The organism is Roseobacter sp. MED193, from assembly GCF_000152965.1.
Lineage (GTDB): Bacteria > Pseudomonadota > Alphaproteobacteria > Rhodobacterales > Rhodobacteraceae > Pseudophaeobacter.
In genome coordinates this window covers 3491791-3823947 of sequence record NZ_CH902583.1, presented here as the reverse complement: position 1 = coordinate 3823947, position 332157 = coordinate 3491791, and the positions used below count along the sequence as shown (strand labels likewise).

311 protein-coding genes, 5 tRNA genes, 5 pseudogenes and 1 riboswitch (1 of these 322 only partly in view) are annotated in these 332157 nt (G+C 57.3%); of the genes and pseudogenes, 131 read left to right on the top strand and 190 right to left on the bottom strand.

The features are described from left to right. Positions 1-560: 560 nt before the first annotated feature. The 16 genes from MED193_RS23355 to MED193_RS20680 all read right to left on the bottom strand — a co-directional run bounded on the left by MED193_RS23355 (position 561) and on the right by MED193_RS20680 (position 15334). Positions 561-689: a hypothetical protein gene (locus tag MED193_RS23355; RefSeq protein ID WP_302621672.1), complete on the bottom strand. Its 129-nt coding sequence runs from the start codon at positions 687-689 to the stop codon at positions 561-563. A 120-nt stretch (positions 690-809) separates the two neighbouring features. Then, a complete protein-coding gene (locus MED193_RS20750; protein ID WP_157041440.1) occupies positions 810-1100 on the bottom strand; it encodes a hypothetical protein in 291 nt (96 codons plus the stop codon). Positions 1101-1349: 249 nt separating this feature from the next. Continuing rightward, positions 1350-1423 (bottom strand) — tRNA-Gly (locus MED193_RS20745). A gap of 259 nt (positions 1424-1682) precedes the next feature. Further along, on the bottom strand, positions 1683-2150 hold the full coding sequence (locus MED193_RS20735) for a helix-turn-helix domain-containing protein (protein WP_083790508.1): 468 nt from the start codon (positions 2148-2150) through the stop codon (positions 1683-1685). Positions 2151-2764: 614 nt separating this feature from the next. After that, complete coding sequence (locus tag MED193_RS23010; protein ID WP_157041438.1) at positions 2765-2908, bottom strand: hypothetical protein; 144 nt, start codon at positions 2906-2908, stop codon at positions 2765-2767. A gap of 185 nt (positions 2909-3093) precedes the next feature. Beyond that, positions 3094-3900, bottom strand: a complete 807-nt coding sequence (iolB, locus tag MED193_RS20730; RefSeq protein WP_009811740.1) for a 5-deoxy-glucuronate isomerase — start codon at positions 3898-3900, stop codon at positions 3094-3096. A 5-nt stretch (positions 3901-3905) separates the two neighbouring features. Continuing rightward, positions 3906-4811, bottom strand: a complete 906-nt coding sequence (iolE, locus tag MED193_RS20725) for a myo-inosose-2 dehydratase (protein WP_009811739.1) — start codon at positions 4809-4811, stop codon at positions 3906-3908. Further along, positions 4811-6643, bottom strand: coding sequence for a 3D-(3,5/4)-trihydroxycyclohexane-1,2-dione acylhydrolase (decyclizing) (iolD, locus tag MED193_RS20720; RefSeq protein WP_009811738.1), 1833 nt, complete (start codon positions 6641-6643; stop codon positions 4811-4813). The genes iolE and iolD overlap by 1 nt, the downstream gene beginning before the upstream one ends. A gap of 4 nt (positions 6644-6647) precedes the next feature. Further along, positions 6648-8558, bottom strand: a complete 1911-nt coding sequence (iolC, locus tag MED193_RS20715) for a 5-dehydro-2-deoxygluconokinase (protein ID WP_009811737.1) — start codon at positions 8556-8558, stop codon at positions 6648-6650. After that, on the bottom strand, positions 8551-9543 hold the full coding sequence (gene iolG, locus MED193_RS20710) for an inositol 2-dehydrogenase (RefSeq protein WP_009811736.1): 993 nt from the start codon (positions 9541-9543) through the stop codon (positions 8551-8553). Before iolG ends, iolC begins: the two co-directional genes overlap by 8 nt. 22 nt (positions 9544-9565) lie before the next feature. Further along, on the bottom strand, positions 9566-10339 hold the full coding sequence (locus MED193_RS20705) for a TIM barrel protein (RefSeq protein ID WP_009811735.1): 774 nt from the start codon (positions 10337-10339) through the stop codon (positions 9566-9568). A gap of 1 nt (position 10340) precedes the next feature. Beyond that, positions 10341-11300 carry a sugar phosphate isomerase/epimerase gene (locus tag MED193_RS20700; RefSeq protein WP_009811734.1) on the bottom strand — a complete coding sequence of 320 codons (960 nt, stop codon included), beginning with the start codon at positions 11298-11300 and terminating at the stop codon, positions 10341-10343. Beyond that, positions 11297-12319 (bottom strand): Gfo/Idh/MocA family oxidoreductase, encoded by a 1023-nt coding sequence (locus MED193_RS20695; protein ID WP_039966506.1) that lies wholly within the window; start codon positions 12317-12319, stop codon positions 11297-11299. The genes MED193_RS20700 and MED193_RS20695 overlap by 4 nt, the downstream gene beginning before the upstream one ends. Before the next feature lie 105 nt (positions 12320-12424). Beyond that, positions 12425-13222 (bottom strand): ATP-binding cassette domain-containing protein, encoded by a 798-nt coding sequence (locus tag MED193_RS20690; protein ID WP_009811732.1) that lies wholly within the window; start codon positions 13220-13222, stop codon positions 12425-12427. Between the two features lie 3 nt (positions 13223-13225). Then, positions 13226-14278 carry an ABC transporter permease gene (locus MED193_RS20685; protein WP_009811731.1) on the bottom strand — a complete coding sequence of 351 codons (1053 nt, stop codon included), beginning with the start codon at positions 14276-14278 and terminating at the stop codon, positions 13226-13228. A 102-nt stretch (positions 14279-14380) separates the two neighbouring features. After that, positions 14381-15334 (bottom strand): substrate-binding domain-containing protein, encoded by a 954-nt coding sequence (locus MED193_RS20680; protein WP_009811730.1) that lies wholly within the window; start codon positions 15332-15334, stop codon positions 14381-14383. A 296-nt stretch (positions 15335-15630) separates the two neighbouring features. On the opposite strand from MED193_RS20680, the gene MED193_RS20675 reads away from it, so the two are divergent. Together MED193_RS20675 and MED193_RS23165 are read left to right on the top strand one after the other, a co-directional pair. Continuing rightward, positions 15631-16659 carry a LacI family DNA-binding transcriptional regulator gene (locus MED193_RS20675; protein ID WP_009811729.1) on the top strand — a complete coding sequence of 343 codons (1029 nt, stop codon included), beginning with the start codon at positions 15631-15633 and terminating at the stop codon, positions 16657-16659. 17 nt (positions 16660-16676) lie between these two features. After that, positions 16677-16925, top strand: a complete 249-nt coding sequence (locus tag MED193_RS23165; RefSeq protein ID WP_217626357.1) for a hypothetical protein — start codon at positions 16677-16679, stop codon at positions 16923-16925. Between the two features lie 480 nt (positions 16926-17405). On the opposite strand, the gene MED193_RS20665 is transcribed toward MED193_RS23165, so the two are convergent. Further along, positions 17406-17882 (bottom strand): Lrp/AsnC family transcriptional regulator, encoded by a 477-nt coding sequence (locus MED193_RS20665; RefSeq protein ID WP_009811727.1) that lies wholly within the window; start codon positions 17880-17882, stop codon positions 17406-17408. A gap of 140 nt (positions 17883-18022) precedes the next feature. Between MED193_RS20665 and MED193_RS20660 the strand changes: the two genes are divergently transcribed. The 9 genes and pseudogenes from MED193_RS20660 to MED193_RS20620 all read left to right on the top strand — a co-directional run bounded on the left by MED193_RS20660 (position 18023) and on the right by MED193_RS20620 (position 24582). Continuing rightward, on the top strand, positions 18023-19057 hold the full coding sequence (locus MED193_RS20660) for a zinc-dependent alcohol dehydrogenase family protein (RefSeq protein WP_009811726.1): 1035 nt from the start codon (positions 18023-18025) through the stop codon (positions 19055-19057). A 3-nt stretch (positions 19058-19060) separates the two neighbouring features. After that, positions 19061-19860, top strand: a pseudogene (proC, locus tag MED193_RS20655) (pyrroline-5-carboxylate reductase). A 1-nt stretch (position 19861) separates the two neighbouring features. Further along, positions 19862-20188: a hypothetical protein gene (locus MED193_RS20650; RefSeq protein WP_009811723.1), complete on the top strand. Its 327-nt coding sequence runs from the start codon at positions 19862-19864 to the stop codon at positions 20186-20188. 6 nt (positions 20189-20194) lie between these two features. After that, entirely contained in the window at positions 20195-21379 is a 1185-nt protein-coding gene (locus MED193_RS20645; protein ID WP_009811722.1) for an aromatic amino acid transaminase, read from the top strand. 162 nt (positions 21380-21541) lie between these two features. After that, the gene (locus MED193_RS23415; RefSeq protein WP_083790507.1) at positions 21542-21793 is read left to right on the top strand and encodes a formyltransferase family protein; all 252 of its coding nucleotides are present in this window, start codon (positions 21542-21544) and stop codon (positions 21791-21793) included. Between the two features lie 360 nt (positions 21794-22153). After that, the gene (locus MED193_RS20635; protein WP_039966502.1) at positions 22154-22600 is read left to right on the top strand and encodes a DUF2852 domain-containing protein; all 447 of its coding nucleotides are present in this window, start codon (positions 22154-22156) and stop codon (positions 22598-22600) included. A 90-nt stretch (positions 22601-22690) separates the two neighbouring features. Further along, entirely contained in the window at positions 22691-23122 is a 432-nt protein-coding gene (locus MED193_RS20630; protein WP_039966500.1) for an RDD family protein, read from the top strand. A gap of 231 nt (positions 23123-23353) precedes the next feature. Beyond that, positions 23354-24178 (top strand): arginyltransferase, encoded by an 825-nt coding sequence (locus tag MED193_RS20625; RefSeq protein WP_039966499.1) that lies wholly within the window; start codon positions 23354-23356, stop codon positions 24176-24178. Beyond that, positions 24175-24582, top strand: coding sequence for a VOC family protein (locus tag MED193_RS20620; RefSeq protein WP_009811717.1), 408 nt, complete (start codon positions 24175-24177; stop codon positions 24580-24582). Before MED193_RS20625 ends, MED193_RS20620 begins: the two co-directional genes overlap by 4 nt. Positions 24583-24610: 28 nt before the next feature. Here MED193_RS20620 and MED193_RS20615 read toward each other — a convergent pair whose 3' ends face one another. From MED193_RS20615 to MED193_RS20600, 4 genes are all read right to left on the bottom strand, one after another. Continuing rightward, positions 24611-25174, bottom strand: coding sequence for a hypothetical protein (locus tag MED193_RS20615; RefSeq protein ID WP_009811716.1), 564 nt, complete (start codon positions 25172-25174; stop codon positions 24611-24613). 179 nt (positions 25175-25353) lie between these two features. Continuing rightward, positions 25354-27708, bottom strand: coding sequence for a TRAP transporter large permease subunit (locus MED193_RS20610; protein WP_009811715.1), 2355 nt, complete (start codon positions 27706-27708; stop codon positions 25354-25356). Between the two features lie 17 nt (positions 27709-27725). Then, a complete protein-coding gene (locus tag MED193_RS20605; RefSeq protein WP_039966497.1) occupies positions 27726-28652 on the bottom strand; it encodes a TRAP transporter small permease subunit in 927 nt (308 codons plus the stop codon). 153 nt (positions 28653-28805) lie between these two features. Next, a complete protein-coding gene (locus MED193_RS20600) occupies positions 28806-29888 on the bottom strand; it encodes a TRAP transporter substrate-binding protein (RefSeq protein ID WP_009811713.1) in 1083 nt (360 codons plus the stop codon). Positions 29889-30137: 249 nt separating this feature from the next. On the opposite strand from MED193_RS20600, the gene MED193_RS20595 reads away from it, so the two are divergent. The 4 genes from MED193_RS20595 to ilvN all read left to right on the top strand — a co-directional run bounded on the left by MED193_RS20595 (position 30138) and on the right by ilvN (position 35040). After that, positions 30138-31574, top strand: coding sequence for a cache domain-containing protein (locus MED193_RS20595; protein WP_009811712.1), 1437 nt, complete (start codon positions 30138-30140; stop codon positions 31572-31574). A gap of 59 nt (positions 31575-31633) precedes the next feature. After that, positions 31634-32278, top strand: coding sequence for a response regulator transcription factor (locus tag MED193_RS20590; RefSeq protein WP_009811711.1), 645 nt, complete (start codon positions 31634-31636; stop codon positions 32276-32278). A gap of 375 nt (positions 32279-32653) precedes the next feature. Continuing rightward, positions 32654-34405 carry an acetolactate synthase 3 large subunit gene (locus tag MED193_RS20585; RefSeq protein WP_039967135.1) on the top strand — a complete coding sequence of 584 codons (1752 nt, stop codon included), beginning with the start codon at positions 32654-32656 and terminating at the stop codon, positions 34403-34405. A 74-nt stretch (positions 34406-34479) separates the two neighbouring features. Beyond that, positions 34480-35040, top strand: coding sequence for an acetolactate synthase small subunit (ilvN, locus tag MED193_RS20580; RefSeq protein ID WP_009811709.1), 561 nt, complete (start codon positions 34480-34482; stop codon positions 35038-35040). A 182-nt stretch (positions 35041-35222) separates the two neighbouring features. On the opposite strand, the gene MED193_RS22425 is transcribed toward ilvN, so the two are convergent. After that, a complete protein-coding gene (locus MED193_RS22425) occupies positions 35223-35735 on the bottom strand; it encodes a hypothetical protein (protein WP_009811708.1) in 513 nt (170 codons plus the stop codon). A gap of 273 nt (positions 35736-36008) precedes the next feature. Between MED193_RS22425 and MED193_RS20570 the strand changes: the two genes are divergently transcribed. Continuing rightward, positions 36009-36767 (top strand): helix-turn-helix domain-containing protein, encoded by a 759-nt coding sequence (locus MED193_RS20570; protein ID WP_039967132.1) that lies wholly within the window; start codon positions 36009-36011, stop codon positions 36765-36767. 65 nt (positions 36768-36832) lie between these two features. On the opposite strand, the gene MED193_RS20565 is transcribed toward MED193_RS20570, so the two are convergent. From MED193_RS20565 to prfB, 3 genes are all read right to left on the bottom strand, one after another. Then, positions 36833-37597: a DUF2189 domain-containing protein gene (locus MED193_RS20565; protein ID WP_039966496.1), complete on the bottom strand. Its 765-nt coding sequence runs from the start codon at positions 37595-37597 to the stop codon at positions 36833-36835. Positions 37598-37633: 36 nt separating this feature from the next. Beyond that, positions 37634-39049, bottom strand: a complete 1416-nt coding sequence (locus MED193_RS20560) for an amidase (protein ID WP_009811705.1) — start codon at positions 39047-39049, stop codon at positions 37634-37636. A gap of 267 nt (positions 39050-39316) precedes the next feature. Further along, positions 39317-40441 (bottom strand): peptide chain release factor 2, encoded by a 1125-nt coding sequence (prfB, locus tag MED193_RS20555; protein WP_009811704.1) that lies wholly within the window; start codon positions 40439-40441, stop codon positions 39317-39319. A gap of 308 nt (positions 40442-40749) precedes the next feature. On the opposite strand from prfB, the gene MED193_RS20550 reads away from it, so the two are divergent. Further along, positions 40750-42831, top strand: coding sequence for a Hint domain-containing protein (locus tag MED193_RS20550; RefSeq protein WP_009811703.1), 2082 nt, complete (start codon positions 40750-40752; stop codon positions 42829-42831). Between the two features lie 67 nt (positions 42832-42898). On the opposite strand, the gene MED193_RS20545 is transcribed toward MED193_RS20550, so the two are convergent. From MED193_RS20545 to MED193_RS20535, 3 genes are all read right to left on the bottom strand, one after another. Beyond that, a complete protein-coding gene (locus MED193_RS20545; RefSeq protein ID WP_009811702.1) occupies positions 42899-45403 on the bottom strand; it encodes a penicillin-binding protein 1A in 2505 nt (834 codons plus the stop codon). Positions 45404-45620: 217 nt separating this feature from the next. Then, on the bottom strand, positions 45621-46856 hold the full coding sequence (locus MED193_RS20540) for an N-acetylmuramoyl-L-alanine amidase (protein ID WP_009811701.1): 1236 nt from the start codon (positions 46854-46856) through the stop codon (positions 45621-45623). A 107-nt stretch (positions 46857-46963) separates the two neighbouring features. After that, positions 46964-48109: a pyridoxal phosphate-dependent aminotransferase gene (locus MED193_RS20535; RefSeq protein WP_039966493.1), complete on the bottom strand. Its 1146-nt coding sequence runs from the start codon at positions 48107-48109 to the stop codon at positions 46964-46966. Between the two features lie 22 nt (positions 48110-48131). Here MED193_RS20535 and MED193_RS20530 point away from each other — a divergent pair, with 22 nt between their 5' ends. Together MED193_RS20530 and MED193_RS20525 are read left to right on the top strand one after the other, a co-directional pair. Then, the gene (locus tag MED193_RS20530) at positions 48132-49484 is read left to right on the top strand and encodes a M48 family metalloprotease (protein ID WP_198133873.1); all 1353 of its coding nucleotides are present in this window, start codon (positions 48132-48134) and stop codon (positions 49482-49484) included. After that, on the top strand, positions 49481-50251 hold the full coding sequence (locus MED193_RS20525) for a DsbA family protein (protein WP_009811698.1): 771 nt from the start codon (positions 49481-49483) through the stop codon (positions 50249-50251). The genes MED193_RS20530 and MED193_RS20525 overlap by 4 nt, the downstream gene beginning before the upstream one ends. Before the next feature lie 109 nt (positions 50252-50360). Here the strand turns inward: MED193_RS20525 and MED193_RS20520 are convergent, their stop codons facing one another. Further along, positions 50361-50771, bottom strand: a complete 411-nt coding sequence (locus MED193_RS20520; RefSeq protein ID WP_009811697.1) for a helix-turn-helix domain-containing protein — start codon at positions 50769-50771, stop codon at positions 50361-50363. A gap of 64 nt (positions 50772-50835) precedes the next feature. Here MED193_RS20520 and MED193_RS20515 point away from each other — a divergent pair, with 64 nt between their 5' ends. After that, positions 50836-51327: a DUF2938 family protein gene (locus MED193_RS20515; RefSeq protein ID WP_009811696.1), complete on the top strand. Its 492-nt coding sequence runs from the start codon at positions 50836-50838 to the stop codon at positions 51325-51327. Between the two features lie 146 nt (positions 51328-51473). Here MED193_RS20515 and ispG read toward each other — a convergent pair whose 3' ends face one another. The 3 genes from ispG to hemA form a co-directional block, all read right to left on the bottom strand. Continuing rightward, the gene (gene ispG, locus MED193_RS20510; protein ID WP_009811695.1) at positions 51474-52601 is read right to left on the bottom strand and encodes a flavodoxin-dependent (E)-4-hydroxy-3-methylbut-2-enyl-diphosphate synthase; all 1128 of its coding nucleotides are present in this window, start codon (positions 52599-52601) and stop codon (positions 51474-51476) included. A 171-nt stretch (positions 52602-52772) separates the two neighbouring features. Beyond that, a complete protein-coding gene (locus MED193_RS20505; protein ID WP_039967127.1) occupies positions 52773-53993 on the bottom strand; it encodes a helix-turn-helix domain-containing protein in 1221 nt (406 codons plus the stop codon). 131 nt (positions 53994-54124) lie between these two features. After that, positions 54125-55348 carry a 5-aminolevulinate synthase gene (gene hemA / locus MED193_RS20500; RefSeq protein ID WP_039967126.1) on the bottom strand — a complete coding sequence of 408 codons (1224 nt, stop codon included), beginning with the start codon at positions 55346-55348 and terminating at the stop codon, positions 54125-54127. A 493-nt stretch (positions 55349-55841) separates the two neighbouring features. Between hemA and MED193_RS20495 the strand changes: the two genes are divergently transcribed. Together MED193_RS20495 and MED193_RS20490 are read left to right on the top strand one after the other, a co-directional pair. Continuing rightward, complete coding sequence (locus MED193_RS20495) at positions 55842-57230, top strand: M20/M25/M40 family metallo-hydrolase (RefSeq protein ID WP_009811692.1); 1389 nt, start codon at positions 55842-55844, stop codon at positions 57228-57230. 213 nt (positions 57231-57443) lie between these two features. Next, on the top strand, positions 57444-57665 hold the full coding sequence (locus MED193_RS20490; protein WP_009811691.1) for a hypothetical protein: 222 nt from the start codon (positions 57444-57446) through the stop codon (positions 57663-57665). Positions 57666-57817: 152 nt separating this feature from the next. Here the strand turns inward: MED193_RS20490 and MED193_RS20485 are convergent. The 13 genes from MED193_RS20485 to MED193_RS20425 form a co-directional block, all read right to left on the bottom strand. After that, positions 57818-57894, bottom strand: a tRNA-Asp gene (locus MED193_RS20485). 46 nt (positions 57895-57940) lie between these two features. Further along, positions 57941-58017: transfer RNA gene (locus tag MED193_RS20480), tRNA-Asp, on the bottom strand. Between the two features lie 91 nt (positions 58018-58108). Continuing rightward, positions 58109-58185 (bottom strand) — tRNA-Asp (locus MED193_RS20475). Between the two features lie 366 nt (positions 58186-58551). Then, positions 58552-59295, bottom strand: coding sequence for a hypothetical protein (locus tag MED193_RS20470; protein WP_157041436.1), 744 nt, complete (start codon positions 59293-59295; stop codon positions 58552-58554). 524 nt (positions 59296-59819) lie between these two features. Then, complete coding sequence (locus MED193_RS20465) at positions 59820-60143, bottom strand: KTSC domain-containing protein (protein ID WP_009811689.1); 324 nt, start codon at positions 60141-60143, stop codon at positions 59820-59822. A 196-nt stretch (positions 60144-60339) separates the two neighbouring features. Beyond that, positions 60340-61395 (bottom strand): hypothetical protein, encoded by a 1056-nt coding sequence (locus MED193_RS20460; protein WP_009811688.1) that lies wholly within the window; start codon positions 61393-61395, stop codon positions 60340-60342. Positions 61396-61505: 110 nt separating this feature from the next. After that, positions 61506-62141, bottom strand: a complete 636-nt coding sequence (locus MED193_RS20455; RefSeq protein ID WP_009811687.1) for a recombinase family protein — start codon at positions 62139-62141, stop codon at positions 61506-61508. A gap of 609 nt (positions 62142-62750) precedes the next feature. After that, positions 62751-63512, bottom strand: a complete 762-nt coding sequence (locus tag MED193_RS20450; protein WP_009811686.1) for a ParB N-terminal domain-containing protein — start codon at positions 63510-63512, stop codon at positions 62751-62753. Positions 63513-63698: 186 nt separating this feature from the next. After that, positions 63699-64157 (bottom strand): BRO family protein, encoded by a 459-nt coding sequence (locus MED193_RS20445; protein ID WP_009811685.1) that lies wholly within the window; start codon positions 64155-64157, stop codon positions 63699-63701. 32 nt (positions 64158-64189) lie between these two features. Beyond that, complete coding sequence (locus MED193_RS20440) at positions 64190-64462, bottom strand: hypothetical protein (RefSeq protein ID WP_039966487.1); 273 nt, start codon at positions 64460-64462, stop codon at positions 64190-64192. 22 nt (positions 64463-64484) lie between these two features. Next, on the bottom strand, positions 64485-66080 hold the full coding sequence (locus MED193_RS22420) for a DUF6538 domain-containing protein (protein WP_009811683.1): 1596 nt from the start codon (positions 66078-66080) through the stop codon (positions 64485-64487). Positions 66081-66172: 92 nt separating this feature from the next. Then, positions 66173-66248, bottom strand: a tRNA-Val gene (locus MED193_RS20430). A 73-nt stretch (positions 66249-66321) separates the two neighbouring features. Then, a complete protein-coding gene (locus MED193_RS20425; protein ID WP_009811682.1) occupies positions 66322-66894 on the bottom strand; it encodes a histidine phosphatase family protein in 573 nt (190 codons plus the stop codon). A 190-nt stretch (positions 66895-67084) separates the two neighbouring features. On the opposite strand from MED193_RS20425, the gene MED193_RS20420 reads away from it, so the two are divergent. Then, positions 67085-67702, top strand: coding sequence for a glutathione S-transferase (locus MED193_RS20420; protein ID WP_009811681.1), 618 nt, complete (start codon positions 67085-67087; stop codon positions 67700-67702). Positions 67703-67730: 28 nt separating this feature from the next. On the opposite strand, the gene MED193_RS20415 is transcribed toward MED193_RS20420, so the two are convergent. After that, the gene (locus tag MED193_RS20415; RefSeq protein ID WP_009811680.1) at positions 67731-68297 is read right to left on the bottom strand and encodes a TetR/AcrR family transcriptional regulator; all 567 of its coding nucleotides are present in this window, start codon (positions 68295-68297) and stop codon (positions 67731-67733) included. Between the two features lie 153 nt (positions 68298-68450). Between MED193_RS20415 and MED193_RS20410 the strand changes: the two genes are divergently transcribed. Next, the gene (locus tag MED193_RS20410) at positions 68451-69035 is read left to right on the top strand and encodes an NAD(P)H-dependent oxidoreductase (protein ID WP_009811679.1); all 585 of its coding nucleotides are present in this window, start codon (positions 68451-68453) and stop codon (positions 69033-69035) included. A 55-nt stretch (positions 69036-69090) separates the two neighbouring features. On the opposite strand, the gene MED193_RS20405 is transcribed toward MED193_RS20410, so the two are convergent. From MED193_RS20405 to metZ, 11 genes are all read right to left on the bottom strand, one after another. Next, a complete protein-coding gene (locus MED193_RS20405) occupies positions 69091-70704 on the bottom strand; it encodes an AMP-binding protein (RefSeq protein ID WP_009811678.1) in 1614 nt (537 codons plus the stop codon). Position 70705: 1 nt separating this feature from the next. After that, positions 70706-71866 carry an acyl-CoA dehydrogenase family protein gene (locus MED193_RS20400; RefSeq protein ID WP_009811677.1) on the bottom strand — a complete coding sequence of 387 codons (1161 nt, stop codon included), beginning with the start codon at positions 71864-71866 and terminating at the stop codon, positions 70706-70708. Positions 71867-71947: 81 nt separating this feature from the next. Further along, positions 71948-72751 (bottom strand): enoyl-CoA hydratase family protein, encoded by an 804-nt coding sequence (locus MED193_RS20395; protein ID WP_009811676.1) that lies wholly within the window; start codon positions 72749-72751, stop codon positions 71948-71950. Further along, entirely contained in the window at positions 72748-73209 is a 462-nt protein-coding gene (locus MED193_RS20390; protein WP_039966482.1) for a MarR family winged helix-turn-helix transcriptional regulator, read from the bottom strand. The genes MED193_RS20395 and MED193_RS20390 overlap by 4 nt, the downstream gene beginning before the upstream one ends. Beyond that, positions 73206-73961, bottom strand: a complete 756-nt coding sequence (locus MED193_RS20385) for an SDR family NAD(P)-dependent oxidoreductase (protein WP_009811674.1) — start codon at positions 73959-73961, stop codon at positions 73206-73208. The genes MED193_RS20390 and MED193_RS20385 overlap by 4 nt, the downstream gene beginning before the upstream one ends. Continuing rightward, on the bottom strand, positions 73958-76252 hold the full coding sequence (locus MED193_RS20380) for a bifunctional salicylyl-CoA 5-hydroxylase/oxidoreductase (RefSeq protein ID WP_009811673.1): 2295 nt from the start codon (positions 76250-76252) through the stop codon (positions 73958-73960). The genes MED193_RS20385 and MED193_RS20380 overlap by 4 nt, the downstream gene beginning before the upstream one ends. Before the next feature lie 633 nt (positions 76253-76885). After that, positions 76886-79126, bottom strand: coding sequence for a phosphoenolpyruvate--protein phosphotransferase (gene ptsP / locus MED193_RS20375; protein WP_009811672.1), 2241 nt, complete (start codon positions 79124-79126; stop codon positions 76886-76888). Positions 79127-79171: 45 nt separating this feature from the next. Further along, positions 79172-80410, bottom strand: coding sequence for an aspartate kinase (locus MED193_RS20370; protein ID WP_039966480.1), 1239 nt, complete (start codon positions 80408-80410; stop codon positions 79172-79174). 151 nt (positions 80411-80561) lie between these two features. Then, positions 80562-82010, bottom strand: a complete 1449-nt coding sequence (locus MED193_RS20365; RefSeq protein ID WP_009811670.1) for a TrkH family potassium uptake protein — start codon at positions 82008-82010, stop codon at positions 80562-80564. Between the two features lie 133 nt (positions 82011-82143). After that, positions 82144-83247 carry a GTP cyclohydrolase FolE2 gene (gene folE2 / locus MED193_RS20360; RefSeq protein ID WP_009811669.1) on the bottom strand — a complete coding sequence of 368 codons (1104 nt, stop codon included), beginning with the start codon at positions 83245-83247 and terminating at the stop codon, positions 82144-82146. A 155-nt stretch (positions 83248-83402) separates the two neighbouring features. After that, positions 83403-84593: an O-succinylhomoserine sulfhydrylase gene (gene metZ, locus MED193_RS20355; RefSeq protein ID WP_009811668.1), complete on the bottom strand. Its 1191-nt coding sequence runs from the start codon at positions 84591-84593 to the stop codon at positions 83403-83405. A gap of 59 nt (positions 84594-84652) precedes the next feature. Then, positions 84653-84729, bottom strand: a riboswitch (SAM riboswitch). Positions 84730-84897: 168 nt separating this feature from the next. Here metZ and MED193_RS20350 point away from each other — a divergent pair. Next, complete coding sequence (locus tag MED193_RS20350) at positions 84898-85596, top strand: glutathione S-transferase family protein (RefSeq protein ID WP_009811667.1); 699 nt, start codon at positions 84898-84900, stop codon at positions 85594-85596. A gap of 31 nt (positions 85597-85627) precedes the next feature. Here the strand turns inward: MED193_RS20350 and MED193_RS20345 are convergent, their stop codons facing one another. From MED193_RS20345 to MED193_RS20330, 4 genes are all read right to left on the bottom strand, one after another. Then, entirely contained in the window at positions 85628-86248 is a 621-nt protein-coding gene (locus MED193_RS20345) for an inner membrane-spanning protein YciB (protein WP_009811666.1), read from the bottom strand. A 46-nt stretch (positions 86249-86294) separates the two neighbouring features. Beyond that, entirely contained in the window at positions 86295-87197 is a 903-nt protein-coding gene (locus tag MED193_RS20340) for a DMT family transporter (RefSeq protein ID WP_009811665.1), read from the bottom strand. A 103-nt stretch (positions 87198-87300) separates the two neighbouring features. Then, positions 87301-88368: a signal recognition particle-docking protein FtsY gene (ftsY, locus tag MED193_RS20335; protein WP_009811664.1), complete on the bottom strand. Its 1068-nt coding sequence runs from the start codon at positions 88366-88368 to the stop codon at positions 87301-87303. 76 nt (positions 88369-88444) lie between these two features. After that, positions 88445-89092 carry a lysoplasmalogenase gene (locus MED193_RS20330; protein ID WP_039967119.1) on the bottom strand — a complete coding sequence of 216 codons (648 nt, stop codon included), beginning with the start codon at positions 89090-89092 and terminating at the stop codon, positions 88445-88447. Between the two features lie 191 nt (positions 89093-89283). Between MED193_RS20330 and MED193_RS20325 the strand changes: the two genes are divergently transcribed. Next, positions 89284-89685, top strand: a complete 402-nt coding sequence (locus tag MED193_RS20325) for a hypothetical protein (RefSeq protein WP_039966478.1) — start codon at positions 89284-89286, stop codon at positions 89683-89685. Positions 89686-89712: 27 nt separating this feature from the next. Here the strand turns inward: MED193_RS20325 and xseA are convergent, their stop codons facing one another. Beyond that, positions 89713-91152: an exodeoxyribonuclease VII large subunit gene (gene xseA, locus MED193_RS20320; RefSeq protein WP_009811661.1), complete on the bottom strand. Its 1440-nt coding sequence runs from the start codon at positions 91150-91152 to the stop codon at positions 89713-89715. A gap of 93 nt (positions 91153-91245) precedes the next feature. Then, entirely contained in the window at positions 91246-91857 is a 612-nt protein-coding gene (locus tag MED193_RS20315; RefSeq protein ID WP_157041434.1) for a hypothetical protein, read from the bottom strand. 83 nt (positions 91858-91940) lie between these two features. Between MED193_RS20315 and purD the strand changes: the two genes are divergently transcribed. The 3 genes from purD to MED193_RS20300 all read left to right on the top strand — a co-directional run bounded on the left by purD (position 91941) and on the right by MED193_RS20300 (position 95063). Beyond that, a complete protein-coding gene (gene purD / locus MED193_RS20310; RefSeq protein ID WP_039966476.1) occupies positions 91941-93206 on the top strand; it encodes a phosphoribosylamine--glycine ligase in 1266 nt (421 codons plus the stop codon). Positions 93207-93463: 257 nt separating this feature from the next. Beyond that, positions 93464-94345: a bestrophin family protein gene (locus MED193_RS20305; RefSeq protein ID WP_009811658.1), complete on the top strand. Its 882-nt coding sequence runs from the start codon at positions 93464-93466 to the stop codon at positions 94343-94345. A gap of 100 nt (positions 94346-94445) precedes the next feature. Then, on the top strand, positions 94446-95063 hold the full coding sequence (locus tag MED193_RS20300) for a LuxR C-terminal-related transcriptional regulator (protein WP_009811657.1): 618 nt from the start codon (positions 94446-94448) through the stop codon (positions 95061-95063). A gap of 204 nt (positions 95064-95267) precedes the next feature. Here MED193_RS20300 and MED193_RS20295 read toward each other — a convergent pair whose 3' ends face one another. Further along, positions 95268-96095: a hypothetical protein gene (locus MED193_RS20295; RefSeq protein ID WP_009811656.1), complete on the bottom strand. Its 828-nt coding sequence runs from the start codon at positions 96093-96095 to the stop codon at positions 95268-95270. Continuing rightward, a complete protein-coding gene (locus MED193_RS20290) occupies positions 96095-96418 on the bottom strand; it encodes a 2Fe-2S iron-sulfur cluster-binding protein (RefSeq protein WP_009811655.1) in 324 nt (107 codons plus the stop codon). Before MED193_RS20290 ends, MED193_RS20295 begins: the two co-directional genes overlap by 1 nt. A gap of 304 nt (positions 96419-96722) precedes the next feature. On the opposite strand from MED193_RS20290, the gene MED193_RS20285 reads away from it, so the two are divergent. After that, entirely contained in the window at positions 96723-97241 is a 519-nt protein-coding gene (locus MED193_RS20285; RefSeq protein WP_009811654.1) for a peptidoglycan-binding domain-containing protein, read from the top strand. Positions 97242-97476: 235 nt separating this feature from the next. Then, on the top strand, positions 97477-98145 hold the full coding sequence (locus tag MED193_RS20280) for a Crp/Fnr family transcriptional regulator (RefSeq protein WP_009811653.1): 669 nt from the start codon (positions 97477-97479) through the stop codon (positions 98143-98145). A gap of 57 nt (positions 98146-98202) precedes the next feature. Here the strand turns inward: MED193_RS20280 and MED193_RS20275 are convergent, their stop codons facing one another. The 6 genes from MED193_RS20275 to rpiA all read right to left on the bottom strand — a co-directional run bounded on the left by MED193_RS20275 (position 98203) and on the right by rpiA (position 105340). Continuing rightward, a complete protein-coding gene (locus MED193_RS20275) occupies positions 98203-98769 on the bottom strand; it encodes a thermonuclease family protein (RefSeq protein ID WP_198133872.1) in 567 nt (188 codons plus the stop codon). Between the two features lie 386 nt (positions 98770-99155). After that, positions 99156-100670 (bottom strand): Do family serine endopeptidase, encoded by a 1515-nt coding sequence (locus MED193_RS20270; RefSeq protein WP_085978321.1) that lies wholly within the window; start codon positions 100668-100670, stop codon positions 99156-99158. 396 nt (positions 100671-101066) lie between these two features. After that, positions 101067-101948, bottom strand: a complete 882-nt coding sequence (gene hflC, locus MED193_RS20265; RefSeq protein ID WP_009811650.1) for a protease modulator HflC — start codon at positions 101946-101948, stop codon at positions 101067-101069. Then, a complete protein-coding gene (gene hflK, locus MED193_RS20260) occupies positions 101948-103111 on the bottom strand; it encodes an FtsH protease activity modulator HflK (RefSeq protein ID WP_009811649.1) in 1164 nt (387 codons plus the stop codon). The genes hflC and hflK overlap by 1 nt, the downstream gene beginning before the upstream one ends. A gap of 70 nt (positions 103112-103181) precedes the next feature. Beyond that, positions 103182-104537 (bottom strand): glutathione-disulfide reductase, encoded by a 1356-nt coding sequence (gene gor / locus MED193_RS20255; protein WP_009811648.1) that lies wholly within the window; start codon positions 104535-104537, stop codon positions 103182-103184. A gap of 14 nt (positions 104538-104551) precedes the next feature. Next, positions 104552-105340 (bottom strand): ribose-5-phosphate isomerase RpiA, encoded by a 789-nt coding sequence (gene rpiA / locus MED193_RS20250; RefSeq protein ID WP_009811647.1) that lies wholly within the window; start codon positions 105338-105340, stop codon positions 104552-104554. 190 nt (positions 105341-105530) lie between these two features. Between rpiA and MED193_RS20245 the strand changes: the two genes are divergently transcribed. The 3 genes from MED193_RS20245 (at position 105531) to MED193_RS20235 (ending at position 108620) form a co-directional block, all read left to right on the top strand. Continuing rightward, a complete protein-coding gene (locus tag MED193_RS20245; protein WP_009811646.1) occupies positions 105531-106238 on the top strand; it encodes a glutathione S-transferase family protein in 708 nt (235 codons plus the stop codon). Beyond that, positions 106238-107611, top strand: a complete 1374-nt coding sequence (locus MED193_RS20240) for an L-serine ammonia-lyase (RefSeq protein ID WP_009811645.1) — start codon at positions 106238-106240, stop codon at positions 107609-107611. The genes MED193_RS20245 and MED193_RS20240 overlap by 1 nt, the downstream gene beginning before the upstream one ends. 70 nt (positions 107612-107681) lie before the next feature. Further along, positions 107682-108620 carry a DMT family transporter gene (locus MED193_RS20235; RefSeq protein WP_009811644.1) on the top strand — a complete coding sequence of 313 codons (939 nt, stop codon included), beginning with the start codon at positions 107682-107684 and terminating at the stop codon, positions 108618-108620. On the opposite strand, the gene MED193_RS20230 is transcribed toward MED193_RS20235, so the two are convergent. Next, entirely contained in the window at positions 108613-109269 is a 657-nt protein-coding gene (locus MED193_RS20230; protein WP_009811643.1) for a thiamine diphosphokinase, read from the bottom strand. The two genes, MED193_RS20235 and MED193_RS20230, sit on opposite strands and share 8 nt — an antisense overlap. A gap of 139 nt (positions 109270-109408) precedes the next feature. On the opposite strand from MED193_RS20230, the gene MED193_RS20225 reads away from it, so the two are divergent. Further along, positions 109409-111706: a lipoprotein gene (locus MED193_RS20225; protein WP_009811642.1), complete on the top strand. Its 2298-nt coding sequence runs from the start codon at positions 109409-109411 to the stop codon at positions 111704-111706. A 108-nt stretch (positions 111707-111814) separates the two neighbouring features. Here MED193_RS20225 and MED193_RS20220 read toward each other — a convergent pair whose 3' ends face one another. The 5 genes from MED193_RS20220 to nthA form a co-directional block, all read right to left on the bottom strand. Beyond that, positions 111815-112048, bottom strand: coding sequence for a DUF2842 domain-containing protein (locus tag MED193_RS20220; RefSeq protein WP_009811641.1), 234 nt, complete (start codon positions 112046-112048; stop codon positions 111815-111817). Continuing rightward, the gene (locus MED193_RS20215; protein ID WP_009811640.1) at positions 112048-113361 is read right to left on the bottom strand and encodes an adenylosuccinate synthase; all 1314 of its coding nucleotides are present in this window, start codon (positions 113359-113361) and stop codon (positions 112048-112050) included. Before MED193_RS20215 ends, MED193_RS20220 begins: the two co-directional genes overlap by 1 nt. A 141-nt stretch (positions 113362-113502) precedes the next feature. Further along, complete coding sequence (locus MED193_RS20210; RefSeq protein ID WP_009811639.1) at positions 113503-113835, bottom strand: nitrile hydratase accessory protein; 333 nt, start codon at positions 113833-113835, stop codon at positions 113503-113505. After that, the gene (nthB, locus tag MED193_RS20205; RefSeq protein ID WP_039966471.1) at positions 113832-114524 is read right to left on the bottom strand and encodes a nitrile hydratase subunit beta; all 693 of its coding nucleotides are present in this window, start codon (positions 114522-114524) and stop codon (positions 113832-113834) included. Before nthB ends, MED193_RS20210 begins: the two co-directional genes overlap by 4 nt. After that, positions 114521-115168, bottom strand: coding sequence for a nitrile hydratase subunit alpha (nthA, locus tag MED193_RS20200; RefSeq protein WP_039966467.1), 648 nt, complete (start codon positions 115166-115168; stop codon positions 114521-114523). The genes nthB and nthA overlap by 4 nt, the downstream gene beginning before the upstream one ends. Before the next feature lie 184 nt (positions 115169-115352). On the opposite strand from nthA, the gene secG reads away from it, so the two are divergent. The 5 genes from secG (at position 115353) to MED193_RS20175 (ending at position 119947) form a co-directional block, all read left to right on the top strand. Continuing rightward, positions 115353-115727 (top strand): preprotein translocase subunit SecG, encoded by a 375-nt coding sequence (gene secG, locus MED193_RS20195; protein WP_009811636.1) that lies wholly within the window; start codon positions 115353-115355, stop codon positions 115725-115727. A 179-nt stretch (positions 115728-115906) separates the two neighbouring features. Next, positions 115907-117550 (top strand): CTP synthase, encoded by a 1644-nt coding sequence (locus MED193_RS20190; RefSeq protein WP_009811635.1) that lies wholly within the window; start codon positions 115907-115909, stop codon positions 117548-117550. A gap of 157 nt (positions 117551-117707) precedes the next feature. Further along, on the top strand, positions 117708-117980 hold the full coding sequence (locus MED193_RS20185) for a hypothetical protein (RefSeq protein WP_157041433.1): 273 nt from the start codon (positions 117708-117710) through the stop codon (positions 117978-117980). Positions 117981-118193: 213 nt separating this feature from the next. Further along, positions 118194-119090: a fructose bisphosphate aldolase gene (locus MED193_RS20180; RefSeq protein ID WP_009811633.1), complete on the top strand. Its 897-nt coding sequence runs from the start codon at positions 118194-118196 to the stop codon at positions 119088-119090. Positions 119091-119197: 107 nt separating this feature from the next. Then, entirely contained in the window at positions 119198-119947 is a 750-nt protein-coding gene (locus tag MED193_RS20175) for a nuclear transport factor 2 family protein (protein WP_009811632.1), read from the top strand. Positions 119948-119953: 6 nt separating this feature from the next. On the opposite strand, the gene MED193_RS20170 is transcribed toward MED193_RS20175, so the two are convergent. Next, the gene (locus MED193_RS20170; protein WP_009811631.1) at positions 119954-120847 is read right to left on the bottom strand and encodes a LysR substrate-binding domain-containing protein; all 894 of its coding nucleotides are present in this window, start codon (positions 120845-120847) and stop codon (positions 119954-119956) included. 132 nt (positions 120848-120979) lie between these two features. Here MED193_RS20170 and MED193_RS20165 point away from each other — a divergent pair, with 132 nt between their 5' ends. Next, complete coding sequence (locus MED193_RS20165) at positions 120980-121936, top strand: NAD(P)-dependent oxidoreductase (RefSeq protein WP_009811630.1); 957 nt, start codon at positions 120980-120982, stop codon at positions 121934-121936. Between the two features lie 128 nt (positions 121937-122064). On the opposite strand, the gene MED193_RS20160 is transcribed toward MED193_RS20165, so the two are convergent. Continuing rightward, positions 122065-122850 (bottom strand): crotonase/enoyl-CoA hydratase family protein, encoded by a 786-nt coding sequence (locus tag MED193_RS20160; protein WP_039966460.1) that lies wholly within the window; start codon positions 122848-122850, stop codon positions 122065-122067. Between the two features lie 132 nt (positions 122851-122982). Further along, positions 122983-124065, bottom strand: a complete 1083-nt coding sequence (locus tag MED193_RS20155; RefSeq protein ID WP_009811628.1) for an SMP-30/gluconolactonase/LRE family protein — start codon at positions 124063-124065, stop codon at positions 122983-122985. 94 nt (positions 124066-124159) lie between these two features. Here MED193_RS20155 and MED193_RS20150 point away from each other — a divergent pair, with 94 nt between their 5' ends. Then, positions 124160-125284, top strand: a complete 1125-nt coding sequence (locus tag MED193_RS20150; protein ID WP_039966457.1) for a pyridoxal phosphate-dependent aminotransferase — start codon at positions 124160-124162, stop codon at positions 125282-125284. 129 nt (positions 125285-125413) lie between these two features. Further along, entirely contained in the window at positions 125414-125641 is a 228-nt protein-coding gene (locus MED193_RS20145) for a hypothetical protein (RefSeq protein WP_009811626.1), read from the top strand. 113 nt (positions 125642-125754) lie between these two features. On the opposite strand, the gene MED193_RS20140 is transcribed toward MED193_RS20145, so the two are convergent. Further along, positions 125755-126987, bottom strand: a complete 1233-nt coding sequence (locus MED193_RS20140; protein ID WP_009811625.1) for an alanine--glyoxylate aminotransferase family protein — start codon at positions 126985-126987, stop codon at positions 125755-125757. Between the two features lie 272 nt (positions 126988-127259). On the opposite strand from MED193_RS20140, the gene MED193_RS20135 reads away from it, so the two are divergent. Next, positions 127260-129143 (top strand): ABC transporter ATP-binding protein, encoded by a 1884-nt coding sequence (locus tag MED193_RS20135; protein WP_009811624.1) that lies wholly within the window; start codon positions 127260-127262, stop codon positions 129141-129143. A 62-nt stretch (positions 129144-129205) separates the two neighbouring features. On the opposite strand, the gene MED193_RS20130 is transcribed toward MED193_RS20135, so the two are convergent. Then, complete coding sequence (locus tag MED193_RS20130) at positions 129206-129886, bottom strand: TIGR04283 family arsenosugar biosynthesis glycosyltransferase (protein ID WP_009811623.1); 681 nt, start codon at positions 129884-129886, stop codon at positions 129206-129208. Positions 129887-130023: 137 nt separating this feature from the next. Here MED193_RS20130 and MED193_RS20125 point away from each other — a divergent pair, with 137 nt between their 5' ends. Continuing rightward, positions 130024-130758 carry a folate-binding protein YgfZ gene (locus MED193_RS20125; RefSeq protein ID WP_039966454.1) on the top strand — a complete coding sequence of 245 codons (735 nt, stop codon included), beginning with the start codon at positions 130024-130026 and terminating at the stop codon, positions 130756-130758. Positions 130759-130881: 123 nt separating this feature from the next. Then, positions 130882-131469 (top strand): hypothetical protein, encoded by a 588-nt coding sequence (locus tag MED193_RS20120; protein ID WP_009811621.1) that lies wholly within the window; start codon positions 130882-130884, stop codon positions 131467-131469. A 208-nt stretch (positions 131470-131677) separates the two neighbouring features. Here the strand turns inward: MED193_RS20120 and efp are convergent, their stop codons facing one another. Continuing rightward, positions 131678-132241, bottom strand: a complete 564-nt coding sequence (gene efp / locus MED193_RS20115) for an elongation factor P (protein WP_009811620.1) — start codon at positions 132239-132241, stop codon at positions 131678-131680. 218 nt (positions 132242-132459) lie between these two features. On the opposite strand from efp, the gene MED193_RS20110 reads away from it, so the two are divergent. Next, positions 132460-132777, top strand: a complete 318-nt coding sequence (locus MED193_RS20110) for a DUF6280 family protein (RefSeq protein ID WP_009811619.1) — start codon at positions 132460-132462, stop codon at positions 132775-132777. Between the two features lie 244 nt (positions 132778-133021). Then, positions 133022-134482, top strand: coding sequence for a cobyric acid synthase (locus MED193_RS20105; protein WP_009811618.1), 1461 nt, complete (start codon positions 133022-133024; stop codon positions 134480-134482). A 98-nt stretch (positions 134483-134580) separates the two neighbouring features. Here the strand turns inward: MED193_RS20105 and MED193_RS22415 are convergent, their stop codons facing one another. The 6 genes from MED193_RS22415 to lepA form a co-directional block, all read right to left on the bottom strand. Next, positions 134581-135714, bottom strand: a complete 1134-nt coding sequence (locus tag MED193_RS22415) for a hypothetical protein (protein ID WP_009811617.1) — start codon at positions 135712-135714, stop codon at positions 134581-134583. Positions 135715-135854: 140 nt separating this feature from the next. After that, positions 135855-137243 carry a TolC family outer membrane protein gene (locus MED193_RS20095; protein ID WP_368072276.1) on the bottom strand — a complete coding sequence of 463 codons (1389 nt, stop codon included), beginning with the start codon at positions 137241-137243 and terminating at the stop codon, positions 135855-135857. Between the two features lie 156 nt (positions 137244-137399). Then, the gene (locus MED193_RS20090; protein ID WP_009811615.1) at positions 137400-138053 is read right to left on the bottom strand and encodes a protein-L-isoaspartate O-methyltransferase; all 654 of its coding nucleotides are present in this window, start codon (positions 138051-138053) and stop codon (positions 137400-137402) included. A 113-nt stretch (positions 138054-138166) separates the two neighbouring features. Next, positions 138167-138676, bottom strand: coding sequence for an alkylphosphonate utilization protein (locus tag MED193_RS20085; protein ID WP_009811614.1), 510 nt, complete (start codon positions 138674-138676; stop codon positions 138167-138169). Positions 138677-138773: 97 nt separating this feature from the next. Beyond that, positions 138774-139088: a TraR/DksA family transcriptional regulator gene (locus MED193_RS20080; RefSeq protein ID WP_009811613.1), complete on the bottom strand. Its 315-nt coding sequence runs from the start codon at positions 139086-139088 to the stop codon at positions 138774-138776. 359 nt (positions 139089-139447) lie between these two features. Then, positions 139448-141247, bottom strand: coding sequence for a translation elongation factor 4 (gene lepA / locus MED193_RS20075; protein ID WP_009811612.1), 1800 nt, complete (start codon positions 141245-141247; stop codon positions 139448-139450). A 723-nt stretch (positions 141248-141970) separates the two neighbouring features. Here lepA and MED193_RS20070 point away from each other — a divergent pair. The 6 genes and pseudogenes from MED193_RS20070 to MED193_RS20040 form a co-directional block, all read left to right on the top strand. After that, a pseudogene (locus MED193_RS20070) lies at positions 141971-142213 on the top strand (transposase); the annotation flags it as partial. A 69-nt stretch (positions 142214-142282) separates the two neighbouring features. Next, positions 142283-143442 (top strand): IS3-like element ISRosp2 family transposase gene (locus tag MED193_RS20060; RefSeq protein WP_085978302.1). Its coding sequence is split into 2 segments (ribosomal slippage): positions 142283-142532 and positions 142532-143442, totalling 1161 coding nucleotides; the frame shifts between segments, so codons are not numbered across the junction. Positions 143443-143467: 25 nt separating this feature from the next. Then, positions 143468-144358 (top strand): annotated as a pseudogene (locus tag MED193_RS20055) (IS3-like element ISRosp1 family transposase); the annotation flags it as partial. A 101-nt stretch (positions 144359-144459) separates the two neighbouring features. Continuing rightward, complete coding sequence (locus tag MED193_RS20050) at positions 144460-145332, top strand: hypothetical protein (protein WP_009811610.1); 873 nt, start codon at positions 144460-144462, stop codon at positions 145330-145332. A 298-nt stretch (positions 145333-145630) separates the two neighbouring features. Beyond that, a complete protein-coding gene (locus MED193_RS20045) occupies positions 145631-145972 on the top strand; it encodes a hypothetical protein (protein ID WP_039966452.1) in 342 nt (113 codons plus the stop codon). Positions 145973-146240: 268 nt separating this feature from the next. Continuing rightward, a complete protein-coding gene (locus MED193_RS20040) occupies positions 146241-147212 on the top strand; it encodes a LysR family transcriptional regulator (protein ID WP_009811608.1) in 972 nt (323 codons plus the stop codon). A 62-nt stretch (positions 147213-147274) separates the two neighbouring features. Here MED193_RS20040 and MED193_RS20035 read toward each other — a convergent pair whose 3' ends face one another. Beyond that, the gene (locus tag MED193_RS20035; RefSeq protein ID WP_039967107.1) at positions 147275-147730 is read right to left on the bottom strand and encodes a low molecular weight protein-tyrosine-phosphatase; all 456 of its coding nucleotides are present in this window, start codon (positions 147728-147730) and stop codon (positions 147275-147277) included. A gap of 182 nt (positions 147731-147912) precedes the next feature. Between MED193_RS20035 and MED193_RS20030 the strand changes: the two genes are divergently transcribed. After that, positions 147913-148620 carry an NAD-dependent deacylase gene (locus tag MED193_RS20030; protein ID WP_050757648.1) on the top strand — a complete coding sequence of 236 codons (708 nt, stop codon included), beginning with the start codon at positions 147913-147915 and terminating at the stop codon, positions 148618-148620. A gap of 122 nt (positions 148621-148742) precedes the next feature. Here the strand turns inward: MED193_RS20030 and MED193_RS20025 are convergent, their stop codons facing one another. The 4 genes from MED193_RS20025 to meaB form a co-directional block, all read right to left on the bottom strand. Continuing rightward, positions 148743-149225 (bottom strand): copper chaperone PCu(A)C, encoded by a 483-nt coding sequence (locus MED193_RS20025; RefSeq protein WP_009811605.1) that lies wholly within the window; start codon positions 149223-149225, stop codon positions 148743-148745. Positions 149226-149351: 126 nt separating this feature from the next. Then, positions 149352-149702 (bottom strand): hypothetical protein, encoded by a 351-nt coding sequence (locus MED193_RS20020; protein ID WP_009811604.1) that lies wholly within the window; start codon positions 149700-149702, stop codon positions 149352-149354. A gap of 119 nt (positions 149703-149821) precedes the next feature. Beyond that, positions 149822-150112, bottom strand: coding sequence for a 50S ribosomal protein L28 (rpmB, locus tag MED193_RS20015; protein WP_009811603.1), 291 nt, complete (start codon positions 150110-150112; stop codon positions 149822-149824). Positions 150113-150426: 314 nt separating this feature from the next. Next, positions 150427-151407, bottom strand: a complete 981-nt coding sequence (meaB, locus tag MED193_RS20010; protein WP_009811602.1) for a methylmalonyl Co-A mutase-associated GTPase MeaB — start codon at positions 151405-151407, stop codon at positions 150427-150429. A 206-nt stretch (positions 151408-151613) separates the two neighbouring features. Between meaB and hrpB the strand changes: the two genes are divergently transcribed. Beyond that, positions 151614-154088 (top strand): ATP-dependent helicase HrpB, encoded by a 2475-nt coding sequence (hrpB, locus tag MED193_RS20005; protein ID WP_009811601.1) that lies wholly within the window; start codon positions 151614-151616, stop codon positions 154086-154088. A 92-nt stretch (positions 154089-154180) separates the two neighbouring features. Here the strand turns inward: hrpB and MED193_RS20000 are convergent, their stop codons facing one another. After that, a complete protein-coding gene (locus MED193_RS20000; protein ID WP_009811600.1) occupies positions 154181-154930 on the bottom strand; it encodes an SDR family NAD(P)-dependent oxidoreductase in 750 nt (249 codons plus the stop codon). 309 nt (positions 154931-155239) lie between these two features. Between MED193_RS20000 and MED193_RS19995 the strand changes: the two genes are divergently transcribed. Beyond that, positions 155240-155698 (top strand): NUDIX hydrolase, encoded by a 459-nt coding sequence (locus tag MED193_RS19995; RefSeq protein WP_009811599.1) that lies wholly within the window; start codon positions 155240-155242, stop codon positions 155696-155698. Positions 155699-155790: 92 nt separating this feature from the next. Beyond that, the gene (locus MED193_RS19990) at positions 155791-157275 is read left to right on the top strand and encodes an inorganic phosphate transporter (protein ID WP_009811598.1); all 1485 of its coding nucleotides are present in this window, start codon (positions 155791-155793) and stop codon (positions 157273-157275) included. A 24-nt stretch (positions 157276-157299) separates the two neighbouring features. On the opposite strand, the gene MED193_RS19985 is transcribed toward MED193_RS19990, so the two are convergent. The 4 genes from MED193_RS19985 to MED193_RS19970 form a co-directional block, all read right to left on the bottom strand. Then, positions 157300-158331 (bottom strand): 2-dehydropantoate 2-reductase, encoded by a 1032-nt coding sequence (locus MED193_RS19985; protein ID WP_009811597.1) that lies wholly within the window; start codon positions 158329-158331, stop codon positions 157300-157302. Then, positions 158328-158897 carry a cysteine hydrolase family protein gene (locus MED193_RS19980; protein ID WP_009811596.1) on the bottom strand — a complete coding sequence of 190 codons (570 nt, stop codon included), beginning with the start codon at positions 158895-158897 and terminating at the stop codon, positions 158328-158330. The genes MED193_RS19985 and MED193_RS19980 overlap by 4 nt, the downstream gene beginning before the upstream one ends. A 121-nt stretch (positions 158898-159018) precedes the next feature. Continuing rightward, positions 159019-159945: an ornithine carbamoyltransferase gene (gene argF / locus MED193_RS19975; RefSeq protein WP_009811595.1), complete on the bottom strand. Its 927-nt coding sequence runs from the start codon at positions 159943-159945 to the stop codon at positions 159019-159021. A gap of 90 nt (positions 159946-160035) precedes the next feature. Continuing rightward, the gene (locus MED193_RS19970; RefSeq protein WP_009811594.1) at positions 160036-161217 is read right to left on the bottom strand and encodes an aspartate aminotransferase family protein; all 1182 of its coding nucleotides are present in this window, start codon (positions 161215-161217) and stop codon (positions 160036-160038) included. A gap of 342 nt (positions 161218-161559) precedes the next feature. On the opposite strand from MED193_RS19970, the gene MED193_RS19960 reads away from it, so the two are divergent. Then, positions 161560-162465 (top strand): DMT family transporter, encoded by a 906-nt coding sequence (locus tag MED193_RS19960; protein ID WP_009811593.1) that lies wholly within the window; start codon positions 161560-161562, stop codon positions 162463-162465. On the opposite strand, the gene MED193_RS19955 is transcribed toward MED193_RS19960, so the two are convergent. Then, entirely contained in the window at positions 162455-163285 is an 831-nt protein-coding gene (locus MED193_RS19955) for an ABC transporter permease (protein WP_009811592.1), read from the bottom strand. The two genes, MED193_RS19960 and MED193_RS19955, sit on opposite strands and share 11 nt — an antisense overlap. 161 nt (positions 163286-163446) lie before the next feature. Between MED193_RS19955 and MED193_RS19950 the strand changes: the two genes are divergently transcribed. After that, entirely contained in the window at positions 163447-164037 is a 591-nt protein-coding gene (locus MED193_RS19950; RefSeq protein ID WP_009811591.1) for a GcrA family cell cycle regulator, read from the top strand. Positions 164038-164175: 138 nt separating this feature from the next. Here MED193_RS19950 and MED193_RS19945 read toward each other — a convergent pair whose 3' ends face one another. Then, positions 164176-164655: an ester cyclase gene (locus MED193_RS19945; protein WP_009811590.1), complete on the bottom strand. Its 480-nt coding sequence runs from the start codon at positions 164653-164655 to the stop codon at positions 164176-164178. A gap of 129 nt (positions 164656-164784) precedes the next feature. On the opposite strand from MED193_RS19945, the gene MED193_RS19940 reads away from it, so the two are divergent. Then, complete coding sequence (locus tag MED193_RS19940; RefSeq protein WP_009811589.1) at positions 164785-165660, top strand: LysR family transcriptional regulator; 876 nt, start codon at positions 164785-164787, stop codon at positions 165658-165660. A 107-nt stretch (positions 165661-165767) separates the two neighbouring features. On the opposite strand, the gene MED193_RS19935 is transcribed toward MED193_RS19940, so the two are convergent. Then, the gene (locus MED193_RS19935) at positions 165768-166283 is read right to left on the bottom strand and encodes a YHS domain-containing (seleno)protein (RefSeq protein WP_009811588.1); all 516 of its coding nucleotides are present in this window, start codon (positions 166281-166283) and stop codon (positions 165768-165770) included. 295 nt (positions 166284-166578) lie between these two features. Between MED193_RS19935 and yghU the strand changes: the two genes are divergently transcribed. Next, the gene (gene yghU, locus MED193_RS19930; protein ID WP_009811587.1) at positions 166579-167460 is read left to right on the top strand and encodes a glutathione-dependent disulfide-bond oxidoreductase; all 882 of its coding nucleotides are present in this window, start codon (positions 166579-166581) and stop codon (positions 167458-167460) included. Positions 167461-167544: 84 nt separating this feature from the next. Here yghU and MED193_RS19925 read toward each other — a convergent pair whose 3' ends face one another. Together MED193_RS19925 and MED193_RS19920 are read right to left on the bottom strand one after the other, a co-directional pair. Continuing rightward, positions 167545-168351: an SseB family protein gene (locus tag MED193_RS19925; RefSeq protein WP_009811586.1), complete on the bottom strand. Its 807-nt coding sequence runs from the start codon at positions 168349-168351 to the stop codon at positions 167545-167547. Continuing rightward, positions 168348-168938 carry a uracil-DNA glycosylase family protein gene (locus tag MED193_RS19920; protein ID WP_009811585.1) on the bottom strand — a complete coding sequence of 197 codons (591 nt, stop codon included), beginning with the start codon at positions 168936-168938 and terminating at the stop codon, positions 168348-168350. The genes MED193_RS19925 and MED193_RS19920 overlap by 4 nt, the downstream gene beginning before the upstream one ends. A 318-nt stretch (positions 168939-169256) precedes the next feature. On the opposite strand from MED193_RS19920, the gene MED193_RS19915 reads away from it, so the two are divergent. The 4 genes from MED193_RS19915 to MED193_RS19900 are packed head-to-tail and all read left to right on the top strand — an operon-like array spanning position 169257 to position 173929. Beyond that, positions 169257-169916 (top strand): ABC transporter ATP-binding protein, encoded by a 660-nt coding sequence (locus tag MED193_RS19915; protein ID WP_009811584.1) that lies wholly within the window; start codon positions 169257-169259, stop codon positions 169914-169916. Further along, positions 169894-171573: a capsule polysaccharide transporter gene (locus MED193_RS19910; RefSeq protein ID WP_009811583.1), complete on the top strand. Its 1680-nt coding sequence runs from the start codon at positions 169894-169896 to the stop codon at positions 171571-171573. The genes MED193_RS19915 and MED193_RS19910 overlap by 23 nt, the downstream gene beginning before the upstream one ends. Before the next feature lie 3 nt (positions 171574-171576). Continuing rightward, positions 171577-172410: a 3-deoxy-8-phosphooctulonate synthase gene (gene kdsA / locus MED193_RS19905; protein WP_009811582.1), complete on the top strand. Its 834-nt coding sequence runs from the start codon at positions 171577-171579 to the stop codon at positions 172408-172410. A 22-nt stretch (positions 172411-172432) separates the two neighbouring features. Next, positions 172433-173929: a phosphomannomutase/phosphoglucomutase gene (locus MED193_RS19900; protein ID WP_009811581.1), complete on the top strand. Its 1497-nt coding sequence runs from the start codon at positions 172433-172435 to the stop codon at positions 173927-173929. A gap of 201 nt (positions 173930-174130) precedes the next feature. On the opposite strand, the gene MED193_RS19895 is transcribed toward MED193_RS19900, so the two are convergent. Together MED193_RS19895 and MED193_RS23005 are read right to left on the bottom strand one after the other, a co-directional pair. Then, entirely contained in the window at positions 174131-176068 is a 1938-nt protein-coding gene (locus MED193_RS19895) for an AsmA family protein (RefSeq protein ID WP_009811580.1), read from the bottom strand. Between the two features lie 110 nt (positions 176069-176178). Beyond that, on the bottom strand, positions 176179-177519 hold the full coding sequence (locus tag MED193_RS23005) for a pentapeptide repeat-containing protein (RefSeq protein WP_009811579.1): 1341 nt from the start codon (positions 177517-177519) through the stop codon (positions 176179-176181). Positions 177520-177716: 197 nt separating this feature from the next. Here MED193_RS23005 and rimO point away from each other — a divergent pair, with 197 nt between their 5' ends. After that, entirely contained in the window at positions 177717-179129 is a 1413-nt protein-coding gene (rimO, locus tag MED193_RS19885; RefSeq protein WP_009811578.1) for a 30S ribosomal protein S12 methylthiotransferase RimO, read from the top strand. A 261-nt stretch (positions 179130-179390) separates the two neighbouring features. On the opposite strand, the gene MED193_RS19880 is transcribed toward rimO, so the two are convergent. The 3 genes from MED193_RS19880 to MED193_RS19870 form a co-directional block, all read right to left on the bottom strand. Next, entirely contained in the window at positions 179391-179669 is a 279-nt protein-coding gene (locus MED193_RS19880) for a DUF6455 family protein (protein ID WP_009811577.1), read from the bottom strand. Between the two features lie 39 nt (positions 179670-179708). Continuing rightward, the gene (locus MED193_RS19875) at positions 179709-179972 is read right to left on the bottom strand and encodes a DUF6455 family protein (RefSeq protein WP_009811576.1); all 264 of its coding nucleotides are present in this window, start codon (positions 179970-179972) and stop codon (positions 179709-179711) included. A gap of 79 nt (positions 179973-180051) precedes the next feature. Beyond that, a complete protein-coding gene (locus tag MED193_RS19870) occupies positions 180052-180435 on the bottom strand; it encodes a YigZ family protein (RefSeq protein ID WP_050757646.1) in 384 nt (127 codons plus the stop codon). Positions 180436-180607: 172 nt separating this feature from the next. On the opposite strand from MED193_RS19870, the gene MED193_RS19865 reads away from it, so the two are divergent. Continuing rightward, a complete protein-coding gene (locus MED193_RS19865; protein WP_009811574.1) occupies positions 180608-180865 on the top strand; it encodes a hypothetical protein in 258 nt (85 codons plus the stop codon). A 28-nt stretch (positions 180866-180893) separates the two neighbouring features. Here the strand turns inward: MED193_RS19865 and MED193_RS19860 are convergent, their stop codons facing one another. After that, the gene (locus MED193_RS19860; RefSeq protein WP_009811573.1) at positions 180894-181169 is read right to left on the bottom strand and encodes a DUF167 domain-containing protein; all 276 of its coding nucleotides are present in this window, start codon (positions 181167-181169) and stop codon (positions 180894-180896) included. 212 nt (positions 181170-181381) lie between these two features. Between MED193_RS19860 and MED193_RS19855 the strand changes: the two genes are divergently transcribed. Further along, entirely contained in the window at positions 181382-181975 is a 594-nt protein-coding gene (locus tag MED193_RS19855; protein WP_009811572.1) for a nitroreductase family protein, read from the top strand. After that, positions 181972-182664 carry an EI24 domain-containing protein gene (locus MED193_RS19850; protein WP_009811571.1) on the top strand — a complete coding sequence of 231 codons (693 nt, stop codon included), beginning with the start codon at positions 181972-181974 and terminating at the stop codon, positions 182662-182664. Before MED193_RS19855 ends, MED193_RS19850 begins: the two co-directional genes overlap by 4 nt. Before the next feature lie 27 nt (positions 182665-182691). On the opposite strand, the gene MED193_RS19845 is transcribed toward MED193_RS19850, so the two are convergent. After that, entirely contained in the window at positions 182692-182967 is a 276-nt protein-coding gene (locus MED193_RS19845; RefSeq protein WP_009811570.1) for a DUF1467 family protein, read from the bottom strand. A 58-nt stretch (positions 182968-183025) separates the two neighbouring features. Beyond that, positions 183026-183430: a methylmalonyl-CoA epimerase gene (gene mce, locus MED193_RS19840; protein WP_009811569.1), complete on the bottom strand. Its 405-nt coding sequence runs from the start codon at positions 183428-183430 to the stop codon at positions 183026-183028. A 219-nt stretch (positions 183431-183649) separates the two neighbouring features. Here mce and MED193_RS19835 point away from each other — a divergent pair, with 219 nt between their 5' ends. Continuing rightward, the gene (locus MED193_RS19835) at positions 183650-184369 is read left to right on the top strand and encodes a response regulator (protein WP_009811568.1); all 720 of its coding nucleotides are present in this window, start codon (positions 183650-183652) and stop codon (positions 184367-184369) included. Between the two features lie 221 nt (positions 184370-184590). On the opposite strand, the gene MED193_RS19830 is transcribed toward MED193_RS19835, so the two are convergent. From MED193_RS19830 to MED193_RS19810, 5 genes are all read right to left on the bottom strand, one after another. Continuing rightward, the gene (locus MED193_RS19830; protein ID WP_009811567.1) at positions 184591-185829 is read right to left on the bottom strand and encodes a DUF1501 domain-containing protein; all 1239 of its coding nucleotides are present in this window, start codon (positions 185827-185829) and stop codon (positions 184591-184593) included. Between the two features lie 28 nt (positions 185830-185857). Beyond that, a complete protein-coding gene (locus MED193_RS19825; protein ID WP_009811566.1) occupies positions 185858-187243 on the bottom strand; it encodes a DUF1800 family protein in 1386 nt (461 codons plus the stop codon). Between the two features lie 308 nt (positions 187244-187551). Continuing rightward, positions 187552-189405: an aspartate--tRNA ligase gene (aspS, locus tag MED193_RS19820; RefSeq protein WP_009811565.1), complete on the bottom strand. Its 1854-nt coding sequence runs from the start codon at positions 189403-189405 to the stop codon at positions 187552-187554. A gap of 122 nt (positions 189406-189527) precedes the next feature. Next, the gene (locus MED193_RS19815; protein ID WP_009811564.1) at positions 189528-190211 is read right to left on the bottom strand and encodes an aminotransferase class IV family protein; all 684 of its coding nucleotides are present in this window, start codon (positions 190209-190211) and stop codon (positions 189528-189530) included. Beyond that, positions 190154-191320 (bottom strand): aminodeoxychorismate synthase component I, encoded by a 1167-nt coding sequence (locus tag MED193_RS19810; protein ID WP_009811563.1) that lies wholly within the window; start codon positions 191318-191320, stop codon positions 190154-190156. The genes MED193_RS19815 and MED193_RS19810 overlap by 58 nt, the downstream gene beginning before the upstream one ends. A 240-nt stretch (positions 191321-191560) precedes the next feature. On the opposite strand from MED193_RS19810, the gene carB reads away from it, so the two are divergent. The 3 genes from carB to MED193_RS19795 all read left to right on the top strand — a co-directional run bounded on the left by carB (position 191561) and on the right by MED193_RS19795 (position 196486). Then, positions 191561-194917, top strand: a complete 3357-nt coding sequence (gene carB, locus MED193_RS19805; RefSeq protein WP_009811562.1) for a carbamoyl-phosphate synthase large subunit — start codon at positions 191561-191563, stop codon at positions 194915-194917. Between the two features lie 183 nt (positions 194918-195100). Beyond that, positions 195101-195754 carry a hypothetical protein gene (locus tag MED193_RS19800; RefSeq protein WP_009811561.1) on the top strand — a complete coding sequence of 218 codons (654 nt, stop codon included), beginning with the start codon at positions 195101-195103 and terminating at the stop codon, positions 195752-195754. Between the two features lie 171 nt (positions 195755-195925). Further along, positions 195926-196486, top strand: a complete 561-nt coding sequence (locus MED193_RS19795; protein ID WP_009811560.1) for a hypothetical protein — start codon at positions 195926-195928, stop codon at positions 196484-196486. Between the two features lie 188 nt (positions 196487-196674). Here MED193_RS19795 and MED193_RS19790 read toward each other — a convergent pair whose 3' ends face one another. Genes MED193_RS19790 through MED193_RS19780 form a run of 3 tightly spaced genes read right to left on the bottom strand, consistent with a single transcriptional unit; the run spans position 196675 to position 201292 of the window. Continuing rightward, positions 196675-199722, bottom strand: a complete 3048-nt coding sequence (locus MED193_RS19790) for an efflux RND transporter permease subunit (RefSeq protein ID WP_009811559.1) — start codon at positions 199720-199722, stop codon at positions 196675-196677. 10 nt (positions 199723-199732) lie between these two features. Beyond that, on the bottom strand, positions 199733-200806 hold the full coding sequence (locus MED193_RS19785; RefSeq protein ID WP_039966447.1) for an efflux RND transporter periplasmic adaptor subunit: 1074 nt from the start codon (positions 200804-200806) through the stop codon (positions 199733-199735). 3 nt (positions 200807-200809) lie between these two features. Beyond that, the gene (locus tag MED193_RS19780) at positions 200810-201292 is read right to left on the bottom strand and encodes a MarR family winged helix-turn-helix transcriptional regulator (RefSeq protein ID WP_009811557.1); all 483 of its coding nucleotides are present in this window, start codon (positions 201290-201292) and stop codon (positions 200810-200812) included. 177 nt (positions 201293-201469) lie between these two features. Between MED193_RS19780 and MED193_RS19775 the strand changes: the two genes are divergently transcribed. Then, complete coding sequence (locus MED193_RS19775; protein WP_009811556.1) at positions 201470-202597, top strand: beta-ketoacyl-ACP synthase III; 1128 nt, start codon at positions 201470-201472, stop codon at positions 202595-202597. A 228-nt stretch (positions 202598-202825) separates the two neighbouring features. Here the strand turns inward: MED193_RS19775 and MED193_RS19770 are convergent, their stop codons facing one another. Further along, positions 202826-203299 (bottom strand): hypothetical protein, encoded by a 474-nt coding sequence (locus MED193_RS19770; RefSeq protein ID WP_009811555.1) that lies wholly within the window; start codon positions 203297-203299, stop codon positions 202826-202828. A gap of 555 nt (positions 203300-203854) precedes the next feature. Between MED193_RS19770 and MED193_RS19765 the strand changes: the two genes are divergently transcribed. Beyond that, positions 203855-204439, top strand: coding sequence for a thymidine kinase (locus tag MED193_RS19765; RefSeq protein WP_009811554.1), 585 nt, complete (start codon positions 203855-203857; stop codon positions 204437-204439). A 156-nt stretch (positions 204440-204595) separates the two neighbouring features. On the opposite strand, the gene MED193_RS19760 is transcribed toward MED193_RS19765, so the two are convergent. The 5 genes from MED193_RS19760 to MED193_RS19740 all read right to left on the bottom strand — a co-directional run bounded on the left by MED193_RS19760 (position 204596) and on the right by MED193_RS19740 (position 207969). Further along, positions 204596-205546 carry a D-glycerate dehydrogenase gene (locus tag MED193_RS19760; RefSeq protein ID WP_009811553.1) on the bottom strand — a complete coding sequence of 317 codons (951 nt, stop codon included), beginning with the start codon at positions 205544-205546 and terminating at the stop codon, positions 204596-204598. A gap of 2 nt (positions 205547-205548) precedes the next feature. Then, entirely contained in the window at positions 205549-205887 is a 339-nt protein-coding gene (locus MED193_RS19755; protein WP_009811552.1) for a tRNA-binding protein, read from the bottom strand. Further along, positions 205880-206692, bottom strand: coding sequence for a pyrroline-5-carboxylate reductase (proC, locus tag MED193_RS19750; RefSeq protein WP_009811551.1), 813 nt, complete (start codon positions 206690-206692; stop codon positions 205880-205882). The genes MED193_RS19755 and proC (MED193_RS19750) overlap by 8 nt, the downstream gene beginning before the upstream one ends. 44 nt (positions 206693-206736) lie before the next feature. Then, on the bottom strand, positions 206737-207237 hold the full coding sequence (locus MED193_RS19745) for a YbjN domain-containing protein (RefSeq protein ID WP_009811550.1): 501 nt from the start codon (positions 207235-207237) through the stop codon (positions 206737-206739). 489 nt (positions 207238-207726) lie between these two features. Continuing rightward, positions 207727-207969, bottom strand: coding sequence for an accessory factor UbiK family protein (locus tag MED193_RS19740; RefSeq protein ID WP_039966446.1), 243 nt, complete (start codon positions 207967-207969; stop codon positions 207727-207729). Positions 207970-208066: 97 nt separating this feature from the next. Between MED193_RS19740 and lgt the strand changes: the two genes are divergently transcribed. The 4 genes from lgt (at position 208067) to MED193_RS19720 (ending at position 212345) form a co-directional block, all read left to right on the top strand. Further along, positions 208067-208966 carry a prolipoprotein diacylglyceryl transferase gene (gene lgt / locus MED193_RS19735; RefSeq protein WP_039966445.1) on the top strand — a complete coding sequence of 300 codons (900 nt, stop codon included), beginning with the start codon at positions 208067-208069 and terminating at the stop codon, positions 208964-208966. After that, complete coding sequence (locus tag MED193_RS19730) at positions 208963-210033, top strand: class I SAM-dependent methyltransferase (protein ID WP_009811547.1); 1071 nt, start codon at positions 208963-208965, stop codon at positions 210031-210033. Before lgt ends, MED193_RS19730 begins: the two co-directional genes overlap by 4 nt. Next, positions 210030-210785, top strand: coding sequence for a peptidoglycan editing factor PgeF (gene pgeF / locus MED193_RS19725; RefSeq protein ID WP_009811546.1), 756 nt, complete (start codon positions 210030-210032; stop codon positions 210783-210785). Before MED193_RS19730 ends, pgeF begins: the two co-directional genes overlap by 4 nt. Positions 210786-211562: 777 nt before the next feature. After that, a complete protein-coding gene (locus MED193_RS19720) occupies positions 211563-212345 on the top strand; it encodes a Hint domain-containing protein (RefSeq protein ID WP_039966444.1) in 783 nt (260 codons plus the stop codon). Positions 212346-212452: 107 nt separating this feature from the next. Here the strand turns inward: MED193_RS19720 and MED193_RS19715 are convergent, their stop codons facing one another. Next, positions 212453-212953: an Lrp/AsnC family transcriptional regulator gene (locus tag MED193_RS19715; protein WP_009811543.1), complete on the bottom strand. Its 501-nt coding sequence runs from the start codon at positions 212951-212953 to the stop codon at positions 212453-212455. 274 nt (positions 212954-213227) lie between these two features. Between MED193_RS19715 and trxB the strand changes: the two genes are divergently transcribed. From trxB to MED193_RS19700, 3 genes are all read left to right on the top strand, one after another. Next, entirely contained in the window at positions 213228-214172 is a 945-nt protein-coding gene (gene trxB, locus MED193_RS19710) for a thioredoxin-disulfide reductase (RefSeq protein WP_039966442.1), read from the top strand. A 229-nt stretch (positions 214173-214401) separates the two neighbouring features. After that, the gene (locus MED193_RS19705; protein ID WP_009811541.1) at positions 214402-216093 is read left to right on the top strand and encodes an adenylate/guanylate cyclase domain-containing protein; all 1692 of its coding nucleotides are present in this window, start codon (positions 214402-214404) and stop codon (positions 216091-216093) included. 214 nt (positions 216094-216307) lie between these two features. After that, positions 216308-218383 (top strand): bifunctional sulfate adenylyltransferase/adenylylsulfate kinase, encoded by a 2076-nt coding sequence (locus MED193_RS19700; protein WP_009811540.1) that lies wholly within the window; start codon positions 216308-216310, stop codon positions 218381-218383. Between the two features lie 105 nt (positions 218384-218488). Here the strand turns inward: MED193_RS19700 and MED193_RS19695 are convergent, their stop codons facing one another. From MED193_RS19695 to MED193_RS19680, 4 genes are all read right to left on the bottom strand, one after another. Further along, complete coding sequence (locus tag MED193_RS19695; protein ID WP_009811539.1) at positions 218489-219373, bottom strand: hypothetical protein; 885 nt, start codon at positions 219371-219373, stop codon at positions 218489-218491. Positions 219374-219408: 35 nt separating this feature from the next. Continuing rightward, positions 219409-220293, bottom strand: coding sequence for a PhzF family phenazine biosynthesis protein (locus MED193_RS19690; protein ID WP_009811538.1), 885 nt, complete (start codon positions 220291-220293; stop codon positions 219409-219411). A 133-nt stretch (positions 220294-220426) separates the two neighbouring features. After that, positions 220427-220660: a DUF1150 family protein gene (locus tag MED193_RS19685; RefSeq protein ID WP_009811537.1), complete on the bottom strand. Its 234-nt coding sequence runs from the start codon at positions 220658-220660 to the stop codon at positions 220427-220429. A gap of 5 nt (positions 220661-220665) precedes the next feature. Then, positions 220666-221079 (bottom strand): Hsp20 family protein, encoded by a 414-nt coding sequence (locus tag MED193_RS19680; RefSeq protein ID WP_198133871.1) that lies wholly within the window; start codon positions 221077-221079, stop codon positions 220666-220668. 178 nt (positions 221080-221257) lie between these two features. Here MED193_RS19680 and MED193_RS19675 point away from each other — a divergent pair, with 178 nt between their 5' ends. From MED193_RS19675 to MED193_RS19660, 3 genes are all read left to right on the top strand, one after another. Then, positions 221258-221482, top strand: coding sequence for a YdcH family protein (locus tag MED193_RS19675; protein WP_009811535.1), 225 nt, complete (start codon positions 221258-221260; stop codon positions 221480-221482). Between the two features lie 433 nt (positions 221483-221915). Beyond that, entirely contained in the window at positions 221916-222416 is a 501-nt protein-coding gene (gene purE / locus MED193_RS19665; protein ID WP_009811533.1) for a 5-(carboxyamino)imidazole ribonucleotide mutase, read from the top strand. After that, positions 222409-223491: a 5-(carboxyamino)imidazole ribonucleotide synthase gene (locus MED193_RS19660; protein WP_009811532.1), complete on the top strand. Its 1083-nt coding sequence runs from the start codon at positions 222409-222411 to the stop codon at positions 223489-223491. Before purE ends, MED193_RS19660 begins: the two co-directional genes overlap by 8 nt. A gap of 438 nt (positions 223492-223929) precedes the next feature. On the opposite strand, the gene MED193_RS19650 is transcribed toward MED193_RS19660, so the two are convergent. From MED193_RS19650 to MED193_RS19620, 7 genes are all read right to left on the bottom strand, one after another. Next, positions 223930-225081: an alpha-D-ribose 1-methylphosphonate 5-triphosphate diphosphatase gene (locus MED193_RS19650; RefSeq protein ID WP_009811530.1), complete on the bottom strand. Its 1152-nt coding sequence runs from the start codon at positions 225079-225081 to the stop codon at positions 223930-223932. Next, the gene (locus MED193_RS19645; RefSeq protein ID WP_009811529.1) at positions 225078-225890 is read right to left on the bottom strand and encodes an alpha/beta fold hydrolase; all 813 of its coding nucleotides are present in this window, start codon (positions 225888-225890) and stop codon (positions 225078-225080) included. The genes MED193_RS19650 and MED193_RS19645 overlap by 4 nt, the downstream gene beginning before the upstream one ends. Before the next feature lie 41 nt (positions 225891-225931). Further along, positions 225932-226786, bottom strand: coding sequence for a DMT family transporter (locus MED193_RS19640; RefSeq protein ID WP_009811528.1), 855 nt, complete (start codon positions 226784-226786; stop codon positions 225932-225934). Positions 226787-226884: 98 nt separating this feature from the next. After that, entirely contained in the window at positions 226885-227430 is a 546-nt protein-coding gene (locus tag MED193_RS19635; protein ID WP_009811527.1) for a GNAT family N-acetyltransferase, read from the bottom strand. A 124-nt stretch (positions 227431-227554) separates the two neighbouring features. Continuing rightward, positions 227555-229207, bottom strand: a complete 1653-nt coding sequence (groL, locus tag MED193_RS19630) for a chaperonin GroEL (protein ID WP_009811526.1) — start codon at positions 229205-229207, stop codon at positions 227555-227557. A 78-nt stretch (positions 229208-229285) separates the two neighbouring features. Continuing rightward, positions 229286-229573: a co-chaperone GroES gene (gene groES / locus MED193_RS19625; RefSeq protein ID WP_009811525.1), complete on the bottom strand. Its 288-nt coding sequence runs from the start codon at positions 229571-229573 to the stop codon at positions 229286-229288. Between the two features lie 194 nt (positions 229574-229767). Continuing rightward, positions 229768-230469 carry a DUF2161 domain-containing phosphodiesterase gene (locus MED193_RS19620; RefSeq protein ID WP_039967095.1) on the bottom strand — a complete coding sequence of 234 codons (702 nt, stop codon included), beginning with the start codon at positions 230467-230469 and terminating at the stop codon, positions 229768-229770. A 154-nt stretch (positions 230470-230623) separates the two neighbouring features. Between MED193_RS19620 and MED193_RS19615 the strand changes: the two genes are divergently transcribed. The 3 genes from MED193_RS19615 to MED193_RS19605 all read left to right on the top strand — a co-directional run bounded on the left by MED193_RS19615 (position 230624) and on the right by MED193_RS19605 (position 233762). Continuing rightward, on the top strand, positions 230624-231613 hold the full coding sequence (locus MED193_RS19615) for a TraB/GumN family protein (RefSeq protein ID WP_009811523.1): 990 nt from the start codon (positions 230624-230626) through the stop codon (positions 231611-231613). 95 nt (positions 231614-231708) lie between these two features. Continuing rightward, positions 231709-232689: a TraB/GumN family protein gene (locus MED193_RS19610; RefSeq protein ID WP_009811522.1), complete on the top strand. Its 981-nt coding sequence runs from the start codon at positions 231709-231711 to the stop codon at positions 232687-232689. Positions 232690-232841: 152 nt separating this feature from the next. Beyond that, positions 232842-233762 carry a manganese-dependent inorganic pyrophosphatase gene (locus tag MED193_RS19605; RefSeq protein ID WP_009811521.1) on the top strand — a complete coding sequence of 307 codons (921 nt, stop codon included), beginning with the start codon at positions 232842-232844 and terminating at the stop codon, positions 233760-233762. Between the two features lie 90 nt (positions 233763-233852). Here the strand turns inward: MED193_RS19605 and MED193_RS19600 are convergent, their stop codons facing one another. Next, positions 233853-234668, bottom strand: coding sequence for a M48 family metallopeptidase (locus MED193_RS19600; RefSeq protein WP_009811520.1), 816 nt, complete (start codon positions 234666-234668; stop codon positions 233853-233855). Positions 234669-234860: 192 nt separating this feature from the next. On the opposite strand from MED193_RS19600, the gene MED193_RS19595 reads away from it, so the two are divergent. The 5 genes from MED193_RS19595 to MED193_RS19570 all read left to right on the top strand — a co-directional run bounded on the left by MED193_RS19595 (position 234861) and on the right by MED193_RS19570 (position 238993). Then, positions 234861-235736 (top strand): TIGR01459 family HAD-type hydrolase, encoded by an 876-nt coding sequence (locus MED193_RS19595; protein ID WP_009811519.1) that lies wholly within the window; start codon positions 234861-234863, stop codon positions 235734-235736. 234 nt (positions 235737-235970) lie between these two features. Next, the gene (locus tag MED193_RS19585; RefSeq protein WP_039967094.1) at positions 235971-236414 is read left to right on the top strand and encodes a MaoC family dehydratase; all 444 of its coding nucleotides are present in this window, start codon (positions 235971-235973) and stop codon (positions 236412-236414) included. A 97-nt stretch (positions 236415-236511) separates the two neighbouring features. Continuing rightward, positions 236512-237471 carry a bifunctional riboflavin kinase/FAD synthetase gene (locus tag MED193_RS19580; protein ID WP_009811516.1) on the top strand — a complete coding sequence of 320 codons (960 nt, stop codon included), beginning with the start codon at positions 236512-236514 and terminating at the stop codon, positions 237469-237471. After that, positions 237468-237938, top strand: a complete 471-nt coding sequence (locus MED193_RS19575) for a YcgN family cysteine cluster protein (RefSeq protein WP_009811515.1) — start codon at positions 237468-237470, stop codon at positions 237936-237938. The genes MED193_RS19580 and MED193_RS19575 overlap by 4 nt, the downstream gene beginning before the upstream one ends. Further along, complete coding sequence (locus tag MED193_RS19570) at positions 237938-238993, top strand: low specificity L-threonine aldolase (protein WP_009811514.1); 1056 nt, start codon at positions 237938-237940, stop codon at positions 238991-238993. Before MED193_RS19575 ends, MED193_RS19570 begins: the two co-directional genes overlap by 1 nt. A 141-nt stretch (positions 238994-239134) precedes the next feature. Here MED193_RS19570 and MED193_RS19565 read toward each other — a convergent pair whose 3' ends face one another. Next, complete coding sequence (locus tag MED193_RS19565; RefSeq protein WP_368072275.1) at positions 239135-239935, bottom strand: alpha/beta fold hydrolase; 801 nt, start codon at positions 239933-239935, stop codon at positions 239135-239137. A gap of 78 nt (positions 239936-240013) precedes the next feature. Next, a complete protein-coding gene (locus MED193_RS19560) occupies positions 240014-240607 on the bottom strand; it encodes a 2-hydroxychromene-2-carboxylate isomerase (protein WP_009811512.1) in 594 nt (197 codons plus the stop codon). A 107-nt stretch (positions 240608-240714) separates the two neighbouring features. On the opposite strand from MED193_RS19560, the gene MED193_RS19555 reads away from it, so the two are divergent. Continuing rightward, the gene (locus tag MED193_RS19555; RefSeq protein ID WP_009811511.1) at positions 240715-241737 is read left to right on the top strand and encodes a ribose-phosphate pyrophosphokinase; all 1023 of its coding nucleotides are present in this window, start codon (positions 240715-240717) and stop codon (positions 241735-241737) included. A gap of 449 nt (positions 241738-242186) precedes the next feature. Here MED193_RS19555 and MED193_RS19550 read toward each other — a convergent pair. After that, positions 242187-243316 (bottom strand): IS3-like element ISRosp1 family transposase gene (locus MED193_RS19550; protein ID WP_085978289.1). Its coding sequence is split into 2 segments (ribosomal slippage): positions 242187-243085 and positions 243085-243316, totalling 1131 coding nucleotides; the frame shifts between segments, so codons are not numbered across the junction. 125 nt (positions 243317-243441) lie between these two features. Here MED193_RS19550 and MED193_RS19540 point away from each other — a divergent pair. Further along, entirely contained in the window at positions 243442-243966 is a 525-nt protein-coding gene (locus MED193_RS19540; protein ID WP_009811510.1) for a hypothetical protein, read from the top strand. A 176-nt stretch (positions 243967-244142) separates the two neighbouring features. On the opposite strand, the gene MED193_RS19535 is transcribed toward MED193_RS19540, so the two are convergent. The 7 genes from MED193_RS19535 to MED193_RS19505 form a co-directional block, all read right to left on the bottom strand. Further along, on the bottom strand, positions 244143-244496 hold the full coding sequence (locus MED193_RS19535) for an H-type lectin domain-containing protein (protein WP_009811509.1): 354 nt from the start codon (positions 244494-244496) through the stop codon (positions 244143-244145). A gap of 155 nt (positions 244497-244651) precedes the next feature. Next, positions 244652-245065 (bottom strand): F0F1 ATP synthase subunit epsilon, encoded by a 414-nt coding sequence (locus MED193_RS19530; RefSeq protein WP_009811508.1) that lies wholly within the window; start codon positions 245063-245065, stop codon positions 244652-244654. An 11-nt stretch (positions 245066-245076) separates the two neighbouring features. Then, the gene (gene atpD, locus MED193_RS19525; protein ID WP_009811507.1) at positions 245077-246501 is read right to left on the bottom strand and encodes a F0F1 ATP synthase subunit beta; all 1425 of its coding nucleotides are present in this window, start codon (positions 246499-246501) and stop codon (positions 245077-245079) included. Between the two features lie 21 nt (positions 246502-246522). Continuing rightward, entirely contained in the window at positions 246523-247401 is an 879-nt protein-coding gene (locus MED193_RS19520) for a F0F1 ATP synthase subunit gamma (RefSeq protein ID WP_009811506.1), read from the bottom strand. A 12-nt stretch (positions 247402-247413) separates the two neighbouring features. Continuing rightward, positions 247414-248952 (bottom strand): F0F1 ATP synthase subunit alpha, encoded by a 1539-nt coding sequence (gene atpA / locus MED193_RS19515; RefSeq protein WP_009811505.1) that lies wholly within the window; start codon positions 248950-248952, stop codon positions 247414-247416. Next, positions 248953-249513 carry a F0F1 ATP synthase subunit delta gene (locus MED193_RS19510; protein ID WP_009811504.1) on the bottom strand — a complete coding sequence of 187 codons (561 nt, stop codon included), beginning with the start codon at positions 249511-249513 and terminating at the stop codon, positions 248953-248955. It lies immediately after the preceding gene. Between the two features lie 478 nt (positions 249514-249991). Beyond that, positions 249992-250738, bottom strand: coding sequence for a class I SAM-dependent methyltransferase (locus MED193_RS19505; RefSeq protein WP_039966438.1), 747 nt, complete (start codon positions 250736-250738; stop codon positions 249992-249994). Between the two features lie 61 nt (positions 250739-250799). On the opposite strand from MED193_RS19505, the gene gloB reads away from it, so the two are divergent. The 3 genes from gloB to MED193_RS19490 all read left to right on the top strand — a co-directional run bounded on the left by gloB (position 250800) and on the right by MED193_RS19490 (position 255094). Further along, the gene (gene gloB / locus MED193_RS19500) at positions 250800-251567 is read left to right on the top strand and encodes a hydroxyacylglutathione hydrolase (RefSeq protein ID WP_009811502.1); all 768 of its coding nucleotides are present in this window, start codon (positions 250800-250802) and stop codon (positions 251565-251567) included. 201 nt (positions 251568-251768) lie between these two features. Beyond that, positions 251769-254099, top strand: coding sequence for an ATP-dependent Clp protease ATP-binding subunit ClpA (gene clpA, locus MED193_RS19495; protein ID WP_009811501.1), 2331 nt, complete (start codon positions 251769-251771; stop codon positions 254097-254099). Positions 254100-254107: 8 nt separating this feature from the next. Beyond that, on the top strand, positions 254108-255094 hold the full coding sequence (locus MED193_RS19490) for a M23 family metallopeptidase (RefSeq protein ID WP_009811500.1): 987 nt from the start codon (positions 254108-254110) through the stop codon (positions 255092-255094). A gap of 93 nt (positions 255095-255187) precedes the next feature. Here the strand turns inward: MED193_RS19490 and MED193_RS19485 are convergent, their stop codons facing one another. The 3 genes from MED193_RS19485 to MED193_RS19475 form a co-directional block, all read right to left on the bottom strand. Next, the gene (locus MED193_RS19485) at positions 255188-257563 is read right to left on the bottom strand and encodes a peptidoglycan -binding protein (protein WP_009811499.1); all 2376 of its coding nucleotides are present in this window, start codon (positions 257561-257563) and stop codon (positions 255188-255190) included. A gap of 3 nt (positions 257564-257566) precedes the next feature. Further along, positions 257567-258787, bottom strand: a complete 1221-nt coding sequence (locus MED193_RS19480) for a hypothetical protein (protein WP_009811498.1) — start codon at positions 258785-258787, stop codon at positions 257567-257569. A 76-nt stretch (positions 258788-258863) separates the two neighbouring features. Then, positions 258864-259394, bottom strand: a complete 531-nt coding sequence (locus tag MED193_RS19475; protein WP_039966436.1) for a gamma-glutamylcyclotransferase — start codon at positions 259392-259394, stop codon at positions 258864-258866. A gap of 71 nt (positions 259395-259465) precedes the next feature. Here MED193_RS19475 and MED193_RS19470 point away from each other — a divergent pair, with 71 nt between their 5' ends. Continuing rightward, positions 259466-260476, top strand: coding sequence for a DUF2125 domain-containing protein (locus MED193_RS19470; protein ID WP_009811496.1), 1011 nt, complete (start codon positions 259466-259468; stop codon positions 260474-260476). A gap of 217 nt (positions 260477-260693) precedes the next feature. On the opposite strand, the gene MED193_RS19465 is transcribed toward MED193_RS19470, so the two are convergent. From MED193_RS19465 to MED193_RS19445, 5 genes are all read right to left on the bottom strand, one after another. Beyond that, positions 260694-261596 carry an extensin family protein gene (locus tag MED193_RS19465; RefSeq protein WP_009811495.1) on the bottom strand — a complete coding sequence of 301 codons (903 nt, stop codon included), beginning with the start codon at positions 261594-261596 and terminating at the stop codon, positions 260694-260696. Next, positions 261593-262513: a prephenate/arogenate dehydrogenase family protein gene (locus MED193_RS19460; protein WP_009811494.1), complete on the bottom strand. Its 921-nt coding sequence runs from the start codon at positions 262511-262513 to the stop codon at positions 261593-261595. Before MED193_RS19460 ends, MED193_RS19465 begins: the two co-directional genes overlap by 4 nt. Beyond that, positions 262510-263601, bottom strand: a complete 1092-nt coding sequence (hisC, locus tag MED193_RS19455; RefSeq protein WP_009811493.1) for a histidinol-phosphate transaminase — start codon at positions 263599-263601, stop codon at positions 262510-262512. Before hisC ends, MED193_RS19460 begins: the two co-directional genes overlap by 4 nt. 154 nt (positions 263602-263755) lie before the next feature. Then, the gene (locus MED193_RS19450) at positions 263756-265405 is read right to left on the bottom strand and encodes a peptidoglycan-binding protein (RefSeq protein WP_009811492.1); all 1650 of its coding nucleotides are present in this window, start codon (positions 265403-265405) and stop codon (positions 263756-263758) included. A gap of 119 nt (positions 265406-265524) precedes the next feature. Beyond that, positions 265525-266949: an aminotransferase class V-fold PLP-dependent enzyme gene (locus tag MED193_RS19445; protein WP_009811491.1), complete on the bottom strand. Its 1425-nt coding sequence runs from the start codon at positions 266947-266949 to the stop codon at positions 265525-265527. 107 nt (positions 266950-267056) lie between these two features. Here MED193_RS19445 and MED193_RS19440 point away from each other — a divergent pair, with 107 nt between their 5' ends. Further along, a complete protein-coding gene (locus MED193_RS19440; protein ID WP_009811490.1) occupies positions 267057-267518 on the top strand; it encodes an Lrp/AsnC family transcriptional regulator in 462 nt (153 codons plus the stop codon). A gap of 23 nt (positions 267519-267541) precedes the next feature. Beyond that, entirely contained in the window at positions 267542-268036 is a 495-nt protein-coding gene (locus MED193_RS19435; protein ID WP_009811489.1) for an ATP-binding protein, read from the top strand. 37 nt (positions 268037-268073) lie between these two features. Here MED193_RS19435 and MED193_RS19430 read toward each other — a convergent pair whose 3' ends face one another. The 5 genes from MED193_RS19430 to MED193_RS19410 form a co-directional block, all read right to left on the bottom strand. Continuing rightward, positions 268074-268646, bottom strand: a complete 573-nt coding sequence (locus MED193_RS19430; protein WP_009811488.1) for a hypothetical protein — start codon at positions 268644-268646, stop codon at positions 268074-268076. 242 nt (positions 268647-268888) lie between these two features. Next, positions 268889-269509 carry a 30S ribosomal protein S4 gene (gene rpsD / locus MED193_RS19425; protein WP_009811487.1) on the bottom strand — a complete coding sequence of 207 codons (621 nt, stop codon included), beginning with the start codon at positions 269507-269509 and terminating at the stop codon, positions 268889-268891. Between the two features lie 208 nt (positions 269510-269717). Next, positions 269718-270791, bottom strand: a complete 1074-nt coding sequence (locus tag MED193_RS19420; RefSeq protein ID WP_009811485.1) for a Hint domain-containing protein — start codon at positions 270789-270791, stop codon at positions 269718-269720. Positions 270792-270901: 110 nt separating this feature from the next. Then, a complete protein-coding gene (locus tag MED193_RS19415) occupies positions 270902-271828 on the bottom strand; it encodes a lipid A-modifier LpxR family protein (protein WP_039966435.1) in 927 nt (308 codons plus the stop codon). Positions 271829-272179: 351 nt separating this feature from the next. After that, positions 272180-272812, bottom strand: coding sequence for a TetR/AcrR family transcriptional regulator (locus MED193_RS19410; protein WP_009811483.1), 633 nt, complete (start codon positions 272810-272812; stop codon positions 272180-272182). A 90-nt stretch (positions 272813-272902) separates the two neighbouring features. Between MED193_RS19410 and MED193_RS19405 the strand changes: the two genes are divergently transcribed. The 7 genes from MED193_RS19405 (at position 272903) to MED193_RS19375 (ending at position 280551) form a co-directional block, all read left to right on the top strand. Then, positions 272903-273724, top strand: a complete 822-nt coding sequence (locus tag MED193_RS19405; RefSeq protein ID WP_009811482.1) for an ABC transporter ATP-binding protein — start codon at positions 272903-272905, stop codon at positions 273722-273724. 39 nt (positions 273725-273763) lie between these two features. After that, positions 273764-274528: a transporter substrate-binding domain-containing protein gene (locus MED193_RS19400; protein ID WP_009811481.1), complete on the top strand. Its 765-nt coding sequence runs from the start codon at positions 273764-273766 to the stop codon at positions 274526-274528. 9 nt (positions 274529-274537) lie between these two features. Beyond that, complete coding sequence (locus MED193_RS19395; protein WP_039966434.1) at positions 274538-275290, top strand: ABC transporter permease; 753 nt, start codon at positions 274538-274540, stop codon at positions 275288-275290. Then, on the top strand, positions 275287-276063 hold the full coding sequence (locus MED193_RS19390) for an ABC transporter permease (protein ID WP_009811479.1): 777 nt from the start codon (positions 275287-275289) through the stop codon (positions 276061-276063). The genes MED193_RS19395 and MED193_RS19390 overlap by 4 nt, the downstream gene beginning before the upstream one ends. A 210-nt stretch (positions 276064-276273) precedes the next feature. Beyond that, positions 276274-278292, top strand: a complete 2019-nt coding sequence (locus MED193_RS19385; RefSeq protein WP_009811478.1) for a BTAD domain-containing putative transcriptional regulator — start codon at positions 276274-276276, stop codon at positions 278290-278292. A 112-nt stretch (positions 278293-278404) separates the two neighbouring features. Continuing rightward, positions 278405-279499, top strand: a complete 1095-nt coding sequence (locus MED193_RS22410; protein WP_050757611.1) for a phosphatase PAP2 family protein — start codon at positions 278405-278407, stop codon at positions 279497-279499. A gap of 62 nt (positions 279500-279561) precedes the next feature. Next, entirely contained in the window at positions 279562-280551 is a 990-nt protein-coding gene (locus tag MED193_RS19375) for a C1 family peptidase (RefSeq protein ID WP_157041430.1), read from the top strand. Between the two features lie 42 nt (positions 280552-280593). On the opposite strand, the gene MED193_RS19370 is transcribed toward MED193_RS19375, so the two are convergent. From MED193_RS19370 to MED193_RS19315, 12 genes are all read right to left on the bottom strand, one after another. After that, on the bottom strand, positions 280594-281409 hold the full coding sequence (locus MED193_RS19370; RefSeq protein WP_050757610.1) for a DNA-binding domain-containing protein: 816 nt from the start codon (positions 281407-281409) through the stop codon (positions 280594-280596). Next, positions 281406-282368, bottom strand: coding sequence for a DUF692 domain-containing protein (locus tag MED193_RS19365; protein ID WP_157041428.1), 963 nt, complete (start codon positions 282366-282368; stop codon positions 281406-281408). Before MED193_RS19365 ends, MED193_RS19370 begins: the two co-directional genes overlap by 4 nt. After that, on the bottom strand, positions 282365-282982 hold the full coding sequence (locus MED193_RS19360) for a hypothetical protein (RefSeq protein WP_009811473.1): 618 nt from the start codon (positions 282980-282982) through the stop codon (positions 282365-282367). Before MED193_RS19360 ends, MED193_RS19365 begins: the two co-directional genes overlap by 4 nt. Positions 282983-283069: 87 nt before the next feature. Then, positions 283070-284890, bottom strand: a complete 1821-nt coding sequence (locus MED193_RS19355) for a ferritin-like domain-containing protein (protein ID WP_039966432.1) — start codon at positions 284888-284890, stop codon at positions 283070-283072. A gap of 328 nt (positions 284891-285218) precedes the next feature. Next, positions 285219-286991, bottom strand: a complete 1773-nt coding sequence (locus MED193_RS19350) for an AMP-binding protein (RefSeq protein ID WP_009811471.1) — start codon at positions 286989-286991, stop codon at positions 285219-285221. Between the two features lie 13 nt (positions 286992-287004). After that, a complete protein-coding gene (locus MED193_RS22700; protein ID WP_009811470.1) occupies positions 287005-289362 on the bottom strand; it encodes an amidase in 2358 nt (785 codons plus the stop codon). A 1-nt stretch (position 289363) separates the two neighbouring features. Beyond that, positions 289364-290080, bottom strand: a complete 717-nt coding sequence (locus MED193_RS19340; protein WP_009811469.1) for an ATP-binding cassette domain-containing protein — start codon at positions 290078-290080, stop codon at positions 289364-289366. After that, a complete protein-coding gene (locus MED193_RS19335; RefSeq protein WP_009811468.1) occupies positions 290073-291131 on the bottom strand; it encodes a branched-chain amino acid ABC transporter permease in 1059 nt (352 codons plus the stop codon). The genes MED193_RS19340 and MED193_RS19335 overlap by 8 nt, the downstream gene beginning before the upstream one ends. Continuing rightward, entirely contained in the window at positions 291131-291997 is an 867-nt protein-coding gene (locus MED193_RS19330) for a branched-chain amino acid ABC transporter permease (RefSeq protein ID WP_009811467.1), read from the bottom strand. Before MED193_RS19330 ends, MED193_RS19335 begins: the two co-directional genes overlap by 1 nt. Positions 291998-292145: 148 nt before the next feature. After that, a complete protein-coding gene (locus MED193_RS19325) occupies positions 292146-293366 on the bottom strand; it encodes an ABC transporter substrate-binding protein (RefSeq protein WP_039966428.1) in 1221 nt (406 codons plus the stop codon). A gap of 82 nt (positions 293367-293448) precedes the next feature. Continuing rightward, a complete protein-coding gene (locus MED193_RS19320) occupies positions 293449-295041 on the bottom strand; it encodes a flotillin domain-containing protein (protein WP_009811464.1) in 1593 nt (530 codons plus the stop codon). 135 nt (positions 295042-295176) lie between these two features. Further along, positions 295177-296298, bottom strand: a complete 1122-nt coding sequence (locus MED193_RS19315; protein ID WP_009811463.1) for a substrate-binding domain-containing protein — start codon at positions 296296-296298, stop codon at positions 295177-295179. Positions 296299-296410: 112 nt separating this feature from the next. Here MED193_RS19315 and MED193_RS19310 point away from each other — a divergent pair, with 112 nt between their 5' ends. The 4 genes from MED193_RS19310 to MED193_RS19295 all read left to right on the top strand — a co-directional run bounded on the left by MED193_RS19310 (position 296411) and on the right by MED193_RS19295 (position 299439). Then, entirely contained in the window at positions 296411-296833 is a 423-nt protein-coding gene (locus MED193_RS19310; RefSeq protein ID WP_009811462.1) for a MarR family winged helix-turn-helix transcriptional regulator, read from the top strand. A gap of 304 nt (positions 296834-297137) precedes the next feature. After that, on the top strand, positions 297138-297431 hold the full coding sequence (locus tag MED193_RS19305; RefSeq protein ID WP_009811461.1) for a phosphopantetheine-binding protein: 294 nt from the start codon (positions 297138-297140) through the stop codon (positions 297429-297431). Then, the gene (locus MED193_RS19300) at positions 297428-298066 is read left to right on the top strand and encodes a hypothetical protein (protein WP_009811460.1); all 639 of its coding nucleotides are present in this window, start codon (positions 297428-297430) and stop codon (positions 298064-298066) included. Before MED193_RS19305 ends, MED193_RS19300 begins: the two co-directional genes overlap by 4 nt. A gap of 2 nt (positions 298067-298068) precedes the next feature. Beyond that, positions 298069-299439, top strand: coding sequence for an AMP-binding protein (locus tag MED193_RS19295; RefSeq protein ID WP_009811459.1), 1371 nt, complete (start codon positions 298069-298071; stop codon positions 299437-299439). Positions 299440-299479: 40 nt separating this feature from the next. Here MED193_RS19295 and MED193_RS19290 read toward each other — a convergent pair whose 3' ends face one another. Next, complete coding sequence (locus MED193_RS19290; protein WP_050757609.1) at positions 299480-300256, bottom strand: 1-acyl-sn-glycerol-3-phosphate acyltransferase; 777 nt, start codon at positions 300254-300256, stop codon at positions 299480-299482. Positions 300257-300461: 205 nt separating this feature from the next. On the opposite strand from MED193_RS19290, the gene MED193_RS19285 reads away from it, so the two are divergent. The 11 genes from MED193_RS19285 to fabG are packed head-to-tail and all read left to right on the top strand — an operon-like array spanning position 300462 to position 309427. Next, positions 300462-301196: a class I SAM-dependent methyltransferase gene (locus tag MED193_RS19285; RefSeq protein WP_009811457.1), complete on the top strand. Its 735-nt coding sequence runs from the start codon at positions 300462-300464 to the stop codon at positions 301194-301196. Positions 301197-301214: 18 nt separating this feature from the next. After that, a complete protein-coding gene (locus MED193_RS19280) occupies positions 301215-301973 on the top strand; it encodes a glycosyltransferase family 2 protein (protein WP_009811456.1) in 759 nt (252 codons plus the stop codon). Then, entirely contained in the window at positions 301970-302371 is a 402-nt protein-coding gene (locus MED193_RS22405; protein ID WP_009811455.1) for a hypothetical protein, read from the top strand. The genes MED193_RS19280 and MED193_RS22405 overlap by 4 nt, the downstream gene beginning before the upstream one ends. A 30-nt stretch (positions 302372-302401) precedes the next feature. Then, entirely contained in the window at positions 302402-302698 is a 297-nt protein-coding gene (locus MED193_RS19270) for a hypothetical protein (protein ID WP_009811454.1), read from the top strand. Further along, entirely contained in the window at positions 302691-303620 is a 930-nt protein-coding gene (locus tag MED193_RS19265; protein WP_009811453.1) for an LPS biosynthesis protein YihE, read from the top strand. The genes MED193_RS19270 and MED193_RS19265 overlap by 8 nt, the downstream gene beginning before the upstream one ends. Before the next feature lie 43 nt (positions 303621-303663). Then, positions 303664-304125 carry a hypothetical protein gene (locus MED193_RS19260; protein WP_039966421.1) on the top strand — a complete coding sequence of 154 codons (462 nt, stop codon included), beginning with the start codon at positions 303664-303666 and terminating at the stop codon, positions 304123-304125. Further along, positions 304122-306317, top strand: a complete 2196-nt coding sequence (locus MED193_RS19255) for an MMPL family transporter (RefSeq protein ID WP_009811451.1) — start codon at positions 304122-304124, stop codon at positions 306315-306317. The genes MED193_RS19260 and MED193_RS19255 overlap by 4 nt, the downstream gene beginning before the upstream one ends. After that, positions 306314-307504 carry a beta-ketoacyl-ACP synthase gene (locus MED193_RS19250; RefSeq protein WP_009811450.1) on the top strand — a complete coding sequence of 397 codons (1191 nt, stop codon included), beginning with the start codon at positions 306314-306316 and terminating at the stop codon, positions 307502-307504. Before MED193_RS19255 ends, MED193_RS19250 begins: the two co-directional genes overlap by 4 nt. Then, the gene (locus MED193_RS22400; protein ID WP_050757608.1) at positions 307504-308292 is read left to right on the top strand and encodes a beta-ketoacyl synthase chain length factor; all 789 of its coding nucleotides are present in this window, start codon (positions 307504-307506) and stop codon (positions 308290-308292) included. Before MED193_RS19250 ends, MED193_RS22400 begins: the two co-directional genes overlap by 1 nt. A gap of 23 nt (positions 308293-308315) precedes the next feature. Then, a complete protein-coding gene (locus MED193_RS22395; RefSeq protein ID WP_157041422.1) occupies positions 308316-308714 on the top strand; it encodes a hypothetical protein in 399 nt (132 codons plus the stop codon). Next, positions 308711-309427 carry a 3-oxoacyl-ACP reductase FabG gene (gene fabG / locus MED193_RS19235; protein WP_039966418.1) on the top strand — a complete coding sequence of 239 codons (717 nt, stop codon included), beginning with the start codon at positions 308711-308713 and terminating at the stop codon, positions 309425-309427. The genes MED193_RS22395 and fabG overlap by 4 nt, the downstream gene beginning before the upstream one ends. Before the next feature lie 4 nt (positions 309428-309431). Here fabG and MED193_RS22390 read toward each other — a convergent pair whose 3' ends face one another. The 6 genes and pseudogenes from MED193_RS22390 to MED193_RS19205 form a co-directional block, all read right to left on the bottom strand. Then, on the bottom strand, positions 309432-310472 hold the full coding sequence (locus tag MED193_RS22390; protein WP_009811446.1) for a hypothetical protein: 1041 nt from the start codon (positions 310470-310472) through the stop codon (positions 309432-309434). 161 nt (positions 310473-310633) lie between these two features. Next, entirely contained in the window at positions 310634-312409 is a 1776-nt protein-coding gene (locus MED193_RS19225) for a carboxyl transferase domain-containing protein (protein ID WP_009811445.1), read from the bottom strand. A 399-nt stretch (positions 312410-312808) separates the two neighbouring features. Then, on the bottom strand, positions 312809-313252 hold the full coding sequence (locus tag MED193_RS19220) for a periplasmic heavy metal sensor (protein ID WP_009811444.1): 444 nt from the start codon (positions 313250-313252) through the stop codon (positions 312809-312811). A 32-nt stretch (positions 313253-313284) separates the two neighbouring features. Beyond that, on the bottom strand, positions 313285-313707 hold the full coding sequence (locus tag MED193_RS19215; RefSeq protein WP_009811443.1) for a hypothetical protein: 423 nt from the start codon (positions 313705-313707) through the stop codon (positions 313285-313287). After that, positions 313700-314285 (bottom strand): annotated as a pseudogene (locus tag MED193_RS19210) (RNA polymerase sigma factor). Before MED193_RS19210 ends, MED193_RS19215 begins: the two are co-directional and overlap by 8 nt. An 88-nt stretch (positions 314286-314373) precedes the next feature. Then, positions 314374-314880 (bottom strand): EF-hand domain-containing protein, encoded by a 507-nt coding sequence (locus MED193_RS19205; protein ID WP_009811440.1) that lies wholly within the window; start codon positions 314878-314880, stop codon positions 314374-314376. A gap of 211 nt (positions 314881-315091) precedes the next feature. Between MED193_RS19205 and MED193_RS19200 the strand changes: the two genes are divergently transcribed. After that, complete coding sequence (locus MED193_RS19200; protein ID WP_009811439.1) at positions 315092-315520, top strand: DUF983 domain-containing protein; 429 nt, start codon at positions 315092-315094, stop codon at positions 315518-315520. A gap of 35 nt (positions 315521-315555) precedes the next feature. Continuing rightward, entirely contained in the window at positions 315556-316287 is a 732-nt protein-coding gene (locus MED193_RS19195; protein WP_009811438.1) for an NUDIX hydrolase, read from the top strand. 35 nt (positions 316288-316322) lie between these two features. Here the strand turns inward: MED193_RS19195 and MED193_RS19190 are convergent, their stop codons facing one another. The 3 genes and pseudogenes from MED193_RS19190 to MED193_RS19180 form a co-directional block, all read right to left on the bottom strand. Continuing rightward, positions 316323-317225 (bottom strand): DMT family transporter, encoded by a 903-nt coding sequence (locus MED193_RS19190; RefSeq protein ID WP_009811437.1) that lies wholly within the window; start codon positions 317223-317225, stop codon positions 316323-316325. An 18-nt stretch (positions 317226-317243) separates the two neighbouring features. After that, positions 317244-318173 carry a fatty acid desaturase gene (locus MED193_RS19185; RefSeq protein ID WP_009811436.1) on the bottom strand — a complete coding sequence of 310 codons (930 nt, stop codon included), beginning with the start codon at positions 318171-318173 and terminating at the stop codon, positions 317244-317246. 58 nt (positions 318174-318231) lie between these two features. Next, positions 318232-318423 (bottom strand): annotated as a pseudogene (locus tag MED193_RS19180) (DUF2061 domain-containing protein); the annotation flags it as partial. A 110-nt stretch (positions 318424-318533) separates the two neighbouring features. Between MED193_RS19180 and MED193_RS19175 the strand changes: the two are divergent. Further along, a complete protein-coding gene (locus tag MED193_RS19175) occupies positions 318534-319397 on the top strand; it encodes a helix-turn-helix domain-containing protein (RefSeq protein WP_009811434.1) in 864 nt (287 codons plus the stop codon). Positions 319398-319524: 127 nt separating this feature from the next. Here MED193_RS19175 and MED193_RS19170 read toward each other — a convergent pair whose 3' ends face one another. The 3 genes from MED193_RS19170 to MED193_RS19155 all read right to left on the bottom strand — a co-directional run bounded on the left by MED193_RS19170 (position 319525) and on the right by MED193_RS19155 (position 323120). Beyond that, a complete protein-coding gene (locus MED193_RS19170) occupies positions 319525-320295 on the bottom strand; it encodes an SDR family NAD(P)-dependent oxidoreductase (protein ID WP_009811433.1) in 771 nt (256 codons plus the stop codon). Beyond that, positions 320292-321767: a carnitine 3-dehydrogenase gene (locus MED193_RS19165; RefSeq protein WP_009811432.1), complete on the bottom strand. Its 1476-nt coding sequence runs from the start codon at positions 321765-321767 to the stop codon at positions 320292-320294. The genes MED193_RS19170 and MED193_RS19165 overlap by 4 nt, the downstream gene beginning before the upstream one ends. A gap of 438 nt (positions 321768-322205) precedes the next feature. Continuing rightward, complete coding sequence (locus MED193_RS19155) at positions 322206-323120, bottom strand: 3-keto-5-aminohexanoate cleavage protein (protein ID WP_009811430.1); 915 nt, start codon at positions 323118-323120, stop codon at positions 322206-322208. Between the two features lie 133 nt (positions 323121-323253). Between MED193_RS19155 and MED193_RS19150 the strand changes: the two genes are divergently transcribed. Beyond that, positions 323254-324291: a GlxA family transcriptional regulator gene (locus MED193_RS19150; protein WP_009811429.1), complete on the top strand. Its 1038-nt coding sequence runs from the start codon at positions 323254-323256 to the stop codon at positions 324289-324291. 242 nt (positions 324292-324533) lie between these two features. Here MED193_RS19150 and MED193_RS19145 read toward each other — a convergent pair whose 3' ends face one another. Continuing rightward, positions 324534-325577, bottom strand: a complete 1044-nt coding sequence (locus MED193_RS19145) for an aldo/keto reductase (RefSeq protein ID WP_009811428.1) — start codon at positions 325575-325577, stop codon at positions 324534-324536. Positions 325578-325788: 211 nt separating this feature from the next. Between MED193_RS19145 and MED193_RS19140 the strand changes: the two genes are divergently transcribed. Next, positions 325789-326190: a rhodanese-like domain-containing protein gene (locus MED193_RS19140; RefSeq protein WP_039966412.1), complete on the top strand. Its 402-nt coding sequence runs from the start codon at positions 325789-325791 to the stop codon at positions 326188-326190. A 293-nt stretch (positions 326191-326483) separates the two neighbouring features. Continuing rightward, positions 326484-327713 carry an MFS transporter gene (locus MED193_RS19135; protein WP_009811425.1) on the top strand — a complete coding sequence of 410 codons (1230 nt, stop codon included), beginning with the start codon at positions 326484-326486 and terminating at the stop codon, positions 327711-327713. A gap of 48 nt (positions 327714-327761) precedes the next feature. Here the strand turns inward: MED193_RS19135 and MED193_RS19130 are convergent, their stop codons facing one another. Both MED193_RS19130 and MED193_RS19125 read right to left on the bottom strand, forming a co-directional pair. Beyond that, positions 327762-329468: a flotillin family protein gene (locus MED193_RS19130; protein ID WP_039967070.1), complete on the bottom strand. Its 1707-nt coding sequence runs from the start codon at positions 329466-329468 to the stop codon at positions 327762-327764. A gap of 105 nt (positions 329469-329573) precedes the next feature. Then, complete coding sequence (locus tag MED193_RS19125) at positions 329574-330335, bottom strand: OB-fold-containig protein (RefSeq protein WP_009811423.1); 762 nt, start codon at positions 330333-330335, stop codon at positions 329574-329576. Positions 330336-330582: 247 nt separating this feature from the next. On the opposite strand from MED193_RS19125, the gene metG reads away from it, so the two are divergent. After that, on the top strand, positions 330583-332157 hold the 5' portion of the coding sequence (metG, locus tag MED193_RS19120; protein WP_039966411.1) for a methionine--tRNA ligase. 144 nt of this gene lie beyond the right edge of the window; 1575 of the gene's 1719 nt are visible here — the first part of the coding sequence; its start codon is at positions 330583-330585; its stop codon lies beyond the right edge, outside the window.

Here is a 332157-nt window from a genome sequence, read left to right as displayed (position 1 = left end):
CGTTTGGCTCGACATCTATGTTGATGGGAACTCAACGGGGGCGGAGGTAGCCAACGAGTGCATGGAGAGGTTGACTGGTATTCAAGTTGTCTTGATTAATCCTAGGCCCGGGTACCGGGTCGTTCCCGGTCCGATTGCTGAATCGAACTGCCCAGTTTTTTAGCTTCTTAAGAATTTCACCTTCAAAAGAAGAGAGTGCGCAGCTCGCCGGGTGCTACTTCCGAAAGCGAAATCTTTGACCAACTTTTGAGGTCAGTGAGTACAAAGATGCGAGTACGCTGATCAGAATTACTCGACACTTGTAGTTCCCCGCTTTGACAACAATTGGGCCCGGGAAGCATAGAACACCGAAAGGAAGCGCGCCTAAACCAAGGACGTAAAGTACCCGCAACTGCTGCAGCAAGCGTCAGCCCTGCCAGGAACCGCGCAATCGCATGAGGCCGTTAAGTATGCCCAGAGAATGGGGGAGGACGGCAAACCTATAATAAATCTATGCAATGAATTCCCTGTCGGTTACTCCTGACGCCTCGATCGCCTTCCAGTTTAAACTTGTCCTGTCATTAGCGGGTGTTCTTGTTCACCTCGGCATCCGGCACCCCCTTGGGCATCGGGTATTTCTCCACCAGCGCCCGTTCCTCGCCAGTCAGCGGCGGCAACTCTGGGACGGGTGGCGTTTCATCGTCTGACATAACAACAACCCCAATCCAAAAAGCCACCCCTCGGAAATCCCCCACCGCCCAAAACAACGGGGTGCGAATATACCCACGTGGCAGGGCGCCAGAAGGACCCGCGCTTGTTTTTGAGGAGGCCTAGCGGTGGCGGGTGGCAAAGGCCTTGGCCAAGGCACGATAAAAATGCCGGGGAAAACGGCGACCCGCTGCGGCGTTCATTTTTGGATAGAACATGAAAGCCTTTTGATAGGAGGGGGCCTTGTCAGTGAAAGCAAAGACCTTCTTGGGGGCTTTGCGCCCCTTGCGTTCATAGATGCCCGGCGTCACCAAAGCTGCAAAATCGGTGGCCAGTCGCCAAACGTGGCTCAGGTTGGCGTAGAGCATAAGCGGTGCAAGAATGTAGACCACAACGGTGAAAGCCGTAGTCAAGCGCCGCTCCCAGGGAAGCGGTTCTTTTCGTCCACTTGGATGCCGGTCCCGATAGTCACCCATCACGCGCATTTCCCACCAAACAGAGCGCTGAAACGCCCAAAAATCGCTACTACAAAAGCCCGACGGTTGCGGGATTTGTTGCGGGAAGTGTTGCGGGATCGGTTGGGGTAGTCAAATCACGGTAGATTTAAGTCTTTGAACCTGAACACATATTAAATTTTGTGATGTGTTCTGAGGGTTCGATCCTGGAGCGGGCGGCGGGAATCGAACCCGCGTCATTAGCTTGGAAGGCTAAGGTCTTACCATTACACAACGCCCGCTCAACTGAATCAGTTCTTAGATCATTGATTTTGGGGGGTCAAGCCATGAACCTCTCGCAACAGCAGGGGCAGGAAAAGTTTATCCATCCAGCCATCAGGACGATCTGCAATACCTCTCAATCTCTGGCCTTCAAACAGCTTCCTCGCGTTGATCTCCAGCAGCGCAAGTACCTCATGCCCCTGGACAGGAAGATGCGGCGACAGATTGGGCCACTATCAAAGGAATATCCAAAAGCAGAGTGAAAACGGAGTTCCCGACCTAGGCCGGGAACCACAACTTCGAATGTCCCTCGGGACGGCGGCTATGCGCAGGAAGGTACCACCACAAATCTTCGCGCTGACCTTCCTTGGAATAGATGTAGCGGTAAATCGTTTCCTGGCAGACCCTTGGAATGGTCCTTTCATGGATCATGCGGTTGCCGATTTGCTCGGGCGTCCATCCGTTTTTGATCCGCTCGATCACGCGCTGGCAAAGTTCGGGATGCGTGATCAGTTTGCGTTGTCGCGCGCGACGATCTGCGGCCATCATCTGGGCGGCCGCGCCGTAATAGCCATCACACTTTGGCATGCATTCATCAGAGAAATGATTGCGCTTAAGTTCTCGAAAGATCGTCGACCGACAGCGCTTCAATACACGCGCCATCTCATCAACAGGGACCTTCGCATGCCTCCAGCGTTCTATTCTGCGTCTCTCTGTGATACTCAGTTGGGTGTAAACGGCTCCCATAGCGTTTCCTCTCGTCAGATAACATGTTGTTTTCTAACAAGAGTCGCACTTCAAAGTAGCGCGCTCCCCGGCTACGCCGTTGAGGCCAATAAGGCCCATTATGCTTAATTCCGCACCGGAAAGAACCGCGCACTAGGGCAAGCGGCTTTTTAGAATGGGAATATACTTTATCATCCAATATATTACACAAAATCTACCTTCCCAAAACGGCCTGCGAACTGGAAACAGATTTTCGGATCAGTCCTCACCTTCGATGCGCGGCTAGGTGCATCCAGGGGGAACGACAGCTCCTTGCACGAAATCCCAACGCAAGACACAGATAGAACCGGCTCTTTGCGGCGCTTTGGGGCCAAATTGACGTATGTCAAATCCTGCCCGCCTAAATGTTCTCAAAAATGCCGGATGCATCATCCCCAATATTGCGACCCCGCCCGCATTTTGAACCTACAGACGCGCGGCATCCACCAACCCAATAAGAAGTTCGTTTCGGGTTCCCACCGGTACAGAGGGCGAAATGGCAAGTCTAGACGCTTCCCAAACGGTGTCTGACACGAACTCTTCCTGCATTATTCCCTGGGGCAAATTCGGTATGTTTCCCCGGTGTGCATCCAAGATCATGTAAGTGAGGCCACTGTGGGCGCTGTCGGTACGGAGTAGAGATCGCTATGCGCGGTGTCATGGCTTGGCTGACCTGGGTGACTTGTTCCAGTAATGCGCCCAATACGTCCGAACCCGTTGATGGCTATCTTCAAAGTCATGGTCTCATCTCCAGAAGCTTTTCGTGTTTCGACATTCCCGTAGCACAGATGGAGATGGCTGATTTTAAAGATAATTTTTTGACTAAAAAAGCAAAACACTCCGTCTCGGGGCCCTTCGGAATTGCATGTTTTGACAGGTCTTGCTCTTGCAGCTTTAAAATGAGAGCGCTGGATCAGGTTAAGGCTTAAGCGTCTCTTTCCATGATCCATTTGACCTCAGGCGCGGGCACGAAACGCCACTTGCGTTGGGGGCCAGCCATCACGTTGAGGTAGTACATTTCAAACCCATAGGGCGCACCGCAAGGGTGGTGCCCACGTGGAACCAAAACCACGTCACCATCGCTAACAGCCATTGTTTCATCCAGCTGGCCGTCATCGGTATAGACGCGTTGAATGCCAAAGCCATCGGCAGGGTTCAAGCGGTGGTAGTAGGTCTCTTCGAGGTAGGTAATGCGCGGGAAGTCATCTTCGTCATGGCGATGGCTGGGATAGGACGACCAATGGCCCGCCGGGGTGAAGACCTCGGTCACCAACAGGCTGTCTGCATAGTCCTCGTTTTCCATCGCGATATTGTTGATGTGGCGTGTGTTGGTCCCCTTGCCGCGCTCAGTAAGCCGGATGCCATCGGGGCCAATGCGGCGCGCCTCGTGACCGCCGACGCCAGGCGCGGAACAGACAGCAACCACACAATCCGTTTCTGCGACGGCCTCCCATTCGGTGCCATTGGGCAGATACAGGCAATGCGGCGGCGTCTTTTCAAACACATTCATCCGCTCGCCCAGCACGCCCCAATCCTGCCCCGCACCTGTGATATTGGCTTTGCCTTCGACCATTACCAGAATGACCTCGCGGTCTCCTGTAACCTCGGCCGCAGTATCTCCTGCTTTCAGTCGATAGAGCGAAAAGCCAACATAACGCCAGCCAGCGCTTTCTGGCGTGATCTGGTGCACTTTTCCGCGTGCGCCGAAGGGTTTTCTCAAAAGGTCAGCCATGGGCGCTACTTCTCTATTGTCAGGCCAGAGCGGCCGCAGATTTGCGTGATGTGATCAAAACCGAGTTTGGAATTTTCAAACGGCGGCGCCTTGGCCGGGTCCTGTTCCGCTTCGACCACGATCCAGCCTTTGTAATCCATCGTCTTGAGCTTGTCGGTGATGGCCTGAAAATCAATGCAACCTTCAGAATCGCCGGGGACCGAATAGACACCGGCGGCAACCCCATCAAGAAAGCTCTTATCTTCGGCATTGACCCAATCCAGTACCGGCTGGCGCACATCCTTGAAGTGGACGTGGTGAACACGGTGGCCCCATTTATCCAAGACCGCGACCGGATCCGCACCCGCAAAATGTAAGTGCCCGGTGTCATACAGAAGCGTCAGATCGTCAGAGGACCCTTCCATTAACCAATCAATATCCTCAGCGTCCTGAACCATCGCGCCCATGTGATGGTGGTAGCTCAGGTCCACACCCTTATCGCGTGCCCATTTCGCCACTTCTGACAGCTTCGCCGCATAGGACATCACCTCGTCCCGCGTCAGTTCGGGACGGCGCGACACTGGAGTAACCTGTGCGCCCTGAATGGAATTCGAGCATTCGGCATAGACAATGCACGGCGCGTCCAAGGCGGCAAACTGTTCGACTTGCTGGCGGATGGCTTCGCGTTCTTCCTCGACAGTGGCGACCATCAGGTTACCCGAACACCATCCGCCACAGAGGGCAACACCATACCGGTCCAGATAGTCGTGCAGACCCTCGGTGTCCGCAGGCATCCGGCGGCCACGCTCGACGCCAGAGTAGCCGATCTTAGCCGCATCCTCCATTGCACCTTCGGTGGTGTAATCTTTCGTCAGCTCGGGCAGATCGTCGTTTTGCCAAGCAACCAGGGAAATGCCGATTTTTACGGTCATCAGTCCGCCCTCTGCAATTTTTTATTGGTTTCATAGGTGGCGCGTGCGGCGTTGACTTCGTATCGCTCGCTGACTTCCGGAACGCCAACGTCCCACCATGTGCCCCCTGGTTCGGTGCTTGGGTAAGGATCAGTATCAATAACGATCACATATGGGCCCTTGGCCTGTGCCCGCTTTGCCAGCGCCGTTTCCAGATCGGCAATCGAACCGGCCTTGATGCTCGTCGCACCCATGGCTTCGGCGTGTTTGGCAAAGTCGATATTCGAGTTTTGGCCACCGATGGAATGATCCAGAAGGTTATTAAACTCTGCCCCGCCGCATCCCTTTTGCAACCGGTTGATACAACCGTAGCCTCGGTTGTCGGTTACCACAATGGTGAAGGGAATCCCCATCATCGCCGCTGTCGCCATCTCCGAATTCGCCATCATGTAGGTACCGTCACCCGTGAAACATATAACGTCGCGGTCTGGCTGGGCCATCTTGATACCCATTGCGCCTGCGATCTCGTACCCCATGCAGCTAAAGCCGTATTCCATGTGATACGAACCGGGCTTACCTGCTTTCCACAGTTTATGAAGCTCGCCTGGCATGGTGCCCGCGGCGCACATAACAACTGTTTCTTCGTTAGATGCCCGCTGCACAGCCCCGATAACTTGCATGTCGGTCGGCAATTGGTTGCTGTCTTCAGGTGCGTCCGTGAGCGGGTCGACCTTGGCGAACCAATCTGGCTTCAACCCGTCAATCTTGCCGGGGGACACATAGCCATCAAGCGCATCACTCAACTCCTTGAGCCCCACCAACGCGTCCGATTTCAATGGAACAGCGCCATGTTTCATCGCGTCATACGCTGCAACGTTGAGCGAGATCAGCCTGCGCTCAGGATTGGCAAAAAGCCCCCACGACCCGGTGGTGAAATCCTGAAAGCGGGTACCAACGCCAATCACCACATCTGCTTCGCCACAGACCGTGTTGGCCGCCTCACCGCCGGTGACTCCGATCGGGCCGAGGTTAAGAGGATGATCCCAAGGCAGGGTAGACTTGCCCGCCTGTGTTTCGGTCACGGGAATGTTGTGCGCCGCTGCAAAGGATCCAAGCGCTTCGGTCGCTTGCGCATAGTGAACACCACCGCCCGCCACAATCACAGGGCGTTTCGCAGCGCGGATAAGGTCAGCAATCTCGGCCAACTCGCCCTCATCGGGGCGGATGCGACGCTGACGCCACACTTTTGGCTCAAAAAAGCTCTCGGGATAGTCATAAGCTTCGGCCTGCACATCCTGACAGAACGACAGGCAAACCGGACCGCACTCCGCAGGGTCCGTCATCGTACGGAACGCGCGTGGCAAGGCTGTCAACAATTGCTCTGGCCGCATGATCCGGTCAAAGTAACGTGTCACCGGCTTGAACACATCGTTCACGGTTACGGTGCCATCGCCCCAATCCTCGACCTGTTGCAGGACTGGATCAGGCCCGCGATCGGCAAATACCTCTCCTGGTATCAAAAGCACCGGCAGACGGTTCACATGAGCCAGCGCGGCAGCCGTCACCATATTGGCGGCACCAGGACCGATGGAGGAAGTCACGGCCATCGCCTTTCGCCGCCCAGATTGCTTTGAATAAGCAATGGCAGCATGGGCCATGGTTTGTTCGTTATGACCGCGCCATGTAGGAAAGTCGTCTTTGGCAGCATGTAACGCTTCACCGATGCCGGCGACGTTACCGTGACCAAAGATAGCCCAACAGCCTTCGATGAAACGCTCGCCATCATCGTTCTGTTGCGCCGCAATGTAACGCACCATAGCCTGCGCGGCAGTCAGCCGGATTGTCTTGTCCATAGGGTCACTCCACGTTCAGGCGGGCATCAATCCGCGCCTTGTCCCAAATCTCGCACAGTCGCGAGTAGCGCTCCGCCATCTGAGTTATTGCGGCGTCATCTGCCATATCGCCCTTAAGCCACGCCCGTGCCGCATCGCCAAAGATCGTCCGTCCCACGGCAAACCCTTTGACCAGAGGTTGCTTGGCCGCCAGCGCGAAACTTGCCGCCAATTCCTCTTGTGGCGCATCCAAACCAAGCACCACGATGCCACGTGTGCGTGGATCATTGCGCTCAATCGCATCCACAGCATTCTGCCAGGCAGCCTCGGTCTTGAATGGCTCCAACTTCCACCAATCGGGACAGACGCCAGCGTCATAGAAAGATTGGATCAGAGTGGCAGATGTCTGGTCATCAATCGGCCCGACTTTCGACGGGATGATCTCCAGCAAGAATTCCAACCCGTTGCGCCGCGCCGCCGTGAACAGGCGTTTGACCCGCGTGAAGTGCTTTTCCTGGGTCTCGGCATCGTCGTCGGGATGCACAAAGACCAGCAGCTTCACGACATTCTCGCGCGCCCATTCGCGAAAATTTCCAAGGTCTTCGCCCAGCTCAGGCTCAAACTCGATGGGGCGCGAGCCCGGAAGCTCTGTTGGGCGCCCGATCCAAAGGCCCGTGCCGGTTGCCTTGTGCAATGCAGATCGCCCGATCCGGTTGTCACACAGAATGCCATAGCCCGGCTGTCCGTCCTGCACCTGAAGGGCGGCCTGAAGACACAGATCTTTGAAGGCGCCGCCCTTCTCGGGGCTATAGCCTTCCATCTCTTCAAGTTGTAGCCGATGGTCAAAGGCAAAAGTCTTCACCGACGACCAGTCGCCGTGCCGGTTCGTGGCCCAATGCACCTGTTCGAGTTCGGCATCGTTGCGCAAATCGGGACGTGTGATGCCACGATCAAAGAAGAATTGCAGCTCCTCCCAGCTCGGATAAGCCGGTGTGCAGCCGTGGCGGCTGACCGCGAAGGCGCCACAGGCATTGGCGTATTTCAGCGCCGTCGGCCAGTCTTCTCCATCCAGCCACCCCTTGAGCAGGCCAGACATGAAGCCGTCGCCCGCTCCAAGTACGTTGAAGACCTCGATTGGAAAACCGGGACCGGCCTCACCCTCGTCAAGACTTTCTGGCACGTCGCCGGTAAAGGCCACTGCCCCGGCCGCACCGCGTTTGCAAACCAGCGTCGCCTTCGAGACCCTACGGATCGCACGCAGCGCCTCGATCGTGTCGGTCGAGCCGCCAGCGATGTGGAACTCTTCCTCGGTTCCCACAATCAGATCAAACAGATGCAGCGTTGACTGCAATTTGGCGGTCACGGCTTCGCTTTCAACAAAGCGGCTTTCTCCTTCACCGTGCCCGGCCACGCCCCAGAGGTTTGGGCGATAATCGATGTCAAGCGCGGTCTGCTGTCCATTTGCACGGGCAAGTTCCAGCGCCTTGACCGTCGCCGCCTCAACCTGAGGATGGCTCAGATGCGTGCCCGTTGCCACAACCGCACGCGCGCGCGCAATAAAGCCCGGATCGATGTCTTCGACCGTCAGCCCCATATCGGCGCAGTTCTCGCGATAGAAGATCAGTGGAAACTGTTCCTGATCGCGGATGCCCAGCAGCACAAGCGCGGTCAGCCGGTCGGGGTCGGTCTTTACGCCGTCGGTATTGACGCCCTCGCGTTCAAGCTGCTCGCGAATGAAGCGCCCCATATGCTCATCGCCGACGCCCGTGATAACAGCTGAATTCAGCCCCAAACGCGCCGTGCCGCAGGCGATGTTGGTCGGAGAGCCGCCAATATACTTGTCGAACGATCCCATATCTTCCAGTCGGCCGCCAATCTGCCCACCGTAGAGGTCAACCGAGGATCGGCCAATCGTGATAAGATCAAGATCAGACATCGGCCAGCCTCACCGGTTGTCCGGACTTCGCGGACTGCGTCGCCGCCTCTGCCATGGCCAGTGCTGCGACCCCGTCATCGAGGGTCACCGGAAGAGCACTCCCGGCCTTGTAGGCCTTGACGAAAGCGTTCCATTCGGCCGCGTAGGCGGGCATGTAGCGTTCAAGAAAAAACAGCACCGGTTTGGCGTTGGTAACACCGGCAGCGGTCGATTTGGTCAACAGATTTTCGACCAGATTTCCAACCTGAAGCATCCCTTCCGATCCTTGAACTTCAACCCGCTGGTCGCCATAGCCCGCGCGGCGGGTGTTGCGGATAGTTGTGATGCGTCCATCGGCATAGGTCAGCGTCACGGCAGCGGTGTCGAAATCACCGGATTCACCGATGGCCGGATCGACAAGGCAGGAGCCCACCGCCGATACGGTGACAGGCGCTGCGCCCATCAGGAAGTTCGCCATGTCGAAATCGTGGATCATCATGTCGCGGAAGATCCCGCCAGAGACCTTGATATAGGAAATTGGCGGTGGTGCCGGATCGTATGATGTGATCGCGAGCATCTCCGTATTACCCACTTCGCCCGCGTCCAAAGCCGCCCTTAATGCTGCAAAATGCGGATCGAAACGGCGGTTAAAGCCGATCATCACCGGCTTGCCGCTTTTGTCGGCATTAGCCAGGCATTCTCTCGCGCGGGCCAGCGACAAATCCACTGGTTTTTCACAAAGCACGGCCTTGCCCGCCTGGGTCGCCTGCTCGATCAGGTCCGAATGGGTGTCGGTTGAGGTTGCAATCAGGACGACATCAATTTCGGGATCAGCAATGATGTCATCCGTGCTGCGCGCGGTCGAGCCATATTGCGTCGCCAGTTTTTCAGCGTTTTCGGGGTAGTAATCCGACACTGCAGCCAGCGTGCTGTCTGGGTTCGATGTGATGGCAGTGGCGTGCACGCCCGCAATGCGGCCTGCGCCCAAGAGTCCGACTTTGATCATGGCAAGGTTCTTTCGAAGGGAGTTAAATTGTAAACGCGGCGCGGAACGCTTCCAGAGCGGGTTCCGGCTTGTCTTTTGCGAAGGCTTCCATGCCAACCGGACCGACGTAGCCCATGTCGGCCAACGCGCGGGCGATCATCGGCCAGTTCATCTCGCCGGTGCCCGGCTCGCAACGCCCCGGATTATCAGCGACCTGCACCTCGCCGATCCATGGCAGGCAGGCTTCGGCGTGGCGGATAACGTCCCCTTCGCCGATCTGTGTGTGGTAGAGATCGAGGTTGATGCGTAGCTCAGGACGGTCAACGGCTGCCACAAGCGACAAGACTTCGGCGGTCGAATTGAACGGGCAGCCGGGGTGTTCGCGCAGGTTGAGGTTTTCCAGTGTGAACATCACGCCCTCTTGCTCAGCCATGTCGCAGATGCGGTTGAGAGTATCGCGGGCGCGCAGCCACATGCCCGGCGCCACATGCGCCATCTGCTGGATCGGCAGACCCTGGTCGCCCAAGCTGGTGCCATGAAGGTTCAGCCGATGCACCCCAAGCCGTTTGCCAACCTGCGCCGTCTCGAAGGCAGACTTCAGCAGCATATCGGCGCCTTCCGCGTCAGCGAGCCGCCCCTCAAGGTAGCCATTCATAATGGTAAAGGTCGCGCCGGTCCTTTCCAGTTCGTCCAGATCCCATGTCGGCCAATTCCATAGCCCGACGCCAAAGCCCATCTCGTGCAAACGCGCCGCGCGCCAGTGGATAGGTTTGTCTTGCCAGAGCATTTCTGCGCAGGCTGCGAGTTGAAATGTCATATCAGATTTCCTGTGGTTTATAGTCTGCAGGCTTACCGGGCATGACGCCGTGCAACAGTGCGACCGATTTTTCGAGGCCCTCAAGTGAGTTCAGAAGCACGTCCTCGTGTTCAATCGACAGCCAGCCGTCGTAGCCAGCCATTTTCAACCGATAGCAAAACTGACGCCACCATTCTTCGCCATGGCCGAAGCCAAGCGTGATGTAGGACCAACTACGCGCAGGGATGTCCATGAGTGATCCGTTTTCCAGAAGGCTTGTTGTCGCTTGAACCGGCGCGTTCAAAAGCGTGTCTTTGGCGTGGACGTGATAAATCGCGTCTCCCAGCGCCTCGGCTGCGGCCAGTGGATCAGCCCCCATCCAGAAAAGATGCGAGGGGTCGAGGTTTGCCCCGATCACGGGTCCTACCGCCTCACGCAGTTTGTGCAGGGAGGGCACGTTGTAGACGCATTGATTGCCATGAAGCTCGAGCGCAATGCGTTCGACGCCATTTTCGCGAGCGAGGCTTACGATCTCGGTCCAGAAAGGGATCAGCTTCTCTTCCCATTGGTAGAACAGGATGTCCTGCGTCTCTGGTGGCCAAGACGACACAACCCAATTGGGCATCGTATCGGTGGCATTTCCCGCTGGCAGCCCGGACATGGTGCAAACGGTCTTGATTCCCATTTCACCGGCCAGGCGAAGGGTCTTCTTCAAGTCTTCACCCTGTTTGGCGTCCGTCGGATGCAGCGGATTGCCATTCGCATTAAGCGAGATGATGTCGAGCCCGCGGTCATCAAAGGCCTGTTTGAAGGCCTTCTGAGCCGCCGTGTTGCCCAGAAGATCGTCCATCTGGCAGTGTGGCGCGGTGGACCAGCCACAGGTATTCACCTCGACGCCTGACACCCCCATGCGGGCCGCGTGATCAAGCATCTCGTTGAGGCCCATGCCGCCAAGGCTGTCGGACACAAATCCAAGTTTCATGCCGCAACTCCGGTTTTGGCCGCGTAGAAATCGGGCTTTGGGATCATGGTGATGGGCTGCTTTTGACCGGTTGCCAGTGCTTTGGCTCCCGCCTCGGCGACGATCGCCGCGCAGTAGCCGTCCCAGCAATCCGATGCGATTTCCGGGAAATTCCCGGTTTCGACAAAGCGCAGGAAATCCCGGTTCTGCCGAACATAGGCTTCGTGATACCGGCCGCGCCAATCCGCGTCATAGCGGGTGCCGGAGGCCAGTTTCATGTCTGTCCTCGTATAGGCCACGTTGTTCATTGCAATGGACCCTGCCTCACCCACCAGTTCGGCGCGTACGTCATAGCCATAGGCCGCGTTGTTGTTGATTTCGATCGTCACCAACTGGCCATCTGCGGTCTCCAAAACCATGACAACAGGTGCAACGCGGTCATCAGACCGGCGCGGCTGGTGCGCCGTCACACTTGTGAACTCAGTGCCGAGCACATGGCGCACGACGTCAAATTCATGCGGTGCTGAATTGGTGATTGCCATGGCCCCGGTGAAATCTGCCGCAGGTGTTTCCACGTTGCGGTGGAAGTTGTGCATCATCAACGGGCGCCCCAGAACGCCACTTGTCAGGGCCTGACGCATCTCAATATAGGATTGATCAAAGCGGCGCATGAAGCCCAGCATCACATGCTGTTTTCCTATGTTCTTCTCCGCCTCGATGACCTCGAGACATTCAACCGAAGACTGCGACAGGGGTTTTTCGCATAGCACTGGTTTACCCGCTGCAATGCAGGCCTTTGACAGCGGCGCATGGGTGAAATCAGGCGAGGCCACGATCACTGCGTCCACGTCTGCTCGCGCAATTACTGCATGGGGATCGCTGGAGATATCGCCAGCATCCGTGGCATCTGCAACGGATTTCGCGCGTGCCGCGTCCATGTCGCATACAACCTGCAGCCTCGCTCCAGGAAGGTCTTGCGCCACAATGTGGGCGTGGTCCTCGCCCATTAGCCCTGCGCCAATGATAGCCACTCGGGTCATCAGACAATCTCCAATCATTCGGTCGGGCACGCAGCCCGCCGGTTCACTGCACTTTTGTTTGCGGTACTGGGTTGGACCGCGCTTACAAAGATTGGCAGAGCGGCGCTAAACAGTAGCCGCCTCGCCGTCGATGCTGGCTTCGAGATCGACCATCGATTCCCCGCCAGCCATCAGGTCTGCGATTTCCTCGCGCGACCTTTCTCCCTTGCGGAAATCCGCGGCGATAGAGCCCCGGATCAAAACGGCAAAGTGGTCGCCGACTGCCATTGCATGCATCACCTGGTGAGTGATGAAAATCACCGCCAAACCGCGCCGCTTTGCTTCATTCACGATGCGTAGAACGTGAGCCGACTGCTTCACCCCAAGCGCCGCTGTTGGCTCGTCGAGGATCAGAACCCGCGCGCCAAAGTACACAGCCCGCGCAATCGCAAGAGACTGCCGCTCACCGCCAGACAGGCCGCCGACGAGGCGATCACCATCTTCGATCCGCGTGATCCCGAAATTGCGTACTTCGCGCACGGCAATCTCATTGGCCTTTTCCCGGTCGAACACCTTGAACGGCCCCCAGCCTTTGGTCGGTTCAACCCCTGCAAAGAAGCTTCTTGCAATCGACATCAAAGGGAAGGTTCCGCCGAATTGGTGCACGCAGGCAATACCAGCCTCTTGTGCGGTTTTCGGTCCATTGAAACTGATAGGCTTGCCATCCATCAGGATCTCGCCACGGGTCGGGGCGTGAACCCCGGCCATGGTCTTAATCAGAGTGGATTTGCCCGCGCCGTTGTCGCCCAGCAGGCACAGCACTTCGCCGGCTTTCACCGAAAGGCTTATGTTGTGGAGGACGTCGATCGGTCCAAATGATTTGTCGACATTTTTGAGTTCTAGAACGTTTTCTGAATTTGACATGGTTTAGTCCTCCTTCTTGCTGGACGACCAACTGGTCGCGAGACTCTGGAATGTTCCGTTCATCAGAACCGCGATCAGAAGCATCACACCGATGATCAGCAGAGAAAGGTTGCGGTCGATGTCAGTATAATTGATGCCCTGCTGAACGATGCCGAGCGTCATCGTCCCAAAGACCACACCCGCGACAGAGCCAAAGCCGCCATTCAACAATACGCCACCGACAACGCTGGCGATGATCGTGAAAAAGATCATATTGAAGAATGTGGCCGACTGGGCCGAGTTGAACTGGATTACCTGACACATGCCAGCAAGGGCCGTACAAACGGAGCACAGGACAAAGAGCCAGATCTTCAGTTTGTTGACCGGAATACCCGCGTTACGGGCACTTTCAGAATCGCCGCCGACGGCAAACACCCAGTTGCCCCAAGGCGATTTGTGCAAAAAGAACCAGAAAATCACGATCAGGCCAATCCACCAGTAAACCGCAGAACGGAAACCGAAATAGCGTGTGCCGAAGAGCGCCTTGGCCCAATCCGGGGATTGCAGTGACACATTCGTGTTATTGATCAAGAAGTCGGACAGGGCAAGCGTCAGACCGCCAACCGCAAAGAGGGTGGCGAGTGTGACAATGAACGAGGGCACCTGCGTCCGTGTAACCAACAGACCATTCACGAGACCAACGCTTGCAGCCATGGTAAGTGTCATGATTATGCCAAGCCACATTGGAAAATCGTAGTGGTTCACGCTGATCCCCAACATCATAGCAGAGGCGGGAAGAACAGCACCGGTCGAGATATCCAACTCACCCGCGATCATCAGGAAAGCGACAGGAATGGCGATAATTCCAACAGTGCTGGCAAAGTTCATCCAATTCGCAAATCCAGCGATCGACAGGAAGTTCCGCGAAAACCCGAACATCGCAAAGATGGCAAAGACAATGACCATCCCGACGAATGCGCCCATGGCTGGGCTGCGGATCAATTCCCCAAGCGAAAACTGGGATGAGGCGGATTTGGGGCTCGAAGGCTCCGAGGATGTGGTTTCGGTATGGGCCAAGGGTTTTCTCCCCGCTAAAGGTGCGGCTGGGTCATTTCATTGGATAATCTGTTTGGTTGGCCAGCCAACTCAAAGAGGTTGGCTGGCCAGAGAGAGAGCTGATTAGCGCGTGCCCGCTTCAACACCGGCAAAGGTCGCGTCGATGTTGGAGGAATCGACAATCGCCGGGCCGGTCAAAACCGGTTGAGTGGCAACCTTGGTGCCAAAGTCGATATGCGCGGCCAGAGTGGAGACCGACAGGAAGCCTTGGTAGTAAGGCGTCTGGTCGATAGCCATGGTCTGGGTGCCAGCCTTGATGCGGTCCAGAGTGGACGGGCTCAGGTCGAAGGTGCCCAGCTTGACGGATTCGGTCTTGCCCAACTGCTCGATGGCGGCGGCGGATGCATCTGCAGCCCATGTTGCCAGGTTCACAACTGCGTCGATGCTGGGGTCGCTGTTCAGTTCGGCTTCGATGGCAGCCGATGTGCCAGCAACGTCACCGTCGAGGTTTGCCGGAACGCGCAGGATCGTCGCTTTTGCGCCAGCTGCGGTTGCGCCTTCTTCAACGCCTGCGCAACGTGCTTCGAGGTTCACGGTGCCTGGGATCTGGATGTGGCACAGGATGTGGGTGGCACCGGCTTCTGCCATGTACTTGCCGCCTGCAACACCAGCCACGTACTCGTCCGAACCAAAGTAGTTCAAGGCACCGGACTCTTCGAGCCGATCTCCGCCACCGTTCAGCAGAGTCACTTTGATGCCGGCGTCGATAGCTGCCTGGATCGCGGGCAGTTGCGCATCCGGAACGGGTAGTACGGTGGCAATGCCGTCGACCCCCTGCGCAGTCGCCTGTTCGATCAGCGTCGCCAGATCCGCGCCGTAATTGTCATAGTTATTTGTTTGCAAGATGTTCAGCGATCCGCCGCGTGCTTCAATCAGCACGGCTGCATCTTCTGCGCCCTTCTTGACGACATTCCAGAACGAATCCTGATTTGAGCCGATCACCAGTGCGATGTCAGCGGCAAAAGCACCGGACGCCGTGATCGCGAGTGCAGCGGTGGTTGCGATTAGTTTCTTCATGTCGATTTCCTCCCATGGATAAAGCCGCTCCCTTGCGGCTCGACATCGTATCTTGGCCAAACGGCCGATTTGCTCGCGAGAGAGAACACAGGTAAAACCGCCTGTCAGAGCAAGCCGTTCGTTTCTCAACTGTGCATTGGGCCTCCCCCCAAAACGTTGACGTCTCGGTTCTCTCGTGAGCGGTATCAACGTTTTTTCAATGCATCATTGACATCTTTCCAATCAACCTCAATCATACTGAGAATGCAATTTCGTGTCATTTCGTTTCTAAAAGCGAAAAGTTGGTATGTTTTGATATGAAAAGACCTACGATCCCGGATCTCGCAAAGGCTGCTGGCGTGTCAGTGTCCACGGTCAACCGAGTCCTGAACCAACCCGCGTCGGTTCGTTCACCGACACGAGAGCGTGTTCTGGCTGCTGCTGAGCAGATCGGGTTCTATGGCCTCGGCACCATCGAAAACGCCGTAAAATCTACGCAAACCACCCATCGTCTTGGCGTGCTTTTACAAAAAGGATCGCGAGCGTTTTACCGGAACCTTGGTGATGCCATCGCAGCAGTTGCAGAATCTTTTAACGGTCACAAGATAGAGTTAACCGTAGAATATCTTGAAGATCTGGCACCCGAGAAGGTTGCCAAGCACATCATTTCGATGGGGGAGCGTTGCGAGGTCTTGGCTATCGTCGCGCCTCAGCATCCCTTAGTTGCGGACTCTATCGACGCGGTGCTGGACGCAGGTGTTCCTATTGTGTCCCTCATCGGCCCGCTTACAGCAAAGGGAAACATCAGCTTCGTGGGACTCGACAACTGGAAGGTCGGGCGAACCGCCGCTTGGGCCTTTGACAAAATGGTGCGTGAACCAGGCGAGATCGGGGTTCTTGTCGGCTCTCACCGGCTTCGCAATCAGGAAATGAACGAAAGCGGATTTCGGTCATACTTCCGCGAACACAACGCCAATTTCTCGGTTCTTGAACCATTACCCACTTACGAATCTGCCGCCGTTGCCCGCGAGCACGTGGAAAAGCTACTCACCGACCGCCCGGAACTTTGCGGCCTGTACATTTCGGGCGGTGGCGTCACAGGCGTAATTGCCGCCCTGAGAGCGATGCCAAAACGTGGTGACTTTGTTGCGGTTGGCTATGAGCTCTTTGAAGATACGCGCGCAGCTCTGATCGACGGCACCTTGTCCATGATAATCTCACACCCGATGGAGCGTTTTGCCCGTGAAACCATCGCAACGCTGTTGAAAGCCAAAAGCGGAGGCCCTGATGCTGGTGCGCATCGGGTAACGTTCGGCTTTGATATCTATACGCCGGAAAGTGTCTGAATAGGGTCTGAGTATCAGTGAAACTAAGAGTTCGCGACGCGTTTCAGCCGAATGGGTATCAATTGCCCGCTTTCGCCGGAAAAGCGTCAGTTCCTTTTCCAGAAAAAACTGTGTTCCTTGAACAGGAAGAGGCGCTGATAACAGCCGAACAGCTCGATTACTGTGAATTTCTCCGAGCGACTCTTGGCTATTCGCAGCTTCCAAACCGACTTGAAAACCTGCGGTGCTTCCAGTTTGGTTCCAAGTTCTGGCAGCACTATGAATGACCGCTCTGCTGGAGCCTAATTTGTTGCTGCCATGGACGTGCTGCCACCGTGAACTAATGCTGCACTAGCAATATCTGCAAGTGCGCAAGGCGGCTTCGTCCCTGTCCTTATGGTCTGAATGGGATGCGGCGACAGCACGGTCTCGGTTTCAGCCTAAACAGTGCCCCTGAATCGCCGGAATGACGGCACGCTCCGCAGGAGTGGTGGGGCCCAGTTAATGGCAGATCTGGGCCGTTCACGACCCGCAAAGTCGAGTTACGGCCATACTTTGCAAAGGTCACAACCTGCGCTTGGCTGACCTCCAAGACTTGGGTCTCGTATCAACCGCCCTGATCGGCTGCTGCCAGCCCGAAGCGGTCATGGAACGAAACTGTGGGGGTGGTCAGACCGGACCTTTGCCCACGGTCAGTTGGGTGGCCGATGTGCGGACGGAGCGCCTTTTCGCTGCGATTGCACCAATGTCCGTTGCAGGAAGAGCCTTTACCCCTCGGCAACACGCACCGGCAGCTTGCTCGATGCCTTCATCTCTTTGAGAGAGAGATTTGAGCGAATACTGGTCACACCGGGCAAGCGCCGCAATGTGCTGTCGACAAAGGTGCTGTAGTCGTCCAAGTCACGAGCCACCACGATAAGTAAGAAATCATCCTCGCCCGTGGTGTTATGGCAGGCGAGGATGTTGGGTGTGACCTCGATAATACGCTGGAACTCGGCCGTGGATGCCTGATCATGTTCGGAACAGCTCAACTGCACAAAGGCCATCACCCCCAGACCTAGTTTGCGGCGACTGAGGTTGGCCTGGTAGCCCTCGATGATCCCAGCTTCTTCCATTTTCTTCAATCGGCGCCAGCAGGGTGTTTCGCTCATGCTCAAGTGCTCGGCCAGCTTGGCATTTGTCATGCGCCCGTCGCGCTGCAGATGGTTGAGAATCTGGACGTTGACCGCGTCGATGGCTGCCATGAGTAGAATCCCCTAGACGAACTGCAAAGCAATCAATTTCCTGCCCCAATATTACCGAAATAGAGGCAGATTAGCAATTCTATTTCTATATTTGATGTTAGATTAGACCAAATCCAAAGCCAAAATCAAAAGATCCCGCCATGAAAGCTGTCCTGTTCGAGAAATTTCAAGAAGCCCCAAAAGTTGCCACTGTGGTGGACCCAACCCCCGAAGAGCATGGCGTTGTTTTGAAGGTTGAGGCCACCGGCGTATGTCGTAGCGACTGGCACGGTTGGATGGGCCATGACAGCGATATCGATCTACCACATATCCCGGGCCACGAACTGGCCGGTGTGGTAGAGGCAGTCGGCAAGGATGTAAAAAACTGGAAGGTGGGCGACCGCGTTACCGTGCCGTTCATCTGCGGTTGCGGATCATGCAGCGAGTGCCACACCGGCAACCAGCAGACCTGTCTGCATCAGGAGCAGCCAGGCTTTACCCATTGGGGCAGCTTTGCGGAATATGTGCCGATCCATCAGGCTGACCTGAACGTGGTCGCCCTGCCCGAGGCGATGGACTTCGCCACAGCGGCCAGTCTGGGCTGTCGATTTGCCACCTCGTTCCGGGCGGTGATTGACCAGGGTAAGGTAAGCGCGGGCCAGTGGGTCGCGGTGCATGGCTGTGGTGGCGTCGGCCTGTCGGCGGTGATGATCGCCAGCGCTGCCGGGGCCAATGTGATTGGCGTCGACCTCGACCCGGCCAAACTGGCCCTGGCCAAAGAGCTTGGCGCGGTTGCGGCCATCGATGGCAAAGGCGACGTGGTTGAGGCCATCCAAGAGATCACCAAGGGCGGCGCACATGTCTCGCTCGACGCGCTTGGCCATCCGGCGACGATGACCAACTCGATCCTCTGCCTGCGCCCACGGGGCAAACATATTCAGGTGGGTCTGATGCTGGGCGATCACGCGGCCCCCGCGGTGCCAATGCCCAAGATCGTCGGCCAAGAGATCGAATTGCTCGGCTCTCACGGGATGCAGGCCCATCGCTACGGCGCGATGCTCGACATGGTCGAAAGCGGTAGGCTGGACCCGGCCCGGCTGGTGGGTGACAAGATCAGCATCGACGCAGCCCCCGGGGCCCTGATGAATATGAACAAGTTCCAGTCCATCGGTGCAACCGTCATCACGAGCTTCTAAACCATGGAAAAGATTGCATTCACCGGCGGTGGCAATATGACGGCTGCGATCATTGGCGGCTTGATTTCCAGCGGTTGGGACCCCTCACGGATCACGGTTGTCGACCCGAACGCCGACCAGCGGGTCCGACTTGCGGCAGAGCATGGCGTGCACATCACAGATGATGTGGCCACGGCCGCCATTGCAGATATCATCGTGCTGGCGGTCAAACCGCAGGTTATCAACGCCGTTGCAGGCCAGATGACCACAGATCTGTCGGGCAAACTGCTCCTCAGCATCGCCGCAGGGGTGACGATTGGGACTTTGGAACAACTCTTTGGACCAGTTGCGATTGCCCGCACCATGCCCAACACGCCTGCTTTGCTGAGCCTCGGGGCGACGGGGCTTTATGTGAATGACCACACATCAGAGGTGCAGCGCCTGGAGGCCCAAAAGATCATTGAATCCTTCGGCATCTGTGTTGCCGTGGCAAAAGAAGATCTTTTGGATTCTGTCACAGCGGTGTCGGGCAGCGGGCCGGCCTATTACTTCCTGATGATCGAGGAGATGATCAAAGCCGGCACGGCCCAGGGGCTTTCGCGCGAAGATGCAGCTGCCTTGACCGTGCAAACGGCCCTGGGCCGGCAACCATGGCCGCGCAGGGCGATGTGCCCCCCGAAGAGCTGCGCGCCCGCGTGACCTCGCCAAACGGGACCACCCATGCGGCGATTGTCTCGATGCAAAACAACGCTTTTGGCCAGATCATTTCCAACGCCATGACGGCGTGCCAAACGCGTGCCAAAGAGCTTGGAAAAGGACAGTAAAATGATCATTCGTTGGTGGCGTGCTGTGGCGGGTTCTGACGCGGTATTGCAGCAATATGCAGCGCATTTAGAACGCAACACCTTTGCGGAGATGGCAGAGCTTCCCGGGCATCTTGGGGCGACCATCGCGGTCAAGGTCGGCGGCACAGATAATGAACTGGTTGTCACCAGCCTGTGGTCTGATCTGGACGCTGCGGGGCATTTTGAACAGGGGGCATTCGACGATGCCGTGGTGAAGCCGAGCACCCAGAAGCTTCTGAAATCCTTTGACTTGAAGGTTGAATACTTCGAGACGCTGGTAACAACAGGTATATTGGACAAGGACTGACGCAGGATGTTTGAACAGGTTGAGGAATATCCCGTCGATCCCATCATGATCGGGGCCGACTATTTCGCGGCCGATCCCCAGAGGGATAAACTCAACCTGACAGTGGGAATCTACCAGGACGAACACGGCCAAACGCCTGTCCTGGAAGCGGTCAAACTGGCCGAACAAAGGTTAGTCGAGACTCAGACCAGCAAATCCTACCTCGCCCTGACAGGGGACGCCGCCTACTGCCGAGTGCTGGGGCACGAGATCATGGGCGATGCCTTTGGCAATGGCTGGGTGTCCGCACAGACCTCCGGTGGAGCCGTGGCTCTGCGGGTCATGGCAGACCTCTTGGCGCAGATGCCAAATCCTCCCACCATTTGGCTGCAAACCCCGACCTATGGCAACTATGTTCCGATCCTGACTGCGGCCCATGCTCGTTTTGCGCAGGTGCCGTATTACGACCGGCTTAAGGCTCAGATCACCTTTGACCAAATGCTGGACGGGCTGAAGGCCGCCCGTGCGGGCGATGTCTTTCTGATGCAGGGCATGTGCCACAACCCGACCGGGGCGGACATGACCGCAGAGCAGTTCGACGCGTTGCTCGATCTTCTTGAGGCACGCGGGATCGTCCCATGGATCGACCTTGCCTATCTGGGCTTCGCCCAAAGCTGGGACGCCGATTGCTCTATGGCGCGGCAGATCGCGGCGCGTTTCCCGGAATGCATTGTCTGTATCACCCTGTCCAAGACCTTTGGCATCTACCGTGACCGGGCCGGAGCGCTGTTTGTGAAAACGCAGACACCTGACCGCGACCGCATGCACCGAGCCGTCTCCGCGATTGTCCGCTCCGGCGCGTCGCATGCACCGGATCATGGACCATCGGTTGTGCGCACGATCCTGCAAGACCCGGCGCTGAAAACGCATTGGCGCAAGGAGCTCGACCAGATGCGCGCCCGCGTTGCCCAGGTGCGCCAACAGATAGCAGATGTCGAACGCACCGAATTTGGCACCGACCGGCTTGCTTATATCGCGAAGCAATCCGGCATGTTTTCGCTCCTGCCACTGACCGAGACCCAAGAAACTGCCCTGACGCGCGATCACGGCATCCACGTAGTAAAAGGCGGCCGCGTAAACGTCGCACGTTTGGGGGAGAGTGACATCACAAAGTTGATCAGAGCGATGACTGAAGTAACGTCTGCGAAATAGCCTTTGGCGTGCCGCAAAACGGATCAGCCTACCAAAAATGCTCTTTCAATATTTACGAAGCAGCCGTCAGTTGAAGCCGCAGCCTTAGTCACACTGGGCTCTGGTGAAGCTGTAGCGCGGCATTCTCCATGGGCGTGAACGGCAGGAAACCACCCGCCCCTCCTGCCCGACTACAAGGGCCGTCATGCGATCCGGGATTGTCTGGAAGACGGCCAGAACTTCACCGGGGGCAGCGTCTATTGGCTCACGCCGCAGATCGATGGCGGGCCGGTTGTCGTGGCCGACGGGCGACGGCTCCAGGAGCGCGTCCAGATCTTACCGGGGGAAACGGCCCTGCAGCTTTGGAAGCGGGCCTTGGCCCCGATGGGGTCCGAGATGCTAACCAAAGGGGCGGCTGAACTGACCAGCGCTTAAACACCCCTTTAAATCACCTTCAAAAAGCCCATGCTTGCGGGCATTGGTCTTTTTCATTCCCGGAGATTCGCGCAATGCTCGAACTGTTGTTAGCCTCCATTTTAGGTGTTCTTCTGCTAATTCTGCTTACCCTTGTCGCTCTCCTTAACCTGTGGAAGCGAGACCCGCAGCATTGATCATGAGATTCAATAACCGAATTATAACGAATAATTTCAAATACTTAAATATCAAATGTAAAAAAGATTTACATGCAGGCTTGAACACACCCCCTGCCACTCCGATATGCAGTAATGTGAACGGGATTTACATTCCACACCCACAGTTACCTAGTCGCAAGACTGCAAACCCTGGAGACGAAACATGACAGCAATGACTTCCCCCACCCCTGGCCACAGTCAACAGGGCTGGTTTACCCGCAGCGAAGCCTGGCTGGATGAGAAGGGCAAAGGCGCCTGGATCGCGGCTATGGTTCTTGGCTTTGTCTTTTTCTGGCCCATCGGTCTCGCCCTTCTCTTTTACATGATCTGGAGCAAACGTATGTTCAACAAATCCTGCCGCAGCCAAAACCGCAAACCCTGGGCCAAACATGGCATGGCGGCGATGAAACCCTCTGGGAACTCCGCTTTTGACGCCTACAAAGAAGACACTCTGCGCCGCCTAGAGCAGGAACAGAGCGACTTTGAAAGTTTTATGCAGCGCCTGCGCGAAGCCAAGGACAAGGCCGAGTTCGACCAGTTTATGGACGAGCGCAGCACGATGCCATCGCCAGAGGCGAGCGACGAAGAGAGCGCTGAGAAATCTCACTAAGCGCTATGCACATTTGATCCGCACTCTTAGCCTGTCTTAGGTGGGGGTGCGGATCTCTCGCTTTGCTACATCTGACACAAAGGACCAATGATGACCTCCCTGCCCGACCCCGATTATCAGGCCGAATTCTACGCATTCACCGCACCCAAACGCCTAGTGGCGTGGTTTATTGATAGTCTTCTGATCGTCATTTTGTGCCTTATTACGGTGGTCTTGACGGCCTTTGTCGGATTGATCATCTGGCCGCTGCTTTATCTGGTGATCGGCTTTGTCTACCGCGCCGCGACCTTGACCAGCAGCTCTGCAACACTGGGCATGCGCTTTGCCGGGATTGAGTTGCGCGACCTGTCAGGGCGTCGTTTGGACTCTCAGAAAGCGATCATGCACTCTGCTGGCTTTACATTTTCCATGGCCATACCTGTTCTGCAGGTAATTTCGATCATCATGATGCTCACCAATCCAAAGGGACAAGGGCTGAGCGATGCGCTTTTGGGAACCGTGATGCTCAATCGGCGCGCTTAGCCCTGCGCGACTGGGAGATGCAGCATAGGAGGCGACCCCTCCTAGCGCAAAGCTCAGTTACTGCCTCCAGAGACTGGGTTGAGACACGGATTTTAACCATGTCTCATTGGCCGCTTGGCCTCCGGTTGTGCCGTTGATATCCTGTGGCTTCACCATTGCTATCCGGAGATGGTTTCTTATGATCGAGATATCCTCTTTTTAAAGATTAGCCCCAGATTAGACTGACACCAGATGCGTCACACACTTCCCATTGCTCCGCAATTCTATGTCACGGCACCTCAGCCCTGCCCCTATCTGGAAAACCGGATGGAAAGAAAGCTGTTCACCTCCCTGCAAGGAGAGGGCGCCGACCAGCTGAACAACAGCCTGTCGCATCAAGGGTTCCGCCGTTCACAGAATGTGCTGTATCGCCCATCCTGCTCGGATTGTTCGGCCTGCATGTCTGCCCGCATTGATGTCAGATCCTTCGTAAAGAACCGCAGCCAGAAACGTATCCTGAAACGCAATGCCACCTTGCAGCGCCGCGCAACCTCGCCCTGGGCCACCGAAGATCAGTATGCCCTGTTTCGGCGCTATCTGGACAGTCGCCATTCCGACGGTGGCATGGCGGATATGGATGTCTTTGAATATGCTGCGATGATTGAGGAAACGCCCATTCGTAGCCGGGTGATTGAATATACAGAGCCCCAATTCAGCGGTCTTGTCGCGGTTTCGCTGACGGATGTTCTCGAAGATGGATTGAGTATGGTCTATTCATTTTATGATCCGGACATGCCTCAGAATTCTGTAGGCACCTACATGATCCTGGATCACATCTCGATCGCGTTGGAAACCGGGCTTCCTTATGTCTATCTGGGCTACTGGGTGCCTGGCAGCAGCAAGATGAGTTACAAAGAAAAATTTTCCGGCTTGGAGATCTATCACCAAGGTGATTGGAAAAAGATGCGTGACCCTGCCGAATTTGCTGATAGCACCCACCCGCTGTCGACCGATCCTATTGCTGAACAGGTGGCAAACATACACCTGCCAGAGCAACTCCCCCATCACCGTAGATGAACGCCCCAAGCGCAAAACAGGCTCTGCACGCTGTCGCCCTCTTGGTGCCTGATTACGACGAGGCGATTGGTTTTTACTGTGATCTATTGGGCTGGCAACTGGCAGAGGATATTGACCAAGGTCATAAGCGCTGGGTCCGCATCCTGCCGCCGGGGGCAGCCCAGGGCAGTCTGATCCTCGCCCAGGCCTCGGACGCTTCGCAAACCGCCGTCATTGGTAATCAGTTTGGTGGTCGTGTGGGCCTGTTCCTAACCACAGACAATTTTGCCCGCGATCATGCACGGATGCTTAGTCTTGGTGTCACTTTTGAAGAGCTTCCACGGTATGAACCCTATGGTATTGTCGCCGTCTGGCAGGATCCTTTTGGGAACCGCTGGGATTTGCTAGAGCTCGCCGCCAACTAAGGGCGCAGGCCTTCTCCCTACCTCGTTTTCAACCAGTAATACCGTTGCGCTGAAGATAGTCATGCACAGCCCGGTTTCTTTGGTTTATGCCCTTCAAAATCGCCGCATGATCCAACCTGAGCTCCAGCTTTTCTTCCAAGTTCGCCCGCTTATTTATGAATTCTTCAAGATGATCCCCCGCATCCATCAGCCGATAGGCTCCCCGATCATAGACTTCGCGGTATTGGCTCCATTGCGTGGCTGAGACATCCCCCTTCTTTATCAGCGCTTCTGCAGCTTCCAGAATCTGTTCCAGATCCCCAAGCGCATTTTCGATCCCCATCTGAGGGCGTTGTTCAATCACGCTCAGCCGCTCTAGCTCACGGAAAAGAGTATCCTGGATCGATTCAATACTGTCAGGGGTAAACTCATCCAGATAAGCGTCAATCTTGCGCATATGGGCTTTGTCTGAAAGTTTATTGTCGCGCAATGCTTGCAGAAAATATTGCGCAGCGGTGAGTTTGCTGTTGAGAGATTTTATCTGCTTTTGCGCATTGATATGTGCAGCGTCATACCGCTTCTTGGCCAAACGCCAATCTCGCACCAAGGACATGGAACACCACTCCTTTCTTTTGCCCCCCTGGCCCCCACCGGAAAACACCTACCAAGTTAGTGCGTCATACGAATTTGTAAAGTCACCTGTGAACTTGGAGCTTTCTTGCCCCCTCCAACAGCAAAAAGGGGCTCCAAACTGGAGCCCCTTTTCAGTCTATCGTTTGCACTGCGAGCAGATCAATTAGGGATCAGCGCTGGTACGATGGTTACGATCGAAGGGAAGAACCACAGGATCGCCAGACCAACCACCTGGATCAGCACGAAGGGCAGAACCCCACGATAGATATGGCCTGTTGTCACCTCTTTGGGAGCAACCCCACGCAGATAGAACAGCGCAAAGCCAAACGGTGGCGTCAGGAAGGAGGTCTGCAGGTTCACCGCAACCATGATGGTCACCCATTTGGGGTCAAAAGACCCGCCGTAGATCACCGGTCCGACAATCGGGATCACGATGTAGATGATCTCGAGGAAGTCGAGCACAAAGCCCAGGAAGAACAAGACCAACATCACGATCAGGAAGACCGTCATCTCGTTGTCAAAACTCTTCAGGAACTGCTGGATATAGTGCTCACCGCCAAAGGAAATCACCACCAGATTGAGCAGCTGAGAGCCGATCAGAATAGTAAAGACCATGGAGGTGACCTTGGCTGTCTCCCGCACGATAGGCGTCAGAACCGCGCCTTTGTACAGGACCCAGCAGCCATAGAGCAAACCAAACAGGGCAAAGAGATAGGCGCCATAGGCAAAGCCAAAGGCGATCCAGCTCTCAACACTGACATCGGACTGATTGATGCGCAGGTCAAAGTTCACCCCGATCAGGATCGCAACCATCACAGCGAGAGTCGCCCATATGATGATCTTGCCCGATTGGCCCTGATCCTTCAGCTTGCGATATGCCGCCAACATGATTGCACCACCAGCGCCAAGCGCCGCAGCTGGCGTCGGGTTGGTGATACCGCCCAGGATCGAGCCCAGCACCGCGACGATCAGAACCAATGGTGGGAAAACCACCCGGATAAGATCATTGCTTGCACAGCGCGCCGCAGCCTCGCGGGTGCCATAGAGCGCCAGCAAGAAAGGCAGCGCCAACCACAAAACCGTGAACCCCGGCGAGGTTGTTGGGGCAATCACCAGTACGTCCACGAGCAGCACCACCAGCAGACCAATGGCCCCCAGGATCAATGGTTTGGTATCACGCGATGGAGCGACCCCGCGACCGATGGCCAGAATAAGCCCCAGCATGATCACCAAAATGGTCACGCCAGTCCCAATCGGAGCCGCCGCCGCAATCTTGTCGACCTGCGCCTGAGCAAATTCTTCCTCAGTCAGTTTGGTTGCCTGTGCAACACCGCCAGCCGCGTCAATCACAGTCTGCTCAGCCACTGCAGCATCCCAGGCCTCTTGCCCATGCAGATCAATCATTGCCGCCTGACAATCAGGGCCAACATTGGTCCGCAACGAGGCCGTCTGGCCAGCATCGGAGAAAGCCGAAACCGTGATGTTTTGCGACCCAATGACGCCAAAGGAGCTCAGCAGCATTGCACCACCAATCAAGGCAGCAGGGGCACCGAGGAACCACAGCAGCGCTTCATTGCGAGTGACCGGCTCATTGCCACTGTCTTCCAGCGCCACGGCAGGTGCCTTCTCCGGGTTCAGCAGAGCATAGCCAAAGGCATAGAGAGCATAGAGCAGCGCAAGCATGATCCCTGGCAGCAAGGCGGCCTGGAACAATGTGCCCACGGAAACAACCGCAGGCTCACCCAGGTAGGTCAAAGCATCCGAACAGCCCGCATCCATCGCCCGGCTTTCCTGCGCGGTGGAATAGAGATCGCCCGCCAGTGTCCCCAGCAGAACGATCACAATCGAGGGTGGAATGATTTGTCCCAGAGTACCAGAAGCCGCAATCACACCAGTCGCCAGTTCAGGCGAATAGTTGTTGCGCAGCATGGTCGGCAAGGCCAGCAGGCCCATGGTTACAACGGTGGCACCAACAATCCCGGTAGAGGCCGCCAGGAAGGCGCCAACCACAACGATGGAGACCGCAAGACCGCCAGGCAATGGGCCAAAGACCCGCGCCATTGTTGTCAGCAGATCATTGGCAATTTTGGAGCGTTCCAGGGTGATCCCCATCAGAACAAACATCAAAACCGCCAGCAATGTCTCAATCGATGCACCCGCAAGAACGCGCTCGTTCATACGGTTCACAATAAAGGAGATATTGCGATCCATTGCATGTTCCCAACCCTGTACAAAGACAGGTTCAGCAATGCGCGGCAGCTCCGGGTATCGGAAGACGGAAATGACATCGGGCTTCACCCCGCTGGCCACCAGATCCTGATACACCGTAGAAGATGTATCAATGGCTTGGTGGATCAACAGTCCAGCACTATCCAGTGCTGCGATGATCCCGAAGGAAATGATACCAGCACCACCGATGGCAAAGGCCACCGGGAAGCCGGACAGGATGCCTCCGAAAAGGCAAAGAAATACGATGAGCAGGCCGAGTTCGACGCCATCAAGACCGAATAGCATATCAGCTGTCCCTTAGGTTAATGAGCGCCTTCATAGGCTTCTTCGCCCTCACCAAGGGTATCCTTGTCGAGGTACTTATTTTCACTGCCCTGTCCTTCGATGAACTCCAGCAAGGAGCGATAGAAGAAAGCAGCAGCATGCACAAAGACGATGCCGGCAAAGGTCACCAGCAAGATCTTGAAGAGAAAGTAGCCGTTAAAGCCGTTTGGACTGAAACCGATGGTTTCCACGTTCCAGCGCAGCGCGCGGGCTTTCATAATCAGCCGGTCCAGCTGGTCCGAGGCCGAGGGCTTTGGCACGATCAGGTGGCGCCACAAGAAGAACCAACCATACATCCAGGTCAGCACGGCTGCAGGCATCATGAAGATCAGCGATCCCACCATGTCTACAACACGTTTGGCACGGAAACTGATGCCGGAATAAATCAGGTCCACCCGCACATGGCCGCCCTGCACAAAGGTGTAGGTCACACACATGCACACAACCAAAGCATTGTAGAGCTTCAGCTCTTCGGCAAACCAGCTGATATCTTTTTCCAGCGCAATCCCGAGCCCAAAGCTCATGTCAGGGCGGGCAAAGATCCGCTGCATAAAGACGATAATGATCTGTTGGATCACCATGATCAGACCAGCCCAGGCGAAGAACCGCCCGATGCCATTAGCAAACCCTTCAAGGCCGCGCACCATGCCCCACATGAACTGGCGGCGATAAAGGCCAACCCCGGTCAGGATCAGGAACAGAGTAAAGACGACAAAGAAGAACTCCACCGAGCCGCCATAGTAGACAAAGCGCATGATAGAGGTCTTGTCGGACCAATCAAGCCACAGCTGTGGATGGGTTACGGCGTAGCCGAAATTGTAGAAGGCGCCAGCGATGTTCTGAACCAGCCAGATCAGACCGTTGAACAGGGCGCCAAAAAAGGAAATGCCTGTATCGTCCTGCATTGTTCCCTCGGATGATTGCATGCAGCGGGGTAAAAGCGCGGCCCCGCCCGCAACGCAGATCGCGTGGGCGGCCACTGCCTTCTGGCCTGCGGCAAAAATGAAAAAGGGACCCCCCGCACCAGGCGGGGGATCCAAAAGATACGTCGGGTTGGGTTAACCCAGAACGCGGTCGCGCTGTGCGGTGTAGACACCAGACGACAGGTTTTGCCAGCCGGAAGAAGATTTCATCGACTTCATTGCGCTGTCGTGAATTTTCTTGAACAGATCGTCGCCCATGTTTTCGTCCATGACTTCTTTCGAAGCCGCACCGAACGCATCCCAGACCGAGTCAGGGAATTCCATGACCTTGACGCCACCGGCCTGCAGACGCTGCAGCGCTGCACCGTTGTTGGCCAAGAACTGAGACAGGTTCCACTGGTGGCATTCGCCAGAGGCGATTTCGATCATCTTCTGCTGACCAGGCGTCAGGCTGTCAAAGACGTCACGGTTGGTGGCAACCGACAGGCCGGCGCCTGGCTCGTGGAAACCAGCGGTGTAGTAGGTCTTGGTGATTTCCTGGAAACCGGCTTTTTCATCCGCCCAGGGGCCAATCCACTCGGTCCCGTCGATGGCACCGGAAGACAACGCCTGATACACTTCGGAGCCAGGGATGTTCTGAACGGAGGCGCCCAGTTTACCCAGAGCTTTGCCGCCGAGGCCAGGCATACGGAACTTCAGACCGTTGAAGTCTTCGGGGCTGTTGATCTCTTTCGAGAACCAGCCGCCCGCCTGAGCGCCGGTGTTGCCGCCGAGGAAGGATTTCAGACCAAAGATCTGACCCAGCTCGTCGTGCAGCTCCATCCCGCCATCCTGATAGTACCAGTTGGACAGCTCGGTAGCAGTCATGCCGAAAGGTACAGCCGTGAAGAAGGCATAGCCTGGATGCTGACCAACAAAATAGTAGTCGGCGCCGTGGTACATGTCAGCCTGACCGGAAGATACCGCGTCAAACACTTCGAATGCGCCAACCAGTTCACCGGCGGCTTTGATGTCGATGGTCAGCTGACCGTCAGACATTGCGGTTACGTTGTCAGCAACACGCTGCGCGGCGTCAAAAACGCCAGCAAGACCGCGGCCCCAAGTGGTAACCATGGTCAGGGTACGTTTACCCTGTGCGTATGCCGGTGCGGCCAAAGTGGTTGCAGCTGCGGCGGTCCCGCCCAGCGCAGATGTTTTCAAAAAAGAACGACGATCCATAATAGTGCTCCTCCCGTTAGTAGTCCCTATGCCCAGCCGTAGCCGGGCGGATCTCTTTGAGTGGCGCTAGCCTAGCGGTGCGGTAGGACTTGTGAATACCTAGTACTGCGTAGGCCCCAAGAAAAACCGCAGAATCACATGCCCTGGGGTCAGATTTTTCTCGTTTTGCCCCCGATCCCTGCCTTTCGCCAGCCGAATCCCCACTACAGGCCTTTGATTCGGCTACAAGATTGCGTAACGATTCGGCATATGTCAGATTTTCGCTCCTTTTTTCGTCCGAACTACGCACAGAAGCTCTCGATTCTGGCGACACTGCCGCTTGTTGTTGCAGTCGCGGCGATCGCGCTCTTGGTCGCTTTTGAGTCGCGCAGCTCGGCGGAACGCGAGATTCAAGCGCTTCAGCATCAGCTGCTGGAAGCGAAAAAGGCAGAGCTGCGCAACTATGTGACTCAGGCCCGTAACGGGTTCTCCTTTATATACGGTCGCGCTGCACCAGATGACCAAGACGCAAAGGAACAGGTGGCACAGATCCTCTCATCAATGATTTATGGCACTGATGGGTTCTTCTTTGTCTACGACTATGATGGCACCAATCTCGTTAGCCCACGCCAAACTGATTTTATCACCCGCAACTGGTCAGGCCTGACAGACAGCCAGGGCACGCCGGTGGTGGATGAATTTATCCGCTTGGCCCGGCAGGGAGCGGGTTGGCACACCTTTATGTGGCAAAAGCCCTCCACGGGTGAAGAGGCGCAAATGGTAGCCTACGTTGTCGGATTGCAGGACTGGCAATGGGCCGTGGGCACAGGCGTCTTTATTGACGATGTGCTGTCCTCGGTTGCTGCTGCCCGTGCTGAAGTTGAGGCCCGTGTCCAGCGCACCTTTCTCTATATTGGCGTCATTGCTCTGGCTTCGCTCATCGTGGTCTTTGCCTCCGGTATGGTGCTCAACATCCGTGAACGCCGTCTCGCCGACGCAAAACTAAAAGAGCTGACCCAGCGGGTCTTTGACACCCAGGAAGAAGAACGCGGCAGAGTCGCCCGGGAATTGCACGATGGGATCAGCCAGATACTGGTCGGGGTGCGCTATGCGTTGGATAATGCCAGCAGACGGCTCAAACGCGGAGAGCTGGACCGGGCCCTGCCCCCTCTCGACAGGGGCATCGAAAACCTGGCCAGCGCCATTACCGAGGTCCGTCGCATCAGCCGCGACCTGCGCCCTGGCGTTTTGGATGATCTCGGCCTTGGGCCTGCGCTGAAAGCCTTGACCGATGATTTTGCCACCCGCACTGGCATCAAGTCTGAATTCAGCACAGTGGTGTTTCGCAACCGTCTTGATCCAGAAGCCAAGATCGCGCTTTACCGCATCGCTCAGGAAGCGCTGATGAACATCGAGCGCCATGCGAATGCAACCGTCATGACCATGGATCTGCGCGGCCATGCCAAGGGCGCGACGCTGCGCATCTCTGACAATGGTAACGGTTTGCCCTCTGAAAAGGACAGAGTTGGGCCCGGCATTGGGCTGCGCAACATGCAAGAGCGTATCGAGCAGCTTGACGGCACCTTACGCATTCTGTCATCTCGTGGCACCCAAAGCGGCACTGTCATCGAAGCCATCCTCCCCCTTAGCCATCTTTTGGCCCCGGGAGAGTCCCTTGGCGAGGATCAGCGCAGCAGATCGGTTTGAGGCGGGCGCCATTGGCGTAGCCTAGGGTCGATGCGCGGCTTGGGAGTGAGGGGGAAGACATGAACACTACAGTGCGCGTTTTGATCGTCGATGATCACCCGATGGTCGCCGAAGGCATTCAATCCATCCTGGAAAGCTACGATGACATCCAGGTGCTTGCCTGTCTCAACGATGGGGCCGAGGCGGTGGATCAGGCCCAGGCGCTCTCCCCCGATGTAATCCTCATGGATCTGAACATGCCAAGGCTGGGCGGCCTAAGTGCAACAGAAATGATCCTGGAGCGCCTGCCTGAGACCCGTATCGTTATCCTCACCATGCATGACAGCCCAGAGTATATCTCGACGGCATTGAGCCACGGGGCGATGGGGTATATCCTAAAAGACGTGCCCACAGAAGAGATCAAGCAGGCGATCGACACGGTAATGGCAGGTGAGCGCTATCTATGTACAGGGGCCGAAATCGCGCTAAAACCCAAGAGCGGAGAAGCACGCGAGGCCCTTACCGGGCGTGAACAGACCATCCTGTTGGAACTGGCCCAGGGCAAATCCAACAAAGACGTTGCCCATAGTCTGGATATTTCTGTGCGAACAGTGGAAACCCATCGCAAGAACATCAAACGCAAGCTGGGGATTTCCTCAACTGCCGGTCTGACCCGCTATGCGCTTGAGCATGGCGTCCTGCAAGGTACCGGCCATGAGTTCTGACAGGTGCTAGACAGATTTGGTGGCCTGGAGATCAAAAGCACCTCCCCCGTTTTTGGGCGGAGAGGGTCATTTTGAGCCAGAAATCGCGACCCATTTTTCCAAATATGTCCGCTGCGAGCGTCCAAGCGCAAGAAAATGTCCCAAATTGGTGCATTTTCAGCCCCTTTGCCTGTTGACGCTCCGGCCTCACAGACATAGTGTTCGCTGCAACGCAGTAGAGGAGAGCCTGGTGATGACCAGCCTAGTCGTAATTGTAGGAACCAAGCGCATGGGCCGGTAACGGTAGACCACACTCAAACCCATGCGCCTCCCCTGAATAAGCGGAGGCTTTTTTTATGCGTAATGGACGATGCCGCCAATTGGAGCAAAAAGCAGATGACACGTGAAATGACCGGCGCAAAGATGATCGTTGAAGCCCTGAAAGAACAGGGCGTCGACACCGTATTTGGATACCCAGGTGGCGCCGTACTTCCCATCTATGATGAAATTTTCCTGCAAAATGACATTCGCCATATTCTGGTGCGTCACGAACAGGGCGCGGTCCATGCCGCTGAAGGCTATGCAAGGTCCACAGGCAAGCCCGGCGTTGTGCTGGTGACCTCTGGCCCCGGTGCGACCAATGCCGTGACCGGCCTGACGGATGCGCTGCTGGATTCCATTCCGCTGGTGGTTCTCACCGGCCAGGTTCCGACCTTTATGATTGGCTCTGATGCCTTTCAGGAAGCGGATACAGTGGGGATCACTCGCCCCTGCACCAAACATAACTGGCTGGTCAAAGACACGGACAAGCTGGCCGCGACCCTTCACGAAGGTTTCCATGTTGCCACCTCTGGCCGCCCTGGTCCGGTACTGATCGACATCCCCAAAGATGTTCAATTTGCCACTGGCACCTATGAATCGGCCAAGCCAAATGCCTCGCGTTATCAGCCAATCGTCAAAGGCGATATGGAAGAGATCACCGAGCTCGTTGCCGCCATCGAGACTGCAGAACGCCCCGTTTTCTACACCGGCGGTGGCGTGATCAACTCTGGCCCCGCCGCCTGTCAGCTGCTGCGCGAATTGGTCGATGCCACTGGCATTCCGATCACCTCGACCTTGATGGGTCTGGGCGCCTATCCCGCCTCCGGCGAAAACTGGCTGGGGATGCTGGGGATGCATGGTCTGTATGAGGCCAATCTGGCGATGCATGATTGCGACCTGATGATCAATATTGGCGCCCGCTTTGATGACCGCATCACCGGTCGCATTGATGCCTTCAGCCCGAACTCAAAGAAAGCCCATATCGATATCGATCCCTCCTCGATCAACAAGGTGATCCGCATTGATATCCCGATCGTGGGCGACGTGGGCCATGTGCTTGAGGATCTGCTCAAGGTCTGGAAGGCCCGTGGCCGCAAGGTCAACCGCGAAGCGATTGCCAAATGGCAGAAGCAAATTTCAGAATGGCGCAAGGTCAATTGCCTTGCCTACACTGGCTCGCAAAAGACCATCAAACCGCAGTATGCCTTGGAACGGCTCGAGGTCCTGACCAAGGATCGCGATCGTTATGTGACCACCGAGGTGGGTCAGCATCAGATGTGGGCAGCGCAGTATCTTGGCTTTGAGGATCCCAACCGCTGGATGACTTCCGGTGGGCTCGGCACCATGGGCTATGGCTTCCCTGCTTCCATCGGGGTGCAGATGGCACATCCAGACAGCCTGGTTATCAATGTCGCCGGCGAGGCCTCCTGGCTGATGAACATGCAGGAAATGGGCACTGCGGCGCAGTATCGCCTGCCGGTCAAGCAGTTCATCCTCAACAATGAACGCCTGGGCATGGTACGCCAGTGGCAGGAGCTGCTGCACGGTGAGCGCTACAGCCACTCTTGGTCAGAATCGCTGCCTGATTTTGTGAAACTGGCCGAGGCCTTTGGTGCCAAGGGTATCCTGTGCTCAGATCCCGCGGACCTGGACGATGCGATCATGGAAATGATCAACTATGACGGCCCTGTGATCTTTGATTGTCTGGTTGAAAAGCATGAGAACTGCTTCCCAATGATTCCGTCAGGCAAGGCGCACAATGAAATGCTGATGGGCGAGGCTGACACCCAGGGTGTCATCCAATCCGGCGGCGCGGTCTTGGTCTAATCGCCTTCACACAGAGATTTTGCAGGGCGAACCGCCCTGCCCCAAATTTGGCCCGAATTCAGAAAGGGACATAAATGTCTGCCCTACATATCAAAAAAGGCTCCACCCGCCATTCCGCCTATAACCTGCGTCCGAATTTTTCCGACGTACAGGAACGCCACACCCTTGCCGTACTAGTCGAAAACGAACCCGGCGTTCTGGCCCGTGTCATCGGCTTGTTTGCCGGACGCGGATATAACATTGAAAGCCTGACCGTGGCCGAGGTCGATCACACCGGGCACCTGTCGCGCATTACTGTGGTAACCACCGGCACCCCACAGGTCATTGAACAGATCAAGGCGCAGCTTGGCCGCATCGTTTCGGTCTATGAGGTACATGATCTCACCGTCGAGGGCGCCTCTGTTGAGCGGGAATTGGCCATTTTCAAGGTTGTTGGAGATGGAGACAAACGGGTCGAAGCCCTGCGCCTGGCCGACATCTTCCGCGCAAATGTTGTAGATAGCACTTTGAACAGCTTTATTTTCGAGATAACCGGCGCGCCTGACAAGATCGACGCCTTTGCCGATTTGATGAGACCTCTTGGTCTCGCCGAAGTCGCCCGTACAGGTGTCGCAGCCCTGTTGCGCGGCACCTAAATCTAATCGCGAAGCACTGCATACAACAAAGGCCAGTCGTCAGGCTGGCCTTTGTCGCAAATGGGATAACTCGCAGCTAGGGGTCCAAGAGGCCGAAACCTACGCCATGCGCCACGTCCCAAAGACCGCATATTTTGTACAGGCTTTGGTGTTTGTTAGCCCTGGCTGAGTGGAACACACCTTCACGCGCGACGCAGGCCCCCGGACTTATCTACCGGAAAGGCGATAACGTTCGCAGTTGCTCCATCTGCTGGTGCAGATCCCAGGCCTTCCATAACCGACAGGCCCTCGCTCACCTTTTCCAAAGCAACGCTATCCGCTCTTAGTGGAACTGCTGGATTAGCCTGACCCGTCTCTGGTTTCGCTCCCGCATGCGACGTCTGAAGCCTATCTTCACAATCCCCCCGCGCGGATGTCCCAACAAGAGCGAGTGGACTGGCCATATCATCCTTCTCGCTTGCGGTCACAAGATCCTGCGCCAAATGAGGGCAACCCGGCTCCTGAAGAACCTGAATGTTATGCGCCAAACGCAAATCAGCTTTCAACTCTAGGCTGAATGCAACCCAGTCACCAGTGTGGACATTGAAGGCTTCACTGGCGTCATCATGGGAATAGAAAGCCAAATCCCCCTGATCTTCGCACCATATAACTGCTTTTCCGGCTGTGGCCTCACTCCAGAGAACAATTCCAATCATAACGGGCCTCGCAACTTGGACGGATCAATCTTGGTTCAAATAGCCCTATTGCAACATCGTCAAAAATGCGTCGATCCATTGCATTTTGTGTCTGCCCCGGTAAAACTGTGATACAAATTAGAAGCAGCATGATGCGAAATAGCGTCCACTCGGCGATACGCGTGACATATTACGTCACTACAACAGGATACCCTGGCCACCATGGCAGACTCACTGGACGTTTCCGGCCAAACAGCCGCTGAAACCAACCGCTCGCCGGCACAATTGCGCAATATGTTTGGAACCAATTTGCGTCACTTGGCCCAGAACTACCCTTCGATTTCAGAATTGTCTCGGCGCCTCGGGATCAATCGAACCCAGTTCAACCGTTACATGTCTGGCGAGAGCTTCCCGCGACCCGACATTCTTGACCGGATCTGTACCTTCTTTGAGGTAGATGCCCGTATACTGCTAGAACCAGTTGGGACAATTGGGCGCCAGGGGCAAATTCTGAATGGCCCGTTTCTCGCGGACTTTCTAGGCCACGGTATTCGCAACCTTGACGAAACCACGTTTCCAACGGGATTCTATCGTTTCACACGGCGCAGTTTTGTCGATGGCAATAAATTTGTCATCGGGCTTGTTTACGTCTTCCGCTCTGGCACAACCGCCACCTACATCAAAGGCTACGAGGCCCGCGACGCAATGCGCTATCAAGGCCTGTCGGAAGGCGCCAAGATGCGTGAATTTCGCGGCGTTGTTACCTCCCATGAGGACGGGGTCGCCTTTATCATCTCACGACGCAACGCCATGACTTATTCCTTCAACTATCTGGCGCGGATCGGATCGTTGGAGAACAATTTCTGGCTTGGATATGTCGCGCGGACGGTACGCGACGGCAGCGGTGAACGCGTGACCCGCATGGTCTACGAATACCTTGGACAGGATATGGGGCGTGCTCTACAGGCCGCCCGCAGCGCCGGGTTCTCCACTACTCAGGACCTGCTGCCCTATCACCGCCACCTGCTGCGACCGGAGGAACCCTTCCGCTGAGGCGACCCAGAGCGAGCTTCCCGTCAGAAATATTCGCAGCACCTTGACTGGCTGGGCGATTGGGCTCAATGGGCAATCTGGCGATAAATGTGCCAGGTGGCATGCCCCAACAATGGAAGAACGACAAACAACCCGACAAAGCCAGGCATCAATGCTGCAAAGGTCAGGACGGCAACGCCGACAGCCCAAAGCATCATCAAAAGGAAGTTTCTCTGCACATAGGTAAAGCTGGCAATCATCGCGGTGACAAAATCCACCTCCCGGTCGAGCAATAGCGGCAATGAGATCACCGTGATCATATAAAGCAGTAGCGCAAACAGCGCCCCAACAAGACTGCCAACGGCCAGCATCAACATGCCATTCAGAGTCAGAAAAACCTCTAGCGAGCTGGAGATATTGGTCATCGTTGACAGCCCCAGAAACAGCGCAAAGATCATATGCCCCAGAAAAAACCAAAACAAAAACACGACAATGATAATGGCGCAAATCGAAGGCAACTGGCGGCGACTTTGGTGCAGGATGACACCAAGAATATCCCCGGCGCTCATCGGTTCATCCTGCTCCAGACGATGAGAGACCTCATATAGTCCAACCGCGGCGAAGGGGCCGATCAATGGAAACCCGATGGCTGCCAGCACCAGCCAGAATGTGGTGCCAGTTGCCAGAGTGATCCAGGTCATGACCCAGCCTGCCAAAACGTAGAACCCAGCAAAGAACAGCCCATAGAGCGGCTTTTTGCAAAAGTCCTGCCAGCCACATTTCAGCGCTTGGGTCAGGATCTTCCCCCGCATTGGCTGTAGCTCTGGCACTCCAAATGGTTTTGTACTCACTAAATTTTCCTCCCCAGAAAAATCTTACGCGTTTCTTTAGGTTCCCTCCCCGGATCCCGCCAAGGTCGGCGGGGCCCTCTGCGGAAGCTTACTTTGCAGGTGATATCCCTGCCCCAAAGCCAGCAGGCTACGATCCTGCCCCTGTGCGGCAAAGATTTGTAGCCCCATAGGCAAACCAGCAGCGCCAAACCCGGCCGGGACCGCCAAACAGGGCAGCCCAAGCAGGCTGACCGGCGTTACAACCTGCATCCAGCGGTGGTAACTATCCATCTCAAGGCCATTGATCTCACGCGGGTATTCAAGATCCAACGAAAAAGGCCAGCACTGCGCCGTGGGCAGCACAAGCGCGTCATAGTTCTGGAACAATTCTGCGGCCCGGCGTTGCCAATTTGAGCGCAGATCAGAGGCCTGCTGAATCTCTTGAGCGCTGAAGGAGAGCCCCCGATCCAATTCCCATATGGCGGTCTCTTTCAGGTGCGCGCGTTGGTCATCTAGTGCGCGAAGCCCCGCAGCCACCGCAAAAGAGCGCAGGGTGATCCACGATGTCCAAATTTCCTCGGCCGAGAACGGGGGAGATACAGCCTCAACAGAATGTCCCTGAGCGGACAGATGCGTGAGGGCCTCTTTGCAGGTGTCCAGAATACCTGGCTCCATCGGAAAGGCCCCGCCCCAATCCCCCAGCCAGCCAATGCGCATAGGGGCCACGTCAGGTAATGGCAGCGTCGCCTCGCGCGCGCGGGCCAAAGGCTGGCGCGGATCGGGGCCAGGCATCACATCGAGCAAGAGCGCAATGTCATCGGGACTGCGCGCCATCGGGCCAAGGGTGGACAGTTGGTGCAGAAACAGATCCCCGCTGGGCTCAGCCGGGACGCAGCCCCAGGTGGGGCGAAAGCCATAGACGTTATTCCACCCCGCCGGATTTCGCAGGGACCCCATCATGTCAGAGCCATCCGCCAGAGCGACCAACCCCGCAGACAGGGCCACCGCTGCACCGCCCGATGATCCACCGCAGCTGCGATCTGGATCAAAGGGGTTTCTAGTCGCACCATAAACCGGATTAAAAGTGTGAGAGCCCAGGCCAAACTCCGGCGTATTGGTCTTGCCAATGAAGATAGCGCCTGCTGCACGCAGCCGCGCCACAAAAAGCTCATCCTGTTGCGGCACAAATTCTTTGAACAAGGGCGAGCCCTGCGTTGACGCAAGACCTTTGACATTCGCCAAATCCTTGATCGCCATGGGCAATCCGTGCAACGCCCCACGGGTGGTGGCCCTGTCGGCGGCTTCGGCTTCTGCCATCAGCTCGCCCCGATCACGCAGGGCTACAATCGCATTCAGCTGCGGGTTAAGCGCGTCAATCCGATCCAGGGTGGACTGCATCAACTGCACTGCGCTCAGCGCTCCACTGCGCAGGTTGGCAACCAGGTCCTGCGCCGATCCAAAGGGTTCATACATCCACGTCCGCTCCTGCCATATCTGCAGGCAAGCCTAACGCTGGAAATCAGATCTGAAAAGCAACACCTAAGGCTAAGCTTTTAAACAGCTTGAAAAAACAAACTCTTTAATCAGAAAACCACCCAGCGCCCTGATAGTCCGAGCGCCCGCAAGAAAAGCAAGCTAGTAGACAGCGGGAACGGCGAACAATCTTTTCGCCGGGCCCGTGCTGTTGCTCGAGGATACCGCGGGCCTTATGCATTAGACTCGAAACCGAGGAAAGCGAGGTTATTCGCCTTGTGCTTCAGAGCGGCTTTTGCCCGCGACGTTCAACGCGAGCGTTGCTGCCATGAACCCATCCAGATCACCGTCGAGCACCCCCTTGGTGTCAGAGGTCTCATGGCTGGTGCGCAGATCTTTGACCATCTGGTAGGGCTGCAAGACATAAGAGCGGATCTGACTGCCCCAACCTGCATCGCCTTTGTTTTCATGAGCCTCATTGATGGCGGCGTTGCGCCGATCCAGTTCCATTTGATAAAGCCGTGATTTCAGGGCCTTCATCGCGATGTCACGGTTTTGGTGCTGAGATTTTTCGGATGATGTGACCACAATACCGGTGGGATGGTGGGTAATCCGCACCGCAGAGTCGGTGGTGTTCACGTGCTGGCCACCCGCCCCAGAAGACCGGTAGGTATCTATGCGGATATCGGCAGGGTTCACATCAATTTCGATATTGTCATCCACCACCGGGTAGACCCAGACAGAGCAGAAAGACGTATGACGTTTGGCTGCAGAATCAAAAGGAGAGATCCGCACCAGACGATGTACGCCGCTTTCTGACTTCAGCCAGCCATAGGCATTGTGGCCGCTGATCTTGTAGGCTGCGGATTTAATGCCAGCTTCTTCGCCCGCGCTTTCGGACTGCAGCTCGACCTTGTAGCCCTTTTTCTCCGCCCAGCGCACATACATCCGTGCTAGCATAGAAGCCCAGTCGCAGCTCTCGGTGCCGCCCGCACCTGAGTTGATTTCGAGGAAGGTGTCATTGCTGTCAGCCTCCCCGTCCAGCAGGGCTTCCAGCTCTTTCTCTGCGGCAGACACTTTCAGGGCTTTGAGCGCCTCTTCCGCATCGGTGATAACTTCCTGATCCTCTTCCATCTCGCCCAGTTCAATCAGCTCGATGTTATCGGCCAAGTCCTGTTTGATTCCCTTGTAGGTATCGATGGCATCCACCAAGTTTTGACGCTCGCGCATCAGCTTTTGCGCGGCCTCTGCATCATCCCAAAGGTTCGGATCTTCAACACGCGCATTGAATTCCTCCAACCGGTATTCGGCGGTTTCCCAATTCAGACGCTGGGCCAACAGCTCCAGAGACTTCTCAATCTCGGCCACGGTGTTTTGGGTCTCAGCGCGCATGATATGTCCTTGAACTTGCGTATCAGGCTTGGGTGATAAACCAGTCCTGTCCTGCGAGCAAGCAGCGCAGCGGTGGGTCTCTTTGTTGACCCAATCCCATCGCTCTCCACCAAAGACGGCGTAGCGAGGTTTCAAACCCTCTACGCCCTCGCAGTTGGCTAAAAATTGAAACAGATTGCTCGCCTGTATCAACGCGACCTTTATCACTTTTCGCTCATCTTATCCCCCGAGTTTCCTAGACCAGACTGCTATCATCCGAGGAACAATCCATCGATGCAATCTGCGAATAGATGGAGAAGGTTAGACAAATGCCTTTAGGATATTTGGTATCGCTTGGGGACAATAGTCTGAACTCCGGAGATACCATCTCCGGCGGCGCTGTTTCTTTTACAACAGACTCTGTAATTGGGGCCGGGTCATGGTCTTGGTCCGGATGGGTCGGCGGGTCCTACTATTCAAACGAACTTGAAAGCGGCACCTACTCTTTGGGAACCGACGGGAATGTTTACTTTATTTCCGACTTTGGCCCCGTTGATACGCTAGAGAGCGCAAGTGCAGCCACAGCCCCCAGTTATTCAGCCATCGACGGCACAATTGATGGTACCAGCAATTCAGAACTGATCGACGAAAGATACATAGATCCGGATGGGGATCAGATTGACAATGGCAGTGGCGGTGGTGCGTCAGGCAATGATGATAGTGTCATGGCCGGAGCTGGGAACGACACCGTCTTGGCTGGTGACGGCGATGATTCCGTATTGGGAGAGGCCGGCAACGACTCCCTGTCTGGCGGCGCAGGCAGCGACACATTACAAGGCGGCGAAGGTGCCGACTCCCTGGATGGCGGCCTGGGCAACGACAATTTGTTTGGCGGGAGTGGCCTGGACAGTATCGACGGCGGCGACGGCAACGACCTCATCTACGGCGACACAAATCAGTGGTCTGATCTCAGCACAAAGGCGGTGACGATCAACGACTCGAATGTAACAGATACTGGCAATGGCTACAACGTCACAGCCACCGGTATCGGTGGTGGCGCAGCGAGCCTTGACTACTTCGGTGGCGGGTTTGGTGTCGCTGGAGCCATTACCGACAGTGACAGCGCGGTCACCGCCCAAATCGGCTATGATACCGCCACGGGTGAATCCGAAGCGCTCATTGTCGATCTGGATCAACCCGTTGATGAAATCACTTTTGGTGTCGAACATCTATACACAGATACCTACGGGGAGGTCGGTCACTGGGCCGTCTATGACAACGGTGTCCTCGTCGCGGAGGGCGATTTCACCGAAGACGCCCTGGGCAGCGGTGCCGGCACCGTTTCGATCAGTGGCGTCGGGGACTTCGACCAACTGGTTCTGACCGCCAATATGCAAACTGACCTGACCGATGGCTCCGACTACATGGTCACGGATATACAGTTCACCCTCCCAGTCGTCACACCTGAAGCAGGAGATGATTCACTCAGTGGCGGAGCCGGCGATGACACGATTTTTGGCGAGGCTGGCAACGACACTTTGGAAGGCGGCGCTGGAAGCGACTCTCTGGTTGGTGGCAGTGGCACTGACCAAATTCTGGTTGGAGAAGGGGATACCGCTTTAGGCGGAGACGACAAAGATACATTCTTATTCACCGATACCGGGGATACCGGCGCGACCAGCATTACCATTGACGGCGGTGAGGGCGGCACTGACTTTGACACGCTCGACTTCAATGGCCTTCTTGATCCGGGCAGTCTGAACATCACAGCCACCAGCGATGATGGCACCATGAGCGGGACTGCTACCCTACTAGACGGTTCAACAGTAAATTTCACCAATATCGAAAACATCGTCTGCTTTGTCGCTGGCACACGAATCTCCACTGCTATGGGCGCAATTCCAATCGAGGAGCTGGTTCAGGGGGATCTGGTGCTTACCCGCGACAATGGTTTTCAGCCGGTGCGTTGGGTCGGCAAGACAACAGTGCCAGCCATGGGGGATTGGGCTCCGGTCCGCATTTCCGCGGGCACCTTTGGCGCCAGCCGCGATCTTTTGGTCTCGCCACAACACCGGATGCTGCTCTCAGGAGCCACAACACGGTTGCTGTTTGATGCAAGCGAAGTCCTGGCGTCAGCCCATCATCTGGTCAATGACCACAGCATTCGCCGCCAACCTGGCGGCGTGGTCACCTACGTGCATCTGCTGCTGGACCAACACGAAATCATCTACGCGGAAAACTGTCCCGCCGAGAGTTTCTTTCCCGGCGATCAAGCGCTCGAAGCCCTTGGCCCACCTGCCTTGTTCAGTCTGTTTGAATGCATGCCAGAACTGCGCAGCCATCCAGAAAGCTTTGGCCCCACAGCGCGCTACTGCCTGACCCGCCCGGAAACCCTGACCCTGACCGCCTAGGACGGCAGGCGCAAACCACAGGGTTGCATCTGGCCAAGTGGTCTGAGGTGATTATGGCGCGCGCGTTCTAATACTGACCGCCAGAGGTCACCGTGCCAAAGGTTGCCTTTGGCCCCAGAACCGCAGTGCCTCCGCTCGAGGTTGTGACCTGACGCCCCGATTGCTGCACCTCTTCCAGCAGCGGCAGATCTGAGCCCATTGCAAAACCGCCATCAAAGGCAAGACCAAAGATGGGTTCAGCGCCATCGCGGAAATACTCAGCCACCACATAGGCCCCCGAAGCGCTGTCAGGCAGGCGGGCGCCCGTGTAGCGGTCGATCTTGATAAAATGACCGCCCTCCGGCACCTCGAATGGTCCGCCGCCGAATTTCTCGGTGGCCACCTTCATGAATTGCTGGAACACTGGCCCGCACATCGTACCACCATAGGCCCCCCGCCCCATCGGGCGCGGCTGATCAAAACCCATGTAGCAACCAGCGACGATATTGGAGGTGAAGCCCACGAACCAGACATCGCGGGAATCATTCGTTGTCCCGGTCTTGCCCGCCGTCGGAACCGGTAAGTTGATCACGCTAGAGGCAGTCCCGCGATCCACCACGCCCTTCATCATCGAGCTGAGCTGATAGGCAGTGATCGGATCCATCACCTGCTCGCGGTTGGAATCAATGCGGGGCGACCGCCCAGCTGGCAACCCCGGCGCGGAACAATCCACACAGTCGCGATCATCATGCCGGTAGATTGTCCGGCCATAGCGGTCCTGAACCCGGTCGACCAGGGTTGGCTGCACCCGCTGGCCGCCATTGGCAAACATCGCATAGGCTGCCACCATCTTGTACAGCGTGGTTTCCTCTGCCCCCAACGAGTTGGCCAGAAAAGCGCCCATGTTGTTGTAAACACCAAAACGTTCCGCATAGCCGGCGACAACAGGCATGCCAACTTCCTGCGCCAGACGAATGGTCATCAAGTTCCGCGACTGCTCGATCCCTGTGCGCAATGGCGTTGGACCATAGAACTTGTTCGACGAGTTCTTGGGCCGCCACAACCCCTGCGGTGTGTTGATCTCGATTGGCGCGTCAATGACGATGGTTGCAGGGCTATAGCCACTGTCCAGCGCTGCAGCATAGACAAAGGGCTTAAAACTGGACCCAGGCTGGCGCTGCGCCTGAGTAGCGCGGTTAAACACCGAGTGCTGATAGGAAAAACCGCCCTGCATCGCCAGAACCCGGCCTGTGTTTACATCCATCGCAACAAAACCGCCCTGAACCTCAGGCACCTGACGCAGGGACCAGTGCCGGATACTGCCGTCATCTGCCTTGACCGCACGCACATGAACCACATCGCCACGAGTGATATTGTCCTTAAAGCTGCCCTTCATCCATTTGATGTCATCGCGCGGCACCTGTCCCGTGCCCGTCTGCCCCTCAACGCCTACAACAAGGTTTTTGTCGCCAACCTCCAGCGCAACCGCCGGATACCACTTGCCGCCCAGGGTAATATCGCGGGACACTTCGGCCTCGGCGAGCGCCTCTCGCCAACTGGCTTCATCCGCCAACACCGCCTCTTCCAGGGCGACGCCGGTCCCGATCCAAATCCCACGAGAGCGGTCATATTTCTGCAACCCCGTGCGCAGCGCATCGGCAGCCTCTGTCTGCATCTCAGCGTCAATGGTCGCCCGCACCGACAGGCCCCCAGTAAAGAACTCTCCCTCGCCAAAGTCTTCGGACAGCTGGCGGCGGATCTCATCAGAGAAATAGTCACGTGGCGGCAGCGCCGTGCGGAAACTCTCAAAATCGCCATTTTGAACGGAGCGAAGCGGCTGTTGCACCTCGACCTTATAGACAGCCTCAGAGATATAGCCGTTTTCAAACATCTCGCGCAGCACATAGTCGCGCCGTTCCGTCAGACGCTCCTTACGGCGGACCGGATGGAAATCCGAAGGAGCCTTGGGCATCGAAGCAAGGGTTGCCGCCTCATGTGGCGCCAGCTCGCCCAGGGTTTTGTTGAAATAGGTCTGCGCCGCAGCCGTCACCCCGTAGGAGTTCTGGCCTAGGAAAATCTCGTTGAGATACAACTCAAGGATCTGATCTTTATCCAGAGTTTCCTCAAGCCGTGTGGCGAGGATGATCTCCTTGATTTTGCGTGCCGCTTTACGATCACCGGACAGCAGGAAGTTTTTCATAACCTGCTGAGTGATCGTCGAGGCCCCCCGTACGTTGCCCCCACGCGAGCGCACAGCCTCAACCGCTGCGGCCGCAATGCCTCGGGCGTCGTAGCCCTTGTGGGAATAAAAGTTCTTATCCTCCGCCGAGATGAAGGCCTGTTTCACCAGGTCGGGAATGTCAGACGACGGTGTGAACAGGCGCCGTTCCTTGGCAAATTCATCAATCATCCGCCCCTCGCCGGAATAGATCCGGCTGATGGTTGGGGGCTGATACTGCGACAGGGATTCATGGCTGGGGAGATCGCGCCCATAGATCCAGAAAATCGCCCCAAGAGTCAGCGCCACCATACCAATACCAAGGGTAATGGTGCTGAAAATAGAACCAAAGAAGGATAGAATAAACCTGAGCACGGATGCTGCCTTTCACGCGGGGTGCCGCCTATATAGGAGGGCAATGGCCTGGGGTCAAAAGCGGAAACAGCGGAAAGATGCCGCTAAAGGGGGAAAATCACCCCGTTGCGCATCATCAGTCCCTGCCAGTGCCCTCCGAATCCGGTGATCGCCGGTATAGCGCTCACAGATTAAGCCCTTCATTGAAAGGGCTCTATTTGGCGAAAGCGCTGTCTGGTTATTGGCGCACCAGGGCGCGACGCGCCTCGTCTTCGATGCGCCAGTCAATCAGACCTTTCAGCATAGCTGTCGCCGTTTGGCGCCGCCATTCAGGGTTTTGCAAGTTGGCCAGATCCCGGGCGCTGGATAAAAAGCCGATTTCAACCAAAACTGATGGGATATCTGCAGATTTCAACACAGAGAACCCTGCGGATCGCAAAGGCTTACGATTAACCGGCCCACCCTGTTGCTTCAGCCCTGCAACCAGGGCCTGCGCCAAGGCGACGCTGCGTGGTTGAGTTTCCTGCCGCGCCAGATCAAGCATCACCCCAGCCACCAGATCATCCGTATGGCTCAGATCGGTGCCAGACAGAAGGTCTGCCCGATCGTGGCGCTCTGCCAGGCTGGCCGAGGCCGCATCAGAAGCCTCTTCCGACAGAATATAGACCGTTGAGCCATGTGCGTGGCCCTGTGTCAGCGAATCCGCATGCAAAGAGATAAACAGATCAGCCCCGGCCTGGTGCGCCAATGCGGTGCGACGCTCCAAGGAGACAAAGTAGTCGCCATCGCGCGTGACCTGCACATCAAACTGACCGGACCGCACGAGGATTTCGCCCAGTTCCAGCGCAAACTGTAACATCAAATCTTTCTCAACCACGCCGCCTTCTGCCTTGGCACCTGGATCAATGCCGCCATGCCCCGGATCCAAAACCACCAAGAGCGGCGCGTTTTCATCCCGCGGTGGCACCACATCCAAAGCCTGCGGGGCTGGCAAATCCCAGCGCTCATCCTGTGGCGCACCAGCCCCCCTGGCAAAGTCTTCGGGCGTGCTGGGTGCCAGGGCCAAGGTGAGCACCGCTGCCGCAGTTACCGGGTCCACATCAAGTTCCGCCGCCCCAACCGCCATAGGGCCGGAGAGCTCCAGAACCATACGGGACCAGCCAGGGACATAGGTGCCAAATTGGACTGACGTAATGGCTTCACCGGTCAAGAACTCATCCGCGTTGAGCCCAGTCCAGTCGACCTCCTGAAAGTCAAGCACCAGCCGCGCGGGCTCATCAAGCGTGAACAACCGGTAGGGCACGCCTTGGCTAAGCCCAAGCTGGATCGCAGCACCCCGACCTGTATCTCGAACCTGAGAGATCTCGCTGGTAATCCTGGCAAGGCCACTAAACTCCTGCCCAGAGGCCAACGAGCCCATGAGGCTGAGCCCTCCCAGCCACAAGGCCGCCATCGCTGCGTGTAACTTGCCCATGTCCTGCCCCTGCCTTGCTCTTTTCTTTCGGCCTTGCGGCTACTTTAGCCATCACGAGGGCAAGATATCAAACAGGGAGAAACCCCGTTCGCCCCAAATCAGTGCTTTCAGCCCCGCGCCGCCATAAACTGCTTTAGCCGTGACAGGCCTTCTTCAATATCTGCAGTCCCTCGCGCGTAGGAAAACCGGAGCGTCGTCGCGCCACGTTTGGGGTCAAAATCCAGCCCCGGCGTCACGGCAACGCCCGCCTTCTCAAGAATTTCTGCTGCAAAACTCCGGCTGTCGGTGGTCAGGTCAGAGACATCCGCGTAGACATAAAAGGCACCATCAGGTGGCGCGATTTTGTCAAAACCAGCCGCGACCAACCCTTCCAGCATCAATTGCCGGTTGCGCGCATAAACGGCGAGATTCTCGCGCATCTCATCTTGGCAATCAAGCGCGGCTAGGGCTGCAATCTGACTGGCATGCGGCGCGCAGATGAACATGTTTTGCGCCAGCCGCTCGATGACGCGCACGTGATCTTCGGGAACCACCATCCAGCCCACCCGCCAGCCGGTCATGGAAAAGAACTTGGAGAAGGAGTTGATCACATAGCACTCATCGGTGAGCTCCAAGGCGGTCACCGCCTTAGCTTCATATTCCAGACCGTGGTAAATCTCATCAGAAATAAAAGAAGCATTTTGCGCCTTGGCCGCATCTATGAGCTGCCCCATTGCTGCACGGTCAAGCATCGTTCCCGTGGGGTTCCCTGGTGATGCAACCATCAGCCCAGCGAGATCCAACCCCTCTAGGTCTGACGCCACAGGTTGCAACCGGTTTTCCGGCGCGGTCTCGATATCAACAGGTGTCAAGCCCAATGCAGACAGGATCTGACGATATGAGGGATAGCCCGGTGCCCCAATGCCAACGCGGTCGCCGCTGTCGAACAAGGCCGTAAACCCCAGCAGAAAGGCGCCAGAAGACCCAGGAGTGACCACCACCCGGTCCGGGTTTAGATCCACATTATACCATTCACCATAAAGCCGCGCGATCCCCTGTCGCAGCGCAGGCAAGCCTAGGGCAACTGTATAACCCAGACTATTGTCCTCCAGCGCATCCGACAAAGCCCGCCGCGCCGCCATCGGTGCCCCCGTTGAAGGCTGGCCCACTTCCATATGGATAATGTGACGTCCCTGCTCTTCCGCCTGGCGAGCCGCCTCCATCACATCCATCACAATGAAGGGATCGACGTTTGATCTGCTTGAGTTTCGCATAATGATCTCCCATGGTGCGCGCATGACTTTTGACCGCTTCTCTCGGCTGGCGTCAATCCCGGCTGTGGTGTTTTGCCTGCTCGTCTATACCGCCACCTGTGTGCAGGCGGCGACCATTACGCTATTGCGAGATGCGGATATCGAACAGGGCCTGTCCAGGCTGGCCGCCCCCGTACTGCGGGCCGCAGGGCTCAATGCCAAACGACTGCGCGTCTTGGTCGTGAACGATTCACAGTTCAATGCCTTTGTCTTGGATAGTCGCACAATTTTTATCAACTACGGCTTGATCTTAAAGGTCACCAGTCCCGAAATGCTTCAGGCGGTCATCGCCCATGAGGCCGCGCATATTTCCAATGGGCATCTGGCCCGGCGGCAGCAGAACCTGCAGTCCGCTGGAACCGCCGTCGGGCTTGGCCTGGCCCTGGCCGCCATCGCTGCCGCTGCAGGCGCAAGTGAGGCAGCTGGAGGGATCGCGATCGGAACCCAGACCTCCGCCCTGCGAGGTTTTCTGTCGCATACCCGCGCCGAAGAATCCTCCGCTGATCGCGCTGCCGCCCGCTTTCTCATCGCGGCCGGCATCGACCCGCAGGGATTGGTTGATCTGCACCGGATCTTCGCCGGCCAAGAAGTGCTGAGCCTGGCCAATCAAGACCCTTACATGCGTTCTCATCCCTTGAGCCGCGATAGGATCCGCGCAGCCGAAGCCTTTGTCGCCTCACATGGCAGGGGCACAGCTGCCGCCCCCGAAGCGGACTATTGGTTTGCCCGTATTCGCGGGAAACTTTCGGCCTTTAAACGATCCCCAAAATGGAGCCTGCGCCGCGCCAAGGAAGAATCCCACCGGGACATTCGCCTGATGCGCGAAGCCATTGCCCATCACCGTCGGCGTAACCTGCAACAGGCACTGCGTGCCATCAATGGCTCCCTGGCAATCCGCCCCAAAGATGCCTTCTATCATGACCTCAAGGGCCAGATCCTATTTGAAAACCGACACTGGAGCGAAGCGAAGAACAGTTTCGCGCGTGCAGTTCAACTGACCCCCGCCGATTCATTGGTCCTGGCCAGCTATGGACGCGCCCAACTGGCGGCAGGATCACCAAGCGCCGCCCTAAAAACAATGGAACGCTCCCGCAATCTGGATTTTCGCAATGCGCTGGTCCTGCGGGATATGTCACAGGCCTATGCCAAAACCGGTCAAAACGGGATGGCGGCCTTGGTGACTGCCGAACGCTACGCCCTTTCTGGGCGTTTCGAAGATGCAGGGCTTCACGCAAAACGCGCCGTCGCGCTATTACCACGTGGTTCCACCACCTGGCGTCGTGCGCAGGATGTTTTACTGGCCTATGAACAAATTCAAAAAAGGAAACGACGATGAAACCTCTTACGCGCATGGCCACAGGAATGGCAACTGCAGCGGCGCTCTTCTTGGGTGGCCTTCCGGCGCAGGCTTTTGATCTCGGCGCTATGACCGCGGAAGAACGCGCGGCCTTTGGCGCCGAAGTACGCGCCTATTTGCTGGAAAACCCCGAAATCATACTGGAAGCTGTCAACCTGCTGGAACAGCAGCAGGCAACAGATGAGGCGACCCGCGATGTTGCCATGGTTGCGGCCAACCTGGAAGAGCTGCACAACGATGGGTACTCTTGGGTCGGAGGCAACCCAGACGGTGATATCACTCTAGTTGAATTTATGGACTACCGCTGTGGGTACTGCCGCAAAGCGGCACCCGAAGTGGCCAAACTATTGCAAGCCGACGGCAATATCCGGCTTATTGTAAAAGAATTCCCCATTTTGGGAGAAGCATCTCTGTTCGCCTCTCGCTTTGCTGTTGCCACCAAACAAGTGGCTGGGAATGACGCTTATAAGCAAGTCCACGAAGCCCTGATCGAGATGACCAGTGAACTGAACGAAGTCACCATGCGCCGCTTGGCCAATGGCCTGTCTCTAGATGCGGATGCAATTTGGGAAGCGATGGATTCAGAGGCTGTCACCGATGAACTACGCCGCACTCGCGCCCTGGCCCAGAACCTGGCCATATCGGGCACGCCGACCTTTGTACTCGGCAATCAGTTGCTACGGGGCTATCTGCCTGCAGATCAATTGAAGATCATTGTGGATGAACAGCGCGAAGAAAACAGCTGATATTGCGCCTTCCCATTGAACAGGGCCCTGAGTTGGCCCTGTTCTTTGCAATAGATGATGCCGCGAGTAGTGGCTTTCGCCCCTCGACCTTCATCAAAGCCGAACCAGCTTATGCCTTTCCCTCTTTGGTCTTGAGGGTGTCTTTCAATATATCTTGAAACCTCGGACACTCCAGGTAGGAAGGGGCAGTGCAGGCAGCGATGTGGTCCAACAGTTCCGCAGTTGCGCAGAGTTCCTGCGCTTGCCTACGTAGGGTATTCGCTTGGCTGCGCAGCTCTTGGCGATTGAGATCGTATTTCCCACCCTGCGGTCGAAACAGCGCTCTAATCTCTTCGAGAGAATAGCCTGCCCTACGCCCAAGCGAAATCAAAGCCAGCCGCATCAACACGCTGTCGTCGTATTCCCGACGCAGCCCTCGGCGACCGTCTGAAGTAATCAACCCCCTCTTCTCATAGTAGCGCAAAGTCGATGGGGCCAATCCGCTTTGCGAAGCAACCTCTGCAATATCTAGCCGGTACATATTGACTTAAACCTCGCTTTAAGTTGCAGAAACAATGCGAGATTCGTCATAGAAAGGAAAGCGCATGGATTTCGCGGAGTTACTGTTTTTTGGCGCGACTGCCGGTTTGGGCGCGACCATCTTCACCGATCTTTTCACGTTTTTACGTCAGGGAACAAAGGCCACACACACATTCTACTGCATGGTGGGCCGTTGGATCGGATCGCTTCCTCGCCAGGGTATTTTTCACGATGATATCCGCGCATCTCCGCCTGTTGCTGGTGAAGCCATACTCGGATGGTCTGCGCATGTGATCCTGGGAATTTTTTTTGGGATCAGTTTTGCCCTACTGTTTGGCGCTTCGGCATTCAATGCACCTCAGATCTGGCAAGGTCTGAGTTTTGGCCTTGCGACAGTCTTGGTGCCATGGCTTGTCTTTCAGCCGCTCTTTGGTTGGGGGCTGGCAATGTCGAATGCCCCGACCCCATGGAGGATGCGCCTAAAAGGGATGATCACCCATACCGTTTTCGGATTGGGTCTTTGGCTGTGCATAGCTGCAATGAACGCCCTTCTTTAGGACCTGCTATGGCTCGCCAAACCTGGGCAACCTGTACGGTAAGAAATGTCGAGTGCTCTAGGCCAATGAATTATGGGTAAAAGAAAGAGCCAAGGGCGCCTGAGTTGGCGCCCTTTAACCCAATTCAGTCCAAGTTTCCGTGACAGTCAGCCTTCGGCGCCTAGCGCCTCCTTCGCTTCGATCTCGGCAGCCTTTTTCTCCACCTCCTCGACGATGTGATCCACCATGGCCGCATTGCTCATCTTGTGGCTGGCTTTGCCTGCCAGATAGACCATGCCGGATCCCGCACCGCCGCCGGTAAAGCCCACATCGGTCATCAGTGCCTCGCCGGGACCATTAACCACGCAGCCAATGATCGACAGGCTTAGCGGGGTGTGGATATGGGCCAAACGGTCCTCTAACGCCTCAACAGTTTTGATCACGTCAAACCCCTGCCGCGCACAGGAAGGGCAGGAGATAATATTAACGCCACGATGGCGCAGGCCCAGGGATTTGAGGATTTCAAAGCCGACCTTGACCTCTTCGACCGGATCCGCAGAAAGGCTCACCCGCAGGGTATCACCGATGCCCATCCACAACAGCTGCCCCAGTCCAATGGCCGATTTGATGGTGCCCGAGACAAAACCACCGGCCTCAGTCACTCCGATATGGATCGGCGCATCTGTGGCCTCGGCCAGCTGCATATAGGCGGCCGCGGTCATAAAGACATCCGAGGCCTTGAGAGAGATCTTGAAATTGTGAAAATCGTGGTCCTGCAGGATCTTGATGTGATCCAATCCGCTTTCCACCATGGCGTCAGGACAGGGTTCTGCATACTTGTCCAGCAGGTGTTTTTCCAATGAACCCGCATTAACGCCAATCCGGATGGCGCAGTCATGGTCACGGGCGGCCTTGATCACCTCGGCCACACGTTTTTCATCACCGATATTGCCAGGATTGATCCGCAGACAGGCTGCCCCGGCCTCAGCGGCCTCGATGCCGCGTTTGTAGTGGAAATGAATATCCGCGATGATCGGCACCGGGCTCTCAGCCACAATTTCCTTTAGGGCCTTCGAGGAGGCCTCATCCGGAACTGAGACCCGCACCAGGTCCGCACCAGCCTCGGCAGCGGCCTGCACCTGCGCAATGGTGGCTGCAACATCTGTGGTGAGCGTGTTGGTCATGGTCTGCACCGCAATAGGCGCATCCCCCCCAATGGCGACCTTGCCGACATGGATCTGACGGCTTTTACGGCGCTCAATATTGCGCCAAGGGCGAATGTGGTTCATCGACATGCAGGCTGATCCCGGTTGATCCTTGTTCCCTGCTAGATATGGCCTCAGCGCGTACGCTGCAATGGGGCGCACCAGATCCTGGGCTCAACAAAGTGGTTTAATTGCGCTCTGAAGGAAACAAGGAACGCAATCTGGAGCGACACCCTATGTATCAGGGAAAGGATGAGGTGCTTATTCGGATTCAGGTTGCGTTTGCAAAGCTGCAACCATAGTTGCAAGCGCGCTGTTCTTGCCGTCTGTCAAGTCGGCCACCTCGAAGCGGTCCAACACACCATCAACCGAGAGGTCGACATTCTTGCTAACCTGACCGCGATCACCAACTGGGCCAAAATGGCTGCCGTTGACAGCAAAATAGATCGCGCCGCTTTCGCCTGTGCGCAGTTTTGGGGCCTCTTCCGTCAGCGGAACCGAAAAACTGTCGCCTGCATTCATGATCGCCTCAAAGATGACAGAGCCATCCGCCGAGGTGACCTGCACCCAAGAGGGCCGCACAGCGACCATTTCAACACCAGGTGAAACCGTTTCAACAACCTGCGGAACGGCAAGCCCAGAAGGCTCTGTCGACGGCAGGCTCGCCTCTGCAAGTGTGAGACTGGGCAGTTCGGGTACAGCAAAATTGCCAAGGCTGCCAGGGTTCAACGAGGCGATAGGCGCATCGCGGGCAACCAGAACCGGCACATCCAGCGCCTGAGGGCGATAAAGACGATCCAAAGCCGCTGCTGCGATATCTGTCTCATGCGTGATGGCAGAAGAGGACAGGGAGCCAGCCCCGGAGCGCGCGCCCTGGAGCGGATCCACATCCGCCAGAACAAGCGGTGTCTGTTCGACCGGCGCGAATTGCACCTGCTGCACTTCTCTCAGGACGCTCAAACCGCCGTAACCGATCCCAGCGATCAAGCCGACCAGCACCATCAGAGAACCAATGGCACGCGGTTCGATCTGTGCGAAGAACCCGCTAGCAGCCGGTGCAAAAGGCGTTGTAGGTGCAGTAAAGGCCCCACTTCCCAGCCCGCCGCTAGTGGTCACAGGAACAATAACTTCTTTGCGTGAAGAAGCCTCTGACGACATCCCATGGGCGACAGCAAAACCGCTCTCACGACAGAAGGTATCAAAGGCAATTTCGGGATCCATGTTCAGGTACCGCGCGTAGGAGCGCACATAGCCGGCGATAAAGCCGGGGGTATCAAAAACGGAAGGATCGGCATTCTCGATGGCAGCGATGTAGGAGGCCTTGATTCGAAGCTCACGCTGGACATCCAGTAGGGATTTCCCCATGGTGGCCCGCTCTCCCCGCATCATATCGCCAAGGCGCAGTTCATAGTCATCGAAACTCTTGGGAGCTGAGACCTGCTCATGCTCCTTCGACTTGCGCAAAGTGAGGCGCCTAATCATGCCCGCTGTCCCATCATAGCCTGCCGCATTCGACATCTTTCGGCGCTAAACGAATCACCCCATGATTCACCCGCACCTTTTCATTAAGGGAAATATAACACACTCAACAACTTTGCACAGAATTCTGTGTGCTAGCCCGCCAATTCGGCACGATTCAGCGCACAATGCGACCAAAGACTGTCCATCGCATGGACCAGATTGTCGATTTCTGTCGCCCCATGCACTGGTGACGGTGTGAACCGTAGGCGTTCGGTGCCCCGCGGCACGGTTGGGAAATTGATCGGCTGCACGTAAAGGCCGAACTCCGACAGCAGCATATCGCTGAGCTTTTGGGTGTGGACAGGATCCCCCACTATCACCGGAATAATGTGGCTACCATGATCAATAATCGGCAGACCAAGGCCTTTCAGGCGGAGTTTCAGTATCTTGGCTAGCTCCTGATGCTTTTCGCGCAACTCTGGGTGCACTTTCAGGTAGGCCACTGACGCCGCAGCACCGGCTGCAACCGCTGGGGATAGAGATGTGGTGAAGATAAAACCAGGCGCATAGGAGCGGATCGCATCACACATTTTGGCTGAAGCTGCGATATAGCCGCCCATAACACCATAGGCCTTGGCCAGGGTGCCGTTAATAATATCGATGCGATGGGCGAGATTATCCCGCTCTGTGACACCGCCACCGCGCGGACCATAAAGCCCAACCGCATGAACCTCATCGATATAGGTCAGAGCGCCAAATTCATCGGCCAGATCACAGATTTCCTTAATCGGCCCAAAATCACCATCCATGGAATAAACCGATTCAAAAGCAATCAGCTTGGGGGCGGCAGGATCATCTGCTTCCAAAAGCTCCCGCAGATGCGCAACATCATTGTGGCGGAACACCCGCTTGGCCCCACCATTACGGCGCACGCCCTCGATCATTGAAGCATGGTTCAAAGCATCCGAATAGATGATCAGACCAGGGAACAGCTTTGGCAGAGTGCTCAGCGTCGCATCATTGGCAATATAGGCCGAGGTGAACAGCAACGCGGCTTCTTTGCCGTGCAGATCCGCCAGTTCGGCCTCTAGACGTTTGTGATAGACTGTGGTGCCGGAGATATTGCGGGTCCCGCCAGAGCCCGCACCGGTAGCATCAATGGCCTCGTGCATCGCCTGTAGCACAGCCGGGTTTTGGCCCATGCCAAGATAGTCGTTGCCGCACCACACCGTGATATCCTGACTGCTGCCATCGGGGCGTGTCCAGACCGCATGGGGGAACTGACCATTCTTGCGTTCAATGTCGATAAAGGTGCGATAGCGCCCCTCTTCGTGAAGACGATCAATGGCGGCATCGAGTTTCGCGGAATAGTCCACCGGCTTCTCCATAGCTATCTTAGGCGCCAATCAAAAAGCAGCGCAGGCTGTGTATCTGTCACGCAGTTTGCAGGCCATAGACCCATTCACGTTCATGAATGAGTAACAAATACACGTTCTCAGATCAACCGGATACGCGCAGAGGGCCTACACAACTTTGATACAGGTCAAATAGACCTATAGCGAAAGCCCGGCAAGAAGCCCTGCGTCTTGTTTAATTCCATTTGCGCCAGATCAGCTGCGACAAATGTGAATATTGCCGCCTATTGGAAACCCCAAACCAGTCTACCTGCCAGGCTTGCGCGGGGATGCAGGTCAAACTTCCCCTTTACGATCCGCGCCAGATCCAACGGATTCGCACAAATATCGGCCAATACTTGGCCCAAAACAGGCCATGTGTGATCCGCTTGAATTCCCCCTCAAGCAGATCTGGTCCCCTGCATAGGAGGCTGCTAGGGTTTGGCCAATCAAACCCAATTTACCGGAGACCATAATGTCGCTTAACGACGTGCTTGATCGGATTGATACAGAGCTTGACGCAGCCACCCAGCGCCTGCTGGAGCTGTTGCGCATTCAATCCATTTCCACCGACCCCGCCTATAAGGCGGAGTGTGACAAGGCAGCCGATTGGCTGGTCGCGGACCTGAACAGCATTGGAATCAAGGCAGAAAAACGCCAAACCCCTGGCCACCCCATGGTCGTGGGTCATATCGGGGAAGAGAACGCCGACGCCCCCCATGTACTGTTTTATGGTCACTATGACGTTCAGCCCGTCGATCCGCTTAACCTGTGGAAGACTCCTCCTTTTGAGCCGCAACTGGAAGAGACCGAAAATGGCACCGTGATCCGCGGTCGCGGTGCTTCGGATGACAAGGGGCAACTGATGACCTTTGTTGAGGCGTGCCGCGCCTGGAAAGCTATTCATGGCTCCCTGCCCTGTCGCATCACCTTCTTCTTTGAGGGCGAAGAGGAAAGCGGATCCCCCTCGCTCGTGCCCTTCATGCAAGAGCACGCAGCAGAGCTGAAAGCGGATATTGCGCTGATCTGCGATACTTCGATGGTGTCTCGTGGGGTCCCTTCCATTTCGTCGCAACTGCGTGGCATGGTAAAGGACGAATTCACACTGGTTGGGCCACGAATTGACCTGCATTCTGGTCACTACGGTGGCCCCGGCCTTAACCCGCTGCGTGAAATCTCCCGCATCGTGGCGTCCTTCTACAATGAAGACACCGGCGCGGTTGCGGTTGAGGGCTTTTATGAAGGTGTCGAAAAGGTCCCCGCTGAACTGCTGCGACAATGGGAAGCCTCCGGCTTTGAGGCCAAGGACTACCTCGACAATGCAGGCTATACTCAGGCCCATGGCGAAAAAGACTATTCCATCCTGGAACAGCAGTGGGCCCGCCCGACGCTGGAAATAAATGGCATCTGGGGTGGCTACAATGGTGCGGGATCCAAGACCGTGATCCCCTCTGAGGCCCACTGCAAAATCACCTGCCGACTGGTGGGGGATATGGACCCTGACGCCCTGCGCGACAAAATCCGCAGCCATGTAGAGGCGCAGCTGAAACCCGATTGCAGGGTGATCTGGGACAATGACCTGGAAGGGTCTCGCGCTTCTGTCATGGACATCAGCCGTCCAGAGTTTGAAGCCGCACGTGGCGCCCTGAGCGATGAATGGGACCGCGAAGCCGTATTCTGCGGGATGGGCGGCTCGATTCCGATTGCTGGCTTCTTCAAGTCCATTCTGGGCATGGAATCGATGCTGGTGGGATATGCAAATGAGGACGATGCTATCCATTCTCCCAATGAGAAATATGATGTGAAGAGCTTCCACAAGGGAATGCGCTCTTGGGCAAGAATCCTGGACGCACTCACCAAGTAAATTCAGCGCGGCCGCGAGCTCTTCGCGGTTCCGCCCAACAGACCCGGGAGCAGGCCTATTCTCTTAGGCCGCTCCCACACCAGATGGCCTTTAGCCGCGAGAAGACACTCAAAACGCGCGGCATGAGCACAAACCTCTCCAAGCTTTAGAGTTACTTATTAATTTCTCGCGATACTACGCCCAAGCGCTGTTAATTGCGAATGGAGATGAGTAATGCCGCAAAGTAAATTCAAACGACCCGCCGGCTTCGAAGGCATCCAAAGTGATCCTGAAGAAAGCTATCGCGCAGGGTATCAGCACGGTGTTCGGGTCATGCTGCGCCACCTAGAGGGCGAGAAGCATCTAGATCTGGAGCGCCTTACCAAATGGGTCAATGGAGATCTCACCTCTTGGCGCCATGATACACAGGCTGAGCCGATCCCACCCGCACCTTGAAAGCGACAAATAGCCCTGCCCCCCCATATCCAAATCCGGCAACTCCCTATCGTTCCAAATTATTGGCGATTGGGCGCTGTCGTGTCTGAAGCGATCAGAAACACGGCCCGAAGCTATTGCCTAACAGGATAGTTTTGTACGTGAGAGAAAAGTGGCGCGGTTGACGGGGCTCGAACCCGCGACCCCCGGCGTGACAGGCCGGTACTCTAACCAGCTGAGCTACAACCGCGCATCTTTGCCTTTTCAGGCGCCCCTGAGGGCAATCAAAAAGAAAGTGGCGCGGTTGACGGGGCTCGAACCCGCGACCCCCGGCGTGACAGGCCGGTACTCTAACCAGCTGAGCTACAACCGCGCATTTCTTATTTGTGGCTTACGCCACGATCCTCATCCGAGGCGGCTCCATCCGGAGCGGGATTTGGCATGTCCAAATCAGACAGGAGCAGTGGCGCGGTTGACGGGGCTCGAACCCGCGACCCCCGGCGTGACAGGCCGGTACTCTAACCAGCTGAGCTACAACCGCGTGCTGCCCACCCAGCATCTCTGCTGAATGTTGGGCTGTAATATTCCTAGCGCTCGGGGATCGTCAAGCGGTGTTTTGGCATTTTCTCTGCTTTGGTCGAAAAAAATAGCCAAAACACGGTAACCATTTGATTTTCATCACTTCAAATAGCGCCCAATCCGTTTCGAAAGCCTTCACTCTTTCTACCACACCCCTGCCAAAACCCCGTGGCACCCGACTCCCAGCACTTGTCAGCCAAGCCACCATGGCAAAACCCCCAACAAAACGAGATCACACCTGTGAAAAGGAAAAGGGGGACAGACCGCCCCCCTTTCCCAATCTCGCAAATACCCTCAGACAAGAACGCAGCCATGAGGGGCAATAGGGTCAGTCGATGCAGGTTTCTTTCAAGATCGCCATCATGTCATCATAGTTTGGAATGAAATTCTCAATCTGATAAGAACTCTGCTTTCCTCTTTCGTTCAGCTTGTCCAGATTTGCCCCCTCCCCTGACACATCAATGCCGATCTGGGTTGCCAATTTGGCCGCATGTACGGAGACAGGGTCTTCCCCCTGGTAAACCTCTTCAAAAACCAGCCACTCATAGTCGACATTTTGGTATCTCAATTGAGAGATCGTGCGCCCAAGCACGAGCTGGTCGTTCCAGTACTGCCGGCGGACCTTGTCCAGATTGATGGGAGCGGGCTTCACCTCCCCAGCCAGAATGGCCGGGTATCTTTCGGCTTCATGCTCTGGCCCCCAGGCACCGGTCGACATGGCCAGGAAAAGCGATCTCAATCTGCGAATGCTGTTGCTCCGCGTGAGGACAATGAAAAAGTAACCGTGCTTTTTGGCGCATTTGATCAGCAGTTTAGTCACCTGAACCGGGACGACTTCCACGCAATGCTTGATATTGACCTTATTCTCCAAAAGCGCGTCGATACTGGCCTCCAGCGCGTCCAGATCCTTGTCCTCTTGGAACTTCTGCACAATATGACCCCAGATCCGATCAGGATTGAATGGTTCGTGCTCCACTGACCGGAACGGCGAGACCTGAGCCAGAAAGCTCTGCAATGAGGTCCCACCGGTACGGCGCAACGTCAGGGTTAGTGTCGGACGAGGGTTAGACAAGCCTAGTCTCCTATGGAATTGGGAGTTTTGCCAAATTTGGATTGACGAATTCTAACATTGTCTCCGCACGGCGGCAACATATGCCTATGCCAAACGCCAGGTCTTCGCCCCCCAAGACGCCATACAAAAACCTATGAAAAATGCAAAATTTCAAACTGGTTGGCTGAAAACCCCTGAAGGCCGCTAAACTCAAGGAGTAAGCCTTCTGGTCGCGACCTCGCCAAACCCAGGCCCCGCCACCACCAAGGCCCTGGGGGTCAGCATTCAGACCCAGGAAAAACGAAGCTTGGCGGCATAAGAAACGCAACCTCTAGAGGATCAGCGCATACGGCGCCATGCGTTTCCACACCATCAAATCCAACACCCCTAGGGATGAACCGAGTACATATTTAGGGCGGGGAATGGTGGGTCGTGAGAGGCTCGAAGTCTACATCCAACGCCTCACTCCATTGATTTTAAACACATATATCAGCACCGCTAGCGTTGATGTGTACTAACGCTATGCACCAGCCTGACAGACTGCGTCAAGGCAGTTGTTGCTCCCTGCAATCGAAGCGGCCTTTGACGTATAGGTTGTAAAACACGCCTTTGCTACCGTAAGTGACCCAATCTTGGGCGATGCGCGGATCGACACCACAGTAAGCATAGTATGTTGATTTCAGCAGGACGACCAAGTGCAATTTTTCATGACTGAAGCAGATCCGATTGACAAAGCTGGAAGCGGTATCTGCACATTCGTAGCCCAATAGGTCAACTAAACCGGTATATTTGACCTCGACAACTTCGGCTGCAATCGTAGTAGGGATAACTAGTACGGCAGCCAGCAACGCTTGTTTCGGCACATTCATATTCCACCCATTCCGCAGTTAACGCATGGCCTGGGTTCGACGAAGGGATTCGAACTCATTTTCTGGAACCTGTGTAATTTCAATACCTTATTAGTGCTACGTGGTACACTCAAAGCTCGAACCCAAGATGTACCACAGCCAACAAACGCTACCATGACTACTATCGTAGCTCTGCCCACCCATTTCCACTCTATTACTATTCCCCGTCGCTTCTAAGGTCAGCCAGCATCATTAACTCATTCCGTACTGCTCGTGCTTCCTCGATTGCTATTCGAACTTCCGCGATCTCATCGTACGGTATGCCCTCTTCGTCTTCACCCTCTTCTACTGGTTGATCTGGAGCGACAAAATCGACATCGCCGCCCTTGTTGTGGAAGTCGAGCGCCTTCTCAATGGCCATCTTCAAAGCGTTCTCCTTATCGCCCGACACATTGTCAGGCAGGATTGGCCTCAGCTCATCCATGATTGTCTCGACGCCCGTTGTTTTGATTTCTTCAGCATTTGCCTTCAGAGCGGTCTCGGATTTCTTGTTGAGGAGCTTCTTCGCTTTGAGATCTTCCATCGAATGTCTAACTTCGAGATAGTCCTTCGCAATGCTTGAGATTGATTTCGAAATTAGAGCCAGAACTCGTGTAAAAGCATAAGTAGCAGCCAGCTTCATTATTACGGAGCCTTGCGATGCACCGATGACTTGTGTTTCTTCTGGTGTTTCGTCGATAGCTATGGCTACCCCACGAACAATCTCGTACCAAGAAGCCGACCATGACTTCCATTCGGCCACATTGTGCATCGATGCTTCACCAGCAAACTCAACTCTAACCAGTACACGCCCCTTCTCTAGCTCAGGGTCAGCAAGTGGAAGGTCCAGACCATCGAATGCCTGCAAGATGGCATCAACTCTTTGATTTGCTGATTGAAGCCGCTGCACGGCATCTGTCACATTTTGGTGCGCAGTTGCCGGATCAAAGTCACTCTTTCTAATAGTAGATTCAACGAACGAAACGCCTTGCTTGCCAACTAGCTCCTGCACGTCAAACAGCGGAAATAGCGCCACCTGCTGCATGGACAAAGCATCAAAGTCCATGCCTTGAAGGTAGTTTATAAGGTCGTCCAATGGACCTTCCAACGGCTGCTTTTGCTGTTGTGACGCATTGTGTTGAAGGACTTTGGCCACAGAGTTGTATTTAGAAACGAGCTGCCGCAGTTCAGATTGAAACCAACGTGAAAAACCATAAAGCTCAGCAATCTGCATAATTGTCTCCTTGAAATCTCCCCAGCACTCTATGGTTGTTTCATTCCGACGACCACCTCAATTACGAAAGCAACAAATTTAACGAAAAGAACAAGTCCAGGCACCCCTGTTTATGTTCCCCATCTTATCAATGCGATGTCTGCAGCGACTGGATTTTGACGTATTCTTAGAACTGTCTGCCTTGTCAGCCCTGTGGCCTTGCTAATCTCAGTGGTACCAGCACCTTGACCTAGCATGTCCACGACAATACCCAGCGTCTCCCGGGTATAGCTGGGCTTCTTGCCCCGGTACTTGGTGCTGTCCTCCCTTGCAGCAGCTATGCCAGCCTTCTGGGCCTCTTTGGTGGCTTCCGCCTGTGCCTGTGCCGTCGCGGCCATGAAGGCTATCAGCGCGTCTCTCACGGCTTCCTGCATGGGGTCCTGCGTTGCCCCGTCGAAGGTCAGCCCGTTAATCACCGTCTTGACCACGACACCCTGCCGCATGAAGTGTCGTATTGTGTCCGTGACGTCTTGGTAGTTGCGGCCCAGACGGTCTACCCAGCGGACAACCAGCGTGTCCCCGTGGCGCAGCTTGTCGTACAGCCGCTTCCCCTCTGGCCGTTCCTGCAACGTAGTGCTGACGCCTGAGACCCCGTGGTCAGCCACCACCTCGTCGATCACAAAGCCTGCGGCCTCGGCCTGCGTTCTCTGGTGATCAAGGGTTTGGTCCGCTGTAGAAACTCGTGCGTACAGAATGGTCTTGCTCATGGCGTCCTCATGTGTCCGTTTGGGTTGTGTACGTTGATAGAGATGTACGATGACACAAGTCAACCCTTACGGACACCACAGCGGACACAATCACGACCGCACGTTAGCCTATACCCCTACGGACAAAGGGCTTCGGGCCAACGCCTGAGTCAGGATGTCGCAGAGTCTTCGACTCGCGCCACTGCTACCAACTGGAGCAAGGACTACCTAAGCACAGTTGCATAGGTATCAGCACCTTGCGCATCTGACACTGTATCGGAGTTCGCAACATGCGCACCTACACAATACCCTTCCTGTTCTTCCACATCACTATCGTTATCCAACACGTGTGTCCGTGGCAGCCACTACAACACATCCCAGACCCCGTCCAAGGTGAGGTGGGGCTGTGCGCTGGACGGCTGCAGGTATTCGCAACCAATGGGCATGTTCCCCAAGTCTGACGGGACACCTCGGCCACTCAGTGACCGCGTGGAAGGGCGTAGCATACTGCCGCGCCCTCCCCCCTTTGATCTTGGACCCCACCGCCCCTCGCCGCACCCACGGGGGAGAAAAGCGATACGGGCGGTATTTGGTAAGCCGCTCAGATTTCTGTGCCCCAAAGGGCTGGGGTCAGAACGGACTGTTATTCTCGTCCTCTTCGTCTTCGTCGCGCAACTCATCAATCACGTAACCCAACGTCTGCTTGTTCAGTCGTCGCTCAAGTACTATGGCAACGGCTTCCCACTGTATTTTTCCAGCGCGACCCAATGCTTGCCCGATTGCGTCGTCGAGCGCTTTCGCTCTGGTCTGGATCATCTGCTCTTGCATGTCATTGTCCCACTCCTGTTTTTCCAAGCCCTTCACTCGCCGCTGCGCCAACCACCACGATGCTGGGATTTCCAAGTCCTCGACTTCGAGGGTCTTACGGTGGCGTCGCATTTTGGCGATTGTGCCGTCTCCAGCACCCGTGCTTTTGACAAGTTGCGCCCGCGAGTAATCGTGGTCGGTACAGACCAACCGCCACGCCGCATCCAGCTTTTCTACGTTCGTCATCGGCAGCTTGGTCTTGGTGCTCTCCTCTAGCGCAATCAGCTTGGCTTCTGCCTCGCTACACTCGAAGACGTTGACCGCGATGGGCTTACGGTAATCGCATCGGGCATACGCCGCGTGTCTGTGGTGGCCATTCAGGACCACGTAATCGTCATCACCCCGTTTCCATACAGTCAGTGGGTCCATTTCGTTCCCGGCCTTGATGGACGCTGCGAGGTCTTGGACGTGGTGTTCCTCCGTCTCGAATGCCCGGAATTGGAACGTCTCTGGTTCGGTTCTCAGATTGGCTAGCGTCATGCGTCTTGCTTTCGGCTTGCTAACCGATTGCTTTTGTTTGATCATTTTATGGTATCTCTTCAGTTTCAGGGTCCAAATAGCCAGTCCCCGCCTGTGCAGAATGCACACCCAGTAGCTGCACACCTTCGCGACAGCAGCAGCCCTGCCTCAGGGTCCCGCCAAGGCTATCTCACCTCGTCCACGGGAACCCGAAGCAGAAGCCACGGACCAGCTGAAGAGACCAGCGAGGCGTCACGCCGGGGCCGTCACCCCGAATGCCTGCTGGTTATCTTCAATGGTGGCACTCAATTTAATGGTGGAACCCAACCCCCTCGCGATGGCCCTCGCGACAAGCTCGTCCTCGCTCAACTCACAAGTCACGACCTTCTCTTCGCCCATGACGTAGCCGCCGTCCTTGCGAATGGCAGGCAGGACCACGCGAGTGACCCACTCTTGGAAGTCATGTACCTCAGCCTTGTCGCAGCGCATGATGAGCTTGTAGAGACCGCCTTCGGATAGGCAGACCATCTTTGTGGTGTGGCTTTCTTTGGTCGGGATAGGGGTATGTATTGAAAGCAACCCCCTCTCATCACCCGCCAAGTTCCGTGTTGCAGCGGTGACGTTGACCTTCCCAGTTGGCTGTATCTGTAGCGACAAGGCGCGGCACACATCGGTTGCTACGAACCAAGGCTCCCCGTCGATGTCGATCACGCGGATGTTGTTGCTGTTGAAGTCGAAGGTGTTCAGTTGCCTCCGCCGCAGCCAAGCATGACGGTGATCATTCGGCTTGCTTTGACAACGCGTCGTCCGTTAATGGTTTCTGTGTATTTCGTGTGTAGGTCGCTCGACAGTATTTGTTCTTCAACTCCAGCCACACAACGTTCCCAATCTGTGGGTACGTCTTCGTAGCGGTTGATCAACATAATGCCTAAAACAAAAAGCCCAAGGAACGTCACTATTGAACGGAAGACCCAAGGCTTATCCCATTCGCTGGTTTGCTTTGATTGTTCGTCCATTTTTGCCCTCATTGCCTGCCCGTCATAGGTACGATCTGATCTTCTGCATCTCTCGCGCCAGTCCCGGCAGCATTGCGTCGCTCTTGCCGTAACCATCAGCAGAACCACCAGAGGCCCGTCCTGTGATGTAGAGCTTAGCCGCCCCGGTCATTTCAGCATCAAGCGCCATGTCTTCAAACAAGTGTCGCCATCCGTGGTTTGGCGCTGCTTCTTCTCGTGTCACCCCGACGGTCCCACGCACCCACGCTGACAAGTCTTGCTGGGAAGATCGCTTGAACAACTTACTCGAAGGGTCACCGGACCGCCCTTGCACAAACTCAAGAAGCCCCTCTGTGATCAGGTCTGGATGGAGCGGTACCTTCCTGATGCTTTGCTCGTTCTTCAGTGTCTTTCGGCCCTTCGTCGTCAATACAAAGAACCATTGCCCCTCTACTGCAAAGAAGTCTTGAGCGCAGAGTTGGGCAACCTCGCCAACCCGCGCACCGGAATACGCCATCATCCAAGGGAGCCACCTTAGCGTTGGCTTAGTTTCCTGCCGTGCCGCCCGAAGAATTGCCCGCGCTTCGGTCAGCCTGAGTGTCCGATTTTCACTGCGGACGCCATGCTTCTCTGGGCGCTTGACCACGTTGACGGGGTTTGAGTGCAGAAACAGCTTACCAAGTTCATGCTGTTGCCCCCATTCCATCACAGTACTAATGTTTTGCAGGCGCTGGGCAATGGTGCTGTTTGACAGCTCGCCTTCCTCCAGCATGTTCAGCTTCCAGCCTTCCACGTCTTCTGGTGTGACCGTTCGGGCATTATCACCCCCACGGAAGTCTGCGAACTCTTTCGATGCAAGGCGGTACTTGCGAATTGTCGTTGGCGGGATCGGCTTGCCATCCCTGCCTAGAGACCGCCGTCGCTCTTCTTCGTCAATTATCCGCCCAAATGTCAGCGGCTTCTTTTCGTCTCGCTGTCGCTCATCCGTCGCTGTCTGTTTTGGCCCAAACGCTGGATACTTCGCGGTATCTCCACTGTCGCTGTAGTCACCCTGAGACTTACTGAGATTCACTTCGGCAGCTTCAGACATAGCCGATGCGATGAGCGGCAGAAGTCGGACCCTTGTCGCTGCGTCTACTATCAAACCGTGCCGTCGGAGAACCACATCCGCAAACCCACCAAACCTCGCCTCCAGACCCTTTGAGTTTGGCGGTTTCACAGCTGCGCGAACTGCTAGCCGTTCGAAAGGGTTCTGTGTCAACTGCGCTGCATCTGCGTCCAGTTCTTGCACCAGCATCCAACCGCTGGGCGACCCCGGCTCTTCGTCAAACGCAGCCACCCAGTCGCGCCTGATCTCGCCAGCAAGCGCAACGCACTGCTTGTGGTTCAGCGCCACAGGGCCTTTCTTCAGGGCTGCCCAATGTGCCTCAACTGCCGCCAGCGCATGTGTAAACCGCCGCTTTGCTTCGGCAGCATCTGAAGTGCGGAGCGAAACCTTCACGACGTCTTTGACACTCACCGTAGAAACCCGATCCCCCACAGGCACGGCCACTTTTGTCCCACGGGCTGCTTCAGCGACATCTTTGGGAACCCTGACTCGCAGGTAGTAGGTCTTTCCGATCAGTTCAGGGTTGGGCATCGCGTATCTCATTGTGTCCCGCCTATGTGTACTAGTTGAGGCGGCGCAACCCCCTGATAAACAGGGTTTTATTTGAAATCAATGAGGTAGTATGGTGGGTCGTGAGAGGCTCGAACTCCCGACATCTTCGGTGTAAACGAAGCGCTCTACCAACTGAGCTAACGACCCGATGAGCGTGGATTTAGACAAAGACCGAGGTGGGCGCAAGAGGGGAAAATCGATTTTTTGCAAAAAATTCAGATTACTTCAAAAGCTGCTCGCGCTGCCCTTCCAAAACATAGACACAGCCCTGCCGGTTTGACAGCTTTGCCATCTCCTGACGCGTCAATCCCAGGGCGATGCCGCGCATGACCTGACCCAACAATCCGTGGGCGACCACCACCGAGGGCTCCGTAAGGGCCTGCATAAACGCCAGTATTCGGGCATGAAAACTGTCATACCCTTCGCCATTGGGCGCAGCGCAAAACAAATCCAAGTGGCTTGGGTTTGCGGACCAAATTTTGGGGTACTTTGCCTCGACCTCAGGCAAGGTCATGCCCTGAAGATCCCCAGCATGGGCTTCTGCTAAACGCTGGTCGGTTGTAAAGCTCACCCCTTGCAGCGCTATATTTGCGGTTTCCTGTGCCCGCCCCAGCGGGGAGACAAAACAGGCGGGTGCCTCAGCCAGTATCGGACGCATCAGTTTGGCCTGCTGGTGCGCATGGGACTGCCCCAAAGGACTGAGCCGCGATTCCAACTGCCCTTGGATACGTTTTTCTGCGTTCCACTCGGTTTGGCCGTGACGCAAAAACCAGATTTTGGGAAAGGAAGTCATATGGCGACAGATCCTCATACTTATGACTTGGTTTGTAATCCTTGCACTGTTAGCGCTGCAGACCTCGGAATGAAAGGGCTCGTGATTTCGTGCTCCTAGCAAGAACCGCTCGACACGGGGCCAAAACTCCTGCCTTTTAGGCAGCACCAAAGGCTAGCCAGATCCGAGACACAGAAAACCCTACTGCCACATGACCCATACGCTTTATTCCTTTCGCAGATGCCCCTACGCCATGCGCGCCCGACTGGCCCTTGCTTCTGCTGCGCAACCCGTTGAGCTGCGTGAAATCGTGCTGCGCGATAAACCCCCGGCCTTTCTGGCGGCCTCGCCTAGCGCCACCGTGCCCTGTTTGGTGACCTCTGAACAAGTTCTGGACGAAAGCCTGGACATCATGACATGGGCGCTGCGCCGAAACGACCCAGAACAGTGGTTGCAGATGCCCAAGAGCGGTTGGGATTGGATTGCCAGGGCCGACGGCCCTTTCAAACGGGCCTTAGACAGGACAAAATACGCTAGCCGCTATCCATCAGAGGATGCCGCAGTCCAACGTCCGCAGGCCGCCCTGTTCCTCGCCGATCTTGACCAACAGATTGACACTTGGATTTTTGCCCAGGCAACAATCGCAGATTATGCCATCTTGCCCTTCGTGCGGCAGTTTGCCTTCATCGACAAGCTCTGGTTCGACCAGCAACCCTGGCCTAACCTTCAGGCCTGGCTGGAGCGTTTCCTGATCAGCGACAGGTTTCAAGGCATCATGCAGAAATACCCACAATGGCAGCAGGGCGACCCTGCAACGCCATTTCCTTAGGTACCTAAGGAAGGCGGCAATCGCGACCTCACCCCCCAGGACACAGCCAGGCACGCAGGTAAACGGCTAACCGAGCCCCCATGCTTTGATCCTCGTGCAGGGCACAGAAATGCAGAGCCATAGCTTGTGTCACAAAGGCCTGCATACCGTCGGCCTGTAACTCCGCAGAAATATCATTGCGGAACGTTCCCTTTTCGAACCAAGGGACTGTGAGGTCGAGGTAGCGCCCAAATGTGGTGGCTATTGCACCAATCTCGGCCACCGCCGCAGCACCGGACAGGCGCAGGATCACATCAAAGACATAGCGCTCTTGGGTCATAAAATGCAGCAAAGGGGCTTGCAACGCCACCAGTTCTTCCACGGTCTCCGGCGGGGGCGCCTTGGCCAATTGATCCAAATGGGCGTCGATACCCGCCCCGATCAACAGGTCCATCAGGGCGTCTTTATCTTTGAAATGAGAAAAGAAAGTCCCCTTGGCCACACCAGCCCTCTTGACCACTTCGTCGGTACGCAGTGCGCCGTAGCCGTTTTCCGCCACCAAAGCCGTCGCCACTGCGACAAGCCGGGCGCGGGTCTCCAAAGTTCTTTTTTGCATTTGCCTCACCATGCTCTCTAGCTGCCATGTGCAATCTGGATGGTCAATTTGCTTCCCTGCGCGGTCACATATTTTTGACTACGGTCATTTTCTAATTGACTACGGTCATTTTCTATCCAATTAAATGACCGCAGTCAATTATTGGAGCACCCCATGACCCGAATCTTTATCTTGAACGGCCACCCCGCCGAGACCTCCCTGAACAAAGCACTAAGCCTCGCCTATGCGCGCACTGCCGAGGAAAACGGTCACGAAGTCCGTATCCTTCATCTGCATGATCTCGATTTTGACAACGATTACGGCTTTGCGGGCTATTCTAATGTCAAACCCCTAGAGCCAGATTTAGAGCGTTTTTTCAACGACCTGGAATGGTGTGAGCATTTTGTGATGACCACGCCCATGTGGTGGGGCGGACTGCCAGGCAAGTTGAAAGGCTTGTTTGATCGCGCGCTATTGCCGGGTAAGGCTTTTGACACACGTAATACCAAGATGGGCATGCCTGCCCCAATGCTAAAGGGGCGTAGCGGGCGCGTCATCGTCACTGCGGACACCCCAAAGTTTTTGATGTGGCTCTTCTACGGCAATGCCATGCTGCGCCAAACAGAGCGTCAGATCCTCGGCTTTATCGGCTTGAAACCCGTCAAGACCACCTTTTTGGCCCCCGCCTCTCACGCAAAGCCCAAAGCAGTGAATCGGTGGCTCGGCCAGGTGCAGAAACTAGCTGCAAAGGCTGCGTGATACAGTTCGACAGGGGCGACAGACTGTAATCAAACAGATCCGCCCCTGCCCCGCACTAAGATTTTAGCCGAAAACGTTGGATTTTACCCGTTTCGGTCTTTGGCAAGTCTTTGGCAAAAACCACGGAACGCGGGTATTTAAAGGGCGCGATACTGGCCTTCACATGGTCTTGCAACAGCTTCACCAAGGCCTCAGATGGAATATGCCCTGCAGAAAGCACCACATGGGCTTCAACAATTGAGCCGCGCGCCTCATCTGGCGTTCCAATCACCGCGCATTCCGACACGGCCTCATGCGACAGGAGTGCCGCCTCCACCTCGGGTCCTGCAATATTGTAGCCGGATGAGATGATCATATCGTCGTTACGAGCAGCAAAATGCAGATAGCCTTCGGCGTCCATGGTGAAACTGTCCCCTGTCACATTCCAGCCATCCTGCACATAGGAGGCCTGCCGATCATCCGCCAGATAGCGGCATCCCGTCGGTCCTTTGACCGCCAACCGTCCTATCTCCCCACGTGGGACCTCATTTCCGTCCTGATCCAGAACGCGCACCTGATAGCCGCTTACCGGTTTACCGGTGCAGGCTGGACGGTGATCTGAGAAACGATTGGTAATAAAGATATGCAGCATCTCTGTAGCACCGATCCCATCCAGCATCGGTTTACCGGTCTTGGCCATCCAGTCCTCATAGACCGGCGACGGCAGGGTCTCACCAGCAGAAACAGCCGCGCGCAGCGAAGATAGATCTGCCCCCTGCTCCATCGCCTGCAACATTACCCGGTAGGCCGTTGGCGCGGTAAAACACACCGTCGCGCGGTATTTCTGAATAATCTCGATCAGGTTGGGAGGAGAAGCATTCTCCAACAGTGTGGCGGCAGCGCCAAACCGCAGCGGAAAAATCGCCAAGCCCCCGAGACCAAAGGTAAAGGCCAAGGGCGGCGAACCAACAAAAACATCCTCAGGTTGGACATCCAGCACCTCCTGCGCATAGCCATCGGCGATGATCAACAAATCCCGGTGAAAATGCATCGTCGCCTTAGGGGCTCCCGTAGTGCCCGAAGTGAACCCCAGCAAGGCCACATCATCGCGACCGGTCTGCACCGCCTCAAAACTGACCGGTTTTTCCAGGGCCAAACGGTCCAGTTCGGCGTCATGGTTCAAGGTGCCGTCAAAGCCAACAACCGATTTCAGATAGTCGGATGTCTTGGCACAGGTCACCAGCTCTTCCATGAGCCGGGTATCACAGAGCGCATGGCTGATCTCGGCCTTGTCGACAATCTGTCCCAATTCCCCCGCCCGCAGCATCGGCATGGTATTGACCACCACCGCGCCCACTTTCGTCGCCGCCAACCAGCAGGCCACCATGGCCGGATTGTTGGCAGACCGGATCAAGACACGGTTACCCGGCCTGATACCCAGATCCTCGCTTAGGACATGGGCCAATCGATTGGTCCAATCCGCCAGTTCTTTATAGGTCCGCCGCCGTCCGTTCCCAATCAGAGCCGTATGGTCACCAAAACCTTTGGCAACCATGGCATCTGTCAGCTCGACCCCGACATTCAACTGCTCAGGGTAATCAAACCCCTCCAGCAGGAATTCCGGCCATTGGTCCTGCGGTGGTAAGTTGTCACGGGTGAATGTATCGATATGCGCGCTGGCTCCCAACATCTCACTTCCCTCCTTCAAACGCGCCAAGGGTCTGGCGGGCAATCACCACCCGCTGCACATCCGAGGCCCCCTCATAGATACGCAAAGCCCTGATATCACGGTATAACTCTTCGACCTTTTGCCCATGCCGCACTCCGTCGCCGCCATGTAACTGCACAGCTTTGTCGATAACCTGCTGCGCTTGGTCAGTGGAAAACAACTTGGCCATGGCCGCCTCGCGGGTAACACGCATGGCGCCGCTATCTTTGGCCCAGGCTGCGCGATAGACCAACAGAGCCGCCGCATCAACGTCCAGCGCCATATCCGCAATGTGCCCCTGTACCATCTGCAGATCAAACAGCGGCGCCCCCTGCACCTGACGGGTAGAGACCCTGTGCAGCGCTTCATCCAAAGCACGGCGGGCAAAGCCAAGTGCGGCCGCCGCCACTGTTGATCTAAAGACATCAAGTACCGACATCGCAATCTTAAAGCCACCGCCGGGTTGGCCCAAAAGCGCCGATTTGGGAATGCGGCAATCGCTAAATTGCAATGTCGCCAAAGGATGCGGCGCAATCACCTGCTGGCGCGCCACCACCTCAAACCCTGGCAACCCAGCCGGCACAATAAAGGCAGACAAGCCTTTGGCCCCTGGCCCCTCCCCGGTGCGTGCAAACAGGGTGTAAACATCGGCAATGCCGCCGTTGGAAATCCAGGTTTTTTCCCCATTCAACACGTAGTCTTCGCCGTCCAAAGTGGCCGTCATAGTGGAATTGGCCACATCTGAGCCTGAGCGCGGTTCAGTGAGCGCAAAAGCGGAAATAGCCTTGCCACTGCGGGTCAAAGGCAGCCACTCCGCCTGCTGAGCTTCGGTACCAAACAACGAGATCGCTCCGGTTCCCAGCCCCTGCATGGCAAAGGCAAAATCAGCCAGCCCATCATGGCGTGCCAATGTCTCCCGGATCAGGCAGAGCGTGCGCACATCCAGACTCTCGCCCGCCATCGCACCACTGTGCTGCGCCCATCCGGCCTCTCCCAAAGCGGCAACCAGGTTGCGGCAGGCCCCATCGACATCCGCGTGATCGATATGTCCCAGCGTCTGGTCGGCCCAGCGATCCAGCTCCCGGGCGAGTTCCCGGTGCCGATCCTCAAAGAATGGCCAGCTCAAAAAGGTCCGGTCCGCCATCTGTCACCTCACAGTTTCATCTTTCCAAAAATATTCCCGCCGGAGGCATCCCAGCCCCGCCCCAAGCGGCTCCTTATCAGCTTAATCACCTTCAAAAACCGGTTTTTCCTTGTTCACAAAGGCATGATAGGCACGCTCAAAATCGGCCGTCTGCATACAGATCGCCTGGGCCTGCGCTTCGGCCTCAATGGCCTGTTCAATCGACATCGACCATTCCTGCGCCAACATGGTCTTGGTCATCATATTGCCAAAGTTCGGCCCCGCGGCGATACGCTCCGCCAGGGCATGGGCCTCTGCCTCGAGATCTGAGGCGGCAACCAACTTGTTATGAAAGCCCCAGGCTGCGCCCTCTTCTGCACTCATTGAGCGGCCCGTATAAAGCAGCTCTGCCGCGCGCCCCTGTCCGATGATGCGGGGCAGGATCGCACAGGCTCCCATGTCACAGCCGGCAAGGCCAACACGCGTAAACAGAAAGGCCGTCTTTGCCTCAGGCGTGGCAATACGCAGATCCGAGGCCATGGCGATAATCGCACCTGCACCAACACAAATGCCATCAATCGCCGCAATGACTGGCTTGCCGCAATTGACAATCGCCTTAACCAAATCGCCGGTCATGCGGGTAAATGCGAGCAACTCCTTCATGCTCATTTTGGTCAGCGGGCCAATGATATCATGCACATCACCGCCTGAGCTGAAGTTCCCACCGTTAGAAGCAAAGACCACAGCCTTCACCGTATCGTCATAGTGCAGATCCCGAAACCAATCGCGCAACTCGCCGTAGCTTTCAAAGGTCAGCGGGTTCTTGCGTTCTGGTCGGTCCAGGAAAACGGTCGCGATGCCGTCCTCCACCCGACAAAGAAAATGCTTGGTGTCGATCTGCGTCATTGCGTGCTCTCCCTGTCTTCCAATTGCTGCGCCACTGCATCCAGCGCCTCGCTTATGCCCTGGGCGGCCTCTGGGGCTACCGCAGCAAAAATCTCATCTATCCAGCCCTCGTGCGCCTCGGCTTGTCGGGAAAATTCTGCCACCCCTTCTGGGGTCAGCCGCACCCGGCTGGCCCGGCGATCTCCAGGGACCTTTTCACGCAACACATGGCCATCCTCGACCAGGCGCTCCACAATTCCGGTCACATTCCCATTGGAGACTTTAAGCACGCTCGACAATTCGCTCATCTTGAGCCCCTGCTCGTGCCGAGACAGGGCTGCCATTACATCGAACCGGGGCAAGGTTGTCGCAAAATCTTGCCGCAGGTTCTCACGCAGGGCACTTTCCACACTGCGTGTCGCCTTGAGCAAACGCAGCCAAAGCCGCAACCGATCCTTCGAACTCTCCGTATCCGTCAAATTTCACCTCCAGAAATAGGCAATGCGCTGCCGTTCACAGATCCGGAAGCCTCACTCGCCAGCCAAAGCGCAGCTTCTGCGACCTCGCTTGGTTGGATGAACCGGTCTTGGGGATTTCCACGGCGCAAAGACTTGGCCGCCTGCTCTCGCGACATGCCGGTTTTTGCCACGATCAGATCCAGTGACTCCTCCAACAGTGGCGTCTCGATAAATCCAGGGCAAAGCGCATTCACAGTCACCCCAGATTTTGCCAACTCAACCGCCAAGGCCCGCGTGAGACCCACCACCCCGTGTTTTGCCGCGCAATAGCCGGACACATAGGGGTATCCTTTCAGGCCAGCGGTGGAGGCAACAGCGATCAACCGCCCCCAACCCAGCGCTTTCATTCCCGGCAGGCAGGCCTGCCAAAGGTTAAACACCCCCAGCAGGTTGACGCCCAAAGCATCCGTAAAATCCGCCTCGTCCATCTGCTCAAAGGCTTTGGAGGGTGCCGCGCCGGCATTGGCAAGGGCAATATCCACCGCGCCCTGTTCAGCGATGGCTTTCGACACTGCGAGATCCAAGCTGTCGCGCTGCGTCACATCACATGAGAGCGGCAAGGCACCAGTTTCGTCGGCAACCTCCTGCAAGGCTTCCATGCGACGGCCAAGGATGGTCACATGGGCCTCTTTTGCCGCAAACTGACGGGCCAATTCCGCCCCAAGACCCGAGCCACCGCCAGTGATTACAACGTGTTTGCCCTGAAAGTTCATGCCCGGATCACTTCTGCGTCGCGATCCGCAAGCCGCCAAGCCTGGTCGCGTCCTGCCTCATAGGGCAAGGGCCAGCCACCAAACCGATCACCGATCTTAGTGGCCTCATGCAAAGTCCAATAAGGATCTGCCAGATGTGGGCGCCCTACGCAGACCAGATCTGCGCGCCCCGCCATCAGGATAGAATTGGCGTGATCCGCCTCATAGATATTGCCGACTGCCATGGTTGCCAGCCCCGCTTCGTTGCGAATGCGATCGGAGAAAGGCGTCTGAAACATGCGGCCGTAGACCGGCTGACCTTCGATTGAGGTCTGGCCTGCAGAAACATCAATGATATCCACGCCCGCCTGTGAGAAGGCGCGGGCAATCTCTACCGCCTCTTCGGGTGTGACGCCCCCCTCACCCAGCCAATCCGTGGCCGAGATCCGCACCGACATAGGCTTATCCGCAGGCCAAGCTGCCCGCATGGCAGCAAAGACCTCTAGCGGGTAGCGCAACCTATTGTCGAGCGAGCCACCATAGGAATCCGTCCGAATGTTCGATTTAGGCGAGATGAAGGATGAAATTAGATAGCCATGTGCAGCATGGAGTTCGATCATGTCAAATCTACAGCGCGCAGCCATTTCAACTGAGGCGACAAACTCCCCCTTAATTTGTTGCATTTCCGCCGGGGTGATCTCGCGCGGCTCCGCATTGTTTGGCGACCAGGACAGAGCGGAAGCCGAAACCAGATCCCAGTTGCCCGCCGCCAGCGGCGCGTCCATCTCCTCCCAGCCGACTTGTGTGGACCCCTTGCGCCCCGAATGACCGATCTGGCAGCAGATCTTGGCATCGGTCTCTTGATGCACAAAGTCCACCAAACGCGTCCAGGCGGCTTCATGCTCCGGCGCGTAGAGACCAGGGCATCCGGGGGTGATCCGGCCCGAGGGGCTGACGCAGGTCATTTCGGTGTAGACAAGCCCGGCGCCGCCCTTAGCGCGTTCGCCATAATGGATCAGATGCCAATCCGTCGGACAGCCATCAACCGCCTTATACTGTGCCATCGGAGAGACCACGATGCGATTTTTCAACGCCATGCCACGCAGATGATAGGGCGCAAACATTGGCGGGCGTACTGGCGCACCATCTGGCGCTCCGGAACTTTCCTGAAACCACTTTTCTGCCGATTTCAGCCAGTTTGGATCGCGCAAGCGCAGATTTTCATGTGAGATTCTTTGGCTGCGGGTAAGAAGAGAATAATTGAACTGCACGGGGTCCATGCCAAGATAGCGCTCAACGTCTTCAAACCACTCCAGCGAATTGCGCGCCGCAGACTGCAGGCGCAGCACATCCAGGCGGCGCTCGTCCTGATAGCGTTCAAAGGCCCGCTCCAGGCTCTGTTCGGTAGAAATCAGCTCTGCCAGGGCAATGGCACTGTCAAAGGCCAACCTGGATCCAGAACCAATTGAGAAATGCGCGGTGGCCGAGGCGTCGCCCAGCAGCACAACGTTTTCGTGGTGCCACTTGTCACAGAGCACCCGCGGGAAGTTGATCCAAACCGCCGAGCCTCGAAGGTGATCAGCATTGGACATCAGGGCATGACCGCCTAAATGATCGGCAAAGATCTCTTCGCAGGTACGAATGATCTCCTCCTTGGACATATCTTCGAACCCCCAGCGATCCCAAGTCTCGCCAGAGCATTCAACAATCACGGTAGCGGTATCATCGTCGAATTGATAGGCATGGATCCAGACCCAGCCATGTTTGGTTTTTTCAAATACAAAGGTAAACGCATCATCAAACTTCTGATGCGTGCCAAGCCAGATAAATTTGCAGGGGCGCACATCGATATTGGGTTTGAAGTGATCGGCAAATTCGTTGCGAACCGCAGAGTTCAGCCCGTCACACCCCACCACGACATCGTAATCTTTTTGGTAGGCGGATGCAGGTTTTGTGCGGGTTTCGAACTGCAGATCAACTCCAAGCGCCCGTGCGCGTTCTTGCAGGATCAACAGCAATCTCTTGCGGCCGATGCCTGCAAAACCATGTCCTTGAGAGACGGTCCTCACGCCCTCTTGCACCACCGCAATATCGTCCCAATAGGCAAAGCTCTCTTTGATCGCCCGGGCAGATTCAGGATCATTCTGGCTTAGATTGTCCAGTGCATCATCCGACAGCACCACCCCCCAACCAAAGGTGTCATCCGCCTTATTTTGCTCAAATACGGTGACCTCAGCCTCGGGCTGCCGCAGCTTCAGCGAGATTGCAAAATAGAGCCCCGCAGGCCCCCCTCCCAAACATGCGACTTTCATGACCCATTCTTCCCTGAAATCAAAAGATAGGATCAGGATAGGTCAGCAGTAAAAAACTTCAAGCTTAAAGTTTCATACTTGAAGATTTATGCATACTCCCCCATGGCACGCGCCGGATTGATGTGCCCTACGCAAGCCCTACGCCCAAGAGCCCCCTCTGTTAGGACCTGCCACTCCTGCATCTAGGAAAAGCCACATTCATGTTGGTTAACAATACATTAACCCTCACACTTATGTGGATAAACTTGTGGATTAGCATTGCAAAAAATTTTTGGACCAACAAAAGGACTGTGAATTCTTTAACTCTAGCTCACGAAACACGCCAGAAAACTCAGCTTTTAGTGCCATCCCAAACCGTGCTGCCCTTCGCAATCTGCTCAAGACCTCCAAAACTAGTAAAAAAGTTGATATTTGGAAATTATCCTCTAATTTTTCCTCATTTTTGTCCATTTTTAACGATATAGGACAATCAATATTTCTGAATAAATTGCACCTCTCCCCCCCAATAAGGGGGCTTTCCGCCCTGGCGATACGTTGAAGTTGCTCTCCGGACGAGTGCCTGCGGCTGACGTCAGAAAAACGACAGCAGACAAACAGAATTGACAAGAAAGCCCCGCGCCCCTGCGCGACCAATTAGATCTCGCGCAGGTAGCGCATGACCGCCTCGCGAACGGACTGATCGCCTCGATGCCGTGACTCAAAGATGACCTTCCTCAAGTCACCAAGGTTAATCCGCATTAACAAAGACTTAACAGGCCCAATTGAAGCGGGCCGCATCGACAGTGTCCGCAAGCCCATAGCGGCAAGACAGGCGGCCTCAATCGGGCGCCCTGCATCTTCGCCGCAGAAGCTGAGCGGGGTGCTGGATGTCGCACAGCGCTCTACAATTTGGTCAATAAATGTGAGGAAGCTGACATTGAGGCTATCATAGCGCTTGCGCACCCGTTCGTTCTCTCGGTCTGCAGCAAAGAAGAACTGCTTCAGATCGTTGCCACCAATCGAGATAAAGTCGACCTCATCAAAAAACTTTTGCGGGGCGAAGGCGAGGGACGGAGTCTCTAGCATAGCGCCGATTTCCAGGCTCTCTGGCAAGGCGTGACCCAGGATACGCTCCCGCTCCAGCGTCTTGTTCACCTCGTTACGCGCAGCGCGGAATTCTTCAGCCTGCGCAACAAAGGGGAACATCACTGTCAGTGGACGCCCTTCTGCAGCCCGTATCAGCGCCTGTAACTGCATCCGCATCATCCCAGGTTTGTCCAAGCCTACCCGAATAGCGCGCCAGCCCAAAGCCGGGTTTGGTTCGTCATTTGGCTTCATGTAGGGCAGAACTTTGTCTGAACCAATATCCAAAGTTCGAAATACAACCCTCTTCCCCTGCGCGGAATCCAACACGCGTTTATACAGGGTGACCAGCTCAGAACGACGGGGCATTTGGTTGCGCACCAAAAACTGAAGTTCAGTCCGAAACAGACCCACGCCTTCGGCACCTGAATTCTCCAGCGAGGGAAGATCGGCCATCAGGCCGGCATTCATGACCAAATTTATCCTGTGGCCATCCTGGGTCACAGCCGCCTTGTCACGGATGGAGACGTAGCGTTCTTGCGCCTGTGCCAACATGGCAATCTTGTCACGAAAAGCACTCACGACACTGTCGTCAGGACGCAGATGCACCACGCCTTGCTCTCCGTCCACCATGATATGATCGCCGTTTAGGGCTTCATTCCTGATGCGTTTGGCATTCACCACCAAAGGAATCGCCAGGGCGCGGGCCACTATGGCTGCATGAGAGCCAACAGAGCCCTCCTCCAGCACGATACCTCTGAGGTTTCGGCCATATTCCAGCAATTCAGCGGGCCCGATATTGCGCGCAACCAGGATAGGATCGTCCGGCAGTTCAGCGCCGGTTTCAGCCCCCTGCCCGGTCAGAATGCGCAACAACCGGTTCGACAAATCGTCCAGATCGCTCAACCGTTCCCGCAAATATGCGTCCTGCACTTGAGACAAACGCGCACGGGCCTGAGACTGCTCTTTCTCTACTGCGGCTTCGGCGCTGAGACCGCGAGAGATATCTTCTTCCATGCGCCGCATCCAGCCCTTGGAATTGGCAAACATCCGATAGGCCTCAAGAACCTGTAGCTGCTCTTTATCTCCGTTCTGCGAGATCTCAAGCATCTTGTCGACGCCCACGCGCAACTGCTCGACCGCCTCGGTGAGACGCTCCAGCTCTTTTTCAGGATCATCCGCAATTGGATTGGTCACCAGCACGCGGGGTTCGTGCAGCCAGACATGCCCTTCAGCAGCGCCTTCCTGAGCAGCAGTTCCGGGCAACAGAACAGGCTGTTGGTGCAGTGGCGACAGGCCAGGCTCATCGCCAACAAAGGCGCCAAGCTCGGTCATTTCCGCAATGACCATAGCCACCACTTCTAGGGCGTAGACCGCATCGGCTGAAAACTCGCGCGCGTCTTTGGACTGAACAACCAGAACACCCAGCATTTCGCCAAGCCGTTGGATTGGAATACCTAGAAAAGACGAAAAACGTTCTTCGCCTGTTTCAGGCATATAGCGAAAGCCCTTGGCGTTTGGTGCATCTGGCGTATTGATCACCTTGCCAAACTTAGCCACACGCCCCACCAGGCCTTCGCCGATCCGCATCCGGGTCTGGTGCACGGATTCGACGTTCAACCCTTCGCTTGCACACAGCTCCAGCGTCTCATCATCGCGAAACAGATAGACCGAGCAAACCTCAGTCCCGATACTGTCACCGATCAGATGCGTGATCTTGTCCAGGCGGGCCTGGCCAGGATCTTCCCCGGCCATAGCCTCTCGCAGGCGGCCAAGCAGCTTGCGACTTTCAGATTCAGTAGATTCGACCATGGGCCCTGTTCACATATTCTTTTTGTGGCAGGCAGCCCAAAGTTATCAGGCTGCCTTATCCAATTCAAAGGCATCATGCAGTGCTTGCACCGCAAGTTCCATGTATTTTCGGTCGACAAGCACGGAAATCTTAATCTCTGAGGTTGTAATGACCTTGATGTTAATACCCTCATCCGAGAGCACCTTGAACATTTTCGCAGCTACACCCGATTGGGAGCGCATCCCGATCCCAACCACAGAGACCTTCGCGACCTCAACATCAGCCACTAACTCGGCGTAGTTCAGCTCGCCTGCGTCCTTGATCGCCAGGAGTGCTTTCTCGGCGCGAGCCACCTGATCGGTGGGGCAAGAAAATGTCATGTCCGTACGGCCATCTTCCGAGATGTTTTGCACGATCATATCAACATTCACCCCTCCGTCAGAGAGCGCATTAAAGATGATCGCTGCAATGCCGGGCCGGTCAGCAACCGACATCAAGGTCATCTTGGCTTCATCGCGGGAATAGGCCACACCAGCCACTACATTGGATTCCATGATTTCCTCCTCGTCGCAGACCAGTGTTCCGGCCTCGTCGGATTGTTCTTCAAAGCTAGAGAGAACGCGCAGTTTCACCTTATACCGCATCGCCAGCTCAACCGAGCGGGTCTGCAATACCTTTGCCCCAAGTGAGGCCAATTCCAGCATTTCTTCAAAGGCGATTTTGTCAAGCTTGCGCGCCTTGTCACAGATGCGCGGATCTGTGGTATAAACCCCGTCCACATCTGTGTAGATATCACAGCGTTCGGCATCAAAGGCCGCCGCAAAAGCCACAGCAGTGGTATCAGATCCACCGCGTCCCAATGTGGTGATCCGACCCTCGGGACTAATCCCCTGGAAACCAGCCACCACTGCGACACGCATGCCCTCAGAAAACTTTGCATTAATGTTTTCCGGTGGGATCTCTTCGATCCGGGCCTGGCTATGGGCGCTGGTGGTTTTCAGCGGCACTTGCCAGCCTTGCCAGCTGCGCGCAGGCACATCCATTTCCTGCAGTGTCAGCGCCATCAGCCCGGCGGTGATGTTTTCCCCCGAAGAGACCACCGCGTCATATTCACGGGCATCAAACATTGGCGAGGTCTCATTGACCCAGCCAACCAATTCATTGGTCTTACCGGACATGGCAGAGACAATGACGATGACATCATAGCCCTTGGCCACTTCAACGCCGACACGCTTGGCGGCGCGGCGGATCCGGTCGAGATTGGCGACGGATGTGCCGCCGAACTTCATTACTAGAACGGGCATGGGCAAAAGTCTCCGTGCGCTCGCTGTTTCCGATCACAGCCTCATAGGCGGAAGCGGATTAGAGGGCAAGACTAGGGATTGTAGCGATACACCCGATATGCCACAGGCAGACGATCTGCCGCAGCCGTGAAACCGCCCGCCCAGGCGGCACTTAGGCGCGCCAAAACCGGATTGTGAGAATAGCAAAGACCGCCATCAACTCCAGCCGCCCAATCAACATCGCACTGCTCAGGATCCATTTGGCGGCATCATTCAGTGAGGAAAAGTTTCCGGCTGGCCCGATAATGTCTCCCAGCCCCGGCCCGACATTGGCCACCGCCGTAGCGGCGCCAGATATAGCGGTGATAAAATCCAAACCTGTCAGCGCCAGCGCCCAGGCCACAATCCCCATCGTAACAATAAAGAACATGAAAAAGGAAATCACCGAACTTAGCACGTCCGGGCCCACGGGGCGGCCATCAAACCGGGGCACAAAGATTCCATTCGGCGAGCGGATTCGCTGGATCTGCACCCGGATTGAGGCAAAGAGCAGCTGATAGCGAAAGATCTTGATCGAGCAGGCGGTTGAACCCGCGCAGCCGCCAATCAGACCAATAAAGAAGAACACCATGATGAGGAAACTTCCCCACTCCATATAGTCGACGCTAGCGTATCCGGTACCAGAGATGATCGAGGTAATATTAAACAGCGCCTCGCGAACAGCTTGCTCAGGGTGGTGCGGAAAAACAGTGACCAGGACGCCCGAAGTTACCAGAACAAGAACCAGAATCGTCCCGAGAAATACCCGAATTTGGCTATCGTGGAACAGCGGTGTCGCCTTACCGTTTACCAGCTGCACGTAACGCACAAACGGCAAGGCAGCGCAGATCATAAAAATCGAGGCCGCATATTCTGCGGCCCCCGAAAAGGCCCCAAATGACGCATCATAGTTGGAAAACCCACCCGTAGACATAGTGGTCATGGCATGTACCAAGGCATCAAACCCACCCATGCCCAGGGCGATATAGACCAGCATGCAGATGGCCGTCAGACCAAGATAGATCAGCGCGATCTGCTTTGCGATCGCCTGGGCACGGGGCAAAATTTTACCAAAAGTATCAAAGCTCTCTGACTTAAAGATCTGCATGCCGCCAACCCGCAGCTCTGGCAGAAAGACCATCGCGACGACAATGATCCCGATCCCGCCGAGCCATTGCAGGATTCCACGCCACAACAGCAGTCCCTTTGGCAGCTCATCCAGCCCTGAAATCACCGTTGACCCGGTCGTAGTCAGACCGGACATGGCTTCGAAAAACGCGTCTGTAAAGCTGAGATCAGTGGCCCCCAGCATAAGAGGCAAAGCGCCAAAAATAGGCAACGCAACCCAGACAAGGGTGGTCAACAAGAAAGTCTGCTGGATCGACAGCCCCTCGTGGTTTCCACTGCCACAGCTCAGCGCCAAAAGCGCCCCACCTAGCATGGTTATAATACCGCTTTCCAAAAACACAGGCCACGCGCCCCGCCCCTCGATAAGGTCAGCGAGGAAGGGAAACACCATCATGGCGCCCAGAATCACGACCAGAAGGCCGATCACATATCCAACGGGTCGAAGGTCCAACATGAGGGTGAGCGTTGGACCTCCTAGTCGAAACTGTCAAGCCAAAGCCCGCGCCCGGCAATCGCGTCGTGCTCAGTACACAACGCTTTAGCTGTTCCCCTTGGGCCCCGTCCCCGGTCGGCAATCTCTGCCTTTCTCAGCCCTGATGGATCAAAGAAGAGAACAAACGTGGGTCCAGGCTCTTGTTGGCAAAAAGTGGCCCTTGAGTCAGAATGCTGATGGCATCATGGCTATGCAGGCTTTCCTGATGGCTGGCAACAACACGAAAATCTTTGATTCGGGCGTCATTCTGCAAGGCTTCACAGAACAGCCGTGCTGCATCTTCGACAAAAATCGGATTGGCAGCGTTCAGCTCCGCAAAGGCCTGTTCATCCTCACGCTTGACCATCACCTGTGTCTCTGTCGGCACGGCCCTGCGGCAGTGCTCAATCAGATCTTCAAACCACAGGCATTCGCCATCGGGGTCGACCGAAACCGAAAGCCGCGCAACGGATCGCTGCGAATGCGGCGTGGCCAGTTGCCCCCGTGCTTTGCGGGCATGTTCGCTCAGCTCTAGCGAACATGGGCAGGTCGACGAATAAACATAGTCCAGATGAATCACCTTGTGGCGCTGCCCCTCGGATTGAACCAACTCCAGCGCGATGTCGTAGTACTGATAGCCAGACAGACCAGAACGCAGGCTTTCAATCCGCACCGGAAACGAAAACCGCATCTGCAATCGCGCATCCATGCTCTCCAGATCGGTGAGGTAGTCACTCAATGCAGATTCCATTACCTCGAAACTAAAGGTTTTTTCAGCGTGTTTATAAAAGGAGCGCATAATCCGGGACATGTTGATGCCCTTTTTGTCCGCCTCTAGGCTGACTGAACCGGTGATACTGGTCTCTAAGGTCTGGTCATGCCCGTCACGGCTGTGAAACCGGATTGGCAGCCGAAAGTTAGAAATGCCCACGTGCTGGATCTGCTCTTTGGCACCGCGAATAAGACTTGCAGGCCCGTTCTGAAGATCTGGCAGCGTAGCCCGGTAGGCCGCATCAGACACAAATTCCTCTGGGTAATCGCGCGATAGCTCCGGGTAGTTGCCCAGCTCGCGACCAGGCAACAGACGTGCAATTGCTGGGTCCAGTTGCGCCACCTCACTGGGGTCGGCGGCTTCGGCCCATTGCCGCAGCAGCGCCAGTGCCGTTTCGGCGGCATGACGATCGGGAGCCTCGGACAGATCACGCGTTTGGATATTCATAGCAAAATGCACTCCGTTGGCGCCGCCCAGTGAGGGCTGCGTTTTACTGTTTAGACCTATACGGCCCAAAACTCAAAACGGATCAGTCAAATACGTCAGATTCCCCCCCGGATCGGACTTACGCCTCAAATCCGGGGCAAGAGCCCAGGACCGGCTTAGCCCTGGGAGGCAGCCAAAGCCTGTTCCAGATCCGCAATCAGGTCATCGCTGTCTTCCAAACCAACCGAGAACCGAACCAGACCGGGGGTGATCCCCAGGGCAGCCTTCTGCTCATCGGGCAGACGCTGGTGGGTCGTGGTTGCCGGGTGTGTGGCGATGGATTTGGCATCACCAAGATTATTGGAGATCACCGGAATGGTCAGCGCATTGAGGAAGCGGAAAGCCGCCTGCTTGCCGCCCTTGAGATCCAGCGACAGCACAGTTCCGCCTGCGCCCCCCAGCTGGCTTTGCACCAGCGCATTTTGGGCATGGGTTTCAAGACCTGGATAGATTGTGCGGTTCAGCGCGGCGTGGCCATCGAAAGCCTGCGCAATTAACAATGCGCTCTGCGCTTGTGCTTTGACCCGTAGGTCAATCGTCTCCAGTCCCTTGAGCAGGGTCCAGGCGCTAAACGGGCTGAGCGAGCCGCCAGTGTGTTTCATGTAGGGTTCAAGGGTACCACGGATAAAGTCCTTACTGCCCAGAACCACGCCCCCGAGCACCCGGCCCTGACCATCAATGTGTTTGGTCGCTGAGTAGACCACAACATCAGCGCCCTGCGCGATCGCCTTGGAAAATACCGGGGTGGAGAAAACATTATCGACCACAACCATAGCACCGACCGAATGGGCGATGGCGGCAACCGCCGTGATATCGATAACTTCCAGCGTCGGGTTCGACATGCTTTCAAAGAACACCGCCTTTGTATCCGGCCGTACCGCCGCGCGCCACTGATCCAGATCGGTGCCATCGACAAAAGTCACTTCTACCCCGTAACGGGTAAGAATATTTTCCAGGATATAGAGACAAGACCCAAACAGCGCCTTGGCTGACACCACGTGATCGCCCGCCTTGAGCAGTGAGGTCAGCGCGCCGCTGACAGCCGCCATGCCAGAAGCCGTGGCAAAGGCGTCTTCGGCCCCTTCCAATAGTGCGATACGCTCTTCGAACATCGCCACAGTGGGATTGCCGTAGCGCGCATAAATAAACTCATCCGGACCGGTCTCAAGGAACCTGGCCTCGGCCTGTTCGGCGCTGTCGTAAACAAACCCCTGGGTGAGGAAAATCGCTTCGCTCACCTCATTATACTGGCTGCGGCGTGTACCCCCATGCACCAGCTTTGTGCGGTTGTTCCAGTTCTCACTCATCTCATGTCCTCCGCGCTCATCGCGCAACAAAAAACCCCCGTTCGGCCAAGCGAAAGGGGGTCCTTCACATCCTGACCTCTTTAGCGGATATTTAACGTGGCCCGCAATCCGGTTACAAATCGCCACGGTGTTGATGCGCATTCCGATACGCCGGTTAGAACGCTCAGTCAAGAGTTTCGGGCGCCATTCGCTGGCAATCACTGGCCTGTGATCAATCACGTTTCATCGCAGGCTTGTTTGACCTTGGCCCCCATGCTGTTATCGCGCAAAGGGTGTTTCCCACAGGTTTTACAAAGGGGCGATCATGCAAGATCCCATCGCGCTATATTACTGGCCGACGCCAAACGGTTGGAAAATCTCAATCGCGCTTGAGGAAATGGCCCTGCCCTATGAGGTCAATCTGATTGACATTTCCGCGGGGGATCAGTTTGCCCCGGATTTCCTGAAGATTGCCCCCAACAACCGTATGCCTGCGATTGTCGATCCAGATGGCCCGGGTGGCACGGCTGTCTCTCTGTTTGAGAGCGGCGCGATTTTACAATATCTGGCGCGCAAGACGGGGCAATTCTATGGCGAAACCGAGCGCCAGCGGCTGGTGGTGGATCAATGGTTGATGTGGCAGATGGGCGGGCTGGGGCCGATGGCCGGTCAGGCGCATCATTTCCTGAAATATGCCCCCGATCCTATTCCCTATGCCAAGGATCGCTACCGTGCCGAAGTGGCGCGGCTTTACGGGGTTTTAGACCGGCAACTGGCAAAGAACGAATATGTGGCGGGCGACAGAATGACCATTGCAGATATGGCGATCTGGCCCTGGGCTTCGCTCTGGGAGGGGCAAGAACAGTCCCTGGAGGACAAACCTCATATGGCGCGCTGGCTGGACCTTCTCTGGGAGCGTCCCGGTGTGCTCGCAGGACGCAGCCTGGAAGCCTCGCGGCGCGGCGACCGTTCAGACAGCCGCGCGCAACAGGTCATTTTTGGCAACCACGCATCCCGGGAGTAGCCCGACCTGCCTTGGGTTTTTCAAAGGCTGATTATGCCTCATCCTCGTCCGGCAGGCCGTGTTCCTGGAACACTTTCCCCTGGAACATGAAAAAGGCAAACATCGCCACCGGCAGGCCAAAGGTTTTGAAATAGACCCATGTATCGGTGGTCGTCAGGCGCCAGATCAGCTCGTTAGCCAGGGCAAGACCCAGGAAAAACAGACAGATGCGCCGCGTGAGAATCATCCAACCCTCATGCTCCAGCGGCATCAGCTCTTCCATAACCAGTTTCAGATAGCTTTGCCCGCGCAGCAAACCAACCCCCAACGCCCCACCAAAGAGCAGATAGATCAAGGTTGGTTTCATCTTGAAGAACCGCTCATCATTGAGCCAGACCGACAGCCCGCCCATAAAGACGACCAGGATCAGCGTCGCCACCTGCATTTTTGACAGATGACCGGTGAGTTTCCACAGCGCCAGTGTGGACAGTATCATCAGCGGGATGAAGGCTGCCGTCACGACGATAAAGCCTTTGTAATCCTGCCCAGCTATGACAAACACCTCTTCGCGCAGCTTGATGTAGCCGATAAAAAACAGGACGACAGGGCCAAGCTCCAACACCATTTTGAGGGTTGGGTTGATCTTCTTGGATGCACTTGTGGCGCGCGTCATGGGATCTCCTGTAGGTCATTATGGCACTGGGTGCGCGAGATGCGGATCAGCCGCCCATCTCCACTATCACGGCGCCCAGCGCGATCAAAGCCATCAAGGCAACCCGGCGGGGACCAACGGTTTCTTTCAGCACCAGCCAGCCGATGAGCGCGGCAAACACGGTGGAGGTTTCGCGCAGAACGGCGGCCTCACCCACCTTATCGAGCCGGGTTGCAAGCATCACCGCACCAAAGGAGGCAAAAGCGACAAGTCCGCCAAAAATGCCCTTGATTGCCAGCGGCGCCAGATCGGGTTTCTTTGCCATGCGGCGCCAGCGCAGATAGGCATAGGGCGGCATTGCCAGGCCGTCGATCATGAAAAACCAGGCCAGAAAGGTAAAGGGATCTGCGGTGGCGCGAATGCCGTAGGCATCATAGGTGGTGTAAAGCGCCACAAACAGCCCAGTGACAAGCGCCAGGAACATCGCCAGTCCCAGGGTTTCACGATGAGTTTCCAGATAGCGGTAATTATAGGCCGCAAGACCAAAGATGCCCAAAAGCAAGACCCCGACGCCGGCCCATTGCACCAAAGTGAAGACCTCGCCAAACAGATAGTAGGAGCCAATCACCGTAAACAGCGGCCCAGTGCCACGCACCACCGGGTAGACCACGGTATAGCTGCCCTTGGTATAGGCCAGTGCCTGCAGAACTTTGTAGGCCACATGAATCACCCAGACGACGGCAAAGATCGCCCACATATGTGGCTCGGGCCAGGGCACCACAAAGAGCGCAAAGGGGGCCGCCATCAGCCCATAAGAGGCATCAATGGCGCCGCGCGACAGCCAGGGATCATGCTTGCCCTTTTGCAGCGCGCCAAAGACCGCATGAAGGAAAGCCGCCATCAGGGCCAGGAACAAAGCGGCCTGATGGCCGGCTTCTGTGCCTTCGAGAGAAATCAGCCAATCGCTCATCAGGGTTGCTCGATTCGATTATGAGTACAGGGCATTGGGGATTTTCCACCCCCAAACCCCCGTAGGATATTTTTGGCCAAATGAAAGCGAGGCGGCAGCCCAATCAAGATTGGTCGAGCCCTGTGAGAGCGGCGGCAAATTCTTCTGGATCGAAAGGCGCCAGATCGTCGATCTGTTCACCGACGCCGATGGCGTGAATGGGCAGGGCAAATTTATCCGCCAGCGCCACCAGAACGCCTCCCTTTGCTGTGCCATCCAGTTTGGTCATCACTAGACCTGAAACATCCGCGAGTTTCTGGAATGTCTCAACCTGGCTGAGTGCGTTCTGGCCGGTGGTGGCATCTAGCACCAGCAGAGTGTTGTGCGGCGCGGTTTCGTCCTTTTTACGAATGACACGGATGATCTTGGAGAGTTCCTCCATCAGATCCGCCCGGTTCTGCAGGCGACCTGCCGTATCGATCATCAACAGATCTGCGCCCTCTTCCTGGGCGCGGGTCATGGCGTCATAGGCGAGGCTGGCAGGATCAGAGCCTTCCGGTGCGGTCAGCACCGGCACCCCAGCACGGTCCCCCCAAACCTGCAGTTGTTCAACAGCAGCAGCGCGAAAAGTGTCCCCAGCGGCGATCACCACATTTTTTCCGGCGGCCTTGAACTGGCTGGCAAGTTTGCCAATCGTCGTGGTCTTACCGGAACCATTCACTCCGACCACCAGAACCACCTGCGGGCGATGGGCATAGAGTGGCATTGGCTTGGCAACATGCTCCATGACCCGAGCCACCTCAGCTGCCAGCAATTCCTTGATCTCGCGCGCAGAGAGTTTCTTTCCCAAGCGGCCTTCGGCCATATTGGCGGTCACACGCAGGGCAGTATCCACCCCCATATCGGCAGCAATCAGCAGCTCCTCCAGCTGCTCCAGCATATCGTCATCCAAGGTACGACGCTGCTCGGCTGTGCCACCGCGCCCGACCAGGCGCCCCAGAAGACCCGACGGTTGTGCTGCCTCAGATGCTGGTGCTGTTTGCGTTGCACTAGGAGGCGCGTCAATAACCCGCGTCTCAACAGCAGCAGCCTGCTCAGTACCCCCGCCCTCGTCTACAATTGCCTCCAGCCCTTCGTCCAGTTTCGACGAGGATTTGAACAAGCGCTCCTTGAGCTTTGAGAAAAACGCCATCAGGGCCTCCGCAACAGGGTTTCCCCTTCACCTAATGCGGATTGCCCCCGGTTGCAAAGCGGATGAAGTGCGCCAATCAGGAAAAAGACAGATAAAACCCAGCCTGCGCCCCCCAATAGAGCGGCCAGACCAAATATGGCGTGTAGCGACGCATGGGGTGCTCTTTTTCAATAACAAAGGTTTCAAAGGCAAGGATCACATCTGAGGCGATAAAGGCCAATGCCGCAGGCAGTACCCAGATCAGCGCCGAGCTGTTCAGGCTCAAGGCCGCGCCCCCCATGGCAAGAATGATCGGTATATAGAGCAAAACGGGGACCTTCAGATCCCCAGCGCGCGGAGCGAGAATGCCCTCCATCACCAGCCCCAACACAACAAAGGCACAGGCCAGCGCGAGGCCCGGCATGTTCCAGATCTGGCTCAAATCACTGCTGGGATGCCCTAGAAACAGAACCACATAGGCCAAATGCCCAAGGGCAAAGGCACCCACTCCGCCCATAAAGGCCCGTTCCCCATCCAAGGAAAGTAAAAAATCCCCCAGGGCGCAAAGAGCAAGCCCCAGCATCAGCCACATCGGCGCCCCAAGCATCAGCGCGGCAAGAGCAAGAACGGCTACAGATGCCGTCTTGAGCAGACTGCGCAGCAGGCTGGGCGGGCGGGCGGTAAATCCTAGGTAGGCCAGGGCCGCAAGAAAAGCCGCTGTTTCCAAGATGCCGATGCCAGTCATCTGCCATTCCCCCCTCTGAGCGCCATCATAGGCTTGGTGTTCACCCATGCTTGCCCCGCTTGGCACTGCGGGTCAAAGGTGACCCTAGGTGAAGCAAGGGAAACGCGCCGGGGCACAGCCAGGCTACAGCTCTGGCCTCCTATAAGCCAAAGGGGTTTGCCTGTTAGCGCAGCTCTGTCACAGTCCTATCCATGCGACTGTTGTTGATTCTCTTGGCCTTCCTAACGTCCCTTCCGCAAACAGGCCGGGCGATAGAACCTATGGGGGCCGAAGAATTCGACCGCTACACCCAAGGAAAAACGCTCTTTTACGGCTTTGACGGCACCGCCTACGGGGTGGAACGCTACTTACCAGGGCGTCGTGTTATCTGGTCTTTTCTGGACGGGCGTTGCCAAGAAGGCATCTGGTATGAGGAAGCCGGACAAATCTGTTTCGTCTATGAGGACAACAGCCAGCCACAATGCTGGAGCTTTATGCTCACCCCAGAGGGCTTGAACGCCCGCTTCCAGAATGACCCGCAAGCCACCGAACTTTATGAATCCGGTGATGTCGACGATGAAATGATCTGCCTGGGGCCAGAGGTCGGAGTTTAAGTCTGCAAGGATCTATGCCCCAACGGGTTATTTTACCGCTTCATTGGCTTCCACATCCAGGTTGCCATCAGCAAATTCGATTGTCAGAGAGGGTGCAGCTGCGGCCCGAGCTTGAGTGGTGATCACCTCTGCGCCGCTCCGCACCACCGCATAGCCGCGCAAAAGTGTTGCCTTGTAGCTGAGGATCTCAAGCTGGCGACCAGCCGCCTCTAGCTGGTGGCTCTGCCGGGCCATTCGCACGCCCTGTGCGGCGACCATACGGGCTGTCAGTTTTTCCAGATCCGCTTTTTGCCGGCTGATTTCCCGCGCAATCGGATAAGGAGAAAGCTTGGCAATGGCCGTTTCGAACTGCCCACGACGGCGTTGCACAAGGTTTCTCAGGGCGGCGGGCCGCAATCCGGCAGAGGCCCTGCTCAGATTGACATGTCGCTGCTGCACTGCAGACATCAGCGCCCGCGGCAGGTTGTAGCCAGCCTGATCCAGACGCTGGCGCGGGCTTTCCAACAGGCTCTCAGCGCGCGGCATGGCGCGGGACAGATCGTTGAGCCGCTGGCGGCGTTGCTGCACCGCCTGGCCAGTCCCGCGCAGCAACCGCGCCCCCTGGTCCTCAATCCAAGCCATAAGTTCCAACCGCACAGGCACTGCCAGTTCCGCCGCCGCGGTCGGGGTCGGAGCGCGACGGTCAGAGACAAAGTCTATCAGTGTCGTATCGGTCTCGTGGCCCACCGCCGAGATCAGCGGAATATCAGAGGCCGCAGCGGCGCGCGCCACCACCTCTTCATTAAAACCCCACAGATCCTCGATTGCCCCGCCACCGCGGGCAACAATAATAAGATCCGGGCGCGGCAGCGCGCCGCCTGGGGTCATTTTGTTAAAGCCCTCAATGGCATGGGCAACCTCGGGCGCACAATTGGCCCCCTGCACCGCCACTGGCCAGACCAGAACTTTGCGTGGGAAACGTTCCCGCAGGCGGTGCAAGATATCGCGGATCACCGCACCTGAAGGAGAGGTCACAACCCCAATGATTTGCGGCAGATAGGGCAGCGGTTTCTTGCGCTCTGGCGCAAACAACCCCTCAAGTTCGAGCTGTTTCTTGCGCTTTTCCAGCAAGGCCATCAGGGCGCCCTGCCCTGCTACGGCCACCTCGTCGACATTCATGTTGTATTTCGACTGCGCTCCAAAGGCTGTAAGCCGCCCGGTGACAACTACTTCCAAGCCTTCTTCTGGCACCACTGAAAGGCTCGAGATCTGCCCCTTCCAGGTAGTGCAGGCCAGCACCGAGCGATCATCCTTGATATCGTAATACAAATGGCCGGAACGTGCCTTGAACACCCGCCCCACTTCGCCTCTCACGCGAATGCGGCCAAACGTGCCCTCCAACGTGCGTTTTACCTCACCGGATAGTTCCGAAACGCTGAATTCAGGCGCGTTCTGGCCAGGCTGGGGATCATCAAAAAGGTCGGACAAGGGCGTGTGCCTCCAGCGATATCTTGCATGTTCTTATTGTTTTGCGCGGCAGATCTTAATGCTACGGCACGGTGAGGCCAATACTCGAAAACCTCAATCCCCGCCGCAGCTACTGCAACTTGACCCGTCGATTTCGTGCTCAGCTCCCACACCGAATACTCTGATAAATGGCAGCTCCACCCAGAAGGTCAGAACAAAAACGCTCCCCAGCGCAGCGGCGCTATAAATCGCCATCGGTTCCTTGGCAATCAAACCAATCAGCCCCACCAGCAAAGCGAACGCTAAGAAAATGGTATCCGGAGCCTTGCGCGCAGAAGTGGGCCAGTGATCATAGGGGGGCGAGAAGCCAAATTCTTTTCGGTACAACGCCAGAGTAACCGCGTAATCAGGATGCTCATAAAACGCACCCTGACCTGGGGTATGATGCAGCCTGCGCCCGAGGGTCTCACCACAAAAGCGCTCCCAATAGTCCCGCGTAAGCGTCAGGTGCAGGTGCCAAACCTTATCTACCCGAGAAGAGGGAACAAGTGGCTGATCCGCAACCTGGGTTAGATATGCAAAGCGCCGGTACTCATCAATGGCATCTTCAGCCAGGCTCCGCGTGAATTTTGTGTCGCGTCGCAAGAGGTCGACAAAGGTCAATCCACCGTCAACTGTAGGAAAGTCATATCGGGAAATCCGCTCCCACAGATCGGGTCTGCTCAAATGCGACATCTCTAAATGCGTCCCTTGCCTGTTTCCGCTTCAACTACTAGACCTCCCACAAAGCTTAGCAAGTGGAGAGCGACTTGAATATCCTTATCCTCGGCAGCGGCGGGCGTGAACATGCCTTGGCTTGGGCTGTGATGCAGAACCCAAAATGTGACAAGTTGATCGTAGCCCCAGGCAATGCTGGCATCGCTCAGATCGCTGAATGCGCGGACCTCGACATCATGGACGGGGCTGCGGTCACCATTTTTGTCGAAGAAAACGCCATTGGTTTTGTTATCATTGGCCCCGAAGCCCCCCTGGCCGCAGGCGTGGCGGACCGGCTGCGCGAAGCAGGCGTTCTGGTCTTTGGCCCCTCAGAAGCTGCGGCGCGTCTTGAAGCCTCCAAGAGCTTTACCAAGGAGGTCTGCGATGCGGCACAGGCCCCAACTGCAGGCTATGGCCACTTCACCGACGCCGAGGCGGCCAAGGCCCATATTCGCCAGCACGGCGCGCCGACCGTGGTCAAAGCCGATGGCCTAGCTGCAGGCAAGGGCGTGATCATCGCTATGACCGAAGAAGAAGCCCTGGCGGCGATTGACGATATGTTTGGAGGCGCCTTTGGTGGTGCCGGCGCCGAAGTGGTGATCGAGGAATTCATGGAGGGCGAAGAGGCGTCCTTGTTTGTGCTGGTCGATGGCGAAGATGTCCTATCGATTGGTTCGGCGCAGGACCACAAGCGCGTGGGCGAAGGCGACACAGGGCCAAATACCGGCGGTATGGGGGCCTATTCTCCAGCGCCGGTGCTGACTGCAGAAATCGAGGCAAAGGCGATGGAGGAAATCGTCAAACCAACCATGAAAGTGATGGTAGAACGCGGCATGCCCTATCAGGGTGTGCTCTATGCTGGGTTGATGATCAAGGACGGGCAGCCTCGTCTGGTGGAATACAATGTCCGCTTTGGTGATCCAGAATGTCAGGTGCTGATGATGCGTCTGGGCGCACAGGCACTGGACTTGATGCAGGCCTCTGCCGAAGGTCGCTTGGCCGAAGCGCAGGCAAATTGGGGGGATGACCACGCCATCACCGTTGTCATGGCCGCAAAAGGCTATCCTGGGTCTTATGAAAAAGGCACGGTGATCAGGGGCCTCGACGCTCTGCAGGAAGACAGTTCCAACATGGTTTTTCACGCGGGTACAGCTACCAAGGATGGTAAAACCCTTGCAACTGGCGGACGCGTTCTGAATGTCACAGCACGGGGCAGCAATCTGAAGGAAGCACGCGACCGGGCCTATTCCATGGCAGAGCAGATCGATTGGCCCCAGGGCTTCCTAAGACACGACATCGGTTGGCGGGCGTTAGATTGAACTAACCCCTGAACGCGTGTCAGGGGCTTTGCCCCCAACGCCTCCGGCGTTTCCCCGGGGATATTTTTAGCCAAATGAAGAAGCTATGGAGCCCCAGGGTATTCATTTGGCCTGAAGCATCCTGGGGGTAAGCGCCTAGAGCGAGGGGGCAAAGTCTTCTATGACGCGTAAATGTGGGATCTCGCTGCCTTTGGCAAAGCGAGACCCTACTTGCGACAATACAGTGTTCTTTCCAGAATTTTGCGAGCAGGGCTGACATGATCATTCGAGAAAAGACCGGTGTATTTGAGTTACTCTTTGCCACCAAGGGATCAGTGTTGCCGCGTATTCTGCCACGCATCATCACTGTTTCACTTTTATCATTTCTCCTCGTCTGGATTGATATCTTCGTTGCCTCCTTGCCCCATCTGGAAGCAGCACCTTTCGCGGTATTTGGTATCGCTCTCTCACTGTTTCTCGGCTTTCGAAACAATGCGGCCTATGAGCGCTGGTGGGAGGGGCGCAGGCTTTGGGGACAATTGGTTGCGGATATGCGCGCCCTGGCCCGAGACTGCGCGATGTTTTTGCCCCATGATGCCACTCGCCGCGAGGTGCTGCACCTGGCCTTAGACTTTTTGCACCTGCACAGGGCTAATTTGCGCAGAACTAAAGTCCCTGACGCGTCACAAAACTGGTCTGGAGTGGACTTCACTCCAGAGGCCCATCCGCCCTGTGCGGCCCTCAACGCGGCCAATCTTGCCATTGCCAAGGCCGCACCAGATGGGTTTGCACGCAAGGCCCTGTCAGAACGGTTGAGCTCAATCGCGTTGTCACAGGCCGGTTGTGAGCGTATCGCCACCACACCGCTGCCCTATGTCTATTCACTCCTGGTCTTTCGCACCACATATCTCTATTGTCTGCTGGTCCCCTTTGCCCTGTTGGAGGGCGCAGCCTGGATGACGCCAATCTTTGTTGCGATCATAGCCTATGTGTTTTTTGGTTTGGCAGAGGTCACCGAAGAATTGGCCCAGCCCTTTGGCGAGACAGTCAATGGACTACCCCTGGATGCCATCTGCCGCACCGTAGAGATTTCAATAGCCCCTCATTTGGGCACCCCCCCTCCGTCTGCGCTAGCTCCTCAGGGCTATTACTTGAGCTAACCCCTCCGCGCCACTTTTGCTCGACAACCATCGAACGCGTCAAAACTGTTTTCATGCAGCTCATCCATAGATAAAGTCAGCGCAAGATCTCGGAGGAACGATGGAACAACAGCACAGTCTTGACAGGCTAGACCAGCTTTTCGATGCGCGGGAACTGGCCAGGCTGGCTTTTGACTTTGCACCTATTGGTCTTGTGGTCACAGAGAACCGGGTCCTGCGCGAGTGCAATCAACGCTTTAGCGATATGTTTGGCTATACTCGCAACGAGCTCCTGGATCAGCTTTTTGCATTTCTCTACCCGTCGGAAGAAGAGTTTCAAAACCTACGGACGCGCGGAGACAAAATCCTAGGCCAGGGCAATCCCTATTGGGATGAACGCGTCATGCGGCGCAAAAATGGAGAGCTGTTCTGGGTCAGGGTGCGCGGCCATACCTTTACCCCCGACACTCCGCTTGGGCGCGCAGTCTGGAGCTTTGCCGATCTCTCGACACAGCGCCCGTATCTGCCACTGACCCGGCGCGAGCGCGAAGTTTATTCGCTGCTCGGCGAGGGACAGACCAGCAAGGAAATCGCCCGCACCCTGAACCTCAGCTACCGCACGGTCGAGGTGCATCGCGCGCGTTTGCTTAAAAAGATGGGCGTGAACAATACCGCTAGTCTGTTTTCCTCGCTGGGTGATATTGGCGGTGATCATGTGGTACGCAGTGAAACCCCCTAAAGCGCGGCAACCTCATTGCAGGCAAGTCTCGTGGCAAGACGTTTCTTGAGTTCTTCACCCGAGGCGGGGGAGGTGTGATCATAGGGGAAAGAAGGGGAAAGCATAGCGAGGCTCACGCGTGTTTTGGCAATCAGAGAGTGCCGCCCCCATGGACATGGCTCTGCGCAAAAAGCACGGTGCGGTCGCCGCTTTCGCATCTCTAGATCACTCGCAGGCCAGCGCGGCCTGGAGACTGACCTGGCCAGCGAAGGGACCAATATCACGGCTGGTAATCTCTTCACCAGTGAGCCGCACAGCGATCAACCTTTTCCAGCTCGCATCGACAAGGATCAATTCTGAGATTTCCGCACAACGACGCAGACCCGAGGTAATGAAGTCGTCTCCGATACGGTGGTTGGTAACCCCTGACATAGAAGCGACTTCAGTAAGTGTGCCTGCGTCAAAGCGCCAGATTCTCAAGGTCTTGGCCAGATGTGGCCGATCAACATAGGCAAGCTCAACTCGCCCGTCACCATCCAGATCTCCCGCAGCAACCGGCGCCAGCCAGCGATTGGCGCGACCAATATGAGGTGTCTCGGCAATCTTGCCATGGGCCCCATATAATGCCAGCGCAGCGCCCAAAGCCATGTCTGTCTCAACCACCATCATTGCATTTGGTCGACCATCCAGCGTGAGATCAACCAATCTTGGCTTGAGATCTTCAAAGACATGATCCGTTGGCAGAAGAATATGCGCCTCCGATGCCCCATGGTTACCGGGAAACAGGAATCGTAGCCCAGACCACTCGACGGCATCGCCCAAGACACCGTGGGAGTACTTGCTTGTCGGCGAAACGAATTCAGCTGACAGGATCTCCTCTGTCCAGGTGACAGGGTGTTTTGCGTCCGCCTCGTCTTCATGAGCGCGCACGGACACAGCGCTGACGCTCGCGGCAGCCAACACAAGCCACAGGCTCGCCAGTCGCACCGCGCGGCGCGTTGGACGGAACCACAGGCGCGACATCAGACGCCGCGCCAGGGTCCTCAGTCGCATCAGATCTGCTTTTCTGGCATTTGCACGATTAGACCTTCCAGCGCATCAGTCACTTTGACCTGACAGGTAAGGCGTGAGCGCGCAGGATCGGGCTCAAAGGCAAAATCCAACATGTCTTCTTCCATATCATCCTTGGCCGGAAGTTTCTCAACCCAGTCTGGGTGAATATAGACATGGCAGGTGGAACAGGCACAGGCGCCACCACAATCTGCTTCAATCCCCGGAATATTATTGTCACGGGCACCTTCCATCACGGTGAGGCCATTGGCTACTTCCACAACATGCTCGGTGCCATTGTGCTCGACATAGGTAATCTTTGCCATCTTTTGCTCTTCCCCTTCTCGGTACTTAGCTGAATATGTAGCCAAGCCCCTGCCCCACTACCAGCCAAAATTGTACAGAACGACGATCGCGCCGCACCTGAGCCAAAATGTTCCACATTTACCCCGGAGCCTCCCCTGGTAAACGCCTTAGCGCCGTCATGCCCTGCAAGGCCTAAATCACGCAAAGACCCTGGCTAAGACGCCTCTGGAAATCTGGGCTTTGCGCCTGCTTTGGAACTGGTCTAGTCTGTCAGCAAAGGCTTGCCTATGAAGCAGGCTAACGAGAGATTGAGCTCCAGCAGGTATGACCAAAGCAACCGCCCCTCTTCTTGCCTGCCTGTCGCTTATTGTGGCCTTAGGCATGGGTGCCTGCGTGCCGCAAAATCCGGCAACCGGACTTGCGCCTCCGGCGCCACAGGCACCTCCCGGCGCCCCCCCAGGCACCTGTTGGCATAAAAATACCAGCCCCGCCGTTATTCAAACCGTCACTGATCAGGTTCTCGTCACCCCTGCTGTGCGCGATGATGCAGGTCAAATCCTGCGGCCAGCGGTGTTTCGTACTGTCACGCGTCAAGATATCGTGCAGCCTCGGCAGGAGACCTGGCTGGAAACGCCCTGTCCAGAACAAATGACACCGGAATTCATCGCCTCGTTACAACGTGCCCTCGCCGCCCGCGGGTTCTATCGTGGGACTGCAAGCGGCCAGATAGACCGGGCCACTCGGATCGCCATTCGCCGATATCAAAAGGACGCTGGATTAGACAGTAGCACCCTTTCACTCGACACTGCACGACAGCTGGGCTTGGTCGCCATTGCCCAGTAATGCTCATCAACGGATCTGCGCCGCTTGTTTGTCCAGGCCCCCTCCGGTGAGGATGCAATAATAGGCAGATCTGGTGGGAAAAGATTTGCAGTGCGGATCATGCCCAGGCACTGGGCTGTTCCCAGAGTTCCCCAAGCCGCCCAGCTCTGCTAAGACCTCTTAGACAACGCAGATCCTCCTTTGGGTCTGCTCCCTGCGCTGATCTGGCACAGGAAAGACGGAGACCAGAGACATCATGCCAAATGACCGCCTACCAAAAACCGGTTTTTTGTCCGCCGCCTCGGCGCCTTTGCGCGAAATGCTAGAAAGTCAGGCCAGCGAAGTGCGCCTGTCTAACGGAGAAATTCTGTTCGAGCAGGGCGATACTGGCGATGCCTTTTATGCGATCATCGCCGGGTCCTTGGAATTTTCCATTCTCTCTGCAGCCGGTCGCAAGCTCTCGCTCGACCTGATGCGACCGGGCGCTGTCTTTGGAGAAATCGTACTGTTTGATCCGGGACTGCGCACCGCCACCGTGACCGCCGCCGAGCCGAGCCGCTTGCTGCGCCTGCGGAACCGGGACATTCTTGCACAGATCCGAGAGCATCCTGAATTGGCAGGAGACCTCTTGCGCCTGGCGGGGCAACGGATGCGTTGGATGAATATGCAGCTGAACGAACAGGTCTTCCTGCCCATGCCCGTGCGCCTGGCCCGCAAGCTGCTCTATCTGGCACCTGACAGTGGAAATGGGCGGCTTGCGCTTTCGCAGGCTGAACTGGCAGAATATGTGGGCGCCACGCGCGAAGCCGTCTCCAAGACCCTGTCAAATTGGAAACGCAGCCAATTGATCGAAATCAGCCGGGGTGGGCTACAGATCCTGGACCGCAGTGCACTGGGACTGCTGGCGGAACCGGAATCGATTTAACGCAGGCAATGGTCACAAAATCTGGCATCCTCTGCCTACAGGCATAAAACCGCCGCCCTAGTTGTGATCTTTACGCCATTCATCAGGCGAAGGCGTCTCTGCCTGCCAGATCCCGCGGTGGGCAGCCTGTGCCTGCATCGCTTCCAGATGGTAGTAGCCCTGATCCGCGTCGGGCCATGCCAGCCCCTCTGCCACCAAATGCGCTCCCACGTCCTGCCCATCCGCCTTGCAAGAGGCCAGATAGTGCCCATAGCTGTCGCGCTCATTGCTAAAGCACTCGACGCGTTCGGCATTGCGCAGCATGTCGCGGACCCGATCCTCGGCTTCTGCGGCACATTCCCAATAGCCCCCTTCGGCCGCGTTGCATTGCTGGGCAATCTCGGGAGCATCAATACCAATGAGGCGAATTCTCAGATTGCCCAATGCGAGGAAATCCCCCTCAACAATGCGAAACGCACCACCAGGCACCGTAAGCAGCGGCGTCATCACACCAGCCAGACGCTGGATACTGTGCAACTCCAAAAACACCTTTGCCGAGGCGGAATCGCCTTTTGGCAAATCTGCGGCAAAAACCGTGCTGGCCGCAAACGCAAAGACAGCACTGACAAGGGTTGGTTTTTTCATCATCGGGTGGCCATTCTGGATTTGGATCTAAGGAAACATCTGCGCCAACTTTGCAATCAAACAGGCCAATAATCTGTTAACTCCAGAGGTTTTCTTCTCAGCAAAACCAAATAATCCGCGTAAACACATAAGAAATCGGTAAATAATAACTCATTTTCTCTCCTGTGAACTGGTTCACAGATCCAGCTGTCAAACGCTGTCATATAGGTCGCACGGCAGACATTATCATTCCATCCCGATGACTGCCTGTTCCATAAAAGAGCCATATGCCCGCCAGCGTATGGCTCTTTCCCTTTTTTGCGCAGAGGGGCATTTCCCAAAGTTTGGACAGCAAAAGGGCCGGGAAAACCCCAGCCCTTTGTTTGGGTTCTCGATGTTGAAACCGACTATTTTACCAAGTTCAAGGCAACAAACCGGGGTTCACCGTTGCGGCGGACCAAGAGTAGGAGAGATTTGCGCCCCGCTTCTTTGGCCTCAGAAATCCGGGTCTCCAACTCGCCAATTGTTGCCACCTTCTGCTGACCAGCCTCGGTGATAACGTCGCCCGCCCGCAGGCCTTTTTCCCAGGCCTCTGAAACTTCGTTGACAGAAAGAATAACCAAACCATCGGTCCCCGTCGGCAGGTTCAGCTCGCCGCGAATCTTATCTGTAAGGATACCGATGGACAGTCCAAGCAATTCTTTCTCGGTAACTTTAGGATCTTCCGTCTCACCCTCGGTAGAGCCAGTCGCCTCCCGCTCCGCATCTTCACGGCGGCCAAGGGTTACTTTCAGAGTTTCAGTTTTGCCCTCGCGGTAGACAACCACCCGAACTGTCTTGCCCACTTCGGTATTGCCGACAGTGCGCACCAGGCTGCGCGTGTTTTCGACCTCCTCGCCATCAAAGCTGAGAATCACATCCCCCGCCTGCAGACCTGCATCTTTGGAGGGACCGTCAGGCACATCGGTAACAAGCGCACCTTTGGCATCGTCTAGCCCCATGGCCTCTGCCACGTCATCGCTGACATCCTGGATGCGAACCCCCAACCAGCCACGACGGGTCTCACCAAACTCTTTCAGCTGCAGCACAACCTTGCTCACCACGTTGGAGGCCATGGAAAAGCCGATCCCGATCGAGCCACCATTGGGTGAGAGAATTGCGGTATTCACCCCGACCACATCGCCGTCCATGTTGAACAAGGGACCACCGGAGTTGCCCCGGTTGATGGCGGCATCCGTCTGGATGTAGTCGTCATAGGATCCTGAAAGTTCACGATTTCGGGCAGAAACAATCCCGGCAGAAAGCGAGAAACCCTGCCCAAGCGGATTGCCCATGGCCACAACCCAATCGCCAACACGGGCGGTGTCACTGTCGCCGAAGCTAACAAATTTCAGCGGTGCAGGCGCCTCAACCTTCAGCAGGGCGATATCCGTATTGGGATCGGTGCCGATCACCTTTGCAGGCAACAGCTCTTTAGGTTGACCATCGCCAGGGAAGAATTCGATCTCGATCTCATCCGCATCGGCAATCACATGGTTATTGGTGACGATATAGCCATCTTCCGAGATCACAAAGCCCGATCCAAGCGCTGAAGAGCGCTGCGGGCGATTGCCGTTGTTTCCACCGTTGCGGTCTTGGAATTCACGGAAGAAATCTTCAAAGGGAGACCCCTCTGGCACGATACCCTGAGGGCCAGTGCGGCCCTCGATCACTGTGGTCGTGGTGATATTCACCACCGCCGGGCTGACCTCATCGGCCAGCGGTGCCAGACTTTCCGGACGGGCCTGCGCCGATAGCATCTGGGCCATAAGCATCACCAGACTGAGCACCCCCAGCCAAAGCACGCGCCACATGGTGGCCTGCCCGTTTTGTTCTTTTGAAACTGCAATTGCCTGAGGCTGCACGGAGCTACTCCTTGTCATCACCATTCCTGTCTTTGCCATCTTCTTGTTCTGCCCTCATCCCCAAAACTGACCGTCAAGAGCTGCAAGATACAGACCTGCGCCAATCACAGGATTTATCCCACAGTAGCTTGCTTTCAATGTAGGGGGAGAATTTCCTTTCACAACACCTGTAAGGGCCAATCAATTGGTTGTGAAAAATTTGGGTCATTTTCCGCCCTTCCAAGTGCCCGGCTCGCTGCCAGGATAATAGCACTGTTCAGGCGGAGAACAGCTGATAAAATCGGCTCAGGCGGATAACCGCTTGATAACAAGAGCTTAAAACAAAGCAAACCGCGCCATGTTGGACAATTGAAGAAGGGGCCAACCGCTAGGTCAGCCCCTTCCTTTGATCCATCAGACCTCACAACAGTCGACCTACTGTCCAGCAGCCGTGCCCTGCGAAGATCTCAGATAGTTAAAGAACTCAGAGTCCGGAGACAGCACCAGCGAGGAGTTGTTCCCCTTCAGCGCGCCTTCATAGGCATTCAGGCTGCGATAGAATTCAAAGAACTCCGGGTCGCGGCCATAGGCGTCCGCAAAGATAGAGTTGCGTTCCGCGTCGGCTTCACCGCGGATGATTTCCGCTTCACGCTCGGCTTCCGAAACCAGTTCAACCACGGTCCGATCTGCCTGGGCACGGATCCGCTGGGCGGCTTCGTTACCACGCGCCCGTTCATCCGTTGCTTCCCGCACACGTTCTGCCCGCATCCGCTGGAAGGTCGCTTCCAGGTTCTCTGTTGGTAGGTCGGTGCGCTTCAGTCGCACGTCAACGATCGCAATCCCAAGAGACTCCGCATCCTTGCTTGCCCCGTTACGGATCCGCAACATCAAAGCGGCCCGATCCGATGACAGGATGTCGTTAGAGCTGACCGAGCCAAGAATCTCTCGTGTCTGCGCCCGAAGGATCGAATCCAGGCGGTTTTCTGCAGTGGCGATACCACCAGCACCCACCGCCTGGCGGAAACGGTTAACGTCCACGATACGATACCGTGCAAAGGCATCAACGACCAAGCGACGATCATCAGAGGGGGTAATCTCAAGCGGATCAATATCACGGCTTAGGATTCGGTCATCATAGCGCACGACTTCCTGAATAACCGGAATTTTGAACGCAAGACCTGGATCTTCCTTGACCGAGACAACCCGGCCGAATTGCAGAACCAGTGCCTTTTCGCGTTCATCCACGATGAAGACCGACGACAGGATACCAACGAGTGCCAGTACCAGTACCGGCAAGAGGAAAGTTGTCTTTTTCATCAGTTGCTTCCTCCCGAACGACGCAGCTCGTTCAGCGGCAGATAGGGCACAACGCCCTGACCGCCTTCACCGGTCGATTGATCCAGGATCACCTTGTTCACATTGCCCAAGACCTGCTCCATGGTTTCCAGATAGAGACGCTTGCGGGTCACTTCTGGTGCCTTTTGGTATTCAGTCAAAACCGCACTAAAGCGACTGGCCTCACCCTGGGCTTCATTGACGACCTGGGCGCGATAGCCTTCGGCACGCTCCAGCAACTCTGCCGCCTGACCACGCGCCTGCGCCAAAGCATTGTTGGCATAGGCGTCAGCTTCGTTTTGGCGCTGATCACGCTCTTGCTCAGCTGCCTGAACATCAAGGAAAGCCGCAATCACCGAAGCAGGTGGATCCGCCTTATCAAAGTTGACGCGGATGATGTCGATACCACTGTCGTAGTCATCCAAAGTGGACTGAATCAACTCCTGCAAGCGCGAGGCAATGGAGCCACGATCACGGTTCAGGATCGGTGCCAGTTCAGATTGCGCGATGATTTCACGCATGGCTGATTCTGAAACAGCCCGAATGGTGGCGCGCGCGTCACGCAGATTGAACAGGTATTTCGCAGGGTCGTTGATGTTCCAGACCACCTGGAAATCGATATCTACGATGTTTTCATCACCCGTCAGCATGAGCCCAGCATCAGAGCCAGCACCACCCACACCGATGTCTTCGGTCTGTTCGCGGGTAACTGGTAGGATTTCCTTCGTCACCAGCGGCCAGGGAGCAAAGTTCAGACCCGGATTTCCGGTATCCATATATTCCCCCAGGAACAGTTCAACTGACTGCTCTTCAGGTTTGACCGAATAAAAGCTTTGCGAGCCCCAAAACAAAACGCCAACAACCGCAGCTATTGCCACAGTGCCCTTGGTGAACAAGGGCGAGCCGCCACCGCCCTGGCCGCCACCAGTGCCGCCGCCCTGACCATTGCCGCCGCGACCGCCCATCAGGACACGCAGCTGCTCCTGGCCTTTTTTGACCAGCTCATCAATTTCAGGGATCTGGGGGTCTTCGGGACGACGACCACCGCCGCCTCCGCCGTTATTACCACCACCGTTGTTTCCCCGGTTGCCTCCGCCGCCAGAAGAGCCTCCGCCCCCCCAGGGGCCACCGCTATTGCCCGCCATATGTCTCCTATCCCATTTCTGCCGCCTTATGCGGCATGATCTTCACATTTGTGGTCTTAGTCTTGTGAATTCAAGTCGTTCGACTTGGTAGTTTCATTGTGACCAGTTCTTCCGACATGGTGGGGTGAACTGCAACCGTACGGTCGAAATCTTCTTTAGTTGCCCCCATCTTTACGGCAATCCCGGCCAATTGGATCATTTCACCAGCTCCCGGCGCCACGATATGGCAGCCCAACACCTTGCGATTGGCCTTGCTGACGATCAGTTTCATCAGCACTTTCTGGGCGCGGCCTGCAAAACTCTGCTGCATGGGTTTAAAGCTGGCGGAATAGACCTCGATTGGTTCCTGGGCCGCAGCCTCTTCCTCAGATAGACCCACAGTGCCCATCTCCGGCTGAGTAAAGATCGCCGTGGGGATCAGCTCGTGATCGGGGCTGGTGGGGTTGCCTTTGAAAACTGTCTCCACAAAAGCCATGCCTTCGCGGATCGCAACCGGCGTCAGATTGGCACGATCAGTCACATCGCCAATAGCAAAGACCGAAGGAACGCCAGTCTGGCTATAGGCATCCACCAGGATCTCGCCCTTTTTGCCACGGGCAACGCCCAGCGCCTCAAGCCCTAGATTATCTGCATTGGGGTGACGGCCAGTGGCATACATGACCTGATCAAACAGCGTCTCATTGCCCTTGGTGTCAGTAACACGAATCTGGTCGCCATCCTTGACCATGGACACCACATTGGTTTCAAGCTGCAGATCAACGCCAGCTTCAATCATGCCTGCGGCCACCACATTGCGCGCCTCTTCGTCAAAGCCGCGCAGGATCTGCGTACCGCGATAGAACTGCGTTGTTTTGACCCCCAGGCCATTCATGATGCCGGCAAATTCCGAGGCGATATAGCCGCCCCCCACGATCAGGATCGATTCCGGCAGTTTTTCCAGATGGAACATCTCGTTCGAGGTGATCGCCAGCTCCGAACCGGGGAATTCTGGCACAGTGGGCCAGCCGCCCGTGGCAATCAAGATGTGCTTTGCGGTTTTATGACTTCCGTCCGCCAACGCAACAGTATGCGCGTCGACCAAGGTCGCACGAGAATCATAGCTGGTGACGCCGCTGTTTTTCAGCAAGTTCCGGTAGATCCCCTCCAGCCGGTCCAACTCTGCGTGCAGTTTGCCCTTGAAGGCCTCCCAGTCAAAGACACCGCCCGAGATATCCCAGCCATAGGCCTGGGCATCCCCCACCATGGCTGAATACTCAGAGGCAAAGACCATCAGCTTCTTTGGCACACAGCCGCGGATGACGCAGGTGCCGCCGTAGCGATCCTCTTCGGCCAAAGCCACTTTGGCGCCTTCTGCTGCCGCCACACGGGCCGCACGGACGCCACCAGAGCCGCCGCCAATAACAAAAAGATCGTAGTCAAAGCTCATCTTATTTCTGCCTCTTAGTCGGAGAGATCGGAAAACAGATTGTCACTTTCGACAAAATCCAGTTTTTCGCGCTCTACCGTGCCTTCGTTGATATCTCGCACTTCTACATTGCCATCCCCGTAGCCGATGATGACGGTGTCACAGATATCTATGAACAAGCCGTTTTCAACCACACCTGGGATCTGGTTAATCACCAGCGCCAGCTGACGTGCATTGCCAATCCGGTTCAGATGCAGGTCGAGAATATGGTTCCCCTCATCGGTCATAAAGGCCCGATCTCCGTTCATCCGCAAGGTGGCAGACCGCCCCAATACGTCCATGGAAACAAGGGTTTCTTCGATCAGAGCCTGGCTGGTCTGCCAGCCGAAGGGAATGATCTCTACCGGCAAGGGAAAAGCGCCGAGGTTTTCGACCTCTTTGCCCGCATCAGCGATCACTACCATTTGATCAGAAGCCGTCGCCACGATTTTTTCTTGTAACAAAGCACCGCCACCGCCCTTGATCAGATTGAGGTCGCGATCAAATTCATCGGCCCCGTCAATGGTCAGATCCAACCATTTTGCCTCATCGAGCGAGGTGACGGGAATACCCACTTCGCGGGCCAGTTCTGCGGTCCGGGTCGAGGTAGGAACAGCAGTGAACTTCAACCCCTCCTCGCGCACCATCTCTCCGAGACAGCGCACCAGCCAGGCAGCGGTTGAGCCCGTCCCCAATCCAACCCGCATACCATCCTCCACCAATCCCGATGCCTGCTTGGCAGCGACAAATTTGGCTTTGTCGATGGGGGACAGTTCTCCGGTCATGGGATAGGCTCCGTGATTGATGTTTGTTTGCCTTATAAGCAATGCCCCGCCCAAGGGCGAGAAGCAATTAAGGCCAGCCAATCAATCCCCCAGTGCCAGCCACAAAAACAGACCGTTGCGCGGCGTGTTTCCTATTGGAAACGCCGGTATCAGGCGCTAATGAGTCCTCACCTCCAGTTAAAAGTGCGCCATGACAGAGCCCTATCGCCTCCATTACGCCCCTGACAACGCCTCGCTGGTGATCCGCTTGGCGCTGGAAGAGCTTGGCCTTTCATATGAGACCGCCCTGGTCGACCGAAGAGCCGGGGCACAAAACACCCAAGCTTATCGCGAGATCAACCCAAATGGCCTGATTCCCGTATTGGAAACACCGGATGGCGCGATTTTTGAAACCGCAGCCATACTGCTCTGGCTCGCGGACCGGCATGGGGCGCTGGCCCCTTCCCCAGACAGCCCCGAGCGTGCGGCCTTCCTGAAATGGCTGTTCTTCGCTTCCAATACCCTGCATGCGGATCTCAGGATCTGCTTCTACCCTCAAAAATACATCGGTTTGGACAACGCTGATCAGTCAGCCCTGAGCAAGGTTATCAAACAGCGCTTAAAAGTGCACCTTGGCCACCTAAACGACCTAACCGCCACAAACCCAGCTTGGCTCGGGGCATCACAACCCTCGGTTCTGGACTTCTATCTGGCCTGCATGATGCGCTGGATGGCGCTCTATCCGGCCAAGAATGACCGCAGCTGGTTCGATCTTCGCGAATACCCCCACCTGTTTGCCCTGTTGCAACGCCTTCAATCTCGCCACGCCGTAGTGGCCGCTCAAGCCGCCGAAGGCCTGGGACCGCATCCATTTACTCAGCCCCAACTCGCCACGCCTCCAGAAGGATCCGCTACCTGATGTTCCTCTCCGTTTTTGACATGTTCAAAGTGGGCATTGGCCCGTCTTCGTCTCATACCATGGGTCCGATGGTTGCTGCGGCTCGCTTCCTCGATATGATGCGCGCATCACCCTTTGTATTCCACGGGTTGCGCGCCTCTTTGCACGGCTCATTGGCCTTTACAGGCGTCGGCCACGCCACGGATCGCGCGACGATACTGGGCTTGGCTGGCTTTTTGCCCGACACCTATGATGACGAAAAGGCAGAGGCCTTTTTGGTGGACCTGGCCAAGACCCATGTGATGCAGCCAGAGGGGCTGCCTGAACTACAGTTCAACCCAAAGACTGACATGCTGTTTGACTATGATCACGTGCTTGACGGCCATGCCAATGGCATGATCCTGATGGCCACAGACGCCCAGGGCGATGTGATCCTGCAGCAGGTTTTCTATTCCATCGGGGGCGGCTTTGTTCTCACCGAAGAGGAGCTGGCCGCTGGCAAGGATGTCGATGAAGGCGCGCCCGTGCCCTACCCCTTCACGTCAGCTGCTATGATGCTGGAGATGGCCAAGAAGAGCGGTAAGAGCATTGCTCAGATGAAACGCGCCAACGAAATCTCGCGTGGTTGCGAGCAGAGCCTCGCCAAGGGAACTGCCCGAATCTGGGAGGTGATGAACAACTGCATTGAGCGCGGCTTGGTGCGTGACGGCATTCTGCCAGGCGGGCTGAATGTCCGCCGCCGGGCCAAGGGCATTTACGACAGCCTAATGGCGGAGCGTGGCATGAACCTGGTCGCGCCCCATACCATCAACGACTGGATGAGCGTTTATGCCATGGCCGTAAATGAGGAAAACGCAGCTGGGGGGCAGGTTGTAACCTCGCCCACAAATGGCGCGGCCGGGGTACTGCCGGCGGTCGTGCGCTATTACCTCGATCACGTACCTGGCGCCGCGCCCTCCCATGTAGAAGATTTCCTGCTGACCGCTGCCGCCATTGGCGGGTTGGTCAAATTCAACGCTTCAATTTCCGGCGCGGAAGCCGGTTGCCAGGCAGAGGTTGGCTCGGCCTCGGCAATGGCCGCAGCGGGCCTTTGTGCGGTTATGGGAGGCACTCCAGAACAGGTTGAAAACGCCGCTGAAATCGCGTTGGAACATCACCTGGGCATGACCTGCGACCCTGTTAAGGGCCTCGTTCAGGTACCCTGCATCGAGCGCAATGGGTTGGGAGCGATCAAGGCGGTTTCAGCGGCCTCTCTGGCGCTGCGCGGCGATGGGCAGCACCTGGTACCTCTGGATGCGGTGATCGAAACCATGCGTCAGACTGGCGCTGACATGCACGAAAAATACAAAGAGACCTCGCTTGGGGGACTGGCTGTCAACGTTCCAAACTGTTGATCTAGGGGCCATTCTCTCCTGCGCGCAACCAATGCTTGCACCTTCTCGGCGACGCGCCTAGCGTGGCGCCATGACACAGAACACCACTCTTGATCGCCCTCTGCTTGGCATCGCATTGATGCTTGGATTTTGCATTCTGATCCCGCTTGGCGATGCCATCGCCAAACTGCTGGCTGAAAGGGTGCCTGTGGGACAGATCGTCTTTATTCGCTTTGCCGCACAGGCGCTGATTTTGGTGCCGGTCTCACTCGCTTTGGGGCAAAGCCTGCGGCTGCCTCGGCGCTTGTTGCCGCCTGTGTTGCTACGGACCCTGTTACAGATGGCCGGGATCACCGCAATGTTCAACGCTCTGCGTTACCTGCCTTTGGCGGACGCGGTGGCAATCGCTTTTGTGATGCCGTTTATCATGCTGCTTTTGGGCAAGTATGTACTTGGCGAAGAGGTGGGTTTTCGCCGCCTCGCCGCCTGTGTTGTGGGCTTTACCGGAACGCTCTTGGTCATCCAGCCCAGCTTTGCCGTGGTTGGGCTCAATGCGCTGTGGCCGCTGGCCGTCGCGGTGATCTTTGCTGTCTTCATGCTGGTCACCCGCAAAATCGCCAAGGACACCTCTCCGATCCCTCTACAGGCAATATCGGGCCTCATAGCATCTGTGCTGATGCTGCCGCTGTTCTGGATCGGGAGCATCGGAGAGATCACCTTCCTCAGCCCTGCCCTGCCAGCACAGGACAGCTGGAACCTTCTGGCCATGGCCGGGGCTCTTGGCACCATCGCACATCTGTTGATGACCTGGAGCCTGCGGTATGCACCGGCTTCCACCCTGGCCTCGATGCAGTATCTGGAGATTCCCATCGCCACCCTGGTAGGCTGGGTAATTTTTAATGAGCTGCCGAACACTTTGGCCAGCCTTGGAATTGGACTGACCGTTGCAGCGGGCCTGTATGCGATCCTGCGCGAACACAGGGCCGCCAAGGAGGCGCCCCAGATCCCCCCAAAACCCGCAGCTACATAAGCGCCCGCATAAGCGCTGGCAGATGATCGCGGGGGACCATCCCCAATAGACCAGGTCCGTCAACCCTGAGTGTCACCGGGCCAAGCGCCCGATTTGAGGTACCAATCTGTCCGCCTGGTCGCATGACCAGCCCTTCAAGTGGCCATTGCAATCCGGTGGAGCCTGCGCGCACTTCGCGCAAAGGAAACAGCGACACAGTTTCCCCCGCGCGCAGCGGGAGCGAAATCTGCTCAGGCAGGTGAAAAATCACCTCCTGTGCGCCCAGAACAATACAGGGCGGGCCGATGTCTTGCACCAGCGCGTTAAGAACCGCCAATTGGTGATCAACCCGTCCCCCAAGAAACCCGACCGCAACGACGAGTGGCGCGCGGATAGCCCGCAGGGCCTTCTCAAAATCCGTGCTCTCCTGCTCTGCCACGCGAAACTGCCGGTCTTGCGGGATCTGTGCCAAAATATGTGAAGGAATCGAATCAAAATCTCCAATCACAGCGCTTGGCAGATGGTTTTGCGCCACGGCATGCGCCGCGCCGCCATCAGCAGCCACTAAACATTTGGTTAAGGACAGCGCCCAATGCAGGTCGCCTTCCCCAAGGTCACCGCCCCCCACCAACGTAACTGGCTCTGTTTTGTCTACAATCAGCTTGTTCATGCCGAGATTATTCGCAGATCTAGAAACCGGCCACAATCTAAACACAAAATGATACGATCAATTGCACGGATTCGAGCAAAATTTGACGAGCTAGCCCATATTGTAAATTGCAATTACTTTGGCGAGGACGAGCAAACCGATGGTACATAACAACAAAGTTCTGACGGTTTCATATGGAACCTTCTCCTGCACCCTTGAGGGATTTGAAGATTCCTTTGGGACAATGAAGGCCATTGCTGAGTACTTCCGCGATCTGGCCTCGGATGACCGCTACTTTGGTGCAGAACCGCCCCAGCCCGATGCCGAAATGCTGGCCCGCATTGCACAGCGCGAAGTATCTCGCCAGGTCGAGGCCCGCACCAGCAGCGATGGCATCCACCTGCGCACTGCGGCGCCCAACGATCCGCCCGCCCAGTTAGCCCCTGCTGCCGTCTCTGCTCCCACCAATGAGCCCGTTCCAGCCTCCGAAGCGGATGCAAACTCCCCGGCCAAGGTTCAGCCTCAGGCCCGCTCCCTGGCACAGGACACCACTGAGATAGACCCCAGCACAGTTGACCTGTTTGAAGACGATCTACCAGAGCTGGACGCGGTCCCTGACGCCGCCGCAGAATCCGCCGCGATTGAGGCGACACCTGCTGCAGAACCACAGGAGCAGGAGATACAGGCACAAGAGGCAAACCAAGGCCCTGCCGCCACAGTTGATCTGGCAACCATCGCGGCGATTTCCGCAGCGGTTTCCGAAGCTCCAAGTTCCGATGCCCCTGCATCAGACGAGTCCGACGGAGAAGATGTGGAGTTCTTTGACGACGAGATCGTCGCAGAACCAGTTGCCGCTTCCCCTCAAGAGGCGCCAGCCACCGAAAGCATCGCAGCCAAGTTGCAACGCATTCGTGCTGTGGTCTCTCAGACCGCTGACAAAGAGGAATTTTCAGAAGACGAACATGCCGAGTCCTTTGTTGAAACAGCGCGCGCCGAACTGGCTCAGGTTCAAGACGACGATCTGGAAGGGCACGACACAGAAGTTGAAAGCGATGAAATCTCCCGGGTTCTTGACCGTCTTGACCTCACTGGTGAATTCGCCGTCGAAGAGGAGGCGGAACAACAGAACGCCCCAGCCTCCGAAAGCTCTGAGTTGGACCCCAGCAGCGATTCTTTGATTGCTTCGGTTCTACAAGATCCGACGTCCACGCCAGAGGCCGAGCCACAGTCCGGACCAGATGGTGACACAGCGGCAGATGTAGAAGAGGCGCCTGCCCGCCCCAAGCGGGGAATTCGCCTGACCCGCCGCAATACAGTCGAAGCCCCAGCCCAAAGCACCCCAGAGCCCGAGGCCAAGTCTACGCTTGAAACACAGGTGGAAGATTCTCTTGCCGAGTCGGCCCACGTCACCCCAGTGGACAGTTCTGCGGCGGAAAACACCCCCAATGCCGCCAAGCCATTGCGCGCGCGCATTGTCAAAGTGAAGCGTGCTGAGCTTGAACAGGCAATGACTTCGGGCAACCTCGAAGAAGTGACCGAGAATGATGCCGCAGAAGCGCAAGACACCGTGCCTCAGGTGGAAAGCTCTCTGGATGCCGATGAGGAAGCAGATCTGTTGCGCGAACTGGCCGAGGTAGAAGCAGAGCTACTTGCCAGCAATCAGGATGATGAGGTCACGCCGCCCACGCCAGAAGAAACCGCACAGCCAGAGCATGTGGATGAGGCTGCAACCTCCGCCCCCTCCAGCGCAAAGCCGACTTCAAGCGGACAACCCAAGGACGCGCCAGATAGTGACGTCAACCGCCTTATGGAAGCCGCCGCGAGCAAGTTGGAAGATCCCGACAATGCGACCTCGCGAGAGACCTACAGCCATTTGCGCGCGGCTGTTGCGGCAGCCGAAGCGGATCGCTCCGCCGGTGATAACAGCGTCCAGAAGGATGAGTCGGAAGCCTATCGTGAGGACCTCGCCAATGTGGTACGGCCGCGCCGACCTGATGCTGCTAGCGCTGCAAAGGCGCCGCGCCCGCGCAGCGCTGGTAGCCGCCCTGCGCCGCTTAAACTGGTGGCAGAACAACGTATTGATCCGCAGCCACAGGCCGCAGCCGCGCCCATACGCCCGCGCCGGATTTCCAGCCCTGTCGAAGAAACTTCTCCTGCTCAGGCAGAAGCCTTTGGCAGCTTTACCGATTTTGTGCGCGACCAGGGGGCCGCTGAACTGCACGAACTGCTAGAAGCTGCCGCCTCCTACCTCAGCTTTGTTGAGGGGCGCGATCATTTCTCACGGCCTCAATTGATGAACAAGGTGCGCAGCGTTGGACATGGCGATTTCAACCGCGAAAACGGGCTGCGTTCAATTGGTCAATTGCTACGCGAGGGGAAGATTGAGCGCTCTGACAATGGCCATTTTTCAGCCACCGACGTCATTGGGTTCCGCCCGCAAAAGCGCGCAGCAGGCTAAGCCCTGAAAAAAGATCCGGTTACGTCGACCGGTCTTACAACAAAAGGCCCGACCGGATTGAATTCCGATCGGGCCTTTATTTATGGTCTGAGTTAGGTGCCATAGCGCCTATTCTTCGGCATCAGGGTCTTCCTTGCCGACACCGCGAAAGACAAATTTAAACGGCAGCACCCAAAGCACCCCCAGAACCGCATAGATGAGCAGCTCCACAAGGATCGGCGGCCGCTCAAACAGGCTCACCACGTTAACCGCCACGATGATATAGAGCGGCATACCGATCAACAAGACAACCAGCGCCCAACGGCGGCGCGCCTTGTAGCTGAGACCCGGTTTATCCGACATCAGTCAGCAAAGGGATCGGTCACCAAAATGGTGTCGTCCCGCTCCGGGCTGGTGGAAAGCAATGCAACGGGGCATTCGATCAGCTCTTCCACACGTTTCACATATTTAATCGCATTTGCAGGCAGATCGTTCCAGCTGCGCGCGCCTTCGGTCGATTCAGACCAACCGGGCATTTCCTCGTAGATCGGGGTGCAGCGCGCCTGCTGATCGGCGGCGGTGGGCAGATAGTCCAGTCGGGTGCCGTCCAGATCATAGCCCACACATATTTTCAGCGTTTCAAAGCCGTCCAACACATCCAGCTTTGTCAGAGAAATGCCGGTGATGCCGGAAGTGGCGCAGGTCTGGCGCACCAGGCAGGCGTCAAACCAGCCACAGCGACGCTGACGGCCGGTGGTGGTGCCAAACTCATGACCACGGGTGCCCAGCCGTTCCCCATCGGCGTCGGGCTTGCCCTCAGCATCCAACAGCTCGGTTGGGAAGGGGCCTTCTCCGACGCGAGTGGTATAGGCTTTGACGATCCCCAGCACATAATCAATTGAACCCGGACCAATGCCAACACCGGTAGAGGCCTGGCCTGCGATAACATTAGACGAGGTGACAAAGGGATAAGTGCCAAAGTCGATGTCCAGCAAGGCGCCCTGTGCGCCCTCAAACAAGATGCGTTTGCCGGCTTTGCGCTTTTCATTCAGCACTTTCCAGACGGGCGCCGCATAGGGCAGGATCTTCGGCGCGATCTCTTTCAACTGGGCCACCAGCGCATCGCGGTCGATGGCCTCGATGCCCAGGCCCTTGCGCAGGGGATCGTGGTGCTGCAACGCGCGATCCACACGGGCTTCCAAAGTGGCCGCATCCGCCAAATCAGCAACGCGGATGGCACGGCGGCCTACCTTGTCTTCATAGGCGGGGCCGATACCACGACCGGTGGTGCCGATCTTGGTGCCCTTGGAGGCAGCCTCTTCGCGGGCGCGATCTAGCTCGCCGTGAAGCGGCAGAATCAGCGGGGTGTTTTCGGCGATCATCAGGGTCTCGGGCGAGATCTCGACACCCTGCGCCTGCACAGTTTCGATCTCTTTCAGCAGATGCCAGGGGTCCAGAACCACACCATTGCCGATCACGCTCAGCTTGCCACCGCGCACCACGCCCGAGGGCAGCGCGTGCAATTTGTAGACTTTGCTGTCAATGACCAGCGTATGGCCGGCATTGTGACCGCCCTGAAAACGCGCAATCACATCGGCGCGTTCGCTGAGCCAATCAACGATCTTGCCTTTTCCTTCATCGCCCCACTGGGCGCCGACTACCACGACATTGGCCATTTCAGGTCCTTTGTATGCTGGTTAGAATGTATGCTGGTGGAAACCAGAGCCCCGTATAGCGATGCCACGCGCGCGAGGAAACCGTTAAATCGACGCAGAAGCGTTACATTCGCCAAAGCCCCTGCCGAACAAGCGATCCTATCAGCCCGCCAAATGCACCGGGTCGCCATGTGGGGTGCTCAGATAGGCCTCTTCCCAGTCGCGGCGTACCAAAGCCACCTCCTGCGGGCTGGCGTTTCCCGCCTCGGCGAGAATCGCCTCCAGCGTTTCAAGCCAGGCATCAAAGTAGTCAGCCCCACCATCCAGCTCACGGCTAAGCCCGTTTCGGCGCAGCGTCTGAGAAAAGCGTGCAACCCAGTCCGACCAGCTGAAACGACCGGCCTCGTTCAGGGCAACGGTGAGCGCAAAGACCTGTGCATGCCAGGGTTCTTCGAAAACCGGCTCAGGGGCGCTGTGGCCGATACAGTCGCTCATTCCGCGCCCTCCGGAGCAGGCTCTAGGTAGCTTTGCCACAGATCCAGCACCACCTCGTCCTTGGGGTGTTCCGGATGGGTCCAGAGTTCAGAGGCCTTAAAAACAACAGCATAAAGCGGCTCTGGCGCCTCCCCTAGCCCATGGGCGTTGCTATCTGGCAAAACATGAGCACCATGTTGCAGCAGGATTTCCCCGCAAGCCCCCGTTGCGTAGCCTGGCAGTCGGGTGTGGCCCCCATCAACCAACGCGCTGCCGCCCGGATGGCGGGTCTTGACCCTATCGCCTGGGGTAAAGCTGGCCGCAATACGGCTGTCGCGATTGGCGGGGCCACCCTTGGCTAGAACGGCTGCTACAGCCTCCGCCCTGAGCGCCTTGGACGCCAAGGCATGCACGCTCGCATCGTCCTGTCCTCTTAGGTCTTCACGGGTCAAGACCCCCGTCTCAACCAATAGATCCGCCAATGCCGAGATCCATTTCTCATAATAGGAAAACCGAGAGTAGTCTTTTGGTGAAAGCCGTTCACGGGCATGGCGCGAAATATCGATATTCCACTTACCCAAGGCGCCGCAGGCCAGGGTAACCGCGAGGGCACGAGCATGCCAGTCTGTGGCAAAGATCGGCGCATTCGGGGCATCTGGCATCACGACTCCGTCACCGAATCGCCCGCCCATGTCGTGTACGCGGCTCATGATGAACCTCCGATGATGCTCCCAGAACCGCCGCTGGGTGCCGAGGCAAGCGCGGTTCCGATCATCGAATCACGAGAGACCAAAGCCGCAAGCGCGTCTTCGTCGAGGTCTTCACTGCCTGCGGGGCGCATAGGCAGCACCAGATAGCGAACTTCTGCTGTCGAATCCCAGACCCGCACCGCCGTCTCAGCTGGCAGGGTCACACCAAAATCCGCCAGAACCTTGCGGGGCTCCCTGACCGCGCGGGCGCGGTAAGCATCGGATTTGTACCACCCCGGCGGAATACCCAGCAGCGGCCACGGGTAACAGCTGCACAGGGTACAGACGACCATGTTATGCTGTGTGGGGGTATTCTCAACGACAACCATATGTTCGCCCTGTCGGCCATAATACCCCAGTTCAGCGAGGACGGGGTCAGCATCCGCTAATATGGCTTTCTTAAAGGCCGGATCGCTCCAGGCGCGGGCAATAACCCGGGCACCGTTTTGGGGGCCGATCTTGTTTTGATAGGTATCAATGATCTCATCCAACGCGGCTGGGTCGATCAGGCCTTTCCGGGTGAGAATCGTCTCTAGCGCCTTAACCCGCAAAGCAGGGTCAGAGGGTAACAAAGCATGCGGGTGGTCAGAATGGTCATGAGGCATATCTTCAGCCTGCCCCAACGCCCACACCTACGTCCAGTCACTTTTCCCGTGATTCTGCGCAGTTTTACCGGGCCAGGGCCGCTCTGTACCAAGTCTGTGCCAACAATCGAAACTGAGCCCTTGCCCCTGTCGGCATTCTTGCCTATTTACCGCCCGATAGTTTAGCCAACAGCCGCAGGAACCTATGGAAAACGTTGTTCTCATCATCCATCTTCTCTTGGCTCTTGGCCTGATTGCCGTCGTGCTGCTGCAGCGCTCCGAAGGTGGAGGCCTGGGTATGGGCAGTGGTGGCGGTGGTGGCGGGGCCATGTCTGGCCGTTCAGCTGCGACAGCCCTGGGCAAGGTGACATGGGTGCTGGCGATCTGCTTCATCTGCACCTCGATTACTCTGACCGTTCTGGCGGCAAAGAAATCCGCTGGATCATCGGTTGCTGATGGCATCCTTCCTAGCACCACCGAGAGTGGCAATGCTCCGGCAGCTCCAATCGCGCCTTTGGGCAGCGATTTGTTGCCTCCAGCCGAAGGCGACAATGCGCCGCTGGTTCCCAGCGCCGACTAAGACCTAAGCCGACGACGACCTACAAGACCTAGAATTTTGGTAGAGAACCGTAACAGCATCTTGCGGTTCTCTTGCGCATGCCGCGCGAATCCTATATATGTGTAGCCCCGTGATGCAGCGGTTTTTTACAACCGTCGGGCAGCTATTTTCTGACTTCTCACGGGGGCAGCCGAACACTCATGGCGCGTTTCATCTTTATCACTGGTGGTGTGGTTTCATCGCTTGGCAAGGGCCTGGCGTCTGCCGCTCTTGGGGCTCTTTTGCAGGCGCGTGGCTACTCAGTCCGTCTGCGCAAACTGGACCCCTATCTAAACGTCGATCCCGGCACCATGAGCCCGTTTGAACATGGCGAAGTCTTTGTGACCGACGATGGCGCAGAAACCGACCTGGATTTGGGTCATTATGAGCGGTTTACAGGTGTGCCAGCCCGCAAAACCGACTCGATCTCTTCGGGGCGTGTCTACACCAATGTTCTGGAGAAAGAACGCCGCGGCGATTACCTGGGAAAGACCATCCAGGTGATTCCGCATGTGACAAACGAGATCAAAGACTTCATCTCGATCGGCGAAGACGAAGTTGATTTCATGCTCTGTGAGATCGGCGGCACCGTCGGCGACATCGAAGGCCTGCCCTTCTTTGAAGCGATCCGCCAGTTTAGCCAGGACAAGCCACGCGGCCAATGCCTGTTCATGCACCTCACTCTGCTGCCCTACATCAAGGCCTCCGGTGAGCTGAAGACCAAGCCGACACAGCACTCCGTCAAGGAACTGCGCTCCATCGGTCTGGCGCCAGACATCTTGGTCTGTCGATCCGAAGGTCCAATCCCGCGGAAAGAACGCGAAAAGCTGGCCCTGTTCTGCAACGTTCGCCCTGACAGCGTGATCGCCGCGCAGGATTTGAAGTCCATCTATGAGGCTCCCCTGGCCTATCACCGCGAAGGGATGGACCAGGCAGTTCTGGATGCCTTTGGCATCTCCCCGGCCCCAAAACCGAACCTTGCCCGCTGGGAAGATGTGGCCGACCGCATCTACAATCCCGAAGGCGAAGTCCGGGTGGCTATCGTGGGTAAGTATACCCAGCTGGAAGACGCCTATAAGTCTATCGCTGAGGCACTGACGCATGGCGGCATGTCCAACAGGGTCAAGGTCAAGATTGAATGGGTCGACGCTGAACTCTTTGACCGCGAGGATGCCACCCCGCATCTGCAAGGTTTCCATGCCATCCTGGTCCCCGGCGGCTTTGGTGAGCGCGGTACCGAGGGCAAGATCAAAGCGGCACAATATGCCCGAGAGCATAAGGTGCCCTATCTGGGCATCTGTCTTGGCATGCAAATGGCCGTTATCGAGGCCGCGCGCAATGTCGCAGGCATCTCCGAGGCTGGCTCCGAAGAGTTCGACCATGAAGCCGGCAAAAAGCGGTTTGAGCCTGTTGTCTATCACCTGAAAGAATGGGTGCAGGGCAATCACAAGGTCCAGCGCAAGGCAGATGACGACAAAGGGGGCACCATGCGTCTGGGCGCATATGACGCCACCCTGACCGAGGGCTCCAATGTCGCAGCAGTCTACGGCAGCACCCATATCGAAGAGCGTCACCGCCACCGCTATGAGGTCGACACCAAATACAAAGAAAAGCTGGAGTCCTGTGGGCTCCAGTTCTCGGGGATGTCCCCCGATGGCCGCCTGCCGGAGATCGTTGAATGGAGCGATCATCCCTGGTTCATCGGCGTTCAGTTCCATCCAGAACTGAAATCCAAACCCTTTGCCCCACATCCGCTGTTTGACGGCTTTGTGCGCGCCGCAAAGGAGGCCTCGCGGCTGGTCTAATTCGCCTTGACGCTTGAAACGAAATCTAAAACCGGTGGGGGTGACCCACCGGTTTTTGCGTTTCCCCCACTGGATTTCCCCGCACCTAAAACTTGTAGAACGCCTGCTGCTATGGCCCAATCAGCCCATTGAATATTGTGATTTTCAGGAGTTCCCTATGCGCAAGATTTGCGTTGCCCTTTTCCTTGTCCTCACCACCGCGGCCCTTGCCGAAGAGGTTGATCCTGCCCGATCCGACCTGCTGATGCAGCTGATCCGCGACAACGGTTGCAAGATGACTGATGTCGAAGCAGACGACATCCTACCCAAGCACGGCTTCGACAGAGGAGAGACCCGCGACATTATTCGGGATTGGAGGAAAGAAGGCAAACTCGACATGGGCGGCCCCCTGGGGCTGATCCTATCCGACGACGCCTGCGAGAACGGCTGAATTTCTCTGGGGTTTCTGTCACAACTGGCTTGGCCTTTGGGCAAAAATAACCAACGCGCGGCCGTGGATGCGGAAATTTAGGGCCTGCTGTGGCAGGGATAGACGATTCCTGCGCCCGTTAGCGCAAGCGCTTGCAGCCACAACTTGTTTCTTGCGGCGAGCACGCTATAGACAGGGCCAGATAATAAACGTTTTTCGCGGAGAGACCGGATCATGGCGCAAGAGATTAACCAGGAACAGTTTGACCGTATCGCAACTGGTGGCGGCTTTATTGCCGCACTGGATCAATCCGGCGGCTCAACCCCAAAGGCGCTTGGCCTATACGGCGTTACCGAAGATGCCTATTCCAACGACGAAGAAATGTTCGGCGAAATCCAGAAGATGCGCGCCCGTATCATCTGCGCCCCCGATTTCAGCTCTGGCAAGATCCTCGGGGCGATTCTCTTTGAAAAAACTATGGATAACGCCATCGATGGCACCCCTGTTCCGACCTACCTGTGGGAAAAATGCGGTGTGGTCCCCTTCCTGAAGGTCGACAAGGGCCTGGCGGATGAGGCCGATGGTGTACAGATGATGAAACCGATGCCAGAGCTCGACGCGCTACTGGCACGCGCCGTTGAAAAGGGCATATTTGGCACCAAGATGCGTTCGGTTGTCAAAGAAGCCAACCCACAGGGTATCAAAAACGTGGTGGCTCAGCAGTTTGAGGTCGGTAAACAGATCGCCGCTGCCGGCCTGGTGCCAATCATCGAACCTGAAGTCGATATCAACTCCCCAACCAAGGGTGAGGCTGAGATCTTCCTCAAGGCTGAAATCAAGGATCAACTCGATGCGCTGCCCGAGGGCACCAAGGTCTCACTCAAGCTGACCATCCCCAACGAGGCTGGTCTTTACGACTCCCTGGCAGATCACCCCGCCGTGGTCCGCGTTGTCGCCCTGTCAGGTGGTTACAGCACCGATGACGCCTGCGAGAAACTGTCCAAGAACAGCAAGATGATCGCCTCTTTCAGCCGCGCGCTGACCGAAGGCCTGAATGTCTCAATGTCCGATGATGAATACAACGGAGCTCTGGGCTCCAACATCGAAAAGATCTACCAGGCCTCGCTCTAGGCAAAGGCTGCTGATCAGACCAGATTTCAGACCGTCCCCTTGGGGCGGTCTTTTTTTGCGCTCAAATTCGACCTATGCTGCGCGAACGAGCAAGCGGGGGAAACCGGATGCCATCCAAGAAAGAACTGCTTCAAACCTTTCTCAAGGGGATCGAAACTGGCGACGCTATGGCCGCAGCCGTGGTCAACGAGGCAAAATACATCCAGCACAACCCGCAAACCCATGAGGGCAGCGAAGGCATTGCCAGCTTATTTGCGCGGCTCTCCAAGACAGATCCCAAAGTGACATTTGTCCGGGTCTTTGAGGACGGAGATTTTGCCTTTGCCCATAATGAATATGACTTCGCCAGTCTGCGCGTGGCCTTTGAGGTCTTTCGCTTTGAAAATGGCCAGGCTGTAGAGCATTGGGATAATATCCAACCGAACCAGCCACCAAACCTCTCTGGGCGCGGCATGTTGGATGGCAGTACCGAGATCACCGATCTAGAGAAGACCGAAGAAAACAGAGCCCTGGCACGCGGGTTTGTGCAAACCGTTTGTATCGAACGGCAGTTTCACAGGATCGCAGACTATGTTCACCCGAAATTGCTGCAACATCACCCAAAGATCGGCGATGGCGTCGCTGCGCTCTCCGCTGCCCTTCAGGATGTCGGACAGGCGCTGCGCTACAGTCAGGTCCATCGGGTGCTGGCAGAAGGGAACTTTGTGCTCTGCGTGAGCGAAGGCTGGCAGGGTGATGTGCATTCCAGCTTTTATGACCTGTTCCGCCTGTCTGAGGGGACGATCGTTGAGCAGTGGAACACCACAGAAACCGTGCCCCCGCGCGCAGAATGGAAGAACGACAACGGCAAGTTCTGATCGCGGCTAACGTTCAGAGCGGGCAAAGATCTCCACCAGCCAGTTCTCAAACAACTGCACTTCGGGTCTGAGCGGACCACGGGCGTTGCGCCGGATCAGATAGTGAGATTGTTGAAATGGCATCTCAGGCCCAGCAATAGCAATCCCCAACCCCCGCGCGATCGACAACCTGGCAAAGCGCGCCAGCACCGTGGCATAACCGCCACCGCCCGCCACCAATTGCAGGGCTGAGATAGACGTGTCCACGGAAAACCGAGCCTGTCCACTGGCATAGGGTAACTCATGTGCGGCAAAATAGCGGGCCCAGTGGTCTTCGTAGCCCAGAATATGAATCAATGGCCCCTGCAGCAGTTCTGACACAGAACTTGGCTGGGCAGTCCCAGCGGCGCAGACGGGTACAATGCATTCCTGCGACAGCCGCAGCGCGGTACCGTCCTCCCAATTGCCATGGCCCAGGCGAATTTCCACATCAGCATCGACGTCGTCGCGAGGCTCCGGCTCGGTCCAGATATTCGACACCAGCCGAATGTTTATCTCGGGGTTGCGCGCCGCAAATTCCGGCAATAGATGCGCCAACCATAGTGCAGCGGTGGAAACCGGCACCCGCACCGTCAAGGTTCGCGCCCTTTCAGCCCCAAACAACCGCGTCGTACAAAGCGAGATGTCCCCCAGCGCCTGACGCACTGTCAGCGCATAGGCCTGGCCCATCTCGGTTAACTCCAACCGCCGTGCCTGACGATAAAACAACTTGCTGCCCAGCCGTGCCTCCAATGAGCGGATATGCAGGCTGACGGCCGTCTGGGTCAGCCCCAGTTCTTGTCCAGTTTCGGTGAAATTCAGCAGACGTGCAGCTGCCTCAAACGTGCGCAGCCAAGTCAGGTTCGAGAGGCGGTCATCCATTTATCACCAATATTATTTGGGTATTTCTGCCAAGATTTATCATTTTACTTCCCGCTCGTCGCGGGTTTTCTTGCGTCAACGAATTGGCGCCACGCCGCTTGGGTAGGCGCGATAGCGATCTGGGAGCACAAAATGAAAGTTGGATTTATCGGTCTGGGCAATGTCGGAGCCAAGCTCTCTGGCTCTCTGTTGCGCAATGGCATTGACCTCACGGTGCATGATCTGAACTCCGATCTGGTTGCGCAGTTTGTCGCCAAAGGCGCAAAGGCCGGGACCAGCCCGGCGCAGTTGATGCGCGACTGTGATGCTGTGATTACCTGCCTCCCATCGCCTGCTGCGTCGGATGCGGTGATGCAGGAAATGCTGCCCGAGGTGAAAGAGGGCAAGATCTGGATGGAGATGTCCACCACCGACGAAGCCGAGGCCAAACGCCTGGGAGGTTTGGTCATTGCCGCAGGTGGCGCGGCTGTGGATTGCCCGGTTTCTGGCGGCTGCCACCGCGCGGATACCGGCAATATCGCTATCTTTGCCGGCTGTGACCGCGCCACATTTGAACGGATCCTGCCGTTCCTCACCACGATGGGGCGGCGCATCCTGCACACTGGCGAGCTGGGCTCGGCTTCGGTCTTGAAGGTACTAACCAACTATCTGGCCACCGTGCATCTGGTTGCCAACGCAGAGGCGCTGGTGACCGCAAAGGCGGCTGGGATGGATCTCAACACTGCCTACGAGGCGATCAAGATCAGCTCGGGCAACTCCTTTAGTCACGTCACCGAAAGCCAGGTTATTCTGAATGGCAGCCGCGATATCTCTTTCACGATGGATTTAGTGAAAAAGGACGTGGGCCTGTTTCAGGAAATTGCTGAACGTAACGGTGTGCCCTTGGAAATCAGCCCAATGATCGTGCAGATTTTTGAGGATGGCATAGCCAAATACGGCGAGCGTGAACTGTCGCCCAACATCATTCGCCGCCTCGAAGACGCTACCGGCCTGTCAATCCTAGCCCCAGGTTTTCCACCGGAAATGACCGATGACGAAGCCGAGGCCCCCGGCTACGAGGTAGTGCCTCAGGGCAAAGCGGTGGGGTAGGAAAAGTGAAGGCGGCGTCAGGGATCTGGCGCCGCCATTTGCTTCGTCATCCCCAACAAAGTGCAAGGAGAGAAGTCAAAACAGTCTGGGAGGGAGGACTGTTAGAATCGATATAGGGCGGGCCTGCATCATTTAAAGACCGGAGCACGTTTTTGCATCTGTGCGGCGATAACTTCCATCTGCTCTGGCTTACCGATCAGCTTCACCTGTTCAGCACTCTCGCGCAGCAGAACCTCGGCTTGCGAGGCACCGGATTCAGCATAGTCAATCATCCGTTTGGCGGCTCTGATGGCATTGGGTCCCTTGCCTGCGATCTCGGCAGCCAGTTCCTGCGCCGCTGCCAGGGGGGTGTCAGAAATCGAGGTCACCAGCCCCCAGGTCGCAGCCTGCTCCGCAGAGATCGGCGCTGCCGTATAGGTGAGCTGGCGCAGAACATCAGAGCGCACCAGTTTGGGCAGTAGCACCATCCCGCCCATATCGGGGATGATACCCCATTTCATCTCCATCACCGCCAGTTTGGTATCAGGGGCGGCAATCCGAACGTCCGCACCCAGCGCCAATTGCAACCCGCCCCCGTAGGTGGCCCCCTGCAGCGCTGCGATGACCGGGATCTCCAAACGGCGCCAGATCATTGACACCTCCTGCATCTCATTGGCATCGTGATGGCTACGTTCCATCAACCAGGCCTCTGGATCGGTTTTGCCCATCGACATGAAGCTCATCAGATCCAGCCCGGCACAGAAGCTCTTTCCCTCTCCCGATAGCACCACCACCCGCGCATTCGAGGCTGCAACCTGCGCACCAGCTTCCAAAATACCCTTGACCATGGCATCATCCAGAGCATTCATCTTGTCTCCGCGCGTAAGCGTGACATGCGCAATATGATCTTTGATCTCAACGGAAACCCGCGCCATGGTGGCACCTCCTGCCTGTTTCATTTGCCTAAAGACTGCCCCGGATGCTCCGTATGATCCAGCATAACGCCGGGGAAAATGCCCCTGCGTCCCGTGCCCGTCTGGGCCGTCAAACCGGATCCAGGGCCAGGCTCACTGTGGGGGCGGCAGATCTGCTGCCATGCCGCGGCCAAAACCGCGCCCATCCAGCGACATGACATAGAACTGCGCGCCCACCTGCAGCGCACTGGTTGTGACGCCAAACCGCCCCGAGGGATCTTGCAGGTTGCGCAGGATATTTCCGTTTTCATCAAATTGTATCACCATGCCCCGATGCACAGGAGCGGGGCGCACCAGATCTCCCAGACGCCAGGTGACCTTGCGAAGGAACGGATAGGGCATCAGCTTTTCCGAGGGCAGGCGCGGGCTGGCAAAGGCCAGCCAAAAGGTTCCGTCTCCCTGTCGTTCCAGGTTGTCAGGATAGCCAGGCAGATTGCCGAGAAACAACTCCCGCTCCCCCGCCTTGTCCCCCGTGAGCCAGAGTTTGTGCACCCGCGCCCGCCCGGTTTCATTGATCAGCAGAAAATCCTCAGCCTGCGACAGAGCAACCCCATTTGTATAAACAAAGCCATCGGCGATTTTTTCGACCGTGCCATCCGGCAGGCGGCGTGCCACATAGCCGCTGTTGGATTGCTCCCAAACAGTCATGACTGAGGTCGGCTTGGTACCGCCCAAGAGTTCAGGGTCAAAACGGTCCGTTGAATTTGAGAAATAGATCGTGCCGTCACGCGCAATGTCGAGTTGGTTCGCATAGATAAGCGGCGCGCCCGCCACTTCTGACACCAGGGTTTCCAGTCGCCCCGGCCCAGTCCAGCGCAGAATACCGCGATAGCTGTCTGCTATGTATAGCGCGCCGTCAGGCCCAGCCTTGAGCCCAAGCGGGCGGCCTCCCAGATCCTCGATCAATTCCGGAACCTCACCGTCAATCCGATAGAGCTTCCCCGCAAGGTCAGTGGTATAGACCGTGCCATCAGGCATAACGGCCAAATCCTCGGGGCCCACAGCCGCATCTGGCAGTAGAACCAACTCCAGGGCTGCCATAGCATCATTGCTCTCAAAATCACCGGTAAAGGCCGGCGCCTTGAGCGGCTCATAGACTTCTGGAGTCAAGGGGACCGGCCAAAGGGTCAAATACCCCAACCCTAAGGCGAATACCGCCAGAAAAGCCTTTTTCATTCCAAATCTCCCGTTAAATTTGCGCCAGTCTGCTCTGAGTTGTGACTGCACGCAAGCCTTGCCGCAGCATGACAATTCGCGCTATCTGCGCTGCATGAAAACGCCTCGCTATACCCCGCTTGCCCAGTCCCTGCCCTCCACAGTGCCCTTCGTCGGCCCAGAAACTCAGGAGCGCAGCCGTGGCAAAGCCTTTGCCGCCCGACTTGGGGCCAACGAAAACATCTTTGGCCCCTCCCCACTGGCGATCGAGGCGATGCAACAGGCGGCAGAGGAAATCTGGAAGTATGGCGATGCCCAAAGCCATGATCTCATCCAGGCGTTGGCGGCTTATCACGACATCCCGGCGCAAAATATCATTGTTGGCGAAGGCATCGATGGGTTGCTGGGCTATCTGGTGCGGCTGCTGATTGGCCCTGGCGACGCAGTTGTCACCTCGCAAGGCGCCTACCCCACCTTCAACTACCATGTGGCAGGGTTTGGCGGCAGCCTGCATATGGTGCCCTACGCCGACGACCACGAAGACATACAGGCGCTCTTTGCCAAAGCAGCAGAGGTCAACGCCAAGCTGGTCTACCTGTCGAACCCCGACAACCCAATGGGCAGCTGGCATCGCGGGCAAGACATTGTCGATGCCCTGGCACAACTGCCTGAGGGGGCTTTGCTCTTGCTGGACGAGGCCTATGTAGAATGCGCGCCTGAGGGCACTGCAGCACCAGTGGATATCAATGATCCCCGTGTCATTCGCATGCGGACCTTCTCCAAGGCCTATGGCATGGCGGGCGCTCGGGTCGGCTATGCCCTGGCGCAAGCGGATCTGATCCAGGCCTTCAACAAAGTGCGTAACCATTTTGGCATGAACCGCGCTGCCCAGGCTGGCGCATTGGCGGCCCTCCAGGACGAGAGCTGGCTGACCCATGTGCGGGGGGAAATTGCCTCCGCTCGCACCCATATTACCGAGATTGCGGCGGAAAATGGTTTAACCGCCTTACCGTCCGCCACTAATTTTGTCGCCATCGACTGCGGCCAGGATGGTGCCTTTGCCAAATCCGTATTGGAGTCGCTCTTAGAACAGGACGTTTTTGTCCGTATGCCCTTTGCCGCGCCCCAAAACCGCTGCATCCGGGTCAGCTGCGGGCCCGACGAAGACCTCGCGCTTTTTGCAGCAGCCCTGCCTGTTGCTCTGAAAGACGCCAGAGGCGCTTCTGCCTCCGACACCTGACGCGGCCCCACGCCTGCACGGCCTGCAAACGCCCCAATCCTGGGCGCATCACAGAATTCGTGGGCGTTTTACCGGACTTTCATCCCTCACGCGCTAGCTTCTTAGGGTAGACACCCAGGAGGCCTCGCTATGGACTATGATGACAAGAATAGAAATGCGCAGCAGACCGACTCTGAGCAGCAACAAGAACCGATTGATCTCTTCGCTGCCGCGCTCTCTTTTGTAGGGCTCAATCTAATGTGGGTCTTCTTTGCCGGCTGGATGCTGTTTGGCATGGTGCCGGTGTTGATTTTTGCCTTGTTTCTGAACCATCTCATTGACCGCCTCGAGGATCATCTTCAGCACCCAGAGACCTGAAAGGCGCGCGGCCCTCCGCCCCTTGACCCTACAAGCCTGCGCAGAACACTTAGGCGCCCTGGCACTGGCGCGCCAAGCGAATGAGACACCTTCGGGATCTCGCCCTCGCGGCCCTACTTTCGCGGCTTAGGTCTCGCCAAAATCTGCGCCGCAGCACTCAACGCACCGCTCCCATGCGGGATCTTGAGCGCCTGAAGCCCCGCCTCAACACCGCCCAGCAGCCCCATGATCATCTGGCCATTCACATGGCCCATGTGGCCCAGCCGGAAATGACCATGCCATTCTGGACTGTCCGGAGGGGCCAGTCCCAGACCAATCCCTAGCGTCAAGCCGAGATTCTGCTCCAGCCATTGGCGCAGCTCGCTGGCGCGCGGCGTGGGCAGGTGGAGGGCAGTCACCGCATGCGAGCGCAAGGTCGGATCTGTCACGTTCATCCGCAGCCCCTGTTCGGGATCATCAATCTGCCCCCAGGTCTCACAGGCTGCCCAGATCGCCTGCGCCAATTGTGCATGCCTGGCCCAGACCTGTGGCAGCCCCTCGGCGTGGATCAGATCCAGAGCCGCCCGCAATCCGAATAGGTGGTGCGTCGGTGCCGTGCCGCCAAAGTACTGATAAAACTCTTGCGGGTTGGCGCGTGGGTGCCAATCCCAATACCGGCTGATCCGGGGCAAACAGGCCCGCGCTTCTGCCGCCTTGTCGTTGAAAAAGACAAAGCTCACCCCCGCTGGCGTCATCAGCCCCTTTTGGCAGGCAGCCACCATGACATCGACGCCCCAGGCGTCCATTTCAAAACGGTCACAGCCCAGCGAGGCAATGCAATCCGCCATCAACAAAGCAGGGTGGCCTGCCTCGTCCATCACAGTGCGCAGGGCCGAGAAATCGTTGCGAATTGAGCTGGAAGTATCCACATGCACCCCCAGCACCGCTTTGATCTCGTGGGCCTTGTCCGCCACCAAGCGCTCAGCCACCCTGTTCAGGTCCCAGGCTGCGGCCGTGCCAAAATCAATCAGCTCGACCTCAATCCCCAAAGCTGCGGCCATTTCTGACCAGCCAATGGCAAAGCGCCCAGAGGCCGGGACCAGTACCTTATCGCCCGGTTGCAGCGTATTCATCAGCGCCGCTTCCCAGGCCCCATGACCATTGGAGATATAGATCGCCACAAAATGAGCGGTTCCTGCCACGGCCTTGAGGTCCGGGACCAGACTGTCCGTCAAGGTCAACAGCTCTCCCGCATAGATATTGGGGGAGGGTCGATGCATCGCCTGCAGTACCGGATCCGGAATCACCGATGGTCCTGGAATTGCCAAATAGGGCCGCCCGCCCGATGGGTTTGAGATTGTACGCATCTTATCTGTCCCAAATGGGATCGAGACCTGCTCTTAGCGGGCCGCGACCAGGTGAATTCACGGCAACCCTAGCCTGTGCTTTGCTGAGGTCAATCTTGGAAAACCTCTATTCGCAGCCCTAAGTTAGCTCTCAACGCCGGGGGAGCGGTCGGGCAGAAGAGATGCACAACGCTTGCACCCCGGCCATGAGCTGCTTAAATGGCCCGATCAAGACACGAGAAGGCGCCAGATGACATTTGAGTTTCGACACTCTCCAGCCGGGCAGTCCCATCATGAGCAATGAACACACCCCGTCCAGCGCGCAGGAATACACCTCCTCGCGCGAGCTGATCGGCTGGCTCTGGCGCGGTTATCTTCGGCAATACATGGGACTTTTGGGCATCGCCGTGATCTTTATGTTGATCGAGGGTGCCACCATGGGGGCGCTCGGCTACATGATGCAGCCCATGTTTGATCTGGTATTTGTAGCGGGCAACACAGATGCTTTGTTCTGGGTCAGCCTTGCCTTTCTGGGAATCTTTTCAATGCGCGGTATCTCCAGCGTCACCCAGAAAGTGCTCCTGAGCAAGGTTTCGCAGAGTTCGGCAGCGCGCCTGCGCAAGGACATGTTGGCCCGTCTCATCCGTCAGGACCCAGCCTTTCACCAGACCCATGCGCCAGGCCTTTTGTTGCAACGCGTGCAAAGCGATGTCGGCGCGATCAATGCTGTATGGCAAGCGATGATCACCGGCGCCGGCCGCGATATTGTCGCGCTGGTGGCCGTGTTGAGCGTGGCCGTCAGCATTGACTGGCGCTGGACCCTGATCCTGCTTATTGGTGTGCCAGGGCTCTTGCTGCCTATTTCGCTGTTGCAAAAATATGTGCGCCGCAAGGCCTCGCAAGCCCGTGACCTGGGCGCCACACTGGCCACCCGTCTGGATGAAATTTTTCATGGCATTGTGCCAATCAAACTGAACAAGCTTGAAGACTACCAACTGGGCCGGTTCTCCAATCATACGGACCAGTTTGTCAGGGCCGAGGTCAAATCCGCCTTTGGCACCTCAGCGATTTCTGGCATGACCGATATTATGGCAGGCGTCGGGTTCATGGCAGTTCTGCTTTATGGCGGCTCCGAAATCATTGCCGGCGAAAAATCCGTTGGCCAATTCATGAGTTTCTTCACCTCCATTGGCCTTTCCTTCGAGCCGATGCGTCGCCTGGCCAATATCTCTGGCATCTGGCAAGCCGCCGCAGCTGCTCTTGAACGGATCAAGGCGCTGATGGATGCGCCAATCTTGCTAACCTCTCCTGACAATCCCAAACCCGCCCCGAAAGGCCTGCCAAGCATTCACCTGAAAGATGTCAACCTGAATTACGGCGAAGCGGAAATCTTGCGTAACCTCACGCTCGACGCCGAAGCGGGCAAGACCACGGCCCTGGTGGGGGCCTCCGGTGCCGGGAAATCTACTATATTCAACTTGCTGACTCGCATGGTGGATCCACAATCGGGCGCAGTGCAGATCAATGACACCAGCGTGGCCGATCTCGCCACCGAGGACCTGCGTGGGCTATTCTCAGTCGTGACCCAGGAAGGCCTGCTGTTTGACGAGACCCTGCGTGAGAACATCGTTTTGGGGCGCAAGAACGTCAGCGACGAAGACCTGCAAAAAGCGCTTAAGGCCTCCCATGTGGCGGACTTCCTGGAAAAGCTGCCCGATGGTCTGGACACGCTGGTAGGCCCGCGTGGCTCGGCGCTTTCCGGTGGACAGCGTCAGCGGGTGGTGATTGCGCGTGCGCTGCTGCGCGACACGCCAGTGCTCTTGCTGGATGAAGCCACCTCAGCGCTGGATGCGCAGTCTGAAAAGGTGGTGCAGCAGGCTCTGGACAGCCTTGCCGGGGGGCGCACCACGCTGGTCATCGCCCACCGTCTTTCCACTGTGCGTAACGCCGACAAGATCATCGTGATGGAACGAGGCCAGGTTGCCGATCAGGGCACCCACGACGAGTTGCTGGAACGCGGCGGTATCTATGCCGACCTCTACCGGTTGCAGTTTCAAGATGGCAAAACTTTGTTGGATCCCAAAGGCATTGCAGCACAGATCCCCACTACAGTAACCTCGGAACAATCCGCACCCAACGGCTGGTTCCGGCGCCTGTTCACGCGGCTCTTAGGCTGAAAACCCCACTGTGAGACAAGTGCCCCCGATACCTAGTACGGGTGCCCTGTCTTGGCCTTGCGCTATTTTTGATAGTCCCGCGCCAGTTTCTGCGGATCTGCGCCAAGGAAATAGCGCAAAAGGATCCGCAGATTGCGCGTGCCACAACGCCACCAGCCGTCACGCTGGTAGCGCGCCGCACTGGTCAGGGCCGCCACAGGCAGTGGCGTCAAAGATGTCAGGCGACGCACCAGCGCCACATCCTCCATCAAGGGCTGATCCGGAAACCCTCCCGCCGCGACATAGGCCGCGCATGGGACCAACAGCCCCTGATCGCCATAGGGCAGCCCAAAGAGCCGCGCCCGCAGGTTTGCCCATCCGGCAACCAGTGCCGGTGCCACCCCTTTGGCGCGAAATCGAAGTTGGAAATAGGCGGGGGTCGCCTCCTCCTCCTGAATATGCGCCGCAACCACTGAAGCCCAGCCAGGGGCCAGCTGCGTGTCCGCATGCAGCACCAGGATCCACTCTCCCCGCGCCAAAGCACAGCCACGCCGCAGCTGCCCACCACGCGAGGGTGCGCCCGCCGCCAGTTCAGCTCCAGCTTCCTCCGCCAGCTCCAGCGTCTTATCCGTCGAACCACCATCGCTGATCACCACCTCACGGATAAGCCCTTCAGCCAGCCCCTCCATCAGCGCGCCCAGACTGCCCGACAGCTCGGCCGCGGAATTCAGGGTTGGGATCACAACAGAAATTGGCGCGGGCATGGTGTTTTCCTGGTTCAACTCGGATTTCGTTCCTATATCACTACTGACAGGCTTGGCCACGCCCCCATTGGGTGACCCCGCCAGATCATATCATTGCCCGTAGCCTAGATCGCGCGGGCCCCTTTGGAGAATTCGCCATGCGCCCGCGCAAGATCCTTCGCCTATCCGGGGCTGACGCCCGCGATTTCCTGCAAGGGCTAATCACCAGTGACGTCAATAAGATCGACCAGGGCCTGGTCTATGCCGCCCTGCTAACGCCCCAGGGCAAATATCTCGCTGATTTCTTTCTGGCAGCGGATGGTGAGGACATTTTGTTGGATGCGGATGCCGACCAGGCTGAGGCCCTGATGAAACGACTGACTATGTATCGCCTGCGTGCCAAGGTAGAGATCACCGAGACGGACCTGAAGGTAAAGCGTGGCACCGGCGCCGCCCCAGCTGGTGCCCTGGCGGATCCTCGCCATGCGGAACTGGGTTGGCGGCTGATCGGCTCGGAAGTCGGCGCAGATGAGAGCGATTGGGACGCGCTGCACGTCGCCCACTGCATCCCGCGCAGTGGCATCGAACTAGGACCCGACAGCTATATCCTTGAGTCTGGCTTTGAGGCTCTCAACGGGGTGGATTTCCGCAAGGGCTGCTATGTGGGCCAAGAGGTGACCGCCCGCATGAAACACAAAACCGAGCTACGCAAAGGCCTGCGCGTGGTCGAGATCACCGGCTCCGCCCCGGTGGGCAGCGAAATCACCGCTGGTGGTAAGGCCGTCGGCACAGTTTTCACCCAATCCAACGGGCAAGCAATTGCCTACCTGCGCTTTGATCGCGCAAAGGGTGAAATGACGGCCGGTGACGCCAAGTTGAACTGGCAGCCATAACTGGCGAAAGCCCCGCGACGGCGCCGAATTTTTGCCAGCGTTATCATTTTGTTGCAACTTTGCAGGGAACTCTGTGCCACACTAAATGTCTCTTCTTGCGAACCAAAGGACAGAACGGACCCCATGCACACACATATTTCCGGAGCTCATATACACCGTAGCTGCCTTGCCCTCGCCCTGACCTTCCTGCCTGCCCTACCTGCCACGGCCCAGTATTGGGAATTTGGCGATTGGCGGGTCTTTGTCGAGGTCCAAGAGACAACAGAACACACCAGCCGGACCTGCACGGCCTTGACCGGTGGCGATGGCGAGCCCTCACTGCGCCTGTCGGTCTATGATCTTGATGCAGGCCCACCCTCTGACTATCCGGCACCAACGCTATACGAATCGGCAATCCGCGGGCACTCAACCCTGGTCCAAAACGGCCAGGCCGTGGGCTTTGTCTTTGACCAACAGGCAGCCTTTTATGGCATCGCAAATGGCTACTTGGACGCAGATGGCTTTGCCCATGCCGAGGCAGCGCCGCGCTGGCAGGATACGCCCAATATGCTGCGCTGGATGAAGGCCGGTCAAACCATCGACATTCGCACGGTCCAACCCTACGGCCCAGGACAGGCGATCATGCAGGCCTCGCTCAGGGGGTTCACTGCCGCCTATGGCAAGATGATGGATGAATGTGGCTTTCAGATCGAAATCACCGACCCAAGCTAAAACAAATCCGCGAAGGCATGATCATCGGCAATGGAAGTCCCCCTGCGCGCAGTGCAGGCAGAGCAGCCCTCCTGCGTCACCGCTGCGTCGCGTCCGGCTGAAGGGTCACAGCGTCACCCGCGTTTCAAGCCCCGGCTCTCAGCGAGAAAAAAGAAACCCCCGCACGCCCCAGGGGCAAGCGAGGGTTTTTAATTCGGCGGACCCAGGATCAGGCGCGTTCGGAGTAATCCATAGTGTCGGTGTTAACCACGATCATCTCGTCTTGACCAACAAAGGGCGGCACCATCACCTTGACCCCATTGTCCAAAATTGCCGGCTTAAAGGAGTTTGCAGCAGTCTGCCCCTTCACCACCGGCTCTGTCTCGACGATCTTGCAGATCACCTTCTGCGGCACAGTGGCGTTCAGCGCTTCTTCTTCATAGAATTCCACTACGATGGTCATGCCATCCTGCAGGAAAGGACGGCGGTCCCCCAGCAGCTCAGCAGGCAGTTCGATCTGCTCGTAGGTTTCGGTGTCCATAAAGACCAACATGCCGTCGCTCTCATAGAGAAACTGCTGGTCTTTTTGCTCCAGACGCACGCGCTCTACCTTGTCGGCGCTGCGGAAACGTTCGTTCAGTTTGGAGCCATTGCGCAGGTTGCGCATTTCCACCTGAGCAAAGGCTCCACCTTTACCGGGCTTTACGTGATCGACCTTGACTGCGGCCCACAGACCGTCGTTGTGCTCCAGAACATTGCCGGGGCGGATCTCGTTACCATTGATCTTGGGCATCTGAAAAATCCATCTGGGAAGGTTGATGATATATTAAGCGACCCTATATCTGTCGTGGTCCCGGCTGGCAAGACAACGATATCTCGTAGCTGCAGCGCTAAAGCTATGCAAAATTTGCATGAAAGCTATGCATATACAGGCTATCCGAATCGTCACAGTTCCGTCATAAGGAACGCCACGCCGAGAATTGCAATAGCAAGAACAATAAAGGAAACGGGATGCGAGATTTCGTTGACGGCACCGCATACAACAATGAACAGGGCAATCGGGCGCGCAAGCTCTTTGCTGCTGTGGTGTTGGCCGCGTTGGATGATGCCATTGCCGATGATAAAAAATATGGCAACGGCCCCGAACAGATTGCCCGCTGGGCACGCTCACGCGATGGTCGCGAAGTGCTAAGCTGCGCTGGCATTGACCCAAATGAGCGGGTTGTTGGTGGATTGATGGATTTTGTTGGTCGGGGTGTCCGCACCTCTGTTGCTCTGTCGCGCGAAGAAAGCGAACGGCGCAACGCAGCTCAGGCCGAAGCTGCCTGAAGCTGACCCAAGGGCCCAAAGGGCAAACAAGATCATCACAGATCTATAGAAAAGCGCGTCCTGGGGGGCGCGTTTTTTCGTTCTCTCGCCTAGAGAGAGGATGGAGGTCGCACATGGCCGTTCCAGGGGCGGTTTTTCCTACGATCTGCCCACCCATTTCACTAACCTGATCAAGAAAGCTCTTTTCCTTGCCAAACCAATCGGCAATCAAGCAGGAAAGAAGAGGCCAGCTTAGGAGAGAGCCATGACGGCACGCGCACTGATGATCCAGGGCACCGGCAGCAATGTCGGGAAATCGCTGCTTGTTGCTGGGCTGGCACGGGCCTTTGTACGTCGCGGATTGAAAGTGGCCCCCTTTAAATCCCAAAACATGTCCAACAATGCGGCGGTTACGCCGGAGGGCGGGGAAATCGGGCGAGCGCAGGCGCTGCAGGCCCGGGCGGCGGGTTTGGCGCCCCATGTGGATATGAACCCGGTGCTGCTGAAACCTGAAACAGATACTGGCGCCCAGGTCATTGTCCAGGGCAAGCGGCGCGGCACCCAGGCCGCTGGATCCTTCATGCGTGACAAGACCGGATTGATGGAGGCCGCACTGGACAGCTATCACCGGCTGGCGCAGGGCATGGACCTGATCCTGATCGAAGGCGCAGGATCTCCGGCAGAGACCAACCTGCGCAAGGGCGACATCGCCAATATGGGCTTTGCCTGCGCGGTTCAGGCCCCTGTGGTGCTGGTGGGTGATATCCACCGTGGCGGCGTCATCGCCCAGCTTGTTGGCACTCAGGCGGTGTTGGATTCGCAAGATCTGGAACGGATTGTCGGCTTTGCAGTGAACCGATTTCGGGGTGATGTCAGCCTGTTTGATGCCGGGCGCGATGATATTGCCCGACGCACGGGCTGGCCTTCGCTGGGGGTGATTCCCTGGTTCTGGGAGGCCTGGAAGCTGCCGGCCGAAGACATGATGGATATCGCCTCGCGCCGGGGCGGTGCCTGCAAGGTGGTTGTGCCGCAATTGGAGCGCATGGCGAATTTTGACGATCTAGACCCACTGGCTGCCGAACCCGAGGTGACGGTTGAAATCGTTCCCCCAGGGCGGGCCCTGCCGGGAGATGCGGATCTGATCCTGATTCCAGGCAGCAAATCCACAATTGGCGATCTCGCCTATCTACGCGCCCAGGGTTGGGATATCGATATCCTTGCTCACCACAGGCGCGGCGGCCATGTGCTGGGGCTCTGCGGAGGCTACCAGATGCTCGGCAAGACCATTGACGATCCCCTGGGTGTTGAGGGCGCCGCAGGCAAGGTTCCCGGCCTGGGGCTGCTCGATGTGGATACAGTGATGTCACAGGACAAGCGCGTCACCCTCACAGAAGCCACGAGTATTGAGGGAGGCCTGCCTGTACGAGGCTACGAAATCCACATGGGGCGCACAACTGGCCCCGGCTGCAAACATGGTTGGCTCAAAATTGGTGACCGGGTTGAAGGTGCTGCCTCGCCTAATGGGCGGGTCTTAGGATCCTACCTGCACGGGCTCTTCACTGCGGATGGCTTTCGCGCAGCGTATCTGGCCCGGCTCGGCTATGACAGCTCTACTGAGTATGAAGAAAGCGTCGATGACACGCTGGATGCCTTAGCAGATCATCTGGAGCAGCATATGGACCTGGACCATCTGCTGTCATTGGCAACGCAGGTCCCCAGCCCATAGGGAATAAAGACGAAGAATCTTGAAACTCTGCGGGGATCAGGCCACAGCCGCGCCCCTTGGCTTTGTCAGCCCATCGGGGTCGCTCATAGCTGCTCCAGTCAGATCAGGTCCTGAGCCGCCAGAGCACGTTGGATTTCACGCCGGACCAGCTTGCGCACATTGCGGGTGATTCTCTCTCCCAGCGCGCCCTGCAATTCACTGCGCACGATATCGGCGACCAGCTCGCGCAGGCTCTCTTCATCGAGATAGCTTTCCTCGCCGCTATCCGAGTTCAGAGCATCCAAAGCCGCCTCGGTGACGGCTTCCTCGGCCAGTGTGTCTGCAGCAAAATCAGCCTCTGATCCATCCTGATCAGGCGACGTAAGCGCCTCGTCACCATCCGCCTCGTCGTCCCCTGTGTCATAGTGGTCCTGCCACTCAAGGGTTTCTATATTGGTGCCAGCATAGGGATCGCGAGACACGCCATCGGGTTCCCACTGGCCACTCGAGCGCGCAACCTTGGCCTCCAGCTCGGCAATTTTCTGCACCACCGCCGAGACCCGTTGACTGCCATCCAGTTCAACATCCTGCTCTGCTGCTGCCGCCAAATCCTGCTCTTGCCCGGCAACCGTCTCGCCCATCTGCGGCGTAAGATCAGAGGTCTCTTCCCCGGAGGGCGGCGATGCGGTCTCTACAGTGCCAAACAGCGTCGCCTCAGGGTCCCGCCAAGGTGCGGCCTCCTCATGCTCCAGGGTATCCGAAGCCTGATCATCGTCAGTCTGGGGATCCGCTGTGTCAAAGCCGTCATCCTGAGACTGGCCTTCGTCAGCACCGGTGCTGTGAACTGTGTCATGGGGATGCAGAGCCACAACCTCGGCAGGGTCCAATTCGGGCTCAACGTCGGACTCCATTGGCGCGTCAAGCTGCGGATCTGGGTCAGACTCGGTCACAGCCAAATCAGCGCTGCTCTCCATCAGTTCAGCGTCCTTTGACGGATCAGCCTCGACCTCTGTCGTCTCTGACAGATCATCCGCCACCCGCAACGCCGGTGTCAAAACCAAACGCGAGTTAGGCTTTGGCTGCTCTGGTTTCTGCACATCCGATTCTGAAGCCGACGGTTTTTGCTCTTTGGCATCCCCCATCGCAGCGGGCGCCGCAACCTGACGCGGCGCAGAACGCCCGTCCTCGCTCACCAATCGGCGGATTGAGGACAGGACATCTTCGATTTCGGCCTGCGTTACAGGATCGGACATTGTATTTGAACCACTCTAGCCTTTGCGACGAGTGTAGCTCCCCTGCCGCAATCGCACAACATTTAGAGACACTTTTAGTTTTTTCCCGGCATTGTTTCCACCGGGACCCTAACAGGCTCTGGTGGTTTGGGCTGTTCCGCTTAGTTCTTGCCCAAGGCCCGCAGCACCCGGTCAAGATCCCGGCTCTGGCGGCTGACCTGCGCTGGCGCGTCTTTGACCAGATTGTAATAGAGAGTCGGATCATAGATCTCGACCGCAAGGCCCAGATGTTCCGCCGTCAACAGCCCCTGAGCCTGCAACAGGGAATAGGCTGCCGTGGCCTGGCTGGCCCGCGCCTGAACCCGCGACGTCAGTGCATTCAGCAGATCCTGTTCCGCCTGCAACACATCCAGCGTGGTGCGGGCCCCCAATGTGGCCTCTTCGCGGATACTGTCAAAGGCCACCTGTGCCGCCCGTACGCTCTCATTCGAGGAGACAAGGCTCGCGCTTGCCGCCTCGAGGGTAACATAGGCCTCAGCTACAGCCTGTGTCACCTCGCGCTGGGTCGAAAGCAATTGCCCGCGCGCGGCATCTGCACTTGCAATCGCAGACCGCACCGATGATGCGAGCCTCCCCCCCGCATAAAGCGGCTGGGTATAGGTGATGCTACCGCCAGTGCTGTCGGAACTGAAGCTATTGCTCACGCTGGATGTCGCACTCAGTTCAGCGCCAAGTTTCACAGTAGGCCCCAGGCCTTTTCGCGCGGCATCCGTGGCGAAATCCGCAGCCTTAACACTATGCTGCTGCCCCAGAAGACTGGGATGATTACGTGCGGCAATGGATTCAGCGGCCTGCAAGGACGCAACCCGTTTCGGCAAAGGCGGCTGGCCAGCAGTTGTGCCGATAGGGTGGCCCACAGCCTCCACGTAGGAAGCCTGCGCGGTCAGCAGATCCCCACGACTTTGGATGAGGGTGGCCCGAGCTGACGCAAGACGGCTCTGCGCCAGGGCAACATCAGTGCGGGTCACCTCACCCACTTCAAATCGATCCTGAGAGGCCTTTAGCTCTTCCTGCAAAAGGCGCAGGTTATTGCCCTGCAGTCGAACCGTCTCTTGCTGTGAGAGGACATTCACGTAGGCCTGTACCGCACCGAACAACACCTGTTGTTCAATATTTAGCAGGCTTTGGCGTGTCGCCAGAACGGTTTGCTGCGCAGCTAGTTGCTTGAGTTTGGTGGCACCACCATCATAGAGCAGCAGCTCCAAGGCAAGGCTTGTGGTCAATTGGTCCACGCTCGAAGAGGGCGATTGACCATTCACGTTATGTGTATTCTGTGTACTTGCCCTGATGGTCCAATTGACGATGGGTCGCAGCCCGGCGACAGCCTGGGCAACATTTTCATCCTGAACCCGCAGCAAGGCCCGGTTCTGTTCCAGCAAACCGCTGGATTTATAGGCGCCAATCAGCGCGTCTGACAGGTTATCCGCATGCGCGGGTTTTGGCAGCGCAAATGCAAGCGCTACAGAGCCTGCAAATACAAACGTTTTCAACAAACTTTCCGAATTCTTCTTCAACATCGGTCGCCCTATTCGTTTGCCGCGCCGCCAGCCGCGGGTATTTTGTTATCGTTCAGCCCAGACCTACTGTGTGGACTGTCAGTCTTATTGTTTTACCTATGATCGCCACCCTATGGACCGGGCTTCACATTACAGAGAAAAAGCAGCGGCCCGTTCAAACCCAGGCATAACCTCGGCGCCCGCATTAAACGCAAAACGCCAGGAGATCTGATCACCCTGTTTATACCCCAGCTTCACCTCACCCAATGACCCAGTCATGAAGATGGCCGCGATGCGGCCGCCATCTTTCAGCTGATCGAGCAATGCCGACGGCAACACTTCGACACCGCCCTGCACTATGATGACATCATAGGGGCCATGCTCCGCCGCGCCTTCGGTCAAGGGCCCAACATGGACAATCGCATTGTCCGCGCCCGCTTCCGAGAGCTGTGCCTGTGCATCTGCGGACATGATCTCGTCTTCTTCGACGCCGATCACCATCTCAGCCATCTGGGCTGTAACCGCGGTGGAATAGCCCAGCCCGCACCCAACATCGAGCACCAGCTCATCGCGCTGGATATCCAGCGCATCCAGCATTTTTGCCAGGGTGCGCGCCTCAATCAGGGTGCGATTGCCACCAAGATCCATATTGCGGTCCGCATAGGCACCTTCACGCTGCGCATCGGGGACAAAATCCTCGCGTGCAACAGACAGCAGGGCCTCGATGATCGGGTATTTGGTCACATCCGAAGGGCGGACCTGAGTGTCAACCATCATGCGGCGACGTTCGGCAAAGTCAGTCATATGCTAAACTCTTCTGTTCAGTCTGTTTGAGTGAGTTGTGCCATATCGCTCCATATACGGCAACGGCCCATAGCGACCCTATGGGCAAATTGAAGCGCATGTTGCCGCAGCACCTATTTCTTTTTCACAAACTTTGTCAAAATAACGATCCGCTGCCCCTCGACGCGGCCCTCAATATGTTCGGGGTTGTCCTGCACCAGGGAAATTCCACGCACCGCAGTGCCCCGCTTGGCCGTGAAACCGGCCCCCTTTACCGGCAAATCCTTGATCAGCACGACATTGTCGCCTGCCGACAGAGGCGCGCCATTGCTGTCTACATGGCCGCTGCCCAGGACCTGATTGTCGGCCCAGGCGCGTGTCTCATCATCCAGCCACAGTTGATCTGCAAGATCCCGTGCCCAGTCCAAATCAGCCAGACGTTCCAAGGTGCGCTTTGCCAGAACCTGGACAGCGGGCTCCTGTGACCACATGGAAGAGGCAAGGCAGCGCCAATGATCTGGTTCCAAAGAGCCCTCAATCTGTGTCTGACAGGTCGCACAGATCTGTACGCCCGCCTCCTCGGGGCCGCCAGTCACCGCAAAAAACCGGGTCGCACCCTCGGCAGAACACAAGGCACATGACATGGGAAAGACCTCCTGAGAATAAGATACCCCCGCCTTATCGGCTTCGTCTCAAGATGAAAAGCCATGCAAAGCTGCAACACATTGACCTTTGTGGGCCTTACGAAGCGCACCCGCTGCAAAACGGGGTGGCCGGCACCAGATCCAGACGTTTAGCGGCAATTTCATCACCACAAATCTGACAATAGCCATAAGATCCTTCGACCAATCGTGCCAAGGCCGCATCAATTTGGCGCACCTCTTCCAATTCGTTGAGGCCCAGCGTTTCAAGCACCTCATCTCCCTGACGCTCAGAAGAGCGATCCTCCCAGTCCTTCGGCATTGGCGCATCCAGGGCATGTTCGACCTCCAGCAAATGCCCAGCCAATGCAACCCGTCGTGCTTCAAGCGCCTGCTTTCGTGCTGCAAAATCCATATCTAATCCTCCCAAATCAGTAGTTTTCACCTAGCTTACCCCAAGGCAATTCTAAGACATTGACCAAAGTCAAAACACTCGCAGGATCTGGGGAGGTCGGCGGCACGGTATCGCGAAGCCTGGGTGAAACGCCCAGCGCGGGATCAGGCAGCTCGCCGATTTAGCGCCGCTGTGAGGCCGAGACGCGTGCCCCATTCAGGTCAATGGGGAGGTTTGGGAATTCTAAGCGCGAAGCCCAAAACCAAAAGACGAGGCCATGGCCTCGTCTTTTCGATCCGTGTAGCGTGGCTTGCACCCATTATGGCGCAGCGCTCGCTTCGCAGCGACAAGGAGCAAGCGAAAGAGCCGCTCGCAGAGACTCAGCTGTCCATTTTGAGGGCCGAAATAAACGCCTCCTGCGGGATGTCGACCTTGCCGAACTGGCGCATCTTCTTCTTACCCTTCTTCTGCTTTTCCAGCAGCTTCTTCTTCCGGGTTGCGTCGCCGCCGTAACATTTTGCGGTCACGTCCTTGCGCATCGCCGAGAGCGTCTCACGGGCGATCACCTTTCCGCCAATGGCCGCCTGAATCGGGATTTTGAACATATGGCGCGGGATCAGATCTTTCAGCTTTTCCACCATGGCACGGCCACGTGCCTCGGCACGATCGCGGTGCACCATCATCGACAGCGCATCCACGGGCTCGTCGTTGACCAGCACTGACATCTTGACCAGATTGTCGGTTTGATAGCCGGTCATCTGGTAGTCAAAGGAGGCGTAGCCCTTGGTCACCGACTTGAGCCGGTCATAAAAATCAAACACCACCTCATTGAGCGGCAGGTCATAGACCGCCATGGCGCGGCTGCCGGCATAGGTCAGATCCAACTGGATGCCCCGACGGTCCTGGCACAGTTTCAGCACGTCGCCCAGGTATTCGTCCGGCACCAGAATGGTTGCCTTGATGCGCGGCTCTTCCAGGTGATCCACATGAGTCAAATCGGGCATATCGGCCGGATTGTGCAGCTCGATCATGGTCTCATCGCGCATATAAACATGATACACCACGCTCGGCGCCGTGGTGATCAGCTCGATATTGTATTCGCGTTCCACCCGGTCGCGGATCACCTCAAGGTGCAACAGGCCCAGGAAGCCACAGCGGAAACCAAAGCCCAGCGCCGCCGAGGTTTCCATCTCAAAGCTAAACGACGCATCATTCAGCGCCAGCTTGTCGATGGCATCGCGCAGGTCTTCAAACTCGGAACTATCAACCGGGAATAGCCCACAGAACACCACCGGCTGCGCAGGCTTAAAGCCCGGCAGCACCTCTTCGGTGCCCTTCTTCTCATGAGTGATGGTATCGCCCACACGGGTGTCACGCACCTGCTTGATCGAAGCAGTCAGGAAGCCGATTTCGCCAGGACCCAGTTCATCAATCACTTCCATCTCGGGGCGGAACACGCCGATACGGTCCACATGGTGGGTCGAACCATTGGAGAGCATCTTGATCCGCTCGCCCTTTTTCAGCACCCCGTCCATGATCCGCACCAGAACGATCACGCCGAGATAGGCGTCATACCAGCTGTCCACCAGCATCGCCTTTAGCGGCGCATCGCGGGTGCCCTTGGGTGCGGGCAGCTCATTGACGATGGCCTCCAGTGTTTCATGGATACCCTGCCCGGTCTTGGCCGAAACCTGAATAGCGCCGGTGGCCTCGATGCCGATCACATCTTCGATCTGCTCCGCCACCCGGTCACAATCCGAGGCAGGTAGGTCGATCTTGTTCAGCACCGGCACGATCTCGTGGTCGGCTTCCATGGCGTGATAGACATTGGCCAAGGTCTGCGCCTCAACGCCCTGGGTGCTGTCGACCACCAGCAATGAGCCTTCAACCGCGCGCATCGAGCGGGAGACCTCATAGGCAAAGTCAACGTGACCGGGGGTGTCGATGAGGTTGAGCACATAGGCCTCGCCATCATCAGCCTTGTAATCAATGCGCACCGTGTTGGCCTTGATGGTGATGCCGCGCTCGCGCTCGATATCCATCGAGTCCAGGAGCTGCGCCTTCATATCACGGTCCTCCACCGTGCCGGTCTCTTGGATGAGCCGGTCAGCGAGGGTGGATTTGCCATGGTCGATATGAGCGACGATGGAGAAATTGCGGATTTTGGCCAGATCAGTCATGGATGGGGATATGATTTGGATTCGACGATTGGTCAAGGACATTAGATGCAGGTCAATAGAGAGGAATTTTATAGTGAGGCTTTCCCTACGGTTTGCAGGCGGCTAGGATACATCTCTTCGCAAGCTAGAGCAGTTTTGTTAGGCCGACACGCTCTGCGATGTTTAGGTTGGCTTTCCCTAGATTTCTCGCCAAACCTACCCGAGCAGCACCTCGAGCTACTTCCAATTTTGCGCACCCTTTTGGAAAGCCAACTCTCCTTAGATGGCTCACAAAGAAAGTTCTCCGCTCCGTACTTTCCATCCGGGCGACCAGAAACATTTATACTAGCGAGAAAACGCGGTCGAGAGATTGTAGTACTCGATTGCAACTCGGCCTCCTCAAAAACCAAATTTCCACATTCAAAGGGGCATCACACCAGCGTTTCAAGTTCTCGGGAAGAACTTCTCTTCGTTGCCGAGTTTGCGCTTTTCCTAGAAATAAAGGAGGCTACTCGCTCTACGAACCTCAGTTCTAAAGGACACGTGGACAAAAGATGCAAGCTGCTCACACAAACTCAGCTTTGGGCGAACCTAAATCCAGACAACTCTCGCTTGGAAGAAGCCGCAAAGCATCTTTTTAGAAAAGCAATGTCAGATTCTCCCATAGCCTGGAAGTTCTGGTGGACCTGTCACGGTTTGATGCCGCTCCTTTGATAGCATTTACTGCAACAAAGGAGATGAACTATGGGACTGAAACGGACAGACGAATTTCGACAAGATGCGGTGCGCATCGCATTAACCAGTGGGCTGACGCGTAAGCAGGTGGCTGACGATCTGGGTGTTGGCATGTCGACGTTGAACAAATGGATCACTGCACACCGAGACACAGACGTGGTTTCCAAAGAGGATTTGAGCCTGGCTCAAGAGAATGATCGACTTCGACGGGAGAACCGGCTCCTGAAGGAGGAGAGGGAGATCTTAAAAAAAGTGACCTGCCCCCCGAAACCTCCCGCGTTCTGATGTAGAGTTTGCTCAACCTTTCGAAGGAGCAAACAGATGCGAAAGAGCCGTTTCACGGAAGCCCAGATTATTGGGATGATCAAAGAACAAGAAGCCGGAATGCCGACGGCGGAGGTGTGTCGCAAGCATGGGCTCAGTCAGGGCACGTTCTACAAGTTCAAGTCGAAGTATGGCGGTATGGAAGTGTCGGATGCGGCCAGGCTGAAGGCGCTGGAGGATGAGAATGCCAAGCTCAAGCGCCTGCTGGCTGATACAATGCTGGACAACGTTGTGCTGAAGGACTTGCTGGGAAAGAGCTGACGACGCCGACCAAGCGACGAGCGGCAGCGCTCCGTGCAATGCGGGAACACGACATCTCGCAGCGCCGGGTCTGCCGTCTTGTTGGTGTCGATCCCAAAACTGTCAGGCGCGACCGTCCGCCGGACAATCCCGAGATCCGCAAGGAGATGAAGGCTATTGCGAACACGCGCCGCCGATTTGGCTACCGGCGGATCGGCGTGATGTTGGAACGCAAGGGAATGATCATGAATCACAAGAAGCTGTATCGACTCTATACGGAGGAAAAGCTTGGCGTCAGGCGACGACGGGGCCGCAAACGGGCCCGTGGGTCACGAACACCGATGCCTGAGGCCCTCAAGCCTGGTGAGCGCTGGTCGCTGGACTTCTTGTCCGACACGTTCGGGGCATCGCGCAGGTTCCGCATTCTGGCTGTGAACGATGATTGCTGCCGTGAGAACCTGTGCCTGATGGCCGACACCGGCATCTCAGGGGCGCGCGTCGCCCGGGAGTTAGATGCCCTTGTCCGCATCTATGGGAAACCCGCCAGCATTGTCAGTGACAATGGGACGGAGTTCACCAGTCGGGCGATCCTGAAATGGGCCAACGACAATGGCGTGGACTGGCATTACATCGACCCGGGCAAGCCGCAGCAGAATGCCTTTATCGAAAGCTTCAATGGCAGTTTGCGCGACGAGCTGCTGAACGAGGAGATGTTCGACAGCCTGGAGGATGCCCGCCGAAAACTGGCGCTCTGGCGTTACGACTACAACAACGTCAGGCCGCACTCATCTCTTGCGAACCAAACACCCGTAGAAGCGCGTCGAGCGCTTGAGAAATTTGAAGGCTCCGCGCCCGACGCGCTTGCCCAAACCGAAACCGAGGAATATGAAATCCGAACCCGCAAACTCTCGTTATGAACGCGGGAGCCTCGGGGGGCAGGTCAAAAGCCACCCAGTTCTTTGCGGGCCTAAAGCAATGAGATTTAGGTTTGTCGAAGAACACAGGGGCAGCTTTCCAGCCGCCCGGTTGTGCGAGGTCGTCGGTGTCAGCGCACGCGGGTTACGCGCATTCCGCAGTCGCCCAGCCAGTCGTAGGCAGCGATCTGATCTGGTCACGCTGGCTCATATCAAAGAGCAGTCGCGGCTTAGTTTGGGGAGCTATGGCCGCCCACGAATGACCGAAGAGTTGAAGGAGATCGGTTTGAACGTGGGCCACCGTCGTGTTGGCAGGTTGATGCGCCAGAACGGGATATCTGTTGTCAGAACACGCAAACACAAGGTCACGACAGACAGTGACCACAAGTTCAATATCGCGCCGAACTTGCTGGATCGAAACTTCTCAGCTGACCTGCCAAATCAAAAGTGGGCGGGGGATATCAGCTATGTCTGGACCCGCGAAGGCTGGCTGTATCTGGCCGTGATCCTCGATCTGCATTCAAGGCGTGTTATCGGCTGGGCCGTGAGCAATCGGATGAAACGCGACTTGGCGATCCGGGCGTTGAATATGGCCATCGCGTTCCGGCAGCCGCCCAAAGGCTGCATCCATCATACGGATCGCGGGTCGCAATATTGTTCCCATGACTACCAGAAAATCCTGCGCCAGAACGGCTTCAAAGTATCGATGAGCGGTAAGGGTAATTGTTACGACAACGCCGCCGTCGAGACGTTCTTCAAGACCATCAAAGCTGAACTGATCTGGCGGCATCCTTGGGAGACCCGTCGGAAGGCTGAAATGGCGATCTTCGAATACATAAACGGGTTCTACAATCCACGCCGCCGTCACTCAGCACTGGGCTGGAAAAGCCCTGTCGCCTTCGAACGAAAGGTGGCTTAAACGAGCACTTGGGGCGGCACTAAAACGCGACAGGTCCATGGTTTAATTGGTATCAGGAAATTCTGGAAGGCAACTCAAGCGACCGCGATCTACTTCAGAGAGTGGTAAAAATTGACGATGCCGTCTGGGACGCAGGCCCCGAAGCCGTCGCAAAGGAAATCGAGCGTATTCAGGCAGAGATGCTCGCTGAAAAGCTGCCGATGGCAGAGCGCATTGAGATCAATCCCGACACCGGCAAGTTCCGCGCCATTGCGATCCCGGTTGAAAACCCCACCACCCTCTCTGCCCTTTTGTCGCAGATCGAGGACGCGCTGGAGGATTGCCTGGGTGGTCACAACGGGTTGGCAGAACGATCCGGCAATGTGAAAAAACTCAACCGGGTTCTGACCAAATACAAGGATGATCCGCAGAACGCAGAACTCACCCTGACCCGCGTTGCAAGCAGCCTGCGCAGTCAGCTACATGAAACGCGAGAATTGCCGGATAATGAGGACAACCTCGCCCTGTTGAATGCAGTCGAAGAAGGCGTGCGCGGTATTCGCGCCAACCACCCAGAGGTGGCCAACAACCGCGAACAACTGGCGCAGCAGGCCATTCACGCCCTCGCACCCGAGGACAAGGAACTGCTGCAACAGGCGCTGCCGGTTTTGGCTGAAATCAGTGAGCCGGAACTGGTGGATGACTTTGAGGCGGATATTCCCGAGCTGATCAATGACGCCCTCCTGCCCCTCCCCGATGGGGCACCACCCCTGCCCGGCACGGATGTGACAACCCGGGTCTTTAGCCGCGTGTCCAAGATGGCTTTGCTTATCCAGAATGGGAAAGACCTAGCACAAAAAGGCGCCGCGGCTTTTGACAGCGACGTCGTGAAATCGATCCGCCTCGCGGGGCTTGCCATTTCTGTCACAGGCGGAATTGGAGGGATACTATTCGCTCTCGTCAAAGTTGGCCTCAATATACTGGGCGTCCTCTGAAACTCAAAGGTCAGCGCCTGACCCTGGGTGGGGGCGAAGCGCCCTCCCGTGGGGAGGGTCGGGCGCTGACCGGTGTGCCACCGGTCAAAACCTCAGCCCCCTTGCTTGGGGGGGGACGCGGCGGCGCTGCCTCCCACGGTCAGACACAGCCCTCGCAAACTACATGTTCAGTTCCAAACCCGGCAAAAACCTGCGCATTTGTGAATGTATTTTAACCACGATTGAAACTCATCCTGAGCTTTGCCATATTCCCCCAAATCCGGACCTGCGATCCGGGGCTAAACACGAGGGACATCTGATGACATTGCTGCCCACCTCCCTGCGCTCTGCCGGGCTTTGTGCTCTTTTGACGGCTCAGGTCATCTCCGCGCAGATGATTCTGGTGCAGCCAGCCCAGGCCGGGGTAATTGAGCGCGCCTGCCGCAATTCGGATCGCTCTGCCGCTTCCCCTGCTCTGTGCCGCTGCATCCAGAAGGTGGCCAATGTTCAGCTAACCTCCTCTGAGCGCAAAACCGTGTCCAAATGGTTTGGCGATCCGCATCAGGCCCAGGTGGTGCGCCAGTCCAGCAACCACCGGGATGAGCAACTGTGGGAACGCTACAAACTCTTTGGTGATACCGCCGCCAAGACCTGCGGCTGACGCCAGTATCTCCTCAGCCTCACGGTTGTCCGGCTGCGCCCTATGTGGTGGTGGCCGGTTGTGGATTTTGCAAAACCAAATAACCGGGACCTGTGCCCAGAACGCTAGCTCTCCCCGGCTGGGACGCGTCTGCCCTATCCCGCAGCGCTGGCGCGTCCCTATTGCCGCGCCACTTTAGGGGGAACAGCAGGCGGATTAGCCCCCTTGACCCAGCGGCATAGCCTGCGGAAACTGTGACTGTATAATACATTTTTTCTGGAGTACCGGCATGTTGATCAAGGGGGTTACCCTTCGGGGGCTGGAGGTTTTTGAAACTCTGGCCAAGACCGGATCCGTGGCACAGACCGCCGATGCAACCGGGCTCAGCCAGCCGGCCGTCAGCCAACAATTGCGAAACCTGGAAAAGGCGCTGGGAACCGATCTGGTCGATCACAGCCGCCGCCCTATGGTGCCGACTTCTGCGGGGCGCAATTTTCTAACCCGTACCCAGGCGGTATTGTCCGAGCTGCGCCTGGCGCAGAGCGAGCTGTCGATGATGGATCTGAGCCACTTGCCCGCGCTCTCCATCGGGCTGATTGATGATTTTGACAATGACCTGACGCCGCGCCTGGTAACCGCACTGGCCGAAAGCCTAACCGAGTGTCGGTTCAAGATGATCACCGCCTCCAGCCACGACATTCTGAGCGCCATCGAGGCAGATGAAATCCACCTCGCCGTGACCGCCACCACAGGCGAGCCACAGCCCGGGCTGATCGAATTCCCCCTGGTGCGGGATCCCTTCATCCTGGTGGCGCCCAAGGGCCTAATCCCTGCGGGCAAAGCCTCGCTCAGCCAGCTCCAGCAGCTGCCGTTTCTACGCTATGCCGCCGATCAGCTGATCTCGCAACAGATCGAGACCCAGATCCGGCAGGAGCAGCTTGATCTTGAGAACCGTTTCGAGGTTGGCTCGCATCTGGCGCTCATGGCTATGGTGGCGCGTCATATCGGTTGGGCCGTGACCACGCCACTGGGCTATATGAGAGCCGCACGCTTTCACGATGATATTGAAGCCTTCGCCCTCCCCTTTGGCAATGTTGCCCGGCGCATTTCGCTCTTGGCCAGCAAGGACTGGGCTGATCAGCTGCCCCGCACTGTGGCCCAGACCACGCAGGGGTTGATCCAGCGTCAAATGATTTCTCCCGCCATCGCAAGGCTGCCTTGGTTGGCCAAGGATTTCAAATTACTGGGCAATCCAGCCTAGCTTCATGCCATCCGTGGCGTTCGATTTTGGGTCTCAATCTGAGGCGGCAGGTCGCAGACAGCTTAGGCCTGAGCTGCTGCCAATGCGCGTCTCAGCCCATCTGTCGCCTGTTCGAGGAGATCGAGGCAGCCATCGAAATCCCGCGTGTAATAGGGATCCGGGACATCAACGAGTCCCGCCGTTGGCGCAAAGCGGGTGAAAAGGTAGACAGGGACATGCTTGCCAGCAGGCCGCAGCGCCTCAAGGCTGTCAAGATTGCTCTGATCCATCGCCAAGATCAGGTCGAACTTGTCAAAATCTGCAACAGAGAATTGGCGGGCGCGCAGGTCGGACACATCCACCCCACGCCGCATCAGGCTCTCTTGCATTGCCCCGTAGGGTGGCTCCCCCACATGGTAGCCCGCTGTACCTGCACTATCGCATTTCACCTCAGGGCAACCGGCACGAAACAGGCCCTCTGCGGCCGCAGAGCGGCAGATATTACCAAGGCACACAAACAGAATTCGGCTCGGTTTGATCGGCTTGCCATCCCCCGGGACAAAGCCCGCGAGCACCGGAACTCCATCTGGGCCCACATAGGAATCTCGGCTGGCCTCACGCTCCGCCTGAGGTCTGCTCTGAGGTCTGGTCGACAACGGCTTAGGCATATAGGCTGCTCCCAAGAATTGGTCCGCGTAGAGGTTACAGCCAAATGCAGGCGATGTACGATAAAGTTGTCATTTTGACTGGCGCCGGCATTTCCGCCGAAAGCGGGCTGGGAACCTTCCGCGATGCCCAGGGCCTTTGGGCCCAGCACCGGATAGAAGATGTCGCCACTCCAGCAGGTTTTGCCCGCAACCCGGATCTGGTTCAGGCTTTTTATAATGCCCGCAGGGCCCAGGCTGCTCTGGCTCAACCCAACGCCGCCCATTTGGCTCTGGCTCAGCTCCAGTCTAGCTTTCCCGGCGAGGTCATCCTGGTGACACAGAATGTGGATGCGCTGCACGAGGCCGCAGGCAGCATGTCTGTCTTACACATGCATGGTACACTTGCTGGCGCCCTTTGTGCATCTTGCAATCATCGCTGGCCAGCGCCACCTGAATTGTCATCCAACAGTCTCTGCCCACAATGTCAAAGCACAGCTGCCCGTCCCGATGTGGTTTGGTTTGGCGAAATACCCTATCATATGGACAGGATCTTATCTGACCTAGAAACCTGTGACCTCTTTGTCGCCATCGGCACTTCTGGGCAGGTCTACCCAGCTGCAGGTTTTGTCGATGCAGCCACTGCGGCCGGCGCCAAAACCATCGAGCTGAACCTAGAGCCCTCCGCGACCCATTCCCGCTTTGACGATGCCCGCTTTGGGCGCGCCAGCGCAATCGTGCCTGCCTGGGTGGCCGAACTCCTGGATGAACGAAACAGGGACTGAATGCTGGCATCGCGCGCCAGTCCTCAGGTACCCTGCTGCCACCGCCCTCGCAAGGCGGTGCCCAGGGCGCGAAGGAGGGCTGCAGCGCAGCCTGACGCTGCGCCCCCCTTCCCTACACAGACTTAGTTGGAGTGTTTCATATGACCGCCGCCATGGGCAGGCTTACGCTCCAGGTCGACAGGGATTTCGATACTGATCTCACCGGCATTTTTAAACACCAGAGTGACCGGGACCACGTCGCCATGTTGCAACTCCTGGTTCAACCCCATGAACATCACATGGTCCCCACCGCGCTGCAGCATGTGGCTACCGGTGGCAGGGATTACAAAACCCTCTTCCACATGCACCATCTTCATCACGCCATCGCCCGTTTCCATATGGGTGTGCAGCTCTACACGCTTGGCAATATCAGACCGCGCCTCGATCAGCTGGTCATCCTCTGCGCCCATATTCATGATCTCCATGAAAGCCGCACCACTTGACGACATTTTGGCAGAGACACGGGCATATTGGTCATGCACCATGATTTTGGCGCCCTCAGCAGTGGCGGCACCGGCGAATGACACAGCAGCAACCGCTGCAATAATTACAGATTTCAGGGACATTTCTGTCTCCTTTCTCATAGGGTTAGAAACTTGGGGATTGGAAATTGGGTATAGATTGGACCGCTGCCAAACCCGTCAGCGCTCAGTGGATGCCAAAGGGCGCAAACTTCGGATCATACAGGGAAATCAGGTGCCCAAAGGCGGTGCTCGGGCAGAGGCCGAGACCCGCGCCACATGTCTGAGCTGAATCGCACTCCAAAACCGGTCAAAATCCTGCCCGCCATAGGCAGCCAGTGCCAAATCATCTGGGATGGCGCCCGCATCTAGCAGATGCATGACACAGTCGGGACAGAAATGCGGCGGTTGGGTCGGCTGACCATCCGCATCCAGGTAGAGGGTGACAGGGCCAGTCCCGGAACAGATCACTATCTGTCCGGTGGCATCGCGCGCGCCCTGTGCACTGGCGGAAGCATGCCCCGTCAGGGTCACCACCAAGGCCAGCACTAAAGCCAGAGATATCCGCAGGAATCGCGCCATGGCATAGGATATGCCTCTGCGGCTACAGAGCTGCAAGCTGTAATTGCAATGAACCGGAATGGCAAAACGCCGCGCATCCCCAGGATACACGGCGTTCGGAATTCTCATGTGATCAAAGATCAGGCTGCGGCAGACTGAGCCTTAGCGATCTCTTTTTTCACTTTCAGTGCAGCTGTGGACAGCTCTTCATCCTTGGCTTTTGCCAAGAAGGCGTCCAGGCCACCACGGTGATCAACAGTGCGCAGAGCAGCAGCCGAAATCTTCAGCTTGATGCCGCGACCCAGAGTCTCGGACTGCAGGGTAACATCGTTCAGGTTTGGCAAAAACCGACGACGAGTTCTGTTTTTAGCATGGCTGACATTGTTGCCAGTCATCGGGCCTTTTCCGGTCAGTTCGCAACGGCGCGACATAGGTTTATCCTTCGTATCTGGGGCAGCACCCGAGGGTCCCCCCGAATCGTCTGCAAATCTCAAAGGGCGCGGCCAAGAGGCAACGCCCGAAAACTGGTTGGATGCGTTTAGGAGGAATCGCCCCAAGGGTCAAGCCAAATGCGGGGGTTTTATGGCAGCCCCCCAGGTAAATGGCTCAGGGAAATAGCTAAGACCCGCTCCAACCGGTCCTTTCAGCTGTTCTATAGGCCTTTGCGAGGTCCAAGGCCAGCGCTGAGACGATTATGACGGCGACTCAAATGCGTCCAAATGCACCAACGGGCTGCGGGCGCGCCCTACCCCGCCACGCCCAATCCTTTGAGTAACTCTTGCGCGGCAGCGGTTGGCGACACGGCGCCAGTGGCCACCTGATCCGACAGCGCCTCCATTCTGTCCTGCGCCCAGGGGGTCTTGAGCCGCGCCAGCAGGGCCTGGCGCACGTCCTCGCCAAACCAATAGCGGGCCTGCTCTGCGCGGGTGCCGCTCCAATGGCCCTTTTCCCGGCGCCACTCCACCAGGGTTTTCATATCTTCCCAGGCACTGTCCAATCCCGCCTCCTCCAGCGCCGAAACCGTCTGGGCCCTGGGATAGCCGGTCGGATCCTGTGGGCGTTTGCGCAGCAGTCGCAGCGCTCCGGAGTAATCGGCACAGGTCCGCATGGCAGCGGATTTCAAATCGCCATCGGCCTTGTTGACCAGAATGATATCCGCCATTTCCATGATACCACGTTTCACACCCTGCAGCTCATCGCCGCCCGCAGGCGCCAAGAGCAGCAGGAACAGATCGGACATCTGCGCCACCACGGTTTCAGACTGACCAACCCCTACGGTTTCAATCAGCACCACATCAAATCCGGCCGCCTCGCAAAGCGCCACCGCCTCGCGGGTCCGCCGGGCCACACCGCCCAGATTGGTCTGACTTGGGGAGGGGCGAATAAAGGCCCCCTTTTGGCGGCTCAGGTGCTCCATCCGGGTTTTGTCCCCCAGAATGGATCCCCCCGTGCGAGCTGAGCTCGGATCAACCGCAAGAACCGCAACCCGCAGCCCCTGTGCCACCAGCATCATCCCAAAGCTCTCGATAAAGGTTGATTTCCCCACCCCCGGCGTACCTGACAGGCCAATCCGCAGAGCCTGGCGCCCGGATTTAGCCAACAGTTCCAGCAGTTCAGTTGCTTGGGCGCGGTGATCTTCGCGGCCACTTTCGACCAGAGTGATAGCCCGCGCCAAAGCACGGCGATCCCCACTTAGGATTTTCTCACTCAGCTCGGCGGTCTTCATGCCCGGTCTCCAGTTCTGAACAGCTCGCAAAATTTCCGCCCTAATTGACGCAGCCCGCAACAGCTTGTCCAGTGCGAAGCTGCCGCAGGGCGCGTTAGTTCCTCTTGCAGGGCACGGCCTCATGCACGGCGGCACTCTCGCGAGGCCGCAGGGTACTGGACGCTGACCCGCGCTTTGGCGATAAGCAATCCATGACAAAATCCGCCATGCCACGCCTCCCGATTGATGACGCCCTACCGGAGCTGATTGCTGTCTTGCATGACAAAGGCCGCGCTGTTCTGCAGGCCCCTCCTGGTGCCGGCAAGACCACCAAAGTTCCGCTGGCCATGCTCACAGCCAGCTTGACCACCCAGCGCATCGTGATGTTGGAACCCCGCCGCCTGGCTGCGCGTGCTGCGGCGGAACGCATGGCGGAAACTCTGGGCGAACCGGTGGGCCAAACCGTGGGCTACCGCATTCGCGGCGAAGCAAAGACCAGCAAATCAACGCGAATCGAAGTGGTAACCGAGGGCATCCTCACCCGGATGCTGCAATCGGACCCGGATCTGCCCGGCGTCGGCGCCGTGATTTTTGACGAATTCCACGAACGCTCACTCAACGCAGATCTTGGCCTGGCGCTCTGCCTCGAAGTGGCCGAAGCTTTGCGCGACGACCTGATCCTTGTGGCCATGTCCGCCACGCTGGATGCGGCCCCTGTGGCCGCCCTGATGCAGGCGCCGCTTGTCACCTCCGAGGGGCGCAGCTTCCCGGTGGAAACCCAGTGGCTGGAACGCCCCCTGGGACCACAGGCCCGCCGATTGGATGCGCTTTGCGATCTTGTCGTGAGGGCAGAGAGGGACAGCCGAAACACGACGCAGGGCGCGCAGATGGGTGGCGGCATCTTGGTGTTTTTACCCGGTGAGGGCGAAATCCGCCGCGCCGCGCAAAACCTGGAAAAACGCCTGCCCGGGGACTGCCTGATTCAGCCGCTGTTTGGCGCCCTCCCCTTCAAAGACCAGCAGGCCGCCATCCGCCCAGCCTCGACGGGGCGCAAGATTGTACTGGCCACCTCGATTGCAGAAACCTCGCTCACCATTCAAGATATCCGCGTGGTGGTTGATATGGGACAGGCCCGACGCGCCCGATTTGATCCTGGATCTGGCATGTCACGGCTCGTCACCGAAAAAGTCACCCGCGCCGAGGCCATCCAGCGGCAGGGCCGCGCTGGACGTGTAGCGCCCGGCACTGCCTACCGCCTTTGGACCAAAGGCGAAGAAGGCGCGCTGGCAGCTTTCCCCCCGCCTGAGATCGCCTCCGCTGACCTCACCGGACTGGCACTGGAGCTGGCGCTCTGGGGAGGGGAGGCCAGGGATCTGGCCTTTCTCACCCCACCCCCCAGTGGCACCATGGCCGAGGCCGGCAAATTACTTCAGATGCTAGGAGCTCTGGATAAGCGCGATCAGATGACCAAACATGGCAAAGCGCTGGCCAAATTGCCCCTGCACCCGCGTCTTGGTCATATGCTTCTCTCGGCAGGACCCAAAGCCGCCGAGTTGGCAGCCCTCTTGGCAGAGCGCGATCCGCTGCGCGGTGCGCCGACAGATCTGACCCTGCGCCTGGAGGCCCTGAAAGACGCCAAAGGATTTCAGCGCAAGCGCCCCTATCAGCTTTCTTATCCTGTGTTGGATCGCATACGAAGTGAGACAAAACGATTGCGAAAACAAGGAGGCACCACACAGACGCCCTCCGCCCAGCTCTCCGCCGCCGGAATGGCGGCATTGGCCTACCCCGACCGTATCGGCCAACGCCGCAAGGAGGATCAGCCGCGCTATGTGCTCTCAGGGGGGAAAGGAGTACTGCTTGATGCAAGTGACCCGCTGGCCTCAGCCCCCTTCATTGTTGCGCTGGACACGGATGGAAACCCGCGGGAGGCCCGCATCCGCATGGCGACCCAGATCAGCCAGGGTGAAATACGCGATCTCTTTGCCAATCAAATCACCTGGCAGAACACATGCCATTGGTCCAAGCGCGAGCGCCGTGTGATCGCCCGTCAGCAAGAATGCCTGGGCGCCATTATCCTTGAGGACCGTATCTGGAAGGACGCGCCTGACGACCAGATCGCCGAGGCCATGCTCGACGGGGTGCGCGAACTCGGATTGCGTCTTGACGGGGCAGCGGCGCGGCTGGCGGCACGGGTAGAATTGCTGCGCGCAGATGGGTTTGACCTCCCCGATTTTTCAACTCAAGGCTTGCAGGAACGTTTAGAAGACTGGCTCTTGCCGATGCTTGGTGGAGTCAAATCGGCCTCTGGCTGGAAGCAGTTTGGCCTGTTGCCCGCCCTGCGCGGCGCGCTCAGTTGGGACCAAACCCAGCTGCTCGACCGGGAAGCACCAGGCAGTTTCACAACCCCGCTGGGACGCAAAATTCCAATCACTTATAGTCCAGAAGCCCCCGAAATTTCGGTCCGCCTGCAAGAGCTCTTTGGTGTCATTCGTCACCCGAGTGTTGGCGGCGTGCCCCTCAAGATTACCCTTTTGTCACCAGCACAGCGTCCCATCCAGATCACCCGCGATCTGCCAGGGTTCTGGTCGGGCTCCTACGCGGACGTGCGCAAAGATATGCGCGCACAGTATCCCCGGCATCCCTGGCCGGAGGATCCGACACAAGAAGACCCAACACTGCGGGCAAAAAAACGCCGCTAACACGCGCCCTGCTTTGGCACATGCATTGCCAGTTGAGGGGGCGTTGCCCCCTCGCGCCAAGAGGGCGCTCAGCCGTTACAAGGTGTATCGCCTCAGGATCGCAGAGCTGGAAGACCAATTCCCGTCGCCTCAAAGCCGCCGTCTGCTGCTAGGATCTGGCCAGTGATAAAGCTCGCCTTATCCGAGAGAAGGAAATTGATTGCTGCCGCAATTTCATCCTCTGTCCCATAACGGTTAAGTGGCAGCGCGTCGTGGTAGGCAGAGATGATTTCTGGACTATGGACCGCCATCGCCAATTTAGTCGCAACGGGTCCTGGTGCCACGCCGTTGACACGAATGCCCAACTCTCCCAGTTCAACCGCCTGCTGCAGGGTTAGATGCGCAAGAGCGGCCTTAGATGTTCCATAGGCCACCCGCAGGGTACTGGCGCGCAGGCCGGAAATTGAGGTGATATTCACCACCGCGCCGCCCCCTTGCGCCGCCAACAACTCGGTAAAGGCCTGGGTCATAAGAAAGGGGCCGTCCAAATTGGTCTCCATTACCCGACGCCAGCGATCAAATGTCGTTTCCCGGATCGGACCAAAATCCGCCACACCTGCATTGTTAACCAGACCGTCCAAGCGGCCAAATTGCTCCGTGACCTTCGCAACCGCAGCAGTCACATCCTGTGATTGCGAGACATCCCCCTCAATCACCAGAGAATCTGGTAACTGGCCTGCGGCCTTTTCCAGCTCGGCCCCGTCCCGGTCGATCAGCGCCACCTGCCAACCTGCCTCTTGCAGCCCTCGTGCTGTGGCCAGGCCAATTCCACGCGCTGCGCCTGTAATAAGTGCTGTTTTCATCTTTTGCCCATTCCATAATCAAGTTTAATCACTGAGCCCTCGCGCCCAGGCGGTGTCAACACAGTGCTTCAAAACCCCGTCTCAATCCCCTGATACCCCAGCAAAAAGCAATCAAATGCGTTCTACTTACAGCGCGACCGGGCCCCATAAGATGCAATTTGAGTGTACTTTTGACCAACAGAAGGCCCACAGAAGGGTTGTACTTTATCCACAAGCCCCTATTTTAAAGGCCAATAAGAAAAATGCAGCGACGGATTGCACAAGTTCTGATGTGTGGCTGCCAAAAAAATACAGTTAAGGCAGTTCGCAATGAGCAACATTATCGCCCAGGCTTGGGAAGAAATGATCAAGCCCATTCTGTTTCGCCCCAAACGCGTCCAGGTTGCAGCCCTGTGCCACCGAACCACCACCGGAAAAAAGGAAGTCCTGATGATTACCAGCCGCGGCACCGGCCGCTGGATCATTCCCAAGGGCTGGCCGATCAAGGGCAAGGATGGCGGTGAATCCGCTCTGCAGGAAGCCTGGGAAGAGGCCGGAGTGCAAAACGGCCGTGTGGAAGGCGATCCCATTGGCGCCTTCTGCTACGAAAAAGAGCTGAAAACTGGCCTGCCGGTCCCGGTTCAGACCTTCGTCTATACAATCGACAACATCGAACTGTCAGACAGCTACCCAGAGGCCCATCAGCGACAGCGAAAGTGGTTTCCAGCCCAAGAGGCGGCTAATATGGTGCGTGAACCTGAGTTGCAGGATCTGCTGCGTCAATTGTGACAATCACGTAACAGTTTTATGACAGCACGCTTGCCACATGAGGCGCGCTCACTTAGTGGCTGCTCAAACTGCCTGCCAAAGGGACGACCACCGTGAGCACCCCCCCAAACGACGCCAACCACCACGATACGCTTGATCGAGACCTGCATCGATTTTCGCACCTAGAAACCGCGACCCAATATGTTGCCCGCCCCATGATCGCGCCAGGCATCGCCCTGGTCTTCATGGTTCTGGCCGGCCTTGGGGCTGCGATGTTCTTTGGCGGCAGCCAAGCCAATCTTGTTGTGGTGGCGGCTGCGGTCTTTGGCGCCTACATGGCGATCAATATCGGCGCCAATGATGTAGCCAACAACATGGGCCCTTCGGTTGGGGCTAACGCGCTGACAATGGGCGGTGCCATCGTCATAGCAGCCGTTTTTGAAAGCGCAGGCGCGCTCTTGGCGGGCGGAGATGTGGTCTCGACCATTTCTAAGGGCATCATTGACCCAACTGTGGTTGCAACATCGGAAGTGTTTATCTGGGCCATGATGGCAGCGCTGATTTCCTCGGCGCTTTGGGTTAACCTGGCCACCTGGATTGGTGCACCGGTCTCGACCACCCACTCGGTGGTTGGCGGTGTCATGGGGGCGGGCATTGCCGCTGCCGGTTTTGCCGCCGTGAACTGGGCCACCATGAGCAAAATTGCTGCCAGCTGGGTGATCTCCCCTGTACTTGGCGGGGTGATCGCGGCCCTGTTCCTGGCGCTGATCAAAGCAAAGATCATCTACCAGGACGACAAAATTGCCGCCGCGCGGCGCTGGGTGCCGGTGCTGGTGGGCATTATGGCCGGTGCCTTTTCCGCCTATCTGGCGCTTAAAGGCCTCAAACGCATCATCAAGATCGACCTGCAAACCGCCCTTTTGATCGGGGCAATGATGGGTGCCCTCGCCTATGTGATTACTGCGCCGCTGATCAAGCGCCAGTCTGAGGGTATGGAAAACCGCAATAAATCACTGAAGGTTCTGTTCCGTATCCCCCTGGTGATTTCGGCCGCTTTGCTCTCCTTTGCCCATGGCGCCAATGATGTGGCAAATGCAGTTGGTCCGCTTGCCGCCATCGTGCATGCCAGTGAATTTGGCGATTTTGCCTCCAAGGTGGCCATCCCATCCTGGGTCATGGTGATTGGCGCCTTTGGGATTTCCTTTGGCCTCTTCCTCTTTGGTCCAAAACTGATCCGGATGGTGGGCAGCCAGATCACCAAACTGAACCCGATGCGGGCCTATTGCGTGTCACTCTCGGCTGCGATCACGGTGATTGTCGCAAGCTGGCTTGGCCTGCCTGTCTCCTCAACCCATATCGCGGTTGGTGCGGTCTTTGGGGTTGGATTCTTCCGCGAATGGCACCATGAGCGCCGCACCCGAAAGTTTGCGGTCGAGCGCCCCGAAGAAAAGCGCATCGCCCCAGAAGAGCGCCGCCGTCGCAAGCTGGTGCGGCGCAGCCACTTTATGACAATTGCAGCTGCCTGGGTCATCACAGTACCCGCTGCTGCCCTGCTATCTGGCGGCATCTATCTGCTACTGGCAAGCTTCACACATTGATCTACCGCTCACAAAAGACAGTAACTAGAATTGGCCGGGCTGCATTTTTGGCAGTCCGGCCTTTTTCATTTCTGCCTGCCGGATCAACTGTATAACCAAATCGCAGATCGGCGTTTGTACGCCATGCGCAAGGCCCAGTCGCTGGATCTCGCCCTGCAGGGCGTCCACTTCGGTAATCCGGCCCAGCATCAGGTCCTGCGCCATTGAACTGCGCGCAGTGGGGTCGATCGTCAGCATCTGTGCGGCGATCCGGGTAAAGGCCCAATCCGGCAGGCGCAGGATATGCGGCGTCATCCAGACAGGCAGCGGGGTTGTGGAGATAGGTTTCAAACCGGCAGCCTTCATCACCCTCAGGGCCTCGGCCATCTGATCAGCCATCAACCGTCGCCAGTGGCGGCTTTGCAACTGTGCCGTCAGGGGAATACCAGACAGAGCGTTCAGGGCATTGTTAAGATTGATCAGCAGCTTGCCCCATTGCACCCCCTCTATGTCTGGGGTTTCACCTATTGGAAGGCCAGCCACAGAAAGAAACCTGCCCCAATGCCCTCCCCCTTCGGCGATCAGGATCTTGCCGGAGGAGGCCCGATGATAGCCAGCCGACACGGGCCCCTTAGATTCTGGTGCTTCAATCGGCACCACGTTAAAGGGCACCATTGCAGCGCGCACATCCCGCCCTGGCAACATCTGAAGCAACAAAGCCGCATTGCTCATCGCATTTTGAAAACTGAGCACCGGCGCATCCGGGGGCGCAAATTGCGCGATCAAATGTCCCATCGCGGCGGTGCCGTTTGACTTGACCGCAACAACCACCAGATCTGCCTCGGCCAGAACCGCGGGGTCTTCGCTACATCGCAGCTGCCGCGCCTCAATTCGCTGATGCAGCCCGGCGTAATCCGTCAGCAGCAAACCACGTTGTGCGATTGGTGCCAGGACAGGCCCTCGCCCCAGCAGAATGACAGTATGTCCAGCGGCAGCCCAAAGCCCACCACAAAAACATCCAATAGAACCAGCACCGGCAATCACAATACGCAGTGATTTCCCGCCCTGTGCGCTCATGCTGCTACGGTGAGCCGCGCAAGAACCTCACGGGTTGGTAATACGGAGCCAAACCCTGCCTGCAAAGAGGAGAGGGTCACCTCCAGCACCACCTCTGCATCCAGATCACCGCCCTTGCGCGCAGGCATGGCAAAAGCGATGAGCGCATCTTCGACCACTTCGATCTCAAAGCCGAGATTGGCCGCAGAGCGCGCCGTTGAATTCACGCAAAAGGCCGCAACCCCACCAACAATCACCAGATTTGTTATACTGCGTGCGCGCAGCAGCTCCGCCAATCCGGTGTCAACAAAGCCAGAGGAGCCCGTTTTCCAGATCACTGTTTCTCCCGGAGCGGGCTTCGCGCAGGGCATCGGCTGGCCAGAGGGCAAATCGCGGCGAAACTTGCTCTCTGGGCGCGGATCATCATGCATCACGTGCAGAACCGGCAAACCAGCTCCGCGAAAGGCTGCTAGAAGTTGCGCCACATTGTCCTCGGCGTCCGGGTTCGCACGCGGCCGCCCAGCCACCGTGGCATTCGCCATCTCCATCTGCATATCTACAACCAGAAGTGCCCAGTGCTGATCCATTTGCTTTGGTCGATCCGCATTCACAAGAAAACCCTCGCGCTAAACTGATAGCGCGAGGGTTGCAGAAGTTTTTCAAAATGACCAGTCCCAAGGCAGACTATTGCGCGACCATTAGGGTTTGTTAGACACCCAGGCACCAGCGCATGATGGCTTTTTGAGCGTGCAAGCGGTTTTCGGCTTCATCAAAGATCACCGACTGCGGCCCATCCATCACTGCCGATGTCACCTCTTCTTCACGGTGAGCGGGCAGGCAATGCATGAACAGCGCGTCGGACTTGGCGTGGGACATCAGCTCATCATTGACCTGATAGGGGCGAAGCATGTTGTGGCGCCGCTCCTTGGAGGACTGGCTGTCATGCATGCTGACCCAGGTATCGGCAACCACCAGATCTGCGCCCTCCACCGCTTTGAAGGCGTCGCGCTCAATTACCACTTTGGAGCCAGCCTTGCGGGCAAGACCGACAAATTCTTCTTCCGGGTCAAGCTGCGCCGGCCCGGTAAAGGTGAGGTCAAAGCCAAACTTGGCCGCCGCGTGCAGAAAGGAGGCGCAAACATTGTTGCCGTCGCCAGCCCAGACCACCTTTTTGCCCTTAATCGAACCACGGTGCTCCTCATAGGTCTGGATATCGGCCATGATCTGGCAGGGGTGGGTGCGATCCGTCAGACCATTGATCACAGGCACATCGGCATATTCCGCCATTTCCTGCAGGACCGCCTCGTCAAAGGTACGGATCATGATCAGATCCACATAGCGCGACATTACCCGGGCGGTATCAGCGATTGTCTCGCCATGACCCAATTGCATATCTTTGCCCGATAAAACCATGCTCTGACCCCCCATCTGCCGCACCCCGACATCAAAGGAAATGCGGGTCCGGGTAGAGGGTTTTTCAAAAATCAGCGCCACCATCTGGCCTGCCAGGGGCTGCTCATCGTCTGGCATGCCCTTGGGGCGCCCCTGGCGGGCCTGTTTCATCAGTTTTGCCTGATCGATGATACCGTGCAGTGCAGTAGTGTCGGTTGTGTGGATGTCAAGAAAGTGGTTCATATCATGTCGCTTTTTGCATGTGCGAGGGCGGTCAACAGACGGGGACTGCCTGCCCCCGTACCCCCGGGAGTATATGGGGAAAGATGAATGTCAGCCCAACGTCTGCTCTATCTGGGTGGCCGCCTTGTCCAAGCGGGCAATGGCCTCCGCGATGTCCTCTTCACTGAGGGTCAAAGGCGGCAGAAGGCGGATCACATTATCGGCGGCAGGCACCGTTATGACCTCGTTGTCATAGCCTGACTGCACCACATCCATGTTCAAGGCCTTGCATTTCAGTCCCAGCATCAACCCGGAGCCGCGCAGCTCTTCGAACACATCTGGGTGTTGCGCCACCAGACCGTCCAGCCGCTGGCGCAGCAATCCTGCACGGCGGTTCACACCCGCCAGAAAGCCGGGGGCCATGACCTCCTCGATCACCGCGCAGCCGACTGCACAGCCCAAAGGATTGCCGCCATAGGTGGAGCCGTGGGTGCCTGCAGTCATGCCCGAGGCTGCCTCTTCCGTGGCCAAAACCGCGCCCAAGGGAAAGCCACCGCCGATGCCCTTGGCAACCATCATGATATCCGGAGTGATACCGGCCCATTCATGCGCAAAGAGCTTACCGGTCCTACCCACGCCACATTGCACCTCATCCAGGATCAACAGGATCCCGGCCTCATCACAGATCTGACGCAGCGCTTTGAGCTCAGCGTCAGGCACTGGGCGAATACCACCCTCACCCTGCACCGGTTCAATCAGCACTGCGGCTGTGTTTGCAGTAATCGCATTGGTTAGCCCGTCCATGTCACCAAAGGTGAGATGAACAAAGCCGGGCAACAGCGGGCCAAAGCCTTTGACCATCTTTTCAGTGCCTGCAGCCGCAATGCCTGCAGAAGAACGGCCATGAAAAGAGCCGTCAAAGGTGATGATCTCTACCCGCTCTGGCTGGTCTTTTTCATAGAAATACTTGCGTGCCATTTTGACCGCCAGTTCGCAGGCCTCCGTGCCGGAGTTGGTAAAGAAGACCGTATCTGCAAAGGTATGCTCCACCAAAAGATCCGCCAGTTTTTCCTGCTGCGGGATCTTGTATAGGTTAGAGACATGCCAGAGGTTCTGCGCCTGCGTTGACAGCACCTCAACCAATTTGGGGTGCGCATGGCCCAGGGCGTTGACGGCAATACCAGAACCGAGATCCAGAAATCGGCGTCCGTCCGCCTCGAACAGCCAGGAACCTTCGCCTTTTACGAACTCCAGCGGAGCACGATTATAGGTGGGCAGTACGGACGGGATCATTGGATCATCCTTTTCGAGAAGTTAAGGCCAAAGCAGTGCATGAGCCGGGCCTGAGGGTCAATAATGAGAGATGGGTTTTGTGCCATTCCGCAGCAAAACTGCGCAGGCCATAGATCAAACGGGCCGAGTTACGCCAGTCGGCGTCGGCGTCGCAGCAAAGGGATATGCGTATCTTTGATCATAGTCGGGGTCCATATCGGAGGATTTGGCAAAAAGAAACCCCTTTTGCCACCAAAGACCCACATTTTGTCTGCGGCTTCAAACGCCGCTATTGGGCCAGGAGGCCTACCTTCAAAGCGATAGGCCTTGCAAACGGGAGGCGATCGGCGCAGCAGTGCTGGCATGAGAATTTCGCCTCCACAGAACCCGCCGCTTGCCGCTGCCTTGATAACACTCGCCACGGTTTTTATTGCCGCGACCACACTCTTGGCAAAAGCGCTGGGAACCGAAGCCCTAGGCCCTGCGCTGCACCCATTGCAAATCAGTCATGGGCGATTTCTGTTCGCATTTGTTGCGATTTCCACGGCTGTGGCGATACTGCGGTTCAAATTGCAGCGACCAGAGTGGCGGCTGCATATCGGCCGCACCAGCTGTGGCTGGCTGGGCATCACTCTGATGTTTGCCTCGGTGGCCTATATCCCGCTTGCAGACGCCACAGCGATTGCGTTTTTGAACCCGGTTTTTGGCATGCTCTTGGCGATCCCTTTGCTGGGCGAACAGGTTGGCCGCTGGCGCTGGGGCGCCGCTGGCATTGCCCTAATCGGTGCCATGATCCTGTTGCGACCAACCCCTGATAGCTTTCAACCTGCCGCCCTCTTGGCATTGGCTGCGGCGGCGATCATGGGGCTGGAGCTCATCTTTATCAAAAAGCTTGCTGGGCGCGAACGCCCTTTACAGGTGTTATGGTTCAACAATGCGCTCGGAATGATGATTGCAACGGCGGCCGTCTCGCCAGTCTGGCACATGCCAACTGCACTGCAATGGGGCGCTTTGGCTGCCCTTGGTACCCTAATGGCCTGTGCGCAGGCCTGTTTTGTGAATGGTATGGCGCGGGCCGATGCCTCTTTCGTGGCGCCCTTCAGCTATGCGACGCTAATCTTCGCTACGCTTTATGATTTCTTTGGGTTTGGCGTGATCCCGGATTGGATCACCCTCTTAGGGGCTGCTGTTATTCTTTCGGGAGCTGCGATTCTAGCCTGGCGCGAGGGGCGGCAGCGCCCTAAGCAACAGGCCGCAATCAAGCCTTGAGGCGGTAGCCGCTGCGCAGCATGGCCCAGGCCAGAAGACAGATGGCCAGACTGGACCCTGCACAGATCGCCATACCCACGAAGGGATCGCCATCGGAGGTGCCGATCATGCCAAAGCGCAACCCATCAATCAGATAGAACACCGGATTCACCTGCGCCAAAGCGTGCAAAACAGGCGGCAGCGCGTTGATCGAATAAAAGGTGCCAGACAAAAACGCCAAGGGGGTGACGATAAAATTGGTGATCGCCGCCATCTGGTCAAACTTATTGGCAAAGATACCGGCGACGATACCGAGCCCCCCCAGAAAAACGGCTCCCAGAACAATGAAAACCAGGGAAACGAGCGGATGGGCTGGAACGATCTGCAACACCAGGCCCAGCCCAAGGGCAATACCACAGGCCACCAGTGTGCCCCGCACCACGGCTCCGGCAAGATAGCCCAGTAGGATTTCCACCCCAGACAGAGGCGGCATAAGCGTATCGACGATATTTCCCTGTACCTTTGAAATCACCAGCGACGATGACGTATTGGCAAAGGCATTCTGGATCACCGTCATCATCATGATGCCAGGGGCCAGGAAATGTAGGAAGGGCACGCCCATAACATCGCCCCGTTTAGGGCCGATGGCGAGGTTGAAGATCAGCAAAAATAGGCCGGCTGTCACCAGCGGCGCCATTAGTGTTTGCGTCCAGACCACCAGAAAACGGGTAATTTCTCTTTGAGCCAGGGTGTAAAGCCCCAGCCAGTTCACGCGGCCAAACCGGCGCTCACCAAGGGCAATCTGATAGCCCACCTGATCGTTTGACCGCTGCTCTGCCATGGTTTCCCCACATTTGTTGTGCTTTCACTGCATAGCGCTTGGGTTCTGAGGCGCAAGGTCTCTTGTAACTCTGTGCCCAGTGATTAAGATAGGGGACTGAATACGGAACTCGATGGCGGCCGCAGGATTCTGGGGCCGCTATTAGCTTGGAAAGGCAACAGATGTCCTGGACAGACGATCGCGTCGAATTGCTCAAGAAGATGTGGGGCGAAGGTCAGTCGGCCAGCCAGATCGCCAAAGAACTGGGTGGGGTGACCCGCAATGCTGTGATTGGCAAGGTGCATCGCCTCGGCCTGTCCAACCGCGCCACCACTGGCGCCAAGGCCGCAGCCGAGCCTAAAGAAAAGCCCGCAGCGGCCGCCAAACCGGCGCCAAAGCCAAAACCGCAGCCCAAGACAGAGCCTGCGCGTCCGGTAACCCCGCCGCCTGCAGCGGCACCGGCATCGGCGTCCCGCCCCCTGGTACCTGCCCGTAAGCAGATCATCCCCGCCGGCCAGCCGCTGCCACCGCAGCCTTCGGCAAATGAGATCAGCCCTGAGGCCTTGGCAAAAGTCAATGAGATCGAAAAGAAGGCTAAGAAACTGTCTTTGATGGAGCTGACCGAACGCACATGCAAATGGCCCGTCGGCGATCCCGCCACCGAGGACTTCTGGTTCTGCGGCCTGCCAGTGCAGCAGGGCAAACCCTATTGTGAGGCCCACGTGGGTGTAGCGTTCCAACCGATGAGCGCCCGCCGCGACCGCAAACGGTAATCTTGGAAGGTTCCGGCCCAACTGGCTAGGTTCAATTCTTACACAGACGCAAAAGCCCCGGCCAATTGGCACGGGGCTTTTCTGTTGTTTTGATTGGTTGCGATGCATCCAGTTTTTGAGTGTCGCTGCTGCGGAAGCTTACTTGCCGCTCAACTGGCGCAGGGCTCCTGACCAATCCTCGACATGGTAGGTCTGGGCAATCTTGCCATCTTCGATGGTATGAATGTCAATGCTCATAATCTCAAAGCTCTTGCCCGCGCCATCAACCCCAAAAAACGGCCCGTTTGGGGTGCCCGTGGCGCGCCCCCGCACAACCACTCGATTGCCTCCTTGGATCATCTCCTCGACCTCCCAGTTGAGATCTGGGATCAGCTTGGCAAAGCCTCCCATCTGGCCCATCAGCTGATCGCCGGATTTGGTCTTGCCGGAATAGTCGCCGATGCTCTGCCAGTTCTCGGCCAAAACCGCATCAAAGGCTTCGGCATGGGCCTGGGAGGCCGGGTTGCTCAGGAAGTCATAAAACACCTTCACCGTTGCCCTGTCATCAGCTGCAGCGGCCTGCGCCAGAGGCAAGCTCAGTAGCAGCGCTCCTGCGGCCAGTGCGTTGATCATTTTCATCTGTTGTCTCCATATCCTCAGGTTTCTTTGGAGGCGTGACTGAAATCAGCCCCTGAGAACAGGATGGACCTCAAGGCTTAAAAGCATAAGTTGGGATAAATAAAGTTCACTGTTCTGGATTCTTTAGTAATGCTAGACCACCTGCGCCAAGTCGCAATCTTTGCCAAAACCGTGGATCACGGCTCCTTTCGCGCCGCAGCCCAAGCTCTGCGCCTGTCTCCTTCCGTCGTCAGCCACCATATCACCCAGCTGGAACACCATCTGGGGGTGGCCCTGCTTTACCGTTCAACCCGCAGGCTGTCGCTGACCCGGGACGGAGAACGATTGATCGGATCCGCAAGGGCCATGTTGGAGGCGGCGGAAACAGGCCTTCAGGCAGTTTCGGATCAGGCAGCCCAGCCTTCGGGAGAGTTGCAGATCACCATCCCTGCCGCCCTGGCGCAGTCCCATGTAGTGGATCGGATTGCTCAATTCACCGCCACCTATCCAGCGGTGCGACTGACCCTGGATTTTTCCGATTTGCGGCGCGAGGTGATTGCCGACGGGATTGACGTGGCCCTGCGTATGGGCTGGCTCGAAGACAGTAGTCTGAAGGCGCGAAAACTGTTTGATGTTCAACGCTATCTCATTGCGGCGCAGTCTTATGTAGACCAACGGTCAAAGCCGGAGTCTCCAAATGATCTACAGGATTGGGATTGGCTTACACTGGCGCAGGTTGGGTTGACGACTGAATTCCGCACCGAGGGGAAGCATGTGATAACCCTGAAACCCAATCCACGTCTCAGCGTCAATGATGCGCACGCGCTGTATCATCTGGCGCGAAGCGGTGCCGGGCTGGCATTGGTCCCGGAATATCTCACCCACGAGGACATCGCTGCCGGTTTGGTCCGCCGGGTGCTGCCAGACTGGAACGTGGCCTCGGTTGGGGTCTATGCAGTTTGGCCCCCCAATGCGCCCAAAGAAGGCCTCTCCGCCCTGTTCATCAACTTCCTTGCCAAGAAATGAAAAACTCATGACACTCCTCCCCCCCCCCCCGAGCCCCTGTTGAGCACCCCAGAAAAGGAAAGCCCCGGCAAATGCCAGGGCCCAAACCAATGTTGAATACTCTGTCTTCAGCTCTCAGGAGCGCTGGAGCTAAAGTTGGGGATCTTTCGATTGGAAGCATCCCCTGCCTCAATGCCAGGCCAGTTGCCCTCGGCCAGATTGATGTTGCCAGGGATGTCTTCTTCCCAGAATCCCACCACATTTTTGGTTATGTTTAGATACAGCCGGTCATCAACGATACGCCAAAGGTTCGGGTTGCCGGGGACCTTACCGCCCTTGGAGACGCCATAGGCGCAATGACCATCATATTGCGGAGCGAAATAGGCAGGGTTCTCAAGAAACTTCGCCCGGTTCTCTTCGCTGGCAAAGGCAAATTGAACCCCGTTATATTCGGCGGTGATATCCGCACGTCCTGGCACGCCGGCGGGCTGTTGCTGCCCAACCGCGCTCTGTTCAAGGCTGCGATAGGCAACAACATCATAACCCGAAACCGCATAACCCGTCTGATCCACAAACTGTGGCCCCGCAAATGCTGGCAGACCAAAACTGATGGCCGCCAGTGCGGCAAATGCAAATCGCTTCATCTGTGTCATTCTCCTGAGTTAAATCAACGCCAAATGCGGCGTTTGAATCTGTGAGCTGCATCAGAACGACAGCCCCCGTTCCAAGGTAGGTTAGCCTGTTCACTTGAGCGGTGAAACGGGGCTCACGGGACTGTGTTTCACCTGGGAATTTTCGTGAACGCGCAAAAAGTTGATAGGATCAGACCTTCCAGTCATTGGAATTTTGAACAAAGCCCCTATTCTTTAACCATCGCGCGTTTTCGCAGCTTGGCGTCACGCAGCTATCATACCGCTAACAAAGACAGGGCTCCTTCAGATGAGTGATACAACCTACACCCCACCGCAGGTCTGGACATGGGAAAAGGACAACGGTGGGCGGTTTGCCTCGATCAACCGCCCGATCGCCGGGGCGACCCATGACAAAGAGCTGCCAGTGGGCAAGCATCCGTTCCAACTCTATTCTCTCGCCACGCCCAATGGGGTCAAGGTCACGGTGATGCTGGAAGAGCTCTTGGCGAAGGGTCACACGGGGGCAGAATACGATGCCTGGTTGATCAATATTGGCGAAGGCGATCAGTTTGGATCCGGCTTTGTAGCGGTCAACCCAAACTCAAAGATCCCCGCCCTGCATGACCGCAGTGGCGAGACACCGCTGCGCGTGTTTGAATCTGGGTCCATGCTGGTCCACCTGGCCGAAAAATTCGGCGAATTCCTTCCCACAGATGGCCCCGCGCGCACCGAAGTCATGAACTGGCTGTTCTGGCAAATGGGCAGCGCGCCCTACCTAGGCGGCGGCTTTGGCCATTTCTACGCCTATGCGCCAGAAAAATGGCAATATCCCATTGACCGCTTTACTATGGAGACGAAACGTCAATTGGATGTCTTGGACCGACAACTGGCCGAGAACAGGTTTATCGCTGGCGACAACTATAGCATCGCCGATATTGCGATCTGGCCCTGGTATGGTCAATTGGTGCTGGGGCGGCTCTATGAAGCGGCCGAGTTCCTGGATGTGGAAAGCTATACTCATGTGATGCGGTGGGCCAAAGAGATCGACGCCCGCCCTGCCGTTAGCCGTGGACGCATGGTGAACCGTGCCTTTGGCGCGCTGCATACGCAACTGCGTGAGCGCCACGATGCGGGCGATTTTGACACCAAAACCCAGGACAAGTTGGAGCCTACCGAAGGCGGCAGCTAAATCACCAAGGCATCGAGCCGACGCTGCCTGCGCTGGTTCGATGACCGCCTATGGGGGGGGCTCTGCCCCTGTCTCTGTTTTTCTCTACCTCAGGATCGGGGGCGCATCCGGATCACCGCCTGGTATTTTCGGCTGATAAAGCTTCGCCTCCTCTGGCTTTGGCAGATCAAAGCGCAAGCCGACCCGCGCCAGCCGCGCTGCCATCTGATCTGCAGCAGCGAAGAAGCCAACGTCCAAAGCCCCTGCCTCTATCCCGGAGAAGGTCAGGGCCTCGCTGACCGCCTGCGCCAAGGCCGGTTCGGCCTCTGGGTTTGCAGCTACAAAGCCCAACAGATGCCCCTGCCCTCCCCCCACGTAGCGCAGTGAGACCAGATAGGCAGAAGCTGCCAACCCTGCAGCTGTTGCAAGCTTGACATCCAGCGCCGTGAGCAGGATCTCCGGCAGCCCGCTGGGAGGCAAAAGCTCCTCGATCTCGGCCTCGACCTGATCCGGCGCATTTTGCAAGGTCTCATGGAGCCAACCAATGGCGTCAGCTGGCAGGAGCGTAGAAGACGGCGCCACCTCCAGGTTCACGCCGAGACCAATGCCCTGCCCTGCAAGCATCTCAACCACGCCACGCCCGGCCAGCCCGGCATAGGGCACCGCCGCTCCGGCGAATTGTGCAAGGCGTTCTTCGCGGTCGAACACCAGCACAAACCGACCCTCAGGCGTTTCAAACAGTTCTGGCGCGATATGCTCCCCTTCCGGCTCTTTGCTCAACATCATGAACAACTCGCTGTCTGCCAGACGTTCATAAAACCGTAGCCGCGCCACACCGTCCTCTGGAGCCTCCTGCATCGCCGCATGGGCCTGGTCCAGCGGCGTCACATCTTCTAGGGGTGTGTCACTCATGTCATCAACTCCTTAACCCGCCCGCGCAGCACCGGCAGCAACTCTGCCTCAAACCACGGGTTTCGTTTTAACCACCCGGTATTGCGCCAAGACGGATGTGGCAAGGGGAAGACGCGCGGCGCATGGTCCCGCCAGGCAGCGACGCGTTGGCCAACCGGAACCTTCCCTCCCAAATGAAAGGCCTGGGCTGGTGCGCCAATCGCCAAGGTAAGCGCAATATTGGGAAGGCTCTGCATCACCCGGTCGCGCCAGGTCTTGGCACAGATAGGTGGCGGGGGCAGATCAGAGTTTCGCGCGTTATAGCCAGGAAAGCAAAATCCCATCGGCACTATCGCTACCCGTTTTCGATCATAAAACGCCGTTTCATCCAGCCCCAACCAGTCCCTGAGACGGTCGCCCGATGGGTCGGTAAAAGGCTTGCCGCTCTCATGCACCCGCAGTCCAGGTGCCTGGCCAGCGATCAAGATCCGCGCTGAGGCGTCAAACCACGCAACAGGGCGTGGCTGATGGCCGGTATGGGTTGCAGCAAACCGGTCTGTGCAAATTCGGCACTGCGTTATCGCCTCACATAGCTGGGTGGTCTGCATTGCGCCCCTCTCCATTTTGCGCCTCTGTCGCGCGATGTCGCCCATAGCAAACCACCATTGCGATTGTTTCCAGCTTAAAAACAGTTAGAAAACAAGCAATGAGATCGTTTCCATGCTTGTCAGCCCTGGCAATGAGCAGAATGGTTAATCAATCCTTGAAGATTTATGACATAATTCGACATAATAAAGCCAAAATCGGAGCCCATACCCTTAACAATCTTACGATATTCCAGAAACGGGAAGGAAACCGCAGTCGCCTAGGCTGCTCGAAAACCCGCCGAACCTGACCCCTGGGGCCAACACCAACCGGAACAAGCGATGCTTGAGTTTGAAAATGTCAGCAAGTCCTTTTGGACAGGAAGCCAGCGCAAGGTCATTCTTGATCAGGTGTCCTTTCGGGTTGAGCTGGGCAAATCACTGGGCATTCTGGCGCCCAATGGCACCGGCAAGACAACGCTGATCAATATGATGGCAGGGCTGGAGAAACCTGACGAGGGTGAAATCCGCCGTGGATCCAAGATTTCTTTTCCGCTGGGGTTTATGGGCGGGGTGGTCAGTCGCCTCTCGGCGCTGGCAAATGCCCGCTATATCGCCAACCTCTACGGCTTGGACCCTGACTACGTCGAGGCCTATTGCCGCTGGCTTTGCGGCCTGGGAGAGTACTTTGACCAACCCATAGGCACCTATTCGTCGGGGATGCGCGCCCGGTTCAGCTTTTCGCTGATGCTGGCGTTGGATTTTGATATCTACCTGATTGATGAAGGCATGCCGAGCACCACGGATGTGGAGTTCAACAAAAAGGCCGGGGCAATCCTTCAGGAACGCCTGCAAACCACCACCATCATCATCGTCTCGCACCAGGCCAAAACCCTGGAAAAATTTGCCCGTTCCGCCGCAGTTTTGTTGAATGGGCAGCTCAATATGTTTGAAACCTTGGAAGAAGCGAAACAGCTCTATGACTATCAAACCCAAGGCTAAGAAGTTCAGAATACGCCGCAACCCAGCCTCTCCGGATGCCTCACCCTCGGATGGGGCAGCAGCAGCACGCCCTGTGCCCGCGCCCGACGCCAATAGCAGCGCCGGCGTCGCCAGCGCCTCAGCCCGTCAACAGCCGCAGTCTGACCCTGGCGCATCTCAGCCAGCGCCGGGGGCAAAGCCGCTTTCAGGAGAAGTGAGTTCGGCCCGAGAGACCAATCTTGAGACCGATATGGATGCCATTCGGCAAGAAGGGCTCACCGGGCGCCAGCTGCGCATGGCCCGGCGGGTGGCGCAAAAACACAACCTGCCAGCCACCTCAGATTTTGACGCGGTCCGACTGCTGCGAGAAAAAGGCATTGACCCCTTCAAACGGGCAAACATGCTGGAATTGGTGGTGCCTCAGAACAAGGCCCAGCCGGACAACACGCCAGCCGCGGGCCAGAATGTACAGCTGCCCCAGACCATCCCTGCAGCGAAAACCAATCTACCATCGACCGACCTGAGCCCGGCAGAGCGGCGCCAGCGCGAAATCTCCGAAATTCAGCGTGACATCGCCGCACGTCGCCGCCGCAAACTCGCGTTGCTGATGGGGCGGCTTGCCTTTTTCGTCATGCTTCCGACCCTCATCACCGGCTATTTCTTTTATGTCGTGGCAACCCCGATGTACGCGACCAAATCCGAATTCCTGGTGCTCAAAGCCGATGGCGCCGGCGCTGTCAGCGGCTTGCTGAGCGGCACCCAATTTGCCACCAGCCAGGATTCCATCGCGGTGCAAGGCTATTTGCAGTCCAAGGGGGCGATGCTGCGGCTGGACGAAGAGATGGGGTTCAAATCTCACTTCACCCAGGACTGGATCGATCCTATTCAGCGGCTGGATCCCAACCCAACCAATGAACAAGCCTACAAGGTCTATAAGCGAAACGTCAAAATCGGCTATGACCCTACCGAAGGCGTAGTGCGTATGGAAGTCTCTGCCGCAGATCCTGAGGTTTCGGCCGAGTTTTCTCGCCGCCTCATCAGCTACGCCCAGGATGAGGTAAATCACCTCTCCGAGCAAAAACGTTCTGATCAGGTCAGCGAATCCGAGGCGGCGCTGGAACTCGCCGAAAGCAAACGCCGAGAGGCTCAGCGTCACCTGGTGGAGCTGCAACAGGACGGGATGGTACTCGACCCAGAGGGGGTCATTCTGTCTTTGCGCTCGCAGATCAATACCTTTGAGGTACAGCTGCAACAGAAAGAGTTGGAACAGGCGGCCTTGCTGGACAATACCCGCCCCAACCGCGCCAAAGTCGCCGGGGTTGAGGCCGACATAAGCCGCCTGAAAGAGGTAATTGCACGGCTGAATGACCGGATGACAGATGCCTCGGAAGGCGAAAACTCGCTTGCCAATCACCGGGTACAAATCCAGATGGCGCAGGCAGATCTCGCCACCCGTGATTTGATGCTGCAATCGGCCTTGCAGCAAGTGGAATCCACCCGCATGGAGGCCAATCGGCAGGTCCGCTATCTGACCACTGCGGTTGCCCCCGTCGCCAGCGAAGAGCCCAGTTATCCGCGCAAGTTCGAAAATACGATTTTGGCATTCCTGATCTTTTCCGGTATCTATCTGTTGTGTTCACTCACAGCATCCATTCTCCGGGAACAGGTTTCATCGTAAGTCATGAAAAACATCCAAGTCGCCAATCTCACCATTGGCAATGATCGCCCCCTGACCATTCTTGCTGGCCCCTGCCAGCTGGAGAGCGCAGATCACGCCCAGATGATTGCCGGCACCCTGAAGGAGGCCTGTGACAAGGCTGGGGCGCAATTTGTCTTCAAGGGCTCCTACGACAAGGCCAACCGCACATCGATCAACGCCAAACCTGCCCTGGGTCTGGAAAAGGGCCTGGAGGTTTTACAATCGGTCAAGGACAGTATCGGCGTACCGGTTCTGACCGATATCCATGAGGCGGAGCACTGTGCCCCTGTGGCCGAGGTGGTTGATATCCTGCAGATACCGGCCTTTTTGTGCCGCCAAACCGCGCTTTTGCTTGCTGCTGGGCGCACCGGCGCGGTGATCAACGTCAAAAAGGGCCAGTTCCTGGCCCCCTGGGACATGCCCAATGTAGCGGCCAAGATCGCCAGCACCGGCAATGAACGTATCATGCTCACGGAAAGAGGCGTCTCCTTTGGCTACAACCGACTGGTGGTCGATATGCAAAGCCTGCCAGAGATGGCCCGCACCGGCTATCCGGTGGTAATGGATGCGACCCATGCTGTGGCGCAACCCGGGGGTCTTGGTGGCGCGTCGGGCGGGCAGCGCGAATTTGCCCCGGTTCTGGCCCGCGCGGCTGTCGCGACCGGAATTGCCTCGGTCTTTATGGAAACGCATCATGACCCAGACAATGCGCCCTGTGATGGCCCCAATATGATCTACCTAGACCAGATGCCACAACTGATTGAAACTCTGATGGCGTTTGACGCCCTCGCCAAAGCCAACCCAATTTCTGTTTGACCCCAAAAGGGATTTTTTAAAGATGACAAAGCCGAGCTCCCCGGTGCAGCCAAACACCTGGAATTTTCTACGCGATCCAATGATTACACCCACGGGCTTTCGCGAATATGACGCCCGCTGGAAATACCCAGAAGAAATAAACCTGCCCGGCATGACCGCCTTGGGTCTTGGGCTCGGTACTCAAATGCACCGCCGAGGCATCGAACCGGTGATTGCGGTGGCCAATGACTATCGTGACTATTCCCTGGCGATCAAACAGGCAGTGATCCTCGGCCTGATGCAGGCCGGAATTCAGGTCAAGGATATCGGCCCCGCCGTGTCGCCGATGGCCTATTTTGCCCAGTTTCATCTGGATGTGCCTGCGGTTGCCATGATCACCGCCAGCCACAATCCAAATGGCTGGACCGGCGTCAAAATGGGCTTTGAGCGCCCTCTGACACACGGTCCTGACGAGATGTCAGAGCTGCGCGATATCGTGCTAAACGGCGAAGGCATTGCCCGCCCTGGCGGCTCTTATGAGTTTGTCGACGGCGTCAAAGAAGCCTATCTCGATGATCTGGTGGGTGACTTCAAGATGACCCGCAAGCTCAAAGTCGTCTGCGCCACCGGCAATGGCACCGCCTCGGCCTTTGGCCCGGAGCTGTTTGAACGTATCGGTGTCGAGGTGGTGCCCAGCCACAATGAGCTCGACTACACCTTCCCCAACTACAACCCCAATCCTGAAGCCATGGAAATGCTGCACGACATGGCCGATAGCGTCAAAGCATCCGGCGCCGATATGGCGCTTGGGTTTGATGGCGATGGCGACCGCTGTGGCGTGGTGGATGATGAGGGCGAAGAGATCTTTGCCGATAAGGTCGGCGTTATCATGGCGCGTGATCTCAGCAAGATCTACCCGAATGCGACCTTTGTGGCAGACGTAAAATCCACCGGGCTGTTTGCCTCGGATCCTGAGCTGCAGAAAAACGGTGTCAAAGCCGATTATTGGAAAACCGGCCACAGCCATATGAAACGCCGGGTCAAAGAAATCGGCGCTCTGGCGGGCTTTGAAAAATCCGGTCACTACTTTTTGGCCGAACCCGTCGGGCGCGGCTACGACTGCGGCATGCGCGTAGCCGTTGAGATCTGCAAACTGATGGAGCGCAATCCCGAAATGTCGATGTCAGACCTGCGTAAGGCCCTGCCAAAGACCTGGTCGACTCCCACCATGTCACCCTATTGTGCCGACACCGAAAAATACACTGTGTTGGAGCGTTTGGTGGAAAAACTGGTCGCCAAACATGAGGCCGGAGAGATGCTTGCAGGGCGTGCCATCAAAGAGGTTGTGACCGTGAATGGTGCCCGTGTCATTCTGGACAATGGCTCTTGGGGCCTGGTGCGCGCCTCTTCCAATACCCCCAATCTTGTGGTGGTCTGCGAAAGCTCCGACAGCGAAGAAGAAATGCGCGCCATCTTTGCCGATATAGACGCCGTGATCCGGACTGAGCCGCAGGTTGGCGACTACGATCAAACAATCTGACCCGTTTAGAATGGTTTCCCCTGCCTTGCGGCAGGCGACCCGGGCCCGCCTATCGGCGGGCCCTTTTCATTTACAAACCTGCCTCGCCGTGAGGCGAGCCAATTTGATTGAGAAAACGGGCGTAGCCTCAGGACAAACACAGGCCCCAGAATGCCAAAGAAGTAAGCAGGGAGCCGGTGAAAACATCGCCCTAGCCCCGTCTCAGTCCCCTTGCAGCAACCGCAGCAGCTGATCCTTGGCCTCTTGTTCTATTCGATCGCGGATCACTTGGTTCAGATCCTGCTCTGGGGCAATCTCTACTTCCAACTCCTCGCTCAGCTTTTCAATCACTCGGTCCTTGGCCTCCTGCTCCACCGCATCAATTTCTGGCTGCAGGGCATTTTTCAAATCGGGTCGAATTTTGGGATCCTCCCAAGAGCCGGTGACCACCACCGGAATAGTCAACCCCGACGCACCATTGAGACCAGAAATTGTCGGTGCAAATCGGTAGTCCAGGTCCCGTGTGCCAAGGCCAATCCGCCCCGCGCCATCTGCACGTATCCCTTTGAGCGTCACCAGCAAATCGTCATTCTGCAACTGCCCCTTCGCGATGGCATAGCTCGCAGACAGCCGCTCAAACACCGTGCTCCCCCCATTGCCTTGCCCCGAACGCATCAGCTTTTCCAGGTCAAACCCGGTAAAGAACCCCTTGTTGACCTCCAGCCAGCCTTTGCCTGACAGGGAGCGCATCAGCGCATCCAGACTGGCCCCAGAGGCCAGATACTCTAACTCACCCAGCGCCTCACCATTCAACCGGTCATAGCCCGCGACCTGCGCCATGGCCTTTTCCAATCTGATGCCATTAAAACTCAGCTTGCCACCAGCAGAGAACCCGTTGCGGTTATTGGCGACCACCTGCCCCTGAACCTGCCCCCCAAACAACGCTGCAGGTTGCAGCTTTAACACCGCGCGGGCACGATCCAAGGTCAGCGAGAGTTTGCTGGCGCCAAATTCATAGCCCGCGGCCGTAAGGCTCTCAAAACTCAGGACTGCCGTGCCATTGGCCTGGGCCAAGGCTGAGGCATCAATAGGATCCTTTGACCAGCCCGAGCCGCCCTCCCCGGCCGCTGCGCCGTTCTCGCCGACTGCAGAGGTTAACCCCGGCACCCGTAGATGCCCCCCATTGAGCTGCGCAGTGAACTCTGGCACCTGCGCCAGGGTAATATCGGCCCCCCCTTCCAGCTTGTTGCCATCCAGGTCCAGAGTCATGTCGCGCAGGGCCAGACGCCCATCCGTGGTATAGGTGGCATCAGCGCCAACAACCATCGCCTGCCCCAACCCCTGCGGCAGTGAAATCCCAGACTGACCAAAGGCGGTCAAAAATGCGGCGGTATCCGAGGTCTTTGCCGTAACCCGGCCCGTCGCGGCCCCGGTCAAATCTGCTCGCCCGTCAAAGCGCAATATCCCACCGTCAGCAGCCACAGAAGCCCCGATCGAAGACACTGCCCCGTTCAGAAAATCGGCAAAGGTCCCAACTTCAGCCTGGATTTGCACCGGGGCACCTGCGGGCCGGGCCGTCAGGTCGACATTCACCGTACCGCTGGGATCTGGCCAGCGTAGCATCATATCCACCATGGACATCTCTATCGGCGCACCCTGATGTGGCTGATAGCGCAACGAGGCTCCGGTCAGGGTGAGTTTCTCAATGCTGATCGGCAAGACCGCAGACTGGTTTTCCGGCGCAACAACCGCTGGATCGGCACCGGCATCCGCGCCGCCGCCCAGCACCCAGTTGCCCTGCCCCTCAGCGTTTTCCGACAGGTTCAGGTGGGGCAGCAGCGCCGAGACCTCAGTCACCCGCACCTTGCCCTGCAACAGATCTCCGGCCGAGATGCCAATGGACAGGCGCTCAGCCGTTAACATTGGCTCGGGCCCGGCCCATGGGGCATTGGACAGCGACACCCCATCGGATTTCACCCCCAGTACCGGCCAAAGCGTAAAGCGCACCTTGCCATGAAAGGTCAGCTTGCGCCCGGTCTGGGCCTCGATCTGATCCGCCGCCAGCCCCGCCACCTTTTCGCCGGGGAGCATAAACAGCACCACAAGCAAAACCGCGAGCGTCGCGACCACTGCCCCCAAGATCCGCAAAATCAGCTTCATCGGCCCAATCCTCCTGTCTTTCCCCTTGGCTTTAGGGGCTTACAACCAGCTTAGCCAGTCCGAGATTGCGCGCAATGCTTGACTGAGCCAGCCATACCCAAGCGCGCCCCCTAACGCAGCCGGAACCGCTGCCGCAGCCCAAGGCCGAGAAAGAACAAGAGCGGCACGCTAAAGACTGTCTGGAAACCTGAGATGACTTTCAGAACGGCAGGCAAGCCCGCCAGTTCCGCCGCTAGAAAGGTCCGGCCAAATCCAAAGAGAGGAAAAAGGTTGGAAAAGCTGAGCCCCATCGCCGCCCCCATCGGTCTCTCAACAGCCTCCAAAGGCGCAGGCACGCAACAGCCCGCGAGATAGCCCCAGAAGGCAACAAACCCAAAGGCCCAGAGCCCTGCCAACCAAAGCGCGGGCCGCGCAATGGAATGGCCATAATCCGAGAACAAACCAAAGAGCAGATAGGGCAACCGCTGCCAGATCGAGCCAATCTGACCGGCGAAGTGCATCTCACGGCGAAAGAAGAAATGTTCGTCTTCTGGCAGACCTTGTTTTGCAAGGATGTGACGGATAGTGGCGCAGGTTTCGCGGGCAGTTTCAGGGTCTTGCATTGTTTTCTTTGGCCAGTAGGTGTTTCCTCTTTGAGCTAGGCCTAAGTCCAATTCGATTTCTAAAGGGTCGTAGTGGGCTGTGAAGCTTGTTTTTTCGTGTAGCTCAGCCCCTGCGAAGTCAGGGTAGGTATCACGAAACACAGCATTTCGAAATGTTGCAGGTTTTTGAAAGTTGCACCCATAGAAGTATGCATCGCTTTTCCGAGATCTCACTCCCTCGAAGTAACACCGCTCGAAACTGGCGCTCCCTTCAAAAATCACCTCAACAAAGTCACATCTCTTGAAGTACATCGACCCGTAAAACACTGCTCTTTCAATGAAGCGTGCTGAGTTAAAGAAAGCTGACTCATAAAATGTTGCGTGGCTGAACCAAGCCTCGCTCAGAAAAACCGTGGATTGAAAAATTGCATCTTTTTCGAAGCGTGCTGAACACAGGTCAATTTCCGATGGAATGACAAACTTCCTCAAATCTACGGTTTTCGAAAACACGCTATCACCACAGGTTATCTTCATGTTCGGTTCAGGCAGGCCCGGGACCTTTTCAACATTTGGGTTTCGTTTACTGTATTCTTCACAAAATTTGAGGCGCAACTGAGTTCCGCAATTCCCCCAAGCTGACAGCTCCCGCTCTTCAATCCCGGCTTTTTTGGCAGAATTTGCACAAATCTCATCGCTGAGTTTCTGACCAGCCCAGGCATTCCACGCCTTACGGTTAGCCTCATGCAGTTCAGGATCAATATTCCGTCCTTCCTGCTCCCCATAAAGCGTCATCAGCACATACCAGGGGTTCTCATTGGCAGGCTTCAATTTGGATCTTGGCACGTCTTGCGCCTCACTCTCGTCTCGCATCTGTGGCTCTCGTCCCCAAAATCACTTTGGTTCAACCTATGAGGTTTCGCCGCAGCCCTGCAACTTGCAAGTGAGGGCAGCGCCTGACCTAGCGACCGGGCGAATGGCTCTTGGCACCTGACCTGTGCAGGGGGAGTTGCACGCCTTCCGCAGCCGTTTTTCTTGCCTCCTCGCGCATTCCTGTTATATGCGCGATCATGACCAGCAATCCGCCAGAACTCCGCCCCGACCTCGCCCCCAAAGCCCTGATGGGGGACAGCCCCCGTGCCGGCCAGCCAACGCTTGGCATGGTCTCGCTTGGCTGCCCCAAGGCGCTGGTGGACAGTGAACGCATCCTCACCCGGCTACGTGCCGAGGGCTATGGTATCTCGCCTGATTACGCCGGGGCTGACGCCGTGATCGTCAACACCTGTGGGTTCCTCGACAGTGCCAAGGCCGAAAGCCTGGAGGCCATTGGCGAGGCGCTGAAGGAAAACGGCAAGGTCATCGTTACAGGTTGTCTGGGCGCCGAGCCAGATTACATTCGCGAACATCACCCACGCATTCTCGCCGTCACTGGCCCACATCAGTATGAGCAGGTTCTGGACGCCGTCCATGCCGCCGTACCGGCCGACCCCAACCCCTTTATTGATCTCTTGCCCGCCACCGGCGTGCAGCTGACCCCGCGCCATTTCAGCTATCTGAAGATCTCGGAAGGCTGCAACCACAAGTGCAAGTTCTGCATCATCCCCGATATGCGCGGCAAGCTGGCCTCGCGGCCGGCCCATGCGGTGCTGCGTGAAGCCGATAAGCTGGTCAAGGCTGGGGTTAAGGAGCTTTTGGTGATCAGCCAGGACACCTCCGCCTATGGGCTGGACCGCAAATATGACGTGAACCCCTGGAACGAGGGCGAGGTGCGAAGCCATATCCTCGATCTGAGCCGCGAGCTGGGCAAGCTGGCCCCGGCGGATGAGCTTTGGGTCCGGCTGCACTATGTCTACCCCTACCCACATGTGCGCGATCTGATCCCGCTGATGGCGGATCCGGACAATGCGCTGCTGCCCTATATGGACATCCCCTTCCAGCACTCCCACCCGGATGTGCTGAAACGCATGGCGCGCCCCGCCCATACTGCCAAGACTCTGACAGAGATCGCCGCCTGGCGGGAGATCTGCCCCGATATCACCCTGCGCTCGACCTTTATTGTCGGCTACCCAGGCGAGACCGAGGCCGAGTTCCAGCACCTGCTGGACTGGATGGATGAGGCTCAGCTGGACCGGGTTGGTTGCTTTAAGTACGAAAACGTCGATGGTGCGCGGTCAAACGCCTTGCCTGATCATGTTGCAGAAGAGGTCAAGCAGGAGCGCTGGGAGAGGTTCATGGAAAAGGCCCAGGCTATTTCCGAGGCCAAGCTGCAAGCCAAGGTCGGCCAGATCTGCCAGGTCATCGTGGATGACATAGACGAGGACGGCATCGCCACATGCCGCACCAAGGCCGATGCCCCGGAGATTGACGGCAATCTGTTCATTGATGAAGGCACCGGAGGATTGTCGGTCGGCGATCTGGTTACGGTCGAAGTGGACGAGGCCGGGGATTATGATTTGTGGGGGCGTGTGGCGTCCCAAAATTGATCCGGGGATCGTTTCGCGAGTTAACGGGCGGAGCCCTAAATCACCAGCTCAGATCCTGCCCTTCCCCATATCGCGCCACCCAGCCTGTATCGAGGTTGGGGAACGAAAGCGCCTGCGCCGCGGGGGAGGGTTGGGCGCGTTGCGACAGCACGGCGGCTGCTTGAAATGAGGATTGAACGCTCCCAGAACTTAGTGCTCTGCGTAGACATCTTTCGTCTGGAAACTGTTGTCGGCAATCTGCGTTAGCCCATCGGGGGTGCCTCAGGCGGATCCCGCGCGCAGGCGCAGCAGGCGGGCGGCGTTACAGCAATATCCCGGTGGCTGCACTGCTTTCTCGCCCTGCTCTGCCAACTCCTGCCGCTCCAGCCAGGCTTTGCACCCATCGGGCGCATCGCACCCCCGACAGGCGGTGATCATCGCGGCCCAATCCTCGGCACTGATTTTTCCTGCCGCAAACGCCTCCACCAGATCTGCATCCAGATGTTTGCCCATGCGGGCCATCAATTGCAAATGCTCCATCGCGTCGCCAAGAGGGTGCATGATAAAACTCCTTTTGCCCAGATCCACGCCGCCACAGAATTAGGGGGTGCGCTCCTGCAGATAGCCCAGCAAATCCCTGTTGCGGCAATAGTCCGGAGCCTCCGCCAGCCCCCTCTCCCCCTGGGCCAGCCGCGCGGAACACTGCAGCGGATGGGCACAGCGTTGACACCGCAACACCGCTTCTGAGATTTCGTCGAACTGCAAATGGCCCGCGATGGCCTCTTCCTGCAGATCCAACCCTAGAGCCTGGCTCATGCCATCAAACAGGGCTGCATGTGTCTTGAGAGTAGCTTGTGCACGCACGGATGGTCTCCTGACAATGGTGATGCACAAAAGCTAAGCGCGCAAAAGCCAGGACGCTTTGATACAAATCAACGCCCCATCAACTGGACTGTTGGTCCAGATAGGCCCGCACCGCATCCTGTACCCGCCGAAAGCGGTCTCCGCCAAGCTTCTTGCCGCCATACCAACGCGTAACGATAATGATATGGTCGCGCAGCTCTTCGCGCTCCAGCATCCGCAGGATCACCATCCCGGCGCCGCTTTCGCCATCATCCGCCTTAAGCGCCCCTGTGGGCAGCAAGGCAGCCCAGGTGTTATGGGTTGCCTTGGCGTAGCTGCGATCCTTTTTCAGCGTTGCCAAAACCTGATCCACCTCTGCCCGTGAGGTAACAGACGCCCCTGTCACCGCATAGCGTGAGCCACGATCCGTCAACACGACCCCCAGGCGGGTCAAAGAAATGGCGGAGGGGGTGGAAGCAGTCATCTTGGGGCTGGGGTCCATGTTACAAAGGAGCGAGGGTCAGCCCCCTCATATCGTTCAACGCAGCGCAACACCAGTCACAGCCAAGGGGGCCTAGGGGGCTTGCCCTCCTTATGAGTGCCACAGATCGGGAACCCCGCTTGCAAACCGCCACGGGAGGGGGCAGTCTGGCACTATGTTTAGTATCGAACATGATTTTGACTGCACCACCGTCACCCTGGTCGACGAAGGGGAGCAGCCGCTGCAAGAGGATCTCACCCTGCATGCCTTTGCGGAATGCGTGACGATCGAACAATTGGACAGTCGCACCGATCAGGTGCAGAAAATCACTCTGTCTTATACCCAAGTCCGTGATCTGGCTGCGGCCCTGGATTTGCCAGAAGGCGTTTATCGTCTGGTTCCGGACGCGATCTCAAAGCCTCGCGGCTCTTGACTGCAGCTGATCAACTTTTGAACTCGGCCTAATCGGTATAGACAAAGACCTTGTTGCGAGACGTAGCCCCCTGGCTCAGGTCCAGTTTAGACGCAGCAACCCCCATCGCCTTGGCCAGAAGACTGCGCACGGCCTCAGTCGCTTTGCCGTTCTCGGGAACTGAGGTAACAGTCACCTTCAACCCCGCCTCAGAGACAGAAATGCTATTGGAGGCCGCTTTGGGCGTCACCCTCACAGCGATCTTAGCGCCTGCAACGGCCAGATGGCTCAGATCCGGCAGGTTCTTTCTCTTTGGCTTCCCCATAGAAAGGCTCATGCCAGCGGATGGCGCGTTTTACCATAGAAAATGCCCGGCCTGAGCGCGCGTCAAGGCCGCGACGACCTACACTGCAGTGGCAAAAACCGGGTGTAACAGCCGGATCAAGGGCAAAAACTGAACAACTGCGGCTCTGCGCCTCTTGAATTCCCGCCGCCAGATGGCGAGATTACCCCCATTGATGTAAAAGGGATTTACATATGAGCAATGCCCCCCAGACCCTGGCCAATAGCGCCGCCCTGGATTTCTTGATGTCGCGCCGCTCCCGTCCGGCCAAGACACTGGTCGCACCGGCACCGACGCGCGCGCAACTCTTGCCGTTGCTCACGGCGGCGGCGCGAACGCCAGATCACGGCAAGCTGGAGCCCTGGCGGTTCGTGGTGATCGAAAAGCCAGCCATGGCGCGGCTGGCAGAGCTAACCGTTCAGGCCGGAGCCCGGCTGGGAAAATCAGAGGCCGACATCATCAAGGGCCGCAGCCAATTCGATCTGGGACACTTGGCCGTTGTGGTTGTGGAAGTCCAAAAGGACAGCGTAAAAATTCCGACCATCGAGCAGAGCTATAGTGCTGGCGCAGTCTGCCTCGCCCTTCTCAATGCCGCGCTGGCAGCGGGTTGGGGAGCCAATTGGCTTTCAGGCTGGGCCAGCCACGATCGCAGGTTCTGCCAGGATGCCTTTGGCCTGCAAGACCGCGAACGCGTGGCGGGAATCATCCATATCGCCACCCAGGGTACCGTACCGCCAGAGCGACCTCGCCCGGATCTTTCCGCTCTCACAACCTGGATGCCAGAATGATCTTCGACGCTTTTTTCAAAACCCTGAATCAGATCACTGATCCGCGATTTTTGCGGGTGCTCTTGCTCGGCATTGGCCTGACACTGGCGCTGCTGATCGGCGCAACCATCGGATTTTTGGTGCTGGTTCAATGGCTGACCGCCGCCTCCGTCGATCTACCCTTGATCGGGGAGGTTACCTGGCTCGACAACCTGTTTTCCGCGGGCTCGGTTATCCTGATGATGATCCTGTCGATCTTTCTGATGGTGCCCGTCGCCTCGGCCATCACCTCAATGTTTCTGGATGATGTGGCGCAAGCAGTTGAGGATCGACATTTCCCGCACCTCCCCAGGGTTGACCCCGTGCCGCTCTGGGCCGCGATCAAGGACACGGTGAACTTTCTTGGCGTCTTAATCGGGGCCAATATTCTGGCCCTGATCCTTTATGCGCTCTTCCCACCTGCCGCGCCCTTTATCTTTTGGGCGCTGAACGGATATCTTTTGGGACGGGAGTATTTCACCCTGGCCGCCAGCCGACGGGTGGGCCCGGTGGAGGCCAGAAAGCTCTGCCGCAAGCATCGCGGCACCATCTGGATGGCCGGTATTTTGATGGCAATGCCCCTGTCTATCCCTCTGCTGAACCTGGTGATCCCTATCCTAGGGGCTGCCACCTATACGCATCTGTTTCACGCGCTCTGGCGCCACCACTGAGACGGCCCTGGCCCCTCAGGATACTGGTCAGGAGGGGTCAGGCAAACGGTCGAACCAGTCAAAGTCATTGACGCTGATCACACCGGACAGAATGATCCCAGCGATCACAGCCCAGAGCAGACAGCTCACCCCAGTGGTGATCAAAGCCTTTTGCTTCAGGTAGTGGTTCTCAGGCGCGCCAGCGTGGGTGCCAGGTTCAATACTGCCCTTTTCGCCCTGCGTTTCGATACGGATCGGAATAATGACCAAAAAGGTCATGAACCAGATCACAGCAAACAGAACCAATCCGGATGTAATGGCCATTGTATATCTTCCTTAAGAGCGAGGGGCTGCTAAGATTGGCAGCCCCGTCAATCTAGTTTCAAACCTGCTCGAGTTCCACCAGGCAGCCGTTGAAATCTTTGGGATGCAGGAACAAGACGGGTTTGCCATGTGCGCCGATCTTTGGCTCCCCACTGCCCAGCACCCTGGCCCCTTCGGCCTGAAGGTGATCGCGCGCCGCCAGAATGTCATCGACTTCATAGCAGATATGATGAATGCCGCCCGCTGGGTTCTTTTCCAAAAACCCATTGATAGGTGAGTTGTCGCCCAGCGGGTAGAGCAGCTCGATCTTGGTATTTGGCAGCTCGATAAAGACGACCGTAACCCCGTGATCGGGCTCATCCTGTGGTGCGCCGACCTTGGCCCCAAGCGTGCTGCGGTACTGGGCTGAAGCGGCCTCTAGGTCGGGGACGGCAATAGCGACATGGTTCAGGCGTCCAATCATGGTCTGACTTCTCCTTGGCAATATAGATGTGTTGCAGCCTTATGCTCTGCCGTGGCAATCCGGCGCAAGTGCGCCAATGCGCCCAGATCGGCGGATCACGCGAGGTTTGTTGTGTCCGCTCTGGCAGCAGAGCTGATCAAAAACCCGGCACAATGCTGTTAACTTCGAATTAGCCTCAAATTTATAGCGTCTATCCGTATTCGGTTAGGAGTATGAGTAATGGACGATTCGGAACTGTTTGCAGCCGCCCAAAGACTACCAAGTGCCCGCCGCCCCTTGCTGGGCCTTACCATTCTGGTCATTGAGGATAGTCGCTATGCCTGCGAGGCCCTGCGCCTGTTGTGCCTGCGAAGCGGCGCACGTATTCGCCGTGCAGATTGCCTGAAATCAGCCCGCCGCCATCTGCAGGTCTACCGCCCCTCGGTGGTGATTACAGATGTAGGTCTGCCGGATGGATCAGGGCTCGACCTGATCAAGGAAATGGACGCAGCCCGTCCAAGAGTGAGGATCATCCTCGCAATCTCCGGAGATGAAAACGTCGAGGAAGAAACCCTCGCCGCCGGTGCTGACGGTTTTCTGGCCAAACCTATTACCTCTCTGGCTGCGTTTCAAAACGCTATTCTGTCGCGCCTTCCGGATGATCGCCAACCCAGCGGCCCCCGCCAGCTCGCGGATGAGACCATAGAACCAGATCCAATCGCTTTTCTCGACGATATGGCCCATGCAGCGGATGTGTTGAACGATACCCAAGAAGAACAAACACTGGACTATCTGGCTCAATTTGTAGGCGGGGTTGCCCGCAGCGCTGGTGACGCCCCCCTGGCCAAGGCCGCCGAAAACCTAGCCCTCGCCCGATCCGAAGGACGCCCGGTTGCGACCGATGCAGCAGTGATCGCCGGTCTTGTACAAGAGCGCCTGGAACGCAAGATCGCCATCTGATCATGTTCGAAATTTTCTCGACGTCCTTGGCGACACTCGCCATTGTCCTTTACCTACAGGCGCGCCATTCCGCTCGGGTCATCCGACGTAAGCGGGACAATGCACCGGCGTCCTTAAAATCCATGCAGATACACCCAGGCGAGATCTCGCATTAGGTTGGATATCGCAGGGATATTGAGCCCCCCGCTTATGCGCCCAATTTCGAAACAGAGCTGCTATCCCTAGCGCAGGAAACCGGGATCTTGTCTCATCTGCAAACCTGGAAAAACCTGGTTTTCAAGAGCGCTCTGGCTGGTTCCGGTCAGTCCCCGCATAATCCAGGCTGCCACTTCGCGAACATCGCCAGTTGGCATCAGATCCCGGCGATTGTAGAGCGCCGCCTCACTTAATCCCGGCCAGCGCCCGTAGACTTTGCCGCCCCGAATGGCGCCTCCGGCCAAAACCATGGTTCCCCCAGTACCGTGATCCGTGCCACCTGTACCATTTTCGCGCACTGTACGACCAAATTCAGTCATCGCCACAACAGCCGTTTGATCCCAAACAGATGGACCAACGCCCTGTTTGAGCGCCAGAATGCAGCCGCTCAACCGTTTCAAAGCTGCCCCGAGCCCACGTTTTTGGTAGCTATGGGTATCCCAGCCATTGAGCGAAAACGAGGCTATGCGGGTCTCCCCACGCAGCTGTTTTGCAGCAAACTCCGCCAGTTTCAGATGGGCCTTGCCCTTGGCCCCGCGTGGCATCGCCATCATAGGCTCAGCCATTTCCCGACTGTCCTCATTCCCACTCGCCATGGCGCCCAATTCAACCTCAGACCGTGACAGGTCCAGAGCCTCGGACAGAGCAGAGGCAAACAGCGGATCCTCCTGCATCATCAAACTGGCCAATTGTTCTGCTTGCGGGCTAAGCGCCAGATCCGCATCAGGCGACCAATCAGACACTGGCGCTGTCCCATGCAGCAACTGCATATCCCCGTGCCCTATGGCAAAAGCCGTGCGCGCCACGACCCCGCTTTGCATTTGCAACAAGCGATTGAGCCAGCCATCGCGCCGGTGCCCCAGGCCCATGGTGCCCGCTTCCAGCAAATCTTGCCCGTCAAAATGGCTGCGCCGGTCCCGGTAAGGAGTCGAAACCGCCTGCACAAAACCAAGCTCCCCCTGGCGCCAAAGAGGCATCAGCTCCCCCAGATCCGGGTGCATGGCAAAAAATCCATCCAGATCATGACCGGTTGGCTGAGAGGGGGCCAGCAACCCCGGGCGCAGGGCGGCAAAGTTTGCGTCCCCATAGGGGCGCACCGCATCCAGACCATCCATACCACCACGCAGGATGATCACCACCAGCCGCCGGTCCCAGGGCGCGGCAGCCAGGCTCACCGGGGTCATCAGCGGGCTGGCCGCAAGAGAGCAGCCCAGCACTCCGCTTTGGGTCAGAAATTTTCTACGTGAAAGTGCTGAAGCTGCCATGGCCAGATCTCTCTCTTTCTTTGTCCCGCTACCGCCGTTGAAAGGCGGGCGCGCTGAGCACCAGCCCAATGGCTTCGGCGCGGGTTTCAGCCGCCGAGGCTACAAATTGCACCCGTTGATTTGCCCGCGTTCCAAGGCATTGGCTCGCAAAGGCCACTGGATCCGGTAGAGGCGTCATTAGGCGTCGCGGCGCAGCCATGGCCCAGCGCAATCGCGCCGACAGTCCCTGCGGAGTGACCCAGGCCGCATCCGCCTCCTCCCAGCCGTCCGGCCCCACTGGCGACTGCCAATCCTGCCCCATCAGCCGCAAAGGCGCGACGAAATTACGGCGGATCGGCTTGGCTCCCCAGCCAGCCAATTGCTCCGGGTTCACCCCAAGGGCACGGCAGGCGGAGGCCATGTAGTCAAATGGAGGCTTTACATTGGCCAGCACATCCTCCCAGGCACTGGGATGGTCCAGCATCGCCGCATAGACCTGCGTCAGATCCCCCGCGCTTGCGCGATAGGCTGCCGCCAGATGGGCGACCAAATCAGGATCAGGCTGATCTTTGGTGAAATGCACCGCCAGTTTTCTGGCTATATGATCGGCTGTCGCCGGGTGCCGGGCAAGATCCCGCAGTGCCTGCAACACTGGCTCCAGCTCTGGCTCAGCACCACCATAGCTTTGCCCCAGGACGATCTCGCTTCCTGGCTCCCCCATCTGCTCGTAAAACTGGAAACCTGATTCTATGCGGTAGCTTAGCCCGGTGAGTAATTCAGCCAGTTGCCGCACATCCTGCTGCCCATAGGGGCCGTCAACACCCAGCGTGTGCAACTCCAGCACTTCACGCGCCAAATTTTCGTTCAAACCGCCACGTCCGCCCTGGCGCTGCGACAGCGCGCTGTTCTCCCCCCGCGACCGGAATTGATCAAGGTAGTGCAGCATCAGCGGGTGCGTCAGCGCAGCAATCAACAGATCTTCAAAGCGGCTGGAAATATGCGGCCGAATGGCGCTTTCAACATAGCCATAGGCAAGGGGCCGCATCGCCGGGTTCTTGCCCTTGGCAGTAAAATGATCCGCCCAGAACAGGGTCAGGCGCTCACGAAACCCGTCAGGGGTAGTGATATGGCGCAAGAGCAATTGGCGAAAATGCAGATCCCGCTGTTTCAGGTGATCGCGCCGAAACCGGCGAAAGGCTTTTTGGGCCCGCTCTGCATCTGGGGTTCCACGTTTTGTGCGGTTCAGTTTTCGCAGCTCGGCAAAGCGGCGCACAGAAACGAGGATCTCTTCGGTTTCGGCGATCGGAAAGTGATCTGCTGTGCTGTCATTCCCCTGAAGCCGCAATAGCATTTCCTGCCTAGAGGCAACAGGCCTCAGCGCAGGGGAGAGGCCACAGCCAAACCGGATCTCAGCCAGTTCTGGGTCAAAGATCATTGTTGTTCTCCCCGGGCGCGCGAGAAGCCTCTGTACAGGAACTCTCTCGACTGCAGACTAGGCTGTCGTCGCCCTCCAGGCACTCAAAAAGTTTTCCGATACGCGTAAACCTGCGCAAGTCGCGCCTGAGGCGGTCAAATAGGGGCTCCGCCCCACGCCCCATGGGCGCTCCCCCAGGATATTTGGGGCCAAATGAAACCAGCAGATCGTATGGAGTAAGGAGCAATATGCAGGACGCAAAACACCCGAGAGCGCGCTCTCGGGTGTCAGATTTCGACATGACCCGACGGGGCCTTTTCAGAACGGTTCTATTGATCTTGAGGGATCACCCGCAGACCCAGCTCCATCAGCTGATCAGACATCGGCTCAGAAGGGGCAGACATCATCAGGTCTTCGGCGCGCTGGTTCATTGGGAACATGATGACCTCACGGATATTGGCTTCATCTGCCAGCAGCATCACCATACGGTCGATTCCGGCGGCGCAGCCACCGTGGGGCGGAGCGCCATACTGAAATGCGTTGACCATGCCGCCAAAGCGTTTCTCAACTTCGTCCTTGCCGTAACCGGCAATTTCAAAGGCCTTAAACATGATTTCGGGGCGGTGGTTCCGGATCGCACCCGAGACCAGCTCGTAGCCGTTGCAGGCCAGATCGTACTGATAGCCCAGCACCTCGAGCGGGTTGCCTTCAAGCGCATCCATCCCGCCCTGCGGCATCGAAAAGGGGTTGTGCTCAAAGTCGATCTTGCCGGTTTCCTCGTCTGCCTCATAGATCGGGAAGTCCACGACCCAGGCAAAGGCAAAGCGGTCTTTGTCGGTGAGGCCCAGCTCTTCGCCGATGACGTTACGGGCACGTCCTGCAACGCCTTCAAAGGCTTTGGGCTTGCCGCCGAGGAAGAAGGCGGCATCGCCCACGTCCAGCCCCAGCTGCTGGCGGATCGCCTCGGTGCGCTCGGGACCGATGTTTTTGGCCAGCGGGCCCGCGGCCTCATTGCCCAGGGTGATTTCACCGGATTTGACCAAGGCGTTCACCTCTTTCACGGTGATGCCGCGTTCCTGAGCGATGCTGTCAGGCGATTGCTTGCGCCAGAAGATATAGCCCATACCGGGCAGACCTTCTTTTTGCGCAAATGCATTCATCCGGTCGCAGAACTTGCGCGAGCCGCCTTTGGGGGCTGGGATGGCGCGCACTTCGGTGCCTTCTTGTTCCAGCAGTTTGGCAAAGATGGCAAAGCCAGAGCCCGCGAAATGCTCAGAGACCACCTGCATTTTGATCGGGTTGCGCAGGTCGGGCTTATCCGAGCCATACCAAAGCGCCGCATCGCGGTAAGAGATTTGCGGCCATTCACTGTCGACCTTGCGACCGCCGCCGAATTCCTCAAACACGCCCTGCATCACCGGCTGGATGGTGTCGAAGACATCCTGCTGGGTGACAAAGGACATTTCCAGGTCAAGCTGGTAGAAATCGGTGGGCGAGCGGTCGGCGCGCGGGTCCTCATCCCGGAAGCAAGGCGCGATCTGGAAATACTTGTCAAAGCCCGAGACCATCATCAGCTGTTTGAACTGCTGGGGCGCTTGCGGCAGAGCGTAGAACTTGCCAGGGTGCAGACGAGAGGGCACCAGGAAGTCACGGGCACCTTCGGGAGAAGACGCTGTAATGATCGGAGTTTGATACTCGTTGAACCCCTTGTCCCACATGCGTTTGCGGATCGACTGCACCATGTTGGAGCGCAAGAGCATGTTCTGCTGCATCTTTTCGCGGCGCAGATCCAGGTAGCGATAGCGCAGGCGGGTTTCTTCGGGGTATTCCTGCTCGCCAAAGACCATCAAGGGCAGCTCTTCGGCTTTGCCCAGGACTTCGATGTCGCGGATAAAGACCTCGATCTCACCGGTGGGCAGCTTGTCATTGACCAGGCTCTCATCGCGAGCCAGCACATTGCCGTCGATGCGGATACACCATTCCGAGCGCACTTTTTCAATCTCGGCAAAGACCGGACTGTCGGGGTCTGCCATGACCTGAGTGATGCCATAATGGTCACGCAGGTCGATGAACAGCAGGCCGCCGTGATCGCGGACACGATGGACCCAGCCGGAGAGGCGCACAGTTTCGCCCACGTTGGATTTGTTCAGTTCGGCGCAGGTATGGCTGCGATAGGCATGCATGGCGTGACCTTTCGGTATGCGGGTCTAGTCTCTGGTCGGGCCGTCATTCGGAATATGCCATCGGCACCTCGAATTTGGCGCAAAATTCGTCTGGGCCGATACACAGGGTTGCAGCGCTCTTGTCAAGCAAAGCTGGCAAATTCCTCGCTGTCCTGCACCCAAATACCCTGCATCTCGCCGCGCAGAGAATTCACCAGGCGAATATCGCGGGCTTTTGCCAAATCATCCAAGGTCAGCACGGCCTCCTTCACCCCCCCCGCATTCAGCAGGCTTTGGCGGTAGACCCCAGGCAAGCAGCCAGAGCTTTGAGGCGGGGTCAAACAGTCCCCGACAGTTGTTTCGACCACAATATTGCTAATGGTTCCCTCGCAGATCTCTCCGCGTTCATTCAAGAATAATAGTTCGTCAATTCCTTGGGGCAGTTGGGCACGGGCCTCATCATAGGTCGCGCGCCTGGTGGTCTTATGCGCCAGAAAGACATCATCAGCCACCAACCGCTGGGCCGCTACCTTAAAGCTCCACAGCGGCTGGTGTACAGGCATCGCCGTTGTGACCAGTTCCAGCTCCCCTGCGGACGACAGTGTCAGGCGGCAGCGCAACACCTGGGGGCCACCAAGACCTGCGAGATGCGCCTTGGCCCGCCCCAGATCAAAGGGGAGGCCAAAAAAGACCGCCGAGGCCGAAATGCGCGCAAGATGCAGATCAATGCGATCTATCCCCCGCCCTGGGTGATAGCCAAAAGTTTCGATCAGGCGGAAATCGGCGTCGCTTCGAATGGCCGCAACTGGGCAAAACGGGCTTTCCATAGGGCTTCCTCATATTCAGACTGGGCTGTGCTATCCCAGACCACGCCGCCGCCGACGTTCAGCTGTGCCCGCCCTCCCTCGACCATCAGGGTGCGAATGGCTACGTTGAACTCAGACGCCCCATCGGGGGCCATCCAACCGATGCTGCCACAATAGGCGTCACGTGCCCAAGGCTCAAGCTCTGCTAGGATTTCCATGGCGCGTATCTTGGGCGCTCCGGTGATCGACCCGCAGGGAAACAGCGCCTGAAGGATCTGCCCCAGCCCCACACCGGGGCGCAACTGCGCCTGCACGGTTGAAACCATCTGATGGACAGTGGCATAGCTTTCCACCGCAAAGAGTTCTGGCACTTTGACCGATCCCAGAGTGGCAATACGCGAGATGTCATTGCGCAACAAATCCACGATCATCAGGTTCTCGGCACGGTTCTTTTCATCCTGACGCAGAAAATCCCGCGCCTTTGCATCCGCAACCGGATCGGCGCTGCGCGGTTGCGTTCCCTTCATCGGCCGGGTTTCGATCTGACCATGTGCATCTGTGCGAAAAAACAGCTCTGGCGAGCGCGACAGCAGATCCGGCAGATCCTCCTGCAGCACCAAGGCCCCATGCCCCACCTGCTGGCGCGCCATCAATGCCCCATACAGATCTTCAGAGCCCCAACTGACCTGGGCATCCATTGGGAAGGTCAGATTGGCCTGATAGATATCGCCTGCTCCGATAGCAGAATTCACAGCAGCAAAGGCCTCTGTATAGCGCGCGCGGCTCCAGCGCGGCTGAAACTCTCCCAGACCGCGCCAAGCGCCCCCCTCGGGCCAATGTTTCGCGTGCGAAACCGGGCTTGCCTGCGCGTAGACACCAAAACACAAAAGCGGCAGGCGGCGATGGGTCGGCATGCAGGCTGCCAGGCTCGGCTCCAAAGCATAGCCGAGCTCATAGCTGGCATAGCCTGCCAGCCAGTGTCCCTCTTGTTGCACTTTGTTCAACGCATCCAATGCGCCAGGGATCTCCTGCGCAGAATCAGCCCGGATCACACGCAAGGGGCAAGCGAACTGCATCCCCTGTCCCGGTTCTATCCACTGATCTGGCCCTTGATCAAAACGGATCTGCACCCAGCACCTCTAAATTTCTGCCATTTCTCTTGTAGATGCTTATATCTGTACGCTATGCGAACAAAAGTCATAAAAGCGGCAATTCGAAGCGCGTGTCCGATCCCTCTTGCACCTTTTTGCGCTACCCCTATAACGCAGGACAATTTGGGCGCACGGGGGCGCCCGACTCGCCATTGAACTCAGACCGACCTGCCAACCTGCCTGGCCAAGCCGCTCGCACAAATCGAAGGAAGCACACCCATGCCCAAAAGAACCGACATCCAGTCGATCATGATCATCGGTGCGGGGCCCATCATTATTGGGCAGGCCTGCGAATTCGACTACTCTGGCGCCCAGGCCTGTAAAGCGCTCAAGGAAGAGGGCTACCGGGTTATCCTGGTGAACTCGAACCCAGCCACCATCATGACCGATCCCGGCCTGGCCGATGCAACCTATATCGAGCCAATCACCCCCGAGGTGGTCGCCAAAATCATCGAGAAAGAGCGCCCCGACGCGCTGCTGCCTACCATGGGGGGCCAGACCGGCCTCAACACCTCGCTGGCGCTGGAAGAAATGGGTGTGCTGGAAGAATTTGGCGTCGAAATGATTGGCGCCACCCGTGACGCCATTGAGATGGCGGAAGACCGTAAACTGTTCCGCGACGCCATGGACCGTTTGGGCATTGAAAACCCCCGCGCCACCATCGTCACAGCGCCCAAGCTGGAAGATGGCAAGGCCGACCTGAATGAAGGCGTACGTATCGCCTTGGAAACGCTCGAAGATATCGGCCTGCCAGCGATCATCCGCCCAGCCTTTACCATGGGTGGAACCGGTGGCGGTGTTGCCTATAACCGGGAAGACTACGAGCACTTCTGCCGCACCGGCATGGATGCCTCGCCAGTGAACCAGATCCTGGTGGATGAGAGCCTGCTGGGTTGGAAAGAGTTCGAGATGGAAGTGGTCCGCGACAAAGCGGATAACGCGATCATCGTCTGTGCCATCGAAAACATCGACCCCATGGGCGTGCACACGGGCGACTCGATCACCGTAGCGCCAGCGCTGACCTTGACCGACAAAGAATACCAGATCATGCGCACCCACTCGATCAACGTGCTGCGCGAGATCGGCGTTGAGACCGGCGGCTCCAACGTGCAATGGGCAGTGAACCCTGCCGATGGCCGTATGGTGGTCATTGAAATGAACCCACGGGTGTCGCGCTCTTCCGCCCTTGCCTCCAAGGCGACAGGCTTCCCGATCGCCAAGATCGCTGCCAAGCTGGCCGTAGGCTATACGCTGGACGAGCTGGACAATGACATCACCAAGGTGACACCGGCCTCCTTTGAGCCCTCAATCGACTATGTCGTCACCAAGATCCCAAAGTTTGCCTTTGAGAAATTCCCCGGCTCCGAGCCCTATCTGACCACCGCGATGAAATCCGTGGGTGAAGCCATGTCCATTGGCCGCACCATCCATGAATCGATGCAAAAGGCGCTGGCCTCGATGGAATCGGGCCTCACCGGCTTTGATGAAATTGAAATCCCTGGCCTAACGATTGGCACCTGGGAGGTCGCAACCGACAAGGCTGCGGTAATCAAAGCGATCAGCCAGCAAACACCGGACCGGCTGCGCACCATCGCACAGGCCATGCGCCACGGGTTGAGCAACGATGAAATCCACGGCGTCACCAAGTTTGACCCCTGGTTCCTGGACCGCATCCGCGAAATCATCGATGCCGAAGCAGAAGTCCGCACCAACGGCTTGCCTGAGGATGAGAAAGCTCTGCGCCACCTCAAAATGCTTGGCTTTACCGATGCGCGTCTGGCCAATCTGACCGAAGCCTCTGAAAAATCTGTGCGCCATGCACGGATTGCCAAAGGCGTGACCGCGGTTTTCAAACGTATCGACACCTGCGCCGCCGAATTCGAGGCGCAGACCCCCTATATGTATTCCACCTATGAGGCCCCGATGATGGGCGAAGTGGAATGTGAGGCGCGGCCTTCGGATCGCAAAAAGGTGGTCATCCTGGGCGGCGGTCCAAACCGCATCGGCCAGGGCATCGAGTTTGACTACTGCTGCTGCCACGCCTGCTATGCGCTGACGGACGCGGGCTATGAGACCATCATGGTCAACTGCAACCCAGAGACCGTGTCGACCGACTATGACACCTCGGACCGTCTGTATTTCGAGCCGCTCACCTTTGAACATGTGATGGAAATCCTGCGGGTTGAACAGGAAAACGGCACCCTCCACGGCGTCATCGTTCAGTTCGGCGGTCAGACCCCGCTAAAACTGGCCAATGCGCTGGAAGAGGAAGGTATTCCTATCCTCGGCACCTCTCCCGATGCTATTGACCTGGCCGAAGATCGCGAGCGTTTCCAGGAATTGGTGAACAATCTGGGCCTCAAGCAGCCACATAACGGCATTGCCTCCACGGACGAACAAGCATTGGAAATCGCCGAAGAAATCGGCTTCCCACTGGTCATTCGCCCCTCTTACGTTCTGGGCGGCCGGGCGATGGAAATCGTGCGCGACATGGATCAGCTGAAACGCTACATCAACGAGGCCGTGGTGGTCTCCGGTGACAGCCCTGTGTTGCTCGACAGCTACCTGTCCGGCGCGGTGGAGCTGGATGTGGATGCGATCTGCGACGGCACGGATGTGCATGTGGCAGGTATCATGCAGCACATTGAGGAAGCCGGTGTGCACTCGGGCGACAGCGCCTGCTCCCTGCCGCCCTACTCCCTGTCCAAGGAGATTCTGGAAGAGATAAAGACCCAGACCTATGCGCTGGCCAAGGCATTGAATGTTGTCGGCCTAATGAACATCCAGTTCGCCATCAAGGACGGGGTGATCTTCCTCATTGAGGTCAACCCCCGCGCCAGCCGGACCGTACCCTTTGTGGCCAAAGCCACCGACAGCGCCATTGCCTCGATTGCGGCGCGCGTTATGGCCGGTGAAAAGCTGACCGCCTTCCCCCATCGCGGCGCCTATAAACCCGATGCAGGCTATGATGTGGATACGCCGATGGCGGACCCGATGACCCTGGCTGATCCCGACATGCCCTGGTTCTCAGTCAAAGAAGCGGTTCTGCCCTTTGCCCGCTTCCCCGGCGTTGACACCTTGCTGGGGCCAGAAATGCGCTCCACCGGTGAGGTCATGGGTTGGGACCGCGACTTCCCGCGCGCCTTCCTGAAGGCGCAGATGGGCGCGGGCATGGTGCTGCCAAGCGAGGGCCGCGCCTTTATGTCGATCAAGGACGCCGACAAGGGCGCACCGATGCTGGAAGCGGCCAAGGTACTGGTAGAGCAAGGTTTTACCCTGGTGGCCACCGGCGGCACCCAGAGCTGGCTGGAAGGTCACGGCGTCGCTTGTGAGCTGGTCAACAAGGTCTATGAGGGCCGCCCCCATGTGGTGGACCTGCTCAAAGACGGCCATGTGCAGCTGTTGATGAACACCACCGAGGGTGCGCAGGCTGTTGAAGACAGCAAAGAAATGCGCTCGGTCGCGCTCTATGACAAGATCCCCTATTTCACCACCGCCGCCGCCGCGAATGCCGCCGCCCTGGCGATCAAGGCCCAGGCCGAGGGTGAGGTTGAGGTGAAGTCATTGCAGGGGTAATCCCCCAGGCAGAGAAAGTGATCCAGCACCGTTTCACAGGCCCCGGGACATATCCTGGGGCCTTTTTCATTGGCGGCTCTTTTTCCTCTTCCAGCCACAACCCTGAACCAAACTTTTCCCAGGCATTGACCTTTTGAGTTGCACACCTATAACTGCCAGTCAGTAACGCGAGGATTTCCCTAAATGTTTTGGTCCCGCCCCCGGGTTTCTCCGGATATCAAAGACTGGATTGAGGAATGCTTTGACTGGTTTGATGACAGGTTTGAGCCACCCAAGGCTCCAATCCTGCCGACCAAGGATTTCTTCAAAGCAGGCGGCGGCGAAAGTCAGGAAACCGCCCAGCAAGTCCTCAAGGATGTGACGCGGCTTCTCCATTTTGATCACCCAATAGACCTGGTCCCTTTGGATGTGTTGTCAGCAGAGTATCGCATCGACTATAATTCCTCCTCCGCTGTCGCTGGCACCTTTCAGAACGACGGCGAAAATGCCGTAATCCGCTATGATCCCGAGCTGCTGAAAAGCCCGCTGCAATTCATCAATATACTGGCTCATGAAGTCATGCATGCCAGGTTATCCGGCTTGGAAGATGAAGTTCCAGGTGGCGCTGGCGCCCATGAACTGGCCACAGATTTAGGCTGTATTATCGCCGGATTTGGCGTGTTTCAGTTGCAAGGCGCCGATGATGCGGGATGGACCGGCTACATGAGCCAGGACTCACGCGCCTATGCCTTGGGCCTGTTCTTGCGCCGCCGCGGATTAGAGCGAGACAGTGTAGCTAGGCATTTGACCCCAAAATGCCAAAAACTGCTCACCAAAGCGATGAAAACTCAAACCTAGGATAAGGTTGAGGTGAAAAGCCTGCAGGGGAAAAAGATCTCGGAATCGCTTCATCGGGGCGTTTCCGAGAAGCGGTGAGAGACCAGATTCGAAAGACCAATTTCTAAACTTTTTAATTACAGTTCTGAGTGCCCAACTGAAAATATCAGCTTGATCGAACAGGGAAAAGTAATGGCAAAGAGCGAACGTCATATTGGTGGATTGTTTGAAATTCAAATCAATCCAGATCGCTGCATCTATGGCCTCTGCGTAGATTTTATTCGTGGTGGCGAATTCGAAGTCAGTATGGGGCACCTCATGCATTTTTTCCATGGAACCTTTACGCAGCCGCTGTCGGATCCAGAAGAAGTCCTATTAAGTGATCTGCGGTTTTCAGGCTTTATCAATCTGAATTCCTTTGTTCGTGGGAAAGCCGCCAAACGTGTCGCCAGCCCGGAAATTCCCGTCGAACTGGCGGGACCGATTTTTTTCCGAAATGGATGCACCCCGGAGATGGGTGAGCAACCTCCACGCTTTGTTGAATGTGTGGTACGAAGTTACCTAAATGGAAAAGAGACGCTGGAGGATGAAACCCGTTTCTCACAAGAGCAAATCAGGTACATGTCGAGTGAATCTCTCTATCTACTTCCTGGGATCGAACACCAGTATAAATACGATTGTTCACCAAAGCACGAATTTTGCTTTTATCAAGGCCTCGTGGAAACTTATTCCCCTACAGAGCCGGTGTTTTGAATGCGCATCAGTCTTACCGAGAATTGACACCAAAATTCTAGACCCCTCCGGGTGACCCTCACCCGGAGCTATTTGAAAACAGGGGAATAGTCCCTACAACTACCCGCCGCAATGCAAAGGCATGTACCCAGATCTGTGTGATGGATGCTGCCCAGTCTGGTCGACCAGGCAGCATCTTCAAGTCGACGTTAGGTAGCCAGTGCTGCCTTCTCCCGCTTTTCATCGCGGGCAAAGAAGATCAGGTAGAACACCGGTGCCGCCACTAGGGTGAGCACGGTGGCAAAGGCAAGGCCGCCCATGATCGTCACCGCCATGGAGACAAAGAAGGCATCCCACAAAAGCGGGATCATCCCCAGAATGGTCGTGACCGCCGCCAGCATCACCGGACGCAGACGCGAGACAGAGGCTTCGACGATGGCCTCGCGCAGGGGTTTGCCCTCGGCGCGGACCAGGTCGATCTCTTCAACCAGAACAATGCCGTTCTTGATCAACATGCCAGATAGGCTCAGCAGGCCCAAAAGCGCGGTAAAGGTGAAGGGCAGACCCGTGCCCAGCAGCCCCATGGCCACGCCGTTCACCGACATCGGCACCAAGAGCCAGATAATGATCGGCTGGCGGATGGCATTGAACAAGAAGACCGAGATCATCACCATGATCAGCGCCGTCACCGGCAACTGTTTGCCAAGGCTCTCATTGGCATCACCTGAGCTCTCATGGTCGCCCCCCCATTCCATGGCATAGCCTGGCGGCAGTTGCATCTCTTCGATGGTCGACTGAATCTCGGCAAAGACCGTGGCAGCCGTCAGCTCCACCGGGATATCGGCCCCGACAGTGAGTGTTGGAACCCGATCCCTGCGATGCAGCAGGGTGTCTTCCAGCTCCAGATCCACCCCGTCGATCATCTGCTCCATCGGCAGGAATTTCTGCGCGGTGTTGGAGTAAACCACCTGATCCATGATGTTATAGCCGCCCTCCTGCGCTCGCCGTATGACAATTGGAATCAAGCGGTCCTGTTCGCGGAACACCCCGGCCTGCAGCCCGTCAGTTGAGAACAGCAGCGTATCTGCGATGTCTTCGCGCGCGATGCCCGCAGTCTGCGCCCGCTCCGTGGCATAGCGCGGCGTCAGGACCAGTTCGCGCTCCCGCCAATTCTGTCGAGGGCTGAGGATATTGGGGGAGGCGGCCTCCAGTCGGCGCATGGCCTCTTCCCCCAGTTGCCGCAGCACAGTTGCGTCCGGCCCGGAAAACCGCACCTGGATCGGATCGCCGCCGCCGGGGCCAAAGACCAGCCGCTTGGTCCGAAACTCCCCTTCCGGGAACCGACTCTGGCCAAAGGCCTCAAGATCCGCCTGAAGCGGTGGAATTGCCGCAAGATCCTCTGTGCGAATTATCAGATGGCCGTAGCTCGGGTTCGGCTTTTCAGCGTTGTAGGTCAATAGGAACCGCGAGGCCCCCTGCCCGACAAAGGTGGAGAAATCCACCACATCCTCCCGTTTGGACAGCCAGTCCTCCACCACCTGCAGATGCGCCGAGGTTGTCTCGATGGTGCTGCCCTGTGGCAATTTATAGTGCACAAAAAACAAAGGCGTGTTGGAGTTCGGAAAGAACTGCTGTTTGACGGTACCAAAAGCGGCAAAACAGACAACGGTGAGGCCGATCAGCCCAACCACCACCAGCCAGCGCAGCTTGAGCGAGATCCGCAGCAGGCCGCCATAGGCCCGAAACAGCAGGCCACCATAGGCGTCCGCTGAGCCTTCATGCCCCTGCTTGAAAAAGTAATGCCCCAGAATTGGCGTCGCAGTCAGGGCCAGGACCCAGCTCAAGAGCAGCGATATCGCAATCACGGCAAAAAGAGAAAACAGGAATTCCCCCGCAGAATCCGGGCTAAGTCCGATGCCGGCAAAGGCCATGATGCCAATCACCGTCGCGCCCAAGAGCGGGATCTGGGTTTTGGAAGCAGCATCATGTGCGGCCTCGCGTGAACTGCGCCCACGTTGCATGGAAATCTGCATGCCTTCGGCAACAACGATCGCGTTATCCACCAGCATCCCCATGGCAATGATCAGAGCACCCAGTGAAATCCGCTCCATTTCAATGGAAAACAGGTTCATGAACAAAAGCGTGCCAACCACCGTCAACAAGAGGGTCGCCCCCACCACGACCGCGGCGCGCCAGCCCATAAACAGAGCCAATACCGCGACAACGATGGCAACCGAAGTCGCCAGATTGACCAGAAAGTCGTTTGAGGCCTGATCCACCACCACATGCTGCTGATAGATCGGCAAGAGCTCAACGCCAAAGGGGATTTGCGCGTCCAGCGCGGCCAAACGGGCATCTACCCGGGCACCAACTTCTACAATGTTTTCGCTTGCCAGACCTGCAATGCCCATGGTGAAGGCTTCGACGCCATTGTGACGGATCATCAGATCAGGGTTGCTGGTGCGGCCGCGGTACACTTTTGCCATATCAACGACATTGATGACCTCACCCTGGGCCCCTATGGACAACCCGGCGATTTCGGACACCGTGTCAGAACCCTCAGGGGCACTGATGCGAGTCTCAGCCGCGGCGCCGTCCAGATAACCACCAGAGCGCACCGTATTGGAGGTAGCAATGGAATTTGCAATTGCCGCAATCGAGATGTTTTGGTTGACCGAAATCGCCATATCGGGCTCAACAAAAACCGCCTCATCCGGCAGGCCCGAAATCTCGACATCGGCAACCCCGTCCACGGCCAGCAGTTCACGGCGCAGGAACGTTGCCAATTCATGCTTCTCTGCATCTGTGTAGCCCTCTGATGTGACGGCATAAAACAGGCCAAAAACATCTCCAAAGCTGTCATTCACATAGGGCTGCGACACCCCATCGGGCAACCCCCTGGAGGCATCGCGGATCTTGGCACGCAGATCTGTCCAAATTGCGGGCAGTTCGGTGCCATCATAGATGTCCTGCATTTCCACTTCGATCAAAGAACTGCCTGGCCGGTTGATCGAGGTGATGGTTTTGACTTCCCCCATTTTCTGGATGGCGGATTCCAGTGGTTCCGTGACTTCACGGGCCACCTGTTCGGCGCTGGCTCCGGGATAGGCCGTGACGATCACCGCCTGTTTGATGGTAAAGGCCGGGTCTTCCAGACGTCCGAGGTTTAAGAACCCCCAGATCCCGCCAAGAAGGGCCACCAGCATGATGATCCAGGTGTAAAGTGGCCGGTCGATTGAGGCGCGTGCGATATCCATGGTCTCAGCCTCAGTTCGCAAAGCCGGTGAACCGGCGGACCTTTTGGCCGTCGATCAAAGCGCTGCCGCCGGTCGAAACAATCTCCTCGCCTCCCTCCAGTCCAGAGGAGATGGCAAAGCTACCATGTTGGGTTGCGCTCAACGCCACCTCGACCCAGGTTACCTCTCCGGTATCGCCGCCTTTGGGCGTGAACACCATGACACCTGTCTCCCCTGTCGGGGTGGTCACAATGGCGGTGGGCGGCACCAGAATGCCCTGCTCCCCCGTATCCACCTTGACCTGCACGGTGGCCGAGGCCCCCGGCAGGATCTGTCGGCCCTCTGGGGGCTCCATGCTAAAGGTCACCCGGTAGGTCTGACCAATATTGCTGGCCTCAGCGGTAAATTCGAGGATCTGAAGCGGGAAGCTCTCGTCGCTGCCGGGAAAGGTCGCCGTGGTCAAGACATTGTCGCCGCGATCCGCACGCTGGAACAGCACCTCAGGCACGTCGACTTCGATATGCAGCACTGACATGTCATGGAGGCGGACAATCGGTGCCCCTGCGGCAACGGTCGTGAAATTTTCCACTTCGCGGGTAGAGACCAGGGCCTCAAACGGTGCGTTCAAAGTGGCATGGCGCAGTTCGTATTCCGCATTGCGCAGCGCCACCCGGGTCAAGCCTGCCTGGGTCGCGGCATCCTCGATAGAGACCGCGCTCACGGTGCCTTTGAGCCGTTCCAAACGATTGACCGTGCGATCGGCCTGTTCCTTTTGCAGCCGTGCCTGTTCCAGGTTCAGCTCAAAAGGTTCTAGATCCAGCTCAGCGATCAGCTGCCCTTCTGGCACGATATAACCTTCTGCCACCGGGAACCGCAGCACTTGGCCTGGAACCTGAAAGGCCAGATCAACCGTCTGTTTGGCCGCTACCTGTCCAAAAAACTGCCGCTCAAGAAGACGTGTCCCTGATTGGGTAGTCATTAACTTTACCGGTTTGAGGACTTCCTCTGCCTGCACAGCTCCAGCCAGGCCCAGCCCTACCGTCATCACCGCCGGACCTGCCAGAACCGGCAGCATTGCTACGGCTAACTTTTGCATAAGGTGCATGTCTTACTTCTCCTTGCCGGGACACCGGTTGGCGCACCCAAGAAATTTGTTTTGTAGCTTATCGGATAACAGCGCAAATTGCTGAATATCGTCGTCATTGAGACCGCAGATCTCACGAAATGCCCGTTCTGCCCGCTTTTCCAGCGCCGCGCGCAGACTGTTCCCCTTAGCCGTCAGCTGCAGCAAAAAGGCTCGGCGGTCCTCAGCATCGCGCACCCGCAGGACCAGACCATCCTGCTCCAGACGGTCCGCAGCCATAGTCACGCTCGACGGAACCAGTATCATTCTCTTTGCCAACTCACCCATGCGGCGCGGGGTATCCAGTTGCAGCAAGAGATTACACTCCACCCGCCCCAGGCCACTGGTGATTTCCTGCTTTGCCAGGGCATCATCTAAGCGCCAATAGAGAGAAAATATCCCCAACAGCACCCGCATCTCAGCGCTGGTCTTGTTCTGGGATGAAGGATTTTTCCGGGCCTGTGGCATCTGGATCAGTTCAATTCATTGTGATTCCATTCGCTATACTTCACCTGATGAACCTTTCATGTGATGAACATCACACTTCTGCTTACGAATCCGGGCGCAGATACCCGTCGTCAACCTTGACCTTTGGGTCAAAAAAGCGTCACAAATACGGGGTTTCTTCCCCATAGGGTCTCTGTCATGTACACAGCCGCAATCACCGGCACCGGGGTTTTCACCCCCGCCCAAACCATCACCAATGCTGAACTGGTAGAGGCCTATAATGCCTACGCCGACAAGATCAACGCCGAGAATGCCGAGGCCATTGCCGCTGGCAGCTTTGAGGCCCTGCCCCATTCTTCGGAAGAATTCATCTTTAAGGCCTCAGGCATTGAGCAGCGCTATGTGATGGACAAGGCAGGGGTATTGAACCCTGAGATCATGTACCCACAGCTGCGCCAACGAGACGATTCCGAACCCGGCATCATGGCCGAAATCGCGCTGGACGCAGCCAAAAAGGCGCTAAAGCAGGCCGGCAAGACGGCAGAGGACGTTGATCTGGTAATCTGTGCGGCCTCGAATATGGAGCGCGCCTACCCCGCCGTGGCCATCGAAATACAGGATCTTCTGGGCATCAAGGGCTTTGCCTTTGACATGAATGTCGCCTGTTCTTCTGCGACCTTTGGTATCCAGACCGCCGCTGATATGATCCGTTCCGGCAGCATCCGCTCAGCACTGGTTGTGAACCCAGAGATCTGCTCTGGCCATCTGGAATGGCGTGACCGTGACTGTCACTTCATCTTTGGCGACGTGGCCACTGCCACCCTTTTGGAGCGCCTTGAGGATGCCAAAGGCGACCATTTCGAAATCCTGTCCACCCGGTGCGCCACTGATTTCTCCAACAACATCCGCAACAACAACGGCTTCCTGCGTCGTTCACGCCCCGACGGGGTCGCAGACCGGCGCGATATGCAGTTCATGCAAAATGGCCGCAAAGTGTTCAAGGAAGTTCTGCCCATGGTCAGCCAGCATATTGCCAGTCACATGGCGGCTGAAGGTGTCGAGCGCGAAGAGCTCAAACGGCTGTGGTTGCACCAGGCAAACAAATCGATGAATGATTTCATTGGCAAAAAGACCCTGGGGCGCGCGCCTGCCGCGGATGAGCAGCCCAATATTTTACAAGACTACGCCAATACCTCTTCGGCCGGATCGATTATCGCCTTTTCAAAATACTCCGAAGATCTTGGCGAGGGCGATCTAGGGCTAATCTGTTCCTTCGGCGCAGGTTACTCCGTAGGCTCGGTGATCCTGAAACGCCACAAAGCCTAGGAACAAGGCTCAGGACTGCGGCGCTTCACATCGCCGCGTCACGCCCTGAGGCTGAGGGATCACTGATACGCATCTCTCCGCTTGAGACCTATACTAAACACGAGCCTTCCAAGCAGGTTTTGCGCCAACACCTGATATAGCGCCGATCTCTGGACTGTACCCGGGAATCGTCATCTATAGCAGTCAGGCCGCAGGCCGAGCCTACGGCAGGTCTTTCAACTCCAAGCGCTAGGCGCTCTCTTCTTCGAGATGGAGTTTCATGTCCAAAAGCACATGCTGCAGCATAACGGTTTCACGTAGCAGCCGCTTGGCCTCATTCACCGTGATAATCCCATCCTCTATGGCGGTTTGATATTCGCTCATCAAGAAGGCAAATCGCTGGCTCAATGCGATGACATCTGCGTTCACGCCACCGCTGCGGGTAACGCTTGCATCGCCATTGCTCGCATTTTTGGTGTCATAGGACAGGGTGATGTTCTTCAGATCTGCCAGAGCAGAGGTCACATGAGGGTATGAGGCCTCTTGTTCCAGCTTGGCCACAGCATCGACTGGCATAAACCGGTCGGTGTGCTCTGCATTATCGGAATAATATCGTCCCAAAGTCGCCTTGGATTTGCCGGTGATCTGGCAGGCTGCCTCGATCCCAACATCCTTTACCAGGGCCTCAGTATGCTTTTTTAGGTAAGTACCGATCTCTGCCATTAATTTTCACCAGCCATGCCGCGCCAAAAGGGGAAGGACGGGAGTAATTTCCCATGCCGATGTTGTAAAGTATTTGTTATTCTTACACCATCCCTAAGGTTTTCAGGGATTTAGCGAGTGACGGGGGAGTATTTTGACCCTCATTGTATCTCGGAACCGGCTTAGTGAGTGGGCTTGGTTTTGACGCGGGACGCATTTTCCCGTGGTTTTTTGAGTGGGCACGTTTTTGGCCTAAGTACCCTTCCTGATGTGTCGGCAATATCGGCCGCCCTCCCCTTTTGAGCACCAGTTCTTGGGGATCAGGGGGGGTATGATCATATTGCTTCGCATGTGGCTCACGGCGCCCTCCCCTTGGGGGAAAAGCTTAACCCACAGAAAATAAACGAATTTTTTCACATACAGGTTGACGTCGAATTCTCATGGGCACCGCCTTTGTTGCGCCACACCAGGCCATTGGGTGCGGCAGCGCTCGTGACTGTAAAACAGCGCCCCTATCGACGGTTTGCCTCCCTCGTCCTCTTGCCCCCCCTGCCCGCGACAGGCTAAAGGGACGCCATGGCAAAGCTCTACTTCAACTACTCGACCATGAATGCAGGCAAGTCAGCCGTTCTGCTGCAGGCCTCGCACAACTACCGTGAAAACAACATGGATACCTATCTGCTGACCGCGCAGATCGACACGCGGGAAGGTAAAGGGAGAATCGCTTCGCGTATTGGCATAAGCGAAGCCGCCGAGACCTTTGCCCCCGGCGAGGATCTGTTTGCCAAAATAGGCGCGCGCCTGAAACAGGGGAAAGTCGCCAGCATCTTCATCGATGAAGCCCAGTTTCTGACCTCAGATCAGGTCTGGCAGTTGGCAACGGTGGTGGATGATCTCAAGGTCCCCGTTCTGTGCTACGGGCTGAGGGTCGATTTTCAAGGACAGTTGTTTCCTGGCTCTGCCGCCTTGCTGGCCTTGGCGGATGAAATGCGCGAGGTGCGCACAATCTGTCATTGCGGCAAGAAGGCCACCATGGTGATCCGCCAGGATGCAGAGGGACGCGCCATCATCAAAGGCGATCAGGTGCAAATTGGCGGCAACGAGAGCTATGTATCCCTGTGTCGCCGCCATTGGCGCGAGGCCATGGCACAGGGGAACTAATCCCCCGGGGGAGAAACGCGCCAGCCCGGTACGGGTCGTCGGCACCCTATGGGGGCTCTGCCCCCTCGCGCCGCTGGCGCTCACCCCCGGAATATTTAGGGAAAAGTGAAACCTGAAAAAGCGCCCAGTTCACCGCCCCAGCTCAGATGCCGCCCCTCAGACTTGGTTTGGCAGCGGCTGCCCCGCGACAAATGCGGCGACATTGTCCAGTGCCATATTTCCCATGGCACTGCGCACCTCATCAGTGGCAGTGCCCAGATGTGGAAGCAAGGTGACATTGGACAGCTCGCGCAACTCCGCTGGAACTTCTGGTTCAAATTCATAAACATCCAAGCCAGCCCCGGCGATACGCTGCTTTTGCAGAGCGGAAATCAAGGCGTGTTGCTGGACCACTTCGCCACGTGCAATATTGATCAGATGCGCATGAGGCTGCATGGCCGCCAAAACAGATGCATCCACCAGATGACGCGTCTCTGACCCTCCCGGAACCGCCACAACGAGGAAATCCACCTTGGCAGCCAGTTGCACGGGGTCGGCTATACGCGTGACCGGGAACCCAGGAGTCTTTTCGCTGCGTGCGCTGTAAAAGACCTGCATATCAAAGCCAAAATGGCAACGTTGGGCAATCGCAGCGCCAATACGGCCCATACCGATCACCCCCAGCCGCTTGCCCGTCACATGCTGCCCCAGCATCTGGGTTGGATGCCAGCCAGGCCAATTGCCACTGCGCACCAGGCGTTCTCCCTCAGCTGCGCGGCGCGCCGACATCAAGATCAGCGCCAATGCGATATCCGCCGTCGCATCAGTCACAGCACCTGGCGTATTGCTGACTGCAATCCCGCTGGCAGTGGCTGCTGCGACATCAATGTGATTGAAGCCAACCCCAAAATTGGCCAAGAGCCGACAGCTCGGCTTTGGTGTTTCTGCGAAAATCCCAGCATCAAAGCCGTCCCCCAGGGTCGGCATCACCATGTCATAGTCGCGCAGCGCAGACAGCATCTCTGGCCGAGTCATGACTGCGGTCTCACGCCGAAAATCCACGTCAAACTCAGCTCGCGCCCGTGCTTCTACCGCCGCAGTCATCGGGCGGGTAATCAAGAGCTTCATGGTCAGTGCATCCTTCCGCCCAAAGGCACCGGGCCGTCGGGCCCAACCAAACGGATTTCACCTGTGTCATCCGGCAGGCCCAGCACCAGAACCTCAGACATGAACTTGCCAATCTGTCTTGGCGGAAAATTCACCACCGCCAAGACCTGTTTACCAATCAACGTCTGTGGCGTGTAATGCGCGGTCACCTGAGCTGAGGTCTTCTTTTCGCCTATCTCTGGACCAAAATCGATCCAGATCTTGATCGCCGGCTTGCGCGCCTCCGGATAGGGTTCTGCGCGAATGACCTCGCCGACACGGATATCTACCTTCATAAAGTCGTCAAAAGTGATTTCAGCCACGCGCCAGCTCCTTTGATCGGTTGGTCGCCGCAGCCACGGCCCGGCCGAGCAAATCCGGAAAACCGGTGTCTTCCTGCATCAAAACCTCAAGAGCCGCCTGGGTGGTGCCATTGGGGCTGGTCACATTGATACGCAACTGACTGGGGCTTTCGTCAGCCACACTGGCCAATGCCCCTGCCCCTGCCACGGTGGCTTTGGCCAGCTTCATCGATAGATCTGCTGACAGACCCTGCGCCTCTCCGGCGGCGGCGAGCGTCTCGATCAAGTGGAAAACATAAGCAGGACCAGAGCCGCTCACGCCGGTGACGGCATCGATCTGCGCCTCCGCCTCCAGCCGCACGGTCTGACCTATGGCCTTCAGGAGCCCTTCAGCCCTATTCAAATCCTCTGCGGTAGCATGGGCATTCCCCACCATTGCAGTGATGCCCTGGCCAATTGCCGCTGGGGTATTGGGCATGGCGCGAATGATCGGCGTCTGCGCGCCCAGGATCTCTTCGAAACTGGCAATAGAGGTCCCTGCCGCAACCGAGACAAACAGCGTGTCACCATTGCCCAGCGCCTGGAGCTTGGGCAGCGCAGCCCCCATCATCTGTGGCTTCACCGCAACCAGCACCAGGGCAGGAGTGGCTGGCAGATCGACATTGATATTCACGCCTGTCGACTGTAGCCATTCAGAAGGATTGGGGTCGAGCACCCAGACGGAGGATGCGGGCAATCCGCCCTCCAACCAGCCCGCCAACATGGCAGAACCCATTTTGCCGCAGCCCAGCAGCACCAGCCCGCGCGTTTCAATACCGGTTGTCATCTTCCGACTGCCTCTCTCAGGTGTTTCCATATCAATGCATAGGCTTACGCCCGACCATATGCCTCTGCAATTGCGACCCCAATCGCCTCGCTGGGGGATCTTTCCGCCCAGGTCGTCAGTTGAATAGCCGGGTAATAGCGTTCGCAATTGCTCACTGCCGCGTGGATCATGGCGTCAACCTGTTGTGGGCTGGCAGACTGCCCACCGGCCAAAACCAACCCATAGCGGTAGAGCATAACCTTGTGGTCGGCCCAGTAGGTAAACCCCCCCGCCCAGCACTGATCATTCATCAGGTTGATCAGCTCATAGAGCTGAGGGATCTTGACCTCAGGCGGTTCCATCTCATAGCTGCAAACCAGTCGCAGCGTTTCCTCATAAGCCGACCAAGCCAGCGTCAGGGAATAGGTCCGCCATTGGCCTTCTACGGCCATGGCAATCTGATCATCACCAATGCGATCAAAATCCCAGTCGTGGTGGGCTGCCAGATTTTCAACGATGTCAATGGGGTGAATATCGTCGTCCAAATGAAATTCGGAAAGGGCCATGTCTCACCTCTCAGGTCTCTAGCCGCTCGGGCCAATATAGCCCCCTACAGCTAGGTTTCTGGTCAAGGGACCGGGGAGCATCCCCGCCTCCATACTAGATATGGTGGCAAGGGGGCTAGAAACTGGCAAGCCCTTATTTGGGGATATCTTCAATAAGTTGTGGACGAATAACTATTCACCTCAAGATATCGGCGCATTTGCGCGAGACTTAACCAATTTGGAAAAACCGCCGCTCCGATCGCAAAACCCGGCAGATATTGCAACGCAAGGTCGAGAGGAGCCCAATGAAAACAGTCCAAGGACTTCATGGGCCGAACCTCCGCCTGAGGCCCGAGCACAGCCCTGACTTCATCTTTCTAGAAACATACCCGCCGTAGGCATCCCTGCTCAAAGCGAAAGACTGCCCATACGGCCAAATTTTGGATCATGCCCGCCCAGGCGCCCGGGCAGACCAGCAAATGACCAGCCCTGGCGCGGCCCGCAATGATATCAGCCCTTGGCCTCAAGCGAATCTAGCCGGGCCTTCAGGGCTTCATTCTCTTCCCGCGCCTTCTGGGCCATCGCCCGTACAGCGTCAAATTCTTCGCGGGTGACAAAATCCCGGTCTGCCAACCAGCGATCCATCAGGCTCTTCATCGCGGTTTCCGCTTCGTCCTTAGCGCCCTGGGCCACGCCCATCGCATTGGTCATCAACTGCGAAATGTCGTCCATGATCTTGTTTCGGCTCTGCATCATCTTCTCCGTATCACTCTTACCCCCTATATGGGGCCGCAAAGGGTCGCGGACAAGCCGTTGACTTCCATTCGAGAGCAAAGGCATTCAGGACCACATGCGAGCCATGATCCCATTCCCCGAAATTTCGCCCGAGATTTTCTCGATTTCCCTGTTTGGTATGGAGTTTGCCCTGCGTTGGTACGCCCTAGCCTATATCGCTGGCATCGTCATCGCCTGGCGGCTGGCCATTGCGGCGTTGAAATCTCCGATGCTTTGGCCTGGTCAAAGGGTGCCAATGCGCCCCGAACAGGTCGAAGACCTGCTGACCTGGATTATTCTGGGGGTGATTCTCGGCGGTCGCCTGGGATTTGTGCTGTTCTACCAGCCCGATTACTACCTGTCCCATCCCAGTGAGATCCTGCGGATCTGGCAGGGCGGCATGGCCTTTCATGGTGGCTTGCTTGGGGTGATTGTCGCCTCCTGGGCCTATGCCAGCCGCCACGGGATTTCCAAACTCCAGATGGCTGATCTGGTGGCCTATACTGTGCCTGCGGGCTTGATGCTGGGTCGCCTGGCAAACTTCATCAACGCAGAACTATGGGGGCGTCCCACCAATCTGCCCTGGGGCGTTGCCTTTCCGGGAGCCGCGGCACAGGACTGCGGACAAGCTCTGGGGCAAATCTGCGCCCGCCATCCCTCGCAGCTATATGAAGCGGCCATGGAAGGTCTGATCCTAGGCGCCGCGCTTATCTGGCTGACCTGGCGACGTCAGAGCTTCCTGCGCCCCGGCCTGAACCTTGGCGTATTCCTGGCTGGATATGGATTGGCGCGTTTTACAGTCGAGTTTTTCCGCCAACCAGACGCCCAATTTGTCACCCCGGGCAATCCCCTAGGCCTGGCCTGGGAGACCGCCGGATACGGGCTGACAATGGGGCAGATCCTGTCCCTGCCAATGATCGCGCTGGGGCTCTATTTTGCCCTGCGCCGCAAACCCGACTTGGATCCAGCCGCATGAGCCCCCTTACAGATCAATTGCTCGCCCGGATAAGCAGCGACGGCCCCATCAGCCTGGCGGATTTTATGGCCGAATGCCTGCTGCATCCCGAACACGGTTATTATACCACCCGTAGTCCCTTTGGCACCCAAGGCGATTTCACCACCGCGCCAGAGATCAGCCAGATGTTTGGGGAACTTCTCGGCCTGTCTCTCGCCCAGAGCTGGCTGAATCAAGGCGCTCCCGATACTTTTACACTGGCAGAGCTCGGACCTGGGCGGGGCACACTGATGGCAGATTTGCTGCGCGCCACCCGCGGCGTTCCTGGCTTTCACACCGCGCTACAGCTTTATCTGGTTGAGGCCTCTCCCAACCTGCAAGAGCAACAGGCCAAGGCGCTGGCCCGCTATGATGCCACATGGGTCGATACCGCAGATGCCTTGCCACAACAGCCATTGTTTCTGGTGGCCAACGAATTTTTTGACGCCCTGCCCATCCGGCAGTTTGTCCGAGATGGCGATGGCTGGCGAGAAAAGCGGATCGGCTTGGTGGACGGCGGGCTGGGCTTTGGATTGGGACCAGCGGCGCCGCAACCCGCGCTTGAACATCGCCTGCGCGACACGACGGACGGTGATCTGGTTGAGCTAAGCCCTGGGGCGGCGCCGATCCTGTCGAGCCTTGCCCAGCGCATCGCCAGCCACGGCGGAGCGGCGCTGATTGTCGATTATGGCGACTGGCGCTCTCTGGGGGACACGCTACAGGCTCTGAAATCCCATACGCCCGTTGAACCGCTGGAAACGCCAGGTGAGGCCGATCTAACGGCGCATGTGGATTTCGAGGTGCTCTGCTCTGTCGCAGCGGGAGCAGGCTGCGCCCATAGCAAAGTCACGCCTCAGGGCGTGTTTCTCGAACGACTTGGCATCACCGATCGTGCGCGCAATCTGGCAGCAGGGCTGGAAGGGGAGGCTCTGGAGAGCTTGATTGCCGCACATCGGCGGTTGACGCATCCATCCGAAATGGGAAACCTGTTCAAAGTGCTGGGTCTCACCCCTGCAGATATCGCCCCGCCACCAGGATTAAATGCATGACGCTGGAAATACTCACCTCTGAGCTGCTGGACAGCGTACATCACGGGTTCTTTACCCGTCGAGGCGGCGCCTCATCCGGAATTTTCAAGGGGTTGAACTGCGGTGTCGGCTCCAGCGACCAAAAAGAGGCCGTAACGCTCAATCGTGCGCGCGTGGCAGAGGCCATGAATGTGGCCCCAGCCGCGCTGGTTGGGGTGCATCAGATCCATTCGCCCGATGTTGCGGTCATCACAGGCCCAACATCAGAACGCCCCCGCGCAGATGCCATGGTGACAAACACACCCGGAGTCGCCCTGGGTATTCTGACAGCAGATTGCCAGCCGGTACTCTTTGCCGATGCCCAAGCCGGCGTTATTGGCGCGGCCCATGCTGGCTGGCGCGGCGCATTGGAAGGGGTGCTAGAGGCGACTTTGGAGGCGATGGAGGATCTAGGCGCAGATCGCGCCAACACCTCCGCTGTTATCGGCCCCTCCATCTCGCAGTCTGCCTATGAAGTTGGCCCCGAGTTCTATGCAGATTTCTTGCAAAAAGACCCGGACCATAGCCATTTCTTTGCGACCGGCCAGGACGGGCGCTATCAATTTGACCTGCCGGGTCTTGGGCTGCACCTGCTGCGGCAGGCGGGCATCGGCCAGGCAGAATGGACACGCCACTGCACCTATAGCGATGAAGAGCTGTTCTACTCCTATCGCCGCACCACCCACGCAGGGGAAGCGGACTACGGAAGGTTAATATCCTGCATCGCCCTATGACGCGAAAATTTGGGCAGCCCTGCGCGCTTTTTGCCTAAATCCCGATCCAATTTGGCGGCGATGCCGCTGAAAAATTCTTACAATTTTATTAAATCCAGGGACTTAGGCCTTCCCGAGCCCCCCCTGACCTCGGTGCTGGCCACAACTCATGCTGCCAAAGAATACCACCTACGGGCCACATTGAGGGCGCAATGATTACCGATAAATGGGACCAACAGAGCCAAGGAAACATCGCTCGTCCCAGGTAGGAGAGGCACAATGAAGGCCAGAGATCGTTTTTTGAAATCAGTTATTTCGACTGCAAAATCAGAGACTACGCAGATGCCTTGGTGCCGTGGCGCCATCCGCGCGGCACATGTGGTTCAGCGTCGAACGCCGCAACCCTCCCCAGCTGCGCCAGAGCGTCTGAAACGCGCCTAGGGCCTGGGCTTTATTTGGCCAGACAGCCGAACACTCAAGCTCAGACGGTTTCAATCACTGTCTCGTCTGCCCCCTGTTCTGACCACTGATGCTATCGCACGCCTGCATGGCCGCCCAATTGCGGTGACCCTTTTTTAGTCAATAACCGCCACAGTCTTTACGGAACCCAACACCAGATCGCCTGCGCGCAGTATTTTCTGACCCGTTGAGACATAACCGACAAGGCACTCTCGTGCATATTCAAACGATGCAAAACAAAACTCTATCACCTGGCTATTCATGGCCCTCGTTTCCCTCCCCTTCTCTGCCCGGGGGAGCCTCTGTTGTGATGTGTTTTGCAAGAAAGGTCTTGAGCCGATGACACTCCCGCATTCCCTGCAACAAGCCGCTGCCAAGGCCACCGAAACCAGCGCCTTGCTGCAAGACCCTGCTGCGCTGCGTCAGGCCAGTAAACCGCAACTACGCCGCTATGAGGTCTGCAGCTTACTGCCCAATGGGGGCATTGCAGAGACCCGCCACATCGCCCCTGCCCTGCCAATCTTTGAGGATGCATTTTGTGCCTTCACACGGGGGTCGCTGGTGGAAACCACCGCTGGGCCGATCGCCGTGGAAGACCTGCTGCCGGGAGATGAGATCATCACCCAGGGCGGGGGCTGCCAGCCGCTCGTCTGGAAGGGCACCACCAGCCTGGTGCCCTCCCGCAGTGATGCCAAAGGCCGCGCCCACCGGCTCACCAGCTTTATGGCAGATAGCCTGGGGCTGCAAAAGCCCACCTCCTGCGTCGTGGCCGGACCATCGGCGCGGCTGTTGCGGATGCCGCCGCATATGCAGATCGCGGCGGACACGCCACAACTTCTCACCCTCGTAGAAGAATTCCAGGACGGAATGAACATCTTCGAAACCGCGCCACCCACTGTCGTGGACCTGTTCCACCTATGTCTGCCAAAGCATGCGGTGATAAATGTTGGCGGCTTGGAGTTTGAGACCTATCACCCCGGCCCCGAGGCGCTCAAGCTGGTGAGCTATGCAATCAAGACGCTCTACTTCAATCTCTTTAGCCATGTGGATTCGCTGAGCGGTTTTGGCCCCTTGGCCTATGAGCGTGCTCCCACCACGGCTGACAGCATACTGCGCGGTTGACAGGCAGTCCGGCAGGCCCGCAATTCGCCCCTGCCACCAGGGGCCAGCTTGCAAAAAACAGACGGTCGCAAGGCTGTCGCTGCGGTTTTGCGTTCAGTGCCCTCACGTCAAGCTTCGCGCTGCAGGCGCTCTTCCAGAACATCAAAGGGCACTCCGGGCTCATCCTTGGCGCCGCGGATCACCAGTGATGTCTTGACGCTGGCCACATTGGGCGTGGTCAAAAGCGCGCCGGTCAGAAAGCTCTGAAATGTACTGAGATCCGGCGAGACGCATTTCAAAATGAAATCCACCTCACCGTTCAGCATATGGCATTCCCGCACCAAGGGCCAACTGCGGCATTGCTCTTCAAAGGCCGACAGCTCCGCCTCGGCCTGGCTCTCCAGCCCAACCATGGCAAAGACCTGCACCTCAAAGCCCAGTTCGCGGGCGTTGACTTCGGCATGATAGCCGCCAATCAGACCGGCCTCTTCCAGGGCGCGTACCCGGCGCAGACAGGGCGGCGCAGAAATGCCAACCCGTTTGGCCAGCTCAACATTGGTCATGCGCCCATCGGCCTGCAATTCCGACAGTATCTTGCGATCAATCGGATCAAGACGGGTTGTGACCATGGTGAAAGCTCCTGTCGATTTTCGTTTCTTATAGCACCACCGCCAGGCCGCGCAATATTATTTCACAACCGCGAAATAATCTTTGCTCCTGCCAGATACAAGCACCAAATCAGACAGGGCGGACAATCGCAAAAGCGTGACCTGCTGAGTCGCGCTTCCCGGCCCTTGGCCCATCAAGAGGGGTTTAAGAGGCGCCGCCGGACCGCTATATGCAAGCCCTGACGGTGGCCACAGCCGCCATATGCAGCATCACTTGCAGATTTGGGGATACGAGATGAGCGACACGCGCCACACCAAGGTTCTGATCATTGGCTCCGGCCCGGCGGGCTACACTGCCGGGGTCTATGCCGCCCGCGCCATGCTGGAACCGGTTCTGGTTCAGGGCATCGAGCCCGGCGGTCAACTGACCACCACAACCGAGGTGGAAAACTGGCCCGGCGATACCGAGGTTCAGGGTCCGGACCTCATGATCCGTATGCAGGAACATGCCAAAACCATGGGCTGCGAAATCATCGGCGATATCATCACCTCGCTGGACACCACCAAACGCCCCTTTGTGGGCAAGGGGGATAGCGGCACCACCTATACGGCGGATGCGGTCATCCTGGCCACGGGCGCGCGCGCCAAATGGCTGGGACTGGAAACAGAAGAAAAGTTCAAGGGCTTTGGTGTGTCCGCCTGCGCCACCTGCGATGGGTTCTTCTATCGTGGCCAAGAGATCGTTGTCATCGGCGGCGGCAATACCGCTGTGGAAGAAGCGCTGTTTTTGACCAACTTTGCCTCCAAGGTCACGCTCGTCCATCGCCGCGACGAGCTGCGCTCGGAAAAAATCCTGCAAGACCGCCTGTTCAAAAACCCAAAGATCGAGCCCCTGTGGTTCCATGAGCTGGAAGAAGTCTACGGCACCGACAGCCCGCTGGGTGTTGAAGGTATCAAGGTCAAACATGTGGAGACCGGAGAGATCACCGATATCCCGTGCAAGGGTGTTTTTGTTGCTATCGGCCATGCGCCTGCAAATGAATTGGTCAAGGACACCCTGGAGCTGCACAATGGCGGCTATGTTTCGGTCAAGCCCGGCACGACGGAGACCTCAGTACCAGGTGTCTTTGCCGCAGGCGATCTAACCGACCACAAATACCGCCAGGCCGTGACCTCGGCCGGTATGGGGTGCATGGCGGCACTGGATGCAGAACGCTTTTTGGCGGAGCAAGACGACTAAGCCAGCCTTTGGCGCGGCCATACTCTGCCCCTGAACCAACTTGGTCGACCTCAGCACATTGTGGTCGGCCAAAAACCTAATCACCGCCAGATGATCTTGCGCCTCTGTTCTGCGCACGGGCCGTAGCGGCCTGAAACACCCTTGACCTACACAGCCACATCCAACACCCTTATCCAGCGCAACCAGAGGGGTCGTTCAGGTGGCAAATGTACTCTGGCGAGGAGATCTAGTGGAACGCAGCCGCACCGTGAGCGGTGTGTTCCTGATGGGTTATGCCTTCTTGCACTTCATGAACATCGCTGCGGGGCTCGTCTCGCCTGAGGTCATGTTCCAGGTGCAACAACTGCGCGGCTTGCTCACGGGTCACCCGCCTGGCCAATTCCTACTGTTTGCCGCGCTGCTGGTTCATATGGCCCTGGCCCTTTGGCAAGTGGCCAGCCGTCGCACGCTCCGTATGAGCCTGCCGCAAGCCTTGCAGCTGATCTTGGGCCTTTTGATCCCTTTCCAGCTGATCCAGCATCTCGTTTTCACCAGCTATGCGTCAAACGTATATGGCCTCGACGACGATATGACTTCGATCATATTGCTGATGTGGAACTCGCCCGAAGTCTGGCATCAGTACCTATTGTTACTAGTCGTCTGGGTGCACGGCTGCATTGGACTGCATATGTGGCTGCGGCTGACCACATGGTGGCGCCAGGCACTCCCCTATATGATTGGCCTGGCAACCCTGGTGCCTGCCCTCGCCCTGGCTGGGCTGTTGACAGAAGGCCGTCGTATCTGGTCGATCTTCATCCGCCCCGGCAATGGACCAGTGATCCGCGATAGCTTTAACTGGCCAGACAACACCGTCTTCGCACGCTTGTTTGAAATCTACGACATTGCCTTTTGGACTTTTGTGCTCCTGCTTGGCCTTGCCCTCTCCGCCTTCTACATGCGTCGCTTTATCCGCAAGAAAAAATCTCTGCAGATAAGCTATGAGAATGGCACCCAGATCACCATCGAACATGGGCTAACCCTGCTGGAGATCTCTCAACTCAACGGAATCCCCCATACTTCGCTGTGCGGGGGCAAGGGGCGCTGCACCACCTGCCGGATCGAAGTCACCAAGGGTTTGGAGAACCTCGCCCCTCCCAGCAGCGCCGAAGCGCGAACGCTAAAGGCGATCAAAGCCCGTGAGAACGTACGCCTGGCCTGCCAGGTCAGGCCAACCGCATCGTTGAGCATCCAGCGCGTTTACCAGCCAAAGGGGCGCCGTCAGGTTCATTCGGCGCAGGGGGTGGAAAAGACCATTACGGTTCTGTTTCTGGACATTCGGGGCTTTACCGCGCGATCAGCCGGCTTGCTCCCCTATGATATCGTCTTTTTGCTGAACCGGTTTTTTGACGCCATTGTGCCGGAGATCACCAAAGCAGGTGGCACTGTCGACAAATACATGGGTGATGGGTTGCTGGCGCTATTTGAGATGGACAGCCCCGAACATTCGGCCATGGCTGGGATCACTGCTGCTGGCAATATCGGCGTAGCACTGGCCCGCTTTAACATGATGCTGGCCTCCGAGGGCGAAGACCCCGTTCGGATCGGTATGGGGCTGCACACTGGGACCGTTGTTCTGGGAGAGATTGGCACCACCGATAATGCTCCGCGCACCCTGATTGGTTCTGCTGTGAATGCAGCCAGTCGGCTGGAGGCGAAGACCAAGGAACTCGGCGTTGAACTCCTGATCTCCAACCAGGTTGTGCTTGCAGCAGGCATGGCTGCCCCACAGGAGCGGTTGCAGGATTTTTCGCTGCGCGGCGTCGACCACCCCGTGAGCGCACTGCCAGTTGCCCAAGCCTCAACCTTGGAAAACCTCCTTACGCCGCAGCCTGATCCTGAGGCAACGGTCTTTGCACCTGCCGCCACAGGCAAAGTGACCTAAAGCTGTCCCGAATTTTTCGCAACTTTTGGTCCAACATTCCCAGGAGCCAGGAGCACCTGGAACCGCGTCAGCCCAGAGCGCTACAATGCAGACCAGATGGCGTTGTAATCTAGCTACGCAAGCCTTCTGCTCCTGAATTCGACATTTTCCCCCTTTGCACCTGCAGCATTTTATGCCATGTGTTCACGCGTGAACATATAATACCAAGATCGCCATGACCTCGCCCGACACCAAACCCAACCCAGATGAGGAAGACCTGCGCTTCCGACTCCTGCGCCAGCTTGACCTGGCACCGGACGCATCACAGCGCGCCACAGCGGCTGCTCTGGGTGTGTCCTTGGGCGGGCTCAACACACAGTTGCGCACGGCAGCAGATGCCGGGCTGATCACAATTAGCGACCGCCCCGGCCCAGACAAACGACAGCGTTACACCTATACATTGACCAGACGTGGTGGCGCCGAGAAACGACGCCTCGCAGATCAATTCCTTTCCCGCAAACTCGCTGAATACAACGCGCTCTATGCGGAACTCACTGGTACAGCCAGCGGCTTGCCTCACATTAAACACAGGACCCACCCTATGCAGAATAATCTCGCGCCCATCCCCGAGCTTTATGTCTCTTATGACTCCGCACAAAAGCTGAAAGTCGACGCAGGCGAGCTGAAAAGCCACGATCTGACACCTCGCCAGATCTGCGACCTTGAACTGCTGATGAACGGTGGCTTCAACCCGCTCAAAGGCTTCCTAAACGAGGAAGATTACAACGGCGTCGTTGAAAACATGCGCCTGGCTGATGGGTCTCTCTGGCCGATGCCCATCAACCTGGACGTCTCAGAAGAATTCGCCGCCACACTGGAAGTGGGCGAAGACATTGCCCTGCGTGACCAGGAAGGCGTGATCCTGGCCACCATGACCGTGACAGATCGCTGGACCCCGAACAAATCCCGCGAGGCCGAAATGGTCTTTGGCGCAGATGATGATGCGCACCCTGCCGTGAACTACCTGCACAACCAGGCAGGCAAGATCTACCTGGGCGGCCCCGTGACCGGCATCCAGCAGCCTGTGCACTATGATTTCCGCGCCCGCCGCGACACCCCAAACGAGCTGCGCGCCTACTTCCGCAAACTGGGCTGGCGCAAGGTTGTGGCCTTCCAGACCCGCAACCCTCTGCACCGCGCCCACCAGGAGCTGACTTTCCGCGCCGCGCGTGAAGCCCAGGCTAACCTGCTGATCCACCCCGTTGTCGGCATGACCAAACCTGGCGACGTGGATCATTTTACCCGCGTGCGCTGCTACGAGGCAGTACTGGATAAATACCCAGCCTCCACCACCTCCATGAGCCTGTTGAACCTGGCAATGCGGATGGCCGGCCCCCGTGAGGCCGTCTGGCATGGTCTGATCCGTAAAAACCATGGCTGCACCCATTTCATCGTTGGCCGCGACCACGCAGGTCCGGGCAAAAACTCTGCTGGTGAAGACTTCTACGGCCCCTATGATGCACAGGACCTGTTCCGCACCCATGAAGAGGAAATGGGTATCGAAATGGTCGACTTCAAACACATGGTTTGGGTCTCCGAGCGCGCACAATATGAGGCCATCGACGAGATCGAAGACAAGGATGACGTCACGATCCTCAATATTTCCGGCACAGAGCTGCGCCGCCGCCTGGCCGAGGGCCTGGAGATCCCTGAGTGGTTCTCCTTCCCCGAGGTGGTGAAAGAGCTGCGCCGCACCAAGCCTCCGCGCTCCAAGCAGGGTTTCACCGTTTTCCTGACCGGCCTGTCCGGCTCTGGCAAATCCACCATTGCGAATGCTCTGATGGTCAAGCTGATGGAAATGGGCGGCCGTCCTGTGACGCTGCTGGATGGCGATATTGTGCGCAAAAACCTCTCTTCCGAGCTGGGCTTTTCGAAAGAGCACCGTGACCTCAACATCCGCCGCATCGGCTATGTAGCGTCTGAGATCACCAAGAACGGCGGCATCGCCATCTGTGCTCCCATTGCCCCCTATGCAACCACCCGTCGTGCCGTACGCGAAGACGTGGAAGCCTTTGGAGCCTTTGTCGAAGTGCATGTCGCCACCTCGCTGGAAGAATGCGAACGCCGCGACCGCAAAGGCCTGTACAAACTGGCCCGCGAAGGCAAAATCAAAGAGTTCACCGGGATCTCTGACCCCTATGATGTCCCCGTTGATCCTGAGCTGAGCGTTGAGACAGAAAACGTTGATGTGGACAACTGCGCCCATCAGGTTTTGCTCAAGCTCGAAAACATGGGTCTGATCGCAGGCTGATCAACCTCCTTGGGTGAATCCCCTGCCAATACTTTAGGCCCGCCCCTTTAACCAAGGGCGGGCCTTTTTCTTGCACGCAGGGTAGTTATATCTCCCAGCGCCGCGTTAAAGGCTATCGCGCAGCGCAAGCGCGGCGCGTAACGGCAAATCTGCCAGTTCCGCCGCCGCCTGTTTCAAGCCCCGCAGTGCCGGAAGCCGCCGCGCATAGTCCTCTGGACCTATCTGTTTTAACGCAGCCTCAAACGCACCCTGATCGCGACACAGGATTATCCCCTCCCCTGCAAAGAAATCCTCAATATTGGGACAGCCCCAATAAAGAGGTACGGTCTCGCAGAGGATTGCATCTATCAGTTTCTCCGAGAAGTAATTTGGCTCCCGCACGTTTTCGATCACCACGGAATAGCGGAAGGGGACAAGCCCTTCTGACTTTTGCTCAAAGGCCTGGTAGCCGCGCCCCAAAATCTGCGCCCCGGGCATCCGTGCCTGCAGAGAGGCAACAATCTGATGGCGCAATTTATGGCCTGGATGGTCATTCTTAGCCGACGCAATGAGCGACAAGTCTTTAGTCTTTTTTATGTGCAGCTCTTGCCACTCGGGCACCCACGAGGTGCCGTAGGGCAGCATCAAACCGTTGGGAATACGCGACAAGAGCTGTGGGTCATAGCTAAAGATTCGGAAAAAGCGACGGGCACTAAGCCTGAGAATGCGGTGATGATCTGCAGACATGATCTTGGGTTCGGCCACAATCATTGAAATCCGCCCAGGGCAGCACCGATGGGACTGAATATGCATGGCCCGCTTGGCATAGACGATCAGGTGATCCTCTGACGCCATATCTTTGACGCGTTTTCCAAGCAGTCGATCAGGGCAGCCCAGCGGCCATTCCATTTCACAGAGCGGGCGTTCTGCCAGAGCTTTCCCTAGCTTGCCGCCATAGGGCATGATCGCAATTGCAGGCTCTGTCATGGCTGCGGTCTCAGAAAGCGTCATCGGCACAGGTTTCCGTTTTACATTGAGGTCCGAGATCAGTTTTGATCCGGCAGGTCAACCGAGCCCCGCATCAAAACGAAACCCTGGCCGGCAACCTTGATGCCTTGCAGGTCGTCACAAGAGCCCAAACGGCTGACCCGCGCCATCCCCGGCCGGCCCATGCCATGTCCTTGCTCTGCGATAAAGCTTTCCTTTTGCATCAACCCATGACGCCACAGATAGGCGGCCATCGCCCCAGTGGCGGACCCGGTAAACGGATCCTCTGGGGGGCTCGGCGGCGCCATCAAAAGCCGCGAATAGGTATCGCCCTGCGCCGTAGCCCCCTGCAGGGTCACCAGAAAGGGTTCCATCATGTCTATGCCATCTGCGCCCAGAGACCGCCCCAACTCCGCCAAGGCTGATAGATCAAGACGCGCCTGAGCCAAGGCAGCCGGATCCTTTAGCACCGTCACACAAAAGGGTAGTCCGGTGGAGACCTTTTGCGGCGCGCCCAAAATCTCTTCCACCGGCAATGAAATCGCTGCTGCCACCAAGGCCGGATCCGGTTTTGCCCCAAACTCCGGCGCGATTTGGGTCATTTCAATCTGATCGCCCGTAACTGTAACTGGGACGATACCGGCGCCAGTTTCCAACCGAATCTCTCCGGCGCCGATCAGACCGCGATCCCGCAGCGCAGCCACGGTTGCAATCGTGGGATGGCCCGCAAAGGGAATCTCGCGGCTGGCCAGAAAATAGCGCACGCGTATGTCCGCCACCTCAGAGGGGCCAGTGAAGGTACATTCGACCAGAGAGGTTTCCCGTACATAGGCTGTACATATTTCGACCGGAAGATGGGCTCCACCATGCACCACCGCACAGCCATTGCCCCCAAAGGCGCGGTCGGAAAAGGCATCAACCCAGTCGAAATCAAATCTACTCATCACCCCTGCCCTATCCGCTTGGTTTTAATAGACGGAACTTAACCGGGATTGAGCGCAGGTGAAACCACTCACAAAAGCTAAGCGATTTTTGCAGGACCAACTGGTTTGAGCACCAACCTGCGCGGACTGCAGATCAGTGCACCGCAACTGGAGAAAAATCGTTTTGCCGCGCCAGTGCGAAGGCCAGTTTACGATCGGTGACAACGGCCAACTGTTCCCCCTCGGCGTCATGCACCGCATAAAGATGATCCCGGCCTTCGGCGCTGGCCTGCATGTCCTTGGGCAGATCCCCCACAGCGACCGTTTTGACATAGACGATACGGAGGCCAGAAACTTCAGGCATGGGTGTGTCTACAGGCGTATGCATATCTCTTAACCCTTCTTGATATTGATTGTTTGCACAACTGTTTCTGGACGTGACCGGGTAAGGTCGACATGCAACAGCCCGTTTTCCATCACGGCTTCGCCGACGTCGACACCATCGGCCAGCACAAACATGCGCTGGAATTGCCGCGCAGCGATTCCTCGGTGCAGAAAAACCCGCCCGTCGCTCTCATCACCCTGACGCCCCCGGATCACCAACTGGCGATCCTCGACTGTAATGGCCAGGTCTTGCTCGGCAAACCCCGCCACCGCGAGGGTGATACGGTAAGAAAAGTCGGAAGTTTGTTCAATATTATAAGGCGGGTAGCCCTCATTTCCGGATTTGGCAGAACGCTCCAGAAGGCGTTCCAACTGCTCAAACCCCAGCATATGCGGGTAAGACCCCAGAGTGAGTTTCGACACGTATATCGTCCTTTTGCTGCAAAGCGACGTTGATCTGCGGTCCCGTAGCGGCAACCGCCTGTCTAGAATATGGTAACTTTTCTCGAATTCTCAAGACTATGGCTGCAAGGTCTAGCGGAAAAGACGTTAAAGAAGTATCTTGAACCCTATCCGAACCCTTCTGTATTTTGAGTCGCCCATGAATGCTTCCGTCGATATTTCCATGAAAACCGATGAGGTCCTCAAAGTAGAACTGGAAGTGTTTCGGAGGCAGCATCGAGATCTAGACGAAGCAATCATTGCCCTGCAGGAACGCGGCACCAGCGACCAACTGACCATCCGGCGACTGAAAAAGCAGAAATTGGGGCTCAAGGATCGAATCTCACAGATAGAAGACCGGTTGACCCCCGACATCATCGCCTAGCCCTCCCCGCCCGACATGGAAATAACCCGCTTGATTGGCACCGCCAAGCAAGCTCTCCCGCGCGGCAGCAGTGGTGGCAAGGCCACCCCACCAGCCCCTTGGGCCCGGCAGCGCGCCTGTCGGCGCGCTGCTTTGGCGCGACATGTCGCGCCATGCGCGGTGCCATGCCCAACCAGGCATATGGCAGCTTGCTGCCATTTTGCCTGGACGGGAGCCCCCCCCTTTTTCTTACCCAAACGGTCGCGCCCCTTCTTTTCTTGGCAGGAGTGCCACCTTTGCGCACCGATCTTAACCTTATCAAAAACCCTAAACGCGCAGCCCACTCTCGTAGCATTGTCGCATTGCACCACAGGGAAGTTTGACTATAGTGCGGCTTCCTTCCACCCCAGCAGCTCTCCACCAACGGGGACTGCGGCATGACAGGACAAATCACATGCCAAACACCCCCAGCGACATCAAAGTGGGCATCATCATGGGAAGTCAATCAGACTGGCCAACGATGAAAGAAGCCGCCACGCTCCTGGATGAGCTCGGCGTTCCCTATGAGGCCAAGATCGTCTCAGCCCACCGCACCCCTGACCGGCTTTGGTCATACGGAAAGTCAGCGGCGGAACGCGGTTTGCAGGTGATTATTGCTGGCGCAGGCGGAGCTGCGCATTTGCCCGGCATGGTTGCCTCCAAAACCCGGGTGCCGGTTGTCGGCGTACCAGTTCAGACCCGCGCCCTCTCTGGCGTCGATTCCCTTTATTCGATTGTGCAGATGCCAAAGGGCTTTCCAGTTGCGACCATGGCAATTGGAGCCGCTGGCGCCGCCAATGCCGGGCTGATGGCTGCCGGGATCCTCGCCCTGCAGGATCCAGCCCTGGCCGCGCGCCTGGACGCTTGGCGCCAAGCGCTTTCTGCCTCCATCCCCGAGGAGCCCGTCGATGACTGAAGCCCTGAAACCCGGCGCCACGATTGGTATCCTCGGCGGCGGCCAGCTGGGCCGTATGCTCTCGGTTGCGGCTTCTCGCCTGGGCTTCAAGACTCATATTTTTGAACCCGGCTCCAATCCACCCGCAGGACAGGTGGCGGATCAGGTTACCACCGCTGGCTATGAGGACAGCGCGGCCCTGTTGGCCTTTGCCAATTCTGTCGATGTGATCACCTATGAGTTTGAAAACATCCCTACGGCGGCCCTGGACATCATCGAAGCCCATGGCCCCATTCGCCCCGGCCGCGAGGCCCTGCGCATCAGCCAGGACCGCCTGACGGAAAAGACCTTCCTGAAAGGCCTCGATCTGAAAATCGCGCCTTTTGCCGATATCACCGATGCCGCCAGCCTAAAGGCCGCTTTGGCAGAGATCGGTACACCTGCGATCCTGAAAACCCGGCGCTTTGGCTATGACGGCAAAGGCCAGGCCCGGATCATGTCGCCCGATCAGACAGAGGACGCCCTCGCGGCTATGGCAGGTGCACCCTCCGTACTGGAGGGTTTTGTCAATTTCAGCCATGAGGTCTCTGTTATTGCCGCCCGTGGCATCACCGGTGAAGTTGCCTGTTTTGATCCCGGTGAAAATGTCCACCGTAATGGCATCCTGCATACCACCACCGTTCCTGCGCGCCTCAGCGCCAGCCAACGCATGGACGCGGTACTTTTGGCTGCCAAGGTCCTGAACGCGCTGGACTATGTTGGCGTTCTGGGGGTCGAGCTTTTTGTCACACCGCAGGGACTGATCGTAAATGAAATCGCGCCACGCGTGCATAATTCTGGCCATTGGACCCAGAACGGTTGCGCTGTAGATCAGTTTGAGCAGCACATCCGTGCGGTTGCCGGCTGGCCACTAGGCGATGGCCAGCGCCATTCGGACATAGTTATGGAAAACCTCATCGGCGCGGACATAGATCGCCTGCCCGAGTTGGCCAAAGAGCCGGACTGTGCTCTGCATCTCTATGGCAAAGCCGAGGCCAAGCCTGGCCGCAAGATGGCCCATGTAAACAGGATTCGGCGCCCCGCACAGGCAAAGTAACGCGCCACTTAACTTTGCCCGCCCGCCCATTGGGCAGTCCTTGCCTTGCTCGGCCCAAGGCCCGCGCAGCGCCTGTCCGCCCCATGGACAGGCGCTGTGATTTCGCCCGCGGGCAGAGGCAACGACTGGCGTTCCCTTAGAGGAAGAACTCAGTCAGCGGCGTCCTTGGTTTCTTGTGCCTTGCGCCATTCACGCCACAGGTAGCACACCACCCAAGAGAAGAATCCCGCAAGCCATATTCCTTGGAAAAGCAGCTTCATTGTAACCTCAAACCAATATCGCGCGACGGTTGTATCGACCCATTCTGCAGGCTGCCTTCCGAGGCGCAGCAAAAGACGATACTGGCCCTCCTCTATTCGCCAATAAGGCCACACCCAGATAGCTGAGCGCCAAAGCATTAAAAACCTGTGCCAGTTTCTTCGCCCAGGCCTGCACTCGCTACCCCATAAACCGGGTCGCGACCTCACCAGACATGTAGCTCACCCGCCCCCCTGACAGGGTTGCAGCCACCCGTTCGCTTGACTTATCCAGGATCACCATATCGGCGCGTTTGCCAGGGGTGAAATCGCCGCGATCGCTCATCCCCAACAGCCGCGCCGGACCAGAGGAGACCAACCCCCAGGCCGTTGTCAGATCCAACACACCCGAACGGGCCAGCATCAAGGCAGCCCTACGTGGACTTGGGTAGTGATAATCTGAGGCCAGCGCATCGCACAGTCCCATAGCGATCAGATCCAACGCCGAGGCATTGCCTTTGTGTGAACCGCCCCGCACCACATTCGGCGCGCCCAGGATGATATGATCTCTCCCTGCCCGCGCAGCCTCTGCAGCTTCCTGAGTTTCGGGAAACTCGCTGATCTCAGCTCCGCGTGCGCGCCATGTGGCACGATCAATGGCGGTTTGATCGTCATGGCTACCAATCCGCAGCCCGCTGGCGCGCAGCTGCGAACAAAGCGTCTCTAGCGCTGCGGGGACCTCTGCGTTGCGGCGGTGCATCTCAAGTAGCATTTCAAAGTGCTTATCCGGGTTGCGCCCCGCCTTCAGAGCCTGGCCAGTCAAACGCGGCGGCTTTTTGCCCTGGGCCAGACGGTCATGCGGCAGGTGATCATTAAAAACGATATAGGAGAGCCCCCATTGGGAGATCAGGCTCGGCAGCCGCGCATAGTCATCCAACATATGGGTTTCAAACCGGAGTTGCGGCACGAGATCCGTTACCAGATCCCCGCGCACCTGCGCCACAGCCTCAAAGACTTGCCCGGCATAATCTGGACTGCGCAAGCCCCCTTCCCAGCTGTAAAACTGTGCTAACACAGCTGTTGTCATGCCATTTGCCGCCAGTTCAGCCTCCACGGCGACGACCCCCTCGGCCATCTGTTTCATCGCGCCACGCCGTGGTGCAAGATGCCGTTCAAATCCATCGCCATGAGGGTCAATAATGCCGGGCAAAACCAAGTATCCGGACAGATCCACCGCCCGCCCCTGTGGCTCGGCCAAAATGACCCCAGCGCCAAAGGCAAGCTCGCCGCGGATTTGCAGCCCTTCGGGTGTCAGGAGATCCGCCCCCTGCAGAGTCAAGTTCAGCGAGGTCATTGATGCACAGGCTCCTGTTGGTTGTCAGATTTCAATCCATAGCCACAATCCGCTCCGATACAGCTGCCCGCAATTGCGGCATTCAGCGCATCCAGCCAAGTGATCTCCGGATCAAACCTGCCCTGGCCCAGAAAACTTCCCACCTGAGCAATGACCAATGGGTCATTCATCATGAATGTATGGGTGACAGGCAAGACCATATGGTCCTTCATGCCTTCAAGGCGCGTACTATCGACGGAGACCTTTCCGTCATCCTCGCCTGGTATGAGAGCCGAGAACACCGGGCTGATAGATTGATTGCCTGCAATGATACCCAATGGGAAATCCGCCGCTGGCAGCATCTTGGGCAGGCTGTCTTGACTGGTGCCAAGGCTCTGCCCAGCCGGCCCGTTGATCATGCCAAAAACCGCCCAATCGCCCAGCTCATCAACCACTTCGCTGCCTTGGTTGGGCGGGCCCAGCATAACAGTGCGCCCCAGGCGCGCAGGGCGATGCGACGGATCCTTCAGATACTGGCGCAGCAATATTCCCCCCATGGAATGGGTGACAAAATGGATCGGCTGATCGTCGCCACAGGCGGCGACGGCCTTGGGTAAAACCTGATCGGCCAATTCAGCCACGGAATACTGCGTCGAGTCATACCCCGGTCGCTCTACCTGATAACCCTGCATCTTCAGCACCTGTTCCATGACCACAAATGAGGTCTCAGAACGGGCCAACCCGTGCAAGAGCACAGCGCAGTCAGCCCGGGCGAGATTTGGGATCAGTCCGCAGGCGACAAAAAGCAAGGGTTTGAAAATATATCTCATGCGCCTCAAATAGGGGCGGAACCAGCCTAAGAAAACCCCTTTTAACGGCGCCTTGGCAACCAGATGACCAGCGCAATACCCGCGAGAACCCCGAGGGAGCCCAGAACCAGCCGCAGCCCAACAGGCTCGCCCAAGAACAGCGTCCCCCCTACGATTGCCAGCACCGGCACGCTCAGCTGTATGGTGGCCGCCTGCGCCGGTTCCACCCGCGGCAGTACCTGATACCACAGCGCATAGCCCAGTCCCGAGGTGACCGCCCCCGAAACCACCGCCAGCGCCGCGCCATAGGGGGTCAGGACTGTGCCACCGCCTGCCAGCATCAGCACGGGCAGCATCATCACGCTGGACCAGGCAAAGTTCACCGATGTCGCCACTAAGGGCTCCCCCGCGCCACGCCCCAAGAGGCTGTAGATCCCCCAGCCCAACCCGCTCAGCCCCATCAGAAACGCGGCAACAAGCGGCACGCCCACGCCCTCTTGCGGCCAGATCACATAGGCGAGCCCAGAAAAGGCCACCACAGCCCCAATCACCTGCCCTACGGTGGGATGACTGCCCCGCACAGCCCCCCAAAGAAACATGGAAATCTGCACCACACCAAAGAGCACCAGCGCACCCAGTCCGGCATCTAGATCCTGATAGGCTAGGGTAAACCCCGCCATGTAGAGCGTCAGCGCCGCACCGCCCCAAAGGCTGGAAGGGCGCAAAAAACGCTCAGCCCGCCAGATCTGCAAACCGCGCATGCGGCACAAAAGCGCTAGTATCACAGCGCCGGACACCAGCCGCCACAGGCCAAAACCGGTGGCATCCATATAGCCGCCGCCAATCGCGGCACGACCCAGGACGGAATTTGCGGCAAAGGCCAGCATGGTGAGGCAGACAAGAAGAAACAGGCGCATGAGCCGCTGCTACCGCGCAGGGCAGGAACTGGCCAGTGAATTCTTTGTGTTACAGATCAGAAAACGCACGCGGATAAACCAACTCCGCCTCCGGTACATCATCGCCACCGTAGGATCAGTGTATGCTCTAAGGGAAAGGCACTCTTGAGCTTCTGCGCCCGCTCCTGGCTAAACCCGAAGCGACCGTAGAAAGAGGGCTGCCCCAGAGCGACAACGGTTTGGGGAACATTGGCAGGCAATCGCCCAATCGGTATTTCATAGATGGCTTCCAGCTCCTGCAGCAACCGGCTGCCGAACCGCCAAGGCGCGCGGTAGATTTCGCCCTTTGGCCCGCCGACTTCCATATTGGGATTTTGCTCCGCCAAGCTGCCGCACTGCCACTCAGGCCGCACGGCCATTGGCGCAAGACATGCCCAGCCTTGGGGGGCCTGCATCCGGCTCAACGCGTAGTAGCCACCGATCTTTCCATCCCAGGGTTTGCAACACTCATACTGCATATCGCCATCTGCCCGCAGCCGCTGCACCAATCGCGCCTCGGCATCGGTGGGGAAGGCCGCCTTCAACAGCTCATCCACCTCTGCAAAATCTTCTTCACGAACACCTCTCGAAAAATCCGGCCCCATAACCATCTGACGCCCTCCCATTCACCTTTCCAAAAATATTCCCGCCGGAGGCAGGCCCGCGTAGCGGGCCACTCTTCTTATCGATAAAAACAAAAAGGGGCCGCCCAAAGGCGACCCCAAATTCATCCGGTAGGATGGCAGATGCTTACATCATGCCGCCCATGCCGCCCATGCCACCCATGTCGGGCATGCCGCCACCGGCTGCGCCGCCGTCTTTGGACGGTTTGTCGGCAACCATGGCTTCGGTGGTGATCAGCAGGCCCGCAATCGAGGCCGCATCTTCCAGCGCGGTACGGGTTACTTTGGCAGGGTCGATCACACCAAAGGAGAACATGTCGCCATATTCTTCGGTCTGAGCGTTGAAACCAAAGGTGGTGTCGTCGCTTTCGCGCACCTTGCCGGCAACAACGGCACCGTCAACACCGGCGTTCTCAGCGATCTGACGCAGAGGCGCTTCGATGGCTTTCTTGACGATCACGATACCAGCGTTCTGGTCAGCGTTGGCGCCTTCCAAACCGGCCAGAGCTTTACCAGCCTGAACCAGAGCAACACCACCACCAACGATGACGCCTTCCTGAACGGCCGCGCGGGTCGCGTTCAGTGCATCGTCAACGCGGTCTTTGCGCTCTTTCACTTCCACTTCGGTCATGCCGCCAACGCGGATCACAGCAACACCGCCGGCCAGTTTGGCAACGCGCTCTTGCAGCTTTTCACGGTCGTAGTCAGAAGTGGTTTCTTCGATCTGAGCGCGGATCTGGCCAACGCGGGCTTCGATCTCGGCTTTGGCACCTGCACCATCAACGATGGTGGTCTCGTCTTTGGTGATTTCGACCTTCTTGGCGGTGCCCAGCATGTCCATGGTGACGGACTCGAGCTTCATGCCCAGATCTTCCGAGATCACCTGGCCACCGGTCAGGATCGCGATGTCCTGCAGCATGGCTTTGCGGCGGTCGCCGAAACCAGGGGCTTTAACAGCAGCAATTTTCAGACCGCCACGCAGTTTGTTCACAACCAGAGTTGCCAGGGCTTCGCCTTCAACGTCCTCAGCAATGATCAGCAGAGGTTTCTGCGACTGGATCACCTGCTCGAGCAGTGGAACCATGGACTGCAGAGAAGACAGTTTCTTTTCGTGCAGCAGGATCATGCAGTCGTCGAGATCTGCAATCATCTTGTCAGCATTGGTCACGAAATAGGGGCTCAGGTAGCCGCGGTCGAACTGCATGCCTTCAACAACATCGGTCTCTGTTTCCAGGCCTTTGTTTTCTTCGACGGTGATAACACCCTCGTTGCCGACTTTCTGCATCGCATCTGCGATCTGCTGGCCGATGGCTTCTTCGCCGTTGGCGGAGATGGTGCCCACTTGCGCAACTTCAGCAGAGTCTTTTACGTCACGGGCAGAGGCTTTGATGCCTTCGACGACTTTGGCAGTTGCCAGGTCGATGCCGCGCTTCAGATCCATTGGGTTCAGGCCAGCAGCAACCTGCTTCAGACCTTCTTTGACGATCGCCTGGGCCAGAACGGTGGCGGTGGTGGTGCCGTCGCCTGCTTCGTCGTTGGTACGGGAAGCAACTTCCTTCACCATCTGGGCGCCCATGTTTTCGAACTTGTCTTCCAGTTCGATCTCTTTGGCAACGGACACACCATCTTTGGTGATGCGCGGTGCGCCGAAAGATTTGTCCAGAACCACGTTACGGCCTTTGGGGCCCAGGGTCACTTTAACCGCGTCAGCCAGTACGTTTACGCCGGCGAGCATACGGTTGCGGGCATCGGTGTCGAATTTGACGTCCTTAGCAGCCATGTTTTATTCTCCTCGAGAAAATCTGTGTTTTTTAGCGATATTTGGAATCAGAGAAGCCAGTTGGGAAATCCCGGTGGCTTACTCGATGATGCCCATGATGTCGCTTTCTTTCATCATCAGCAGCTCTTCGCCGTCGACGGTGACTTCGGTGCCGGACCATTTGCCGAACAGGATGGTGTCGCCAGCGGAAACAGCCATTGCGATCAGCTCACCGTTGTCTTTGCGTGCACCTTCGCCGGTAGCGACGACCTGGCCTTCGCTGGGCTTTTCTTTGGCGGATTCAGGAATGATCAGACCGCCAGCAGTTTTTTCTTCGCTTTCGGTACGACGAACCAGCACGCGATCGTGGAGTGGTTTCAATGCCATCTTTGCAGCTCCTTATAAGGCTCAAAGGTTGTTATCTCTGTCTCCCCCTGCTCCCCGCAGAGGGCGTTATCACTCACACCTGATGAGTGCTAACGGACGAATAGCTAGGCAGCACTCGCGCGTGAGTCAACCAAAATGGGAAAGAAAATTCTAGCAATTCACGAAAGCCAGCCCTGCACTGGGGCTTGGTCGGGTCAATCCAGCCCCTCTTTGGCGGACTGTATCTCCTTTGGCTCCCAACTATAGGCCCAGTGTTTCAGCCCCTCGCGGCCAGCTTCGGTCAATTGGTAGATGCCCTTTTCGACCCGTTCAAACCAGCCATAGTGATTGGTGGACATCAGGTTAGTGGCGCGACCAACCCCGGTGGCCTTGGCCACCTCTGAGCCCTTGGTGGCCCCCACTTCGGCCAAATGCGCCGCGCAGCGCAGGGCGTCCTGGCGATAGGTGGTGACAATACCATGGCGGGTGGCACCGCCGGCATTTGGGTCGCCCTGCAGGCGCTGGAACTCTCGCAACAGCCTTTGCTGTCGTTTCTTTGATTTGCGCGGCGCATAGGGGCCCGGATCGCAGTGTACTTCGCAGCGGCCATCCGGCAGAACCGTGATCAACCCCAAGCCCAGGCGGCGACACATGGCAGTATTGTCCTTGAGCATGCGCTTTGCCTGACGGCCCTTGGGCCTGGGCACCGCGATATAGACCAAGTCAGTTACCGACTGACGCGCAATTGCCTGATGAAACAGCGACAGCGAAAAGCGCAGCTTCAATTCCACAATGACAGGGTCTTCATCGCCGCGTTTCGCCATCACATCCGCAGCGCCCACCTCCCCCTTGACCTCATAGCCCTGCGCCTGCAGCAGAGCTTTTACTGGGGGGTATAGTTGATCTTCGCGGTCCATTTGCGATGCTTGGCAGGTTGGCAGCAGCATTTCAAGCGCCATAGATCGCCCTGTGGCACCTTAGCCGCCCTCACCTTAAAGCTGAGTTATCTTCTTGCTATTTCGCAGCTTACCCTCCTAGCTCCTGAATAACGAATCTCACGAGAGCAGTCCCATGATCCGCGCATTAGCAATTCTCATTACACTTTTGGTGACCGCAGCATCGGCCCAGGCTGCCTGTCGTGGCGCAGATATGCGCAATCATCTGCCCGCCGCTGAAAAAGCATGGCTTGACAGGCAGATGGCGGCAACGCCCTTTTCTTCTGGTAATCACTGGATTGCCAGTAAGGGAGAGCAAAGGCTGCATATCATTGGCACGATGCATAGTGGTGATAGCCGCATGGCGCGTGTCATGAATCGTCTGCGACCTGTCATCGCGCAGGCCGATGCGGTTTATTTTGAAGTAACACGCAGCGAAATGGAGAAAGCCAAGGATCACGCCAGCAAGAGGCCCGAGGCGTATTTGCTGCCGCGTGGCCGTAAGCTGCAACAACTCATGACCCAGAAAGGCTGGGAGCAATTCGAGCTCTTTGCTGCAATGTCGAATGCTGACATGGAGACTATTCAAAAAATGCAGCCCTGGGCCTTGAGCCTCTATATGATTCCCGGCGGCTGCCGCCCCTACGGTTTTGGCCTCAGACGCGGACTGGACGATCGGATCGAGCGTTTCGCCATCCGCAAACGCATCCCCGTTGCCGGGCTGGAAAGTGCTGGCACAGGGTTCACTGCTCTGGCACGGATGCCACTGCGAGACCAGGTACGGATGCTTGAAAATGAGGTCGCCCTCCTACTATCCGATGCCCCCGAAGACGCCACAGCGGTTGAGGCCTATTTTGACGAAAGCGTCTGGCAGGCCTTTCTATTGGAACCAAGGATTGCCAGTCGGTACATTAATGTTTCGGCCAAAGAACTCACCCGGTTGGATCGCGCCTTCAACGGTAACATGCTGGGCTGGCGCAACAGACTTTGGATGAAAACCATTCGACAGATCAAGGACCAGCGCGTTTTAATCGCGGTGGGGGCGGCGCATCTTCCGGGCAGCGATGGGATCCTCAATTTGTTGAAACAACAGGGCTATCGCTTAGAGCGCGCCGCCTTCCAGTAGCGGCATCGCGCAACGGCCCGGCCACCTAACCCACTAATCTTACACTACGTGACGGCGACATCAGAGCGCACATCAGCGATTTTCACGGAGAAACCATGCGGCTACTAATTTCACTTGTTTTCCTGTTGCTGCCCGCCTGGGCCCAGGCTGCCTGCACCGGCGCTGATCTACGCGAAACGTTGACACCTGAGGATCAAAGCTGGATCACGACCAGGATCGCCGATGCCCCCTTTGTCGAGGGCAATCACTGGATTGCCCAGCGTGGAGATCGTAAGATCCATGTCATTGGAACCATGCATTTGAATGATCCCCGCATGGAGGAAGTCGCAGCAAGGCTGGCACCGGTCATTGCAGCGGCAGATCACCTTCTGCTTGAGGTGAGCCCCGACGACGAAAAGGCCCTGAAGCCACGCCTTGCCAGTTTACCTGAACTCATGTTCATAACCAAGGGCCCTACGCTGATTGACCGTCTCCCCCCGGCGGATTGGTCAGTCCTGGCTGGGCTTGCGCAAAAGCATGGCATCCCCAGCTGGATGGCGGCAAAAATGCGGCCCTGGTTTTTAGCCGCTTCGGTGTCGCTGCCGCTCTGCCTCAAAGGTACGAACGCAAAAGAGTTGGGCCTGGACAAGCGCTTGCAAAAGCAAGCCCAAGCGGCGGACATCGCCATGAAATCCCTGGAGGACCCAATAGACGTCTTTCAGTCCATGAATTCCGACCCGTTGGATGAACAGGTTCGCCAAATTCAACTCACCCTCAGCTTGATGGGACAGGGAACTGACGAATACGTCACTCTCGCACACAGCTACTTTGAGGAAACCGCCTGGCACTATCTGGCAATGACTGAGCGGCGGTTCTATCAAAGCGCCGTCTTCGTCGAAGAAGAGGCAAAGCTCCTTTGGGATAAGGCCATGGATGATCTGCTCGTGCGCCGAAATAAGGCCTGGATCCCGGTCATCGAAGCCAGCGCAGGCAACAACCTGGTGGTTGCTGTTGGCACTCTGCATCTGCCGGGGGAAACCGGTGTTCTCAAACTGTTGAAAGATCAAGGCTATAGCCTAACACGCGCCGCGTTCTAAGGCTCAGATCAAAGCACCGGTCACGACGGCTCCCGCTGCCCACCGGCAGCACTGCGCTAACCACATTGCCGCATTGCGGCTCTGGTGGGGTGACAAGTGATTTCTCCCTGATATAAGGCCCGCAAACTCTCATTTCTTCATAGGATCGCATCATGACCGTCCAAGTTTTTGGCCATAAATCCCCCGACACCGATTCCACCGGCTCTCCCATTATCTGGGCCTGGTATCTGAATGAGATCAAAGGCGTCGCTGCCGAAGCCAAACTACTGGGTGAGCCAAACACCGAAGCTGCCTTCATGCTGCAGCGCTGGAACCTGGACAAGCCGGAGATCATCGCCGATGTGGCCGACGATCAGGCGGTTGTCATTGTTGACACCAACAATCCTGCCGAGCTGCCCGCCAATATCAATGGCGCCGATGTTCAGGCCATCATCGACCACCACAAGCTGGTCGGCGGCCTGGAAACCAAAGGCCCCATCGACATCACCATCCGCCCGCTGGCCTGCACCGCCACCATCATGAATGACCTGATCGGTGACGACATGGCCAAGATGCCAGAAGCTGTCAAAGGCGCCGCGCTGACCTGCATCCTGTCGGACACGCTGGAGTTCCGCTCTCCGACCACCACCGATCACGACCGCGCCGTTGCCGAAAAGCTGGCAGCAGATCTGGGTATCGATATCGCCGCCTATGCTGCGGATATGTTTGCTGCCAAATCCGACGTCTCCTCCTTCTCTGACGCGGAACTTCTGCGCATGGACAGTAAGGAATACGCGGTTGAGGGCACCAAGTTCCGCGTCTCGGTTCTGGAAACCACCGCCCCTGGCGTAGTTCTGGATCGCAAGGCCAGCCTGATGGAAACCATGACCACCGTTGCATCCGAGGATGGCGTTGATCAGGTTCTGCTCTTTGTTGTCGACATCCTGAACGAAGAGGCCACACTGCTGGTGCCCAATGACCTGGTAAAAACCGTCGCCGAAATGAGCTTTGACGCCAGTGTCGAAGGTGACGCGGTTGTTCTGCCCGGCATCATGAGCCGCAAAAAGCAGATCATCCCCAACCTCAAAGTCTGAGCCGCAGCGCGCTGCACTTCCTCAGTAACAGCTTGGAAACAACAAAGGGCGCCCGAGGGCGCCCTTTCTCTTTGATCGTTTTGGCGGCGGTCACTCTACCCGCTGCAAGCCAACATTTGCTTCGATTTGATCCGCTGTGGCCAGAACAGTTGCCAGCCGTTTGGCATCCGGAGGATGTGTGCCCCAAAAGGACAGCTTCCCGGCGGTGGTGCGTGCGTCCTCGGGCTTGGCAAAGTATTTGGCGCCTTCCACCGCATCATAACCCGCGGCATCGGCAATACGGGTACCCAATGTATCGCTTTCCAGCTCAAAGCTCTGAGAATAGGCATAGGTACCGACCGCAGCGCCAATCCCGACCCCTGCTTCCACAATCCCACTGTCAAATACGCCGGAGTCAGCGGTCACAGCCCCAGCAATCACCCCGACGATGATCGCGCCAGCAATGGCCTGTTGCTTTTGTTTTTCCGTGTGTTTGCCAATCAGATGCCCATATTCATGCCCCAGGACAAAGGCCAGCTCGTCGTCGTTTCTGGTGTCTTTGACCAGAGGCAGGGAGACGCGGATGATAGGCTGGCCTTCACGATAGGTGAAATAGGCGTTGCGGTCATCCATCTGGCGATCAATGGCAATGTCGACCGCGCAATTGCTGCCCGGTGTATCCTTGGTCAGGGTTTCACAATAGCTGCGCCCAACCGGTTCAATCCGTGCTGCCACACGACGAAACCGTCGTTCGGCGGCAGCGTTTGACAGGTTTGCCCTGGTCGGTTCTGCTGCTGCTTGTGCGAAGATCTGCGACGCCTGAGCCGTCTGATCTGGGCTAATCTCGGGCAATTGGTAGGTGGTACCACAGGCGGTCACCCCAAAGCACAACCCCAGAGTGGCGATCTTTAAAGTCAGGTTTTTCATCAATTTACCTCTTGAGAATCTCGGAATTGATGACCCGTTCACGGTACAGCGTCAAGTTTTTCCCTGCGGCAGTCCACAACCCTAGGTCAGCGTTTGGGCCTTGCCGCCACAGCTCAGCAAGAGAGACTGGCCAAATCCCCCCCAGTTTGGCATAGCAGCAGGTAATCCGCCTCCTGTCTCAAAGGTCAGCCCATGTCCCAGATCATCCAATCCCTGTCCGAGGTCTCCGACCGGTATCGCGCGCTGTTTGTCGATCTGTGGGGCTGCGTCCACAACGGGATCACCGCCTACCCCGAGGCCGTTGCTGCGCTACAGGCCTACCGCCAGCGTGGCGGCATCGTGGTGCTGGTCACCAATTCGCCAAAACCTCGCGCTGGCGTCGCCGCCCAACTGGCACAGTTTGGGGTGCCCGATGACGCCTATGACACCATCGCCACCTCCGGCGATTCTGCGCGCTCGGCCATGTTTACCGGTGCGGTAGGCAGCAAGGTCTATTTCATGGGGGAATGGCAACGCGACGAAGGTTTCTTTGAGCCGCTGAATGTCATCCACGATCCAGTTGAGATCACCCGCGTCCCCCTGGCAGAGGCCGAAGGCATTGTTTGCTGCGGCCCCTTTGACACCATGGCCGATCCCGATGTGAACCGGGCCGATTTCCTGTTTGCCAAGCAAAAAGGCCTCAAACTGCTCTGCGCCAATCCCGACATCATCGTTGATCGCGGCGAAAAGCGGGAATGGTGCGCCGGGGCGCTGGCCCGGCTCTATACCGAAATGGGGGGAGAGAGCCTCTATTTTGGCAAGCCACACCCCCCAATCTACGATCTCGCCCGCCGTCGTTTGGCCGAAATGGGCAGTGATATCGCAGATGGCGATATTCTAGCGATTGGCGACGGCCCCCATACGGATATCGCAGGCGCCATGGGAGAGGGGATCGATTCCCTCTTTATCACCGGCGGGCTCGCCGCGCGGGAAACAAGAACAACCACCCAGCCTGATGCCGCAGCGCTATCAGACTACCTCGAACAGGAAAATTCGGCACCAACCTTCAGTATCGGTTTTCTACGTTAGTGTATTAACGTTTATTTCACAGACACTTAAATGGGGCATGACCATCGGCACCAGCCAACGCGGTGCCGATTTTTTATGGGATTCACCTGCGCGACCACAATTTTGAGCAGACAGATCTTATCGAAAAACCTCTTGATTTTCTGCACCTGCAAAGTAATAAAGTTGCCAGAGAGCGCCACATGGTCGCTATAAAGTTTCAAGGCCACCCCAAGGGGAAGGCTCATGGAGGACACCATGTTGGACAACATGCCACGCGGAACCATCTGCATCGAAGACATCGAAATGGGCATGACGCGCTTTGTCCGCAAAGTGATCACCGATGAAGACATAGAAATGTTCAGCCAGGTCTCCACCGACCGCAATCCGGTGCATCTGGATGACGATTACGCTCAGGACACCATTTTTCAGGGCCGTATCGCCCACGGTATGCTAACGGCAGGCCTGATCTCTGCTGTCATCGGCGAGCAGTTGCCCGGCCATGGCACCATCTACATGAGCCAGTCGCTGAAATTCCTCGCACCAGTGCGCCCTGGTGATCTGGTGCTGGCCGAGGTCGAGGTGACGGATATTGTCATCGACAAACGCCGGGTCAAACTGGATTGTCGCTGCATGGTGGATGGTAAAAAGGTACTGGTCGGCGAAGCCATGGTCATGGCCCCCTCACGTAAGTTCGACTGACCTCTGTGCCGGCACAAAAGCAGGCATATGGCACCTGCAAGAAACTTCCGTAACGCCGAGACTTGCAAGCCTCTTTGCAGAGCGCTAGGCAGGCCCTATGCGCATCATCCGAGACTATCAATTTGTAGAGCAGCAAGACCGTGGCGCCAGCGTCGCGATCGGCAACTTTGACGGCGTCCATCGAGGCCACCAGTCGGTCATTGATCTGGCCCGCGCGGCCGCACCCCAAGCCCCCCTGGGGGTGATGACCTTTGAACCGCATCCCCGTGCTTTCTTTGCCCCCGACGCGCCCCCCTTTCGCCTGATGTCACCCGAGGCCCGCGCCTCGCGGCTGGAAAAGCTGGGGGTTGAACGGCTCTATCAGCTGAATTTCAACGCGGCCCTCTCCGGCCTCCCCCCCGAAGACTTTGCCCGCAAAGTCATCTCCGAAGGCCTAGGCCTGGCCCATGTGGTTGTCGGCGCCGACTTCTGCTTTGGCAAGGGCCGCAGCGGCACCGCAGCGGATCTGCAACGTTTTGGCGCCGAGATGGGCTTTGGCGTCACCATCGCGCCCCTGATGGAGCATTCATCCGATACCGTCTCCTCTACCGCCATCCGTACAGCGCTCAGCGAAGGGCGCCCCCGCGACGCCGCCGCGATGCTCAGCCATTGGCATCGTATCGAAGGAGAGGTGATCGGCGGGGAGCAGCGCGGACGTGATCTGGGCTATCCCACCGCCAATATGTCCATTGATGGCCTGCACCCGCCTGCCTTTGGCGTCTATGCCGTGCTTGTTGATGTGCTGGATGGCCCCCACCGGGGCAGCTACCAAGGCGCAGCTTCGATTGGCGTGCGCCCCATGTTCGACGGCTCCCACCCCAATATCGAAACATTCTTGTTTGATTTTACCGGCAACCTCTATGGCGCCACGCTTTCGGTCGCTCTCGTAGAATATCTGCGCCCTGAGATGAAATTCGACGGGCTGGAGGCGCTGATTGCCCAGATGGATGGAGATTGCGCCCGCGCGCGCCACATCCTCGACGCAGAAGCACCTGCAGAACTACGGGCCAGCACATGAGCGAGGGCATTGATCGCAAAGGCCTGGGCAAGCGCTTTTGGGAAAAGAAGCCTCTGGACAAGCTCAACCAGCAGGAATGGGAAGCACTTTGCGATGGCTGTGGCAAATGCTGCCTCAACAAACTGGAAGACGAAGACAGCGGCGAAGTCGCCCTCACTCGCGTGGCCTGCCGATTGCTCGATGACAACAGCTGCCACTGTGCCCACTATGAAAACCGCCACCAATTCATCCCAGAATGTATCGTGCTCAAGCCTGACAATCTGGACAGCCACGCCTACTGGATGCCGCAGACCTGTGCCTACCGCCTGCTCTGGGAGGGCAAACCGCTCCCCCAGTGGCACCCCCTGCTGACGGGCGACCCCAACAGCCCCCATGACGCTGGTGTCACTGTACGCGGTTGGACGGTTTCCGAATTCGACACCCCAGAAGAAGACTGGGAAGACCATATCATTGAGGAGCCCATCTAATGTTTTTTGCCTCTGACAATTCCGGCCCAGTGCCGCCGCAGGTATTGGCCGCTCTGGCAGAGGCCAATACCGGCTATGCCATGGGCTATGGCGCCGATGCAGAAATGGCGGAGGTCACGGCTCGAATCCGCGAGATCTTCGAAGCCCCAGAGGCCGCTGTTTTCCTGGTGGCCACCGGAACAGCCGCCAATGCCCTGGCACTCTCAACACTCTGTCAGCCCTTTGAAACCATCTTTTGCACTCCCACTGCCCATATCCACGAGGACGAATGCAACGCGCCGGAATTCTATACTTCTGGCGCCAAACTGACATTGGTGCCGGGCGCGCCTGGATTTGATGACAAGATGACGGCGACCGCCCTGCGCGCCACAATCGCCAAGGAAGAAACCCGCGGCGTCCACGGACCACAACGCGGCCCGGTCTCGCTCACCCAGGTAACCGAACGCGGCACCATCTATAGTCTGGCAGAGCTGCATGAGCTTTCAACGGTCACCAAAGCCTTCAATCTTCCCCTCTATATGGATGGCGCCCGCTTTACCAATGCCATGGTGGCGCTGGGATGCACTCCAGCCGAGATGACCTGGAAGGCCGGCGTGGATGCGGTCTCCTTTGGGGGGACCAAAAACGGCCTTATGGGGGTGGAAGCGGTGATTTTCTTTGACCCTGCTAAAGCCTGGGAGTTCGAACTGCGGCGCAAACGCGGCGGACATCTCTTCTCCAAACACCGCTATCTCTCCGCGCAGATGTTGGCCTATCTCACCGATGACCTCTGGCGCGACAATGCGATCAAAGCCAATCAGAACTGCGCCTATCTGGTCGACGGCCTGCGCCGCGCCAATGCTCCTTTCCTGCACGAACCCCAGGCCAATATGATTTTTGCCGCCCTGCCCCGCGCCACCCATCAACGTCTGTTTGATGCGGGCGCCGCCTATCACCTTTGGGATGGCCCATTGGAAGGGGACCCTAAAGAACAGATCGCTGCACGGTTTGTCTGCGACTGGGCGATCAGCAAAGACCAGATCGATCACTTTTTGGCTTTGGCTACCCAGACCTGATCTTCGTTCTGAAATCTGCAAAAAAGCAGCGTGCCAAACACCATAACGGCCTGTGCAGCCCCTTTCACCTTTCCAAAAATATTCCGGGGGGATGCGCCCACTGGGCGCAGGGGGGCAGCGCCCCCCCCCCTCTCGCGGCAGTCAGCCCAGGTCCGACCAGAACCGATTGAGCAAGCCTGCGGCAATACCCGCATGGGTGATGGGAAGCATATGCCCCGCCCCCTCCACCACTTCGCAGCGCGCCTGCGGCAGGCGCCGCGCCAGACCTTCGTTAATCAGGGGCATTACCGGCTGGCTTTCCGCTCCGCTCAGCAAGAGTACCGGCATCTCGACAGATGCTAATGCACCCGGCTCAAGCACGCCTTTTGTGTCCAGATAGAGCACCTCATAACTCTTGGGGACCGCCTCCATGGCCCGCACCATAGCGGCCCGCGCCGGCTCAGGAAGATCCGACCATTTTGGCTCGCCAGTGCCCCACATCCGATTGAACAATCGCGTCGCCTGCTCAACCTCTCCCGCCTGAAATAGGTCATTAAAGGGAGCCTCCAGCGCCTCCAGCGCCGCCTGCAGCTCCGGCGCCTCTGCTCGGGTCACTGCAAAGAGCACCGGTTCAATCAACACCAGAGTTCTGACCTGCCTCGGACAGGCCTGCGCCATGCGCAGGGCAACGGTCGCCCCGAAGGAATGGCCAATCAAATCCACCGGCCCGGACTCCGCCTCTAAGAGCGCTAAACCCGCCTCAACATTGGCAGTTTGAAAATCCTCGGTTTCATCCCAATCCGGGCTGCGACCGTGGGAAAACATGTCGAATGCCGTAAGCGTGATCTCATCCTTCAAGACCTCAGCCAGGCCACGCCAAGCCCCGGAATGGGCAAGTGAGCAATGAACCGCCAGAACACGGCGCGGCCCCGTCGCAAAACTGCGGGAAAATACATCGCTCAAAACTCTGTCCTTCATCTTTGTCTCACTTGCGTCTCTTGGGCCGCTTACAGACCTGACCCGGTTAATGTCCCAACGGGGTTATTGCGCTAAATGATGTTCCAAATCTTCGATCCGATCCTGACCCCAAAACCGCGCACCCTCCTGGGTGATATAGAAAGGCGCCCCAAAAACACCCGCGCTCAGGGCGTCCTCGAGGTTTTGCGCATATCTCTCCGCGCCGGCCAAGAGCCCGCTATCCGCAAGCGCCGCGTCAAAGCCGGCGCTTTGCAGACAGGATTTGATCACCTCATCCTGGGCAATATCGCGCTCCTCCGCCCAGACAGCACGCATCAAACCATGCACCAAGGCGCCCATATCGCCGCCCCCCGCCGCCTGGGCTGCAATGATTGCATAAGAGGACGGAGCCGGATTGGTCGGCCAATGGGCTGGTTGCAAATTGATCGCCAGCCCATTCTTTTTGGCCTGACGCTCGAGCTCGATCAACCGATACTCCTGACGCGAGACGTGACGTTCATTGGGCAGGGCCCCGCCGGTCCTCCCGTACAGCGTCACGATGTCCATTGGCTTATAATTGATCTGGACATTCTGTCGCGCCGCCGCCGCCTCCAACCGTGTTCCGGCCAGGTAGGCATAGGGCGACAGGGTCGAGAAGTAATAATCGATGGTGGCCATTTTTGGTTTTCTCCCGCTTAGAACTAGGCTGAAAGCTACGCACATGTTAAGCGGTGAGCAAGATCACGAATCTGTCACATAGCCATTGCTGCCGGGGATATCAGCCAATGCCGACCTTGAACGAACCCAAGCTTATCGCTGGGAACGCCAACCTCCCTCTTGCCAACTCAATTGCCCGCCGTATGAGCATGCACCGCGGTGTCGACCAAGGTCTGGTTGATGCCCGCGTTGAACGCTTCAACGACGGTGAGATCTTTGTAGAGGTCTACGAGAACGTGCGCGGCGAGGACATGTTTATCATTCAGCCGACCTCCAATCCGGCCAATGACAACCTCATGGAGCTCTTGATCATCTCCGATGCACTGCGCCGCTCATCCGCGCAACGTATCACTGCGGTGATCCCCTACTTCGGCTATGCCCGTCAGGACCGCCGCACCAAGGCCCGCACGCCGATCTCTGCCAAGCTGGTCGCAAATATGCTGACCGGCGCGGGCATTGAGCGGATTTTGACCATGGATCTGCATGCTGCGCAGATCCAGGGCTTCTTTGATATTCCGGTGGACAACCTCTATGCCTCGCCGATTTTTGCACTGGATGTTAAAAATCAGTTCAAGGACCAGATGGATGACCTGATGGTGGTCTCGCCTGATGTTGGCGGCGTTGCCCGCGCCCGTGAACTGGCCAAACGCATCGATGCGCCGCTGTCGATCGTCGACAAACGTCGTGAAAAAGCTGGCGAAGTGGCCGAGATGACCGTCATCGGCAATGTTCAGGACAAGATCTGCCTGATCATCGACGATATGTGCGACACTGCTGGCACCCTGTGCAAGGCGGCGCAGGTGCTGCTCGACAATGGCGCCAAAGAGGTCCACGCCTATATCACCCACGGCGTGATGAGCGGCCCTGCGGTGGAGCGTGTCTCCAACTCGGTAATGAAATCCTTGGTGCTGACCGATTCCATTCAACCCACCGAAGAGATCCTCAACACACCAAACATCCGCGTTCTGCCCACCGCACCGCTGTTCACCCAGGCGATCCTGAATATCTGGCACGGCACCTCTGTGTCCTCGCTGTTTGAAGACAAGACCCTGGTTCCAATCTACGAGTCGCTCTACTCAAACGGGGTTTAAGCTCATTTCAAAACCATCACAAAGGCCCCGAGCAGCACTCTGCCGGGGCCTTTGTCTATCAAAGTTAGTGGTAATGCTGCAGGGCACAGCTTCCAACTCAATGTCAGCAATGAGCTCAATGTGGTTGATGCCGCGCTTTGCATGAAGGTCCGCTTGTCTTTTGTCATTCAGGCAATGATGTTAAACCTCCGAAAGAGGACATGAGTATCGCCGTTCCCAAATAGCTGGGGATGGTTTTCACCTCAGCAATGGCAGGAAAAGTTATGACCTGGTGGCAAAAATTCCGAAGGACTGGAGCAAAAGCAAAGCGTGTGCAGCCTGAAGGAAATCATATCGAAAACCTTAAGGCCCACCATATTGTCGATATCCAACAAATTGGGGAAACCTCAGATGTTCCTGTTTGGATAGATGTGGACCTGTCGCGTTTTAGTGCCGCCCCAAGTGCTCGTTTAAGCCACCTTTCGTTCGAAGGCGACAGGGCTTTTCCAGCCCAGTGCTGAGTGACGGCGGCGTGGATTGTAGAACCCGTTTATGTATTCGAAGATCGCCATTTCAGCCTTCCGACGGGTCTCCCAAGGATGCCGCCAGATCAGTTCAGCTTTGATGGTCTTGAAGAACGTCTCGACGGCGGCGTTGTCGTAACAATTACCCTTACCGCTCATCGATACTTTGAAGCCGTTCTGGCGCAGGATTTTCTGGTAGTCATGGGAACAATATTGCGACCCGCGATCCGTATGATGGATGCAGCCTTTGGGCGGCTGCCGGAACGCGATGGCCATATTCAACGCCCGGATCGCCAAGTCGCGTTTCATCCGATTGCTCACGGCCCAGCCGATAACACGCCTTGAATGCAGATCGAGGATCACGGCCAGATACAGCCAGCCTTCGCGGGTCCAGACATAGCTGATATCCCCCGCCCACTTTTGATTTGGCAGGTCAGCTGAGAAGTTTCGATCCAGCAAGTTCGGCGCGATATTGAACTTGTGGTCACTGTCTGTCGTGACCTTGTGTTTGCGTGTTCTGACAACAGATATCCCGTTCTGGCGCATCAACCTGCCAACACGACGGTGGCCCACGTTCAAACCGATCTCCTTCAACTCTTCGGTCATTCGTGGGCGGCCATAGCTCCCCAAACTAAGCCGCGACTGCTCTTTGATATGAGCCAGCGTGACCAGATCAGATCGCTGCCTACGACTGGCTGGGCGACTGCGGAATGCGCGTAACCCGCGTGCGCTGACACCGACGACCTCGCACAACCGGGCGGCTGGAAAGCTGCCCCTGTGTTCTTCGACAAACCTAAATCTCATTGCTTTAGGCCCGCAAAGAACTGGGTGGCTTTTTTTAAGATCTCCCTCTCCTCCTTCAGGAGCCGGTTCTCCCGTCGAAGTCGATCATTCTCTTGAGCCAGGCTCAAATCCTCTTTGGAAACCACGTCTGTGTCTCGGTGTGCAGTGATCCATTTGTTCAACGTCGACATGCCAACACCCAGATCGTCAGCCACCTGCTTACGCGTCAGCCCACTGGTTAATGCGATGCGCACCGCATCTTGTCGAAATTCGTCTGTCCGTTTCAGTCCCATAGTTCATCTCCTTTGTTGCAGTAAATGCTATCAAAGGAGCGGCATCAAACCGTGACAGGTCCAATGTATCGCCTACAAATCCCACAACCACGACATACGACGGCCTCCTTTGGGAAGCCGACCCAATGGGTGAATATCTATACTTTCTTGCTGGCGACTTTCCGAAGAACGAAAAAGGATTGCTCCGTTACGGAAGCGCGAAGACTGTAGCGGAAGTTCACGTGTGTTTCGAAGATGATGTTGTTTCAGTTGATCGTTCAGAAATGAAAAGGTGGTCTGAAGTTGCCAGTCAAGAGGCGACGGACAGCAGTGATTTCACCAATATGAAAGTGGGGGAAATTACCACTTTTGCCCAACAAATATCAAAGGAAGCGGGATATGCGAGACACCGCGCGAAGCTGGCCATGAAAGATCTACACGGCGGCGTTGGGTATATGGAGCAGGCCGACGACTTCTTCCCTGGCCCATGGGTGCGTTTGCTATGGAGCAAGCACGCCGAAACCTCGCAAGGTTCACGAGTTACCAAGATCGTTGTCCGGTCAAGTGACCCTGATCAGGAAGTTAATCCGATGAATGACCTATTCAGTACACTCATAGATCGCTATCAAAATATCGAGGACCATCCACTGTCTGGAGCAATTAGGATGTAGCCTGTGACCCTCAAACCAACTCCACACTGCCATACTTAAGCTCCAGTTCATCCTGATAGCTGGCATTGGCGCAGCCGCAGCGAATGACAACTATGTCCGCAGAGCTGCCCTTTGCGATAACACAAGCCCCCGACCGAAAGCCGGAATGGGTTCTCGCAGGCCTCTCCTCGTAGACCTCAGTCCACGTCATCCCAGTCATCGTCAAAGGGCAGCTCGCCCATGGCAATCCAGGCGGCGCGTAGGCGGGCGATGCGGCTGTCGCCCCAGGTGCGGAACACCACTTCAAAATCCGTTGTGGTGATATTCTCCGCCACCAACTCTGCGCGGATGGCGGCGCTGGTGTCCATATCCCAGAGCGAGATCGAAACCTGCACCGCTGGCGGGCGGCGATAGGCCTCTTTGAAACGAACCAGTTTGCGGCGCTCCCGGGCGCCCTCGCCGGTCCACATGCTGCCGCCACTGTCGAACTCGGAAAACAGAACCAGGTCGCCCTGGTCAATTCCGATGCGTGGATTGCGTAGTCGTTGCATGTCTTATCGTTCCAGCTTTGGTCTATCCGCGCGAAATCGCGGTTCGGCCATTAAAGACCAAAAAATTCTAAGATTCAAAAAACAAAACCGGCCCATCACGATGACGGGCCGGTTTCTAACTCTGGTGAACACACTGGGCGTGATCCAACGGGCCGTTACAGGCTCATATGGGTGCCCAGGGCCTCCATATCCGACAAGAGCTTTGCAGCCTCTTCCACGATATCGTGGGGCTGCTCGTCATCCTGAGCGGTTTTATACATGGTGCGAGCCTCTTCGATCAGCTCGTCCAGATGGGCGCGGGTCATCTCATCCATTGGAATTGCACGTTCAGCAAGGACCGAAAGGGCCTCGGCGCTGATTTCGGCAAAACCGCCAGTGACCACGAACTCCGAAGTGCCTTGCGAGCTTTCAACCCGCAGGACACCCGGACGCAGGGTGGTGATGGTGGGTGCATGCATCGGCATCGCCGTCATGTCACCCTCCGCGCCAGGGATCTGCACCGCGTTCACCTGGAGCGAAGCAAGGCTACGCTCCGGGCTTACGAGGTCAAATTGCATGGTATCAGCCATCAGGGCCCTCCTTAGGCCGCGTCAGCAGCCATTTTCTCGGCTTTTGCGATCACTTCATCGATGCCGCCAACCATGTAGAAGGCGCCTTCGGGGAGGTGGTCGTATTCGCCAGCCACAACGGCCTTGAACGATGCGATAGTGTCTTCCAGCGGAACCTGCTTACCATCGGCACCGGTGAAGATTTTTGCAACGTCAAACGGCTGGGACAGGAAGCGTTCGATCTTACGCGCACGGGCCACAGCCAGTTTGTCGTCTTCTGACAGTTCGTCCATGCCGAGAATGGCGATGATGTCCTGCAGCGATTTGTAACGCTGAAGGATCTGCTGAACGTCTGTGGCAACGGTGTAGTGCTCTTCACCAATGATCAGTGGATCCAGCAGACGCGATGTTGAACCCAGTGGGTCAACCGCAGGATAGATACCTTTTTCCGAGATCGCACGATCCAGAACGGTTGTCGCATCCAGGTGCGCAAAGGAGGTCGCAGGTGCAGGGTCAGTAAGGTCATCCGCAGGAACGTAAACGGCCTGAACGGAAGTAATCGAACCATTTTTGGTCGAAGAGATCCGTTCCTGCATCGCACCCATGTCGGTGGCCAGTGTTGGCTGGTAGCCCACCGCCGAAGGAATACGACCCAAGAGAGCCGACACCTCGGAACCCGCCTGTGTGAAGCGGAAGATGTTGTCCACGAAGAACAGAACGTCAGAGCCGCTGTCGTCACGGAACTGTTCCGCCAGGGTCAGACCCGACAGAGCAACCCGCATACGCGCACCGGGAGGTTCGTTCATCTGGCCGTAGACCAGAGCAATTTTGGAGTCGACCAGGTTCTCGGGAACGATAACACCGGATTCGATCATCTCGTGGTAAAGGTCGTTGCCTTCACGGGTCCGCTCACCAACACCAGCGAACACGGACACACCAGAGTGCACCTTCGCGATGTTGTTGATCAGTTCCATGATCAGAACGGTTTTACCAACGCCGGCACCGCCGAACAGACCAATTTTACCACCCTTGGTATAGGGGGCCAGAAGGTCGATAACCTTGATGCCTGTGGTCAGGATCTCGGTTGCGGTGGACTGGTCAGCGAAAGCAGGTGCGTCGCCGTGAATGCCGCGTGTTTCGGTGGCTTCAACGGGGCCCTTTTCGTCAACCGGCTCGCCGATAACGTTCAGGATACGACCCAGTGTGGCGTTGCCAACTGGAACCGAGATAGGCGCGCCGGTGTCGGTCACGTCCTGACCGCGAACCAGACCTTCGGTTGCGTCCATTGCGATGGTACGAACAGTGTTCTCACCCAGGTGCTGAGCAACCTCGAGAACCAGGTTCTTACCGTTGTTGTCTGTAGTGACGGCATTCAGGATTTCCGGCAGGGCATCCTCGAACTGCACGTCCACAACGGCGCCAATCACCTGCGTGATTTTGCCTTTTGCGTTTGCCATGTGTTTGTCTCCGGTTGTCTCTTAGAGCGCCTCAGCGCCCGAAATGATTTCAATCAGCTCGTTGGTGATGACGGCCTGACGCGAGCGGTTGAACTCGATTGTCAGCTTGTCGATCATCTCGCCAGCGTTACGGGTGGCGTTATCCATCGCACTCATCCGGGCACCCTGCTCGGATGCACCGTTTTCCAGCAGCGCCGAAAAGATCTGGGTCGATACGCCACGGGGCAGCAGGTCGGCAAGGATTGCCTCTTCGCTGGGCTCGTAGTCGTAAACGGCCGAAGAGGTCTCTTCAGCGGCACCGCCCTCGTAAGAGGCCGGAATGATCTGCTGCGCTGTTGGCACCTGGGTCACAACATTGACGAACTCTGCAAAGAACAGGGTCGCAACATCAAATTCACCAGCGTCAAAGCGGGTCAGGATATCCTTTGCGATGTTCTGCGCATTGGCATAGCCGATACGTTTAACTTCGCTCAGGTCCACGTGGCCGATGAAATCATCGGCAAAGTCGCGGCGCAGTGCGTCGCGGCCCTTTTTACCAACGGTCAGAATTTTGACCGTTTTGCCGGCGGCCTTCAGCTCTTGAGCCTTCTGGCGTGCCAGTTTGGAAATATTGGCGTTAAAGCCACCGCACAGGCCGCGTTCAGAGGTCATAACGACCAACAACTGAACCTGGTCACTGCCGGTGCCGCGAAGCAGCTTGGGAGCTGAATCGCTGCCACCAACCGAAGCCGCCAGCCCCGCCATCACGGCATTGAACCGTTTGGTGTAGGGACGTGAGTCTTCGGCAGCTTCCTGGGCGCGGCGAAGTTTCGCCGCGGCCACCATTTGCATGGCTTTTGTGATCTTACGGGTGCTTTTGACACTCGCGATCCTGTTTTTCAGGTCCTTGAGATTTGGCATTGCCTTATCCCCTTACGCGAAATCTGCGGCGAATTCGTCCAGCGCTGCTTTGATCTTGTCGGCAGCATCGCCCTTGATCTTAGGATCTTCAGTCGAAATCCACTCGAGCAGATCAGCGTGCTTACCGCGCAGATGCGCTAGCATGCCTTCTTCATAACGGCCAACAGCCTTTACGTCGATCTTGTCGAGGTAACCCTGTGTACCGGCGAAGATCACGCAGACGATTTCTGCGTTGGTCAGCGGCGAGTACTGAGCCTGCTTCATCAGTTCGGTCAGACGGGCACCACGGTTCAGCAGCTGCTGAGTGGCGGCGTCAAGGTCGGAACCAAACTGAGCAAAGGCCGCCATTTCGCGGTACTGAGCCAGTTCCAGTTTCACCGGACCCGCAACAGACTTCATCGAGTTTGTCTGAGCTGAGGAGCCAACACGCGAAACCGACAGACCGGTATTCACAGCAGGACGGATGCCTTGGTAGAACAGTTCGGTTTCCAAGAAGATCTGACCGTCGGTGATCGAGATCACGTTGGTTGGAATAAACGCCGAAACGTCACCACCCTGGGTCTCAATAACGGGCAGAGCCGTCAAGGAACCAGCGCCGAAGTCTTCGTTCAGTTTGGCCGAACGTTCCAGCAGGCGGGAGTGCAGATAGAAAACGTCACCAGGATAGGCTTCACGTCCGGGCGGACGACGCAGCAGCAGGGACATCTGACGATAAGCAACAGCCTGCTTGGAAAGGTCATCATAGATGATCAGACCATGCTTGCCATTGTCGCGGAAGTATTCTGCCATCGCGGTTGCGGCATAGGGGGCCAGGAACTGCAGAGGTGCAGGATCGGACGCGGTTGCAGCAACCACGATCGAGTATTCCATCGCACCGGACTCTTCCAGCTTTTTCACCAGCTGAGCAACAGTCGAACGCTTCTGACCAACAGCAACGTAGACGCAGTACAGTTTCTTCGACTCGTCGTCGCCCGCTGCATCGTTGTAGGATTTCTGGTTCAGCATGGTGTCCAGCGCGATGGCTGTTTTACCAGTCTGACGGTCACCAATGATCAGCTCACGCTGGCCACGGCCAACAGGGATCATCGCGTCAACAGATTTCAGGCCTGTCGCCATCGGCTCGTGAACCGATTTACGGGGGATAATGCCTGGTGCTTTAACGTCGGCCACGCCACGCTTTGCAGCGTTGATTGGGCCTTTGCCGTCCAGGGGGTTACCCAGACCGTCCACAACGCGACCCAGCAGTTCGGGGCCTACGGGGACGTCCACGATCGAGTTGGTGCGCTTTACAGTGTCACCTTCTTTAATGTCGCGGTCGGAGCCGAAGATAACGATACCAACGTTATCGGCTTCGAGGTTCAGCGCCATGCCCATAATTCCGCCAGGGAATTCGACCATTTCACCAGCCTGAACATTGTCGAGACCATAAACGCGGGCGATACCATCGCCAACGCTCAGCACGCGACCAATTTCAGCCACCTCGGCTTCCTGACCAAAATTATTGATCTGGTCTTTTAGGATCGCAGAAATTTCTGCTGCTTGGATACCCATTTATCCGACCTCTTTCATTGCATTCTGTAGGGAGTTGAGCTTGGAGCGGATCGAGCTATCGACCATCTTCGAGCCCACTTTAACGACGAGACCGCCAATGATGCTTTCATCGACGGTTGCATTGATGGTAATCTTTTTGCCCACGCGCTCTGCCAAAGTCTTGGCCAGCTTTTCGCTTTGGGTCTTGGTCAGTGCCTTGGCCGAGATCACCTCGGCGGTCACTTCACCACGGGCTTCTGACAGGCGATCCCGCAGAGCGGTGATCAGTGCAGGAACCACAAACAGACGGCGCTTTTGCGCCATCAACGACAGTGTATTGGCCAGCACGGGTGCAAGACCCATCTTGGCAGCAATTGCTGTAATGGCTGCACCCTGCTCATCCCGTGAAATCAGCGGCGAGCTGATCAGGTTTTGCAGATCGTCACTGTCAGCCAGGGCAGCTGCCAGATCATTGATGCTGGTTTCAAGGCTATCGAGCGCCTTGCTTTCTTCGGCGATCTCAAAGACCGCAGTGGCATAGCGCGCAGCAATGCCTGCTGAAATCGAAGCTGGTTCGGACACGTCCACCCTTCCGACATTTGGCCCCGGTTGGCATATCTGCGGTGCAGACGGCGTCCGGGGGCGTGAGCAAGCCCTACCAAAGTGGCAGGACGTTAAAATCAGCGTGGATGTAACAGAGCGTTAGCATCCTATCAACTGTCTATAGTCCCACGATGGAAAACCCCGATTTCAATGTTTTCAATAGGTTAGCAAAAGTGCGGCTCTTTGCCCCCCTAAACAAGAGCATTTTTATCTACGTTACGGCAGTAAATTACGATTCCTGACAGACCAAAAACGACAAGATTGCCCCCAATTGCCCTGACAGAGGCAGCCAAAGTTCAAGGCCTCGTTGCCAAAAAGTGAAAACAGAATCATCTTCATTTGTCTCTCACCAGTCCCGATCCGTCACCATCAAGGGGGACGCTGCCCGGTCTGCCCCTTCTCTCCGCAGAACGACATCAGAGCAAACTGCCTGCCAGTTGCAGCGCCTGTAAGGGCTTCAAGCCGGTTCTGGCAGAGGGTTTGACAGCCCTTCGAGAACCCGGATCGGATTGGCCCGCTTGACCTTGGTCATATGTCCGTGCTGCGGATGCGTCTGCTTGCTGACTTCCACCATAAAGACTCCCCCCGCAAGCATGGCGGGCAACTGGCGCCCTATCCGTTCAAACAGTGCACCCGATTTAAGCCAGAACCGCCTTTGGCTGGGCAGCCGATAAAGGGCAGCCGCATGACGTTCGATGGTGAACTCATGCAGGCGGAGCTGGTTTTCAAGTTGAATGAGCGTATAGGGGCGCCCATAACCAAAGGGTGTCTGATCAGACCGGGCCCAGAACCCGGCCCTATTTGGCACCACAAAAATGGCCCTCCCCCCCGGTCCAAGCACCCGGCGGCATTCCTCCAGCACCTGGGTCGGCCGCTCAGAGGTCTCCAGCCCATGCATCACCACCAGTCGATCCACCCGCCCCGTTTCAATGGGCCAGCTGGTCTCTTCGCACAGGACCGACACATTGGGCATCCCCGCAGGCCACTGCATCACCCCCTGAGGCCCGGGCATCAGGGCTATGACCCGACGCGCCTCAGCCAAATAGGGGCGCATCAGGGGAGCGGCAAAGCCAAATCCCGCCACAGTCTGCCCTGCGGCCTCTGGCCAGAACTCCAGCAATCGGTTCCGAACCGAGGCCTGCGCCGCACGGCCCAGGGTACTGCGATAGTAGAAATTCCTAAGATCCTGAACATCAAGATGCATTGCGGGTCCCTGCTGCTTGGGCCAATCTATGCGCAGTGTAACAATGGAGAGGCGAAAGACCATGCCCCTGGAAATCATTACCCTGCCCTGTCTCTCGGACAACTATGCCTATCTGCTGCACGATGCCAAGAGCGGTCAGACCGCTTTGGTGGATGCGCCGGAGGCCGCCGCGGTGAAATCAGCGCTGAGCGCCCGCGGCTGGGGTTTGGATGCGATCCTGCTGACCCACCACCACTATGACCATATCGACGGCGTTGACGCGCTGCGCCGCGACTATGGCGCCAAGGTCTATGGCGCAAAACCCGACGCCCACCGCCTGCCACCTCTGGACCATGCGCTGGATTATGGTGTGCGCTTTGAATTGTTTGGCGAGGAGGTTCAGGTGCTGGATGTCTCCGGCCACACGGTAGGGCACATCGCCTTTTTCCTGCCCGAGAGCCAGGCCGTCTTTACCGCGGACAGCCTTATGGCGCTTGGCTGTGGCCGCCTATTTGAAGGCACACCAGACATGATGTGGCAGAGCCTTAACCGCCTGATGGCGCTGCCACCGGAAACCATGGTCTATTCTGGGCATGAATACACCCAGTCCAATGCCCGATTTGCCCTAACAATCGAGCCTGACAATGCGAAGCTGCAGCTTCGCGTTGATGAAATTAATGCAAAACGCGCCAAAGGCGAGGCCACAGTTCCGTCACGTTTACAGTTGGAACTGGACACAAATCCGTTCCTGCGGGCTCATTTGGATGAGATGAAATCAACATTGGGAATGGAAAGCGCTGAAAACGCAGAGGTTTTTGCAGAAATCCGGCAACGTAAAGATAATTTCTAATCCCCTTGAGCCGAAGGGCGCCCTGCCAAGAACGCATGCAATTGCACCGCTTTCACAAGAAATGTGACCTAAATTTGAAAGAAAGTCCTTGAAGCTGGCGCTCTATCAACCAAACTCTAATACTATGAGGACATGGTTGATGCATGGGGAAGAGGCAGAACGCCGATACCCGGATCAACCCAAGAACAGAGGAGCACGCCCGTGCCTTCATTCTCGAGCACACTAGAACAAGCCATTCACGCCGCGCTGGCGCTGGCGAATGAGCGGCGCCATGAGTTTGCCACGCTGGAACACCTGCTGTTGGCTTTGATTGAAGAACCAGAAGCCGCCCGTGTCATGCGCGCCTGCGGCGTTGATCTGGGTCAGTTACGCGCGTCGCTGATCGAATTTGTCGACGAAGATCTCGCCAATCTGGTGACTGATGTCGATGGATCCGAAGCGGTTCCGACGGCGGCCTTCCAAAGGGTCATTCAGCGCGCAGCAATTCACGTACAAAGCTCTGGCCGCACAGAAGTCACCGGCGCCAATGTCTTGGTCGCAATCTTTGCAGAACGCGAGAGCGACGCCGCCTACTTCCTTCAGGATCAGGATATGACCCGCTATGATGCGGTGAACTTCATCGCCCATGGCGTGGCCAAGGATCCGGCCTTTGGGGAATCCCGCCCCGTCACCGGCGCCCCAGAGAGCGAAGAGGAAGCCATGGGCTCTGTCCCGCCCGGTGAAGGCGACAAAAAAGAGAGCGCGCTGGACAAATATTGCGTCGATCTCAACGCCAAATCGCGTGAAGGCGACATTGACCCGCTGATCGGCCGCAGTCACGAGGTTGAGCGCTGCATCCAGGTGCTGTGCCGCCGCCGCAAAAACAACCCGCTCTTGGTGGGGGATCCTGGGGTGGGCAAGACCGCCATTGCCGAAGGTCTGGCGCGCAAGATCGTACAGGGCGAAGTGCCCAACGTTCTGGCAGAAACCACCATTTTCTCTCTCGATATGGGCGCGCTCTTGGCCGGCACCCGCTATCGCGGCGACTTTGAGGAACGTCTCAAGGCTGTGGTGACCGAGCTGGAAGACCACCCAGATGGTGTTCTGTTCATTGATGAGATCCACACGGTGATCGGCGCTGGTGCGACCTCCGGCGGTGCCATGGATGCCTCCAACCTGCTGAAACCTGCCCTGCAGGGCGGCAAGCTGCGCACCATGGGCTCAACCACCTATAAAGAGTTCCGTCAGCATTTTGAAAAAGACCGCGCTCTGGCGCGCCGGTTCCAAAAAATCGACGTCAATGAACCCTCGGTTCAGGATGCGGTTGAGATCCTAAAAGGGCTGAAACCCTATTTTGAGGAACACCACAGCATCAAGTTTACCGCGGATGCGATCAAATCTGCGGTGGAACTAGCCGCGCGCTATATCAATGACCGTAAACTGCCCGATAAGGCCATCGACGTGATTGATGAAGCAGGGGCTGCACAGCATCTGGTGCCGGAAAGCAAACGCCGCAAAACCATCGGCGTAAAGGAAATCGAGGCCGTTGTGGCCAAGATCGCCCGCATTCCACCCAAGAGCGTCACCAAAGACGATGCCGAGGTGCTGAAGGATCTGGAGAAGAGCCTCAAGCGGGTGGTCTTTGGGCAGGACGATGCCATTGATGCGCTGTCCAGCGCCATCAAACTGGCCCGGGCCGGTCTGCGCGAACCAGAAAAGCCCATTGGCAACTATCTGTTTGCGGGCCCTACCGGGGTTGGCAAAACCGAAGTTGCCAAACAGCTGGCCGATACGCTTGGTGTGGAGCTTCTGCGCTTTGACATGTCAGAGTACATGGAGAAACACGCGGTGTCCCGTCTGATTGGTGCGCCCCCCGGCTATGTCGGTTTTGATCAGGGCGGGTTGCTCACTGATGGGGTTGATCAACATCCCCACTGCGTGCTGCTTCTCGATGAGATCGAAAAGGCGCATCCGGATGTCTTCAACATCCTGCTTCAGGTGATGGATAATGGTCAGCTCACCGATCACAACGGCCGCGCGGTGAACTTCCGCAACGTGGTTTTGATCATGACCTCCAACGCCGGGGCATCGGATATGGCAAAGGCCGCCATCGGGTTTGGCCGCGACCGCCGCGAAGGCGAAGACACCGCCGCGATCGAGCGCACATTTACGCCCGAATTCCGCAACCGTCTGGACGCGGTGATTGCCTTTGCGCCTCTGCCTAAAGAGGTGATCCTGCAGGTGGTCGAGAAATTCGTCTTGCAACTGGAAGCCCAGCTGATGGACCGCAACGTCTCCATCGAGCTCACCCGTAAGGCTGCCGAATGGCTTGCTGACAAGGGCTATGATGATCGCATGGGCGCGCGCCCACTGGGGCGGGTCATTCAGGAGCACATCAAAAAGCCGCTGGCCGAAGAACTGCTCTTTGGCAAGCTGGCCAAAGGTGGGTTGGTCAAGGTTGGCATCAAAGATGGCAAACTGGATCTGCGCATCGAGGGCCCTACCAAACCGCGGATCTCTGGCGATAAACCGCCATTGTTGACAGCCGACTGAAGCTGATTATGCGTCTGCCAATTGGAGCACTCCTCCTCTCGCTCGTCACGGCCCCTGCCGTGGCGAGCGATTTCACCTTGCAGTGGCCTGTGGATTGCCGCCTTGGCGAAACCTGCCATATCCAACAGTATGTCGATCATATTCCTGGCCCCGGCGCCCAGGATTATCAATGCCAGGGACTAAGTTACTCAGGCCATAAGGGCACCGATATCGCCCTGCCCTATCTGCGTGATATGGCGGCTGGCGTCACCGTCCGTGCCGCTGCGCCTGGTGTGGTACGAGGGCTGCGCGACACCATGCCCGATGCCTACGCCACCGAGGAAAACGCCGAAGTACTGAAGGGGCGTGAATGTGGCAATGGCGTTGTTATACGTCATGCAGATGGCTGGGAGACACAGTATTGCCATCTAAAACAGGGTTCTGTCCGGGTCCAAAACGGGCAACAGATTGAGGCGGGCACCCCCTTGGGCGAGGTCGGGCTGTCTGGAAAGACACAATTCCCACACCTGCACCTATCGCTGCGCCAGAACGGCAATGTCGTGGATCCCTTTGCCCCCGACGGGCGCCTAGCCTGTAACCGCACACAAGATGCAGAAAGCCCCAGCACAGAAAGCCTCTGGGCGGATACCCCGCCCTATCAGCCCGGCGGGTTCCTCGGCGCGGGGTTCTCCACCCAAGTTCCTGAGTTCCAAGCGATCAAATCCGGTGCTGCCTCAGGTGCTCGCCTCACCACCAAATCCCCGGCCCTGGTGTTTTGGGCCTATGCCTTTGGCGGCCAGAAAGGCGACCGAGTGCGCCTGTCCATCTCTGGTCCTACTGGAGTGTTCTCCGTCCACGAGATCACATTAGAGCGCGATCAGGCACAGTTTTTCCGAGCCTCAGGTAAGCGCCTACGGAACAAGTCTTGGGATTATGGCCGTTATACCGCGCTAGCCGTATTGCTGCGCGATGACGACGAAATTGACCGCATCGAACAAGTGATCGACCTTAGGTAAATCCCCCCCAGAGTCCGTCCATGTCTAATTTTGGCCTGGCCTGAAGGCGCGCGTGGCGTCGTTTTGCCTGCCTCAATTCGGCTTGCCAGCAAGTCAGCGTTCTGTGAATTTCAACTCAATACGGCGGTTCTGGGCACGCGCCTCCGGCGTGTCATCTGTATTCACCGGCTGGAACTCACCAAAGCCATTAGCCGCCAGGCGATCCGGTGCAATGCCGAGGTTTTCGATCATAAAGCGCACCACCGACAGCGCCCTGCCCTGGCTCAGCTCCCAGTTATCACTGTATTTTTCGCTGCCAGCCATGGCGGTATTGTCTGTGTGCCCATCCACCCGGATGATCCAGTTCAGCTCTGGTGGGATTTCAGCCGCAACGGATTGCAGAATCTGCGCCACCTTGGCCACCTCACCCTCACCTGCGCGCGACAGATCTGCGCTACCGGAGGCAAACAGCACCTCAGAGGCAAAGACGAAGCGGTCGCCCTCGATCCGGACCCCCTCCTGGCTGCCCAGAAGATTCCGCAGACGGCCAAAGAATTCAGAGCGGTAACGCTCCAGGTCCTGGGCTTTGGTCTCCAGGCTCTCGGCCTTGCTGGCCAGTTCTGCCGCCTCAGCCTCCAGCCGTTTACGTTCGCTTTCCTCCAGCAAACGGCGGCGGCGCTCTTCCGAGGCAGCCCGAGCCAGCGCCGAGTTCAAATCCTGGCCGAGGTTTTGCAACTGTACCTGCTGCGCGTCATCTCGTGCTTGGTAATCATCAAGAATAGCCTGCAACCCGCCCAATTGTTCGCGCAGGGCCGCCACCTGTTGGTTCAGCAATGCGGTCTCGCGCTGTGCCTCAGCAGAGACAGTTTTCTGATCCGACAAAGCGGCCTGTGCCTGCGCCAAAAGCGCGGCCCGTTCCTGCGCTAGGCTGCGATCCTTTTCAGCGCCAGCCTCTGCGTCTTGCTGGGCATTCAAAGCCGCCAAAAGCCGCTGCTGCAAAACCGCCTGATCGCTGGCGGCCGCTTGCGCATTCTCCAATGCATCCAGCGCTTCCAGCAGGCGCAATTCGACTGAGGCGCGTTCCTCGGCGGTAGAACTGGCCGCACTGCGCGCCGCCGCCAGCTCGTTTTGCGCCTGCAATAACTCCGCTTCGAGCCCCGACATTACCGAGGCCGCATCCGCCTGCAGCCGGGCGAGCTGGGTTTCCACCTGACGCTGGGCCTCATCCGCCTCGGCGCGTTGCGCTGCCAGTTGCTGTTCCAGAGTCAAAACGGCTTCGGCGTGCTGCGTTTGAAGGGTTGCCAGCTCGCTCTGATATTGTGTTTCGGTCTCCACATTGGCAGCCCGTTGCCGCGCCAGCTCCGCCTCTAACGCCGCCTTGTTTTCGGCGGCCAGTCGGCGGGCCCCTTCTAGCTCATTGTTCAGAACCTCCTGCGTAGAGGTGCTATCTGCACGCAGACGGTTGAGCTCGATCTCCAAGGCTGCCACGCGCCCCTCGGCGGCGGATTGCGAGACCTGCATCTGCGCCAGCACCCGCGTCAAACGTTCTGCCAGCTCATCACGCTGGAGGGTCTGCGCCTTGGCGGCCTCCAGCGTTGCCAGGGCCCGCTCCAGATCTTCGTTAAGCCTTTCCTTGGCTTGCTGGGCGGCCGCCAAGAGCGTCAGAGTATCCTCCGCCTCTTGCCGCTGACGTTCCAACGAAAGGGTCATCGCCGTGAGTTCGGCATCTGCCGTCTCCAGGCGCGCCCGTAGGGCTTCGGCGGCGGCGGCCTCGACTAGGCGAGCCTCTTCTTCTGCGCTCAACTGGGCATTCAACTCAGCCAACTCACCGGCCTGCAGATCTCCTTCTGCCTCGAGATCCGCAATCAATGCCTCCAATGCCTCGCGTTTGGCAGCCGCGAGGCGGGCATTTTCAGCGCCGACATCAATTTCCTGGCGGGCCTGTGCCAGGGCCAGGTTCATCGCTTCTGCCTCGCTCAACAGCGTCGTGCGTTCCGCTTCCAAAGCGTCACGATTCTTGGTTAGCTCGGCAATCTGCGCCTGGGCCGCATCGCGCCCGGCGACAAATGCCGCAACCTGTGCTTCAAAGGCGGTGATCTGGCTTTGTGCCTGCGCGAGTTCTGTCTGCTGCTGGTCGCGCTCTGCCGTAAGCCCGGCAATCACCGCGCGTTGCTGGTCCAGCGCGTTCTGTGCCTGTGCCAAATCGTCCTGAGTGGTAGAAAGGGTCGAGCTGAGCGCGCCAAGCCGGGCGTTGAGACGACTGTTATCGCGTTCCTCTAATCCCAGCGCATTGGCCAGCGCCTGCACCTCAGACGACAGCTCATCCAGCTCGCTTTCCTGGCCTGTGATGGTCTCACGCAGGACAAATTGGACCACCATAAAAATGGTCAACAGGAACATCAGTACCAGAAGCAGGCCAGTCATGGCATCGACAAAGCCGGGCCAGATCGAGTTTTGGAATCGCTGCCCGCTGCGCCGCGACAGGGCCATGGTCTAGTCCTCACCCTGCAAGAAATCAGAGGTGGCTGGATTCGCTGCAGCTTCTGGCACCTGGCGGCCCCGGCCCCGAGGCACAGCAAAGGCCTTGACCATGAGATCGATATCCTTGCGCAGCTCAGCCAGGCTTTCCTGCCGACCTGCAGAAATCTCTTCCAGAATGCGCAGCATCTGCACATCAATAGAGCGCAGTCTCATACGGCTTTCCGCGTCCATGCCAACATCACCGTGGGCCCGCATGATCTCGGTCAGGGTCTCCTGCCCCACAGCAACACGCTCCAAAGCATTGGCAATGCTCGTCGCCTGATCCTGTCGTGTGTTCATGTCGGTGATCACATCCACCAATTGCGAGAGCTTGTTGTCGATCTCAGCGCGGCTGGCAGCATTTTGGGCAAACATCGCCTGCAGAGCATCCATCTGCTCCGCCATCGTGTCCAGCACTTCGGATACGACCCCCGTCTCGCCACCGCTGCTGCCCTCTTCCCCAGAAGAAAAGCTCACCCGAGTGAACGAAGACAGCCACTCCTCCAGCTCGCGATAGAATCGGTTTTGGCCATGACCGGCAAACAGCTCCAACAGACCCACAATCAACGACCCTGCCAGGCCGAGCAATGAAGAGGCAAAGGCCACCCCCATGCCGCCCAGCTGGGCCTCTAGCCCGGTCATGAGGCGATTGAACACGGCGATGCTTTCTTCGCCCTCCTGTGGGGCCAGGCTGCGGATGGTATCCACCACCGCAGGAACCGTTGTTGCCAGCCCGTAGAATGTCCCCAAAAGCCCGAGGAAGATCAGAAGGTTGACGATATAGCGGGTGATCTCGCGTTCTTCATCCACGCGCTGTGCCACGGAATCCAGGATCGAACGTGTCGACGAAGATCCCAGCTGCATCCGCGCGGCGCGCGAGCGCAACAATGCCGCCAAGGGCGCCAGTAGCGAGGGAGCACGCTTGTCTCCTCGGCTACCTCCGGAGGCAAAGCTTTCAATCCAGCGCACAGAGCCGATCAGCTGCAGCACCTGCCAAAAACAGGACAGAACGCCGATGACAAAAACGATGACAATAAAGCCATTGAGCCAAGGATTGGCCTGAAAGACCGGTAGTACCTTGGGCAGGGCAACAAAGATGCCAAAGCCAGCAAGGCCAAGCGCGATCAACATCAGGATGATTTGTCGGACCGGTTGCGAAAACTGCGGCCTAGTCTTGCGGTCTGTTTGGGCCATATTCGGTGCGATCCTGTCAGTTCTTGGCGTCTTTTCAACCGGATCTTAGAACCAAAGAGACAAAAGCACCAAGGCTTTATGCCGTTATTTGCCGCACTCGCGCCATCAACCACTCCAGTTCGGCGTCCCCAAGGCCAATCTCGCTCAGATGTTCAGCAGTATTGTACAGATATTCGGTATTGGGGCCGCGTCCGCCCACCGCCGTGGCGATGATCTGCGCCTGTTGTTCCAGGGCCATGCCGCCGCAGTATTGCGCGTGATGCGGGTCGATCACATAGGTCACAGCCTGAACTTCCTCGCCGCTTTGCAGCGCGACAATGAGGTCGCGTTCGAGATAGGCAGAGGAGATCAGTTCCCGCTCTCGCAGGTAAGCAAGGGTCTGGGTTTCTTCGCCAGCGGCCACAGCCAGTGCCAACCCCTTACAGTGGGCCCCCTCGATCTCATCCAGGGCCAACACCAGTCCTGGCGCCTCTACGCTGCCCCGGTGATGGATTGAGGTCATGCAGAAGGAGCGCGCATAGCCTTGCAGGGTTGCAACCTCGCGCCGCGCAACAGGGAACCCTGGGTTCCACAGCAGCGATCCATATCCGAAAACCCACATTGTCATGATCTATGGCCCTTTTTATCCGTCGCCTATAAACAGCAAAATGCGGGCTAGAAAAAGAGGGTCTTTGCAGAATGCGACTGCTGAAATGGTTTAGCCTTGGGGCTGCAATCTGGATCGTGTACTGGGGCGTGGCCGCCTGGGGGCTGCGCAGCGGCTTTGAAGCCTGGTTTAGCGAACAGCAACGCCAGGGCTGGCACGTCGCCTACGGCCCGATGACAACGTCAGGGTTTCCCACGCGACATGTCACGCACTTGGAGCAGCCTCAGCTTGCGGACCCTGGCACCGGGGTCGCCTGGAGCGCAGACTGGATTGAATTTGACAGCCCGGCACTTTGGCCTGGCGCCCAAAGCCTGCGCTTCGCGCCTACCCCGCAGCGGTTTTCTCTGTTTGATCAGACCCGTAGTCTGGTGGCAGAGAATATGCAGGCCGAGCTACAGCTGGCACCAGGGCTGGCGCTCGAACTGGAGCAGCTCTCCCTCACCAGTCACGCCTGGCAGATCAGTGACAGCAGCGGCGCTCTCTGGCAGGCGCAGGGTTTGTCGCTGGAGATGCGTCAGCTGGCCCAGCCAGAGCACTATCAACTTAGCGCAAACGCACAGGGAGTTTCCCCCAGTGGCCTTCTGCGGGTTGGTTTTGGTGGACTAAACCTGCTGAAGGATGATCTGTCACCTCAGTTTAGCACCTTGCAGATCGCCGCCGAGCTGACTTTTGACACGCCCTGGGACCGACGGGCAATAGAACTGCGACGGCCACAGCCCCGCAAGATCAGCCTGGATCTGGCCGAGGCCCAGTGGGGGGATATGCTGTTTCGTTCAGCCGGGGAACTGGCGGTTGATGATCTGGGGCGGATCAGTGGTGAACTGACATTGCGGGTGGAAAACTGGCGCGGGATTCTGGACCTTGCAGAGCGGTTGAGCCTCCTGCCGCCAAGCACACGGACCGGAGCCGAAAAAATACTCGCCCTGTTTTCCACCGGAACCGGAGCAGAGGAAAAGATCGACACGACCCTGCGCTTTCAACGCGGGCAAATCTGGGCAGGCCCTTTGCCAATTGGAACTGCGCCACGATTGGTTCTGCGCTGACAGCACGTCAAGATCGCCAAGATCGCAAGGACGCTCTGCTATTTCGATGGAAAAAGGGGGGCTGCCGCCTGGTCTGGGCCATTATTGCGCAATGACTGGCACGCCTCAGTTGGGCCAAGCACTAGGCCGGAAACGCGAGGCGGTTGCGCCCAGGATAAGGCCGAAGATTAAGCCGACCGCGACATGACGCCCGCACCCCCAGAACGCTGAGCCCCGCCTAGCGGCAGTAGGCCCCGCCGCGATGGCGCGCCACATCCAGATGGAAATGATCGCGGTGATAGCGATCAGACTCCGGCCCCAGGACGGTGCCAAAGGGGCCGCAGGCGGCTTTCCAGATCCGAGCCATGGGTTTGCGGGTTTTGCGGTCCGTCCAACCCTCGAGCACAGTTACCAGCGTACCGTCTTCCAGTTTAAAACCTGAAATATCGATGGCCTTGCCACGGCCATGTTCCGAGATGCGCCCACCGGGACGATTGTTGCGGGTCCGACATGCATAGTGTGCCGCAACGCGCAGGCTCACCACCTTATTGCGGCGGCCAAATGCGGTCTCTACATCTTTGGACACCCAGCGCTTCAACGCTTCAGCTGTTTCGCAGGTCATCACCGATGGCTGGCTGAGCCTGACCCCTGCGACCGAGGTCACCTGCACGGCATCCTTTGCACCGCAGCCCGGCATTGTCGCTACCACGCCGCCGATGACCTTGCCTTGGATTTCGACATCTCCACAAACAGCCCCCCTGCGCAAGCGGCGACGTTTGAACAAGGCCTGCTCTGCGATGGTATCCGGGCGCACAAATGGCACCAGAGATTGATCAAGGGCACTGGGCAGCAGATCCTTCGGCAGAGCAGTTGCCGCCAGGATCTGGGCGGAAACCGGGCGCTGAATGGGGCGCAGGCCGGATTGCCGCGATCCGTGCTCCTGTTCCAGCTCGACCAGGGCCGCGACCGATGACTGCAGCACCCCTTCCCCTGAGGCCACTGCACTGAAAGCGGGGCGATCAACAGGACGCAGGGAGACCTCGGGGGCAGAGGCCTGCAGCGGCGCAATGCCCGCCCCACAGAGCAGGCCCGCGATCCACCATGTGCAGATCCTGACGCGAAGCACCCCCTGACTGATCATGATTTATGAGCCCGTCCAAAGTCGGGCGCAGCAGTATCCTGCCCGGCTTCAATAATACCACGCCGAATGGCACGCGTGCGGGTAAAATAATCATGCAGGTGGTCCCCGTCCCCCGTGCGAATAGCCCGCTGCAACGCAAAAAGCTCCTCGGTAAAGCGACCCAGAATTTCCAGCGTTGCCTCCTTATTGGTCAAGAATACATCGCGCCACATGGTCGGATCTGAGGCGGCAATTCGGGTAAAATCGCGAAAACCAGCAGCCGAGTATTTGATCACTTCACTATCTGTCACCCGTCGCAGATCATCGGCCACGCCAACCATGGTATAGGCAATGAGATGCGGGGCATGGCTGGTCACTGCAAGGACCAGGTCATGATGATCGGCGTCCATTTCATCAACATTGGCGCCCATGCCCTCCCAAAGAGCACGCAGCTGATCAACAGCGGTACGATCGCTGCCTTCCACTGGCACCAACAGGCTCCAGCGGTTGTCAAACAACTCGGCAAAGCCCGCCTCGGGACCAGAATGTTCGGTGCCCGCCAAGGGGTGTGCCGGCACAAAATGCACGCCTTTTGGGATATGTGGCGTGACAGCTTCGATCACATGAGCCTTGACTGAGCCCACATCAGAGACAGTCGCGCCAGGTTTCAACACGGGGCCAATCTCTCCCATGACCGCTCCCATGGCGCCAACAGGAACGCAAAGCACCACGAGGTCAGCACCCTCGACCGCTTCGGCGGCACTGTCACAAATGCGATCACAAAGGCCGATGCGCCGCGCGGTGTCCCGCGTCTCGGCACTGCGGGCATAGCCGGTGACTTCCCCCGCAAGGCCCGCACGTTTCATCGCCCAGAACATCGAAGAGGCAATCAGCCCCAAGCCAATCAAAGCGACGCGGTTATAGATGACATTGCTCATGTGGCAGCCCGCTGTGACTTGAACTCTGAGATGGCCGCGATCAAACGACGACAAGCCGCTTCATCGCCAATTGTGATCCGCAAGGCCGTGGGCAGATTATAGCCAGCAACCCGGCGCACGATCAGGCCCTGTCCCTGCAGAAAGACATCGCAGGCTTCGGCTTCGGCCTGGGTCGCAAAGCGCGCCAGGATGAAATTGGTGCAGGAGGTATCCGAAGCCACCCCCAGCTCTGCCAAAGCCGCCGCCAGCCAGCTGCGCCATTTGGCGTTTTCAGCGCGGCAATGATCGATATAGGCGCGGTCACGTACGGCCGCTTCGGCTCCGGCCAGAGCGGTAGAGGAGACATTAAACGGCCCCCGCACCCGGTTCAGCACATCCACGATCTCTGCAGGCCCATAGCCCCAACCAATACGCGCGCCCCCCAAGCCGAAAATTTTGGAAAAGGTACGCGTCATGAAGACATTGCTGCGCGCGTTGATGAGGGCAGCACCTGCGTCAAAGCCCTCGACATATTCCGCATAGGCCCCATCCAGCACCAATAGCGCCCCCATGGGCAGGCCATCTGCCAGACGCGCGACCTCGGCCGCGGAAATCATCGTGCCCGTGGGATTGTTGGGATTGGCGATAAACACCAGTTTGGTACGATCCGTACACCCGGCCAGCAAAGCATCCACATCGGTCACCCGTTCGCGTTCCTTAACCTCAACCGGGGTTGCACCCGCCGCCAGAGCGCTGATGCGATACATCGCAAAGCCGTGCTCGGTATAGAGCACCTCATCCCCTGGGCCGGCATAACATTGGCAGAGAAACGCAATAATCTCATCACTGCCCGCGCCACAAATGATCTGCTCGGGGTTTAGCCCCTCCACATCCCCAATCGCTTGGCGCAGGGCCTGATGATCAGAGCTGGGATAGCGATGCATATTCGCCGCTGCCTCTTGCATGGCTGCAATCGCAAGTGGGCTAGGCCCCAGTGGGTTTTCATTGGAGGAGAGCTTGACTGTATTGCTCACCCCCGCCACGTGGGCCGCGCCGCCCTGATAGAGAGCGATATCCATAATACCGGGCTGCGGCGTAATCTGGGTCATACTTTAGGCTCCTTGGTTCCCCCTCGTAATAGCGAGGCGCAAGCCAATGGGAAAGCGGCAAGATTACTGCGCCTGCGCAATTACCACAGGAACGGGAGGCAGGGGTCGAAATTGCAAAACCACCCCACCTAACCGGGTTGCTAGCCCAGTGTGCTCACTTGGCCTTTTGCAATTTCTTCAGTTTGGCATCGGCCTTTTTCTCAACCATGGCAGTGAGATCTTTGCGCAGATTTGCATCCTTGCGCATCGCCTCCTCCATGGTTTTTTGCAAAACCTTGGCAGACTGCGAGCCATCAGAGCCTTCCAGAGCTTTATTGGCAAAGGCCACAAAGACCTTGTCCTGCAAAGCCCCTGCCACTTCTGCATAGATCGCGGGGCCGTGCTTTTTGGCAAACTCTTCCACCGCATCGGCGCCGTATTTCTTGATCAGATCCCCCTTCCAAACCGGATCCATCGCCCGTGGGATCAGTTTTTGCGCCAGAAAGCTCTGCGAATTGGCCAGGTAGCTGGAACCAAAACCAGACACCGCCTTCATCGGCCCAGAAGCCATGATCCCGCCCGAGAGCACCTTGACCACCGCATCTGTAAATTCTTTCTGGTTCGGTGCGCGCCCCTTTTCCACCAAAGGCTTGAACAGCATGATCGCTTCTTTGGCGGCATTTTTGACCATTTCGGCACCGACACCGGTGCTAAAGACCTTCTCCATAAACAAAGTCAGCGACTTTTGTGAGAAAGTCTGAAACATCTTTGAGGGCAGCTGGGCCGCCACCTTGGTCGCAATGCCTTTCAGAAAGGTGCCGCTCAGTTTACCGCCCGCAGCCCCTGCGGCCCCGGCAAACATCGTGTCCAGCGCAACCTTCTTGGCCGCCCCTTCCCAGGTGACTTTGTTGCCCGCCAGATATTCGCCAAACTGCCCGGCGCTGGATTTCATCGCCTCGGTGCCCGCCGCTGCAATCGCATGGGCTTTGACAGGGTTCATGCCCTTGGTCGCAACCAGGCGCGCGGTCGCATAGACTTCGATCACCGTAAAGGAGGTCTCGCGCACAATTTCCAGGGTAAAGACCGCCTTACTTGCGGTGCCAATGCGCGCCTTGATGAATTTGTCAAAGGCCTTTTGCCCGGTGTTATAGACCCGCGTGGCCTTGGCATCCTGCTTTTGTACCTTGGCCCAGTCCGGCTTGGAGCGGCTCACTAGGGCTTTCAGGCTGCCAGCCTCAGAGCGCGCATTCAAGATCGGGGTCCAGGGAGGATCGGTATTGTCGTTCAGCGTCGACATGGTAAATTCAGCGATCGCCATCATCATGCCGTCTTCAGCCTGACGGGTTTTTTCCACGTCATTGCAGAAATCCACCCAACACTCCGCCTGGCCCAGCATCATATTGGCCTTGGACAGGATCTCATGTTTGAGCGCCTTTTCTCCGGCCTCAAACTCGCGCATCTCGACCTGCTTGGTCTTGCCCTCTTCCTTGACCTCGTAGACAGAGACCTTTTGATCGTTCGCGATCATCGCCTGCAGTTTGGCCAGGCCCGCCTTCCAGGTGCGCATGCCAGGGTCAACGATTCCGTCTGGTTTTTTGAAACCGAGCGACTTTTTCTGGAAACTACGAATATCCTTGATCAGGCTGGCGTCGCATTTTTGTGAAATGGCGATATTGCTAAAGCCATTCGCCTTGAGCATCAAACGCACCAGTTCGACATCTGCGCCCGCGTTTTTGACAGGTTTGAACTTGCCTTCGCCAGACTTGGCGTCAGGTTTCGTAATACGGTTTTTATCCCCGACAGGGGCCGACAAATTAAGTGCCATAACAAGGCTCCGACCAAATAACAGAACAAATAACACCGTCACTCTGCCATAGATTTCACCGCCCTGTCATGGTGGATTTCGCCTGCGCTTTCCCCTTTGGGCCAGGTTCGGCAGCCCGGTCAAGCCGCGCGCGGCTGAAAGCGCGCGGTCTTGGGGTCCGCGAGATAAGTCTGGGCCAAGGCCTCCGCCCGCAGGCACAGGTCGTTTACGCTGTCGATGATGTACTGCGCCGTCTCCTCTGACATCAGATAAGAAAAGTTGAGCCGAACCCAGCCGGGCTTTTGCAGCTCTTTGCCCGACTGAAGCGCTGCAAACAGAGCGTCAGACTCTGCCCGGTCAATATCCAACAGGCGATGCGCATAGGGGCCAGCACAAGCACAACCACCGCGCGCCTGAATTCCGTAGTGGTCGCTCAACATCCGGGTAAAGAGTTGCTGATGCACCGGCGCCCCCGATGCCCCTGTAACAGTAAAAGAGAAGATCGGCAGACGATGCGCAGAGGCGTGCCCCAGCAGCGTGAGCTGCGGATTATCAGCCCAGCCTGCACGCGCCATTTCGGCAAACCGGGCCTCCTTGGCGGCGATCTCAGCCTCGCCCACCGCTTCCTTCACCAATAGGGCCAGGGCCGCGCGGATATCTCCGATCACGTTTGGTGTTCCCGCCTCTTCACGGGCCGCCAGATCCTCGCTGTATTCATGTCCCCAGGGTGAAACAAAGCTCACAGTGCCACCACCGGGCCAGGAGGGGCAACGCCGCTGCACAGCCCCGCTGTTGACAAGCAAAACCCCAGAGGCCCCTGGCCCACCGGGAAATTTATGGGGAGAAACCACCACCGCATCCTTATGGGCGCCGTGCTCACCAGCCATAGAGATTGGCAAATAGGGTCCTCCCCCGGCATAGTCCCAAATAACCAGCCCACCAGCAGCATGCATCATGCGGCTGATCGGGTCCGGGTCGGTCAGGATACCCGTGACATTTGAGGCCGCCGAAAAACTGCCAATCCGCAGATCACTACCAGCATGGTCCAACAATGCCCGCTGCAGGGCGCCCAAATCAATACCACCTTCCAAGGCTTCTGGAATTTCGACAACCTTCGCCTTGCTCTCGCGCCAGGGAAGAATATTCGAGTGATGCTCATAGGGACCCACAAAAACCACCGGGTTGCGCGCCTCATTGACCCCAAAGAGACTGACAAGCCGATTGAGCCCGGCAGTGGCACCCGCGCCCGCAAAGATCACCGCATCCTCTGGCCCACAGTTGGTCAGCCGCGCAATCTCTGCCCGCGCGGCATGACGCATGCGGGTCACGTAGGAACCGCAAAAAGACGCCTCGGTGTGGGAGTTCGCATAGTAGGGCAGCAGGTGATCGGCGATAAACGCCTCCACCTGACGCAGAGCCCGTCCTGAGGCCACATAGTCTGCATAGACCAGCGGCACATCCCCCGCTGCCCCTGGGATCATCATCCCGTCGCCAATGACACCACGTGCCAAGCTGCCATCTTTTGCGGCCAGAGCGATATCGTTTTTGAATGCATCCAAGGTCATGCGCGCGTCTCCTGATGGGCGTTTTGTTACTTTTCCCATGCAATATTCGCGAAATCACCACCATTGACTGATTGATTACACCATTTTTTGTGTCATATGATCTCTCCATGACCAGTTCTGTAGATCAGATTGACCTCGACCTCTTACGCGCTTTGCAACGCAACGCAGGCCTGTCCCAACGGGAGCTTGCCGATGTGGTTGGCCTGTCACAAAATGCCTGTTGGCGACGATTGAAGGCCCTGACTGACAAAAAGATCCTGCAAGGCTCCACGATGCGTCTGGATCGTGGGCAGTTGGGATTGGATCTGGTGGTCTTTGTGATGCTGCGCACCCGGCATCACTCAGCCGAATGGCTCGACACTTTTCGCCGCCATGTTCTGACCATCCCCGAGGTGGTGGATTTTCATCGCATTGGGGGCGATTATGACTATCAGCTGAAAGTGGTGACCCAGGATATGGGGAGCTATGACCGGGTTTATCAGCGGCTGATCAGCGGCGTTGAACTGGACAGCGTCACCTCGTATTTTGCGATGGAAACCATTGCCGAAGGGCGCCCCCTCCCCCTGTGACCCCAAATTAGGACAGTCGTTTCATGACATCCCAACAGCCAAAATTACATGTGATCTGCGGGAGAATTGCAGCCGGAAAATCCACCCTCGCCGCCAAACTGTCACAGCCTGCCCAAACCATTTGCATCAGCGAAGACGATTGGCTGTCCGCCCTTTACGGCACGCAAATGCAAACCCTACAGCACTATGTTGAGTTTTCCGCCCGACTACGTGAGATCATGACATCACACATATCGCAACTCTTGGGTGCAGGGATGTCTGTGGTACTGGACTACCCAGCAAACACTGTCGCGCACCGCATCTGGATGCGAGATTGCGCCGCCCAGGCGGAGGTCGAGGTGCTACTGCATCTTCTTGACGTGGATGAAGAGACCTGCTGGAGGCGCCTACAGGACCGCAATGCACGCGGAGATCATCCGTTTCAGCCCAGTCGCGCCCAGTTCGAACAAATCTGCAGGCACTACGCCCCACCAGATCCCAAAGAGGGGTTTGCTATTCAGGTCCATATCCCTGGATAGACAGACCAATTCAATAAACTTGGAAGGTGTCGCTTGGTCAGTGGCCAAAGGCCTTATTTGGCATCCAACGGGGGCGCTTTCCGTCTGGCCCCATGCGCATATGCAGGCAGGCTGTTCCAAGACGCTGAAAATAGAGAATATCCACCTTATACCACCCAGCTGAGGGCACTTCGACCTCGCTCATGATGGTGGTGTCACAGGCCTGACGGCCATCAAACCGCCCAACCACCTGCCCGCCAATCGTGGCACGCAGCCCGTCATTGGTGAGAAAATCAATATTGTGAATACCCGGCTTGGCAAAATGCACATAGCCGTTGATCCCGGCCACAACATGTTCAGCACGTTTCGAGGTCAGGGTTTTCTCGCCCTCGTTGGTGTCGCGATAATCCAACCCCGCCAGAGGCTGCCCCCGTTCCGCGCCGATCTTCAAAGCCGAGGAGGCCTCGACCAGATTCTTGACATCCACCGGATAGGCATAGCGCACCGCCAGCCCGGGCTTCAGCCCCGAGGGCTGTGGGTTGGCGGGTTGCAGCTTCAAGGGGGCCGCGCTGAGCGCCGTGGCGCAGGTCACAACAATGGCCGCAATTGTACCGGTCAAAAGACGTTTCATTTCACACTCCCGTTAGGCCAAGCTCTTTGGCGGCCCGGCTGTTTTACCTCACGGTAGCGACGAGTCCGCGCAAAAGACAACCGCTTTTTCGTTTCAGGAACATCACAAGCTTAGCCTCCCCCATAGGGAGAGCGCCCTGATCTGCCGCAAACTGGCAAAGCGCTCGAAGGAAACAGGATCACAAAAGCAAAAAGGGCCGCCCAAAGGCAGCCCTTTCCTCCAAAACCCAAGGGGTGATTGGATTAGTTCTTGGCGTAGAATTCGACGACCAGGTTTGGTTCCATCACAACTGGGTAAGGCACATCAGCCAGACCAGGCGCGCGCACGAATGTGGCGGTCATTTTGGAGTGATCGGCTTCGATGTAATCAGGAACATCACGCTCGGGCAGAGCAACGGCTTCCAGCAGAACGGCCAGTTGCTTGGATTTGTCACGTACTGCGATTACGTCGCCCTCTTTCACACGGTAGGAGGCGATGTTGACGCGCTTACCGTTGACGGTGACGTGGCCGTGGTTGACGAACTGACGTGCGGCAAAAACGGTAGGAACGAACTTTGCACGGTAAACAACGGCGTCCAGACGGCGCTCGAGCAGGCCAATCAGGTTTTCACCGGTATCGCCTTTTACACGCTCAGCTTCGGCGTAGATGCGGCGGAATTGCTTCTCGGTGATATCGCCGTAGTAGCCTTTCAGCTTCTGCTTGGCGCGCAGCTGAATACCAAAGTCAGACAGCTTGCCCTTGCGGCGCTGACCGTGCTGGCCGGGGCCATATTCACGACGGTTTACCGGGGACTTAGGACGACCCCAGATGTTTTCGCCCATACGGCGGTCAATTTTGTACTTGGCAGCTGTGCGTTTGGTCACGGCTGTTCTCCTTCGTTTGGAACATAGCCCAGGTTGGCTACTATGAAGGGCGTTGTCCTCTTAGGGTTGGACCATCTGATCCGCGCCTATGACAGGAATCCCCTTGCGGGGCCCACCAACACCAATGAAGTGGCGCTTATAGGCGCAACAGAAGCAGAGTCAACAGGGCTTGCGTTGGTTTCTTGGGGTTTTTGACAGACTGGAAATCTCAAGCGGCCTCATGCATCAAAATCGCCGCCTCAGAGGTGCTGAGATTGCGGCGCGCATAGGCGCCATAGCTCATCGGGTCGCGTTCGACCTGAGGCAACAGTCCGCCCAAGCGGATTCGATCCTGTGTATCCAGCGCCGACATAGAGGCACTGGCAGGATGAAAGCTCTCGCTTTCCACGCCATTGGCCCAAAGCACCTGATGCGAACTCAGCAACAAGTGTATGTATGTGACCTCCCGCACCGAATTATCCGCAGTAATCGTGTGGCCGTTGATCAGGTCACGCGCCGCCACTAGTACCTCGTCGGTATTAAAGAGAGCCTGCACCTGACGCCCCCGCAGCAACATACGATGCTCTGGCGAGACCAACAGCTCCTTTTCCGGCCGATCAATCCCAAGAGCACCGGCACGAATGCGCACTGGGCGCAACTTTGGCACCACAAAGAGCCGCGCCCCACTGATCCGCCGCGCACCGATCCACTGGATCTCCTGTGCACCGCTGTCACGGGTCTGCACCCGGTCGCCCTCACGTAGCTCTTCAATCCGGCGTGGCCCGCTGGGGGTGGCAATCTGCGTTCCCGGCGTAAAGCAAATCACCCCACTACCCGGCTGCCCCGGCATAGTGTCATTGGGACAACCAATGCTGCCCAAAGAGTGATGCACCACCCATAAATCTGCACCCTTGGGCGGGATTTCATTTACGAACATCAAAAGTGGCCGTGCACTGTCGCTCACCTCGATCAATGTGGCCGTGTAGCTCTGCACCCCATTGGTCACAACAAAGCTCTTGTCCAAGAGCGGATCGTCTACCGCAATGTTGCGCAGATCCGTGCGGTTTTGGACCGCAGCTCCGACCAACCTGCGCACCGAGCGCGCAGCCCGACGTCGCAATTCTGTTTCTCCATTCGCCATACCCAAACGCAACAGCTCAGCCGGGCCATCAACCCGCACTGCTTCACCTTGCCACGACCACGCGGCCCCGACATCGAGAGACTCGACCGGTGCGGCCCAAAGACCGTCTATTTCTGTTTGCGACCAAGAAATGACGAACGTGCCCTGAAAGCCCGTTTTCATCTGCCTGTGTGCCTGCTCTTATTTTTTTATTAACCAAAACTTAACAAAGTCGCTTGGTCAGATAAAGAACAAAGTCACCCCCAGCCCCGGCCCCTTCGCAGGGTGTGTTTTCAAAACCTCAATTGCACCTGCAACGAGCCCGTCAGTTGGCCTTCGCTTTGGGATGAAAACTCCTTGCCCAGATAGGAAAGGCCATAAAAGGCTGAGGCGCGTTGCCCCTGCCAGCGCAGACCCAGACGAGCCCTATGGCGGTTATGCTCCAGGGAGTAGCCGCTGGCTTCAGGTAAGAAGACCGATTTTGACACATAGGTGATATCCGCCCCTGCAGTCAGGGTCAGACCTGTCGCCTCGCCCTTCATGGTACGATAACGCTGCCCAGTGACGCTCTCGCGCACCAAAAACCCCTGTGACAACTGCCCGTAGGTGAAATCCACACCGGTCCGGAGGTAGGTCTCGTCTCCGGCCCGTGCTTCGACAAAGGGGCGCAGGGCAGCCTGACCCGATAGGGCGAATTCGCGTCCGACCTCAGCCGAGACCAACGGCCTAAAACTATTGCCAACCTGAGCGTTCAAAACAGCGGTTGAGGGCTGTGGCGCGCCCACGAGATCATGCAGCCATCCCTGCATCTCGTCCAACTGGGTCTGTGGCCCCAAAATGGCCAGACCAGCCCCCAATGCAATCTCGGCTGCGCCCCGCTGCATGTGGCTGTTTAGCTCAACCGTCAAAGCACCGGCCCAGGGGCGATCCGTTGGATCCGCAACACGCAGATTGGAAGGTGCGAGAATTTGCCCCTGAATCCGCAGCTCCAGCAGTTCCCCAAAGCCCCCTGGCGCCTGTCCCTGCCGCGCCTGGCCGTAGAGACGCGATGAGGTCAGCGAGCCCGTCCGCCAGCGGTCCTTGCCATCTCCCAACAGGTCATTAGAAAACATCAACCCATAGCCAATTTTGCGGCGCACATCCTCTTGATCAGACGCCTCAGCCAGCCCTGATAGAGGAAGCATGAAAATAAAGGCCATGGCCACGAATTGTCGAAACATCTGATCTATCCTGCTCTGGGCCGCCTGAACCTCCGCTGCACCGCTTAGCAGCGCGTCCGGGCCCTTGGGCGATCTGGTTAACACCGCGTTAACACCCTTGCAGATCAGTACACTAGTGCAGCAGAGCCACAGGTTGCGGATATGGCCAAAGCGGCTGCCCGGCTGTTGCCACAGTCTTGCCGCAGTTGCAGAACCCAGAAGGATCACATCTATCAATAGCGCATTCCACTGCCTCTGCCGCAAACAAAAACGCCAGCCAGACTTGCCACAATTGCCAAGTGCTATTGACGAAAATTTCGCCTTCCAGCCAAAATAGAGCACCCCGCGCCCTAGCACCCCGCCCAAGCGACCTTAGTCGACTAGGGACAATCCGATGATGGCGCCAACCGAATAGAGACCGATCTGCGATAGCTCTCCGGGTGCAAAGGCCTCCGGCAGGGCGCCGCCCTCCATCCACAAGCCATCAATCAGCCCATTGCAGGCGGTGGCTAACCGGTACAGCTGCTCCGGCTCGGTCGGCATATCTGCCTCTTCCAGAGCGGCCCGGATCAACCCTTCCAGCTGGTCACGAAAATGGACATAGGTCTTGGCGTGGACATCTTTCATCTGTGCGTCATGCTGCACTTTGTTGAGGAACCCCGCCCAGAGCGCGATTGATCGCGGATCCACCACCGGCGGCATCAAAGAAGAGCGCACGAAAACGCGTAGCTGCTCACGAGCGGAGCCCTGAACCTGCGTGACCGGAGCAAAGGTCAGGTCGGTCATCTGGGTCATATGGTGCTCAAAGGCCGCTGTGATCAGATCTTCCTTTGATGAAAAGTAGTGACGTATCAGCCCCTGCGTCACCTGTGCGCGATCCGCAATACCCCGCACAGTTGCCCCCCTCACGCCCTTTTCGGCCACCAACTCAAGCGTCGCTTCGATCAAATCGAGCTTGCGTTGCTCAGCGCTCTCGCGCGTAAATTTTCGGCGTTCGTCACTCATCTGTTTCCCCGCAGCGGCTCGACCTAATTATACACTTGAATAATTGCCTCATTTAAGCCTAACTACCCCAAAACCTAAGGACGTCCAACCATGCCGACCGCTGCCCCTGACACTCAAGACATCGCACTCCCCCAGGAGGCAGCCCAGACAACAACGCCCGCAAAGGATGCCGTTCGCATCAAAGACCTGCACAAATCCTTTGGTACGCTGGAGGTGCTCAAGGGCGTCTCGCTCACGGCGCGTCAGGGGGACGTTGTGGCAATCATTGGCGGCAGTGGATCTGGCAAATCGACGATGCTGCGGTGCATCAACTTTCTGGAAACCCCGACATCCGGCAAGATCATAATTGATGGCGAAGAGGTTGAGACACGCGCCGATGGCACCCCGGCCAATCGTCGGCAGATCGAACGCATTCGCACACGCCTTGCGATGGTCTTTCAGTCTTTCAACCTTTGGACCCATCGAACGCTGCTGGAAAACGTCATCGAAGTGCCGGTGCATGTGCTGAAAATCCCCCGCTCCGAGGCCATCGCTCAGGCGCGTGTGCTGCTCGCACGGGTTGGGCTGGCGGATAAGGAAGACTCCTTTCCGGCGTTTCTTTCAGGTGGTCAACAGCAACGTGCCGCCATCGCCCGCGCCCTGGCGGTAGATCCATCCGTGATGCTCTTTGACGAACCCACTAGCGCCTTGGACCCGGAATTGGTGGGCGAAGTTCTGACCGTGATCCGGGATCTGGCTTCTGAGGGGCGCACCATGCTGCTGGTCACCCATGAGATGCGATTTGCCCGCGAAGTCGCGGACCATGTCGTCTATCTCTATCAGGGCCGGATCGAAGAGCAGGGCCCACCTGCCGAGGTCTTTGGCAATCCAAAGTCGGAACGCCTGCAGCAGTTTCTCAAATCGGTCTCCTGACATTTTCATCAAAACCAAACAACAACAGGGAAGAAAATCATGTCAATCAAAACACTACTGGCCGCGGGCCTCACTCTCGCCACTCTCACCGCTGGGACCGCCCAGGCTGACCAAGTCAAGATCGGCATCGCGGCTGAGCCCTATCCGCCCTTTGCCTCGCTGGATTCCTCCGGTACCTGGGTTGGTTGGGAAATCGAAGTCATCGACGCGGTCTGCGCCGCCGCGGAACTGGACTGCGTTCTGACACCCGTGGCCTGGGACGGGATCATCCCCTCGCTCACCGGCCAGCAGATTGACGCCATCATGGCCTCCATGTCGATCACCGAGGAGCGCCTGAAGACCATCGATTTCTCGGATGCCTACTACAACACGCCAGCCGTGATTGTAGCCGATAAATCCATGGATATCGCCCCAACCCCAGAAGGTCTGGACGGTAAGATCATCGGCATTCAGGCCTCCACCATTCACCAGGCCTATGCCCAGGAGTATTTCAAGGGCGCTGAAATTCGCGTCTACCAGACCCAGGACGAAGCCAATCAGGATCTCTTTGCTGGTCGCATCGATGCCACCCAGGCAGACAGCATCGCCATGGCTGATTTTGTCGGCACCGAAGCCGGCGCCTGCTGCGAGATCAAAGGCGCCGTTGCCGATGATCCAGCGGTTCTGGGCCGTGGTGTTGGTGCCGGTCTGCGCAAGGGGGATGAGGCCTTGGCCGCCAAGATCAATACTGGCATCGCCAAGATCCTTGCGGATGGCACCCATGCCGAAATTACCGCACGCTACTTCGCTGCCAGCATCTACTAAGGCACTGTCGTGACGATGATCCTCGAATGGCTCGGTCTGGCCGAGAGCGCGGCATTGCTATCGCTCTCGGCCCCCGGCTGGGGCAGCAACCTGTTGCGCGGTTTGGCGAATTCGCTTCAAATCGCGCTGGGCGCCTTTGGCATGGGGCTGATAATCGGGCTTTTCGGGGCCTACGGAAAACTCTATGGCGGGCCAATCCTAAGGGATCTGCTCGCCATATATACTACCGTAATCCGGGCAGTTCCCGAACTGGTTTTGATCCTGATCCTGTACTATGTGGGCACCGATCTCATCAATAAGCTGGCGCAGACGATGGGGTATGGCAGGGTCGAGATCAGCGGCGTTGTGGCCGGGATTTGGGTTCTGGGCATCGTTCAGGGGGCCTATGCCACCGAGATCCTGCGCGGCGCTATTCAGGCCGTTCCCCCCGGCCAAATTGAGGCTGCCCGCGCCTATGGCATGCCCGCCCTGATGACAATGCGCCGCGTGACCATTCCGGCAATGATGGCTTTTGCTACACCGGGCCTTGCCAATCTGTGGCTGATTGCCACCAAAGACACCGCGTTGCTCGCCGTGGTGGGCTTTAATGAGCTGACGCTTGAGACCAAACAGGCGGCCAGCAGCACCCGCGCCTATTTCACCTTTTTCCTTGCCGCAGGTGGGCTCTATCTGATGGTCACACTCTGCTCTGGCGCGGTCTTTGCCCGGATTGAGAAATGGGCGCGCCGCGGCCAGCCCTCGCTGAAGGAGGGTAGCAGATGAATGGTTTGAAAACCCTGATGCAGCCCCATCGCATTGTGCTCATGATGCTGTTTACCGGATTGGTCCTCTGGTGCGCGCTGACCATGCGCTGGGACTGGATCCCCAAATATGCCCCCCTTGCCCTCGAAGGGCTGTGGACCACGATCTGGATCCTGGTGGTCACCACGGTGCTTGGCTTCTTGCTCGCCATTCCGCTTGGACTGGCGCAGGCCATTGGTCCCTGGTACCTCTCGGCGCCTGCACGGGCCTTTTGTACCGTCATTCGCGGCACCCCACTCCTGCTTCAAATCTGGCTACTGTATTATGGCCTTGGCTCCCTGTTTCCCCAGTTCCCCTGGATCCGCTCCAGCGAGTTATGGCCCTATCTGCGTCAGGCCTGGCCCTATGCGGTCATGGCGCTGACCTTGTCCTATGCGGGCTATGAAGGCGAGGTGATGCGCGGGGCCTTTTCGGGCGTGGCCAAGGGCCAACTAGAGGCCGCCAAGAGCTTTGGCATGCCCCGTTTTACAATGTTCCGCCGCATATGGTTGCCCCAGGCAATCCGCAACGTCCTGCCCACTCTGGGTGGCGAGACCATCCTGCAGCTCAAGGCCACTCCGCTGGTGGCCACCATTACAGTGGTTGAGATATACGCGGTTTCCTCACGTGTTCGGTCTGATACCTTCATCGTCTATGAACCGCTGCTCCTGCTCGCCCTGGCCTATATGGTCATTGCAGGGCTAATCGGTCTGGCCTTCAAGCGTTTCGAGGCTCGGATCCCCCAGCGGCGCTGAATAGCGAAAGATCAACCAGCACACAGCGCCTTTGCCCCGGCCGCACTCTGCGGGGGCAAACCTTTGAACGGCCGCGGCTAACGCGACAAACAACGCGGCTGTTCCGGACCAGCCTGCATATGAGCCGTTTTCCCTTGGTAAATGCTGGCAGAACCCGTGTTGTTTGCTGGCAAAACCTGTGATTAACTTTCCCCTTAAGGAAAGAACACAATGTCCCAAACCAAATCAGGCCTTTATATCCGGACACTTGGCAGTCCCGGCGTCAGCTGGGCAAACCAACCGGTGTTTCATGGTAAAAAGAAAGCCACCGCGCTTTTGGTCTACTTGGCATTGCAGCCTGGACAGCGCGCCCTGCGGTCCAAACTGGCGGAATTGCTCTGGGAGGGCAGCGAGGAAGATCGGGCACGTTCATCTCTGCGTCAGTGCCTGACAGAGATCCGTCGCGAAGCCCCTGAGCTAACAGAAGCGACCCTAGAAATCACCGCAACGGATATTACCCTAAGATCTGAAAAGGTCTCGACAGATATTGGCGATCTGATTGCGACCCTAAGGCAGAAAATTCCCGGTCAGCATCTGGAGGGCGGGGCAGAGTTTTGCGATCTCTTTCTCATGGGGTTTGGCCATATTGGTCCGGAGTTTGACAGCTGGGTGCGCGACTGCTGCCAGAGCCATGAAGCGCAGCTGATTGCCCGGCTGTTTGATCTGATGGAAGCTCCGCATACCCGCGCCGCCGAGGCTCTGCGCGCCGCTCGCATTATCTGCCGTTTGGACCCTTTGAACGAGGCCGCCAGCCGCTTTGCCATGCGCAGCCTGGCGGAACGCGGCGAAACCGGGGCCTCATTGCAAATCTACAGTCAGCTCTATGAACGCCTTGATGACGCCCTGGCGATGGAGCCTTCGGCAGAAACCCAGGCTCTGGTCGTGGCAATCAAAAAGGGGGAGCTGCGAGAGGGCAAGCCCAAGGCGGCACCAGTCCCCGCGCAGCCCCTCCCGGCTTCGCAGCCCCATAGCGCCGCCGCCGCCGCCAGCCAGCAGGGCCCCCCAAAGCTGGCGATTTTCCCCTTTGTTGATCTTGGACCAGTTCCAGTCGAGAGCTTTTTTCTACATGGAATTCTGGAGGACACCGTATCGCTTCTGGCACAACTGCGTGAGTTGCAGGTCTATTCCAGCAATACGACCCGCCAGTTCCAGGGCCTGCCTGGCGCGCCCGGTAGCCAGCCGCCGGAACTCAACGCCGACTATGTGGTGACCGGCAGTGTTCGCGGTGCGGGGGACAGGTTTCGCATCACAGTGCAGCTGGTCGACACACGAACCGGGCTGGTTGAATGGGCAAACACTTATGCAGCCCATGCATCGGAACTGTTTGATATGCAGACCGATATTGCCATCAATCTGACCCACCAACTTCTGCCTTCGGTCTCGGCAGCAGAGCTGCGGCGCACCGAGGGTAGCCTGCCAGAAGACCTATCTGCCTATCACCTTATGATCCGCGGCCGCGATATTGCGTTTCACCTGGATCCTAAGACCTTCATCACCGCTAAATCATTGCTAGAGGAGGCCTGCGCGCGCGATCCTCGGTATGGTATTAGCCGTGTCGCGTTGACCGATTGGCACTCTGTCCTCCTGGGGCAGGGCTGGTCCAAGGATCCCGTGGCCGATGGCCGCGCCCTACAATCCACCACCGAAGAGGCCGTTCGGCTGAGCGGGGAAAGCGGCCGTGCGCTGGCGCGCTATGCGCACAATCAAACTGTGCTGTTTGGCTATGCGGAACAGGCCATCGAGATTTGCAGCAGAGCGCTGCGCAACGCCCCCAACGATGCCGAGGCGCTGCTGTGGTCCTCCCCCACCTTGACCTTTTCCGGACAGCCAGAGGCAGGCATCAAAAATGCCCGCGCCGCCATCCAGCTGTCCCCCTGTGACCCCTACCTGTTCAGATCAGAGCATTTTCTCAGCATCGCCTATTTTGCCGCCGGCAACTACGCCGAGGCTGTGGCTGCGGGGCGCCGCGCCCAAAGGCTGAACCCCAATTATACCTCCAACCTGCGGATGACTGCGGTGGCTTTAGCCGAAACCGGGGAAGTGACCCAGGCGCGCGAAATCGCTTCTGAGATCAAGCGCTTGGATCCGGGGTTTCGCATTGGTCAATTCTTGAAAAAACAACCTTTCCAAGACCAGGCGACGGGTCAGAAATATGCCGCTCGCCTGCGCGAAATCGGCCTGCAAGACTAGCCTATCTCACGGGGCCTTCACGCCGGGTTGACACCAATCTCGCCAAGGTTGTCTGGTGAGGGAAGGCCAATCAAGGTGCATAGGCCCTATGCGGGCTGAAGTGGAGGTACGCATGACAACTGGATATCGCGATGGCGCAGTCGATGGAGCTGTGGACGGGGCTGTGGACGGGGCGGTTGATGGCGCCGTGGACGGCGCTGTTGCTGCCGGGTCCTATGCGCCTTATCGCTCTGCTGGGGCTGCTGCAGGGCTTCCATTTAATGAACCCTTGGGGCGCAAAGGCGGTGCACCGTTTGCCTATCTCGGCGGTCAGGAGTTTCCAGAGGATGCCTGGTCACCCCAGCTTGAAATCAAACTGATCCTGCAACGCTTTGCCAAAACCGGTTGGGACGAAGGTGATCGCGCCATTCAGGTACAAAACCCCGATGATGGTGATCTGGCACTGCGCCGGGAAGTGCATGACCTGATCACTCTACGTAATTCCCAACGACCGCATCGGGCGGCTGAAATTGTGGCGCAGGTGGGCAATAGCGAGGCCTATTGGTCCAACATGCTCATGATGGGCGCAGGCAATCGCCCCGCCACCCAAAAACTCATCATGCTGGCCATGCAGGCCGGGCAAATGGTTGCGCTGCATTTCAAACATAAAATTGGACGCGCTCGTCCGGTACAGGTCTGTCCGGCTCTCATGCCGCTGGTGCCAACTCCACCGCATGCCTCTTATCCCAGCGGCCATGCGACCCAGATGACCCTCATCGCGACCATTGTCGCCGCGCTGTTCGACGAAGGCGAAGACCATGCCATGGCGCGCTATGCCGCCGCCCTGGCCCAACGTATTTCCGAAAACCGCGAAATCGCCGGGGTGCATTTCCGTAGCGATACCCAGGCAGGCCAGCAACTGGCCAAAGACACTTTCCATGGCTTTCTGAAAGAGATGCCAGAGGTCAAGGCCCTGCTTACGCAAGCGCGCGCAGAATGGTCCGGGATCACCTGCAGCTTTGAGCCTGATCCTGAAACTCTGCCAGATCTGGAGGGCGGCACCTCTCTTAGCCGCAGAGTATCCAATGCCGTTGCCAACAGGCTGGCCAATGAGCTGCCTGATCTGATTGCAGCGGCTCTGAAGGATGAGAGTTCTAGCCCGCAAGAGGGAAAAAAACCGGGACGCCCGGACAAGCCCTTCGACGTGGGCGGAAAGAAAACGACCTGACCCGAATGTAGCGATTGTCGATGCTCTCGCTCTCTCCTGTTTCCCCGATCATGGAGGCTGTTTTGACTGATCTGCCAACGCCCCTTGGAAGTTTCTTTGCTGGGTTTACCCCCCCTGAAACCCTGGACCGGGTTTTTCGCGCCCGCGGATATGCTGAAGAGGTCCATCGCTGTGCCCGCCATGGAACCCCGACAGGCCGCAGCTGTGATCAGGGCGCTCTGCGCGGTCAGGCAATTGATCTGGAAGCGGGCTTGTCGCGGCATTGGGATACCAGAGACCAGCGACCGCGGGGCACTTGCACGGCCTTTGCGGTCGCCGCCTGTGTCGATATCCTGCTGGCGCGTCGCGGCACGCCCCCTGTTTTACATTCCCCTGAGTATCTATATTGGCATATGCGCGCCGCAATAACCCCAGAGGAAGCCGCAGTTTTGCCAGACTACGCCCTGGGCGCCACCAAATTGAAACAGGCACATCAGGTGCTCAGCGCCCTTGGCATCTGCACCGAAGCCCTGGCCCCCTATCAGACCAGCGATCTGCACCGTGGTTTGTTCTCCCAATCGCCCCCCTCGCAGGCTGCCGAAGCGGATGCTGCAGCGCGCCGTTTTCATAAGGTCAAATATGAGGATTTTGAAGAAGGGCCGGTCCCAGACACCACGGCTGACAGCATCCTGCAAGAGCTCCACCAGGGCCGCCCTGTCGCCTTGGGCCTGCCGGTGTTCAAACTGAAAGGCTCTCACAAGAACAATTGGACCTATAACGGTGCGCTGAACTCAGGGATGGTGTTCGATCCAGTCGCTCGCCCTGATCTAGTGGACCGAGAGGTCCGGGTGTCAGGCCATTGCGTCTGCGTCACAGGCTTTCAACCCGGCCCAGAGGAATTGGGCGGCGGCTGGTTCATCTTCCGCAACAGTTGGAATGGGGATTTTGGCAAATATCCAGACGATCCAGTCGCAGGCTACCCAGGGATTGGGCGGCGCGGCAATGGCGCGGTGAGTCTGGATTATGTGAACGGCTACACGGTTGAATACCTGAGCCTGATCCCTGCGGATTGAAACTACGCCCCATAGTGCGGTGGCACAGCGGCCGATGTCCCCCTAGGCCCGACTGCGATCCAGGAAAAATCCCGCGTTGATCCAGCTGTCGCGTATTTCTGAAACCTCGTTCCAGGCCTTCTCAACCTGCGCAAGGTCCTGCGAGAGTTGTTGTGACACGGCGCTCAGCGCCGAGCCTACGGTTCCGCCTCGGCACATCTCTTGCAGAAAGACAAAATGGGCAAAGCTCACCGGAATTGTATGGGTGACATAGTCTTTGCGTAGCACGGCCAGGTAGACCCTCTCTCGATCAGGCGGCCGAGGCGACTTTTCTTGACGGACAGCATGGTAGTAGTCACCCACAGGAAACCCATAGGCCGCAAGCGAGAGACTGGGTTGGACGCAAAGGTCTGAATCCCGCGTTGTTTGCTGCGCCAGATGCAGCCCTTCTGCACCGGCGCAATCAAAAGTCGAAAAGATCTGACGCTCAAACCGGGCGAGATCTATGATAAAATCCACCCAGAGTTCTGGCACTGGCGCGTCCAGGTCGGGACGGTTGGCCTGTAAGAAACCTGCAAACCGCCGCCCCAGATCATAGAGCGTATAGCTTTCGGGTGGCGCCTGACGGATATATTCGGCGACAAAATCATTGAACAACCCCTCCCCCAATGCGTAGCACAGCGCTGGAAATTGATCACGCATACAGGCTGCAATGCGCAGGCGGTAACTGTTCTGATAAATCCCCAGGGCCGTCGCAGCCGATAAGCGAGAAGTGGAGCGCACCCGCCTCTCAATCTCTTGGTTGGAAGTGGCTTGGGGCTCAATCAAGGCCGCCTGCATCCATTGCTGTAAGCCTGATAGCTCGAAAGATCCGCTCACCTGTCTTCCAGCTCCGCGGACCCGGCCATCACGTCAGGCACCAGAAAATTGACCGGGTTCGACACCGCCAACGCACCGGGCACTGGGACATATTTCCCGGACAGCTGTGCCGTCCCCCCGTTCATATAGGCTTTGGCCTTGAGCAACTCCTGATGGCATTCCCCAAACGAAGGGATATTTCCATCCCATTCCAAAAGTGTAGCAGCGCCATTGCTGCGTTTCCAAGCCAGGGAAAAAAGCGCCCAAACCTCTGGGCGGACAGGTTGGTCATGGGTGTCAATGAGATGAGTGCCGCAATCCGTGTGCCCTGCCAGGTGCATCTGCACCACCCGGTTCCAGGGGAAACTGTCAAAATAGTCAGAAGGGTCATTTTCCGTGTTGAAACAGGTCACAAAGACATTGTTGACGTCCAGGAGCAAACCACAATCAGTGCGCTCACACAGGGCGCGCAGGAACTCTGGTTCTGACAGGGTATTGGCGCGAAAATCCAGGTAGGTAGAGGGGTTCTCCAAGATCAGCGGACGGTCGAGTATCTCTTGCACCCGCAGCACACGGGCCGCGATGTGATCAAGCGTGGCTTCGGTCAGTGGAACCGGCAGCAGATCATGCGAATTCAGCCCCATGACACCGGTCCAGCACAGATGGTCACTGATCCACTGGGGCTGAACCTCCTGCGCCAGTAATTTAAGCCGTTGCAAATAATCCATATCCAAGGGATCACTGCTGCCAATGGAGAGCGACACACCATGCAGCACCACAGGATAACGTTCTGCCACTTTGCGGATCACCTGACGGGGGCGCCCACCGGAATCCATAAAATTCTCCGAAATTGCCTCAAACCAATCCACATCAGGCCAGTGGTTCAGGATGTGATCAAAATGGGTATTTCGCAGCCCCAACCCGAGGCCAAGCTTGGGTAGGTCAGTTATTTCTGCTCTTTTTGCGGGCGTAGCTTTCACGAGCAACTGCCTCCGCCTGACAGCCCACTGGCACCGCAGGCGGCAAAGCTGTTGCAGTTTTCGGTGATCCAAGAAGCCGTCGGACCGGTTTCACTAAAGGGCGCAGGGGCTGGGCCCGGCGTCTTGCCATTGTTCTTTCCCGCATAAGCGGTTTCAAACACCTCGCGGGCGCGGCTCCAGACGCTCGTCCCCTTGCGATCGCCTTCGGTGATAAAACGCTCTGCATTGATGGGCGCGGCACAGGACCCCATGGAGCGGCATTCGTTCTGGCCTGGCTGATCCATATCTGGCCCCCACCCATACAGCCCGCAACCGCCCTGGTTGGCGCAGTTGTTGTTGGTATGGCAGGAATGGATTTCAGTGGTGGCGCAAAACCCCTGACCAGCACAGCTGTTTGGGTTGTTGCCATTGGGCCCGTGGATGCCGTAACGGTCCTGCCCCTTACAGGAATTCAATCCCAGGCAGGCGTGCAGTTCAGCGCCTTCAGGCAACTGTAACTGCGCCCCAGCCTTGCCATAGGGAGTATCTTTCCAATTAAACGGCGGCGGTACAACAGAGGGTCGCTCGCTTTGGGGCTTGGATTGGGTCGCGGTGCTTTGCTTGGTATCCGACATGGGGTTTGTCCTTTCGGGCATCTTCAAGTGGCGCAGGGGCCAAGATTTTGAACCTTTTCAGGCTAAAGTGGAGCGGAGATCCAACAACTAGGGGTGTGACCAGTAACTGCTGACATCTGGCAGGTGCATGCCCTCCCCATCGGCAGAGGTCTTGTTGATGGTGAGGGACACCAGCGGCGCAACTGAGGCATTCAAAGCACTGTCACCTGCCGTTGCGAGCAGGGCCTGCGCCCCAAGCTGCGCGAGATTGTCAAAGGCCTGATCCCGTGCTCCCAACCCCTGCCCGCCCAATCCAAAGCCGCTATTGTCAAAACTGGGAGCCAAGGCGACGGTAGAACCATCGGTCAAAGTCACATGATAACCGCGCATCAGGGCGATGAATTTGTCCAAAATCCAGATCATCGAGCGGTGCAAGGCAATGTTAAAGAAGTACTTTTGATGGGGAACTGTACCCTCAGCTGAAACCTTGTCAGCCCCGGTCTTATTGGGGTCCACATAGTTTGGCTCAATCTTGTAGATGGTTTCCGTCAGGATCAGCATGTACTGAAACAAGCCGCTGCAAAAATCATTCAGCGCGGTTGCTATTGGGTCATGCGCATAGTCTGCACGCGTTGGATTGGCTGGATAGTCAAACAGCATACTCTTGGCCTTCAACTCCTGCGCCGTCCATTTGTTTGCCTTGCCTTGAACCGCCTCCACGAGCCATTGCCGATCAATCTGTGCCTCCATCCAGGGCGGCAGGCTCTCCAGGCTATGCGAGAAGTCCTCAAACTGCATCTGCAATTCGAGGAACTTGTCAAAATGACTTTGCTCAGCTTCGGAATCGGGATCGTCCCAAATCGCTTCACCGCCGCCGGGTTTGGCTGAGTACCCCTCCCCTTGCTCGCAGATGGTTTCCAGCGCCAGCATGACATCTTCCCGGCTAGCGATCGTCATCAGCTCAAAGGCGCCAGACACCTCATGGCCTTTGCGATCCTCAACCGGGCGGATCGGCGCAGCAGAGCTGTCATCGGCATCAGCATAAACAGTCACCTCTGCCGCCCCAGGCAACCCGGCCGGACAACCCGATCTGCCACCTGGGAAAGCAGGCGCTGGTTTTGCAGGATCAAAGGCCTGTTTGGGGTAGATGGTGTCGATATTGTTGGGAGCATAATTATAGGGCTGAATTTGCTGCTTGGGGTTGCCTGCCTGAAAGTCGCCATCGTCAAAAAAGGCTGAGGCAATGATGCAGCGGATAAAGGAATAAAACTGCCCAATTGAATTCCAATTCTGATCCGTGGGCCAGCCATGTTCATTCAAGAACGCTTTGACCTCATCGGGAGACCAGTGGGATAGATCACGCAACAGCTCTGGCAGAGCCTCGACAGATAGATCGCTAAAGAATGGATTATGGGGATATTCGATCTGCAGGAAATGCCACATCTGTTCAGAACAGAAAGGCCGCAAGGGGATGCCGCCCTTGACCTGCGGATCTGGGCCTTCTGGCACCACCGGGTTATGGTGTGGCAACAGAGCCGGATAACTCCCTGGCGCCGCTTGGTAAAGCTTGGGGGGCTCACCGGTCAAAGAGAAAAAGATGTTGCTGGACAATGACATGTGCAACATTTCCTCGACAGCAACCGACATGATGACGCCGCCTGCCTCATTTGCAAAGATCTGCGCCGGATCCAGATCACTACCCTGCAGCTTGGTGCGATTGATCGAATAATAGCTGTACAAATAGAGCGGAATGGTTGCCAGTTCGACCTCGATCGCGGCCTGCAGATCCCCGATCAACCGGGTCTTTAGCATGGCCTTGTCGCCCAGTAGCCCGGCATTGATCACTGTGACCATCACGACTTCTGCAGGCGACAAATCGAAGGTTTCACGAGCCTTTTGCACATATTTCAAATTCGTATCTATGTCCATTTGGCTATCCCAATTCATCAACAACAATTTGGTTCTGGCTGAACCACCCTAAAGGTGGATTGTGACAATCACAATTCCACCATGGGGAGATCTAGTCAAATGATTTAACACCTCCTTAAGGAGAGTTTACAATCCAGCCTGGTTGCGACTGCTGAACAGGGGTTTCATAATCCCAGCGCCTGCCCAGGTGACAATTCTATCGTGAAAAATCAGCCTCTGCGCTGCCCGTTCCGGCAGAGCGGACCTGCTCTAAGCAAACAAGAGGGGCCGTATCAGTGCCCCATCCAGATCATACAGTTTTGGCGCTATGGCCGCTGCAGCCTCGCAGCTAGGACGCCGCAGGGTCGCTGGCCTTACCAAGCAATTCCAGCATTTTGTCCCGCATGACGAATTTTTGTGGCTTGCCGGTGACCGTCATCGGGATTTCATCCACGATCCGAATATGGCGAGGGACTTTAAAATGGGCAATTTGTCCCTGACAAAACGCGCTGAGCTGTTTTTCATTGAGTGTCTCACCAGGCTTGGCAGTGACCCAGGCACAGACCACTTCTCCCAGTTTCTCATCTGGTATGCCAAAGACCTGAACGTCGCTCACCAAAGGGTGGCGCATGAGGTATGCCTCAATCTCGCGGGGATAGATGTTTTCTCCCCCACGAATGATCATATCCTTTACCCGCCCTGTGATGGTGCAAACCCCATCCCGATCCAAAACGGCGAGATCGCCAGTATGCATCCAACCATCGCGGATACTCTGCGCCGTTTTCTCTGGATTCCCCCAATATCCTTTCATTACCGAATAGCCACGGGTGCAGAGCTCTCCCTGAACGCCAACCGGGGTAATTTGGCCATGCTGGTCAATACATTTCACTTCCAGATGAGGATGAACTCGGCCGACGGTTTCACAGCGTTTTTCAGTTGGGTCATCAACAAAGCTTTGGAACGATACCGGTGATGTTTCCGTCATGCCGTAGCAGATGGTAACTTCACTCATATTCATCTCAGAGTTAACACGCTGCATGACCTCTACCGGGCACAGCGCCCCTGCCATAATACCTGTGCGCAAAGAAGAAAGGTCGCGCCGTTCACTCTCCAGTGCGTCCAGCATGGCGGAAAACATGGTCGGCACCCCATAGACCGCTGTGCAACGTTCCTCAGCAAGAGCGTCAAGGGTGCTTTCGGCTTCAAAGGCCTCGCCGGGGAAGACCATGGCAGCGCCCTTACTGACCGTGCCGAGCACCCCCATGACCATGCCAAAGCAATGATACAAAGGCACCGGAATGGCCAGCCGATCCGTCTCGGTCAAGGCGATACGATCGGTCACAAAGCGCGCGTTGTTGACGATATTGTAATGCGACAGTGTCGCCCCCTTGGGGCTACCAGTGGTGCCAGAGGTAAACTGGATATTGATGGCGTCATCGGGATTGAGCGTTTTGTCTATCTGGGTAAGCCGCAATTGCTGTGCTGGGCCGCCAAGGCTCTGCAGTTGCTTGAACGAATAGACCCCTGGACCAGGCTCATCCTCCATGAGGATCACACTGCGCAACTGGGGCAGCCGTGCGGCCTGAAGACGCCCAGGGAGCGCCAGGTCCAATTCCGGCGCCAAGCGGCGGATCATGCCGTCGTAGTCCGAGGACTTAAAGGATTTGGCCGCGACCAAGGCCTTGCAGCCCACTTCGTTCAAGGCATACTCAAGCTCACTCAGACGATAGGCTGGGTTGATGTTGACCAAAATCAGCCCGGCCCGTGCGGTGGCGAACTGGGTCAAAACCCATTCACAGCGATTTGGAGACCAGATGCCGACCCGGTCCCCCTTTTCCAGCCCCAGCGCCAGAAACCCCGATGCCAGCTCATCCACGGCGCGGTCTAGATCATAGTAGCTCATGCGAATGTTTTGCTCGCAAAACACCATTGCCTCCCGCGGACCAAAGCGCGACACCGCATCCCGAAGCAATTGGGGAATAGTGACATAGGCCAGGCTCGGGGCGCTTGGCCCGCGTACATATGACAGATCATTGCGTGGCGCTGAGCTTTCTTCGGGTTGCTCAGACTGGCTGGACCAACCTGAAATCTGGCTGGCAAGACTTTCATTAAGGATAGACATAACTCAAGACCCCTTACAGTGTACGCCAGTCGCCGCTCTGCTCAAAAGCATGGGCTGCTTGGTAGATTTTCAACTCACCAAATTTTGGCCCCACCAGCATCATACCGATGGGCAGCCCCTCGCTCAGCCCACAGGGCACGTTCATGGCCGGCAGCCCGCCATTAAAGGGCGCCGTATTGCCAATCATCTCAAAAGCACGCTGGACATAGAGCGAGATGGAACAGTCTGCCGGCGGGATTGGCTGAGGCTTCATCGGCACCGTTGGCATCAACAGCAAATCATACTGCCCAAAGGCCTGAGCATATTTTTGGTTCACCCGGCGCATCAGGTTTTGCGCCTTGCCATAAAAACGGCCCCGGTATTGCTCTTGGAAGAACTCGCCCAGGAACATGCAAACCTTCAAAGAATGGGACAGCTCATCCGCTCGGGAGCGCCACTGCGCCATGTGATCGATCATGGACGGCAGAAACAGCCCGCGATAGTTGGTACCGGCCGAGTTGCCATGCATCATGTGGTCCTGCAGCCCCTCAACCGTGATTGCCGTCCAGCAATCCACCGCGAGGTGATGTTCGGGGATAGAGACTTCCTCGACCCGGGCTCCAAGCTCGCGAAACCGCTCCGCCGCTGCAAGCACTTTGTGATCCACATCAGGATCGCTTTCGGGACGATGAATGCCTTCTTTGAGGACACCAATCCGCAGCCCGTGCGCCCCGCGCCCCAGGGCTTCGGTATAGCGGAAGGTTTGCGGCGCATATTGGCGCGGGTCCAGCCCATCCTCTCCTGCCAGCACCTCCAACAGCAGCGCATTGTCTGCCACACAATTGGTCACAGGGCCCACATGATCAATGGTCTGCTCCACCGGCATAACGCCCGTATAGGGCACCAGCCCGTGGGTGGGCTTCATCCCATAGACACCACAATTGGAAGACGGAATCCGAATAGAGCCCCCCTGGTCCCCTGCAATGGCCATATCCACCTCTCCCGCAGCAACCAGAGCCGCAGATCCGCCAGAGGAGCCCCCAGCCATAAACCCATGTTTCCACGGATTATGAACGGGGCCTTTGGCGTTGGTGTGAGAGCCCCCAGAGAGGCAAAAATTCTCGCAATGAGCCTTGCCAGTGATCACCGCGCCCGCATCCAGCATCCGGGTGACAATCGTGGCATCAATTTCCGGCGTGTAGCCCTCCATTATGGAAGACCCATTCATCATGGGCACACCTGCCAGACAGACCGTATCCTTCAGGGCAATCCGTTTGCCCCGCAAAGGCCCATCGGGGGCGCCGCGCACCTCGGTTTTTACATACCAAGCGTTCAGCGGGTTCTCTGCAAAATCGGGGAAATGTCCAGGGGACCGCGGATATCTGACTTCGGGCAGATAATCCGGCGTTGCATCAAGCCGATCATAGGCCTGAACATAGGGTTCCATGATCTCGGAAAACTCTGCCAGTTCTCCATCAGTCAGGCTCATACCAAACCTGTTGGCCATATCGCGCATCTGCGACAGGGTTGGGCGTTTCACTGTCATGTTTGTCACCTGGTTTGCAGGCCTCTGCGCGGGCGACTGCCCAACTGAGGCCGGAATTGAACTTTGTCTTGAAACTGTTTTCTGGGGAGAAGATCCCGCCTGACCACGGGTCGACCTAGCGGCGCCAAAGCCCAGAAACTGGTCCACCTTGGCTTGATCCAACAGATCACTGCGGCTTAACTCTGCCGAAATTCGGCCCCGCTCCAGCACCAGAACCCGATCAGACAGATCGGCAATGAAGTCAAAATTCTGTTCGACCAGCAAGATAGAAAGGCCGCGGGATTGACGCAGTTGCAACAGGGTCTCAGCCATCTCTTCAATGATGGAAGGCTGAATGCCCTCGGTTGGTTCGTCCAGAAGCAGAAAATCAGGAGCGCCCATCAGACAGCGGGCCAGCGCCAATAATTGCTGTTCTCCCCCTGAAAGCGCACCCCCCTCCCTGTCCAACAGCGGCCGCAGGCGCGGGAAGTCCGAAAGCACATCCTCGATCACCTCTGTTTCGGGGGCGCCAGAGTATTCATGCCAAGCAAAACGCAGATTGTCGCGCACTGTCAGTTGCGGGAAGATACCGCGCCCCTGCGGCACATAGCCAATGCCCTGCCCAGCGCGTTCGTAGGGCGACAGCCGCGTGATATCACTGTCATGAAACCGGGCAGAGCCAGCACTGGCCGACAAGAACCCCATGATCGTTTTCAACAGCGTGGTCTTGCCCATGCCATTATGGCCCAGGATGCCGACCACCTCGTTGTTCGCGACCGAAACATCAATTCCGTGCAGGATCGGAACCTTACCGTAGCCGCCCGACAGGCCTTTGATTTCCAAAACTTTGGTTACATCATCAGCCATATCAGGCCTTCTTTCCCAGATAGACATTACGTACGGTTGGATCCGACAATACCCGGTCCACATGGTCCTCCATCAGGACTGCGCCTTGGTGAAACACCGTTACCTTTTCGGCGATTGAGCGGATGAACTGCATGTCATGTTCCACAATCACGACAGCCGCCGTCTTGTTCAGCTCGTGGATGATTTCGGTCATCCGCGCCACATCCTCCGCGCTCATGCCCGCTGCGGGCTCATCCAAGAGCACCAACCAAGGGTCACCCACCGCAACCAACCCCAGTTCCACCCGCTGGCGTTCCCCATGGGCCAACTGCCCCAGATCCTTGCGCGCAATCGAGCCCAGCGCCAACCGTTCGATGATCTCTTGAGTTTTGCGTTCTGCGTCGCTAGGCGCGTGAAAGCGGCGCGCGGCCAACCAGATATTTTCAAAAACGCTCAATGCATCCATCACATTTGGTGTTTGGGTTTTGATCCCCACCCCCAGCGAGGCAATCTCATGCGGCATCCAGCGCGTGGTTTCCTGCCCGCGCATATAGACCTGCCCCTCGGTCGGCGTTTGCAGGCCAGATATGCACTTGAAAAAGGTCGATTTACCCGCGCCATTGGGACCAATCAAACAGCGCAGCTCGCGCGCCTGGAGTTTGAAGTCCACGTTATTGGCAGCAATGACCCCGCCAAAACGCATGGTCAGCCCCTGGGTTTCCAAAACTGTTTCACCCATTGAACCGCTCCCTGCTGATGGCGCCCCGGCGGGTCTGGGGTCGACGGCTTCGGCGCCCCCGGCCTATACGCGACTGCCACAAACCCGACACAGCGGGCACGATCCCACGTGGCAGAAACAGGACAAAGAGCACCAGAATAAGCCCGGTAATCAGCGTGTTATCCACCAGGCTTTGCTGCCCCAAAAGAAACTTGAGATATGCCAGCCCAGCCGCACCGAGTATTGGACCAAGCCGGGTGCCAAGCCCGCCGACAATACACCAGATGATGATCTCGGCAGATTGCCCAAGAGAGAACAAGCTCGGCGTGACGATTTCGCCCCAGTTGGCAAATAGCGCGCCAGCTAGGCCAGCAATAGCGGCTCCGATGGCAAAGAGGATGGTTTTACGGGCCCGCACATCATAGCCCATCAAGGACATGCGCGTCTCATTTTCGCGGATCCCTACAGCCACCCTGCCAAAACTGGAGCGCAGCAGCACCGTGACAAGCACGAAGACGAGCGCCAGCAGTACCGCACAGACATAGAAATAGGCATCCCCCCAGATATAGGCCTCTGGTCGGCCCGGTACATTCAAAGTCTGGAAACCGGGAATACCGTTAAAGCCCCCCAACCGGGCCTTGCCAATCACATACTGTGGCCCCGCGGTCGAATTGACGAACTTAAAGAGGATCAGCGTGACCACTAGGGTTATGACCCCCAGATAGACATCCGTCAGCCGCCCATAGAACATCAAAGCCCCCAGCAGGGCGGCAACGACAGCCGGGACCAACACGGCCAAGATCATAGGCAAGGTGCTTTCACCAAAGTTGATAGCGGCAATGGCGTAGCTATAGGCTCCAAGACCAAAAAACGCCGCCTGACCAAAGCAGAGAATACCGCCAAAGCCCCAGATCAGCCCCAGACTCAAGCCCAACATTCCATATATTATCAGCACAGTGAGGGTATAGGTCGAGATCAGCATCGGCATCAGCCAGACCAGTAATCCCGTGACGATCACTGTGGCCATGAGATCCTTTTGCAGACCTCCAGGGTTGTGCACTTGTCCTGGCATCACAGTTTTCCTTTGAAGAATTTTCCGGTGATGCCCTGCGGCAGAAGGCGCAGCAAAATGACAGCCGCTACCAAAAGGGCGACCTCGCCGATCACCGGAGAAATAGCGAATGTGAAGACCTGGCTCACCACGCCAAACAGTCCAGCACTGGAAAACAACCCTGCAATCAGCGATGGCCCTCCGGCGATGACGGTAATAAAGGCTTTGGCGATGTAGGCACCGCCAGAGGTGGGCACCAGGCCAACCAGCGGCGCCAGCACCGCTCCGGCAAGGCCAGACAGTGCCGAACCACAAAAGAAGGTTGCCATGTAGATACGGTTAGGGCTGTAGCCCAAGGCAGCCGCCATATCCGGCCGTTGCATAGCCCCCCTGGCAATGAGCCCGGCGCGAGTGGATTTAAGCACTGCCAACATGCCTACCAAGAGCAAAGCAGAGACCACGATAATAAAGAAATTATAACCGTTAATCTGGAAGTTTCCGATAGCAAACCCAGGAATAGGCGTGGATATACCCGTGGTGGTATTGCCGAAGATCATCGTGGCCAGTCCTATGAAAAACAGGCTCAGACCCCAGGTCGCCAACATGGTATCCACAAGGCGCCCGTAGAGATGCCGGATTACCAGACGCTCGACAATCAACCCTATTAGCCCCACCGTGATCGGGGCTATCACCAGCATGGAGACAAAGATATTTACTCCCAGGTTGACTGCGGTGATGGTGGCATAGCCTCCCATCATCATGAATTCCCCGTGGGCTAGGTTGATCACCTTCATCATGCCAAACACCACGGCCAGTCCGGCGCTGATCAGGATCAGCGAAGAGACCGCGTAGAGCATTTCAACCAATATGACGAATGAGAGGTCCATCGCGTTGTGTTTTCCTTAGGCAAAGCAAAGCCAGCCCCCGCTCACCGGGGGGAGAGCCGGGCGACCACCGCCGCACCGGATCAGATTTGAGGCTGTGTCAGATCTGGGCCTGATCCAGATCCGGTATCAGGCCCAGTCCAAGTCTGGCTCAGATTTCAATTTCATACTGAATGTTATCGCCAGGATTGACCTTCAGATCGCAAACCGATTGCGTATCGATAGGCTGACGCTGAGGCAGCGTTTCCACCACGCGCATCCCTTGGTTTTCAATCTCCATGAGATGGACATCTAGCACTGCATGGTGGGTCTTGGGATCCACCGTGACTCTGCCGGCGGGTCCCTCGATCGAAAGGCCGGTTTCCAAGGCAGCGATCACCGCCGCGCGCTCGATAGAGCCCGCCTGACGCACAGCTTCGGCCCAGGTCAGCATCCCCTGATAGTTCGAAACCGCAAGTTCATGGATCATGCCACTGTCACCATAGGCTGCGCTCCATTTGTCCTTGAAAGCAATGTTTGCGGCTGTATCCAGCTCTTGGCTGTAGTTATAGGCCACCATGATGCCGTCCCCTTCGGCAGGGGTCAGGACCTTATGTTCATTGCCCACCCCAAGGGTGGTCGAGGCCAGCGGAATACGGTCTTTCATACCCGCCGCTGCCCATTGGCGGAAAAAGGACAGATGTGCCCCCCCGACCAAAGGTGCAATGACCAAATCAGGACCGACCGCCTGGATCTTGGCGATGGTGGAGCCAAAGTCGCTCACATCCAGCGGGAAGAAATCGACCCCCACAGTTTCGCCGCCATTCTCTGCAACAAACTTCTGGATCCAGCGCGCAGTAATCTGGCCATAGTTGTAGTCTGCCGCCAGAATATAGACCTTGGGACCAGATTTCCCCATTGCATAGGGCACCAGCGCTTCGACCTGTTGTGCGGGCGTTACCCCGTTGATGAAAATGTTTCCATCACAGACCCCACCCTCATAAAGCACATTGTAGAAATATAACGTCTTGGTCTTGCGCATGGTCTGGCGGATCGCCTCGCGCGAGGCTGACAGGATGCCACCATGAACCACATCAACCCGATCCTGCCGGGTCAACTGCTGACCATATTGCGAATAAAGAGCCATATCTGACTGGGTGTCGTAGGCCACCACTTCCACCTCTTTGCCCAACAGCCCACCTGCGGCATTGATCTCTTTGACCGCCAGGCGCATGGCCATGTCCATTGGCTTGCCATAGGCGTCAAAGATACCCGAAGTATCCAGGATGGATCCCAGCTTGATCGTATCTGAGGCCATGACGGCCTGGGGCAGCAAGGCGGTCCCGGTCATCGCGGCGGTTGTGGATAAAAAGCTACGTCTGTTCATCGGCATGGTTAAGTCCCTCCGTGTTGTCTGGAAAAGCGCGCGCAGTTGATCTGGCGTGTTATTGGTTTTGGTCGTTTTGGGATTGGCGTTATTCAGGTTTCGGTTTGATACGATTGGCGTAATCGGCGGTGCGCCCGGCAAGGTTGGCATCAAAATCAAGGCCGATTTCCTCACCCATCTGTTTCATCGCGGGCAGACGAACCGCCATGCCAAGGATCTGATCCATGGCAGCCCCAAAGGCCCCGTCAACGCCTTCCGCCCCGCCCGCGCCAGAACCCATTCCGGCGCCAGAAATTTGATTGATCTTGATCGAGTCGATCTTTTCCACCGGCTTCATCATTTGCGTCATGATTTCGGGCAGGCGATCGAGTTTATGCTCCTCAAGCCGCATCCGAATAACAGCATCACTCAGGGTGTTTTCAGCGGAGTTCAACGCCACACGGCCTGCGGCTTCGGCCTGCATCCGGGCCTTTTCAGCCTCGGCAGCTGCTGAGGCAGCGGTGGTTTCAGCCTGTGCCTTGGCCAGCAGAGTATCCACATCGCGTTTGACCCGTGCCTCTTCCAGCTCCAATTCCTTGCCCTGTCGAATAAGGGCGATATCGCGTTCCCGTTCTGCCACGGCGCGGTCCTTTTGCGCCTGCACCTGTTCGGCAGCCAGCAGAACCAAGGCGCGCGCCTGCTCTTGTGCAGCTTTGGCCTCTGCTGCCTCGGCCCGTCTGTGCGCCAGTTGGATCTCATTGGCGATCTTGGCTTCCTCGAGCGAAAGAATGGCCGCCATTTCAGATTTCCTAAGGATTTCATCTTGCTCGACCTGAGAGGCCCGCACGCGGTTTTCATTCTCAATCCGCGCCGTTTCGCTCGCAAGTTTGGCACTCTCCTGGGCTTGGATTTCGCGGGATTTGGCATCCGCTTCCAACTTGCTGAGATGTTCCTGTTGCGCAATTTCGGCCTCACGCTCCGCGCGCTGAAGCTCAAGTTGCCGCTGATGCTGAGCCAAACGGCTTTCGCGCACGGCGGTTTCTGCCTCTGTCTCAATGCGGACCCGCTCTTTACGCTGATCTGCCACCAGTTCTGCAAGCCGACGCAGCCCCTGCGCATTAAAGGCATTGTTCTCGTTCAGCTGGCTTTGGTCACTTTGGTCAACCGAAATCAACGCGCTGGAGACAAGCATAAGCCCAAGCTGCTTTGCCTGGACCTCAATGGCCGTGGCGACATCCTGGGCAAATCCGCCGCGATCAAGGTGGATCTCCTCCAGGCTGCGATAAGCGGCGGCGTTTTGAATGGCATTGACCAGCGCACCCGATAGGACCTCATGAACGCTGTCCCCACCACGAGCAATGCGATGCCCCAAAGCCTGTGCAGCAACAGCAATGCCTTCAGGCGCTGGAGAAACCCGCAGCTCAAAACCGAAGATCACGTCAGCCCGCATTTTGTCCCGAGTAAGGACAGCCTCCCGCCCCTGGCGCGCAATCTCAAAGTTCAGCGCCCCCATGGACACCTTTTGCATCTGGTGCAGGATCGGTAGGGCCAAGCAGCCACCGTCAGTCACCACACGTCGCCCACCAAAGCCAGTCCTGACCAGCGCAGTATCCAATGTCGCCTTGGCATAGAACCGATGCAGGAACCAAATCCCAACCAGGGCAATCAGCGCCACAAGCACCAACGAAGCAATCCAGAGCACGGTTTTTCTCCCCGACGTTACTGATGTCTCGCCCATCGAACAGGGCGACGATTTGAATAACCAAACCGTGGAAGATTTTATTTTCCTTTTCAAGTATTAAATTTGAATTGGAAAATAAATGTGGCAACCTATTGATTACAGTTCTTTAATCACCTCAAACTTCAGACCATCGGCGCGGGCCAGGTAGACCGGAGGGCGTTCGCTGGTGTTAGAGGATAGGCGTTTGCGGCCACTGCGATGAATCACCGGCAGAACATCTGAGACGCAATGCTCACGCCAATGGTTTGCATGGTCCTGCATCAAGCCGGCCAAAAAATGCACCCCCTCATAAGTCGATTGACCGATGGCGTTCAGTGCAGGTGCCTGATCTCCATGCAACCCGTAGTACAGCTCTTTGAAGGCCGCATTGGCTTCTGTTGGCAGGGCTGCAAAATAAGAAGAGGCTGCAAACAGCCGTTTGCTATTGCGTGATCCTGCGGCGAGTAAGCCATTTTCTTCGACGGCACAGGAAAGCCGCACCATTTGGGTATGCATCCCAGCACCTCCAAAGGCCCGGTTAAAGGCAACGGCATCCTGGCCGACCAGCGAAATCAACACTGCCTCTGCCTTGCTGGCTGCAATCTCAGCCACGTATTGGGCCATATTACGTGATCCGAAGGGCAGATATTTTTCATAGGCCAGATCGATTGACCGCGCGCGTAGTTTCGATTTCGCAAACAGATGCGAAATACGCGGCCATACGTAATCATTGCCGATCAAGGCCCAGCTCTTGGGCCGATATTGGTCTTGGATCAGATCCATCGATGGCCCGAGCTGCTCCTGCGGGGTCTCCCCGATCGCAAACAGGCCTGCGGTGCTTTCGCCCCCCTCATAGAGCGGGGTATAAACATATGGGATCCGCTGTCGGACCACTTTACTCAATCTCTGTCGAATAGCGCTGATATGCATCCCTACAATTGCGTCGATAGATCCCGTTTCTATTAGGTCATTGACGATCTCTTCGATGGATATGCTCGCTTCCATTGCGGCATCAATCATGATCAGCTGCACCTTGCGACCATCCACTCCGCCGCCCCTATTCAACTCTTCGACCGCAACCTGCGCACTAGAGATACAGGAAGGTGCCCAAAGCCCAGCCGAACCACACAACGGGATGAGCAATGCAATTCGGTAGCTCCCCTTGTGTGGTGACAAAGGACGGGTTTGCAGTTCAAGCAGCTCCGTTGGAACTTTGGGAGCCTTGATAAAAGACGTCATGGCGGCAGCGCCCTTTCCGTGGGGATAGAGGACCGGCACATTTCATTTGAACTTAATTTCCAAGTCAACTAAAATCTCTTGGTCAGACCCCAGTCAGACCAAGGTGAGTCCTATGGAAATCAGTAACAGTCCACTCCACAACTACCTATCCTACGCCTTGGCAGCAGCTCACCGCAAGGTCGCCACCTCGCTGAATGCGCGGCTGCGTCGGCATGGTATCCAAATCGAAGCCTGGCGCATTCTTGAAACCCTGGAAGAGGGAAACCGGTTGACCATGGGTCAGCTTGCCGAGATCGTTTTGATGAATCCTCCGACCTTGACCAAACTGGTGGATCGGATGGTGTCAGACGGGCTGGTACACCGCCAGGTTGCGCAGGGTGATCATCGACAGATCAATGTCTTGCCCACGGCCTTGGGCCGCAAACGGATGCTGCAGATCCGGGAAGAAATTGAAGAACAAGACGCAGCTATCCTTGGCCAACTGGGAAAAAATCAAACAGCTCAACTGGTTCAACTGCTGCGTGAAATCACCTGAGCTTCCGAATACTCCGGCAACGATCTTCTCCTCCCTTGCAACTGGTTTGCCAGTCCTCTGTAGGGCTCTGGCAAGACATTGGCCTGCATCTGTCATTGCAACCCAGAGGCTGTGTGCCCGGCAGTAGACCGCCCTCTTAACCGCCTGCCACCAATCAGGATATGAGCGCCCGATCTTGCAGGGGGAGGTAGAAAATACTCCATTTTTATCTAGACGCGACAAAGCACGACCGATAAGAAATTTCCTGCTAATCAGGCAGTGGCAACCCGTTGCGTCGAGGCGATGCCAAAAGAATGGAGCAAACATGTCAGTAACTCAACTCGCAGATCAGGCCGATTTCGAAAAACTACAACTTGAAGTCGCCGGGCTGATTGTGGACGCTCTGGTTCTGGACGATGTAACTGCTGCTGAGATTGATTTTGATGCCCCCCTCTTTGGGGAGGGCCTTGGGCTTGATTCCATCGACGCTTTGGAAATCGCCTTCGCCATCAGCGAAACCTATGGCTTCAAACTGCGCTCAGATGATGAGCGCAATCAAGAGATCTTCTCTTGCGTGAGTGCCCTTGCCAGCCACATTGCGGAAAACCGCAAGACGTGACCGGAAACGCAGTGCGCTGGACCTCTCATCTTCGGGGAGCAGCCACAGCCGCCTTGCTATTGTCCTGCTGGTGGTTCGCGTCTCCCTTGCTAGACGCGGTCTTCATTCTGTTTACCCTACACGTGTTTTCAGTGTTCCTGCGGGATATCTGTGGTCTGGACAAGGCCCGTATGATCTTGCTGGGTTTTGGTGGGCCACTGGGGCTGTTCCTGGCCTTCTGGATGCCGCAACTGCACTTTGTTCCCTATCTCGCCGTCATCGCCATAAACCTGAGCATGGCCTATGTTTTTGGCCATAATCTGCTGCGTCAACGGCCCAACATTCTGCTGCAATTTGTCATATCATTGCATCAGGGGCCTGTTCCCTCCGCTGAATTTGCTGCCTATCTGAGGCAGCAATGCGCTGTTTGGCTCGGCATTGGTCTCTGCGCGTCCATGCTGGCAGGGCTGGCACTTTTTGTGGAGCCCCTGCGCCCTCTTGCCAATGTGATTTTGATAACTCTCCTGGTTGCCCAGGCCCTGTGGTTTGTCCTATCTCATGAAATCGCCCGAATGCGGTTTAAGCGGCCAGAGACATGGCAACGCTCGCTTCATTTGATGATGCAGCCTGGCACCTGGGAAAAATTGGACATCTGAATATGTACGCAGCTGACAGAAAACTGTTCTTTTCAAGAGATGGCATCGTTGACCAAAAGCAATTCGTTTCAGACCTTGCCGTCTTGCGTCAACAACTGCAGGGGGCAGGTTCACTGTGCAATCTGTTCCAGGATCGCTACCAATTTGCGCTGGGTATTGTCTCTGGGTTGCTCAACAAGCAACCGATTGTGCTCCCCCCCTCGCTGGCTCCTGAAGCAGTTCGTGCAGCGATGGCCCAGTCACCCGACCCGGTCATCTTGAGCAACTCCCCTGAGCATGACGCGCTCGCCACCCGTGTGAGCTATGACAACATCGCTGCAGCCCCTTTGGATCACTGGGACTATGCGACGCCTCTTCAAGGCAATTCGACACAGATCCGCGTATACAGCTCGGGTTCGACCAAGCAGCCAAAATGTAACGTAAAAACCTGGAAAATGTTGCGGGGAGGAGCCGCAATCACAGACCAGATCATCCAGGGGCTTGATGCACTGCCAACAGAGATCGGGCTGCTGGGCACCACTCCCCATGGACATATGTATGGGCTGGAGGCGACGATCTTTGCCACACTCGGCTTTGGTCACTGCACCTATCGAAACACCATTTTCTATCCGGCTGATCTGGAAGCCGCCGTTGAGGCCGCCAGTGACTGTGGGATTTCAAAGCTGGTGTTGGTCACAAGTCCCGCGCATCTACGATTTTTAGAGCAGGCAATTCTGGCCGCGCCGGAAATCATCTGCGTTCTCTCCGCCACTGCTCCCTTTCCCCAGCCTCTGGCGCAAAAACTGGCTGCCAGAAAAAACCTTAAAGTCATGGAGATTTACGGCAGCACCGAGACTGGCTCCATGGCGTTACGGCAAACCGCCTTTGAGGAGCCCTGGACACTTTCGGCCGGGTTTGAACTGCGTGACACGCCGGAAACCTGCTTGGCTATAGCTCCGCATCTGTCAGAACCGATCCCATTGGAAGACCAGATCAAGCGGCATCCAGATGGGCGTTTTTCTTTGCTGGGCCGCGCTGGTGACATGGTGAGCATACGCGGAAAACGCAGCCGACTTGCTGCCCTGAACGCGATACTCTCAGAAATCAGCGAGATCTCAGACGGCGTGTTCCTGCACGATAAACGACATGAATCTGACGCTTTGGCCATTGCAGTGGTCCCGCATCAAGACAGCTCCCTTTCAGAAGACGAGATACGGCGCCTGCTTCGCCGTCATCTGTTGCGTCACTTGGATGCGGCCTTTGTCCCTAAGAAACTGCTCTTTCTATCCGAAATCCCCCGTTCGCCTACAGGCAAGATCACCCGCGCGACAACGCTTGATTTGCTAAAGATCGCCGGGTTGAAAACTGACCTGAAGGCTCAAGGCACAAACTAGCGCTGCCTCCAGCTGGACACTCTGTACAGGATAGTGTGGCCTAGACTTGGGATGCCATCAGTTTGCCAGCTTCCGAGCGGATAGTTTCTTCCAGCTCTTTGGCAAATTCATTTGGGTCTTTGCCGGCTGCAATGGGAGGCAGAAAGCGCAATGTGATTTCTGCAGGCGGCTTCGTCGCGTAGCCCGATGGCCAATGCAGCCCGGAATCCGTCACGAAGGGCACGACCTGCACGCCGCAATGTTTGTACAGGATCTCATACCCGCGCGCGTAGGGCCGCGTTTCTCCAATGGGCACGCGTGAGCCTTCTGGAAAAATGACCATGCTCCGGCCCGCGCGGATCGAAGCCTTTCCCTCTTTTAATAAGCGACGGATGTTCTTGCCAGGGGTGTCGGGATCAATCGGCGTCATCGGAGCGTGTTTCAGCCCCCAACCAAATACCGGAATGGTCATGGCCGCGCGCTTGGTCACCATATTCACATGGGGCACCAGCACAGTCATCATCACCGACTCCCAAGCGGTCAGGTGATTGCCCATATAGATCACCGGCCCAGAGGGAATATGTTCCAGCCCCTCAACCCGGTAGCTCACCCCTAGGATGTATTTAGCCCCGTAGATATAGCCGCAAGACCAAAACCGCAGCAACCGCCGTACCAAGACGGGTGTCGGCCGCCAATGCAGATAGAAAATGATACAGGCCCCCGCCGTGATACTCACCAGGAAAACAAAAGCCTCGTAAACTCTGGTTCTGCACCAGGCGATCAAATAGGGCAGAATTCGTTTGGTCTGGACGGCGTCTTCGCGGGCAAAGCTATTCATGACTTCCATCAACTTAGTAGGGTTGCAAAACCGTCTATACACGCCGAATGTAACGCAACAAACTACTTTTAGATCATCCGCCAGCGCCTGTTTGATAGCCCGCAGGACTGGTAGCTCTAAAGTCCCTACTGGTATAAGTTGCGCCGAAACGCCAAGGTTTGATTCGAGAGTTTTGGCCAAAACCTAGACGACAAGGTCTTACTAAATGTCCGACGGCAACAACCCAATCGTAGTTGGTGACTATTACGAATCCCAGGCGGAAAAGCAGGCATTCCTACGGCAAGTATTTGATGATACTGCGAAAAGCTATGAGGCCATAGCAAAATGGGGCTGGTTTGGTACCGGAGACTGGTATCGCCGCGAGGCCCTGCGTCGCAACGGTGTGACCGCGCAGATGCGGGTGCTTGATGTGGCCACGGGCACCGGCCAAGTCGCCCGCGCCCTGATGACCATTCTGGATGACCCTAAACAGATTGAATGCGTCGAACCCTCTGCTGGTATGATCGAAGAGGCCAAGAAACGCGTTCCTGTGACCTTTCACCAGTCCACAGCCGAGAAGCTGCCGGTTGAAAGTGCAAGCTTTGACTTCCTTACCATGGGGTTTGCCCTGCGCCACGTAGACAGCCTAGATGACAGCTTTGCTGAATATCGCCGGGTTCTCAAAGACGGCGGCAAAGTGCTGATCATGGATGTGACAGTGCCGGAAAAGGCCATTCCAAAGGCCCTGTTTCGCCTCTACTTCAAGCATATCCTGCCCACGGTTTCGATGATCTTGACCAGAGATAGGAATGTCTTTCGCTTGATGCGCTATTACTGGGAATCCATGGATCAGATGGTCCCCATCGAAAACGTGTTGGACAGCCTGCACAGAGCAGGGTTCACGACGGTTGAGCACAACTCGCTTCTTGGCTGCTTCTCTGAATATGTAGCGCGCCGATAGCGGAGAGCTCACCTCGACATGGCCCAAACCTTTGCACTGATCCCGGCGCATAACGAGATCCTGACCGTTCAACAGGTGGTCAAGGAAACCACTGCGCTGGTAGATCAGGTCATTGTGGTGGATGACGGATCCACGGATGGCACCGCTGCTTCGCTGTCGAAAAGCAGTGCTATTGTTTTGCGCCATGAAGACAACATTGGAAAAGGTCACCGCCTGGTCGAAGGGTTCAAAGCTGCGATCGACAAAGGCGCAACTGCGGTGATCGTGCTAGATGCCGATATGCAGCACGATCCTGCGGACATACCCAAATTCCTAGCAAAGCACGCTGATAACCCAGAGGCAATTGTCATGGGAGATCGCTCAGCGGATATGGAAAACATGCCAGGATCACGGCGCAAGGGCATCAAATTTGGAAACTTCTTTATCGGATGGGCCTGTGGTCGCAGGATCAATGACGCCCAGTGTGGCATGCGGCTGTATCCGGCGGTCGCCTTGGAACGCGTGACCGTTCCCAAGCGCCACGTAGGCAGGTTCAAGTTCGAAACCGCCGTTCTGCTCTATGCGGCTGAACACAACATTCCCTTCGAATATGTACCACTCAAAGCCCGCTATGAGGGCTTTGTCCTACGCCCTAGCCACTTTGACCCCGTGCGAGACTTCATGCGGTTGTTTGGGCTCGTCACTGAATTCCTTGTTTTGAGGGGGCTGCGTCCCATGGGGTTTTTGGCGGCCTTCGGAATTATCGATCAAAAACTTAATCGAGGAGACACAAAATGAAACTATTGACCTACGCTTTTCTGGGGGCGCTCGCCCTGCAACCAATGACTGCAACCACGGCTGCAGCGGTTGAAACAATCCAGACCTCCTACGTTAATCTCAGCGAGGTGACTTCTCAGAACACCACGACCCGGAGCGTGGAAAATGCTCTCAAAACCTGCAGCTCAGCCCGGGGGTGGAGATTCAGCCGCGTGGCGCCAGGAAAATTGCTTGGGAAACTGACTGTGCGTGGCAAACACTATGTTGAAGTCGACGTTGAATTCAGCAGCCAGGCTTTCAAGATCTCCTACAGAGACTCGAAAAACATGAAGTACAACGCAGCAAAGAACACCATCCATAAGCGCTATAATAGCTGGGTCGAAAACCTGACCAACGATGTGATCTTTTGCCTGAAGTGATCCAGGGCGCTGGCGCTTGGAGGTTCATCAGTGCAGCTGAGTAAATCAGACGGAATCTGCGCCAAGTCCCGCTTCTTGGACGGTCATTTCCCCGGGAATCCAATTGTTCCCGGGGCGGTTTTGCTAGGGCTCGCCGATCAGGCACTGCAAGACATTGGCTATGAAATCAAAACCATTCAGCGGCTAAAATTTCTCCGACAGCTCTCTCCTGAACAACCCTATGAAATAGAAATAGAAATATCCTTTCCCCTTGCAAAAATTGCATGGATCTCAGGGACGGAGACCTTGGCAAATGCGCGCGTAGAATTGCGGCCGACCGATGGCTAAGAATAGATCTGCACAGGCGCAGGAAACCGGCTGGACCGAGGCCCGCGAAGCTGGATCGGTGTGGCAACTGAAATTCATGCGCCTTTTGGCAAGCCGACCGCCAAAGCTTATTTATGTCCCCCTCCTCTGGCTCATATCTTTGGTCTTTGCGATCGATCAGAGACGGCTGAGCACCCAGGGATCTATACTCTTTCTCAGCCGTATTTTGGGCCGCTCCCCCACGTTGTTGGAGCGGATGCGGCACGCCAGAGTATTCAGCCATGCCTTTTTTGACCGGGTGCGGTTGCTGGGTCGCGGGGTTGCGCAGTTTTCCGTCACGGTACAAGGGGGCGAACTTGTCCAGGACCTGGTGAGCCAAGGTAAAGGCGCCGTCTTGCTAGGAGCCCACTACGGGAGTTTTGAAGCGCTGCGCGCTCTGGATCGTGAACTTCCAGGGTTATCCGTTCGCTATATGATGTTCACAAAACACGCGGGGAAAAGCACCGGTGTCTTGGAGGGGCTCAATCCAGAGGTTCATGAGAAGATCATCTCTTTGGAAAACGGCCCCCTGGCGATGGTTCAGGTCTCCGATGCCCTCAGCAAGGGCGAATTTGTCGCTATTCTTGGCGATCGCCTCCCAGATGGCCAGGTACGTGCGAAACAGGATGTTTCCTTTCTGGGGGATACGATACAAGTCCCCCTATCCCCCTACCTGATTGCAATGGCAGCCAGGGTTCCAATCATACTCAGCCACGCCAGATGGGAGGCCAGAGACCGCTATGCCGCTGAATTCACGCAGTTCTATGATGGGGCTCATGTGCCGCGCCCCGAACGAGACAAGGCTGCTGCGGAGATGGCGCAAAACTACGCAACGGCTTTGGAAGGCTGGTGTCGTGGCGATCCTTATAACTGGTTCAACTTCTTCGATATCTGGCGCCACTGAGCAGAGCTGCACCCTGCCCGCGCCAAAAACGCTGGAGGTGGCTTTGCAAGCTGAACCCATCTCGGTGGACGGATTGGTCGCCTATGAGGAGGTCATTGCCCACCCGGCCTTTGGCACTGCAGTGAGAAATGGTGGCGTCTTTGAACTGACACAGAACAATTCCCTGTTGCGCCGTCAAACTACGCCCAAGGCAGAAGAGATGACGATCGGGGAAGAACACATAACGATAAGACGCGATGGGAAAGAGATCACTCGCGCAATTCCAGCGCGCATGAGCGCGTTTTTTACTGTGCTCCAGGCCGCCGTTTTTAACCAAGGCCTATCGCAACTCCCGCCCGTGCCCCATCGAATAAGGTCGACATCGCAGGGCTGGGTCACCCGCATTTCCCTGCAGGGAAATGGCGGCGGGAGCATCGTGTTTTCAGGCTGTGGTGATATTTTGCAAGCCATCGACCTGGAAATGGCAGGCAACCAAAGTCGCCAAATCAGGTTTCTCGCGCAATGATCCGCCTCCTGTTGGCTGTTCTGGGCTTGGCTGGCCTGTTGCTGCTCTCTTTGCCTTGGGTGACGATCAGCTCAGATACCGAGGCTTTGATTGCGGGAGACAAAACCGCGCTTCCGTCTCTTACCGAAGGGACAGGTCTGGATGTGCTGGTTGCCCTTAGCCACCCGCAGGTCAGCCTGCGTAACAAAGCTGCAAAGTCAATCGCAAACCACCTAGCGCAGGATCCCTTGGTCAGTTCGGCCATTTTCAGCACCCCCGCGCCGTCAGAAGAATTTGACAGTTGGATCTGGGAGAACCGATTGCACCTCGCGCCCCCTGGGCAGGCGGATCTGGAAAGCCAGCAAATGGCCCAGCGCCTGATCGAGGCCAAAGAGTATTTTTCCGATGCGGCCAGCGTTATTTTTGGTGACCGTTTTTTGCTGGATCCCACAGGCAGCTATTGGCGTATTATCCAGCGTTTTGACAGCCCAAGAGGCGCTTTCCCAGTCGCGAATGGCGTTTGGCAGTCCCACGACAATACGGCCGCGATCTTACATATCAGCCTGGCGGAGCGGCCTTTCGATGCGCGCGAGCTCAATGAGTGGTCACAGAAGCTACGCGATCTGGCCGCACAAGAAAACGTAACAGCGCATCTGCTAGGCGTCCGGGTGATTGCTGCACAGACGACCCAATTCAACACCTTGGCTTCAGCGCGCGCCTCGACCATAGCCACGGTACTCTTGATACTATGGCTGGTTTGGTCACTGCGATCTCTGGCCGTAGTGGGGCATGTCTTTATTCCCCTCGCCCTGGGAGTGGTCTCCGCTATCTCGGTCGTCAACCTAGTATTTGGCTCTGTTCATATTGTGGCCCTGGCCTTTGGTGGCGTCTTGCTGGGGTTGGCGCTGGATTACCCAATCCATGTCATGGCCCATGAGGGCAACCGCCGCCGCAGAGCCCACCGGTTGATCCTACTTGGGGCCGCAACAACAGGGATTTCCTTTTTGGCTATGGTTGGATCGCAGGTTCCCGCCCTGATGCAGGCCGGACTTTTCATCCTGGTCGGGCTCTGCGTTGCCGCCCTTGCCTCTGTTGTGATGCCAGTGCCCCCCCAAGCCCGTCTCAGGGGGATCACGCTCAGCTCCTTTGGGTTCTACCTTCCTGCCAAGGCCTGGATCGAAACCGGCCTCATTGTTGTTGGCGTCGCAACGGTCATTCTGTTTAACCGGCAGCCCCCCATTACCCTGTTTGAGCCCCCCCAACATATCCGTACAGAACTGGCAGAACTGAATGAAAAACTAGCTTTGCCCTCCAGCACCTACGCCATCAACGTCCAGGGTGAGACACTAGAGGCCCTGCTGCAAAACGAAGCCAAGTTAGCACGGGTCTTGGAGCAAGCGATTGAAGAGGGCGATTTGCAGTCATACCAATCCCTGTCCCAATGGCTGTCCCCTCCTCAGCGACTTGACACTTCCGCTGCCGAATTTACCGCCAATGCAGAACGCGCGCTAAAGCAGGCAGGCATGGCCCCCGCCTTTGCCGAGCAACAGTCAATCGCTTTTGAGCGCGCCCTCCAGGCCCCCGGCCTGAGGCCGACAGACCTGACCAGGTTCTCAGAATTGCAGGGACTGGCCAGGCGGCTGTCAAACTCGGGCCTCCTATGGCAGGAGCAGATCGAACTGGTGCTGCCTAAGAACACATCCGAACCGCAGTTTGCCATCACCACCCCAGACGCGGAACTGGTTGATTTATTGGCCCCTATCCGCCAGACGATGACCGACCTGCGCAGTCGCGTTGCCTCCTGGCTTTTTGCCGGCTTGATCTGTGGCATGGGTCTACTCGCTGCGGGGCTTGGCAGTGGCCGCGATGCGCTGCGCATTTTCCGCACCTGCTGCGCGGTTCTAGGTGGCTGCGCCTGTATCATTATCGCAGTTTACGGTGCGTTCAGCATCTTTCACATCGTCGCTATGGCTCTTGTTGTGGGTATTGGCGTGGATTATGATCTCATCTTGAACGGCATGAAGGATGACAGGGAGAGCACAGCCTCCGCGAAATCAGTTTTTATTTGTGCGGGCTCGACCATGATTGCCTTTCTGATTATGTCGCTGTCCGAGGTGCAAATTCTTCACCAGATCGGAATGACAGTCTTTATTGGATTGATATTAATGCTGTTTCTTACCCTTGCGCAGCCTAGACGAAATGAACACCAATGACGGATACCTCTAGTGCTCGCAATATCGGCATCTCCCATAGCGCGCTGGTTTCCTGCCTGGGCCGGGGACGCGCCTCCCATGTAAGCGCCCTGCGCGAAGGGAAGTCCGGGCTACGGGAGAGCAATCACTTGGATCTCCCCTTCAGGTGTTTTCTCGGCGCGGTTGAGGATCTCGCCTCCCTGCCGTTTCCTAAACACCTAAGCGCCTATGATAACCGGGCCAATCGCTTGGCACTGGCCGCATTGCAGAGCGATGCATTCTATGACAATGCCCTGGCAACCCAGGAAAAATGGGGAGCCTCGCGCTGCGGTGTTGTCATCGGCACCTCGACCGCTGGGGTAGAGATGCTGGAACAGGTCTACCGCGCCCGCCAAGAGGGCGCCCCGATGCCTGCAGACTATTCAATGCAACATCATGACAGCCAGCAAGCGGTCGCGGCCTTTTTGCAAGAATATCTGAATTTCCTGGGGCCCAGCTATTCGATTTCGACCGCGTGCTCTTCTTCAGCAAAAGCTCTGGTTGATGCCTATCAGCTCATTGAGGCAGGTATGTGTGATGCAGTTCTGGTCGGCGGCGTCGATAGCCTTTGCCTAACCTCGCTCAATGGATTTGAATCACTAGAACTGATCTCGCGCAAACCCTGCAAACCCTGCGACCGCGACCGTGATGGCCTGTCCATCGGCGAGGCGGCGGCCTTTATGATTGTCGAACGCGACAGCAAGAGCGACCTGCGCATGACCGGATATGGCGAAAGCTCGGATGGCACCAATATGTCAACCCCCCCCGAAGACGGCACCGGAGCCGCCGCCGCAATCCGCCAGGCGCTCAAACAGGCCGACCTCGTGGCCGCAGATATCGACTATGTCAATCTGCACGGGACAGCCACCGTTGTGAATGATGCCGCAGAGGCCCGAGCCGTCAGTTCCGCGATTGGACCGGCGGTTGCGGCTTCCTCCCTAAAAGGCGCCATCGGTCACACCCTCGGTGCGGCAGGTGCCGCAGAGGCTGTTTTGTGTCTCTATGCGCTGCAGGAGGGCATTATCCCTGGCAACCCCGGCTTGGAACAACTAGATCCCAAGGCACTGCCAAACGTCGTGACCCAGTGTCGCGAGGCCCCCTTGAAACATGTGGTCAGCAATTCCTTTGGGTTTGGCGGGTCCAACTGTGCATTGGTGCTGAGCCGATGATGCAGACAGAGATCTTTGTAGAGGCCTTTGCGCTGATCGCGCCATCAAGTGCTGATGCCCGGCCCCTGGCACACTCACTTTCTACCGCTGATTTCTCCACTTTCCCTGAAGGCTGGAAGCCCAGCCCGGAATGCATCCCCGCCCGCGCCAGGCGGCGCTACAGTCCACAGACCCTATTGGCGATACAGGCCGCCGAGCAGATAGCTCCCGCGCTGGCCGCAGATGCAGCCTGGGTCTTTGGTTCTGCCTATGGAGAGGGGGAAACGCTACAGTTGATCCTCGAAGCCCTGCGCGGCCCGACAATGGCAATCCGACCCACGCGGTTTCAAAATTCGGTGCATAACGCAGCCTCGGGTCAATGGACCATTGCACGCAGCATCAAAACGGCAGCCACCAGTATCTGCGGCGCAGGACAAACGGCAGGCTCCAGCCTTTTGAAGGCCCTGCTGCAGGTACAGCTGGAACACCGCCCTGTTGGAGTTGTCTTGTTTGATGCCCCTCTGCCCGCACCTTTGGACACCTCTCATCGGTTGACCTGCCCGGCTGGCGCCGGTCTGGCTCTGTCCAACCGCCAAAGCCCACGCTCCTGTGCCCGCCTTATCTATTCATTGGTGCAACAGGCTGAAACACCGCCCCAGACCCGCTACGCCAAAGACGCTCTTGCCAGCCTCAATCCGGTGTTTTCCATTCTGCCCTTGTTTGAGCACCTGGGCAGATCCGGGACAGGCGAGGCCGTGCTTGGCCTCAATGGCGCACTGAACCTGAAACTTGAGGTGACAGCGCTGTGATAGGTGAGGATGCACTGGAGCGCATGCCCCACAAGGGCGCGATGCGATTGATTGACCGGATTATTTCGGTTGAGAAAGACCAGATCCGCTGTGAGGGCGTGGCCCATGGGGATGCCGATTACCCTCTGCGGCTGAACGGAATCCTATACGCCGCCAATCTGGTTGAACTCGGCGCCCAGGCTGCGGCTGCCCATGCCTCAATTGGTGATCTAAAGGGCAATCACACCGGCCTGCTGATTGGCTTGCAGAATATTACACTCGCCATCTCTGTGATCACTGAGTGTTCAGGCAGGCTGCAAGTTTCGGCTCGGCAGTTGCATTTTGATGGCAATGGCGCGCTTTACGATTTTTCCATAGGCTCAGAGAAAATGACTTATGTCGAGGGTCGCGCGACCCTCAAGATGCAGGGAGAAGCAGAATGAAGCGGGCCTTAGTGGTAGGCGGGTCCAGCCCAATTGGGCAGGCCATAAGCACAGAACTCGCCTCAATGGGCCTGCATGTCTTTGTTCATGCCAACAGGAATTTGGGGCAAGCCCAAACCTGCGTGGACAGCATCACAGCAAATGGGGGCAGTGCAGAAGCGCTGCAACTGGACATCGCCACCCCCGAAGCGGCGAACCGGCTTGAGGATCTCGCGACCTCAGGGGCTATCCAAGTGGTCGTTTACTGCGTTGGTGGTCAAATCGACAAACCCTTTGCAGCGATGGAGTTTGATGACTGGAAGACTGTCATCGATCTCAACCTGACGAACTTTTATACTGCGGTGCGGCCCCTTATTATGCCAATGCTACGCAGCCGTTGGGGGCGCATCATCGCGCTATCCTCCCTGACAGCCGTCCGCGGCAATCGCGGCCAGACCAACTACGCCGCAGCCAAGGGTGGCTTCCTACCTTTGGTTAAATCCTTGACCCAAGAATACGGCTCTCGCGGGATCACCGCCAATGTGGTGGCGCCCGGCCTGATCGACACCGCAGAGACGACGGGTCTCGAAAACTATCAAGACCTGGTCAAAATGACCCCCGCGCGCCGTGCAGGCACGGCAGAGGAAGTTGCCGCCCTAGTTGGCTTTTTGGCCAGCGACAGGGCCGGATTCATTTCTGGCCAGCAGATCAGCATCGATGGCGGCTGCTCCTGAGTGCTCAGGCGGGATCCGACCCATTGATACAGCCCTCAAGTTCAACGAGAAGGTCTGAGCGGCAAATATCTACATTCATAAAATGAAGCTTTTCTGCTGCGATCTGCCAGTCTTGGGTCAGGATTTTTCGAATACACTCATAATCCTCGACATGGCGAAAATAGACCTTGAAGTGATCAAAACTCGCCAGATCCATGGCCTGGCCCTGCTGCGCCATTTGTGGGTTCTCATCGCTGATCAAAAAGCGGATATTTTCCATCGTCGTCGTGATTTGCCGACCAATATCACCAGGCCAAATGGTATCAGCCCCGCGAATGCTCGCCGTTCCTGATAGGAAAAAACGCGTGCCAGCCCCGCCAACCAGGGTGGGGGCACGGCGCAGAGTTCCGCGGGCAAAGCTCGGCGATTTGGGCCCAAACTTTGGTGGGTATTTATAGGCTGGGCTTTGCAGAGGGTTTTCAATGTGCAGATAGTCCGGGCGCTTTGAGGCGATCAGATAGCCAGTAATGGCGCTGGAATAGCTGCCGATCCCCGTGGCTGCTGGCAATTGAAATTCATCAATTCCATAGGCTCCAAAGGCCAATGCACGCCCTTTGCAAAACTGCTGATAAATCTCAATCTCTCCGTCAGGGCAGTGATTGATTTGTGGGAGGAAGTTCCAAGACCGCACCAGCGTGTGAAACCCCTTTTGCTGCAGGGTCTCCAGGATCGCTGAATAGGCATGAAAGCTAGAGGCCTCCACCTCATCAAGCCGCCCAAGCTCCCCGAAACACAGGATATGATCCCCTAGATCAATGTAGTGCAGCTGCCCATCAAGGATCGACCCGGTGGCGCGGAATTTATGGCTGTCACCGTACCAGTTCTCAACCAGGTCCACCGGGCAAATGTCAGCACTGGCTTTGGATTGCATCGCTATACCCATTTTGGCAGGCGACGAATTGAGGTCGACAAAATCAGAAGATCCATAGTGCACTTGGAAGATGCACTCAGGTTTTGCAGCGACGTTTCCACTGAGATGATATTCAATGTCTTGGGGTTGGGTCATTGGGTCGGATGTCACACTTAGCCTGATTGCGCACGAACGCGTTGCTATGGCCAGATGACGGATACCGGAGGAATTGTAAACAACCGGGGACTGAAAGCGCTCAGCAAGGCCGCCGGAAAACCAACGGTCCAGGGCGATGCTGCCTCCCGCTGGGCATGCCCCTACCAGGCATCAACATAGCGCGTGCCGGGACTGCCAGGGCCTGCGGTGGCCAATACCCGTGAGATTTCATCCCTGGTGTCAGTCGGGTCAATGACCGCATCAAACTCAAGCAGGCTTGCGGCATTCAAAGCAGAGCCGTTCTGGTAGAGATCGCCAACCAAACGCTGGTATTCGGCCTCCCGCTCTGCTGGATCCGAAATCGCCGCCAGATGGTCGCGGTGGCCCAGTTTCACCGCCCCTTCCAGCCCCATTGCCCCGACCTCGCCCGTTGGCCAGGCGCAGCAATAATGCGGCCGGTCAAATCCGCCTCCCGCCATCGCCATCGCACCCAGCCCATAGGCCTTGCGTAGGATCACGGTTACCAGGGGCTGACTGAAATGGGCACCAGCCAGAAAGAGGCGCGAAATATGAGCCACCTGCCCGGTCTCTTCTATCTCAGGCCCGACCATAAAGCCGGGAGTGTCGCACAGGGTCACGACAGGCAGCTGCCAAGCATCACAAAGTTGCAGAAACCGGGCCCCCTTGTCCCCAGCAGGTGCGTCAATCGCCCCCCCAAGATGCATTGGATTATTTGCCAGGATCCCCAGTGCCTGCCCTTTGATACGGACAAAACCGGTGATCATTCCCTGGCCAAAGTCCCGGCGCAACTCCAAGAAGCTGTCTGGATCAGCCAGCAAATCAACGGCCTGGCGCATATCATAAGCACGTGAACGATCCGAAGGAACGACCCCGCGCAGGTTCTCTTTTGCTCCGCCCATGTGCGGTATTTCGCCTGGAAGGGACAGTCCCAAGAGAACCTTGGCAGCAGCAACCGCATCAGCCTCGTCTTCGCGTAATAGATCGATGACACCATTTGTCTTTTGGACCTCGGATGGCCCGATCTCCTGGGGTTTAACAACACCCAGGCCTCCGCCCTCGATCATCGCGGGTCCCCCCATGCCAATCCAGCTGTTCTGCGTGGCAATTCTCACGTTGCAGAGGCCAAACAGCGCCGCATTCCCGGCGAAACATAGGCCAGAGGCGATGCCGATCTTTGGACCTTTGTAGGCCGCAAAATGGCGAAAGGACGGCACATTCAGCCCTGCGACCATCAGCTGAGCCACATCATAGTCATTCGGCCGCCCACCGCCGCCTTCTGCAAAAAGCACGATCGGCAAATTGTCCCGCCCAGCCCGTTCAATCAATCGGTCCATCTTGCGGTGGTGATTGTAGCCTTGAGTGCCCGCAAGAACCATATAGTCCACGGCCATTGCTGCCACTGGCCGCCCCCGAACGGTGCCTGTCCCGCAGATGATACCGTCACCCTGTGTCCGTGCGTGAAGCGCCTCCAGAGGGCGCTTGCTGCGTTGGGCTGCAATTGCGAGGGCACCATATTCACTAAAGGATCCGGGGTCGAACAAGTCGTCGATGTTCTCGCGCGCGGTACGCCCCCCATTCTGATGCCGCTTGGCCACCGCTTCAGGTCTGCTGCTATCCTCCAGCAAGCGCATGCGCGCCTCAAACGCGGCGAACTCCAGCCGTTGATCCTGATCCTCTTGCTGCGGCGGGATAGAAACCTCAGCTGCCTCGAGACTGACCAGGGGTTCGCCGCCGCGCAGTTCATCCCCTGGGGAGACATGCACGACCTTGACCAGGCCACTTTCATCCGCGCGGATCTCATGCTGCATTTTCATCAGTTCCGTCACAAGCAAAACAGAGCCCGAAGCCACCTCATCCCCCACAGCCACGCGGATTTCAGATACAATAGCGGGGTTCTCTGCATTGATGGTTTTCACGGCCGTCCTCTTTAGTCTCTGGCCGATTAGGGTCCGGCCCTGCAAATGTTGAAAGGGGTCAAAACACAACATGCGTTAGTTGCAGTCTGCGTGGGAAAGGACGTTCCGTCACAACAGTCTTCAAATCAACCAAACCGACAAAAGCCTTGGGCCATTATCGGCGCGACCCCAGCCGCACAGAGACGACAGGTCCAGCAGGCCCTGAGGGCACACAGGGAAAAAAGCGGACAAGACCGACGCAGGCATCCCACATGCAGGTCCAAGGCCACATCGCGCAAAGGAACCGCCACATCGCGAAATGCAGGAGGAGCCGACGACAGCTCTCTTTTGCTTGGGCTAAAAGCTGCGCGTTTTGCAAACCAGCTCTGGTGCAGCAAAATTTGCGGGATCTTTCAGACCCTAGTGCCTTTTGGGAGGATGATCGAGACGGTGTTGCATCCGGTCCGCAAGCTTGCTGCGTTCTCTCAGAGACAGGCCTTCCAGGCGCTGCTGCCAGGCCTCTGCGACGGTGCGCATCAGGTCATTGTTCTCAACGATATGAGCCTCAACAATCGCTCTGACAGCCGTCACGTCCAAGGTTTCAGCGCGTATCAAGGCGATGGTTTGTTCCATTTCGGCACGCCGCCGGTTACGCACATTTCCAGTTTCACCGGCCTGTTTTAGCACCAGGCGATGGACTTCCCTGCCTCCCATATCTTTAAAGATGAAACGGCTCAGCATTGGCGGGCCTTCCATCTTGTGGCCTGAACCGTGAAACCGCCAGGCCGCTCCGGCCCCAATACCAACCACAATCAGGTTCAACGCCAACGACAGGGCCAGAACGACCTTTAACCAAGGACGCATGCCTGATCCTTGGGTCCTGTTTTGTTCATTCTTCATTCGAACACCTCATCGCTGAGCAAAAAGCTCACGTCATAGTCTAGATCGGATACTACCTGAGACCCGCTGGAATAAGAGGCAAAACTGTCAACCGGGTCGGGCAGAAAGGAGGGCGGAGCCAGACCGATCCAAAGCCCCGAAAGACTGGCCGCAACCAAGCCACCCAAGGCGGGCCAGCCGCCAACCGCAGAGACAAACTGCCGCCAAATCTGCCGGGACAGTTCCTGCGGGCTGGACAATAGCTGGCTCGTCTCAGAGGCCGTGTCTCTGGCACTGGTTCTTTCCTGTTGGACCCGCTGCGCATCAGCCAACAAAGAGGCCTGCAAGGGCCCTGGCAATTCGGTGGGGGCACTGCGCGCGGCAGCAAATAGATCCTCCAAATGATCCATTTTGTTCAAAGACTTATCTGTATCAGACATCGCTATACCCCAGTTCCTCTCTGCGATTGGCCAGCGCCTTGGCCAAGGCCCGTTTGCCCCGTGCTGTCAGGCTTTCTACCGCCTCTACGCTAATCTCCATAATCCCAGAAATTCTGGGTTGGTCAGTCTCGATGTGGCGCAACACCACCGCCTGCCTTTGGCGTTCTGGCAACTGCATCAAAGCTGCTGCAAGGCGTCGTGCCGCGCCACATCTGCAACTGATCCGCGGCAGAGCAGGCCGGATCTTCAGGATCTGGAATGGCATCCAGATCCACATGCCCCCCCCGCTGGCGCCGTTTGAGATCAATACAAAGGTTCATCACAACGCGGTACAGCCAGGTGGAGACCTTAGCCTGCCCCGGCTGCCAATCCGGCGCCATTCGCCACAGGCGCATCATCGCCTCTTGGGTGATATCCTCGGCCTCAGCCCTGTTGCCAAGAACCCTTATCGCCACGCCAAGAGCGCGCGGTGCGAGGCGCTGCATCAATTCAGCCGCGGCCTCAGGATCACCATTGGCATATAGCACCAACAGCGCATCATCGCTGGCGGGTGCTACTTCCGATCCAACGGCCGCCATCCTCACCGCGGGCGCGCCCCGCGCTGGCAGCCCCGGGGAGAGGGGCTGCTCTGGCAATATCGGTTTAGAGTGCAACACAGGCGCTTAATCAGTTCTGCTCCATTTTCCCACCACGACCTCCACAGTCCCCGCTAGGACCGCCGTGGCCGCTACGGCGTTTGCCACCGCGATGCTCTCTCGCCTGTTCGAACTCTTCTTTCGAGATCGAACCATTTCCATCTTGGTCGATGCGCTTGAACATATCCCCGTGGCGTCCACCACGATTGGCCATTTCTTCCGCACTCAACATGCCGTCGCCATCACTATCGAGGTGGCTGATCATTTTCTCAACCCGTTTGGCCGCATGTTTCTGCGCCTGCGCCACAAGTTCTTCTGCGGAGAGCTTGCCGTCGCCATTGCCATCAGAGGCGCTGAACCGTGCCGCTTTGTGGGCTTCCATCTCGGCTTTGGTAACTTCCCCGTTGCCATCGGCGTCCAGCTCTTCAAACGACATCTTTGCGCCCATGCCGCCACAGCCAGGTTTCGCCATCGCTGTGGTTGCCGCCAATGCGCCAGCTGTTGCAAGGATCACTGCGAAAATTTTGGTCTGTTTCATATCTGCTCTCCTAAGCGGTCCTAAAGCAGCCCTTTGCTGCCGGATACAAAGGCTAAACGAAGGCAGGCCGTCTTTCCGTCGCAAGAGTTTCAAAAAGTTTTCCCACAGAATTTGCGCTCTCTGAATTGCGGCATCCAGCCGCAGAGATTTCCTTTGGCTTTTCTTTACGTCACAGAGGGAGGATGATTGCAGCAAAATCACAGGATATCCAATGACCGAGTCCCCGGCTTCCAATGCGCATTTGCTCGCAGATACTGTTACAGATGAGAGCAGAAATGAGCGCGCCACCTGGCCAGCCCTTGCCAAAGGTTGGTGCCGCAAATGCCCCAATTGCGGCAAAGGTGATCTTTTGCACTCCTATCTTAAGATCAATAGCAGATGTTCCAACTGCAATCTCGACCTCACAAAGGCCCGTGCGGATGACGGGCCTGCCTATTTGACGATCCTTCTGGTCGGCCACATCATGGCTCCGCTCCTGCATGTGGTTTATTTCACCTGGCGCCCGGAACCTCTCGTAACGTTTTCTGTTTTCTCGATTGGCTGCATTGTCTCTTCTCTCTATCTTTTGCCGAGACTAAAAGGGGTTGTGGTCGCCTACCAATGGGCGCGCCGGATGCATGGCTTTGACAGCAAGAGCTGACATCCCCAAAAGCAACACACGGGAGAGGCCGGTCTATGAGCGATACAGCAATTCAAGGCGTAACATCCGAGGACCGCAGCGCGATCCGCAATGCGGCGACGATCATCGCTTTGCGGGACCGGATGAGCCACAGCCCCAAAGTCCTGATGGGACAACGCGGGGCCAAAGCCGCCTTTATGCCCAATAAATTTGTCTTCCCCGGCGGCGCCGTTGATCTGGCGGATGCCACTGTGCCCCTGGCACAACCCCTGCCTGAGATCTGCCGTGCCCGTCTCGCTGAACAGGCCAGCGAAGGGCTGGATCACACCCTGGCTATTGCCGCCATTCGTGAGCTTTGGGAAGAAACCGGGCTGATCCTGGGCCATCCTGGCGAATGGCAACAAGAGATCGCCGCCGATTGGCAGGGCTTTGCCGCCACCGGACATCTGCCCTCTGCCCGGGCGCTGCAGTTTGTCTTTCGCGCCCTGACACCTCCGGGCCGCCCCCGGCGCTTTGATGCACGGTTCTTCCTGATTGATGCCGATGAGATTGCCGGCGATCTGGATGACTTCTCCCAGGCCTCGGATGAACTGTCACATCTGCAATGGATTCCCTTAAGCGAGGTGCGCAGCTTTGATCTGCCCTTTATTACCGAGGTGGTTCTGGCAGAGGTCACAGGCCGCCTGAAAGACCGAACCCCGCCAACCAGCGTGCCCTATTTCTGCAACAACGACGAAGAGAGCCTGTTCCTGCGTCTCAAAGGTCGCCCGATGCCCGAGATCGACTGAGCCCGGCGCAAGCCCACAAAGCCTGCGAGGCTGGGTTAAAGCGCCAGCCCCAGCGCTAGGATGGACAACACCAACAGGCCCATGCCAGCCACTTCACGAAGGCTGATCTTTTCTTTGAAAAAGAGCAAGGACGCCAGGATGGAGAGTAATAGCTCCACCTGCCCTAGCGCTTTGACATAGGCGGCGTTTTGCAGGGTAAAGGCCCAGAACCAGCAAAAGGAGCCGCCCAGGCTGGTCAGCCCCACCCAGATGGCAACTCGTCGCGCCTGCCACACGCGGGTGATCTCGCCCTTCTCACGCCAGGCCAGCCAGATGACCATCAACAAGGTCTGCAGGGTGACCACCGAGGCCAGGGTCACGGCGGCTCGAAACACTGGCGCGAGATCCCCAAGTTGCAGCGAGGCCCCACGGTAGCTGACAGCGGAAAAAGCAAAGAGCACCCCTGCGCCAAGCCCCAATTTCGAAGCCCGGTTCATCAGATGCTTCCACCATGCGCCAGTGGCTTCCGGTGGTTTGGACAGGACCAGAACCGCACAAAGGCCCAACAGGATGGCCACCCATCCCCAAAGGCTAATATCATCCCCCAAGACAACCAGCCCAACAAGGGCGGTCTGGATCACTTCGGTCTTTTTGAAGGTAATACCCACAGCAAAATTGCGCTGCTTAAACAGGGCAACCACACAGATCGTCGCCAAAATTTGCGACACACTGCCGATCAGGGCAAAGGCCCAGAACTGCGGCCCCATATAGGGCAGGCTTTGCCCACTTACAAAGAGGTAGATTGCCAAGCCGCTGAGGATAAAGGGCGCTGAATAGGCGAAGCGGGCAAAAGTGGCCCCACCGGGGGACAGGGTGACCTTGCTCAGGACCTTTTGCAGCATAAAGCGCAGGGTTTGAAACGTGGCGGCGGCTATCGAGACGGGAATCCAAGTCAACATAGGCGCCTTTATGCAGAGCTACTCTCTGGAAGACCAGAGCGGATGCGGCACGGGATCTTTGCGGCGCAACAGGTAGCGAACAAAGACCTCCTTGTAGCTCCGATAAAAATAGCCCTGATTGACCTCCAGATACCGATCACGGTTTTCCCGATACAGCCTTGGTAGGGCATACCAGGGCACACCTGGATGCAAATGGTGCACGATATGCAGGTTATTGTTCAAAAACAGCCAAGCCAGCGGTCCAGGGTCTTCGATCACCACGGTTCGGCTATGGCAGTCCTCATGGGCGCGATGTTCCAGGAAGGTACGGATCTTCACCAAGGCCAACCCGATATAGGCACCAAGACAGAGCGCCCAAATTGGTGTTGGCGTCGCCAGGGTGATCCAGACCACCAGCCCACAGCCCAGCCCGTGCAGGATCCAATCCCGCACTACAGCCCAATCTCCCCCACGCGCCAGACGCCAGTCTGCCCCCATGAAACAGATCTGCCCAAGCAATGGCCCCAACACAACCCGCCCAAGCAGCGTGTTATTGACCTGTAGGAGAAACCGCCGCCAGCCCGGCATCTCAGCCCAGACATTGGGATCCTGAAAATTTGTCTCTGGATCATCATAAGGGTCTGTCAGCCTCTCATCACGGTGATGGGCCAAATGGGTGTCGCGAAACCGGCCATAGGGCACAAACAGGGTAAGTGGTAGGAACATCAGCGCCTCGTTCAGCAACCGGCTGCGAAACGGGTGCCCATGCAGCGCCTCATGGGTGAGCGAGGAATGCAGCCCCGCCAGACAGCCGAGGCACAGCACCGTCAGGATAAGGCTCACACCCGGCAAATAAAGCAGTACCCCGCCCCAAAGACCATAGCAGCCTAGCATCAGCGCCAAAGTCCCCCATTCGACGCCGCACGGCATCGATCGCCAGCAGTCGAAATCCTGTTGCGGATCAGACATTGGCCTGCCCTGCAAGCCGTTCCGCGATCTGGCCCTCGCCACGAAACTCACTGCGGAGCCCCCAGGAGATCCGGCTCCAAACCCGCTCGTAGATCACATAACAGCCAAAGCCCAAGGCGGTATTGATCAGAGCCATGGTGCCTCCGAGCTTGGCCGACCCGGTCGCCAGAAATCCAACCAGCACCATGGAGGCAAAGCCAATTGCGTTCCAGACCAAGGCCTTAACGAGGGATCGCTTGCGAGTTTCCATATGGGCTGTGCTCCTATTGATGCCGTTAGACAATCAGTAGGGGGATCTGGTGCTGTGGAAAATTCTGAATATGGTTAACTTTTCTCATCATTGCTGTTATTTATCACCATATGCCGCAAAAAATAGACAAACGCCTTCGTGCCGAACAGTTCCGTACGCGCCTCATTCGCGCCCTCAATGACAGTGGCCTCAGTCAAAGCGCCCTAGCGCGAGGCACCGGGGTTGATCGCTCAACTATATCGCAATTGCTCAATGACGACGGTGCCCGCCTACCCAACGCCCATGTGGTTGGCGCCTGTGCCTCTGTACTCGGGGTTTCCGCCGATTGGCTCTTGTCGCTGTCGGATCGGCCCGAAAGCGCGGCAGAGCTAATGGCTGCCAGCCTCTCCCTGAGCAAGGCCCCGCGCGCGCTGGTAGATCAGCGGATCTTTGACTGGCACCGCGAGGCCGCAGGTTACAAAATTCGCCATGTACCCGCTGCCCTGCCGGATATGCTGAAGACCCGCGCCCTGCTGGAATGGGAATATGCGCCACATTTGGGGCGCACTGCGGATCAGGCGATTGGCGCCTCCGAGGATCGTCTGTCCTGGATGCGCCAGTCACAGTCTGATTATGAGATCACTCTGCCGATCTACGAGTTGGAAAGCTTTGCCCATGCGACCGGGTACTACTCTGGCCTGCCGCTGGAGATACGGCTGGAGCAGCTAGACCAATTCGAGCGCCTTACCACCCAGCTCTACCCCCGTTTGCGCATCTATCTATTTGATGCAAAACGGCTATTCTCCTCACCCCTGACTATTTTTGGCCCCCTGCTCTGTGTCCTCTATGGAGGCAGCCACTATATCGCGTTTCGGGATCGCGAACGTATCGAGACCTTCACTGGGCATTTTGACCAGCTTGTGCGCGAAGCCGACATTACCGCGCGACAGGTGGCCGGGCGCTTTCGCGCTCTGAAGGCCGCAATCAACAGCTAGTCCCCTTTACGCCCCGAGACGCGGTTGCGGTCTGCGATGGCCCCGCACCTTTCGTCAGGCGCGCGTCAGCGCGCCGCTCAGGCTCAAGCCCTGGCAGGGGTTTGAGCCTGAGCAGGGTGCGGTCCTCCTAAACCTTGGGGTCGGGATTCTCTGTATGACCATCCACAGCAATCACCTGTCCCGAGACCAGCCGGGCCCCATCCGAGCCTAAGAAGACCGCCATATTGGCAATATCACTTGCCTCGACAAAGCTGCGCATTGACGTGCCTGCTGCATAGCCATCATAGACCTGATCCCGCGTCATGCCCTTGGCCGCCGCTTCGCGTTCCAGAACCCCCTCCATGCGCGGCCCCTCGACGGCACCGGGACAGATCACATTGGCGCGAATACCGTAAGGCCCTAGCTCCATCGCCAGGGTTTTGGTCAACCCCACCATGGCCCATTTGGCCGCCGCATAGGGCGCCCGGTTTGGATAGCCATATTGCCCCGCGGTAGAAGAGGTCACGATGATGGATCCAGCCTTGGCTGCCTTCATTATCGGGGTGGCGTATTTGGCTGCCAAAAACGCCCCCTCCAGATTGACGCTGACGCAGGCACGCCAGTCCTGCAAAGCCACATCCTCAACCAAGGCCGTTGGACCAGCAATGCCTGCATTGGCACAGAGCACCTCTAGGCCGCCCCACTGTTCAGCGATCTCATCAAACAGCGCCTGGACCGAGACCTCATCGGCGGCATTTGCAACCGTCCCACGCCAGCCGGGGGGTAGATTGGCCACTGTGTCGGGATCAAGGTCGGTAATCCAGACCTTGAACCCTGCGGCGGCAAACCCTTCTGCCATGGCACGGCCAATGCCGGAGCCACCCGCCGTTATCAGGACCCTCTTGGCTGCCGCACTCACCTTGGCGCCCCAATGGCCCGGCCCAGACCTTCAGGTGTTTCAAGCGCGGCATGAGCCTGCGCCAATTTCACCAAATTGGCCTCGATATGCGCGGCAGGCGGCGCGGAGCGGCGGGTTTTCAAATCCACATGCAAGAGCATATGCTCCCCGGTGGCCAGCAGACGATCGCCCTCATACATCTCATGCCAGAGATGCATCTTCTTGCCCGCCCCCATGATCACTCGGGTTCTGATCTGGATAGGATGCCCCGCGTGCACCTCATCAATATGGCGGATATGGGTTTCTGCGGTGAAGTAACTGCCACCATTGGCGATGTACTCCGCGTCGCAGCCAATGATCGCCATCAACCGGTCGGTGGATTGGGCAAAGGCGTCCAGGTAGCGGCTTTCGGTCATATGTCCGTTATAATCCGTCCAGTCCAACGGCACCACGCGGCTCTGGGTCAGCACCGGCTGGCTCAGGTCAGTCAAATCCGCAATGGAATTGACCAGTCCCGCTTCGCCTTCCAGGCTCTTGTCATGGGCGTTCTGCAGCGCCCCTGTACCCCAGTCATTGGCCCCAAGCGCCCGCATCATACCCACCAGATTATCGTCGCGAATACGCTCCATCTCACGGATCGACATGTGGCCCGACTGAGCGTCTGACTGGCCAGCAATCAGATCCACCAGCTCGTCAGTGAACTCTGGCACATCCATCAGCTTGGTCCAGGGAGAGGTCAAGCAAGGGCCAAACTGCGCCATGAAATGCTTCATGCCGGCTTCGCCGCCCGCGACGCGGTAGGTGTCAAACAGCCCCATCTGCGCCCAGCGAATGCCAAAGCCATAGCGAATGGCGTTGTCGATCTCTTCGGTGGTGGCAATGCCATCCTTGACCAGCCAAAGTGCCTCGCGCCAGACGGCCTCCAAAAAGCGATCGGCCACATGGGCGTCGATCTCTTTCTTCAAATGCAACGGATACATCCCAATGGAGGAAATAACCTCCTTGCTCCGCTCGACCACCAACTTCGAGTTGGCCTCGGTTGTGACCACTTCAGCCAGAGGCAGCAGGTAGACCGGGTTAAAGGGATGCGCCACCACGATCTGGCCTGCATTCCCCCGACCCTTTTGCAACTCGGACGGTTTAAAGCCGGAGGTAGAGGAGCCGATCACCGCATCCGCGTCACAGTGTTTTTCCAGCTCTGCATAGACTTTCTGCTTCAGATCCAGCCGCTCTGGCACGCTCTCCTGAATCCAATCCGCGCCAGACACCGCTTCGGCTAGTTCCGCGTGAAAACTCAGGCGGCCCTCATCCGGCAGCGCCACATTGCCCAGCCCCGGCAAGGACCGGCGCGCATTCCCGAGCACTTCGCTGATTTTACGCTCGGCCTCAGGGTCCGGGTCAAACACCCGCACATCCCAGCCATTGAGCAAGAACCGCGCAGCCCAGCCGCCGCCAATTACACCACCACCAATGATTGCTGCTATCTTCGACATTTGATTTTCCTATTTAACGCCTCAAGCGTTATCCAGCCCTCTAGTCAGGGCACAAAACTTCTAGCCGCTCACCCTTTTCAAGCACCGGCTCACAAATCCAGGCATTTACAACGGGCGCACAGGTACCGGTCTCGGCCAAGCAAGATCCCGCTTCACACTGGCTGCCATCCGTACACATTTGCCCAGCATCAACAGCCGCTCGCTTTGGCATTTGGCAAAACGTAATCTGCGCATAGATGCCTGTCCGTGCAAACTTTCCACCCTTGGCTGTGCACTCTTTGGCCATTACCCTCTCTTCTTTGGTTCGAGGCCCCCGTTCGTGATCGGATATGCATGCCGCCATGAAAAAAAGCATCGCTCCGGAAATAAAATAGCGCATCAAAAGTTCCTTTTTTGAAACAATGCTGAGACGCTATTCCCTTTGCTGCCGTTGTCAATTCAGCCTTTAGGCGCCCGCTTCACCAGCCCCAGCTGCTCGCGCACCTCTGCCGGTCCCATCAGCTTGCCGCCCATGTTCTCGATAATGGTGCCTGCGCGCTCTACCAGCTGGTAGTTCTCCGCCAGCACGCCCTTGTCGAGCCAGAGGTTGTCTTCCAACCCGACCCGCACATTGCCACCCGCCAGCACAGAAGCCGCCACATAGGCCATCTGATCCCGCCCCAGCGAGAAGGCCGACCAGTTCCAGCTCTCAGGTACATTGTTGACCATGGCCATGAATGTGTTCAGATCATTGGGCGCGCCCCACGGCACCCCCATACAAAGCTGCACCAGGGCCGGACTTTGCAGGATACCTTCTTTTTCCAGCTCTTTAGCAAACCACAGATGGCCCGTGTCAAAGGCCTCGATCTCGGGCTTTACGCCCAGATCCGCCATCATCTGCCCCATGGCCCGCAACATGCCGGGCGTGTTGGTCATTACGTAGTCTGCCTCGGCAAAGTTCATGGTACCGCAGTCCAGGGTGCAGATCTCTGGCAGGCATTCGGCGATATGGGCCATACGTGCGGTGGCGCCGATCATATCGGTTCCGGCCTCGTTCACTGGCAGCGGGTTTTCAACATCGCCAAAGACCATATCGCCGCCCATACCGGCGGTGAGGTTCAGCACCACATCGGTGTCGCTGTCGCGGATACGGTCAGTGACTTCCCGGTACAATCCCAGATCGCGCGAAGGCGCGCCACTCTCTGGATCGCGCACATGGCAATGCACCACAGCGGCGCCTGCCTTGGCGGCGGCAATCGCGCTTTCGGCAATTTGCGCGGGCGAACGCGGCACATGTGGGCTGCGATCCTGCGTCCCCCCCGATCCGGTCACGGCGCAGGTGATAAAGACGTTTTTGTTCATATTCAGAGGCATTTTGGTTTTCCCCGCAATGTACAGGGTTGTGCCTAGAGTTATCCCCAAGCTCTTCCCCAGATTCCTATTTGCTTCACCCCCCAGTCTGCCTCAGCCTTGGCATAGACAGTTCACACTAAGCGAATCGAAGTTGATGAAATCCGCAAAAAACATCCTGCAACCCGAACATCGCCCGCTGAAAACAGCGGTGCTGGTGCTTGATGAATGCAACACACTCTCCTTTGCGGCCGCCGTCGATCCGATGCGTGCCGCCAACCGCCTAGCGGGGCGCTGCGTCTTTGACTGGGACTATGTCAGCGCCACCGAAGAGGCGCCCATGCTCACCAGTGGCCTCACAGTGCCAGGGTTTCCACTGGCCCGGTTGGAGGACTGCGAACTGCTTATTGTGGTGGCAGGTTTCCAACTGGCGCAGCAAGCCACCCCAAGCCTGCTCGCGGGTCTGCGCCGCATCGCCGCCAAGGGCACCACGATTGCCGGTATTGACGGTGGCCCCTGGCTTATGGGCGAGGCAGGCCTACTGAAGGGACACCCCGCCACCACCCACTGGGAGGATCTGGAGAATTTCGCCAGCCGCTTTCCCGATGTTGACTGCCGCAATGACCGCTTCACCGTCTCGGACCAACGCCTGACTTCCGGCGGCGCCACGCCGGCAATTGAGATGATGCTGCACATCATTAGCTGCCGTCACGGCGCCGGTTTTGCCGCGCGGGTGGCAGGCCTGTTCCTCTATGATGGCCCCGCTGTTCCAACCCGCCCCCAAAGCCGCCTTGGCGGGCACAAACACAATGCGCTGACCGCCAAAGCCAATGCGCTGATGGAAGCCGCCCTTGATGAGCCGCTGACCTTAACCACCATCGCAGATCGTCTCGGCACCAGCCCCCGCAGCCTACAACAACAGTTTCGCCTGCGCCTGGGCACCACACCACAGGATCACTATCTGCATCTGCGCCTGGCCGAGGCCCGCCGCTTGGTCAGCGACACGGACCTGTCCCTGATGGAAGTCGCTCTGGCAACGGGCTTTACCTCACCTTCCAGTTTTGCCCGCGCCTTCCGCGTCGCCCATGGCACCTCCGCAAGAGAGCTGCGCCAGAACCGCAACACCCCAGATCAGGCTAGTTTTGGCACCCCAGGTCAATCGCGCCCTGAAACCCCTCGCCCCACCACTCATTGATCTCGTCACCCTCGCAGGCTCCGGGTCAAGGGCCGCCCTGCGGCCCTGCGCAGCAGGGTTTACCCTTGAGGCGGTGCCTGCGCAAAGATACTCGCCATGGCTTCTGAGGGGCAGTAGGGCCCCTCAGAAGCCTCTCAGCATCCTCTTTCTTTTTTGCGCCGCGCAAAGCGCGGCGCCGGGCCCAACTGCAAAGAGGCATTTTAATGCCTCTGGCGCTGGCGGGAGCCCCCCCCTTTCCCGGCTTAGTAAGGCATTGGATGGGCGCGATGGGCCCGGCTGATCTCTTCCAGCACCTCGGCAGAAAGCTCCAACTCGACCGACTTCAAAGCCTGTTCTAGTTGCGCTTGCTTTGTGGCGCCAAAGATCGCGCTGGCCATAAAGGGCCGGGTTCTGCACCAGGCCAGAGCCATATGTACCGGATCCAGCCCATGCCGCGCGGCGATCTCTAGATAGGCTGCAACCGCATCGTAAACCCGCAGCGAATGCCGCCCGCCCAGCTCTGGCACGATGGATTTGCGCGAGCCTTCCGGCACAACACCACCTTGATACTTACCCGTCAACAACCCAGTGCCCAGGGGTGAAAAGGCCAAAAGCCCCACATCCTCATTGACGCTCAGCTCGGCTAGGTCAGTGTCATACATCCGACAAAGCAGCGAATACTCATTCTGAATAGAGGCCACCCTTGGCCCCACACCCTCCTCGGAAAGCCGCAGCCACTGCGCAGTACCCCAGGCGCTTTCATTGCTCAGCCCAAAGGCGCGGATATTGCCCTTATCCACTTGCCCCTGCAGCGCTTCCAGGCAGTCGCGCATATTGTCCAGGGTTTCTTCTCGATTCTGGGTTGTGGGATCGTAGTCCCAATTCTTGCGGAACATATAGCTGCCGCGATTGGGCCAATGGAACTGGTAGAGATCGATATAATCCGTCTGCAACCGCTTCAATGAGCCCTCCACTGTCTCAGCTATCGTCTCAGAGGAGATCGGCGCCCCATTGCGCACCGCTGCCATTCCCTCGCCGGAATGTTTGGTCGTCAGAATATAATCTCCCCGTCGTCCCGTCTTTTTATGCCAAGTGCCCAGAATCTCTTCGCTGCGCCCGGTGGTTTCAGCCCGTATCGGATTCACCGGGTACATCTCGGCGGTGTCGATGAAATTCACCCCCGCCGCCAGCGCATAGTCGATCTGGGCATGGGCCTCCGTTTCCGAGGTCTGGGTACCAAAGGTCATGGTCCCGAGACAGAGCTCCGACACCTGCATCCCGGTGCGTCCCAAGGGATTCATCTTCATGGCGCGTTCCTTTTCTTAACACCTGACAGCAGAGCGGTGGGCTGCCCTGCATTTTGCCTGCGACCTTAGCGCCCCCTGATCTGGGTGCAAGGATCAGCGATCGCAACCTCGTTGCATCTTCTCCACTGGCCTCTCTTGTGCTCCTCCTCGGAATGCGAGAGCTTAACCGGAAACAGGCATTACAAAACCGCAAAACGAGGGAGTGCTCCTGATGGCGCAGAACATAATCAAGGGCGTGAAAGCTCTCTTGGCCGAAGCCAATGAAACCGTAACCACCATGTCCATCGACGCGGCCAAAGAAAAGGCGCAGGATCCGTCTTACGTCTTTGTGGATCTGCGGGATATCCGTGAGTTGCAACGTTCCGGGATGATCCCCGGCGCCTTCTCCTGCCCACGCGGCATGCTAGAATTCTGGATCGACCCAGACAGCCCCTATCACAAACCCGTCTTCAATCAGGACAAAACCTATGTGTTTTATTGTGCCAGCGCCTGGCGCTCGGCTCTGAGCGCCAAGGTCGCCATGGAGATGGGACTGAAACCCGTGATGCATCTGGAGGGTGGCTTTACCGCTTGGGAAAAGGCAGGCGGGGCCATCGTGCCGCGCACCACCTAAACCTCCCCCTCCTCCCCCCGCTGCCGGCTCTGCGCACACTGCTCAAAACGGTCTGGTAAAGCTGCAACCACGATCACTTGGTCGGCGTGCCGCTCACGCTGCGCGCCGCTCCATCAGCCCATGAAGATGCTGCAACAAATAGGGCAAGCGCAGCTGCAGGCGGCATCCTTTGTGCCCCTGCATTCGTATTGGCCTGCGACGATAGAGTTAAAGTCCAAAGATCTGCCTGGTTGCGACATTTGCGTCGGAAAAACCCTTGCACCGGACTCGACTTAGGGCGTTGAGTGGCAGCCATGCGTATGATCCTGTCTTTTGCCGCCTTGTTCCTCTCCGTCGTGCTCTTGCAGTTTGCAACCGGAGGCGTTGGCCCGCTGGATGCCCTGTCCGGATTTACCCTGGGGTTTGACAAGGAACAAATTGGTCTGCTCGGATCGGCGCATTTTCTGGGATTTTTTATCGGATGCTGGTGGGCGCCGCGCCTGTTGGGCACCATTGGCCATTCGCGGACCTTTGCCGTCTGCACCGCCCTAGGAGCCATGGGCTTGCTTGGCCATACGTTGACAAATGACCCCTACGCCTGGGCCGCAATGCGGATTGCCTCGGGGGTCTGCGTGGCCGGAGCCTATACGGTGATCGAAGCCTGGCTCAATGCCAAGGTCACCAACGAGACCCGTGGTCGGGCCATGGGCACCTATCGGCTGGTGGACATGGGGGGGTCTTTGGGCGCGCAGCTGTTCATCGCGGTGCTGCCGCCTGCCTATTATGTCTCCTACAATCTTTTGGCGCTCCTGTGCTGTGCGGCATTGCTACCACTCACCCTGACGCGCGCCAGCCAGCCCGAGACACCCAAAGCGCCACGCCTGCGCCCCAAGCTGGCCTGGCGCTGTTCTCCCCTGGCGGTTGCAGGGGTGATTGTCGCGGCGCTCAGCTCGGCCTCCTTCCGTATGGTCGGGCCAATCTATGGCCAGGACGTCGGGCTGGAGATTGACCAGATTGCCTTTTTCCTGGCCTCATTTGTTTTGGGAGGAGCGCTGGCGCAATATCCAATGGGGTGGCTGGCGGATAAATACGACCGGCGCTGGGTGCTGATCTGGCTGTCAGCAGCTGCGGTGTTGAGCTGCTTCATTACTATGATGGCCAGCCAATCCGGCACGCTTGGCATCATGTTAGCAGCCGGTTTCTTTGGCCTCACTACCTTTCCGATTTTCTCGCTCTCCTCTGCCCATGCCAATGATTTTGCCAGCTCCGAACAGCGGGTTGAGCTCTCAGCCGCCTTGATGTTCTTTTTTGCTCTTGGTGCGATTGCAGCCCCCTATGTGGCCTCCAGCCTGATCAGCAGCTATGGGCCACCGGCGCTCTTTGCCTTTGTCGCCCTCGGACATATCCTGCTGATCATTTTTGGCCTGACCCGGATGCAGGCGCGCCCCGCCCCGGACGTCGAAGACCGTACCCGCTATGTCTATGCGCCCCGCACCTCTTTCACCATTGGTCGCCTGCTAAAGCGCTCACGCGAGCGCAAATAAAAAGGGCCGGAAGTTCCGGCCCCTAGTTTAACATAGAGATGTTTCAGATCAGGCCGAAGCGCCTGGCTCCACCTCGGTTGCCGCACTGTCCACAACCGGCGGCACCTGTTCCGCCGCATTTGTCGCCGCCGCGCCCAGGGCTGCACTGGCGATACCGCTGACGCCATCTTCCATTGACAGGCCCAGTTCTTCGCCCAGCTTTTTCAAGGCTGGCATCTGCACAGCCATCCCCATGATCGAGTCCAGCGCCTGGTTCACCACTGGTTTTTCACCAGCACCGGCGGACATTGTTTGGCCATTGCTGCCATTGCCCCCTGCGGCACCAATGCCGCTAACCTGGTGGATCTTGATCGAGTCGATCTTCTCAGCCGGTTTGACCATTTCAGCGACAATCGAAGGCATGGCTTCCAGACGGGCCAGATCAATCTTCATGCCAATCAGCTCCGCCGAGAGGGCATTTTCGGCATCGACAATGGCGCGTTTGCCTTCGGCTTCAGCCAGCATGTCGTTCTTTTTCGCCTCAGCGCGGATGTTGAGCGCATCGGCCTCAGCCTGAGCTTCTTCACGGCGGGCTTCGGCGCGGTCTGCGGCTGCATCCTTTTCGGCTTGCGCGGCCAGACGAATACCTGTTGCCTGACGTTCGGCTTCACGGGTGGCCTGGATCAGCACGATCTGCTTCTCACGCTCAGCTTCGGCCACCTGGCGGGCGGTTGCAACCGCTTCGGTTGCCTTGGTGGCTTCGGCACGGGCCAGATCAGCTGAGGCACGGGCGCGGCTTTCCTCTTCGGACTTTTGCTGGATGATGATCTGGCGTTCCTGTTCAGCCACTTCCAGCTCACGCTCCTTCTGGATCTCAGCGTCGCGGATCTTGCGCTCGCGTTCAATCTCGGCCGAGCGGATCGCCTCTTCCCGGGCAATCCGGGCACGTTCAGTTTCACGCACAGAATCTTCCGTCCGGGCTGCGATCTCAGCTTCCTGCGCCACACGCATAGTTTCCACGCGCTCTTTTTGCTCGATACGGGCCTGTTCCTCGTCCTGCTCGATCAACAGCTTCTGACGCTGCGCCTCCATCGCAGCCCGGCGCACCGAAACGTCTGCATCCGCATCAATTTGCGCGCGCTCCATCTTTGATGTCGCAATCACCTCGGCCAGTTTACGCATCCCAACAGCGTTAAAGGCGTTGTTCTCATCCAAAGCCTCAAACGGCGTCTGGTCCAGCGCGGTCAAAGACACCGATTCCAGCGAAAGGCCGTTTTTGGTCAGGTCTTCGGAAACCGCGTTTTGCACTTCCTGCACAAAGTCGGCGCGATTTTCATGCAGCCCATCCATGGTCATTTGCGCCGCCACAGCACGCAGACCGTCGATCAGCTTACCTTCGATCATCTCGCGCAGCTGTTCTACGTCAAAGGTGCGGTCGCCCAGCGTCTGGGCTGCCCGGGCGATCCCTTCTGCTGTCGCCATGACCGAGACATAGAATTCTACGCCAACGTCAACCCGCATCCGGTCCTGGGTGATCAGGGCAGCCTCGCCGTCGCGCTTCACTTCCAAACGCAGGGTTTTCATGTTGACAGGGCTGACCTCATGCATGAGCGGCACCACAAGAACGCCACCATCCATGATGACCTTCTTCCCACCTGAGCCCGTCCTGATAAGGCTGACTTCGCGGGTTGAGCGTCGGTACAGGCGCCCAAGCACCAGGCCAACAACAAGCAAGAGTGCCAGCACAGCAGGCACAGTAATAATCAGAAAATCCATTTGAATTCCTCCATCGTTCAATAAAATCTCGGCTGTTTGTTCGGCTGTCTTCTTGGCCATTTCAAACCTGCCTGTGTATCCACGGCCCTAAGGCGGCACGTAGCTTCATTCCGAAAGTGGGATCAGCACATAGGCATCTTGCCGTCTGTCCCGGATCACCAGAACCTCGGTGCCCTGGGTGATTTCCTCACCTTTGGCAAAGGGTTCGGCGCGTAGGTAATGTGCATTGCCGTAGCGATCCATCACCCGCACCTCGGCTGGGCGTCCCTTGGCAGCGGTGCCCTGGGTGACGACGCCGCGTCGGCGACCCAGGCTGCGCTCGGACAGGGCTTCGGTTTCCACCTGTGGCAGCAGACGCGCAAAAACGGCGCCAAAGCTGCGGGCAAACCAGATGCCAAAGGCACCAGCCGGAGCCCCAATCAGCCAGGGGGAGAGGGCAGACCCGATAAGCGATTTCAGCGCCAATTGCAGTCCGATACCGCTCAAGCCAAAACCCAGCAGCAAGGTCGCCAACCAGATCAGCATCGGCATTTTGCCCAGGCCCAGCCAGCCGCTTACCCCGCCAGCGGCCTCGACCGGCGCAGAGCCTTCGGACAGATCCATCCCGTCGATATCCGCAAGATCCAGATCGCCAAGATCGCCGATGGCATCGGCATCCAGCGACAGATCGCCGCCAAAATCACCCAGTTCCGGCACGTCGGGACCATCGATACCGTCAACCCCGCCCAGATCCCCATCTGCCTCACCGCTACCCAGAAAACTGGCCCCAATCAGCAGGGCCACCAGTTCCAGCCCCGCCAGGCCAAACAACAGCGCCAGCGCAAAGGTGAAGGGCAGAAAATCCGGGTCGAACAGGTAGTCAAACATCTATGGGCAAAGTCCTCGGGGCAGAAAAGGCAAACAGTATGCAACGGTATGCAGAATACTTGGTCACGCGCCTGTGACATTTCAAGGCATTGGGAAAAGATTTCCCGCTATAGGTGCGCCAGAGCGGACCGCAAAGCAAGACAAAGCTGGCTTGGCCTTCAAAAATCTGCGGAAAGGCTCAGCCGGGGTTTTCGTGCCGCCCTGCATGGGGTAGACGAGCCTCTGACTTTATTCACGGGTGGATGGCATGGCACGCATTCTGATTACTTCGGCAATTCCCTATATCAATGGGATCAAACACCTTGGAAATCTGGTTGGCAGTCAGCTCCCGGCTGATCTCTATGCCCGGTTCCAGCGCGCCACTGGCAACGAAGTTATGTTTCTCTGTGCCACCGATGAGCACGGCACCCCAGCCGAACTTGCTGCCGCCAAGGCCGGCCAGCCCGTCGAGGAATTCTGTGCTGAAATGCACGAGGTGCAGGCCGATATCGCCAAGGGCTTTGGCCTCAGCTTTGATCACTTCGGCCGCTCTTCCAGCCCACAAAACCATGCGCTGACCCAGCATTTTGCCGGCAAGCTGGCCGAGGCGGGCCTGATCCGCGAAGTGGACGACAGCCAGATCTACTCCCATGCCGATGGCCGCTTTTTGCCGGATCGCTATGTGGAAGGCACCTGCCCCAACTGCGGCTTTGAAAAGGCGCGCGGCGATCAATGCGAGGAATGCACCAAGCAGCTGGACCCCACCGATCTGATCAACCCACGCTCTGCCATTTCTGGCTCCACCGATCTGGAGGTGCGCGCCACCAAACATCTGTTCCTGTGCCAAAGCCAGATGAAGGATCAGCTGGACGCCTGGATTAACAGCAAGAGCGACTGGCCCGTTCTCACCACCTCCATTGCCAAGAAATGGCTGCATGACGGCGACGGGCTGCAGGATCGCGGCATTACCCGCGACCTCGACTGGGGCATCCCGGTGAAAAAGGGCACCGAAGACTGGCCTGGCATGGAGGGCAAGGTTTTCTACGTCTGGTTCGACGCCCCGATCGAATATATCGCTGCCGCAGGCGAATGGGCCGAGGCCAATGGCAAGACAGATGCCGATTGGCAGCGTTGGTGGCGCACCGACATGGGCGCAGATGATGTGAAATACGTGCAGTTTATGGGCAAGGACAATGTGCCCTTCCATACACTATCCTTCCCAGCCACCATCCTTGGCTCAGGCGAGCCCTGGAAGTTGGTCGACCACCTCAAGAGCTTCAACTACCTGAACTATGACGGTGGCCAGTTCTCGACCAGTCAGGGACGCGGCATCTTCATGGATCAGGCACTGGAAATCCTGCCCGCCGACTACTGGCGCTGGTGGCTGCTCAGCCATGCCCCCGAAAGCTCGGATTCCGAATTCACCTGGGAGCAGTTCCAGCAATCGGTGAACAAGGATCTGGCAGATGTTCTGGGCAATTTTGTCAGCCGCATCACTAAGTTCTGCCGCTCAAAATTCGGCGAGGCCGTACCAGAATCTGCCCCCTATGGCGCACCGGAACAGGCGCTTATCGCCGATCTCACCAGCCGTATTCGCGCCTATGAGCAACATATGGAAAACATGGAAGTGCGCAAATCCGCCCAGGAACTGCGCGCGATCTGGGTTGCCGGCAACGAATACCTGCAAAGCACAGCCCCCTGGGCCACCTTCAAAACCGACCCCCAGCTGGCGGCCACCCAGGTGCGTCTCGGGCTGAACCTGATCCGGCTCTACGCGGTGCTCAGCAGCCCCTTTATCCCCAATGCCTCAGAGGTCCTGATGCAGGCCCTGAACTGCGACGAC

Excerpts from the sequence above, each read along its gene's own strand:
- MED193_RS23355 (WP_302621672.1), bottom strand. The coding sequence starts at position 689 with ATGTCAGACGATGAAACGCCACCCGTCCCAGAGTTGCCGCCGCTGACT.
- MED193_RS20735 (WP_083790508.1), bottom strand. The coding sequence starts at position 2,150 with ATGGGAGCCGTTTACACCCAACTGAGTATCACAGAGAGACGCAGAATA.
- MED193_RS23010 (WP_157041438.1), bottom strand. The coding sequence starts at position 2,908 with ATGACTTTGAAGATAGCCATCAACGGGTTCGGACGTATTGGGCGCATT.
- iolB (WP_009811740.1), bottom strand. The coding sequence starts at position 3,900 with ATGGCTGACCTTTTGAGAAAACCCTTCGGCGCACGCGGAAAAGTGCAC.
- iolE (WP_009811739.1), bottom strand. The coding sequence starts at position 4,811 with ATGACCGTAAAAATCGGCATTTCCCTGGTTGCTTGGCAAAACGACGAT.
- iolD (WP_009811738.1), bottom strand. The coding sequence starts at position 6,643 with ATGGACAAGACAATCCGGCTGACTGCCGCGCAGGCTATGGTGCGTTAC.
- iolC (WP_009811737.1), bottom strand. The coding sequence starts at position 8,558 with ATGTCTGATCTTGATCTTATCACGATTGGCCGATCCTCGGTTGACCTC.
- iolG (WP_009811736.1), bottom strand. The coding sequence starts at position 9,543 with ATGATCAAAGTCGGACTCTTGGGCGCAGGCCGCATTGCGGGCGTGCAC.
- MED193_RS20705 (WP_009811735.1), bottom strand. The coding sequence starts at position 10,339 with ATGACATTTCAACTCGCAGCCTGCGCAGAAATGCTCTGGCAAGACAAA.
- MED193_RS20700 (WP_009811734.1), bottom strand. The coding sequence starts at position 11,300 with ATGAAACTTGGATTTGTGTCCGACAGCCTTGGCGGCATGGGCCTCAAC.
- MED193_RS20695 (WP_039966506.1), bottom strand. The coding sequence starts at position 12,319 with ATGACCCGAGTGGCTATCATTGGCGCAGGGCTAATGGGCGAGGACCAC.
- MED193_RS20690 (WP_009811732.1), bottom strand. The coding sequence starts at position 13,222 with ATGTCAAATTCAGAAAACGTTCTAGAACTCAAAAATGTCGACAAATCA.
- MED193_RS20680 (WP_009811730.1), bottom strand. The coding sequence starts at position 15,334 with ATGAAGAAACTAATCGCAACCACCGCTGCACTCGCGATCACGGCGTCC.
- MED193_RS20675 (WP_009811729.1), top strand. The coding sequence starts at position 15,631 with ATGAAAAGACCTACGATCCCGGATCTCGCAAAGGCTGCTGGCGTGTCA.
- MED193_RS20665 (WP_009811727.1), bottom strand. The coding sequence starts at position 17,882 with ATGGCAGCCATCGACGCGGTCAACGTCCAGATTCTCAACCATCTGCAG.
- MED193_RS20660 (WP_009811726.1), top strand. The coding sequence starts at position 18,023 with ATGAAAGCTGTCCTGTTCGAGAAATTTCAAGAAGCCCCAAAAGTTGCC.
- MED193_RS20650 (WP_009811723.1), top strand. The coding sequence starts at position 19,862 with ATGATCATTCGTTGGTGGCGTGCTGTGGCGGGTTCTGACGCGGTATTG.
- MED193_RS20645 (WP_009811722.1), top strand. The coding sequence starts at position 20,195 with ATGTTTGAACAGGTTGAGGAATATCCCGTCGATCCCATCATGATCGGG.
- MED193_RS20635 (WP_039966502.1), top strand. The coding sequence starts at position 22,154 with ATGACAGCAATGACTTCCCCCACCCCTGGCCACAGTCAACAGGGCTGG.
- MED193_RS20630 (WP_039966500.1), top strand. The coding sequence starts at position 22,691 with ATGACCTCCCTGCCCGACCCCGATTATCAGGCCGAATTCTACGCATTC.
- MED193_RS20625 (WP_039966499.1), top strand. The coding sequence starts at position 23,354 with ATGCGTCACACACTTCCCATTGCTCCGCAATTCTATGTCACGGCACCT.
- MED193_RS20620 (WP_009811717.1), top strand. The coding sequence starts at position 24,175 with ATGAACGCCCCAAGCGCAAAACAGGCTCTGCACGCTGTCGCCCTCTTG.
- MED193_RS20615 (WP_009811716.1), bottom strand. The coding sequence starts at position 25,174 with ATGTCCTTGGTGCGAGATTGGCGTTTGGCCAAGAAGCGGTATGACGCT.
- MED193_RS20610 (WP_009811715.1), bottom strand. The coding sequence starts at position 27,708 with ATGCTATTCGGTCTTGATGGCGTCGAACTCGGCCTGCTCATCGTATTT.
- MED193_RS20605 (WP_039966497.1), bottom strand. The coding sequence starts at position 28,652 with ATGCAGGACGATACAGGCATTTCCTTTTTTGGCGCCCTGTTCAACGGT.
- MED193_RS20600 (WP_009811713.1), bottom strand. The coding sequence starts at position 29,888 with ATGGATCGTCGTTCTTTTTTGAAAACATCTGCGCTGGGCGGGACCGCC.
- MED193_RS20595 (WP_009811712.1), top strand. The coding sequence starts at position 30,138 with ATGTCAGATTTTCGCTCCTTTTTTCGTCCGAACTACGCACAGAAGCTC.
- MED193_RS20590 (WP_009811711.1), top strand. The coding sequence starts at position 31,634 with ATGAACACTACAGTGCGCGTTTTGATCGTCGATGATCACCCGATGGTC.
- MED193_RS20585 (WP_039967135.1), top strand. The coding sequence starts at position 32,654 with ATGACACGTGAAATGACCGGCGCAAAGATGATCGTTGAAGCCCTGAAA.
- ilvN (WP_009811709.1), top strand. The coding sequence starts at position 34,480 with ATGTCTGCCCTACATATCAAAAAAGGCTCCACCCGCCATTCCGCCTAT.
- MED193_RS22425 (WP_009811708.1), bottom strand. The coding sequence starts at position 35,735 with ATGATTGGAATTGTTCTCTGGAGTGAGGCCACAGCCGGAAAAGCAGTT.
- MED193_RS20570 (WP_039967132.1), top strand. The coding sequence starts at position 36,009 with ATGTTTGGAACCAATTTGCGTCACTTGGCCCAGAACTACCCTTCGATT.
- MED193_RS20560 (WP_009811705.1), bottom strand. The coding sequence starts at position 39,049 with ATGTATGAACCCTTTGGATCGGCGCAGGACCTGGTTGCCAACCTGCGC.
- prfB (WP_009811704.1), bottom strand. The coding sequence starts at position 40,441 with ATGCGCGCTGAGACCCAAAACACCGTGGCCGAGATTGAGAAGTCTCTG.
- MED193_RS20550 (WP_009811703.1), top strand. The coding sequence starts at position 40,750 with ATGCCTTTAGGATATTTGGTATCGCTTGGGGACAATAGTCTGAACTCC.
- MED193_RS20540 (WP_009811701.1), bottom strand. The coding sequence starts at position 46,856 with ATGGGCAAGTTACACGCAGCGATGGCGGCCTTGTGGCTGGGAGGGCTC.
- MED193_RS20535 (WP_039966493.1), bottom strand. The coding sequence starts at position 48,109 with ATGCGAAACTCAAGCAGATCAAACGTCGATCCCTTCATTGTGATGGAT.
- MED193_RS20530 (WP_198133873.1), top strand. The coding sequence starts at position 48,132 with ATGACTTTTGACCGCTTCTCTCGGCTGGCGTCAATCCCGGCTGTGGTG.
- MED193_RS20525 (WP_009811698.1), top strand. The coding sequence starts at position 49,481 with ATGAAACCTCTTACGCGCATGGCCACAGGAATGGCAACTGCAGCGGCG.
- MED193_RS20520 (WP_009811697.1), bottom strand. The coding sequence starts at position 50,771 with ATGTACCGGCTAGATATTGCAGAGGTTGCTTCGCAAAGCGGATTGGCC.
- MED193_RS20515 (WP_009811696.1), top strand. The coding sequence starts at position 50,836 with ATGGATTTCGCGGAGTTACTGTTTTTTGGCGCGACTGCCGGTTTGGGC.
- ispG (WP_009811695.1), bottom strand. The coding sequence starts at position 52,601 with ATGTCGATGAACCACATTCGCCCTTGGCGCAATATTGAGCGCCGTAAA.
- MED193_RS20505 (WP_039967127.1), bottom strand. The coding sequence starts at position 53,993 with ATGATTAGGCGCCTCACTTTGCGCAAGTCGAAGGAGCATGAGCAGGTC.
- MED193_RS20495 (WP_009811692.1), top strand. The coding sequence starts at position 55,842 with ATGTCGCTTAACGACGTGCTTGATCGGATTGATACAGAGCTTGACGCA.
- MED193_RS20490 (WP_009811691.1), top strand. The coding sequence starts at position 57,444 with ATGCCGCAAAGTAAATTCAAACGACCCGCCGGCTTCGAAGGCATCCAA.
- MED193_RS20465 (WP_009811689.1), bottom strand. The coding sequence starts at position 60,143 with ATGAATGTGCCGAAACAAGCGTTGCTGGCTGCCGTACTAGTTATCCCT.
- MED193_RS20460 (WP_009811688.1), bottom strand. The coding sequence starts at position 61,395 with ATGCAGATTGCTGAGCTTTATGGTTTTTCACGTTGGTTTCAATCTGAA.
- MED193_RS20455 (WP_009811687.1), bottom strand. The coding sequence starts at position 62,141 with ATGAGCAAGACCATTCTGTACGCACGAGTTTCTACAGCGGACCAAACC.
- MED193_RS20450 (WP_009811686.1), bottom strand. The coding sequence starts at position 63,512 with ATGATCAAACAAAAGCAATCGGTTAGCAAGCCGAAAGCAAGACGCATG.
- MED193_RS20440 (WP_039966487.1), bottom strand. The coding sequence starts at position 64,462 with ATGGACGAACAATCAAAGCAAACCAGCGAATGGGATAAGCCTTGGGTC.
- MED193_RS22420 (WP_009811683.1), bottom strand. The coding sequence starts at position 66,080 with ATGCCCAACCCTGAACTGATCGGAAAGACCTACTACCTGCGAGTCAGG.
- MED193_RS20425 (WP_009811682.1), bottom strand. The coding sequence starts at position 66,894 with ATGACTTCCTTTCCCAAAATCTGGTTTTTGCGTCACGGCCAAACCGAG.
- MED193_RS20420 (WP_009811681.1), top strand. The coding sequence starts at position 67,085 with ATGACCCATACGCTTTATTCCTTTCGCAGATGCCCCTACGCCATGCGC.
- MED193_RS20415 (WP_009811680.1), bottom strand. The coding sequence starts at position 68,297 with ATGCAAAAAAGAACTTTGGAGACCCGCGCCCGGCTTGTCGCAGTGGCG.
- MED193_RS20410 (WP_009811679.1), top strand. The coding sequence starts at position 68,451 with ATGACCCGAATCTTTATCTTGAACGGCCACCCCGCCGAGACCTCCCTG.
- MED193_RS20405 (WP_009811678.1), bottom strand. The coding sequence starts at position 70,704 with ATGTTGGGAGCCAGCGCGCATATCGATACATTCACCCGTGACAACTTA.
- MED193_RS20400 (WP_009811677.1), bottom strand. The coding sequence starts at position 71,866 with ATGGCGGACCGGACCTTTTTGAGCTGGCCATTCTTTGAGGATCGGCAC.
- MED193_RS20395 (WP_009811676.1), bottom strand. The coding sequence starts at position 72,751 with ATGACGCAGATCGACACCAAGCATTTTCTTTGTCGGGTGGAGGACGGC.
- MED193_RS20385 (WP_009811674.1), bottom strand. The coding sequence starts at position 73,961 with ATGAACTTTCAGGGCAAACACGTTGTAATCACTGGCGGTGGCTCGGGT.
- MED193_RS20380 (WP_009811673.1), bottom strand. The coding sequence starts at position 76,252 with ATGAAAGTCGCATGTTTGGGAGGGGGGCCTGCGGGGCTCTATTTTGCA.
- ptsP (WP_009811672.1), bottom strand. The coding sequence starts at position 79,126 with ATGGTCGAATCTACTGAATCTGAAAGTCGCAAGCTGCTTGGCCGCCTG.
- MED193_RS20370 (WP_039966480.1), bottom strand. The coding sequence starts at position 80,410 with ATGCCCGTTCTAGTAATGAAGTTCGGCGGCACATCCGTCGCCAATCTC.
- MED193_RS20365 (WP_009811670.1), bottom strand. The coding sequence starts at position 82,010 with ATGTTGGACCTTCGACCCGTTGGATATGTGATCGGCCTTCTGGTCGTG.
- folE2 (WP_009811669.1), bottom strand. The coding sequence starts at position 83,247 with ATGAATATCCAAACGCGTGATCTGTCCGAGGCTCCCGATCGTCATGCC.
- metZ (WP_009811668.1), bottom strand. The coding sequence starts at position 84,593 with ATGAGTGAGAACTGGAACAACCGCACAAAGCTGGTGCATGGGGGTACA.
- MED193_RS20350 (WP_009811667.1), top strand. The coding sequence starts at position 84,898 with ATGCAAGATCCCATCGCGCTATATTACTGGCCGACGCCAAACGGTTGG.
- MED193_RS20345 (WP_009811666.1), bottom strand. The coding sequence starts at position 86,248 with ATGACGCGCGCCACAAGTGCATCCAAGAAGATCAACCCAACCCTCAAA.
- MED193_RS20340 (WP_009811665.1), bottom strand. The coding sequence starts at position 87,197 with ATGAGCGATTGGCTGATTTCTCTCGAAGGCACAGAAGCCGGCCATCAG.
- ftsY (WP_009811664.1), bottom strand. The coding sequence starts at position 88,368 with ATGGCGTTTTTCTCAAAGCTCAAGGAGCGCTTGTTCAAATCCTCGTCG.
- MED193_RS20330 (WP_039967119.1), bottom strand. The coding sequence starts at position 89,092 with ATGACTGGCATCGGCATCTTGGAAACAGCGGCTTTTCTTGCGGCCCTG.
- MED193_RS20325 (WP_039966478.1), top strand. The coding sequence starts at position 89,284 with ATGCGACTGTTGTTGATTCTCTTGGCCTTCCTAACGTCCCTTCCGCAA.
- MED193_RS20305 (WP_009811658.1), top strand. The coding sequence starts at position 93,464 with ATGATCATTCGAGAAAAGACCGGTGTATTTGAGTTACTCTTTGCCACC.
- MED193_RS20300 (WP_009811657.1), top strand. The coding sequence starts at position 94,446 with ATGGAACAACAGCACAGTCTTGACAGGCTAGACCAGCTTTTCGATGCG.
- MED193_RS20295 (WP_009811656.1), bottom strand. The coding sequence starts at position 96,095 with ATGCGACTGAGGACCCTGGCGCGGCGTCTGATGTCGCGCCTGTGGTTC.
- MED193_RS20290 (WP_009811655.1), bottom strand. The coding sequence starts at position 96,418 with ATGGCAAAGATTACCTATGTCGAGCACAATGGCACCGAGCATGTTGTG.
- MED193_RS20285 (WP_009811654.1), top strand. The coding sequence starts at position 96,723 with ATGACCAAAGCAACCGCCCCTCTTCTTGCCTGCCTGTCGCTTATTGTG.
- MED193_RS20280 (WP_009811653.1), top strand. The coding sequence starts at position 97,477 with ATGCCAAATGACCGCCTACCAAAAACCGGTTTTTTGTCCGCCGCCTCG.
- MED193_RS20275 (WP_198133872.1), bottom strand. The coding sequence starts at position 98,769 with ATGAAAAAACCAACCCTTGTCAGTGCTGTCTTTGCGTTTGCGGCCAGC.
- MED193_RS20270 (WP_085978321.1), bottom strand. The coding sequence starts at position 100,670 with ATGACAAGGAGTAGCTCCGTGCAGCCTCAGGCAATTGCAGTTTCAAAA.
- hflC (WP_009811650.1), bottom strand. The coding sequence starts at position 101,948 with ATGAAAAAGACAACTTTCCTCTTGCCGGTACTGGTACTGGCACTCGTT.
- hflK (WP_009811649.1), bottom strand. The coding sequence starts at position 103,111 with ATGGCGGGCAATAGCGGTGGCCCCTGGGGGGGCGGAGGCTCTTCTGGC.
- gor (WP_009811648.1), bottom strand. The coding sequence starts at position 104,537 with ATGAGCTTTGACTACGATCTTTTTGTTATTGGCGGCGGCTCTGGTGGC.
- rpiA (WP_009811647.1), bottom strand. The coding sequence starts at position 105,340 with ATGACCGGAGAACTGTCCCCCATCGACAAAGCCAAATTTGTCGCTGCC.
- MED193_RS20245 (WP_009811646.1), top strand. The coding sequence starts at position 105,531 with ATGACAGAGCCCTATCGCCTCCATTACGCCCCTGACAACGCCTCGCTG.
- MED193_RS20240 (WP_009811645.1), top strand. The coding sequence starts at position 106,238 with ATGTTCCTCTCCGTTTTTGACATGTTCAAAGTGGGCATTGGCCCGTCT.
- MED193_RS20235 (WP_009811644.1), top strand. The coding sequence starts at position 107,682 with ATGACACAGAACACCACTCTTGATCGCCCTCTGCTTGGCATCGCATTG.
- MED193_RS20230 (WP_009811643.1), bottom strand. The coding sequence starts at position 109,269 with ATGAACAAGCTGATTGTAGACAAAACAGAGCCAGTTACGTTGGTGGGG.
- MED193_RS20225 (WP_009811642.1), top strand. The coding sequence starts at position 109,409 with ATGGTACATAACAACAAAGTTCTGACGGTTTCATATGGAACCTTCTCC.
- MED193_RS20220 (WP_009811641.1), bottom strand. The coding sequence starts at position 112,048 with ATGTCGGATAAACCGGGTCTCAGCTACAAGGCGCGCCGCCGTTGGGCG.
- MED193_RS20215 (WP_009811640.1), bottom strand. The coding sequence starts at position 113,361 with ATGGCCAATGTCGTGGTAGTCGGCGCCCAGTGGGGCGATGAAGGAAAA.
- MED193_RS20210 (WP_009811639.1), bottom strand. The coding sequence starts at position 113,835 with ATGAGCGACTGTATCGGCCACAGCGCCCCTGAGCCGGTTTTCGAAGAA.
- nthB (WP_039966471.1), bottom strand. The coding sequence starts at position 114,524 with ATGAGCCGCGTACACGACATGGGCGGGCGATTCGGTGACGGAGTCGTG.
- nthA (WP_039966467.1), bottom strand. The coding sequence starts at position 115,168 with ATGCCTCATGACCATTCTGACCACCCGCATGCTTTGTTACCCTCTGAC.
- secG (WP_009811636.1), top strand. The coding sequence starts at position 115,353 with ATGGAAAACGTTGTTCTCATCATCCATCTTCTCTTGGCTCTTGGCCTG.
- MED193_RS20190 (WP_009811635.1), top strand. The coding sequence starts at position 115,907 with ATGGCGCGTTTCATCTTTATCACTGGTGGTGTGGTTTCATCGCTTGGC.
- MED193_RS20185 (WP_157041433.1), top strand. The coding sequence starts at position 117,708 with ATGCGCAAGATTTGCGTTGCCCTTTTCCTTGTCCTCACCACCGCGGCC.
- MED193_RS20180 (WP_009811633.1), top strand. The coding sequence starts at position 118,194 with ATGGCGCAAGAGATTAACCAGGAACAGTTTGACCGTATCGCAACTGGT.
- MED193_RS20175 (WP_009811632.1), top strand. The coding sequence starts at position 119,198 with ATGCCATCCAAGAAAGAACTGCTTCAAACCTTTCTCAAGGGGATCGAA.
- MED193_RS20170 (WP_009811631.1), bottom strand. The coding sequence starts at position 120,847 with ATGGATGACCGCCTCTCGAACCTGACTTGGCTGCGCACGTTTGAGGCA.
- MED193_RS20165 (WP_009811630.1), top strand. The coding sequence starts at position 120,980 with ATGAAAGTTGGATTTATCGGTCTGGGCAATGTCGGAGCCAAGCTCTCT.
- MED193_RS20160 (WP_039966460.1), bottom strand. The coding sequence starts at position 122,850 with ATGGCGCGGGTTTCCGTTGAGATCAAAGATCATATTGCGCATGTCACG.
- MED193_RS20155 (WP_009811628.1), bottom strand. The coding sequence starts at position 124,065 with ATGAAAAAGGCTTTTCTGGCGGTATTCGCCTTAGGGTTGGGGTATTTG.
- MED193_RS20150 (WP_039966457.1), top strand. The coding sequence starts at position 124,160 with ATGAAAACGCCTCGCTATACCCCGCTTGCCCAGTCCCTGCCCTCCACA.
- MED193_RS20145 (WP_009811626.1), top strand. The coding sequence starts at position 125,414 with ATGGACTATGATGACAAGAATAGAAATGCGCAGCAGACCGACTCTGAG.
- MED193_RS20140 (WP_009811625.1), bottom strand. The coding sequence starts at position 126,987 with ATGCGTACAATCTCAAACCCATCGGGCGGGCGGCCCTATTTGGCAATT.
- MED193_RS20135 (WP_009811624.1), top strand. The coding sequence starts at position 127,260 with ATGAGCAATGAACACACCCCGTCCAGCGCGCAGGAATACACCTCCTCG.
- MED193_RS20130 (WP_009811623.1), bottom strand. The coding sequence starts at position 129,886 with ATGCCCGCGCCAATTTCTGTTGTGATCCCAACCCTGAATTCCGCGGCC.
- MED193_RS20125 (WP_039966454.1), top strand. The coding sequence starts at position 130,024 with ATGCGCCCGCGCAAGATCCTTCGCCTATCCGGGGCTGACGCCCGCGAT.
- MED193_RS20120 (WP_009811621.1), top strand. The coding sequence starts at position 130,882 with ATGCACACACATATTTCCGGAGCTCATATACACCGTAGCTGCCTTGCC.
- efp (WP_009811620.1), bottom strand. The coding sequence starts at position 132,241 with ATGCCCAAGATCAATGGTAACGAGATCCGCCCCGGCAATGTTCTGGAG.
- MED193_RS20110 (WP_009811619.1), top strand. The coding sequence starts at position 132,460 with ATGCGAGATTTCGTTGACGGCACCGCATACAACAATGAACAGGGCAAT.
- MED193_RS20105 (WP_009811618.1), top strand. The coding sequence starts at position 133,022 with ATGACGGCACGCGCACTGATGATCCAGGGCACCGGCAGCAATGTCGGG.
- MED193_RS22415 (WP_009811617.1), bottom strand. The coding sequence starts at position 135,714 with ATGTCCGATCCTGTAACGCAGGCCGAAATCGAAGATGTCCTGTCCTCA.
- MED193_RS20090 (WP_009811615.1), bottom strand. The coding sequence starts at position 138,053 with ATGACTGACTTTGCCGAACGTCGCCGCATGATGGTTGACACTCAGGTC.
- MED193_RS20085 (WP_009811614.1), bottom strand. The coding sequence starts at position 138,676 with ATGTCATGTGCCTTGTGTTCTGCCGAGGGTGCGACCCGGTTTTTTGCG.
- MED193_RS20080 (WP_009811613.1), bottom strand. The coding sequence starts at position 139,088 with ATGGATTTTGCAGCACGAAAGCAGGCGCTTGAAGCACGACGGGTTGCA.
- lepA (WP_009811612.1), bottom strand. The coding sequence starts at position 141,247 with ATGACTGATCTGGCCAAAATCCGCAATTTCTCCATCGTCGCTCATATC.
- MED193_RS20045 (WP_039966452.1), top strand. The coding sequence starts at position 145,631 with ATGACATTGCTGCCCACCTCCCTGCGCTCTGCCGGGCTTTGTGCTCTT.
- MED193_RS20040 (WP_009811608.1), top strand. The coding sequence starts at position 146,241 with ATGTTGATCAAGGGGGTTACCCTTCGGGGGCTGGAGGTTTTTGAAACT.
- MED193_RS20030 (WP_050757648.1), top strand. The coding sequence starts at position 147,913 with ATGTACGATAAAGTTGTCATTTTGACTGGCGCCGGCATTTCCGCCGAA.
- MED193_RS20025 (WP_009811605.1), bottom strand. The coding sequence starts at position 149,225 with ATGTCCCTGAAATCTGTAATTATTGCAGCGGTTGCTGCTGTGTCATTC.
- MED193_RS20020 (WP_009811604.1), bottom strand. The coding sequence starts at position 149,702 with ATGGCGCGATTCCTGCGGATATCTCTGGCTTTAGTGCTGGCCTTGGTG.
- rpmB (WP_009811603.1), bottom strand. The coding sequence starts at position 150,112 with ATGTCGCGCCGTTGCGAACTGACCGGAAAAGGCCCGATGACTGGCAAC.
- meaB (WP_009811602.1), bottom strand. The coding sequence starts at position 151,407 with ATGAAGACCGCCGAGCTGAGTGAGAAAATCCTAAGTGGGGATCGCCGT.
- hrpB (WP_009811601.1), top strand. The coding sequence starts at position 151,614 with ATGCCACGCCTCCCGATTGATGACGCCCTACCGGAGCTGATTGCTGTC.
- MED193_RS20000 (WP_009811600.1), bottom strand. The coding sequence starts at position 154,930 with ATGAAAACAGCACTTATTACAGGCGCAGCGCGTGGAATTGGCCTGGCC.
- MED193_RS19995 (WP_009811599.1), top strand. The coding sequence starts at position 155,240 with ATGAGCAACATTATCGCCCAGGCTTGGGAAGAAATGATCAAGCCCATT.
- MED193_RS19985 (WP_009811597.1), bottom strand. The coding sequence starts at position 158,331 with ATGAGCGCACAGGGCGGGAAATCACTGCGTATTGTGATTGCCGGTGCT.
- MED193_RS19980 (WP_009811596.1), bottom strand. The coding sequence starts at position 158,897 with ATGGATCAGCACTGGGCACTTCTGGTTGTAGATATGCAGATGGAGATG.
- argF (WP_009811595.1), bottom strand. The coding sequence starts at position 159,945 with ATGAACCACTTTCTTGACATCCACACAACCGACACTACTGCACTGCAC.
- MED193_RS19970 (WP_009811594.1), bottom strand. The coding sequence starts at position 161,217 with ATGATCCCGTCCGTACTGCCCACCTATAATCGTGCTCCGCTGGAGTTC.
- MED193_RS19960 (WP_009811593.1), top strand. The coding sequence starts at position 161,560 with ATGAGAATTTCGCCTCCACAGAACCCGCCGCTTGCCGCTGCCTTGATA.
- MED193_RS19955 (WP_009811592.1), bottom strand. The coding sequence starts at position 163,285 with ATGGCAGAGCAGCGGTCAAACGATCAGGTGGGCTATCAGATTGCCCTT.
- MED193_RS19950 (WP_009811591.1), top strand. The coding sequence starts at position 163,447 with ATGTCCTGGACAGACGATCGCGTCGAATTGCTCAAGAAGATGTGGGGC.
- MED193_RS19945 (WP_009811590.1), bottom strand. The coding sequence starts at position 164,655 with ATGAAAATGATCAACGCACTGGCCGCAGGAGCGCTGCTACTGAGCTTG.
- MED193_RS19940 (WP_009811589.1), top strand. The coding sequence starts at position 164,785 with ATGCTAGACCACCTGCGCCAAGTCGCAATCTTTGCCAAAACCGTGGAT.
- MED193_RS19935 (WP_009811588.1), bottom strand. The coding sequence starts at position 166,283 with ATGAAGCGATTTGCATTTGCCGCACTGGCGGCCATCAGTTTTGGTCTG.
- yghU (WP_009811587.1), top strand. The coding sequence starts at position 166,579 with ATGAGTGATACAACCTACACCCCACCGCAGGTCTGGACATGGGAAAAG.
- MED193_RS19925 (WP_009811586.1), bottom strand. The coding sequence starts at position 168,351 with ATGAGTGACACACCCCTAGAAGATGTGACGCCGCTGGACCAGGCCCAT.
- MED193_RS19920 (WP_009811585.1), bottom strand. The coding sequence starts at position 168,938 with ATGCAGACCACCCAGCTATGTGAGGCGATAACGCAGTGCCGAATTTGC.
- MED193_RS19915 (WP_009811584.1), top strand. The coding sequence starts at position 169,257 with ATGCTTGAGTTTGAAAATGTCAGCAAGTCCTTTTGGACAGGAAGCCAG.
- MED193_RS19910 (WP_009811583.1), top strand. The coding sequence starts at position 169,894 with ATGACTATCAAACCCAAGGCTAAGAAGTTCAGAATACGCCGCAACCCA.
- kdsA (WP_009811582.1), top strand. The coding sequence starts at position 171,577 with ATGAAAAACATCCAAGTCGCCAATCTCACCATTGGCAATGATCGCCCC.
- MED193_RS19900 (WP_009811581.1), top strand. The coding sequence starts at position 172,433 with ATGACAAAGCCGAGCTCCCCGGTGCAGCCAAACACCTGGAATTTTCTA.
- MED193_RS19895 (WP_009811580.1), bottom strand. The coding sequence starts at position 176,068 with ATGAAGCTGATTTTGCGGATCTTGGGGGCAGTGGTCGCGACGCTCGCG.
- MED193_RS23005 (WP_009811579.1), bottom strand. The coding sequence starts at position 177,519 with ATGCGAGACGAGAGTGAGGCGCAAGACGTGCCAAGATCCAAATTGAAG.
- rimO (WP_009811578.1), top strand. The coding sequence starts at position 177,717 with ATGACCAGCAATCCGCCAGAACTCCGCCCCGACCTCGCCCCCAAAGCC.
- MED193_RS19880 (WP_009811577.1), bottom strand. The coding sequence starts at position 179,669 with ATGCACCCTCTTGGCGACGCGATGGAGCATTTGCAATTGATGGCCCGC.
- MED193_RS19870 (WP_050757646.1), bottom strand. The coding sequence starts at position 180,435 with ATGACTGCTTCCACCCCCTCCGCCATTTCTTTGACCCGCCTGGGGGTC.
- MED193_RS19865 (WP_009811574.1), top strand. The coding sequence starts at position 180,608 with ATGTTTAGTATCGAACATGATTTTGACTGCACCACCGTCACCCTGGTC.
- MED193_RS19860 (WP_009811573.1), bottom strand. The coding sequence starts at position 181,169 with ATGGGGAAGCCAAAGAGAAAGAACCTGCCGGATCTGAGCCATCTGGCC.
- MED193_RS19855 (WP_009811572.1), top strand. The coding sequence starts at position 181,382 with ATGAGCAATGCCCCCCAGACCCTGGCCAATAGCGCCGCCCTGGATTTC.
- MED193_RS19850 (WP_009811571.1), top strand. The coding sequence starts at position 181,972 with ATGATCTTCGACGCTTTTTTCAAAACCCTGAATCAGATCACTGATCCG.
- MED193_RS19845 (WP_009811570.1), bottom strand. The coding sequence starts at position 182,967 with ATGGCCATTACATCCGGATTGGTTCTGTTTGCTGTGATCTGGTTCATG.
- mce (WP_009811569.1), bottom strand. The coding sequence starts at position 183,430 with ATGATTGGACGCCTGAACCATGTCGCTATTGCCGTCCCCGACCTAGAG.
- MED193_RS19835 (WP_009811568.1), top strand. The coding sequence starts at position 183,650 with ATGGACGATTCGGAACTGTTTGCAGCCGCCCAAAGACTACCAAGTGCC.
- MED193_RS19830 (WP_009811567.1), bottom strand. The coding sequence starts at position 185,829 with ATGGCAGCTTCAGCACTTTCACGTAGAAAATTTCTGACCCAAAGCGGA.
- MED193_RS19825 (WP_009811566.1), bottom strand. The coding sequence starts at position 187,243 with ATGATCTTTGACCCAGAACTGGCTGAGATCCGGTTTGGCTGTGGCCTC.
- aspS (WP_009811565.1), bottom strand. The coding sequence starts at position 189,405 with ATGCATGCCTATCGCAGCCATACCTGCGCCGAACTGAACAAATCCAAC.
- MED193_RS19815 (WP_009811564.1), bottom strand. The coding sequence starts at position 190,211 with ATGGAAAGCCCGTTTTGCCCAGTTGCGGCCATTCGAAGCGACGCCGAT.
- carB (WP_009811562.1), top strand. The coding sequence starts at position 191,561 with ATGCCCAAAAGAACCGACATCCAGTCGATCATGATCATCGGTGCGGGG.
- MED193_RS19800 (WP_009811561.1), top strand. The coding sequence starts at position 195,101 with ATGTTTTGGTCCCGCCCCCGGGTTTCTCCGGATATCAAAGACTGGATT.
- MED193_RS19795 (WP_009811560.1), top strand. The coding sequence starts at position 195,926 with ATGGCAAAGAGCGAACGTCATATTGGTGGATTGTTTGAAATTCAAATC.
- MED193_RS19790 (WP_009811559.1), bottom strand. The coding sequence starts at position 199,722 with ATGGATATCGCACGCGCCTCAATCGACCGGCCACTTTACACCTGGATC.
- MED193_RS19785 (WP_039966447.1), bottom strand. The coding sequence starts at position 200,806 with ATGCACCTTATGCAAAAGTTAGCCGTAGCAATGCTGCCGGTTCTGGCA.
- MED193_RS19780 (WP_009811557.1), bottom strand. The coding sequence starts at position 201,292 with ATGCCACAGGCCCGGAAAAATCCTTCATCCCAGAACAAGACCAGCGCT.
- MED193_RS19775 (WP_009811556.1), top strand. The coding sequence starts at position 201,470 with ATGTACACAGCCGCAATCACCGGCACCGGGGTTTTCACCCCCGCCCAA.
- MED193_RS19770 (WP_009811555.1), bottom strand. The coding sequence starts at position 203,299 with ATGGCAGAGATCGGTACTTACCTAAAAAAGCATACTGAGGCCCTGGTA.
- MED193_RS19765 (WP_009811554.1), top strand. The coding sequence starts at position 203,855 with ATGGCAAAGCTCTACTTCAACTACTCGACCATGAATGCAGGCAAGTCA.
- MED193_RS19760 (WP_009811553.1), bottom strand. The coding sequence starts at position 205,546 with ATGAAGCTCTTGATTACCCGCCCGATGACTGCGGCGGTAGAAGCACGG.
- proC (WP_009811551.1), bottom strand. The coding sequence starts at position 206,692 with ATGACAACCGGTATTGAAACGCGCGGGCTGGTGCTGCTGGGCTGCGGC.
- MED193_RS19745 (WP_009811550.1), bottom strand. The coding sequence starts at position 207,237 with ATGGCCCTTTCCGAATTTCATTTGGACGACGATATTCACCCCATTGAC.
- MED193_RS19740 (WP_039966446.1), bottom strand. The coding sequence starts at position 207,969 with ATGCAGAGCCGAAACAAGATCATGGACGACATTTCGCAGTTGATGACC.
- lgt (WP_039966445.1), top strand. The coding sequence starts at position 208,067 with ATGCGAGCCATGATCCCATTCCCCGAAATTTCGCCCGAGATTTTCTCG.
- MED193_RS19730 (WP_009811547.1), top strand. The coding sequence starts at position 208,963 with ATGAGCCCCCTTACAGATCAATTGCTCGCCCGGATAAGCAGCGACGGC.
- pgeF (WP_009811546.1), top strand. The coding sequence starts at position 210,030 with ATGACGCTGGAAATACTCACCTCTGAGCTGCTGGACAGCGTACATCAC.
- MED193_RS19720 (WP_039966444.1), top strand. The coding sequence starts at position 211,563 with ATGACACTCCCGCATTCCCTGCAACAAGCCGCTGCCAAGGCCACCGAA.
- MED193_RS19715 (WP_009811543.1), bottom strand. The coding sequence starts at position 212,953 with ATGGTCACAACCCGTCTTGATCCGATTGATCGCAAGATACTGTCGGAA.
- trxB (WP_039966442.1), top strand. The coding sequence starts at position 213,228 with ATGAGCGACACGCGCCACACCAAGGTTCTGATCATTGGCTCCGGCCCG.
- MED193_RS19700 (WP_009811540.1), top strand. The coding sequence starts at position 216,308 with ATGACCTCGCCCGACACCAAACCCAACCCAGATGAGGAAGACCTGCGC.
- MED193_RS19695 (WP_009811539.1), bottom strand. The coding sequence starts at position 219,373 with ATGACGCTTTCTGAGACCGCAGCCATGACAGAGCCTGCAATTGCGATC.
- MED193_RS19690 (WP_009811538.1), bottom strand. The coding sequence starts at position 220,293 with ATGAGTAGATTTGATTTCGACTGGGTTGATGCCTTTTCCGACCGCGCC.
- MED193_RS19685 (WP_009811537.1), bottom strand. The coding sequence starts at position 220,660 with ATGCATACGCCTGTAGACACACCCATGCCTGAAGTTTCTGGCCTCCGT.
- MED193_RS19675 (WP_009811535.1), top strand. The coding sequence starts at position 221,258 with ATGAATGCTTCCGTCGATATTTCCATGAAAACCGATGAGGTCCTCAAA.
- purE (WP_009811533.1), top strand. The coding sequence starts at position 221,916 with ATGCCAAACACCCCCAGCGACATCAAAGTGGGCATCATCATGGGAAGT.
- MED193_RS19660 (WP_009811532.1), top strand. The coding sequence starts at position 222,409 with ATGACTGAAGCCCTGAAACCCGGCGCCACGATTGGTATCCTCGGCGGC.
- MED193_RS19650 (WP_009811530.1), bottom strand. The coding sequence starts at position 225,081 with ATGACCTCGCTGAACTTGACTCTGCAGGGGGCGGATCTCCTGACACCC.
- MED193_RS19645 (WP_009811529.1), bottom strand. The coding sequence starts at position 225,890 with ATGAGATATATTTTCAAACCCTTGCTTTTTGTCGCCTGCGGACTGATC.
- MED193_RS19640 (WP_009811528.1), bottom strand. The coding sequence starts at position 226,786 with ATGCGCCTGTTTCTTCTTGTCTGCCTCACCATGCTGGCCTTTGCCGCA.
- MED193_RS19635 (WP_009811527.1), bottom strand. The coding sequence starts at position 227,430 with ATGGGAGGGCGTCAGATGGTTATGGGGCCGGATTTTTCGAGAGGTGTT.
- groL (WP_009811526.1), bottom strand. The coding sequence starts at position 229,207 with ATGGCTGCTAAGGACGTCAAATTCGACACCGATGCCCGCAACCGTATG.
- groES (WP_009811525.1), bottom strand. The coding sequence starts at position 229,573 with ATGGCATTGAAACCACTCCACGATCGCGTGCTGGTTCGTCGTACCGAA.
- MED193_RS19620 (WP_039967095.1), bottom strand. The coding sequence starts at position 230,469 with ATGGACCGCGAAGATCAACTATACCCCCCAGTAAAAGCTCTGCTGCAG.
- MED193_RS19615 (WP_009811523.1), top strand. The coding sequence starts at position 230,624 with ATGATCCGCGCATTAGCAATTCTCATTACACTTTTGGTGACCGCAGCA.
- MED193_RS19610 (WP_009811522.1), top strand. The coding sequence starts at position 231,709 with ATGCGGCTACTAATTTCACTTGTTTTCCTGTTGCTGCCCGCCTGGGCC.
- MED193_RS19605 (WP_009811521.1), top strand. The coding sequence starts at position 232,842 with ATGACCGTCCAAGTTTTTGGCCATAAATCCCCCGACACCGATTCCACC.
- MED193_RS19600 (WP_009811520.1), bottom strand. The coding sequence starts at position 234,668 with ATGAAAAACCTGACTTTAAAGATCGCCACTCTGGGGTTGTGCTTTGGG.
- MED193_RS19595 (WP_009811519.1), top strand. The coding sequence starts at position 234,861 with ATGTCCCAGATCATCCAATCCCTGTCCGAGGTCTCCGACCGGTATCGC.
- MED193_RS19585 (WP_039967094.1), top strand. The coding sequence starts at position 235,971 with ATGTTGGACAACATGCCACGCGGAACCATCTGCATCGAAGACATCGAA.
- MED193_RS19580 (WP_009811516.1), top strand. The coding sequence starts at position 236,512 with ATGCGCATCATCCGAGACTATCAATTTGTAGAGCAGCAAGACCGTGGC.
- MED193_RS19575 (WP_009811515.1), top strand. The coding sequence starts at position 237,468 with ATGAGCGAGGGCATTGATCGCAAAGGCCTGGGCAAGCGCTTTTGGGAA.
- MED193_RS19570 (WP_009811514.1), top strand. The coding sequence starts at position 237,938 with ATGTTTTTTGCCTCTGACAATTCCGGCCCAGTGCCGCCGCAGGTATTG.
- MED193_RS19560 (WP_009811512.1), bottom strand. The coding sequence starts at position 240,607 with ATGGCCACCATCGATTATTACTTCTCGACCCTGTCGCCCTATGCCTAC.
- MED193_RS19555 (WP_009811511.1), top strand. The coding sequence starts at position 240,715 with ATGCCGACCTTGAACGAACCCAAGCTTATCGCTGGGAACGCCAACCTC.
- MED193_RS19540 (WP_009811510.1), top strand. The coding sequence starts at position 243,442 with ATGGGTGAATATCTATACTTTCTTGCTGGCGACTTTCCGAAGAACGAA.
- MED193_RS19535 (WP_009811509.1), bottom strand. The coding sequence starts at position 244,496 with ATGCAACGACTACGCAATCCACGCATCGGAATTGACCAGGGCGACCTG.
- MED193_RS19530 (WP_009811508.1), bottom strand. The coding sequence starts at position 245,065 with ATGGCTGATACCATGCAATTTGACCTCGTAAGCCCGGAGCGTAGCCTT.
- atpD (WP_009811507.1), bottom strand. The coding sequence starts at position 246,501 with ATGGCAAACGCAAAAGGCAAAATCACGCAGGTGATTGGCGCCGTTGTG.
- MED193_RS19520 (WP_009811506.1), bottom strand. The coding sequence starts at position 247,401 with ATGCCAAATCTCAAGGACCTGAAAAACAGGATCGCGAGTGTCAAAAGC.
- atpA (WP_009811505.1), bottom strand. The coding sequence starts at position 248,952 with ATGGGTATCCAAGCAGCAGAAATTTCTGCGATCCTAAAAGACCAGATC.
- MED193_RS19505 (WP_039966438.1), bottom strand. The coding sequence starts at position 250,738 with ATGCATCTTGATGTTCAGGATCTTAGGAATTTCTACTATCGCAGTACC.
- gloB (WP_009811502.1), top strand. The coding sequence starts at position 250,800 with ATGCCCCTGGAAATCATTACCCTGCCCTGTCTCTCGGACAACTATGCC.
- MED193_RS19490 (WP_009811500.1), top strand. The coding sequence starts at position 254,108 with ATGCGTCTGCCAATTGGAGCACTCCTCCTCTCGCTCGTCACGGCCCCT.
- MED193_RS19485 (WP_009811499.1), bottom strand. The coding sequence starts at position 257,563 with ATGGCCCTGTCGCGGCGCAGCGGGCAGCGATTCCAAAACTCGATCTGG.
- MED193_RS19480 (WP_009811498.1), bottom strand. The coding sequence starts at position 258,787 with ATGGCCCAAACAGACCGCAAGACTAGGCCGCAGTTTTCGCAACCGGTC.
- MED193_RS19475 (WP_039966436.1), bottom strand. The coding sequence starts at position 259,394 with ATGACAATGTGGGTTTTCGGATATGGATCGCTGCTGTGGAACCCAGGG.
- MED193_RS19470 (WP_009811496.1), top strand. The coding sequence starts at position 259,466 with ATGCGACTGCTGAAATGGTTTAGCCTTGGGGCTGCAATCTGGATCGTG.
- MED193_RS19465 (WP_009811495.1), bottom strand. The coding sequence starts at position 261,596 with ATGATCAGTCAGGGGGTGCTTCGCGTCAGGATCTGCACATGGTGGATC.
- MED193_RS19460 (WP_009811494.1), bottom strand. The coding sequence starts at position 262,513 with ATGAGCAATGTCATCTATAACCGCGTCGCTTTGATTGGCTTGGGGCTG.
- hisC (WP_009811493.1), bottom strand. The coding sequence starts at position 263,601 with ATGACCCAGATTACGCCGCAGCCCGGTATTATGGATATCGCTCTCTAT.
- MED193_RS19450 (WP_009811492.1), bottom strand. The coding sequence starts at position 265,405 with ATGGCACTTAATTTGTCGGCCCCTGTCGGGGATAAAAACCGTATTACG.
- MED193_RS19445 (WP_009811491.1), bottom strand. The coding sequence starts at position 266,949 with ATGACCTTGGATGCATTCAAAAACGATATCGCTCTGGCCGCAAAAGAT.
- MED193_RS19440 (WP_009811490.1), top strand. The coding sequence starts at position 267,057 with ATGACCAGTTCTGTAGATCAGATTGACCTCGACCTCTTACGCGCTTTG.
- MED193_RS19435 (WP_009811489.1), top strand. The coding sequence starts at position 267,542 with ATGACATCCCAACAGCCAAAATTACATGTGATCTGCGGGAGAATTGCA.
- MED193_RS19430 (WP_009811488.1), bottom strand. The coding sequence starts at position 268,646 with ATGAAACGTCTTTTGACCGGTACAATTGCGGCCATTGTTGTGACCTGC.
- MED193_RS19420 (WP_009811485.1), bottom strand. The coding sequence starts at position 270,791 with ATGAAAACGGGCTTTCAGGGCACGTTCGTCATTTCTTGGTCGCAAACA.
- MED193_RS19415 (WP_039966435.1), bottom strand. The coding sequence starts at position 271,828 with ATGTTTCGACAATTCGTGGCCATGGCCTTTATTTTCATGCTTCCTCTA.
- MED193_RS19410 (WP_009811483.1), bottom strand. The coding sequence starts at position 272,812 with ATGAGTGACGAACGCCGAAAATTTACGCGCGAGAGCGCTGAGCAACGC.
- MED193_RS19405 (WP_009811482.1), top strand. The coding sequence starts at position 272,903 with ATGCCGACCGCTGCCCCTGACACTCAAGACATCGCACTCCCCCAGGAG.
- MED193_RS19400 (WP_009811481.1), top strand. The coding sequence starts at position 273,764 with ATGTCAATCAAAACACTACTGGCCGCGGGCCTCACTCTCGCCACTCTC.
- MED193_RS19390 (WP_009811479.1), top strand. The coding sequence starts at position 275,287 with ATGAATGGTTTGAAAACCCTGATGCAGCCCCATCGCATTGTGCTCATG.
- MED193_RS19385 (WP_009811478.1), top strand. The coding sequence starts at position 276,274 with ATGTCCCAAACCAAATCAGGCCTTTATATCCGGACACTTGGCAGTCCC.
- MED193_RS22410 (WP_050757611.1), top strand. The coding sequence starts at position 278,405 with ATGACAACTGGATATCGCGATGGCGCAGTCGATGGAGCTGTGGACGGG.
- MED193_RS19360 (WP_009811473.1), bottom strand. The coding sequence starts at position 282,982 with ATGTCGGATACCAAGCAAAGCACCGCGACCCAATCCAAGCCCCAAAGC.
- MED193_RS19355 (WP_039966432.1), bottom strand. The coding sequence starts at position 284,890 with ATGGACATAGATACGAATTTGAAATATGTGCAAAAGGCTCGTGAAACC.
- MED193_RS19350 (WP_009811471.1), bottom strand. The coding sequence starts at position 286,991 with ATGTCTATCCTTAATGAAAGTCTTGCCAGCCAGATTTCAGGTTGGTCC.
- MED193_RS22700 (WP_009811470.1), bottom strand. The coding sequence starts at position 289,362 with ATGGCTGATGATGTAACCAAAGTTTTGGAAATCAAAGGCCTGTCGGGC.
- MED193_RS19340 (WP_009811469.1), bottom strand. The coding sequence starts at position 290,080 with ATGGGTGAAACAGTTTTGGAAACCCAGGGGCTGACCATGCGTTTTGGC.
- MED193_RS19335 (WP_009811468.1), bottom strand. The coding sequence starts at position 291,131 with ATGCCAGGACAAGTGCACAACCCTGGAGGTCTGCAAAAGGATCTCATG.
- MED193_RS19330 (WP_009811467.1), bottom strand. The coding sequence starts at position 291,997 with ATGGACCTCTCATTCGTCATATTGGTTGAAATGCTCTACGCGGTCTCT.
- MED193_RS19325 (WP_039966428.1), bottom strand. The coding sequence starts at position 293,366 with ATGCCGATGAACAGACGTAGCTTTTTATCCACAACCGCCGCGATGACC.
- MED193_RS19315 (WP_009811463.1), bottom strand. The coding sequence starts at position 296,298 with ATGACGTCTTTTATCAAGGCTCCCAAAGTTCCAACGGAGCTGCTTGAA.
- MED193_RS19310 (WP_009811462.1), top strand. The coding sequence starts at position 296,411 with ATGGAAATCAGTAACAGTCCACTCCACAACTACCTATCCTACGCCTTG.
- MED193_RS19305 (WP_009811461.1), top strand. The coding sequence starts at position 297,138 with ATGTCAGTAACTCAACTCGCAGATCAGGCCGATTTCGAAAAACTACAA.
- MED193_RS19295 (WP_009811459.1), top strand. The coding sequence starts at position 298,069 with ATGTACGCAGCTGACAGAAAACTGTTCTTTTCAAGAGATGGCATCGTT.
- MED193_RS19290 (WP_050757609.1), bottom strand. The coding sequence starts at position 300,256 with ATGAATAGCTTTGCCCGCGAAGACGCCGTCCAGACCAAACGAATTCTG.
- MED193_RS19285 (WP_009811457.1), top strand. The coding sequence starts at position 300,462 with ATGTCCGACGGCAACAACCCAATCGTAGTTGGTGACTATTACGAATCC.
- MED193_RS19280 (WP_009811456.1), top strand. The coding sequence starts at position 301,215 with ATGGCCCAAACCTTTGCACTGATCCCGGCGCATAACGAGATCCTGACC.
- MED193_RS22405 (WP_009811455.1), top strand. The coding sequence starts at position 301,970 with ATGAAACTATTGACCTACGCTTTTCTGGGGGCGCTCGCCCTGCAACCA.
- MED193_RS19265 (WP_009811453.1), top strand. The coding sequence starts at position 302,691 with ATGGCTAAGAATAGATCTGCACAGGCGCAGGAAACCGGCTGGACCGAG.
- MED193_RS19255 (WP_009811451.1), top strand. The coding sequence starts at position 304,122 with ATGATCCGCCTCCTGTTGGCTGTTCTGGGCTTGGCTGGCCTGTTGCTG.
- MED193_RS19250 (WP_009811450.1), top strand. The coding sequence starts at position 306,314 with ATGACGGATACCTCTAGTGCTCGCAATATCGGCATCTCCCATAGCGCG.
- MED193_RS22400 (WP_050757608.1), top strand. The coding sequence starts at position 307,504 with ATGCAGACAGAGATCTTTGTAGAGGCCTTTGCGCTGATCGCGCCATCA.
- MED193_RS22395 (WP_157041422.1), top strand. The coding sequence starts at position 308,316 with ATGCCCCACAAGGGCGCGATGCGATTGATTGACCGGATTATTTCGGTT.
- fabG (WP_039966418.1), top strand. The coding sequence starts at position 308,711 with ATGAAGCGGGCCTTAGTGGTAGGCGGGTCCAGCCCAATTGGGCAGGCC.
- MED193_RS22390 (WP_009811446.1), bottom strand. The coding sequence starts at position 310,472 with ATGACCCAACCCCAAGACATTGAATATCATCTCAGTGGAAACGTCGCT.
- MED193_RS19220 (WP_009811444.1), bottom strand. The coding sequence starts at position 313,252 with ATGCGTCCTTGGTTAAAGGTCGTTCTGGCCCTGTCGTTGGCGTTGAAC.
- MED193_RS19215 (WP_009811443.1), bottom strand. The coding sequence starts at position 313,707 with ATGTCTGATACAGATAAGTCTTTGAACAAAATGGATCATTTGGAGGAT.
- MED193_RS19205 (WP_009811440.1), bottom strand. The coding sequence starts at position 314,880 with ATGAAACAGACCAAAATTTTCGCAGTGATCCTTGCAACAGCTGGCGCA.
- MED193_RS19200 (WP_009811439.1), top strand. The coding sequence starts at position 315,092 with ATGACCGAGTCCCCGGCTTCCAATGCGCATTTGCTCGCAGATACTGTT.
- MED193_RS19195 (WP_009811438.1), top strand. The coding sequence starts at position 315,556 with ATGAGCGATACAGCAATTCAAGGCGTAACATCCGAGGACCGCAGCGCG.
- MED193_RS19190 (WP_009811437.1), bottom strand. The coding sequence starts at position 317,225 with ATGTTGACTTGGATTCCCGTCTCGATAGCCGCCGCCACGTTTCAAACC.
- MED193_RS19185 (WP_009811436.1), bottom strand. The coding sequence starts at position 318,173 with ATGTCTGATCCGCAACAGGATTTCGACTGCTGGCGATCGATGCCGTGC.
- MED193_RS19175 (WP_009811434.1), top strand. The coding sequence starts at position 318,534 with ATGCCGCAAAAAATAGACAAACGCCTTCGTGCCGAACAGTTCCGTACG.
- MED193_RS19165 (WP_009811432.1), bottom strand. The coding sequence starts at position 321,767 with ATGTCGAAGATAGCAGCAATCATTGGTGGTGGTGTAATTGGCGGCGGC.
- MED193_RS19155 (WP_009811430.1), bottom strand. The coding sequence starts at position 323,120 with ATGCCTCTGAATATGAACAAAAACGTCTTTATCACCTGCGCCGTGACC.
- MED193_RS19150 (WP_009811429.1), top strand. The coding sequence starts at position 323,254 with ATGAAATCCGCAAAAAACATCCTGCAACCCGAACATCGCCCGCTGAAA.
- MED193_RS19145 (WP_009811428.1), bottom strand. The coding sequence starts at position 325,577 with ATGAAGATGAATCCCTTGGGACGCACCGGGATGCAGGTGTCGGAGCTC.
- MED193_RS19140 (WP_039966412.1), top strand. The coding sequence starts at position 325,789 with ATGGCGCAGAACATAATCAAGGGCGTGAAAGCTCTCTTGGCCGAAGCC.
- MED193_RS19135 (WP_009811425.1), top strand. The coding sequence starts at position 326,484 with ATGCGTATGATCCTGTCTTTTGCCGCCTTGTTCCTCTCCGTCGTGCTC.
- MED193_RS19130 (WP_039967070.1), bottom strand. The coding sequence starts at position 329,468 with ATGGATTTTCTGATTATTACTGTGCCTGCTGTGCTGGCACTCTTGCTT.
- MED193_RS19125 (WP_009811423.1), bottom strand. The coding sequence starts at position 330,335 with ATGTTTGACTACCTGTTCGACCCGGATTTTCTGCCCTTCACCTTTGCG.